Consider the following 461373-nt stretch of genomic DNA (forward strand, 5'->3'; position numbering starts at 1 on the left):
TACGACGGCGATAGCCCGCGGCCGATAATGACTACCGCTGGCGACAGGCAGAACTACAGGTTGGTGCATTACAACGGGCGGTTCGAACTTGAGGACGCGCTAGGCCTCGAGCTGCGCGGCCCCGGCGAGCTGTTCGAGACCTTGGCGGATGCGTTTGCCCCGGCTGATCATGCGGCACTCGGTATCGATGAGCCCTACGGCCCGGGCTTGAGAGCAGTGTTGGCCCGGCAAATGCCCGGGAACAGCAAGGTTATCGCTCAGGTGTTGGGCAAAAGCCCTCGACAGCCATGGTTGCTGACGCCAATGCGCCTGGAGGATGGCAGGGTCGGCTACCCGCTGGGTGGCGGCCTGGGGCGCGTTGCCCGGCCTGCATCTCGACCCCGGGCGTTTGAGGCGCGTCTGCGTGATCTTTACCCAGCGTACAGTGATGAGCAGATCGAAGCCTGGCTGACCACGTTGCACGCTTCGGGGCGCGATACCGACACTGAGCTCGGTATGCTCGAAGAGCAGGCGCGCCGATTGAACGAGCACCTGAAAGACTGGACGCTGAAAGGGGTGCTGGCCGGTGAGCGAACCGAGCGCAAGCGGTTTCGCAAAGCAATCATGCAATGCTGGCGGGAACGGGTGCCCGATCAGGTTACCCCTGAGAATCAACGGCTGTCTGTAACTTGGCACTACAGCGGGCATGACCTGCGCTCATTGCCTGAATTGGGGCCACATTTCACCTTCCCGCATGTTACCGAACTTTCCCTGCGCAGCCTGCTGCTGGAGGAGGTGCCGGAGCGATTCCTGCTTTCATTCCCCAATCTGACGTCTCTGGAACTGAGCTACAACCGGTTGCGACGGCTGCCAGGCAGTCTGACGTTGCTTAATGAACTGCACATACTCGATTTGTCCGGCAATCGCATTTCGCTGGATTTGCCTCAAGCTCAAGTGCTGTCGCTCTGCCGACGGTTACGTTACCTGAATCTTTCGGACAACCGATTGAGCATGACCTTTTCGGTGGCTCAGATGGACCAGTTGGCCGAGCTGCGCTTGCGCAATACAGGGTTGGCATTACTGCCCGAGGGCATCATGGAGTGTGAGAGGCTGTACATGCTCGACGCTTCCAGCAACGTCATCACCTCGTTGCCCCCTGACTTCACCCAGTCCCGGTTGTGGCAGACCGGCTACGTGGCGCTGTCAGACAATCCCGTGTCGGTGCACCAGACTGAAGCGGTGCAGGAGGCCTGGGAAATTCCGGAGACTAGTTCAGTCCCTTACAAGCTGCGTTGGTTGGACCGGCTGGACGGTGAAAAGCGCCAAGATCTGGGTAGCCTGTGGGTCAGCATCGAGCAGATGGATGGGGTGACGAACTTCTTGCAGCTGCTGGCACAGCTCACGCGCTCGAAAGACTTCCTTCATCCTCGATATGGGGAAATGCTGGCTTCACGCGTTTTGGCCTTGATGGAAAAGCTCCTTGATTCACAAGCACTGGCCAATGAAATCTTCGCCAATGCATTGATCGAGAACTGCGCCGACAACGCTACGGTGGTCTTCCAGCAGCTTGAAATCCGCTGTCTTGTGTGGGCTGCCGAGCAGGCTGCCCCTTCTGGTCGCAAGGAGCGAGCATTGGTGAAACTGGCACGGCAGTTGTGGAGGCAAAAGGAGGTTGACTTCATCGCCTTTCGCGACGCTGAGGCCGTAGGTGCGGGCAATGAGTCGATTGAATGGGCGCTGGCCTATTCGATCCGCTTGCGCGAGGACCTGGACCTGCCTGACAACGCGCGGAGCATGCTCCACGCGGGGATCCCGCGCCTTAACGACGTGTCGGTGGCGCGCGTGAGTGATGAGATAAGGCGTAACGAGACAGAGGAAACGGTCGCAGCGTGGATGCTCCAGCAACCGTTCTGGAGAAGTTTTCTCGAGAAACGTTACGTATACGAACTGGAAGTGCCGCCAAGGTTTCAGAGCCAGTTGGCAGAGGATGCCAGCGCCGAGGACACCGACAGGTTGATGGCGGAAAGCAGGCAGTGGACCGAGGAGACCGAGCTTCAATTGACCATCAAGGCTCTGCAACGGCCGGCATGACAAGGGCGCGTTGGACTATGCTCAAGCTACAAGTGACAGAGGTACTTTTTCGGCTCGGGAAGGGGAATGATCTCACTTGGTAACCGCCGGTTACTGTTCATTGAACATGGAGGCCTCTGGGTGGTTTACGCTCGCTCGTCGGATCTTTCGCTCTGATCTGTAGTCTTCTGGTTTATCGAGAGAATAAGGAGATACGCATGCTCGTCCGGTCATTGACCCTCGCCACCTTGCTCGCGCTTGTCGGCCCTGTGTTTGCCGCCGACAGTGACGCGCCGCTGGCCAAGGAACTGGGCAAGGCCAGGCCCTTGGTTGTCATTGCGCCCAGCAGCGCCGACCCGACGTTGCGGGGGTTGAACGAGGCCCTCAAGGACCCGGCCACCCAGGCCGCCTTCAAAGAGCGCAATCTGGTGCTCTACAGCGTTGCCAACATGATGGGCAAGCGTGAGGACAAGAACCTCGAGCAGCAGACCACCATGGCCCTGATCCGCGAGTTGAAGCTGGGTGCCAGCAAAGGCACCAAGGTGATCCTGGTGGGCAAGGACGGCGAGCGGCACATGCTCAAGGACGACGAGGAGGGCGGAGCCATCGATCCGCAGGTGATCTTGAAGGCGGTCGATGAACTGCCTGCCAGCGAAAAGGCCGTGACGGCACCCGAGCCTGTGGCTGCCGCGGTACCGGAAGCAAAAGCCAAGGACAGCAAGCCTGCCAAACCCGCCAAGCCGGCCGCGCCACCCAAGCCGCTGGAAGACTGACCCGGCACAACGGCCCCAACGCACCTTGGGGCCGCTGTGTATCCCTCTGTATCTGCCCACGCCGCAGACCCATTCCCATACAAAACTGCATCCCGCGCGATACATCCACGACATACCGCAACGGCCTAATGGCTCCACATTCCAACCACAGTGGAGCGACACCATGACTCAAGTACGAAACACTCTCGGCCTGCTCGGCGCAGCCCTGATCGGCAGCATGGCATTGAGCAGCAGCGCCTTCGCCGTCGAGCCGTTGGCCCAGGGTTACCAGCTGGCTTCGGCCAAGGTGGCCGGCGAGGGCAAGTGTGGTGAGGGCAAATGTGGTGGCAGCGCCAAGGCCTCCCAAGGCGAAGGCAAATGCGGTGAGGGCAAATGCGGCGCCAGCGCCAAGGCCGGTACCGAAGGCAAGTGTGGCGAGGGCAAGTGTGGTGATGCCTCGTTCGCCAAGACCGACAGCAACCACGACGGCAAGGTCTCGCGCGACGAGTTCCTGGCGGTGGCCAAGGACCGTGCCGGCGACTTCGACAAGATCGACAGCAACCATGATGGCTTCATCTCCGAACAGGAGGCCGCGGATCACCTCAAGGCGATCTACCAGGCCAATGGCAAGGCCATGCCCGAAGGCTTGTTCAGCCACCTGACTGGCAAGTCCTGACCTTCTACCCCATGAACCGCGCAACGCCCCTCCTGCTGGTCAGGCGGGGCGTTGTGCCTGTTGCGGAGAGCTGTTCATGCACCCCACATCTTTATCCTCTGTTCCCTTACAGGCAGGGCTTGGCCTGCGCCGTGGCCTGTTGCCGGAACTGCTGGCCCTGGAACCTGGCACCGTGGACTTTCTCGAATGCGCACCGGAAAACTGGATTGCCGTGGGTGGTGCCTATGGCAAGGGCCTGCCGCAGTTGGCCGAGCGTTTTGCCATTACCTGCCACGGGCTGTCGTTGTCGCTGGGTGGCAGCGAGCCGCTGGACCGCCATTTCCTTGGCCAGACCCGCCAGTTTCTCGATCGCCACCAGGTGCGTCTGTACAGCGAGCACCTGAGCTATTGCAGCGATGACGGGCACCTGTACGACCTGATGCCCATTCCATTCACCGACGAAGCGGTGCGCCATGTAGCCGCGCGGATTCGCCAGGCCCAGGAATACCTGGAGCGGCGTATTGCCGTGGAAAACATCAGCTACTACGCCGCGCCGTACCAGGCGATGAGCGAACTCGAGTTCATCCGTGCGGTACTCGATGAGGCCGATTGCGACCTGCTGCTGGACGTCAACAACGTCTTCGTCAATGCCTGCAACCACGGTTACGACGCCCGCGAATTCCTTGCCGGCTTGCCGCTGTCGCGGGTGACCGGCATGCACGTGGCTGGCCATTACGATGAAGCGCCGGACCTCAAGGTAGACACCCACGGGGCTGCGGTGAAGGAAGATGTGTGGGCGTTGTACGCGGTCGCCTGTGCGCGCTTCGGTGTGCAACCGACCGTGCTCGAACGTGATTTCAACTACCCGCCGCTGGCCGAACTGCTTGCCGAAACGGCGCGCATTCGTGCAGTGCAAAGAACCTCGGGAGGGCAGGCAAATGAATGAGACCTTGCGAGAGCAGCAGTACACCTTGGCCCGGTACCTGCGTGACCCGCAGCGGCATGCACCGCCGCCGGGCGTGGAGGCCCGCCGCCTGAAGATATACCGCGAATTGTTCTATGGTGCTATCGAAGGTTTGCTGGCCGGCAGTTTTCCGGTGATGCGCCAGGCATTGGGCGAGCAGCGCTGGCATGCCCGAGTGCGGGATTTCTATGCCAACTATCGCAGCCAGACACCGTTGTTTACCGAGATTGCCCAAGCGTTCGTCGATTACCTGCAAGGTATCGAACTGGATGCGCCCTGGCAGCTGGAGCTGGCGCACTATGAGTGGGTCGAGGCGCAGTTGTATCTGAGCGATGCCGAAGACCTGGCCCATGACCCGGCAGGCGACCTGCTGGAAGGGGAGCCGCTGTTGTCGTGCGTGGCGCGGGTGTTGGCCTATCGTTGGCCGGTGGAACGTATCGGGGCGGATTACCAGCCAGCGGTCGCGCCAGCGGCGCCGACCTTGTTGCTGGTTTATCGCGATGGGCAGTTGAAGGTGCGCTTCGCGCGCCTGGCGCCGCTGGCGTACCGGTTGCTGGCACTGGAGCAGGGCAGTGGGCGGGCGCGGTTGGAGGCGCTGGGAGGTGGTGTGGAAGAGGGGTTGGCGTTGCTGGAGGGATTGCGCGAGCAGGGGGTTATCGTCGGTACATGTTGAGTGCGGCACGGGGGGCGCCTTGCGCCCCTATCGCGACACAAGGCCGCTCCTACAGAGGTACGCGATCCCTGTAGCAGCGGCCTTGTGTCGCGATGGCCTGCAAAGCAGCCCCCGGCTATATCACTTGGCGAACCGCCCTCTGAGCCAATGATCCAGGCTCAACCGCCCAGCCCCTTTCAGCAGCAGTGGCAGCAACGCCACCAGGTAGATCAGCGGCAACTTGAAGTTGCCAAAGCCCTGGTCGGTAATCGCATACCCTTGGGCCAGCTCGGCCAGGCTCGACCAGTGCGCCGGCCAATGCACCGCGGCGATCGCCACAACGGTCACCACCATCAGCCCCAATGAGGCCAGCCGGGTACCCAGCCCCAGCAACAGCAGTAACGGCAGGGTCAGCTCCGCCCACATCGACAGCTGCCAGTTCAGCTCTGCAGGCAGCAGGTTGAAGGGGAACGGGAAGTTCGCTTGCAGGTCGGCGAACCAGTTGCTGCCATTGAATTTCTCCCAGCCGGATTCGAAAAATTCCCAGGCCAGGAACAGCCGCAACGGCAGGTCGGCGCTCCAGATACCGAAACGGTCGAAGGTGGTCAGGGTGCGGGTCAAGGTGGTCATGCTGGTTTTCTCTCTTCAGGAAGGGCACGTGCGTTACGGCGTTGCTGGCGGGCCAGCTTGGCGGTGAGCTTGACGGCGATGGCGCTGAACATCAGGGCGAACGCCAGCGGGTACCAGCCCCCCATGGGGATGCGTTTGTAGAACGACAGGCAGAACACCGCGGCCAGTACCCACATGCCGGTGCTGTGCAGGGCCTGCCAGGCGCGGCCACCCAACAGGCGCATGGGGGCCTTGAACGAGGTGATGGTGAGCAGCAGCAGGAACAGGTAGCCGAGGGTGCCGGGCAGGCTGGAAGTGAGCGTGCGGCCGGCCCAGAACAGCTCGGGGAATTGCTGGGCGTAGCGGTAGATCAGTACCCCATGCACGGTGTGGGAAAAGGCGAATGCCAACCCCAGGTAGCGCCGTTCCTGCAGGATGCGGCGGCTGCTGGTGCCTGGCAGCAAGGTCACCAGCGACGAGGCCAGGAAGGCCAGCAGGAATAGCGCGAAGGAGCTGCGCGCAGTGGCACGGATTGCGCTGCGCAGGCCGTCCGGATCAGGTTGGCTGGCCAGCACCACGGCGGTCATCGCCAGGGTCAGGCCGGCGAGCGTGGCGAACAGCCTCCAGCCGGAGGGAAGGGTGAGGGGTTTCATCAGGGAGGCTCCCGGGGTGTGGTTATGTAACCGGGAGTGTGTCGGGGTGGGGTATCTGCAGTGTGTCGGCGGTGGTGGGGTTGTGTATCGGATTGTAGAAAGCGCTCAGACGCCGCGTTCCCTGTAGGAGCGGCCTTGTGTCGCGATCGGGCCGCAGAGCGGCCCCGGTAATTTATGCTGCGAAGCTGAAAACCTGGGGCCGCTCTGCGGCCCGATCGCGACACAAGGCCGCTCCTACAAAGGACTGCGAGCCATTCATTTGAGTTCGATCTGCGCGCACAGCCCGCCGCTTGCCCGGTTACTCAGGGTCAGCCGACCGCCCATGGCCTGGATCAGCTGATGGGCAATCGCCAACCCCAGCCCGGTACCGCCGGTGCTGCGGTTGCGTGAGCCTTCCACGCGATAGAACGGCTTGAGCACTTCATCCAGTTCGCCACCGGGTATACCTGGCCCGTTGTCGAGCACGCGGATCACGGTCATGTCACCCTCGCGGCATACTTCCAGTTCGGCAGCGCCGGCAAACTTCAGGGCGTTGTCCACCAGATTCACCAGCACCCGGCGCAGGGCATGCGGGCGGGTTTCCAGCAGGCTGCCGCTGCTGCCATGGCGCTCGACCTGGGCGCCACTGTCCTGATAGTCGAACACCAGGCTGTCGAGGAATGCATCGAGGTTGACCCGGCACGGTGCCTCTGTGCTGGTGTCCATGCTGCGGGCATAGGCCACGCCTTCACGCACCAGGTGTTCCATCTCGCCAAGGTCGCTCCACAGCTTGTCTTTTTCCACCCCTTCGTCCATCACTTCGACACGCAGCTTCATGCGCGTGATCGGCGTTTGCAGGTCGTGGGAAATGGCCGCCAGCAATTGCATGCGTTCCTTGAGATAGGCAGCGATGCGCGCCTGCAGGGCGTTGAAGGCCGCGGCGGCGTAGCGCACCTCGCGCGGGCCGCTTTCATCCAGTTGCACGCCAGGCTTGTCCGGGTCGAGGTTGTCCACCGCGCGGGCCAGGCGGGTCAGCGGGCCGATCGCCAGGCGTACCGCCAGCCAGGTGCACAGCAACAGCACGGCCAACTGGATCAGCAACACCACGGGCAGCCAACGTGCCACAGGGACCGGCGATGGGGTTACGTCGATGGTCAGCGGTGCACCATCGGCCAGTGTCAGGTGTGCCTGGAAGTGCGCATTCGGGCCGGGGATTTCCTGGAAGGACAGGCGATAGTCGGCGCCAATGGCCTTGACGATCGAGTCGGCGGCCATGGGCGGGTCGCTGGTCGGCATGGCTTCGCCCGCCAGGCCCTGGTCCAGCCGGTAGCGGTAGGTACGCCGCTCCAGGCGCGGCAACCAGGCGGCGCGTTCGGCCGCAGGCAGGCGGTCGAGGATGGCCACCGAGGTGGCCACGTCCTGCTCCAGGGTGCTGAGCATCATCGAGCGGCTGCTGATGTAGCGCTCGTACGCCTGCAGGCCGAACGACAGGCCGTAGGCCAGCACCAGGCCCGTGAAGAAGATCAGTGCCAGGCGCGAGGCCAGGGTACGTGGCCACTTCATGATGGCGACTCGAGCAGTTGCACCGGCAGCGAGAATACGTAGCCCTCGCTGCGCACGGTCTTGATGCAGCTGGGCTCGCGGGCGTCGTCACCCAGGCGCTGGCGCAGGCGGCTGACCAGCAGGTCGATGGAACGGTCGAAAATGTCGGCTTCGCGGCCCTGGGTCAGGTTGAGCAACTGCTCACGGCTGAGTACCCGCTGCGGGTGGTCGAGAAACACCCGTAGCAGGCGGTATTCGGCACCACTCAGGGCTACCAGGGTGCCTTCGCTGTCGAGCAGGTGGCGCGCGGTGGTGTCCAGCCGCCACTGGCCAAAGCCGAGCAGGCGGCTGCTTTCGCTGATGGTCAGGTTGGGCGGCAGCATGCGCGTGCGGCGCAGCACGGCGTTGATACGGGCCAGCAGTTCGCGGGCCGAGAACGGCTTGGTCAGGTAATCGTCGGCGCCCATTTCCAGGCCGATGATACGGTCGGTTTCGTCGTTGCGGGCGGTCAGCATCAGCACCGGGGTATTGCGGTGCTTGCCGGCGCGCAGCTCGCGGCACAACAGCAGGCCATCGTCGCCGGGCATCATGATGTCGAGGACGATCAGGTCCACGCTGTTGGCTTCGAGAAAGGCGCGCATCTGCCGGCCGTCGGCGACGATGCTGGTGCGCAGGCCGTTCTTCTTCAGGTAGTTGCCGACCAGTTCGCGGATTTCGCGGTCGTCGTCGACGATCAGAATGTGATCGACATGTTCCATGCGCTGCGTTCCTGTGCAAAAGGGATGGGCGCAGTGTACCGAGCGCGTTCGCGCTTGCCTGCGGGGCTTTGTATTGCAGTGTATCTCGCTCGTGTACAGACACAGGAGGAAGCACATCACAGCTTCGGGCGACACATGCGGGATACCTGGCCGGCGTGAAATGGCTCTCGACCGGGGAGCACGACTCCCCACCCTCAAGCGTTACACAGGAGAGATGCCATGAACTTCAAAACCTTCGCCCGTGCCAGTCTGTTCGCCGTGCTCAGCATCGGCGCCATTGCCGCCCAGGCCTCCACCATGCCGATGGACGACACCGGGGTCATGCAGTACCGCTACGGTGATCACCTGGACGTGAAGAAAGTGCTGTCGATACAGGATGACCAGAGCGACGCCTGCGGCCTGGTGAATACCCGCATGGACTACCTCGACTCCAAGGGCCAGCAGCAGAGCGTGCAGTATCGTACCTACGCCACCGGCGGTTGCCATGAAAATTGATCGCCGCTTGTTGGTTGGCGGAATTGCGGTGGTGCTGGCCGGCCTGGGCCTGGCCGGGCACCTGATGGCCCGCGACAGCTACGGTGCCATGCCGTCGCTGTCGGGCGCCAGCCAGTGGCTGAACTCGGCGCCGCTGGATGGCCCCGGGCTCAAGGGCAAGGTGGTGCTGGTGGACTTCTGGACCTGGGACTGCATCAACTGCCGACGCAGCCTGCCGCATGTGAACGAATGGGCGCGGCGCTATGCCGACCAGGGCCTGGTGGTGGTCGGCGTGCACACCCCGGAATACGACTACGAGCACGATGTGGTCACCTTGCGTGACAAGGTGACCAGGCTGGGGATCGGTTACCCGGTGGCGGTGGATAACGACTACAAGGTGTGGAACGCCTGGGGCAACCAGTTCTGGCCGGCACACTACTTTGTCGACCGCAAAGGGCAGGTGCGCCATGTGCACTTTGGCGAAGGGGATTATGGTGGGCAGGAACAGGTTATACAGGCGTTGCTGGATGAGAAAGGGTGAGTGGTCTGTGCCGGCCTCTTCGCGGCGGTTCGACGACTCGATGAACCCGCTCCCACAGGTACTGCACCGCTTGCAAGCTGTGCGATCCCTGTGGGAGCGGGTTCACCCGCGAAGAATCCAACAACGATCTGTCAGGTGAAACTGGCAAAATGCGCCTGCATCCGCGCCGCATCCGCCTGGCGCCCGCTGAACAGTTCGAACGCCTTAACCGCCTGGAACACGGCCATGTTACTGCCATCCAGGGTGCGGCAGCCCAGCGCCCGGGCGGCGCGCAGCAGTTCGGTCTCCAGCGGGAAGTAGATGATTTCCGCCACCCACAGGCGCGCATGCAGCAGCTCCACCGGCAGCGGCGTGCCCGGCAGCTTGGCCATGCCCACCGGCGTGGTGTTGACCAACCCGTCCGCCTCGGCCAGGGCCGTGGCCAGGTCGGTGCCGACCACGGCACGCCCGGCACCGAAATGGCCATTCAGGTTGTCCACCAGTGCCTGCGCACGGGCCGCGTCCACTTCGAACAGTACCAGCCGTTCGACCCCTTCACCCAGCAGGGCATGGGCGACGGCCGAGCCTGCACCACCGGCACCCATCTGCACAACCTGGCGCCGTGCCACATCCGGCAGGCCACGGCGCAAGCCTTCGGCAAAGCCCAGGCAGTCGGTGTTGTGGCCAACCCGCTTGCCGTCCTTGAGCACCACGGTGTTCACCGCGCCGATGCCGCGGGCTTCGTCCGACAGTTCGTCGAGCAACGGCAGGATCGCCTGCTTGAACGGGTAGGTGATGTTGAGCCCGGTGAAACCGGTGTGCTGGGCCGCGTCGAGCAAGCCGGGCAGGGCGCTGTCGTCCAGTTGCAGCTGGTCGGCATCGATCAGCCGATACAAGTAGCGCAGCGCCTGGGCATCACCTTCGTGCTCGTGCAGGGCTGGGGTGCGCGAAAGCTGGATGCCGCGGCCGATCAGGCCGGCGAGGATGGCTTGCTGGCTCATGCGCTGTGCTCCTGCAGCATTTCGGCGAAGTGGCTGAGGGCCATGCGGTAGCCATGGCTGCCCAGGCCGCAGATGACCCCGACGGCGATGGACGATACGAACGACAGGTGACGGAACGGTTCGCGCTTGTGCACGTTGGACAGGTGCACTTCGATGACCGGCACTTCGCTGGCTACCAGGGCATCGCGGATGGCCACCGAAGTGTGAGTCCAGGCACCGGGGTTGATCACGATGCCGGCGCAGCGGCCACGGGCGGCATGGATCCAGTCGATCAGTTCGCCCTCATGGTTGGTTTGACGGAACTCGATTTCCAGGCCGTGGGCATGGGCGGTATCGGCACAGCCCTTGGCCAGGTCGGCGAGGGTTTCGTAGCCGTATTGGGCAGGCTCACGGGTGCCCAGCATGTTCAGGTTAGGGCCGTTGAGCACGAGAATAATGGGCTTCATGACGGGCATCGCTTTGTTGTTGTTGGATGCGTTTAGTTTTGTACCGCCTGGTTAGTTTAGTCAATTGGACTAAACCGCTGCACCCGGAAAGTGGGCGATTATCGAACCCTCAACACACCCTCTGTAGGAGCAGCTGAATTACAAAATTGTAATTTTCCCGCCACCGCCCCGATAAGCACGGCTTTCTACAGTCCCTCGCCAAAGCTCGCCGACGAGGACCTGTTTCGTGCCCATCTCCCGCAAGACCGCCTTGCTCTGCCTGTTGCTGGCCGGCGCCGCCAGCGCCCAGGGCAACCAGAGCCTGAGCCTGCCCCAGGCGCTTGATGCCGCCTTTGCCCAGAACCCGGAGCTGGCCGCGGCTGGCCGGGAAATCGGCATTGCCGATGGCGAGCGGCGCCAGGCCGGGTTGATCCCCAATCCGGAACTGTCCTGGGAGGTCGAGGACACCCGCCGTGACACCGGCACCACCACTGTCACTCTCAGCCAACCGCTGGAGCTGGGCGGCAAGCGCGGCGCACGTGTCGCCGTGGCCGGTGCCGGCCAAGCCATTGCCAAGCTGGACCTGGAGCGCCAGCGCAACGGTCTGCGCGCCGATGTGGTGCAGGCCTTCCACGCGGCCCTGCGCGCACAGACCGCGCTGGAGCTGGCGCAGCAATCGCAGGCATTGACCGAGCGTGGACTGCGGGTGGTGCAGGGGCGGGTGACCGCTGGCCAGTCATCGCCCGTTGAGGCCACCCGGGCCCAGGTGCAGCTGGCTCAGGCCCAGGCCGAAGTGCGTCGTGCGCAAACCCAGCGCAGTGTGGCCTACCAGGCCTTGGCATGGTTGACCGGCAGCCCGTTGGCAAGCTTCGACCAGTTGCAGGCAGCCAACCTGTCCCCTGGCGATGCGCCCAGCGCCGACGCCCTGCTCGATCAGGTCGAGCAGACAGTCGAATGGCGCCTGGCTGCTGCCCAGGTCGAGCGCGGCGACGCGACCCTGGGTTCGGAAAAGGCCCTGCGCATTCCCAACCTCACCGTCAGCCTGGGCAGCCAGTACAGCCGCGAAGACCGCGAGCGGGTCAATGTGGTGGGCCTGTCGATGCCCTTGCCGCTGTTCGACCGTAACCAGGGCAACGTGCTGGCCGCGGCCCGCCGCGCCGACCAGGCGCGTGACCTGCGCAACGCCGTGGAGCTGCGCCTGCGCAGTGAAACCCGCAGCGCCGTGAGCCAGTGGGCCACGGCCATGCAGGAAGTGCAGGCCTATGACCGCACCATCCTGCCCTCTGCCCAGCAGGCCGTGGACACCGCCACACGCGGTTTCGAAATGGGCAAGTTCGCCTTTCTCGATGTACTCGACGCCCAGCGCACGCTGATCGAGGCGCGCGGGCTGTACCTCGAGGCACTGGCTTCGGCGACCGACGCGCGGGCGCAGGTCGAGCGGATTTATGGCGACCTCGGTTCACTGTAGGAGCGGCCTTGTGTCGCGATCGGGCCGCAAGGCCGCCCCAACAGGCGATGGCATCAGTGCAGGATTTTGCATTCAACCGCAGGAGCAACAATGAACAACCCAAGCAAGCTCGCCCTACTGGCCGTGGCCATTGCCGCGCTTGGCCTCGGTGGCCTGGCCTGGACCGGCAACCTCGGCAACGCGTCGAGCACTGAAACCCGGCACGATGACCACGGCGAAGACAGCCAAGGCCACGGCGAGCAACAGACTGGCGAAGGCCACGAAGAGGAGGAGGGCAAGCTGCACCTGTCCACCGCCCAGATCGAGGCCGCCGGTGTGCAATTGGCCGATGCCGGCCCTCGTGAACTGGGCACCGCCATCAGCTTTCCGGGTGAAATCCGCTTCGACGAGGACCGCACCGCCCACGTCGTGCCACGCGTGCCTGGTGTGGTCGAGTCGGTGCAAGCCGAACTGGGCCAGGCGGTCAAGCGTGGTCAGGTGCTGGCGGTAATCGCCAGCCAGCAGATTTCCGACTTGCGCAGCGAACAGCAGGCTGCCCAGCGCCGCCTGGAACTGGCGCGCCTGACCTTCCAGCGTGAACAACAGCTGTGGCAGGAACGCATCAGCGCCGAGCAGGATTACCTGCAGGCTCGTCAGGCGTTGCAGGAAGCCGAGATTGCCTTGGCCAACGCCCGGCAGAAGGTCGCCGCCGTGGGCCCGGCCGGCGCCGGCAACCGCTATGAACTGCGCGCGCCGTTCGATGCCGTGGTGGTGGAAAAGCACCTGACCGTGGGCGAGGTGGTCGATGAGACCAGCAATGCCTTCACCCTGTCTGACCTGAGCCGGGTCTGGGCCACCTTCGCCGTCGCCCCGCGCGACCTGGACAAGGTGACCACAGGCCGCAATGTCACGGTCAGCGCGCCGGACCTGGGCGCCCAGGTCGGGGGCAAGGTCAACTACGTCGGCAGCCTGCTCGGCGAGCAGAACCGTGCCGCCACTGTCCGCGCCACGCTGGCCAACCCCAACGGCGCCTGGCGCCCAGGCCTGTTCGTCAATATCGCGGTCAGCGTCGAACGCCTCGACGCCGCCGTGGTGGTACCGGAAAGCGCCCTGCAAACCTGGGAGGAGCAGACCGTGGTGTTTGCCCGTACCGAGGAAGGCTTCGAGGCCCGCCCGGTGAAGACCGGCCGCCGCGACGCCGGCCAGGTGGAAATCACCACCGGCCTTGCCGCCGGAACCCAGGTGGCCGCTGCCGGCAGCTTTGTCCTCAAGTCCGAGCTGGGCAAGGGCTCGGCCGAGCATAGCCATTGATCACGGGGACACCTGTATGTTCGAACGCCTGATCCAATTCGCCATCGAGCAGCGCCTGGTGGTGATGCTGGCCGTGGTCCTGATGGCCGCGATGGGTATTCACAGCTACCAGAAACTGCCGATCGACGCTGTACCGGACATCACCAACGTCCAGGTGCAGATCAATACCGCCGCGCCCGGCTATTCGCCGCTGGAGACCGAGCAGCGCATCACCTTCGCCATCGAGACCGCCATGGCTGGGCTGCCCGGGCTCAAGCAGACCCGCTCGCTGTCGCGTTCGGGCCTGTCCCAGGTCACGGTCATTTTCGACGACGACACCGACTTGTTCTTCGCCCGTCAACTGGTCAACGAGCGCCTGCAGGTGGCACGCGAGCAGTTGCCCGAGGGCATCGAAGCGGGCATGGGGCCGATTTCCACCGGGCTGGGTGAAATCTTCCTGTGGACGGTGGAAGCCGAGCAGGGCGCGCTGAAGGAGGACGGCACGCCCTACACCCAGACCGACCTGCGGGTGATCCAGGACTGGATCATCAAGCCGCAGCTGCGCAACGTGCCCGGGGTGGCCGAGGTCAACAGCATCGGCGGCCATGCCAAGCAGTACCTGATTGCGCCGGAGCCCAAGCGCCTGGCGGCCTACAAACTCACCCTCAATGACCTGATCGCGGCGCTGGAGCGCAACAACGCCAACGTCGGTGCCGGCTACATCGAGCGCAATGGCGAGCAGTTGCTGATTCGCGCGCCAGGCCAGGTGGCGTCGGCCGAGGACATCGCCAATATCGTCATCTCCAGTGTCGATGGCACGCCAATCCGCGTCAGCCATGTTGCCCAGGTCGGCCTGGGCGAAGAGCTGCGCTCGGGCGCGGCCACCGAAAACGGTCGGGAAGTGGTGCTGGGCACGGTGTTCATGCTGATCGGCGAGAACAGCCGCACGGTGTCCCAGGCGGTCGCCGACAAGCTGGTCGATATCAACCGCAACCTGCCCAAGGGCGTGGTCGCCGTTACGGTGTACGACCGCACCAACCTGGTGGAAAAGGCCATCGCCACGGTGAAGAAGAACCTGGTCGAAGGCGCCATCCTGGTCATCGCCGTGTTGTTCCTGTTCCTGGGCAACATCCGCGCTGCGCTGATCACTGCCATGGTCATTCCGTTGTCGATGCTGTTCACCTTCACCGGCATGTTCAGCAACAAGGTCAGCGCCAACCTGATGAGCCTGGGCGCCCTGGACTTCGGCATCATCGTCGACGGCGCGGTGGTGATCGTGGAGAACGCCATCCGCCGCCTGGCCCACGCCCAGCAGCGCCATGGCCGCATGCTCACCCGCAGCGAGCGCTTCCATGAAGTGTTCGCGGCCGCCCGTGAGGCGCGCCGGCCGCTGATCTACGGCCAGCTGATCATCATGGTGGTGTACCTGCCGATCTTTGCCCTGACCGGGGTGGAAGGCAAGATGTTCCACCCTATGGCCTTTACCGTGGTCACCGCCCTGCTCGGTGCCATGATCCTCTCGGTTACCTTCGTGCCGGCGGCCATTGCCCTGTTCGTCACCGGCAAGGTCAACGAAGAGGAGGGCCTGGTAATGCGCACGGCGCGTCAGCGCTATGCCCCAGTGCTGGCCTGGGTGCTGGGCCGGCGCAAGCTGGCGTTCGCTGCCGCCGCTACCCTGGTGTTGTTGTCCGGGGTTATGGCCAGCCGCATGGGCAGCGAGTTCATCCCCAGCCTCAGCGAAGGCGACTTCGCCCTGCAGGCCTTGCGCGTGCCGGGCACCAGCCTGTCGCAGTCGGTCGACATGCAGCGGCGCCTGGAACAGGCGATCATCGCCCAGGTGCCGGAAGTGGAGCGGGTGTTCGCCCGCACGGGCACTGCCGAGATCGCCTCCGACCCGATGCCGCCGAACATTTCCGATGCTTATGTGATGCTGCGCCCGCGTGAGCAATGGGCCGACCCAGGCAAGCCGCGTGATGAGCTGATTGCCGAGGTACAACGTGCCGCCGCCAGCGTGCCGGGCAGCAACCATGAACTGTCGCAGCCGATCCAGCTGCGCTTCAACGAGCTGATTTCCGGGGTACGCAGCGATGTGGCGGTGAAGCTTTTCGGTGATGACATGGATGTGCTCAACCGCACTGCCGCGCAGATCGCCAGCAGCCTGCAAGGCGTGCCGGGCGCGTCCGAGGTAAAGGTCGAGCAGACGACTGGCCTGCCAGTGCTGACCATCGATATCGACCGCGACAAGGCAGCCCGCCATGGCCTGAACGTGGGTGATGTGCAGGGCGCCATTGCCATTGCCGTGGGTGGCCGCACGGCCGGTACGCTGTACGAAGGTGACCGCCGTTTCGACATGGTGGTACGCCTGTCGGAAACCCTGCGCACCGATGTCGACGGACTGGCCAGCCTGCTGATTCCGGTGCCGGCCAATACGGCTGCGGGTGCCGGGCAAATCGGCTTTATCCCGCTGTCGCAGGTAGCCACGCTGAACCTGCAGCTAGGACCGAACCAGGTCAGCCGCGAGGATGGCAAGCGAGTGGTGGTAGTCAGCGCCAACGTGCGTGGGCGTGACCTGGGCTCGTTCGTCGAGGAGGCCGAACAGACGCTGATCGAGCAGGTGCAGATACCGCCGGGTTACTGGACTCGCTGGGGCGGCCAGTTCGAGCAGCTGCAGTCGGCGGCCAAGCGCCTGCAGGTGGTGGTGCCGGTGGCCTTGCTGCTGGTCATGGCGCTGTTGCTGATGATGTTCAACAACCTCAGGGATGGCCTGCTGGTATTCACCGGCATCCCGTTCGCCCTTACCGGCGGGGTGCTGGCGCTGTGGTTGCGGGACATTCCGTTGTCCATTTCCGCTGGCGTGGGGTTCATTGCCTTGTCGGGCGTGGCGGTGCTCAACGGGCTGGTGATGATTGCCTTTATCCGTGGCCTGCGGGAAGAAGGGCGCACGCTGCGGGCAGCGGTCGAGGAGGGCGCGCTGACGCGCTTGCGGCCGGTGCTGATGACGGCACTGGTGGCGTCGCTGGGGTTCATCCCGATGGCCTTGGCTACCGGCACCGGCGCCGAGGTGCAGAGGCCGCTGGCGACCGTGGTGATTGGCGGGATTCTGTCGTCCACCGCACTGACTTTGCTGGTGTTGCCGGCGTTGTATCAGTGGGCGTATCGGCGGGAAGAGGTGCAGGAGGGTTGAGCGTTTTGGGGCTGCTTTGCAGCCCATCGCGACACAAGGCCGCTCCTACAGGGGATCGCATCAGCCGCAAATTGACGCAATCTCTTGTAGGAGCGGCCTTGTGTCGCGATGGGCCGCAAAGCGGCCCCAAATTCTCAAACAGTACGACGAGCCCCAGCTCTTGCACTGTCGCCCCTAGCCTCATCATGCAACGAAATCCGCGAAGTTTCCGGCAACGCCAACCCGCCCGCCAGCGCCACCAGCGCAATCACCACCAGGTAGAACGCCGGTGCCAGGCTGCTGCCGGTCTGCCCGATCAGCCAGGTCGCCACCAATGGCGCGGTGCCGCCAAACAACGTATAGGCCACGTTGTAGGTAATTGCCGAAGCGGTATAGCGGGTGCGGGTAGGGAAACTTTCCGACAGCAATGCCGCCGTGACCACGCCACTGCACAACGCCCCCACCGCCAGCAGGATCACCCCCAGCAGCGCACCGGACATCGAGCCGGAGCTGGCCAGCCAGTACGCCGGGAACACGCACAGCATCACCCACAGGCAGGTAAAGCCGATGGTCTTGCGTCGCCCGACGCGGTCCGAGAATGCCCCGGCCAGCGGGCAGCCGACCGCAGCGAACAGCAGCGCCACGGTGGTCACCAGCAGTGATTGCGCGCGGGTCAGGTTGCCGACCAGTTGCAGGTAGGTGGCGAAGTAGGTGGTGAACATGTAGAACGACAGCGCGGTCAGCGAGATGAAGGCCCCCAGGTTGCGGATCGCCCGGCCATGGTTGCGCAGGGTTTCCTTGAGCGGCGAATGTTCATGCTCCTTGCCTTGGGCGATGGCTTCGCGGAACGCGGGGGTTTCTTCCATGCGCCAGCGCAGGTACAGGCCAACCAGCCCCAATGGCGCGGCGATCAGGAACGGTATGCGCCAGCCCCAGGCATTCATCGCCTCGGCCGACAGGCTGGCTTCCAGGCCATAGGCGATCACTGCCGCGCAGGCAAAGGCGGAAAAGGTCGACACCGGCACGAAGCTGCCATAGAAGGCGCGCTTGCCGTTGGGCGCGTGCTCCATCAGGTAGGCGCAGGCCCCGGCATACTCGCCACCGGCGGAAAAGCCCTGCAGGCAGCGCGCCAGGGTCAGCAGCGCAGGGGCTGCCAGGCCGATGCTGGCGTAGGTCGGCAACAGGCCGATGAGGGTCGTGGAGCCGGCCATCAGCAGGATGGTCAGCGACAGGATGCGCTTGCGCCCCAGGCGGTCACCCAGCGCGCCGAACACGATGCCGCCCAGCGGGCGCAGGGCGAAGGCCACGGCGAACACCGCAAAGGTCTTGAGCAAGGCCACGCTGGCGTCTTCGCTTGCGAAGAACTGGCTGGCGATCAGGGTAGCGAGAAAGCCGTAGACGGCGAAGTCGAACCATTCGACGAAATTGCCGATGGCCGAGGCGGCGATCACCCGGCGCAGGGTGGCGGGGGATACCTCGTGAGGTGCGGGCATGCGAGTGCTCTCCGGTTCCATTGGCAGGCATGATGAAAGTGGCGCGGTCGGGCCGCGCCATCATTGTTGTGCTTGCCAGTAGATAACCGGGCGCTGCAGGGCGCTTTGTCGAGGGCGACCTCGGGATACCTGATTCAACCACCAGCTATGCAGCTGACGCAGGCCTTGTAGGAGCGGCCTTGTGTCGCGATCGGGCTGCGCAGCAGCCCCAGGATCTTGAAGTGGGCGCAGGCATCGCCGGGGCTGCGTTGCAGCCCTTCGCGACACAAGGCCGCTCCTACAGGAACGCGGGCAATAAGCTCAGAAACGCATATCCAGCGCCAGTTCGAAGGTACGCGGCGGCCCCATGTAGTACTGGCTGTTGTAGGCCTGCTTGGCATACACCTCATCGGTCAGGTTGCGTACCCGCCCGGTGAGCGTGGTGTGTTCATCCAGCCGGTAGCGGGCGAACGCACCGAACAGGGTGTAGGCCGGGGCCTTGAGGCTGTTGGCATTGTCGGCATACACCGAGCCCACGTAGCGCCCGTCCGCCCCCACCGACCATGCCGGGGTCAGGCTGTAGGTCAGCCACAGGTTGGCGACGTTGGCGGGTACGTTCACCGGTGCATTGCCCTTGCGCGACACCGATACACCGTTGACGGCCTCGTTGAACTCGTCGTACTGCGCATCGACATAGGCATAGTTGGCCTCGGCCAGCAGCTTGGATGTCACCTGCAGGCGCCCGGACAACTCGACACCCCGCGAGGTCTGCTGCCCGGCCTGGACCGTGAGGTTGGCGTCGTTGGAGTCGCGCACGGCAAAGTCCTTGCGCACGATCTGGTACAGCGCCAGCGTGGCCGCGCCGCGCCCGTCGAGAAAGTCGAACTTGCTGCCCACTTCCCACTGCTCGCCCTTCGACAGGTCGAACAGCCCGACGTTGGAATAGGTCGCTGCCGCCAGCGAGCCGGCCGGCAAGTCGGCAGAGGTACTGTACTGTGCATAGACACTGGCGGACGGGGTCAGCGCATAGGTCAGGCCGATACGCCCGGAAAGCGGTTCCCAGCGCCGTTCGAAGAACGCCGGCGAGGTTGGCGTTACCGCGCCGTAGTTGGTCACCTGCATGTCCAGGTAGTCGTAGCGCAGGGCGGTCAGCAAGGCCAGGCGTTCGGTGAGTTGCACGCGGTTTTCGGCAAACACCGCGCGGTTGGTCACCTCGTGGCGGCGTTGCTTGGTAAGGCCGGCGTTCACCCCGGGGATGTCGTCGAAACTGCCGGGGTCGAAGTGCTCGGCATCGACCACATCGCTCCAGCTGCTCGAGGTGGGGTAGAGGGTCTGGCGCATGCGCGAGTACTCCAACCCCAGCGACCACTGGCTGGCCAGGCCGAACAGCTGGTTGTCGTGGCGCAGCTCGATACGGTCGCCCATCAGGTTCTGGTCGTGGCGCTGCAGGTAAGGGCTGCTGCGCTGTACCTTGCCATCGTTGGTGTAGCTGTAACGTTCGAGGTTGCGGTAATCGCGCTGGGCGTTGTAGTGGTACAGCGTGTTCTGCACGCTGGTGCTGTCGCTGAGCTGGTAGTCGAGGATCGAGCGTAGCCAGCGTACCCGCTGCTCATAGCGCCCGTCACCGACGTTGTAGTTTTCGAAGCGGCGGCTGTTGTCGATCTTCATCGTGCTGCGCCCAGGCAGGATCGGCGAGCCCCAGTAAGGGCTGTCTTCGCGGTCTTCCTGGTATTCCAGGGCCAGGGTGTGGGTGAGGTTCGGCGTGAGGTCGCTCAGCAACGAGAAGGCCAGGCTGTCGGTGTGCCGTTCGTTGCGGTCGATGTAGCCGTTGCCATGCCCACGGCTGAAGTCCAGGCGCATGAAGTGGCGGGCATCGGCGGGGTTGCTGGCCAGAGCCTGGTTGATGCCGAACGCCACTTCGCTGTCGTCGAAGCTGCCGTAGCGGATGCGGCCATCGATGGTCTGCTGATCGCGGCTGGCCAGCTTGGTGATGTAGTTGATCGAGCCGCCCACCGCGCCCGCACCATGCAGGAACGACGACGGCCCGCCAATCAGTTCGACGCGGTCGAGTACCCAGGCATCCACGGGCCGTGTGGCGCTGCTGTAGCCCAGGTTGATGCCGTTGTACAACTGGGTAACCTGGTTCTGGGTGAAGCCGCGATAGGCGACGAAGCCGCCAAAGCCGGGGTTGGCCGAGGCGTTGACGCCGGTCATGGCGTTGATCACGTCCTGGCTGTCCTTGGCGCCGCGCTCTTCGATCAGGCGGCGGTCCGAGACACTGACCGAGGCCGGCGTTTCCCGCGCGGTGAGGGCCAGACGCGAGCCGGTGCGGATCGGCTCGTCCAGTTGCACGCCGCTGGCGGCGTCGCGTTTACCGTCGATGGTGGTGGCGTTCAGTTCCACCGGGGCAGCATCCGCCCAGGCAAGGTTGCAGGTGCCCATGAGGAGCACCAGGGAGGTATTGCGAAGCATGTTGATGTGTCTTCCACGCAAAGGTCATGGCTGACCGCGAGCGCGCGCAGTCAGGCGCGCCCGGCTGAGGTCAGGCGAAATGAAGTACGGCTGCGGGGAAAGCGACGGGGGAGGCGCGGGGGTTGAGGGCGGGGCGTTGATAGCGCGGTGGCGGTTGCGCCCAGCTGCGCACCACGATGGGCGAGGTGGCCACGGTTTGCGCCGGGGTGAACGACCAGCCGCTGCTGCTGAGCGGTACGGCCATGCCGAACGAGGAGCACACCGGGCAGTCGAGCTGTGCCATGTGCTGGTCGCCGCCGGCGCCATCCAGGTCGATGGCTACGCCGTGTTCGCTGTTGATCGAGCAGAAACCGCCTTCCAGGCCGGCCAGGCGCAGGCCACCCATCTGGCCATGGTGCAGGCCGCACAGAACCAGGCTGAACAGGACGCTGGCGTAGAGCGTCCAGGCGGTCAGCGTGCGGGTGTGCCGGGTGGTTTTCATGACGGCGAATCTACCACCCGGACGAACGGTCGGGTAGTGCTTCGGGATTGATATTTTGGGGCCGCCTTGCAGCCCATCGCGACACAAGTCCGTGCACAGCTTTCAAAGGCGGCGCGGTCTTTGTGTACCGGCCTTGCGTCGCGAAAGGGGCGCAAAGCGCACCCAGGGTTCTGTCAGGCCGCACGCTCCAGTACATCCAGCAAATCGACAAACTCCAGCGCCAGTTTATGCCGCGGCGCCAGATGTACCAGTGGCACCGAGGCCTGGTGCGATTCACGCATCTTGATCGAACTGCTCAGGTACACCGGCAACACCGGCATGCCTTCACCGCGCAATTGCTCGACCAGGGTCTGGTGCAGCGCGGTGCGCCCGGCGAACTGGTTGACCACCACACCTTCCACTTGCAACGTCGGGTTGTGGTCCTGGCGCAGTTCTTCGACCTCGGCCATGACGCAGTGCAGGGCCTGGCGCGAGAAGCTGTCGCAGTCGAACGGGATCAACAGCCGCTCGGCCGCCACCAGTGCGCTGAAGGTATAGAAGTTGAGCGCCGGCGGGGTGTCGATGTAGATCCGCTCGTAGTCCTCGCCCAGTTCCACCAGCAGCTTGCGCAGCTTGTTGATCTTGAACTTGCTCTCCAGCTTGCCTTGCAGGTCGCTGAGGTCGGGGCTGGCGGTGATCAGGTGCAGGTTGCGGTAGCGGGTTTCGGTGATCGCAACCCGGTGCTTCTTGCCGGCAGCGGTGACTGGCGACAAGGTCTGGCGGAAGAAATCGGCGATGCCGGAAGGAATGGCGTCATTGACCAGGCCGGTCAGGTAATAGGTGGCATTGGCCTGCGGGTCAAGGTCGACCAGCAAGGTCCGGTAGCCTTCGGCGGCACTGGCGGCGGCAAGGTTGCAGGCGATGCTGGACTTTCCGACGCCACCTTTCTGATTGAAAACCACACGACGCATGAGACGCTCATCCATGAAGTGAAAATGTCAGGCTGGGGTCAATCCTATGACCGGAACAAGACAGTTTTATGACAATGAATGTTACAACCTGCCAAGTTCATTGCTTCATGTGGCGATAGGTTTGCCTTGAGCTGTGTAGTGTCTGTTCGGGCCCTTTCGCGGGTGAACCCGCTCCCACAGGTTATGCACCGTCCTTGAGGGCAGTGGGGGACCTGTGGGAGCGGGTTTACCCGCGAAGAGGCCGGAACAGGCAGGCAAGGGCGCTCAGGCAACCACCACCCGATTGCGCCCCTCCTGCTTGGCCCGGTAAAGCGCCCGGTCAGCCTCGCTCAACGCATCCCCCGGTTCGCTCTCTGCCTCGCCATCCCAATGCGCCACTCCCAGCGACACCGTCACCGCCCCCACCGGTTCCACCGGCGTATCCTGCACCGTAACCCGCAGCCGCTCGGCCACCACTGCCGCAACGTCCAGGCTGGCCCCCGGCAGCAGCATCAGGAACTCCTCGCCGCCGGTGCGGCACAGCAAGTCGCCCTCGCGGCAGCAGCGGCGCATCAGTTCCGCCAGCCGACGCAGCACCTGGTCTCCCACCTCGTGCCCGTGGCCGTCATTTACTCGCTTGAAATGGTCGACATCCAGCACGATCGCCGCAAACGCCCGACCCTCGGCTTCCAGCAACGACAGGCTGAACTCCAGGCTACGGCGGTTGCCCAGGCCGGTCAGCGGGTCGGTCTGGGCGTCACGGTTGAGCCGGCCGATGCGTTCATGCAGCAGGTTCAGCCCGAATAGCAGCGCGCGCTTCAGCTCGGCCGCCTCGAAGTACCAGGCCGGTACCCGATGCAGGCGCTCGGCAGTGCCGGCCCGGTCCATCGAGCGGGCGCCGGCGGCCAGCTGCCACAGCGGGCGGGCGATGGTCATGGCCAACCACCACAGCAGCACGCTGCCCACCAGTGCCAACGGCACGGAGGTGCCGACCACGCTGAGGATCAGGTGGCTCAGTGGCGTCACCGTCTGGGTCAGCGGCTGCTGCGCCACCACGCCCCAACCGGCGCTGGGCACGGTGGCGAACCCGGCGAGCATTTCCACGCCGAGGCTGTTGGACAATTGCCGGGTACCACTGCCCAGGGTCGCCAGCTGGTCGATCAATGCGTTGCCTTCAACCACCGTACCCACGCGCTGGCTGTCGGGGTGGTACAGCAGGCGGCGGTTGCGGTCGACCACGTACAGGTAGGAACCGTCCTTGTAGAAATGCTCGCCCAGCAGGCTGTTGAGGATGTTGCGTTCACGCAGGTACAGGCTGCCGCCGACATACCCCAGGTAGCGGCCGTTGCTGTCGAAAATGGGTTGCGACAGCGCCACCACCAGGTTGTTGGCCGCCGACATGTAGGGCGTCGACACCAGTGGGCGGCGCGCCTGTAGCGCCTCCTGGACACCGGGCGAGTGCATGTGGCTGCCGACCAGGTGCCGCAAGGGCGGGGGGGAAATCGCCAGCAGTACTCCGTCGGCATCGATCACGAACGTGGAGTTGAAAGCCATGCTCTGGCTCAGGACGCGCTCGGTCTCCGCCTGCAGGGCGACGGCGTCACCCAGCTGTCGGCCTTGCACGCCGGCGCTGAACGACAGCTGCTGCAAGGCGTTGCCGATAAAGGTCTCGGTGATGCTGGCCAGCTTCATCGCATACACCCGGTTGGCTTCCAGGGCATGGTCGATCAGCAGCTGGCGTTGCACCCGGTAGCTGGCGAAATAGCTGGCGCACAGCATGACCACGGCGGTAAGGGCGCAAAGCACCAGAATGAGTGTGCGTAGATCCAGACGCAGTCCGTGCTTGGTGTGTGGCAATCCTGACCTCGAGTGATCGAAAAACAGCTACGAAATGGGAACAACCTTACGCCTTGTGAGCGCAGTGGGGAACCGCGTTCAGGAGCCCGCGTCTTCCAGCGCGTCCAGCTCGTCTTCAACCTGTTGCATGCGCTGCTCGGCCAGGGCCTGCACCTTCGCGTCGCGGGCCGATTCGCGCATCAGGGCGGTGAGCTTCTCGCTCAGGCGCTTGCCTGCCTCGGTGTCTTCCAGGGCGCGAGCCTTGGCCGGGTCCTGGGTGGCCTCGACGATGGTGGCGAACTCGGCATCGCTGAAGTTCTTTTCGCTGTACAGGCGGAACAGGTCCTGGCGCTGGTCCTCGACCGTCAGGTGCTTGCGCAGCACGCCCTGGATCGTCGCCTGCGACAGCTGCGGGTGCGTGCGGCCGAGCAGCGCGGCCATGCGCTCGATGTTGTGCGTGTAGGCATCCTGCAGCGGCAGTTGGGACAGGATCTGTTCTTCGCGGGAGGGTTTCTGATCGCAGGCGGTGAGGGCTGCAGCCAGCAGCAGGGGTAACAGCAACTTCTGGAGGCGAGGCATGGCGTGGCCTGGTTGGGCAGTGGGTGCTGGCGATTATACGGCAGTTGGGTTGCCTGATGGATTTTGGGGGCCGCTGTGCGGCCTTGTGTCGCGAAAGGGGCGCGCAGCTGCCCCAGAATTTTTTCAGGTCACGCGAAACATCAGAACCCACCCCCCAAGGGCCATTCCACCGCCAACCGTATCTGGTCCCCATCCAGCTCCGCCTGCGCCGTATTGCCCCGATGCACGTTATGCCGCAACGAAAACACGGTGCCCCTGGCCTTGCCACCCTGCACCACATACCGTGCCTCGAGGTCGCGCTCCCAATGCTTGCCCCCCTTGCCATACCCCAGGTACGCGTAGCCGCCCGCAGGGTCGACATGGGTGCCGTCGATATCGAACCCGCGCACGTACAACGCCGTCAGGTTCAACCCCGGTACGCCGTAGGCGCCCATGTTCAGGTCATAGCGCGCCTGCCACGACTTCTCGTTCGGTGCGTTGAAGTCCGACATCTGCACCGCGTTGGCAATGAAGATCGCCCCTCGCGTCACGTAGTCGAACGGCGTGTTGCCGTCCACCTGCTGCCAGCCCAGGCTGAAACCGTGCGGCCCGTGGTCGTAACGCGAGACCAGGCTCCAGGTGGTGTTGTCGATGCGCCCGGACAGCGCTTTGCCGGTGTCGGTGGTGCGGTACAGGTTGAGGTCGAGGGTGAGGCTGCGGCGCTCATCGAGTGCATGGCTTAGGGTGCTGCCCAGGTAATGCTGGTTCCAGCTGTCCTGGTAGCGTGAGGTGTACAGGCTGCCGCTGAAGGCGGCGCCGGGGTTCCACACCACGCCGGCCAGGTCGAAGCTGTTGCCCTGGCGGCCATTGGAGTAGTTCACCACGAAGCCCTGGTCATGGCTGGAAGCGTTGCGGTCGGCGCTCTCGTTGAAGTGCCCGGCAACCAGCCTGAGGTTGTCGAACTCGGTGCTGTCAAGGAAGAACCCGGTTGCGGTCTCGGGCAGCAGGCGGCTGTCGGAGGAGCTGAACACCGGGGTCTTGACCCGTTGCTCACCGTAGGACAGCACGGTATCGGACATGCGCAGTTTCACTGCCGCGCCGGCACGGCTGTATTCGTTTTTCGGGTGCCCCTCGTTATCCACCCCGAGCAAGCGTGCCTTGCCCACGCGCCCGCCGCCGCTGTCGAGTTGCACACCCAGGTAGGCGTGGGCGTCGACCCCGACACCGATCAGCCCCTGGGTGAAACCGGACCGGAAGGTACCCATAAGGCCATAGGCCCATTCCTCGGCCTTGCCGCTGCGTTCATTGCGCGGCTTGTAAGCGTTGCGCCCGGCACTGTTGCGCCCGCCATGCTTGTAGTCGCGTTGGTCGAATACGCTGCGGTTGAGCAGGCTCCAGCGGCCATCTTCGACAAAACCGTTGCTTTGCGACTGGGCGGAGTCGGCCAGCGCTGGGGGCGCGAGCAGGGCGCTGGCAAGCAGCAGGGCGACAGGGCGCGGCATGGGCAGAACTTCCTGTTCAGGGGGCGCGAAAACGCAGGATGCGCGCGCCGTCGAAGGGGTCGATGAGGTAGTGGGCGTGCACGCCGAAGGTGTTCAGCAGGCGCTCGGGGGTGAGCACCTCGAGCGGTTTGCCCAAGGCGACCAGGCGGCCCTTGTCGAGCACCGCCACGCGGTCGCAGGTGAGCGCCTGGTTGAGGTCGTGCAGGGCCACCAGGCTGGTCACCGGCAGGGCCTGCACCTGTTGCAACAGGCTCAGCTGGTGCTGGATATCCAGGTGGTTGGTCGGCTCGTCCAGCAGCAGCACCTGCGGCCGCTGTGCCAGGGCACGGGCGATGTGCACGCGCTGGCGCTCGCCACCGGACAGCGACCCCCACAGGCGTGCGCGCAGGTGCAGGGCATCGAGGTCGGCCAGGGCCTGCTCGACGATTGCGTGGTCTTCCCGGGAGAATGGCGCCAGCGCCGACAGCCAGGGTGTGCGGCCCAGGGCAACGGCGTCGAACACGCTGATCGCATCGAGGGTGTCGGCCTGCTGTTCGACCAGCGCCAGGGCCTGGGCGACACGGCGGCGGGGCAACCGTGCCAGCGGTTCGCCCTGCAACTGCACGCTGCCGCTGCCTGGCTTGCGCAGCCCGGCCAGCACTTTCAGCAGCGAGGATTTGCCCGAGCCGTTGGGGCCGACGATGCCCAGGGTTTCACCGGCGACAACGCTCAGCTCGATAGCGCTGAGCACGGTGTTGCCGGCCAGTTGCAGCCCCAGGTCGTGGCAACTCAAGGGGGCCATCCGTACCGCCGTCATGACCGTCATGGGTGCCCCCGGCGGCTGACCAGGATCAGCGCGAAGACCGGTGCGCCAAGCAGCGCGGTGACCACGCCAACGGGGATCACCTGGCCAGGGATCAAGGTGCGCGACAGGATGTCGGCGGCAATCAGGAACAGGGCCCCGCCCAGTGCGCTGGCGGGCAGCAGGCGGCTGTGCCCGGGGCCGAGCAGCAGGCGCAGGGCATGGGGGATCACCAGCCCGACAAAACCGATGGCGCCGACGACGGACACCATCACGGCGGTCACCAGTGCCGCGCAGCTGATCAGCAGCAACTGGGTACGCCGCACCGGGATGCCCAGCGACGCCGCCGAGTCGGCACCGAAGGTGAAGGCATCCAGGGCACGGCGATGCCACAGGCACACCAACAGCCCGAACAGTACAACTGGCACGGCCAGCCACACCGAAGGCCAACGTACGCCACTGAGGTTGCCCAGCAGCCAGAACAGGATGCCGCGCGCCTGCTCGGCAGTAGCCGACATGGTGATGAGGAAGGCGGTAAGGGCGTTGAACAGTTGCGAGCCGGCGATCCCGGCAAGGATCACCTGGGCGTTGTTGTTGCTGGGGCCGGCTGCCCTGGACAGCACCAGTACCAGAGCGAACGCTGCCAGGGCGCCGATGAAGGCGCCGCCGGACATGCTCAGCGCCAGGCTGCCGAAGCCCAGCAGGCCGACCAGCACCGCACCGGTCGAGGCGCCTGCAGACAACCCCAGCAGGTAAGGCTCGGCCAACGGATTGCGCAACAGTGCCTGCAGGATCACGCCGCAGGTGGCAAGGCCTGCGCCGCAGGCCGCAGCGACCAGGGTGCGGGGCAGGCGGTAGTTCCAGACGATGCCGGCGTCGATCAGGTCGACCGGATAGCCGGCCTGCCACAGGTGGTTGGCCAGCACCTGGCCGACCACGCCGGGCGCCAGGTTGGTTTCACCGATGGCAGTGCCGGCCAGCAGGGCTGCCAACAGGGCGGCCAGGGCAACGGCGATGCAGGGTAGCAGGCGCATCATCATTGGGCTGCTTTGCCGCTGGCGAAGGCGGCGGCCAGCGTCTGCACGCCGCTGAACAAGCGAATGCCGGCCTGCATGGCGTCGGCGTCGAGGATGACGATGCGATCGTGCTTCACCGCGTCCATGTTGCGCGTTACCGGGTCGCTACGCAGGAATGCCAGCTTCTTCTGGTAGTCATCGGCGGGGTAGCGGCGGCGGTCCATGCGGGCAATGATCAGCCACGAGGGGTTGGCCTTGGCCAGGGTTTCCCAGCCTACGGTCGGCCACTCTTCGCTGGACTCGACCACGTTGCGCACGCCGAGGGTACGCAGCATGAAGTCGGCGACCCCCTGGCGGCCCGCCACGTAGGGGTCGATGTGCAGGTCGGCGCTGGAGAACCAGAACAGCGCCGAGGTGGCGGACAGGTCCTTGCCGGCCAGTTGCGCCCTGGCACTGTCCAGGCGGCCTTGGAGCTCGGCATTCAGGGCCGAGCCACGGTCCTGCACGTCGAAGATTGCCGCCAGCTGGCTGACGCTCTTGTAGATGGTGTCGACCTGGAACGCCTGCAGGCGGGTGCCATCGGCGCCCACCAGGTTGTCCTTGCCTTCGCAGTCTGACGGCAGCAGGTAGGTGGGGATGCCCAGTTCATCGAACTGCTCGCGGGTGCCGACCACGCCCTGGGCACCGACCATCCATTCGAACTGCACTGTCACCAGTTGCGGGCGCTTGCCCACTACCGCCTCGAAGCTGGGCTCGTTGTCGGCCAGGCGCGGCACCTTGGCGTTCTGCACCTGGTACTCGGGCAGCACGTTGTTGAACCACAGCGAGGTGGCAGCCAGTTTGTCGCCCAGCCCCAGCGCGTAGAGCAGCTCGGTACTGGCCTGGCCAATGGTGACCGTGCGTTGCGGCGCCTGGGCGAAGGTTTGCGGCTTGCCGCAGTTGTCCAGCGTCAGCGGGTAATGGGTGGCAGCAGCCTGGGCCAGGCCGGTGAGGCCCAGGCCGGCGAGCAGGGTGGCAAAACGGGGCAGCATGCTGGGCGATCTCCTATCGGACAGTTCGGGTGAGGAACGCACGGACAGGCATCGCCGAGCCCCCGCTGGCCGAAGGGGCAACACTGATGGCCAATCCCGGACACCCCGCCGGTTGGTGAATGTAGGCCGGCAGGTCTCCTGACTGGTGCGTCATCGCCTGGCTCCGGCCTTCCCGGGTTCGTGGCCCAGTGGCATCGATGGAGCAGGCTCGGCACCTACAGTTGCGGGGGCAGTTCCGTTTGGCCCGAATTGGCGGGCCTGGGATTCCCTATTGTTTCCGTGGTGGAAACCGGCGGCCGGCATGGTAGACCATCGTGCCGCCGGGTGAAAACGCTTTTCAGAAGTACTTCAGCCAGGTGATGTCGCGCCGCCGCGCCTTCAGGCGGGCGAACCAGCGCACCGGCAGGTACAGCGAAACCGCGAGCAGCACTGCCGCCAGCCACACCGCGGCAATGCCGTCGAAGCCGAAGTAGTCACCATGGTTGCGGCCGAACAGCGCCAGGCTGGCCAGATACAGCAGCTTCAGCACATACAGGTGCAGCAGGTAGAAGAACATCGGTGCCGCACCGAACACCGCCAGGGCACTGATCCAGCGGGCCTGGCCGGCACGTTCGAAGGCGCGCAGCAACATCAGGCCACAGCCCAGGGTCAGCGCCAGGAACAGCAGCGACGGCGGGTACTTGGTGATGTTCAAGAAGCTCATCAGGGTTTGCGTGACGCTCGGGTAAGTGCTCCACGGCGCCTCGCCGTAGCCGTTGACCAGGCGCAGCACGACAAAGCCCAGCAGCGCGATCAGCCCGGCCAGCAGCAGGCGATGCTGGCGTTGGCCGGCCTCGCTGCCACGGGCGAACCAGGGGCCCAGGCCGTAGCCTAGGGCGATGACGCCGATCCACGGCAGTACCGGGTAGGAGGTGCGCAGGCGCAGGCTTTCGGAGAACTCCAGCCAGCCCCGGTCATGCAGGATTGCCCACGGCACATGCAGGGCGGATTCGGCGCCAAAGTGCAGGCCATCGAGCAGGTTGTGGCCGGCGATGATGATTGCGCCCAGGGCGATCAGGGCGGCACGTGGCAGCCACACCAGCAGCGACAGGGCGATCATGCTCACGCCGATGGCCCAGATCACTTGCAGGTAGATGACGCTGGGTGGCAGCTGGAAGGTCCACGCGAAGTTGACCAGGGTGAATTCCAGCGCCACCAGGAACAGCCCGCGCTTGAACAGGAACGCCGCGACATCGCTGCGGCCCTGGTGTTTCTCGCCGTACAGCCAGGCCGACAGGCCGGTCAGCATGACGAACACCGGCGCGCACAGGTGGGCCAGGGTGCGGCTGAAGAACAGCGACGGCTCGGTGGCGTCGATGGCCATAGGGTCGCTGACCTGGCGGTGCAGAAAGAAGGTTTCACGGACGTGGTCCAGGAGCATGAACAGGATCACCAGGCCGCGCAGGGCATCGATGCTCTGCAGGCGCTGGGTGAGCAGGGTGGGGGTGGCGCTGGCGCTTGTCATGGGAGGTCGCTGTTAGGAATCGATGTCAACTGAAACGTTATCTTATAACTAAATTATCCCGGAGAGGTAGATGTTTTTGTGCTGCCTGTGCCGGCCTCTTCGCGGGTAAACCCGCTCCCACAGGTACGTCACCGTATTCGAATTCTGTGATATCCCTGTGGGAGCGGGTTCACCCGCGAAGAGGCCGGTGCAGGCAGTTCAGATCAGAAGCTGTAATCCACCGTCGCAAAGTACGACCGTGGCATCCCCATCAGCCACTGCTGCCCACTGAACGCCGACTGCACATACTCACGGTCGAACAGGTTGTTCAACTGCAACCCCAGCCGCACGTCCGGCAACACCTGCCAGCCGATGTTGGCATCGACCACGGTGTAGCCGGGGGCGCTCTGGGTGTTGGCGGTGTTGGCATAGCGCTCATCCACATAACGCGCGCCTATGCCGGCCTCCAGCCACTGGCCGAAGCCTTTGCTCAGCCACAGGTTGGCGGTACGCCGCGGCACATTTGGCGGGCGATTGCCCGCACGGTCCTGAGCCACGCCGCCGACCATTTCCTCGAAGTCGTCATACCTGGCGCGCACGATCGCCGCGTTTGCCGATACCTGCCACTGGTGCGCCAGCGCCAGTTCCAGGGTTGCCTCCAGGCCGTCGGAGGTCTGCTGGCCAGCCTGTTGCTTCTCGTGGGTGAGCGGGTCATCCACCAGCAGCTTCTTCTTGACGATGTGGTAGGCCGCCAATGTCCATTCGCCACGCCCCTCCCAGAAGCGCTGCTTGAGGCCCACCTCGGTCTGCCTGGCCTCGGTCAGGTCGTAGTGCATCTGGTTGGCACTGAGGCTGATGAGGTTGTCGACCCCGTCCTCGCTGGTGGAGTACTGGCCATACAGCGACAGGTCTTCGCTGACCGCAAACACCAGCCCTGCGCGCCAGTTGCCCCCTCGCAGGCTACGGTCGCTGTGGCTGTCGGTGGTCAGCCTCTCCTGGACGATGTGGTTCTGGTCGCGGCGTACACCGGTGACCAGTGACAGGCGATCGCTCAACTGCAGACGGTTTTCGGCGAACAGGGCAAAGGTGTGGGTGCTGGACAGGGTTTGCGGGCGCAGTGGCGAGGCGCTGTGGAACCAACCTGGTTGCGGTTGCCACGGGTCGACGTAGTCGCCGCCCACATCGTTGTAGGGCGCGTTGCTGTCGACGTTGAAGCGGACCTTGTTGTACTCGGCGCCGACCACGGTCTTGCTGGCCAGACCGAACAGTGTGTGGTCGAGGGTGAAGGCCTGGCGATCGCCGAACTGTTCCTGGTTGTGCTTGATCTGCAGGTAGCTGCCACGCAGCAGTTGCTGGCGCCCTGCATCCCAGCTGTAGTCCTCGGCATTGCGCCAGTGACGGCGGCTCTTGATGTAGTACAGCTGGTTGCTGGCGCTGAGGTGGTCGTTCAACGTCCAGTCGGTGTTCAGGCGGGTCCATTCATCGACGTAATGCTGCACGTCGTTCTGCACGTTGTAGTTCTTGTCGCGCAGGCTGCTGCGGTAGCGGCCGTCGATCAGCGGGGTGCCGTAATAGTTGGCAGGCTGCGCATCGCCACGGTCGTGGGCGAGGGTGAAGCTGAGGTCGTCGCTGGCATCGAAGCGCAGTGCGGCGCTCAACGCCAGGCTGCGCGACGGCGTGCGGTCGACCCAGCCGTTACCGGCTTGCTGGTTCAGGGCCAGGCGGTAGCTCAGGCGCTCGCCAAGGCTGCCGCCGCTGTCCAGGCCGAGCTGCTGGCGGTCCCACGAACCGTAGCCCAGGCGCAGGTGGTTGCGCACCTCGCCGGCAAACGGCTTTTTCGGGACCACGTTGACCACCGCACCGGTGGCCCCTTCGCCATACAGCACCGAGGCCGGGCCGCGAATCACATCGATGCGCTCGACCATCCACGGGTCGATCGGGAACGTCTGGGTGCCGGCACCAGTGTACAGGCGTGCGCCGTCGAACAAGGTCATCACCGAGTTGTGCCCGGTAAAGCCGCGGGCGGACAGGCCCGTGCCGCCGTCGCCCGGGGAGCCGATGTAGCTGATGCCCGGTGAGCGGGTCACCGCGTCCTGCACGGTGAGGTTGTTGCGCTGCTGGATCTCCTCGGCGCTGATGCTACTGGTGCTGGCCGGTGTCTCCAGGGCGCTCAGGCCCAGGCGCGAGCCAGCCTGGGTCGGGGTGGCCAGGTCGATGGCGTGGCTGTCGAAGGTGTCGGTGATGGCCGTTGAGGGCAGGGCCAATGGTTGTCGGTCGAGGTCATCGGCCAGGGCCGGCAGGGAAACGGCCAGGCAGGCCGCCAGGGGGTGAAGCTTGAAGATACGGGACATGTCGTTCCACTACTGCAGGAATGAATGGATCCCGGTGGAAAACACGCAAAGGCACACCGTGCACGCAGGCGCGCGCACCGATACCGGCCTGCGCCCGCCCACCGCGGGTTGCCAAGTGAAGCTCCAGGCCGGTCTCCGGGCTTGCGAGGGGCATGAAACCTTCACCTTCCCATGCAGGTGCACAGTGGTATCTCGAAGGGTTCGCTCGCTTACCGTTGCGGGGGCAGCGCCGGACTTGTCGTGGGGTAACACGACGCACCGGCTTCCCGTTTCACCCTGCGCGCGGCGGCGCAGGGCACCTGAAACTGGCAGGCATATGACCATTGAAATGCGGGGGCGTCAAATCTGCCCTCTACCAATGAAACAACTCCCGTCGCGCCCCCTCGGTAATCGCCACGATCCCCGGGTGCTTGACCTTGCGTTCTACCGAAATGGCATAGAACGACTCGTGCACCGCGTCGGTCTGCCCGATCAGCTCCACGCCGTACTGGCGGCACACTTCCTCGGCGATCACGCTGGGCGCTACGAAGATGCCGCTGCCCGACTGCCCGAATGCCTGCATCAAGGCACTGTCATCGAACTCGCCCACGATCCGTGGCTGCACCTGCTGTTCACCCAGCCAGCGCAGCAGGCGGCTGCGTACCACGGTTTCCTGCCCGGGGATAAGCAATGGCGCATCCTGCAGGCAGGCGGGGAAGGGGCCTTCCAGGCGTTGTGCCAGCGCCAGGGTGGCGAAGAAGCTCAACCCGCATTCCCCCAGTTTCTGGCTATAACCTTTGATGTCCAGGTGGCTGGGCATGGGGCTGTCGGAAATCACCAGGTCCAGGCGCTGGATCGCCAGGTCGGCCAGCAGCCGTTCGAGCTTGTCTTCGCGGCAGTTGATGCGCAGCACCTCGTCCAGCTCCATGGTCGGTGCCAGCAGGCGGTAGACGATGGACTTGGGCACCACGTCCGCCACACCCACGCGGAACAGGATCTGTTCCTGCGGACCGGCCCGCAGCATGGCCTCCAGCTCGCTACCCAGCTGGAACATCTGCTCGGCATAGATCAGCGTCTGGCGCCCTGTTTCGGTCAGCTCCAGCTGGCGCCCCACGCGCTGGAACAACTCCAGGCCGTAGGTCTGTTCGAACAGGCTGATCTGCCCGCTGATGGTTTGCGGGGTGAGGTTCAACTGTTCGCTGGCGCGGGCGATGCTGCCGGTCTTGGCCACGGCCCAGAAGTAGTGCAACTGCCGATAGTTGAGCATCGGTATGTTTCCGGATTCGTAAAACCCGAAGTATAACCGCTGAAAAAACGAATTTTCCTGATGTATTACGCTCTTTAGAATGCGGCTCCATCAGGCGCCGTGCGCGCCGCCGGAATATGAAAGCGAGGAACCCATGCTGCAACTCAAATCCATCGGCACGCCGCTGGTGCTGGCCTTGGCCCTGTTCACCCTGGCCGGTTGCGAGCAGGCCGAGAAATCCGCCCAGCAGATGCTCGACCAGGCCGCACAGTCGGCCAAGCAGGCCATCGACGACACCAACAAGGCTGCACAGCAGGCGTTGAGCGAGGCCATCGGCAACGAAGGGCACAAGCCCAAGGACGCCGACAAGAAAGAAGACACCCAGGAAATCTGACCCCCAACCGCTGCTGCAGGATTTGAACAATGGAATATTTGCTGGAACTCGTCGCTAGCCCTACCGCCTGGGTTGCCTTGGCTACGCTGGTGGCCATGGAAGTCGTACTGGGCATCGACAACCTGATCTTCATCTCCATCCTGACCAACAAGCTGCCGCTGGAGTATCGCTCCAAGGCGCGCCGTATCGGTATCAGCATGGCCTTGGTCATGCGCCTGGCCTTGCTCAGCACGGTGGCCTGGATCGTCCAGCTGACCGACCCGGTGTTCGAGGTGTTCGGCAATGCCTTCTCCTGGAAGGACGTGATCCTGATTGCCGGTGGCCTGTTCCTGCTGTGGAAGGCGACCAAGGAAATCCACGAGAACGTCGACCCGCACGGTGCCAAGGAAGAAGCCAAGGTATCGTCGACGGTTACCCTGGGCTTTGCTGCGGCGATCTTCCAGATCCTGTTGCTGGACATCGTGTTCTCGGTTGACAGCATCATCACCGCCGTGGGCATGACCGAGCACCTGCCGATCATGATCATCGCCGTTATCACTGCCGTGATCGTCATGATGGTGGCCGCCGACCCGTTGGCCAACTTCATCAACGACAACCCGACCGTGGTGATGCTGGCCCTGGGCTTCCTGATCATGATCGGCATGACGCTGATCGCCGAAGGTTTTGGCGCCCATGTACCGAAGGGTTATGTGTACGCAGCCATGGCCTTCTCGACGGCGATCGAGATCCTCAACATCCTCGCCCGTCGGGCGCGCTTGAAGCGTGAGGCGGCAGAGGGTTGATGTAAAAAAGCGGGGCGCTTGCGCCCCGTTCGCGGGTGAACCCGCTCCCACAGATAACTCGCCGCTTCTGAAAGCAGTGGAGGATCTTGTGGGAGCGGGTTCACCCGCGAATGGGCCTCGAAACTTCTGAAATCAGTGCACCCCGGCATGCCGCCGCGCCCGGCGCACAGGCTGTGGCTTGGCGGGGGCCTGCGGTGGCAGGTGGTGGGAATGACGCCGCACGATACGCAGTACGCCCCACAGCATGGCGGCTGCAACGCTCAGCCACATGCCCACCAGCATGAGGATTGCCATGGTCAGGCTCATTTGTGCCTCCATCTCTATGGGCCGCGCTCGGTCGCCGACGCTGGCCCTCCAGACACTGCTTTAGTCTAGCCCTTCGCCTGTGACGTTCCATTGACCAAAGGTCTATCGCTTGGTCCGATTTGGCACTAGCCGGTGTCGGACTATACCCGCGCCGCTGTCCGACCTATGATCGTTGGCCAGAGCCGGGCGCTGCCTGCCTGGCGTTGAAGCAAGCGAGTGTCCATGCAGCAACTTTCCTTCAAGACCATCCCTCGTCGGCTGCTGGCTGCCTGCCTGGTAGCGGCCAGCCTGGCCGGTTGTGCCGGCGCCCCCTCCGCCAACCTCAAAGGCCTGCCACAGCGGGTCGAGATCAGCAGCGTACCGTTCTACCGTGGCAACGCCAACCACAGCGGGGCCATGGCATTGGCGGCGGTGCTGTCGCAACAGGGGGCTCCGATCACGCCGGGGCTGCTGGACAAGCCGCTGAACCTGCCCCAGGGCGCCGAGGTGCTGGACACGGGCATCCCCCGGGTAGCGCGCGACTACGGCATGGTGGTGTATCCGCTGGACAAGCAACTGGACGCGCTGTTGACCCAGGTGGCGGCGGGCAACCCAGTACTGCTGCGTTACGAGGATGGTTCGGCCTGGTGGAGCGAGCCACGCTATGCCGTGCTGATCGGCTACGACCGCTACAAGCAGCGGGTGCTGTTGCGCTCGGGCATGCACCGGCGGCAGCTGATGGCGTTCGATGACTTTGCCTCGGCGTGGGCGAAGCTTGGGAGTTGGGCGGTGCTGGTGCAGCCACCGCGGCAACTGCCGGCCCAGGTGGACCGCCAGCGCTGGTTGCAGGCTGCGGATGAACTGGCCCGGGCGGGGCAGGAGATTGCGGCCAGGCAGGCTGTGAGTAGCCTGAACAAGTAGCTTCTGCCTGTTCAAGCCCTTTCGCGGGCATGCCCGCTCCCACAGGTACTGCACAATATTCAAATCCTGTGCTGTACCTGTGGGAGCGGGTTCACCCGCGAAGAGGCCAAGCCTGCTTACATCAGAAGCCCAGGCGATCACGCAGGCTGTAGTACCAGGCGCCAAGGGCGCTGAACGGCACGCGCAGCATCTGGCCACCCGGGAACGGGTAGTGCGGCAGGCCGGCGAAGGCGTCGAAACGCTCGGCCTGGCCACGCATGGCCTCGGCCAGCACCTTGCCCGCCAGGTGGGTGTAGGTCACGCCGTGACCCGAGCAGCCCTGGGAGTAGTAGATGTTGTCGCCGATACGGCCAACCTGTGGCAGACGCGACAAGGTCAGCAGGAAGTTGCCGGTCCAGGCGTAGTCGATCTTCACGTTCTTCAGCTGCGGGAAAGCCTTGAGCATCTTCGGACGGATGATCGCCTCGATGTTGGCCGGATCACGCGCGCCGTACACCACGCCGCCACCGAAGATCAGGCGCTTGTCGCTGGTCAGGCGGTAGTAGTCGAGCAGGTAGTTGCAGTCTTCGACGCAGTAGTCCTGCGGCAGCAAGGTGCGCGCCAGTTCGTCGCCCAGCGGCTCGGTGGTGATCACCTGGGTGCCGCATGGCATGGACTTGCTGGCCAGCTCCGGCACCAGATTGCCCAGGTAAGCGTTGCCGGCAACGATGATGAACTTGGCGCGGACCTTGCCCTGCGGGGTATGCACCACCGGGTTGGCGCCACGCTCGATGCGTACGGCCGGGGTTTGCTCATAGATGATGCCGCCCAGCGACTCGACCGCGGCGGCTTCGCCCAGGGCCAGGTTCAGCGGGTGGATGTGGCCGCCGCTCATGTCCAGCATGCCGCCCACATAGTTGTCGCAGGCGACCACTTCGCGGATGCGCTTCTGGTCCATCAGCTCCAGCTGGTTGTGGCCGAAGCGTTCCCACAGGCGCTTTTGCGACTCCAGGTGGCCCATCTGCTTGCTGGTGAGGGCAGCGAACACGCCACCGTCCTTCAGGTCGCACTGGATGTTGTACTTGGCCACGCGCTCACGAATGATGCGCCCACCTTCGAAGGCCATATGGCCCAGCAGCTGGGCCTGCTTGGGGCCGACGGTGCGTTCGATGACGTCGATATCGCGGCTGTAGCTGTTGACGATCTGGCCACCGTTGCGGCCCGATGCGCCGAAGCCGACCTTGGCCGCTTCGACGATGCTCACCTTGAAGCCGTTCTCCAGCAGGAACAGGGCGCTGGACAGGCCGGTGTAACCGGCGCCGATGATGCACACATCGGTTTCCACCTCACCCTGCAGCGCCGGACGTGGCGGCACCGGGTTGGCCGAGGCGGCGTAGTAGGACTGGGGGTAGGGGGTGTTAGCCATGCTGCAGGAACCTCGTGTTTTATATTTTTAACGAATGTACCGATGCTATCAATAATAATAAACACCCGCTAGTCGTCCGGTGAAAATCCTTTACTCGGTCCTGCCAGCGCGCCTTTCTATAAAGAGTTTAAGATTCAGTAGGTTAGCGCGAAAAAAAGTGTTGACACGGTTTTTGGAATGAGTAGAATGCGCACCACACGACAGGCACATAGCTCAGTTGGTTAGAGCACCACCTTGACATGGTGGGGGTCGTTGGTTCGAGTCCAATTGTGCCTACCAAATCGAAGAAGGGGTGATCCGCAAGGGTCATCCCTTTTTTCATTGCCCGATTTTGTAGGTAGTCGTTGAATTGTAGGGGCAGCCTTGTGCTGCGCAGACGCCAGTCCTGCCGCCGGTATTGAGTCGCCCATGCCGGTCCTTTCGCAGCACGAGGCTGCTCCTACAACAAGCGCGATGCGTTCGGTTTCGAAAGTTTTTGATTTTTCTGAAAAAAACGCTTTACAGCTACGCTTTCGATCACTAATATGCGCCCCACACGACAGGCACATAGCTCAGTTGGTTAGAGCACCACCTTGACATGGTGGGGGTCGTTGGTTCGAGTCCAATTGTGCCTACCAAATAAAAGTCCCGGTTTCCGGGCATCAAAAGGGCGACCCCAAGGGGTCGCCCTTTTGTTTTTGTTGTGCCCGGCGGAGGGCGATTTCACGCGCTACAGCCTGCTCGGATAGTCCCATGGCGAATTGTGACTATAGTGAGTCTCTAGCGATGGGTTCAGAGATGCGGCTATGCCTTCGATAGATGTGTCGCTTCCGTTGAGCCTGCGCAAACGGGCCATGTGGGCCAGTGCGTTGAACCTTGTCGCTGTCTTTGCTTCCCAGGTCATGCGCCTGGGCGGCAATCTGGTTATTACCCGCTTGCTCGTGCCGGAAATGTTCGGCGTGATGGCCATTGCGACCACTGTATCCGTGCTGCTGCAAATGCTTTCCGATGTCGGGCTGCGGCCGAACGTCATTCAGAGTTCGCGCGGCGACGAACCGCTGTTTCTCGATACCGTGTGGACTGTGCAAGTCATCCGTGGGTTTGTGCTGTTCCTTCTCACGTTGCTGTTGGCCCTGGGGGCACAATTCACGCAACACATCGAGCTGTGGCCGGCCCATTCCACCTACGCCGCTCCAGAGCTACCGATGGTACTGGCTTTGTCTGGGGTCGCCGCAATCATCTATGGCTTCCAGTCGCCCAAGGTCGATGTGGCCATCCGTGTCTTCCAGCAGAAGAAGGTGGTGATCGCCGAGCTGATTGCGCAGTTTGTCGGTTTGATAGCCATGCTCGTGGCAGGCTATCTCACCCGCTCCATCTGGTCATTGGTGGCCGCAGGCCTGCTGAGCACACTGGTTTTCACCGTACTCAGTCACCTGATCTTCCAGGGGCCGCGCAACCGCCTGCGATTGGAACCGGCTGCGCTGCGCGAGGTGTTCGATTACGGACGCTGGATATTGTTGTCGTCCTCCGTAGGGGTCCTGGCAATGCAGGGTGACCGGATCTGGTTCGGCGGTAGTATGTCGGTCGCGGAACTAGGGGTCTATTCCATCGCTGTCGCCATCCTCGGGGCCATTCAGTCGGTCCTGCTGCGGCTGGCGGGGGCAGTTGCCCTGCCGGCCTTCAGTGAGGCGACGAGAAGTGGCGACAAAGAGCGGGTGCGCAGCCTTTACTACCGCTCCAGGGCGCTGTTCGACCTGACCTCGCTGTTTGCTTGCGGTTTTTTGCTGACTGCCAGCCCACTGATGATCAGTTGGCTTTACGACGACCGTTATGCCGGCGCCGGCAATACCATGGCCATTCTCTCGCTCTCGCTTTTCACCTTGCGCTTCACGCTGGCACACCAGCTCTGGTTGGCCCTGGGGCTGACCAAATACGTGGCGATGGACAACATCATCCGGGTCGTTTCGCTGTTTATCCTGCTGCCGGTCCTCATGGCCATCGGTGGCGTGACCTATGCCATCTGGGGTGTGGCGCTGCATACCTTCTTCACGCTTTTCCTGATTTTTCCGGTCAACCGCAAGCTGGGCCTGCTGGACCTGAAGCGCGAGCTTGTAGTGCTGCCCGCCCTGCTGATCGGCGTCCTTTTCGGTGAAATGATTACCAGCCTGTTCACCTGATTGGGCCGTGAAGATGTTCCACAAGAAAAAATGGCGCCATAAAACATACTGTTTTCACTGGCTAACCATTGAATATTCAATGATTAAGCGTGTTTGACAGATCTTTTTCGCGGATCTTTAATATTTTTGTATCTGGCAGCCTATGGCGTTTAAGTGCCAAAGGTGATTGGGTGTTTATTTGACAGCATATAACCTGTTATCCGGGTAAACTAAAATGAGAGAGCACATACGAAAGCTCATAACGCCGTCGATGCGCTTCGAAATAAGAAAGCTCTTGATTTGGACCCAGGATATAATGGGGCGCGCGTGTTTGTGGCGCTGGGAAATCGCCAGGTTCCGGCTACAGAAAAGTAACGACTACGAGGTCTTGTATGTCGGGCGAAAGAGCCGCAGGGAAATGGCCAGGCTGCTCATCGGCGGTAAGCCCGAGGTCGACACCCAGCCTGGCGATGGCCCGCAACAATCTGGCGCCGCGTCCCATAGGTTGTTAATCAGCGAGATGCCCAGTGCAGGGGCCCTGTACGTGCCCCATTACCTGAGTGCCATCATCCCCCTGGGGCGTCCGCTGGAGGAGATCATCGCCCGCTACGACGGTGAACTACGCCGCAGTATTCGCAAGTGCCGGCCGCTGTACCGTATGCAGCAGGTGCTGACGGACGAGGCGATTGGCAAGGCCGACCGGGAAATGTTGCAGCCTTATGCTCAGGCGCGGCATGGCCTGTATGCCAAACAATTCGACTCGCAGGAAGTGGTGCGCATCGCCCAGACCGTTGGCCGACTCGACCTGATAATGAAAGGCGACGAGGTTGTCGCCTGTCATTTCGGTTGTGTAATAACCCGGGCCGGCAAGCGCTATTGGAGCACGCTTCGCTTTGGCTACCCGGAGGCTGTCTTCAGCGACCCCAAACGACTGCGCGAGGTCAACTCCATCACTACTTTCATGGCCCTGGAGTGGGCCATCGAGCAGGGTTTCGATTATTACGATATCGGCCAATGCCTGGCACGTCCGGACGATGGGCTTTTGAAATGGAAGCGCCGGCGCGGCGGTGATGTGGATACCTTGGGCAACCAGGCCTATATGTTCGTCCGGCTACCCAAGACCGGCATCGCCAAGTTCCTCTGGGAGTTCCCGTTATTCGCCGTCGAGGACAGCAAGCTCACACTGCATCTGGGGCTGCCGGATGGGCCAAGTGACCAGGAAGTTGTCGACCGCTATCGTGAAATGGTCTTCGGTGGTTTGTTCAAGATATACATTTACTGTGCGAAAGCGCCTGGTGAACTATTGCTGGAGAACTTGCGAGATCGGTATGCCCACTTCCAGTCTCCCCCCATTCTGGAAAGAGTAGCGTCCAACTGAGCGTGAAAGATTGCCTTCAATGAGAGTGCTGCATGATGAACGATATTTCGAATGTAGAGACGAAGGGATCGGACCGTAAAAGCTGGAGCTTGGCCGCATACACGTACCTGGCAAGAAAGCGGTTGGTACGAAAGCCGTCGGAGAACCTCAAGAGCCTTGCAGTCAAGACCTGGGATATCGCGCCGGCCGAGGTCACCCCGGCGCCTCCCGCTTTCTTCCTGCCGAATCAGTTGGAGCGAGTGACCGGCTGGGAAGCAAAACGTTTCTTTCCCTTCGAGCATCCGCGGCGAACCATGGAGGGGTTGGGCAGCGTCGAACAGGCTCCTACCAGGGGCTATCTGATCAAGGATGTCATTCTGATCGATGGTGCTCTGTACAAGAACAATGCCAGCTTCTGGCTGTCTGACCGACCCAACGGGTTGCCACGGGTTGTCGTGGAGCAAGAGGTCGAGCGTGGGGCCGCTTATTGTTCACGTTACGGCAACCGTTGGTTTGGAACATGGCTGGCCGAGGATTGCGTCACCTATGCTTTGGCCCGTAACGAAGGGGTGCCGGTGACCACGGCGCCTTCGGGCAGGTTCCCGCTTTTTTCCCAGGCTCCGCAGTACGAAGAATGGCTTTGCATGCATCCGCTGCGGCTGCGCACTGCCTTTTTTCGAGAGTTGGTGCTGTTCGATGACTTCAGCCACAACACAAACCAGTCCGAGCGATTCCGCGCCATGGGCCAGAAGTTGTTGTCGCGGGTGAATTACCAGCCCCACCCGGGGGTTTTCATCCTGCGGGGCTGTGACGGAGATCCGCGCCTGCTGCACAACGAACTGGAAATTGCCGAGCATCTGCATAAACATCGCGGCTTTCGCATCCTTAATCCTTTGAAGTGCGACCTGGCAACCATCGTGCAAACTTGTGCCGGGGCGAGGGTAGTGGCGGGCGTCGAGGGCAGCCAGCTGATCCACGGTATCAATGTGCTATCGCCCGGCGCTTCGGTGCTGACACTGCAGCCACCTGATCGCTTTGTCTGCTTCTACAAGTACCTGACTGATCGCGATCAACAGCATTTCGGCTTTGTCGTCGGGATACCCAATGGCATCGGCTTCCGTATCGACCTCGATGAACTCGAACGGACCTTGGATCTGCTGCCGTCATGACGAGGCGTGGCATGCCATGACTGCCTGAGGTGCAGGGCCACTGGTCGCACGGTGTAACGTATGTTCGCGGTCCTCGCCCAGGGCGGGCGTGGTAGAATCCGCGCCTTCGAATCTGGAGGTACACGCGTGCGCAAACTGGCTGTGGTAATGGCAGTGCTCGCCCTGGCGGGCTGTGAGAACGAGGTCGAAGGCGTGCACAAACAGGTGGCCGAACACCTGCACAACCCCAAGACCGCCAAGTTCGGCAACGTGCGGATCGACACCCAGGGCACCATCTGCGGCCAGGTCCGTGGCAAGGATGATGCCGGGCAGTACGAAGCCTACCGCAGCTACGTGGCGATCAAGCGCGATGGCCAGTACGAAATCATCGTCGACGACAACGGCAACAACCTGCGCATCCGCGAGATGTGCGGTGGCGCCGAGCTGCAGCGCCGTGCCGAAGCCCTGGCTGGCCAGCCAGCCCCGCAAGGCTGGGATGTGGAAGTGATCCAGGGCGCCAACATGGGGGCGCTCAGTGACATGACCGCACGCCTGATCGAAAAGGGCATCCCGTCCTCGGTAGAGTACCGCGACGGCAAACCGGTGGTGCTGATGGGGCCGTTCCCCAGCCGTGAGGAAGCCGAAGCACGCAAGGCCGAGGTAATGGCCAAGCTGGGTACCGATTCGGTGGTCATCCAGCACGGTGCTGCGCGCTAACCCAGCTTCCTGCAGGGAGATAACGGTGTTTGCTCAAGATTCAGATGCTTGCGCAATCCTTGTGGGAGCGGCCTTGCGTCGCGAAAGGGCTGCGTAGCGGCCCCGATATCTGAACCTGGCACAGATGGCCGGGGCCGCTACGCAGCCCATTCGCGACGCAAGGCCGCTCCCACACATTGTCCGCACAGTTTTGGCTATGCTTGGCAGGAGGAAGCTGAACGGGGAGGGCCTCATGTCTACACTGGAGCGGGCCATTGCCGTGGCCGCCAGGGCGCATGAAGGGCAATACGACAAGGGTGGGGCTGCATATATCCTCCACCCGCTACGCGTGATGATGCGGGTTGGCACAACCGAACAACGGATTGTCGCGGTGCTTCACGATGTGATCGAAGACACCCCGCTGACCCTGTCCGACCTGGCGCGGGAGGGTTTCGCGCTGAAAATCCTTGCCGCCTTGCTGGCGCTGAGCCGCCGTGAGGGCGAGGCCTACCAGGACTTCGTGGTGCGCCTGGGCGGTGACCCGCTGGCGCGCACCGTCAAGCTGGCCGACCTGGCCGACAACAGCGACCTTTCGCGCATCCCCTGCCCAGGCCCCACCGACCTGGCGCGGCTGGCGCGTTACCGCGAAGCCAGTGCCTACCTGCAGGCACTGGCTTGAGGTTGATGCGCGGTCAGTCTTCCTTCGGTACTGTCCAGAAAATCTGCACACCGCCATCGTCGCGGTGGGCGAGGGTGACGTTGTCGTTTTCGGCGATTTCCCCAAGCAGGGTTTCCCAGTCTTCCGGGGTTTCCTGTTCCAGGCGAAAGATCAACGCCGCACGGCTGCGCTGTGCCGTGGGGCTGTTGATGATCTTCTGGATGCGCATACCCAGTTGTTCGTAGCTGCTCGGGGTGGCGGAGGCGGTGCTGGACACAAGTGTTTCCTTGTTTTTGCTGTATGCACATACAGTATTTCACTGTAAGTAATTTCGCAACAGCTTGTCAGGCGGAAACTGTGCTCAAGCCTGGGCTGATCCATGCGCAGTGTTGTCCAGGGTATTCCACAGGCTTCTCATCGTAGGGTTCTGATTCAACAGCGAGCAGTACGAGCGGATCTCCAGCCGAGTGCTCCATTCGGCGCCTCCGGCCTGCACGAGCAACCCTCTTTCCAGTTCGTCATTTACTGCACTGTGGGGCAGCCAGGCTACCCCATAGCCCTCGACAGCCATGCGAACCAGCAGCATCGCCATATCGGCCTCATAGCACCGTTCCAGAGGGGCGACTTCAGGTGCGTTGCGAATGACGACGTCTGCCACTTTCCCCAGAAATGTCGTAGCCGTGTACGCCAGGTGCGGAATAGGCTTGTTGCCTGCGCAAAGCCGGAACATCGGCTTGCCCTGCGCGTCGGGCGCACACACGGGGATGAATGCATCGTGGCCGAGCGCCAGGCTACCGAAGCGCTCAGGGTCCAGGGAGATGGGGGTGAGCGGATGATGGTAGACAATCATCAGGTCGCAGCTGCCTTCTTCAAGGGCGATGACGGCGTCATTGATGTTGGCCGCCACTACCCGGGCATTGAAGCGCTCGTTTTGCTGCTGGAACTGGCTGAGCCATTTCGGCAGGAACGTCATGGACAGGCTGTGGGCTGCCGTGATCTGGATCGAGCGCCCTGGCATCCGTTTCACGTCCCTCAGGTCGGCGCGCAGCGCCATCAAGGCAGCGAGCGCCTGGCGGGCTTCAGCGCAGAAGGTCTGGCCGGCGGGCGTAAGCTGTACCGGGTAGGTTGCACGATCAACCAGTTCGACACCCACCCACTCTTCGAGCGAGCGGATTCTCCTGGAAAGCGCGGACTGTGTAACGCAACGCACCTCGGCGGCGCGAGAAAAATTCTTCCACTCGGCGATTGCCATGAGGTCGTCCAGCCACTTGATTTGCATCGCTGATCTCCTTCGCCAGGCGCTCAGTGTAAGCGTGTTCGCATAAGCCTCGACAGCGATGCCTGTAAACTATTCCAAAAACGCATAGGGTCAGCCCTATTACTCATCAACTTGTTTTTTCGCGGCGATAAACTTGTCCCCAGCACTCGCTCGGCGAGTTGCTGTTCCTGTCTTTATCCAGATCCTGCCAAGTAGAAAAAATAGAAAATAACTTGAGGAATACATCGTGAAAAACAATAAACTTCCGCGCCGGATTGCGATAGGTATCGCCTTGGGCGTAGTCGTCGGCTGGGCATGTCATCATTTCGCAGGCAGCGAACAGGACGCCAGGCAGATAGCTGGCTACTTCTCAATGGTGACGGATATCTTTCTGCGTTTGATTAAGATGATCATCGCGCCGTTGGTGTTCGCCACGCTTGTCGGCGGGATCGCAAGCATGGGCAATTCGCGCTCGGTCGGCCGCATCGGCTTTCGTGCCATGGCCTGGTTCGTCTGCGCTTCGGCCATTTCACTGGCGATCGGCATGGCGCTGGTCAACCTGTTCGAGCCAGGCGCTGGCATCAACTTGCAGGTCGCGCATCACGCTGATGCCGTTACAACCCCGGTGAATACAGGCGACTTCAGCCTCAAGGTATTTATCAGTCATGTATTCCCTCGCAGTATTGCCGAGGCCATGGCCAATAATGAAATACTTCAAATTGTGGTCTTCTCTTTGTTCTTTGGCTTCGCCTTGGCAGGTGTCAACCGAGCCGGCCATACAAAGATTGTGGACTGCATCAATGAACTTGCGAAAGTGATGTTTCGCATCACTGACTATGTCATGGCGTTTGCACCGATCGGGGTTTTTGCAGCGATCGCTTCTGCAATCACTACTCAAGGCCTGGGGCTGCTGACCGACTATGGCAAACTCATTGTCGAGTTCTATCTGGGCATCCTGCTGCTGTGGGCAGTGCTGTTCGGTGCGGGTTACTTGTGCCTGGGCAAGTCTGTTTTCACGCTCGGCAAACTGATTCGCGAGCCTGTGCTGCTGGCGTTCTCCACGGCCAGCAGCGAGGCGGCCTACCCGAAAACGATGGAAGCGCTCGAGAAGTTCGGTGCGCCGAAACGCGTGTCCAGCTTCGTCCTGCCGTTGGGCTACTCATTCAACCTCGACGGTTCGATGATGTACCAGGCGTTCGCCATCATGTTCATCGCCCAGGCATACAACATCGACCTCAGCTTCACCCAGCAGGTGTTGATCCTTTTGACCCTGATGATTACCAGCAAGGGCATGGCGGGCGTGGCGCGGGCCTCGGTGGTGGTGGTCGCTGCGACTTTGCCGATGTTCAACCTGCCTGAGGCTGGCCTGCTGTTGATCATCGGTATCGATCAGTTCCTCGACATGGCACGTACCGCTACCAATGTCGTGGGCAACAGCATTGCCACGGCTGTGATCGCCAGATCAGAGCCACAGACCGAGCCGCAAGCGGCAAGCGAGGCGCCCACCCTCGACCGCCCGGTATCGGCCGCCTGAGGAGTTTGCTCATGAAGTCGAAGAAGGCAGCAGTTCCACAAGCTTTTGCCCACACGATCGGAATTGTCGGCGGGCTTGGTTCGCTCGCGGGGGGCGACCTTTTCTACAAGCTTTTGAAGTCGCGGGCGGTGCTGGAGGACCAGGGGCGTTTTCATTTCCTGCTCGAGCAACATCCCTTCAAGGATGTAATGCTGCCTTTGGATGCAAGCGCGAGCATGACCTCGCGAAAGTTCTATGTTTTCGAGGTGTGCAGGTCATTTGAAGCTAGCGGTGTGGATGCAATCATGCTGCCTTGCTTCGCCAGCCAGACGTTCCGCACGCAGATCCAGGAAGAGCTGGGGACTCCGGTGCTGGACATGATGGAAGCCTTGGTGCAACACATCCGTCAGGTCGCGGAGCCAGGCAGTACACTCGGCGTGCTTGCTTCGGATTATGTGCGTCATTCCGGGCTCTTCGAACAAGCGTTGGGCCACCAGTACGATGTGGTGTACCCCGATGCACAAGCGCAGGTCGCGCTGATGGAGGCCATGTATGGCGTCAACGGCATCAAGGATGGGCACCTGGATGGCATGCCTCTGGAGTCCGTGTACCAGGCATGCCTGTCAGTGCAGGCACAGGGTGCCAGCTTGGTCGTGCCGGGCATGACCGAGCTTTCGCTGGTGTGCGCCGACCTGCAGCGCCGCGGCATTGCCGCACTGGATATCAACGAGCTCTACGCCACGTTCGCGACCCTAGGCTCAAGTGCGCCCCGTGAACTGCCATTCAAGCTGGGTATCGTGGGTGGGGTCGGCCCCGCAGCTACGGTGGACTTCATGGGCAAGGTGGTTGCCGGTACGCCAGCAGGCCGGGATCAGGACCACATCAAGATGGTGGTCGAGCAGAACCCGCAAATTCCGGATCGCACGGCCAGTCTGCTGAATGATGAAACCGACCCGACGATGGCCCTGTATGCGACCTGCAAACGCCTGGAAAGCGCCGGTGCCAATGCAATTGCAATCCCGTGCAATACCGCTCACGCGTTTGTTGAACGCATCCAGGAGCACCTGCGCGTGCCAATCGTCAACATGCTCACCGAGACGATCGACTGGATAAGACAAACATACGGCCGCGACAGGACGGTCGGCCTGCTGGCGACGTCAGGCACCGTCGCCAGCCAGGTCTATCACCAGGCAGCCAGCCGCGCCGGGCTTGAGATTGTTGTGCCGGCGCCGGATTACCAGAAGCTGGTCATGGAGGCCATCTATGGTGAGCGGGGCGTCAAGGCTGGCTTCACTGAAGGACTGTGTCGAGACCAGCTGTTGATTGCGGCCGAGCATCTTACGGAAGTGGGGGCGACGGTGCTGATTCTGGGCTGTACGGAACTGCCGCTGGTGCTCAGCCACTGTGATGCTTATGAACTCAGTGGCAGGACGGTTGCTCTGGTAGACCCCACGATGATCCTGGCACGCAGATGTGTCGTGTTGGCTGGAGGTTCAGGTAGTTAACCGCATTCTCATGCCTTTTCCCTGTGGGAGCGCGTTTACCCGCGAAAAATGCGAGGCGGTGTATGGCACCGGCTTTGCCGGTGTTCGCGGGGGAACCCGCTCCCACAGGGTGGCAGCGGGCTGTTTGCATTTCAGGGGGCAGTAGTGATCAGTACTCCCAGAAGATCCGCTGCAGCTCCTTGCTGTCCTGGGTCCTGGTCATCGCCACCATCGCCAGGATCCGCGCCTTCTGCGGGTTCAGGTCATGGGCCACGACCCAGTCGTTCTTGTCATCCGGCTGTTCGGCGTTGCGCAGCACGAAACCACCCTGGTTCACATGCGACGAGCGAATGATCTGCACGCCGTTCTTGCGCAGTTCCTGCAGCGCCGGCACCACCCGTGACGACACCGAACCGTTGCCGGTCCCGGCATGGATCAGTGCCTTGGCGCCGTTCTGCGCCAGCGCCTTGTAGGCGGTGTCGGTGACGTTGCCATAGCCATAAGCGATGTCCACCTGCGGCAGGCTGCTGATCTGCTTGATGTCGAACTCGGAGTTTACCGTGTGGCGCTTGGCCGGCAGGCGGAACCAGTAGGACTTGCCTTCCACCACCATGCCCATCGGGCCCCAGGCGCTCTTGAAGGCTTCAGTCTTGATGTTGACCGACTTGCTCACATCGCGGCCGGACTGGATCTCGTCATTCATGGTCACCAGCACGCCCTTGCCGCGCGACTGCTTGTCGCTGGCCACGGCCACGGCGTTGTACAGGTTGAGCATGCCGTCGGCGGACATGGCGGTGCCCGGGCGCATCGAACCGACCACCACGATCGGCTTGTCGGTCTTTTCCACCAGGTTGAGGAAGTAGGCGGTTTCTTCCAGGGTGTCGGTGCCGTGGGTGATGACGATACCGTCCACATCCTTGCTTTCGGCCAGTTCGGCAACGCGTTTGCCCAACTTGAGCAGGTCGTCGTTGGAGATGCTTTCAGAGGCGATCTGCATGACCTGCTCGCCGCGTACGTTGGCCAGGTCGGCCAGTTCCGGCACGCCGGCGATCAGCTTGTCGACGCCCACCTTGGCGGCCTGGTAGGTGGCGCTGTTGGCGGCGCTGGCGCCAGCACCGGCAATGGTGCCGCCGGTGGCGAGAATGACCACGTTGGCCAGCTTCTGCTGGGTTTCGGCTTCTTTGGCCGAGACGGTGGTAGGCAGAGCCAGCAGCAGGGCGAGGGCGGTGGGGGCGAAGGTTTTCAGTGCGGCATTCATCGTTATTGTTCTCTCTCTTCCTAATGAGATGGTTGTTTTGTCGCACAGGGTGCAAGGCAGGTTTCGTACCACTTGCGCGCACGGCCTTTGTGGGAGCGGCCTTGTGTCGCGAAAGGGGCGCGCAGCGGCCCCGGGTTCCGGCGCAACAGCACACATTGCCGGGGCCGCCTTGCGGCCCTTTCGCGACACAAGGCCGCTCCCACATGAAGGGGGGCCATTCGAGATTCCGAACAAACGTAGGAAAAGACGTTCGGCTTTTCGGAAAAAATCCGGATAAACTGCCCCGGGCTCGACTTGACCTCCGACAGCCAAACGGATTTGACAAACCCCGGTCCTGTTTCCATAGTTAGGCAACGCAAACGTTTGCGATCCGACAAAAAACACAAGATTCGGAGTCATCGTCCATGAAACTGCCGTTCCCCGGTCGTCTGCTGGCCCTCGCGGTCATTTCCTCGCTTTCCCTGGCCCTGCCGTTTTCTACCGCCCACGCCGAAGACAAGCCCAAGGTCGCCCTGGTCATGAAGTCGCTGGCCAACGAGTTCTTCCGCACCATGGAAGACGGCGCCAAGGACTACCAGAAAGCCCACGCCGATGAATTCGAGCTGATCGCCAACGGCATCAAGAACGAGACCGACACCGGCGAGCAGATCCGCATCGTCGAGCAAATGGTCAACGCAGGCGCCAAGGCCCTGGTCATCGCCCCGGCCGACTCCAAGGCGCTGGTATCGGCGGTGAAGAAGGCCATGGACCAGGGCGTGGTGGTGATCAACATCGATAACCGTCTGGACCCGGCGCTGCTCAAGAGCAAAGGCATCAGCGTACCCTTCGTGGGCCCCGACAACCGCAAGGGCGCGCGCCTGGTCGGCGACTTCCTGGCCAACAAAAAGCTCAAGGCCGGCGACCAGGTCGGCATCATCGAAGGCGTGCCGACCACCACCAACGCCCAGCAGCGTACCGCCGGTTTCAAGGACGCCATGGAGGCCGCGCAGGTCAAGATCGTCTCGGTGCAGAGCGGCAATTGGGAAATCGACAAAGGCAACGCCGTCGCCGCCTCCATGCTCAACGAATACCCCGACCTGAAAGCCCTGCTGGCCGGTAACGACAGCATGGCCCTGGGCGCCGTGTCGGCCGTGCGTGCCGCCGGCAAGACCGGGCAGGTGCAAGTGGTGGGCTACGACAACATCAACGCCATCAAGCCGATGCTCGCCGATGGCCGTGTGCTCGCCACCCTCGACCAGGCGGCCAGCCAGCAGGCGGTGTACGGCATCCAGGCGGCGCTGAAAATGGTCAAGGGCGAGAAACCCGACGTGGATGCCGACAACGTCATCCAGACCCCGGTCCAACTCATCACCAAGCCCTGATTGCTGGCAGGAGATACGGCCATGCCTGCATCGGCCAATGAAGTGGTGCTCGCCGCCAGCGGCCTGGGCAAGACCTATGCCCAGCCCGTGCTCGGCGAGGTCAGCCTGAACCTGCGGGCCGGCGAAGTGCTGGCGCTGACGGGTGAGAACGGCGCGGGCAAGAGCACCCTGTCCAAGCTCATCAGTGGCCTGGAAACCCCCACCACCGGGCACATGCGCTACCGCGGCCAGGCCTACGCACCCGGCAGCCGCAGCGAGGCCGAGCGCCTTGGCGTGCGCATGGTGATGCAGGAGCTGAACCTGCTGCCCACGCTGACCGTGGCGGAAAACCTGTTCCTCGACAACCTGCCCGGCCGCTTTGGCTGGATCAGCCAGAAGCGCCTGCGCCAGCTGGCCACGGCGGCCATGGCCCAGGTCGGCCTCGACGCCATCGACCCGGACACCCCGGTTGGCGAACTGGGCATCGGCCACCAGCAGATGGTCGAGATCGCCCGCAACCTGATCGGCGACTGCCATGTGCTGATCTTCGACGAGCCCACCGCCATGCTCACCGCGCGCGAGGTAGAGCTGCTGTTCACCCAGATCGAACGCCTGCGCCAACGTGGCGTGGCCATCGTCTACATCTCCCATCGCCTGGAAGAACTGCAGCGCGTGGCCCAGCGCATCGTCGTGCTGCGCGACGGCAAGCTGGTGTGCGACGAACCGATCCAGCGCTACAGCAGCGCCGAACTGGTCAACCTGATGGTCGGCCGCGAGCTGGGCGAGCATATCGACCTGGGCCGCCGGCAGATCGGCGCGCCGCTGCTCAAGGTCGACAAGCTCAGCCGTGCCGACAAGGTGCGTGAAGTGTCGTTCGAGGTCAGGGCAGGGGAGATCTTCGGCATCTCTGGCCTGATCGGTGCCGGCCGTACCGAACTGTTGCGCCTGATCTACGGCGCCGACCGTGCCGACAGCGGCAGCGTCGCCCTCGGCCAGCCACCGCAGGTGGTCACCATCGACTCGCCCAAGGCTGCCGTGCAGGCCGGTATCGCGCTGATCACCGAAGACCGCAAAGGCGAGGGCCTGCTGCTGACACAGTCGATCAGCGCCAATATCGCCCTGGGCAACCTCGGCGCGGTATCCCGGGCCGGGGTGCTCGATGGCGAGGCCGAAGCGGCATTGGCCGAGCGCCAGATCCAGGCCATGCGCATTCGCAGTGCCGGCCCGCAGCAAGTGGTAGGCGAGCTGTCTGGCGGCAACCAGCAGAAGGTGGTGATCGGCCGCTGGCTCGAGCGCGATTGCCAGGTGCTGCTGTTCGACGAGCCCACCCGTGGCATCGACGTCGGCGCCAAGTTCGACATCTATGGCCTGCTGGCCGAGCTGGCGCGCCAGGGCAAGGCCCTGGTGGTGGTGTCCAGCGACCTGCGCGAGCTGATGCTGATCTGCGACCGCATCGCCGTGCTGTCGGCCGGTCGCCTCATCGACACCTTCGAGCGTGACCATTGGAGCCAGGACCAGCTGCTGGCTGCAGCCTTTGCCGGTTATCAGAAACGTGACGCACTGCTGCACGACGCAGCTCCCAGGATGGATGCATGAAAACCACCCCGCTCGACAGCCAAGGCGCCGTACCGGTGCGCCGCAGTGGCACCTATCTTGGCCTGGGTACCTACCTGGGCCTGGCCGGCGCCTTGCTGGCGATGATCGTGCTGTTCTCGTTCCTCAGCAGCCACTTCTGGTCGTACAACACCTTCAGTACCCTGGCCAACCAGATCCCCGACCTGATGGTGCTGGCGGTGGGCATGACCTTCGTGCTGATCATCGGCGGCATCGACCTGTCGGTGGGCTCGGTGCTGGCGCTGGCGGCTTCGACGGTCAGCGTGGCGATCCTCGGCTGGGGTTGGGGTGCGCTGCCTTCTGCCTTGCTGGGCATGGCCGTGGCCGCGCTGGCCGGCAGCATTACCGGCGGCGTCACCGTGGCCTGGCGCATTCCGTCGTTCATCGTCTCGCTCGGCGTGCTGGAAATGGCCCGCGGCCTGGCCTACCAGTTCACCGATTCGCGCACTGCCTATATCGGTGATGCCTATGCCTGGTTCTCCAACCCCATCGCATTCGGCATCTCGCCGGCGTTCATCATCGCCTTGCTGGTGATCGTGCTGGCCCAGCTGGTGCTGACCCGCACGGTGTTCGGCCGCTACCTGATCGGCATCGGCACCAACGAAGAGGCTGTGCGCCTGGCCGGCATCGACCCGCGCCCGTACAAGGTGCTGGTGTTCGCCCTGATGGGCCTGCTTGCCGGCCTGGCCGCGCTGTTCCAGATCTCGCGCCTGGAAGCGGCAGACCCCAATGCCGGCTCCGGCCTGGAGCTGCAAGTGATCGCCGCCGTGGTGATTGGCGGCACCAGCCTGATGGGCGGGCGCGGCTCGGTCATCAGCACCTTCTTTGGCGTGCTGATCATTTCGGTGCTGGCCGCAGGGCTGGCGCAGATCGGGGCCAGCGAACCGACCAAGCGCATCATCACCGGGGCGGTGATCGTCATCGCCGTGGTGCTCGACACTTACCGTAGCCGGCGTGCAGGCCGGCGGAACTGAGAACATGGCAACCATCAAAGACGTCGCGGCACTGGCGGGCATTTCCTACACCACTGTGTCCCATGTGCTGAACAAGACCCGACCGGTCAGCGAGCAAGTGCGGCTGAAAGTCGAAGCCGCCATCGCCGAGCTCGATTACGTGCCCAGCGCCGTGGCCCGCTCGCTGAAGGCGCGCAGCACGGCCACCATCGGCTTGCTGGTGCCCAACAGCGTCAACCCGTACTTCGCCGAACTGGCGCGGGGCATCGAAGACGCCTGCGAGCGCAACGGCTACTGCGTGATCCTGTGCAACTCTGACGACAACCCGCAAAAGCAGCGCAGCTACCTGCGCGTACTGCTGGAAAAACGCATCGATGGCCTGGTGGTGGCTTCGGTAGGCCAGGACAGCGACCTGCTGCAAAGCCTGGCTGGCGTGCGCACGCCAATGGTGATTGTTGACCGCGAACTGGATGGCGTGGATGCCGACCTGGTGCGCATCGACCACGAGCAGGGCGCCTTCCTGGCCACTCGGCATCTGCTGGAGCTTGGCCACCGTGACATCGCCTACATCGGCGGCCCCGCCGAAACCGGGGTCACCCAGCTGCGCCTGAGCGGCTTCCGCCGCGCCATGGCCGAGGCCGGTGTGGTGGTGCTGGGCGACCGCGTGCTGCACTGCGACTTCAGCAGCCCGGGTGGCCATGCGGTGGCAAGCCGGTTGCTGGAGGGCAGGCGGCCCACGGCGATTTTCGCCGGCAACGACATGATCGGCTTCGGCGTGCTGCGTGCCGCGGCCGAACGCAATATCAACGTGCCCGGCGAGCTGTCGGTGATCGGTTTCGACGACATCGAACTCAGCCGCTATGTGTACCCGCCGTTGACCACGGTGGGCCAGTCGATCCGCGAGCTGGGCGAGAGCGCCGCGTCACTGTTGCTGACGCGTATCGGCACACCCCGCCAGGGCGCGGCAGAGCAACGCATCGTCGCCCCGCGCATCGTGCTGCGCGAGTCCACCGGGCCGCGCCCGGACCTGTTCAACGATTACCGCTAACGCTAAGGAAATGTCATGAATGCCAAGGTCGTGGTAGTCGGTAGCCTCAACATGGACCTGGTGGCCCGCGCCCAGCGCCTGCCCCGGGCCGGCGAAACACTCCCCGGCGAAAGCTTTTTCACCGTGCCGGGCGGCAAGGGGGCCAACCAGGCGGTGGCCGTGGCGCGCCTGGGCGGCAGCGTGGCGATGATCGGCAACGTCGGCGACGATGATTATGGTCGGCAACTGCACCGGGCGTTGTATGTGGAAGGCATCGACTGCCAGGGCGTCATCACCTGCCAGGGCGTGTCCAGCGGTGTGGCGCTGATCACCGTGGATGCCGCCAGCCAGAACTGCATTGTCATCATCCCGGGTGGCAACGGCCTGCTGACCCCGCAGTCGGTGCAGCGGTTTGATGCGCTGCTGCAGGCGGCCGAGGTGATCATCTGCCAGCTGGAGGTACCCACCGACACCGTGGCCTGGACCCTGGCCAGGGGGCGCGAGCTGGGCAAGCAGGTGATCCTGAACCCGGCGCCGGCGACCGGCCCCTTGCCGGCGGACTGGTTCCCCCACATCGACTACCTGACGCCCAACGAAAGCGAGGCCGAAGCCCTGACCGGCGTGGCGGTTGCGGACCTGGACAGTGCCCGGCGTGCCGGCGAGCGCTTGCTGCAGCTGGGCGCGGGCAAAGTGATCATCACCCTGGGCGCGCAAGGGGCCTTGCTGGTCACCCCCGAGGGCCACCAGCACTTCCCCGCGCCGGTGGTCCAGCCGCTGGACACCACGGCAGCCGGCGACACCTTCATCGGCGGCTTTGCCGCTGGCCTGGTGCGCGGCCTGGATGAGGGCGAAGCCATCGCCTTCGGCCAGCGCGCCGCGGCCCTGTCGGTTACCCGCGCCGGCGCCCAGCCGTCGATTCCCTACCTGGCGGAGCTTGCGCCATGAAGAAAACCCCACTGCTGAACGTCGCCCTGTCGCGGACCATTGCCGGCATGGGGCATGGCGACATCCTGATAATCGGCGATGCCGGGCTGCCGGTGCCACCGGGGGTAGAACTGATCGACCTGGCCGTCACGCCTGGCCTGCCGGATTTCGCCAGCGTGTTGCGGGTTGTGCTGAGCGAGTTGCAGGTAGAGCGCCACGTGCTGGCCGAAGAGATGCAGAAAGTGGTGCCGCCGGCGCTGGTCGAGATCGAGCGGCTGAAGGGCAAGCTGGGCAAGCGCGAATGGCTGAGCCATGAAGATTTCAAAGAATTGTCACGCAATGCCCGTGCGGTAGTGCGTACTGGCGAGTGCCAGCCCTACAGCAACATTGCGCTGATCTCCGGCGTGACCTTCTAACTCGCCATCTTGCCCAACGCAGATCCCCTGTGGGAGCGGGCATGCCCGCGAACACCGGCAGCGCCGGTGCCATCCACCGCAGGCCCCTGTGGGAGCGGGTTCACCCGCGAACACCGGCGAAGCCGGTGCCATTCACCGCAGGCCCCCTGTGGGAGCGGGTTCACCCGCGAACACCGGCGAAGCCGGTGCCATCCACCGCGCTGCCTTCTTCGCGGGTAAACCCGCTCCCACAGGGATTTGCGGTGTTTCAGGAATACCAACCCAGGCAACAGGAGTGCCACCCATGCTCAAACCCCTGCTACAAGGAATCGCCCTCATGGCCGCAGCCACCACCCTCCAGGCCGCCCCCATCGACCTGATCATCGACACCGACCCCGGCGCCGACGACGTGGTCGCGCTGTTCCTGGCCATGGCCTCGCCCGACGAACTGAACATTCGCGCCATCACCACCGTGGCCGGCAACGTGCGCCTGGAAAAAACCTCGCGCAACGCCCGCCTGGCCCGCGAATGGGCTGGTCGCGAAGACATCCCCGTGTACGCCGGCGCCGCGCGCCCGCTAGTGCGCAAGCCGATCTACGCCGCCGACGTGCACGGCGAAGAAGGCCTTACCGGCATCCAGGTTCACGAACCGAAAGCGCCGCTGGCCCAAGGCAATGCCGTGCAATACCTGGTCGACACCCTGGCAAGCGCCAAGCCCCACAGCATCACCATCGCCATGCTCGGCCCACAAACCAACCTGGCCCTGGCGCTGATCCAGCAACCCGAGATCGCAAAAGGCATCAAAGAAGTGGTGGTCATGGGCGGTGCCCACTTCAACGGCGGCAACATCACCCCGGCGGCAGAATTCAACCTGTATGCCGACCCGCATGCCGCCGAAGTGGTGTTGGCCAGCGGTGTGCAACTGACCTACCTGCCGCTGGACGTCACCCACAAGCTGCTGACCAGCGACGCCCGCCTCAAGCAACTGGCGGCGGTGAACAACCAGGCCAGCAAACGGGTAGTGGATATCCTCAACGCCTACATCACCCACGACATGGACCTGTACGGCATGCCCGGCGGCCCGGTGCACGACGCCAGCGTCATCGCCTACCTGCTCGAGCCCGAGCTGTTCAGCGGCCGGCGCATTCACATGAGCATCGACAGCCGCGAAGGCCCCGGCTTCGGCCAGACCATTGCCGACTGGTACGGCGTGCTCAAGCAGCCTGCCAACGTGATGTGGGTGGAGGAGGGCGATGCCCAGGGCCTGTTCGACCTGCTCAGCGCCCGTTTGGCGCGATTGGAATAGCCGTGTGCGGCGCGAAGCGCTCGAACACCTGGTCGATGAAGCTGCGTGCCGCCTCGGCGCCGCGATCGCGCACCAGCAGGTCGATGGCAATCAACAGCAACTCTTCTGGTGTGCCAGGGCTGTACGCGCTCTGGCCCTCGGCCCATTTGACCTTGATATCGGCATCGATGCTGTGGCTGCTCATGAAAGGCTCTCGCTTGGGGCCCGGGACGAAGGGGCGAACACCTGACCCTGGTGTTCGATGGAGGCGGGGTGCGCTCCACTTCTTGCACTGAATCATGACTTTGCGTCAGTGACCTTGTGGCTTAAGCATATGGCAAACGCAGCGGGTTGTGCAAAATCCGGTCACGATTGCGTTTTCGCCTCTGCCGGCCAGTTCAGGCAGACTTGACCGGTTTTGCAACAAATGATGAGTGGAACTGTCGGATCAGACAGTTCCCGTACCGATTTAGGAGGCTTCATGTTCCGTACCCGTGCTTACCTGGCAACCCTGGCGGTGGCTGCTGTCCTGGCTGGTTGCAGCACTGGTGGCAATTCTGCGGGTGGCGCTGCGCCAGCCACGCCGGCAGGCAACGATGGCCGCTGCGAAGCCAGCGGCGCCGATTTCGCCATTGGCAAGCCGGCCAGCGCCGAACTGCTGGAGCAGGCGCGCAAGGCCAGTGGCTCGCAGATGGCCCGCATTCTCAAGCCGCACGACGTGGTTACCCTGGAGTACCGTTCCGAGCGCTTGAACCTGAATGTGGACGAGCAGGGCAAGGTGGTTCGCGTCAACTGCGGTTGATGCCTTGCCGGCCTCTTCGCGGGTGAACCCGCTCCCACAGGGATAGCGTTAGCCTCCAGGTCTGCGCCGTCCCCTGTGGGAGCGGGTTTACCCGCGAAGAGGCCAGCACAGGCTGGGCATATCTGCCAGAGCAAGTTCACACCCATAAAAAAACCCGCCACAAGGGCGGGTTTTTTTACAGCTATCCGAATTACTCCGGACGAACCTGTGCAGCCTGCATGCCCTTCTGGCCGCGCTCGGCGACGAAGGAAACAGTCTGGCCTTCTTTCAGGCTCTTGAAGCCGTCGGATTCGATGGCCTTGAAGTGAACGAACAGGTCGTCGCCGCCGCCTGCTGGGGTGATGAAGCCGTAGCCTTTCTCATCATTGAACCATTTGACGGTGCCTTGTTGGCGATTGGACATGGGTGAATCTCCAGAACATTTAGTTTTTTCAGTGGTGCAATGCGGCCGAGGCTACGGAGCACGGAACACATCATAGTCTAATTCTGCGCATCTAGCGCCTTTTACCTTCGCAGGATATTGATCCATCTCAAAGAATGGCTAGCCCGCGTCGGCTTCAACGTTTCAGCTTTTCGGTGCGCAGGCTTTCTTCACCACGGTTTGCGCCTTCTGCATCAGCTTGGCGTCAACGCCATCGTTGCTGTCCAGGTCGGCGATCTCCGCATCGGTGAAATTCTTTTTGATGGCTTGGGCACCGCAATCGCAGTGCTTTTTCGCGGTCGCGGCGTCAACGCCTTGGCCGCTGGCCACCTGGGTGCACTGGGTCATGTAGGCGGCCTCCTTCCCGGCTGGGAAGTTGCCAGCGTTCGCAGCTACAGGCAGCAGCAGGGCGCCAGCGGCCGCCAGGGCCAGAAGAGACGGAACTCGCATAACCAGTTACTCCTTGGGTCAGGTCTCATCAAGAGTAGGTTGCTTCCCAAGGTCTGATAGGAATTTTTCCGCGTTAGTTCACCCAAAGGCTGTAATTTCCAAATATTTCTGCGCCCGCGCACCCTGCGTGCTAGCATGCTCGGCTTGCGGTTGCGCCGTTGCGCGCCGCAGCTATCTTTTTTCTCCCCAGTCACTCTGGTTCGTCCCTCGCAAGCCGAAAGGCTTCTGCCACTGTGAGGCAGGCTTCCTTTGCGGGAAGGCAGGTCGGATCTTGTACTGGCTCATCCCAACCCACGTGACCTTTGGTAGGGGTCACCACTAGGAGAGGAGGCGCCATGCCCGTTATTACTCTTCCCGATGGCAGTCAACGTTCGTTCGATCATGCCGTATCCGTAGCCGAAGTCGCCGCTTCCATCGGCGCCGGCCTGGCCAAGGCCACCGTGGCCGGCAAGGTCGACGGCAAACTGGTCGATGCCTGCGACCTGATCAGCAACGACGCCACCCTGCAGATCATCACCCCTAAAGATGAAGAGGGACTGGAGATCATCCGTCACTCGTGCGCCCACCTGGTCGGCCACGCGGTGAAACAGCTGTACCCGACCGCCAAGATGGTGATCGGCCCGGTCATCGACGAAGGCTTCTATTACGACATCGCCTACGAGCGCCCCTTCACCCCTGAAGACATGGCCGCCATCGAAAAGCGCATGATGGAGCTGATCGACAAGGACTACGACGTCATCAAGAAGGTGACCCCGCGCGCCGAAGTCATCGACGTGTTCAAGGCCCGTGGCGAAGACTACAAGCTGCGCCTGGTCGAAGACATGCCGGACGAGCAGGCCATGGGCCTGTACTACCACGAAGAATACGTCGACATGTGCCGTGGCCCGCACGTGCCGAACACCCGCTTCCTCAAGGCATTCAAGCTGACCAAGCTGTCCGGCGCCTACTGGCGCGGTGATGCCAAGAACGAACAGCTGCAACGCGTGTACGGCACCGCCTGGGCCGACAAGAAGCAGCTGGCTGCGTACATCCAGCGCATCGAAGAAGCCGAAAAACGCGACCACCGCAAGATCGGCAAGCAGCTCGACCTGTTCCACCTGCAGGAAGAAGCCCCGGGCATGGTGTTCTGGCACGCCAACGGCTGGACCGTGTACCAGGTTCTCGAGCAGTACATGCGCCAGGTCCAGCGCGTCAACGGCTACCAGGAAATCAAGACCCCGCAGGTTGTCGACCGTATTCTCTGGGAGCGTTCCGGCCACTGGTCCAACTACGCCGAGAACATGTTCACCACTTCGTCGGAAAGCCGTGACTACGCGGTAAAACCGATGAACTGCCCGTGCCACGTGCAGGTGTTCAACCAGGGCCTGAAGAGCTACCGCGACCTGCCGCTGCGCCTGGCCGAGTTCGGTGCCTGCCACCGTAACGAGCCGTCCGGCGCCCTGCACGGCATCATGCGCGTGCGTGGCTTCGTGCAGGACGACGCGCACATCTTCTGCACCGAAGAACAGGTGAAGAAAGAAGCCGCCGACTTCATCAAGCTGACCCTGGACGTGTACAAGGACTTCGGCTTCACCGACATCGCCATGAAGCTGTCGACCCGCCCGGCCAAGCGCGTGGGTTCCGAAGAGCTGTGGGATCGTGCCGAAGGCGCGCTGGCCGACGCCTTGAACGAATCGGGCCTGGAGTGGGAATACCAGCCGGGCGAGGGCGCCTTCTACGGCCCGAAGATCGAGTTCACCCTGCGCGACTGCCTCGGCCGTAACTGGCAGTGCGGTACCCTGCAGTACGACCCGAACCTGCCAGAACGCCTGGATGCCAGCTATATCGCCGAAGATAACAGCCGTGTTCGCCCGGTCATGCTGCACCGCGCCATCCTCGGCTCGTTCGAGCGCTTCATCGGCATGCTGATCGAGCACTACGCCGGCGTGTTCCCGGCCTGGCTGGCACCTACCCAGGCGGTGATCATGAACATCACCGACAAGCAGGCCGATTTCGCCCTCGAGGTGGAAAATACCCTGAACGGTAGCGGTTTCCGTGCCAAGTCGGACTTGAGAAATGAGAAGATCGGCTTTAAAATCCGCGAGCATACTTTGCTCAAGGTCCCGTACCTTTTGGTTATAGGGGATCGCGAAGTCGAAACACGAACCGTTGCTGTGCGTACTCGCGAAGGCGCAGACCTGGGCTCCATGCCCGTCGCCCAGTTCGCTGAGCTCCTGACACAAGCGGTTTCCCGGCGTGGACGCCAAGAATCGGAGTAATGACTATTAAGCGTGAAATGAGAAACGATAAGCGTGCTGTACCGAAGGCCCCGATCAACGAGAATATCTCGGCCCGCGAGGTTCGGTTAATTGGCGCTGATGGCGAGCAGGTTGGCATCGTCTCGATTGATGAAGCGCTTCGTATCGCTGAAGAAGCGAAGCTGGATCTGGTGGAGATCTCTGCAGACGCGGTACCGCCTGTCTGCAAGGTGATGGACTACGGCAAGCACCTCTTCGAGAAGAAGAAGCAGGCCAACGAAGCCAAGAAGAACCAGAAGCAGATCCAGATCAAAGAAATCAAGTTTCGTCCAGGGACGGAAGAAGGGGATTACCAGGTAAAACTACGCAACCTGGTACGTTTCCTTACCGATGGGGACAAGGCCAAGATCTCTCTGAGATTCCGTGGCCGTGAGATGGCCCACCAGGAGCTGGGCATGGAGCTGTTGAAGCGGGTCGAAGCTGACCTCGCCGAATACGGCTCCGTTGAGCAGCATCCGAAGATGGAAGGACGCCAGCTTATGATGGTCATCGCCCCCAAAAAGAAGAAGTAATCTCCCGGGCACGGCAGGCCTGATGATTATTGTGTAATTTTTATCGAATGCGGAGTTCCAACATGCCAAAAATGAAAACCAAGAGCGGTGCTGCGAAGCGCTTCCTGAAGACCGCTTCCGGCTTCAAGCACAAGCACGCTTTCAAGAGCCACATCCTGACCAAAATGTCGACCAAGCGTAAGCGTCAACTGCGCGGTGCCAGCCTGCTGCACCCGTCTGACGTGGCAAAAGTCGAGCGCATGCTGCGCGTACGTTAATTCTGGTTTAGATAGAGGAAGTTACTCATGGCTCGTGTTAAGCGTGGCGTCATCGCTCGTAAGCGTCACAAGAAAATTCTGAAACTGGCTAAAGGCTACTACGGTGCACGCTCGCGCGTATTCCGCGTTGCCAAGCAGGCTGTCATCAAGGCTGGTCAATATGCCTACCGTGACCGTCGTCAGAAGAAGCGTCAGTTCCGCGCACTGTGGATCGCTCGTATCAACGCCGGTGCCCGCACCAACGGTCTGTCCTACAGCCGTCTGATTGCTGGCCTGAAAAAGGCTTCGATCGAAATCGACCGTAAGGTTCTGGCCGATCTGGCAGTGAACGAAAAAGCGGCGTTTGCTGCGATTGTCGAGAAAGCTAAAGCCGTTCTGGCTTAAGTACCCGCGACAATCACCCGGCGGCGCTAGCGCCGTCGGGCATTGAACGTCATCGATAGGGGAAGAGCCTTCAAAGCTCTTCCCCTATTTTCGTATCTGGAGTCTGTACATGGAAAACCTGGATGCGTTGGTCTCCCAAGCCCTAGAGGCCGTGGAGCGCGCTGAAGACATCAATACCCTGGAACAGATCCGGGTTAACTATCTCGGCAAGAAAGGCGAGCTGACCCAGGTGATGAAGACCCTGGGCAACCTGCCAGCCGAAGAGCGGCCGAAAGTCGGCGCGCTGATCAACGACGCCAAAGAGCGCGTCACCGTTGTGCTCAATGCCCGCAAGGCCGCCTTCGAAGAAGCAGAGCTCAGCGCTCGCCTGGCTGCCGAATGCATTGACGTCACCCTGCCAGGCCGCGGCCAGGCCACCGGTGGCCTGCACCCGATCACCCGTACACTCGAGCGCATCGAGCAGTTCTTCACCCATATCGGCTACGGCATTGCCGAAGGCCCAGAGGTGGAAGACGACTACCACAACTTCGAAGCGCTCAATATCCCCGGCCACCACCCGGCCCGGGCGATGCACGACACCTTCTACTTCAATGCCAACATGCTGCTGCGCACCCACACCTCGCCGGTGCAGGTGCGGACCATGGAGTCCAGCCAGCCGCCAATCCGCATTGTCTGCCCGGGCCGCGTATACCGCTGCGACTCGGACATTACCCACTCGCCGATGTTCCACCAGGTCGAAGGCCTGCTGATCGACCGCGATATCAACTTCGCCGACCTCAAGGGCACCATCGAAGAATTCCTGCGCGTGTTCTTCGAAAAAGAACTGGCGGTACGTTTCCGCCCATCGTTCTTCCCCTTCACCGAGCCGTCTGCCGAAGTCGACATCCAGTGCGTGATGTGTTCCGGCAAAGGCTGCCGCGTGTGCAAGCAGACCGGCTGGCTGGAAGTGATGGGCTGCGGCATGGTGCACCCGAACGTGCTGCGCATGTCTGGCATCGACCCTGAAGAGTTCCAGGGCTTCGCCTTCGGCATGGGCGCCGAGCGCCTGGCCATGCTGCGCTACGGCGTCAACGATTTGCGTCTGTTCTTCGACAACGACCTGCGCTTCCTCGCGCAATTCCGCTAGGTCAATGCCCGACGCAACTTTCAGGAGAACAGCATGAAATTCAGTGAACAGTGGCTGCGCGGTTGGGTAAACCCGCAAGTCTCCCGTGACGAACTGGTCGCCCGCCTGTCCATGGCCGGCCTTGAAGTCGACAGCGTTACCCCCGCTGCCGGCCAGTTCAGCGGCATCGTCGTGGGCGAAATCCTCGCCACCGAACAACACCCGGACGCCGACAAGCTGCGCGTGTGCCAGGTAAGCAACGGCCAGGAAACCTTCCAGGTCGTGTGCGGCGCCCCTAACGCCCGCCCTGGCATCAAGATTCCGTTCGCCATGATCGGCGCCGAACTGCCAGGCGACTTCAAGATCAAGAAGGCCAAGCTGCGTGGCGTCGAGTCCTTCGGCATGCTGTGCTCGGCTGCCGAGCTGCAAATCAGCGAAGAGAACGACGGCCTGCTGGAACTGGCTGCCGACGCCCCGGTTGGCGAAGACATTCGCCAATACCTGAGCCTGGACGACGCCAGCATCGAAATCGGCCTCACCCCTAACCGCGGCGACTGCCTGTCCATCGCCGGCCTGGCCCGCGACGTCAGCGCCCTGTACGACACCCCGGTCACCCGCCCGGTAGTGCCAGCCGTAGCGGCTGCCCACGACGAAGTGCGCCCGGTCGAAGTCAGCGCCCCGGCTGCCTGCCCACGCTACCTGGGCCGCGTCATCCGCAACGTCGACCTCAGCAAGCCGACCCCACTGTGGATGGTCGAGCGCCTGCGCCGCAGCGACGTGCGCAGCATCGACGCAGCCGTCGACATCACCAACTACGTGATGCTCGAACTCGGCCAGCCGATGCACGCCTTCGACCTGGCAGAAATCAACGGCGGCATCCGCGTACGCATGGCTGAAGAGGGCGAGAAGCTCGTCCTGCTCGACGGCCAGGAAGTGGCCCTGCGCGCCGACACCCTGGTCATCGCCGACCACACCCGCGCCCTGGCCATCGCCGGCGTCATGGGTGGCGAGCACAGCGGTGTGAACACCGAGAAAACCCGCGACCTGTTCCTGGAAAGCGCCTTCTTCGAGCCGATTTCCGTTGCCGGTAAAGCCCGTTCCTACGGCCTGCACACCGACGCCTCGCACCGCTACGAGCGCGGCGTAGACTCGCAGCTGGCCCGCGAAGCCATGGAGCGCGCCACCCAGCTGCTGCTGGACATCGTCGGCGGCGAAGCCGGCCCGGTGGTCGAAGCCGTCAGTGAACAGCACCTGCCGCAAGTGGCCCCGGTCACCCTGCGCGCCGAACGCATCACCCAGATGCTCGGCATGGAAATGGACCCCGCCCAGGTCGAGCAGCTGCTCAACGCCTTGGAGCTGACCACCACCAACAGTGGGGAAGGGCAGTGGACGGTCAACGTGCCGAGCCACCGCTTCGACATCAGCCTGGAAGTGGACCTGATCGAAGAGCTGGCCCGCCTGTACGGCTACAACAACCTGCCGGTTCGCTACCCGCAAGCCCGCCTGGCGCCGAAAGGCAAGCCGGAAACCCGCGGTGACCTGCCGACCCTGCGCCGCCTGCTGGTTGCCCGCGGCTACCAGGAAGCCATCACCTACAGCTTCATCGACCCGAAACTGTTCGAACTGTTCAGCCCGGGCGTAGAGCCGCTGCTGCTGGCCAACCCCATCTCCAGCGACATGGCCGCCATGCGCGCGTCCCTGTGGCCGGGCCTGGTCAAGGCACTGCAGCACAACCTGAACCGCCAGCAAGACCGCGTACGCCTGTTCGAAAGCGGCCTGCGCTTCGTCGGCCAGCTCGGCGACCTGCAGCAGCAGCCAATGATCGCCGGCGTTGTCACCGGCAGCCGCCTGCCAGAAGGCTGGGCCAATGGCCGCGACGGCATTGACTTCTTCGACGTCAAAGCCGACGTGGAAGCCCTGCTGGGCTACTCTGGCGCCCTGAGCGACTTCACCTTCAGCGCAGGCAAGCACCCAGCCCTGCACCCAGGCCAGACCGCCGCCATCGAGCGTGACGGCAAGCTGGTCGGCTACCTCGGCGCCATCCACCCAGAGCTGGCCAAAGCTCTGGACCTGGACCGCCCGGTGTTCCTGTTCGAGCTGGTGTTGGGTGATGTGGTCGAAGGCCGCCTGCCGAAATTCAGCGAGCTGTCCAAGTTCCCGGAAACCCGTCGTGACCTGGCTTTGATCGCAGGACGTGATGTAGCTTCTAGCGCGGTGCTTGAAGTAATTCGTGACAATGCAGGCGAATGGCTTACAGACCTCAGGCTGTTTGACGTCTACCAAGGTAAAGGTATTGATCCTGATAGAAAAAGCCTTGCCGTTGGCTTGACCTGGCAGCATCCATCGCGCACTCTTAACGACGATGAGGTGAACACTACCCTGCAAAACATCCTCACCTCGCTCGAACAAAGGTTGAACACCACGTTAAGGAAATAACGGCATGGGTGCTCTGACGAAAGCTGAGATGGCCGAAAGGCTGTACGAGGAGCTGGGGCTTAACAAGCGTGAGGCCAAGGAGCTGGTCGAGCTGTTTTTTGAAGAAATTCGGCACGCACTTGAAGAGAACGAGCAGGTCAAGCTGTCCGGTTTCGGCAACTTCGACCTTCGCGACAAACGCCAGCGGCCGGGCCGCAACCCCAAGACAGGGGAAGAAATCCCGATCACCGCACGGCGCGTCGTCACCTTTCGTCCAGGGCAGAAGTTGAAGGCCCGGGTTGAGGCCTATGCTGGAACCAAGCCATAACGACGAACTGCCCCCCATACCGGGCAAAAGGTACTTCACCATTGGTGAGGTGAGTGAGCTTTGTGCGGTAAAACCGCACGTGCTGCGGTATTGGGAGCAGGAGTTCGATCAGCTCAATCCCGTGAAGCGGCGGGGGAACCGGCGGTATTATCAGCGGCAGGATGTGCTGATGATTCGCCAGATCCGCGCGCTGCTTTATGACCAGGGGTTCACCATTGGCGGGGCTCGGTTGAGGCTTTCCAGTGATGAGGCCAAGGATGAGTCTAGCCAGTACAAGCAGCTGATTCGGCAGATGATTGTTGAATTGGAGGATGTGTTGGTGGTGTTGAAGAAGTGACCTGGGTTTTTGATGAGTGAAATTTTTTGAGAAAAAGCTTTCATTTATCAGGAGGTTAGGGTAGATTCTTCATCGTTCTCAGAGGTTATGAGAATGTAGTCGGGGCGTAGCGCAGCCCGGTAGCGCACTTGCATGGGGTGCAAGGGGTCGAGTGTTCGAATCACTCCGTCCCGACCAAAAATCCCTAAAAATCCAGTCACTTAACAGGGCTGGATTTTTTTTGGCTTACCGTTTTATATTGTATTGATGTTCGCTCTGTTTTCCCCGCTGATGAACTCAATCATGAGTCGTGCAGGAAGGGTAAAGGCCTGCCTCTAATCAGCAATAACGTAGAGATCTCGATGGCTTCCTCTATCGTCATAGATAATGACGATGGCTGCTACAAACTATCTTTCGGTGGCCTGTTCGTTAGTTAAGCAGGCCATCTACGCTGTCGGCTGATTTCCTCAGTAAGCAGAAAAGCGGTCGCCAGCATGGCGGAGGGGTGGGGCCAGTTGTTTGAGCGCTACTGAGATGGCTATCGGTCAGCCTGGGTCCGTAGAGTGAGTCCTCTGCAGGGAGTCACATTATTTGTTGTCGCCAGAGATGTTATTGGGCATAAAAATATCTATGCAAGTCTGGAGCAGCGGTGTTTCCGCAACCTCTTCCAAAGTCTTTATTGGCCTGTTGAGTGTTAGGGAATTGACGCATCACTTGGCACCCATATTGCGGTCGCTACGAGGTTTCGCCCAGTTTTCTGGCTCATGTTTAGGTGCTGGAAAGCCCCGCCCTTCAATATTCATCTGGGGGAAATGGGTGCGCTGGCGCTAAATTTTTGCTAGTATCCTGTACATTATTACAGTGTTTCTGGGGGCGGTCCGATGAGATCAGTTGAGCTATTCGCGGGCGCGGGTGGCCTGGCCATGGGATGCGAGATCGCAGGGTTTGAGCATCTCGCGGTTGTGGAATGGGATAAGTGGGCCTGTGACACGGTGAGGGAGAACCAGCGGCGCGGGTATCCGCTGCTAGCTAGCTGGAACCTTCATGAGGGAGATGTTCGTGCGTTCGATTGGGGCTCGGTTCCCCTGGGCATCGAGCTATTGGCCGGTGGTCCTCCATGCCAACCGTTCTCTATTGGTGGAAAGCACAAGGCTCAGTCCGATAAGCGGGATATGTTCCCCGCGACGGTTGAGGTGATTCGGCGGCTCAAGCCGAAGGCATTCATTGTGGAGAACGTAAAGGGGCTCACTCGCGCGACCTTTGCTAATTATTTTCACTACATCCAGCTCCAGTTGGAGTTTCCCGAGTTACCACCAATCGGTGACGAGGACTGGAGCGAGCACCTCAAGCGTTTGCAGGAAGAGAGAACCTCCGGTACAAGCAAGGGAAGTGGATTGACTTACAACGTCGTGCCAACCCTAGTGAACGCCGCCAACTATGGCGTTCCACAGAAGCGTGAGCGGGTATTCCTTGTCGGTTTTCGTGATGACCTTGGTGTAGAGTGGTCATTCCCTAAGCCTACGCATAGCTACGATGCCTTGTTGCATGATCAGTGGGTCACAGGTGAATATTGGCGGCGTCATGGCCTAACGGTACCGGAAGTACCGGCCAAGCTGGCCGGCCGCGTCGAGAAGCTTCGGCAAGTGAAAATGCCGCTGACCACGTTGCCATGGCGTACCGTCAGGGATGCCATTCATGACTTGCCAGATCCTCGGTCGCGCGCGGCCGCAAAGATCCCTAGTCATCAATTCCAAGACGGTGCGAGGGTGTATCCCGGGCACACGGGCAGTCCCTTGGACCTGCCGGCGAAGACCCTCAAGGCGGGGGATCATGGTGTTCCCGGCGGTGAAAACATGCTGGTCCGGGATGACGGCACCGTTCGTTACTTCACTGTGCGCGAAAGTGCGCGAATCCAAACCTTTCCGGATGGGTTCAGGTTCCACGGCAGCTGGACAGAGACCATGCGCCAATTGGGGAATGCGGTTCCGGTGCTGCTGGCGCAACGCGTCGCCTCGAGCGTTGCGGAGAGTTTGGCGTTCGCGGAGCTGGGCAAATTGAGAAAAACAAATACGTTCAGGGGAAGGGCGACCGCGTGACGGGAAAGGTAATTCCATTCAATCCGCTGGACAAAAAGAATCTGGGCGCGAGTGTCGCCGAAGCATTGTTGACCAAAGAGGTTCATCCTCTCGGGGATATGCCGGTATTCGAGGGGGCGGGGATTTACGCCATTTACTACACCGGTAATTTTGCGCCCTATGCTCAGGTTACTCGGCTCAACAGTGATGGGAAGTTTATGCTGCCCATTTATGTAGGTAAGGCCGTTCCTCCTGGGGCGCGCATGGGCGCAGGCCAGGACCTCTTAGCGGGTAAGGTGTTGCACAAGCGTCTCAAGGAGCACGCCGAAAGCATCAAAGCCGCCGAGAACTTGGACATCAATGATTTCTGCTGCCGCTTCCTAGTAGTGGACGACATTTGGATCCCGCTCGGCGAGTCTCTGATCATTGCCCGCTTCACTCCAGTGTGGAACTCGCTAATTGATGGCTTTGGTAACCACAATCCCGGCAAGGGGCGTCACGCAGGTATGCGTCCCCGATGGGACGTTCTGCACCCCGGGCGCGAGTGGGCCTTGCGCTTGGCTGATCGTCCGGAGACCCAGGCGCAGATTGCCCAGGATGCCGAAACTTATCTTCGGGTGCTGCCGGCATGCCTTTCCGGGCAGTTCATCGAGGCTGAAGGTGAATAGCTCTATTGCACGTAAGCACCGGCTATACGCTCACCCACCGCTTCAAGACGCCAATCGAGGCGCGCAGTTCTTTTGAGTGGGGGAAGTCAAAGAGGCATGGAGTTTTTCAAAGATCTGGAGTTTGATCTGCCTTCTGCGCTGTTGGCGCAATTGGTGGACTTGTTCGGCTGCATGAAGCCAGGGCCGCTCAATGAGGAGGCAGTGCTGAGTGTCCCGGAGGGGCAGGGAGTTTACCAGCTACTTTTTAATGGCGAGCTGGTCTATGTGGGGAAGACCGATGCGAAAGACGGCCTAAGGCAACGACTGCTGCGGCATGCTAAAAAAATTTGTTTTCGCCGTAACCTGCATCAGAGCCAAGTGACATTCAAGGCTATACGGGTCTATGTGTTCACCCCGATGGACCTTGAGGATCTACTCATTAAGCATTACCGCGATTGCAAAATTCCACTCGCGTGGAACCTGAGCGGTTTTGGATCTAACGATCCAGGTAGGAAACGCGATCATTCAGAAATCAAAGCCATACACTTCGATAGCATGTATCCCATTGATCTTGACTGTGAAGCGAGTATCAGTCCGGCAGAGGGTGGCTGCAGTGTAGCTGAAGTGTTAATGCGCTTGAAGGAGCAATTGGCTTACACGATTAGGTTTCAGAATAAGGGTGGGAAATCCAGGGAGCCTCATTCTGATCTTAAGCAAGCGATGGTGCAATTGCACTCTGCTAGGCACAGCGTTCTAAGTATTTTGCGGCAGGTTAAGAAGGCTCTGGGTGAGGAGTGGCAAATCACGGCTCTGCCGGGCTATGTGATCATCTACAGAGAACGAGCGATTTACTCTCACGGAACTATTATTGAAGCGGCCGAGTAGTGGCATCCGAAAGGAATGATTTCAAACGTTGCGTCAGCTTATTCTGGTCTCGTAGTTCACACTCCCAGACCACTAGCGTGTCCCAACCGGCCTCATGGAGCTTTCGTATGTTGATTTCGTCGCGTACTCTATTGCTCTCAAGCTTCGCCAACCAGAACTCCTGATTTGACTTAGGGATTCGAGCCAGAGCACAGTCCTTATGGCGATGCCAAAAGCATCCATGTACGAAGATAATCTTTCGCTTGCGAGAGAACACTAGATCCGGTTTGCCGGGTAGCTTGGTGTCGTGCAGTCGATAGCGAAACCCGAAACCATGTACCAACCGCCGAACAACCATCTCGGGGCGCGTGTTCTTGTCCTTTACTAGGGACATGATACGGCTGCGTTCGTTGGAGCTGATGGAGTCCATCATCGTATATTCGCGTTTATTCAGCGTTGCTATATTTTTAATCTGATTACTAGCACTGGTTGAGCTGGAGAATCTGCTTAATTTGCTGGCGTCACAAAGAGTCAGTCTTCCAACGAGTTGTGCTCTACATGGTACAATAATTGCTTCGAGAGAATAGCTCGCAAGTTATGCAGTTAAATCTACATCGGCTTTGGTCGGGCAGATAGCATTAGGTCGCTTGAGATCATGTTGTGATTCATTGCTTGGGGTAAGAAAATATAGATACCTTCCAGTATAGGCTACAGCGTACAACCTGCCAGGGATTGGCGGTCTGCATTTTCAATATATTATTTCATTAGCGCTCAGGCTTTTATGGTTTTTTTGATTTGCAGTGGATCATAACTTGGGTGTTGGCTTTCAGTGAAGTTTCGTGGTTTTTTTTGGGTGACTTTCTTATCTCAATAGTGCAGGTGTAGTTGGCTGGAGAATTATACTGAGAAGTACATCGCTGCTGGGGCGCATGAGAGCAAGGGGCAGTGTTCGAGTTGCTCCATTACGACCATAATAAAAAGCTCGATAATCTCGGGGGTCTTGTGTCTTTGAAGTGCCTGATGGTCAGATGCTCTCAATAGGTTTTAGATGGTAGTGTTGTTTTTAAGGCCGAAGCCATGAATTGTTTGTAACTGTGGGGCTAGTACTTGGAAGAGGAGTTTGGTGTTGGTAGGTATTCTGCTGTTAGAAGGATTGCAATGCTAAAGGCTTTTCCGCATGTGGGAGCAAGACATTGCGTCAGTCAGGGCGCACTGCACCCTTAGACTAGCAGAGCTAGTGTATTATTTCAGTTGCAAAATATAAAAACCGCCAGTCTGGCGGTTTTTTATATCATTTAGAGCTTTTTCCTGCAAAGATACAGGATTTGGCCTGAGGTGGGCTAGCTAGCATAGGCCACCAAAATGGGCCTCCATTCCAGCCCAATGTACTACCGCCTTTCTGTTGGAGAAGGATTAATGCTGGTGCGCATCGAGTTGGTTCTTTTACAATTGTCCTAAGCTTTTCTGTACCTAGAATGGAAAGACCAGAGCGATCGCCCGATCTGCCTTTGTCCAGCTCCCTGCCAGTCTCTGCAAGAATCAACACGTCAGTTTTGAATTTTTCGCAATAGTATGTTAGCAGTCCTTTCATCGCTTCCCAGTTGAAGGGTACTGGGCTATCAAAAATTAAAGATTCTGCAGTGAGCTCTATTATCTTGACGGCCGTCTCAAGCGGAACTCTTGAGAAGGTCTGGCTGTTTGTGCACTCAATTGGAATGAGTTTTGTTACTTCGTTCGTAAGCTTCTCCAGCTTTTTACCTGCGGCAGTGTTGAAGTTTGTTGGTAGTAGGATGTTGTTAGGTCGGACTGATGTGGTGTCACTTAGATATAGCTTGTTAGGAGCGCAAGGGGTTACGCCACCCTTTGCGTCATCTTGAATAAATACAACACCACCCTCGTAAGCATCTAGTTCAAATGCTTCTCTCAGTGCGGTTTCCAGGTCGTGAATTACGTTCAAGCGTGCATAGACCGCGCTGGAGGTATAAAAGCGGGTAACCGCTATATCTGAAATTGGGCGAGCGCCGTACATGCGAGAGTGTTGAAGTACCGTGTCAGCTTGCATTCGTGTGGGGTTTCTTCCGTAATAGAATGCTAGTAAGTTTGGTACGGTGATTCCGCGGTCTAGAATGCTGCCGCCTATGAACACGTTTGCCTTAGTTCGTAGTTTTAATTCGGCTGTTTCGGCGTCAAGTAATGGCTCTAACTCGACGTCGGAGTTGACTCTCTGGATATTTATTTCTCCATCTTTTATGAGTGTTAGGGTGTTGGCATATGCTTCTTTGAGTGAAGGTAGTCGATCGCCATTCGCTTCAATGGAGCGTCTTAGGTCGCTATATGCTTCCTCGAATAGACTCTTAAGTCGTTTATCATTTGCTATTGCAGCTTCTTCAAAGGCGATTTTGAGCTTGTTGACCGTTTCCCACTGCCACTTGTGTGCGGCCCGTTGAGTATCGTTGTGTATTATCATTGCATACTTTTGAGGTTGCTGCTCTAGATCCTGCTGTTGCCAGCGCCGGACTGAAACTGCAAGAATAAAAGTCATCAAACTTAAGCGGAGAGCCTTGATGTTTTCACTTGTCCATATGCGGTCGTCACGTATCACTCGACCATCAATTGATCGTAGTGCGTCTTGCTCCTTGGTAGATACCTCTACGTATAAGTAGTTTCTTGGGTTATCCGGTCCGTGGCCACCAAAATAATCATCCCCGCCAATATAGGCGTCGTGAATTGGGAGCAACTCAGTAAACGCGGGTCGCTTCGGGTAGTATACTTCGTTGGACTTTCTAGTGTCTGCGTAGTCTTCAGGCTGCAGATAAAGTGCATATGGAGTTGCGGTGACTTGTAAGAACGAAATCTTTTTTATGCTGTGGCGCAGCTGATCCATTTGCGTGGCAATGGTTCCTTGCTCTACTTTTTTTGTGCCCTTGATTTTAGAAAAGCGGATGCTTGCCATGTCCGCTTCATCATCCACCAACAATACTCTCCTTTTTTTTAGTTCGGGGTACTTGGTGTCGAAAAATTCTTGAATTCTAGTAAGGTTTTGTGCTTGTTTTTTTGCAACGATAATGATTTTTCTTTTGAGCTCGGATCGTGTTAATGGCTCTGGTGCAGACATAATATCAAAGAGAATCATTTCGTCGTTATCAATGAATTCTTTGAAGTCTCTACCAATGCGCTTTACTGTTTGTTTTGCTAAGGTCTTTGTGCCCTTGGTTAGAACTATGGTGATATCAAAGTCCTTGTCAAAAGATCGTGCTATTATTCCTAAGAATGCGCGTGTTTTACCCGATTGTATTTTTCCCAGCAACATTCCAGGTTTATTTGGTGTGGTCGCAGTTTCTAACTGATTTACTACACTTTCAATACATCTCTGGAGAGGTTCATCGTCATTCCTGGTGTCGCGGAGGCGCGGGTAGAAACTCATAGTGTACATCCTCGAATTTTTTGGAGGCTGTTAAAAATGCGTTACATTGCTCTCTCTGTGGTGCGTCATGGCTATGAGCCATTAGTCGCATTTTCGTTCATGAATCAGCGGTTGTCTAGTAATTTGTTATGACTCGTATCATGAAAAATACTTATGATGTCACAAAAAAGTTAAACAATTCCCTACATGCTGACTAAATTAAGCCAGTAAATCCTTATCCGAGTAATCTTTCGTGGCTTTGTCTAGGTGCTTCATGCTTTGGAGCATTTTTCATGCGGTTGAAAATGCGTTCGATATGGTGTGCTGTTCAATTTTTGATCGGTGAGCCTTTGGGAGACGAGCTCGAATATGTGCTTCATCTTAGAAAGTGACGCGGTAGATTATGATTGGTGCAACTCGTTTAGCGGTGTGCATCTTAGGCTTTGGTAGTGTGACTTCGAGTATTTTTTTATAAATCATAAGGTTAATTGGGTGGGCCACGTATCTTCCGCGTGGCAGGTTTGAGCTTCGGCGTTGTAGCACTTGTCGGCGAGCAGCCATTTGCAGCGTTTGCTCGAGTGGCCACGATGGCTCGATGGGATACTGAAATCTTTCAGCAGTGGTTGAGCGTAGCTGATGTCACTCACTGGACCGCCAGAGAGGGGAAAGCGCAACGGTGTGCCATAGGTAACGTAGAGCATATTGATTTTGGTGGCAGGCCCCCCGACTGTGGCCTAGGACGTGATCGTAGCCTCGTCCGACTCCCTGTCTCCGGCGCCTGAATAGGCTCTGGTTGCGCGTATAGCTATTGAGTCAATCATCCAGGTCTGCAGGAAGGCTAAAGCTTCTCTATATCGGCAAGCGCATTGAACAGTTTTCCTGGTAAAGCTGATGATTTAGTGCGTGGAGCCGGCTTCACCGCGTTCGTAGAAGCGCCCAGTTCACAGTGGCTAATTCTGCAATTCGCTCCCGGCTGAGTCCTAACGATTGGCAATAGTGTTGAACCTAAATTCAAGCGCCCGGCGACTCGGGTGCTCGGCCTCATTCTCTGGTAAATACAGCGATCGACCTTCGATTGATACATATTCGCTACTCCTCAGCACCTCGGAAATCTCGATACGCAAATCATCTGGGTTAACCCACAGCAACCCTAAGTCGAATAGGGTATGCACATCAGCTCTGAGCAATAGGCCATTGGAGACGATGTTCGTTTCGTCGCCAAGGTAGGGATGTATATGAGCGGCTTCCAGCACCTGCTGTAACGAGCAGGCCGTGATGGCACATCGTCCTTGATAGGCCTTGAGCAATTGCTTTCTGAATTGAGGCTGACCGCGCCGACGGACGATGGACGCTACTGTGCGTGTGCGTGCATCACTAAGATCTCCGGGGCTGAACTCACCTTGATTGCTGAACTGTTGCTCGATCTTGGCTGACAGCGCTTCATCAGCCGTAGTCTGCTTGCGACTCAATACAAAGGAGGTAGGAGTACTGCCAGAATGTCTTTCGTAGGTGAAGATCCCTTCATATTTGAAGCCGGCGTGTGGGTATTCGTACTTTGCTTTCCGATAGAAAAGCAGTAGCTCAAGACCGCGTTTGCGGTGATCCGAAATGAGCGCATCGGTTCGCCCCATGCGTTGGCCTTGCATGTGGAGGGTATCGCCTTCCAGCGCATCTACGTACTGCGTTCTATCGGATGTCTTATGCTCGGTAATGAACAGCCAAACGGAGTCGAATCCCTTAGGTCGAAATATGCCGGTGTTGAGCGTGGCATCCTTTATGTCGAAAAGAACCCTAAGATCCTCTCGTGTATAGATGGCGCCTGGCTCCAACCGCTCCGATACCAAAAGCCCGTGCGGTTTTATGTTTGGCGTTGGGGTGATTGGAGGGGTCACGGGTGGCTTCCTTGCGTGTGGCGTAGGCGAAGGGCTGATACTCGCTTTCGCCTCTCTTAGATATGCCCAACACCTTACTTCCTTCAGACTAAATGCGGAAGAGCGTAGGAAAATTCCGTTTGGTGTGTAGGTCTAAGCCGAAGTCGACCGAGCTATGAAGTAGAGGTGGGCTTGCTACGAAGTGAAAGGCGGCGTAACCCTTGCAGCCGGTCTCTAGCTGACGGGAGGAAAACAAATGGAGGTACCATCGTGTTTGTTCGCCCCATAGCCGCACATGAATGGCGGCTTTATCGGAGTCTGCGTTTGCGGGCACTGCGAGAGTCACCGGATGCGTTCTCAAGTACCTACGAGCGTGAGGCAACTCGAAGCGAAGATGATTGGGAAGCCCGTGTCTCAGCTGTAGCAACCTCCACCAGCGCACAGGCTTTTTTGGCTTTTCAGCACGCCGAGCCTTGTGGCTTGGTTTGGTGCAGCTCATCAGAAGCTGAGCCAGCTGTCGTCGAGGTTTTTCAGATGTGGGTAGACCCCGTCTCACGCGGTGCTGGAGCCGGTCGGGCTCTGCTGGCAAGAGCTATTGTTTGGGCTGAAGGTCGAGGGGCGCAACGTATACGCTTGGGCGTGACGATCGCAGATGCCCCGGCGATGCGCCTTTATAGGTCAAACGGGTTTTGTGACATCGGCTTGCCGGAACCATTGCGCCAAGGTTCTTCTTTGAGCTCTCAGTCGATGGAACTGAACCTAGGTTTACGCTCTGGTACTGATAGCCCAGCTCGATAGCTGCCGTGACTGTGTTGTGGTGACGAGCGGTGAGGCGAGGATACATAGTCGCATGGTTTCGGCAGGAGAAAAGCCTTCAGAGATTTCTGAAGGCGGCTCTGAGTAACGAGTAGGCGCTTCAGCGCATCATGCCCAGCTCGGCATCATCCATCAGCGCCTTAGCCAATGCGCAGAGGTAATGTGAGGCCCAGATCAGCTGAGGCTTGTCTTCCATCAAGCCGTCCAGGGTCATATCCCGTGCGTAGCCCATAAGCTCCGAGGCCTGTTCGCGGGCGCTCTGGCAGGGGATGCCTGCTTCGATGCGGAACAGCGGATGGGTCTGGTTTTCACCTTGGTAGAAGGTGGTTTTGCCGACGGTGAATTTGGTTTCTTCTGTGGACATTGTTCAATCTCCCCGAAATCTCTAGTGCCTGGTCTGGCCTCATCGCCGGCAAGCCAGCTCCCACAGGTACTGCACAGGTCTCGAGATCTGTGGCGCAGCTCAGATCTATGTAGGAGCCCGGCTTGCCGGCGATAGGGGCAGCCCAGGCGACATATCAATGAAGCCTTAGTGCAAGGTCCTGGGCTCGGTGGGCATCTGCACCTGGACTATTGCGGACTCAAGCAAAGCCCGCAGCGTCTCCAGCTCATGCATCGAAGCCATCATCAGAATCGACGCGGGCGACTTGGGCTGCAGCAGTATTGCCTGATGTACGACGGTCGCAGCGCATAGCGCGTAGTCCGTGGCTTGGATCAGGGTGTCTTCGAGGGTTTGGAGTGTATGGGGTGGATCAGGAACTATTTTTAGCATCGTACTGTGTTCTCGGTGGGGCCACCGCCAGCCCGCTGTCAAACGGAAAGGTGGCAGCTGTACATGGGTTGACAGACCGGCGAACACAGAAACCGGCGCACGCGAGCGTGCCCCATGCACAACCGCCATAAACGGGTATGCACTGTGTATCGTCGCGGCCTGTCAAAGCCGGTCGTTGATATGCAACGACGGACCGAGACTAGAACGGTGAAAAAACGACCGCAACGAAAAACACGGTTGGGGAGTATCTTTGGGAAATGGCCTACAAGGAAGGGGTTAATTCTGACTTTTTTCGCCCATTCACCTTCACACCACGCAACGCCGGCTGCTCTGTTAACGGTTTGTGGCTCTCAAAAAGCTTTCCACTCACGAATCCCTGTATCCAGTTATGTCGCGATGCCAACAAACGACCCAGCATGGACTTTCACCACTCAAGCCCTGAAACTGACCCGCTCGCATCTGGGTCGTGGCAGGTCATGGGCCTGCCCCCTGACAACGGGCGCCAAGTGACAGCCAATGGAATGCACCAACGATGACTATCGAAGCTTTTGCCCCTTTCCCGCGCTTTGCCGCTGACCTACTGAAGTACTTGCCAGCCGACCAGCAGGACGGCTCTCACGACCTGTCCCACATCCATCGCGTATGGGTCAACGCACAACGAATACAGCGCGTAGAAGGCGGCGACCTGGAAGTGCTGCTTGCAGCGACTGTGCTGCATGATTGTGTCGCGGTAGAAAAGAACTCGTCCTTGCGTGGGCAAGCGTCAACGCTGTCCGCACAAAGGGCGGCGTCAATCCTGGCTGATATGGGCTGGCCCTTGCAGCGCATCGAGCAGGTGGCGCATGCAATCAAAACCCACAGCTACTCGGCTGGCTTCGAACCACGCACTCTTGAGGCCAGGATTCTTCAGGACAGCGATCGCCTGGACGCCATAGGTGCAGTGGGTATCGCCCGGTGTTTTTACGTTTCCGGGCGAATGGGGTCGGCGCTGTACGACTTCGTGAACCCCGCTGCGCTGGGGCGGGAATATCATGACAAGGCGTATACGGTCGAGCATTTTCATACCAAGCTGCTCAAGCTTGCGTCAGGGTTTAAAACTGCTGAAGGGGCTCGGCTGGCTGCTGAACGTCATGCTCGGCTTGAAGTGTTTCTGGCGGATTTCATGGATGAGATCGGAGCCAGCGGTGCAGGCTGAAGCGCGTGAGAAAAGGAGGAGATTTCTGGAACCGTTGACGATATGGTTGGTTCTTTTCAAGGACGGATCATGGCCACTTATAGCGCGAACCACTCACAGAAACACCTCGCTGTACTGATTGATGCCGACAATGCCCCGGCCGCCATCGTTGAGGGGCTGTTCGAGGAAATTGCCAAGTACGGTGTGGCGAGCGTGAAACGCATCTATGGCGACTGGACCGGCCCCCAACTGGGTGGCTGGAAAAAGGTACTTCTCGATCACTCCATTCAACCCATACAGCAATTCGCCTACACAAAAGGGAAGAACGCAACCGACAGCTCGTTGATCATCGATGCAATGGACCTGCTCTACACCCGACGCTTTGACGGTTTTTGCCTGGTTTCGAGCGACAGCGACTTCACTCGGCTAGCTTCGCGCATGCGTGAGGAAGGTCTGACCGTTTATGGGTTTGGGGAGGAAAAAACACCGAAACCATTCGTGGCTGCCTGCGACAAGTTTATCTACACCGAGCTTTTGCGGGAGGAGGTCTTGCCTTCTGGCAGCGAGGAAGTGGCAGGGGAGGTTGATGCTACTGCAGGGACTGGTAAGCCGAATACAGAAGTAGTCGCTCCTAAAAAGCCCAAAGCTCCAGTTAGCTTTATCAGCAAGATTCTGGACGATCTCGCTGACGAGGAGGGCTGGGCGAACCTGGGGGCGTTGGGTGCCAACATGACCAAGCTCCGACCTGAGTTCGATTCGCGCACGCATGGTTTCAAGAAGCTGAGCGATTTGATAAAGGGGCATCCACATGTATTCGAGCTGCAGGCGCGGCCGGTTTCAGGGGGCACGGCCGCACTTTACGTTCGCCACAAAACCTCCCGCTAGTTTCGGGCTGATGTGCAGAAGCAATACCGTACAGCCCGGATCGTGTCTGTCTCAGAGTGGCGGCGCTACATAGACAACCCGGTCACGCCCGTTCTGTTTGGCGGTATAAAGCCCCTTGTCGGCGCGTTCCAGTGCGTCATCCAGCGTTTCACCCTTGGCGAACAGGGTGCACCCGATGCTCAGGGTTACCTTCAACTGACCACAGGGCAACTGCATCGGGCTGGCACCCACCTGTTCGCGAATCCGCTCAGCAATCCTCGTCAGCTCTTCGCTGTCTTTAACATGCAAAACAGCGACAAACTCCTCACCTCCATGGCGCACCAGCAGGTCGTCGGGGCGCAGTGCTGCGCGCAGGCGACGGGCAGATTCGCAAAGCACTTTGTCACCGCCGCCATGGCCGTACTTGTCGTTGATGGATTTGAAGTGATCCAGGTCGGCATACACCGCACCCAGTTGTAAGCCGTTCACCTCCGCCAATCGCCGTTCATGCTCTTCAAACGCCGACAACGCGCCGCGGTTCCACAGTTGTGTCAAAGGGTCGAGCAGGGCTTTGCGTTGCTCGCGATCCATTTCAAGGCGCAAGTCGCGGTTTACCTGCGCCAGGGTGCGCAGCTGCAAGTATCCCTCGGCGAGCGTGGCCAGGTCCCTGAAGTTCGCTTGCTGAGCCTCGCTGAGCACGCGCGGGCGCGGGTCGAACATGCACAGCGTACCGATGGCTTTGCCGTTACCCGCGCGCAAGGGGTGGCCGGCGTAAAAGCGGATGAAGGGCGGGTTTAGCACCAGCGGGTTATCGACGAATCGCCCGTCGCACTTGGCGTCGGGCACCATCAGGGTACCCTCGCCGAGAATGGCGTAGCCGCAGAAGGAAACACTGCGCGTCGTTTCGCTTGCCTCCAGCCCGATGCGGGCCTTGAACCACTGTCGGTCCTGGTCGATCAGGCTGATAAGCACGGTATCCACGTGGGCCAGGTCCTGGGTGAGCCGCACCAGGGTATCGAGGTAATGCTCGGCTGGCGTGTCGACCAGGTTCATGTCATCGAGCGTGCGCTGGCGCAGCGCTTCGTCAGCGGGTAAGGGGCAAGCTGGCATCGTTGGTCCTCTGTTCCTTGGTTGGCGGCTTCTGCACCTGGCGGGGGCACGTTCGCTGTGTCGTCGAAACAAGCACAGCATAGGATATGGCGTGGTACACGGTCGGCCGGTCATTTCTTGCCAAGAGTGTGATTTCTTTCGCTCGATCTTCGTCAAGAATGCTACCCCTTAGCCGTCGTCTGGGGACTGATACAGGGCCTTCCATGCAAACGCTGTTGAACGAGATTCTCGAAGAAGTACGTCCCTTGATCGGCAAGGGCAAAGTGGCTGACTACATTCCTGCGCTGGCCGATGTGCCGGCGAACCAGCTGGGCATCGCGGTCTATGGCAACGATGGCAGCTATTACTGCGCAGGCGATGCCCTGGTGCCGTTCTCGGTGCAGAGTATTTCCAAGGTGTTCAGCCTGGTGCAGGCAATCGGCCACTCGGGGGAAGCCATTTGGGAGCGGCTTGGTCATGAGCCTTCCGGCCAGCCGTTCAACTCGCTGGTACAGCTGGAGTTCGAGCGGGGGCGGCCGCGTAATCCGTTTATCAATGCGGGGGCGTTGGTGATTTGCGATATCAACCAGTCGCGCTTTGCTGCACCTACGTTGTCGATGCGCGATTTCGTGCGGCGGCTTTCGGGCAACCCCCACATTGCGATCGATGCCCGTGTTGCGGATTCGGAGTATCAATTCCGCGCGCGTAACGCGGCCATGGCTTACCTGATGCAGTCGTTCGGCAACTTCGATAACGAGGTGGAGGCTGTGCTGCGTAGCTATTTCAGTTACTGCGCGCTGCAAATGAACTGCCTGGACCTGGCTCGGGCGTTCTGTTTCCTGGCCAATGATGGGTTCTGCAAGCACAGTGGTGAGCAGATTCTGACCCGGCGCCAGACCCAGCAGGTGAACTCGATCATGGCCACCAGTGGGCTGTATGACGAGGCAGGGAATTTCGCCTACCGGGTGGGGTTGCCAGGCAAGAGTGGTGTGGGGGGCGGGATTGTGGCCATCGTGCCGGGGCAGTTCACGGTGTGCGTGTGGTCGCCGGAGTTGAATGCGGCAGGTAACTCCCTGGCGGGGATGGCGGCGCTTGAGCTGCTGAGTTCGCGGATTGGGTGGTCGGTGTTCTGATCGGCGGGCTCACGCGGCGCAGTGGCTGAGGTGGGCCCGGATGGCTCCTCAGCTTGTCGGGTCCTGGCCCAGCACCTTGGCCAGGGCAACCCGGGCATCTTCCAGCTGTACCAGTGAGGCATGCCGCGCGCCCAGTGCGTCACCGTTCTGGATGGCGGTCAGAATCGCCTTGTGCCGGGGCAGGGCGAGTTCGTCGAAATTCGCCCGCTGGTTGGAGTAGCGCACCGACTCGCGCAGTGCCATCGACAGCATGTTGCACAGGTAGGCCAGCAGGTCGTTGTGGGTGGCGTCGGCGATGCGGGCGTGGAAGTCCAGGTCCGGCTGCAGGCGTTCTTCATGGCTGCGTGCGGCTTCCATGCGCTGGTAGGCCTCGGTGATCGAATCGACATCCTCGGCGCTGGCGTTGGTGGCGGCCAGCGCGGCGGCAGCGGGCTCGATGACCCAGCGTACGCTGCTCAGCATGTTGAAGAATTCCTGCTGTGGTGTGGCCTGCATCAGCCAGTGCAGTACATCCGGGTCGAGCATGTGCCAGTCATGACGGGGCCGGACCAGGGTGCCTACCCGCGGGCGGGCCTCGATCAGGCCCTTGGCGGTAAGGGCGCGCATCGCCTCGCGGAACACCGGCCGGCTGATCGCGTAGGCTTCGCACAGGCTGGCCTCGGAAGGCAGCTTCTGCCCGGGTGCGAGTTGGCCGGAGACGATCTGGACGCCAAGGTCCTGGACCAGGGTGGCGTGCATGCTCTTGCGCGTGGTGGGCTGGCGGTAGTTCATGTGGGGCGGGGCGGATCCTTCGGGCGGGGCAGCATCATAGCATTAGCGCGTCGACGCGGTGCATGGCACCGGCTTTGCCGGTGTTCGCGGCTAAAGCCGCTCCCACAGGTATAGCGTGAACCCGAAGCCCGCATAGTACCTGTGGGAGCGGGCATGCCCGCGAAGCAGGCGACGCGGTGGATGGCACCGGCTATGCCGGTGTTCGCGGCCACGGCCGCTCCCACAGGTATAGCGTGACCCCGAAGCCCGCATAGTACCTGTGGGAGCGGGTTTACCCGCGAAGCAGGCGACGCGGTGGATGGCACCGGCTACGCCGGTGTTCGCGGCCACGGCCGCTCCCACAGGTATAGCATGAACCCGAAGCCCGCATAGTACCTGTGGGAGCGGGTTTACCCGCGAAGCAGGCGACGCGGTGGATGGCACCGGCTTTGCCAGTGTTCGCGGCCACTCCCACAGGTACGGCGCAGGCCTCAAGACTTTCGCGGTCCCTGTGGGAGCCCGGCTTGCCGGCGATGGGCTGCGCAGCAGCCCCAATGACGTCAGGCCTTAGTGCGAGTGCTTGGGCACCGCCGCGCCGCGGCAACCGACCAGGAAGTCGAAGTCGCAACCTTCATCGGCCTGCATCACGTGGTCCAGGTACAGCCTGGCGTAACCACCGCTGATCAACTGCGGCGGGGCTTGCAGGTCAGCCAGCCGGCCAGCCAGCTCCTCGGCAGAAATGTCCAGATGCAGGCGGCCTTCCTTGCAATCGAGTTCGATCCAGTCACCTTCGCGTACGGCAGCCAATGGCCCGCCAGCTGCCGCTTCCGGCGCCACGTGCAGCACCACGGTGCCGTAGGCGGTGCCGCTCATGCGGGCATCGGAAATGCGCACCATGTCGGTCACCCCTTGGGCCAGCAGCTTGGCCGGCAGGCCCATGTTGCCGACCTCGGCCATGCCCGGGTAGCCCTTGGGCCCGCAGTGCTTCATCACCAGCACGGAACTTGCGTCCACATCCAGCTCGGGGTCGTTGATGCGTGCCTTGTAGTCGTCGAAGTTTTCGAACACCACGGCGCGGCCACGGTGCTGCATCAGCGCCGGGGTGGCGGCCGATGGCTTGAGCACCGCACCTTTGGGCGCCAGGTTGCCGCGCAGGATGCAGATGCCGCCATCGGCCACCAGCGGCTTGTCGATCGGGCGGATCACCTCTTCGTCATACAGCGGTGCGGTCTGGCAGTTGTCCCACAGGCTCTTGCCGTTGGCCGTCAGCGCGGCAGGGTTGGGCAGCAGGCCGTGTTCGCCCAGGCGGCGGATGACCGCAGGCAGGCCGCCGGCGTAGTAGAACTCTTCCATCAGGAAGCGGCCCGAGGGCTGCAGGTCGACCAGGGTCGGCGTGCCGCGGCCGATGCGGGTCCAGTCTTCCAGCTGCAGGTCCACGCCGATACGCCCGGCGATGGCTTTCAGGTGAATCACCGCGTTGGTCGAGCCACCGATGGCGGCGTTGACGCGGATGGCGTTCTCGAAGGCTTCGCGGGTGAGGATTTTCGACAGGCGCAGGTCTTCGCGCACCATGTCGACAATGCGCATGCCCGACAGGTGGGCCAGCACGTAGCGGCGCGCATCCACCGCCGGGATGGCAGCGTTGTGCGGCAGCGAGGTGCCCAGCGCTTCGGCCATGCAGGCCATGGTCGAGGCGGTGCCCATGGTGTTGCAGGTACCCGCCGAGCGCGACATGCCGGCTTCGGCCGAGAGGAACTCGTTGAGGTCGATCTGGCCGGCCTTGTAGGCCTCGTGCATCTGCCAGACGATGGTGCCGGCACCGATGTCCTTGCCTTTGTGCTTGCCGTTGAGCATCGGGCCACCGGTAACCACGATCGCCGGCACGTCACAGCTCGCCGCGCCCATCAGCAGCGCCGGGGTGGTCTTGTCACAGCCGGTCAGCAGCACCACGGCGTCCACAGGGTTGCCACGGATCGCTTCCTCCACATCCATGCTCGCCAGGTTGCGGGTGAGCATGGCGGTGGGGCGCAGGTTGGACTCGCCGCTGGAGAACACCGGGAACTCCACCGGGAAGCCGCCAGCCTCCAGCACGCCCTTCTTGACGTGCTCGGCAATCTTGCGGAAGTGCGCGTTGCACGGGGTCAGCTCCGACCAGGTGTTGCAGATGCCGATGATCGGCTTGCCCTGGAATTCGTGGTCCGGAATACCCTGATTTTTCATCCAGCTGCGGTACATGAAACCGTTCTTGTCGGCGGTGCCGAACCATTGGGCGGAGCGCAGTGGGCGTTTGTTATCAGACATGGGAACACCTAATTAGTATTACTATTTGTCGTTGTGCGGTCGACTGTACTGATAAAAATGGTCTCTGTGAAGGCTTGTTGGTGCAATTAGTAATACTATAAGATCATTCTCCCAGGTCAGAGGTCTGCCAAAAAGTCCCCGGCCAGGTGCTGTACCCATTACAAGAACAATTGGAGACATCGCCATGATTCAGGAGCAGCGGCTCGTCCGCCTGATCACACTGAAACTCATCCCTTTTCTGGTACTGCTTTACCTGGTGGCCTATGTCGACCGTTCCGCGGTGGGCTTCGCCAAGCTGCACATGGGCGCCGACATCGGCCTGGGTGACGCGGCCTATGGCCTGGGTGCCGGGCTCTTCTTCATTGGTTACTTCCTGTTCGAGGTGCCGAGCAACCTGTTGCTCGACCGCTTCGGCGCGCGCCGCTGGTTCGCCCGCATCCTGGTTACCTGGGGCGCGATCACCGTCGGCATGGCCTTCGTTACCGGGCCCAACGGTTTCTACGTGATGCGCTTTCTGCTGGGGGCGGCCGAGGCGGGCTTCTTCCCGGGCGTGCTGTACTACATCACCCAGTGGTACCCGGTGCGCCATCGCGGCAAGATCCTCGGCTTCTTCATCCTTTCCCAGCCGTTGGCCATGCTGATTACCGGGCCGCTTGCCGGCGCGCTGCTGGGGCTTGATGGCAGCTACGGCCTGCATGGCTGGCAATGGCTGTTCATCTGCATCGGTACCCCGGCGGTGCTGCTGGCCTGGCCGACCCTGCGTTTGCTGCCGGACGGCCCGGCCAAGGTGCGCTGGCTCAGCGACGAGCAACGCAGCTGGCTGCAGGAACAGCTGGCCAACGACCTGCGCGAGTTCGGCCAGACCCGCCACGGCAACCCCCTGCATGCCTTGAAGGACGGCCGGGTGCTGCTGCTGGCGCTGTTCTACTTGCCGGTGACGCTGAGCATCTACGGCCTGGGCCTGTGGCTGCCGACACTGATCCACCAGTTTGGCGGCAGTGACCTGGTGACCGGTTTCGTTTCGGCCGTGCCTTACCTGTTCGGCATCATCGGCCTGCTGATTGTGCCGCGCAGCTCCGACCGCCTGAACGACCGCTATGGCCACCTCGGCCTGTTGTACGCACTGGGTGCGATCGGCCTGTTCTTCAGTGCCTGGCTGAGCGTGCCGGTCATGCAACTGGCAGCGCTGTGCCTGGTGGCGTTTGCGCTGTTCTCCTGCACGGCCATCTTCTGGACCTTGCCAGGCCGGTTCTTCTCCGGTGCCAGCGCCGCAGCGGGCATCGCGCTGATCAACTCCATCGGCAACCTCGGCGGCTACCTCGGCCCGTTTGGCATCGGCGCGCTCAAGGAGCACACCGGGCAGCTGTCGTCGGGCCTGTATTTCCTGGCAGCGGTGATGCTGTTCGGCTTGCTGCTCACCGGTGTGGTCTACAACCGCCTCGAGCGCCGTCAGCGCCTGGCTTCTACGCGGGTAGCCCCGGCCTCCCGCTAACTTTCGCAACCGAAAAGCGAGCACAAGCATGCGATTGATTCAATTCGAAACCGCCACCGGCGAGCGCCGGGTGGGCGTGGTGGAAGGCGAGTACGCCCTGGAAGTACGTGGCGCAGGCAGCACCCGCGAGCTGGCCCTGCAAGCCATTACCGCCGGTCGTGACCTGGCCGCTGAAGTGCAGGCTGCCGGCCTGGGGGAGCGCCACGATTACCTGGCCCTGCTGGCCGAAGGCCGCGTATTGCCACCGTTGGACCATCCGGACCCGGCGCATTGCCTGGTCACCGGCACCGGGCTGACCCATCTGGGCAGTGCCGCCACCCGCGACAAGATGCACCAGCAGCAGGCCGAAGGCGCCGTGACCGACAGCATGCGCATGTTCCAGTGGGGGCTCGATGGCGGTCGGCCGCCGGCAGGCGAGGAGGGCGCGCAGCCGGAGTGGTTCTACAAGGGCGACGGCGGCATCGTCGTGCGCCCAGGCGCCGACCTGCCGCTGCCGGCATTCGCCGAAGATGCCGGCGAGGAGCCGGAGCTGGTCGGGCTGTACCTGATCGGTGCCGACGGCACGCCGTATCGCCTCGGTTACGCGCTGGGCAACGAGTTTTCCGACCATGTGATGGAGCGGCGCAATTACCTGTACCTGGCCCACTCCAAGCTGCGCGCCTGCAGCTTCGGCCCCGAGCTGCGCCTGGGCGCGCTGCCGGCCCACCTGGAAGGCACCAGCCGCATCCTGCGCGACGGCCAGGAACTGTGGCGCAAGCCGTTCCTGTCGGGCGAGCAGAACATGTGCCACAGCTTCGAGAACCTCGAGTTCCACCACTTCAAGTACCCGCAGTTCCTGCGCGCTGGCGATATCCACGTGCATTACTTCGGTACCGCCACGCTGTCATTCGCCGACGGCATCCAGGCGCGCCCGGGCGATACCTTCGAGGTCAGCCTCGACGCCTTTGGCCAGCCGCTGCGCAATGGCATTGCAGCAGCACCCGCGCAGGTACGCCCCGGGGTGGTGAAAAGCCTTTGAGCTCGCCGCCAGCCAGTTGATGAATCGGTGCCGGTTTGCGGCCCTTCGCGGGCTCGCCCGCTCCCACAGGTACAGCGCAGCCTCCGGAACTGCGCGGCCCCTGTGGGAGCTGGCTTGCCTGCGATGGGCTGCGCAGCAGCCCCCTTTCCGCTAACTGCCTGACACAAGCATCTGAACCTTCCTTCTCATTTACAGGAGCCAACCATGACCGGAAGCAACTTCATTGGCGGCCAGCGCAGCGCTGCCGGCAGCGTGCGCCTGCAAAGCCTCGATGCGCGTACCGGCGAAGCCTTGCCGCTGGCCTTTGCCCAGGCCACCCCGGAAGAAGTGGACGCCGCCGCGCAGGCAGCCGAAGCGGCCTTTGCCGAATACAACGCCATGGCACCCCAGCGCCGTGCGCAGTTCCTCGATGCCATTGCCGATCAGCTGGATGCGCTGGGCGACACCTTCATCACCACGGTGTGCCGCGAAACCGCGCTGCCGGCCGGGCGCATCCAGGGCGAACGGGCGCGTACCAGTACTCAGATGCGCCTGTTCGCTACAGTGCTGCGCCGCGGCGACTTCCTCGGCGCGCGCATCGACCGTGCCCAGCCACAGCGCCAGCCGCTGCCGCGTCCCGATCTGCGCCAGTACCGCACCGGTGTCGGCCCGGTAGCCGTGTTCGGCGCCAGCAATTTCCCGCTGGCCTTCTCTACCGCCGGCGGTGACACCGCCGCAGCGCTGGCTGCGGGCTGCCCGGTGGTGGTCAAGGCGCACAGCGGCCACATGGCCACGGCCGAGCAGGTGGCCGAGGCGATCGAACGCGCAGTGGTTGCCACCGGCATGCCCGCCGGCGTGTTCAACATGATTTACGGTGCTGGTGTCGGCGAAGCGCTGGTCCGCCACCCGGCGATCCAGGCCGTGGGCTTTACCGGCTCGCTCAAAGGCGGCCGAGCCCTGTGCGAGTTGGCTGCGGCGCGCCCGCAGCCGATTCCGGTGTTCGCCGAAATGAGCAGCATCAACCCGGTGCTGGTCTTGCCAGCGGCCTTGCAGGCCAGGGGCGAGCAGGTGGCCAGGGAACTGGCCGGTTCGGTGGTGCTGGGCTGCGGGCAGTTCTGCACCAACCCCGGGCTGGTCATTGGTATTGCCGGCGAAGCGTTCAGCACCTTCCTCACGGCGCTTGGCGCGCAACTGGCCGACCAGCCCGGGCAGACCATGCTCAATGTCGGCACCTTGCGCAGCTATACCCAGGGCGTGCAACGCCTGCACCAGCACCCGGGCGTGCGCCATCTGGCCGGTGCCGAGCAAGCGGGTGAGCAGGCCCAGGCGCAGCTGTTCCAGGCCGATGTGAGCTTGCTGCTGAACGGTGATGCATTGCTCCAGGAAGAAGTCTTCGGGCCTGCCACGGTGGCCGTCGCAGTGGCCGACGAAGCCGAACTGCGCCGCGCCGTGCAAGCCCTGCATGGGCAACTGACCGCAACCCTGATTGCCGAACCGGAAGACTTCCAACGTTTTGCCGCGCTGGTGCCGGTGCTGCAGCGCAAGGCCGGGCGACTGTTGGTCAACGGCTACCCGACCGGCGTTGAAGTGTGCGATGCGATGGTGCATGGCGGGCCGTACCCGGCCACATCCGATGCTCGTGGCACCTCGGTCGGCACCTTGGCCATCGACCGCTTCTTGCGCCCGGTGTGCTACCAGGACTATCCGGACGCGCTGCTGCCTGATGCCCTGAAAAACGCCAACCCGCTGGGCCTGCAACGCCTGGTCGACGGCCAGCACAGCCGCGAGGCGCTGGCCTGACGCCAGCCCGGTCAGGTGACTCCCGCCAGGCCAGGCCTGGCGGTTTTCCCGAGTCATTGGATTTGCCCGGAAACGAATGCGGTTCACAGATAGGCCAACGCCCCTGTGGGGGCGGGCGTGCCCGCGAAGAATCCAGCACGGTGGCTGGCACCGGCTGTGCCGGTGTTCGCGGGTAAACCCGCTCCCACAGGTACTGTGGCTGCGTTGAAGGCTGTGGTGATCCTGTGGGAGCGGGTGTGCCCGCGAAGAATGCGACGCGGTGTATGACACCGGCTGTGCCGGTGTTCGCGGGTAAACCCGCTCCCACAGGTACTGTGGCTGCGTTGAAGGCTGTGGTAATCCTGTGGGAGCGGGCGTGCCCGCGAAGAATGCGACGCGGTGTATGGCACCGGCTGTGCCGGTGTTCGCGGGTAAACCCGCTCCCACAGGTACTGTGGCTGCGTTGAAGGCTGTGGTGATCCTGTGGGAGCGGGCGTGCCCGCGAAGAATGCAACGCGGTGTATGGCACCGGCTGTGCCGGTGTTCGCGGGTAAACCCGCTCCCACAGGTACTGTGGCTGCGTTGAAGGCTGTGGTGATCCTGTGGGAGCGGGCGTGCCCGCGAAGAATGCAACGCGGTGTATGGCACCGGCTGTGCCGGTGTTCGCGGGCATGCCCGCTCCCACAGGTACTGCGGTTGCGTTGAAGGCTGTGGTGATCCTGTGGGAGCGGGTTTACCCGCGAAGAATCCAGCGCGGTGGCTGGCACCGGCCAAGCCGGTGTTCCACGATCATGCCCGGTCCCACAGGTTGGCCTTCTTGAGTACAGGAATCAGGCGCCCCCAGCCGCCATCTCCCGAGCAACCCAGCCCTTGAACGCCTCCGCCACCGGCGATGGGTGCATCGCGCCTGATTGGGCCAGCACCACTTTTTGCGGTGATACCTCTTCCAGTAATGGCCTGCATAACAGCGCTGTACCGTCATAGCAATGGTCCCCTGCGGGCCGGGTACATGACAGGGCAACCCCGTAGCCATGCGCGACGAGCCCCCGTTGCATCTCGAAGGTCTGGGTAAATTGCTGGGTGCGCGGTTGCAGGTTATGCGCCCAAAACAGTGACAGAAAATACTCACGCGTTTGTGCGATGTCCTCAAGAATCAAACACTCTTGCGCCAGCTCATGCAGCGGTATCGCTGCCAGCTGGGCCAGGCGATGGTCGGTGGCGATGAGTGCGTAGGGCTTCAACTCAGCCAGTACCTGGCGCGGCAGCGAAGGATCAAGGCCTATGTCATAGGTCAGCGCGAGCTCGGCTTTACCGGCGCTCAGGTGGCGGTGTACGCCCGCCAGGTCAGTCTCGAAAAGCGTTACCTCGACATCGGGATACTGCTTGCGAAAACTCGATAGCAGCCGCGGCGCGTAATAGGGGCCCAGGTCTTGAAAGCAGATGAGCGACAGGTTGCCGCGAAGCGAGCCGCGCGTGGTATCCGCATTTTGGTTCATGGCAATGGCCATGCCGATGATATCGCGTGCCTGGGCCAGTAAACGCGTGCCCGCCGACGTCAGCTCCAGCCCGCGGCTGACCTGGCGCCGGAACAGCCGCTCGTTCAGCGCCTCCTCAAGCTGGGCGATCGCAACCGAAACCGATGGCTGTGAAACGTGCCGGGCTCTCGCCGCAGCGCTGATGCTGCCGTGTTCGGCCACGGCGACGAAGTACTCGAGCTGCCTGAATGAGAACCCTATCATCTTTTCCTATACTCAGGATTAGGAAATATATTCTTTTCCTATTGGGGCTTAAAAGCAATACTCGCCGTGCACCTTGCTTATTCCGCTTGAAAACTGGCAGTGGTGCTGTTGCCCAATAAAAAGACCAAGGGTGCTCCATGAAACAGTCCGCCGAATTTCAACTCAGTGACGAAACCATCGAGGCTTTTCAGCGTGATGGTGCCGTCTGCGTCCGTAATTTGTTCACGCCGCAAGAAGTTGCATTGCTGGAAACCGGCATCGAACAGAACCTGAAAGCCCCAAGTGAACGCGCCAAAGTGGCGAGCCGCCCTAACGACCCAGGTTGGTTCTTCGAAGACTTCTGCAACTGGGGCGATATTTCAGCCTATCGCCAGTTCATCTTCGAAAGCAGGGTCGGTAGTGTTGCAGCGCAACTCATGAACAGCGAGACGGCCCGGCTTTATCACGACCACCTGCTGGTCAAGGAGCCGAACACGCGCCAGCGAACGCCCTGGCATCAGGACCAGCCGTATTACAACATCGACGGGCGCCAGAACTGCAGCATGTGGATGCCGGTCGACCCGGTCTCCAGAGAATCCACCCTCGAATTCGTAGGGGGCTCGCACCTTGGGCCGTGGCTGATGCCACGCAGCTTCCTCGACAGCCAGGCGCAATGGTTCCCGGAAGGCAGCCTTGCGGACTTGCCGGATATCGAGGCCGATCGCAGTGCCTGGAACATCCTCGGCTGGGAGCTAGCCCCGGGCGACGCCGTGTTCTTCCACATGCTCACCTTGCACGCCTCTGGCGGTGTCGGCGGCAATCGTCGGCGTCGTGCCTTCTCGGTACGTTTCCTGGGCGACGACATTACTCACGCACCGCGCCAGTGGAAAACCTCGCCACAGTTTCCCGGCCTCGAAACGCAACTCGCCAGCGGTGCCCAAATGAACCACGAACTGTTTCCGCTGCTGTGGCCCAGGGCTTGATGATTGGAATACTGCGTGCCTGATAAAACCGCACGGCATTAGCGTGGTGCGGACCTGATAATAAAACCAAGAAGGTATCTATGAGCGCTCAATCTTCACACCAGTTGAAGCGGGGTCTCTCTACCCGGCATATTCGTTTCATGGCGTTAGGTTCTGCTATCGGTACGGGGCTGTTCTATGGCTCGGCATCGGCAATAAAGCTGGCAGGGCCTTCAGTGTTGCTGGCCTATCTGATAGGTGGCGCAGCCATTTACATGATGATGCGCGCCCTTGGCGAAATGGCGGTTCATAACCCGGTGTCAGGCTCGTTCGGGCACTATGCCAGCCAGTATCTGGGGCGCTACTTTGGCTTTCTGACAGGTTGGAGTTACGCGTTCTCGATGCTGGTGGTTTGCCTGGCAGATGTGACGGCCTTTGGCGTTTACATGGGGCTGTGGTTCCCTGAAACACCGGCCTGGATCTGGGTGCTCGGGATAGTGTTCTTTATCGGCGCGCTGAACCTGTGTAGCGTGAAAGTGTTCGGGGAGATGGAGTTCTGGCTGTCGTTGCTGAAGGTGACCGCGATCATTGCCATGATTGTGGCAGGCGCGGCTGTGCTGCTGCTGGGTATCCAGTTGAATGACGATGCAGGCACGGTTGCAGGAGTCTCGAATCTGTGGAGCCACGGCGGGTTCTTCCCTAATGGCGTCAGTGGGATGATCGCTTCCTTCACTGTGGTGATGTTCGCCTTTGGCGGGGTTGAAATGATCGGCATCACCGCCGGCGAGGCAAGGGACCCGAAGCGCGTGCTGCCGAAGGCAATCAACTCGGTGCCTCTGCGCATCCTGCTGTTCTACATCCTTACCTTGTTCGTACTCATGGCCATTTACCCTTGGACCAGCATTGGCAGCCACGGTAGCCCGTTCGTGCAGATCTTCAGTGGTCTTGGCATCAGTTCAGCGGCCACCGTGTTGAACATCGTGGTGATTTCAGCTGCCGTTTCGGCGATCAACAGCGATATCTTCAGTGCTGGGCGGATGATGTACGGCATGGCTCAGGACGGCCAGGCGCCAGCCGGTTTTGCATCGTTGTCGCGTTTCGGTGTGCCGTGGATGACGGTTGCAGTGATGGGCGTCGCGCTGCTTCTTGGCGTGGTATTGAACTACCTGGTGCCGGAAGACTTGTTCCTGGTTCTTGCGGCGGTGGTCACGTTCTCCATTGTCTGGGTGTGGTTGATGATCCTGCTTTCTCAAGTGGCCATGCGGCGCGGCATGAGCAAGGAGGAGGTGGCAGCACTGGATTATCGGGTGCCACTGTGGCCGGTAGGGCCGGCTTGCGCGATTGCTTTCATGGTGTTCATTTTTGGTGTGCTCGGTTGGTTCCCGGCCAGCCGCACAGCCATGTATGTCGGGGTTGGCTGGTTGGTGCTGCTATCCCTGGGTTACTGGTTGTGGGGTGTGCGTGCGCTACGTCCAGTGTCGGCCAACGCTTGAGGCATTGAACCAAACTGTGGGAGCGGGCGTGCTCGCGAAGAATCAAACGCGGTGGCTGGCACCGGCTACGCCGGTGTTCGCGGGTAAACCCGCTCCCACAGGTACAGCAGCGGCCTTGAAGGCTGTGGTGATCCTTACCTTCTCGGCCCCGGGGGCATCGGCCCTCTCAGTCAGATGGGGCAGTACGGGACTCACGGTCAATGTCCTCCGGCCAATGAACCTTGGGTGCCAGGCAATGCATGTGGCTCAGGCCATCGTCATCGTTCCAGTCACGGGGTGGGTGTACGAACTTCGGCAGGGCTTCGGGGCCTTGCTGCATGAACAGCCGGGCGATAGCCCAGTAGGCTTCGCCGTGGTAGAGGTCGTGGGTGAATAACACGCGGTCGATGACTTCGTCGGTGTTCGGGTTGCGAACCGACAGCATGACGCTTTCGATCAGCCCACCGTAGCCGGGGGCGTAGACTCGGTAGACTTCGGCGGTTACGTCGTCCCAATTGTAGGCGACAGGTTTGACGCCCCAGTGTTTGCGGCTGAACAGGAAGAGGTAGTTGCATCTGAATTGATAAACATAGATCTTTCGACGCAAGCGATTAAAACGTATTGGTTCGTCTCGTGGAAGTGCCAAGTCTAGCCGGACAAATGAAAAGACGACCCATATGCAGATTAGAGGCCCGAGTATCAAGATTAGCTTCATAATCCAATCGAAGGCCTGACTGTAATCAATGAGACCCCAATACACTTGTACAGCTACAAAAAACAAGAACAGCAGCGTCGGAATGCCAAGCAAGGCCAATACACCTCGTAGACGGACTGTAGATCGAGGCAACTCCATGTATACATCATCAGCATGGTTTGGTGGCGGATTAATATCGTTCAAATTCAAGAGAGATGTGGGTGCTTCGTGGGCGCTCGGTAGATCGTAGCGCCAGGCTGGCGCACGTCTCATTAGCACTCTTGGCTCATGCGTCGTCATTTGCCCTCCGGTTACATACCTCAATATACGCACTTTCAATTTCTCGGTCCGGCCAGTACATTACCAGCAATGTTGCTGCGACAATGGAGTGCGCTCCAATTGTCGGCATGAGCTCTATAAGGCCTGAGATAGCCAATTGGGACCGGTCTTTACCCTCCGAAAAAGAAGAGTACTTTTTATCAATATTAAAGTCGCTTTTATAGTCGGGTAGCCTAGGCGGAGAAAAGCCAGGGAAGCTGGCCGACTTGGAAAAGCCAGTTGAGCGACGGGCATGAAACTCATCCACAACCAGCGTCTCTCCTCCCGTGTAGTCCGGGAACTGGCCATCACCTCGACGATGGACTGTCAGGCACCACCGATATGCCGACATTCCGTCTTCATACTGAGGTAGCACCATCTTGAATTTTATTTTTTGTTTCCGTTCAAGACCGGTCAACCCTCCGATCCTTGGAGTGGCCGGGTCGCTTACCAGATTCGATTCGAAGTGGAATTCTGCCTGTACACCTAGCGTGGCGGCGTTGAGCTCCGCAAATGCAATGTCTGCGTATTCCGGGCTTCTCCAGTGAATGACTGGCGTCTCATCTGCCTTTCCAAAACAGCACCGTCGGGCCCACCGTTCCAGAGCGGATGACTCATTCTCTTCAGCGCTTTTGCTAAGCGTATAGGCAGTCAACGCCAGCACTACAGCGAGCCCTACGGGTCCCCATACAGTGGAACTTAATGCTGTTCCAGCGACGGCAATGGCGCTGCCCCCGTAAAAACCTGCAGCCAACCAGTATCGTATCGCTGCTGCACCATCTCCTGCTGCCGATGCACGTTTAGCAGCAGAAACCGCCTGCGCTGCTTCAACAAACCCGACGACAGCGCCTACTACAGCACCGATCTTTATCAAGGTCTCGCCTGTGGCAGTAGCACCTTTGGCCCATCGCATACCCTTATAGGCACCAGCCCGCAATATGAGCCCCACCAGTTCGATATGTCCTCCCAACACTCCCAAGTACGATCCTTGCAACGCCAACTTGGCCTCATACGCCTTCGGCCCAATCTCCGTTTCCGCCTTTTCCTGATTCCTGCCCAGGCTGTCCTGCTGCAAATACAACCCGCCTATCGCCAGCAGAACCTCCCAGCTGCCAGCAATCCCGCGCAACCCGGAAAAACCGGTTTTTACCAATCGGGCCGCCTGCTGCGACGTGATCTTCATCCCCTGCAACAACTTCCGCGCATCGGCTTCCAACGTCCCCGCTGCCACCGAGATATCCACCAAGGCAAGCTGCGCCGCACTGCTCGCCTGCGTTACGCCCATGTTGGCTTCCTGGAACAACCGCCCATGCACCTCCTCAGCCTTGCCCTCGACCCACACCGTCACACTGATCATGGTGTTGTTCAGCCGTGGATCGAGCACGGCCAGGCTCATCAGCCCGTGCTGGATGATCGGCCGCACCTTGCGCATGGCCTTCATCGAGCCAAACTCGAAGTCATCGATATTGCGGCGCATCCGGTCCCGCGCCTCGGCGATCGACGCATTGGCCTTGTGCTGCAACTCCCGAAGGTGCGCACTCTGCAAGGCGTAGTACTCGCCCAGCTTCATCTTCACTTCCAGTTCGATCAGGTGCACGCCGTTGTAGAGAAACTGCGTGACGCTGTTCAGATGCCGCACGGCCTTCTGAATGCCAGGCGACAGACAGGGCGCCAGCCGCTGACTGGCTGCATTGAGCGCACCCTGCGTTTCAGCAATGGCCTGCTTGAGGGTATTGCGCATGCGCAGGCCGGCGTCATCGCTGGCGATAATCTTGCTCAGCATGCCGTAGAGCTTGTCGCTGTCGTTCCAGTTGATCGCCTCTGCGGCGGAAAAACTGGGTAGCAGGCCGGCCAGCAGAGAGCGATCCCGCATCAACAACGCGCGGTAGGGCGGGCTGTCCGGGTCCTGCAGCCATTTCAACCAGAGCAGTTCGCTGGTGCCGGAAGCGGGAACATGCGGTTCAAGGCGGGGGACGACAGCTTCGGTAACGCCACCACCCAGGCACAGGGCCATGGTCTTGGCGTAGGCCACCCCGGACTCACGATCGTTACCGTCGTAGTCGTACGCCTCGGCCAGCTTGAACATGGGCGTATCGAACAAGGCAGCGTACGCCTTTGCGTCCTTGTCGATGTAGCGCTGAAACTCGCGCTCCTGCTGGTCGTATTCAGCCTGGAACGCGGCCCGCTGCGGCTCGTGGTAGCGTTGTTCAAGCCGCTCGTCACTCTCCTGCTGCGCACGCTCGACCAACCGCTGCCGCTCGACTGTCGGCTCGACGAACGCTGGCGGCCCATCGCCCGTCATCGGCTCCAGCGACGGCACCTCCTGCGCCGCCCACTCCCTGTGCGTGACACGAATGATCTGCAGGATCTGCGAGGTCTGCAGCTGATAGGCGCGCATGGGGTCTTCCCGCCACACCTGGCGTTTCACCACCCAGTTCAGCCGCTGATGGTTGTACTCCTGAATCAGCCCGACGGTGTCGTCGAGCACCACTGCCAGCACGCCGTTTTCCAGCTGGTGCCGGTTGATCGCATTGACCAGATAGCCGCGCAGGGCGAACCGGCGCAGCCAGCGGCTGTGGAAACCATGCGCACTGTCGAAGGGGGCGCAGCCATGCTGGGCGTACTCGAATACCTGCTGGTCGACCCCAAGCTTATCGGGCGTCATGGCAATGCCCAGCAGCTCGGGATTGCTGCGCGCCTGGATCAGGTCCAGGCCCTCGAAGCGATGCGCAGGCGATGCGCCGCTCTTGTAGGCGTTCAGCACGCTCACCGGCCAAGGATCGCTGGAGAAGGCCAGCCAGGCGCTGGTGTACCTGCTGGTATCGATGTTGAGAAAGGCCGAAGGAATGTCGTGGTCTGCGTTCACGCATTTTTCGGGCAGCGGCGATGGCGGGCCGTCTGGCGGCTCGTAAGGGTTGAAGCGGCGCAGGTGACCCTGCTCGCTGACGGCATAGGCATGCCAGACCTGCTGGTCGAGCAGCACATACAGGTAGCCCATGCGCAAGGTGCGCACACCTATCTTCGTCGAGATATGCCGGTTATCCGCGACGGTGGAGACACACTCGGGGCGGGTATCCGGCACCAGGGCGCGACGCAGCGGCAGGATCGGCAGGCCCTGGCGCTCGCAGGACATGCACTGGTCGTGCGGCAGCGCGGCTTCGGCGACTGCAATGGCAATACGTTGGCTGATGGTCATGAGCGATCCTTGTGTTGGACAGGTCCTTGACGGCCTCTGAACACTAACGGGGAATCGCTTTCCAGAGAGGCATTGGGCTTCCTAAAAGCTTGTAGGAAACGTCTCTGAATAACGGGTGTGCTCAGTATGTGGCCATGATCAGTACCCCGGCCTTTTGTGCCACCTGTCGAACCCAAGGCACTGCTGATGCTGTTTTCCGTCCGATCTGTATGCGCGACCAACGCGCAAACCCAGGAGAACTTCCATGGCAAACGATCAGAAAGACCCCGGCCTCGAGCAAACCGAATCCCAGCCCGGCAGCGGTAACGGAGAGGTCCCACTACCTTCGGATGACGAAGGCCCGATCGAGGAAGAGATGGAGGACGTGCAGGCCAACAATTCGGTTTCTGCCGAGCACCCGCAGCCTCGCTGACGGGATTTGTCTGGAACGAATGCGGTTCACACCTTTCTTGCGAGGTATGCAGCGATGAGCCCCGACCCCAATGCACAAGGCGGCACGAACCCGGACATGCCCACTTCACCCGACCCGGCCGTTGACCCTGACCGCCCGACCATACCCGACCCTGACGACGACCCGCTCATGAACGAAGAGGAGGGTGGTGGTTGGCAGGAGGAAGACAGCTTGGCTGATGACGGCAGGCAAAGCGTGGAGCAGCCTGCGGTAGACCTGGATCAGCGCAGGTAATGACCATTGATAGGGCATAGCCCTGTGGGAGCGGGTTTACCCGCGAAGCATCCAACGCGGTGGCTGGCACCGGCTGCGCCGGTGTTCGCGGGTGAACCCGCTCCCAAAGGTACGGTGGCTGCCTTGAAGGTTGTGGTGATCCTGTGGCTGCCTTGATGGCTGTAGTGATCCTGTAGGAGCTGGCTTGCCTGCGATGGGCTGCGCAGCAGCCCCAATGGACACAGCGCTAGCATGCGCCGGCGTATCACCCCCGTCGCAACGCAGCCGCCAGCCCCACGGTCAGGATCACGGCACAAAGCATGGCCAGGCTGATGGCAATTGCGACACCCCAGGCATCGAGCAGCCCTGCCAATACCAGATAAAACGCGATCACCCCCACCGCCCCGATCGCATTGCCCCGCACCATCGCCGCCATCCCTGCACGGCCATTCTGCACATGGGCGAACACCACCAGCGGCCAGGCAATCACCGGGATCGGCGCCAGCATCCCGCTGGCCGCGGGGCCCAGCCAGTTGGCCAGGCTTGTGATGACCATCAGCAACGAAGTGGCAGACACCATGCGCAGAGGGATCTCCCAAAACCGCTGTCGTGGCCGGGCCAGGGCATCCGGCCTGGGCTCGCGGCCGCTGGCGCGTATCAGCACGCCGATCAGCACCAGCGCCAGGGCAATCGACAGGTACTGGTTGCCCCCATGGGTAAACGCATAGGCCGCTACACCATAGAACAGCATCGCCAGCAATACGGCCGGGCCGATGCCGAGCCTGCGTGTGGCGAACAGGTAGAAGGTGTACGTAGCCTGCACCGCCGCCAGGCCACCCAGCGCGCCGGGCACCGCCCCCAGGGCAAAGGCCGTGCCCTGTTCCAGGCACAGGAATGTCATTACCAGTGCCGAGGTGATCGGCAGGCCGGACAGCAACCCGCCGAGCAGGCCACCCCAGCGACGCGAGGCGAGGGAGATGGCCCACATCAGGAGAGGGGTAACGATCAGCTTGAGGTAGAACAGGGTCATCGCAGCGCTATCCAGGTGTGCGAAAGGTGCGCCCGCCGTAGGCATTGGGTGGGGCGCAGATGAATCAACCGCGGCTGGCCTCCAGCGCCTGGGCCAGGTCGGCAATGATGTCGTCGCTGTGCTCGATGCCGATCGACAGGCGCACCATGTCCCGTGGCACGCCGGCCTTTTCCAGTTCCTCGTCGTTGAGCTGGCGGTGGGTGGTGGAGGCGGGGTGGCAGGCCAGCGACTTGGCGTCGCCAATGTTCACCAGGCGCACCACCAGCTGCAACGCATCGATGAAGCGCGCACCAGCCGCCTGGCCACCCTTGATGCCGAACGACAGGATCGACGCCGGCTTGCCGCCAGTGTAGCGCTGGGCCAGTGCATGCTCGGGGTGGTCAGGCAGCCCTGCATATTTCACCCACGCCACCTGCTCGTGGGCTTGCAGGTAACGGGCTACCTTAAGCGCGTTCTCGGTGTGGCGCTCCATGCGCAGGGCCAAGGTTTCCAGGCCTTGCAGGATCAGGAAGGCGTTGAACGGCGACAGCGCGGCACCGGTGTTGCGCAACGGCACCACGCGGCAGCGGCCGATGAAGGCGGCGGGGCCGAAGGCTTCGGTGTAGGTGACGCCATGGTAGGACGGGTCGGGGGTGTTGAGCAGGGCGAAGCGTTCCTTGTTGTCGGCCCACGGGAACTTGCCGGAGTCGATGACGATGCCGCCGATGCTGGTGCCGTGGCCGCCGATATATTTGGTCAGCGAATGCACGACGATATCGGCACCATGCTCGAACGGCCGGCACAGCACCGGGGTAGCCACGGTGTTGTCGACGATCAGCGGCACCCCATGGCGGTGGGCGGCCTCGGCGAGCGCGGCGATGTCGACGATATTACCGGCAGGGTTGCCGATGGACTCGCAAAACACCGCCTTGGTGCGTGAATCGATCAATGCTTCCAGGGCGGCGATGTCGTCATGGGCGGCGAAGCGGGTGTGGATGCCCATGCGCGGCAGGGTGTGGGCCAGCAGGTTGTAGGTGCCGCCGTACAGCTTGGCCACCGAGACAATGTTGTCGCCGGCCTCGGCGACGGTCTGGATGGCATAGGTGATGGCCGCCATGCCCGAGGCCACCGCCAGCGCGCCGACCCCGCCTTCCAGGGCGGCCATGCGCTGCTCAAGCACGTCGTTGGTGGGGTTCATGATGCGCGAGTAGATGTTGCCGGCCACCTTCAGGTCGAACAGGTCGGCGCCGTGCTGGGTGTCGTCGAAGGCGAAGGAGGTGGTCTGGTAGATCGGTACGGCCACTGCCCGGGTGGTCGGGTCGTGGCTGAAGCCTGCGTGGATGGCGAGGGTTTCCAGCTTCATGCAATCGTTCCTTGAGCGTGGGTGGAGCGACCGAGCATGTGGCGGGGGGAGGGTGTGGGTCAAGCGTGAGCGCGCGATGGGGCTGCCCGGCGGTAGCCCCTCGCGTTCAAGGTGCTTCTACTGGTCCTGTCGGCGCACGTGCATCACCCACTGGCCTGCATACCAGGCGCCGCCTACCGCGATCAGGCCCGCTACTGCGCGCCAGTCACGGAAGAACAGCCGCATCGCATTGATGGTGGGCGGTGCGTCGCTGCTGCGGACGAAGATGCGGATGCGAGAGGGTTGTGGTGCGGGATCGGTCTCCTCGCTGCGGTGCTGCAGCTGCGACGCCGGGCGCAGGCCCTCCTGGATGATCAGGTAGTCACGCCCCTGCTGCTCCACGCGGGCGTTGATGTTGCCCTTCTTCAACTGTTCGACCAGGCCCTTGGTGACGCTTTCGATTTGTCGATCCACGGTATGGACGAAGTTCAACAACTGGGCGCCAGTCACATTGGGCTCGGCGAGAAACGCCAGCGGGCCGGCGTCGATGGTGGCGATGTCGATGGGTTTGTTCATTTTCAGCTCCTTGCCGAATCCGGCGACAACCAGGCCGGCGCGTTGCAGCGCGCCGGCCGCAGGCTCAGGCGTGTTCGAGAACCCTGCCAAGGCGTTCCTGGCGGGCAGCGATCAACCGTTGGGTAGCCTCGTAGGACACCTTGGTCACCTGGGTGTAGGTGAGCGTCAGCTTGATATTGGCGCCATCCATGCGCGCAGTAGCGGTTGCGCAGTTCATGCCACTGGGGAACTGGATCTGCATTGGGCCGACTACGACGTTGCTGCTGATGACTTCACCCAGCTGTACCTTCTGGAACAGCCCCAGGTAATACGTGGGCGTCACCTTGAACTGGGCCTGGCCGCCACCGACCACATCCGGCTTGAACACCGAACCCTGGCCGCTCATGCCGATACCCAGGTTGGCAGGCAAGTTCGACTTGTTGTTGATCTGGATGCTGTCTCCAGGCGCCGAGCCGCTACCCAATACCAGTTGCTGGACGTTGTCCTTGAACACACAGTCCCAGACCGATCCGAGCTGCGTCGACAGTGTCTGGCTGGCCTTGTACACCCCAACGCCACCGACCTGCCGATAATTGGCGATCACCACGTTGTAGTCGATGGTCCACTCCACCCCGCTGAAGCCCTGGGTGGGCACGGTGGTCTGCTTCCACGACACGCTGTCGAGCCCTACCGAGCTTGGCAAGGTCTGGTAGACCGCGAGGGTCCAGGTATCGTTGGTCTGGTTGTCGAAGTCTACATAGTAGTCAGTGCTCATGATGCTCTCCTTGTCATGTGGGCCGAGCGTGTGGGGTCACGCGCCCGGCCCAGTGACAGGAGCATCGATCATGCCAGGCTGGTGATTGCTTTCCTTTCAAGCAGTTAGCCCAGAAAGCCGCGGCGCAGGTGGACGTTTTCGTCCACCTTGGGGAACCCATGGCGGACGCATCCGGCCGCCTCAGCCAAGGGCCGCTCTGGCATAGCACAAACGGCTCGGCCGCACCTTCATCCGCACCAGCGACAGCAGAAAGCCGAAGCCACACTGGTTGGGGTCCAGCACCGGTACGTAGCAGCCAAGGTCCTGCTCGATAAGCTTGGACAAGCGCTCGGCGACACCCATGAAGCCGGTACAGCCGAGCAACAGTGCCTGCGCGCCGTCCTCGTTGATGGCAGCCAGCCCGGCTTGCAATGCCTTGACCAGTACCACCTCCACATCACCCAACTGGGCTACCGGGCAGTCGATGGCACGGATCGAGGCAAAATTGATGCTCTGGCCATAATTGGCCACATGGCCGCGTTGCAGGGCCAGGGTGCTCTGCAAGATGGTGATGATGGAAAACCGCTGGCACAACCCCAGGGCACTGAACGCGGAGGTGGGGAAGCCGCCAATGATCGGGATATCGATCACCTCGCGGGCAGGCTCCACGCCGCACATGTCGAAATCGCTCAGCCAGATGCCGTCGAACCCCTGCTGCTCAAGCTGCTGCGCCAGGCGCACCACCGCCAGGGCGTTCTCGGTGAGATTCAGCCGGTTCTGGATACACGGGCTGCCCTGGTCGATATTGAACACCTGAACCTCGACATCCGGGGGCACCACTGGGGCAATCGAGGCCAGCAGGCCCTCGTTGTAGTCGCTGCTGTTGACCGGCGCGAGTACCGCAATGCGCAGGCTCACGGTCGTAACTCCTGCAGTTGCTCGATGCTTCGGTAGGCACCCATGTAACCCAGGTCTGCCAGCAACTGCTCGAAGCTCCAAGCGATCAACCCACCGGGTTGGCGTAATGGCGCCGCCGCCTGCCAGCCGATCAGGCAGGCACCGCGCCCGGCATAGCTCGGGTCCAGCGAGCCATCGGCGCGCACCAGGTCGCCGTTGGAGGCCAGTGCCGGCCCCGGGCCTTCGAAGAACCAGGCAATGCTGTCCGGGGCCATGGCCAGCGGTTGCGGCTGGCGCTTGTCCCACAGCAACAGCGACTCGTTCTCGTAGCACAGGCGCAAGCTGCCTTCCGGGCTGTCGAGGTCGATGCGGCCGATGTCAAAGCCGCCCTGGGTAGTCACGCCGGCGTGGCTCAGGCGCGCATTGCGGGCCAGGCAGCGGGCCATAAGGCCGAACTGGCCAAGCCAGTCGAGCACGGCCTGGCAAGTGTGCAGCTGCCCCGCAGCCAGGGCTCTGCCCAGCGCCAGGGCGCGGCTGAGGGTGCCGCGCAGCGGCAGCGCGGAAGGCAGCTGGTCGGGGCTCATGCACCATAGCGCCAGGCCACCGAATTCACCGAACGCCGGCGAGCCGACCACAGGGCGCAACATTTGCTCTGCGATCACATTGGCGTTTTCTGCATACCCCTGGGCCTTGGCTGGCGGCGTCACATCCAGCTCCACCACCAGTCCGCCCTGGCTGACCACGAACGCCGGCCGCGGCGGTATACCGGCAGCCGCGAAGGTGAGCATCGGCAGCGAGGGCACTGCGCGACCGGCGCCGTCCGCATCGACCACCGCCAGGCCCAGCTTGGCAGCGGCCAGGCACGCAACCAGAAAGCCCAGCGCGCCGCTTTCCGGTGGCACGACATAGGCAAGCTCGCGGCCCTGCGCATTCAGGCGCTGGCGCAAGCAATCCAGGGCCTGAATCGGCCCGAGGGGGTACTCGCAACCCCCGATCGTTTCCGGTGCACCCATGTACGCCACTACCGCGGCGTCGCCGGCACGGGCCTCATCCACCGTGACCACCCTGACCCGGTCGTGCGGGTAGAAATCCCCGACCTTGAACGCGGCCAGCAAGTGCCGGGCCGACGCCAAGGTGCCGCCACCACCACTGCCAAAGAAACAACCACCGTTGATCAACGCTTGCAGATCCTTGTGCTCCAGCTCAAACGCCATGATCGTGCTCCTGCTTTCGGGTTGAGGGGTCAGCTCGACAAACGTGCCAGCCAGCTACGCACGGTGCTGGCGGGCGGGTAGTCCAGTTGCGGGTCGAGGCCGCGCAGCGCCCGCACCAGGATCGACTGCACCTGGGCGCCACGCTCGCTGCGTTCGAGCAACCGGGCCAATTCCACGGCGGCGTGCAGCCGCGCCGGCACCACGCCGAGAGTCAGCGCGGTGGACAAGGCGACGCGCAGGGTTGCCTCGGCTTCGCGGTCGTCGCCAATGGCCAGCAGTGCCCGGCCGCGTAACAGCATCAGTTCGCACAGGTAGGCGCGCTCCTGATGGTCCTGGGCCAGGTCCAGGGCGACATCCACCAGGTCCAGGCAGGCCTCTGCACGCCCGCCCAGCAACAGCACCTCGCCGCGCTTCCAGGCCTGGAAGCCATGGAACAACAGGCCGCCGTTACGCAGCACATGCTGCTGGTAGCCTTCGGCAATGGCCTGTTCACCGGCTTCGTACTCACCCGATATGCCCTGGTGATAGCCGCGCAGGATCATGCCCACGCCACGGTAGAAGGAGAACTCGTGGCGCGCACTGAGCAGCTCCAGCTCGCGGGCCAGGTGCCCGAGTGCATCGCGCTCGCCCAGCACTGCAGCGAGCCAGGCTGCGCCCTGCAGGGCGACCGCGCGGTTGAAGGGGTTGTCGACTGCCTGCTCGGCGCGGGACTGCAAGCGGGCCAGCGCCTGGCGCGCCTGGCTGAACAGGCCCAGCTCGAAAGCGGCCAAACCTTCGAAAGTGCGGGCCAGGCCGACCAGGTCCAGCCCCTGGTTCGATGGCCAGCAGGCCTGGTCGTCCTCCAGCAGCCTGCCGCGCGTCAGGCAGGCCAGGCTTTCCTCGAAATCGCCGAGCCAGAACAAGGTGTTGGCCATGGCCAGGTGGGCCTCGATGCGCAGTGCCTCGCCACCGGCGACCTGTGCCTGCTGCAGCATCTGTTGTGCCGTGGCGCGGGCTTCCGCCAGCTCCAGGCCCATCAAAAGGGTGGTCCACAGCCCGAACGACACAGACGCCATCTCCTGCGCCTGGCCTTGGCGCGCGGCCAAGGCCTGGGCGTCCCGATAGCTGGCCAGGCTGGTGATGCTCAACCAGCCTTCGATACTGCGAAAGCTCACCCCCAGTAGCCGGTGCAATTCAAATTGCAAACGCCACAGGTCTTTGCCCTCGTAGACCCGCTCGGCCACTTCCAGGCCTTTCTGTAAAGGGCCCAGGGCGCCGCGAAAGTCAGCCCCGTCGATCAGCTTGCGGCCTTCGGCCAGGTAGCGCTCCACGGTCAGGCGCAAGTCCTGGCGCAACCGGACCCGCCGCTCGATCACCTTGCGATTCACCCCCAACAGCTGCGCTGCAGCACTCTTGTTGCCATTGCAGCGGTTCAGCGCATGCTCTATCAGCAGTGTCTCCACCGCCGCCAGTTTGTCCGGCCCCTCAAGCCCGAGCAGCGCTTCGGCCAGCTCCACGGCAAGCGCAGAGGCGGGCGAGGGCGGTGCCAGCAACTGCTCGAGGGTTTCTCGATCGACCAGTGGTGACGGGGCCAGGGTGCCGATGCGGTCGATCGAATTGCGCAGTTCGCGCACATTGCCGGGCCAGTCTCGCTGGCACAATAGCTCCAGCGCTGCGGCATCGAAGTGCAGCGGTCGCCGTTGCTGACGGCAAAAGTGCTCGATCAGGTCCGGGATGTCCTCACGCCGCTCGTTCAGCCCCGGCAGCTCGAGCTCGAATACCGACAAGCGGTAGTACAGGTCTTCGCGAAAGCGTTCCTCGGCCACCAGGCGCTTGAGGTCACGGTGGGTAGCCGCCACCACCCGGCCGCGGAAGTGCCGGCTCTCGCTGCTACCGAGCGGCCGGTACTGCCCGGTTTCCAGCACACGCAGCAGCTTCGGCTGCAGGGCCAGTGGCAGTTCGCCGATCTCGTCGAGGAACAGTGTGCCCGCGCCGGCCATCTGCAGGTGGCCCATGCGCTCGCCAACCGCGCCGGTGAACGCGCCGCGGGCATGGCCAAACAGTTCGGATTCGAGCAATTGCTCGGGGATCGCCCCACAGTTGAGGTCGATGAATGGTTTGCCAGGCGCGCTCAGGCGGTGCAGTTGCTGGGCGATGACTTCCTTGCCGGCCCCGGTCGGGCCGAAGATCAGCACCGGGCGGTCGCTCTGCGCCACCCGTCGCAGCAAGGCGTGTAACGCCTGCATGGCAGGCGAACGGCCAGGCACGCCGTCCTCTTCGCCCGGGCGCGTGGAGTAACGTGGCTCCATGAGAATCCATCCTCGTTGGGGTGAGCCAGGCAATGAGGTATAGCAGAGCGGCGCGGCCGCTGCTGCGTGTACGGGTGGCCATCGGTCAGAACGTCGTAAATGGCGCGCGGGTGCGGCATGGCCGCGCCATTGCCAAGCGCTACAGCATCCGCACCATCTCCCAGAACGATGCCGCCACCCCGGTGATGCTTTCCCCGGCAATCAGCCCCGCTGCGGCCGTGATCGCAAACCGTTCTGTAATGCTCGGCCAACGGCAACCGACCAGCCAGGTAACCACCGCGCCGAGCCCCATCATCATACTGATCGACGCCGGCAGTATGAACGCCAGCCCCAGCGCGCCGGTACTCGGCAGCCAGCGCGCCACCCGTTGCGGCAGCAGGCTGTCCAGCGCGCCCAGCAGTACGCCTGCCGCGCTGCCGGCCACGATCGCCCAGCGCAGCTCCGGCGACAGCGCCCCCAGCCCCTGCATCAGGGTCTGGGCCACGGCCTTCCAGGTCGCCACGGCCGGTGCTGGCCATTGCTCGGTAAGCAGCAGGGTGTGCGGATCGGGAATCAGCACCAGGTACACCAGCACGCCCGCCACGCTGCCGACGAGAATGCCCAGGCACTGTGCAATCAGTTGCTTGTGTGGCGTCGCGCCGATCGCCTGGCCAACCTTGAAGTCATTCATCAGGTCGGTAGCTTGCCCGGCCGCGCCACCGGCAGTGTTGGCACTCATCAGGTTGATGGCTACCTGGCCCGGGGCAACCAGGCCAAAGCTGAGCTGCGACAGCTTGCCGATGGCGCCGATCGGCGCAATGCCGGTGGCGCCGACCACGCGCGCGGCGACCACCGCAAGGCATATCGCCAAGGGAATGCTCAGCAGCGCCATCCACCAGTCGATGCCGAACAGCAACGCTTGTAGCGCCACCACCAGCGCAATGGCCAATAACAGCCCGCACGCAGGTGCCAGGGAGAACCGCCCAAGGGTGTGCGCTGCCCGATTTGCCTGCAGCTCGGCGGGCCTTTGCCGGGGCATTTGCAACAGGCGAACCGACAATGAAGTCAGGGTCGCGCATACCATCAGGCTCACGCCCGGCCACAATAGCCATTCCACCAGCGCGGCGAACTGTGGGCCGCTGGCGTTCGGGGCCAGCACCACCAGGGCGTGGTCGATCAGCCACGGTGCCAGCCCGCCCCAGGCCAGCGCGGCGCCGAACAGCAGCGTCAAGCCCACGCGGATGCCGATGATGCCGCCGAAGCCGACCAGCATCAGCGAAGGATCGAGCGTGAAGGTCAGGCGCTCGAGCGCAGGCGAGGGTGCCCAGCGCGGTATCGCCCAGACGAACCCGTCAATCCACTTCACCAGCCCCGACAGCAACGCGGCACTGCACAGCACCTTGATCCGCATCATGGCTTCGTGGCCGTGGTGGTAGATCTGCTGCAATGTCTCCAAGGTCGCCATACCCTCGGGGAACTTCAGGCCATGGTCGTCGAGCAAGGCGGGGCGCAGATACCAGGCGATCCAGATGCCCAGGAAGCTCACGGAAAACACCCAGGCCATCATCGGCAGCGGGTCCAGCTGGTGACCGGTGAGCAGGGTATAGGCGGGGATCGGCGCGACCAGCCCGCCGGAAACGATCGACGCGGCGGCCGAGGCCACTGTCTGGTTGATGTTGCTTTCGTGCAACGTCCAGGCGGGCCGGCCCTTGCTGCGCCCCGCCAGGCCCTGCCACAGCGCGAAGCCGACCAGCAAGGCGATGATCGACATGTTGAACGACCAGCCGATCCGAAGGCCCGCGTACACATTCGAGGGCGTCAGCAGAATGCCCAGCGCTACGCCGGTGAGCACCGCCCGCAGGCTCAGTTCACGTTCGATGCGAACCGGGGGAAGGGCGGCGGACGGGGCAGGTCTCATGGCAATCCCTTGACGCAGTGGTAAGCGCGCTTTGCACAACTGAGCCCCTGCTGCCGCAAAGGTTCACTGTTGCTTGCGGTTGTGCAGGCTGCTTACCAACAGGTACATCGTGCTTGTCCGCCCTGGCGACTCACTGGGTCAGTATTTCGACATATTGACGATAGAGAGCCTCCTTCTGCGCTGGCGACATGTTTTGCGCAGGTACGTACTCGCTGAAAATGATCCCGGTATAGTCCGGGAAGCTGGCCTCCGTCAGGCGCTCCAGCGGCAAGTTGAGCAGGGCTTCGTCTACAGCTTCGATAAACTTCTCAAGGCTGACTGGCTCGCCTTCACTGCTCAGCTCCACCCACACAGCACCCTGTTGAAAGACAGTGCTATCCCACGCGCCCCTGAACAGGTACTGCGCCAGCAGTTTCAGTGCGTGGTCATTCCACAGGCGGTAGGTTTTGTATTTTTCCTCATACTCATCACATACGCGACCGACGATATCCTGGAACGTCAGGCCCAGTTTGCCTGTGTTGCATCGCAGGCGGAAGTCATCCTCTTCTTGCGTAAACCCGACTTCGTTCTTCACGGGGTGAGAGGTGCACAGTTTGAGCGCCACTGCATAGGAACTACCGATCAGGCGATCATCATTTCGACCCATGCTGGCAACATTTCGCACGATGAGCCTGGCGAGGTAGTCGAGCAGTTCCTTGACGATATAGTCCCGCTTTTTCCTGGCCCAGGCCTCATCGTAAACAGGCTGCCGACCGTCATACACGACGTTGCCCGGAGTGCCTGGCTCCAGCAGCCGCTCGAAGCGAGCCAGCGGTAAGCCAAGGCCGTAGGCTTCCTCGAAATTGCGCAGCCCTTGCTTTATGTCCTCGATCAGTTGGTCGCGTTCGGCGATCTGATACTCGTCCAGGCCATGATCGGCGCCGTATTTCATTCCATTGCCTCGGTTGTCGAAGGGGCCAGAGTTGGTCGTGCGGCAAAATACTATCACCGAGTAGACCGGGGCAGGATAGCCCTTCAGCGTTGGCAATGCTGCTGTCGCAGCCCATGCGTACGCTTGCCGAAGCCAGCATAAATTGGCACTCTGCGTTGCAATATCAAAAAGATATCATGCAGTGTTCCAGGCCCTGTGCATGGACGCTTCGATAAAAGGGATTTCCCATGCCGCACGCTGTAAAAACGATCACTCAGGCGCTGGACGAAGCACGCGCCTTGATGGCCGATTGGGTCGTACCAGAAGGCGCCAGTGACGCCGATACATTGGGTGAGCTCGTCGGGGTGCTGGATAACCGCACCCTGAACAACGCAATGCGCACGCTGTCCGCGCCATTCCACCAGGGTATCAACCGCAAACTTCTGGCCCCGCGTTACAAAGTCGCCTTCGACCTGCTGCACAAATACGGGGTGATGGTTGACCCTGGCTCGCTCAGCGATGAGGTCATCGAGCGCCTTTATCCGCGGGTCAACTACCCCCGCTTCAGCTACGGGCAGACCTTGCGTGAATGGAGCGACGCGGTGCTGGGGGAGGGTGAGCAGGTGCAGTTCTTCCTGCCGCAGGCACCGCGTCGCAATACGCACCTGGCTACCGTGCAGTTTCTCAGTGATGACATTCGCGAGCTGACCGATGCGTTGGTCAAGGCCGCCTGTTCGGCTGATGAGGCAGAGGTGGAAGCCGCTGTCGAGGACAGTGCCTATGAGCCGGAAGTGCGAGCGGAGCCGTCGTCGGGGCTTGCCACCGAGGCTCAGGACATTACTTCGGGCGCGCGGCGTGGCATCAACACCCTTATTGCCTTGGGCGAAGAGGCCGAGGAGCGCTGGTCGCCCGCCATGCGCGAGTGCATTGCCGCGGTGAGAAAGGATCACGAACGAGATGATGAGGCCGACACCCTGGAGGTGATGGTCGAGCTGGTCGACCGTCTTGACAGGCTGGCGCGTGAGGCCCGCAGGCTTCTTCAAGAGCGCGGCACAGCTGCAAATTGACGGCTTTTCGTCCCGACACGCCGCAGTGGTGAAGAAGCAGATCGAAGCCCGCTCGCGGGCGATGCTGGCACTTGTCTTGGCTTACTGCGGGTTCCGGTCAGTTAAGTAAATTGGGGCTGTTTTGCGGCCCTTCGCGGGCTTGCCCGCTCCCACAGGTATAGTCTGGAGTCAGAATGCGCACGGTTCCTGTGGGCGCCTTGAGCAAGAGTATCTCCCCAGAACACCAGTAGAACTCGCCATCAGAGAGTGGGCGATGTGAGCGATGCGCTGTGCGCAGGTAATCTGGTTCGGGTGCACCCTCTTGCATTGCGTTGCCGAATCAAGTGAAATTAGTTAAGTTATCTAAATTCGATAACTTTCTTAATCTCGGTATAAGTCATGGACCCGATCGCTAATCCCTATTCCCCGGGAGCAGGCGCGCCGCCGCCGGCATTGGCTGGTCGCGACGCATTGCTCAAGCAAGTAAGCATCGCAATCGCCCGCATTCGCCGGGGCCGGGCGGCGAAGAGCGTGCTGATGGTCGGCTTGCGCGGCGTGGGCAAGACTGTACTGCTCGAAAAAATGCGCATTGAAGCCGAGGCCGAGGGCGTTCATGCCATACGCATGGAGGCGCCGGAAAACCGTTCGCTACCCGCACTGTTGGCGCCTCAACTGCGCTTGGCGCTGCTTCGCCTGAGCCGGGTGGAAGCGGCTCGGGACCTGGCTCAACGGGGGTTGCGAGCCCTTGCCGGTTTTGCAAAGTCGTTGAAGGTTGCCTACGCGGACATAGAAGTAGGCCTGGACCTGGAGCCGGAACCTGGCCTGGCTGATAACGGTGACCTGGAAGGCGACCTGGCGACCTTGCTGGAGGAGGCCGGCAAGGCCGCACAGCGCGCCGACACGGCGCTGGTGATGTTCATCGACGAGTTGCAGTACGTTGCCGAAGATCAGTTGGCCGCGTTGATTACAGCCTTGCATCGCTGTGCCCAGGGCCAGTTACCTGTCACGCTGGTTGGGGCTGGCCTGCCTCAATTGCGCGGCCGTTGTGGTAACGCGAAATCCTATGCGGAGCGACTGTTCGATTTCCCTGAGATCGGCCCGCTTGCTCCTGAGGCCGCAAGGTTTGCGGTAGTACGGCCTGCAGAAGATGAAGGCGTGGAATTCGAAGAGGCGGCGCTGGGAAGTGTGCTGGCACATTCACAGGGCTATCCCTACTTCCTGCAGGAGTGGGGCAAGCATTCATGGGATGTAGCCTCGCAGAGCCCCATCACCAGCGCCGATGTCGAGACCGCTTCAGAGCAGGCGATTGCCACACTGGATGAGAGCTTCTTCCGGGTGCGCTTTGACCGCCTGACGCTTGCGGAAAAGAAGTACCTGCGTGGCATGGCGGATCTGGGTGCTGGTCCGCATCGCTCTGGGGATATTGCGGCGCGCCTGGAGCGGAAGGTTTCCACGCTCGCGCCGTTGCGTAGTGCATTGATCGATAAAGGGATGATCTATAGCCCGAACCACGGTGATACGGCGTTCACGGTACCGCTCTTCGATGAGTTCATGCGACGCATCATGCCGGGCGATGATTGGCGGATGGCGTAGGCAGCAGATCTAGCCTTGTGGCGACTGCTCTTGCAACACCTCGCATACCTGAACATTCAGCTTCACAAACTCATCCCAGCCATACCGGTTGGCGTAGTGCAGCTCATATTGCCGATCCACCCGGCATATATCGGGCCTGTCGTTGTAGATCGTGCAGCGCCTGCCGGGCATGTCATGATGTCGACAGGTGCCGTCCCCCCGGTCGAGGAAGCGCGTTTCCTCGGCCAGGTGAACGTTTCGGCAGCACAGGCCGCACTGGTTACACGGAAACGGCTGCATCCTTACACCAGCGAGGCCAGCCAGTCGCGAGTGCTCGCACTGTTGCCCATTTCAAACGGCAGCTCGATGTTGCGCTTGGCGACCTCTGCTTTCAGCACCATGCCGCGCTGCAGTTCATCGTTGCACGCTATCAGTGTCAGCGAAAACGCTTCAAGTTCATCAGCATCCAGGTTGAACTCAAGCTTGCCCAGCTCGGTCAGGTAACGGTCCAGCTCTGCGTTTACCGACTCGAAGTGCTTGACCACGCCGGCGTGGGGCATGATCGACTCGATGAAGGCCCAAAGCTTGTGGGCCACTGGGCTGTGCAGCAGGAAGTAGTTCAGGCCCAGGGTGACCACGCCGGTGACCAGTGCGCTGGCAAACGCCACCAGTTCACCGCCGAACGGGAAGCTGCACAGTGGCAGCAGTTGGGCATGCACCATGGTGCCCACCACAGTGGCGGCGCCGAGGGACATCAAGCTGGTAACGGCCTTGCAGAGGTCGACGAAGCCCAGTTGTTCGGGGTTGAAGATCATCAGTTTGATGGCCTTGACCAACTGGCCCCAGACCTCGCGGATGATCTTGACTGCCATGACCTTGGTCGTGGCGAACACATTGAACAGCGTGGTGGTCGCGCTGGCCATGACGCCAGCGAAAACACCATCCTTGAAACCGATGAGAAAGTCCGTGAAGCGTTTTTGCACGCGCGTCCAGATGCCTTTCAAGGTGCTGTTGACGCTGTCGATGAAGGTTTCGAAGTCGAACTTGTGCTTGAGTTTTTCAAGCAGCGCCGGCACCTGCCCGCGCAATTCGAACCACACTTCGGCCAGCACCAGGCCAAGCATCTGGCGGGCACCCATTTTCAGGCCTGCATCCAGCGACGCGCAAGCGCTCTGCTTCCAGAACTTGCTGCTGGTGTAGTAGGCGCGGTTGATCTGTTCGTTGTAGGGCGCCCGGGCAGCCTCGTCCCGTTTACGCATCTCATCGGGGTCGATGGCCTTCAACGTTTCGATCTTGTTTTCGTCTTTGCGAATCTGATCTTCCAGCACGCGTGCGTTGTGCTGTTGCTCGGGGGTGTCACGCGGCAAGGTAGCCAGGCGTGCTCGGTCCTTTGCCAGTTTGGTTTCGCTTCTGCCGATCAGCTCGGGCAAATCGCGGAGGTAGTCGTTGATAGGCGTCTGGCCTTTCGACTTGTTGATGCTCTCGTGGGTCGTTTGCAGGTTGCTGCTTTGGTTCGCCAGCTCGACACCGTCTAGCCCGGCCAGCACGCGGCCGGCATCGTCATGAATTTCCTTGGCACTGATAACGTGATCAAGGTTGCGCTTCTGGGCTGCAGTCAACGTGGTGTTGCGGTAAGGGTCGTGAAGTTCGCCAGCCAGGTGGGTGGCTTTGTCCCTGCGCCCTGTCTCGATGTAGTTTTCGTGCTGATGGTACGGATCCGGGTTGTAGTCGCCGCGCTTTTCAAAGCGTTGCTTTTCCTGCTCCGTTGCCCAAACGCCATTGCGTGCATTGTGGATGGTGTCCACCTCGCCGCCGTGTTTGTCCTGGAACAAAAGAAAGTCCAGGCCAAAACTGGTGGCCAGGCTGGTGACTACGGTTTTCTCGAGCTCTTCAGCCCAGGGATAGTCTCGCGCTGCGGCGTGCATGTTCGGATCCATGAAAATCGAAAAGGGGGAGGAGGGGAAGGCGAGCCTTCCCCGGGACGGCATCAGGCTGCTTCGACCTTTTCTGCTTCAGTGCTGGCGCTGACCATCACTTTGTCGAGTTCGCTCTCGTTCAGGATCATCGAACCGTCGTTGTCCAGTTCCATGGTCGGAACGCCATCTTTGTCCTTGGCGACCTGACCGTTGACCTTCTTGAGCTTGAAGATCGGGGTGGTGATGACGTTCACCAGAATGGCCGCCAGGGCGTAGCCGTTTTCGATGGTGCGCACGATCGACTCGTTGTGCTTGGCCAGTTCCGCCTTGGCATCGACGTTGCGGCCTTTGAGGTCCTGCAGGAAGCTGTCGATGTCCTTCAGGCTGTCGAAATACTGATTGAACTGGGCGTAGATGGACATCAGCGAACGACGGATCTTGCGGGTGTAGTGTTCTGTTTCACCGAGCATTTCGGTGGCGCGGGCAAGCTTGCCGACTGCCGCTGTAACGTCCTGGTCGGCTTTGCGGGCGTTTTTCAGCGCTTCCTCGCCGTGGCTGTTGTAAGCCCAGCCAGCAATCGCCAGAACCGGGGCGGCCACTGCGGCGCCCAGAATTGCGGTACCGCCTGCCATGCCCAGGCCACCAGTAGCCAGAGAGCCGCCACCGATTGCCGCCAGGGTGGCGTTGGTAGCAGCAACACCAGCCAGCGACGAAATGGCGGTGCCGGTCGAAGCCGCACCCAGGGCCATTACCCCGCCATAGACGGCGAAGCCCGCCGCAGCGCCTGCAGTACCTGCACTTGCTACGGTACCCAGCACGCCAACAGCAGTGAAGCTGTAGCTGTCGACCTTCTGCAGGTTGTGCTTGGGAATGTTGACTTCCAGTTTGTGCTGGCGGCCAGCGTTCATCTGGTCCAGCAGTTTGTCGGCCAGTACCTTGAATTCAGCAAAGCTCTGGCCGATCTCCAGTTCCTTTTTCCCCAAAGCTTCGAGAGCGGAAGTTGTTTTGGTTTCCTGCTCGTCAAAGATTTCCTTCTTCGCCTCGTAGCGTTCTTGGGCGCCTTTGACAATTTCGTCGGCTTCCGAATGACGTTGGTATCCGTCGTAGCCTTTCTTGGCTCCGTAAGCAGCTGTAACCAGAGCGGCGGCGCCGAGGATTAGAGGAAGCGGCATGGCAATGTCCTTTTGGTGAATATCGATATCTGTCTAGGTTTGCTTTCGCGCTCACATTGAGCGGAGGCAGCGGAAAATCGGCACAACGTACTGCAGGGTTGAGGTCAGGCGGGGCAAGCTTCCAGGTAGAACGCTTGCATCGAGCGCAAACGCTGGCGGATCTCGTCGACCCAGACCTGTGGGGCATGTAGGCGGATGTTGTCGTTGAGCGCGAATATCCACCAAAGCGTCTCCCGGTCCAGTGGTACCGTGGCACGCAATCGCTTCCAGTCCTCTGAAGGCAGGTCTGTCAATTCCTGTTGGTGGCTGAGGGGCGTCTCGTGCAACAAGGTGGCGATCTGCGGATGAACATCGGCGATCAGTTCTACATGGGCGTCGGACTGGCGCAGGTTGAATACGCCGCTGGCGATGTAGTCATCGACATCGAAGCTGCTGTGCAACTCGGCAGCTTCGCCGAGCACTTCGATTTGCTGGATGCGATGCAATGCAAACTGGCGCAGGTCACTGTAGTCATCAACCGTCGCAACCAGGTAGCTGATGGCATGGCGCGATACCAGCCCGGCCGGATGCAGGCGAAATTGCTTGATGGCATCTTTGCTGCGGCTTCGATAGCTCACCTGCAATTGCCGACGCTCGAGCAAAGCGCTGGATACCTGTGCCCATACTTCAGGCAACACCGCAGCCGGGATCAAGGTTTTACCGTTGGGCAATGCACGAACGCGCCGCGCCCAATCGGCCAGGCTATTGGTGCCTACGCCATGCAGGTAGTTACGGGCGCGGCGGAACTGCGGGCCCAGTTGGTCCAGGACTGTTTGCGGCAACAAGGCATGCAGATGGTTTTCGGACAGGTAAAGCGCCAATGCCGTAGGTGCATCCATGTCTTGCAGTTGCAAGGGCGCGTTACGGGTGAAGCTCCAGCGAAAAGGCATCTCGCTGTCGTCGCACACAAGGGAGAAGGGGATGGACAACCGATTCAGGTCGCGTTGAATGGACCGCAGCGTGACCGAAAATCCGCGATCGCGAAGTTTCTCCAGCAACGTGGGGGTGGCAATGCGCTGCGGCTCTGTCGGGATAAGACGGAGCAAGGCAAACAGTCTGAGCAGCGTGTCCTTCGCTTGTGACATGAAAACGACCTTGTTCTGGATCACCGGCTGCCCGGCACGACTTCTAGCTGTGCGGATCGTACCGGTGAATGGTGGCCATATGCTAGTGGTAATGGCGGTTTAATGGCGCTTTTGCGCGCCAATTTTTATCGCCTTGGTATTGCGCGGGCTTTGCGGGCTCACTGCCGTTGCGCTTTTTCGCGTTTGAGCTCGCTGTACTCGCGATACCACTCGTATCCCTTCTTCACCACCACGGCAAAGCCGATGACTGCAAACAGGTCTCTCATATTCGTTTTCCTCCTGGCTTGGTGTGGGTAGCTTTTGCCAGGAGGACGACAACCTGTGTCGCTGGGGGGCTGATTGGCGTTGCACAACGCGTGAACGCCACGCTTATCAAGGTCTCCTCACCCCGACCGCCCAAACCGCTTGCGATACTCTGCCGGCGTAACCCCCACATGCTTCACGAACGCCCGCCGCAACGTATCCGGATTGGCAAACCCGCACAGCGCCGCCACCTGCTTCGGTGCCTCCCGCCCAGCCTCCAGCCGCGCCCGCGCGGCATTCACCCGTGCCAGCTCCACCCACGCCGCCGGGGTCATCCCCACATCACCCTGAAACACCCAAGGCCAGCGCCAGGTCCAGCCCGGCCGTTACCCCCGCAGCGGTACGCAGGTTGCCGTCATGCACCTGAATGGCATCGGCATCCACCTGCACCCGCGGGTAACGCTCGGCCAGCGGCTGCGCCACGGCACCCGCTGATCGCTCTGGTCACGGCGGGGGTGGAAACCGATGTGCTGGGGCTGCACCACGAAGGGCTCGGGATTGCCGCACGGGATGCCGTGGTCCAGGCGCACCCGCGTGGGGAGCGGTTCAAGGAGGCGATCATCCAGGCGTTTTACGACGGGATCCGGCACAAGCCGCAGACCACGTTTGGCAACGTGAAGGCGGATGTGATCGCGGACAAGGAGCCTGCATTCCGGCCGGGGAATTTCTGCAGTGTTATTCGGCAGTCCTGCTGGGCGAGCTGAGTAAAGCGGGCGCAGGATGGGAGCAGCTATCTTGCTCAAATTCTAAAAGTTGGCGCGAATCCCTGTAGAGCGGCCTTGTGTCGCGATGGGGCGCGAAGCGGCCCCAGGTTTTCAGCTTCGCAGCATAGATTGCCGGGGCCGCTGCGCGGCCCATCGCGACACAAGGCCGCTCCTACAAGGGCCAGTGCTGGCTTGAAGAGATATCCAAGACAGTTGCTCCTACAGGCAATGAGGCAACCTGACGGGCAAGACAGAGCCCGGTCGCCTAGCGCTCGCGATTCGCCACCCCGAACGGTACATGCACCATCGGCAAGTCCCCCGCCGGCGACTGCAGGTGGCTGCGCTGGTCATCAAAGAACACATGCGGCTTCAATATCGACAGCACCCTGGGTTTTTCCATCCCGCCCAGAAAGAAACACTCGTCCGGCGATACGCCCCAGTCCTTCAACGTCGTCACCACCCGCTCATGCGAAGGGGCATTGCGCGCCGTCACGATGGCAATCCGCAAGATTCGCTTGTACGCCGGGTCTTCGGCCAGCTTGCGGTCCTCGAGCATGCGAATCAGCGAAAGCTTGCGGTACAGGTCCGCCAACGGGCCCGGCGAATGCGGTATGCCTTTGCGCGCACGCTCATGCTCCTGAAACTCGTTCAGGTTGTCGTCGCGCTTGTACACGCGCTCGGCCTCGTCATCGGCAATCACCCCGTCAAAGTCGAAGGCCACCCGCAGTTCGGTATCGATCTCGTCATCGTAGATGCGTGTCGGCAGCACCCGCCCGGCCGGGTAGTCGGCGTCGATGGCTTTCTGCACATCCTCCTCGTTGGCGCTGAGGAACAGCGAGGCATTGAACGCCGGGATGTACTCGTAGGGCGAGCGGCCCGACATGAACGCCGCGCGGGTGATGTCCAGCTGGTAGTGGCTGATCGAGCGAAACACCCGCAGGCCGGTTTCCGGCGAGTTGCGCGACAGCAGCACCACCTCCACCGGCAACTGCTCGGGGAAGGCCTGGTTGATGCTCAGGAAGCGGCGAATGAACGGGAACGCCACACCCTTGGGGAAGGGTTCGTCCAGGTTCTGCTGCTGGTGCTGCCGGTACGCCTCGACGCCCTGGGTCTGGTAGATGTCGTCCGAGACGGTGAGGTCGAACAGCGCGCTCGAAGCAACGCCGATGACCAGTTTCTGTTCGATGGGGTAGGGCATGAAGCAACTCCTGAGCATGAGCTGAAGGCAAGTGTACCCGTGCGCTGTGACGAAAGCCTTCGGTACCAGCACGCGCTATCGGCATCAGATGAGGATGTAGTCGCTACGCACCATCAGCGGCTCATGCGCCCCTTCGACCAGGTGCACGAACTGCCCTGCCACCTGGTCGATCGCCAGGCAATCGTCGACATCCAGCAAGGCATCGGTATGCGGCTTCAGCCAGTCCGCCTGCATGCGTTGCTTGCCCAGGGCCTTGGCCTCGGTCTTGCTGTGGGCGGTGACCAGCAGGTAGCGGTGGGCCTCGCCGAACACTTCGCGTTCATAACCACCGAGGTTGATGAAGTACAGGCGCAGCGCACCGGGGGCGGGGGCGTGCGGGCGCAGTTCGATGCGCTGGCCGTCGACACCATGCACTTCCAGCCACGAATCGATGTGCAAACCTTTCGGGCTGCCGAACCAGGCCTGGCGCAACTGCGGGTAGGCCTGTTCGAAGGTGTCGGCCAGGGCGAACACCACATCGTGGACTTCGATCTTGGCGCCGGGGTGGCGGCCTCCGAGCATGACGACGTAAAGCATGGGTGGTCCTTTGCGGGGCTAACGTAAGAATGCGGCATTGTACTGCCTGATTCGCGGATGCCGCTTTCATGGAACTGCACAGGACTCATTGAATTAGCAGGGCCCCTGTGGGAGCGGCTTTAGCCGCGAACACCGGCGCAGCCGGTGCCAGGCACTGTGTTGGATTCTTCGCGGCTAAAGCCGCTCCCACAGGGTCCGCGTACCGTTTGCGAATTCAGTTCTCTGCGCGACAGCTCCGGCCTGACAGTTGCTCCACCAGAAAATCCACGAACACCCGCACCCGCGCGGGCATCGCCGGGCCGCCGACGAACACCGCATGGATCGGCTCGCGATCACCGGGGTTGTACACCTCCAGCAACGGCACCAACTGCCCGCTGGCCAGGTCATCGGCCACGGTAAAGGTACCGATGCGCGCCACGCCGGCGCCGAGCCTGGCCAACTGCGCCAGAGCCTCGCCGCTGCTGCATTCGATATTGCCCGTCACCTTCAATGAAAACCCCTGCCCGTCGCGGCAGAACGGCCAGTCGGGCGCGGCGCGGCGGAAGTTGAAGCGCAGGCAGTTGTGCCGAGCCAGGTCCTCCGGCACAAGCGGCGTACCGCAGCGCGCCAGGTACTCAGGCGAAGCGACGATCACCTGGCCGGTTTCGCCAATGGCACGGGCGCTCAACGAACTGTCCGGCAGGTGGCCGAAGCGCAGTGCCACATCGGCCTGGCCGCCGAGAATGTCGGCCACTTCGTCACTGAGGGTAAGGTCGACCAGCACCTGCGGGTAGCGCGCACTGAATGCTGCCAGCAACGGCACCACGGTCAGGCGACCATGGCCCAGCGCTGCGCTGACCCGCAAGCGCCCGCGTGGCACGCCCTGGTCGGTGATGGCCTCTTCCACTTCGAGCAGGTCGGCCAGCACCCGCCGTGCACCGCGCAGGTACGCTTCACCCTCGGGCGTGAGGGTGATCGCCCGGGTGGTGCGCAGCAGCAGGCGGGTGCCCAGGCGCTGTTCGGTGCGCGCGAGGATGCGGCTTACCGCCGAAGGCGTCAGGCCCAGCGCCCGGGCGGCAGCGGACAGGCTGCCCTCCTGCGCCACCTTGGCGAATATTTCCATCTCCCCGGATCTTCCACTGAAGTCCATTTGTGCCTCTTCAGCAAAGGTGGTTCGCAAAAATGCAGTCTAGTGCGGCTCAGCTTCGGATCGTAGCATTTGCAGCACAGATAAGGAGCTTGCCATGCGTATCAATCCACCTCTTGTCGCACTCGCCATCGGTGCCTTCGGCATCGGTGTCACCGAGTTCGCCCCCATGGGCATGTTGCCCAGCATCGCCACCGACCTTGGCGTCTCCATCCCCGCAGCCGGGCTGTTGGTCAGTGCCTATGCGATCGGTGTGCTGATCGGTGCACCGTTGATGACCCTGGCCACGGTGAAGATCCCGCGGCGTTACCTGCTGATTGGGCTGATGGCCATCTTCACCCTCGGCAACCTGATGTCGGCCCTGGCCAGCGACTACGCCAGCCTGCTGGTCGCCCGCGTGGTCACCTCGCTGAACCACGGTGCGTTCTTCGGCATCGGCTCGATCGTCGCGGCCAGCGTGGTGCCGCCCGAGAAGCGCGCCGGGGCCGTGGCCGCCATGTTCATGGGGTTGACCCTGGCCACCATCGGCGGTGTGCCGCTGGCGACATGGTTCGGTGAAATGCTGGGCTGGCGCACGGCATTCTGGGGCATCGCCGGGCTCGGCCTGGTGGCAATGACCACCCTCTGGTACGCGCTGCCCAATGTGCCGTCGCCCAAGGGTGGCGGGGCCATGGCCGAAATCCGTGTGCTGGGCCGCGGGCCGGTGCTGGCGGCGTTGCTGCTGACTGTGGTGGGCTCCAGTGCGATGTTCACGGTATTCACCTACATCGCGCCGATCCTTCAGAGCGAGGCGGCAGCGTCCACCACCTTCGTCACGGCCATGCTGGTGTTGTTCGGTGTCGGCCTGACCCTGGGCAACGTGTGGGGTGGCAAGGCCGCCGACCGCTCGATCGACCGTACCCTGATGCTGGCGCTGGCCGTGCTGATTGCGGTATTGCTGGTGTTACCGCTGGTGATGGACTGGTCGCTGCCGACTGCGCTGGCGATCCTGGTGTGGGGCGTTGCCAGCTTTGCCCTGGTGCCACCGCTGCAGATGCGGGTGATGGAGGCGGCCAAGGATGCGCCCAACCTGGCGTCGGCAGTGAACATCGGGGCGTTCAACCTGGGTAACGCGATTGGTGCGGCACTGGGCGGGGCGGTGATCAATGCCGGGCTGGGGTATTCGGCGGTTTCCCTGGCGGGGGCGGCGATGGCGGCGGTTGGTTTGGTGATGGTATTGATGTTTGCCTGGCGTGGGCGGGCGGTAGTGTTAGGGGATCGGGCAGCGGTGTAATGGCTTGAGATCCTGGGGGCGCTTTGCGCCCCTTTCGCGACGCAAGGCCGCTCCCACAAGTCAAGCGAGCGCCATCCTGTGGGAGCGGCCTTGTGTCGCGATGGGCTGCAAGGCAGCCCCACAGTCCTGCCCCGGTCGTTAACCTGTTGCCATCACGGCGTACCGTTACGGCCATGCAGGTGATAGGCCGGGCGTTCGCTCAGTCGCTCGTAATAATCGCGCACTGCCGGCAGGTGCGGGTGCTCGAACGGCGTTTCGAACCAGCGGTTGACCGACAGGCCAATGGGGATGTCGGCCAGGGTGAACTGGCCACCGGCCACATAGGCACTGGTGTTTGTCAGCTGGCGGTCAAGAATGTGCATGTAGCGCGCCCAGTCCGCGCAGCCGGCGGCCAGGGCCTGTGGGTCCTGGTGGGCGGGCGAGTGCCTGACCAGCGACATGAACGCGTAGCTCCAGGACCGGTTGAGGTCCGAGGCCTGCCAGTCGATCCACTGGTCGATCCTGGCCCGCGCCTGTGCCTCACCCGGGTAGAACGCGGTGGCGCCATAGCGCGTGGCCAGGTAGCGGATGATGCTATTGGACTCCCACAGGGTGAAGTCGCCATCCTGGATCACCGGGATCATGGCGTTGGGGTTCAACGCAAGGAATTCGGCGCTGTCCGTGGGCTTGAAGCCTGCCCCCCAGTCTTCGCGCTCGAACGCGACCTCGAACTCGGCGCACGCCCACAGGACTTTTCGAACATTGATGGAGGAGGCTCTGCCCAGTATCCGTAGCATGGTGTTCATCCTTGTGGGGGGGAGATTGATCGTCCGTCACTGCCGGTTGCCGGTCAAGAGCCTGAGTGGCGGCGGAGCATCCACTTTGTAGGGTTCTTGTAGTCCATTTCCGAAAGTAAGCCTTTCCACCCCCAAGGTTATTGTGGCGGGGCAGGCAGCGCCCTAGTCTCGGCACGCTCGTAACCCCGAGGAATGGACATGGACATGGACAAAGACACTCCGAAAGAAAACAGCAAACTCAATGTCGTGAGCGCAGCAAGCCGTTTTGGCAACGGCGGTACCGAACTGGTGCAGATGAACGCTCAGCTGACGATGCGCACCGCGTTGATGGAGGCCTCGAGCATCATGGGCTGCATTACCGAACTCACCCGCAAGGCCATCGACCGGCCCGGTGACCGAAAGGCGATGATGCAGGCCACGTACTACCTGGCAGGCATGGCCAAGGCATTGATCGATGGCCAGCTGCAACAGTTGCGCCAGGCGCGGGCAGGCGAGCAGGAGCCTTAGTCAGGCTTGCCTGGGGACCATGAACTTGGCACCCTTGGCCAGCTTGAATCGCCTGTATCACGACAGAAGGAAGTTCGCATTGAGCTGGGACAAGGTGGGGAAACTCCTCGTAGCCGTGCTGCTTGGCCTGGTGGTCCTGCTGGCCGCCTATGGGGTGCTCAGGGGCAACCCGCGCCTGGAGGCATCGCTGACCTATGCCTACCTCACCTATCCCAGCCAGTTCAGCGAGCGCATCAGCAAGGCCAGCGAACAGCTCAAGTACGAGCAGTTGCAGGGGCGTATCAACTCAATCAGCGAGGGCAGGCTGAGCCACGATCAGGTCGAGCGGCTGATCGAAACGGCCCAGGCGCCGTATGCCCAACTGTTCGCCAAGCCCTTCGAGGCCGGGTTGGTCGACCACCGCACCGGTCTGCTCATCGAGCTGCGCAACAGCGGTGATGCGCAGGTGCGCCAGGTAAAAATCCGCCTGCCGGCGAAGGGCCTGGTGCAGGTGCGTGATGCAGCTGGCAATGACACCATCCTGGAAACCTCCACCATGCAAGCGGATATCCCTGTCATCGAGCCAGGTGGTACATGCAAGGTATGGGTGTATTTCGACGCGGACTATTCGCAGATCCGCCAGGGCGGGGTCAGCATCAGTCACGCCGATGGCAATGCCGACATACAGGTGTCCCGCGAGGTCATCGGTTTCCCGGCCTGGGTAGCGCGCTACAGCCGCGAGCTGTTGGTACTGCTGGGCCTATTGGCGGCCAGCGTGCTGGGCCTGGGGTATGCCTGCCTGTCGCGTCGCAACCCACGCTGAATGCTCCTACAGGCAACGCGGGCATGTTTCTGGGGCAAAGGTCATTTGCCGCGAACTCAACAATCGCCCGCTGACTACCCTCTATAGTGCTCGGCATTACAAGACCATGCCGAGCCTGCCCGATGATTCCCTCCCTGGACTCCATTTTTTCCCGCCTGCGCCTGCGTCAGTTACGCCTGCTCATCGAACTGGACCGCTGCGGTTCCCTGCACAAGGCGGCGGAGGCCATGGCAATTTCCCAGCCCGGAGCCACCAAGGCCTTGCGCGAGGTGGAGGAGGTGCTGGGTGTGCCACTGTTCCAGCGTCTGCCCAGCGGCCTGGTGGCCAATGACGCAGGTCGTTGCGTGGTGCGATATGCGCGGTTGATCCACAGCGACCTGGGGCATTTGCGGGAAGAGGTGCTTGGCATCGTCCAGGGCCAGGGTGGACGGCTGGCGGTAGGCAGCATCATGGGGGCCATGCCGACCCTGGTCGGCGCCCTCGGGCGTTTGCGCAGCAAGCAGCCGCAACTGGCGGTGGAGATTGCCGAGAACACCAGTGCCAACCTGCTGGCCCAGCTCGATGAAGGTCGCCTGGACCTGGCCATCTGCCGGCCAGGGCTGGGCCGTAACGCGGCGGACTATGCCTTTGTCGAACTGGCCCACGAGCCGCTGGCGGTGGTCGCGCACCCGCAGCACCCGCTGGCCGGGGCGGCGGGGCTGGAAGTTGGCGACCTGAGCCAGTACCGCTGGATTGTCTATCCGGCCAACATGCCCATGCGCCAGGCGCTGGAGCGTGAGTTGAGCGAGGCGGGGGTGGAGGTGCCGCGTTATCCAGTGGAAACCTTCTCTACCTTCGCCACCTTCATGTTGCTGGAAGACGACCCGACACTGGTGGCGGTGATCCCCAGCGCGGTAGCGGCCTTTGCCGAGCAGCGCGGGTTGCTGGTGTCGCTGGCAGTGAAGCTGCGGGCACTGAGCGAGCCGTTCGGGATCGTGCACCGGGTAGCAGCGCCGCTGTCGCCGGCGGCGCGGTTGCTGGTGGAGGAGCTTACGGCCGGTTGAGCCCTGTTGCGGCCCCCTGTGGGAGCGGGTTTACCCGCGAAGAACACGACGCGGTGGATGGCACCGGCTGCGCCGGTGTTCGCGGCCACGGCCGCTCCCACAGGTACAGCGTAAGCCCGAAAGCCTGCGCCGTACCTGTGGGAGCGGGCATGCCCGCGAAGCAGGCGACGCGGTGGATGGCACCGGCTGCGCCGGTGTTCGCGGCTGAAGCCGCTCCCACAGGTACAGCGTGAGCCTGAAAGCCTGCGCCGTACCTGTGGGAGCGGGCATGCCCGCGAAGCAGGCGACGCGGTGGATGGCACCGGCTGCGCCGGTGTTCGCGGCCACGGCCGCTCCCACAGGTACAGCGTGAGCCCGAAGCCAGCGCTGTACCTGTGGGAGCGGGTTCACCCGCGAAGCAGGCGACGCGGTGGATGGCACCGGCTCTGCCGGTGTTCGCGGCCAAAGCCCCCAGGAATCTCGCAATCTCGATCTCAGAACTGCCGCTCGCGGTAATCGATCAAGCTGGAAAACACCGCAATCAACACCGCCGCTACCACGAAGAAAATCAGCGCGAAGAAGTAATCGCCGGTGAACTGCACGATCAGCCCGATCACGATCGGCACCAGCACTCCGGCCATGTTGCCGCAGAAGTTCATGGTGCCACCCAGCACGCCGGTGCGCGACGGCCCACCAATGATCGCCGGCAGGCACCAGTACATCCCGCACCAGCGGATGAAGAACATCGCCACGCACAGCAAGCTGATCACCGCGACGGTTTCGCCCACATAGGCTGCCGCCAGGATGCACAGCGCCGCCACCATCGCCGAACCGCTGAACATGGTGCGCATCACCAGGTTCGGCGAGGCACCGCTGGCCCGCCAGCGGTCACCGATCCAGCCTCCGATCAACTCGCCGACAAACCCGCACATGAAGATCAGGAAGGTCGCCCCGCCCATGGCCGAGATGTTCAGGCCATGCGCCTTGTGCAGGTAGCTCGGCATCCAGGTCAGCAGGCCGTAGAACACCGCCAGGATGCAGCTGTAGCCGGCGAACATGGCAAAGATCGAACGGTCCTTGAGCAGTTCGCGCAGCGGCAGGCTGGCCTTGGCTGCCGCGGCATGGGCGCTGGCGTTGCCTTCGGTGATGTGGCGCAGTTCGGCCTCGTTCACCCCCGGGTGCTCGCTGGGGTGGTTGCGGATGTACTTCCACGCCAGGATGCCGGCCAGCACGGTGCCGACCCCGGCCACCACGAAGGCCAACCGCCACGAGCCCAGCCAGGCAATCAGCCCGGAAATCAGGATCGCCCCCAGGGCGCTGCCCAGCGGCGCACCGCCATCCACCAGCACCGCGCCACGGCCACGTTCGTTGGGCGTCAGCCAGGCGCCATTGAGCTTGGCCCCAGCGGGCATGATCGGCGATTCGGCTACACCCAGGCCGATGCGTGTCAGCAGCAGTACCAGCCAGTTGTGCGAGGCCGCACCCAGTGCCTGGAACAGGCCCCAGGCCACGGTCGCCGCGCCAATGATGCCGCGGGTGTGGAAGCGGTCCAGCAGCATGCCGCCAGGGATCTGCATCAAGGCATACGACCAGAAGAATGCACTGAGCATCAGCCCTTCCATGGCCGGCGTCAGGTTGAACTCGGGGGCAATCAGCGGCAGCGCTACCGACAGCGAGGCGCGGTCGATGTAGTTGATTGCGGTCAGCAGCAACAGGATCAGGAAGATGCGCCAGCGCACCGTGGTCATCGGGGCCGCAGCGGGCAGCGCCAGGTCGGCCGGGGAGGGGATGGTCTTCATCGCAGGAGCTCGTTGTTGTGATTATCGGGAGGCGTAGCAACTACGCAGGCCGATTGTTGGAGCGCTGCCAGCAGAGCGGGTAATGAAAAGAGCTGATCCGCCAATAACGCCAGCTTATTACCCAGCCAGGGGATAAGCAGCGGTTATTGGCGGATCAGCTCTTTTCATTATCTGCGGCCCTGGTCCGCGCTCTAGATTGCCCCGGCACGGCCCGCCAGCGTCACGGTGGGCACAACAAGAACAACGCAGTTGCCTGAGGACCCCTCATGAGCCAATTCCAGTTCCATTTCCCCACCATTGCCAAATGTGGCGCGGGCCTGGCCGACCAGGCCGGTGCGCTGCTCAAGCCGTACGTGGACGGCACCCTGCTTGTGGTCACCGACCAGGGCCTGATCGACGCAGGCATCCTGGCCGGTTTCTTCGCCTCGCTGGAGCAGGCGGGCATCGACTACCAGCTGTTCAGCGCCGTTGAAGCCAACCCCAGCACCGACGTGCTCGATGCTGCCGTGGCGCTGTTGAAAGAGCGCAACTGCACCGCCGTGATCGGCGTGGGCGGCGGCAGCAGCATCGACACCGCCAAGGGCGTGGCGGCGATGGCCACCAACCCTGGCAACATCCTCGACTATGAGGGCTACGACAAACTGACCCAGCCACCGCTGCCGATCTTCGCCATCCCGACCACCTCGGGTACTGGCAGCGAATGCACGGCGTCGACCGTGTTCACCAACAAGCGCACGCTGTTCAAGACGGTGATCGTCAGCCCGCGGCTGTTCCCGCGCCTGGCCATCCTCGACCCGGCACTGACCCTGAAGCTGCCTGCGGCCATCACCGCCGCCACCGGCATGGATGCCCTGACCCACGCCATCGAGTCGTATGTGTCGCGCCAGGCCAACCCGATCAGCCAGGCCATGGCCCTGCAAGCCATTCGGATGATTGCCGGCAGCCTGGAAAAAACCTACTTCGTCGGCACCGACATGGCGGCCCGCGAGCAGATGCTGCTGGGCTCGTTCCTGGCCGGGGTGGCGTTCTCGCAATCCAAGCTGGGCAACGTGCATGCCATTTCCCACACCTTCGGCGGGGTGTTCAACATCCCCCATGGCATCGCCAACGCCGCCCTGCTGCCTTACGTGATCAAGTTCAACCTGCCAGCCTGCCCGGAGCGCTTCCGCGACATCGCCATTGCCCTTGGCGCCGATGTGACCGGGCTCGGCGTGGAGCAGGCTGCAGCGCGCACGGTAGATGCGGTGGTGGCCCTGAACCAGGCCATCGGCATCCCCGCCACCATTCGTGAACTGGGTGTGGACCTGGAGTTCCTGCCGCAGATGGTCAGCGACTCGATGCGCAGCGGCAACGTGCTGGTCAACCCACGCCTGACCACTGCACGTGATGTCGAGCGCCTGATCACCGACGCCTACCACGGCAACCTCTGAACCTTAACGGAACCACGACCATGTTCTATGAAATGCGTACCTACACCCTGCACATCGGCAAGATGAAGCAATACCTGGAGCACTTCGAAAAGGAAGGCTTGCCGGTGATCTCGCGCTACGCCAAGCTGGTGGGCTGGTGGTACACCGAGATTGGCGAACTGAACCAGGTGGTGCACATCTGGGCCTACGAGAGCCTTGACGACCGCATCGAGCGCCGCGCGGCCCTGTACCGTGATGCGGACTGGCTGGAGCGCTTCATCCCCGTAGCTTTCCCGATGCTGGTGCGGATGGAATCGAAGCTGTTGATGCCTGCCGCGTTTTCGCCGATCCAGTGACCTGTAACTGCATTGCATCAAGGAGCAACCCAATGGATCTAGGCATTACCGGCCGCTGGGCCATCGTCTGCGCGGCCAGCCAGGGCCTGGGCAAAGGCTGCGCCGAGGCGCTGGGCAAAGAGGGCGTCAACCTGGTCATCAATGCCCGCACCCAGGCCACCCTGGAGCAGACTGCCGCCGAGTTGCGCGCGGCCTGCCCGGGCATCGAAGTGCGCACCGTGGCCGGTGATGTCGCTGACGCCGAAGTGCGCCAGGCGCTGCTGGCAGCCTGCCCGCAGGTGGATATCCTGGTCAACAATGCCGGCGGCCCGCCTCCGGGCGACTTCCGCGACTGGGGCCGCGAAGACTGGCTGAAGGCACTGGACGCCAACATGCTTACCCCCATCGAGCTGATCAAGGCGGTGGTCGATGGCATGGCCGAGCGCGGGTTCGGCCGAGTGGTGAACATCACCTCCGGCGCGGTGAAGGCGCCGATCGATATTCTTGGCTTGTCCAATGGTGCACGCAGTGGCCTGACCGGCTTCATCGCCGGCCTGGCCCGTCAGCAGCGCCTGGCGGGCAGCAACGTGACGCTGAATAACCTGCTGCCTGGGGCGTTCGACACGGCGCGCCTGCAGAAGACCTTGAAGGCGGCAGGTGGCGATGTGCAAGCAACCGCCCAGGCGCGGCGCAAGGCCATCCCGGCGGCGCGCTTTGGCAGTGCCGATGAATTCGGTGCTTACTGCGCGTTTTTGTGCAGTGCGCATGCCGGGTACATCACCGGGCAGAACCTGTTGATCGATGGTGGGGCGTTCCCCGGTACGTTCTGAATCGCCTGACTTAACTGTCATTCGAAACAAAACGCAGCCCCCTGTGGGAGCGGGTTCACCCGCGAAGAAGGCGACACGGTGTATGGCACCGGCTTCGCCGGTGTTCGCGGGTAAACCCGCTCCCACAGGTACCGTGTCATCCTTCAGGCGTGGCGATCAGTGAATCGCGACAGGGTTGATGTTCACCTGGGTCGAGCCCTTGTACAGCGGCTGGCCCAGCACGAACAGGAACTCGAACGCCTTGTCCTTCACCAGTGCGCGGGTGTCGATCAGCTCCAGGTTGTAGATGCCGCGCTTGGCCAGCATGAACTGATTGACCGGGAATTCTTCGCCGGTCGGGTTCGGGTACACCTCCGACGCCCAGGTATCGCCACCAAAGGCGACAATGCCCTGGTCCGCCAGCCACTCGGCAGCCGGCAGGTCGATGCCCGGTTCGGTGGCGAGGAATTGCTGGTTGTCCTTGCCGATCAGTTCCAGCCAACCGGTGTTGAACAGCACCACGTCACCCTTGCGCAGGGTAATGCCTTCTTTCTTCAGCACAGCCTTGATGTCGTCGACGGTGAACGAGGTGCCACCGGGCACGATGGTCTTGCCGTAATGAGCGGTCATGTCCAGCACCACGCCGCGGGTGACCATGGGCGGTACCTTTTCCACACCCAGCTTGGTCACGCCTTCGACGGTGACGAAGTCGGCGGCCTTGTTGCCGTTGTAGTAGACGTTGTCGATACCGATGTGGCCGATGCCGTTGAGCTGGGTGCCGACGCCGGTCCAGCCGTTGACCAGTTCATCGTTGAAGCTGAACTTGTTGCGGCCCAGGGTCTGGCCGGCCTGCTCGCCAGGCTGGATGTTGTACAGGTGGAAGCTGCGGTGGCGGAAGGCTGGCAGGTCTTTGCTCACCGGTACGGCCAGCGGGTAGGTCTTGCCGGTCTTGACCAGGCCGACCGCCTGCTTGACCACTTCGGGGGTGAGCAGGTTGGCGGCACCGATTTCATCCTGCTTGCCGTAGGGCGAGGTCTGCCAGTCGGCGGCCAGAGTGGCCTGGGCAGTGGTCGCCAGGGCGACGGCGAGCAGCAGGGGCTTGAAGCGTTTCATCGGGTACTCCTGATAGTGAGGCGTTGTCAGGAGCAGATTCTGCGCAAGGCCACCCATGGGAAAAAGCGGCCCGGGGGACAATGACTTTTGCTTGCCGGTCAACAACCTCCCTCGTGCAGCGCCAGGCTCTGGCGCAACTGCTCGAGCATGGCCTGGCGCAGTGCCTGCGGTGCCTGCACACGGATCGAGCCGGCCTGGGACAGCAGCCAGCCCATCAGCGCACGGTTGTCGTCGACGGTTGCGACCAAGGTGGCGCCGCCGTCCGCTAGCAGCGTCAGTTGCATATCTGCAGACAGTGGCGACGCATCCAGGCGCCGGGCCAGCGCATCATCGACCCAGGCGTGCAACTCGATGGGTTGCGGGGGTGTGAGCGCATCGGGCTGCAACTGCTGCACTTCGCCTGGGCCAAGGCCCGGTTGCCAATACCAGCCGTAGGGCATGCCTTTGCTGTTGCACTGCAGCGGGAACAGCGCTGCGAGTTCGATCAGGTCGCGCTCGACGGTGCGTTTGCTGGTGATATGGCCCACGGTTGCCAGGGCGGCCTGCAACTGGGTGGAACTCATCCCCGGGTGGCGGCCGGGCAGCAGCTTGAGCAGCTGCCACTGGCGAGCAATGGTGTGGCGGGTAGGGTTGCTGGGCAAAGGGCTCGTCCTTGAAGGCAGGCCGAAGCCTGCCTGGGTGGTGGCGTTTAGCTATTGCCCAGCATACCTTGTAGCAGAATGGGATCCAAGTTTCGCGCGCGGCGTTCAGCCGAGGCGCGTCACCCATTTGCCTGAGCCTTGGCCCTCTTTCAGCTGCCGTAGAGCCTGTGGCAGTGTCGAGAAGGCGAACTCGCGGCGCTGTGGCGTGATCAGGCTGCCATCGGCGACGGCCTGCAGCAGTCGTTCACCGGCCACGCGCAGGGCTTGGCGATCTGCCAACCGGCCGTGGGCATGAATGCTGTTGAGCGCCACTTCATGCAGCGAGATCGCTGTGCTGAAGGCGGGCGTCGGCGCTGTTTCCTGGCGGTCCTGAATGCACACCAGGTGGCCGTTGTAGCCGAGCAGGTGGGCAAGGCTGCCTGCATGGGGGCCGCTGACGGTGTCGAACAGGGCATGCAGCGGGCGCTCGCCCAAGGCGGCCTGCAGTTGGTTCTGCCAGTCAGCGTCGTGGTAATCGAACACCCCGCTCACTCCGAGGGCCTTGAGCGTGGCGTGGTGGCGTTGGCCGGCACTGGCCCATACGCGCAGGCCACGTTGCGCGGCCAGTTGCGCGAGGTAGAAGCCCACCGCGCCACCGGCGCCGATCACCAGCACGTCGCGGCTGGCACCCTCGGGTACTTTGGCCAGGGCCTGCCAGGCGGTCAGGGCGGGGCAGGGCACGGCGGCCGCGGCAGTGTCGCTGAGGGCGCTTGGGACATGCATCACCAGGCTTGCATCGAGCAGGCAGTGCTCGGCAAAACTGCCGTCACGCGCCAGCGATTGGTGGTAGGCAACGCGGCTGCCCAAAGGCATGTCGACGCCTGCGCCAACGGCGACTACCACGCCGGCGCCATCCACGCCCGGGACCGTGCCCTGCTGCCAGGCCGGGTGGCCCCACTCGCAGATCTTCCAGTCCACCGGGTTGAGGGCAATGGCGCGGTTGGCCACCAGCACCTCACCGTGGCCGGGTTTTGGCAGGGGTTTACGCAGCAGTTGCAGGCCGTCGAGGCCGGCGTTCGGGGTCCAGGCCCAGGCTTGATGATCGGTTGGCATGGTGCGGGTCCTTTCGAGACGGGTGTGGGCGGCAGGCTAGCGGGGATCGGGCGGGAGAAACAGGTGCGGTGAGGGCAAGGTGTCTTGATTTCAGGGCAAAAGTCTGGGGCTGCTCAGATAGCCAGGCTGTCGACCACGCCGCCATCGACCCGCAGCGCTGCCCCGGTAGTGGCGGAGGAGTAAGGGGAGGCGAGGTACACCGCCAGGTGGGCAACTTCGTCGACATCGGCGGCGCGCTGGATGATCGAGCTTGGCCGCGCAGTCCGCACGAAGTTGTCGGCTTCTTCACGAATGCTGCGCCCGGACGCCTCGGCTGCATCAGCCACCAGCGCGGCCACGCCGTCGGTCAGGGTCGGGCCAGGCAACACTGCGTTCACGGTTACCCCGGTGCCGGCCAGGCGCTTGGCCAGACCATGCGATACCGCCAGGTTGGCAGCCTTGGTCACGCCGTAGTTGATCATGTCGGCAGGGATGGCGATGCCCGATTCCGAGGAGATGAACAGGATCCGACCCCAACCTTTCTCGACCATGCCCGGGGCATAGTGGCGGGCCAGGCGCACGCCGCTCAGCACGTTGGTGTCGTAGAAGCGCGTCCACTCGCTGTCGGCCACATCGAAGAAGTCGACGTCGTCGTAGATACCCAGGTTGTTGACCAGTATGTCGGCCCGTGGGTGAGCGGCGAACAGGGTTTCGGCACCCGCGGCGGTGCCCAGGTCGGCGACCACACCGTGGACCTGCCCACTGCCACCTTGCTCGCGCAGTTCGGCCATGGCGGCATCCAGTGACTTCTGGCTGCGGCCGGCAATGACTACGTCAGCGTTGGCGCGGGCCAGGCCGCGGGCGATAGCCAGACCAATACCGCCGGTCGAGCCGCTGATGATGGCGGTGCGTCCGCCGAGGTCGATGTTCATGGAATGGCTCCTGTGGGTGAGTTGCATCGATGGGAGCCATCCTAGAGAACCACCGTCAGACTGTAAAAGACGGAGTTCGACTGAGTTCAGACCTGAGTTGGCTTATCAAGCCCTTACTCGGCCAATGCCAGCACCTGCTCGCGGAAAATGCCCACGATCGGTCGTAGGTCGACCTGGTGCCAGACCGCCCACAACTGCTCGCTGGGCTGGAACCAGTCCAGCTGGCGCAGCACCACGGTCGGCCCGGCGCTGGCCGACAGGCTGCTCTGCACCATTGCCAGGCCTAGCCCGGCCGATACCAGGCCGAGCACGCTCAGCGGGTCGGTAGCCTCCAGCGACAGGCGCGGGGTGAAGCCGGCATCGCCACAGCGGGCGATGAAATCGTCGCGCTTGTGGACCTGGTCTGGCTGGCCGCCGGTGATGATCCAGTCCTGTTCGTGCAGGTCGGCGGGGGCCAGTTCGGCCTTGCTGGCCAGTGGATGCGCGGCCGGGATGGCCAGCAGCAACGGGTCGTCCAGCACCGGCTGGCCGCGCAGGTCGGGGTCGTCCTTTGGCGGCCGGTCGCAAACCAGAGCAATGTCCAGGCTGCGCTGGCGCAGCCCCTCGAACTGTTCGTTGGAGGTCATGTTGTACAGCGCAATGTGAATGTTCGGGCGTTCGGCACGAATGGCCCGCACCGCGCCCGGCAGCACGCCGGCATGGATGGCGTGGTTGACGTAACCGATGCACAGCCCGCCTTCCTCGCCACGGCCCAGGCGCTTGCCCAGCGATTCCAGGCGCTCGGCATGCTTGAGCAGGCCACGCGCTTCGGCCAGGAAGGTGCGCCCGTCCCTGGTCAGGTACAGGCGCTGGTTGCGCCGTTCGAACAGCGCCAGGCCAAGGTTGTCCTCCAGCTGGGCGATCTGCCGGCTGAGGGGCGATTGGGAAATATGCAGCTGCTCGGCGGCTCGGCCGACGTTTTCGCATTCGGCGACGGCCACGAAGTAGCGCAGCTGACGTAGATCTTGCATGAGACCTCCAGGGACTTAACTATTAGCAATTATGACTTGGGCGGTCTCGATCTTGCCAGCCTGGGATGCGTTCACTTCGTCGGGTTGATGAACGTTGTAAAGCGGCCTTGTGTCGCGAAAAGGCTGCAAGGCAGCCCCAGGGGTTCAGCACAAATGCACAAATTGCTGGGGCTGCTTTGCAGCCCTTTCGCGACACAAGGCCGCTCCTACAAAAGCCGCGCAGGCCGGAACATTGTTTTAAAGTTGACCCGCTTGCAATAGCTTGAAGATAACCTTTGCCTTCAAATCAAAACTCATTGTCCCGTCCCCATCTTTTTCCCATTCCCATGTCCCCCCGAGAATTCACCCATCCCAACCTTCCACAGGTGATTCTCAAATGCCTCTCGCCTTGTTAGCCCTCACCCTGGCGGCCTTCGCCATCGGCACCACGGAGTTCGTGATCGTCGGCCTCATCCCGACCATCGCCAATGACCTGGCAGTCACCCTGCCTTCGGCCGGCCTGCTGGTAAGCCTTTACGCCCTGAGCGTCGCCATCGGCGCGCCCCTGCTCACCGCCATGACCGGCCGCGTGCCGCGCAAGCTGTTACTGGTCGGCCTGATGGCACTGTTCACCGCCGGTAACCTGGTGGCCTGGCAGGCGCCCAGTTACGAATCGCTGATCATGGCGCGCATTCTCACCGGCCTGGCCCACGGGGTGTTCTTCTCGGTCGGCTCGATCATCGCCACCAGCCTGGTGCCGAAAGAAAAAGCCGCCAGCGCTATCGCCACCATGTTCAGTGGCATGACCGTGGCCTTTGTCACCGGTATCCCGCTGGGTACCTTCATCGGCCAGCATTTCGGCTGGCGCGTGACCTTCCTGGTGGTGGCTGCCTTCGGCCTGATGGCGCTGCTCGGCGCACTGCTGTTCGTGCCCAAGCGCATCCAGCACAGCCAGCCGGCACCTCTGCTGCGCCAACTGCGGGTAATGCTGCAACCGCGCCTGCTGCTGGTGTATGCCATGACTGCCGTGGGTTACGGCGGCTCGCTGATCGCCTTCACCTTCCTTGCCCCGATCCTGCAGGACATCGCCGGCTTCGGCGCCAACAGCGTCGCCCTGGTGCTGCTCGCCTACGGTGTCTCGGTTGCCCTGGGCAACATCTGGGGCGGCCGCCTGGCCGACCGCAAAGGCCCGGTCAAGGCACTGTCGATCATCTTCCTGCTGCTGGCCGTGGTGCTGCTGGCGCTGACCTTCACCGCGCCGCATCCGGTGCTGGTGGTAATCACCGTCCTGGCCTGGGGCGCGGTGGCCTTCGGCAATGTGCCGGGCCTGCAGGTGTACGTGGTGCAGCAGGCGGAAAAGGTCGCCCCCGACGCAGTCGACGTAGCTGCCGGTTTCAACATCGCCGCCTTCAACCTGGGTGTTGCCGGTGGTTCCTGGGGCGGTGCCCAGGTGGTGCAACAGCTCGGCCTCGGCCACACCCCGTGGATCGCCGCGCTGGTTACCCTCGGTGCCCTGGCTCTGACCCTGTACAGCGGCCGCCTCGACCGCCGCGTACCTGCCCAGCCACAACCTGTCGTCAGCCGCGCCTGACCCCTGATTCCACTTACGGAGATGCTCGTAATGACTCAAGATCCGCTGTTCCAGCCCCTGCAATTCGGCGCCCTGAACCTGCCCAACCGCGTGCTGATGCCGCCGATGACCCGCTCCCGTGCCGCCCAGCCTGGCGATGTACCGACCGCGCTGATGGCCGAGTACTACGCGCAACGCGCCAGTGCCGGGCTGATCGTCAGTGAAGGCACCTGGATCTCGCCACTGGGCAAGGGTTACGCCCGCACCCCGGGTATCCACACCCAGGCGCAGATCGACGGCTGGCGCCTGGTCACCGAGGCGGTACATGCCGCAGGCGGGCGCATCTTTGCCCAGCTCTGGCATGTCGGCCGCCTCAGCCACAGCAGCCTGCTCAGCGGCCAGGCACCGGTGTCGTCCTCGGCGATGCAGGCCGAAGGCGTGAATGTGTTCATCGACAATGCCGACGGCACGCCAGGCTTTGTCCAGGCCACCAAACCGCGCGCGTTGAGCGAAGCGGAAATTGCCGAGATCATCGAGCAGTACCGCCAGGCTGCGCGCAATGCCATGGTGGCGGGTTTTGACGGTGTCGAATTGCACGCGGCCAACGGTTACCTGGTCAACCAGTTCCTCGACTCCGGCGCCAACGACCGCACCGACCGCTACGGCGGTTCGCTGGAAAACCGCCTGCGTTTCCTCGACCAGGTCAGCCGTGCGTTGGTCGAAGGCACCGGCGATGCGCTGCGCGTAGGCGTACGCCTGGCGCCGCTGACCACGCTCAATGGCTGTGGCGATGCCGACCCGGTCACCACCTATACCGCCGCGGCCAAGCGTCTGGGCGAAATCGGCATTGGTTACCTGCATATTGCCGAAGCCGACTGGGACGACGCGCCGGACATGCCGGTGGACTTCAAGCAGCAGCTGCGGTCGGTGTTCCCCGGGGTGATGGTGTATGCCGGCAAATACACCGGCGAACGTGCACGGCGCGCGCTGGAGGAGGGCTGGGCTGACCTGATCGGCTTCGGCCGACCATTCGTGGCCAACCCCGACCTGCCGGCGCGGCTGAAGCTGAATGCGCCCCTGGCCGAGCACGAACGGGCCACGCTGTTCGGTGGTGATGCCCATGGCCTGACCGACTACCCGGCCCTGGCAACAGCCTGACCCCGACCGCTCCTCATGGAACTGCAAATGACTCGTTGAGTTAGCAGGGACACTGTGGGAGCGGCTTTAGCCGCGAACACCGGCGCAGCCGGTGCCATGCACCGCATTGGATTCAAAGGGCGATCTCCCACAGAGACGGCATTTCGCATGTCGTGTCTCACCGCTGTGCTTGAGCAGTGACGACTTGTTTGTGTCCTATATATGGACCAAAATATGGCTCTCTATTGAGGGTGAAAAAATGCAAAACATATTCGCTGACGTGGCCGTAAGCGTGTCGGAACTGAAAAAGAACCCATCCGCCGTGATGACCGGCGCTGCGGGTATGCCCGTCGCCGTGCTCAATCACAACCGCGTGATGGGTTACATGGTGCCGGCCGAACTGTACGAGGCCATGATGGAGCGCCTGGAAGATCTCGAATTGAGCGAACTGGCCAAGTCGAGGTTGGGTGAAAAAGGCGTACCGGTATCCCTGGATGACCTATGAACTCGAATTCCTGCCTTCGGCGCTGAAAGAGTGGGGCAAGCTAGGCCACACCGTGCGCGAACAGATCAAGAAAAAACTCGCCGAGCGCCTGCAGTCACCCAAGGTACAGGCCGACGCGCTGCGTGACCTGCCGAACCACTACAAAATCAAGCTCAAGGCCTCTGGATATCGCCTCGTCTATCGAGTCGAGGACGAGCGTATCGTTGTAGTGGTGGTATCGGTTGGCAAGCGCGAGCGTAGCGAGGTGTATCGATCCGCTCAGAAGCGGTAAACGCCATCATGGCCATCAACCAAACGCCGCACGCTGCCAATGCGCCTCGCTTACGATCGCAATGTTCGCACCCGCTTCCCTGATTTCCACTGCTCTCTTGATCTTCGTGCCATAACTGCTGTGCAGCCACTGCTCGTTGCCAATACTGCCAATGACCAGGTAGTGGATCTTCTTGCTCACCCCCGCAGCGATTGAACCCCCACGTTCGACTACCAGCGCTTCGCATGCTTTGCGAGGCCCGTAAGCCATTGTGCCGGTAAACAGGAACATACGGCCTGCCCACTCCAGTGTGGGTTCGGGGTTATCGAGTGGCAGTGAGGTGGGTGAAAGAATGGGTTGTCGCTGCAGCGCGGCTTGCCGGTGAACTGCTGCAATAGCTCAAGCAGTTCAGCCGACTCAGCAGCATCCAGCATATTGTCCTTGAGCATGTCGCTCAGGCGCCGGTACAACAAATTGATTACCGGATCCTCAAGATGAACGAGTTGCTGCTCCATCCATCTTTTGAGGAACTCGGCTTCTTGTTGATTGACCTGATTGTCAGCAGTCAGGCCTGCAGCGATTCCAATCAACCCATCAACCGAGCGCTGCGCGATCCGCGCTTCGTGAAAAAAGCAGGTGATCAAAGTGCGGATGGGGTGATGAATAGGGCGTCGAATAACCCCGGTAGCTCGATCCATGACTGAGATTGTCCGTAATGTTCAGTTGATCTGGATGCTACTAATTGGCCACTATCGTGTCCAGTGCTCGCCGACCCCCGCGCTGCGTTCACTACAGGCTCTGCTGCAATGCCTCGATAAACACTTCTTCGGCGCGGCTGAAGCGCTGCTCCCTGTTCCACAACAAGTGAATATCCACATCGGCAATGCCTTCCTGCGGTGGTAGCTTCCACAGCAACCCGGCGTCTACATCCGGTGCCACCACATGCTCGGGCAGGCAGCCTATGCCAAACCCGGCAATCACCAGCCGGCGTACTTCTTCAAGGCTGGGTGACGATGCCACGATCCGCCCGGCAAACCCTTGCTGGTCGCGGAAAATGGTCAGTGGCGACAGCATGCCGCCAATCTGGTCACTGGTGAAGCTGACGAAGTTCTCCCGCTGCAGGTCGCCTTCGGCCTGGCCGAACAGGTCATGGTGCTTGCCACAGAAGAACGCATAGCGCTGGCGCAGGAACAACCGTTGCTCCAGGCGTGGCTGCGCACGCCGGTTCAGGCTGAGGCCCGCCGTTGCGGTTTTTTCCTGCAGGGCGGCGACGATGTCGGAGCTGCGCATCACGTCGATCTCCAGTTCCACCCGCGGGTGCTGGCGGTGGAAGTCGGCGAGGAAGTCGTCGAAGCGTTCGTTGACGATACGGCTGATCATCAGCAGGCGGACCTTGCCCACCAGTTCGTCCGCCGGCTGCTCCAGCAAGCCGCCGATTTGCGACATCTGCCCATAGACCTCGCCGGCCAGCTGGAACAGCTGCTCGCCCATTTCCGTCAGCACGAAGCGCGGCCCGCGGCGGGCAATGAGCTGGCGGCCAAGCTGTTCTTCAAGGCGCTTGAGCGCCTGGCTCACTGCCGGCTGGGTGAGGTGCAGGCGCGCGGCAGCACGGCTGATGGACAACTCCTGGCCGATGACCCGGAAGGTACGCAGCAGGTTCCAGTCGAGGCGGTCGTTGAGCAGACGGTCGGACATGGCAGGGCTCGATAATAAGCAAGGCTAATACTGCGAATAATAAATAGAAAATTGACTAATCATAGCCCCGGGCCGATAAATCGCAGGTATCGAGGCTTGCTGAGTCGGTGCCGGCTTCTTCGCGGGTAAACCCGCTCCCACAGGAACTGCAGCGCTTGCAGGCCTTGTGCAATCCCTGTGGGAGCGGGTTTACCCGCGAAGAAGCTGACACCAGACCAACAGGCCAAGCGCCACAAGAGCGCCACCGTGCCCCCGACAACTCCTGCCAGAACAACAAGCAAAGGAGCCCCCATGAAGCCCACCGCTTCCGCCCAGCCACGCCGTGCCGCCGCCGCCGCGTTCATCGGCACCATGATCGAATGGTACGACTTCTACATCTACGCCACCGCCGCCGCCCTGGTGTTCGGCGCGCTGTTCTTCCCGTCCGACAACAGCCTGTTCAGCACCATGGCAGCGTTCGGCACCTTCGCCGTCGGCTTCTTCGCCCGACCTCTGGGTGGCATCGTCTTCGGCCACGTGGGCGACCGTATCGGCCGCAAGAAGTCGCTGGTCATCACCTTGCTGATGATGGGCATCGTCACCGTATGTATTGGCCTGCTGCCAACTTACGCGCAGATCGGCGCCACCGCACCGGTGCTGCTGATCATCCTGCGGGTGATCCAGGGCATCGCCGTGGGCGGCGAGTGGGGCGGGGCGGTACTGATGGCCGGCGAACATGCGCCCAAGGGCCGGCGCAACTTCTTTGCCTCGTTCGCCCAGCTGGGCAGCCCGGCGGGCCTGATCCTGTCGTTGCTGGCCTTCGGCGTGGTCACCCGCCTGCCGGAGGAAGACCTGATGAGCTGGGGCTGGCGCGTGCCGTTCCTGGCCAGCGCGCTGTTGCTGGTGGTGGGCCTGGCGATTCGCCTGGGGGTCAATGAGTCGCCCGAGTTCATTGCCAGCCGCGAGCAGGCGGTCAAAGCCCAGCGCAAGGAGCAGGCACCGGTACTGGAAGTGCTGCGCACCGCCTGGCGCCCGCTGCTGCTGTGCATCGGGGCCAATACCCTGGGGATCGCCGGGGTCTACTTCACCAACACGTTCATGATCAGCTACACCACCCAGCAATTGCATCTGCAGCGCTCGCTGATCCTCGAATGCCTGTTCTTTGTGGCAATCATCCAGTTCTGCGTGCAGCCGTTGGCCGCGTGGCTGTCGGAAAAGCTCGGCGCCACCCGCTTCCTGGCCCTGGTCGCGCTGCTGGCGATGGCCTCGCCCTACCCGATGTTCGTGCTGGTCAGTTCGGGCCAGGGCCCGTTGATCGTGCTCGGCATCGCCCTGGCGGCCGCGTGCATGGCGTCTTTCTACGCAGTGATCGCCGGCTATGTCAGCGGCATGTTCGACACTCGCGTGCGCTACACCGCCATTTCCCTGGCCTACCAGATCTGCGGCGCCATCGCGGGCGGCCTGACCCCGCTGATCGGTACCTGGCTGGCCCACACCTTCACCGGCCAATGGTGGCCGATGGCGGTGTTCTACACGCTGATTGCAACCATTTCGCTGGTGTGCGTGCTCGCCCTGGCACGCCAGTACGCCCGCAGCCAGCGTCTGGAACTGGCCTGATCGAACCGCTTTTTTCTGGAGTACCCGCACATGTTGAAATGCAATGGCGAACGCCTGTGGGCGAGCCTGATGGCCATGGCCGAAATCGGCGCCACCGCCCGTGGCGGTAGCTGCCGCCTGGCCCTGAGCGACGAGGACAAGGCAGGCCGGGAACTGTTCAGCCATTGGTGCCGCGAAGCCGGCCTGACGCTGACTGTGGATGCCATCGGCAACCTGTTCGCCCGCCGCGCTGGCAGCGACCCGGCTGCAGCGCCGGTGATGATGGGCAGCCACCTCGACACCCAACCTGAGGGCGGCCGTTTCGATGGCGTCTATGGCGTGTTGGCCGGGCTGGAGGTGGTGCGCCGCCTCAACGACCTGAACATTCACACCCGCAAACCGCTGGAAATAGCTGTCTGGACAAACGAGGAGGGCGCCCGCTTCACCCCGGCCATGTTCGGATCGGCGGTGTTCACCGGTACCCTGGCACTGGACGAAGCGCTGGCCATTCGCGACGCCGATGGCATCAGCGTCGCTGACGAACTGCGACGCACCGGTTACGCCGGCCAACGCCCGCTGGGCGGCCCGGTCGATGCCTATTTCGAGGCGCATATCGAGCAAGGTCCGATCCTTGAAGACAACGCCAAGGCCATCGGCGTGGTCAGCGGCGGGCAGGCCATCCGATGGCTGGATGTCAGGGTCGAAGGTATGGCCGCGCATGCCGGTACCACGCCGATGCCGCTGCGCAAGGATGCCCTGTACGGTGCGGCACGGATGATCCAGGCGGTCGAGCAACTGGCTGCCGATTTTGCCCCCGAAGGCCTGACCACGGTGGGTGAACTGTCCATCGCCAAGTCCTCGCGCAACACCATTCCGGGGCTGCTGCAGTTCACCGTCGACTTGCGTCATCACCGAGATGAAGCCATCGAGGCGATGGAGCGCGACCTGACATTGAAGCTGCAAGCCATCGCCGATCAGCGCGGGCTGCAGGTGCGTATCGAGCGCCACTGGGTCAGCCCGGCCACACCATTCGATGCCGGTTGCGTAGCCGCCGTGCAGCAAGCGGTGGACGGCCTCGGTTATGCCCAGCAGTCCATCGTCAGCGGCGCCGGCCACGACGCCATCCTGCTGGCCCGCTACTGCCCGACGGCGATGGTGTTCATCCCCTGCCTCGGCGGCCTGAGCCACAACGAAGCCGAAGACGTGCTGCCCGAGGATGCCCGACAGGGCGTAGACGTACTGCTCAACGCCGCGTTGGCCCGCGCCGGCCAAGTCGAACAAGGAGAAGCCTGATGCGTTGCTACTTCCACCCCGAACAGCTGCTGCACCACCCGCGCAGCTACTACTCGCGCGGCGCCATGCGCACCCCGCAGGAAGTCCCCGAACGCGCCCAGCGCCTGCTGCAGGCCGCCAAGAATCTGGGCTTTGACATCCGCCAGCCTGAGGACGCCGGCCTCGAGCCGCTCAAAGCCGTGCATGGCGAGGCCTACCTGGCCTTTCTCGAAGAGGCCCATGCACGCTGGAAGGAAGTACCCGAGGACTGGGGCGACGAAGTCATGTCCAATATCTTCGTGCGTGAACCCAACGCCCTGCGCGGCATCCTCGCCCAGGCCGGGCGCTACCTGGCTGACGGCAGCTGCCCTGTAGGCGAACACACCTGGCGCTCGGCCTATTGGTCTGCGCAAAGCGCTGTGGCCGGTGCCAAGGCCATTCTCGATGGCGAGCCGGCGGCCTATGCCCTGTGCCGCCCGCCAGGGCACCACGCGCGATTCGATGCGGCCGGTGGTTTCTGCTACCTCAACAACGCCGCTGTCGCTGCCCAGGCCTTGCGCAGCCGCTACAGCCGCGTGGCCATCCTCGATACCGACATGCACCATGGGCAAGGGATTCAGGAGATCTTCTACGACCGCCGGGATGTGCTGTATGTGTCGGTGCATGGCGACCCCACCAATTTCTACCCCGGCGTGGCCGGTTTCGAGGATGAGCGTGGCAGCGGTGCGGGGGAGGGGTACAACCTCAACTTGCCGATGGCGCATGGGGCTAGCGAAGCGGACTTCATGGGCCAGCTGGAGATCGCGCTGGCTGCGGTTAAGGACTTTGGCGCCGAGGCGCTGGTGCTGTCGCTGGGGTTCGATATCTATGAGCTCGACCCGCAGAGCAAGGTGGCGGTGACGACGGAAGGGTTTGCGGTATTGGGCGAGCGGATTCGGGCGATGTGCCTGCCTTGCCTGATCGTGCAGGAAGGGGGATATCACCTGGAGAGCCTGGAGGCGAATGCGCAGGCGTTTTTTGCCGACAAGGCGGACTGGTGATAAGGCCAGGGGCCGGCGGCTGAGGAATGGCTGCCGGCCTCTTCGCGGGTGAACCCGCTCCCACAGGGATCGCGAAGCCCTTGGGCCTTCAGCAGGGCCATTGCTCCCACAGGGATATCACTAACCTCGAGGCTGGTGGGATCCATGTGGGAGCGGGTTTACCCGCGAAGAGGCCGGGGCAGGCAGCCCATCGGCGCCAGCTATGAAGGTGGATTCACGGAAAGCCGAAGTAGCCCGTTACATCCCACCCCGCCGCACATGCTTCACCAGCACCTTCTCCAGCAACTCCCACATCGCAGGCTCGGTACTGAACGCCACGTTGAAGCGCATCCACCCGGTCGCCTTGGCATCGACCATGAACAACTGCCCGGGCCCGAGCATGATGCCTTTCTCCAACGCATCATCCAGCAACGCCGCGCTGTCCGGAATCGCCGGGTGCCGGGTCCAGATATACATCCCTTCATCCGACTCGGTGAACAGCTCGAAGCCCAACCGATGCAGGTGCCGGCCAACTTCCTGGTGCGCCTCGGCCAAACGCTGGCGCAGGCGCTTGAGGTGCTTGCGCCAGCGCCCGTCGATGATCGCGGCATACACCACGCGCTCCATCACCTGCGAGGTAGTCAGGCCCGAGCGCATCTTCAGGTGCAGCAGCTTCTGCATCAGCTCGGGGTTGGCCAGCATGTAGCCGACCCGCACGTTGGGCGAAATGCTTTTCGAGTAGCTGCCCACATACACCACCTGCTGCAGGTGGTCGAGGCTGGCCAGGCACGGCTGTGGTTCGGCGACCATGTCGGCGTACAGGTTGTTCTCCACCAGACGGAAGCCGTGCTGGCTGGCCAGTTGCAGCAGACGGTGCAGCTGCGGCAGCGGGGTGCGCGAGCAGGTCGGGCTGTGCAGGTGTGGCTGGGTGAAGAACGCAGTGGGGCGGTGATGGGTGAGCAACTGCTCCAGCTGGTTCAGGTCGTAGCCGGCCGGTGTGCGCGGCACGCCGACCAAGGTCGCGCCCTGGGTGCGCAGGATGCTCATCAGGTTGGGGTAGCCGGGGTCGTCCACCAGCACCACATCGCCCGGGCGCACCAAGGTACGCGCGGCCAGGTCCAGGGCCTGGCTGGCGCCATGGGTGAGCATCAGCTGCGCCGGGTTGGCAACGATCGACAGTTCCTGCTGCAGGTTTTGCGCGGTCAGCGCGCGCAGCTCCGGCAGGCCCATGGGGTCGCCATAGCCCGACAGCTCCAGCGGGCTGCCGGCCACCTGGCGCAAGCCGCGGCGCAGGCCGTCTTCGTACATCCAGTCGTTGGGCAACCAGCCGCACCCCGGCTTGAACGGCAACTGGCGGATTTCGAAGATCTGCTGCAGGTACCACTCGGAGTTGAACGTTGGTCGACTGGTGTCGGCCTCGGTGTTGTGCGGGTCGAGCAGTTCGCCGGCCGCCCGGTTGACAAAGAACCCCGCGTTGCCACGGCTCACCAGCAGGCCTTGGGCGACCAGGCGGTCGTAGGCCTCGACCACGGTGAAGGTGCTCACCGAATAGCTCGCGGCAAAGGCGCGGATCGAGGGGACCTTGGCGCCTGGCTTGAGGGTCTGGTTGTCGATCAGCTCGCGCAGCCCGTCGATGATCTGGTTCACCAGCGGGGTCGAGGAGTCTGGATGTAATTCGAACATTCGGGGCCTTCAGGGTGCGTATCGCCCGGCGTTTGCAAGGTGTATTGCATGGGCGACCTGTACAGTGCAGTGCGAGATTCATGCCACTGTGCATGGCTCTCTGCGTCGGACATTTTTACATTAGGTGTCAGATATCGCCACCTAAAGCATGTTCAGTTCGCCTCAGGCGCCTGCCCTGGGGCGCGTCAGCAGGCCGCCATGGAAGGCCTGCGTGTGTTCGCTCACACCATCCTGCGCGCATTAGCACTGATGTACGTGAAACCGCCAGCCATCGGGGTTTCACAGTTTTCCTTGGATAAAAAGAAGCACGGGGTACACAACTGATGGACGCAACATCCACAACCACCACCGCGAAAAGCGGGCACGAGAGCAAGCTCAGTGCCTCGCTCAAGTCGCGCCACCTGACGATGATGTCGATCGCCGGGGTTATCGGCGGCGCCTTGTTCGTCGGTTCCGGCAGCGTGATTCACAGCGCCGGCCCAGCTGCTGTGCTGGCCTACCTGGCAGGCGGCATCCTGGTGGTACTGATCATGCGCATGCTGGGTGAAATGGCGACTTCCTCGCCAGACACCGGTTCGTTCTCCACCTATGCCGATCGCGCCATCGGCCGTTGGGCCGGTTTCACCATCGGCTGGCTGTACTGGTGGTACTGGGTGATCCTCATGGCCTGGGAAGCTTATGTGGCGGGCAAGATCCTGCATGGTTTCTTCCCCGACGTCAGCGTCAACGTGTTCGTACTGGCCACGACCCTGCTGCTGATCACCGTCAACTTCTTCAACGTCAAGCACTACGGTGAGTTCGAGTTCTGGTTCGCCTTGATCAAGGTGATCGCGATCGTCTGCTTCCTGATCGTGTGTACCGCTGCCGTGCTGAACATCTGGCAGTTCGGTGAAGTGCGTGGCATCAGCCACCTCACCGCAGAAGGTTTCATGCCCAACGGCATCACCACCGTGATCGGTGCCTTGCTCGGGGTCATGTTCGCCTTCCTCGGCGCGGAGATCGTCACCATCGCCGCTTCCGAAGCCAAGGACCCGGCCGCGCAGATCGTCAAGGCGACCAACTCGGTGGTCTGGCGTGTGTGCCTGTTCTACGTGGGTTCGATCTTCCTGATCGTCTGCCTGGTACCCTGGAACGACCCGCACCTGGGCGTTTCCGGCTATGGCGCCTACCGCCGCACCCTGGAGCTGCTGGGCGTGCCATATGCCGAGCTGCTGATGAACTTCGTGGTGCTGACCTCGGTGAGCAGCTGCCTGATCTCGGGCCACTACACTGCTTCTCGCATGCTGTTCTCCCTGGCCCAGCGTGGCGACGCGCCGTCGTTCTTCAAGATCACCCGCGCCGGCACCGGTGTACCGGTGTACGCGATCATGGGTTCGTGCGCCGTGGCCGTGGTGTGTGCGCTGATCAACTTCAGCGAGACCCTGCGCCCGAAAGACGTGCTGGAAACCCTGATGAACACTACCGGCATGATCGCCTTGCTGGTGTACCTGGTGATTGCCTTCTCGCAGCTGCGCATGCGCCGCAAGCTGATTGCCGAAGGCAAGGAAGTACGCCTGAAGATGTGGCTGTTCCCATGGCTGACCTACCTGGTGATCGCGTTCATCGTGGCCGCCCTGGTGACCATGGCCTTCATGCCTGACTACCAGATCCTGGTGATCTCCACTGGTATCGCCGCGGCAATCGTGGTGGCGATGGGTGTGGTGCACCAGATCCGTTCTGGCAAGCAGCACTAAGCGTCACTCGCTTCTCGAAACGGCCGGCTCCCTCGGGGACCCGGCCGTTTCGCGTTGTTGGGCCAGTTCCGGCTTGTGCGCCGTTGTAGGAGCGGCCTTGTGTCGCGATCGGGCCGCAAAGCGGCCCCAGATTTCTCGATTGCTGCGACTATCGCTGGGGCCGCCTTGCGGCCCGATCGCGACACAAGGCCGCTCCTACAGGGATCGCGCCGCCTGTTACATGGCATATGCTGAACACACATTGCCCGCCCAGAGGAGCTTCACATGGCCTGGTCCGCCACCCAATATTCCCTTTTTGAAGACGAGCGCACCCGTGCCGTGCGCGACCTGCTCGCCGCTGTGCCACCACGCCCGGTCCGCCACGCCACCGACCTGGGCTGTGGCCCTGGCAATTCCACCGAGGTGCTGCTGCAACGTTACCCGGATGCCCAGGTGACGGCCCTGGACAGCGACCCGGACATGATCGACAAGGCCCGCGAGCGCAAACGGCTGTGCATCCCCCGCGTGCGCATGGTCATCGGTGACATTGCCGGCTGGTCCGCCCCCGAACCGCAGGACCTGATCCTGGCCAACGCCTCGCTGCAATGGGTACCCGACCACGCCTCGCTGTACCCGCACCTGGTGCGCCAGTTGAGCGAGGGTGCCAGCCTGGCCGTGCAGACCCCCGACAACCTTGACGAGCCGGCCCACCGGCAATTGCGCGAGATCGCCAGCCAAGGCCCTTGGGCAACGAAATTTGCCGATTTCCAGCTGCCGCCGCGGCACAACGCAGCGTTCTACTACGACCTGCTCAGCCCGCTGTGTGCGCGCGTGGATGTTTGGCGCACCACCTATCACCACCCGCTGATGGGCGGCGCTGAAGCGGTGGTGGAATGGTTCAAGGGTTCGGCGCTGAGGCCATATCTGGCCAAGCTCGATGAACGGGAGCAGGCCGACTTCCTGCAGATGTACCTGCAAGCCATGCAGCGCGACTATCCGCCGGCCAGCGACGGCAAGGTGCTGTTGCCGTTCCCGCGCTTGTTCGTGGTCGCTACCCGCTAGGCCGGCGCCAGCGCCAGGCCGCGTAACTGTAGATGCCGAGGTTGAGCAGGAGCACGAAAGTGCCTAGCAGCAGCTGGAGGTGCGGGGTCAGCCCGGCGGGGTAGATCAACGGCCAGATGTAGTGCTCGACGAAGCCTCCCTGGTAGCCCGCGTCACCGGCCGCGCTGCGCATGCGGTTCTCCCAGGTGGTCAGCGGGCAGCCCAGGTGCAGGCACTCCACCGCCAGGCCCCAAGCCAGGGCCGGCAGGTGCAGCAGCAGGGCAGGGCGCCAGCGCAGCACCAGCAGGCCGCCGAACAGCACCAGCAGGATGAAGGCCAGGTGCAGCAGCACCAGGGTGTCGGCGGCCAGGCGGTAGAGCATGGGTTGAATGCCGGAGAAGGAGGTTATCCCAGCATAGTTGGGTTGCCTGTAGCGGCCTCTTCGCGGGTGAACCCGCTCCCACAGATACTCCACAGAGCTCGAGTGCTGTGGAATACCTGTGAGAGCTGCCTGTATTGGTCCCCCACAGGTACTGCGCCAATCTGAGCTCTGGTGCGGTCCCTGTGGGAGCGGGCTTGCCCGCGAAGAGGCCGGCACAGGTTTACAACCCTTCCTCCACCATCTGCAGGAAGGTCGCCACCACCCGCCGCGTTCGCTGTTCGCTCAGGCACACCAGTGTCTCGGTCAAGTGCCGCTGGCAATCGACGATCGGCAACGCGCACACCCGCGCATCCGCACCAAACTCCGCCGCCGACACCACTCCCACACCAATCCCCACCACCACCGCTTCGCGCGCCGCTTCGCGACCTTCCACCTGGATCGCCGGGCGAATCCGCAGCCCGGCCCGTTGCATTTCTTCTTCCAGCGTCTGCCGCGTCACCGACCCGGGCTCGCGCAGCACCAACGGCGTATCGTCCAGGTCCGCCAGGCTGATCGCGCCGCGGCTGGCCCACGGGTGCTGGTGGGAGACAAACGCCACCATCGGGTCGCGACGCAGCGGCAGGCAATGCAGCCGCTCATCGTCCACATCCCGCCCCAGCAGGGCCAGGTCGGCCTGGTAGCTGAACAGTCGGGCCAGCGACTCGTCGGTGTTGCCAGTCTCGATCTTTACCTGGATGCCCGGGTAGCGTTGGCAAAAGCGGGCGATCTGCGGCAGTACATGCACCGGCGCGTCCACCGCCAGCACCAGGCTGCCGGTGTGCAGCGCACGCGAATCCTGCAGCAGTTCATGGGCCTCGGCCTCGCAGGCGAAAAGGCGCTGGCTGATGCCCAGCAGGCGCTCGCCGAGGTCGGTGAGCTGCACCGACCGTTTGTTGCGGTGGAACAGCAAGACGCCGAAGCGCTCCTCCAGTTTGCGCACCTGGTCCGACACCGCGGGCTGGGTAAGAAACAGTTTTTCCGCGGCGCGGGTAAAGCTGCCGTGAACCGCCACGGCATGGAAGGCCTTGAGTTGTGCGTGGGAAACCGACATGACCACCTCAGTAACAAGCTGGGCTTATGTGTGAAATACGATAAATCGATTTTATTTATCTTAGCGCAACTGTTTCCATGCATGTCAGCCCGACGCTGGCACCACAAGTGCCGCCAGGGCCATGGCACCCACACGGCGCCATCTGACCCGATGACAGCCTCGTCATCGCTGTGCGTAACACAAGAACAAGACAGGCGTTTCTTCACATTCTGCCGGCACACTTGAGCAAGAGGTCAGACTTACATGAACCAATCCCTAGCCGCGTTCAAACGCTGGCGTATCCAGATTTTCGCCATTACCTGGCTGGCCTACGCCGCCTTCTACTTCACCCGCAAGGCCTTCTCGGTGGCCAAGCTGGGCATCGGTGAAGACCCCAACTTCATGCTCGACAAGGCCGCCATGGCCAACCTCGATGCCATCTACCTGGCCGCCTACGCCGTAGGCCAGTTCACCTGGGGCATGCTTGCCGACCGCTTTGGCCCACGCGTGGTGGTACTCGGCGGCCTGCTGATTTCTGCGGCGGCGGCGGTGGTGATGGGCAGTTACGCCACCTTCCCGATCTTTGCCACCTGCATGCTGGTGCAGGGGCTGGCGCAATCCACCGGCTGGGCCGGGTTGTGCAAGAACATTGGCAGCTTCTTCCCGGCATCGCAGCGTGGGCGGGTGCTGGGCCTGTGGAGTTCCTGCTATGCCTTCGGCGGCCTGGTGGCTTCGCCGTTCGCCGGCTGGTGGGCCTATACCCTGGTCGGTACCTGGCACGCGGCGTTCTTCTCCAGTGCCGCGGTGGTGGCGCTGGTGGCCGTGCTGTTCTTCTTCCTGCAGCGCAACAAGCCTGAAGACGTCGGCCTGCCGGCAGTAGAGCCCGAGCCGCAGAGCATGGCCCCGGCCGGCAACCTGTGCAGCGTGTGGGCGCCGCTGAAGGAGATCATGCGCAACCGCACGGTGCTGACCCTGGGCCTGGCGTACTTCCTGTTGAAACCGGCGCGCTACGCCATCCTGCTGTGGGGGCCGGTGATCGTCTTCGAGCAGATGCCCTCCGTGGGCAAGGTGGGTGCAGCGATCATCCCGACAGCCTTCGAACTGGCTGGGTTGCTCGGCCCGATCATCATCGGCCTGGCCTCCGACAAGCTGTTCGGCGCACGACGCATGCCGGCCTGCGTCATCAGCCTGGTGCTGCTGACCATGGCCCTGGCGGCCTTCATGGCGGCCATGCACACCGGCAGCGTGATCCTGGTGGTGGCCCTGCTGTTCGTCATGGGCCTGACCCTGTACGGGCCGGACTCGATGATCAGTGGCGCCGCGGCCATCGACTTCGGCACCGCCAAGGCCGGCGCCACCGCGGCTGGCTTCGTCAACGGCTGCGGCTCGGTGGGGGCGGTGTTGGGCGGGCTGCTGCCGGGGTACTTCGATGGCGTCACGGTGTTCATCGTGTTCGCCGGCTGCGCGCTGTTCTCTGCACTTGTGCTGCTGCCGCACTGGAACAGCCGCCCGGCCAGCGCTGCGCAAAGCAATGACGTGGCACCGAATACCAGCATGGCAATCAAGCCACTGCGTACCTGAAAGGAAAGCGAGCGAATGAGACCCTTCTGGCTGCAACAGGCCCTGGATTCGGCGCAAGAGGCAGTCTGCCCGCCGCTGCAAGGCGATGCCCGTTGCGATGTGTGTATCGTCGGTGGCGGCTATACCGGCCTGTGGACCGCACTGATGCTCAAGGAAGCGGTGCCGGCCCTGGATATCGTGCTGATCGAGGCCGATATCTGCGGCGCTGGAGCCAGTGGCCGCAATGGTGGCTGTGCGCTGTCCTGGTCGGCCAAGTACTTCACCCTCGAGCGGCTGTTCGGGGTGGCCGAGGCGGTGCGCCTGGTGCGTGAGTCGGAGCGCAGCATCGGTGAAATCGGCACGTTCTGCGCGGCCAATGGCATCGACTGCGACTACCGCCTGGACGGCACGCTGTACACCGCCACCAATGCCGCCCAGGTCGGTGCCACCGATGCGGTGGTGGCCGCACTGGAGCGCAAGGGGATCAATTCGTTCAGCCGCCTGCCGCTGGAACAGGTGCAGCGCCTGGCGGGTTCGGCGCGGCACCTGGAAGGCTGGTTCTCGCCGGCCGCGGCCACAGTGCAACCGGGCAAGCTGGTGCGCGGCCTGCGCCGGGTGGCCTTGCAGCGTGGCGTGCGCATCCATGAGGGCACCGCCATGACCGGCCTGGAGCACGGCACCCCGGTGCAGGTGCGCACGGCCCAAGGCACGGTGCGTGCCGACCGCGTGGTATTGGGCCTGAATGCCTGGATGGCGCGGGCTTTCCCGCAGTTCGAGCGCAGCGTGGCGATTGTTTCCAGCGACATGGTAATTACCGAACCTTGCCCCGAACTGCTGCACCAGATCGGCCTGGACAGCGGTATCAGCGTGCTCGATTCGCGGATATTCGTGCATTACTACCACAACACCTCCGATGGTCGGCTGATGCTCGGCAAGGGCGGCAATACCTTCGCCTATGGCGGGCGCATGCTGCCGGTGTTCGACCAGCCTTCGCCGTACCGGCCGCTGCTGCGTGAAAGCCTGGGCGGGTTTTTCCCGGCGCTGGCCGAGGTGCCGCTGGCGGCCAGCTGGAACGGGCCGTCCGACCGCTCGGTGACCGGTTTGCCGTTCTTTGGCCGGCTGGACGGGCAGGGCAACGTGTTCTATGGCTTTGGTTATTCCGGCAGCGGCGTCGGGCCGTGCCACATGGGGGGGCAGATTCTGTCGTCGCTGGCACTGGGGCTGGACAACCCATGGACCCGTTCGCCGCTGGTCAAGGGGCCGCTGGGGCTGTTCCCGCCCGAGCCGATCCGCTACCTGGGCTCGCTGATGGTGCGTAATGCCATCCGCCGCAAGGAGCGGGCCGAGGACCGTGGGCTGCGGCCGCGGAGGCTGGATGTGCGGCTGGCGCGGTTTGCGGCGGCGGCGGGCAAGGCCGATAAAGGCTGATTTTTTGGGGGCGCTTCGCACCCCTGTCGCGACACAAGGCCGCTCCTACAGGGGGACGCGCAAGCCCAGATTGGCGCGCTTCTTCTGTAGGAGCGGCCTTGTGTCGCGATTGGGTCGCGAAGCGGCCCCAGCGATTTCTTGTCGAACACAGGCCGGAGGGCGTATAAACTGCACCCACTTTTGGCCGGTCGCTTCCTGAACCGGCCGCTGAAACAAGAGAGTCGACATGGGCGCACAGTGGAAAGCCAAACATAAAGAAGCCGCGGCCAACGCCAAAGGCAAGATCATGGGCAAGCTGTCCAAAGAGATCCAGATCGCCGCCAAGTCCGGCGCCGACCCGGACATGAACCCACGCCTGCGCCTGGCCATCGAGCAGGCCAAGAAGGCTTCGATGACCCGCGAGACCCTGGAGCGCGCAATCCGCAAGGGCGCGGGCCTGGACGGCGATGCCGTGCAGTACTCGGCGGTAAGCTACGAAGGCTTCGCCCCGCACCAGGTACCGCTGATCGTCGAGTGCCTGACCGACAACGTCAACCGTACCGTCGCGCAGATTCGCGTGCTGTTCCGCAAGGGCCAGCTGGGTGCCAGCGGTTCGGTGGCCTGGGACTTCAACCATGTCGGCCTGATCGAAGCCACCCCGAACGGTGACGCTGACCCGGAAATGGCAGCCATCGAAGCCGGTGCGCAGGACTTCGAGGAAGGCGACGAAGAGGGTTCGACCCTGTTCATCACCGACACCACCGACCTGGACGCGGTGCAGAAGGCCCTGCCGGAGCATGGCTTCACCGTGACTTCGGCGAAGATCGGCTACACCCCGAAGAACCCGGTGAGCGCGGCCAGCCTGAGTGCCGAAGCGCTGGCCGAGGTGGAAGCGTTCCTCGAGGCGATCGACGAGAACGATGATGTGCAGAACGTTTATGTTGGTCTGACTGACTGATCTGCGTATCCGGGGCCGCTTTGCGGCCCATCGCGACACAAGGCCGCTCCTACAGGGGAACGCATGACCCATGTGGGAGCGGCCTTGTGTCGCGAAACGAGGGCAAAGCCCTCGCCAGCGGTCTGGAGCTGAACCCCGATGAACCCCACCTTCGCCTCCCTCAGCCTCGCCCACCTGCGCACCCTCGACCACCTGCTGCAGCTGAAGAACCTCAGCCATGCCGCCGAGCGCCTGGGCGTCAGCCAGTCTGCCCTCAGCCGCCAGCTGGCCCACCTGCGCGAAGCCTTCGACGACCCGTTGCTGGTTCGCCAGGGCCGTGGTTACGTGCTCAGTGAACACGCCGAAGCCCTGGTCGAACCCCTGCGCCAGGTTCTCGAAGAGCTGCACGCCCTGCGCCAGCCCGCGGTATTCGACCCGGCGCGCTGCGAGCGGCGTTTCTGCCTGGCCGCTTCGGACTACGTGGCCGAGCACATGCTGCCGCTGCTGGTGGCGGCGCTGGAGCGCGAAGCACCGGGCGTATCGCTGGAGTACCGCACCTGGCAGGCCGGCCAGTACGCCTTGCTGGCCAGTGGCGAGATCGACCTGGCCACCACCTTGTTCGACGAGTCGCCACCCAACCTGCACGGTCGGCTGTTGGGCGAGGACCGCGCAGTGTGCCTGATGCGTCACGACCATCCGCTGGCTGCCCACGGCGCACTCAGCCAGGCTGACTACCTGGCGCACAAGCATGTGCGAATTTCCGGCGGTGGCGACAAGGACAGCTTCATCGACCGCCACTTGCGCGCCCAGGGCCTGCAACGGCGGGTCAGCCTGGAAGTGCCGTTCTTCTCGGCCACCGTGCAGGTGATCGCCAACAGCCAAGCGCTGGCCACCGTGCCCGAGCACATCGCCCGGCAGCTGTGCCGCCTGCACGACCTGGCCTGGCGGCCGTTGGGCTTCATCGACCACAGCCAGCGCTACTGGGTGGTATGGCACCAGCGCCTGCAGGCTTCGGCAGAGCACCGCTGGTTGCGCAACCGAGTGTTCGAGCTGTGGCGCCAGTCGCAGTTCGGTGTGCAGGGTGGGCATGCGGGTTTGCCATAGCAGCTATGCGCGAAGCGGGGTTATTCGCCTGCGGATAGGTGCCTAGACTGGGGACATTGTGTTGCCTGTACTGGCCTCTTCGCGGGTGAACCCGCTCCCACAGGACCGCCACAGTTTCTGAAAGCTGTGGGGTATCTGTGGGAGCGGGTTCACCCGCGAAGAGGCCAGTACAGCCAGCGAACCACCCACAGGAGACCCCCAGGTGACCCCCGAACAATTCCGCCAGTACGGCCACCAACTGATCGACCTGATCGCCGACTACCGCCAGACCGTGGGCGAGCGCCCGGTCATGGCGCAAGTCGAACCCGGCTACCTCAAGGCCGCGCTGCCCGCTCAAGCCCCCCGGCAAGGCGAGCCTTTCGCAGCGATCCTCGACGACGTCAACCAGCTGGTCATGCCCGGCCTGTCCCATTGGCAGCACCCGGACTTCTACGGTTACTTCCCTTCCAACGGCACCCTCTCGTCGGTCCTCGGTGATTTCCTCAGCACCGGCCTGGGCGTGCTGGGCCTGTCGTGGCAGTCCAGCCCGGCCCTGAGCGAACTGGAGGAAACCACCCTCGACTGGCTGCGTCAGCTGCTCGGCCTGTCTGGCCAATGGAGTGGGGTGATCCAGGACACCGCATCCACCAGCACCCTGGTGGCGCTGATCTGCGCGCGGGAACGCGCCAGCGACTACGCACTGGTCCGCGGCGGCCTGCAAGCCGAGGCCAGGCCGCTGATCGTCTATGTCAGCGCGCACGCCCACAGCTCGGTGGACAAAGCCGCTTTGCTGGCCGGTTTTGGCCGCGACAATATCCGCCTGATCCCGACCGACGAACGCTACGCCCTGCGCCCGGAAGCACTGCAGGCGGCGATCGAGCAGGACCTGGCCGCCGGCAACCAGCCCTGCGCCGTGGTCGCGACCACCGGCACCACCGCCACCACGGCCATCGACCCGCTGCGGCCGATCGGCGAGATCGCCCAGGCCCATGGCCTGTGGCTGCATGTGGACTCGGCCATGGCCGGCTCGGCGATGATCCTGCCGGAATGCCGCTGGATGTGGGACGGCATCGAGCTAGCCGATTCGCTGGTGGTCAACGCGCACAAGTGGCTGGGCGTGGCCTTCGATTGTTCGATCTACTACGTGCGCGACCCGCAGCACCTGATCCGAGTGATGAGCACCAACCCCAGCTACCTGCAGTCGGCGGTGGATGGCGAGGTGAAGAACCTGCGTGACTGGGGTATCCCGCTGGGCCGCCGGTTCCGCGCATTGAAGCTGTGGTTCATGCTGCGCAGCGAGGGCGTCGAGGCCTTGCAGGCACGGCTGCGGCGTGACCTGGACAATGCCCAGTGGCTTGCCGGGCAAATCGGGGCGGCGGCGCAGTGGGAAGTGCTGGCGCCGGTGCAGTTGCAGACATTGTGCATTCGCCATCGGCCGGCGGGGCTGGAAGGGGAGGCGCTGGATGCGCATACCAAGGGCTGGGCCGAACGGCTGAATGCGTCCGGGGATGCCTATGTGACGCCGGCGACGCTGGATGGGCGGTGGATGGTGCGGGTGTCGATTGGCGCGTTGCCGACCGAGCGGGAGCATGTCGAACAGCTTTGGGCGCGCCTGCAGGAAGTGGTCAAGGGCTGAAACTGCCGGGGCCGCGCTGCGGCCCATTCGCGGGCAAGCCCGCTCCCACAGGGACTGCATCGGCCTAAAGCTTGATGCGACCCTGTGGGAGCGGGCTTGCCCGCGAATGGGCTGCAGAGCAGCCCCCTGCAATCGGTCAGTGGCTCACCGCCTGAAAGCTCCCTTTACGGCTAGCCTCATACGCGGTCTTGTCCATCGGCTTGGCATCCGGGTTACCCAGGTCTTCCATCGCCAGGCGATGGGTTTCCGGGGCAATGTACGCTGCCAGGGCGCACACGCAGGTGATGAAGAACGCCAGGCCACCGACCACCAGCGGGATGTTGTCCGAACCTGGCGGGGCAACCAGGGCGAACAGTGCCGGCAGCATGGCGGTCAGCATGGTGCCGATGTTCTGCGCGATGGCCATGGCCGAAACGCGGTAGCGGGTGTGGAACAGCTCTGGGTAGAAGCTTGGGAACACCGCGTTGTAACCCTGGTACACCATGCCCCACATCACGATCGACGAGGCGAACGCCAGCGGTACGTTCTGGATGCTGATCGCGTACAGGTAGACGAAGGCCAGCAGGCCCGAGCCCAGGCAGCCGGCGATCATGGTCGGGCGACGGCCGATCTTGTCGGACAGGTTGCCGACAAACGGAATCACCAGCACCGCGACGATGTTGCCGACTACCGGTATCCACAGGTACACGCTCTTGTCGAAGCCGATGCCATAGGCCGGCTGCACCGCGTAGGCCGCACCGAAGATGGTCGCTACCACAGGGATCACGTTCATCAAAGCCATGAACATCACCAGCACCATGTGCTTCCAGCTGTGGCGGAAGGCCTCGCTGATCGGCGACCTGGCGACTTTGTCCTGCTTCTCTTCTTTCACGAATGCCGGAGTTTCGTGCACTTCCTTACGGATGATGAAACCGGCGATCAACACGATGGCACTCATCAGGAATGGAATACGCCAGCCCCAGTCGTTGAAGGCTTCGCTGGGCATGAAGTAGGCCAGAGGCAGGAACACCGCCGCCGCCAGCACCTGGCCAGCCTGCACGCCTTGCAGGGTGAAGCTGGCGTAGTAGCCCCGTCGACCGAATGGCGCATGCTCCATGATCATCGAACTGGCACCGGAGATTTCACCGGCCACGGCAAAGCCCTGGACCAGGCGCAGCAGCACCAGCAAGGCCGGGGCGAGCAGGCCGATGTCGTGGTAGGTGGGCAACAGGCCGACAGCCATGGTCGAAAGGCCCATCAGGAACATGCACAGCAGCAGTACGTTCTTGCGGCCGCGGGTGTCACCCCAGTGGCCCAGCACGAAGGCGCCGACCGGGCGCGCCAGGTAACCCACGCCGTAGGTGGCCAGCGAGGCAATGATGGCCATTTTCGGGTCGGTGTTGGGGAAGAAGATCTGCGGGAAAATCAGCGCAGCAGCCTGGGCGTAGATGAAGAAGTCGTAGTACTCGAGTGCCGAGCCTATCCATCCACTGGCGGTCGCTTTCTTGGCTTGAGAGCTGGAGTGAGCCATCGTTGTCTCCGTTGTTATTGTTGTTTGCACAGGTTCCGCTGGAGATTCGCCAAGGCAGGAGGCGAGGGTCGGTGTGCCTGCGTCTGTGGTTCATGTTGACCACGGGCCAGTGGGCTGGCAATTCGCTAAAACCGGTATTGTGCGATAATCGAACGCAAAACTAACCATTCCGTACAAAGGGATTGAAGCGACGACTTTACCTGCGAATAATCGATCGTGCCAGGAACTGTGGTCCTGATTTTCCAGGGCTGGCCCTGGCCTTGACTGCACTGTAATCCTCCAACAACAAGGAACTCCCGCCATGCAGCGTTCGATCGCTACCGTGTCCTTGAGCGGCACCCTGCCGGAAAAGCTCGAAGCCATCGCCGCCGCCGGATTTGACGGCGTCGAGATCTTCGAAAACGACCTGCTCTATTACGCTGGCAGCCCGCGCCAGGTACGGCAGATGTGCGCAGACCTGGGTATTGCCATCACCCTGTTCCAGCCGTTCCGCGATTTCGAGGGCTGCCGCCGCGACCGCCTGCAGAAAAACCTTGACCGCGCCGAGCGCAAGTTCGACCTGATGCAGGAACTGGGCACCGACCTGGTGCTGGTATGCAGCAACGTCCAGGCCGATGCCTTGGGCGAAGAACAACTGTTGGTCGACGACCTGCGCCTGCTGGCCGAGCACGCCGGCAAGCGCGGCCTGCGCATTGGCTACGAAGCCCTGGCCTGGGGCCGCCACGTCAACACCTACCAGCAAGTCTGGAACCTGGTGCGCCAGGCCGACCACCCGGCCCTCGGGGTGATCCTCGACAGCTTCCACACCTTGTCGCTCAAGGGCGACCCGAGCGCGATCCGCGACATCCCTGGCGACAAGATCTTTTTCGTGCAAATGGCTGATGCGCCGATCCTGGCCATGGATGTGCTGGAGTGGAGCCGCCACTTCCGTTGCTTCCCGGGGCAGGGCGAGATGGACATGGCCGGTTTCCTGGCGCCAATTCTTGCCACCGGCTACCGCGGGCCGCTGTCGCTGGAAATCTTCAACGACGGCTTCCGCGCCGCACCGCCCCGGCAGAATGCCGCCGACGGGCTGCGTTCGCTGCTGTACCTCGAAGAACACACCCGCCTGCGCCTGGAGCAGGAAGGTACCTCGATCGAGCCCGGTGTGCTGTTTACACCACCGGCGGCCAGTGCCTATGACGGCGTGGAGTTCCTCGAGTTTGCAGTCGACGAAGCCGTCGGCGCGCGCCTGGGCAGTTGGCTCAAGCGCCTGGGCTTTGCCGAAGCCGGCAAGCACCGCAGCAAAGAAGTGCAGTTGCTGCGCCAGGGCGATATCAACATTGTGCTGAACGCCGAACCCTATTCTTTCGGCCACAACTTCTTCGAGGCCCACGGGCCGTCGCTGTGCGCCACCGCGCTGCGAGTCAAGGACCAGCAAGCCGCCCTGAAGCGCGCCACCGCCTTCCGTGGCCAGCCGTTCCGTGGCCTGGTCGGGCCCAACGAGTGTGAAGTGCCGGCGGTACGTGCGCCAGATGGCAGCCTGCTGTATCTGGTGGAGCAGGGCACTGCCGGCCAGACCCTGTACGACACCGACTTCAGCCTGGACAAGAACGCCAGCGCCAGCGGCGGCCTGCGCCGTATCGACCACATGGCCCTGGCCCTGCCGGCCGAGTCGCTGGACAGCTGGGTGTTGTTCTACAAGAGCCTGTTCGATTTCGCTGCGGACGACGAAGTGGTGCTGCCGGACCCTTATGGCCTGGTCAAGAGCCGCGCCCTGCGTAGCCAGTGCGGCACCCTGCGCTTGCCGCTGAACATCTCGGAAAACCGCAACACCGCCATCGCCCATGCGCTGTCCAGCTATCGCGGTTCGGGCGTGCATCACATCGCCTTCGATTGCGACGACATTTTCCGCGAAGTGGCGCGGGCCAAACTGGCAGGGGTACCGTTGCTGGAGATTCCGCTGAACTACTACGACGACCTGGCGGCGCGTTTCGATTTCGACGACGAGTTCCTCAGCGAACTGGCCTACTACAACGTGCTGTACGACCGCGATGCCCAGGGCGGCGAGCTGTTCCACGTGTACACCGAGCCGTTCGAAGAGCGTTTCTTCTTCGAGATCATCCAGCGCAAGGGGGGGTATGCCGGTTACGGTGCGGCCAACGTCGCGGTGCGCCTGGCGGCCATGGCCAAGGCCCGCAGCGGGGCGGCGCGCAAGCCGGTCCTCTGAACCCGGCGCGGTCCCTGTAGGAGCGGCCTTTTGTCGCGATGGGCCGCAAGGCGGCCCCAGGATTTCAGCGATGCTGCATGAACTTGGGGGCCGCTTTGCGGCCCATCGCGACACAAGGCCGCTCCTGCACCGACCGCGTATGCTTCAAGGCCGCTCAGCCACCAGCAGCAACGACTGCGGCAGCGCGCTCTGCGGGTGCTGTGGCTCCTGCAAGCCGACCAGCCGCAACCCCGCCATGTCCAGCGCATTCAGCCAGCTGGCCAAGGTGCGGAAGTACCACGGCATCACCTGCCAATCCCCGGCGAACCCGGCAAACGACTCCTCCCGCCAGCCATCCTGGTAATCCCCATCCGCCATGCCCCACGGGTGCAGGGTCTGGATCACCAGCGCACCGCCGGGCACCAGCAACGCATTCATCGCCGTCAGCAGCGGGATGATGTCCTGCTGCAACAGGGCGAAGTTGGCACAGATCAGGTCATAGTCCTTGCCGACACAGGCCTGCCCAGCGGCCAGCTTTGCGTAGCTGGCCAGGTGCACCTCGGCGGAGCCCGCAGCGCGCGCGGCATCCACCAGCGCCCGCTCACCGTCCACACCTACCGCCTCCACACCCCGGTCGCCCAGCGCGCGCAGCAGCCAGCCTTCACCACAGCCCAGGTCGAGCACCCGTTCGGGCTGGCGGCCCAGAATGGCCAGCAGGATGGCCTGGTCGGTGACCTGGCGACGGCTCTCGATGCTGCCGCTGCGCACCGCATCGATCCAGGCCTGGGCGTTGTGCTGCCAGCTGTCGAGCAAGGCGTCTTCAGGGTTGCGCATGGTCATCTCCGTTGTGCTCGATTCCGCCTGCGGCCGCCAGAGCGCTCAGCCGGCCGCAGTGCGCTGTCGCTTGATCCGGTACATATCGCCATCGGCATGGCGCAGCAGCATGTCGGCATCGTTGCCGTCTTCGGGGAAACGGGCCACGCCAATGCTGCAGGATGGCGCGCCGATGCCCGCAAACTCGGCGCCGAGTGGCTCGGCCATGGCTGCCAGGATGCGTGCTACCTGCTCGGCAATGGCCTCTGGCGACGCGTAGTCGGTCAGCAGCACGGTGAACTCGTCACCGCCCATCCGCGCCACTGTATCGGTCGCACCTACGCAGCCTTCCAGGCGCCGCGCCAGGGTGCAGAGCACCCGGTCACCCACGCTGTGGCCGTGGTTATCGTTGATGTCCTTGAAGTCATTGATATCGATGAACAGCAACGCAAGCGGTTGGTTGTGATGGCGGGCCGCGGCGAGGGCAGTATCCAGCCGCTCGTTGAACATGGCCCGGTTGGCCAGGCGGGTGAGTGGGTCATGGTGGGCCAGGAAGCGCAGCTCTTCCTCGGCGTGACGCTGGGCGGTGACATCCCGCGCCACACCGATGCGGGCATTGGCCTCATCGGACCAGGAGGCCGCCCACAGGATATGCACGATACCGCCATCCTTGCGGATGTAGCGGTTGCGGAAGTCGTAATGGGGTTGGCCGTTCATCACCCGGACGATCGATGCGCGGGTGATCGCCAGGTCGTCAGGGTGCATGTAGTCGGTGATCGGCGTGCCGATCAGTTCGCAGGCCCGGTAGCCCAGCAGCGCCTCGCAGGCATCGCTGACGAAAACGATCTGGTTGTCCCTGTCGACCACGAACACCGTGTCCAGCATCAGGTGGATCAGCCTGGGGTACAACGCTTGGAGGTCTACGGGCATGGGGCAGGGCGTCCGCGGCGGGGTGACCGATCATAGCCTGAAATGGAACAAATTGCGGTAGGCGCCATATGCCCTACGGGAGCTGAATGAATATGCCGCACCTGTGGGAGCGGGTTCACCCGCGAACACCGGCGAAGCCGGTGCCACCCACCGCGTCGCCTGCTTCGCGGGTAAACCCGCTCCCACAGGGCACCCGGTTTGCTATCAATTGCTTACCACCAGCTCCGGCCCGAGGTAGTCGTTGATCTGCTCGATATCATCATCCCCAAGGTTGCCCACCGATGACGCCAGGCGCAGCCGCGACATCAGGTAGTTGAGCTTGGCCTCGAACAGGTCGTGGCGGGCGTCAAACAGCAGTTCCTCGGCATTGAGCACATCCGAGTTGGTGCTGGTGCCGCCTTCCCTGAAACCCTTGCGGGCCGAAAGCAGCGAGCGTTCGTTGGAGGCCACGGCCTTTTCCAGCGCCTGAATGCGCAAGGCGCCACTCTGCACGCCGCGGTACTCGCGGGTGGTGCCGGAGATCACTTCCTGGCGCGTGGCGTCCAGTTCATCCAGGGCCTTGGAACTGTTGGCGCTGGCCTGGCGGGTGAGGGCGCTGGTGCTGCCACCGCTGTACAGCGGAATGTTCAGCTCCAGCCCGATCGAACTGTAGTGGTTGCGCTGGTTCAGTTCGGAAATCGACTGGCTGCTGCCGGCGGTATAGCCCGCCACGAAATCCAGGGTTGGCCAGTGCCCGGCGCGGGCGCGGTTCACTTCTTCTTCGGCCAGCTCATAGCTGTGCCGGCGCGCATGGATCAACGGGCTGTCGGCCTGGGCCTTGACCAGCCAGTCCTGCAGGTTGCCCGGCATCAGCGGCGGGGTGTTGAAGCCCGGCTGCAAGGTGGTCAGCGACTCCGGCGTTTCACCAATATATTCCTCCAGCTTGCGGCGGGCGTTGACCAGGTTGTCCTGGGCCTCGATCAGGTCGGCCTCGGCCAGGTCGCGACGGGCTACCGACTCGTCGATGTCGGTGATGGTGCCGGCACCCAGCTCCATGCGGCGCTTCGCCGACGCCAATTGCTCTTCGAAGGCATTCAGCTTGGCCTTGGCCAGGGTGATGGTTTCGCTGGCCAGCAGCACGTCGAAGTAAGCCTCGGCCAGGCGCACCGCGGCGTCCTGGCTCTTGGCATCGAACACCGCCACGCTGTAGTCCGCACGCTGCTGGCCCTGACGGTATTCGGCCATCTTCTGCTTGTTGAACAGCGGTTGGCGCAACCGCACGTTGGCGCCCTTGGAGTCATAGTCCAGGTCGCTGTCCCGGCCATTCTGACGTTGGCTGCCATTGACCCTGTTGAAGTAGCCGGCAGCGTTGATCTGCGGCAGCAGGCCGGCCTGGCCGATGGCGCGGTTCTCGCTGCCGGCTTCTTTCTCGTGCACCGCGGCGCGGTAGATCGGGCCCTGGTACTGCAGCAGGTCCCAGGCTTGCTTCAGGTCCATGGCACTGGCCTGTACGGACAACCCCAACAGGCACAACATCAGGCACGGGCGATTCATGTCATTGCTCCTTGAACGAGGCGTCCACGCGTTCGAGCATCGGCTTGAGCAGGTAGCTGAGCAGGTTGCGCTCGCCGGTCTTGATGGTGACGGTGGCCGGCATGCCGGGGCGGATGTGGTTGCTGCCCAACAGGCCCATGCCGCCCTGCGTCACTTCCACCTGGGCCAGGTAGTACGGCTGCTTGCTCTCTTCGTCCATCAGGCGGTCGGCGGAAATGGTCATGACCCGTCCCGGAATATTCGGCGTCTTCGCATGGTTGAAGGCCGGGAAGGCGAGGTCCACGTCCAGGCCGGGCACCATCTTGTCGATGGCCTGCACCGGGATCATCGCGTCGACCTGCAACGGCTGGTCGAGCGGCACCACCTCCATGATCTTGGCCCCAGGCTGGATGATGCCGCCGACCGTGGCGATGCTCAGGGCCTGGACCATGCCGTCGATCGGCGAGCGAATCACTGTATGGGTCACTTCATAGTCCAGCGCGCGCAGGCGATCGGCCAGGGTGGTGTTCTCCTTGGCGGTATCGGTCAGTTGCGATTCCACTTCCTTGAGGTAGTCGTGCTGGCGTTGCAGGATGCGCAGCTTGATCTCGGTGGCCTGGCTGCGCGCCCGGGCAATGTTGTTGAGGTTTTCGGCCTGGCCGGCGGACAGGTCGGCATTGTTGCGCTCCAGCTCCAGCAGGCGGTTGCGTGGCACATAACCTTCGGCGGCCAGCACGCGTGTACCTTGCAGCTCCTGGTTGAGGAAGCCGATCTGCGAGGCGCGGGCGCCGTACACCTGTTGCAGGCCCTTGAGCTGCACCGCCGTGGCGGCCAGGTTTTCCTCGAGGATGCTCAGTTCGCCGGCAAGGCCCGCGCGGCGGGTGTCCAGCAGGCGCTGTTGCAGGTCCATGGCTGCCAGCAGGCGCGGGTCGTTGCCGTAGTGCTTGAGCAGGGCAGGGTCGAAGGTGACCTTGTCGCGGCCATCGCGCTCGGCTTCCAGGCGGTTTTCCACGGTCTTGCTGACGATGTACTGGGCACTGATCGCGCCCTGTTCGGCCACCGCGCGCAGGGCGTCCAGGCGTACCACCTCCTGGCCTTTCTTCACCCTGTCGCCTTCACGCACCAGGATCGCCTCGACCGTGCCGCCGGTCAGGTGCTGCACCGCCTTGCGGTTGCTGGTGACCTTTACCGTGCCGGTGGCGACTACCCCGGCATCCAGTGGCGCCAGGCACGACCACAGCAGGAAACCGCCAAAGCCGGCGATGACCATCCATACGCCCCAGCGTGCCGGCCGGCCCATGTCCAGGTCGATACTGTTGCGGGCCTCGGCGGGAATCAACTCGGTGTGTTGGGTCATCTGCATGATCGATCACTCCCGTACTTTTACCGAGGCCAGCGGCGCTGCGGTCGCCGCCGGGATCACGCTGGCCTTGCGCAGCGCAGCGAACACTTCGTCGCGGCTGCCGAGCATGTGCACGGTACCGTCACGCAGCATCAGCACCTTGTCGACCGCGCACAGCACATTGGGCCGGTGGGAAATCAGGATTACCGTGGCCCCGCGCGCCTTGAGTTCGGCCAGCGCATCGACCAGGGCCTTTTCGCCAACGTCATCAAGGTTGGCGTTGGGCTCGTCCAGCACCACCAGGTTCGGCTCGCCGTACAGCGCACGGGCCAGGGCGATGCGCTGCTTCTGGCCGCCGGACAGCGGGCTGCCGTCGGCGGCCAGGCGGGTGTCGTAACCCTGCGGGAAGCGCAGGATCATGTCGTGCACGCCGCTGCTGCGGGCAGCGCGGATCACCGCTTCGCTGTCCACTTCGGCGAAGCGTGCGATGTTCTCGGCGATGGTGCCTTCGAACAACTCCACGTCCTGCGGCAGGTAGCCGAGCCACGGGCCGAGTTCGGCCTTGTTCCAGGTGAAGATGTCGGCGCCGTCCAGGCGCACCTTGCCGGCCTGGGTCGGCCACACGCCTACCAGCAGGCGGGCGAGGGTGGACTTGCCCGAAGCGGAGGGGCCGATGATGCCCAGGCTTTCACCCGGGACCAGGCTGAAGCTCACCCCGCGCACGATGCTATTGCTGGTGCCGGGGGCGCCGGCAACCACGTTTTCCACGGCCAGCATGCCCATTGGCCGCTGCAGCGACATGCTCGGTGGCCGCTGCGGGTAGTCGTGCAGCAGGTCGTTGAGCCGGCCCCAGGCGGAACGGCAGCCCAGCAGTTGCTTCCATGCGGCGATCACCTGCTCCACCGGGGCCAGGGCGCGGCCGGTGAGGATGGAGCAGGCGATCATCATGCCGGGGGTGATCTTGCCTTCGATCGCCAGCAGTGCGCCGGCACCGAGGATCACCGACTGCAAGGTAATGCGCACGAAACGCCCGGTGCTGCTGATCACCGCAGCACGGTCCGAGGCCAGGGTCTGCATCTGCAGGATGCGCAAGTGGCCCTGGTACCAGCGCTTGCCGATCGCCGGCAGCATGCCCATGGCTTCGATCACTTCGGCGTTGCGCAGGTTGTTGTTGGCGTAGCTGGCCGACGACATGGCCGCCTGGTTGGCTTCGGCCAACGGTTTTTGCGTCGCCTTCTCGGTGAGGTAGGCCAGGCCCACCAGGATCAGCGAGCCGATCAGCGTCACCAGCCCCAGCAGTGGATGGATCAGGTAGCAGACCAGCAGGTAGATCGGTGTCCAGGGGGCATCGAAGAAGGCGAACAGGCCGTTGCCGGTCAGAAACTGGCGCACCTGCGCAAGGTCCTGCAGGGCCTGGGCCGGGTTGCCGCCGGCGCGGCTCAGGTTGCGCTCGAAGGCTGCGCTGAAGATGCGCCGGTTGAGGTCCATGTCGAGGAAGTTGCCGACCCGGATCAGTACGCGGGTGCGGACCATCTCCAGGGCCGACATCAGCATGAACAAGCCGATCACCAGCAGGGTAAGCATCGACAGGGTAGTGACATTGCGGCTGACCAGGGCGCGGTCGTACACCTGCAACATATAAATTGCTGGCGTCAACATCATGACGTTTATCACGCCGCTGAAGGCGGCCAGGGCAAAAAAGCTGCGGCGCAGGCGAAACAACACCTCAGCCAGCTCGGAACGGGGGCGTGGCGGCTTGTGCATCGGGAGCCTCCCTTTATCACAATCGGGAAGCCCTTGCGGCGGCCCGTACAGCGGTAGTTGTGGCTTCTGGTCGGCTCGCAGGCGGGTCGCTCTCAGGGCGAATGGTCCAAAACGCTGCGTTGCTCCCACATGCAGCAGCGTAGGTTGCACTGAAACACTCGGTAATATCTTTTCGCTCTATAAAGACTTTGAACTTTTCATAAGTGCCATTAAAAACAGCGAGTTGTATCGCGTTATCAATACCGAACGAATTTTTTGACGGGATATTGACAAGCTTTTCTTCTGCGACTTTAGTCTGATGTATTCGGACCCTCTGCGAGCTGGGGTCGATGCATGTGCGGTGCCTACCTGTATCGCACCGTTTACAAGGTTCCCGCCATTACTGTGGGAGCCGGCTTGCCGGCGATGAGGCCAGTGGCGACAACACAGCACCGTAGTGCCCAACTGCCCCAGAACCCAGAATCAGAAACTGCGCACGTCACACTGACTGGGCGCGGGAAGGACCCTGTTGCCCTGAGTCATCTCCCGACAGATCGAGGGCAATTGAAATGGCAGATTTCAGCAAGTCGGACCTGGAGTTCATCCTCCAGCAGATCTTCATCGCCGAAGCCCATGCCGATGGCACCAGCCTGATCGACCTGCTGCCCAACAGCCAGGTACCGTTCGGCCTGCGTACCGTGGACGGCAGCTACAACAACCTGGTGACCGGGCAGAGCGAGTTCGGCGCCGCCGACAATTCGTTCCTGCGCCTGCTCAGCCCATCCTTCAGCGGCGACTATGCCGGCACCGGCACGGTTACCGACTCGCAACCGCGCACCATCAGCAACCTGATCGTCGACCAGACGGCGAACAACCCGGCCGCGGTCGAAGCCAATGGCGGCGCCGCCCCGGTGATCAGCCCCGGCATCGACGGGGTGTTCGGCACCGCTGACGACACGGAAGTATTCTTCATCCCCAACGTGTCGCCCGACGTCGGCCTGACCGCCGGCTTCAACGCCTGGATGACCTTCTTCGGCCAGTTCTTCGACCACGGCCTGGACCTGGTCACCAAGAGCAGCACCGACTTCGTGTTCATCCCGCTGCAGCCGGACGACCCGCTGTTCGTCGAGGGCAGCCCGACCAACTTCATGGTGCTGCCACGGGCTGTGCGTACCGCAGGCGCCGATGGTGTTGTGGGTACCGCCGACGATGGCCAGACCAACACCACCTCGCCGTTCGTCGACCAGAGCCAGACCTACAGTTCGCACCCCTCGCACCAGGTGTTCCTGCGTGAATACACGCTCAATGCTGCAGGCGACCCGGTAACCACCGGGCGGCTCATCACCAACCGTGACCTGGGCGCCGATGGCCGCTTCGGCACCGCCGACGATGGCGACGGCGAAAGCGGTGGCATGGCCACCTGGGCAGTGGTCAAGGCCCAGGCCCGTGACCTGCTCGGCATCAACCTGACCGATGCCGATGTGCACAGTGTGCCGCTGCTGGCCACCGACCCCTACGGCAACTTCCTGCGCGGGCCCAACGGCATGCCGCAGGTGGTGATGCGCGTCAACAATGGCGCCGACGGCATCGCCGGTACCGCCGACGACGTCACCACGCTGGTCGAAGGCAACCGCGACGCGCCGATCAGCCTGGCCAATGCCGTGAGCACCGGGCATGGCTTCCTTGACGACATCGCCCACAACGCCGCGCCGGTGATCGTGAACGGTGTGCTGCAGGCCGACGCCGATACTGCCGTGGGCAACGCACAGCCGGTGGGGCCGGGTGGCAACAACCTGACCTACGACAACGAACTGCTCGACGCCCACTACATCGCCGGCGACGGCCGGGTGAACGAGAACATCGGCCTGACTGCCGTGCACCACGTGTTCCACTCCGAGCACAACCGCCTGGTGCAGCAGACCAAGGACACCCTGTTGGCTTCCGGCGACGTGGCATTCCTCAACCAGTGGCTGATCGATGATGTCGCTGCCATCCCCACCACGCCCGCCGAAATCGCCGCGCTGGTATGGGACGGCGAGCGGCTGTTCCAGGCCGCCAAGTTCGGCACCGAGATGCAGTACCAGCACCTGGTGTTCGAAGAGTTCGCCCGTACCATCCAGCCGCAGATTGACGAGTTCCTTGCCCCCAACGGCTACGACACCTCGATCGACCCGGCCATCCTCGCCGAGTTCGCCCATGTGGTGTACCGCTTCGGTCACTCGATGCTGACCGAAACCGTCGACCGCTTCGACCCGGCGTTCGCCCCGGTGGACGGCGACCCGCAGCTCGGTCTGATCGCTGCCTTCCTCAACCCGCTGGCCTTCGCTGGCAGTGGCGCCACCGCCGACGAAGCGGCCGGCGCGATCATCCGTGGCGTCACCCGTCAGTTGGGCAACGAAATCGACGAGTTCGTCACCGAGGCGCTGCGCAACAACCTGCTTGGCCTGCCGCTGGACCTGCCCGCGCTGAACATTGCCCGTGGCCGTGACACCGGCATCCCCACCCTCAACGAGGCGCGGCGCGATTTCTATGCGATGACCGGCGACAGCCAGCTCAAGCCTTACATCAGCTGGGCCGACTTTGCCGACCATCTCAAGCACCCGGCGTCGCTGATCAACTTCATCGCCGCCTACGGTACCCACGCCACCATCACCGGGGCGGACACCGAAGCGGCCAAGCGCGCCGCCGCCGTGGCGCTGGTGCTTGGCGGTGAGGGCGCGCCAGCGGACCGCCTGGACTTCCTCAACGGCACCGGCGCCTACGCCAATGTGACACTGGCCGGCGCGGACGGCATCCCCGGCACCGCCGATGACATCAGCGGGGTGACCGTGACCGGTGTCGATGACATCGACTTCTGGGTCGGCGGCCTGGCCGAGCAGAAAATGCCATTCGGCGGCATGCTCGGCGCCACCTTCAACTTCGTCTTCGAAACCCAGCTGGAAGCGCTGCAGAACGGCGACCGGTTCTACTACCTGGCGCGTACGGCGGGCATGAATTTCGGCACCGAACTGGAGAACAACTCCTTCGCCAAGCTGATCATGCTCAACTCCGATGTCGCCCACCTGTCCAACACCGTGTTCCTCACACCGACCTTCACCCTGGAGGTGAACCAGGCCAACCAGTTCACCGGGCTGGGGGTCGATGGCCGGGCTGACCCGACGGGCGGCATCATGATCAACGGCGTCGAAGTGGTGCCGCTGGTGATTCGCGACAACCCCGATACCGTGGGCACCGACACCAACTTCCTGCATTACACCGGCGAAGACCACGTGGTGCTGGGCGGCACCGCCGGCAACGACATCATCATCTCCGGTGAGGGCGACGATACCGTCTACGGCGACGCCGGCAACGACACCCTGGAAGGCGGTGCGGGCAACGACGCGGTGCTGGGCGGTGCCGGTGATGACATCATCACCGATTCGTTCGGCGACAACCGCCTGGAGGGCAACGACGGCAACGACGTGATCGTCGCCGGCAGCATGCTGGTGGGCGGCAACCTGATCCTGGGCGGCAACGGCCAGGACTTCATCATCACCACTGAAGACATCAGCACCACCTTCGGCGGCCAGGGTGACGACTTCATCCTCGGCGCCAAGACCAACCTGCCACCGACCGGCAACGAGGGTGACGACTGGATCGAGAAGGGCACCCAGGACGGTGCGCCTGGCGACAACTTCGCGCCGCTGCTGGGTGACGAAGTGATAGGCAACGACATCTTCGTCGGTGGCGCTGGCTTCGACGAGATGATCGGTGAGGGCGGCGACGACATCTTTGTCGGCAGCGATGCTCAGGACAAGATGGACGGCATGTCCGGTTTCGACTGGATTACCCACAAGAATGACCAGGTTGGCGTTACTGTCGACCTGACCCTGGCCGCGCTGGCCCAACCCCATGGCAATGCACCGCCCCAGAACACTGGTGTGTTCGAGCCGGTAGGCGCTTCGCCGGCCTCAATACTGGACCGCTTCGCCGAGGTCGAAGGCGTGTCCGGTTCGAACTTCGCCGATGTGCTCAAGGGCGATAATGTCGATGCCGTGACCATCCTCAACCACGGTGGTGCCACCGGCAGTGCGCTGACCAACGTGGCGCTGATCCGTGGCCTGCAGCAGTTCCTGGCCGATGCCGGGTTGCCGACCACCGGCTTTGCCACCGGCAACATCATGCTTGGCGGCAACGGCAGCGACCTGATCGAAGGCCGTGGGGGCGATGACCTGATCGACGGTGACAAGTGGCTCAACGTGCGTATCGCCGTGTATGCCCCGGGAGACGTCAACCACACCGGCCCTGAGATCGCCAGCTTCGACAGCATGGCCGACATGATTCCGTTCATGCTCGACCGTACCTACAACCCTGGCCAGTTGAAGGCCGTGCGGGAAATCCTTCCTGGCACCTCGACCGGTGGCGCAGCCTTCGATACCGCGGTGTTCTCCGGCCTGCAGAACGAGTACGTGGTCACCCAGAACACCCGTGGCACCGCCGATACCAGTGACGATGTGTGGACGGTGACCGATACCGTGGACGGCCGCGATGGGGTCGATACCCTGCTGCACATCGAACGCCTGCAGTTCTCCGACGGCCAGCGCGTGCTGGTGGAGGGCGTGAATGCGCAGCCTACCGGCAGTCCTGCCATTACTGACGGCAACGGCGGCGCGATCACCGTGGGTGATATTCTCACCGTGAACGTGGCCGGCGTACTGGATGCCGACAACATCAGCGCCGGCAACCCGCTAGGCACGCTCACCGGCCGCTCGGTGTCGTACTACTGGCAGTTCGAGGCCGAGCCGGGCAGTGGCGTGTTCGAGGACATCATCCTGCTGCCGGCCGGCGACCTGGCGTTCCAGAGCGCCGACGGCACCACGTTCAAGGTGTCGCCAGACCTGGCGGGGCTGGCCCTGCGGGTCAAGGCGATCTACCAGGACGCCCACGGCACCACCGAAGTGCTGTTCTCTCAGCCCACCGCCGTGGTGCAACCGGGTGCGCCTGTGGTACCGACGCCGGCCACACCGGTGGTGGATGCCACTGCCGGCGGTGCTGGCCTGCACATGGTGCGCTCCGACCTCAACTTCATCCTCGACCAGATCAGGATCGCCGAGGCCGACGCCGACGGGGCAGACATCCTCTCGCTGCTGCCCAACATTCGTGCGCCGCTGGGCCTGCGGACGGTGGACGGCTCGAACAACAACCTGCTGAACCTCAACGGCATCAACAACACCCAGTTCGGGGCCGCCGACAATATCTTCCCGCGCGTGACCGACCCGGTATTCAACCCGGCCGAAGGTGCGCCGGCCGGCTTCTTCGGCCCTGGCTCGCCGGCCATTCCGGGCTCGTCGTACGAGCAGACCAGCGGCCCGGTGTTCGACTCGCAGCCGCGCACCATCAGCAACCTGGTCGTCGACCAGACTTCCAACAACCCGGCGGCCTATGCCACCGCGTATGACCCGGGTGCGGACGGCGTGCTCAACTTCGGTGCCGTGGGCAACGACGACGTGCTCAAGGACGGCGTGCGCATCGTCGCCAGCCCGGGCCTGGACGGCCAGTTCGGCACCGGCGACGACCACGACGTGTACCTGTTCGAGAACACCGCCGCCGATGCTGGCCTGTCTGCGCCGTTCAACGCCTGGATGACCTTCTTCGGGCAGTTCTTCGACCATGGCCTGGACCTGGTCACCAAGGGGGGCTCGGGCACCATCTTCATCCCGCTGCAGTCGGATGATCCGCTGTTCGTGGAAGGTGGCTCCGCCAACTTCATGGTGGTGACCCGTGCCACCAACCTGCCTGGGCCGGATGGCATCCTCGGCAACGCCGATGACATTCACGAGCACACCAACACCACCACGCCATTCGTGGACCAGAACCAGACCTACAGCTCGCACCCCTCGCATCAGGTGTTCCTGCGCGCCTACGTGATAGTCGACGGTGCACCTGTCGCCACCGGCCGCCTGATTACCAACCGTGACCTGGGTGCAGATGGCAGGTACGGTACCGCGGACGATACCGAAATCGGTGGCATGGCGACCTGGAAGGTGGTCAAGGCCCAGGCTCGCGATGTGCTCGGCATCGACCTCACCGATGCCGACGTCGACAACGTGCCGCTGCTCGCCACCGACGCCTACGGCAACTTCCTGCGCGGACCTACCGGCATGCCGCAGGTGGTGATGCGCGTGAACAATGGCGCTGATGGCATCGCCGGCACCGCCGACGATGTGACCCAACTGGTCGAAGGCAACCGCGACGCGCCCATCAGTCTGACCGACGCCGTACGCACCGGTCACCAGTTCCTTGCCGACATCGCCCACAATGCCGTGCCGGTGTTCAGCGGTGGCGTGCTGGTGCCTGATGCCGATACCGATGTGGGCAACGCCGTGCCGGTGAACCCAAACACCGGTGCCAACCTGGCCTACGACAACGAACTGCTCGACGCGCACTACATCGCCGGCGACGGCCGGGTCAACGAGAACATCGGCCTGACTGCCGTGCATGCGATCTTCCACTCCGAGCACAACCGGCTGGTGGCGCAGACCATGGACACCGTGCTCGATTCGGGTGACCTGGCGTTCATCAACGAGTGGCTGCTCAACCCGATAACCGTGCTGCCGGCCGACCAGGCCGCAATCGACGCGCTGGTGTGGAATGGCGAGCGGCTGTTCCAGGCCGCCAAGTTCGGTACCGAGATGCAGTACCAGCACCTGGTGTTCGAGGAGTTCGCCCGCACCGTACAACCGCGGGTCGACCTGTTCTTCGCCCCGACCCAGGTGTATGACGTCGACCTCGATGCGTCGATCGTGGCCGAATTCGCCCACACCGTGTACCGCTTCGGCCACTCGATGCTGACCGAGACCGTCGACCGCTTCGACGTCGACTTCACCGTCATCAGCGACCCGGCCAGCGCCAACCCCGACCAGCAACTGGGCCTGATCGCGGCGTTCCTCAACCCGCTGGCGTATGCCGCCAGTGGCGTCACCCCCGAGGATGCCACCAGTGCCATCGTGCGCGGGGTCACCCGCCAGGCCGGTAACGAGATCGACGAGTTCGTCACCGAGGCGCTGCGCAACAACCTGCTCGGCCTGCCACTGGACCTGCCGGCGATCAACATCGCCCGTGGCCGCGACGTCGGTATCCCTTCGCTGAACGCTGTGCGCCGCGACATCTACGCGCAAACCGGCGATACCCAGCTCAAGCCTTACACCAGCTGGGTCGACTTGGTGCAGCACCTGAAGCATCCGGAGTCGCTGATCAACTTCATCGCTGCCTACGGCACCCACAGCACCATCACCGAAGCCACCACGCTACTGGAAAAACGCGCGGCGGCCATGGCCCTGGTGTTCGGCGGCGATGGCGCGCCAGCCGACCGCCTGGACTTCCTCAACAGCACCGGCGCGTACGCCAACGTCAATCTGCCTGGCAGGGATGGTCTGCTGGGTACCGCCGATGACCTGAGGGCAGTGACCGTGACTGGGGTCGATGCCATCGACCTGTGGATCGGCGGCCTGGCCGAAGCGAAAACCCCGTTCGGCGGCATGCTGGGCAGCACCTTCAACTTCGTGTTCGAGAACCAGATGGAGAAACTGCAGGACGGCGACCGCTTCTACTACCTGGAGCGCACTGCTGGCCTGTCGATGAACGCCGAACTGGAAAGCAACTCGTTCGCCAAGCTGATCATGGCCAACACTTCGGCCACTCACCTGCCAGGCTTGGTGTTCTCCGACGTTGGCTTCTACCTGGAAGTGGACCGGAGCAAGCAATTCAACGAAGGCCTGGGCAATGCCGACCCACTGGGCGAAAACGGCGAGCAGGTGGTGTTCCGCGACAGCCCGCTGACGGCAGGCCCGGACACCAACTACATCCGCTATGCCGGTGACCAGCACATCGTGCTGGGCGGCACCGAGGGTGACGACATCCTGGTGTCCAGCGAGGGTGACGATACGGTCTGGGGCGATGGCGGCAACGACCGCATCGAGGGTGGCGACGGCAACGACCAGCTGCGTGGTGGTGCCGGCGACGACATCATCAGCGACATGGGTGGTGACGACAACATCCAGGGCGGCGACGGCCACGATGTGCTGCACGGCGGTAATGGTGTCAACCTGATCATCGGCGGTTTCGGCAACGACTTCATCGTCACCGGTGAGGACGCCTCCGAAGCCATTGGCGGCCAGGGCAACGACTTTATCCTGGGCAGCAAGGCCAACGAGCAGGACATGGGCAACGAAGGTGACGACTGGATCGAGAAGGGCACCTCGGACGGTGCGCCCGGCGACAACTTCGACCCGCTCGGCAACGACCCGGTCATCGGCCACGACGTGTTCATCGGCGGCAGCGAGAACGACAAGTTCAACGGTGAAGGCGGCGACGACATCATGGTCGGCAGCCTGGGCTTCGGTGACCGCTACATCGGTGGTTCCGGCTACGACTGGGCGACCTTCAAGGGCCTGGCCCAGGGCGTGACTGTCGACTTCAGCGACCGCTTCTTCGATGTACCGCCGGTACCGGGTTCGGGCGCGTCTACGCTGGTGCGCTTCGACATCATGGAAGGCCTGTCGGGTTCGGCACATGGCGACTTCCTGCGCGGTGACAGCGAAACCGCTGCCACCTTGCCAACCAACGGCGCCAACGGCAGCGTGCTGACCAACATCAGCCTGATCAACGGCCTGTCCAGCCTGCTGGCCGCCGGAGCAACGTTCTACGACGGTGGCAACATCATCCTTGGTGGCAGCGGCAGTGACCTGATCGAAGGCCGTGGCGGCGACGACATCCTCGACGGTGACAAGTGGCTGAACGTGCGCATCAGCGTGCGTGCCAACAGCGACGGCACCGGCCCGGAAATCGCCAGCTACGACAGCATGGAGCCGATGGTGCCGCTGATGCTCAATGGCACCTACAACCCGGGCCAGCTGGTGATCGTCCGTGAAATCCTCAACGGCACCGACAGCTACGACACGGCGGTGTTCTCGGGGGTGGCCACCGACTATAGCGTGGTGGTCGATGGCAATTCGGTGATCGTCACCGACCTGGTGGACGGGCGTGATGGTGTCGACCGCCTGACCGGTATCGAGCGCCTGCAGTTCTCGGATGGCTCGCAAGCCTCCGGTGTGGGCACTGCCGTCAACGCCGGCCCCACCGGCAGCCTGGTGATCCTTGACGCTGCCACTGGCGTGCGTGACGACACACCGGTCAGCGGCCAGCTGCTGCGGGTCACCCCGCTGGCGGTACATGACGCGGACAACGTCAGCGCGACCAACCTGACCGGTGCGATCACCGGCCCGGTGGCGTACTACTGGCAAGTAGAGACCCTGCCAGGTTCGGGGGTCTATGAAGACATCACCTTCGTCGCTGCCGGCGAGGTTTCGCGAGCGGTCGGTACCACCTACCGGGTCACGGACGATGTGGCGGGGCAGAACATCCGCGTACGCGCGGTGTACCAGGACACCAAGGGCACGCTGGAAATCGTCGATTCGGCGCCGAACAACGCGCCGACCGCCGGGCCTACCGTGACCGGGTCGCTGGTGCAGAACCAGACGCTCACCGCCAACCCGGCAACCATTGTCGACGCTGACGGCCTGAGCAATCCGCGGTTCACCTTCCAGTGGCAGTCCAACCGGGGTACCGGCTGGGTCGACATTGCTGGCGCGATCAACAGCACCTTCCTCCTTACCCAGAACCAGGTGGGGCAGAACATGCGGGTGGTGGTCAGCTATGTGGATGACTTCGGTGTGCAGGAAAGCATCGCCTCCGACATCCTCGACCCGGTAGCCAACGTCAACGATGCACCCACCGGCGCCGTGCTGATCAGCGATACCACGCCAGACCAGGGCCAGACGCTGACCGCGCTCACCGGCAGCATTGCCGACCTGGACGGGCTGGGCGCGTTCAGATTCCAGTGGCAGCAGAACATTGGCGGCACCTTCAGCAACATCGCGGGTGCCACGGCTGCAACCTTCACCCCGGGCTTCGAGCAGGGTAACCGGCAGTTGCGGGTGGTCGTGAGCTACACCGACGCATTCGGCGCCCAGGAGTCGCTGACCTCGGCCGCGACTGCAGCGGTGGTACCGCCACCAAGCGTGGTGCTGGTCGGTACTGCCGGGGCCAACATCCTGACCGGCGGTGCGGGCAACGACACGCTTTCGGGGCTGGGCGGCAACGATGTGCTCAACGGCCTGGGCGGCGCCGATCAACTGTTCGGCGGTGATGGTAACGACATCCTCAATGGCGGTAACGACCCCGACAGCCTCGACGGCGGTGCCGGCAACGACACCCTCAACGGCGGGCTTGGTGCGGATGCCATGGTGGGCGGTGCGGGCAACGACACCTTCGTGGTCGACAACCTCGGCGACACCGTGAGCGAGGCGCTGAACGGTGGTGTCGACCTGGTGCAGACCACCCTTGCCAGCTATACCCTGGGTGCCAACGTTGAAAACCTGACCTTTATCGGGGCAGGCAACTTCACCGGTACCGGTAACACACTGGCCAACACCATCACGGGTGGTGCTGGTAACGACCTGCTCAATGGCGGTGCCGGTATCGACCGCCTGGTCGGTGGCCTGGGCAACGACACCTATGTGGTGGATAACGCCGGGGATGTGGTGGTCGAGGCCACGGCGGCTGGTACGGATACCGTACGTGCCACAGCGGCCAGCTACACCCTGGGTGCCAACGTGGAGAACCTGACCTACATCGGGGCAGGCAACTTCATCGGTACCGGGAATGGCCTGGCCAACATCATCACCGGCGCGGCAGGCAACGACACGCTCAATGGCGATGCCGGCAACGACCAGTTGATCGGCGGCCTGGGCACTGACACCCTGAACGGTGGCGCTGGCAACGACACCCTCGATGGCGGCGCCGGTAATGACTCGCTGTTCGGGGACACCGGCAACGACACCCTGTTGGGTGGAGCCGGCGCTGACAACCTTGATGGCGGCAACGGCGTCGATGTGCTGCAGGGTGGCGACGGCAACGACACGCTGTTTGGTGACGTTGGCAATGACACGTTGCAGGGTGGTGCCGGCAATGACTTCCTCAACGGTGGGGCGGGTAACGATACCGTCGTCGGCGGTGCCGGCAACGACACGATGATGGCCACTGATGGCAATGATGTCTTCCAGTTCGCTGCCGGTTTCGGCAATGACCTGATCATCAACTTCGACGCTGTCGCACAGGGTGGGCAGGACCGGATGGATATCGCTGCCTTCAACATCACCGCGGCCACCTTTGCCGCCAACGTCACCGTCGCCGATGTCGGCAATGACACGCTGGTCAGCATCGGTACCGACACCATCCGCCTGGTGGGAGTGGCGGATGCAACCACAGTGACTGCAGCGGACTTCAACCTGGCAGGTTGAGGGCCAGAGAAAACGTGACAAGGGCCGCTCTGCGGCCCATTCGCGGGCAAGCCCGCTCCCACAGGGATATCACTGCCCCTCGGCTTGGTGATACCCCTGTAGGAGCGGCCTTGTGTCGCGATTGGGCCGCAAAGCGGCCCCATGCCGCACGCAGCTACTTGATGAACCGCACCTGGCTGTTGATCTTCTCGATCACCGCCCCCTTGCGTTCGTTGAACCGGGCCTTGTTCTGCTCGAACAGGTTGTTGCCCTTGGTGTCGATGGAGATGATCAACGGGCCGAACTCGCGCACGCGGTTCACCCACAGCGTCTCCGGCATGCCCAGGTCCTGCCATTCCGCACGCTCGATCTCTTCCACCTGGGTCGCCGCCAGCACCGCGCAACCGCCCGGGAACACGGCATGCACTGCCTTGTTCTCCAGGCAACCGGTCGTGGTCTCCGGGCCCATGCCGCCCTTGCCGACAATCAGCTTCACGCCGGTCTGTTCGATGAACTGCTTCTCGAACTTTTCCATGCGCATGCTGGTGGTCGGGCCGATGGAGACCATCTCGAAGCTGCCATCGTCCTTCTTCCTGACGATGGGGCCTGCGTGGAAAATCGCGCCGCCACGCAAGTCGACCGGCAGCTCGCGGCCCAGTTCGATGAGGCGACGGTGGGCAACGTCACGGCAGGTCACCAGCTGGCCGGTGAGGTAGACCACATCGCCCACGTTGAGGTTGGCCAGGTCTTCGTCGCTGATGGGTGTGCTCAGGATCTTTTTCACAGTACTACCCCTTCGTGCGAGAGGATGTCGTAGGACAGGTCGGCGTTGATGCGGATCTTGCCGCGGCGGTGCGCCCAGCAGCCGGTGGACACCGCCACACCGATGGTGGACGGGTGGCGGGCCGAAGACTCGATGTTCACGCCCATCACGCTGCTGTTGCCGGTCAGGCCCTGCGGGCCGATGCCGATTTCGTTGAGGCCATCCTCCAGCAACCTTTCCATCATCGCCGCGCTTTCGTTGGGGTGGCTGGAGTCCACTTCGCGCAGGATGGCCTTCTTCGACAGGCGTGCCGCTGTCTCCACCGAGGTCGATACCCCTACACCCACCAGCAGTGGCGGGCAGGCGTTGACACCGCGTGAGGTGATGACATCGAAGACGAACTCGGTCACCCCTTCATAACCTTGCCCTGGCATCAGTACCTTGGCCGAGCCCGGCAACGTGCAGCCGCCGCCGGCCATGTACACGTCGACGATGGCGTAGTCGGCATCGGGGATGATTTCCCAGTCCAGCCACGGGATTTTCGAGCCGGTGTTGGTGCCGGTGTTCTTCTCGATGAAGGTTTCCACCGCATTGTGGCGCAGCGGCCCCTGGATGGTGGCCTCCCTGGTGGCGTTCTCGAGGATGCTTTCCATCTCGCCCAGCAGCGGGAAGCGCGCGCCGGCCGAGACGAAGTACTGGATGACGCCGGTGTCCTGGCAGCTTGGCCGGTTGAGCTTGTCGGCGTATTCCTGGTTGTCGGCCATCGAGTCGTACACGGCGATGGCCAGCGGGTTGGTTTCGGCGGCGCGCAACTTGGCGGTCTTTTCCTTGACGTCGCGGGGCAGGCGCTTGCCGATATAGGCGGTGAACTTGGCCATCACGTCGGTAAGCGATGACACGGCTGTTTCTTTGTCCATGATTATTTCCTCACTGCATCACAAGGCGGGTTCTTTTTGCTGTTTTTCGAAAGGTCAGGGTGCGGGTGTGCCGGCCTCCATGCGTGCAAGGGCAGGGTGCGGCGCAGCGGCCTCGGGTTCGGGGGCGGGTTCGACCGGCAGTTGGCCGTCCAGGGCCTGGGCCATGCGCTGCTTGTCCAGCGCACCCACCCAGTTGGCAATGGCCACGGTGCCGACCGCGTTGCCGATGGTGTTGGTGATGGCCCGGGCTTCGGACATGAAGCGGTCCACGCCCAGCAGCAGGACCATGCCGGCCACCGGGATGTTGTCCATGGTCGCCAGGGTCGCGGCCAGGGTGATGAAGCCCGAGCCGGTTACGCCTGCAGAGCCTTTGGAGGTGAGCAGCAGCACACCCAGCACGATCAGTTGGTCCATCAGGGTCAACGGTGTGTTGGTGGCCTGGGCGATGAAGATGGCGGCCATGGTGTAGTAGATGCACTGGCCGTCCGGGTTGAAGGTAAGGCCCGAGGGAATCACCAGGCCGACCACAGGCTTGGACACGCCAACCTTTTCCAGCTTGTTCATCAGTTGCGGCACCACCGACTCGGATGAGCTGGTACCCAGTACCGTGAACAGCTCTTCCTTCAGGTACTTGAGGAACTTCCACAGGTTGAAGCCGGACAGCCGGGCAATGGCGCCCAGCACCACCACCACGAACAGGAAGCAGGTCAGGTACATGGTCGCCATCAGCTTGCCCAGCGAAACGATCGAGCCCAGCCCGTACTTGCCCACGGTGAAGGCCATGGCCCCGCAAGCGGCCAGCGGTGCCACGCGCATGATCATGCCAACGATGAAGAACATGCCGTGGGAGAACGCTTCCAGCACATCCACCATCGGCTTGCCGCGCGGGCCCAGGTGCGAGAGGGCGATACCGAACAGGGTGCTGAACAGCAGGATTGGCAGGATCTCGTTCTTGGCGAAGGCATCGGTCACGCTGCCGGGTATCACATGCAGCAGGAAGTCGATGAAGCCGCCGTTGTTGCCGGCTGCCGCGGCGGTGTAGGTGGAAATGCTCTTGGCATCGAGGGTGGCGGGGTCGACGTTCATGCCCTGGCCGGGCTGCACGATGTTGACCACCACCAGCCCCAGCACCAGGGCAAAGGTGGACAGCACTTCGAAGTAGATAAGCGCGCGCACGCCGACGCGGCCGAGTTCCTTCATGTTTTCCATCTTGGCGATGCCAAGCACCACCGTGGCGAAGATGATCGGGGCGAAGACCATCTTGATGAGTTTGATGAATGCATCACCGACGGGCTTCAGGTCAGCGCCAACCTGTGGCCAGAACACCCCGATCAGCACCCCGAGGGTTACGCCGATCAATACCTGTACGTAGAGCTTGCCGAACAATCGCTTGGCCATTGCCGTCTCCGAATTATTGTTGTGAGTCGGATTTATCTGGCGGCCGGGCTGCTCGTGAGGGTGCAGGTCACACCTGGCCTTGGCGGCCGAAGAGCCCAGCTTTGTTGTGGTTAATCACGCAGGGCAAAAGGTAATGGTTTTTCAAAAATGCTGTAATACAATGAAATTCAATTCATTGTGTCCCTCAGGTTAATTATGAATCCGGTATCGGAGCTGGCTTTCTTTACCCAGTTGATCAGGGTGGGCAGCCTGGCGGGCACCGCGCGCGAACTGAACCTGACCCCGCCAGCGGTCTCCAAGCGCCTGGCGCAGCTGGAACAGCGCCTGGGCGTACGCCTGCTGAACCGCACCACACGCAGCATCAGCCTTACTGCCGAGGGCGAGACTTACCTGGTGAATGCCAGGCGCATACTGGGCGAGATCGAGGAAATGGAGCGGCAGGTGTCCAGCAGCCGTGCCGAGCCCAAGGGCTTGCTACGGGTCAATGCGCCGCTGGGCTTTGGCCGTACCCATGTGGGGCCGGCGGTGTCGTCGTTTGCCAAGCGCTACCCCGAAGTGGAGGTGCAGCTGCACCTGACCGACCGCCCCATTGCCCTGCCGAATGACGCCATCGATGTGGCCATCCGCTTTGGCGAGCTGCCTGACTCGCGACTGATCGCCCGCAAGATCGCGTCCAACCGCCGCCGCTTGTGCGCATCGCCTGGTTACCTGCAAGTCCACGGGACCCCTGAATCGCCAAAGGACCTGGCCAGTCACAACTGCATCGTGCTGCGCCAGAATGACGCCGCGTTCGGTATCTGGCGGCTGAGCCGCGGCAAGCAGAGCGAGTCGGTGAAGGTACATGGCAGCCTCAGCACCAACGATGGCGAGGTCGCCCTGAACTGGGCGCTGGACGGGCAGGGCATCTTGCTGCGGGCCGAGTGGAACCTGGCCGATCACCTGCGCAGCGGGCGCCTGGTGGAAGTGCTGGGTGATTACCAGACGCCGCCTGCGGATATCTATGCGGTGTACCTGGAACGCCTGAACCTGTCGGCCAAGGTGTCGTGCTTCGTCGAGCACCTGAGGGCGTTCTTCCGCCAAGGGGACAGCCTGGCAGCGTGGCATTGAGGCCTTTCCCACAGGCGATCGCGTTATACTCCGCGCCTTTGCCCATGCCCGGAATCCGCCCATGCGCCAGGTTTTGCTCATCGTCGATGTCCAGTCCACCTTCAGCCCGCCCGAGTGGCTGGTCGATGGCTTGCGCCGGTTGTCGGCGAACATCCCCACCATCGCCTCGGTCGAGTTGCACGATGAGCAGGTCACGCCGTTCGAGCGGCAGCTTGGCTGGCACCCGGCGGCCGAGGACGACAGCCTGGTCGAGGCCGACCAGGTGTTCGTCAAGCATGGCTACGGGCAGAGCGCCGAGGCCATCGACTACATCAAGAAATTGGGTGTGGAACGCGTGCTGGTATGTGGGTTGCAGACCGAAACCTGTGTGCTGGCCGCCGGTTTCGCCCTGTTCGATGCAGGGTTGATGCCCACCCTGGTCACCGACATGACGGTAGGTTCTTCGCTCGACAGGTCGGGCAAGCTGGGCATCGACCTGTGGAAGCATCACTTCCGCCAGGTCACTACCTCGGCCGAAGTGCTCGCCGAAGTGGCTGTACCAGGCTAGCGCTTGCAGGCCCATTCTCATAGAACTGCACATAACTCATTGAATTAGCAGGGACCCTGTGGGAGCGGCTTTAGCCGCGAACACCGGCGCAGCCGGTGCCATGCACCGCGTTGGATTCTTCGCGGCTAAAGCCGCTCCCACAGGGTACAAGGATCGCTTGCGAATTCAGTTATCTGTGCGACAGCGCAGCCCAAAGGGCTGCGCAATCCACAGGGGAACACCTGCATGCGAACCTGCAGGGGCAGGCCTCAGGCCACATCCACCAGCACGATCTCGCTGTCCTCGATGGCGGTCACCCGCAGCACCTCCTCCTGCTCGATCGCCACGCCATCACGCGCCTTGGCACGCAGCCCGTTGACTTCCACCAGCCCCTTGGCCGGCACCAGGTAGCCCCGGCGGGCGGCATCGAAACGGTATTCGGCAGTTTCACCTGCACGCAGGGTGGCTGCCACCAACCGCGCATCGGTGCGGATCTGCAGGCTGTCCTCATCGCCCGCACGGCCGCTGGCCAGGGTCACGAAGCCTTCACCACGCTCCCCTTTGGGGAACGGCCGGCTACCCCATTGTGGTGCTTCGCCGGTGCGCTCCGGCACGATCCAGATCTGGAAAATACGTGTGTCGACGTCTTCCAGGTTGTACTCGCTGTGCACGATGCCGGTACCGGCGCTCATCACCTGTACATCACCGGCTTCGGTACGGCCTTTGTTACCCAGGCTGTCCTGATGGCTGATCGCGCCCTCACGCACATAGGTGATGATTTCCATGTCGCGGTGCGGGTGCGGTGGAAAGCCGCTGCCGGCAGCGATCAGGTCATCGTTCCACACCCGCAGGTTGCCCCAGTGCATGCGTGCCGGGTCGTAGTACTCGGCAAACGAGAAATGGTGGTGGGCGTCGAGCCAGCCGTGGTTGGCGTGGCCGAGGCTTTCGAACGGTCGCAGTTGCAGCATGGTCGTGCTCCTTGAATCAGTGGAATGACGCCATGATGCGCCAACAAAGCATCGAAAATAAGCGTAAATATCGGCTTAAAATAATCAGTAAAATAGATTTGTATAGGTGGGGTGTTTTGTCCGTTTCATCGCCTAATCCACTGATCTGCAAGCATTCGCTGGCGATTTTTTGTCGATGCGGCGAACATGCCCGCTGATTTTGTTCATCACCGGAGTGACCGTGGCCCAAGAGCAACCCAAGGCCCCCGCCGACCTTACCCCTCCTGCCCAGCTGCCCTGGTTTCGCCGCCTGGCGGCCCGCCTGCTGGGGCGTGGCCTGACCCGCCTGCAGGCCCAGCACCGCGACTCCTGGTTCCTCGGCCACGCCAGCGGCCAGCGCAGTGGCCATGCCGATGGCGTGCGTGAAGGGTTCGAACGCGGGCGGGTGGAAGGTTACGAGGCCGGGCGTCAGGTGCTGGTGATCCGCGATACCCGGCCCGACACCGCCGCGGTGCCGGGCCGGGATGACAACCTGTTCGATGACTGGCGCCTGCCCCTGACTGCCGAGCTGAAAAAGCGCTTCAAGGCCGATGTCGCCCAGCGCTTGCCCGCCGAGGCGCAGCCCAGCGCCGCGCAATGGAAGCTGATTTTCAGCGACACACCGTCCACCTGCGTGGTGGCCGGGGCAGGGGCGGGCAAGTCCACCTCGCTGGTGCTGCGCATCCTGCTGTTGCGCCATTACCTGGGCTACGAGCTGGATGCGATGACCGTGGTCACCTTCACCCGCGAGTCGCGCAAGGACTTCATCAAGCGCCTGCTGCAGGTATTCGCCTTGTGGCAGATCAACCTGCAACCGCTGCAGGCCCGCGAGCTGGTGCGCACGTTCCATTCGCGCATCCTGCCGCTGGTGCGCAGCTTGCCGGGCTTTGGCCAGGTGCGCGCGTTCGAAACGCTGGGCAACGAGATGCCGGCCGGGCGTGAGGCCGAGGCCGAGAGCAACCCGTTCGACCTGCGCCTGAACGATGCCCAGCGCCAGCAGCTGAACCAGTGTTACAGCACCCTGCTGGGCGAGAACCCGCGGTTTGCCGAGCTGGTTGGCCTGTTGCGCAGCGAAGCCCTGCAGCTCAAGCCGCTGGACCCGAACAACCCCGATGTGCAGAAGCGCGCCCAGGTGACCCAGCTGGCGGCCCAGCGCGACGAAGAACTGTGCGACGTGATCGAGGACCTGTGGTTCGCCGCCGGTGCCTGGCCGATCAAAGGCATCGAGCCCTGCCGCGAGACCATCGAGATCCGTGGCAGCCGCTTCCATGTGCATGGCCGCCTGGCCGGCCAAGGGCCTTTGCTCGTGCTGGGCTTCGACCCGGCGGAGAGCGCGCAGTACCAGCGCCCTGGCGCCAAGCTGGCAGTGCGTGCCGAGTGGGCGGTCAAGCGCACCCTGTTGCAGGCCTTCTGCGACCAGCCGCTGATCTGGCTCGACAACTACGCCATGGCCCGGCGCCTGGCAGCCTCGCTGGCCGGTGACGCCGTGGCCGGCCCCGGCTTCGAATACAAGGTCAAGGGCGAACTGGCCCCGGCGCCACTGCTCGATGCCTTTGTCGGTGCGGCGAATTTCATCGAGAACCTCGGCCTGGAGGTGAACACTGCCGTGGCGGCGATGAGCTTCCCCTCCGGCGACAGCGATGCGCTGTTCTTCGAGGCATTGGCCCTGTACTGGAAGGCCCTGGAGGCGCACCTGCTGGACCAGTCGCCGCCGGTGATGAGCTACAACCGCATGTTCGCCTTGTTCGGCGAGAACAGCCCGGAAAACCTGCAACTGCTGCCCGACCCGTTGCTGCGGCCGCTGGCGCACCTGATGATCGACGAGTTCCAGGACGTGTCACCGCAGATCGTCAGCTGGCTGCGTGCCAGCCTCGCCGAGATCCGTCGTCGTGGCCCGGCGATGCACACCGGGCGCCATGCCCAGCATTCGTCGCTGTTGTGCGTGGGCGACGACTGGCAGTCGATCTACGGCTGGCGTGGCAGTTCGCCCAAGTACTTCATGGAGTTCACCAAGGCCTTCCCGTCACCGGCCAACACCCGGGTGATGCTGGTCGACAATTACCGTTGCCAGCAGCAGGTGATCGATGCGGCCGAGCATCTGGTCAAGGGCACCCCGGCGATTGCCGGCAAGAAAGCCCGGGCCAGCGGCCCGGCTGCCGAGTTGCCGGGCACGCCGGTCAAGGTGTTCGACCGTGACGAGGCCGCGCTGGGTGAAACGCTGATCGAGCATTACCAGCGTGGCGAGACGGTGATGATGCTGTACCGCAAGGGCAGCGACCGGGCGCTGATGAACGAGCACCTGCAAGGCGTACTGCACGCCGAGGCGGCGCTGCCGGCCGAGCAGCGTCGGCTGCGCCAGTTGACCTACCACAGTGCCAAGGGCTTGCAGGCCGATGCAGTATTCATGCTGGGCGACTGCCAGTACCTGACCAGTTCGCCCTACAAGAACCAGGTGTATCGCCAGGCCGGGCTGGGCAAGGCCGGTGATGCCCAGCCGTTCGATACCGCGCAGAAAGAAGAGGTTCAGCGCCTGGCCTATGTAGCGGTAACCCGCGCGGTGCAGCACTGCTACTGGCACGTGGAAGCCGCCAACGGTGAAGTGGCAGCGGCGCCGCGCGCGTCCAGCCAGGTGGATGGCAGGCAGGCGTTCTTCGAGGACTTGCGCGGGCAGTGAGGGTCGGTGACGGTTAAGTCACGGTCGGTGACGGGCCAGTGGTGTGCCTGAGGTTGCGCCAAGGTAACGTGTCGGAGCCCTGAATGGCCCGGCGCAAGGGTTGCCGCTGGCGACAGGAGGCGAAGGGGCCGGCGGCGTATTCGGCCTGGCATGGTCATGCCAGGCTTCAGTCAGGAAGCGTACCCATGCGTTCTTCATCGACACCCAAGGATCACCTGCTGGACCTCGACGGTATTGAAATAGCGGTACGGACCTGGGGGAGGGAAGACGGCATCCCCGTGCTGGCCTTGCATGGCTGGTTGGACAACGCCGCCTCGTTCGAGCGCCTGGCACCGATGCTCGACGGCTGCTTCGTGGTCGCCCCCGACCTGGTCGGCCACGGCCGCTCGGACCATCGCCGCCACGACAGTGGCTACTACCTGTGGGAACATGCCCAGGACATGCTGGCGGTTACCGACAGCCTGGGCCTGGCGCAATTCCATGTGCTGGCCCATGGCATGGGCACCGGGGTGGCGTCGCTGCTGGCGGCCATGACCAGCGGTATTGCCAGCATGACCTTTCTCGACGGCATGGGCGCACCGTTCACGGTGGCCGAGGATGACCGCGTGCAGCACCTGGCCCGGGCCTACCGGCTCAAGCGCATGGTGCAGCGCAGCCAGCTGCAGGGTTTTGCCGAGCCGGACGTCGGCCGTTTCGAGGACCTGGACACGGCGCTGGCGCAACGCCGCGAGCGCCTGGACACCGAGCTGTCGGAAGAGGCGGCACGGCTGCTGGCGCTGCGCGACCTGCTGCAACTGGGCGAGGGCTATTGCTGGCGTCACGACCCACGTCTGGTGCTGCCCGAACCCATGCCGCTGACCGAGCGCGAAGCCTGCGACCTGCTCAGCCAGATTCGTTGCCCGTTGTACCTGCTGTTCGGTCGCCAGGGAGCATTCACCGGTGACGCCTTTACCCGGCGCCAGGCGGCCTTGCCCAGCCAGGCGAAGATCTCCTGGCATCCGGGCGGGCACCACTTCCACCTGGATGCGCCGGATCGCGCGCTGGTCGATCAGTTGCTGCGTATCCTGGCCCGCCATGAAGGGGGCGTGCTGCAACGGTTGGTAAACGAGTAGGTGAGCATGGTCATGCCGTGCGGACCTGGGCTATGGTGGCTGTGGGAGCTTAGCTGCGAACACCGGCGCAGCCGGTGCCATGCACCGCGTTGGATTCTTCGCGGCTGAAGCCGCTCCCACAGGGTACCTGGATCGCTTGCGAATCAGGTTCCCTGCGTGACAGCGCAGCCCAAAGGGCTGGGCGAGCCTCTACAGGAATTCAGCGGCCACAAGGAGCCTTGGCATGCGACCGTTCACCATCAAGCATATCGACCACCTCGTTCTGCGCGTCAGCGACCTGGATCGCAGCGTAGCCTTCTACACCGAACTGCTCGGCTGCACGGTCAGCCGTGTGCGCAAAGACCTGGGCATGGTCCACCTGGCCACGGGCACGGCAATGATCGATCTGGTGACCCTGGACGGTCCCCTGGGCCAGCCTGGCGGCGCGGCGCCGGGGGCCGAAGGGCGCAACCTGCACCATTTCTGCCTGCGCATCGAGCCGTTCGATGAGGCTGCACTTACGGCCTACCTGCAAGCTGCAGGGGTTGAAGTCGAACCTGCCGAGAAACGCTATGGCGCCGAAGGCGAAGGGTTGTCGCTGTACTGCTACGACCCCGATGGCAACCAGGTCGAGTTGAAAGGGCCGGTACCGGCAACGGACGCTCCATGAGTAACCTGCACACTCGCGAGCACGGGATCGGCACCGCACAAGGCAAGCTGTTCGCCCAGGAATGGGCGCCGCTGCAGGCGCAGGGCGCGCCTGTCATCCTGCTGCACGATTCGCTGGGTTGCGTTGCCTTGTGACGTGAGTTCCCGGCGCAGCTTGCGCAAGCCACCGGGCGTCGGGTAACAGATCGCGCAAGGTTCAAGTGGATATCCCGGCAAAGCCTATTATGCTTCAGTTACCTTGCTGCGATCCGAGGCGGCCCGCCTCGTCGTGCTTCGCATATCCAAAGCAAGCCCCCCAGGGCCTGGGTGCGATGGTGAAAAAGATATGAGGTGCTCCCGGCCTGCATGACGACAAGACGGAGGCACCCCATGGCGGTTCTCGACAGCACATCCACGGGCAGCGCGCCCCAACGCGGTATCACCCGGGAGGAGCGCAAGGTCATCTTCGCCTCGTCCCTGGGCACGGTATTCGAATGGTACGACTTCTACCTGTACGGCTCCCTGGCGGCGATCATCGCCAAGCACTTCTTTGCCGGGGTCAATGAAACCACCTCGTTCATCTTCGCCTTGCTGGCCTTTGCCGCCGGCTTTGCCGTGCGGCCATTCGGCGCCATCGTGTTCGGTCGCCTGGGCGACATGATCGGGCGCAAGTACACCTTCCTCATCACCATCGTCATCATGGGCCTGTCCACCGCCGTGGTGGGCCTGCTACCCAGCTATGCCACGATCGGTGTGGCCGCCCCGATCATCCTCATCAGCCTGCGCCTGCTGCAGGGCCTGGCATTGGGTGGCGAGTACGGCGGCGCGGCCACCTATGTGGCCGAACATGCACCCAAGGGCCGGCGCGGCTTCTTCACCGCGTGGATCCAGACCACCGCCACCCTGGGGCTGTTCCTCTCGCTGCTGGTGATCATGACCTGCCGCACAGTCATGGGTAACGAGGTGTTCGAGGCCTGGGGCTGGCGGGTGCCGTTCCTGCTGTCGATACTGCTGCTGGCAATCTCGGTGTACATCCGCATGCAACTCAACGAGTCGCCGGTGTTCATGAAAATGAAGGCCGAGGGCAAGTCGTCCAAGGCGCCACTGACGGAATCCTTCGCCCGCTGGGACAACCTCAAGGTGGTGATCATGGCGCTGCTTGGCGGCACCGCCGGCCAGGCCGTGGTGTGGTACACCGGGCAGTTCTATGCGTTGTTCTTCCTGTTGCAGATGCTCAAGATCGAGCCGCAGACCGCCAACCTGCTGATTGCCGGTTCGCTATTGATCGGCACACCGTTCTTCATCTTCTTCGGCAGCCTGTCCGACCGCATCGGCCGCAAGAAAATCATCATGGCCGGCTGCATCATCGCCGCGCTGACCTACTTCCCGATCTTCAAGGCACTGACCCAGTACGGCAACCCGGACGTATTCGTCGCCCAGGAGCAGAACCCGGTGGTGGTGATGGCAGACCCTGCCCAGTGCGCGTTCCAGTTCGACCCGGTGGGCAAGGCCAAATTCACCAGCTCGTGCGATATCGCCAAGAGCCTGCTGGCCAAGCGGGCCATCCCCTATACCAACGAAGCGGCCGAACCCGGCAGCGTGGCGCAGATCCGCATCGGTGAACGGGTGCTGCCAAGCTTTGATGGCAGCGGCCTGGCGGCAGCGGACTTCAAGGCACGCAGCGACGCCTTTACCGCAACCTTGACCGGGGCGTTGAAGGAAGCCGGCTATCCGGAAAAGGCCGACCCGGCGAAGATCCACTTCCCGATGGTGCTGTTGCTGCTGACCATTCTGGTGATCTACGTGACCATGGTCTACGGGCCGATCGCGGCCTGGCTGGTGGAGCTGTTCCCGGCGCGTATCCGCTACACCTCGATGTCGCTGCCTTACCACATCGGCAACGGCTGGTTCGGCGGCTTCCTGCCGACCGTGGCATTTGCCATGGTGGCGGCGACCGGGGATATCTATTACGGCTTGTGGTACCCGATCGTGATTGCGGTGATGACGGCGGTGCTGGGGATATTCTTCCTGCCCGAAACCAAGGACCGGGATATCAACCACACCTGAGATTGATAGTGGCAGGACTGGCCTCTTCGCGGGTGAACCCGCTCCCACAGGGCTATCGCTGCACTTGAGGGCAGCGGGGTACCTGTGGGAGCGGGTTCACCCGCGAATGGGCCGGCACAGGCACCCAATCAGTCAAAATACCCACGCAAGCCAAACGCATACCCGGTATCCACCCCAGCAGCCTCACCGCGGCTCCAGCGCTTTTTCAGCACGAACTCGAACGCCGGCTCGTACAGCCCGTCACGCACCAGCGCACCCGCCAGCACTTCCACGTCATACCAGCCATTGTCCAGCTCGATGATCGGCCGCCCCGGCACCTGGTAGCGGGCCATCAGGTCACCCAGGGTCTTGGGCGTGAAGTGCTGCAGGATGCGCCAGGTGTACAGCATCAGCGCACCGTGCTCGACTTGCAGCACATAGCCATTACGGCGGTGCTTCAGGCGGCTGCCGGGTTCGCGCAGGGCCGGCGTATGGTTGTCCAGGGTGAACAGGATGCGGTAGGGCAGGTTATCGACCCCGGCCAGTGGCAGCACGACCCCTTCGCGCACGGCCTGGTCACCGCTGTCGCCGTGGGTGAAGGCATGGGCCAGGTCGTCGGGCAGTTCACGTTGGTGTTTGAAGCGCTCGAGCAGCTGGATATCGCCGAGCAGAAAGTAGTCGACCAGGTCGTTGAGCACTTCGCTGAATTCGTGGCGCATCTGTTTTCCTTGTTGGTGCGCATGAGGGCTATGGCAAATGTAGCACTTCAGATTGGCTTCAGATTGCCCCCGGATACTGCCCCCAAGACCTGACTTGAAAGGGGGACAGCCATGACCCAGGCAGACAGCGCCAGCCTGTTTCCGCTGGCTATCGGCAGCCACGGCGATCGCCTCGCCCACATGACGCTGACACACCCGGGAGAGCCGGGGCGCGAGGAGCTGGAACAGTTCATTCACGCCCGCTTTGCCTGCGCGCACCACGCCGACGTGCAGCATTACCTGCCCGAACTGCTCGGCCTGCATGACAGCCACGGGCGCCTGATGGCCGCCGCCGGCATACGCCTGGCCGGCAGTGGTCCGACCTTCATCGAGCGTTACCTGGATGAGCCGCTGGAAGTGGCCGTGACCCGGCTGTCGGGCAGCCCGGTGAGCCGTGCGCAGTTGGTCGAAGTGGGCAACCTGGCCGCGCTCACCGCCGGCAGCGCGCGGATCATGATCATCGCAGTGACCTGGTTGCTGGCTGCCCGCGGCTTGCAGTGGGTGGCCTTCACTGGGGCCGCGACCCTGGTCAACAGCTTTCATCGCCTGGGCCTGGTGCCCACGGCGCTGGCCATGGCCGACCCAGGCCGGCTGAATGGCGATGCCGACAGTTGGGGCAGTTACTACGCGCAGCACCCGCAAGTGTTCGTCGGCAATATCGACTACGGCCATGCAGCCCTGGCCCGCAGTGGCGTTTTCGAGCGGCTGGGCTTGCCCGCGAACGTGCAGGAGGCCGGCCATGCCGCGTGAATGCCAGTTGTTCAGGGAAGTGTTGCAATTGCATGCCCGCCACCGAGGGGCGCAACCGGCGTTGCTGGGCCTTGGCAGACAACATACCTATCAACAGTTGCTGGACGAGGTCGAGCAACGACGGGCCTGGTTGAGCGCGCAGCCACCGGGCACCTTCGCCCTGGCCCTGGAAAACGGCCCCGAGGCGCTGTTCTGGGACCTGGCGGCGCTGTTCGCGGCGCGCCCCATCGTCATCCTGCCGGCGTTCTTCAGTAGCGCCCAGCGCCGCCACTGCCTGGCACAGAGCGGGGCGGTGCTGGCGCTGGCTGATGAGACCTTCGCTGACGATTTGCACGCCAGCGGCTTCACTGCCGGTGAGCGCTTCTGGAGCCGGCAGCCGCCAGCGGCCGTGCCCTTGCCGCCGGGCACCGCGAAGATTACCTACACCTCCGGTAGCACCGGTGCACCCAAGGGCGTATGCCTGAGCGCCGAGGCCATGCTGCGGGTAGCGGGTGAACTGGAGGCCGCCAGCCGGCCCACGGCGCCAGGCAAGTACCTGGCAGTATTGCCCCTGGCGGTGCTGCTGGAAAACCTGGGCCTGTACGCGGCCCTGCTGGCCGGGGCGAGCATTGCCCTGTACCCGCAGGCGCAATTGGGTTTTCGCGGTGCCAGCCAGGTCGACTTCAAGCAATTGCTGGGCGCCATCGCCTTGAGTGGTGCCGAAAGCCTGATCCTGGTGCCGCAACTGCTGCTTGGGCTGGTCACCGCCATCGAGCGCGGCCTGATGCGTGTCGGCCCGTTGCGCTTCGTGGCGGTGGGCGGCGCGCGGGTGGCGCCGAGCCTGCTGGCCCGGGTCGAGGCCGTCGGGCTGCCGGTGTTCGAGGGCTATGGCTTGTCCGAATGCGCCTCGGTGGTGTGCCTCAATCGCCCCGGGGCGCACCGTCCGGGCAGCGTCGGGCGGCCGCTGCCGCATGTGCAGGTGCGCATTGCCGAAGATGGCGAAGTGCACGTGGCCGGTTCGACGTTGCTCGGCTATCTGGGCGAGCCACCCTTCAGCGAGCCGTGGTTGCCGACCGGTGACCTGGGCCACTTCGACAGCGACGGCTTCCTGTACCTGGCCGGGCGCAAGAAGCACCAGTACAGCACCAGCTTCGGGCGCAACGTCAACCCCGAGTGGGTGGAGGCCGAACTGACCCAGGGCGGGGTGATCGCCCAGGCGTTCGTCCACGGCGAAGGCCTGGCACACAACCTGGCGCTGATCTGGCCGCTGGACCCGCAGGCTGACGACCACACCCTCGAACAGGCCATCCGCCAGGCCAATGCCGGCCTGCCGGATTATGCCCGGGTGCATGCCTGGCGGCGCCTGCCCGAACCCTTGAGTGCCGCCGGGCAAACCCTGACCGCCAACGGCCGGCCACGCCGCGAACAGATCCTGCGGTGTTACCAGTCCCTGTTATCCGACCTTCAATGATCCGCGAGGTTTGCCATGCTTTTCTTCGATACCCTGCAGCAGGAAACCGCCGACGAGCGTACGGCATTGTTCAGTGTCCCGGTGATCCGCGACGCGCTGGCCGGCAAGGCCAGCCTCGAGGCTTATGTGGCCTTTCTCACCCAGGCTTACCACCACGTGCGGCACACCGTGCCATTGATGATGGCTTGCGGGGCCCGTTTGCCGGTGCGGCTTGAGTGGCTGCGCGGGGCAGTGTGCGAGTACATCGAGGAGGAGTACGGCCATGAGCGCTGGATTCTCGATGATATCGCCGCCTGCGGTGGCGACCCGCATCAGGTGGTGGGCGGCCGGCCGGCATTGCCCATCGAGCTGATGGTGGCGTTTCTCTACGATCAGATTGCCCGCGGCAACCCGGTCGGGCTGTTCGGCATGGTCAACGTGCTCGAAGGCACCAGCATTGCCCTGGCCACCCAGGCTGCCGGTACCCTGCAGAGCAGCCTCGGCCTGCCGGACCAGGCGTTCAGCTACCTGAGTTCCCACGGCGCCCTGGACCAGGACCACATGGTCACCTACCGTGACCTGATGAACCGCCTGGACCAGCCCGAGGACCAACAGGCGGTAATCCACGCTGCCAAAGTGGTGTATCGCCTGTATACCGCCATGTTCGAAGGGCTGCCGCGCGCCGCGCAGCAGGAGGTACAGCATGCGCTTGCCTGATTGCGTGGCGGTGCTTACCGGCGCCAGCGGTGGCATCGGCCTGGAACTGGCAGCCCAGCTATGCAGTGCCGGTGCCCGTGTACTGGCGGTCAGCCGGCAGCAGGGCAGGCTGACCGAACTGATGGCGCGCTACCCCGGGCAACTGCGTTGGCAGCAGGCCGACCTGCGCTGCGCCGAAGGCCGCCGTGACGTGCTGGAGGCGACGCGGGCGATGGGCAGTTGCAACCTGTTGATCAACGCCGCCGGGGTCAACCGCTTCGCCTTGCTCGAACAGATGGACGAGGCTGCCCTGGACGAGTTGTTCGACCTCAACATCAAGGCCGCCGTGCAGCTCACCCGCCTTTGCCTGCCGCTGCTGCGCGAGCAGCCCAGTGCGCTGGTGGTGAACGTGGGGTCGATCTATGGCTCGATCGGCTACCCGGGCTATGCCACCTACTGCGCCAGCAAGTTTGCCTTGCGCGGGTTCTCCGAGGCATTGCGCCGCGAGCTTGCCGACACCTCGGTGAACGTGCTGTATGCCGCACCGCGCACCACCCGCACGACGATGAACAGCAGCGCCGCGCAGGCCCTGAACCAGGCGTTGAAGGTAGGCGTCGACGACCCGCATGACGTCGCCCGCGCGGTGCTCGACGCGGTACAGGCCGAGCGTAGCGAACTGTACCTGGGCTGGCCGGAAAAACTCTTCGTACGCCTGAACGGCATGCTGCCGGGTGTGGTCGATCGCGCCCTGCGCAAGCAACTGCCGCTGATCCGTCGCTACAGCACCTGGCACAGCAAGGAGTCGAGCAAATGAAACGTCTGATACTGGCCAGTCTGCTGGCCATCGCCCCGTTCACCTGGGCCCTCGACCAGAACGCTACCCAGCAACTCGATGCCATCCAGCAGCGCTGGGCGGTGATTCGCTACAACCTGCCCGAGGCTCAGCGTGCCGAGGCGTTCGAAGCCCTGGCGGTGCAGTCGGCGGCGTTCGTGCACCAGCACCCGGGTTCGGCCGAGCCACTGATCTGGGATGGCATCGTCAACAGCAGCTGGGCTGGTGCCACCGGCGGGTTGGGTGCACTGGGCAAGGTCAAGGCCGCCCGCGCCAGCCTGGAAAAGGCCCTGGCCATGGACCCCAAGGCGCTGCAGGGCTCGGCCTACACCAGCCTGGGCGCGCTGTACGACCAGGTGCCCGGCTGGCCGCTGAGCTTCGGCGACCAGGCCAAGGCCGAGGCCATGCTGCGCCAGGCGCTGGCGATCAACCCCGACGGTATCGACAGCAACTACTTCTGGGCTGACCACCTGTACCGGCAGAACCGCTACGACGAAGCCCGCGCCGCCCTGCAGAAGGCATTGCAGGCACCGCCCCGACCCGGGCGGGAGCTGGCCGACCAAGGCCGGCGCGGTGAAATCGATGCTTTACTCAAAGCGATCAAGGACAAACAGGATTGAGCATGCGCCTGCTGCTGGTAGAAGACGACGCCGCGCTGGGGGAGGGGATCTGTGACGGCCTGCGTCGCGAGGGCTATACCCTCGACTGGTTGCAGGATGGCGCCAGCGCATTGCATGCCCTGTGCCACGAGGAGTTCGACCTGACCATTCTCGACCTGGGTTTGCCGCGCCTGGATGGCATCGAGTTGCTGCGGCGCCTGCGTGCGGCCGGAAAGAGCCTGCCGGTGCTGGTGCTGACCGCACGCGACGCCACCGAGGACCGCATCGCCGGGCTGGACGCCGGCGCCGACGACTACCTGGTGAAACCCTTCGACCTCAACGAACTCAAGGCCCGCTTGAGGGCCTTGCTGCGGCGCAGTAGCGGCCGCGCCCAGGTGCTGATAGAGCATGCCGGGGTGTGCCTGGACCCGGTCAGCCAGCAGGTACGCTACCTGGGCCAGCCGGTGGTGCTCACGCCCAAGGAATACCTGCTGCTGCACGAACTGCTGGCCCAGCCGGGCAAGGTGTTCACCCGCGAACGCTTGACCCAGTTGCTGTATGGCTGGGATGAAGAGCCGGAGAGCAACACCCTGGAGGTGAATATCTACCACCTGCGCAAGAAGCTGTTCAACGGCCTGATCCGCACCGTGCGCGGGATTGGCTACCTGGTGGAACGCAAGGCATGAGCTCGCTGCGCCAACGCACCTTGTGGCGGGTGATGCTGCTGTTGCTGGTCGGCAGCGGGTTGCTGGCGCTGTACAACTACCACGACAGCCGCCACGAAATTAACGAGGTGTACGACGCCCACCTGGCGCAAAACGCCCGGCTGCTGCAGGGCATCATGAGCCTGCCGGTGCAGGAGCAGAGCCGTGACGAGTTGTACCGCGCCTTCGACGAGGCCTTGAGCAAGGCCGGGCAGCACAAGGTGGGGCACCGCTACGAGAGCAAGCTGGCCTTCCAGGTGTGGGCCGACGACGACGGGCTGCTGGTGCACACGCCCAGCGCGCCGCAGTTGGGGCAGACGCCGCGGGTGCCGGGTTTTGCCGACGTGGTGGTCGATGGGCGCCGTTGGCGCAGTTTCGTCTTGCCCGTGCCGGAAAAACACTGGGTGATCTGGGTGGGCGAGCGCAACGATGTGCGTGATGACCTGATCGAACGCATCGTGCGGCACACGCTGTTGCCATTCCTGTTCGGCAGCCTGGCCCTGGCCTTGCTGGTGTGGGCGGCCATTGGCTGGGGCCTGCGGCCGCTGCAGAACATGGCCAGGGTTATCCGCGCCCGCCACGCCGAGTCGCTCGAGCCGTTGCAGCTGGTGCCGTTGCCCAAGGAGCTGGAACCGATGCAGGCGGCGATCAACCGCCTGCTCGGGCAGATCGATGACCTGCTGCGCCGTGAGCATCGTTTCATCGCCGACGCTGCCCACGAGATGCGCACGCCCTTGGCCATCCTGCGCCTGCATGCGCAGAACGCCCTCAATGCAGAAAGCGCTGCGGAGCGGGACAAAGCTCTGCAGTTCCTGATGGGCGGTGTCGACCGCCTTGCCCGGGTGGTCAACCAGCTGTTGACCCTGGCCCGCCTGGAGCCGCGGCCGGGCCGGCATGACTGGCCGCGGGTGGACCTGGAGGGCGTGGTGGCCGAGACCCTGGCCGAGCTGACCCCATGGATTCTGGAGCGCGGGCTGGAGCCTTCACTGGACATCACCGCCGGCGACTACCACTTGCACACCGACGCTGGCGCGCTGGGTATTGCCTTGCAGAACCTGGTTGCCAATGCCGTGGACCATTCGCCGGCAGGCGGTCGGGTTACCGTGACACTGCAGCGGGAGGGGCAGGCCCTGGTGGTCAGCGTCGACGACGAAGGGCCGGGTATCGCCGAGGTCGACCAGCAGCGGGTGTTCGAGCGTTTCTACAGCAAGGGCTCGACCAATGGCGCCGGGCTGGGGTTGTCGATCGTCAGCACCATCATGACCCGCCTGGGTGGCAGCGTGCAGTTGCGCAACCAGCTACCGCACGGGTTGCGCGTAACCTTGCGGCTGCCCGTGGGGCCGTGAACAGCGCTAGTGCTTTTGGGCGATCTGGATCAGGTTGCCGCAGGTGTCGTCAAACACTGCCACGGTGACAGGCCCCAGGGGGGTAGGCGGCTGGGTGAACTGCACGCCCGCCGCGCACAGCCGGGTGTATTCGGCCTGGATGTCACGCACGCCAAACGAGGTGGCGGGAATGCCGTCCTGCCTGAGCGCGGCCTTGTATGCCTTGGCGGCCGGGTGCGCGTCGGGTTCGAGCAGCAACTCGACGCCGTTGGGGTCGTTGGGGGAGGTCAGGGTCAGCCAGCGGTGGCGGCCCATGGGGATATCGTGCTTTGGCTCGAAACCGAGCACGTAGTGGTAGAAAGCCAGGGCTTTGGCCTGGTCGTCGACGAGGATGCTGGTGACCACGATCTTCATGAACGCACGCCCTATGCCTGGAACCGTTGAGTATCAGTAAAGACAATCGGGGGCTTTTGGCCAAGTTCCTGCTGGTTCACCCGCGAAGAACGTGACGCGACGAGACGCACGCCGTCCCTCGTGAAAACCTGTTCAAGCCATAGGTAAATCCTTCATCAGCCAGCCCCCATCCACCCGTTGCCAAGGGTAAAGTGGCAGGCACGATTCCAGCGCGCCCAGACCGGCGTCAGAGAGGTGCCCGTGGCGGCCTATACATTGCGACAACTCAAGTACTTCGTCACCACCGTCGAGGCCGGCAGCGTGGCCGAGGCTTCACGCCAGCTGTACATCGCCCAGCCGTCCATTTCCACGGCGATCAAGAGCCTGGAGGAAAGCTTTGGCGTGCAGCTGTTCATCCGTCACCATGCCCAGGGCGTGTCACTGACGCCCAGCGGCAAGCGCTTCTATGCCAAGACCAGGTCGCTGCTGCAGATGGCCCACGAATTCGAGCAGAATGCCCTGGCCGACAACGATACCGTGGCCGGGCAGATCGACATCGGCTGCTTCGAAACCGTGGCACCGCTGTACCTGCCGCGCCTGATCGCCGGCTTTCGCCAGCGTTACCCGGGGGTGGATATCCGCCTGCGCGACGGCGAGCAGCAGGACCTGATCCAGGGCCTGACTGCAGGTACCTTCGACCTGGCGTTCCTCTACGACCATGACCTGGACGGCACCATCGAGGCCGAGCCGCTGATGCCGCCGCAGAAACCCTATGTGCTGCTGCCCGAGAACCACCGCTTCGCCGGCCAGGCCCAAGTGTCGCTGCGTGACCTGTGCCCCGAGCCGATGATCCTGCTGGACGTTGCCCCCAGTCGTACCTACTTCGTCAGCCTGTTCAACGAAATGGGCCTGACGCCCAACATCGTCTTCAGCTCGCCATCGATCGAGATGGTGCGCGGCATGGTCGGGCAGGGCTTCGGCTTTTCGCTGCTGGTGACGCGACCGCATTCGGAGTACACCTACGACGGGCAACGCCTGGCCATGCTGGATATCGCCGAGCCAGTGGCGCTGTCAGGGCTGGCGGCAGCATGGTTGAAGCGTGTGCAACTGACCAAGCCGGCACAGCTGTTCGTGGAGTTCTGCCGGGAACAGTTGGCGAAGTTCTGAAACAGGCACGCCATGCAGAAGCATGGCGTGCCCGCTGATCAAGGGTTGACCTGATAGCCGCGCCCTTGCAGGCACCCGGCGTAAGCACTGGCGTGGGCCTGGGCTTTCGCTTCGTCCTGGCCGCGCCGGTCCTGACGGCGGTCCTGACGCTGGCGCATGCCACCGACCGCAGCACCGGCGGCGGCCACTTCACCGGCGCGGTTCTGCCGGTATTCCTGTTTGGCATCATCACCGACCCGGTCATACAACTCGTCGTGCTGGTTGCCGCGCACCTGTGCGCCTGCCGCACCGGCAACCGCGCCGGCGGCAGCACCGCGTACCCGGCCACCGACATGGGGGTCGCTGGAGGTCGCCGCACTGTTCGCGGCATTGGTGGCGACGGTATTGCAGTCATTGATATCCAGTTGCATCTGCTGGCTGCTCTGGCCCTTGAGCGGCACCACCGACTGCGCCTGGGCTGCCGATGCCGCGCACAGCAGCACCAGCAGGCAACTCCACGTGAACGTACGCATGGCAAACCTCCAGCGGGTGGGGATCCCGTTTCACAGGATAGTTCGACTTTGCTGTCTATGATGGCGGTTTTGCCGGGATGGTCTAAACCGGATATCAAACGTGGATCGCTCGCGTATCACGGCGGGAATCCGGGCCACCTGTGGAAACCCCATGAGCCAGACCCAGCACCTGATCATCTGTGAGTACTGTGACACGGTGTACCACCGTGCGCCGCTGCTCAAGCACCAGCGCGCCGTTTGCCAGCGCTGTGGCGGCGTGCTGTACCGCCACACTTCGCTGACCGTGGAGCAACGGCTGGCCCTGAGTGTGACGGGGGGCATCCTGCTGGTGTTGGCCAATTTCTACCCGGTGATGACCATCGGCATGCAGGGGCTCACCCATTCCGCGACATTATGGGACTCGGTGCAGATCCTCAGCCACGGCAGTATCACCTTCATCGCCCTGGTCATGGCGTTGTCCATCATCTTTGCGCCGGTGCTGCAGATCGGCCTGCTGTGCTGGCTGCTAGGCTTCGCCCTGGCGGGCCAGCGCGCCCCCGGCTTTGCCCTGTGCATGCGCAGCCTGGAAGGCCTGAGGCCGTGGAGCATGCTGGAAGTGTGCTTGCTGGGGGCGATGGTGGCGGTGATCAAGCTGGCGGGGTTGCTTGACGTCATACCCGGCATCGGCCTGTTGGCGCTGGCCGCGCTGAGCATGCTGATCATCCATGTCGCCGGCAAGGATATCCGCGACCTTTGGGAGCAAGTATGAATCCCCCGGCCAACGCCGACGACCTGGGCCTGTGCCTGTGCCATGGCTGCGGTCAGGCCTGTGAACTGGGCAGCGGCAAGCACACCTGCGACCGCTGTGGTGCTGCCATCCACCGACGCAAGGCCAATGCCATCAGCCGCGGCTGGGCGTTTCTGCTGGCGGCGCTGGTTTTCTACATCCCCGCCAACCTGCTGCCGGTGATGCACACCGAAATGCTCGGCAGCGGTAGTGCAAGCACCATTGGCGGTGGCGTGCTGGAGTTCTGGGAGGCCGGCGCCTGGGACATCGCGCTGATCATCTTCATTGCCAGCGTAGGCGTGCCGGCCATCAAGTTCTTCTCGCTCGGGCTGTTGCTGTTCACCGCCCAGCGCGGTTCTACCTGGGCCTGTCGGCAGCGCTCGCAGCTGTACCGTTTCGTCGAGCTGATCGGCTACTGGTCGATGCTCGATGTGATGGTGGTGGCGCTGGTGGCGGCGCTGGTGCAACTGCGCGGGCTGGGCACCATCGAGCCGCGAGTGGGCATCCTGTTTTTCGGCATGGTGGTGGTACTGACCATGTTTTCTGCGATGAGCTTCGATCCACGCCTGATCTGGGATAGCCGTGCCAACGAGGGAGGCCGCATTGATGGTGCAACAGACTGACAAGCGCGAGGGAGCGGGGCAGGTTGAAGTGCACACCCGGCGCTGGAGTGTGTCGCTGGTATGGATCGTGCCGATACTGGCGATTCTGATCGGCGCTTCGCTGGTGGTGCGCAACTGGATGCAGCAGGGGCCAGTCATCGCCATTTCCTTCCACACCGGGGAAGGGCTGGTGGCGCACAAGACCCAGGTCAAGTACCGCAGCGTAGTAATTGGTGAAGTCACCACGGTGGACCTGGCCGACGACAAGAAGAGCGTGGTCGCCAAGGTCCAGCTGTCCAATGACGCACGCGCGTTCGCCACCCAGGGCGCGCGCTTCTGGGTGGTGCGGCCACGCATTGGCGTGGGCGGCGTGTCCGGTGTGGATACGCTGCTGTCGGGCAGTTTCATCGGCGCGGATTCCGGCGAATCGAAAGTGCCCGAGAAGTCCTTTGTCGGCCTGGAGCTGCCACCGCCGATCACCTACGACGAAAAGGGCAAGCGCTTTGTCCTGACCGCCAGCGACCTGGGGTCGCTGGATATTGGCTCGTCGATCTATTACCGCAAGATCCCGGTGGGCGAGGTGGTGTCCTTTGCCCTGCAGGGCGATGGCAAGGGCGTGGAGATTGGCGTGTTCGTGCAGGCCCCCTACGACAGCTTCGTCACCGCCGATACCCGCTTCTGGAACGCCAGTGGCGTCGACATGCAGATCGGTGCCAACGGCCTGAAGATCGATACCGAATCACTGTCGTCCATCCTGGTGGGCGGGCTGGCCTTTGGCTCGCCCGACCTCGCCCCGCAAGCCGAGCCCGCTGCCGACCAGGCGCGCTTCCAGCTGTTTGCCGACCGCGACACCGCCCTGGCACCGCCCAGTGGCCAGGCGCAGTACCTGCAGTTGCGCTTCGACCAGGCCATGCGCGGTCTGTCGGTGGGAGCCCCGGTGGAGTTCAAGGGTGTCGAGTTCGGCAGGGTCACTTCGGTCAAGCTCGACTACGATGCTGCCCGGCAGACTTTCCCGGTGGTGGTCGATGCGGTGATCTACCCGCAGCGGTTGGGGCCGGTGCACCGCAAGATGCTGTCCGTGTTCAAGCATGCAGAAGGCGACATGGACGGCGCACGGCGGCTGATCGGCACCTTCGTCGAGCACGGGCTGCGGGCCCAGGCGCGCAGCGGCAACCTGATCACCGGGCAGATGTTCATTTCCCTGGACTTCTACCCGGATGCCCCCAAAGTGGCCTTCGACAAGACTGCCGACCCCATCACCATCCCCACATTGCCCGGCAGCCTGGAGCAGTTGCAGGAGCAGCTGCAGCGGGTGGTGGAGCGCATCAGCAAGTTGCCGCTGGAGAGCATCGCCAACAACCTGGATGGCAGCCTGCGAGAGTTGCGCGCCAGCCTCAAGCAGTTCAATGGCCAGACGCTGCCGGACGTGAAGGTAGCGCTGGACGAAGTGCACAAGACCCTGCGCACGGCCAATTCGGCCATCTCCGAGGACTCACCGCAGCGCGAGCGGATGGGCGAAACCCTGGACGAACTGGAGCGCATGTCGCGTTCGCTGCGTGACCTTGCCGATTACCTGGGCCGGCACCCCGAGTCGCTGATACGTGGCCGGCCGAAAGCCGCCACTGCCACCGACCTTGAACCCTGAGGAGACAGCCGATGCATCGACTGCGCAATGTGTGTGGCGCCGGCCTGCTGGCCGTGCTGTCGGGCTGCAGCAGTACCCCGAACAACTATCACACGCTGGTACCGAGCGAGCCGATGCGCGACGGCGGCCAGCGCATCCAGGTGGAGAGGGTGGCCGTGCCACCGCAGGTGGACCGCCCGCAGCTGGTGGTGCGGCAAGGGCAGAGTGGCCTGGCCATCCTCGAAACGGAGTGGTGGGGGGCCAACCTGGTAGATGAGTTCCGCAGCGCCTTGCAGGACCAGTTGGGCGGGCCGGTGGGGGGCGGCAAGGCGTTGTTGCGGGTGGACGTGCAGCGCTTCGATAGCGTGCCGGGGCGCTACGCCTCGCTGGAAGCGGTATGGCGCCTGACACGTTCGGGTGAGGCCGAACTGACCTGCCGTACCTCGCTGCAGGAGCCAGCGGACAACAGCATCGCCAGCCTGGTCAATGCTCACCAGGCCAACCTGCGCAAACTGGCCGAGGTGGTGCGGGGCAGTGCCAGGCAGGGCAGCTGTGCCCGACCTGCCTGACGGGCACCTGTGGGAGCGGCAGTGTGTCGTGAAAGGGGCGCAAAGCGCCCCCGGCAATTTCAACGACAAAACAATCAGTTCAGGCGCCCAGCGTTCTGTGTCTTGCCACTACTGACCGTCTCCTGCTCCCGCTCGGCCTTGTCCAGCGGCAAGTCGTCGAACTCGCGCAGGCCATCCTTGCGGTACGGGTCGCCAATCCAGCGCGGTGCCACCACGAACTGCGGGCTCACCAGGCTCTTGGCCGGTTCGTAACGGTCATAGCTCAGCCCGGCCAGGTCGGACAGGGTATGGATCAGGTGCGAGCTGCTGTAAGGGCGGTCGGCCATCGCCTGCAAGTCGCGCGGGTGCTCGGCCTGCCAGCTGGGCGAAGTCCACAGCAGGAAGGGGATGGTGTACATCGGCCGGGTCGGCGCGCCTTCGTTGCGCCCCAGGCGGTCGTGGTTGCCAGAGCTGTATACATCTTCACCATGGTCGGACAGGTACAGCAGGAAACCATTGGCGGTACTGGCCGAATAACGCTTGATCAGGCTCGACACCACGTAGTCGTTGTAGCGCACCGCGTTGTCATAGAAGTTGTAGGTTTGCACCTGGTCGTCCGTCAGCTTGGCGGGCACCCCCTGGCGGTCGTTGAAATGCGCGTAGTCGTCGGGGTAGCGGTAGCGATAGTCCATGTGCGTACCCAACAGGTGCACGATGATGAACTTGTTCGGCGCCGGGTCCTGCAGGGCCTTCTCGAACGGTGTCAGCACCACATCGTCGTACTGGCTGGCATTCTGGTTGCGCTGGTTGTTCAGGTACACCGGCGCGTCCGTCTGCTGCGAAAAGGTGGTCAGCATGGTGTTGCGCTTGGTCATGGTCTGCTGGTTGGTGATCCAGAAGGTCTTGTAGCCGGCCTGCTTCATCAGGTTGATCAGCGACGGGTCGGTGAGGAAGCGGTCCGGGTTCTGCTCGTTGCCGAAGGTGAGGATCTGCTGCATGACTTCGATGGTGTACGGGCGTGGCGACACGACGTTGCTGAACACCGTCAGGCTCTTGTCGCTGGCGGCCAGCGCATCGAGGTTGGGTGTGGTGTCGCGGTTGTAGCCGTACAGGTGCATGTGCTCGCGGGTGGTGGATTCGCCCAGCACCAGCACCAGCGTGCGTGGCGCTGCACCGCTGTTGTCACGCAGGTTCTGCAGGGGCGGCAGCGCGGCGTTCTGGGCCAGCAGTTCCTGCATGTTGTCCAGCTGCTGGCGGTACTGGCGGTAGCCGACCAGTAATTGCCAGGGCACGGCGGGTTCCATGCGCTGTTGCACTTTTTCCGCCGCGTCGGCGAAGCTGCGCTCCTGGGTCACCATCTGCTTGTAGAACGGGTACACCAGGTTGGCCAGCAGCAACAGGGCGACCACCGGCAGGCGGCTGCGCAGTGGCAGGCTGACCGGGCGTACGCGCTTCCACAACAGCACCGCCACCAGCGTGTACAACAGCAGTGCCAGGCCCAGCCAGGCGCTGAAGTACTGGCTGAAGTACTCACCGGCCTCGGCGGTGTTGGACTCGAACATCACGAAGATGACGCTTTGCGAGAACTCCTGGCGGTAGATGCCGAAGTAGCTCAGCCCCACCAATGAAGCGGCCCACAGCACCAGGCCGATGACCGCTGCCGTGGCGCGGGTGAAGCGCGGCAGCAGCAGTACCGGTGCCAGCCACAGGCTGCTGAGGAAGAATGCATCGCGAAAACCGGCGAACCCGGTGGTGCCACTGAACAGCAGCAGCGCCTGGGTCACGCCCGAGAAGTACCAGAAGAACAGCAAAAGCCAGCCCAGGCCGGCCCAGTCCACGCGCTTGGGCGAGGAGGGGGATGGAGTGTGTGACACGTATGCCTCGTCGTACTTGGCAGCCAGCGGATGTGCCCGTGACCGGAAAGGGCGTGACGCTAATCTGCCGGGTGTGAAAATAACGTCAACGAGACGCTGGCCCAGGCAAGGTATGATGTGCCCAGCCAAACCAGACTGACAGGTCGAGTGAGAATGAACCGTCGCAAGAAGATCAAGCAGCTAATGCAGGCGCATGCCAAGAAGGCCAGCGCCAAGCTGGCGCCGCGCAAGCCCAAGTACATTTGCAAGGCCGACCGGTTGAAGATGGAGGCCGAGGTGGCGGGGGATACCCCAGGCCTTACGGAGAACTGATGCCTGTCACGCGACCCTGTGGGAGCGGCCTTGTGTCGCGATAGGGCCGCAGAGCGGCCCCAGGTTTCAGCATTACGGCAACCAACGCTGGGGCTGCTGGGCAGCCCTTTCGCGACACAAGGCCGCTCCCACATCGAGCGCGCCAACTGCGGATCAACGATCAACGGCGGTAGTAACGGTGGTCGTCATTGTAGCGGTGGTGCATGGCCCGCTCATGGCGGTGCTCCCAGTCGCGGCGCCGTTCCCAGTCGCGTCGGCGTTCCCAGTCTCGCCGGCGCTCCCAATCACGGCGGGCCTGCTCGCGGCGCCACTGTTCGCGGCGCCAGTCGCTGCGGTGGTCGTGCCAGCGGTCGTCATCGTGAGCCAGCAGCGTGGCTGGCTGTGCGGCCACACTGGCTACCCTGGACCAGGGGTTGCCGGCAGGCTGCAACGGTGATTGAACCGCCGGGGCAGCCACTACGGGCGCCTTCATTTGTGTTGCCGATGCCGTGCCCATCGCCGCGAACGAGAACAGGCCGAGCAGCATCAACCTTGCGACATGCATTTTCATGAGCGAAGCCAACCTCTGATAACAATTGAGCCATCTGGCCAGCAGGTGGTCGGCGAACCTTGTCTCGCGTTCCGCTACCTTTCTGTGCCTCCCACATAGACCGGTAAACGGGAAAAAGTTCGCTGCGGCAACAAGTTGTACAACTTTTGCGCTTCAAAAAAGATGGTCAAGTGGCAGCGGGGCTCATTTACCATGGCGGCTGTTTTCAGCCATTGCCAAGGATACCCACCATGAGCGCCCCTCAGTTCCGCACCCCCACAGCCGCCGACGCCGAACGCTGCTACGCCATCGAGATCGGTGCCTATGAAGGCGATGAGGCGGCCACGCTGGAGAAGATCCGCACCCGCATCGCGCAATACCCGCAGGGCTTTCTGGTATTGGAAAACGCGGGCGAGATCGTTGGTTTCATCAACAGCGGCTGTGCCCACGAAGTGGTGATGTCCGACGAGGCATTCAAGGAGCTGGTCGGGCATGACCCGGCGGCGCCAAACGTGGTGATCATGTCGGTGGTGGTGGACCCGGCGCACCAGGGCAAAGGCTACGCCAAGCGGTTGATGGAAGAATTCATCCTGCGCATGAAAGCTGCGGGCAAGCTGACCATTCACCTGATGTGCAAGGAGCAGCATGTGGCGTTGTACCAGAAGCTGGGGTATCAGTACGTGAAACCCTCGCCGTCGGACCACGGCGGCATGGCCTGGCATGAGATGGTCATGTTCCTCTGAGTTCGCAAAACACGGAGGCTTTGCCAGCGATGGGCCGCAAAAGCGGCCCCTGATGGCCGCTTATTCGCCGCTGACCAGCTGGCGTGCCAGCTGGTTGTGGCGCTCCAGCACCCGTGGCAGGTCAACCGTGGCCAGCTGGCCGTCCTTCACCACCACACGGCCATTGATGACACTGGTATGCACCTGGGTCGGGGTGCAGAACACCAGCGCCGCCAGCGGGTCATGGTGGCCACCGGCATAGGCCACGTGGCCGAGGTCGAAGGCGACGAAGTCGGCCACCATGCCTGGGGCCAGGGCTCCGATGTCATTGCGGTTGAGCACCTTGGCACCGCCGAGCGTTGCAATTTCCAGCGCCTCGCGTGCAGTCATCGCGTCGGGGCCGAAGCCCACCCGTTGCAGCAGCAAGGCCTGGCGCACTTCACCGATCATGCTGGCGCCGTCGTTGGATGCCGAACCGTCGACCCCAAGGCCCACCGGCACCCCGTGGTCGCGCATCTTGCGCACCGGGGCGATGCCCGAGGCCAGACGCATGTTCGAGCATGGGCAGTGGGCGACACCCGTGCCGGTGCGGGCGAACAGCTCGATGCCATGCTGGTCGAGTTGCACACAGTGGGCGTGCCATACGTCGTGGCCGACCCAGCCGAGGTCCTCGGCATACTCGGCAGGGGTCATGCCGAACTTCTCGCGGCTGTAGGCGATGTCGTTGACGTTTTCGGCCAGGTGGGTGTGCAACGACACCCCGTACTGGCGCGCCAGCACGGCAGCTTCGCGCATCAGGTCGCGGCTGACCGAGAACGGCGAGCAGGGCGCCACCACGATGCGGCGCATCGAGCCGTGGCTGGCGTCGTGATAGTCCTCGATAAGGCGCTGGGATTCCTTGAGGATGTCGGCTTCCTTTTCCACCACCGAATCAGGCGGCAGGCCGCCCTGGCTGCGGCCCACGCTCATGCTGCCGCGCGCGGCGTGGAAGCGCATGCCGATCTCGTCGGCGGCATGGATGCTGTCGTCGAGCTTGCAGCCGTTGGGGTAGATGTACAGGTGGTCGCTGGAGGTGGTGCAGCCGGACAGGATCAGTTCGGCCATGGCGGTCTGGGTCGACACCGCGATCATTTCGGGGGTCAGGCGTGCCCAGATCGGGTACAGGTTGGTCAACCAGTTGAACAGCTCGCCGTCCTGGGCCGCCGGCACCACGCGGGTGAGGCTCTGGTACATGTGGTGGTGGGTGTTGACCAGGCCAGGGATGACCACCTTGCCGGCCATGTCCAGCACCACATCGGCGTGCTGTGGCAGGGTGTCGCTGGGGCCGACCTGGCGGATCAGGTTGCCTTCGATGAACATTCCGCCGTTCTTGATCTCGCGGCGCTCGCCGTCCATGGTGACCAGAAGTTCGGCGTTTTTGATCAGTAACGTTCTTGGAGCATTTGTAGATGACATGGCTTAAGCCTGCCGCAATACGCATCGGCGATTACCGATGTCATAGGCGCATGGCATTGTAAGCAAGAGTTTTGCGGATTGTATACAGGGGTGGTGATCCTGTGCTGGCCTCTTCGCGGGTAAACCCGCTCCCACAGGTACTACACAGAATTCAAGCACTGTGCAGTACCTGTGGGAGCGGGTTTACCCGCGAAGAGGCCAGCACAGGCTACCTCAATGTCAGATCAAACCGCCCCACGGCTGGCGACCCCATCCACCAACCGCGCAATCCCAAGCGGGTTGGCACTTTTCAGCGCATCCGGCAACAGCGCATCCGGGTAGTTCTGGAAGCACACCGGGCGCAGGAAGCGGTCGATGGCCAAGGTACCGACCGAAGTACCACGGGCATCAGAGGTGGCCGGGTATGGCCCGCCATGCACCATCGCGTCCGATACCTCGACGCCGGTCGGGTAGCCGTTCAGCAGCAGGCGCCCGGCCTTGCGTTCCAGCAGCGGCACCAGCGTGGCAAAGGCACGCAGGTCGTCCGGTTCGGCAATCAGTGTGGCTGTCAGCTGCCCTTGCAAGTGGCGCAGCGCTTCGGCCAGTTGCTGGGCATCGGCTACTTCCACCACCACCGTGGTTGGGCCGAACACTTCTTCCTGCAGCAGCGGGTCGCTGTCCAGCAGCAGGCTCACATCCGCCTTGAACAACTGGGGCTGGGCCTGCTTGCCGGCTTGTGGCTGCCCGGCCAGGTGCTGGATGCCAGGGTGCGCCAGCAGGTGCTGTACACCGTTCTGGTAGCTGCGCAGGGTGCCGGCGTTGAGCATGGTCTGCGGTGCCTGGTCGGCCATGCGCGCCACCAGTGTGTGCACGAAGCGCTCGAACTGCGGCGACTTGATGCCCACCACCAGGCCCGGGTTGGTGCAGAATTGCCCGCAACCCAGCACCACCGAGGCGGCCAGTTCGCCGGCTACCTGCTCGCCACGGGTTTGCAGCGCCTGGGGCAGGACGATTACCGGGTTGATGCTGCTCATTTCGGCGAATACCGGAATCGGCTGCGGGCGCGCAGCAGCCATGTCGCACAGGGCGCGGCCACCACGCAGCGAACCGGTGAAGCCTACCGCCTGGATGGCCGGGTGCTTGACCAGAGCCTCGCCCACGCCGGCGCCATAGATCATGTTGAACACGCCTGCTGGCATGCCACTGCCGGCTACCGCGCGGTCGATGGCCGCGGCCACGTGGGCGGCGGTCAGCATGTGCCCGCTGTGGGCCTTGAACACCACCGGGCAGCCGGCCGCCAGCGCCGAGGCGGTGTCACCGCCGGCGGTGGAAAAGGCCAGCGGAAAGTTGCTGGCACCGAATACGGCCACCGGGCCGACGCCGATGCGGTACTGGCGCAGGTCCGGACGTGGCAGCGGGGTGCGCTCGGGCAGCGCGCGGTCGATGCGCGCACCGAGGAAGTCGCCACGGCGCACCACATCGGCGAACAGCCGTAGCTGGTTGCTGGTGCGGGCGCGCTCGCCGCGGATGCGTGCCTCGGGCAGCGCGGTTTCGCGCATCACATGCTGGACAAAGTCATCAGCCAGTGCGTCCAGTTCATTGGCGATGGCGTCGAGGAAGGCGGCGCGCTGTGCCGGGCTGGTGCTGCGGTAGGCCGGGTAGGCGGCCTCGGCGGCCAGTACGGCGGCATCGACTTCGTCGCCGGTCGCCTGGTGGAAGGCGTATGGCAGCGGCTCGCCGGTGTGGGCGTCGACGCTGTTCAGCAGCACGTCACCGTTGCCGCTGAGCTGGCCGGCGATATGGTTCAGGCGATGTTCGATGGACATTTCGTTTCCCGTTGGCAATGACAGTCGTTGGGCTGGGACTGTAGGGGGTGAAATGTGTGCTGAATAATGATTAATGCGGATCAGGTGATAACAGATCGTTATCGCAACGGCCTTCTCCAAAAGTTTCCATCGTATGCACGGCCCCCTGTGGGAGCGGGTTCACCCGCGAACACCGGCGAAGCCGGTGCCATCCACCGAGTCGCCTGCTTCGCGGGTAAACCCGCTCCCACAGGGACCGCGCAAATGCTCGAAAGCGCGTGGGTCACTCGGCCATCTGCAACTCCGGCAACTTCACCCGGAACGCCCGGGTAAGCCCCAGCAGCACCACAAGGCCCATGCCCATCCAGCACAAACCGATGGTGAACGACAGGCTGGTCAGGCTGCTCCACAGCCACAGCGTGCTGAGAAAGCCCAGGCCGGGAATGGCGCCATACAGCAGGTAGTTGCGACCACCACGCAGCTTGTGGTCGACAAGGTAGTGCTTGACCACGGCCAGGTTCACCGCCGAGAAGGCGAACAGCGCGCCAAAGCTGATCATGTTGGCCACCGTATCGAGGGTGATCACCAAGGCAATCAGCGACAGCAGGCTGACCAGCAGGATGGCCGTGGCCGGTACGCGCTTTTTCGTCACCAGCTGGCCGAACGCACGGGGCAATGCACCGTCGCGGCCCATGGCGAACAGCACCCGCGACACGCTGGCCTGGGACACCATGGCCGAGGCGAAGCAGCCGGCCACGTAGGTGGCGGTGAAGGCGGTCACCAGCAGCTCGCCGCCGACCCGGCGCATCACGTCCACCGATGCCGAGTCCGGGTCGGCGAAGCTGCCCCAGTCAGGGAACACCATCTGTGCGCAGTACGACACCACCAGGAACAACATGCCGCCGATCAGCGACACGGCGAGAATCGCCACGGGAATGCGGTAGGTGGGGTTGCTGGTTTCCTCGGCCATGGTCGAGACCGCGTCGAAGCCCAGGAACGACAGGCACAGCACGGCGGCGCCGGTCATGATCAACGGCACGCTGAAGCCTTCGTGGTGGAAGGGCGCCAGCAGCGACACCGGCTGCGCCTGCCCGCTGAGGTTGTGGATGGACAGGGCGACGAACACGATGATGAACACCAGTTGCATCACCACCAGGATCCAGTTGACCCGGGTGATCGACTCGATGCCGATCAGGTTGAGGAAGGTGACCAGGGCAATGGAGCCCGCCACCCAGACCCAGGCGTGGATGGCCGGGAAGTACTCCGACATGTAGATGCCGATCAGCAGGTAGCTGAGCAGCGGCAGGAAGATGTAGTCGAGCAGCAGGGTCCAACCGGCGATGAAGCCGATATGGCTGCCGAAGGCCTTGCGGGTGTAGGTGTAGACCGAGCCGGAGTAGGGGTGGGCCTGGACCATGCGGCCGTAGCTGTAGGCGGTCAGCAGCATGGCGGCGAGGGTCAGCAGGTAGGCGGTGGGCAGGTGCCCCTTGGTCATCTGGGTGACCAGCCCGTAGGTGGTGAATACTGCGAGGGGGACCATGTAAGCCAGGCCGAACAGCACCAGGGCGGGCAGCCCCATGGACTTGCGGAAACGGCCGTTGCTGGCGGTGGGTTGCGACGGGCTATGTGCAGGGCTATGGGCTGTACTTGTTGTTGTATGCATTGCTAACTCCTGAAAAGGGATGCAGGACGCCGCGGTATGCGAGCGGGCTCGATACCGGTGGGTGTTGTGCAAGGAGGTCGAGCGAGTGGCTCGCAGCGCTGGGGCGGGTTGATGCTCCCACACCCCGCCGGTACCCGGAATCACCCTTTGGGGTGAGCCGGGAAACGGCTTTGCCTGCTCACCCCAAAGGGTGATTTCGGTGTTTGCAATGCCATGGGAGTATCTGGCCAACGACGCACCGCACTGGCGGCGGTGCCTTTACTTGAGACGGCAGGCCCACAGTGACTGATCAATTGCTTTCGCAACAGTGGTTCGAGCACCTGGCCAAGGTTACCGAGGCGATCGGCCGACCGGGCTTTGCCGCCACCCTGTTTACTGCACTTGGCGTGATCCGGCCGATCCAGGCGACCACGGTGTACCTGTACCCGCACGACGGCATGCCCTGCGCGCTGTTCGAGCAGGACGACAAGGCGCCCTGGCAGCCCGAGGGCAATGTCAGCCGCTACCTGTCCGGTTTTTATCTGCTCGACCCGTTCTACGGGGCCTGTGTGGAGCAGGTCGAGTCCGGTTGCTACGGCCTGTTCGAAGTGGCGCCCGACCAGTTCGAGGTCAGCGAGTACTACCAGTCGTTCTACCGGCACTCGCACCTGGAGGATGAGCTCAACTACATCCTGCAGGTCGCACCCAGGCAGAGCCTGGCGGTATCGCTGGCGTTCACCGACAAGCTCGATGGGCAAACCCGTGCGTTGTTCGCGCTTATCACGCCCTGGGTGCTGGCGGTGCTCGGCAAGCACTTCGCCGGGCTGGACAGCCGCGCCGGGCGCTTCGAGAACATCCTCGAGCAGCGCATCCACGCGGCGCTGAACAACTTCGGCAGCTCGCTGCTGACCGAGCGTGAATGCCGTATCGCCCAGTTGATCCTGCGTGGCCACTCGACCAAGTCGCTGGCCGAGCGCCTGGCGGTGTCGGAGGACACCATCAAGTCACACCGCAAGAACGTCTACGCCAAGCTCGACATCGGCACCCAGTCCGAGTTGTTCTCCCTGTTCATCGACGCGCTGGCCAATGCCCAGGGCGTGCTGGGCAAGGACCCGCTGGAAAGCTACATGGGCAAGCTGCGCTGAGCGCAAGCCACCCTGCAACCCCACCGCAAAGGAAAACCAACAATGAATGCGCCTTTCGCCCCGCAACGCCAGACCCGCGACTACCAGGCAGCCGATGCCGCGCACCACATCCATGCCTTCCTCGATCAGAAGGCGCTGAACGCCGAAGGGCCGCGCGTGATCGTCGGCGGCGAACGCCTGCACCTGTGGGACAGCGAGGGCAAGCGCTACCTGGACGGCATGTCCGGCCTGTGGTGCACCCAGCTCGGCTACGGCCGTCGCGACCTGACCGCCGCCGCTGCCACGCAGATGGACCAGCTGGCCTACTACAACATGTTCTTCCACACCACCCACCCGGCGGTGATCGAACTGTCCGAGCTGCTGTTCAGTCTGTTGCCGGGGCACTACAGCCACGCGATCTACACCAACTCCGGCTCCGAGGCCAACGAGGTACTGATCCGTACCGTGCGCCGCTACTGGCAGGTAGTTGGCCAGCCGAACAAGAAGATCATGATCGGCCGCTGGAACGGTTACCACGGTTCGACCCTGGCTGCCACGGCGCTGGGTGGCATGAAGTTCATGCACGAAATGGGCGGGTTGATCCCGGATGTGGCGCACATCGACGAACCCTACTGGTACGCAGAGGGCGGCGACCTGACCCCGGCCGAGTTCGGCCGCCGCTGCGCCCTGCAGCTGGAGGAGAAAATCCTCGAACTGGGTGCCGAGAACGTTGCCGGCTTCATCGCCGAGCCGTTCCAGGGCGCCGGCGGCATGATCTTCCCGCCGGAAAGCTACTGGCCCGAGATCCAGCGCATCTGCCGCCAGTACGATGTGTTGCTGTGCGCCGATGAAGTGATCGGCGGCTTTGGCCGCACTGGCGAATGGTTCGCCCACGAGTACTTCGGCTTCGAGCCCGACACCCTGTCGATCGCCAAGGGCCTGACCAGCGGCTACGTGCCCATGGGCGGGCTGGTGCTGAGCAAGCGCATTGCCGAGGCACTGGTGGAGCGGGGCGGGGTGTTCGCCCACGGCCTGACCTATTCCGGCCACCCGGTGGCGGCGGCGGTGGCCATTGCCAACCTGAAGGCGCTGCGTGACGAAGGCATCGTGCGCCAGGTAAAGGACGACACCGGGCCGTACCTGCAGCGCATCCTGCGCGAGGTGTTTGCCGACCACCCATTGATCGGCCAGGTGCAGGGCGCCGGTTTGGTGGCGGCGCTGCAGTTCGCCGAGCACAAGCCGACGCGCAAGCGCTTTGCCAACGAGAACGACCTGGCATGGCAGTGCCGCACCTTCGGTTTCGAGGAAGGGGTGATCATTCGCTCGACCCTGGGCCGGATGATCATGGCGCCGGCGCTGATCGCCAACCACAGCGAGCTGGACGAGCTGGTGGAGAAGACCCGCATTGCCGTGGACCGCACGGCGCGCATGGTCGGCAAGCTCTAAAAACCTGCGAGAGCTCCGCAGCCCCTGTGGGAGCGGGTTCACCCGCGAACACCGGCGAAGCCGGTGCCATGCACCGAGTTGCATTCTTCGCGGATGAACCCGCTCCCACAGGAATCATGTAGGCCGCTAGATAAAGATCTGCTCCAATGTTCATCAGGAGTTCCAATGTACACACTCGAATTCTGGCAACAACGTGCCTCGGACCTCTACCTCCCGGCCAATGCACTGATCGACGGCAAGCCCGTCAACGCACAGGACGGCGCCACGTTCGCCGCCATCAACCCCGCCACCAACAAGGTACTGGCCCAGGTCAGCGCCTGTGGCCAGGCCGAGGTCGACCTGGCCGTTGCCAGCGCCCGCCGGGCTTTCGAGCAAGGCCCGTGGGCGCGCATGGCCCCAACTGAACGCAAGAAAGTGCTGCTGCGCCTGGCCGAGCTGATCATGGCCCATCGCGAAGAACTGGCCCTGCTCGACTCGCTGAACATGGGCAAGCCGGTCATGGACGCCTACAACATCGATGTGCCGGGCTCGGCGCAGGTGTTCGCCTGGTACGGCGAGGCGCTGGACAAACTGTATGACCAGGTGGCACCCACCGCGCCCGACGCCTTGGCCACCATCACCCGCGAAGCCCTCGGCGTGGTCGCCGCCGTGGTGCCGTGGAACTTCCCGCTCGATATGGCCGCCTGGAAGCTCGCCCCGGCACTGGCTGCCGGCAACAGCGTGGTCCTCAAGCCCGCCGAGCAATCACCGTTCTCGGCCCTGCGCCTGGCCCAGCTGGCGCTGCAGGCCGGTGTGCCGGAAGGCGTGCTGAACGTGGTGCCGGGCCTGGGCGAACAGGCCGGGCAAGCGCTGGGCCTGCACCCGGACGTGGATTGTCTGGTATTCACTGGCTCCACCCAGGTGGGCAAGTACTTCATGCAGTACTCGGCACAGTCCAACCTCAAGCAGGTGTGGCTGGAGTGCGGCGGCAAGAGCCCCAACCTGGTGTTCGAAAACTGCCAGGACCTGGACCTGGCGGCGGAAAAGGCGGCATTCGGTATCTTCTTCAACCAGGGCGAGGTGTGCTCGGCCAATTCGCGGCTGTACGTGCAGCGCTCGATCCATGACGAGTTCATCGAGCGCCTGCAGGCCAAGGCGCGCCAGTGGCTGCCAGGCAACCCGCTGGACCCGGCGAGCCGGGCCGGTGCGATTGTCGATGCCGGGCAGACGGGCCGCATCGAAGCTGCCATCGCCCGCGCCGGGCAGGAGGGGGCGCGGTTGGTATGCGGTGGTCGCCGCCTGACTATCGACGGTTCGGACAATTACATCGAGCCGACCATTTTTGCCGGGGTCGATGGCCGTATGAGCCTGGCGCGGGAAGAGGTATTCGGGCCGGTGCTGGCGGTCAGTGCCTTCGACAGTGAAGAGCAGGCCGTGCGCCTGGCCAACGACAGCATCTACGGCTTGGCGGCGTCGGTGTGGAGCGATGACTTCAACCAGGTGCACCGAGTGGCACGGGCGTTGAAAGCCGGCACCGTGTCGGTGAACACGGTCGATGCGCTGGACGTGACGTTGCCGTTCGGCGGTGGCAGGCAGTCCGGGTTTGGCCGCGACCTGTCGCTGCATTCGTTCGACAAGTATTCGCAGCTCAAGACCACCTGGTACCAGTTGCGCGCCTGATACCCTGAAGGCATACCCAGGACCTGTAGGAGCGGCCTTGTGTCGCGATAGGGCTGCAAAGCAGCCCCAGGGTTTCAGCACGGATGCACAAATTGCCGGGGCTGCTTTGCAGCCCTATCGCGACACAAGGCCGCTCCTACAAGGGCCAGTGCTGGCTAGAAGAGCCATGCAAGACTAAATTTCTTCTCTAACCCGGCAAAAAGCCCGTCCGCCCTCTACACTGCTGCGGGTATCAGCCAAGGCAATGTGCCATACATGGAGTACCTGTGATGGGCTGCGTGTCGAATGGTCGTGCTGCTGGCAACGCCGAACGTGGCATTTCACTACAGTGGCTGGTGGCACTCGCCATCGTACTGGGCATGTTGTTGCTCGGCGCCGCCCTGGCCTGGCAGGGCTATCACGGCATTCGCCAGACCTTGGTGGCCGCAGCGGGTGATTCTGCCCAGCAAATTGGCAAGACCATCGACGAACGCGCTCGGCGCCTGATCGACCCGGTGCACAGCAGTATCCGCCTGCTCGCCCACAACCCGTCTGCGCAAAACTCGGCGCAGCGCCTGGAACGCTTGCCGCAACTGGTCGAGACGCTGGAAGCCAACCGCATGCTCAGTGCTGCCTACATGGGTTACCCCAGTGGTGATTTCCTGCTGGTGCGGCGCCTTCGCGATCCGCAGTTGCTGCAGCGTTTCGCTGCGCCGCCGGGCTCGGCATTTCTGGTGCAGAGCGTCAGCCGTGAGGGTGGAGCGGTGCAGGGTGAATGGCGCTTCTACGACCGCGCGCTGAACCTTTTGCAGGCCCAGGCCAAGCCCCAATACCGCTACGACCCGCGCACGCGCCCATGGTTTGTCGAAGCCAGCGCCCAGCCCACCACCGTGCTGACCCACCCCTATGTGTTCTTCACCACCCGCGAGATCGGCCTGACCATGGCCCAGCGCAGCGTCGACGGTGGGGCGGTGATCGGCATGGACGTTTCGGTCGACGACCTGGCCAGCGAGACCCAGGGCCTGCGCATGACACCCGGCACCGAGATCGTCGTGGTCGACGATCAGGGCAGTGTGGTGGCCTACCCGGAACTGCAGCGGGTAATCGTGCACGAAGGGCAGGCCGCACGCTTGTCGCGTATCGGTGAACTGGGCATTCCCAGCCTGGAGCATCTTTACGCCGACCTGCCGCAAGGTACCCGGCCGCAGCCTTACCAGGTGGACGGTCAGACCTGGTATGGCATGCATGTGCAACTGACCAACCTGGCCGGGCAGGACCTGCAGGTGCTGATTGCCGTGCCAGGCCATGAATTGCTGGCCGGTGCGCGCAAGGTACTGCTCGAGCAGTTGCTCTGGACCGCTGCCCTGATAAGCGTGCTGCTGGTGCTCGGTGGTGTGCTCGGCCGGCGTATCGGCCGCCCGTTGCGGCTGCTGGCTGAGCAGGTACAAGGCCTGGCAGGCTTTGATTTCAGCCGCGAAGTCGGGGTGCGCTCGCGGGTGTCCGAGGTGCGTGAGCTGAGCCGCGTGCTTGGCCGCATGTCCGGGACCATCCGCAGCTTCCAGGCGATTACCCTCACACTCAGCAGCGAGCGCGACCTGGAGCGCATGCTCGACGGTGTGTTGACCCATCTGGTGGAAGCCGCCGGGGTCGATGCCGGCGTGGTGTACCTGTTCGATGCCGAACACGCCTTGCTGCGCCTGGCCGCCGCCTGCCGTGGCGAGCAGTACCCTGGCGAGCTGGCCGTGGACGAGACGGCCCAGCAGCACCTGGCCGCGGCGGTGACCCAGGCCCTCGGCCTGCATGAGGGCAGCATGGCCTTGGTGTTGAATGACCGTAGCCAGGCGCTGTTGGGCATCCTGGTCCTGCAACTGGGCGATGGGCCTGTACACGAACAGGCAGGCCAGCCGTTCCGCAGCTTTGTTGCGGAACTGTCCGGGGTGGCGGCGGTGGCTATCGAGACGCGCCAGCTGGCCGAAGCCCAGCAACGCCTGCTGGATGCCATGATCAAGCTGCTGGCCGATGCCATCGATGCCAAGAGCCCCTATACCGGCGGCCATTGCGAGCGGGTGCCTCAACTGGCGCAGATGCTGCTGGACCAGGCGGTGGCGGCCGAAACCGGCCCGTATGCCAGCTTCAGCATGACCACGGCTGAACGCTACGAATTCCACGTGGCGGCCTGGCTGCACGACTGCGGCAAGGTCACCAGCCCCGAGTATGTGGTGGACAAGGCGACCAAGCTGGAAACCTTGTACAACCGTATCCACGAGGTACGCATGCGTTTCGAGGTGCTCTGGCGGGATGCCGGGCTGGCCTATTGGCAAGGCCTGGCCAGCGGTGGCGACCAGCAGGCGCTGCAAGCCACCCTGGCGCGCAGCCAGGCTCAGTTGCAGGACGACTTCGCCTTCGTCGCCCAGGCCAACATTGGCGGCGAGTTCATGCAGGACGCCGACATCGAACGCCTGCAGCAGATTGGCCAGCGCTGCTGGCAGCGCCATTTCGACAACCGCCTGGGCATTTCCCGTGATGAAGCGGAACGCTTTGCCGGCGTACCTGCGCCTGCGCTACCGGTTGACGAGCCACTGCTGGCCGACCGCCCTGAGCATCGCGTGCCCTGGGGCCCCCGCAAGCCGCCGGTGGCCAAGGACGACCCGCGCAACCGCTGGGGCTTCGACATGCGCCTGCCGGCCTGCGCCAGCAATTACGGCGAGCTGTACAACCTGGCGATCCGTCGCGGCACGCTGAATGATGAGGAACGCTTCAAGATCAACGAGCACATCGTGCAGACCATCATCATGCTCAGTTCCTTGCCGTTCCCCCGTCAGCTCAAGCGGGTGCCGGACATTGCCGGCAACCACCACGAGAAAATGGACGGCAGCGGCTACCCGCGCCGGCTGGGCGAGCAGGACCTGGGCATTGCCGAGCGGGTGATGGCGATTGCCGACATCTTCGAGGCGCTGACCGCGGCCGACCGGCCCTACAAGGCGCCGAAGACCTTGTCCGAGTCGGTGAAGATCCTGGTAGGCATGGCCCGCGACGGGCACATCGACGGGCAGTTGCTGGAGCTGTTTCTCAGCAGTGGGGTGTACCGCCAGTATGCCGAGCGCTTCCTGCGGGCCGAGCAGATCGACGAGGTGGACGTGGCGTACTGGTTGGAGCAGATGCGTTGCCCGGCTTGAGCAAAAGTCCCCGATCCACCCACACCCCCATTTCTTCGAAGACACCTTGATCCAGGTGCAGATGCCCAATGGGCGCAGCACGTTGCATTAAGGCTTTATTGATGTGTCGCCAGGGCAGGCCTCTTCGCGGGTGAACCCGCTCCCACAGGATCACCACAGACTTCAAGACTTGCACAGTACCTGTGGGAGCGGGTTTACCCGCGAAAGGGCCGGCTCAGGCACTCCAGATATTTCAGGGGGATTGAATAATGACCACAGAAGACACTCAATTCACTGTCGGCAAGACCACGTTCTACCAAAGGCGCAGATGGATGATGCCGAGCTGGGCATGAAGCAGTGAGAGTTTGCCTCCGGGGCGCATGAGGGCCGCAAGGCGTTTGCCGTGGCAGTTTTAGCGCCTGTGAGATCGAGCGCCGCCCGCGCGGCGCTTCGCGGGGCAAGCCCGCTCCCACATTTGTTGCAACGTGCCAAACCTGTCAGGCCATGGTTGCCAGCCTTGTTGCCTTTGTGCGGTTTCCCGGCTGGCGCTACCGCCGCTTCTCCGGTCTCAAACTCTCCACCAAAGCGGGCAACGCCTCTCCCACAGGCATGGCCACGTTGCAACAAATGTGGGAGCGGGCTTGCCCCGCGAAGCGCCGCGCGGGCGGCGCTCGATCTCACAGGCGCTGCAAAATTGCCGGCCTTACCTTACTTCACTCATACCCCTGCGCCCCGGCAATATGCCGCCCGGCCACATAGCCAAAGGTCAGCGCCGGGCCCAGGTTGATGCCACCCGACGGGTACCAGCCGCCAAACACGCTGGCCATGTCGGTACCCGCTGCATACAGGCCTGCAATCGGCTGCCCAGCCTCATCCAGCACCCGGGCATTGCCGTCGGTGCGCAGCCCGGCAAAGGTACCAAAGCAACCGGGCTGCACCTTCACCGCATAGAACGGCCCATGCTCGATGGGCGCCACGCAAGGGTTTGGCCCTTTGTGCTGTGGGTCGCCCTGCTTGCGGTTGAACGGTGTGGAACCACGGCCGAACGCCGGATCCTGGCCGTTGCGGGCATGGTTGTTGAAGTCGCTGACCGTGGCGCGCAACCCTATCGGGTCGATGCCGCAGGCCTCGGCCAGCTGCTCGAGGGTGGCGCCTTGCTTGAGGTAGCCACTGCGCACATGCGGCCACACCGGCAGCGGCGCCGGGCGGGCGTGGCCCAGGCCGTAGCGGCGCAGGAAGCGATGGTCGCAAATCAGCCACGAACATACCTCTTCGCCCTGCGGTACAGCCGCGACCATCGCTGATACATAGTCGTAGTAGCCATGCGCTTCGTTGACGAAACGTTTGCCATTGGCCAGTACACCGATGATGCCCGGTTTGCCGCGTTCGATGATGTGCGGGAAGTGGCCAACGCTGCCGTCGCGGTGCGGCACTCGCGAAACCGGCGCCCAGGCCACTGGCGACTTCAGGTCGGTGGCGACCACACCGCCGGCCGACTCGCCCAGGCGCAGGCCATCGCCCGAACAACCTTTGGGGGGCAGGGCCAGGTTGTCGTGGCCGCTGGCATCGCGCGGAAACAATTGCCGGCGCCGGGCGTTGTCGTTAGGGAAACCACCCGCCGCGAGCACCACGGCCTTGGCACGGATCAGTTGCTCGCCCTGTGGTGTAGCCACCAGCGCCCCGCGCACCTCGCCATCCTCGACCAACAGGCGTTTGGCCGGTGCCGACTCCTGTAGCTGCACGCCCAAGTCCTGCGCCGACCTGGCCAGGCGGGCCACCAGTGCCACGCCGTTGACCAGGTGCATCGCCCGGCCATACCGGGCCAGGTGGTACAAGTGGCGGCCAAAGCGTTTGCACACGTGCAGCAAGGCCTTGGGCGAGCGGGTCATGTTGAGGAACGCGGCAAGGTCGGCACCGGCCATTATCGGCATGCCCATGAACGAGGTTTCGCGCATGGTCTTGCGTAGGCGTGGCAGTAGCGCACCCACCTCGCGGGCGTCATAGGGCGCGGCAATCACCTGGTGCCCGCCCTGGGCCGCGCCCGGTGTGTCGCCATGCATGTCGGGGATGCCGTTGCCGTCGGCAAACTGCAGCGCCGTGTGCTTTTCGAAGAACGCCACCATGTGCGGGCAGGCTTCGAGGAAGGCGTCGACGCGTTCGGCGTTGTAATACGCCCCCAGTTCATTGCGCAGGTAGGTACGCGGCTGCTCGATGTCTTCCTCGATGCCGGCCCGGCGCGCCAGCGGGTTGCGCGGCACCCAGGCCCAGCCGCCGGACCAGGCGGTGGCGCCGCCGAACACTGGTTCCTTCTCCACCACGATCACCTTCTGCCCATGCCACGCAGCCGTCACGGCCGCAGCCAGCCCGGCGGCACCAGAACCTATGACCAGTACATCGCATTCGGTTTCGTAGGGAGCGGAAGGCATTGCGGGATTCCTGTATTGTTATTGGAACAAGGTTCCACATTCTTGTCGGCAGTGAGTCTGTCCGCAAGGGCATGACGGCCTTGCCGGGCAAGAAATGGGCGATAACCGGACAGTTCCTACAGCACTAGCCGCGGTGGCTATCAGCGGTATGGAATCATCTTCTAGAATTCGCAAAAATTTTCAGGGACCTGTGTCATGGCTGGTAGTCAGATCGAACGCGCCTTCAGTCTTGTAGAAAGCCTTACCGGTGAGCCGCAGGGGCTGCCGTTGCAAACCCTGGCCGAGCGCCTGGACATCCCCAAGAGCGCCACCCATCGCATGCTCACCGAGCTGGTGCGGCTGGGCTATGTGCGGCAGAACCGTGACAATAGCCGCTACCAGCTGTCGGCCAAGCTGGTGGCGCTGGGCTTCCGCTACCTGGCCAGCAGTGGTGCCGACATCATCCAGCCGATTCTTGACCGCCTGGCCCAGGACAGCGGCGAACTGGTGCGCCTTGGCGTGATCGACGGCGCGCGCCAGACCTGGATCGCCAAGTCCCAGGGCGCCCGCTCCGGGCTGCGCTACGACCCGGACATGGGCCGCGACGCACCGCTGTTCTATACCGCGTCCGGGCATGCCTGGCTGGCCAGTCTGGATGATGAGCAGGCGCTGCAGATGGTGTTGCGCCAGGGCATTGCCGACCCGGCGCAGTTCGGCCCGAATGCGCCGCGCTCCACCGACGAATTGCTCACCTACCTGCGCCGCGCCCGCGAACGCGGTTATGCCTGGGTCGAGGAAACCTCGGCCATTGGTACCTCGGCCCTGGCTGCGGTGGTGCGCCGCCCGCAAGGTGACGAGGTGATCGGTGTGCTGAGTATCGCCGGGCCCAGTGCGCGCCTGGCGCAAAGCCGCCTGGCAGAACTGGCGCCGCTGTTGCTGGCGGCGGCGGAGGAACTGTCGGCGGCCAGCCGGGCCAGTGAGTTGTTTGCCTGAAGTGCATTTCCGGTCGATTACCGCACACTCTGTTCTGCGGCTTCTTCTGAAAAGCTGAACCTGGTTCTAAATTGTTCAATGTGGATTGTGGAATCAGATTCCGGAATCTGCATGACAACAATGACAAGAGGACAGGCTGTTGAACGCACCCCTTCGTATTGCCTTGATCGGCGCCGGCATCATGGGCCGCCAGCATTACCAGCATTTGCTAAATGTACCGCAGGCCCAGCTGTGCGCTGTGGCCGACCCGGGCCCGCAGGCCGAGGCTTTCGCTGCCGAATGCGGCGTGCCCTGTTTTGCCGACCACCGCCAGATGCTGGAGCACGCACGCCCCGAGGCAGTGATTGTCGCCAACCCGAACAACCTGCATGTCGCCACCGCCCTGGATTGCGTCGAAGCTGGTGTACCGGTGCTGGTCGAAAAACCGGTGGGCGTGCATCTGGATGAAGTCCGCGCGCTGGTGGAAGCCTCGCGCCGCCACAATGTACCGGTGCTGGTCGGCCATCACCGTCGGCATAACCCGCTGATCGCCAAGGCTCACCAAGTGATTGCCGAAGGCAAGCTGGGCCGGTTGATCAACGTCACCGCACTGTGGCAGTTGCAAAAGCCCGACAGCTATTTCGAAACCCCGTGGCGCCGCGAGCCGGGTGCCGGTTTCTTGCTGACCAACCTGATCCATGACCTTGACCTGCTGCGCCACCTGTGCGGCGAAGTGGTGCAGGTGCAGGCATTCACCCGCAACGATGTGCGCGGTTTTGCCAACGAAGACAGCGCCGCGGTGCTACTGCAGTTCGCCAATGGCGCATTGGGCAGCCTGACCGGCTCCGACGCGGTGGCCGCGCCGTGGAGCTGGGAGCTGGACTCCGGCGAAAGCCCGGTCTACCCACGCCAGGATGGCCAGCCGTGCTACCTGCTGGCTGGCACCCGAGGGGCACTGAGCATTCCGCAACTCAAGCGCTGGCACTACGCCGAGGTCGGTTCGGGCTGGCACACGCCGTTGTTGCAGAGCGAGGAAAGCATCCCCGCCGGCGAGGCATTGACCTTGCAGCTGCAACACTTCGTGCGGGTTGCCCGGGGTGATCAGGCGCCGCTGATCGATGCCGCCGACGGTGGCCGCACCCTGGCGCTGATCGAGGCGATCCGCCTGGCAGCGGAAACTGGCCGGGCCTGTGCGCCCGAGCACATTGCTTGACTGGTCTGGTGACGATAATGACTGATCGAATTTTCTCCCTGGCGGCCCTGACGGTACTCGAACTGCCCCCGCCGGACATGGTCGAGGCAGCAGCCCGCGCCGGTTACAGCCATGTAGGCCTGCGCCTGGTGCCCGCCACCGAGCAGGAGCAGCATTTCCCGCTGGTGGCCGACGCCGACCTGCGCCGGCAGACCCAGGCGCGCCTGCGCGACACCGGTATCAAGGTGCTCGACCTCGAGATCCTGAGGCTGAAGCCGGAAACCTGTGTAGCCGATTTCGAGCCGATCCTGGCGGTGGGCGCCGAGCTGGGCGGCACGGAGTTGCTGGTGGCAGGCAACGATCCTGATGAAGCGCGGCTGACCGAGCGCTTTGCGGCATTGTGTGACCTGGCGGCGGGGTATGGCATTCATCCACATCTGGAGTTCATGCCCTGGACGGATGTGCGTGACCTGCGCCAGGCCATGCGGGTGGTGGCCAACGCCGACCGCGCCAATGGCTGTGTGCTGGTGGATGCCTTCCACTTCAACCGCTCCGGTTCTTCACTGGACGATCTGGCGCAACTGGCGCCTCAGCGCATGCGCTATGCCCAGCTGTGCGACGTTGCCGGCCCGGTGCCGGCCGACATGGACGAGATCCTGCGCCAGGCACGCAACGAGCGGCGCTTCCCGGGTGAGGGCGATGCCGATCTGGTCAGCTTGCTGCGCGGCTTGCCGCCAAGTGTGCCGTTGAGCCTGGAGATCCCCACACGGCAGTTGCTGGAGCAGGGCATGAGCGGCGAACAGCGCGCGCGGATGGCGCTGGAGAAGGCCATGGCAGTGTTGGCCAGAGTCTGATTGACAGAGCGCGGCGCTTGGCACGGGCTACCGCCCGTGTTCGCTGGCACGCCCGCTCCCACAGGGATCGCGCCAGCTTTTAGAAATGGAGCAAGACAGCTGCTCCCACAGGTACAGCGCATGGATTGAGCCCTGTGGAGCCCTTGTGGGAGCGGCTTTAGCCGCGAACACCGGCGCAGCCGGTGCCAGGCACCGCGTTGGATTCTTCGCGGCTGAAGCCGCTCCCACAGGTACAGCGCATGTCCTGACTCAGGCGCTCTCGACCTTGCGTGGCGCCATGAAGTACATCCACACCAGCGCCAGGAAGTACATCGCCGGGATCATGGTGAACAACACGGCATAGTTGTTATTGGTAGCGGTCAGCACGCTACCGACGATCTGCGTCATGAACATCCCGCCAATCGCCGCGCACATGCTGCCGAAACCGAACACCGTACTCACCAGGTGCTTGGGCGTGTAGTCCATCACCAGGCTCCAGATATTCGCCGTCCACGCCTGGTGCGCGCCCACCGCCAGCGAAATGGCCGCCACCGCGACCCACAGGCCACTGGCGTTGGCTGCAAAGATGACGCTGACCATGGTGCAGGCGAAGATCAGCATCGACACCAGCCGCGCCGTGGTAGCGCGCATGCCACGGCCGATCAGCCAGGATGACAGGATGCCACCGCCGATGCTGCCGAAGTCCGCCGTCAGCCAGATGATGATCAGCGGGATGCCCATCTGGGTCACATTGATGCCCAGGCTGTACTGCTGATTGAGAAACGGTGGCAGCCAGTACAGGTAGAACCAGAACACCGGTGCGGTAATCGCGTAGGCCACCGCGAAGGCCCAGGTGCCACGCAGGCGCAGGATACGGCTGAACGGCACGCGGGTCGGCTCGGGCTCGTCATCCTGCTGGATGTACTCCACCTCGCTCTGGCGCACGCGCGGGTGATCTTCAGGGTTGTAGTACTTCAGCACCCACAGCACCACCCACACCAGGCCCAGGCTGCCCATGGCGATGAACGCGGCCTGCCAGCCCCACACGGCCAGAATCAGCGGCAGCAGGGCTGGCGTGACCATGGCGCCGACGTTGGTGCCGGCATTGAACAGGCCGGTGGCGATGGCCCGCTCGCCTGCCGGGAACCACAGGCGCACGGTCTTCACGCAGGCCGGGTAGTTGGCGGCCTCGGTCAGGCCGAGGATGAAGCGGCAGACCATGAAGCCAGCGGCCGAGGTGGCCAGGCCGTGAGCGCCGGTGGCCAGGCTCCACAGCAGCACGGCGAAGAAGAACGCGCGTTTTACCCCGACCTTGTCGATCAGCCGGCCTTGCAGCAGGAAGCCGACCGCATAGCCGACCTGGAACCAGAAGTTGATGTTGGCGTAGTCCATCGCCGTCCAGCTCATTTCCTTGGCCAGGACCGGCTGCATGATGCCCAGCGCGGCACGGTCGATGTAGTTCAGGGTGGTGGCAAAGAACACCAGGGCAAGCATGCCCCAACGGGTCTTGCCGACGCCAAAGGCGCCGCGAAGCTTGTCGCCGATCGAACCCTGGGGCATCCGGGGGGCGGCGGGGGTGATCCTGGAGTGGTTCATAAACTGCTCGATTCTTGAAATTGTATTGGCTGCGGTGCTACGGGTACGTGACCAAGTCCCAGGCAGGGGGCACGCAAGGCCGGTGCATGGTGAGCAGTGGAGGCGGCAGCGTCAATTCAAGGGAGGGGCTAGTGTTCGGTTATCGAACGGTTGCGTTGGCCTGCGTGATCAATGAAGGATGTTGAGATGACGGGGGACTGGCTTAGCGGGGCAGGTTGTCATGATCAGGAAAGTGTCTCGTTCAGCTTGTCACTATTGGGTGTGTGATCTCAACGCCGTAAGTCGCAGCGCCCTCCATGGGCAGTACCGATAGAGCAGTCGACCGCCACGTGCCAATCGCATACTGCCACTCCATGATGTTTCAGTGCTCAACGGTTGCGGCGTGACGAGACCTCTGTTGGTGAGCGGGCGAAAGAATACAGGTAAATATTCCTACGATACTTATCCGAGAATCTTACAAATGAAAGTGCATAGGGCTAAGGCGTAAATTTTTAGTTTGCGACAGTCCATGGGTGCTACTGGAAGAAATAGTTCAATTAAATCTTTATGACGCCGATTGTAGGACGTTTCCGAATTGACTCGGGTAGGTGGAATTTAGCTAATATTTGCGCATTCGGGGTTGTGTGGTTTGATCGTGGATTGTTGTTGATATGGATCAATGCGTTGTCGGTGGGCGAGTTGCTCTTGTGTGAGAGGGCGCGGTTGGCTTGGCTGCAAAATGGATGTGGTTCATCGACTATAGACTGTTGTGCGTTTTTTTGTAGGACGTTTCCTAGTTTGGTGTGAGGGGTAGCAAAAAAGCAAAACATGGTACACATTTGGTGGGGAAATATTTTGGGATGCCAGCGGGGTGAGGCGCCATTACTGAGTGAGCCCAGTCTCACCAAGTGGTGACGGTTTGATTCGGGGCATCTATATCCGGGACTACTTTCGGGAGAGATCATGGCTTCAAATAGCTTTCAGAATGAGGTGCCAAAGGCGCGCGTCAATATCAAGCTTGATCTGCATACAGGCGGTGCTCAGCGCAAGGTGGAGCTTCCGCTAAAACTCATGTTGATGGGGGACTACAGTAATGGGAAGGAGCAGCGTCCGCTGTCAGAGCGGCCCAAAGTAAATATCAACAAGAATAATTTTGATAGTGTGCTGTCCGACCTCTCTCCGAGTCTCAAGCTTGTTGTTGAAGATACGCTGTCGGGCGACGGTGGCGAGACGCCGGTCGAACTGAGCTTTCGGCGCATGAAGGACTTCGAGCCAGAGCAGGTTGCTCGACAGATCCCCCAGTTGCGTGCACTGTTGGCGATGCGAAATTTACTGCGCGAGCTGAAGGCCAATCTTCTGGATAACGCAACGTTCCGTGCTGAACTGGAGCGGATACTTAAAGATGAAGCGTTAAGTGACGAGTTGCGTAAAGAACTCGCTGCCCTTGCATCGCAAAGCGAACGCTAGAAACCATCATCTCGACAGACGGGAAGCTAAAAATGTCCGAAGAGCAATCTTCTGCGCAATCGCGTGGCGCCACCGTGCAGGTGGAAGAAAACCAGAGCGTCTATCACGCGCTGTTTGAAAGAATAAACCTTGAGCCGCTTGATCAGATGGGTGGCATTGAAGCGTTCCAAAGTGTCGATGCGTTGTCAGAAGCGACGGCTAATGAGCGCGTGACTGCATCGGTGAGCGTTTTTCTGGACCGGCTCAAGCAGGTCTCTCCGAAGGTGGAGAAACTGGACAGGGCTCTGCTGGATGAACACATTGCCTCAATTGATGCTCAGATCAGCAGTCAGCTGGATGCGGTCATGCATCACCCGGATTTCCAGAAGGTCGAATCCATCTGGCGCGGCGCGAAGTCATTGATTGACCAAACGGACTTCCGTCAAAACGTCCGAATTGAGCTGCTCGATATCAGTAAGGAGCATTTGGCGCAGGACTTTGAGGACGCGCCTGAGATCTCGCAAAGCGGTTTGTATCTGCATACCTATACTCAGGAATACGATACACCTGGTGGTGAGCCCATTGCGGCGGCGGTTTCGAATTACGAGTTTGGGCGAGAGCCGCAAGACATTGCATTGTTGCGGAATGTCTCGAAAGTGGCGGCTGCATCGCATATGCCATTCTTATACTCGGTTGGTCCGGAATTTTTCGGAAAGAACACCATGGAGGAAGTTGCCGCGATCAAGGATCTGGGTAGTCACATGGATAGGGCTGAGTATATTAAGTGGAACGGTTTCAGGCAAACTGACGATGCCCGGTATACGGGCGGGATGACACCGCGCACATTGGGGCGTCTTCCCTATGGGGCTGCCACGAACCCTGTGCGATCTTTCAACTATGAGGAGCGAGTCAAGGGGCCGGACCACAGCAAGTATTTGTGGATAAGTGCAACCTTCGCGTTCGCGGCCAACATGGTCAAGAGCTTCATCGCTAATGGTTGGTGCGTGCAGATTCGCGGACCACAGTCCGGTGGCGCTGTCACGAACTTGCCGATCCATTTGTACGACCTGGGGACAGGTAGTCAAGTCAAGATCCCTTCGGAAGTGATGATTCCGGAGACCCGAGAATTTGAGTTTGCCAACCTGGGCTTGATTCCACTTTCGTATTACAAAAATCGCGACTACGCGTGTTTTTTCTCGGCCAACTCAGCGCATAAGCCGGCCATCTATGACACAGCGGAAGCCACGGCAAATAGCCGTATCAATTCGCGGTTGCCCTATGTGTTCCTGCTTTCTCGCATTGCGCACTATTTGAAACTGATCCAGCGGGAGAATATCGGTACAACCAAAGACCGTCGCCTGTTGGAGTTGGAACTCAACAGGTGGGTAAGCGGTTTGGTCACCGAGATGACGGACCCAGGGGATGACTTACAGGCTTCTCACCCACTGAGGCAGGCAAAAGTGGTTGTCGAAGACATTGATGACAATCCGGGCTTCTTCAGGGTCAAGTTGTTTGCTGTGCCGCATTTCCAGGTTGAAGGTATGGACATCAATCTTTCCTTGGTTTCGCAGATGCCCAAAGCAAAATCTTGATTGCGGTTGCAGGAGTGTATGACGTGAAAATCGATCGGCCTTTATGGGCGTCCGGCGTGGTGTTGTCTGCGCAGCAATTTCAGCAGCAGGCCCGCTTTGAATCGTGGACTAATCAATGTATTGCCTCACTGGCCCTGGTTCACCCTTGGGGCATCCGTCATGTAGCGTTTGATGCAGAGGCGCTGAGGTTGGGCAAGCTGATGGCCACTCGGCTTCAGTTGTGCCTGCCAGACGGTACTTTGATTGACACCGATCGGTTGGATCGACTGCCCGGTGCCCTGGAACTCTCTCGGGTATTGCCCGGTGATATCCAGACGGCAACGGTTGTGCTCGCTTTGCCACTGGAACAGGCCAATGGTAACAACTGCCTGTTTGAGGGCAACAGCGTCGAGCGGCCAGTCAGATATCACCAGGTATGGCGTGATACCAAGGATCTGTACACCGGCGAAATGCAGTCAATCAGCGTGCTCGAACAGGCGCTGAGCTTGCGTCTGGCTGACGACGATAATGCGGACTATCTCACGTGCCCGGTGGCCCGTTTGCTGCGTGATGGCCGGGATGGGTGGGCAATTGATGATAGCTACATCCCGCCCTTGCTGAGATTTGATGCTCATGCCGGGTTGTTGCTTCAGCTCGACAACTTGCTGACCCAGCTGTCCGCCAAGCGTGAGCGGTTGATGGGGATGCGTCGGGAGAGCAACCAGCGCATGGCGGATTTTGCTGTTGCGGATGTCACGCTGTTCTGGTTGCTCAATGCGCTGAACACGTATCAGCCAGTGCTGGCTGACCTGAAAGCGCAGCCTGGTCGGCATCCGGAACAGGTGTATCAGCAGTTGGTGAAGTTCGCAGGCGGTCTGCTCACCTTTTCCTTGGACCAGCATATCGAGGACATACCTGCCTACCAGCACGCAGATCTTGAAGCAGTCTTCCCGCCGTTGATGCGTACCCTTTCTACATTGCTGGAGGCGAGCCTGCCGTCACGTGTGCTGGCCTTGTCCCTGGAGGCACGCAGCGCAAACCGTTGGCAGGTTTCCCTGAGCGATCCACGCTTGCTTGAGCCAGAAGGTGCTGACTTCTATCTCTCGGTTCGCTGTCGGCTGCCGGCCGTTCAAGTTCAAAGCCAGTTCCCCCGGCTGTGCAAGGTCGGCTCCCCCGATGATGTGGATCATCTCGTCAATGCGGCGCTCGATGGCGTTCCTCTGAAACCTTTGAGCCATGTGCCGGCGGCAATACCGCTGCGTCTGGATAATCAGTACTTCGCACTCGACCTTAGCCATGCAAAAGGGCGTGCGATGCTGGCTGATGGGGTCTGTGCGCTCTATGTTCCGAGCGTGTTTCAGGATGTCCAGCTCGTATTGTTCGCGGTGCTTCGCTCATGAACCATGCGACCCCACAGAACGCCGCAGCCAAGGTGGATATAGACGCGCTGATGCAGGATACCTATCTGCTGGTAGTCGAGTTGCGACACGGTACCGAGGCGCACAGTAGCCCGCAGCTTTGGTCGCGTTGTGTTGCTGATGTCGAGCATGTGCGCGCCACGCTTCAGGAGTGTGGCCTGGATCGTCGTAGCATCGATCTGATCAGCCATGCTCAATGTGCGCTGCTGGACGAGACGGTGCTTGCTTGCGCCGAGGGTCGAGCCCATGAGGATTGGGCGATGGAGACCTTGCAGGCAAAGTTCTTCAGCAGCCACCAGGCGGGTGAGTCGCTCTACGAGGATATGCGCACTGCGCTGCGCGAAGCCTCTGTGCACCCTCATGTACTCACTGTATTTCATCGAGTCCTGATGCTTGGATTCCTGGGGCGCTACCGAGAAGTCAATCACCCGGAGCGCCAGCAGTTGTTGACTGCCATCTCTGCCGAGGTGCCGCCTCTGGTCACAAGCCAGTCGTTGGTCATCCCGTTAGGCACTGGTCCGCGGATGCCGATGTGGCATTGGTTGCGCTCTCCTCTGGTTCACATCGTGATGGCCGCTGCCCTGTTGGTAGGCGCCTGGTGGGGGCTTGATAACGCGTTAGGTGAGGCAGTGGCCTCTCTCTTGCCGGTGCAGGAGTGAGCGTAATGCCGGGGATACACAGACAAGGGCTTTGGCTATGGGCCGGTGCGCTGTCCTTGTTGTTGATTGCCACGTTGCCGCTGGCTGCAGCGGTTCAAGCCATCGCGGCTCTGCTAGTCAGTGCTTTGGTGATGGTGGGTTGGCGCCGGATATCGCGTGCTGCCGGAAAACGTACACAGCTGCAGTGGAGCAGTGGTGCCAGCCTGCCTGCTGGATCGTATCGTCATCCCGTTGTTCTGGTGGTCGGCGATAGTTTGACTGAACTGTTTGAGGCCTCGTCTGCCGAGCAGTTGGTTCCACGAGTAACAGGGGAGGGGTGTTATGTGCCAGTGCCCGACCTTTCGAAGTTGCCCGCAACTGTAGCCGATCTCTTGCTGGAGCGGCCAGAGTGGGGTGGGCAGCTCAGCATCATGTGGGTCGTGACCCCCAGTGCCCATACAGACGGCGCAGTGCTTGCGAACCAGATACAAAGCTTGTGCCACCAGGTCGCGATACTGCGCAAGCGAGGTACACCGCTGCCGCTGCTGATTGTGAGCTATTTCCACAGCGCGAGCGGGGCTTCGCCCTGGTTCAGCTGGGAGGCTGAAGAGTCGAGTGTGCGAGTACGAGAGGCGGGTGACTGCCTGAGCCTGTCCGAATGGCAGCGCAGGGGCAAAGATCCTGAGCACCAGGCTGACCGACTACGCACCACGGTGCAGTTGAACGCTGCCGTCGGTTGGCTGAACGAAGCGTGCTTGGCGGAAATGGACACAGAAAGTCCCCGTCAGCAGATCGCAACTGCGCTCACCCTTGCGGTTGCATTTGTTCCGAGGATTGAGGGGGCGCGTGACAGCAATCTTTGGCACCGCTGGCTCCAGCAGCGGACCGGCCTTTCCTACATTCGTGATGGGGCTAATCACGCAAACGCGTCGTTACCCTTTCCTGATTCACTGCTTCATTTGCTGCCCGGCAGGGCTCCGTACAGTCCGCGAAGCAGGGCTGTGGTGATTGGGGTCTGGTTGTTGGTGCTAGCGGCTTGCGTCGCATTGATCAGCTCGGCGAGGCAGAACACGCTCCTGATACGTCAGGTCACCGATGATTTGCGACGCTACAGCACCGCTTCGCTGAGCCCCGATTCGGCCAGCGTATCGCAGCGCCAGGAGGCACTGATGGTGCTTCGCCAGGATGCGCAGCGCCTGGATCACTACTACCGCCAGGGGGAGCCGTGGTCACTTGGTATCGGGCTGTATCAAGGCGAAAGATTACGTCCGTCACTGCTGGCGGCGATCAACGGCCACCGCATCCCGACCGTGCCTCAAGGCCTGCCTGACAAGCCACGCACGGTTCGCCTGGACAGCTTGTCGCTGTTCAACAGTGGCAGCGCGCAGTTGAAGCCAGAGTCGACCAAGTTCCTGGTGAATGCGTTTGCGGGCATCAAGGCCCAGCCAGGTTGGCTAATCGTGATCACGGGCCACACGGATGCGACGGGCAGTGACGAACAGAACCTGCGCTTGTCGCGAGCACGCGCCGCTGCGGTTCACGACTGGATTCAACACATGGGTGACATACCCAGCAATTGCTTCGCAGTACAAGGCTTGGGGGCGAGCGAGCCCGTTGCAAGCAATGACACGGAACAAGGACGGTCGGCCAATCGCCGAGTTGAAATTCGCCTGGTGCCGGAGGCGGGGGCTTGTCAGTCCTCGACTACGGCCTCGGGATTGCAACCCCTGTCGCACTTCGCGACGCCCAACGCTTGAAATGAGGAACTTCTAAATGGCTATTCCTGTTTACCTGTGGCTGAAAGACGATGGCGGCTCTGAAATCAAAGGCTCTGTCAATGTCAAAGATCGCGAGGGCAGTATTGAAGTGGTTGCCCAGGATCATGATCTCTATATACCGACTGATAACAACACCGGAAAGTTGACGGGGACCCGGATTCATACCGCTTTCGTATTTACCAAGGAAATCGATTCGTCCACGCCTTACCTCTATAAGGCTGTCACGACTGGGCAGACGCTGAAAGAGGCCGAATTCAAATGGTACAAAATCAATGATGCCGGGCAGGAGGTTGAGTATTTCAATACCAAGCTGGAGAACGTCAAGGTCGTAAAGGTTGCACCCAAAATGCACGATATCAAAGACCCTGCGAAGGAAAAGCACAATCACCTGGAGTTGGTCGAGCTTCGCTACGAGAAGATTATCTGGACTTACAAGGATGGCAACATCATTCACTCCGATGCGTGGAGTGAACGCGCCACCGCCTGATAGATATTGGCCAGCAGCCAATGGTGGTTGATGGTTTCCAGTGTCTTGGGTTGAGCGCCCGTGCGCGGGCGTTCAGCCAAATACACCTCAGATATTCAGACGCGCTCGCACTTGTGGCGACATGCTGATCATTGACGACAAGGATGCCCTGTATGGCACACGATCCTACACGCCTGCTTCGCCGGCTAAACGCCTATTGTACCCAGGCACTCACGGCAGCAGCTTCACTTTGCCAGGCACGTGGGCACAGTCATATCACCGTTGAACACTGGCTGTTGAAATTGTTTGAACAAGGCGAGGGCGATCTCGTGGTCATCGCCCGCCGATATGAGTGGGATATGGATGCCATCTGGCAGGGACTGCTTGACCACTTCAATACATTGCCGCGCAGCGTTCTCAGCAAACCTCAGCTGAGCGGTGAAGTGCGGCAGCTGATCACCAATGCCTGGTTGTTGGCATCGCTGGATCGTGACTGTGAGCAGTTGCGATCCGTTCACTTGCTGGGGGCGCTATTTGAAGCGCCAAACTTGCTTAAGTGTTCAGCCGCTTGGCCTGCATTGAGCATCGGTCCTATGCAATCGGAGCAAGTGAAAGCGCTGCTTGAATTCGATTCGGAAGAACGTCAATCAGAGCAGAATTCATTGTTCAAGCCAGAAGTGCCAGGAGAGTCTGAGGCTGTGGGCGGCACAGGTGGTGATTCGGCACTACTCGCCATCTTGGATCAGTTCAGCCATGACGTTACTGCCAAGGCTGCAGCAGGGCAGATCGATCCGGTCTTCGGTCGCGACGATGAGATCCGTCAGGTGATCGATGTGCTGAGCCGTCGGCGCAAGAACAACCCCATTCTGGTAGGCGATCCAGGTGTCGGCAAAACCGCGCTGGTCGAGGGGCTGGCTTTACGCATCGCCAGCGGCGATGTCCCCGATAGCCTGAAACCGGTGTGCATCCGTACGCTGGACCTGGGGTTGCTCCAGGCGGGCGCCGGGGTCAAAGGCGAGTTCGAACAACGCTTGAAGAACGTGATCGATGCAGTCCAGCGGTCAGAGACTCCGGTGCTGCTGTTCATCGATGAAGCCCACACCTTGATCGGCGCTGGCAACCAGGCTGGGGGCGCAGACGCGGCGAATCTGCTGAAGCCGGCCCTGGCGCGTGGCGAGCTGCGCACCATCGCTGCCACCACCTGGAGTGAATACAAGCAGTACTTCGAGCGCGATGCGGCGCTGGAGCGTCGCTTCCAGATGATCAAGGTCGATGAGCCAGATGATGCCAATGCCTGTGTGATGCTGCGAGGGCTCAAAGCGCGTTATGCCAGCTACCACGGCGTGCATGTTCAAGACGCTGCGGTGCAGGCGGCGGTCAGCTTGTCTCGCCGTTTTTTGACGGGGCGACGTTTACCGGACAAAGCGGTGGATCTGATTGATACCGCCTGTGCGCGGGTTCGCATGAGCTTGGACTGCGAACCTCAGGCTCTGGTCCAGCTGAAGTCGCAGAAGATGGCTTTCACCGCAGAGCGGATGGCGCTGGTAGACGACGCACAGCTTACCGGTAATTCGGATGAATCTCGCTTGGCGAAGATCACTGACCAACTGGTGCAGCTGGAGAGTCAGCAAGCCGCGTTGGAGTTGCAGTACCAACAAGAGCTCGATCTCACCCACCAGCTGCTCAATGCTCGCCAGGCCGAGCAGGTCGATACAACTGTCTGCGCTCGTCTACAAGAGCAACTCAACTACGTGCAGGGCGGTCGGCCACTGCTGTCACTCGACGTGTGCGCCCGCAGTGTGGCTGAAGTGATCGCCGACTGGACGGGCGTGCCTCTCGGCAGCTTGCTGAAGGACGAACATGCCAGCTTGTTGAACCTGGAAGATCAGTTGGCCGAGCGTGTTGTTGGTCAAGACCCCGCGCTGCTTGCGCTTGCCCAACGGTTGCGTGCCGCCCGAACGGGCCTCACTGATGACAAAGCACCGATGGGCGTGTTCCTGCTGGTCGGGACCAGTGGTATCGGCAAGACAGAGACGGCCCATGCATTGGCCAGCAGCCTGTTCGGTGGTGAGAAATCGTTGATCACGCTGAACATGTCGGAGTACCAGGAGGCGCATACCGTCAGCCAACTTAAAGGTTCGCCGCCTGGGTATGTGGGCTACGGTCAGGGCGGGGTGCTCACCGAAGCCGTCCGCCAGCGCCCTTATAGCGTCGTGTTGCTGGATGAAGTCGAGAAAGCCCACCGTGATGTGCTCAACCTGTTCTATCAGGTGTTCGACCGCGGCTTCATGCGTGATGGAGAGGGAAGGGAGATCGATTTTCGCAATACGGTCATCCTCATGACGTCCAACCTCGGCAGCGACCTGTTGCAGGGTTGTGTCGAGCGGCAGCCAGATACTGAAGACGCCGCTCTTCATGAACTGTTACGGCCAGTATTGCGCGAGCACTTTCAGCCCGCACTGTTGGCGCGCTTCCAGACCTTGATCTTCCGCCCGTTGGGGGGCGATGCACTCAAACGCATAGTCGCCATCAAGCTCGATCAAGTGGCCAAACGCTTGCTGCGCCATTACGGCCTGCAATGTGAGGTTGATGACACGCTCTACGAAGCACTGGTCGCCGCCTGCCTTTTGCCCGATACCGGCGCTCGCAACATCGATAGCTTGCTGAACCAGCAGATCCTGCCGGTGCTAAGCCAACAGTTGCTGCAGCGCCAAGCCCTCGGTCAGCCAACACAAGCTGTGACGCTCGGGTACTGCGAAGACGCTGGTATCAGTTTGAGCTTTTCGGATGACTACGATCCAGCGCTGCTGGCTACCGAGAGGGCCTGATCATGGCGACGCCAATAATGGGTTCCAGCCACAACCGCTATCAGCTAGAAGTTGAAGACCTTACGGCCGAACTGGATGTACTGTCATTCAAAGGCGAGGAATGGCTAAGCCAGCCATTCAAGTACACCATTGCGTTCACTTCCCAAGAACAGGATATCGAGGCGGCGCAAATCCTCGGGAAAGATGCCAGCTTCTATCTGGGCAAGTCTGAACTGACCACTCAGCTTCCAATGCCTGACGGGGCATCACGCACAGTGCATGGCGTGATCACGGGTTTCAAGCGTGTCTCCGGCTCCCGGGATGAAGCCCGCTACCAAGTCGCACTTGAAGCGCACCTGGCATTGCTCGGACGTGGCAAGCAGTACCGGATCTATCAGCATCAGTCGGTACCGGAGATTGTTGAAAGCATCCTGCGCAGTCGCCATCAGCTGGAAGGGCAGCACTTCGTGTTCGACCTGGCGCGCGAATACCCCAAGCGTGAACAGGTCATGCAGTACGGTGAGAGCGATCTGACTTTCATCAGCCGTCTGCTGGCGGAAGTCGGCATCTGGTATCGCTTCACCCACGACGATCGGCTTTACATTGATGTGGTCGAGTTTCACGACCATCAACGGCATTACCAGTTTGGCGTCAAGTTGCCGCATCGGCCCCTGTCGGGCTTGACCAGCAATGGGCAGGACGGCGTGTGGGCGCTGCAGGTTGAGCATCAGGTAGTGGAACAGCACATCAACGTGCGGGCGTATCACCACCGGGACGCGGCTGCTTTCCTGGATGGTGAGGTTGATCACAGCCGGGGTGCCACCACTACGTACGGCGAAGGCTATCACTACGGTGAGCCCTATACCGCGCTGGGTGACGCAATTGACCAGGATGAGGACCTGCTCAGCGAAAGCGGCTACTTCTATGCACGCCTGAATCATGAGCGCTTTCTCAACGATCAGACCCGTTGTAACGGTGTCAGCAGCAGCGTGAGGCTGGCCCCAGGGCAAGTGCTGACGGTCTCTGACGGGGCGCCACAGGTCTTCGAACCTGGCGTGGTCATCACGCATTTGACCGTCGAGGCAGCTCGCGATCGGAGCCTGGAAGCCAAGTTTGACGCGATTCCCTACTCGGAGACGATAGGCTTTCGGCCAAGCTTGCTGAGCAAGCCGCAGATCGCCGGTACGGTGCCGGCGCGAGTCACCAGTACCCAAAAAAATGATCCTTACGGCCATATCGATATGGAGGGACGTTACCGGGTCAACTTCCTGTTCGACCGGGACAACTGGCGGGCAGGCGAGGAGAGTGTCTGGCTACGTCTGGCACGCCCTTATGCGGGGGACACTCATGGCCTGCACCTGCCGTTGATCTGCGGTACCGAAGTAGCGGTGGCGTTCGAACAAGGCGACCCGGACCGCCCCTACATCGCTCATGCGTTGCACGACAGTGAACATCCCGACCACGTGACGCTGCGAAACTACAAACGCAATGTGCTGCGCACCCCGGCCAACAACAAGTTCCGCCTGGACGATACGCGTGGGCAGGAGCACATCAAGCTCAGTACGGAGCACAGTGGCAAGACTCAACTAAATCTCGGGCATCTGGTCGATGCCGATCGCCGGCCTCGCGGGGAGGGCGCGGAACTGCGCACCGATGGGCATGCCGCGATCCGTGGCGGCAGTGGCATCTTCATCAGTGCTGATGCTCAGCCTCAAGCCCGAGGGACAATGCTGGAGATGGGAGCAGCGTTGGCTCAGCTCAATAACGCTCTGGCATTGGTGAACGCACTGGCACAAAGCGCAGCTGTGTCGGGAGCATTACCAGCTGATAATCAGGCCCAACAGAGCCTGCGGGAGGCATTGGCGCGGCTCAAAGATGCGGGACTCCTTGCCTCGGCACCTGCCGGGATAGCTATGGTTACACCTGCAAACATCCAACTATCGGCAGAAAACTCTATTACAGCTACGGCTGGTGATAGTGCTGACTTCAGCCTATTCAAACGTTTTAGCGTGGCCGCAGGTGAGGCAATCAGTCTGTTCGCCCAAAAGTTAGGGCTCAGATTAATTGCGGCTCGTGGCCCTGTGGACATTCAGGCACAAAGCGATGCGATGACGTTACAAGCAGACAAGGAACTTGCTTTAAATAGCAGTAATGGCGAGATCGTTCTCAATGCCCAACACGGCATCACTCTGGTTAGCAGAGGTGCCTATATCAAGATAAAAGACGGATCTGTTGAGATCGGTGCCCCGGGTGAACTGCATATCAAGAATGACAATATCGCTTGGGGAGGCACTGCCTCACTGGAGAAGGCCCTGGCACCGATGATTCTGGAAGATCCTGTTTACAGCAATCCCATGCAAGGTGGCTTTCAAGTTAGAGATAAAGTCAGTGACAAGCCAAAACCTTACGTACGGTATCGAATTGAAGCTGCCGATGGCAGCGTGCTGAGAGGCATGACAGATGGGAATGGTTATACACAGTCCCACTATGGAATTGATCTTCAAAGCATAAAGTTATTCTTTGAGTAACTTCGGAGTGATAGGAAATGGGCGGAGCGGATATCTTGGTAGCAGAGAGCAGGGTTTGCAAAAGTAAACCCGTTGTAGTGGCTCATCATCAATCGGTACAGTGTTATTTTTGTCCGGAAACCGAGGAGTTGGTTTTTATTGCTGACAGTGAGGCTGCAGAGTTTGAGGCGCATTGGAAGGAAATGCAGCAGTGCGTAAATGATTTTCATCAGGAAAAAATTAATTACTCCGTTGCAATTGAAAAATATGGAATTGCTGCAGAAACCACAGCAGCGCCTGAGGCGTCATTTAATGACGCTGTAGTGCGAGCTGAGAAAAATTTGGAGTTGAAGCGAGAAAAGTTAAAAGAAAAAATTGGTGAGTTTTCTACCCAAGACATGAAATATAATGATGTTGTGGAGCTTGTTCCTGTTAGGGGGCAGACTGCTAAAAGAAAAGCTGGTGAGAAACGAGCGCCTGTAGTTTATGTAAAAAAAGGTTACTACAGTAAAGGCAAGGATGGCAGAAAACTCCATACTGTGTCGTTGAAAAGTAGTGACAAAAAAGGCGGCGCTGAAAGTATCTTTGAGCGACGCAGTGATGGAAAAATTCGACGCATAGACGACAAGAAGCTTAAGAGGCAACTTGCCGGATTGAATTGGCCAAAAATAAAAATTGATCTGAAGGATGTTGTTAAATGGGCAGGCCTTGGTTTTGATCCTGAGGCGCTGAGTATGGATTGTTCACTTTTTGACTGGGCGGATAGCTGGAATGCTGCCGCACAAGGTGAGGCAACGTGGGGGGATCATATTGATTTTGAGGGTGGAGCACAGTTTATGCGCTTTGTTTCCAATTTCGGCGCAAATGTTGAAATTGATCCACGTAAGCAACAATTCTCCATCAAAGGAGAGGGTGGCGGCAGCTTAACTGCGGCTGCCGGCATAGCGTCCTTTTCAATTTACGCCCCGGATCGCATCGGATGGAGGCTTACAGTTAATCCCTCTGATGGGAACGAGGTCCCGTTTGACTTAGGGATGATGCGCCTAAGTTTGAACGTTCGCTTGGCCGCATTTATTGGAGCGACGCTTCAGGTGGAGGCTCAATTCCAGGTGGTCAGGAGTGGTGACCAGCAAACCGTCATGGGCCAACCTGGTCGTTTGAGACCTTTCAGTGAAAGAAAAAGCAAAGCTTACGATTTTCATCAGCAGATGAACAGTGAAGATGAAGGGATAAAACTTTCGGCAGAAGCTTTTGCGGGTGCGAGGGCGGAAGGAACACTGACGGGATCACTGCAATGGTTAAAGCCGACAGCGGCAGGGGAAACAAATGGCGGTATACTGGAGACTACTGGAGAGTACGTCGATTTTTGTAAAATAGGACCCAGCATTGCAGGGTTGGCGGGGGTGGGCGCCGGCTTAAGTTTTTATTGTACTTTTATTAATGGGAAGTTTTGTTTTAGTTTTGCAGCCTCTCTATGCAAAGGGGCGGGTGCCAAAGGTGGCTTTATTTGTGAGGTGGATGGCAATACCTTTCTGGAGTTCGGTGCTTGGTTGATTTATCAACTGAACCAAAGGGATTATGGTTTTTTTAAAGTCATGGATAAGGAAGCATTTAGTGTGTATACGAAGTATTGTGTTATGCAAATGGAGGTAGTTGAAGCTAATGTATATGAGTATTGCTCACTCGTAAAAAAATCAATTGAAAACATTGCAGATGATTTCACAAAACAGGTTGGTGAATTGGCTGATGAGACGAAGAAGAGTATTGATGCTTCGAGACGACGGAATCAGTTAGCTAAAAATGTTATCACTCGACAGTTGGATCTGTTGCGCTACACACCTGAAGCTAAGGGTATATTGCTTCACCTTCTAACGCGTCATGGTAAGTGGGATAATATAGATCCAGGAAACATAGGGTTTCTCGATCGCTACGGCGAACGAAAAGAGGCGGTGCTTTGTGTGCTCAGAAGTATTCAGAGCAAGCCGGAGTGGCATAAAGTATTGTCTCGTGTCAATGCGCAAGGGAATGGCCCATCAGAGGGATACGATGAGTTGGACGCCGTCGAGCGGCATGAGCGAAGCTTGGTAGACTTTCTTGAGTTAGGGAGGGATCGAGACAGAGAATTCTATGAAATAAAATATGAGCGAAGCGAATTGGCCATAATTTATGATCGGTTGAAGGAGTTTGGTTCTTCTGGTTATGCGCTCGCTATGAATGATACAGTCTATTATAAGCTAAACGTTGGTCGTAATCCGAATTACCCGCGACGCTGCAAGTTTGGTCCTTGTAGTGCGGATATTGTCTGAGTAAATCTAATTGGAGTGGTCGTGAAGATTTTTAAGGTGTCTATATTTTGTTTGGTTTTTTTGAGTTTGTCAGGCTGTGACCAGTTGGCGAGCGGAGTTGATTATAAGGAACTCGGGATAACGCCGATAGAGATGAAGCATTTTGTCGAAGAAGTAAAAAGGGACTTGGTGTTTGTTGAGGGTGGTGAATATTTGATGGGGGATTATGGCTTGGAGTATGGGTCGGAGCAAATGTCTTATGATAGTGATGGAGATAGCCGGCCAGTACATAAGGTCAAGTTGAGTACCTTTTCTATTGCAAGATTTAAGATCTCAAATAAAGAGTTTGAGATGTATCTTAAAAGCACTGGTCTTAAGTTGCGTTCTTTTGAAGTGGGGGGGATACAGGAAAAGTGGAAGAACATTCATTCTTTACCTAATTTGCCAGCGCATATGGACTGGTATGAAGCCGACCGCTATTGCAACTGGCTGGCTAAAGTGTCCAATCTTCCTTTCTCATTACCCACTGAGGCCCAGTGGGAGTACGCGGCACGCAGCCGCGGGCAGTTTTTGATGGTGGCCACTGATGACGGTACTTATAAGCAGACAAATGATGGTTTTACTAAATATGGGGGAGGGCCGAAAGGAATTAACATTTCTACTTATCGAGATCGTGAGGATTTTGCTAGACAAATGGGGTGGAGCACGGGCGGGCTTACGCCCTTGCCGGTAGACAGGTTTCCTCCCAATCCGTTGGGCCTTTATGCCATGTCGGATAATGGGCTGGAGTGGGTCAAGGATTGGTATGACGAAAATTATTATCAGTACTCCCCTGACATTGACCCTCAGGGGCCGGAAACACCAGTGACCAAGGACTACTATGGCCGGGATACAAAAGTTGCACGTGGTCAGGCATATGCCAATCCAAGCTGGGGAGGAGGAGTGAATGTGCACAGAACCCCTGAGAATCCGCATGGTTATGCATTTGAACATAAAATGATTGTGTTGGGCGATAAAACGGCTAGGTGTGTTGTTAATAGTGACAATCGGATTGAGTAGCGGTGAGCTCTATATTTCAGGGGGCATTTGAATTTGGGCTGCCTGAAAGGCGGGTAGTGATTTTATTATTGGGTGCTTATTGATATGCGCGGAGTTATTCGTGTTGGCGACAAACTGTCTTCGGGAGGCAAGGTACTTGCCGGCACCAGTGGGTTGAAATTTATGCAGCTTGATGTCGCTTGCGTAGGTGATGCTGTGTTTTGCCCAATACCTGGGCACGGCGTGAATGAAATAGCAGAGGGGGATACAGGTTCGAAAGTTAAAGGTCGGCCCATTGCTTTAGACGGTCATTGCTGCTCCTGTGGTTGTGAGTTGATCACGTCACTTCCTCAAGCAGGTAGGCTGTGAGATGGCAGTTGACCTGAACTCATTACCCGAGAGGCGATTGCTACCCCGGCAACCTCGGCACTGGCGATGGGGTGTGGTCATCTTGCTTTGTTCGCTCGTAGTTGGCGGGTTGATGGTCCTGCTTTGGCGGGTGGACAGTTGGCATACATCATTTTGGTTTTGGATCTGCGCATTATTAGGAGTTTTGATTACCGGGTTAGTGTGCTACGCACTGCGTTTGTTGGCGTACGAAAAACATCGAGATTATATAGAGAGTTGGAATGAGAGTCGCGATGAGTTGGAGCGGTCACTCATTCGGCGCGGCCAGCGTACGGTTGCCGTATTGGCCGTATCCTATTGTTCCGGGGCGGGTAATAATAAACTTGCTCAGGCCCTGCGTTTGGGTAGTAAGCCTCTCCAACCTATTTTTCTGGAAGGACAAGCCTTGACAATGCGGTTGAGCCAATTAAAACCGTGGGTACAAAATCACTCAAAGTCCGAATACGCTAAGCGTTTACATAGATTTTTACAACAAGTTGTACGTGGGTTGGAGTCTGATTTAGAGATCGGGGTGCGCAGTCTTGCTGTGGATGTTCGTATCAGGCATAACCAAGTGATTTGCAATGAAGAGCTTCTGTCGATTTGGTCTGCAGTTACCACCAGCCACCGTTTAACTGATAACGTGGTCTTTGCAATGGACGATGATGGCGTAATGTGGCTGGACACTTGGTTGGATGCGCCGGAACGACATCAACTGTTAGTGTCCGTCGAAATTAATCTTTTTCTAAACCCCGTTGCTGAACAGGCCGAGACCGTGACAGCTGTGTTGTTGGGCTCTTCGCAGTGGTGTAACACGCAAAAAATTGATTCGATCGCCCTGGTTCATCGCCCTGTCCAACTTGAGTGCGCTGGTCGCTCTATCAAGGATGCAGTTACGGATGCATTTCTTTGGGGGCAACTGCGTGCCGGAGAAGAAACGTACTTCAGTTGGCAGGCTCAGGTGCCTGGTGACGTTTTACGTGAGACAAGTATCGCTGTGAATGCAGCACGTTTCCCTTTTAACGTGGCCAGGTGTCATCGATTGGATGATTCGTTTGGTTTGCCTGGATGTGCAGTAGGTAATGTCGCATTAATCGTTGCTAGTGAGTGTGCTAAGGCGGAGGACGGTCCGCAGGTGGTCCTGCTACACGATGCCTCTGCTCAAATTTTTATTGTCCGGCCTGCATGAGATCTTGAAATAGGGATTGATCGTGAAAAAGAAGAGAATCAGCGTCTGGATAGTGATCCTGTGTTTGCTCGTTGCGGGTGGGGTATTGATCTGGGTCGATAATCCCGTAGTGCAGGTGAGGAGTGAGACTGCACGCTTGCAATGGTCAGCAGTGTTGTTGATCGGCTGTTTGATATTTCTCTTTCTCGATGGCGTCGGCGAATTGGCTATCCGAATGTTGGGCGCGAGAGATTTTATTGCTCTGATGGGACAAAAGCACGGAGTCAACTGGACTCGTTCGACTGGTAGTAACATGGTTTCTAATGCTGAGGATCCATTCGGCGTACCCGAGTTGAGGGCGCATTTGAAGGGACGCTACGGCTTCTTCTGGCGGCGCAAAATTCGACTGTTGTTGGTGGTCGGTGAGTCTGAGCAGATCGAGGCGATTGCCCCTGGGTTGAGCGAGCAGCGTTGGCTGGAAGGGCAAAACACCGTGCTGCTGTGGGCCGGCAGCATCCAATGTGAACCGCAAGACGCGTTGCTTTTGCAGTGGCGCGGCCTATGCCGCAACCGTGCGCTCAATGGGGTGGTCTGGGTGTTGAACAAAGACCAAAGCAATAACGTGAGCGCGATGAACGATAGCGTTCGTCGTTTGCAGAATCTGGCCAAAACCCTTCGCTGCCAATTGCTGCTGCATGTGTGGCAGGTCTGCGACAGTATGTGGCCGCAGCACGCGCGAGAAATCGGAGCGGTAGGCTGCATGCTCCCGGTACCATTATCGCCAGTGCGGCTCGCCGACCACTTAGGCATGCTCGCACAACCCTTACGTGAGCAGGGTCTATCGCAGCTTCAAAAAGACTCTGATCATGATTTCTTGCTTCGATTGTCACGCGATGTTGCGACCGAGGGTGTCTCCGGATGGTGCGCTGCATTGTCCGCGCTGTTCCGGCGACGCGACGTTTGGTTGCGTGGAGTGTGGTTCAGCTTACCGCTGCGACTCCAGAACAACCTTCGCGTGGATCATCACTGGCCTGAAGACCCAGCATGGTCCGGGATCCTCAATGATCGCTCCGCCCGAGCCCGCCGACTGGGTTGGCACCCAGCCAGAGTCGCCTACGTTTCTGCGCTCGGCCTCGCTTTCATTTGGGGCATCGGCTTGCTGTTGTCGTTTGCGAGCAACCGTGCCGAGGTCGGTCAGATCGCGGCGGCGTACAGGACGCTGCAGCAGCCCGTAGCAGGCACCGACACCAAACAGGCACTGGGCGAGCTGGTACGCGAACTCTCCCGCCTGGACTACCGATCAGAACACGGCGCACCGTGGTACCAGCGCTTTGGCCTGAACCGGTCGCACGAGCTGTGTGACGTGGTGTGGCCGCTCTATATGCAAGCCAATAACCAGCTGCTCCGTGACCCAGCCGTCGCTGAGCTGGAAAAACGGCTCAAGGCGTTGGTCAACTTGCCTCCGGCGAGCTCTCAGCGGGCACAGCAGACGTACGACTACCTCAAAGCCTATCTGATGCTGGCGCGCCCGGAAAAGGCCGATGCCGCGTTCTTGGCCCAGACCCTGGGCGGTACCGAACCGGCACTGTGGACGTTCTACGGCCAGCATCTGCCCGAGCACCCTGACTGGGCGATCAAGGCCGACCTCAGGTTGATCGCCCAAACACGCCAGGTGCTGCTGCGTGAACTAGGTCAGCGAAACGCTGAAAGTAGCCTCTACCAACAAGTCCTCGACACCGCGGCGAACCACTACCCGGCGTTGGGCTTGCAGCAGATGGTCGGCGACACCGATGCAAGCGCCCTGTTCGCCAGTGCAGAACAGGTCCCCGGTGTATTCACCCGCCAAGCGTGGGAAGGGCAGGTTCGTGCAGCCATTGAAGACGCGGCGCAAGCGCGGCGCGAAGAGATCGACTGGGTACTCAGCGACCACCCTAACGACATCGCCAAGGCGCTGAGCCCCGACCAACTCAGGGAGCGGTTGACCGCACGCTACTTCCAGGATTACAGCAGTGCCTGGCTGGGCTTCCTCAACAGCCTGCGCTGGCAGCAGGGCCATGGCCTGAGCGATGTGATTGCACAGTTGACGCTGATGAGTGATGTGCGTCAGTCGCCATTGATTGCCCTGATGAACACGCTGAGTTACCAGGGCAAGGCCGGCGTTCGTGGTCAGGCCCTGGCCGATTCCCTGATCGAATCGGCACAGAAGTTGGTGGGGCAAAAAGCAGCGCCGATCGTCGATCAACTTCCCCAAACACCCAGCGGCCCGCTCGACAGCACCTTTGGCCCCTTGATGGCGTTGCTGGGCAAGGAGTCTGAAGGGCGATCAGTCGATGGCCGCCTGAGCCTGCAAGCCTTCCTTACCCGGATCACCGGCGTGCGCTTGAAGCTGCAACAGGTCGTCAATGCACCCGACCCCGAGGCGATGATTCAGACCTTGGCGCAGACGGTATTCCAAGGCAAAGGCGCGGACCTGACCGATACCCAGGCCTATGGCAACCTGATCGCCGCCAGCCTCGGCGCCGACTGGGGGCCAGCGGCTAATACGTTGTTCGTGGAGCCGCTGGATCAGGCATGGCAACAGACTCTGCAGCCGTCGTCGGCCGGCCTCAACCGGGCGTGGCAGCGCGCGATCGTCGATGAGTGGCAGGGCGCTTTCAGCGGCCGTTATCCCTTCGCCGCCACCAGCAGTGATGCTTCCTTGCCCATGCTGGGGCAGATGATCCGTGCCGATTCCGGGCGGATCGAGCAGTTCCTGGCTCAGCAGCTCACGGGGCTTCTGCGCAAGGAAGGCAGCCGCTGGGTGGCCGACGCGCGGCAAAGCCAGGGGCTGCGTTTCAACCCGGACTTTCTCACCGCGATCAATCAGCTCAGTCAGCTGGCCGATGTGCTGTACACCGATGGCGGTATGGGCTTGAGCTTCGAGCTGCAAGGCAAGCCTGTGCGTGATGTGGTGCAGACCACCTTCGTACTCAACGGTGAAAAGCATCACTACTTCAACCAGCGAGAAAGTTGGCAACGCTTTCGCTGGCCCGGGCAGGGCGACCATCCCGGCATCAGCCTGACGTGGAGCAGCGTCCACACCGGTGAACGTCTGTTTGCGGATTACCAGGGCACCTGGGGGCTGATTCGGCTACTGGAGGAGGCCAATGTCACGGCGCTGGATGACGGCGACAGTCGTTTTCGGGTCGTGCTGGATGCGCCAGATGGCCTGGGCCTGACCTGGCACTTGCGCACGGAGTTAGGCGAAGGCCCGTTGGCACTGCTCAAGTTGCGCGGGTTCAGCCTGCCGCGAGAGATCTTTCTGGCAGAGGGCCGAGACACCCCGCAGTACACGCAGAACGGGGGCTTCGAATGAGCCTGAAAAGCTTGGTCGAAAGCTGTTTGCCCGCCAGCGAGCCGCTGGTCATTGCCCGCAAACACAGCGAATCCTGGGAGCCTTGGCTAACGCCCATCAACGGCGATGTACCGGTGGGAGAGGACCCAGGCTACGACGACGATTTCCAGCGCATGCGCGAAGAGGTCAACAAACTCTCCGGGGCGGATGTGGACCTTGTGGCGCAACTGGCGCAGAAGCTGCTCCAGCAGTCCTGCAAAGACCTTCGCGTGGCCACCTACTACCTGTGGGCACGCTTGCACCGGGACGGTGAGGCCGGCTTGGCAGATGGCCTGAATTTGCTGGCGGCGCTGATGGAACGCTATGCCTGCGACATCCTGCCGGTGCGCCCCAATAGCCGCAAGATGGCCTTGGAGTGGCTTGCCGGCAGCAGGGTCCTGGCAAGCCTGTCGCTGTACCCTCAGGTGGTCAAGGCTGAAACCGAGCGAACGGTGGCTGCGTTGGTGTGGTTGGAGCACGGCTTCAGCCATTGGCCAGAAGACCAGCGACCGCGGCTGGACGCCTTGTACGGCGCCCTCAACACCCGACTCGCCGTGTCGGGAGGTGTTGATGCAATCGTCCCGCAGACCAGCAGTGATTCACCGCTGAGAAGTAGCACCCTTGGCCCGAGCGTATCACCCATCAAGTCCGGTCGCGATTTGCTGGACAGTGGCCGGGGCCTGGCCAGCTACCTGCGCGAACAACCCGAAGGGTGGCTGGCAGCGCATAGGCTGATGAAGAGTTTGCGTTGGGACACCGTGCATCAGGTGCCGCCGCAAAATGCCCAGGGGTTTACCCGCCTGGCGCCGCCTCGCGGCGAGTATCGCGCTCAGCTCAAGCGCCTGCACCTGCAGCAAAGCTGGAGCGAATTGATTGATCAGGTCGAGCAAATGTATGCCGAAGGCGTCAACCACTTCTGGTTGGATCTGCAATGGTACCTCCATCAGGCACTGAGCAAATCGGCTGAGCCTCACAAGAGCTGGGCGGATATCGTCAAACACGATCTGGCCATGCTGCTGCAACGTCTGCCGGGCGTGGAGCTGCTGTGTTGGAGCGATGGCTCGCCATTCGCTGATGAAACCACGCGTGAGTGGATCAACCAGCAGGTCAGCGGTAACCGCCCAGAACAATGGCTGCCCGCAGCGGCCCCCGCACTGCCGGCGGCCGCATGCGAAATACTCGCCTTGGAACCCGAGGCACTGGCGCAAGCGGATGCTGACGGTGTCGAGCAGGCGCTGGCCTGGCTGGCGAGTCGGCCCGATGTGCAGACCGGGCGACAGCGTTGGTTACTGCGTTTGCTGATGGCGCGAGTGGCCGAGCAGTGCGGCAAGGCCGAGCTGGCCATTCATTTGTTCACTGAGCTGGACGCTGCCGCGCAACGCCACACATTTGCCGACTGGGAGCCTGACCTGCTCTTCGAGGTCAAGGCGCGCTTGCTCAAGCTGCTGCGTTTGAAGGCCCAGCGCAACGACACTGACCGGCCTGCGTTGGCGCGGCAAATGGAACATCAGCTGGCAACCCTCGTATCCCTTGACCCGGTACGTGCTGCAGTGCTGTGCAGCTAATTCACTTTGATCAGGAATCTGTTTTGACTACGGACAACCTAACCCTGCGTTACTTCGACGCTGAAATGCGTTACCTGCGCGAAGCGGGCAAGGAGTTTGCCCAGGCTTTTCCGGACCGTGCGGCGCAGCTCAACCTGGATAAACCCGGCGCTGAAGACCCCTTTGTGGAGCGCTTGTTCGAAGGCTTTGCGTTCCTGATGGGGCGTCTGCGCGAGAAATTGGACGATGACCTGCCCGAGCTGACGGAGGGGCTGGTCAGCCTGTTATGGCCCCACTACTTGCGCACCATTCCGTCACTGGCCATCGTCGAACTGATGCCAGATGTCAGTCAGATGAAAGGCTGCGAGGCGGTTGCAAGAGGCTTTCAGGTGCTGTCACAACCGGTGGGGCAACACCGTACCCGCTGCCGCTACTCCACCACGCAGGATTTGACGTTACGGCCGCTCAATCTGGAAACCGTGCGACTTGACCATGAGCCAGATGGACGTGCAGTTCTACGCCTGCGCTTCGCGCGTGGAGCGCTGGCCAACTGGGATCAACTCGACCTCGCGCATATCCCCTTGTATCTGAATGCCGACGCAGCGCTTGCCAGTGTGCTGCATCAGGCGTTGACATTGAACGTGCAGGCGCTGCATGTGCGCTTGCCAGGCGCGGCGCAACGCAAGGCATTTGCGGGGCATTTCAAGCCAAAGGGGTTTGCCGACGATGATCGCCTTTGGCCTAAAGGCGACAGCGCGTTCAGTGGTTATCAGTTGTTGCTGGAGTACTTCACGTTCCGTGAGAAATTCATGTTCGTCACACTCTGTGGCCTCGAATCGCTCGCGTTGCCACCAGACGCCCCATGGTTCGAGCTTGAAGTCGTGCTCAGTGAGACCTGGTCGCATGCGTTCACGCCTACACAAGAGCACATTCGTCTACACGCGGTTCCCGTGATCAACCTGTTTGCACTGGAGGCGGACCCGCTCACCCTGGACCCGTTGCAGAATGAATACCTACTGCGGCCAATGCGCTTGCAGGACGGACATACAGAGATCTACTCGGTAGACAAGGTTTCTGGAACGAAAGACAGCGTGCGTCAGGACTACGTGCCTTTCAGCAGCTTTCGCCACAAAGGGGGCATGCTTCGCGATGAGGCCCCCGAGCGCTACTTCCATACCCGCTTGAGGCGCGGTGCCAATGGTCTTCATGACACCTGGTTGATCCTTGGCGGGGAGGGCTTTGACAAGGATGTGCTGCTCAACCGCAAAAGCCTGTCGTTGCGCCTGACCGGCACCAATGGCCAGTTGCCGCGCAAAGCCTTGCGCAGCACCTTGCTCGATGCTGCGGCGCAGTCCACCCAGGCAGGTTTGCGAGTGCGCAACCTGACCGCGCCGACACTACCGTGCTACCCACCCAATCGCGACCGTTTTCACTGGCGTGTACTCAGTCACCTGGGATCGAATTTCCTGCCGATGCTCAACAGTGCTGAAGTACTGCGTGGCACATTGGCTTTGTATGAGTGGACGGGCAGCGAAACGAACCGCCGCCGTCTGGAGGCCATTGTTGACGTCAGGCATCACCTGATTCAGCGCTTCGAAAAAGGCTTCTTGCTACGAGGTGTGGATATCGAGGTGACGGTCGATGGCAACGGCTTTTCAGGAGAGGGGGACATCTGCCTGTTTGGTGAAATGCTCAGCCGGTTCTTCGCCTTGTACGCGGACATTCATTTATGCACTCAACTGACGATGATTCTGCAGCCGACGGGGAGGTGCCTGCGATGGAACGAACATCACAGTCAGCGTATTCCCGGTTGAAGGCCGAGGGCATTCTGCATGTGTTGGCTGATCAGGTGTCGACGGCCAACGTCTACCGCTTCTGCCAGGTGCTGGAGCAGGTGTTGGTTGAACAACCACCGTTGGGCAGCACTGCACATCCCGGCGATGACCGGGTCAGGTTCCGGCCCGACCCTGGAATGGGATTTCCAGCAGGCGAGTTGAAGGCCATTGAAGTCGACGAAGCTTTTCCGGACCGACCGCTGACGATACGTACCCGGTTGTTGGGTTTGTATGGCGTCGACTCTCCTTTGCCCACGGGCTATCTGGATGATATCGCCCAGCGACGCGAAGGCTATGAGGCGCTGGAGTACTTCCTCGATATCTTCAACCATCGGCTATTCACCCAGTTCTACCGGATCTGGCGTAAGTACTCCTACCCGGCAACGTTCGAGCCGGGCGGGTGCGATGCCACTTCGCAGTGTCTGTTGGGCTTGATCGGCCTGGGCATTCCCGGTACGGCAGAGCGCATCGCCACACCGATGTCACGTTTTCTGGCCCTGCTCAGTGTGATGCGCCTGCCCACGCGCAACGCGGAGGGGATTGGTGCGTTGGTGAAGTTGCTGGCGCCGCATACGGATACGCACGTGACCGGGCATTGGCCGCAGAGCGTTGTGCTTGAGCAGCCTGCCAGCCTTGCACCCGAGCGTCCGGTTAGGTTAGGCCAGGGCATGCCGTTGGGCGCTGTCGGGCACGACGCTAACAGCCAACTGCGCCTGCGGTTGTGTACCGAGGACGAGGATGAAGCGCGTGAGTGGCTTCCGGGTGGCCGGCTGATAGCCGATTTGCAGGTGTTGCTTGAGGTGTATCTGGGGTGGCGTTGCACAGCGCTGCTGCAGCTCTCGATAGCGCGCGAGAGGGTGCCGGTTCCGGTGTTAGGACGCACTCGGTCGATGCTTGGCATGACCGCTGTATTGAAACGCGCAGAGGGGGCGCACGCATCGGCCCAAGACGACACGATCACGATCAACCTGGGCCGATATCAAGGTCTGCAGCCGAACCCTTGCAGGAAGGAGGTACAGCATGTGGCGTACCGTTTTTAAATGCTTCACGGCATCGACATTTGTTGCAGTACTGAGTGGGTGTGGCCTTGCACAAAAGGTTGCAGACGGTACGTCGTCTACTGCCCAGGCGATCTTCTACAAGCAAGTAAAGACGCTCCATCTGGATCTCAACGGGCGGTCAGCGATAAATACCGATGACGCAGAGATGAGCGGATTGTCGGTGCCAGTGCTGGTACGGGTCTACCAGTTGAAGGACAACAAGGCGTTGGAGAACGCCACCTATGACGATCTGCTAAGCCAGGGGGAACGGGTGCTTCGCGATGATCTGCTCGATGAACGCGTGGTGGTGATCAAACCCGGTGAGGCGGCGCAGCTGAGTACTCCCCTGCAAGGCGACGCTCGGTATGTTGCGGTGGTAGCGCTATTCCGAAGTCCAGACGTTATCGAAAATACGTGGCGCGTTGTCTTGCAGCGGGACGACCTCGAACCGGATCAGGCCAGGGTGCTCGAACTGGGCGATAACCGATTGACCCTCCGACAGCGCGTGGAGGGCTGACTGCATGCCTGAAACCAGTCCTTCTCTTTACGAAATCCTGTTGCAGAACTTCCGCGGTGAGCTAGCGCTGGACCAGGTGAATGAAGATGACCAGCTGACCCTCTCGGTGCTGGACAACATTCAGCGCATTCTCAACAGCCGTGCAGGTTCACTCTCGCATCTGCCCGACTATGGCTTGCCGGACATGGGCACGGTGCTGCAAGGGCTACCGGCTTCAGCCCATGGCTTGATGAACGACATCGCCCGCACCTTGCGCCGCTATGAGCCCCGGCTGGCGCAGGTGAGCGTTCAGCTGATACCTCAGTCTCGCCCTGGCCATCTTGACTATGCCCTTGACGTACTCATCAGGGGCGGCGGCAGGGCGTCCTTTGGGACCACACTCGGCGCCGAAGGCAGGGTTGTGGTGCGTCACCTCAAGCAGGAAGGCTACCTTCCCGTGCAATGGAACTGACAGGGGGCCAGATGACGGCGCTTTTCGAGATGCGTGTACGCCTGGGTGGGGATCCGGGCAACTTCGATGAGTTCAAAATGCTGCGCGGTGAGTTGGCAAAGCTCAATCACCCAGCCTGCCCAGATGTGGACTGGGCAAAAGTTGAGGGGTTGTCTTTGCGCCTCTTCGAGCTGAACGGGGTTGAGCTGCAAACAGCGGTGGCGTTCGTCCTGGCGCGTAGCTACCGCACGGGGCTCGCGGGCTTGACGGAAGGGTTGGCATTGCTCTCTACGCTGACCGATGAATGGCCGCGCCTGTGGCCGGTGCAGGCGTCAGCACGCATTGATCTCATAGCATGGCTGTTTAGTCAGTTGCATCCCTTGGTTCGCATGGTGGAATGGGGCAGGTCAAGTTCGGCGGCGTTGAGCGAGCTGGTTGTTGAGTTAAACCGGCTGGAGCACCGTTTGGAAAGCCTTGGTCATGCGCCACTGGTGTCGCTGCAGGTTTTTCGAAACCAGATAGTCAGCCTCCTGCAGCGCATATCTGGAAGCATGGCGGTACCGATGCCGCTTCTGTCACAGCCATGGATATCGTTTGCTGAACCATCGGTCAGACCTCAGATCACCTCCGTTGTGCCTGCGCCATCGACCTACACATTTGTAGTCGAGCATCCCGCGCAGAGGCGCGCTGCACTGCCGTGGCTGCTGACTTTGACGATCACTTGCGCATTTGCGGGTTGGTTAGGCTGGCAGGAGTGGGTCTCTAGACAAATCCAAGAGCCTTCCATGCCTAAGCCAATCCAGCTCGACAGCTTGACGCTGTTCGATCCTGGCAGTGCTGAGCTCAAACCCGGTTCAACCAAGTTATTGATCGGTGCACTGGTTGATATCAAAGCCCAACCTGGGTGGTTAATCGTTATTTCCGGTCATGCCGATGCCCAGGGTGATGTTACCAGGAATCTTGATCTCTCTCGTGCTCGCGCCTCTGCTGTCCGCGACTGGATGCAGCGTATGGGAGATATCCCGGACAGTTGTTTTGCTGTCCAAGGTGTCGCAGCCAGTCAACCGGTCAGCAGCAACGACACCTTGAATGGACGCGCAGAGAATCGTCGGGTGGACATCCGTTTAGTGCCTGAGTCTAGTGCGTGTGGAGAACTTGAGGCTGCAGGGCGTTTGGTTGGAAGCGGCGAGGGCGTGTAAGGAGCAATGGCAACGCGCGCTAACAGGCGACGATCAACTCATCCTCGGGAAAAACGTACCCTCATTTCCTTAGAGGCCGCTCAACGCTCTACCAGCCAGGTAACCGAATGTCATCCCCGGCCCCAGGGTAATCCCGCCACTCGGGTAATACCCACCCATCACACTGTGCATGTCGTTGCCCACCGCATACAGCCCAGGAATCGGCTGCATCGCGTGGTCCAGCACACGGGCGGCACCGTCCGTTGCCAGGCCGGCAAAGGTACCCAGGCTGCCCGGCAACAGTTTCACTGCGTGATACGGCCCGTTCAGCAAGGGTCGCAGCGATGGATTGGGTACCTGTAACGGCTCGCCCTGAGCCCGGTTGTAAGCCGATTTGCCGCGCTGGAAAACCGGGTCTCCACCCCGGGCTGCATGGTGGTTGAAGTCATTCACCGTGCGTTGCAACTGCTCGGCATCGATCCCGCAGCGCTGTGCCAACTGCGCCAGCGTGCGGCCGCTGTGCAAATAACCGCAGCGTTGATAGTGGCGGGTGGGGAAAGGGAAGGGCTTGGCCCAGCCGATACCATAGCGACGTTGCGCGGCATGGTCGCAGATCAGCCAGGCTTGCGGCGCTTCACCCTGCGGCGTGGCGGCGAACAGTGCGTTCACGAAGTCGTGGTAGCAATCGGCTTCGTTGGCGAAGCGCCGGCCATCGCCGCGCACGGCGATGAATCCGGGCTTGGCACGATCGATCAAGTGCGGGAAATGGCCGAAACTGCCATCGCTGCGCGGTACCCGCGACACAGGTGCCCAGGCACCCGCATGGGCCAGGGTCGCCTGGACCAGGCCACCGGCCTGTTCGCCCAGGCGCAGGCCGTCACCGCTGTTTTCCCATGGTGCGGCAGAGTAGTGCTGGCCACCGTCCGGTGCATGCGGCATCAGTTGCGCGATGCGCTGGCGATCATGGGCAAAGCCACCGCAGGCCAAAACCACACCGCGGCGGGCGTGAATCAGCTGGCCGTCGGCAAACTGCGCGCCGCTGACCCGGCCTTCGCCCAGCAGGCCGCTGGCCGGCTTGTCGGTCAGCAGCGTCACGCCAAGGTCCAGGGCGCTGCGCAGCAGCCGTGCCACCAGTGCGTTGCCATTGACCAGTTGCAGGCCGCGCCGGTGCAGCAGCAGATCGCGGCCATGGCGCAGCAGGCGCTTGCCCACATGCAGCGCGGCCTTGGGTGAGCGCGTGGCGTTGAAGAAGGCGGCCATGTCGGCGCCGCCGGCAATGCCCATGCCGGCCAGGCTGACGATGTCCAGCGGTGGGCGCAGCTTGCGCAGCCAGGGGCCGAGCAGGCGCCCGTCGTATGGTAGCGCGCACAGCGAACGGCCACCGCGCGTGCTGCCGTCGCCATCGCGCATGTCGGGCATGCGGCTGCCGCACTGGAACTGCACGGCGGTGTGTCGCTGGAAGAACGCGACCATTTCCGGGCCATGGTGCAGGAAGGCGCGCTGGCGCGGGTCCAGTTCGCTGACATGGGTTTGCGCGCGCAGGTAGCGCTCCGGGGCATCGTCGGTCTCGAGGATGCCTTCGGCAACGGCCAGCGGGTTGCGCGGTATCCACAACCAGCCCCCCGACCAGGCGCTGGTGCCGCCCAGTTGGCTGGCTTTTTCCGCGACGATCACCTGCAGGCCGTGATGGGCGGCAGTAACTGCGGCAGCCAGGCCAGAGGCACCGGAGCCGATGACGAGTACGTCACATTCGAGGGGTTGCATGGTGGGGTTCCGCTCTGGCTTTGGAAGAAGGTCTACTGCAGCGGCGAAAAGCCGGTGGGCCGCAGCATTCGCGACTGCAAGCGCAACACCGCGCCCAGTTCGCGGTTGCGCCGTGAGAACTCGGCCCAACGCGGGTCCGCTGCCATGGCTGCGCGGCGTGCCATGCGCTCGTCGAGGCTGGCATAACCCCAGACATGCACCACCTGGTTGACCTCGCCGAACTCGCTGGTGAAAAAGCCGATCAGGTTACCGAGATGCTCGCTTTGCACCTCCAGCGCGTGGCTTTGGTACAGGCTCAGCCAGTCGGCCATTTTCAGTGGGTCGAGGGTGTAGGTTCTCAGTTCGTAGTACATGCTGGGGTCTCCATGTGGGTGGTTGGCGCCTGCAGGCGCGCGGCGATGTGGTTGGCAGCGAGCCAGCCGAAGGTGAGGGCAGGGCCCAGGGTGATACCGGGGCCGGGGTAGGTGCCTCTCATCAGTGAGTTCATGTCGTTGCCGACCGCATACAACCCGGCAATCGGCTGGCCATCGCGGTTCAGCACGTTGGCCTGGGCGTTGGTCACCAGGCCGCGGGCCGAGCCGAGGTCGCCGGTGTGGATGCGGATGGCGTAGAACGGGCCGCTGGCCAGCGGCGCCAGGCATGGGTTGGGCGTGTGTTGCGGGTCGCCCATGTAGCGGTTGTAGCTGTTGCCGCCTTTGCCGAACGCGCGGTCGATGCCGTTGCGGGCGTCGGCGTTGAACTGCTCCAGGGTCTGCATGAACACCTGTGGGTCGACGCCAATGGCCTTGGCCAGGGTCTGCGCTGTGGGGGCGCGGTGCAGGTAGCCGGCATCGATCAATGCCTGGTTGTCCACCGGCTTCGGCCGTGCCAGGCCCAGGCCGTAGCGGTTCATCGCCTCGGCATCGCAGACCAGCCAGCAACTGGCAATGCCTTTGGCGAACATGGTCTGCACGAAGTGGTGGTAGGAATCGGACTCGTTGACGAAACGTCGCCCGTCCGGGCTTACCGCGATCACGCCCGGTTTGGCGCGGTCGGTGACCAGGTGCGGAAAGCGTTCATGTTCGCCACTGGCATGGCGCAGTTCGGAAACAGGCGCCCAGAAGAAGTTGGCCACCAGGCCTTCGCCCTGGGCTGCGGCCACGGCTTGGCCAAGGCGCAGGGCCGCGCCGTCATTGGTGGGCGGTGACATGGTCAGGTGCTGCGCTTGCCGGGCCGGCCGGTAGCTGTCGGCGAGCGCGCCTGCAGCGAACCCGCCCATGGCGCACACCACACCGCCCCGGGCCAGCACCCGTTCCCGGCGCCCTTCGCGTTGCACCACCACGCCGGTGACCACACCGCGTTCGACGATCAGCTCCAGGGCTTCGCTGCGCAGCCACAGCTGCGTGCCATGGGCGAAGGCGCTGCTGGCCAGGCGGGCGATCAAGGCGTTGCCGGTGGTAAGCCGCGTGCCGCGCGGATGGCGCAGGCGGTCCCGCGCGTAACGCGCCATCAGCTTCAGGCAATGCCACAGCGACCGGGGTGAGCGGCGAATACTGAGAAAATGCTGGATATCCACGCGATTGACCATCATGCCGCCGAACAGCAGCATGCCGGGCGGCGGCATCTGCAGGTTATTGAAGTGCGAGCCGAGCTGCTTGCCGTCGTACTCGACCATCTCCAGTGCCCGGCCAAACTGGGTGGCACCCGGGTCGTCCGGGTAGTAGTCCGGCGAATGCGGGCGCAGGGCGTAGCGCAGTTCGGTGTTCTGCTCCAGCCAGCGCAGCGCCTGATGGCCTTGCTCGATGAAGGTGTCGACCAGGGTGGGGTCGTAGCCGTCGCCGATGACCCGCCTGAGGTAGGTGCGGATGGCCTCGGGCGAGTCCACCGCCCCGGCGGCGCGGGCTTGATCGGTACCGTAGAGCCACACCGCCCCGCCGGAAATCGCCGAGGTGCCGCCAAAGTGCTCGGCCTTTTCCACCACCAGCACTTTCAGCCCACGGCGGGCGGCCGTGGCGGCAGCGGTAAAGCCACCGGCACCGCTGCCCAGCACGACCAGGTCAAAATTGTGTTGCGTATGTTCATGCGTCGGCATGGCTTCAGATCTCCAGCGGCGTGACGCCCATGAAGGCGCCCAGATGGCCGAGTTGGGCGAAGGCCATTTCCGGGCCGGTCTGGACCGCGCAGCCAACCTGGCGTGCCCGCTTCAGCAGCGGGGTGATCTCGGGCGAGGTGACCACATCGGCGACCAGTGTTTCGGCTTGCAAGGTGGCGAGCAGGGCGGCAGGCAGCGGCAGCTCCGCGCTGCCGCCCATGCCGACAGGGGAGGCGTTGACCAGCAGATCGAAACCCTCCAGTTCGTCGACCCGGGTGGCGATTGCAACCCTGGGGAAGGCATTGCCGAGCAGCTCGCACACAGCGGCCATGCGCGTTGTGCTGGGGTCGCTGAGGGTGACGCTGGCGATGCCGGCTTCGCCCAATGCATAGGCGATGGCACTGCCGACCCCGCCACAACCGATCACCAACGCACGCTTGCCTGCCGGCTCGAAGCCATGTTTGCGCGCAGCACCGAGGAAGCCGGCGCCGTCCACGTTGTCGCCCAGCAGGCGACCGTCACGTTCACGGCGAATAACATTGACCGAGCCCAGCGCGGCTGCGCGCTCGCTCAGGCCGTCAAGGCGGCTGGCCAGGGCCTGCTTGTATGGCACGGTTACCACGCAACCGCGCAGGTTCTGCCAGCCGCGCAGGGTGCCGGCAAAGGTATCCAGTGCGGCCTCATGCAGGTCGATGGGCAGCATGGCGAGGTTGCAGTTGTTGTTGGCGAACCAGGTGTTGAAGTTTTCGGGGGACTTCACCTGGGCAATGGGCGAACCGACGATGGCGACTAGTTCAGTGGAACCACGAATCATGCTGACCTCCCTTTTTTTGCGTTGTCATGGAGGGCAAGGGTGAGGCAAGGAGGCCAGGGCAACAATGCGCTGATCGGGCGTTTGATGCGATAATCGCAGCCTTGCTCCGGTTATCGCGTTAATCGGCTGTTTTTGCTTGTTTGCGAGTCGACTAGATGAACACCCCCGCTATCCATCCCCGTGACCTGATCGCCGGCTTGCAGAAGGGCCTGGCGCTGATGCAGCTGTTCAGCGCCGAGCAGCCGCGCCTGAGCGTGCCGCAGGCGGCCAGGTTGTCCGGCCTTACCCCCAGTGCCGCGCGGCGGTTTCTGTTGACCTTGGTGCACGAAGGGTTTGCCGAAACCGACAGCCGTGAGTACTGGCTCACGCCCAAGGCGTTGCGCCTCGGCCAGGCGTATGTGGACTCGGCACAACTGCCGCGCATGCTGCGGCCGATCGTCGAGCAGGTGGCGCGGCAGACACAGGAGCATGTGTCGGTGGGTACCCGTGATGGCGACGAGATCATCCACCTGGTACGCAGCCGCTACAGCCATGTGGCCTCGTTGTCGATCCGGCCGGGCTCGCGGGTGCCGATGTATTGCACCGCCGGCGGGCGTATCTGGTTGGCCTGGCTGGAGGAGGGGGAGCGGGATGCGTACTTTGCGCGTAACCCGCTGAGGGGGTTGACGCCTTATACGCAGACGGACCGGTTGCAGCTGGAGACGCAGTTGTTGCAGGTGAGGGCGCAGGGGTTCTGTATCGTGGACCAGGAGTATGAAATCGGCATGCGCGTGTTGGGTGTGCCATTGCTGGACCGCGCCGGCCGCCTGAAAGCGACGTTGACTATCACCACCCATGCTTCGCGGTTGAGTGTGGACGAAATACGCTTGCGGTATTTGCCGACCCTGTATGAAGCCCAGGCGTTGTTGCGGCCGGTGCTGGATTGAGGCGTCAGGGTTTGGTGGCGTGTTTCGCGGGTGAACCTGCTCTCATGGAACTGCACATGACTCATTGAATCAGCAGGGCCCCTGTGGGAGCGGCTTCAGCCGCGAACACCGGCGCAGCCGGTGCCATGCACCGCGTTGGATTCTTCGCGGCTAAAGCCGCTCCCACAGGGTACGCGGACCGCTTGTGTACTCCGCTCTATGCGTGACCGCGCAGCCCAAAGGACTGGGCGCACGGATCACGTATTGGTCCCGATACCTGTGGGAGCGACCAGGCCCTTGGCTTATCTCTCGATCTGGCGATTCCAGCGCGCGTTCCATTCGGGGCGCTGGGTGTTGACCTGGTCCCAGTCGATGGTCACGGCAGTCTGCAGGTAGGTCTGCATGGCTTCGACCTGGCCACGGGTCTTGTCGCTGGTGGGCGTGTTGGGGTTGGACGGGATCTGGTCACCCAGCTCCAGGGCCGGCGACTGCGCCTCGGGGCTGAGCAGGAACTCGGCGAGCTTCTGCGCAAGCTCCGGCTGGTCGTTGTTGGCCGTGACGCATTCGGCCTGGTTGAGCACCACGGCACCTTCCTTGGGCGCAGCGTACTCCACCGGGATGCCTTTGAGCTTCAGCGCCGTCACCTGGGTGGGGGTGAGCGGGAACAGCGCGGCTTCGTCGGTTTGCACCATTTCCGAAAGCTTGGCCGAGTTGGGGATGTACTCCAGCACGTTCGGGCCCACGTTCTTCTGCCAGGCGGTGAAGCCCGGGTTGACGTCGGTATCGCTGCCGCCGTGCAGGCGGTTGTACATCAGAAAACCATGCAGGCCGAAGGTGGACGATGCCATCGACTGGAACACCACCTTGTCCTTGAAGCGCGGGTCGGCCAGGTCGTTCCACGAGGTGGGCGCTGCCCAGCCGTTGGCCTTGAACAGGCGGCTGTTGTAGGCAAGCCCGGTCACACCCAGGCTGACTGCAGCGGCCTTGTCCTTGATCAGGGCCTTTTCCGGCAACTGGGCCAAGGTCGGGTTGGGCTTGAGCGTGCTGCACAGGCCCATGCCGATGGCGCGGTACATGATGCCGTCATCCAGCACCATCACATGGATCGACGGCTTGTTCGGCGTGGCCTGGACCTTGGCCAGGATGTCGGCCGAGGTGCCGGGGACGATCACCACCTTCACCCCGTTGGCCTGCTCGAACCTGGGCAGGATGTTGTCGCTGAACAACCGCTCCATGGTGCCGCCGTTCATGCCCAGGTACAACGTGGGTTGGGCCATGGCGGGCAGGCAGGCGAACAGGCCGGGCACGGTGCAGAACAGGGCGAGCAAACGTTGCTTGTGCGTCATGACAGGTTTTCCTTGTGGTGGTTGGGCTGAAAACGGTTGATGGAAAAGGCCGCCAGGCTGATTGCCGGTGCGCCGTGCACCACGCATTGCGCCAATGCTTCACCGGCGGCCGGGCCTATCTGGAAGCCGGCGCCGACAAAGCCGAAGCCATGCAGCAGGCCAGGCTGGTGCAGGCTGGGGCCGAGCACCGGTTCGTCATCGGGCAGGTAGCCCTCGGTGCCGCTCCAGGTACGAATGGCCTGGGCGCCGGCCAGTGCCGGGTACAGTTCGGTGGCGTTGCGCAGGATGTCGAGCACTGCGGCCTGGCCCGGGCGTGCGGTGGTCGGGGTCAGGGCAAAACCGCGCCCGCCGCCCAGCACGCAGTTGCCACGCGCCACCTGGCGGGCATAGATGCCGCCGCCTTCGACCCCGGTGCTGGCGGTCATGAACAGCGGCAGCGGCTCGGTGACCAGCATGGCTGGGTGGGCTGCGGTCAGCGGCACCGGCTCGCCGAACCGCTCGGCCAGTTGCGCCGACCAGGCGCCGGCGCAATTCAACAGCCAGGGCGCCTTGAAGCCTTGGCCGCTGCTGGTGTGTACGCTGAAGCGGTGGCCGTCGTGTCCCACCTCCACTACCTTGCACTGCTCATGCACCTGGGCGCCGCTGCGCCTGGCCGCCTGGGCGAAGGCCGGTGACACCAGCCGTGGGTTGGCATGGCCGTCCTCGGGGCAGTACGAGGCGCCGACGGCGATATCGCCCACCCAGGGGAAGCGCTGGCGCAGTTCGCGTCGTTCAAGCAGTTGCAGGCGCAGGTCAAAAGCCTGGGTGCGCCGGGCATAGGCCTTCAAGGCATCGAAATCGGTTTCGCTGCGTGCCAGCTTCAGGTGGCCGCTGCGGGCGTATTCGCCATCGATGCCGATCCATTCGCGCAGATTGCCCCAGATGGCATGGGCGCGCATCGATAGCGGCAACTGGGCCAACGAGCGGCCCTGGCGGCGCACACCGCCGTAGTTCACCCCGCTGGAATGCGAACCGCAGAAGTCGCGCTCCAGCAATGCCACTTGCCGACCAGCGCGGGCGAGGACCAAGGCAGCGCTGCTGCCGACGATGCCGCCGCCGACGATGATGGCGTCCACTTCGATCAGCTTCATGGTTTTATCTCCAGGCCGAAGGGCAGGGGCTTCACCGGTGCCTGGCCGCGCAGGCGCCCGACCTGGTCAATGGCCCGACCGCTTTCGCAGGCGATCAACTCGGCGGCAGCGGCACCGCACACGCGGCCCTGGCAGCGGCCCATGCCGACTCGGCACATGGCCTTGACCCGGTTTATTTCCCAGTGGCCGGCACGCACGGTGGCGCGGATTTCCCCGGCACTGATCTGCTCGCAGCGGCACACGGTGAGCTGGTCCGGGGCCTGGCGGGCCCACTGCTCGGGAAAAGGAAAGGCCTGCTCCAGCCCCTGGCGGAAGCGCAGCAGGGTGGCCAGACGCTTTTGCAGTTGCTGCTGGCGCTGCGGGTTGCCGGGCTTGCCGAGGTCGGCCAGCAGTGTCAGGGCGGCCAGTTCTCCGCTCATCTCGGCACCGTCGGCACCGAGGATGCCAGCACCGTCGCCTGCCAGGTACACGCCGGGGCTGCTGGCCCGGCCCTGGGCATCACGTACTGGCAGCCAGGCGCGGTTGAGCGCGTTCCAGGCGAACTGGCAACCCAGCAGGTCGGCCAGTTGGGTTTCACTGCGCAGCGCGTGGGCGAATGCCACGGCGTCGCACGGCAGGTCGTGTTGCTGGCCATCGTGCGACCAGCGCACACCGCTGGCGCGTTGATCGCCATCGATACCCAGCAGGGTCACGCCCTGATGCACCGGCACACCCTTGCGGGCCAACCAGGCGCGGTAGTACAGGCCCTTGGCAAAGGTGCCTGGTTGCAGAAGCAGGCGTGGCAGGGCACGCACCTGGGCGCTGAAGGGTGAACTGTCGAGCACCGCGCTGACCGTGGCCCCGGCCTTGGCGTACTGGTAGGCCACCAGGTACAGCAGCGGACCGCTGCCGGCCAGCACCACCCGTTCACCGATCGCGCAGCCCTGGAACTTCAGCGCGATTTGCGCAGCGCCCAAGGTATAGACCCCAGGCAGGGTCCAGCCGGGTATCGGCAATACCCGGTCGGTGGCACCGGTGGCGACGATCACCCGGTCGAACGCCAGGCGGTCGGCCAGTCGACCCTGGTGCAGGGTGTCCAGCACCTGCTCCTCGGCGTTCCACACCAGGGTTTCGGGGCGATAGTCGATCTGCTCGCGCAACTGTTCAAGGGTGCTGTGCAGCGCCTGGGCCTTGCCGGCCTCGAAGCCATACAGCGATTTGGCCGGGCGGCGAAAGTTGGCCGGTTGCTGGCGGTAGATCTGCCCGCCGCCGCGGCTGGCTTCGTCCAGCAGTACCGGGCGTACGCCGTGGGCCACCAGGGTTTGCGCGGCGCGGATGCCGGCCGGGCCGGCGCCGATGATCACGATCGCACTCATGGCTGGCGCCCCGGGTCGCGGGTCACGCAATGGCCTGGTTCCAGAAAGGTCGAGCAGGCGCGTACCCGGCGGCCATCCTGCAGGCGTACCCAGCAGTCCTGGCAGGCGCCCATCAGGCAGAAGCCGGCGCGTGGTTCGGCGCTGAAGTCGCTACCGCGCAGGTGCCCGGCATTGGTCAGGATGGCGGTCAGCAGGGTATCGCCGCTCATGCCTTTGGCTGGTTGGCCGTCGAGCAGGAAGGGCACAGGCTCGCGGTCGTGTTCGGCCACGCGCTTGAACAGGGGCATAGGGGCATTCCTTGTCATTGCTTGCCCACCAGCACGCGGTCCAGGCCATATACGCGGTCCAGGGCGACCATGGTCAGGGCCGTGACGGCGATCACCAGCGCCGAGACGGCGGCCATCATCGGGTCGATGGATTCGGTGGCGTACACGTACATGCGCACTGGCAGGGTCTGGGTGGCAGGCGAGGTGACGAATATCGACAGGGTCACTTCGTCGAAGCTGTTGATGAATGCCAGCAGCCAGCCGCCGGCCACGCCGGGCAGGATCATCGGCAGGGTGACCTTGCAGAACAGCGTGACCCGGCCAGCCCCCAGGCTTTGCGCGGCCTGTTCGGCGCTGCGGTCGATGCCGATGGCTGCGGCCAGTACCAGGCGCAGCACGTAGGGGGTGATCACCACGACATGGGCGAACACCAGCCAGGCGAAGCTGCCATTGACCCCCAGCAGGGCGAACAGCCGCAGCAAGGCCACACCCAGCACCAGGTGCGGGATGATGATCGGCGACAGCAGCAGGCCGTTGAGGAAGCCTTGGCCGGGGAAGCTGTAGCGGGTGATCGCCAGGCCCGCCGGCACGGCGATCAAGGTAGCCAGCGAGGCAGCCAGGGCCGCAAGTTTCAGGCTGTTGTAGAACGCATCGAGGAAATCGGCACGCTCGAACACAGCGCTGAACCAGCGCAGCGAGAAGCCGGTGGTGGGCAGGCTCAGGGTGTTTTCCGGGGTGAATGCCACCAGGCACACCACCATCAGCGGGGCGAGCATGAACAGCATCACCAGGGCGTGAAAGGACAGGGCCAGCGGGCCGTTACGGGTCATCGGTTCAGACTCCAAGTGCGCGTTTGTAGCGGCGTTCGACCAGCCGGTTCCAGCTGAGCATCACCAGCAGGTTGATCAGCAGCAGGGCCACGGCGATGGTGGCGCCCATCGGCCAGTTCAGTTCGGCCAGGTACTGGTCGTAGATCATGGTGGCGACCATCTTCAGCCGGCGCCCACCCAGCAGGCCGGGGATGGCGAAGGAGCTGGCGGCCAGGCCGAAGACGATCAGCGTGCCCGACAGTACGCCGGGCATGATCTGTGGCAGCACGATGCGGCGGAACACCGTCCACTGGCTGGCGCCCAGCGATAGCGCAGCCTGCTCGGCGGCAGGGTCGAGCTTCTGCAGCGAGGTCCACACCGGGATGATCATGAACGGCAGCATCACGTGGACCAGGCCGATGATCACTGCAAAGGGCGTATACAGCAGCTTCACCGGCTGCCCGCCGAGGGCGGTGATGCCCTGGTTGACCAGGCCGTCGGCGCCCAGCAGCAGGCTCCAGCCGAAGGCTCGCACCACCACCGAAATCAGCAATGGGGTCAGTACCAGTATCAGGAAGATCGAGCGCCACGGCGCGCCCATGCGGCTGAGCACCAAGGCCTCGGGAATGCCGATCAGCACGCACAGCAGGGTGACCAGGGCACTGATCCAGAAGGTGCGGAAAAAGATCTGGTAGTAGTAGGTGTCGGTCACCAGGCTCAGGTAATGGCCCAGGGTGTACTGGCCGGCCTGGATACCGCTGCTGTAGTCGAATGCGTTGAACGACAGCAGCACTGTCAGCCCCAGTGGCGCTACCAGCAAGGCCAGGAACAACAGCAGCGCCGGGCTGCTGAGGCCGTAGCCCCAGGCGCTGCTGCGCAGCTTTGCCGCGCTCATGCCGCCACCTCGCCAGCATTCAGCACCCGCAGCAGGGCATCGTTCCAGTCCAGGCCGACCTGTGTGCCTTCATCCAGCGGTGTGTTGCCGTCGTTGGCACGCACCACGGCCAGGTTGCCCAGGGCGGTGTCGACCCGATATAGCCATTGGCTGCCGAGGAAGTAGCGGCAGCTGATGCGGCCTGCGAGCTTGCCGCTACCGGCCGGGCCGAGGCTGATCTTTTCCGGGCGCAGGCTGAGGGTCAGCGGGCCCAGGGCATTGGCCTGCGGTTGCCCGCCGGGGCCGATTGCGCCGCGCAGGCGGTTGGCCTTGCCGACAAAGTCGGAAATGAAGGGTGTGCCCGGGTGTTCGTAGAGGCGGTAGGGGTCATCGACTTGGGTGATGCGCCCGGCTTCCATCACCACTACCCGGTCGCTGATCGACAAGGCCTCGGCCTGGTCGTGGGTGACCATCAAGGTGGTGATGCCGACCTCGTTCTGGATGCGACATATCTCGAACTGCATTTCTTCACGCAGGTGGGCGTCCAGGTTGGACAGCGGTTCGTCCAGCAGCAGCACCGGCGGTTCGATCACCAGTGCGCGGGCCAGGGCCACACGCTGGCGCTGGCCGCCGGAGAGCTCGCGTGGGTAGCGCTCGGCATGCTTGTCCAGGCGCACCAGCACCAGGGCCTGGTCGACCCGGCGGGCGATCTCGGTGCTGGCCACCTTGCGCATGCGCAGGCCGAAGGCGACGTTGTCGCGTACGGTCATGTGCGGGAACAGTGCGTAACTCTGGAACACCACGCCCAGGCCTCGGCTGGCCGGTTTGGCATGGGTGATGTCGCGGCCGTCGAGGACGATGCGACCGCTGGTGACCTCGACGAAGCCGGCAATCATTTGCAGGGTGGTGGTCTTGCCGCAACCCGAAGGGCCAAGCAGGGAGACGAACTCGCCTTTCTCGATGGCCAGTGACGAGCTGGCCACTGCCTCCGTGGCGCCATAGCGCTTGCAAAGATTTTCGATCAACAGAAAGGTCATGGCTGTGCTCCATCGCAAACGGAACCGGGGTCAACCGGCAGTTTCAGGGTGGGCAGAGCGCCAGCGGCAAAAGCAAAGCTTTTACGGACGTTGGCGCTCGCTTCTGTGGCGGCGGCCGATGTTGTGATATCGCCCTATGGACCGGAGAGTAGGGCAATGATTAGGATGGCGACAAAGGGTAATTTCACTGAGTGACAGCTATTTTGAAATTATTCCGCTGAGTGGAATTTCTAAGGGTTGGATGAAAGATGGATTCCGATAAACGAAATGGGCAGCCCAAGGAAGTAGGTGTCAGTGCGGTGTCGCGATTGTTCGCCGTATTGCGTGCGCTGGGAGAATGCGGCGGCGAGGGCGAGAAGGTCAGCCAGCTGGCGCAGCGGGTTGGCCTGGCGCAGCCCACCACTCACCGCCTGCTGCGCAGCCTGATTGAAGAAGGCATGGTCGACCAGTGCGCGACCAGCAAGCGTTACCGGTTGAGCCTGGATTTTTTTGCCTTGGCGGCCAAGGCCGGGCAAGCCGGCAACCTGCGCGATGTGGTGCGCCCCAGCCTGCTGCGGCTGTCGGCGTCGCTGGGCGATTCGCTGTTCCTGCTGGCGCGCTCGGGGTTCGATGCGGTGTGCCTGGACCGCAGCGAAGGGCCGTACCCGATCCGTACCTTCACCGGCGATATTGGCGGCCGTGTAGCTTTGGGGGTGGGGCAGGGCAGCCTGGCCATCCTGGCCTTCCTGCCGGAGGAGGAGCGCGACGAGGTGATCCGCTACAACCTGCCGCGGCTGAAGGATTTCCACCATTACGACGAAGTCATGCTGCGCGCCGAAATCGACAATGTGCGCAGCCTCGGCTATGCCGGGCGCAACACCGGAGTGCTCGATGGCATGGCCGGCCTGGCGGTGCCGATTCTCGATCGTAACGGTCACGCGGTGGCGGCCCTGAGCGTGGCGACCATCAGCGACCGCCTGGGGCCCAACCGCATGCCGACCGTGGTGGCACTGCTCAAGCGCGAGGCGGCGGCGATCGGCGAGCGGGTCAACCCGTTCGACCCAGTGCTGCGCCGGCCTTCGCATGTGTTTGGTTGAGGGCCAGGATTGAGCTCAGTCCATCGTCGCGATGGAACACTGATGAAGGCCGACGCATGGCACCGGCTTTGCCGGTGTTCGCGGGTGAACCCGCTCCCACATTGAACCGTGCAAACGTTCGAAGTTCTGTTCAGGGCAGTTGTTTCTACCGGCATGGCACAGGCCCAGGCCGGCGGCTATCCCTGTGGGAGCGGGTTTACCCGCGAAGCAGGCAACGCGGTGCATGGCACCGGCTTTGCCGGTGTTCGCGGGTGAACCCGCTCCCACATTGAACCGTGCAAACGTTCGAGGTTCTGGTCAGGGCAGTTGTTTCTGCCGGCATGGAACAGGCCCAGGCCGGCTGCTATCCCTGTGGGAGCGGGTTTACCCGCGAAGCAGGCAACGCGGTGCATGGCACCGGCTTTGCCGGTGTTCGCCGGGCCCGCTCCGATACAACCCTACTCCATCGCCTCGGCCACGCCCTGGTCCTCACCCAGGAACCCGCCACTCTGGTGCTGCCACAAGCGTGCATAGGTACCTTTCTTCGCCAGCAGTTCCGCATGGGTGCCTTGCTCGATGATGCGCCCTTCATCCATCACGATCAGCCGGTCCATGGCGGCAATCGTCGACAAGCGGTGGGCGATGGCGATGACGGTCTTGCCTTGCATCATCTCATCCAGGCTTTCCTGAATGGCCACTTCCACTTCCGAGTCCAGCGCACTGGTGGCTTCGTCCAGCAGCAGGATCGGTGCGTTCTTCAACATCACCCGGGCAATGGCGATGCGCTGGCGCTGGCCACCAGACAGCTTGATGCCGCGCTCTCCCACCAAGGTGTCGTAACCGCTGTTGCCCTGGCGGTCGCTGAGCTGGCTGATGAAACCATCGGCCTGGGCGCTGGCCGCAGCGGCGCGGATCTGCGCCTCGGTCGCATCGGGGCGGCCATAGGCGATATTGTCGCGAATCGAGCGGTGCAACAGCGAGGTGTCCTGGGTGACCATGCCGATGGCGCTGCGCAGGCTGTCCTGGGTGACCATGGCCACGTTCTGCCCGTCGATGCGGATTTCCCCTCGGTCCACGTCGTAGAAGCGCAGCAGCAGGTTGATCAGGGTGGACTTGCCGGCGCCGGAGCGGCCGACCAGGCCGACCTTTTCGCCCGCGCGGATGTGCAGGCTCAGGTCGTCAAGCACCTGGCGCTCGCCGTTGTAGTTGAAGCCGACCTTGTCGAAGCTCACCGCGCCCCCCTTGGTCACCAGCTCGGTGGCGCCCGGTGCATCCTTTACCTTGGGGCCGCGGGTGAGGGTAGCCATGCCGTCCTGCACGGTGCCGATGTTTTCGAACAGCGAGGTTATCTCCCACATGATCCAGTGGGACATGCCGTTGATACGCAAGGCCATGGCGGTGATCGCGGCCACCGCCCCGGTGCCGACCTGGCCCTGGTGCCACAGCCACAGCGCATAGCCACCGGCGGCAATGATCAGGCCCACTACCAGCGCCTGGTTGACGATTTCGAACTGGCTGACCAGACGCATCTGGCGAAAACCGGTCTGTTTGAAGTCTTCCATGGCTGCGCGCGCGAAGTGCGCTTCGCGGTTGGAGTGCGAGAACAGTTTCACCGTGGTGATGTTGGTGTAGGCGTCGGAAACCCGGCCGGTCATCGATGACCGGGCGTTGGCCTGTTCCTGGCCTACCTTGCTCAGGCGGGGCACGAAATACAGCATGGCCAGGCTGAACAGCACCACCCAGGCAATGAATGGCAGCATCAGCTTCAGGGCAAAGCCCCCGGCCAGGGCAATGATCGCGATGAAGTACACGCCGATCCCGGGCAGGATCTCGATGATGGTGAACAACACATCGCGTACTGCCAACGCCGTCTGCATCACCTTGGTGGTGACCCGGCCGGAAAACTCGTCAGAAAAGAACGACAGGCTCTGGCGCAGCATCAGCCGGTGAAAGTCCCAACGCAGGCGCAGCGGCAAGTTGATCGCCAGTACCTGGTGCTGAAGCATGGTGCGCAGCGCCACCAACCCGATGCTGGCCAGCAGGACGATGCCGATGCCCCACAGCACCCGGGTTTCTTCGGCGCCGACGGCACCGCCGGCCTGCCACGCCGAGAGCAGGTCTACAACTTGGCCGAGAAAGGCGAATAGCCAGGCTTCGTAGATCGATACCCCGGCACTGAGCAGCGCAAGCGCCAGGATGTAGCCGCGCGCCCCCCGAGTGCAGGCCCACATGAAGCGCAACAGGCCAAGCGGTGGCGGTGGTATCTCGTCAGGGGGGAAGGGGTCGAGCCAGCGCTCAAAGATACGAAACATGCTTGTCTCCGGAAATCAATTCTTGCCTGGCCGATGGCCATGACCCACAGCGATGCACGCGCTGTCGATAAGCCGGGCTTGGGCTGCAAGGCAGCCCGGTCAAGCCGGCAAACCTTAACTGACTGACACTGCCCCTACGGTTGTTGTTAACAAAACTTTGCAATTTATTACATTTCCGCTTGATTTCATTTTGCCTTGATGCTGTAGAATTGACGGGTTTTTATGTTGCTTGCTTGATTCGTCGTTTTTTTGACGAACATCATGAAAGCTCAGCGGCAGATGAGTCAAAGTTACCCTTCAACCCGCTTCAATTTACTTTTGCAGGGCCAGTGTTTTGACGAATGGAATGCCGTGGTTGGCTATTTCGGGCCTGGGCGCCGAAAGCAGCCAGCTTCATGTACAAGGACTGTATTGGTTGGCCTGTGACAGCGCAGAAGACGCCACCTTGCTATGCCGCCAAGTAATCGGGGGGTTGCCCGAGCATGTTCGGGCAGCCCTGGTCGCCGATGCACAAGCCATCGGCGAGGTGCTGGGTGCGCTCGATACCGCGCAGGGTCCCGGCGAACTGGCGCTGTACGAAGCCAACATGCAAGCCGTCCGGCACCTGGTCGACGACCTGCCGCGTATCGACGCCGCCGGGCGTGTGCTGGTGCTGCGGGCGCCCGCCGACGTCTGGGGTACCGGCAACGTCGAACGCTGGTGCAACGCGCTGCGCCCGGTCTTGTTGGCCGAGGCCGCGCTATTGCTGGTCATCAGCAGCGGCCAGAGCGCCGGGCTGGTAGAGCGCCTGCGTGCGTTCAACCAGGGCGTCGATGGCCTGGCCCAGGTTTACCGCGGCAAAGGCGGGGTGCGCTACCTGCAGCATTTCTGGAGCAACCCGCTCGGCAAGACCGGTACGCTCGACGTGGAGCTGACGCGGCTTGAAGCGGGCTTCGCCGCCACCGGGGCGCCGCAGGCCCCCAGCGATACAGGTGGCGACGAGCTGTTGTACCTGGCCCAGCGCCCGGTACTGGAAGGTGCCCCGGCCTTCTCGGAGCACTGGCAGGTCTGCGAGAGCCTCGAGGAACTCGGTGCCAAAGCTGGCAGGGCGGTTTCCGCCACGGTCATCTTTGCCATGGACGGCGGACAGCGCCTGGATAGCCTGGCGCGTCAGTTGCACCGCTTGCGCCAGTTGCGTGGCAATGCCCTGAAGCTGGTGGTGCGCGAGATGGCACCGACCCTGCGCTACCAGGATGAACAGCTGCTGCTGGCTTGCGGGGCCAGCCAGATCGTGCCGTTCGGCGCCAGCCTTTCGCGCTTCCTGACCATGGTCGAGAGCATCCAGGGTTACCTCTGGCGCCGGCGCCTGCCGAGCGATTTCGATGCCTTGCTCGCACGCCTGCGGCCGCTGGCCATCTGCGGGCTGGTGGCGCCGCGCGCGTTCGCCGAAGCCGTGCAGACCATGTGGCACGGTGTGCGCAACGGCGAAATCGCCCACCAGTTGCTGGTGTTGCGCCCGGCCCCTGGCCTGACCCCGCTGCAAGCCTGCTCGCGCACGGTGTTCCGCCGCGACGGCGACATCGCCTGCGTGGTCGGCGAGGTGCTGTTCCTGTTCCTGTTCGCCTGCCGCTCCGAAGGCGTCGAGCAAGCGCTTGACCACATCTTCCAGTTGTCGTGGAAAGAACTGTTCATCAGCCAGGAGGTGCTTGCCGGTGTCGACAGCCTGGCCACCCCGGCCTTCCTCGACGACAACGTGCCACAGCCACCCCGGCTCGACGCGGCGGCGCAGCTGCCCGCCCAGGCGAGGCCGGCCCTGGCGCCGCGCCGGGTCGCCCTGGGCAAGCGGGGTACAGCATGAACTTCGTGCAGCTGCTGCAAGTGGTCGGCATCACGGCGCTGGTGACCTTGGCGCTGGCCCTGCTGCTGTTGCGCCTGCGCGCCACGCTGCGTGGCTGGTTGCGCCGCCGTCTTCCACCCCGTTACCTGAAACCGCTGGGCGTACGCCACCGCGTTGCACGCCAGGAACCCCGTAATGACTAATGCATCCGCCACCCTCCCGGTACCGGCCCGCTGGCCTGGACTGGGAGGGTGGAACCTCTATTTCCTGGCCAAGTTCTTGCTGGTCGCCCTTGGCATGCTCGACTTCCAGGCGCTGCCGAACCTGTTGTTCGCCGCGTTTCTGCTGGTGCCGTTGCCAGGCAGGTGGCTGCGCGTTGCGCGGCAACTGGTGGCCGTACCGGTTGGCATCGCGTTGTTCTACCAGGACACCTGGCTGCCTCCCTTCAGCCGCCTGCTGGCGCAGCCGGGGGTGTTCGATTTCTCGTGGGACTACCTGCTCGAACTGCTCGGCCGCTTCATCAACTGGAACCTGTTGGGCGCGCTGGCGCTGTTGCTGGTGGGTTACCTGTACCTGCGCCATTGGCTACGGCTGAGTACCCTGAGCCTGCTGGGGCTGGCGTGGCTGGCGGTCGGCGGCCTGCCAGCGCTGGGGCGCGATGCGAGCCAGGCGCCTGGTGCCGCGGCTGTCACCACCGAACAGGCGCAGGCCACCGCGGTGGCCGACAATGCCACGCTCGACAGCTGGCTCGAGCGGTTCTTCGCCAGTGAGCGTGAACGGGTGACAACATTCCCGGCCATGAAGGCCGATGAACAGCCGTTCGACCTGCTGGTGATCAACATCTGCTCGCTGGCCTGGGATGACCTGTCCGCCGTCGGGCTGCGTGACAACCCGTTGTTCTCGCGCCTGGACGTGGTCTTCGACCAGTTCAACTCGGCCACGTCCTACAGCGGGCCAGCCGCCATCCGCGTGCTGCGTGCCAGTTGCGGGCAGTCGTCCCACGCTGGCCTGTACCAGCCCGCCCCGGAGCAGTGCCTGTTGTTCCAGAACCTGGCCAGGCTGGGCTTTCAGAGCAACACCTTGCTCAACCACAGCGGCCGCTTCGACAACTTCATCGGCGACATCACCCAGCAGCACATGCCTCAACCCGGCCTGCGCAACACCGACTTCCCGCGGGCACTGGTCGGCTTCGACGGCTCGCCGATCGCCAGCGACCTGGAGGTGCTGCGCCGCTGGTGGGGGCAGCGCAAAGGTACGCCGGCCGAGCATGTGACGCTGTTCTACAACAGCATCAGCCTGCATGACGGCAACCGAATCGTCACCGCCGACGGCGGTACCCGCGTGGCCGACTACGCCACCCGCGCCACCCGGCTGTTCGGCGAGCTGGGCAGCTTCCTCGATGAACTGGAGCGCAGCGGCCGTCGCGTGGTCGTGGCCATTGTCCCGGAACATGGCGCTGCGCTGCATGGTGACCGCATGCAGTTGTCGGGCATGCGTGAAATCCCCACCCCATCGATCACCCATGTGCCGGTGGGCCTGAAGTTCATCGGCATGGGCCAGCCTGCCCGCAGTGAACCGCTGCGCGTCTCGGCACCCACCAGCTACCTGGCGCTGTCCGAGCTTATCTCGCGCGTGTATGCGGGCCTGGGCCAGCAGCAGGTGCTGGATGTGCCCAGCCTGCTGATTGATCTGCCGACCACCGAACAGGTCGCGGAAACCGCAGGTGCGCAAGTACTGAGCTACCAGGGGCGCGCCTACATGCGCCTGCAAGGCCAGCCCGACTGGCAGCCTGTCCCGAAGGAGCGCCCATGATCACTGGCAAGGCAGACCCAGCCGACCGCAGCGACGATATCGCCCAGTTGCGCCAGCACCTGGACATGCCGGACCTGAACTACCAGGACATCTCGTTGCTGGTGGGTGTCCAGCAGGCCTTGCAGCGTTGGCCGTTGCTGGGTGAAAGCTGCCGAAGCAGTGCCTTGGGCACCTTGTACCTGGCGGCGCCGCGCCGCGAGGTGCTGTCACCATGACCAGCCTGTCGTTGCACGGGGTTCGCGGTGGCCTGGGGCGCAGTGCTTTGCTCGCCGCGCTGGGGCATGCGTTGCAGGGCGTAGGTGAGCGGGTGCTGCTGGTCGACCTGTGCCCAAGCAACCTGCTCGGCCTGCATTTCAACCTGCCCTTGGACACGCGCGAGGGCTGGGCGCTTGCCGAGCGGGAAGGGCGCCCCTTCAGCGATGCCATGTATGAAGTGCTCGATGGCCTGTGCCTGATACCGTTCGGCAATCTGCCTGCCGGCACGCGGCCGCCGTTGCCCGACGCTGAAGCCTGGCGTGCTCGCCAGGCCGAGCTGGCGGAACACTTCGACTGGTTGTTGTTCGACCTGCCGCAGCTGCCGGCCGATGCCGCTGGTCAAAGCGTCGAGACCGATGTGCGGGTGTTGGTGGCCGAGGCCGAAATGGCCAGCCATCTGCTGCTGGGGCGCCGGCAGGTCGAGCGCTACGACCTGCTGCTGGTCAACCGCTACGACCCCGCCAGCCGCTTGCAGAGCGACCTGTTGATGGTGTGGCGCGACCTGTTCCGTGATCGCCTGCCGATCCAGGTGGTGCACCGCGACGAGGCCTTCCTCGAGGCCCTGGCGTGCAAGGCACCGCTTGGCCACTACGCGCCGCACAGCCTGGCTAGCCGGGACGTGCAGAGCCTGGCGGTACGCTGCCTGACGAGGCGCCAGCCGTGACCCTGACCCCACTGTCGGCCTACGCCTGGTTCCGCACACGCGGCGCGCGGCAGCCAGTCGCATGGCTGTTTACCCTTGGCGTGTGGCTGGCCTTCCTGTTCCTGCGCCTGGAGTCGCCTGCCTGGCAAGCCCTGCTGGCCGAGCGGCAGCGGCTGTACCCGCAACTGGCGGGCAAGCGCCCAAGCCTGGGCGACCCACTGCGCTTGCTGATCCAGAGCCTGTGGCTGCTGGTGCGGCGCCAACCGCAGCCTCGCGAACCGGGGTTTGCCCGCCGTGCCTGGGGTGCAGTGCGTGCGCAGCTGCGCGGTGTGCGCCAGGTGCTGCGCCGTTACCATGGCCTGCTGATCGACCGCCTGCAGCAATTGCCTGCGCGCTATCGCGCCAGCGCGTTCAAGCAGCAAGCTTCGGCACGCCTGCGCGGCTTGAGCGTGTTCGCCCGGTGGGTTTTCTACAGCGTGCTGACCCTGGGCGCCATCGGCCTGGCCGTGTTGTGCGTGACCGAACCGTTCGGCTACCTGGCGCAGCTGGTGTTCATCTGCCTGCTGCTGGGCATCGCCCTGCTGGTGCGGCACATGCCGGGACGCTTCCCGACCCTGATGCTGATCGTGCTGTCGACCCTCATCTCCTGCCGCTACCTGTGGTGGCGCTACACCTCGACCCTGAACTGGAATGACACCACCGGCCTGGTGTGCGGGTTGGTCCTGCTGGCGGCAGAGACCTACTCGTGGTTCGTGCTGATCCTGGGCTACATCCAGACCTGCTGGCCATTGCAGCGCAAGCCGGCGAACCTGCCGGCAAATCCGGCGCACTGGCCGACCGTCGACCTGATGATCCCCACCTACAACGAAGACTTGTCGGTGGTGCGCACCACGGTGCTGGCTGCCCTGGGCCTGGACTGGCCGCGCGAGTGCCTGCGCATCTATATCCTCGACGACGGCCGGCGCGAGGCCTTCCGTGCGTTCGCCGACGAAGTGGGGGTGGGCTACATCGTGCGGCCGGACAACAAGCATGCGAAGGCCGGCAACCTCAACCATGCGCTGGGCGTGACCGACAGCGAGCTGATCGCCATTTTCGACTGTGACCACGTGCCGGTGCGTTCCTTCCTGCAAATGACGGTGGGCTGGTTCCTCAAGGACCCGAAGCTGGCACTGGTGCAGACGCCGCACCATTTCTTCTCGCCCGACCCGTTCGAGCGCAACCTGGGCTCGTTCCGCCGTCGCCCCAATGAAGGCGAGCTGTTCTACGGCCTGATCCAGGATGGCAACGACATGTGGAACGCGGCGTTCTTCTGCGGCTCGTGTGCCGTGCTGCGCCGTAACGCGCTGGAGAGCATCGGTGGTTTTGCCGTCGAAACCGTGACCGAAGATGCCCATACCGCCTTGCGCATGCACCGCCAGGGCTGGTCATCGGCCTACCTGAGCATTCCGCAGGCCGCCGGCCTGGCCACCGAGAGCCTGTCAGCGCACATCGGCCAGCGCATTCGCTGGGCCCGTGGCATGGTGCAGATCTTCCGTACCGACAACCCGCTGTTCGGCCGGGGGCTGAGCCTGTTCCAGCGGGTTTGCTATGCCAACGCCATGCTGCACTTCCTGGCCGGCCTGCCACGGCTGGTGTTCCTGACCGCGCCGCTGGCGTTCCTGTTGCTGCATGCCTACATCATCTACGCCCCGGCGCTGATGATCCTGCTGTACGTGCTGCCGCACATGATCCACGCCAGCCTGACCAACTCGCGCATGCAGGGCAAGTACCGGCAGACCTTCTGGGGCGAGGTCTACGAGACCGTGCTGGCCTGGTACATCGCCCGCCCGACCACGGTCGCGCTGTTCGCGCCGAAGAAGGGCAAGTTCAACGTCACCGCCAAGGGCGGCCTGATGGCGCAGGAGCAGTTCGACTGGCGCATCGCCCAACCCTACCTGTGGCTGGCGGCGCTCAACGTGGCCGGCCTGGGCTTCGCCGTGTGGCGCCTGTTCACCGGCCCGGCGGCGGAAATCGGCACGGTGATCGTCAGCTCGCTGTGGGTGGTCTACAACCTCCTGATCATCGGCGCCGCCGTCGCCGTGGCCGCCGAAGTGCGCCAGGTGCGCCGGGCCCACCGGGTGCAGATGCGCTTGCCGGCGGGGCTGGTGCTGGCCAGCGGTCATGCCTTCCCCTGCACCCTGGTTGACTACTCCGACGGCGGTGTCGGCTTGCAATTGCACCGGGGCCTCGAGTTGCAAGCGGGGGAGCGGGTGCGCCTGCTGCTCGACCGCGGCCAGCGCGAGTTCGCCTTCCAGGCCTGCGTCACCCGCACCGTAGGCCAACACGTTGGCCTGGTGTTCCACGACCTCAGCCAGCAACAGCGTATCGACCTGGTCCACTGCACCTTTGCCCGCGCCGATGCCTGGCTTGGCTGGAACGAGCAGCACGAGGTCGATCGCCCGCTGCGCAGCCTGATCGACGTGCTGAAGCTGGGCGGTGTCGGTTACCTGCGGCTGGTCGAGCACTTGCCGCCATGGGTGGGTGCGTGGCTGCGCCCACTGCACGCACTGGCGAACTGGCTGGCCAGCTACAGGCCCCGCACACCGCGGCCTGTCCCTTCCTTGAACCTTGTTGATCGAGACGCATGATGACTGGTTATCCCGCGCGTACCTGGGGCCTGGCGATGGCGCTGCTTGCTGCCTTTTCGCAGAGCGCCGCTGCCGCCTCTGTAGCCCCGCTTGCCGCGCCAGCCGTACCAACGGTACCGAACTGGCCGGTTGCGAAAACCTTCGAGCAGCTCGGGCATGCGTCCGACAGCCTGCTGCTGGGCGTGCGCAACAGCGAGCATGTCGAATTCGGCCTGCGGCGTGACCGCCTGGCCACCGAAGCCAGCCTGCAGCTGGACTACACGCCATCGCCCGCACTGTTGCCGAACCTGTCGCACCTGCGCGTGTACCTCAATGACGAACTGATGGGCGTGGTACCGGTGGAAAAGGACCAGCTTGGCCAGCGCGTGCGCCGCCAACTGCCGCTGGACCCGAAGCTGCTCAGCGATTTCAACCGGGTACGCCTGGAGTTCGTCGGGCATTACACCGACATCTGCGAAGACCCTGCGCACAGCGGCCTGTGGCTGAACCTGAACCGCAAGAGCCAGGTGCAGCTGCACGAACAGGCCCTGGCCCTGGACAACGACCTGGCGTACTTCCCGCTGCCGTTCTTTGATGTGCGCGATACCGGCAAGGTAACGCTGCCGGTGGTGTTCAGCGGCGTGCCGAGCCTGGGCGAGCAGCGTGCGGCAGCGATCCTGGCGTCCTACTTCGGCAGCCAGGCCGGTTGGCGCAAGGCGACGTTCCCGGTGCTGTACGGCAGCCTGCCGGCGCGTGGCGACCAACCCACGCCGAGCATCGTGTTTGCCAGCAACGACCGTCGCCCGGCCTTCCTTGCCGACCTTCAGCAATTTCCGCCGGTCGACGGCCCTGTACTGCAAATGATCGACCACCCGGACGACCGCTTCAGCAAGGTACTGCTGGTGCTGGGCCGCAACGACGATGACCTGGTCAAGGCCGCCTCGGCGCTGGCGGTTGGCAACAACCTGTTCCGCGGTGCCCGGGTGAAGGTCGAGCAGATGACGGCACTGCAGCCGCGCCAGCCTTACGATGCGCCGAACTGGACACGCACCGACCGGCCGGTCCGTTTCGCCGAGCTGCTCGATTACCCCGAGCAGCTGCAGGTCAGTGGCCTGCAACCGCGGCCGGTGACGCTGGAGCTGAACCTGCCGCCTGACCTGTTCGTCTGGCGCAACCAGGGCATTCCGCTGCGTACGCTGTACCGCTACACGGCCCCGGCAGTAACCGACGAATCGCGCCTGAGCATCAGCGTCAACGATCAGTACATCACCAGCATGCCGCTGGTGGGCAACGACCGGCGCGGTGGTACGCTCGAGGAAATGCGCCTGGCGGTGCTGTCCGGTGACAACAGCGCATTGACCGAGAAGTCGCTGGTACCGGCGTTGAAGATCGGTGACCGCAACCGCTTGCGCTTCGATTTCAGCTTTGCCAGCACCCTGGGCAGCGGCCAGCGCGACCGTTGCCAGACCTCGTTGCCAGTGGATGTGCGCGCGGCGATCGATGACAACTCGACCATCGACCTGTCCGGTTACCATCACTACATCGCCATGCCCGACCTGCGCGCATTCGCCCGCAGCGGCTTCCCGTTCAGCCGCATGGCCGACCTTTCCGAAACCCTGGTAGTCATGCCGGCCAAGCCCACGTCGATGCAGGTGGGCACCTTGCTCGATGCGGTAGGCGGGCTGGCCGGGCAGATCGGCTACCCGGCGCTTGGCCTGCGGCTGATCGATGACTGGAAGCAGGCCGCAGCGGCCGATGCCGACTTGCTGCTGCTCGGCAACCTGCCCGAGGCGTTGGGGGACGCACCCGACCTTGGCCTGCTGCTCAGTGCCCAGCGGGACTGGCTGCTGCAGGGCCGTAGTACCGGGCTGCCGGGCAGCCAGCGTTTCGATACCGAGCCGGTGGCCGCCAGCAGCCGTGTGGCAGTCAGCGCGCAGGCACCGATTGCCGCCATCACCGGGCTGAAGTCGCCATTCCACGAGCAGCGCAGCGTCGTCGCCCTGGTGGCCAACAGCGACAATGACTACGCGTTGCTGCGTGATGTGCTCGGCGATGTGGGCAAGCTCGATGCGGTGGCCGGTTCGGTGACGCTGGTGCGCAGCAGCGGTGTCACCAGCCAGTTCGTGGGCGAGCACTATTTTGTTGGCGCGCTGCCGTGGTGGCTGCTGCTGTGGTTCCACCTGTCCGAGCACCCGGTGCTGCTGGCGGCGATCGCGGCCATTTGCGTGGTGCTGTTCGCCTTCCTGTTGTGGCGGGCACTGCGCTGGGCAGGCAAGCGCCGCCTGGGTGAGGCGGGGTGATGAAGCGTCAATTGCTGGCAGGGCTGGTGGCCTTGGGCCTGCCCGTTATCACGAGTGCCGCACCGGCTTGCAAATGGCCGGCCTGGGACAGCTTCAAGGCCGAACTGGTGAGTGTCGACGGTCGGGTCATCGACCCGAGCGACGAGCGCCTGATCACCACCTCGGAAGGGCAGAGCTATGCGCTGTTCTTCGCCCTGGTGGGCAATGACCGGCAAGCCTTTGCGCAGTTGCTGCGCTGGACCGGCAACAACCTGGCGCAGGGCGACCTGGCCCGGCATCTGCCCGCCTGGCTGTGGGGCCGTAACGGCCAGCAGCAGTGGCAGGTGCTGGATGCAAACAACGCCAGCGATGCCGACCTGTGGATCGCCTACAGCCTGCTCGAAGCCGGGCGGCTGTGGAACGAGCCGGCCTACACGCAGCTGGGCCAGCGCCTGTTGTGGCGTATCGCCGCGCAGACCGTGCGCAAGCTGCCGGGCCTGGGGGTGATGCTGCTGCCTGGGGACTACGGCTTCGAGGATGCCCGCGGCGCCCGCCTGAACCCCAGCTATTTGCCGCTACAGTTGTTCGATCGCTTCAGCCTGGTCGACCCGCTCTGGGGCGAACTGGCGGCCAACACGCGGCGTTTGTGGCTGGCTTCGTCGCCAAAGGGCTTTGCCCCGGACTGGCTGCTGTGGACGCCAGCCGGTGAGCTGGCAGCGGACCCGCAACATGGCAGCGAAGGTGACTACGACGCCATCCGCGTCTACCTGTGGGTCGGCATGCTGGCCAAGGACGCGGCGGGGCGTGCCGAGCTGGTGGCCCACTATGCCCCGATGGCGGCATTGACCGCTCGCCAGGGGCTGCCGCCAGAACAGGTGGATGCGCACAGTGGTGTCGCCAGCGGCCATGGCCCGGCAGGTTTTTCTGCGGCATTGCTGCCGTTGCTGGCGGCGTCGCCGGAGCATGTCGCGGGCCTGGCGGCCCAGCGTCAGCGCTTGCGCGAGCAGCCCGTCGAAGCCAAGGCCTATTACAGCCAGGTGCTGGCACTGTTCGGCCAAGGCTGGGACCAGGGCCGTTACCGTTTTGACCCGCATGGCCGCCTGTTGCCGGCCTGGAGTGCGCCATGCAGCGAATGATCGGCATGCTGATGCTGGCGGCCGTGACCTGCCAGGCCACGGCGCAACCCAAGGATGCCGGCGAACAGCGCCAATGGCTGCTGGACCAGGTGCGTCGCGGCGAGGCGCTGCATCGTGACGACCTGGTGCGCGATGCACTGGGGCGGCTGCAATTGCTCGAGCCGCGCAACCCGGATGTGTTGCTGGCGGCCCTGAGCCTGGCATTGCGCGAAAAGAACAGCACCGAGGCCGAGCAGTTGAGTGCGCGGATCAGTGCCATCGCGCCTGGCAGTTTGCAGGCCCGCCAGGCCAGGCGCCTGCTCGAGCTGCAGCAGCCGGAGCGCGCTCGGCAGTTGCAGCAGGCCCGCCTGCTGGCGGTAACCGGGCGCAATGAAGAGGCGCTGGCGGCCTATGAACAGTTGTTCGCTGGCGAACCGCCAAGCCTGGAATTGGCCCTGGACTATTGGCGTGTGCGCGGCAACCTCCCAGGCCAGCGCCCCGAGGCAATCAGGCAGTTGCAGCAACTGGACCGGCAGTACCCGGGCAGTGCCGGGCTGCGCCAGACCTTGGCCGGCTGGCTGTTCGCCGAAAACCGCGACCGCGAAGCCTTGGCCTTGCTCGACCAGCTGTCGCACGACCCTGGCGCACGGGATGCCGCAGCCCAGCGTGAGTTCGACTATCTGTCCGGGCAAGCGGTGAGCGCTGCCAGCGCGGCGGCCTGGCAAGCGTTTCTCCAGCGTTACCCGGCCTCACCGTTGCTGGCACAGGCCAGCGAGACCCTGCAACAACAGCGCAAATTGCTGGCCGACCCGTCCTGGCAGGCTGGCCAGCGGGGCTTGGCATTGCTCGACAAGGGCCGCAACGCTGAAGCCGAAGCACAACTGCGCCGGGCGCTGCGCCAGTATCCGGATGATGCCAGCCTGCAGGGTGCACTGGGCTACGCGCTGATGCGCCAGAGCCGCTACGAAGACGCCAATGCAGCGTTCCGGGCGGCGAGCGCCACGGAGCAGGACACCTACTGGATCAGCCAGTGGAAGGACCTGGAGTCGTCCAGCCAGTATTGGGCCCTGCTCAGCAAAGGGGAGCGGGCACTGCAGGCGAAAGACATGCGCGCGGCCCGCGCCTTCTACCAGCAGGCACGCCAGCAGCGCCCGAAGGAGGAATACGCTTTGCTGGGCCTGGCGGATGTCTCGCTGGCCGAGGGTGATACAGCGGCCGCCGAGCGGCAATTCCTGCAGGTTCGGCGCATGGCACCGGAAAACGAAAGTGCCGTGCGCGGCCTGGTGCGTGTGTACCAGGCGCAATCGCCCGACAAGGCGCGGGCGTACCTGGACAGCCTGTCGCCTCGCCAGCAAGCGCAGTTCGCCAGCCTGCGCCGTAGCCTGGAACTCGCACGCCTGCGTCAGCAAGGTGACCAGGCCGTGCAGCGCGCGGACTGGGCGGCGGCCAGCCAGGTGCTGGGCCAGGCCACGGCCTTGGCCCCCGATGAGCCCTGGCTGGTCTACCAGTTGGCCAACAGCCTGCGCCACCTGGGGCGCAGCGCCGAGGCTGACGCGGCATTCGCCAGGATCGTGCAGCGCCAGCCGGGCGACCCATCTACCCGCTATGCCCATGGCCTGTTCCTGGAGTCCAGCGACCGCGATGCACTGGCCCTGGACAGCCTGGGCGCGGTGCCGCAGCGCACCTGGAGTGCTGACATGCATGCATTGGAGCAACGTATCCGCCGTCGCATGACCCTGGCCTCGGCGCAGCAGCTACAGGCACAAGGCCGCACGGCTGAAGCGACCCGCCTGCTCGAGGCCAGCCTGGCGCGTGGCGAAGGCAGCACCGACGACCTGATGCTGCTGGCTGACTGGGCGGCGGCCAATGGTGAGCCTGGCAAGGCGCGCGGTTATTACCAGCGCGTGCTTGCCGTGCAACCTGGGCAACCCCAGGCGCGCCTTGGCGTGATCGAAAGCGCGGTGGCCGAAGGCAACCTGGCACAGGCTCGGCACATGCTGGCTGTGCAGGTACCGCAACTGGCTGCCGATGACAGCAACGCCCAGCGGCGCCTGGCGGCTGTCTGGGTCGCCTTGGGCGAACACGACCAGGCGGCCAGAATGCTCGACCAGATCGCCGCGCAGCAGCCTCGCCCCGATCCCTTGTTGCGGCGCGACGCTGCCCGCCTGGTGGCGCAGGATGACCCGCAACGGGCACTGGACCTTTACGCCGCAGCGATGGCCGATGCGCAGTTGCTCGAGCGTGCTGCCGTGTCGCCACGGGACGACCGTGCACTGACGCTGGCCAGCCGTGAGCAGGATGATGACGACTGGCTGGCACGCAGCCTGCGCAGCGATGTCGATGCACTGTATCGCCAGCGCAATACCCATGTGACGCTGATGCACGACTACGGTTGGCGTGAGGACGACGGTACGCCGGGCACATCCGAACTGAGTACCCAATCGACCTTGCTGCATGTCGATACCCCTTGGCAGGACGGTACCGCCTTTGCGCGGGTGGAGCGCATCGGCATGGATGCGGGGTCGTTCGAGCAGAACGATCAAGGGCGCTATACCCCGGATTTCGGCAGCTGCCAGTTTGTTGGCAGCACCGCTGACGGAAAGTCGCTCCCCGCGTGTGAGGGCGGTTCGCAAACGGCGGACGGTAGCGTACTGGCGCTGGGCTGGCAGGGCAGCCGCTGGGCCTTCGACCTGGGCACTACTCAGGGCTACGCGATCAACAACTGGTTGGGTGGCGCCACGGTAAACGGTGACCTTGGCCAGGTTGGCTGGTCGCTGACTGCTTCGCGGCGGCCGATGAGCAACTCGCTGTTATCCTTTGCCGGGGCACGTGACCCGCGGACGGGCGTGCGCTGGGGCGGGGTCACGGCCAATGGCGCCACGCTCGGCCTGAGCTGGGACCAGGGCGGTGACAATGGCGTCTGGGCCAGCCTCGGGCACCACTGGTTGTATGGCGAGAATGTCGCCGACAACCAGCGCACCCGGGCCATGGCTGGCTGGTACCACCGCGTGGTGGAAAAAGCCGATGAGCGTGTGCGCGTGGGCCTGACGCTGATGCACTGGCGTCATGACAAGGACCTGGGCGGCTACAGCCTGGGGCAGGGCGGCTACTACAGCCCGCAGCGCTACGCATCGGTTGGCGTGCCGGTCAGTTATGCCTGGCGCAACTACGACTGGTCGGTGCTGCTGGAAGGCTCCGTCAGCTGGTCCCAGGCCCATAGCGGCCGCAGCCGGCTGTATCCAGACACGCACCTCAACCGCAAGTTGATAGATCGATTTGATGTTGAAGATTCGAACATCGATGCGATGGGCGAAGCCAGCGACAGCAGCGGGCTGGGCTACCGCCTGCGCGGGCTGTTCGAGCGGCGCTTGAGCGACCATTGGGTGTTGGGCGGCGGCTTCGACTGGCAGCACAGTGATGACTATGCGCCTAGCCATGGCATGCTCTATCTGCGCTATCTGTTCGAGCCGTGGCGGGGCAACCTGGCGCTGCCGGTGACACCGCTGGAGCCCTATAGCGAGTGGCGTTGACTCCGAATGCAGGCGCTGTGTGCGGATTCACCCGCGAAGAGTCGCGCCTGCAGGCGGACGGTCAGCGCCGTGCCGACAACTGCTGCGGCGCCAGGAATGCATCATGGAAGTAATTGCGCACAGCCTGCATCGCCGGGCTGAACGCCCGTTCCCGATGCCAGGCCAAGCCAACGCTCATCGGCGTCACCGGGTCGCTGATGGTCACCGTTTCGATGCGCTTGCCCTCCAGCGACCAGGGCCGGTGCACCAGGTCCGACAGGATCGCCACACCGCTGCCATTGGCGACCATGCTGCGCACTGCCTCCACCGAACTGGTCCGCACCCGCACTTTCGGCCGCTGCCCGGCCTGTTCCCAATAGCGCATGGCGCTTTGCTCCGCCTCATCCACGGTCAGCAGGATGAACGGCTCGCAGGCCACATCAGCCAGGCTTACCGCCGAGCGCTCGCACAGCGGATGGTGGCCGGGCAGCCATAGGCGCCGTTCAGAGTTGAACAGGGTTTCCGAGACGATGTCCGGGTGGGTGAGGTTGGCGGTGAGCACCACAGCCATATCGAAACGCCCCTCCAGCAAGCCTTGTTCGATGGCGCTGCGCTCCTGCTCGAACAGCTCCAGGGTCACGTCCGGGTGCCAGTGTTCCAGCCGCTGCAGGTGATGGGGCAAGAAGTAGCCGATCACCGTATAGCTTGCCGCCAGGCGCAACAGGCCACTGGCGCGCACATCCGGCAGCGGGCTGTTCAGTGCGTCGTCCACGCTGCGCAGGATCACGTAGGCGCGGTTCAGGAAGTGCCGGCCGGCCTCGGTCAGGCTCATGCCCTGGGCCGAGCGCTGGAACAGCAACATGCCGAGCATCGCCTCCAGCTCCTTGATCGCCGTGGTGACCGCAGATTGGGAAATGTTCAGATGAATCGCCGCCTGGGAAATCTGGCCGATCTCGGCGGTGGCGACGAAATAGCGGACCTGGCGCAAAGTCAGTGACACGGTAGGCTCCCGGGGTATCTGATTTTCAGAAGACACCCTATCTGTTTATAAATCTTCCCAAGGGGGTGCGCAGAATCTAACGTGGCTTGCATGTGGTCACAAGCGCCAGGAGAGACAGTCATGCAGGTGGTGGATTTCAACTCGGACATGGGTGAGGGATTCGGCCCGTGGACCATTGGCGACGGCGTCGACAACGAGCTGATGGGCTATATCAGCACGGCCAACATCGCCACCGGCTTTCACGCTGGTGACCCCGGCACCATGCGCCGCACCGTCGAGCGGGCCAAGGCCCTGGGCGTCGCCGTGGGGGCGCACCCTGGGTTCCGCGACCTGGTCGGCTTCGGCCGCCGGCACATCAATGCCCCGGCCCAGGAACTGGTCGACGACATGCTCTACCAGCTCGGCGCGCTGCGTGAAATTGCCCGCGCCCAGGGTGTGCGCCTGCAGCACATCAAACCGCACGGTGCCCTGTACATGCATCTGGCGCGTGACGAAGAGGCTGCACGGTTGCTGGTGGAAAACCTGCGGGTGATCGAGCCTGAGCTGCTGTTGTACTGCATGCCGGGTTCGGTGATCTGCCGCATTGCCCAGGACCTTGGCCAGCCGGTAATTCGCGAGTTCTACGCCGACCGCGAATACGACCTGAGCGGTTCGATCGTGTTCACCCGAAATGTGCGGGGCCATGAGCCCAAGGCGGTCGCTGAACGGGTGTTGCGCGCTTGCCAGCAAGGCGTGGTGCGCACGGTCGAGGGGCAGGACCTGGCCATCGAATTCGACTCCATCTGCCTGCACAGCGATACACCAGGGGCGCTCGACCTGGTCGAGGCCACGCGCATGGCGCTGGATGCTGCCGGTATCGTGGTGCGAGCACCACGCTGAATCCGTGGGGCCTCTGGCAGGTATACGCCGGGGCCCGTGCAATTTGCTTTCGCCTGCCTTTCTGTAAAGACTCCAAAAAAAGGAACAGTCATGGCCGAACCGCTCGCTTCAACCCCTATCCGCTACAGCTTTGGCGCCGACGAGCACCTGTTTGCCGAAGTCAGCGAGAGCATGTCGCTGGAGGCCTTTTTCAAGGGCATGGCCGTCACCCGCGCGGTGGAGCGGCTGGCCCTGGATGGCGTGCTGGATGTATGCCTGGCCAACGCCTCATTCCAGATTCGCTTCGACCCGGACCGTATCGCGCCGCAGGCGCTGCTGGCGGCGGTGCGCGGTGCCGAAGCGCAGGCGGTGGCCGAGCGCTCGTTGCAGACTCGGATCATCGAGATACCAGTGCTGTACAACGACCCCTGGACCCATGAAACGCTGATGCGTTTTCGTGACCGCCACCAGGACCCGGGCAGCACCGACCTGGAGTACGCCGCGCGGGTCAACGGCCTGGCCGATGTCGAGGAGTTCATTGCCGCGCACAGCGGCGCGCCGTGGTTCGTGTCGATGGTCGGGTTCGTTGCCGGCCTGCCGTTCATGTTCCAGATGGTCGAGCGCGAGCGGCAACTGCAGGTGCCCAAGTACCTGCGCCCGCGTACCGACACGCCAAAGCTCACCCTTGGCCATGGCGGCTGCTTCGGCTGCATCTATTCGGTGCGCGGGGCAGGCGGCTACCAGATGTTCGGCGTCACCCCGGCGCCGATCTACGACCCGCAGCAGACATTGAACTACCTGAAGGAGCACATGGTGTTCTTCCGCCCGGGAGACATCGTGCAGTTCAAGCCCATCGACCGCCACACCTACGACCAGGCGGTGGCGGATGTCGAAGACGGCCGTTTCGACCTGCGCATTCGCCCGGTGGAATTTTCCCTGGATGCGTTTCTCGCCGACCCGGTCGGTTATCCACGGGCTCTGCAGGAGGTGCTGGCATGATCAAGGTACTCAAACCCGGCCTGGCCACCTCGGTGCAGGACCTGGGGCGCGAAGGCTACTACCATCTGGGCATCCCGCCATCCGGCGCCCTCGACCAGTACGCGCTGAGGGCGGCCAACCACCTGGTGGGCAACCCGGCCGGCAGCGCCGGCCTTGAGTGTGCGCTGGTGGGGCCGGAGCTGGAGTTCCAGCAGGATGCACTGGTGGCGGTTTGCGGTGCGCAGATGCCGGCCTTGCTCGATGGCCGCGAGCAACGCCCGGACACGGCGTTTGCCGTACGTGCCGGGCAGGTGTTGCGTTTCGGCTTCCCTACTGCAGGTGCCCGGGCCTACCTGGCGGTGGCCGGCGGTATCGATGTACCCGAGGTGCTCGGTAGCCGCTCCACCTATGCGTTGGGTGCATTGGGTGGCTTCCATGGGCGCAAGCTGATGGCGGGTGACCTGTTGCCGGTCGGCATGCCCAGCGGCAAGACCCGCGCCGGCGCGAGCCTGCCAATGGCCTTGCGCCAGGCCTTGGGCGGCGAGGTGGTGCTGCGGGTGGTGCCGGGGCTGTATTTTCATCGCCTGACCAAAGCTGCAGCGCAAAGCTTTTTCACCGAAGCCTGGACGGTCGGTTCCGAGGCAGACCGTATCGGCTATCGCTACAAGGGCGGCAGTGCCTTGAGCTTCCAGCCACGGGAGCAGCCGTTCGGGGCCGGCTCGGACCCGTCGAACATCGTTGACAGCTGCTACCCGATCGGTTCGATCCAGGTACCCGCGGGGCTGGAGCCGATCATCCTGCACCGTGATGCGGTGTCGGGTGGTGGCTACGCCATGATCGGCACGGTGATCAGCGCCGACCTGGACTTGATCGGGCAGATGCAGCCCAACCAGCAGGCGCGGTTCCTGGAGGTCAGCCTGGAGGACGCACTGGAGGCTCGGCGCTCGTACAAGAAGAAGCTGGGTTGCCTGGCCAGGTTGTTTGGCTGATTGACCGGTTGCGGTGCTGCGCCGCCCACACATGGGCTGGCGCAGATTCCGGCATTGCAGCGTCCAGACAAGCCAAAAGGCGAAAATTCCTACAACGTTTTGGGAAGCCCCAAGCTCCTCGAAGAATCGATTCCCCGATAGTGTTCATGTCTTCAGCCTACTGGAAGACAAGGACCTCTTCATGCCCGGCCCATCTGCTGTTCGTCCTGGAAAATTCCAGACCGCCAACGCTGCCCATGACGTAACCGAAAGCAGCCTGCATGCCATCCTCGATGTCCAGGAGGGCACCGATTCACCCTATCCGCCCGGTCAGGGCAGGTGCGCAGATAGTGAGGGTTATCCAGCCGACCCGGACTTCCAGCTTCGCGGCGGCTTCGCCAACCTGATGCTTGACGCGGCCAACCCGCTGTTCGGCCTGGCCATTCGCCTGCAAACGCTGGATGACCTACCCAACATCGAACAGGTGCACAAGGCCCTGCAGATCCAGGTCAGCGCCATCCGCGACGAAATACAGCAGCACGGTTACTCCACTGTGCACCTCGAAGCTTATTCCTATGCCTTGTGTCTTTATCTGGACGAGACCGTGATGAGCCGCCCCTGGGGGAACAATTCATGCTGGAGCCACGAACCGCTGCTCAGCATCTTCCATGACGAAACCCAGGGTGGCGAGAAGATCTTCGTGTTGCTGGAGCGCTTGATGCAGTCGCCCAAGGAGTTCCAGGATGTGCTGGAGTTCCTGTACTTCTGCTTTTGCCTGGGCCTGAAGGGCAAGTACGCCCTGGACCCGAAGTGCGATGAAATCATCAATGCCCTGATCTCGCGAATGCACAAGGTCATTCGTGAACTGCGCGGCCCCACGCCGCAATTCGCGGGCGATCCGTATACCAACGTGGTCCACCGTCCCCACCGCATGCTGCGCCGGGAATGGCCCTGGTGGAGCCCGTTGGTGATCTCCGCCATCGCCATGGTCTGCGCCTACTGCTACTACAGCTACCGCCTGAGCTTGATTACCGCCGAAGTGCTGGAGTCGCTCAACGGCATTCTGCAGCAGTAGCAGGGGGGATCCGCATGCCTGGCCAATCCGATTTGCGCTTCACCTTCCAGCCGCTGGCTGGCCAGAGTGACTTCGAAGTGGTTTCGTTCGAACTCGACGAAATGATCAGCTCACCGTTCCAGCTGAAGCTGGAATTGATCAGTTTTGAAGACGAGGTCGACTTCGGCCAGTTGCTCGACAAACCTGTGCTGTTCACGATCTGGCGCGGTGAGCGCCCCCTGCGCTACGTGCATGGCCTGGTCAGCAGCTTCAGCCAGGGCGAGACGGGGTTCTATCGCACCCGTTACCGCGCCCTGGTCGAGCCCGTGCTGGCCCGTGCCGGCTTGCGCTCGAACTGGCGCATCTTCCAGCAGAAAACCGTACCGCAGATTCTCGAACTGATGCTCAGGCGCCAGGGCATTGCCCGTTTCGAAATCAAGAGCATGGGCGAGCACCAGGTGCGCGAGTTCTGCGTACAGGCCGGTGAAACGGACCTCGGCTTCATCGCCCGCCTGGCGGGTGAAGAGGGTTTTGTCTATCGCTTCGAGCACACACCGAAACACCACCTGCTGGTCATCACCGACCGGCTGCTGGCGCTGGGGCAGATCAGCCGAGGCGCGATCAAGGCCGACGACGAGGATGAAGACTTCTTCGATGAAGACGACATCGGCCCCGACCAGGTGCTGTACCGCGCCAACAGCGGTGGTGACCAGGCCAGGCCTTGCCTGCGCCGCCTGCGTTACAGCGAACAGGTGCGCACCGCACGCCAGGTGCAGCGGGACTACACCTTCACCAACCCGCAATACCGGCAGGAACACCGCGCAAGTGACAGTGGCATCACCCATCAGTCCCGGGACTATGAGCGCTTCGACTACCCCGGCCGCTACAAGCGCGATGCGGTCGGTGTGCCCTTCACCGCTACCCGCCTGACGGCCCTGCGCCATGACGCCCGTATTGCCGAAGTCGAGGGTGACGATATACGCCTGCAACCGGGGCTGAGCTTTACCCTCATCGAGCATCCGCGCAAAGACCTCAACGCCCATTGGCGCGTAATGCGTGTACGTCACGAGGGCAGCCAGTTCACCAGCCTGCAAGAAGAAGCTGCCGGGGCCGAACAAGGAACGCGCTACTCGCAGGAAGCCGTGCTGGTGCCCGGTCGGATCGAATGGCGACCGGCGCCATTGCCCAAACCACGCATCGACGGCCCGCACATGGCCACGGTCGTCGGGCCGCCCGGGGAAGAGATCTACTGCGACGAGTGGGGCCGGGTCAAGGTGAGCTTCCCCTGGGACCGGGAGAGCGAGAACAACGAGTTCAGCTCCTGCTGGGTGCGTGTGTCACAGGGCTGGGCCGGCGGTAGCTGGGGCTCGATGGCTATCCCACGCATCGGCCAGGACGTGATCATCCAGTACGTCAACGCCGACCCCGACCAGCCGATGATCACCGGGCGTACCTATTGCGGAAACCAGCTGCCGCCGTACGACCTGCCCGAACACAAGACCCGCATGACCATCAAGAGCCAGACCCACAAGGGCGATGGCTTCAACGAGCTGCGCTTCGAGGACGAACTCGGCAAGGAAGAAGTGTTCATCCATGCCCAGCGGGACCAGAACAATGTAGTCGGTAATGATGAGACCACGCGTGTGGGGCGTAATCGTGTCGAACAGGTTGGCAATGATGAGCACTTGAGTATCGGCCATGACTTCCACCAGGAAACCGGGCGTGACCATACCCAGCTCATCGGGCAAACCTGCCGCGTGGATATCAAGCATGACCTGATCGAGAAGATAGGCAACGATCGTAGCGAATCAACAGGGGCCAATCACCAGGCCTTTGTCGGAAAGGACGCCGAACTTGTCGTCAAAGGTGCACAAAAGGTCACGGTCGGGCAGGGCATGGAGCAACATACGACGATCTATCAGGTGCGCGCCAGTGAGCGCATCGAGTTCATGACCGCGGGCGGCAGCATTGTACTGGATGGGCAGGGCATCACCATCAATGGGCTGAAACTCGACCTGCTGGGGCAAACCAGCGCGGCTGCGTCAGGGGCTGGAGGCAGCCAGCCACTCGAGCTTGCGCCTGACGCCAGCAACAAGTGCGAGGCCAAGGTCTGATGCGCACTGATAACCTGGCCAGGCTCATCGAAAGCCACCATGGGGAGCACTTGTACTGCCACGTGCTGATAGATCCGCTTGCCACTGCTCACAAAGGCGATCACGCCGTACTTGCCCCGCTGCGCAATGCCCTGGGTGAGCAGGCATTGACCCGGGTGCACCGGGACGACCTGGCCCATGCCCCTCAACTGCATCCTGTACTGGCCTGCCTGGCTTCGCCCGGAACGCTCCCCAGTCGCGGTCTGCTGGAACTGACCGCCCGGGCAGCGCAGAGGGCGCTGTTTCAGCAACGGCGTTACCTGTGTGGCTGGCTGTTCAGCGAGGCGTCTTCGGCCACTGTCGCATCCCATCTCACAGCCTTGTGCCGGCTACCCGATTCCAATCGGGAGTTCGGCAGCTACCCGGTCTACGAACCCGTGCGCCTGGAGTTGCTTGCAGCGATGTTCGAGCGGCTCGAACAAGGCCCATGGTGGCCGATCAGTGACTGGTTGTTCCTGAGTAGCGGTGGACGGTTGGCAAGCCTGAAAGGGCAGAGCGGGCGGCGACACCCTTTGCCGGCACCTGCGCGGCGAATTCAGGATGACGTGGGGCTGATCGAACGTGTGCTGGCTACCTGGAGAGTGTTGCGGGTGGGTTCGCACCATGTCGATCAGTGTCAGATTCCAGCGTTTGCTGCGGTGCGTGCTTCGAACCATGTCGATGATGCACGCAGGTTGGGCCTGAGCGAGAGGGAGGACATCGTGGCTTTCGCTCTCCATCACCTGTGCATTCACCCCAGGCTGCATACCGTACCTGCGGTAAGCGAAATGGTCGACGCAGCAGCCAGAGGCAGGGCCCCGCTTGCCGCGTTGCTTGCGCGCTACTCCGAGGCGCAATGGCGCCAACTGATCGAATGCCTGCCGAAGTCCGAGAGTCGCTTATGACCATCAGCCAACGTATTGCCATTGCAGTCGCCGAAGCCGCGCTGCCGCACGACCAGTGCATGTCCTGCGAGCGCCAGGGCCTGCCGATCCTGCCGCTGCGTCGCGCCCTGGTGCCGGATACCCGCCCCGAGTGTGTCTCCACCGTCGCGGATAACCGGCATATCTCGACGAAGATAGGTGTGCGCACCTTGCGCATGGGCTACCTGTATGTGCTGCTCGACCAGCAGGTCTGGCATGCCTATGCCGTCAGCGAGCAGGGTCACCTGCGCCGCTTCAACCCTTACGAGCCGCCAGACGGCCCGCCATCGCCGCTGCCCGAAAAATGCGTGAACGCAGACCACGACATTCCTTCGGCCTTTCTCAACATCGATACCAGCAGGTACACCAGTGCCTGGCTGGCCTTCTCCAGCGATCCTTGGCCGGTCAGTGTGCTGAACGCCTACAAGAGCGGCGCATCGCCTGCGCATCGCTTCGAGGGCCTGGACCTGATCCAGGCGCGCAGCAATCCCGAGCTGCTGGGCATTGCCATGACGCCCGATAAGCTTGGGGTCGACCAGCAGGTATTCGAGTACGCCCAGCATGGCTGCGCCCCCTTCGACAGTGCGCATGGTTTCCACAGCCGCTGGCTGCGCCGGTTCGCCCTGCGCGGCTATCTGGTCAATGCGATCAACCGGCACCAGCTGGAAAACGGCGTGCTGGCAGTGGTGCTCGACGACACCGTCGGGCTGATTCAGGAGTACAACCATCAGCGGCTGAACTGGGTGGTGAAACGCCAGGTGTGGCGGGAAGACCCCATGCGCGCCTATCAGCTGCAGACCTCGCAGATCCTGCAGATCATTCGTGTCACGCACAGGGAGTGGGCGGCGCAGGAGGTGCCGTCGCTGGAGCCAATGACTGGCGATGGGCCGCCAGCGTTCGTCGAGCCGACAGTCGAGCGGCAGCGGTTGGTCGAGCGTGCGCAGCAGGAGAGTGACGAGCGGCTTGAACAACGCTACCACGAGCCGCAGCGGGCCGCGTTCCAGGCTGAATACGACCAGCAGGAACGTGAGTTTCAGCGCTACATCGACAAGGATGCGCAGGCGTACGTAGCCTTGTTCGATACGCCCATGTTCAAGCTGGCCGAGGCGTACGACTACGACGGTAACGATCGTGAGTCCGGGGTGGCCTACGCCAAGACCATGGCCCTGTGCCTGGGTGGTGGCGTTACCGAAGCTGTCGTCCCCCGCCTTGAACCGCATGTTCCCGCTTCCGGCACCAGCGAACTGCTCTGGTTGAAATGGCTGCAGGACCCGGACAGCCCGCCCTACCGCGCGTTGTTGATGCGGGATCGCTCTCTCCTGGCCGGGCTGCTGCCCAGTTTCTCCGCCACAGAAGCGATCAACTGGAACGACAGTGACAAGCTCTACGGCATGCTGAGCAAGATCATCGCCAGCGATGACGCCGGCTTGCGCATGCGCAATACCCTCAAGCAGGCCATTGCTGAAACGCAGAGCGCGCTCAATGCGGCCAGTCAGCGGCTGGCGCCCTGTCTGTCGCCTGGCATTCAGAAGGCCGTGCGGCATCTGAACAGTGCCACGCAGTTTCTCTACAACGGCGTGCACCTGATCGAACTGGAAGTGAAGATGAAGCTGGGCGAGTACTACGCCTTACAGAGTGCGCACCTTCGGGAGTTGCAGCACAAGGCCAATGCGTCGATCGCCGAGGCGCGGGACCGGCTGCGCCGCAATATCGATGACTTCGAGTTTGGCTCGATGAAGGCCATGCGCAAGGTGCGGCCGATCATCCAGCACGGGCTGATGAGCCTGGCCGTGCTCGATCCACGGCTGAACAACACCATGATCAGTGTGACGGTGTGGGTCGAGGGCAAGGCTGAGGAGGTGCATGGGCGGTTGTTCCAGGAAGCCAACATGGGCGTAACGCAGGCGAGCAGTGCGGCGCAGCTTGCCTTGGTGGATATCTCGGTGGCAGCGGGGACGTTGGAAGCCGATGCGCGGAAGTTGTTGCAGGGGATGAAGATCACGTCGCAGCAGGCGGCCCGATTGGTAAAAACCGGTTTTTCCGGGTTGCGCGGGATTGCTGGCAGCTGGGAGGTTCTGCTGGCGATAGGCGGGTTGTATTTGCAGCAGGACAGCCTGGGCAGGAATCAGGAAAAGGCGGAAACGGAGATTGGGCCCAAGGCGTATGAGGCCAAGTTGGCGTTGCAAGGATCGTACTTGGGAGTGTTGGGAGGGCATACCGAACTGGTTGGGCTCATTTTGAGATCAAGTGCTGGTCCACTGAATTTGACTCGGGCAAAGAGTGTCGCAGCCACTGGGGAAGTCTTGATAAGGCTTGGTGCTTTGGTGAGTTCGGTTGCAGGAGTCTTTGACGCGGCTCAAGCAATCAATGCGGCCAGGCGAACTGCCGCTGCGGGTGATGATGCCGCATACCAGCGACATCTAATTTCGGCCGGTTTGTATGTTATTGGCACTGTCGCTTTCGGATTCGCAGTACTCAATCCCTTGGTTATCGGCCCGCTGGGATTGGCGATCGCCCTCACGCTTGCTGCTTATCAACTAAGCAAACGCGCTCAGGAAAATGAATCAACTGATCTGGAGCGCTGGGTAAGGCGGTGCTGCTTTGGAAAAGCAGACGAAAAGCCGACCATTCATTGGAATGTTCCAGAACAAGCGGATATCGCTTTTGCCGAACTCAATGCTGCCACGCTAGGCGTTCAGGCGAAGTTGAATTTTGAGTCGCGCTTGGCAACTGATCCAGGGCTTCCGAAAATCGGTGGCTTGATTAGCACGGAAATAATTAAGGAACTGAAATTCTTGATCGCTTTGCCTATATACGACGAACGTTCTTCGGGATATCGCTGGAAGTTGATTGCGCATCGTCACGGTGACGGTAATCACCCTGATTACATTGGCGGGGAAACTATTGCTTCGGGCAATTTTTTTGCGAGCTCTGAAGAATTCCTCTCGCCGTCCTCTTCATTTTCGAGCTTCGCGCCTCCACGAATACCCGACCACGACTGCAATTATTCAATTAGCGAGAAGCGAAAACCTTATTCTACTGAACTCAGCCAGTTAGAGATTTCGGGCTCGATAGCGCTCATGGCGACTATAGGAAAACACACAATTGAGGCAGCTACGCTGTTGGTCATGTACTGGCCGGATCGGAGCCTGCCAAGTGGGTACGTTGAGGTTTGTGCCAGGGAGGTTAACGAGTGAAACGTGATGGTAAAGTTTTGTGGGAGCACGCTTTAGGCTGGAGCCATGACCTTCCGAAAGTAAATGAGGTACCAAAATGGCGTAACGTGTGGGCGAGTGTCAAGCCTGCACCCAATTATTTCGATGATGTATATCTCGAATTACCACGGAGCAGCACCCTCCTTCGAGGTGTTATATTTTTGATTGGAGTTCCGGGTTTGCTATTTGCTCTGGGAATTACGCTTTACTTATACTGGATCCTTTTGCATGGCAGTTGGCCGCGCGACTGGCTTACAAACATATCAATAGCTCTTCTTCCGGTAGCATTATGGGCTTTGATTCCCTATGTCAGACTTGATCTGGTTACGCCTAGAGATGAACCAATTCGCTTCAATCGACTTCGCCAAAAGATATATATTTATGAGTTTCGATATGACCGCATATTCATCTTCAGCCGCAAACGCTGGGGCGTCAAACCGATCGCCTACAACTGGGACGACGTGACCGCCGAAGTCTACCGAGTCTACGCCCCCGGCCACGGTGGCCTGATCGAGAACGTCATGCTGTCGATCCGCAACCCGGAAACCAACGAAGTCATCGACCGTGTATTCTTCACCCACAACCTCTACCAAGGCGAAGCCTACTGGGCCATCGCCCGGCTATTCATGCAGCAAGGCCCCGAAGCCCTGCCGAAATTCGTGCACCCACCGCGCGACTGGAACGATGACGATGGCCTCAGCCACATGCACTGCCTGGCGCCGAAGGTTGATTGGCCTGAGGAAATGGACCGTGAATCGCGTACTGGGCCATCAGAAGGAGAAGCTCAATGAACCCTGTCGTACTTGTAGGTCATCGACATGTCTGCCCGCTACATGGCACCAACCAGGTGGAAAGCGGCAGTGCCACGTACACCTTCAATGGCAGGGCGGTTGCCAGGGTGGGGGATCGGACCACGTGCGGCGCTGTGATCGAAAGTGGGGCTGAGCATTTCCTGATCGAAGGCGCGGCCGTGGCGCGTAAAGGTGACAGGACGGATCACGGGGGTGTGCTGGACGAGGGCGATGCCGGGTGGCTGCTGGATTGATCAAATGCCTCTTGTGCAAGATCGGGCCTGCAGGGTACGTGCACCGCTTGTGAGTTCACTTCCCTGGGCAAAAGCGCAGCCCAATGGGTTTGCGATCTCGGTGTTGACACCGGGTACGCCGCGCCACCATTATCCAGCCATATCCACGCAACGGGCTTGCCGGCATGTCCATTTTCAACCACGCCATTTCCGCTTCGGGCTTCATCGCCCAGGCAGACGCGTGCGTTGCCGTTGCCAAGAAATCCAAGAAACAGCCGCTCATCTGACCGAGGCGCGCTGTCTCGTCAGGTGGGCTGACGAGACAGAAGGCGCCAGGTATCCCTGCCAGACCACTTCGACTCTTCGCCCTGCTGACGCTGACTTTCGGTCAACATCAGGAGTTTTTGCATGTCGAATTTCCGTGGTATCTGGATCGCCCTCGTCACGCCATTGCGCGCCAATGAAATCGACTTCGCCGCCCTGGAAAAACTGGTGAAGAAGCTGCTCGAAGAGGGAGTGGCCGGTTTTGTGGTGTGCGGTACCACGGGCGAGGCGGCGGCGCTGTCCAAGGCCGAACAACTGGCCGTGCTGGATGCTGTGCTGGCCTGGGTGGAACCGGGCAGTGTGGTGATGGGGCTGTCGGGTTACAACCTGTGCGAACTGTTGGCCTTCCAGGTTGAAATCCAGCGGCGTGACATTGGCGGGCTTCTGGTCCCTGCTCCGTGCTACATCCGGCCTTCGCAGGCCGGCATCGAGGCGTTCTTCACCAGGGTGGCGGATGCCGCCAGCGTGCCGGTGATCGTCTACGACATTCCCTACCGCACCGGGGTACGCATCGAGCGTGAAACCCTGCGCCGCATCGTGCGCCATCCGCGCATTGCGGCGGTGAAGGACTGCAGCGGCGACAGCGAGACCACCATGGCCCTGATCCAGGACGGCCACGCCCAGGTGCTGGCCGGTGAGGACGTGCAGATCTTCAACAACCTGTGCCTGGGTGGCTCGGGAGCCATTTCGGCTTCGGCGCATGTGCGCGCCGACCTGTACGTGCGCATGCTGCAGCAGGTCGACAATGGCGACTGGGTAGCCGCGCGCGGAACGTTCTATCAGTTGCTGCCGTGGATGAAAATGGCCTTTGCCGAGCCCAACCCGGCTGTGATCAAGGCGGCATTGCAGGTGGAGGGGCTGATGACCGACGAACTGCGCGAGCCCATGCAAGCCTGCACGGAAACGACCCGGGGCAAGCTGCAAAGCGTGCTGGCTTCGCTCGGCGCTTGAGGACGCTCGTTTGGCGCGCCCTTTGTAGGAGCAGCCTTGTGCTGCGAAGAGGCCGGTACTGACAATGCATATCTGTTGCCTGTACCGGCCTCTTCGCAGCACAAGGCTGCTCCTACAGGGCCCCTGCTAAATCCAATGAATTATGTTTCGTTGCAGCACTGCTTCGCGGGTGAACCCGCTCCGACAGGTATGGCGCTGGTTTCAGGTACCCTCGGTTCCTGTGGGAGCGGGCATGCCCGCGAACACCGGCAACGGCGGTGCCATCCACCGCGTTGGCTGATCAGGCTTGAGCGGGCTATTTGCGCTGCCACACTTCGCCTTGCTCGCTGAGCGTCGTCAGTGCGCAGCCGTGGGCAGCATGCCGGAGCCTTGGGCCTTGTGCGCGGCCTCTATCAACTGCAGGTTGCGGCTGCGCAGGGCGTGGTTGTTGCCGACCCGCAGGTTGGAGCGCAGCGCCAGGGTCTCGGCCTGCTCATACTGCCCTTGTTGAAGGCGCAGAACACCAAGGTAATGCAACGTTGCCGGGTTGTTCGGTTGAATGTGCAGCGCGCGCTCCAGGGTGGCCGCCGCCTGGTCCAGCTGGCCGTCGGCATATTGTTGCGAGGCGGTTTCGATCAGCACGGTCGAAGCATTATTGCTGCGTGTGGGCGCGGAGCGTTCACCGGCCAGTGCGCTCGGTGCCGTGAATGCGCTGAACAACAGGAACAAGGCTGACAGAACAGGTGTGCTGGGCATCGGCAGAGGGCTCGACAGGTGTTGGGCAGGCCCCCGCTTGGCGAGGGGATGCTATCGACCGGGAGTACCAGCCGAAGTTCCCGCTTGAACACGCCACGGCCTGCCCCCGGCGACATCTGTTCGATTACCGCCCATAACCGCATCCTGGCGTCTCAAGCCTGTGCCCGTACCTCCGATAGCAGCACACCCACCGTCGAATCATCGACCAGAAGTGGTGCCAACAAGGAGTACTGCCCGCATGCTTGCCAACCTGAAGATCCGCACCGGAATGTTCTGGGTGCTATCGCTGTTCAGCGTGACTCTGCTGTTTTCCACCGTCAGTGCCTGGCGGGCTGCGGTGGGCAGTGACCAGCAGATCACCGAACTGGACCAGACCGCGCACCAGTCGGACCGGTTGAACAATGCATTGCTGATGGCGATTCGCGCCAGCGCCAATGTGTCCTCGGGCTTCATCGAACAGCTGGGTGGTCATGAGGAAAGCGCCAGCAAGCGCATGGCGCTGTCTGTCGAGTTGAACGACAAGAGCCAGAAGCTGGTGGACGAGTTTGTCGAGAACGCCCGTGAGCCTGCGTTGCATGCACTGGCATCCGCGCTGCAGGCCACCTATGGCGAGTACGCCAAGGCGGTCGCAGGGCAGCGTGAGGCAACCCGTCAACGTTCGCTCGAGCAGTATTTCAAGGTCAATACCGACGCCGGCAACGCCATGGGCCGGCTGCAGGCGCTGCGCCAGCAACTGGTCGCAGCATTGAGTGAGCGCGGTCAGCAGATCATGCTGGAATCCGACCGGCGCCTGGCGCGCGCCCAATTGCTGAGCATGGGGCTGCTGGGCGTGACGCTGTTATTGGCGGCGCTGTGCTGGGCTTTTGTTGCCCAGCGTCTGCTGCACCCGCTGCGCGAAGCCGGGCGGCACTTCCAGCGCATTGCTGGCGGCGACCTGAGCGTGCCGGTGCAGGGGCAGGGCAGTAACGAGATTGGTCAGCTGTTCCATGAACTTGAGCGCATGCAGCAGAGCCAGCGCGATACCCTGGGGCAGATCAGCAGCTGTGCCAGGCAACTGGACGCAGCGGCCACGGCGCTGAATACGGTCACCGAGGAAGGTGCCAACAACCTGCGCCAACAGGGCCAGGAACTGGAGCAGGCCGCCACCGCTGTCACCGAAATGACGACGGCCGTGGAGGAGGTTGCGCGCAATGCCATCACCACCTCGCAGACCACCAGCGAATCCAACCAGCTGGCAGCGCAAAGCCGCCGGCAGGTCAACGACAACATCGACGGTACCGAGGCCATGACCCGGGAGATCCAGGCCAGCAGCGCGCACCTGGAGCAACTGGTCGGGCAGGTGCGGGACATTGGCAAGGTGCTGGAAGTGATTCGCTCGGTGTCCGAGCAAACCAACCTGCTGGCACTCAATGCCGCCATCGAGGCGGCCCGTGCGGGCGAGGCCGGGCGCGGCTTTGCGGTGGTGGCGGATGAAGTGCGTACGCTGGCCTACCGTACGCAGCAGTCGACCCAGGAAATCGAACAGATGATCGGGCGCGTGCAGGCCGGCACCGAAGCGGCCGTGGCCTCGATGCAGGCCAGCACCAGCCGCGCTCAGTCGACGCTGGACGTGACCCTGGCCTCGGGGCAGGTGCTGGAAGGCATCTACAGTGCGATCGGCGAGATCAACGAGCGTAACCTGGTGATTGCCAGCGCAGCCGAAGAGCAGGCCCAGGTGGCGCGAGAGGTGGACCGCAACCTGCTGAACATTCGCGAGCTGTCGACATTCTCGGCCGCGGGGGCGCAGCAGACCAGTGAGGCGAGCAAGGCGTTGTCGGGGTTGGTGGGGGAGATGACGACGTTGGTGGGGCGGTTCAAAGTTTGAGGTCTGTCGGGCAGGCTGCGGGAGCGGGCGCGCCCGCGAACACCGGCGCAGCCGGTGCCATCCACCGCATCGCCTGCTTCGCGGGTAAACCCGCTCCCACAGGGTCCTCACCAGCTGACGGAATGCGCCATGCCTGTGGGAGCGGGTTCACCCGCGAACACCGGCGCAGCCGGTGCCATCCACCGCAGCGGCTGCTTCGCGGGCATGCCCGCTCCCACAGGGTCCTCACCAGCTGACGGAATGCGCCATGCCTGTGGGAGCGGGTTCACCCGCGAACACCGGCGCAGCCGGTGCCATCCACCGCATCGCCTGCTTCGCGGGCATGCCCGCTCCCACACGGACCCCGCCAGCTGACGGAATGCGCCATGCCTGTGGGAGCGGGTTCACCCGCGAACACCGGCGCAGCCGGTGCCATCCACCGCATCGCCTGCTTCGCGGGCATGCCCGCTCCCACACGGCCCCCCCCAGCTGAAGGAGTGCGGATACCTGTGGGAGCGGGTTCACCCGCGAACACCGGCGTAGCCGGTGCTATCCACCGCAGTGTCCGGTTCGAGGGTACGACTTGCGCGCCTTCAGTTATCGATCGTGCTTCGAAGAGGAGCGCCCGGCCTTGTCGTGTTCCTTGGAATGGGCAATGCCGGACCGGGTAGTACCTCGGCCGTTGTCATCGTTGCGCAGGCTTCCATAGTGGTTACCGCTCTCGCCATGGTTGCGGGTGGCCTTGCCGGCATGATCACTCTCGTAGCCGCCGCCATTACCGTTGAACCCACCTTTGCCGCCGCCATTGCCATTACCTTTGGCATACGCGGAACCGATTGGCGAGACATCGGCAGGCAACAATGCAGTTGCGCCGAGCGCCAGAGCACAAGTAAAGACGGCTACCAGGGTTTTTTTCATGTTTGTTCGCCTCCAGAAGGCGCAGGGGGGGAGCTTGAGTGCGGATACGACATGAGGTCGTCATTTAAGTTCCGCAGAGCGCGCAGCCGTTCGAAGAAGCGGCTGCCAGGCCCTTTCAGGACCTGGCAGCCTTCGCTTCATCGATCATTCTTGGAGGAGTTTTGTACCGCGCCGCTCAGCCCCTTGGCATTATGATCACCGGGCGTAGTCCCCGAGATAGCGGTAGATTTCGTCAAGCCGCGGGTATCCTTGGACTGCGCGATGCCGGAGGTCGTGGTTCCATGGCCATTGTCCTGGTTACGTGAGCTTCCATAGTGATTGCCGCTCACACCATGATCGCGCGTAGCCTTGCCAGCATGATCACCCGCGAGGCCTGCACCATTGCCAGTGCCATTGTGCCCACCCATGCCGGCGCCACGCCCGCCGCCATTGCCGCCGCCGTGGCCACCACCACCGTGGCCGCCACCGCCACCGCCACCGCCACCGCCGCCACCACCTTTGGCATACGCTGAACCGATCGGCGAGATATCGGCAGGCAACAATGCCGTTGCGCCGAATGCCAAAGCACACGCAAAGACGGCCACCAGGGATTTTCTCATGTTGTTTCGCCTCCAACGGCGCAGGTAGAGCTCAGGTGCTGATAAGACTCGCGGCGGCTTTGCAAGTTCTATCGTCCTGACAGAAGGATCGCGATCCATGACGGCTCAGATTTCGACCTGAGTGCCAAGCTCGATCACCCGGTTAAGCGGCAGCTGGAAGTACTTCAGGTTGCTGTTGGCATTCTTCAGCAGGAAGGCAAACAGGTGCTCCCGCCAGCGGGCCATGCCCATCTTCCTGCCTGCAATGGCTGTCTCCCGGCTGAGAAAATAGGTGGTGCGCATGGGGCCGAACTCCAGGTCCGCACGTTGGCAGCGGCTTAACGCCAAGGGCACGTCGGGCTCCTCCATGAAACCGAAATGCAGGCTCACGCGGTAGAAGCCGTCACCAAATGCCTCGACCTCACAGCGCTTGCCAGCGCTGACCCGTGGCTCATCCTCGAACACGACGGTCAACAGCACCACTTGTTCATGCAGTACCTGGTTATGCAGCAGGTTGTGCAGCAAGGCGTGGGGCACCGCCTCTGGCCTGGCGGACAGGAACACGGCAGTACCGCCCACGCGATGAGGCGGCTGGGCCTTGAGGCTGGTAATGAACAGGTCCAGCGGCAGTGAGCTCTCGTCCAGCCGCTCGACGATGATCCTTCGCCCGCGCTTCCAGGTAGTCATCAGGATGAACAGCGCCAGGCCCGCAATCACCGGAAATGCACCGCCCTGGAGGATCTTCGGCGCATTGGCGGCAAAATACAGGCTGTCTACCAACAGCAACGCCAGCAGCATCGGCACGGCCAGCCAGCGTGGAGCCTTCCACAACAACAGCACCACTGCCGAAGCCAGCAGGGTGGTGATGAGCATGGTCCCGGTCACGGCTACGCCATAGGCTGCCGCCAGCGCCCCGGACGACTCGAAGCCAACCACCAGCAGCACCACGCCGACCATCAGTGCCCAGTTCACCATGCCGATGTAGATCTGCCCCTGTTCCTCGCTGGAGGTATGCTGAATGAACATGCGCGGTACATAACCCAGCTGGATGGCCTGGCGCGTCAACGAGAACGCGCCGGAGATCACGGCCTGGGACGCGATGATGGTGGCCAGCGTGGCCAGCCCGACCATGGGCAGCAGGGCCCATTCGGGCGCCAGCAGATAAAACGGGTTGCGCACTGCCTGCGGGTCGCCGAGGATCAAGGCGCCCTGGCCGAAGTAGTTCAGCACCAGGCCGGGCAGCACCAGCATGAACCATGCCCGGGCAATGGGTTTGCGGCCGAAGTGCCCCATATCGGCGTAGAGTGCTTCGGCGCCGGTCAGGGCCAGCACCACCGCGCCCAGAATCGCCACCCCCATGCCCGGGTGCAGCAGGAAGAACTTCACCGCCCAGAGCGGATTGAGCGCCTGCAGCACTTCCGGGCGCTGGACGATGCCGTGCAGGCCCAGTGCACCCAGCACGATGAACCACAGCACCATGATCGGCCCGAAGAGGATGCCGATGCGCGCGGTGCCGTGCTTCTGGATCAGGAACAGCGCCACCAGTACCACCACCGACAGCGGCACGACCCAGTGTTCGATACCGTCGAAGGCCAGTTGCAGCCCCTCGACGGCCGATAGCACGGAAATCGCCGGCGTGATCATGCTGTCGCCGTAGAACAGCGCGGCGCCGAACAGGCCGAGCAGCACCAGTATCCTGCCCAGCCGCTGGTAGGGCGCCGCCGCCCGATGCGCCAAGGCGGTCAGGGCCATGATGCCACCCTCGCCCTGGTTGTCGGCACGCAGGATGAACAGTACGTACTTCAGCGACACCACCCACAGCAACGACCAGAACACCAGGGAAAGCACGCCCAGTACACCGGCGGTATTGGCCTGCACGCCGTAGTGCCCGGCGAACACTTCCTTGAGGGTGTACAGCGGGCTGGTGCCGATGTCGCCATACACCACGCCGACAGCGGCGACGAGCATGCCGATGGGGTTGGACTTGCCGGGAAGGGATTGGTTTGCGATGACGGTGGACTGGCTCACGAAAGGCTTCTCTGGACTGGCGGGTTGAAATGCATGCCATCCTTGAGCATCGCGCGCCCAGTATTCCTTCTGGCTGTCGGCTCAGCCGTAAAAAGAGCGTAAAAAATCAGCCTGCGCCCTGCTCAGGCAGATTGTGCCGCCAGGCTGTTGCTGACGTTGCGCCCCAGCACCAGCACCGTAGCGAAACCGCAGCCCACCAGGGCCGTGGCCAGACTCAACAGTACCGAGCTGCCCAACTGGTCGACGATCCGCCCGCCGAAGAACGAACCCAGCGCAATGATCACCTGGAACATGGCGACGAACAGCGGCATGCCACGTTCGACATCCTTGGGCGCGACGACGAACATCCAGATACTGGCGCAGGCCGGGAACGCACCGAAGGCGAAGCCCCACAACCCGATCAACATTGCGGCACCGGTCATGCCGGTGGCGAAGTGGGGGAACAGGGCGGTGCTGGTGCCGATCATCAGTGCGACCAGCAGCAGAGTGTGACGTACGCTGCGGTTGGCGGCGAAACCGGCGAAGATGTTGCCGAATACCCCGGCCACACCATAGAGCAGCAGCAACGAGCCAATGGTCGGCCCATCGAAGCCGGAGCTTTGTTTGAAGAACGGGGCGACATAGGTGTACGCGGCAAAGTGCGCCAGGCCGATCAGCAACACGGCGATCAGGCCAACCCGCGCTTGTGGGTTGATGAACAGGGCCGGCAGGTCGCTGATGCGAATGGCCTTGTCCGGGTTGAGCCGCGGTAGCAACAGGATCTGCGCCAGCAGCACCGGTACGCCCAGTAGCGCGGTTACCAGGAAGGTCATGCGCCAGCCCATCAGGCCACTCAACCAGGTGCCTACCGGCACGCCCAGCACTGTGGCCAGGGTTACACCGACCATGATGATCGAGGTAGCCTGGGCTACGCCCACGCCCTTGGGCGCCAGGCGGCCGCTGAGGGCAATGGCCGTGGCCCAGAAACCGCCGATACTCACGCCCAGCAGTACGCGGCCGAACAGCAGCAGGCTGAAGTCACTGGCGTAGGCCACCACCGCGTTGGCGATGATCATGATCAGCGTCAAGCCGATCAGCAGGTAGCGACGGTCCAGGGCGCCAATGCCCACCGACAGCAATGGGGCGGCGAGGGCGGCCATGATGCCGGGCAGGGTAACCATCAGGCCGGCGTGGCCTGCACTGATGCCGAGGTCGCTGGCGACATCGTTGAGTACGCCCACCGGCAGAAACTCGCTGGTCACCAGGGCGAAGGCACCGACGGCGACGGAGAGAATGGCCAGCCACTGTTGGCTGACACTCTGTTGATCATGTTCGGGGCGGCCGCGAGGGGCCTGACTGGCACTTGGCATGGTATTGGATTCCAAGAGAGGGATGTCGCCTGAGGCAGGCGCAGGAGCGGGGGAAATGTGCTGGCGATTATAGGGGGTGGTTTTGCCGGGCCAACAGGCGGGGGGCTCGATAGTAATCATCAGCGCAATCGATGAAACGCCTTGCGCAGAGCACCCGCTGTTGGCCGGGGAGTTATGCTACAGGTTCCGCAAGCAGGTGTTGCGGAGGATGGCACGGGCTTCGCCCGTGTTCGCGGGTGAACCCGCTCCCACAGGTTTGTGTGCTGCTTGAGGCCAGAAAAGACCTGGGGACGCAACGGTCTTGCTCACAACCTGAACGCTGGCGCGATCCCTGTGGGAGCGGGTTTACCCGCGAAGCAGGCGCCGCGGTGGATAGCGCGGGCTTCGGTGGAGGACACACAAGCGTCCTCCCCATCAATCGACCCTATGGCGACACCAGCACATCGCACTGGGACTCGTTCAGCACATGCTTGGTGACGCTGCCAATCAGCAGCTCTTCAAGCGCACTTTCCCCTTGCTTGCCGACCACGATCAGGTCGCATTCCAGCGCTTGTTCCTGCTCGGCAATCTGCCAGCCAGGGTCACCGTGCACCACGATTTGCCGAGCATCGGCCACTCCGGCGATTTCGCTCAAGACGGCGAGTTGTTTCACCGCATCTTTGTGGATGACATTGCGATAGTGCGTCAGGGTGTCGTGATCGATGTTGGCGAAGCGCATGCTGCCTTCGAACGGCGCCTCGTACACATGCAGCAAAATGATCTCGGCCTGTGGGGCAATGGCTTTTGCCAGTTTGATGGCGCGCAGTGACGAAGACGAAAAATCAACTGCAACCAGCAAGGTGCGGTACGCATCGCGAGGTGCCTGCTTGACCACCAGCAAAGGGCAGGGCATGTGGTTCAGCATTTTCTGCACAGTGGAGCCCAGCAGCAGGCGCCTCGCCACGCTCTGGCCCTTTGCCCCACACACCAGCAGGTCGTTGCGTTTATCCTGCACCACGCGGGTGATCTCCGTGGTCACCGAGCCGTGCGCGACTTGCACGCCAGCGGCGATGTCGTAGCGCTGGAACAGCATTGCAGCCAGTGCGCGAATTTTTTCACCAGCGGTATCCAGTACACGCTTCAGCAGATCGTCATCAGGTGCCACCAGTTGCTTCAGGCGCTCGAAGGGGGCCGGGTTGGCAACGTATAGCAGGTCCAGTGATGCTTGTTGCGCCTTGCACAAGTGCGCAGCGCGCTCTGCCGCGTTGCGGGCAGAGGTGGACAGGTCGGTGGCTACCAGTACGTGGTTCAGCGGGCTCATGTGGGGTTCCTTATCCAAAGCCGCGCACGGTGATCGATGGCGATGCCTTGAGCACGATGCGCCTGGCGGTTGTCGATTCGTTCCTTGCTGGCAGCCATCGTCTCGCGAACCCGGCCCGGCGACTTGATGTGTGTCAAAGGAGTGAGTGACCTATCTTGAGCTGACCACTTCTGCGCACCAAATCAACGCCAGCGGGCATCGGCAACAAGTCCGCGGCTCATGATGCTCTAGGTCTTCTGTCTGGCAACACGATCAGCTGTCGTTGTGGTGTGCGCCATGCGACAGCAGCAGTTCGGCGAGCTTGTCCATGGCCGGTGTCGCCTGGCTGCCCTTGCGGGTGACCAGCTCATACGGGTCGCTGACCGAACCCATGGTCAGGGGCAGAATGCGGACCTGTTGGTTCATCGCACATTGCCGAGCCACGTCGATCGACACCAGTGCCACGAAGTCGGGGCTGTTCTGCAGCAGCGACAAGGTCGCCAGGATCGAGGTGGTCTCCACCAGGTGCAGCGGGAAGCGCAGCCCGGCATCGTGGAATTCGCGCTCGAGCTGTACCCGCATCGGCATGTTGGCCCGGTACACGATCCAGCGGCTCTCCGCCAGGTCTGCAAGGTTCAGGTTTTGCGCGTGCTTGAGCGGGTGGTCGATATTGGCAATGACCGCCAGCGTCTCGTCCTGGACAAACCGGCTGGAAAACAGCTGAGGGGTATTGCTCACGCTGGTGCGGCACAAGGCGACGTCCAGGCGACCGCTTTCGATCTGTGCCAGCAGCGACTGGCTGGTGTCTTCAATGATTTCGAACGACATCTGCGGCTGGATGCTGGCCAGCTGCGACACCGCCCTCATCAGCAATGGCACGGCGCCCATGATTGCCCCCACCGCCAGCCGGCCGCCGACCCCGCGCAGGATGGCATCCAGGTCATGCCGCAGGTTTGAAATGTCCGTTTGCACCACGCGTGCGTAGCGGATAGCGCAGTGCCCGGCAGCCGTGGGCTCCAGCCCGCGATTGGTGCGGTTGAACAGCACCGTGCCGAAGGTGGTTTCGATTTCCTGCAAGGCCTTGCTCGCCCCGGGCTGGGTAAGCCCGACACTGCTTGCCGCACCGAGCAGCGAGCGGTGCTCGTCCAGCTCGATGAGCAGGCGCAGGTGGCGAGCGTGGAGCCTGGACATGATCGAGTTGAGTGATGGGGTCATCTGGTATGCGTCCGGGTTATACCGATATGGATTGTTCTCAATACCATGGTCAGGCGCGCATTCCTATACTGGCGCTGCACGGTGTCGCATCCAGTGCGGCTGAACCGCCTATAAAAATAACCCCAGGAGGCTGCTGAGGCCCTATGTCCCTGATCAACTACATCACTCAGATCCAGTTCGATGTCGGCGCCATTGTGCATCTGCCTGCCGAGTGCGAGCGCGTTGGTATAACCAGGCCTTTGATCGTGACCGACCGTGGCGTGCGTGCCGCCGGTATCGTCGATGTGGCCTTGAGCACGTTCAGCAACAGCAGCGCGCAATGGCCGATCTATGACGGCACGCCGCCCAACCCGAACGAGAACGCCGTGCGTGAAGCGGTGGCCATGTTCCAGGAGTGTGGCTGTGACGGGATCATCGCCATTGGTGGGGGCTCGGCGATCGACCTGGCCAAAGGTGTGGCCGTGTGTGCCAGGCACGACGGTCCATTGAAAAGCTTTGCGGTGGTCGAGGGCGGCCTGGCCCGCATCACACCGGCAACCGCATCGGTGATCGCCGTACCGACCACGGCGGGCACCGGCAGCGAGGTAGGGCGGGGTGCCATCCTGATTCTCGACGACGGGCGCAAGGTGGGTGTCATCTCGCCCCATGTGGTGCCCAAGGCCGCCATCTGCGACCCGGCGCTGACCCTTGGCCTGCCCGCGCAACTCACCGCCGCCACCGGCATGGATGCCATTGCCCATTGCCTGGAAACCTTCATGGCACCTGCGTTCAACCCGCCCGCCGATGGCATTGCCCTGGATGGCCTGTGGCGTGCCTGGCGCTTCATCGAAACCGCCACCCGCGAGCCCGGCAACCTGGATGGCCGCATCAACATGATGAGTGCTTCGCTGCAAGGCGCCCTGGCATTCCAGAAGGGCCTGGGCTGCGTGCACAGCCTCAGCCACGCGCTGGGCGGTATCAACCCACGGCTGCACCATGGCACCCTCAACGCGATCTTCCTGCCCGCCGTCATCACCTTCAACCGCAAGGCCGAGACGGTGTTGAACGAGCACAAGATGCAGCGCATTGCCCTGGCGATGGGGCTGGCTGACGAAGGCCGGATCGAAGACGCCATCCGCCAGATGACTCGCGCGCTGGGCCTGCCGACCGGCCTGCGCGAGCTGGGCGTCAGCGAAGAGCTGTTCCCGCGCATCATCCAGGGCGCGCTGGCCGATCACAGCCACCGCACCAACCCACGTGAGGCATCTGCCGAAGACTACCAGTGGCTGCTTGAGGCATCCCTGTAATTCGCTGATCCGCTGTTCAACCAATAACAACAAAAGTGAACGCCCATGACTACCAAATATGCGCAAGCCGAGCTTGGCCGCGAGCCTGAAGCGACCGCGAGCTCGAACCCGCTCAGGAAGTACCAGGTCATCACCGTCAGCCTGCTGCTGGTGATCGGCATCATCAACTACGTCGACCGCAGCGCGCTGTCGATCGCCAACACTTCGATCCAGCGAGACATGGCGATCACGCCGTCGCAGATGGGCATTCTGTTGTCGGCGTTTTCCCTGGCCTATGCCTTTTCCCAGTTGCCGCTGGGCATGATCATCGACCGGCTGGGCAGCAAGATCTCGCTGGGGGCGGCGCTTCTGGGCTGGTCGGTGGCGCAGACAGCCACCGGCCTGATCAACAGTTTTTCCGCGTTCATCGGGCTGAGGGTGGTGCTGGGGATTGGCGAGGCACCGATGTTCCCGTCGGCGGCCAAAGCGCTGGCGGAGTGGTTCGCGGCCGAGAAACGCGGCACGCCGACCGGCATCGTGCTGTCATCGACCTGCATCGGGCCGTGCATTGCGCCGCCGCTGCTGACGCTGCTGATGGTCACCTGGGGCTGGCGAGGCATGTTCATCGTCACTGGGGTGTTCGGCATTCTGGTCGCCGCGTGCTGGTTTGCCTTCTATAAAAGCAAGGAACGTTACCTGGCCGAGTTGCCTGCCGAGGAGCGTGAGCGCCTGCTGGCGGCCCAGGCGCAAAAACAGGCGGTGGCAACGGCCAGGCCGAGCATGAAGGCACAACTGGCGGCATGGGCCGAGCTGTTCCGGCACAAGAGCACCTGGGGCGCTGTACTGGGCTTCATGGGGGTGATCTACATGCTGTGGCTGCACCTGACCTGGTTGCCGGGCTACTTCGAACGTGAGCACGGGTTGAGCTTGTACAAGACGGCCTGGGTGGTGTCCCTGGCCTACGTTTTTGGCGCCCTTGGCACCATTGTCGCGGGCCGTGTGTGCGACCGCCTGGTGAGGAACGGCGCCAGCGTGCTGGGTAGTCGCAAGCGGGTAGTGGTGAGTGCACTGTTCGCGGCGGCGGCTTTCACCGTGCCGCTATCGTTCGGCAGCGGCTTCATGCTCAGCGTGGCCCTGCTGTGCTGCGCGTTGTTCAGCGTGAACATGGCCAGTTCCACCGCCTGGATGATTGCCAACACCGTCGTGGATAGCCGGCGTGTAGCCTCGTTTGGCTCCATCCAGAACTTCGGCGGTTACCTTGCGGGTTCGGTGGCACCGATCGTGACGGGGTTCAGCATTCAGCAGACCGGGTCGTTTGCTTCGGCGTTCCTGATCAGTGCGGCGGTCGCGGCGGTGGCGGCGATGGCCTATGTGTTGCTGCTGAAGCAGCCAGTGTCTGCTGACAGGTAACTCCCGTAGAAGATCGACCAGACCTTTGGGCTGCGCTTTCGCACAGGGAACAAGGCTCGCGTGACCGCATGTGCTTTTCAATTTTGAGCAAGACAGTTGCTCCCCAAAGGTGCCCGCTAAATCAACGATGAGGCCGACTCGGCGAATGGCCCTGTTCGAACGCCGCCAGCATCCTTTGCCGCGTCAGCGGGTCGGCAGGAATCAGGTGCTCGATGCGCAGCGATTCCACGGTGATGTCCAGTGGCATGCCGAAGGTGGTGAAGGTGGACAGAAACCTCAGCTCGCCGTCCGGGGTGTTCACACGGGTCAGCAACACCGGCGTGGCACTCGTCGCCTGGGTGGGGTTGCGTGGGGCTGGCAGGTCGCGCAGGCGCCTTGCCAGCGCCGGGTTGCCGGCGGCTTCCCTGGACGCACGTTGCCAGGCAACGGCGCGGATCTCCGCTGCATTGGCCAAATGGTCACCCAGGCCGCCGGGTTGAAGCAGTGTTTCCAACAGGTTGAGGCCTGACGCCGCCTGTGCGGCAATACCCGCCATCGCCAACAGCAAGCCGGTGCTGGCATTTGCGGCGATGACGTTCCAGTTGCTGTCGATGACGATTGCAGGCGCCGGGTTGTTTGCCTGCAGGATGTGCTCGATGGCGGCATGCACCAAGGCCAGTTCGGGGGCATCGAGCGGCGAGGCTGCGTAGCGGGGGGCGTACCCGGCCGCGACGAACACTTCGTTGCAGTGCTCCAGTGGGGCGCCAAGGGCCGAAAGCAGGGCATGCAGTGTGCCGGGGCTGGCGTTGGCGCGCCCTGTCTCCACGCAGCTCAGATGACGCTGTGATAGCCCGGCCAGCAGCGAAAGTTCAAGCTGGCTGAGCCCGGCCTGCTGGCGCAGGTGGCGCAGTTGCTGGCCCGCCGATGTGCTCGGTGCGGGGCTTTTGCGATGGAATGGATGATGACTCATGCGTTGACCCTGACCGTCCTTGAGTACAGCGTCCATGACCTCACAGGTCATTGAGCGCAGCCAACCCTACCACTACCGTGCCGAAAAACCCTACTCAGGAGAGGACGATGGGCATGCGTATCTGTGCGCTGGCGTTGCTGGGGCGGCTGATTCACTTTGTGGTCAGGGGCGTTGCCGGGGAGCGCCAGCCATGAGCAACGCCTTGGCTGTATACGCGCTGTGTGTGGTCGTGCTGTTCTTCAAGATGTTCATGGTCTCCTGTTACCAGGGTTTTTACCGCTTGCGCTTCGTGGCTTTCACCAATCCGGAGGATGCCGCTGTCTTCAAGCGACCTGCGCAGGTAGCGGAGCGGCCGGAGGTAGCTCGCGGCGCCAGGGTATGGGCCAACGATCTGGAAAATATCCCGGTATTCTTCGCCCTCTGCGGGCTGGCCATTGCCCTAGGTACAGCGGAGGGGCCCAACGCCGGGCTGAGCATCGTGTTCACCCTTGCCAGGGTCCTGCACACATGGGCCTATCTGGCAGAGCTGCAGCCCTGGCGTACCGTGTTTTATGGCATCGGGGTCGTTTGCCTGTTGGGTTTTTGCGTAATCATCACGGCGAGAGTAATGAATTCGTTTGTCTTCTGATACTGCTCGGCCTTAGACATGTTGCGGTTGCTTTTTCATGAGCCAACTTGATGCTTTCCTGTAACGGTACTAATACTAAGAAACTGCCGGGAGGGGGATGATCATGCAGACGCGCTTTGTTGTGGTTCCCGCTGTGCCGCTCAAGAAAGAGATTTACCCTCGCAGTCTTGGCTTTCCCGCGACGTTAGGGGAGGGTTATGACCTTTATGACACACAAGAAAAGCTGCGCCTGACCCTCAACTACCCGACACGCGCCGAGGCGGAATTCGTATGTGCGTCCCGCAACAGTTGCCTTGATGCTGGCGTGGCGGATATAGCCGGGAATGGTTGATGCTGATGATGTTCCGTGGGCCTTGAATGCGACGCGGTCCGGGTAGGAACAACTGACCGGCGTAGCCGGTGTCATGCACCACGATGCCTGCTTCGCTGGCGCGCGTCCGGCCGAGGATTGGCGCCATTCCTGTTAAGGCCATAGCCTCGCTCAAAGATCCTGAAGCCTGCACGGTCGGTGTGGGAGCGGCTTTAGCCGCGAACACCGGCGTAGCCGGTGCCATGCACCGTGTTGGATTCTTCGCGGCTGAAGCCGCTCCCACAGGGTACGCGGACTGCTTGCGAATTCAGTTCTCCAAGCGACAGCGCAGCCCAAAGGGCTGGGCCATCTCCCACGGGGATTGTGCCCGACCGAGGATTGGCGCCATTCCTGTTAAGGCCATAGCCTCGCTCAAAGATCCTGAAGCCTGCACGGTCGGTGTGGGAGCGGCTTTAGCCGCGAACACCGGCGTAGCCGGTGCCATGCACCGTGTTGGATTCTTCGCGGCTGAAGCCGCTCCCACAGGGTACGCGGACTGCTTGCGAATTCAGTTCTCCAAGCGACAGCGCAGCCCGAAGGGCTGGGCCATCTCCCACGGGGATCGCGCCCGGCCGAGGATTGACGCCATTCCGCGGGTGGCGGAGGGCTTGCGTCATGCCTGCGCGAGCGCTTCCACCAATTGCGCCTTGGTCATGGTGGAGCGCCCCTTGATGTCTTTACGACGCGCTTCTTTCATCAGGCTTTGCTTACTCTGGGTTTCCAGGGAACTGCCTGATTTGCGGGAATGACCCTGGCGTGACTTCGCTGCACGTTTGGCAGAGTCCGAACGGGCAGTCTTCTTTTCGCTGGAGGATGTCGTTTGCCCCGAGCCTCCTTTTTTCTCACCACCCCCGGACTGCTTGTTGACGGTGGCCCAGGCCCGCGCCTCGGCCTGGTCTTTCGGCACGCCTTTGTGCTCGTAGCTTTCCTCGATATGTTCGGCCTTGCGCTTCTGCTTGTCGGTGTATTTGTCCTTGTCGCCGCGTGGCATGGCATTCTCTCCCGTCTGGTTTGCATGAGCGGTTGAATGCCGGGGCAACGCCAGAGTGCCCGGTAATGGACGAGTGGTGTCAGGAAACCCGCTGCCGCTGGAAACTGTCATTCAACCGACACATCGAGACCCTAGGGTTGAGACAGGAACCGCTCCAGGGCTCTGGCCCTTGATGTTGCCGTGATGGCGCCGCCAGACGGCTCTACCGTGCGGCCTGCCATTCATTGGTCACAAAGCTGTAACATTGCTGCTGCAAAGTGTGCCGGCCATCACACGGAGCGCTTTTCGATGATACGCCTGATGAAGTCCGCTGCACTCGCCGTTGCCGTTTCTCTTTGCGCCACTTCGGCAACCTTTGCCGCAGAGAACGTCCGCCTGACCGGTTCCGGCGCAAGTTTCCCGGCACCGATCTACCTGACCTGGTTCAAGGCCTTCAGCAAGGAAACCGACGGTGTCACCGTTGACTACCAGTCCAAGGGGAGCGGGGCGGGTGTTCAGGACTTTCTGAACAAGACCGTCGACTTCGCCGCCAGCGACTCGGCAATGAAAGCCGAAGAAATCGCCAAGGTTGGCGAGGGCGTGCAGTTGCTGCCAATGACCGCCGGTGAAATCGTCCTGGCTTACAACCTGCCAGGCAACCCTAAAGGGCTGAAGCTGCCGCGCGATGTGTACTCCAACATCTTCCTCGGCAAGATCACCCAGTGGAACGACCCGCAGATCGCCGCTGCCAACCCCGAGCTGAAACTGCCAGCTACCCCGATCACCGTGGTCGTGCGTGCCGACTCCAGCGGTACCACCGCGGTGTTCACCAAGCACCTGTCGGCCATCAACGCTGACTTCAAGCAAGCGCTGGGTGAAGGCAACACCGTAAACTGGCCGGCCAGCGACAAGTTCATCAAGTCGCCGAAGAACGATGGCGTAACCGCCACGGTCCGCCAGACTCCAGGCGCCATCGGCTACATCGAATACGGCTTCGCCAAGCTGGCCAAGGTCGACTTCGCCCAGCTGCAGAACAAGGCCGGCCAATACGTCGTGCCGAACGCCGAGAGCGGTGCCGAGGCGCTGGCAGCGGTGAACATGCCGGAAAACCTGGTGGCCTGGCTGCCTGACCCGGATGGTGCCAAGTCCTACCCGATCACCTCCTACACCTGGATGATCTTCCGCAAGGACAACGGTAACCCGGCCAAGGCCAAGGCCATGCGCGAAATGGTCGAGTACAGCCTGACCGAAGGCCAGAAGATCGCCGACTCGATGGGCTACATCCCGCTGCCACCGTCGGTTGTCGAACAGGTACGCAAAGCGTCCGCCAACATCCAGTAACACACCCAGGCGCTCCCGGTGTGGTCTGGCGACCATGCCGGGTGGGTTTGCCCTCTGTCCCGGAACTTGCCAATGAACACTCCTTTTGCCATCCCGGCTAACCCCGACTCCGCGTGCCAGCCACCGTCTGCGAAAGACTTCCTGGTTGATCGCACCTTCCGTGCGCTTGCACGCATCGGTGTGGTACTGGTGCTGGCGCTGGTCTTCGCGCTGGTCTACGAAGTGGGCCGCAAGGCACTGCCTGGCATCGAGAAGCATGGCTTTGACGTGCTGTTCGGCAGTGTCTGGGACGTCAACCAAGGCAAGTACGGTATTCTGCCAGCGATCTGGGGCACGCTCTACAGCGCCCTGATCGCCTTGCTGATCGCCGGTTTCTTCGGCGTCAGCATGGCCATTTTCCTCACCCAGGACTTCCTCCCGGCCAGGCTGGCGGCGGTGTTCCGCACCATCGTCGAGCTGCTGGCTGCCATCCCCAGCGTCGTTTACGGCCTGTGGGGGATCTATGTGGTCATCCCGGCCATTCGCCCGCTGACCACTTGGCTGAACAGCGAGCTGGGCTGGATTCCCTTTTTCGGCACCTCGCTGAGCGGGCCCGGGCTGCTGCCTGCCGCGTTGGTGCTGGCGATCATGATTCTGCCGACCATCGCCGCCGTTTCGCAGGATGCCCTGACCAGCGTGCCGATGAAGACCAAGCAGGCCGCCTACGGCCTGGGCGCCACCCACTGGGAGGCCATCCTCAAAGTAATGGTGCCATCGGCAGCCACCGGCATCTTCGGTTCGCTGGTGCTCGGCCTGGGCCGTGCGCTGGGTGAAACCATGGCGCTGGCCATGCTGGTGGGCAATGCCAACAACATTTCGCTGTCCCTGTTCGCCCCGGCCAACACGCTGGCGGCCTTGCTGGCCCTGAACTTCCCGGAGGCCGGCCCGAACGAGATCGAGGTGCTGATGTATGCCGCATTGGTACTGATGTTCATCACCCTGCTGGTGAACGTGCTCGGCTCGATGATCATGCTCTACGCCCAGCGGGGTAACAAATAATGACCAACCTCACTACCCCTGCAAATGCGTTGCCCAGCCTGCAGCGCAAGCTGGAAGGGCGTTCCCTGCGCAGCCTGGTGTTGACCACGCTGGCATGGTTCGCGGCTCTGGTGGCCAGCGTGCCGCTGATTTCCGTGCTGTACATGCTGATCACCCGTGGCGGTGCACGCCTCAACCTGGAAGTGTTCACCGAGCTGCCACCCACCGGCTTCGAGATGGGCGGGGGCTTTGGCAACGCCATGGCCGGTACCTTCGTCATGGTCGGCATCGCGGCTGCCATCGCCGTGCCGGTCGGTATCCTGGCTGCGGTGTTCCTGGCCGAGCTCGGCCCGGATAGCAAGCTGGCCAACGCCGCACGCTTCGCCGCCAAGATGCTCACCGGCCTGCCGTCGATCCTGGCCGGCGTATTCGCCTACGCCCTGGTGGTGATGACCACCGGCACCTACTCCGCACCGGCAGGTGGTGTGGCCCTGGCGGTACTCATGCTGCCCATCGTCGTGCTGACCGCTGAAGAGTCGATGAAGATGGTGCCCAAGATCATGAAGGATGCCGCCTACGGCATGGGCTGCACCCGTGCCCAGGTGATCTGGAAAATCGTCCTGCCCACCGGCCTGCCGGCCATCCTGACCGGGGTCATGCTGGCCGTGGCCCGTGCCGCCGGCGAGACCGCGCCGCTGCTTTTCACCGCGCTGTTCAGCAACTACTGGATTCTGCATGACGGCGACCTGGCGGTCATGAACCCGACGGCCTCGCTCGCCGTACTGATCTACAACTTCTCCGGCATGCCATTCGACAACCAGCTCGAGCTCGCCTGGGCGGCCTCGCTGGTACTGGTGATGATCGTGCTGGTAATCAACATTCTGAGCCGAGTATTCGGCAAGCCCAAGTATTGAGAAAGGGAGCATCCGACCTTGAACGTATCCACTGCGCCAAAAGCCGCTCCCGTGGTCAGCGAAGCCCCCATCGTCATGGACTGCAAGCTGGACAAGATCTTCTACGGCAATTTCATGGCCGTTCGCGACAGCCATGTACCGATCAGGAAGAACGAGATCACCGGTTTCATCGGGCCGTCCGGCTGCGGCAAGAGTACCGTGCTGCGTAGCCTCAACCGCATGAACGACCTGGTGAAGGGCTTCCGCTTCGAAGGCCATGTACATTTCCTGGGCCAGGATGTCTACGGCAAGGGCGTCGACCCTGTGGTGGTGCGCCGCTACATCGGCATGGTGTTCCAGCAGCCCAACCCGTTCTCGATGAGCATCTTCGACAACGTCGCCTTCGGCCTGCGCCTGAACCGCTACAAGGGCGACATCGGCGACCGCGTCAAGCACGCCCTGCAGGGCGCCGCGCTGTGGGACGAAGTGAAGGACAAGCTCAAGGTCAGCGGCCTGGCCCTGTCCGGCGGCCAGCAACAGCGCCTGTGCATTGCCCGCGCCATCGCCACCGAGCCGGAAGTGCTGCTGCTGGACGAACCCTGCTCGGCACTCGACCCGATTGCCACCCGCCGGGTGGAAGAGCTGATGGTCGAGCTGAAGAAGGACTACACCATCGCCCTGGTGACCCACAACATGCAGCAGGCTATTCGTGTGGCCGACACCACCGCGTTCTTCTCGGTCGACATCTCCAAGGGCACCCGTACCGGCTACCTGGTCGAGATGGGCCCGACCACGCAGATTTTTCAGAACCCGCGTGAGCAGCTGACCGCCGACTACATCAGCGGCAAGTTCAGCTGAGGCGTTCGTGCCAGGGTGGCCGGGTGTTGCAGTCAGGATGGCAGCAACACCCGGCCGCATTACCTTCCGTAAGTGTTACCAGGGATTTCCAATGCCAGCGACGCGTCGTCTTGATCTGCCAGCGGTAGAGCGCGCACTGCGTGAGGTGCAGGCCCGCTTTGCCGAACTCAGCCAGCATTTCACCGAACCGCGGGATCCGTTTACCGACGAGGTGCTGCTGAATGTGGTTGAAGGCTATGCCCTGATTGACGACTATGTCGCCCGGGGTGTCGACCTTTTCGACCTTCAGCAGTTGAACCTGATGCTGGAGATCAATGCCACCGTGCTGTGCGGCAACGACCCGGCACGCCGGCGGGAGTTTGCCCCGCACCTGGCGGCGACCGAGGCGCACTTTTTCAACAATGTGGAGGGTGGCATCAAGGACCTCTACAACTGGTATTGCTCGTATGGCAGCGACTCGATCTGGAAGCGCGCGGCGGGTGTCTACGTTCGAATTCTCAGCAAGCCGCAGCTGTTCATCGAAGGCAACAACCGCACGGGTTCGCTCATTGTCAGCTACTTGCTGATGCGCGCGGGGCTACCACCATTCGTGCTGTCGCTGGACAACGCCGAGGGTTACTTCAACCCGTCCTCGGTCATACGCAACTCTGCCAAGCATGGTGTCAAGGCTTTGTACGAACTACCCAAGATCAAGAAAAAGTATGCAGCTTTCCTTGAAGCGCACGCGCCCGAGCCCGGCAAGTTCTTCTTGGGCGGCACATCCATGCCTGTGCGCGAGAGGTGCCGCTGATGCAAAGCGCTTCTCTGTTCCAGCGCGGGCGGCAAGCCCTCGAGCGCACGTTCAATCGCCCGCAGGTACGCATTTCGTTCGATATCGACGACACGCTCGCCTGCCAGGCCGACCATGCCGCCGCCGAGGACAGCAAGCTGCCGGCGTTCATCCACCGCTGGTTGGGTGAACCCCTGCGCAGTGGCACGCGCTCGCTGATCCGCGACCTGCGCCGCCAGGGCTGCAGCATCTGGATCTACACCTCGTCGGGGCGCACGCCGTCCTACATCCGCCGTTGGCTGATGCTCTACGGTATCCGTGTCGATGGCGTGGTCAACAGTGACCGGCACCAGCATATCCTGGCCGTGAACGGGCTTGAGAATGCCCCCTCGAAGCTGCCCTCGGCCTTCGATATCGACCTGCATGTCGATGATTCCGAAGGCGTGCGGCTGGAAGGCGTCGACCACGGTTTTCGCGTGGTGGTGGTGTGCCCCAAGGATGAAAACTGGGCGCAGAAGGTGATGGATGCCGCGGCCGATGTCCAGGCACAGCTGGCCTGGCAGCAACCGCACCGCTATGAAATGCCGGTACGGCAGCGTCCGCAGGCCCTCGCGTCCTGAGGGCTTCAAGGTACTTTTCTCGTTACGCCTCTTCGCTACTTGTTGCCCCCCACATCTCCATTCGCGGCTTCCCATTTTCAGCTTCGGCTTGACTCGTGAAATTTTTCATGTAATTTTTCATGAAAAATAACTCTAAAAATTTCACGGCAGTCTCAATCGATGAAGATGCACGAAGAGGTTGAAGCCCTCGCGATCCTTATTCACGACCTGCGCAAATTCAAGAACCTGACCCTGGGCGAACTGGCCGAGCGCATCAACCGCTCGGTCGGCTTCCTGTCCCAGGTGGAGCGCGGGGTTTCGCGCCCGACCGTGGCGGACCTTACCGCCATCAGTGAAGCGCTCGGCGTATCCACCGCGTATTTCTACAACCTGAGCAAGCCCCGTAGCGTCAGCTGGGTCACGCGCCCCCACGAGCGGCGCACGCTGTACCTTGAGTCGGGTATCACCGATGTGCTGGCTTCGCCCACCATTGGCGGCGCGTTCTCCATGCTCGACAGCCATCTCGAGCCAGGCGCCAGCAGTGGCGAGCTGTACCTGACCGACCGTTCCGAGCAGGGCTGTTTCGTGCTCGAAGGCGAACTTACGGTCTGGCTGGACCACGGCGACGCCGTGACCCTGCAGGCCAACGACTGCTTCCAGCTGCACCCCCACGCGCAGTTCCGTTACGCCAACCTGACGGAAAAAACCACCCGCGTGCTCTGGGTCTTCAATTGAATTCGTACACCTCACAAGGACAAGAAGATGAGTGTCGTCTTTCCGGATCTGCTGACTGAAGTGCGCTCGTTCCGAGCGCAATACCCAGAAATACGTTATGTCGACCTGATTGCCCTGGATATTCCCGGGCACTTCTACGGCAAGCGCTACCCCATGGACATGCTGGAAAAAGTCGCAGCCGGCGCGCCGCTGAAGTTGCCGCAGAACTGCGTGCTGCTGGGCACCCAGGGTGGCCTCTACCCGATCGGTGACTACTGCTTCGCCGACGGCGACCCGGATGCCGCCCGCCGCCTGGTGCCGGGTACCCTCAAGCCGGTGCGCTGGGAAAAGGAAGCGATCGCGCAGATGCTCATCACCTCCGACGGCACCGCCAAGCCCATCGAGTTCGAGCCCCGTGAAGTGCTGGCCCGGGTGATCCAGCGCCTGGCCAGCCGTGGCATTCGCCCGGTGGTAGCCTTCGAACTGGAGTTCTACCTGTTCGACCGCAAGCTCGATAACGGCCTGCCACAGTACCCACGCGACAAGGCGACCGACGATCACGACGATCAGCCGAACATGCACATCGAGCGGCTGTCGCGCTTCGCACCGGTGCTGCACGAGATGGTCGATGGCGCCAACGAGCAGGGCGTGCCGGCAAACGTCATCACCGCGGAGCTGGGCCCAGGCCAGTTCGAGATCAACTTCTCGCACAGCGACGATGCCATGAGCGCGGCCGACTGGTCGGCGCTGTTCTGCCGCAGTACCCGCGGTATCGCGATGAAGCACGGCTACCGAGCCAGCTTCATGAGCAAGCCGTACCTCGACGCGCCGGGCAGCGGCATGCATGTGCACGTCAGCCTGTACGACAACGCCGGCAACAACATCCTGGCCGGCGATGACCAGCGCAAGCTGCGCCATGCGGTGGCAGGGTGCCTGGAGTTGCTTCCCCACTGCATGCCGATCTTCGCCCCCAACCACAATGCCTACCGCCGTTACGGCGCCATGGTCAACGCGGCGAGCAAGGCCAGCTGGGGTTTCGAAGATCGCGATGCGTGTATTCGCATCCCCGAGTCCGACCCGCGCAACCTGCGCATCGAACACCGCCTCGCCGGTGCCGATGCCAACCCGTATCTGGTGCTGGCGGCCATCCTGACCGGGATGGAGCATGGCCTGGAGCGTGGCGTCGAGCCCATCGCCCCGCTGAACGACAACCGCCAGAGCGGTATCGAGTTCCCCAAGGATGCTTTCAGTGCCCTGGCGGCCATGCGTCACCACCCGGACGTGAACAAAGGCCTGGGCAGTGAATTCGTGATGGTCTACTGCGAAAACAAATACCAGGAGCAACTGGACTTCATGCGCCACATCGATGCCCGCGAATACCGCTGGTTCCTGTAGGTGCCGAGGTTGGGGCAGCGCCGCTGCACCCTCCGTTTCTACCGTTTCAACACAACGCGCAATAGGGATTTGCCGGAGGAAGATATGCCACGTGTGCCCGTTATCGGCATTACCGCATGCACCAGCATGATCGAGCTGCATGCAACCCAGACCATCAGCGAGAAGTACGCGCGCGCGGCGGCCAAGGCAGCGTGTGGGCTGCCCATCGTGATACCCAGCCTCGCCGACCTGATGGACAGCGCCGATATTCTCGATGTGGTGGATGGGCTGATCTTCACCGGTTCGCCGTCCAACATCGAACCATTCCACTACAACGGCCCGGCCAGTGCAGCAGGTACCCATCACGACCCGCTGCGGGATGCCAGCACATTGCCGCTGATGCGTGCGGCCATCGCCGCCGGCGTGCCGGTGCTCGGCATCTGCCGTGGCTTTCAGGAAATGAACGTGGCGCTGGGCGGCACCCTGCACCAGAAGGTGCACGAGACCGGCATGTTCATGGACCACCGCGAAAGCAAGGGTGAGCCCATCGAAAAGCAATACGGCCCGCGTCACGCCCTGCATATAGAGCCAGGCGGCATGCTCGACCGCATGGGCTTGCCGGCGATCATCGATGTCAATTCCATCCACGGCCAGGGCATCGATGTACTGGCCCCCGGGCTGAGGGTGGAGGCGCTGGCGCCCGATGGCCTGGTGGAAGCGATTTCGGTCGAGAACAGCAAGGGTTTTGCCCTGGCCGTGCAATGGCACCCCGAGTACCAGGTCATGGACAACCCGCATTACCTGACCATCTTCCAGTCCTTTGGCAAGGCCTGCCGGCATCGCTCGGTACTGCGCCAGATGCTGTTGAAGTCAGCCTGACAGCGATCTTACCAATTACAAAAAAGTACCTGCGCAGCACGGCTGCGCAACCTGATGGAGTGAAGTCAATGAGTGAGCAGAATTCCCAGACCCTCGCCTGGCAAGCCATGAGCCGCGACCACCATCTGGCCCCGTTCAGCGATGTTCGGCAACTGGCCGAGAAAGGCCCGCGCATCATCACCTCGGCCAAGGGCGTGTACCTCTGGGACAGCGAAGGGCACAAGATTCTCGATGGCATGGCGGGGCTGTGGTGCGTGGCGGTGGGCTATGGACGCGATGAGCTGGCCGACGTCGCCAGCCGGCAGATGAGGCAGCTGCCGTACTACAACCTGTTCTTCCAGACCGCGCACCCGCCCGCGCTGGAACTGGCCAAGGCGATCGCCGATGTGGCCCCGCAAGGCATGAACCATGTGTTCTTCACTGGCTCCGGATCCGAAGGCAACGACACCGTGCTGCGCATGGTCCGCCATTACTGGGCGCTCAAGGGCCAGAAGAACAAGAAGGTGATCATCGGCCGCATCAACGGCTACCACGGCTCCACCGTGGCCGGCGCGGGCCTGGGCGGCATGAGCGGCATGCACCAGCAGGGCGGGCTGATCCCGGATATCGTGCACATCCCGCAGCCGTACTGGTATGGCGAAGGCGGCGACATGACCGAGGCCGACTTCGGCGTGTGGGCGGCCGAACAGCTGGAGAAGAAGATCCTCGAAGTCGGCGTGGACAACGTTGCCGCCTTCATCGCCGAACCGATCCAGGGCGCTGGCGGGGTGATCATTCCACCGCAGACCTACTGGCCTAAGGTCAAGGAGATCCTGGCCAGGTACGACATCCTCTTTGTCGCCGACGAAGTGATCTGCGGCTTCGGCCGTACAGGCGAGTGGTTCGGTAGCGATTACTACGACCTCAAGCCCGACCTGATGACCATCGCCAAAGGCCTTACCTCCGGCTATATCCCCATGGGCGGCGTGATCGTGCGTGACGAAGTGGCCAGTGTCATCAGCGAAGGCGGTGATTTCAACCACGGGTTCACCTATTCCGGCCACCCGGTAGCGGCTGCGGTGGGCCTGGAGAACCTGCGGATCCTGCGTGACGAACAGATCATCGAGCAGGTGCACGACAAGACCGCTCCTTACCTGCAACAACGCCTGCGCGAGCTGGCCGACCACCCGCTGGTGGGCGAGGTACGCGGCCTGGGCATGCTCGGCGCGATCGAGTTGGTGAAGGACAAGGCCACCCGCGCGCGTTATGAAGGCAAAGGTGTCGGCATGATCTGCCGTCAGCACTGCTTCGACAACGGCCTGATCATGCGTGCCGTGGGCGACACCATGATCATCGCGCCGCCGCTGGTGATCAGCATCGAGGAGATCGACGAACTGGTGGAAAAAGCCCGCAAGTGCCTGGACCTGACGTACGAGGCTGTTCGTTGAGCGTCTGGGCGAGACAGTTGCCCCCACCTGACCGGTTGCGCGGTCAGGTGTAGGAGCGGCCTTGTGTCGCGTTGGGCTGCAAAGCAGCCCCGGCAATTTGTGCATCTGCACTGAAACCCTGGGGCTGCTTTGCAGCCCATCGCGACACAAGGCCGCTCCTACAAGGGCCCGCGTCAACCGACCAGGCATATCTTCGCCGGCTCGTGCAATGCCGCGAAGCATCTTGCTTTGTGAAATGAATCATGTACTTTTCAGGGCATCTATTTTTCCCATCCGAAAGTCGCGATTCAACCATGAAAGTGCACGAAGAAATCGAAGGCCTGGCCGTACTGATTCGCGACCTGCGCAAGTTCAAGGGCCTGACACTGGGCGAACTGGCCCAGCGCATCGGCCGTTCGGTGGGTTTTCTGTCCCAGGTCGAACGAGGCGTGTCGCGCCCGACCGTGGCCGACCTCACGGCAATCAGCGAAGAGCTCGGCGTCTCCACCGCCTATTTCTACAAGCTGGACAAGCCCCGCGAGCTCGACTGGGTCACCCGCCCGCACGAGCGTCGTACCCTTCACCTGGCCGGTGGCATCACCGATGTGCTGGCATCCCCGACGATAACGGGCGCGTTCTCCATGCTCGACAGCCATCTGGAGCCGGGGGCCAGCAGTGGCGAGGAGTACCTGGACGACAGCTCGGAGCAGGGCTGCTTCGTGCTCGAAGGCGAACTGACCGTCTGGCTGGATGGCGGCGAGCCGGTAACGCTGCGCGCCAGTGACAGTTTTCAGCTGCAACCCCACGCCAGTTTTCGTTACGCCAACCTCACTGACAAGCCCACCCGCGTGCTCTGGGTGTTCAGCTGAAGGGCGGTAGTAGACCCGACGCCTACTAAGGGTTACACCAGAAGTCTTGCCTCTGGGCGTAATCCGGTCCTGGGCCGGAATCATCACGCCCTGCGCGCCGGCCCAAAGCACCTGGCAGCCCCCTCCAAGGCAGCGTTTCTGGCTGTTTGCCCGCTTCTGATAATCGCCTCCGACATCCCGTCCCCGTTTCGGAGCGCGCCATGTACAACAATAAGAATCTATCCCCACGTTTGCTTGCGGCTGCTGCCGTCAGCCTGTCGACCTTCTGCCTGAGCAGCGTCGCCCAGGCCGAGATCATGCTGTACGACAAGGACCAGACGACTTTCTCCACCGATGGCTACATCAACGCCTTTTACGTGAACAGCGATGTTGATCGCGAAGGCGAGCAATTCGACCGCCGCCAGTCGCGGGTGAAGATGGGCTTTCTGCCCAACTACCTGGGTTTCAACATGGGCAAGCAGGTGGACGACCTGAAGCTCGGCGCACGCGCCTCGTTCTGGGTCACCATCAACGACAGCGAAACCAACGGCACCGACACCGCCATCGACGTGCGCCAGTTCTACGGTACCGTGGCCAACCCCGAGTGGGGCGAGGTACTGATCGGCAAGGACTTCGGGCTGTTCGCCCGTTCCAACATCCTGCTCGACGAACTGCTGGCCGGCTACGGCCAGGTCAGTGACACCCTCGGGCTGGTGGACGGTGGCGGTGTATCGTTCGGCAATATCGGCAGTGGCTACCCATACCCGTTCCCTACGTCGCAGATCACCTACCGCACGCCGGTGATGGACGGCCTGCGGGTGGCGGTGGGCATCATGGACCCGGTGGACACCAACGACAGCAGCCCGACCGGCAAGGCCTACCAGGAGAACCCGCGTACCGAAAGCGAGATCACCTACCAGTTCGACCTGGGCGGGGCGCAGATCTACAGCTGGGTCAACGGCAGCTACCAGACCTCCGACAACACCGACCCGGCGGTGCAGTCGGTTACCTCCAAAGGTGTCGGCTACGGTGTGCAGGCGAAGATGGGCGGGCTGTCGCTGACCGGCTCGGGGTTCCAGGCCAAGGGCATCAACCCGTTCTTCACCAACAACGCTGGTGAACCGACCTTGCGCAATGTCGACAGCGATGGCTACCTGCTGCAGGGCTCCTACAAGGTCGGCAAGAACCGCGTGGCGCTGTCCTATGGCAAGACCAAGGACGACGGCAACGGTGCGGTGGGCAGTGGTGCGGATTATGAAACCCGTGGCGTCGCGCTGTTCCATGACGTCAACGACAACCTCAAGCTGGTTGCCGAGTACAACCAGTTTTCCATAGACGGGCATGAAACCAGTGACCAGAACGAAGACACCGATACCTTTGCGGTGGGGGCGGTGTTGACCTGGTAATGACCTTGCCTCCAGCCATGGTGTGCGCATCGCACCGTGGCTGAGGCCCCTGTGGGAGCGGCTGGCCTGAGGTTGGTTCCCTGCATTTACGCCCATGGAACCGCCCACCCGCTACCCAAGTAGCATTCGTCCCCGGTACCCACCTTCGTACACTGAACCCTCAGCCACCCGCGCCGGAGACGACCATGCAGCAGGCTCACAACGACGGTGTGGTCAGCGCCATGTCGCAGGCAACCGATGCCCGGCAGGCAGCCCAGGAGCTGGCGGCGCAGTTGCTGCACCCGCATCTGGGCTTCGTGCTGTTCTTCTGCTCCGCCGAATACGACCTGCAGGCCTTGGGCGAAGCGCTGGAGCAGGGTTTTGGTGGCATCCGCCTGGTCGGTTGCACCAGCGCCGGGGAAATCACCCCGCTGGGCTACGGCCGCAATTGCATAACGGCGGTCGGGTTCGATCATCGGCACTTTTCCATCGCCACCGAGCTGATCGATGAAATGGAGTGTTTCAGCCTGATCGACGCCCAGCAGATGGTCGAGCGCCTGGTCGGCACTTGCCGCAGCAATGCCCTGGCGCCGATCAAGGGCCGCAGCTTTGCCCTGACCCTGCTCGACGGTTTGTCCAGCCGCGAGGAGATGGTGCTCGCCGCCCTCGGTGCGGCCCTGGGCGACATCCCGCATTTTGGTGGTTCGGCCGGCGACGACAACTACCTGACCCGCACCCACGTGTATTTCGGCGGCGCGTTCCACCATGGCGCGGCGGTAGTGGTGCTGGTCAATACCTGGCTCGACTTCGAAGTGTTCACCACCCACCACATCCTGCCGCGCCAGGAAAAGCTGGTGGTCACCGGCGCCGACAGTGCCCAGCGCCGGGTCTTCGAGCTGAATGCCGAGCCTGCTGCCGAGGAATACGCCCGGCACATCGGCGTGCCGGTGGCCGAGCTCGATCATCGGGTATTCGCCGCCCATCCACTGGCCGTGCGCATCCACGACCAGTATTACGTGCGGGCGATCCAGCAAGTGCACCCGGACCTTAGCCTGAGCTTCTACTGCGCGGTGGAAAACGGCATCGTGCTCACCGCCATGACCCCGGGCCCGCTGTTGCCGAACCTGCACCAGTTGTTCGACGGCTTGCAGCAGCGCCTCGGCCCGCTGCTGCTGACCATCGGTTGCGATTGCTTCCTGCGGCGGCTGGAGCTGGAAGCCCGGCAAGGCCTGGAACCGATCGGCGCGTTCCTGCGCGAGCAGCGGGTGATTGGCTTCAACACCTACGGAGAACAGTTCAATGGCATGCACATCAACCAGACCTTCACCGGGGTCGCCATTGCCCGCAACCGGCCTCCTGTCGGCCGCTGAACTGCAGGCCGAGGTCGCCCGGCTGCAGCATCAGAACCACAAGCTGCAGCGTATCAACGGCGCGTTGATCGAGCGTATCGAGTCTGGCGTAACGCGGGGCAACGACCCTTATGCCGCGTTCCAGCATTCGGTGGTGCTGGCCGAGCAGGTGCGCGAGCGTACCGAAGCGCTGAACCAGGCCATGGCCGAGCTCAAGGCCGTCAACCACCTGCTCAGCGAGGCCCGGCAGCGGGCCGAGACTGCCCACCAGCACCAGATTCGCCTGATCACCGACCATGTGCCGGCGCTGATCGCCTACCTGAATGCCGACCTGGTCTACGAATTCACCAACAAGGTCTATGAAGAATGGTACTGCTGGCCTCGCGGCGTAATGCTGGGCCAGAGCCTGCGCGAGGCCCACAGCGAGCAGCATTACCAGCGCCTGGAGGCCTACGTGGCGCGGGCCCTGGCAGGTGAGAGCGTAACCTTCGAGTTTGCCGAAACCAACATCAACGGCCAGGAACGCTACATGCTGCGCTCCTACGTGCCGAACCGCCTGGCCAATGGTGAAGTGGTGGGCATCTTCGTGTTGATCCGTGATATCACCGAGCGGCGCAATACCGCACAGGCGCTGCACCAGGCGTATCAGCACCTGGAGCAACGGGTGCGCGAGCGCACCGCCGAGCTGACCAGCCTCAACGAGCAGCTGCTGCGCGAAATCGAGGAGCGCAGCCGGGTGGAATCGCGCCTGCGCGAGGCCAAGCGCGAGGCCGAGCAAGCCAACCTGTCGAAAACCAAGTTCCTTGCCGCTGTCAGCCATGACCTGCTGCAACCGCTGAACGCGGCGCGGCTGTTCACCAGTGCCTTGCTGGAGCACCGCGAGCCGCACAACAGTGCTCATTTGGTGCGTAATGTCAGCAACTCCCTGCAAGATGTGGAGAACCTTCTAGGTACCCTGGTGGACATATCCAAACTCGATGCCGGTGTGATCAAGGCCGATGTCGCCCCGTTCGCCTTGCGCGAGCTGATGGACAACCTTGCTGCCGAATACGCCCAGGTGGCGCGCAGCGAAGGGCTTGAATTGCATTTCGTGGGCTGTTCCGCCGTGGTGCGCAGTGACATCCAGCTGCTGGCGCGGATCCTGCGCAACCTGCTCAGCAATGCCATTCGCTACACTCGCAGCGGCCGCGTGGTGCTGGGTTGCCGGCGCCAGCGTGGTGGCCTGCGGATCGAAGTGTGGGACAGCGGGATCGGTATCGCCGAAGAGCACCTGGACGAAATGTTCCAGGAGTTCAGGCGCGGCGATGTGCAGCGCCCGGACCAGGACCGTGGGTTGGGCCTGGGCCTGGCAATCGTGGAAAAGATAGCCGGCATCCTCGGCCACCGGATCCGGGTGCGTTCATGGCTTGGCAAAGGCTCGGTATTTGCGGTCGAAGTGCCGCTGAGCGCCACCGCGCCCAAGGCCCAGCCGAGCCTGGCGATCAGCGAGCCGATGCTCGAGCGCCTGCGCGGGGCGCGGGTGTGGGTGCTGGATAACGATGCGGCGATTTGCGCCGGCATGCGCACTCTGCTGGAGGGGTGGGGTTGCCGGGTGGTCACCGCGCTGTCGGAGGAGGACCTGGCGCGCCAGGTGGACAACTACCATGCCGAGGCTGACCTGCTGATTGCCGACTACCACCTGGACAATGACTGCAATGGCGTTGACGCCGTGGCGCGGATCAATGCCCGTCGCACTCAGCCCTTGCCGGCGATGATGATCACCGCCAACTACAGCAACGAGCTCAAGCAACAGATTCGCCAGCTGGGCCACACCCTGATGCACAAGCCGGTGCGGCCGATGAAGCTGAAGGCGGCGATGAGCCATTTGCTGGGCAGCAGTGTGGCCTAGCCGCCGGCCTCTTCGCGGGCTTGCCCGCTCCCACAGGATCCCCGCAGGTTTCAGTGTTGCGCAATACCTGTGGGAGCGGGCAAGCCCGCGAAGAGGCCGGAACAGGTCAACGCCGCAGGTAATCACCAAAATCGATATCACCGGCACTGAGGATGGCCTGCACCCGGTTGTGCACGTTGAGTTTGCGCAGGATCGCCGAAACGTGGGCCTTGACCGTGGTTTCGGCGATATCCAGGGTGTAGGCGATCTGCTTGTTCGACTCGCCCTTGGTCATGCGCTCGAGTACCAGCAGCTGCTTGCGGGTCAGGGCCTGGAGCATTTCCGGCGGGAAGCTCGGGGCATCGTTCAGGCGCCGGCTGGTGCTGCTTTTCTGGGCACGGATGATGTCGGGCGGCAGGTAGACATTGCCGTTGAGGATCTGCTCGATCGCTTCGATCATCTGCGAGCGTGGCGAGGACTTGGTGATGAAGCCCACCGCGCCATAAGTAATGGCCTGCAGCACGATCTGCTTTTCCTGCTCGGCCGAGACGATCACCACTGGCGTGGTCGGTGCCTCGTTGCGCAGGGTGATCAGGCCATTGAGGCCATGCATGCCAGGCATGTTCAGGTCGAGCAGGATCAGGTCGAGGTCGTCATGCTCATGGGTCAGCGCCAGGGCGCTGTCCAGGTCGGCAGTTTCCATGACTTCGCTGCCCTGGAAGCCATCGCTGATAACGTTGTGGATGGCTTCGCGAAACAGGGGGTGATCGTCGGCAATCAGAATTTTGTACATGGCCTTTTCACCTCGTTTTTATTGGATGTAGCGGGCACGCGTTCGCAGGCGATGAATTCAGGGGAAGGGTTCTGGCTGCGCCGGCTGCAGCGGCAGGTTGGCCTGCTGCCAGGCGTCCAGGCCATCGCGATACCAATACAGATTCTTATAGCCCAGGGCTTTGGCGCGTTTTACCGCGTTCCAGCTTAACCAGCAATCGGAGCGGCAGTAAAAGACCAGCGGTTGCCCCATGCGCCCGGCGGTGGCTTGTTGCAGGTTGCGCACGAAGTAATCGTGCCACGCCGGGCTCAGCTCGCCGTCGCCGGTGTTGGCCAGCCAGCGGCTGCCGGGGATGTTGGCGTGGGGTTCATCTTCGATGAAGCGGCCTTGCAGCCACTGGCGGCGGTAGACGTCGATCAGCACCGGCTTGGGGGTGTGCCCCAGCAGGCCTTGCAGCTCGGCGGTATCGATGACCTGGCCGCCCGCGACCTGTTGTGGGGTCGGGCTGCGGTAGAGGGTGGTGCGATAGCCCTCGGCGGAGAACAGCGGCGTGGTGTCGGCCTGGGCGATGCCCAGCGACAGGCTCAGGGAAAGCGCTGCCAGCAATGGGCATGGCAGCCGGGGCAGGGCACGTGGCATGGGGTTTGTCCTTTTTGTTATAGGCCCATTACATGCCAGTGGCGGTGCATTGTGAATGCGACGATCAGACAGCAAAGGCAGTACTAAAGTAGTAGACGGCTGGACGGCGCCTCTGGCCTGATTCTGCTCATCTGACTGCGTGCGCGATCCCTGTGGGAGCGGGTTCACCCGCGAACACCGGCGTAGCCGGTGCCATGCACCGCGTCGCCTCCTTCGCGGGTGAACCCGCTCCCACACGGACCTTGTTCACATCAGTCAGCGCGGCTTGCGCAGCGCGGCATGCTGGGGGTTGAAGGTGAGGATCGCCAGCAGGGTGAACAGCACGGTCAGCCCCAGGCATACCGCCAGCGCCAGAAGGTTGAAGCGCTCATACAAGGCAAAGCGCACCAGCTCCACGGCATGGGTGAACGGGTTAATGGCGCACAACCAGTACAGCCACTGGCTGGCCTCGCGCATCTTCCACAACGGGTATAGCGCCGAGGACAGGAAGAACAGCGGGAAGATCACGAAGTTCATCACCCCGGCAAAGTTCTCCAGCTGGCGAATCGCATTCGACAGCAACAGCCCCAGGGCGCTGAGCATCAGCGCCACCAGCAACAACGCCGGCAGCGCCAGCAACAGGCCCGCAGCCGGCGGCTGCACGCCATACAGCCAGGCGATGGCAAGGAAGGCGTATACCTGCAGCAAGGAAATCAACGAGGTCGCCAGCAGCTTGCTGCCGAGCAGGAATGGCCGCGGCAATGGGCTGGTCAACAGCACCCGCATGCTGCCCATCTCCCGGTCATAGACCATCGACAGCGAGCCCTGCATGCCGTTGAACAGCAGGATCATGCAGGCAAGGCCGGGAATGATGTACACCTCGTAGGGGATGTAGGTGTCGTAGGGCTCGATGATCGCAATGCCCAGGGCCGCACGAAAGCCGGCGGCGAACACCAGAAGCCACAGCAGCGGGCGCACCAGGGCGCTGAGAAAACGGGTGCGTTGCAGGACGAAACGCAGGCATTCGCGCAGGAGAATGCCGTTGAAGCACTGCCAGTAAGCGTTCATCGGGCATTGGCTCCTGTGGGGGCGCGGGTCAGGCGGGCAAAGGCATGGTCGAGGTTACCGCCGTGCTCCAGGCTCAGGGCGTCGGCCGTGCCGCTGGCCACCAGGCGCCCTTGATGCAGGATCAGCAGGTCATCGCTGGGCTGCACTTCGTCCAGCAGATGGGTGGTCCACAGCACACTCAGGTGCTGCTCGCGGCACAGCAGCCGCAGGTGCTGGTTGAGCGCCAGGCGGCTGGCCGGGTCAAGGCCGACGCTGGCTTCGTCGAGCAACAGCAAACGCGGTTCATGCAGCAGCGCGCGGGCAATCTCCACTCGGCGCCGATGGCCGGTGTTCAGCGCGCGGACGGGTTCACGGCGCCGTTCTTCGAGGCCCTGGCGGGCCAACTCGGCATCTACCCGAATACTGCCCTGGCGCCGCGACAGGCCATGCAGCGAGGCGTGGTAGCGCAGGTTCTGCTCCACGCTCAGGTCCAGGTCCAGGGTGCTTTGCTGGAACACCACGCCCAGCTGGCGCAAGGCCGGGTGTGTGGCGTTGCGCAGCGAGCAACCGCACACGCGGATGTCGCCGTGCTGCAGGTCGTACAGCCGGGTAAGCAGGGCGATCAAGGTCGACTTGCCGGCACCGTTGGGGCCCAGCAAGGCGGCGAAGCGCCCGGGCGCCAGGCTGAAACCGACCTGCCTGAGCGCCTCGCGCTGGCCATAGGAAAAGCTCACGTCACTGACTTCGAGGGTATTCATGGCGTCACCACCACGCCCCAGGGGTAGCGGCCGACCTTCACCGACTTGAGCACCTTGAGGTCTTTTGCATCGATCACCGAAACGTCGCCGCTGACCCCATTGGTGGCCAGCAACTGGCTCTGGTCCGGGGTGAACGCCAGTTGCCAGACGCGCCGGCCCACCAGCAGGTAGTCGAGTACTTCATAAGTCTTGGCATCGACCACCGCCACATGGTTGGCCGGGCCCAGGGCGACGAACGCGTACTTGCCATCGGCGCTGAGCTTGATGCCTACCGGCTGGACCTTGTCCGGGTGCACGCCCTTGATCTGGAAGTTCAGGGTTTTCAGTACCTGGCGGCTGGCCACGTCGAGGATGGTTACCGTGCCGCCGATTTCCGCCGAAGCCCACAACCGCGAACCGTCCTGGCTGAACTCGACGAAGCGCGGCCGCTGGTCCACCGGGGTGCTCTCTGCCAAGGTCTGGGTGCTGGTGTCGATCCAGTGCAGCATGTTGGTGGTTTCGCTGGTGTTCACCGCCCACTTGCCATCCGGGCTTACCGCCATGCCTTCAGGCTCGATGCCGACGTCGATCTGCCCGAGCACCTTGTCGGTCTGGGTATCGATCACCGTCACCAGCGCGTCGTCCTCGTTGGACACGTACAGCCAGCGGTCGTTGGGGTGCAGGGCGAACTGCTCGGGGTCCTTGCCGGAGGGCAGCTCCTTGATGATCTTGCGGGTGGCCACGTCCATCACCTGCACCCGGTCCGAATCGCTGGCGCAGATGTACAGCAGCGTGTTGTCGTGGGACAGCAGCAGGCCGCGCGGGCGCTGGCCCACCGGCAGGGTCTCGGTGACTTGCAGGGTCTGCATGTCGATCAGGCTGAGGCTGTTGTCCTTCTCGTTCGACACCCAGGCGGTGGCTGCCATGGCGTGCCCGCAAGCAAGCGCCAGGGCGCCCGACAGCAGGCTGGGGTAGAGCAGCGCGCGGTGAAAAGGGGAGCGACGCATGGCGAAATCCTTTTTTGTTGTGGTTATCGGGTCAGGGGTAGCCGCAGGTCACTTCGGGCTTGTCGTAGCCCAGGCTGTCCATTTCGTTGAACGGGTGCAGGAAGCCCTCTTGCGGCGAGGTGCTGACCAGGGCCCGCGGCTGCACCAGTGGGATTGGCTGGCGCAGCTCGCCGTTCCATGGGCGGTAGCTGAGCTTGCGGCCTTTGAAACCGTCCAGCGGCAACTGGTCGCTGAGCAGCAGTTGTTGCAGGGCGCGGGGCTCGGCCTGGCGAAGTTTGCTCACCGCGCTGGCAACGCTGCGCACGGCCATCCAGGCGGCGAAGTCGCGGTCGTTCATCCAGCGCCCGGCCTGGGCTTCGAAGCGCTTTTGCAGCTGCGCCGCGCCGAAGGTTTCCACGGTCTTGTGCCAGCCGGTGGGGGTCAGGCCCTGGGTACCGGCCACCGGGCGCGGGTACCAGGTCTGGTAGGGCAGGTACTCGCCGAAGTCGCCGCGCTCGTCGGCCACCAGCACCACGTCGTACTCGGCGGTTTGGGTGAACAGCGGCATGTCGGCCTGGGCGCTGCGGCGCTGGTCGTTGTCGAATGTCCAGGCTTTTTCCGCGACCAGCTGCACGCCGAAGCGCTTCATGGCGCGGCGCAGGGCCGCCGCATAGGCCCGGTCGTCGTCGGTCTGGCCGACGATCAACAGCGCCCGCTGCCATTTGCGCAGCACCAGGAACTGCGCCAGGGCATCGGCCAGCATGGCGCGGCTGGGCAGGCTGTGCAGCACATTACCCAGGCACTGGCTGCTGCGCAGGCTGTCGTCCGGGCTGCCGGCGTTGAACAGCAGGCTGTCTGGCAGGGCGGCAGACAGCGCGCGCAGGCTGCCGGCGGGGGCATTTACCACGAACAGCCGCAGGCCCTGATCATGCTGGGCCTTGGCGGCTTGCAGCAGGGCTTCGGGGCTGTCGAGGCTGGCGTTGGCCAGGTGGAACTCCTGCTTGAGAAAGCGCCCGCTGCTGTTGCTGTCGACAATCGCCAGTTCGGCGCCCTGCAGCCCGGCATCGGTGGGCTCGGGAATGATGTTGGACAGCAGCGGGCCGGGATCGGGGCGATAGCCGAGGTAGCCGATGCGCACCTGCAACGGTTCCGCGCCCTGGGCCTGCGCGGCGGATGACGGGCTCGCAGAAAGCGTCGCGGCCAGGGCCAGCAGGCAGGTCAGGGCAAGGTGGGCAGGCTGGCGCATAAGGCAACTCCACGGCAGATGGCGCCAGCATAGGAAGCCCGCCGAGAGGGGGAAATATGCAGAAAGTAGCGCTCGCCCGGTACCAAGGTAGTAATTCACCACCTGTGCCCGGGTTTTACGATGAGCCGCAGCCCCCCAGAGGAGAACTGCCCATGTGCCTTGTCAACCTGTCGGCCCTGTGGCGCATCAACCTGTGGGTCACGTGCTGCTTTGCGATGGTGACGCTGGCCTGTGCCGGCGTGCTATTGCACCAGGCAGTAGCCGATGTGGAGCGAGAGTTGCAATCTGCAGAAGCCGTGGTGGCCTACCTTGGCGACACCGCCGAACGTGCCCCACAGAGCCTGCAACCCCGGCTCACGCAAAGCCTGCGCCATGTGCGGGTGCACTGGCTGGCGGCGGGCGAAGCCGCGCAGCTGCCGCAAGAGACCGGCCTGGATGCCTGGCTGGGCCGCCAACTGCTTGGCCAGCGCCACGGCAGCAGTCGGCTGCTGGAGCTGGGTGACGGGCGCCGGGTAATGATTGCCGTGGATGCGCGCGATGAGATCGACGAGGTCCGTGACTCCCTGCAGCAGCTGTTGGTCTTGTGCGGCCTGGCGTTGTTGCTGAGCTTGTTGACCATCCGCTGGGCGGTGCGGCGGGGCATGGGCTTGCTGGACGATTTGCTGCAGGCCTTGCGCCAGGTCTCGGGGGGGCAATTGACCGCGCGCCTGCGCGAGGCCGGCCTGCCGGAGGCGCGCCAGCTGGCCGAGCACTTCAACCGCATGACCGCGTCTCTGCAGCAGGCCCGGGCCGACAATACTCAACTCACCCAAGCCCTGCTGGCGGTGCAGGAGCGAGAGCGCACCCAGCTGGCGCAGACCCTGCACGACGACCTTGGGCAATACCTGGCGGGAATTCGCGCCCAGCTCTGCCTGCTGCGCATGTTCGCCGACCAGCCAAACGTGGTGGCGCAGACGACACGCACCCTGGAGCTCGATTGCGAACGCCTGCAGCAAGGTTTCCGCGCCCTGGTACATGACCTGTACCCGCTGGCGTTGCAGCACATGCCGCTGGCCGAAGCTTTCGGCCTGCTGGTGAGCCAATGGCAGGCCAGTCAGGGTATCGATTGTCGCCTGCGGGTCGGCGAGCAGCTGCCGGCGCTGCCCGGGGCAAGCCGGACGCATTTGTATCGCTTGCTGCAAGAGGCATTGACCAACGTCGCCCGGCACGCTGGCGCCAGCCAGGTGCGGGTACGCCTGCAACGCAGCGCCAAGGGCTTGCGCCTGCTGGTTCGTGACAACGGCTGCGGTGCCAGCCAGCCCCAGCGCCCTGGGGTAGGCCTGCACTCGATGGCCGAGCGTGCCCGTAGCCTGGGCGGTGAACTGCGCATCCTCAGCCGCCCGGGTGCCGGCTGGGCGCTGGACTTGAATATTCCCATGGAGGTGTGATGAATATCGTGTTGGTCGATGACCACGCCGTGGTCCGCCAGGGCTATGCCAGCCTGCTGCGGGCAGTGCTGCCGACAGTACAGGTGCGTGAGGCTGCCAGTGGCGAAGAGGCGCTGGCCCGGGTTCAGGAGCAGGTGCCCAACCTGGTGATCATGGACTTCGGCCTGCCAGGTATCAGCGGCCTGGAAACCACCCGGCGCCTGCGCCAGCGCCTGCCGCAATTGCGGGTGCTGTTCTTCAGCATGCATGACGAACTGCCGTTGGTGCGCCAGGCGCTGGATGCCGGGGCCTCGGGCTACCTGACCAAGAACTCGGCGCCCGAGGTGCTGATCGAGGCGGTGCAGCGCGTGTTGGCCGGGCATGCCTATATCGAACAGCCCCTGGCCACCCAGCTGGCCTGCACCTCACAGCAGAATGCCAGCGACCCGCGCCTGCAACGCATGACCCAGCGTGAGCTTGAGATTTTCGTGATGCTGGCCAAGGGCACACCGGTGCGGGGGATTGCCGAGCAGCTGTGCATCAGCGCCAAGACCGTGTCCAACCACCTGACCTTGCTCAAGAGCAAGTTGCAGGTCAGTTCACATGCCGAGCTGGTGCATCTGGGGATTGATCTGGGGGTGGTGCGGGTGGCGGGGTGAAGTTTCTTTCTTCGAAGACCATCATGTGACTGATGGATTTAGCAGGGACTATGTGGGAGCGGGTTCACCCGCGAATGAGGCGACTCGGTATATGGCACCGGCTTTGCCGGTGTTCGCGGGTGAACCCGCTCCCACAGGGGAACAATGTGCCCAAGCACGCGTTGCTCAATTGTCCCAGGTCTCGGGGCACCCCTTGCACCCTTCCATATAGGCCTCCTGAAAATTCCCATAATGCTGGCGCGCCCCGCGCAAGTCGGCGCGGGCCAGGTTGCTCTGGCCAAACTTGGCCTCCTGCAGATTGGCATCGCCGAGGTCGGCATCTTGCAGGTCAGCCTTGCTCAGCCAGGCCATTTCCAGGTCCGCCGCCCGCAGGTTGGCCTGGTGCATCTTCGCCCCTGACAACCTGGCGAACTGCAGGTAGGCCGCGCTGAGGTCGGCATTGGCAAATTGCGCACCCTGGGCAAACAGGCCCCAGCCCTGAATGGCCACGAGCCGGCCATGGCTCAGGTCGGCCAGGCGCAGGTTGCTCTGCTGCAGGCTGGCGCGGGTCAGGTTGGCGCCTTGCAGGCTGGCCTTTTCCAGGTTGGCCAGGTCCAGCCGGGCATGGCGCAGGTCGGCACCGCGCAGGTCGGCGCCGGCCAGGTTCATCTTGCGCAGGTCCTGGTTGGCCAGGTTGGCGCCACGCAGGTCGGCCCCCGGGCACTGGCTGGCTTCGGCAATCACGCAGCCGTTGATGGCCAGGGGGGGATCGTTGCCAGCGTCGTCGGCATTCTTGGCAACGGCAGGGGACAGCACGATCAGCAAGGCAAATGGCAGGTAGTTCATGGCGAAGGCTCTCGATGTGAAGTCGGGTGTGCGTCCTGGGGCTGCAACGCAGCCCCAGTGATGCATCAACTCAGGCAGTCACCGCTGTGCAGTCTTGTTGTCCCAGCTGGGGATCTTGAACACCCAGAACGAACCGCCCTGGGCTACCGGTTTGGTCAGCTCGGCCATGTCGCCGCCCCACAGCGGTACCGCGCCGCCGTAGCCCACGGTCACGCCGATGTACTGCTCGCCGTCCTGTTCCCAGGTGATTGGCGGCGAGACGATGCCGCTGCCGGTCTGGAACTTCCACAGTTCCTTACCCGTTTTGGCGTCGAAGGCCTTGAAGAAGCCATCGCCGGTGCCGGTGAACACCAGGTTGCCCTTGGTCGCCAGCACGCCGGCCCACAGCGGCAGGTGTTCCTTGTGCTCCCACACCAGCTTGCCGGTGCTCGGGTCCATGGCGCGCAGGGTGCCGACATGGTCGTCGTACATGCGTTTGATACGGAAGCCCATGCCCAGGTAGGCCGAGCCCTTCTTGTAGTTCACTTCCTCGGTCCAGTACTCCTCCTTCCACTGGTTGCCGGGGATGTAGAACAGGCCGGTGTCCTGGCTGTAGGCCATGGGGTTCCAGTTCTTGCCACCCAGGAACGGTGGCGAGACCTCAACCGGCTTGCCCTTGGTTTCACCTGGCAGCGGCTTGGGCGGGCGTTGGCCGGGGTTTTCCACCGGGCGCCCGGTCTTGAGGTCGATGTGGCTGGCCCAGGTGATGTTGTCGACGAAGGGGAACGCGTTCTGCAGTTTGCCGTTGCTGCGGTCCACCACATAGAAGAAACCGTTGCGGTCGGCGTGGCCGGTGGCCTTGACCAGCTTGCCTTCCTTGTCCTTGTAGTCGAACAGCACCAGCTCGTTGTTGCCGGAGAAATCCCAGGCATCGTTGGGTGTGTGCTGGTAGAACCACTTCACTTCACCGGTGCTCGGGTCGACGCCGACCTGCCCTGAGGTATACAGGCTGTCGTAGTCATGCGGGTTGCCGTCCTTCGAGGTGCGCGCCCAGGTGTTCCAGGGGCCGGGGTTGCCTGCGCCGACAATGATGGTGTTGGTCTCGGGGTCGAAGCTGGCGCTTTGCCAAGGCGCGCCGCCGCCGTGGCTCCAGGCTTCGACCTTGCCGGTTTCGGTGCTGGGGTCGTCCGGCCAGGACGGTGCCTTGACGTCACCGGTCGGCGTGCTGTCCTTGCCGTTCAGGCGGCCCATGTGGCCCTCGACGAAGGGCCGCATCCACACCTCTTCGCCGGTGTCCGGGTCGCGGGCGAACAGTTGGCCGACCACACCGAACTCATCGCCGGAGCTGCCGTGGATCAGCAATACCTTGCCGCTGGTCTTGTCCTTGATCAGCACCGGGGCACCGGTCATGGTGTAGCCGGCGGCGTGGTCGCCGAACTTCTTGTTCCACACCACTTTGCCGGTGCGCTTGTCGAGCGCAATGACCCGCGCGTCGAGGGTGCCGAAGTAGATCTTGTCGCCGTAGATCGCCGCGCCGCGGTTGACCACATCGCAGCAGGGGCGAATGTTGTCCGGCAGGCGGTGGTTGTAGGTCCACAGGCGCTTGCCGGTTTTCGCATCGAGGGCGAACACCCGCGAATAGGAGCCGGTGACGTAGACCACGCCGTCACTGACGATGGCCTGGGATTCCTGGCCGCGCTGCTTCTCGTCGCCGAAGGAATAGGACCAGGCCGGGGTCAGCTTGAACACGTTCTGGTCATTGACCTGGGCCAGCGGGCTCCAGCGCTGGGCGTTGGTGCCCATGCCGTACTGCAGCACGTCCTGGGTGGTCAGGTGGTCGTTGGCGATGTCTTCCCAGGTGACGTTGTTGCCGGCAGGTGCAGCTGGGGCGGTGGCGGCTATGGCCGCGTTGCTCAGGGCCAGGCTACCGGCCAGCAGCAAGGCCCGCACGCTCAGGGCCAGAGGGGAAAGGGCGGGTAGCGTTCTTGTTGTCATGGTTGCAGTTCCCAGTGGAGGTTTTGGCCTGCACAGGGTGGGACGGGGCGGGTGTTGCGGGATACGGAAAAAGTCCCGCCCTTGCCGGGAATAGTTCCCGTAGGGCACCTCATTTGGCCCTTCGCCACAAGCCCTACTACCAAGGGAGTAAGGTGCGGCCACCAAAGCAGCATTCGGCCGCCTGCGGGCTGTTTTTAAGATGGCGACACGGCCTCTGTGGTTGAGGCCTTGCGTGCAACCGTGAGGGCATAAGAATGACAACAAAACGCAACGTCTTGCTGGCTGCCGGGCTGCTTGCCAGTGCGGTGCTGACCGGCACGGCCTGGGCACATGGCAATGTGGTGCCCCAGGCCGTGGAAACCAAGGGCCTGACCCCGATCAAGGACGCTGGCGTAAGCCTGGACGGCGACGGCTGGGCGGCGGTCAACCCGTACCGCAGCTCTCCCGAGCGCGACAAGGCCGTGGAAATCGGCGCCTCGGCCTACAACCAGAACTGCGCCGCCTGCCATGGCCTGGAGGCCAAGTCCGGGGGTATCGCACCGGATTTGCGCATGCTCGATGCTGGCGAGGCCGGGGATGAATGGTTCGTCGAGCGCGTACGCCATGGTGCGGTGCGCGATGGCCGGGTGTACATGCCGAAGATGGCTGATTACCTGAGCCAGGAGGCCCTGTGGGCAGTGCGCACCTACCTGGACAGCGTGCACGTCGAGGAGTGACGGCCATGCGTCTGTTGGTGGCGCTGTTGAGTGGCTTGCTGCTGTGTTGCGCGGCGGCGCAGGCGCAGGTGCGCAGCTACGACGCGATCATTGCCGCCGGCGAACTGAAGGTGGCGGTGTACAAGGACTTTGCGCCCTACAGTTTCGAAGACCACGGCCAGCCGCGCGGTGTCGACGTGGAATTGGCGCAGGCCCTGGCCACGGCTTTGGGGGTACGCCTGCAGCTGATCTGGGCGCCACCAGGGGAAAAGCTCGACGACGATCTGCGCGACTACATCTGGCGCGGCAGCCCGCTGCGCCACCAGCAACTGGCCGACCTGATGATGCGGGTGCCGTACGACCATGCCTACGCGCAGCGGCGCAACGAGGTGGGCGAGCTGGAGAACGCCCAGGTGGTCATGTTCGGCCCCTATCAGGAGGAACGTTGGCAGGTCGCCTACGACCGCCGTCGCCTGGCCTCGGTGGCCAGTGTCGCGGTGTTCCAGCAGCACCCGATCGGGGTCGAGGTGGACAGCGTGCCGTCGTTCTACCTGACTTCCGTGTTCAACGGCATGCTCAGCGCCAGGACCCATCATTACCCCAATGTGCAGCAGGCGTTCGGTGCCATGCAGGCCGGCCAGGTTGACGCGGTGATGGCGATGCGCGGCGAGGTCGACTGGCAACTGCACCAGGCTGCCGACCCGCAACTGGCCCTGGCGGAAAACGCCTACCCGAATCTTGGCAAGCAGGCCTGGGAGATCGGCATGGCGGTGCATGAAAGCAACCGGCAGCTGGCCTATGCGGTGGAGGAGGCGCTTGAGGCGTTGATTCGCGATGGGCGGATGAAAGCGATTTATGCCCACTACGGCCTGCGCTATCAAGTCCCGGAAATGTATCAGTAGCATTGGCGCGGTCCCTGTGGGAGCGGGTTCATCGAGGCGTCGAACCGCCGCGAACACCGGCGAAGCCGGTGCCATATACCGCGTCACATTCTTCGCGGGTGAACCCGCTCCCACAAGGACCATGCAATGTCAGCCAGATTTGCGTTGATCAAAGGGGGGGCGATGAACTGGCGAGCAACTTTGCTGCTGGCCTGCTGGATGCCCTGGGCCGCACAGGCCCTGGCCAGCGAGCCAAGTAACCACAAGGACCCGGTGCCGTCAGTGATGTGGGACTTCTATCACAAGCAGCTGCTGGGCCAGGCCGCATTCGTGTTCGACGACCGGGTCAAGCTGCTGGCGCCACCCTTTGCCGAGGACGCCCGTCAGGTGCCGCTGGAGATCGACGCCCGGGCGTTCGGCGGCGAGGTGGTGCGGATTGTTGCCTGGGCCGAACTCAACCCGCTGCCGCGCATTGTCGACTTCCAGCCCGGCGAGCGCGTGCTGCCCTGGTTGTCGATCCGCATCCGCATCGAACAGGCCACACCGCTGCGCGCTGCGGTGCTGACGCGCGACGGCCTGTGGCACGTGGGCTCGGCGTTGATCGATGCCGCTGGCGGCGGATGTACCGCGCCTAGCGTGGTACGCACCCAGCCCGGCTGGGAGGAGCACCTCGGTGAAGTCCTGGGCGGGCGCTACCCGCGTGGCGACAGCAGCCGCTTGCGCCTGCAGGTGGCCCACCCGATGGACAACGGCCTGGTCAGCGGCATTCCCGAATTCTTCCTCAACCATGCCGAGCTGCAAGGCGCGGACGGCCAGCGCCTGGCCAGCCTGGAACTGTACCCGGCAGTCAGCGAAAACCCCAACCTGGGCTTCGACATCCAGGGTCCCGGGCCGACCCGGTTGCTGTTGCAGGACAACAGCGGCAACCAGTTCGAGGCGGCAGTGCCCTGAGCGTGTTGCCCGACTTCACCCCTGACCAGAGGCGCCTGTCATGCGTTGCATTCTGCTGTTGCTGCTGTGCCTGGGCCTGCCGGCCTGGGCAGACCTGGACTATCGGCTCCAGCCCCGGCAGATCGCCGAGGGCACCTGGCTGCTGGAGGGCAGCACCGACAATTTCGCCAAGGATAATGGCGGCAATATCGTCAATACCGCGTTCATCGTCACCGACAGCGGGGTGGTGGTGATCGACAGCGGGCCATCGAAACGCTACGGCGAGGCTTTGCGTCAGGCCATTGCCGCCACCACCGACAAGCCGGTGCTCGAAGTGCTGCTGACCCATCACCACCCCGACCATGTGCTGGGCAACCAGGCGTTTGCCGATGTGCCCATCGGTGCCCTGGCCGCTACCGGCGAGCTGTTGCAGCAGCAGGGCGAGGCCATGGCCGAGAACATGTACCGCCTGGTCGGCGACTGGATGCGCGGTACCGAGGTAGTGCTGCCGACCCGGGTGCTGGAGCCGGGTATGCACGAGGTGGGCGGGCACCGCCTGCGGCTGCTGGCGCTGGGCGGGCATACCGGTGCCGACCTGGCGATTCTGGATGAAACCACCGGCGTGCTGTTCGCCGGCGACCTGGTGTTTTACCAGCGCGCGCTGACCACGCCCAACAGCCCGGGGCTGGAGGTGTGGCTGAAGGACCTGGACACCTTGCAAGCGCTGCCCTGGAAGCAACTGGTACCCGGTCACGGCCCGCTGGCCAGCGATGCCCGGCCGTTTGCGCAGATGCGTGATTACCTGGGCTGGCTGGATGGGCTGATGCGTGACGGTGCGGCGCGTGGCGATGACATGGCCGAGATGATCCGCAGCCCGATACCCGAGCGGTTTTCCCGTATCAGCCTGACCCGTTACGAGCTGATTCGCAGTGTCAGTCACCTGTATCCGCGTTATGAACGCCAGCAGCTGCGGCGCGTGGATAGCAAGGGCTGACACGGCCCCTGTAGGAGCGGCCTTGTGTCGCGAAGGGGCTGCAAGGCAGCCCCGGCGATTTCAGCTATGGCACAAATCCTGGGGCCGCTTCGCGCCCCTATCGCGACACAAGGCCGCTCCTACAGGGGGCCGCGCAAGTTCACCGATACCAAGGAACTAGAAAACTCCGCACTGCGTGCAATTGTTGGCAAGCAGGTCGGGACCAAGAATTCCCGACACACCGGGAAGTTTTCCCGGATACAACAAAAAAACCAAAGGTAGCCGTCATGACCCGATCCACACGTCGTCCCGTGTTCGCCTTGAGCCTGGTGCTCAGCGCCATGCTGCTTGCCGGTGCAGCCCACGCCGCTGTCAGCAACGAAGAAATTCTCCAGGACCCGAAGAACCCGCAGCAGATCGTGACCAATGGCCTGGGCGTGCAGGGCCAGCGCTACAGCCCGCTGAACCTGCTCAATACCGACAACGTCAAGGACCTGCGGCCGGTCTGGGCGTTTTCCTTCGGTGGTGAGAAGCAGCGCGGCCAGCAGGCCCAGCCGCTGGTCAAGGACGGGGTGATGTACCTGACCGGCTCCTACTCGCGGGTGTTCGCCGTGGACGCCCGTACCGGCAAGAAACTGTGGCAATACGATGCGCGCCTGCCCGATGACATCCGCCCGTGCTGCGACGTGATCAACCGCGGCGTGGCGCTGTACGGCAACCTGGTGTTCTTCGGCACCCTCGATGCCAAGCTGGTGGCGCTGAACAAGGACACCGGCAAGGTGGTATGGAGCAAGAAGGTGGCCGACCACAAGGAAGGCTACTCCATCAGTGCCGCGCCAATGATCGTCAACGGCAAGCTGATCACCGGCGTTGCCGGCGGCGAGTTTGGCGTGGTGGGCAAGATTCAGGCCTACAACCCGGAAAACGGCGAACTGCTGTGGATGCGCCCGACCGTGGAAGGGCACATGGGCTACGTGTACAAGGACGGCAAGGCGATCGAGAATGGCATTTCCGGCGGCGAGGCGGGCAAGACCTGGCCCGGCGACCTGTGGAAGACCGGCGGTGCGGCGCCATGGCTGGGCGGCTACTACGACCCGGAAACCAACCTGATCCTGTTCGGCACCGGCAACCCGGCACCGTGGAACTCGCACCTGCGCCCGGGCGACAACCTGTATTCCTCGTCGCGCCTGGCCCTGAACCCCGACGATGGCACCATCAAGTGGCACTTCCAGAGCACGCCACATGACGGCTGGGACTTCGACGGTGTCAACGAGCTGATTTCGTTCAACTACAAGGATGGCGGCAAAGAGGTCAAGGCCGCCGCCACCGCTGACCGCAACGGCTTCTTCTACGTGCTGGACCGCACCAACGGCAAGTTCATCCGCGGCTTCCCCTTCGTCGACAAGATCACCTGGGCCACCGGCCTGGACAAGGACGGCCGGCCGATCTACAACGAGGCCAGCCGGCCGGGTGCACCGGGTAGCGAGGCCAAGGGCAGCTCGGTGTTCGTGGCCCCGGCGTTCCTCGGTGCCAAGAACTGGATGCCGATGGCCTACAACAAGGACACCGGGCTGTTCTACGTGCCGTCCAACGAGTGGGGCATGGACATCTGGAACGAAGGCATCGCCTACAAGAAAGGCGCGGCGTTCCTCGGTGCCGGCTTCACCATCAAGCCGCTCAACGAAGACTACATTGGCGTGCTGCGCGCCATCGACCCGGTCAGCGGCAAGGAGGTGTGGCGCCACAAGAACTTCGCACCGCTGTGGGGCGGGGTGCTGACCACCAAGGGCAACCTGGTGTTCACCGGCACGCCGGAAGGCTTCCTGCAGGCGTTCAACGCCAAGACCGGTGACAAGGTCTGGGAGTTCCAGACCGGCTCCGGCGTGCTCGGCTCGCCAGTGACATGGGAAATGGACGGCGAACAGTACGTTTCGGTGGTTTCCGGCTGGGGCGGCGCGGTGCCGCTGTGGGGCGGCGAAGTGGCCAAGCGGGTCAAGGACTTCAACCAGGGCGGCATGCTCTGGACCTTCAAGCTGCCCAAGCAACTGCAAACGGCAAGTGCCAGCCGCTAAGCCGATCACCTGCCGCTTGTTGCCAGCGACCTTGGGGCAAGCGGCCCTACTACCAAATGACGAGAGCCCCGCTGCCAACGATGCATTCGCCCGGCAGGCGGGGCTTTTTACCATCGGCTCATCGCCTGTCGCCGGACAGGCATCGACCCACAGAGGCTCAGCATGATCTACGCACAACCCGGAACCCCAGGCGCCATCGTGTCCTTCAAGCCACGCTACGGCAATTTCATCAATGGTGAATTCGTGCCGCCGCTGGGCGGCCAGTACTTCACCAACAGCTCGCCGGTCAACGGCCAGCCGATTGCCGAGTTCCCGCGCTCTGGCGCCGAGGACATCGAGCAGGCCCTGGACGCCGCCCATGCCGCTGCCGAGGCCTGGGGCAAGACCTCGGTGCAGGACCGTGCCCTGGCGCTGCTGAAGATCGCCGACCGTATCGAGCAGAATCTTGAAGTACTGGCGGTTACCGAAAGCTGGGACAACGGCAAGGCCGTGCGCGAAACCCTCAACGCCGACGTACCGTTGGCGGCGGACCACTTCCGCTACTTCGCCGGCTGCATCCGCGCCCAGGAAGGCGGCGCCGCCGAGATCAACGAAGGCACCGTGGCCTACCATATCCACGAGCCGCTGGGCGTGGTCGGGCAGATCATCCCATGGAACTTCCCGCTGCTGATGGCCGCCTGGAAACTCGCCCCGGCACTGGCCGCCGGCAACTGCGTGGTGCTCAAGCCAGCGGAGCAGACGCCACTGTCGATCACCATTTTCGCCGAGCTGATCGCCGACCTGCTGCCGGCAGGGGTGCTGAACATCGTCCAGGGCTTTGGCCGCGAAGCTGGCGAAGCCCTGGCCACCAGCAAGCGCATCGCCAAGATCGCCTTCACCGGCTCCACCCCGGTGGGCTCGCACATCATGAAGTGCGCGGCCGAGAACATCATCCCGTCCACCGTCGAGCTGGGCGGCAAATCGCCGAACATCTTCTTCGAAGACATCATGCAGGCCGAGCCCGCGTTCATCGAAAAGGCAGCCGAAGGCCTGGTGCTGGCGTTCTTCAACCAGGGCGAAGTGTGCACCTGCCCGTCGCGGGCGCTGATCCAGGAGTCGATCTACGAGCCGTTCATGGCCGAGGTGATGAAGAAGATCGCCAGGATCACCCGTGGCAACCCGCTGGACACCGAGACCATGGTCGGCGCCCAGGCCTCTGAGCAGCAATACGACAAGATCCTTTCCTACCTGCAGATTGCCCGGGAGGAGGGCGCGCAGCTGCTCGCCGGTGGCGCAGCCGAACGGCTCGACGGCGACCTGGCCAGCGGTTACTACATCCAGCCGACCCTGCTCAAGGGCAACAACAGGATGCGCGTGTTCCAGGAAGAGATCTTCGGCCCGGTGGTGGGCGTGACCACCTTCAAGGACGAAGCCGAAGCGCTGGCGATCGCCAACGACAGCGAGTTTGGCCTGGGCGCGGGGCTGTGGACCCGTGACATCAACCGTGCCTATCGCATGGGCCGTGGGATCAAGGCCGGACGCGTGTGGACCAACTGCTATCACCTGTACCCGGCGCATGCCGCGTTCGGTGGCTACAAGAAGTCCGGGGTGGGCCGCGAGACCCACAAGATGATGCTCGATCACTACCAGCAGACCAAGAACCTGTTGGTGAGCTACGACATCAACCCGTTGGGCTTCTTCTAAACCGCGTCGCGGCCTTCGCGGGCTCGCCCGCTCCCACACGTATTGCACTGGTCTTGAAACTTGTGCAGTCCCTGTGGGAGCGGGCGAGCCCGCGAAGAGGCCGGCACTGCAACAGCCAAATCCACAGTGATCCGCTGCCCCCTACCAACGCACCCCGCAAACCTGTCCCAAAGTAGCATTCGGCCCCGTCGCCCCTCGTGCATTAATGCCTCTACCGGAATCGCCCGGCACCAAGAAGAGGAATGCCCCATGTGGACTAAACCCGCCTTTACCGACCTGCGCATCGGCTTCGAAGTGACGATGTACTTCGCCAATCGTTGATGCCTGTCCGGCCATCACCACGATGGCCGGGTCTTCACTGAGCAAGCCTGTTGTGAACCTGATCGATCGCGAACAAGCCCTGGCCTTGCGCAAGGGCTTTCGCCTGCGCTGGGAGCCGCACCAGGCGTGCCATGTGCTGCTGTACCCCGAGGGCATCATCGAGCTCAACGCCAGCGCCGGCTGGGTGCTCGAATTGCTGGACGGCCAGCGCAGCGTGGCGGCTGTCATCGACCGTCTGGCCCAGCGTTTTCCCGGTGTGCCGGGGCTCGACGAGGACATCCTGGCGTTCCTGGAGGTGGCCCGTGCCAAGTACTGGATCGAATGAGCCGTGGTCACGCTTTGGTCTGGTTGCTTTCGCTACGGGATGCTTTACGCTGGCGGTTACCTTCCAGAACAATAAGAACAGGCTTCCCGATGAGCCAGAGTTTCAGCCCGCTTCGCAAGTTCGTTTCGCCCGAGATCATCTTTGGTGCCGGCTGCCGGCACAATGTTGCCAATTACGCCAAGACCTTCGGTGCGCGCAAGGTGCTGGTGGTCAGCGACCCCGGTGTGATTGCCGCCGGTTGGGTGGCCGACGTGGAGGCCAGCCTGCAGGCCCAGGGCATCGACTACTGCCTGTACAGCGCCGTATCGCCCAACCCGAGGGTCGAAGAGGTGATGCTCGGTGCCGAGATCTACCGGCAAAACCATTGTGATGTGATCGTCGCGGTCGGCGGCGGCAGCCCGATGGATTGCGGCAAGGCCATCGGTATCGTGGTGGCCCACGGGCGCAGCATCCTCGAATTCGAAGGCGTGGACATGATCCGCGTGCCCAGCCCGCCGCTGATTCTGATCCCGACCACGGCCGGCACCTCGGCGGACGTGTCGCAGTTCGTGATCATTTCCAACCAGCAGGAGCGCATGAAGTTCTCCATCGTCAGCAAGGCGGTGGTGCCGGATGTGTCGCTGATCGACCCGCAAACCACCCTGAGCATGGACCCGTTCCTGTCGGCCTGCACCGGTATCGATGCGCTGGTGCATGCCATCGAAGCCTTCGTTTCCACCGGCCACGGCCCGCTCACCGATCCCCATGCGCTGGAGGCCATGCGCCTGATCAACGGCAACCTGGTGGAAATGATCGCCAACCCGACCGATATCGCCCTGCGCGAGAAAATCATGCTGGGCAGCATGCAGGCAGGGCTGGCGTTTTCCAATGCGATTCTGGGTGCGGTCCATGCCATGTCGCACAGCCTGGGCGGGTTCCTCGACCTGCCGCATGGCTTGTGCAATGCGGTGCTGGTGGAGCACGTGGTGGCGTTCAACTACAGCTCGGCGCCGGAGCGTTTCAAGGTGATTGCCGAAGTGCTGGGTATCGACTGCCGCGGCCTCAACCATCGGCAGATCTGCGCGCGCCTGGTCGAGCACCTGATCGCGCTGAAGCATGCCATTGGCTTCCACGAAACCTTGGGCCTGCATGGGGTGCGCACGGCCGATATCCCGTTCCTGTCGCAACATGCGATGGATGACCCGTGCATCCTCACCAACCCGCGTGCGTCGAGCCAGCGTGATGTCGAGGTGGTTTATGGCGAGGCCCTCTGACGAGCAGCAACGGGCGCTGGCCGGGCTGCTGGGGCTGGGCGACCACTCGGCGCGCAAGAGCCATTACCCAGAGCTGGCGGCGCGCCTGGACGAGCTGGAGGCCGAACGCAACCGCTATAAATGGCTGTTCGAAAACGCCGTGCACGGGATTTTCCAGGCCAGCCTGCAAGATGGCATGCGTGCCGCCAACCCGGCGTTGGCACGCATGCTCGGTTACGATAACCCGCAAGCGTTGCTGTTTCCGCTGACGGACCTTGCCGCCAACCTGTTTGTCGGCGGGGCCGAAGAGCTGCACGCCATAACCGCGACCCTCGCCCGTGAACGCAGCCTGCACGGCTATGAAACCCGCTTGCGGCGCAAGGACGGCAGCCACCTCGATGTGCTGATGAACCTGTTGCTCAAGCCCGGGCAGGAAGGGCTGGTGGAAGGGTTTGTCGCCGACATCACCGAACGCAAGCTGGCCCAGCAGCGCCTGCAGCAACTGAATGACGAACTCGAGCAACGAGTGGCCGCCCGCACCGATGAACTGCTTGAGGCCAACCGCAACCTGCAACAGCAGATCGCCGAGCGCAAACAGATCGCCCGCGCCCTGCGCGATGCCCGCGATGCCGCGGAAACCGCCAACCGCAGCAAGGACAAGTACCTCGCTGCCGCCAGCCATGACCTGCTGCAACCGCTGAATGCCGCGCGGCTGCTGATTTCGACCCTGCGCGAAAGGCCACTGGCAGAAGCGGAAAAGGTGCTGGTGGAGCGTACCCATCAGGCCCTGGAGGGCGCCGAAGATCTGCTGACCGACCTGCTGGACATTTCCCGGCTCGACCAGGCGGCGGTCAAGCCGGATGTGGCGCTGTACCGCCTCGACGAACTGTTCGGGCCACTGGTCTCGGAGTTCCGCACGGTGGCCGATGCGGCAGGCCTGAAGCTGCGCGCGCGCATTGGCGACTACGCCATCAGTACCGACCTGCGGCTGATGACGCGTATCCTGCGCAACTTTCTCAGCAACGCCTGCCGCTATACCGACGAGGGCAGGATCCTGCTAGGGGCCAGGCGCCGCGGCGATCACTTGCGCCTGGAGGTGTGGGATACCGGGCGGGGCATCGCGGCGGATCGGCTGCAGGCCATTTTCCTCGAGTTCAACCAACTGGACGTAGGCCGCGCCGCCGACCGCAAGGGCGTGGGCCTGGGGCTGGCGATCGTCGAGCGGATCGCCAAGATTCTCGGCTACCGCATCGAGGTGCGTTCGTGGCCGGGGCGTGGCTCGATGTTCAGCATCGACGTGCCGATCGGCGAAGCCATGCCGCTGCCTATCCACCAGGCCGCGCCGCAGCCGGGCGCCGGCAACCCATTGCCGGGCCGCCGCCTGCTGGTACTGGACAACGAAGTGAGCATCCTCGAGAGCATGGGCGCGCTGCTCGGGCAGTGGGGCTGCGAAGTGGTTACCGCGACCGACCAGGCCGGGGCCTTGCTGGCCTTGCAGGGGCGGGCACCGGAATTGATCCTGGCGGATTTTCACCTGGACCACGGTGTTGTCGGCTGCGAGGTGGTCAGGCACTTGCGCGAGCACTTTGGCACCGCCATTCCGGCGGTGATCATCACCGCCGACCGCAGCGATCAGTGCCGACGCTCCCTGAACAAACTTGGCGCGCCGTTGCTGAACAAGCCCGTCAAACCGGGGAAGTTGCGTGCGGTATTGAGCCAGTTGCTGGGCTGAAGCCTCAATCCACGGCCTTGCGCGACAGATAACTCAATTCGCAAGCGATCCTCGTACCCTGTGGGAGCGGCTTTAGCCGCGAAGAATCCAACGCGGTGCGTGGCACCGGCTGCGCCGGTGTTCGCGGCTAAAGCCGCTCCCACAGGGTCCTTGCTGACTCAATGAGTTATGTGCAGTTTCATGAGAGCATCCTTGTGCTGCTCCTACAGGGGGGCATAGTGCCAGGTGGCTGTTCCCGAAATGGGACTCAGTGTTGCGGATGTCAGCCTGTCGCGGCTCTGCCTGGCTGGCTACCTTACCGGGGCGCACAAGCACTGGGAGCGCGACCTTGCTCTCAAGTACCAGGTACCAGCCGGCCCGGCGAAGGACCTGTCGCTGACCCTGCGCTGGGCAACGCATCGCGAGGGTGATGGCTATACCGCGCCCGGTAATACCCGCGGCAACTCCAGCGCCGATGAGTACCGGTTGATCGTCGATTACCCGATCAGCCTGTTCTGATTGCGTGATGAGCGTCGACCACGACGCACAGGCCCGTTCCAGGGCACCTCGGTCGCGTAATGCTTCACTGCGCCTCGCACGACTCCTGCGAAGGCACACCGTAGGACACGTAATACGCCAACCCCACGAAGATCGCCCCACCCACCGCATTCCCCAGGAACACGGCCACCAGGTTCTCCGCCAACTGCCCCCAGCTCAAGTACCCGGCAAAAATCGCAGCCGGGATCAGGAACATGTTGGCAACCACGTGTTGGAAACCGATGGCGACGAACGCCATGATCGGGAACCAGATGCCGAGAATCTTGCCGCTCATTTCTCGGCTGGCATACGACAGCCACACTGCCAGGCACACCAGCCAGTTGCAGCCGATGCCGGAGACGAAGGCGTGAAGGAAGTCGGCGTTGGTCTTGCTGGTCGCAGCCGCAAGCACCTTGTTCAGGTAGGCCCCCTCGGTCAGGCCCAGCAGGTGCCCGAAGCACCCGGCAACGAACAGTGCACCCAACATGTTGGCTACCGTCACCAGCAGCCAGTTGCGCGCCACGGCGCCTGGGCCGATACGTCGGGCGAACATCGCCAAGGGCAAGCTCATCATGTTGCCGGTGAGCAGTTCTCCACCGGCCAGAATCACCAGGATCAGGCCGATGGGGAATACCGCGGCGCCCAGCAGTGTGCCGAACGAGGCCCACTGTGCCGGGATCATGGTGCTGACGTGGATAGCCAGGAGAAACCCCAGCGAAATGAATGCACCTGCGAGAAACCCCAGGACCAGTGTCGCCTGGGTGGATAGATGGGCTTTCTTGACGCCGCTCTCGATGACGAGCTCGGTGATACGGGTGGGGCTATTGACGGACATTTCGGAAACTCGAACACAGTGACGGCGACTACAGCGGGTAGGCTCGCCGTGGTGGGGCTTTGACAGTACGGGGATAGACTGCGCAGTCGGCCCAGCGGTGTAACGCACACCTTTGGGCCAACTTCGAAGAGGGCGGCAAGCTACATGAGGCAATTTGACGCGGTCAAATCGATGGGATGGATGAACTGATAGATCGTGTCGATGACGTTCGCCAATCAGCGTGCGTAAATCTGTTTCCCGGCAAACCAGGTCTGCACCACTTGGGTATCGCGCAGTGTTTCGGCATCGACGTCGAGCACGTCGCGGTCAACCACGATCATGTCGGCTTGCTTGCCAACCTTGAGCGAACCGATCTGCTGCTCCAGGCGCATGGTGCGGGCGGCGTTGAGGGTATAGGCCTGGAACATCACCTGGCGGTCGATGGCTTCAGCGGCGTTGAGCACGCCTTTGGGCCCCTTGCGGCTGATGGCTTGGTAAATCGCTTGCCAAGGGTCCGGGGTAGTGATCGGCCAGTCGCTGGCGCCTGCAATGGTAGCGCCATGCTTGAGCAGCGAACGTGCCGGGAAGGTGTGCATGAAGGCCATGGCATTCACGTACGGCTTGACCAGTTCCATGTTCGATTGGTCGGCGCTGGCCCAGTACAGCTGCATTGCTGCAATCACATCGAGCTGTTTGAAACGGGCGTATTCCCTGGGGTTGACCATCTGCAAGTGAGTAATGGAGTGGGGGATGCCGCTGTGGCGATCACGCCGGGCCTGCTCGATGCCGTTGAGCGCCTCGCGCACGGCGCGGTCGCCGATGGCATGCACATGCACCAACCAGCCACGGGCATCGGCGGCGCTGACCAGTTCGCCAAAGTGTTGCGGGTCCAGCAGCAGTTCACCGTGCTTGCCGGAGTTGCTGTAGGGCTCGAGCATCGCCGCCGTCTGCGCTGGCGCTTCGGCAACGCCGTCGGCAAACACCTTGATGCCTGGCAGGGTAAGGTTGCGAACGCCGAGAAATTGCTGACGAACCTTGTCCAGTTCGTCCAGGTCGGCAGCGCGGGCCCTGGAATCGGCCATCAGCAGGGCGGCGACATGGGCGGTCAGCTCGCCACGCGCGGAGAGGTCCTTGTACACCGGCAGCACGCCCAGCGAATGGTTGTTCACATCGGCCCCCGGCAGCTCGTTGGCCAGCGGGTCCATCCAGCCGGTGATGCCCAGCTGCTTGTAGTGGTCAAGGGCCATGCGCCCTGCGCTCAGCAGGGTAGCGTGGGGCAGCGGGGGCAGCAGGTCGGTCACCGGGTAGTAGCTGGCATCGGCGAGGAAACCGTTTGGTGTGCCGTCCGGGTGTTGGCCAATGGTGTTGCGTGCCTCGGCAGGCAGGGCAGCGATGGTATCGGCATCGATTGCGGCACGCTTGAGCATGGCCTGGTTAGCCCAGCCGGTGTGCATGTCGTTGGCAGCGAACAGGATCGGTTGCGCGGCCCATTCGCCGTGGTTGAAGCGCTGTTCCAGCGCAGGGATGTCATTCCAGTAGGTGCCCGGTACACCACCGACGACAAGGAACTCGCCGCGCACGGCTTTGCCGTCGCTGCGCCATTGCTTCAGGCGCCGCTCCAGTTCGTCCAGGGCGACCTGCTCGCCTGCCAGGTCGGCCAGCACCAGTTGCAGGCCACCCTTGATGGCATGCGAGTGGGCGTCGAGCATGCCAGGCATCAGTACCTTGCCGCCCAGGTCGATGACCCGGGTGCCTTCAGCCTTCAGGCGTAGCACGGCCTGATCGGAACCTACCGCGACGATTTTCTCGCCTTCGACGGCCACGGCCTGCTGCAAGGGCTGGCCGGGCTCTGCGGTGTAGACCTTGGCGTTGTGCAGGATCAGGTCCACTGCCGCGAAACCCGGTGTGCACGTGCAGGCCAGGCCGGCGCTGATTGCCATTTTCAGGAGCTGCTTCATGCTGTGCCTCGTTCTTGTCGTGATGGCGCCGCAGCCTAGCCAAGGGGGCAAGGGCGGAAAAAGGCGAGGGCAGGCACAACTTTTTTTGCCATCGGGAAACAATCCCCAGCCATCGATTGCCAAGGCGCAAACAGCGGCCTTCGCCGTGCCTATTCAAATTGCCCGCATTTGCGGGTTTGATAGCGAGGGGCAGATACTCGCCACCTTCGCATTGCCCCCACCGTTTGTGCCGAACAGGAAGAAACCATGGACAAGATGATGGCCCTGACCATCTTCGTCGCTGCTGCCGAACACGGCAGCTTCAGCCGTGCGGCCGAGCAACTGGGCAAAACACCGTCTGCCATCACCAAGGCTGTTGCGCACCTGGAGAGCGAACTGGGCGTGCGCCTGTTCGAACGCACAACCCGGCGCATGGCCCTTACCGAGGCCGGTACCTTGTACCTGGAAGGCGCCCGCCAGGCGTTGATGCACCTGCAACGGGTGACGGAGGAAGTGGAGCAGTTGCAGCACGCGCTGCGCGGTACCCTGCGCATCACCGCGCCACCGTCGTTCGGCCCTGCGTTTCTCAACCAGGTGTGCTGCCGTTTCATGCGCGAGCACCCGCAGGTGCGCCTGGAGGTCAACCTCAACGATGCCAACGAGGACCTGATCGATGGCGGCTACGACCTGTCTCTGCGCGACGGCCCCACCGATCAGCCAGAGCTGATCGCCCAGCCGCTGATCGAAAACCGCGTGATCCTATGCGCCAGCCCTGCCTACCTGGCCCGACACGGCGAGGCGATTACCCTGGAGAACTACGCCCGGCACGACTGGCTGCTGCTGCGCCACCCGCTGCTCAACCGCAGCTTCTGGTGGATCGAACACGGCGGCCAGACGCTGCGTGTGCGCCAGCCCACCCCCCGACTGGTGAGCGACAACTTCGACTTCCTGCTGGCCTGCCTGCTCGATGGGCAGGGCTTGCAGTTCGTACCCACCTGGTGTGCCGCCCCCTACCTGGCCAATGGACAACTGGTGGAGGTAATGCCCGATTACTGGCGGGCGCTGAGCGCGTTCGGCCCCTGGGTGCACGTGCTGTACCTGCCGCACCGGCGCAATACCCGCAAGGTACAGGCGTTCATTGCCTTGCTGCATGAGCACTTGCATGGGCAGGAAGTGCAAACACTGGTGCGGGGCTGAGTTTTTCCATCGGGGCACAAAAGTTGTGCGGGTTGTGGCGATGATCGACTGGGGGGGCCTCGCTAGGCTAGCGGTACTTGCCTGACCACCCCGGCCTGTACCAGGAGTTCCCCGCCTTGAAGATCCACACCCATGTCAGCGACATCCGCAACCCCCTCGAGCGAGGCCACCAGACAGGTACGCGCTTCGCCGAGCAGATCCGTACCACCACTGCACTGTATCTGGACTTTTTTCCGCGGGTAGGCGTGCCCTTGAGTGAGGCGCAGCGCATCGGCGAAAACAGCTTGGCCGCCCTGGAGGCCTGGAGCCCGGGCCTGGCCGCTGAAGTGGTCGGCATGGCCAGCGGTGCCGAACTGCCGTTGTGGCAACTGGCGAGTCTGAACGCCCGCACCGAAGTGCTGGCGGCCCGAACCCGCCACAGCGAATGCTCGACCACCGTGCATGCACCCCGTGGCGCACGTGCGCCGCAGACCCTGCAGACCTGGGATTGGCATGACAGCCTGTGCCCCCATGGCCTGATGCTGGCGCTGCACACCGAGCGCGGCATGAACGTCAAGCTGTTCTGCGAGTTCGGCATGCTTGCAAAGCTTGGTGTGAACAGCGCGGGCCTCGGCCTGCACTTCAATATCCTCCACCACGCCAGTGACAACGCCAGTGGTGGTGTGCCGGTGCACGCCATCGCCCGGCGTCTGCTGGAGGAAGCCAGCAGTGTCGAGGAGGCCATCGAGCTTGCCCGGTCGGCGCGGGTCAGTGCCTCTACCGTGCTGACAGTGTTCTCCCGCCAGGACAGCAGCCCACGCGCGGCCAGCATCGAACTGAGCCCCGCGCGCACAGCGTTGGTCCTGCCACGAGAAGACGGCTGGCTGCTGCACACCAACCACTTCCTTGACCCACAACTGAGCCTGGGCGAGCAGGTCGCCGACCGCGCCGATACCCAATGCCGCCTGGGCCACCTTGAGCAGGTGGTCGGCCAGATGGCCAGCGCTGACCTGCGTGCCCGGGCCCAGGCCATGTGTGGCGCCGAGGGCGACAGGGCGCCGATCTGCTTCCACCCGGACATGGCCATGCCTGATACCGAGCGCTGGGAAACCTTGCTCAGCGTCGGCATCGACACCGAACGCTGTGCCCTGCGGTACGTGGCCGGCACGCCTGTGCAACTGGCCAAGGCCGGCTTCGACACCTTCTGAGCCAACCCGGTGCCGCCAGCCCAAGGCGGCACCGCTGAACGAGAACAACAACAATGCATGCGCAACATTCCCGCCCTGCGTCATCCCGCTCCGCCCTGCGAACCTTCTGCGTCTCCGGCCTGGGGACGGCGCTGGAATTCTATGACTTCATCATCTACGGCACCGCCGCCGCACTGGTGTTTCCCCAGGTGTTCTTCCCGCAGATGGACCACCTGACCGCAACGCTGGTGGCCTTCAGCGCTTTCGGTGCGGGCTTTCTTGCCCGACCGTTGGGTGGCCTGGTATTCGGCCACTTCGGTGACCGCATCGGCCGGCAGAAGGTGCTGGTCGCCACCTTGCTGCTGATGGGCCTGAGTACCTTCCTCATCGGCTGCCTGCCCGGCCATGCCAGCGTCGGCGTGGCTGCGCCGGTCCTGCTGGTGCTGCTGCGCCTGGTCCAGGGCTTTGCGGCAGGCGGGGAGTGGGGTGGCGCCGCGCTGTTCGGCATCGAGTCTGCGCCACCAGGGCGGCGCGGGCTGTGGGGTAGTTTCACAAGCATGGGGATCGGTGTGGGTGGCATCCTCGGGGCTGGAGTGTTCGCCATCGTCAGTGCGGCCTTCGACGACAACCTGGTCGATTTCGCCTGGCGCATCCCGTTCTGGCTGGGCGGCACCTTGGTGCTGATCGGCCTGTACGCGCGCCTGAAGGCACCGGCAGCGGTCACCGCGCCCTTGACCAAGCCCGTACCTGCGCCGTTGGCCGCGGCCTTGCGCCAACGTCCGCGGCAGCTGCTGCTGTGCACCGGGATCGCCTTCGGTTACTGCACCATCGCCTATATCGGCAGCACCTTTTTCCTGACTTACGCCACGCAGGTGGGCTTTGGCAGTACCGACGCGTTGATGTTCGACCTGGCGCTGTCGGTCGCCATCGTGCTGTCGGCGCCGTTTTTCGGTTACCTGTCGGACCGTTTGGGGCGGCGTACGGTAATGGCCTTCGGCGCAGTGGCCATGGCCCTGGGGCTGTTCGTGTTCTTTTCCCTGGTGGGCATGAAGAGCTTCGCCGTCGCCCTGTGCGCCTACAGCCTGACCGGCCTGCTGATGGGGGCGACCCAAGGGCCTATCCCGGCCTTCCTCGGCGAGCAGTTCCCGCGCAGCATGCGTTACTCGGGCATCTCGGCCAGCTACCAGATCGGCGCCGCGCTGGGCGGCGGCACTGCATCGAGCATTGCCACGGCCATCCTTATCCTCACCGACCATGACCCGCTGGGCGTGGCGCTGTATGGCGCGGGGGCCCTGGCACTGGTGGCGGTATGTTCGCTCATGCTGCGCGAGACAGCGCGGTTGAGCATGGCGCAGATCGATGAGGAAGCGCCGGGGCACGTGGCGTCTGTGGCTGTGGGCAATCCTTGAGGGTATTTGCACAGCCTGCCATCACCCAGGGCAAATTGAGGGTGCTGGCAGGCTGAAGGCGACAGACGGGGGCTGACAGTGCGTGGCGATCGGACTGGGGCTGGCCCTGGCCTGGCTGATGGCACTTCAGCCACCGCCACTGGCAAAAACGAGTACTGCAAAACGGCGAAATAGAGCATTCAAAGTCACTTGCGAAGTTTGGATCCAGTTGCCTGGTAAAACTTTCCATTCGGTCAAATTACAATAACTTAGCAAACTAACTAACTTCTTTTAGTGTGCCGCCTGTCGGTCGTTTTACTCGAGAAATGAACGATTTGGGTGACGCTGACTCCTATTTGCCAGCAGGTGCCTTCAATGTGATTGCACCTCGCGCCTTTCCCCAGAACATATGGACGTTCAACCTCATCGGCATCGCAGGGATGCTCATGGGGCTTTTTTTTTCCTGAATACTGGAGCAATGCCATGCCAAACCGAGGCTCTTCGGGTGAGCCACCGTGTGTATTGAATAACTATCTGCTTTTTCATTTAACGATTCGAATTTGACTTTGCCGCTGCGATTAAATCGTTCGCACGCCTATTGCAGGGTCATCTAGTGCTAACGCATTACGTGGAGAAAACGTCGTGGAGATTAATACAATTATTAGCCTGTTCGGGCAGAAAGAATCCATGGAGCTGGTGCGGTTGTCGGTGATTTACGTTCATTTACTGGCCTGTTGCATTGCCATCGGCCTGGTATTCGCCAGTGACGCCGAGATGGTCAGGAACTTGTTAAAAGGTCATAAACAGGCCGGGCATGACAGCAAGCATATGACGAGCTTGCAGAAATCCGTGGCCAATGCCCTGATCTTCCTGTGGCTCACCGGTGCCGCAGTGATTGGAATTGACTACCTTGATAAAGGTATGAACTATTTTGCCAATCCGAAACTTCAAGCGAAGGTCATTATTGTCATGTTGCTGACCTTCAACGGCATGTTGTTGCATCGCTATGTATTGCCTGCCCTGCTCAAAGCGGGCAACTTGCTCGACCTTAACTTTGGCGTGCGGATGTTCGCGCTGTTCTCCGGCGCACTGTCGGGTGTGTCCTGGCTGTATGCGGCGATGCTGGGCGTCGGTCGGCCACTGGCCTGGAAATACTCCTTGACCGAGTTGCTGCTGGCCTATCCGGTACTGATCCTGCTCGGCTTTGCCATGATGGCTGCCCTGACCCAGTGGGCCCGCAGCCGCAGCCAGGCCGAACCGGTTCCAGCGCCTGTCTGGCGGCTGGCAGGCATTCCTGTCTGACTGCCTGAGTAACGCTTCGATTACGCCGCGAACCGGGCAACCTGGTTCGCGGCGAGCTCGTTTCATGCGCAGCATCTGGGCGGCGCGACAGGCCGTGGCGTTGAATTTGAACGTCGCTCAATGGTGGGGCTCTTAATGCAAAGGACACCGTGAGGGCTCCATCATGAGCATTGAACGCAGCATCCCCGAACTCGAGGCCTGGTACGCCCAGTACGACGATATCAGTTACCGCCGTGAGTCGCCGGATGCCTACCACCATGAACTGCTGCGTACCGCCGAGGCCCTGCGTGACGATGGCGCCATCGATTGGGACGACTGGCTGGCACTCAAGGCCTTGGCCGATGACGCCCATGTGCGCGCTCTGGAAGATGCCGTGCAGGCCCATGTCAGCGACCCCGACGCATGAAAGCGCTGAAGATTGCCACGTTCAACATCAACGGCATTCGTAGCCGGCTGCCGGCACTGCTGGCCTGGCTGGAGCGGGAAAGGCCCGACATCGCCTGCCTGCAGGAGCTCAAGGCGGCTGATCAGCAGTTCCCTCGTCAGGCACTCGAAGCGGCGGGCTATGGCAGCCTCTACCAAGGGCAGCCTTCGTGGAACGGCGTGGCCATTCTGTCGCGAGGCAGCGAACCACTGGAAGTACGGCGTGGCCTGCCTGGCATGGAGGATGACAACCAGAGCCGCTACCTTGAAGCCGCAGTGCAGGGGATAGTGGTGGCCTGCCTGTATCTGCCGAACGGCAACCCGCAACCGGGGCCGAAATTCGATTACAAGCTCCGCTGGTTCGAGAGCCTGATCGAGCATGCGAAAGGGCTGCATGGCAGTGGCCATCCCGTGGTGCTGGCGGGCGATTTCAATGTGGTGCCCACCGATATGGACATCTACGACACGCGCTCCTGGATGAAGGATGCACTGCTGCAGCCCGAATCACGCGCGTGTTACCAGAAACTGCTGCGGCAAGGCTGGGTCGATGCCCTTCGCCATCTATATCCGGACGAACGCATCTACACCTTCTGGGATTATTTCCGCAACCACTGGGCACGCAACGCCGGTTTACGTATCGACCACCTGTTGCTCAACCCCGAACTGGCGCCTTACCTGAAGCGGGCTGGCGTCGATGCCTGGGTGCGTAACGAACCCAAGGCCAGCGACCATGCGCCGGTGTGGATCGAGTTGGGCACGCGTCGCAAGCCGTAGGGCATTTAGAGAAACCTGCACCGTGGCAGGGTGGGCGACCGCCTTCAACTACCGGAGCCACCGCTGGAGCCCGAACCACCAGAGCCTCCGGTTCCGCTACCCGTCCCGCTGCCGCGTTCCGAGCCACTGCGGTCACTACCCGATTGGTCGGTGGTGCCATCGCCTCCAGTCTTGTCGGTATCATTGTTATCGGTTCCGCCAGAGCCCGACCCCATGGCGTCCGCAGGTGTACCGGAGCCTGTTGCCCCGCCTTGGCCGTTCATATGCCCGCTGTCATGCGGCTGCGTGCCAGGGGCACGCTGATCGTTCAGGTCGGTGGCGGCCAGCACCACAGGTGCACTGGCCCCCAGGCACAGCGCGAGCAGTAACGAGTGAGGCATCATCATCTTCATGGCGATACTCCTTTGCGTATTGGTTACCTTTCGTTCGGCCAGCATTGCCCACGGCCGTGCCGTGAAATCGACGGAATGCATGGAGCGCTGACATGCACGGGGGCTATCCCACGTGAATACTTTGAGGCCCGCGCTTTGATTCCTCTGGCAAGGCCGTGACCTTGATCGCCCGTACCGGTACGGCAAATTTGGCACCGACCTTCGAGAAGCGCTCGAGCAAGTGGAAATTGATCGCTTGCTGGATGTCCATGTACAGGTTGTAGCCGGGGTCCTTGACGATATACACGCACTCGAATTCCAGCGCCTCTTTGCCGAAGCCGCGCAGGTGCGCGCGGTCGAAGCGCACCTGCTGCTGCGCCTTGATCGCTTCCTCGACGATGGCGGGCGCTTTCTTCACTGCTTCGGTTGGCGTGTCGTAGGACAGGCCGAACTCGAACACGATCCGTCGTTCCTGCAGGCGCTTGTAGTTCTGGATGGTGCTGCTGATCATGCTGGCATTGGCCATGACGATCTGCTCGCCGCCCAGGCTGCGGATGCGCGTGGTCTTCAGCCCCACATGTTCAACCGTACCGGCCAGCGGGCCGATGACGATGAAGTCGCCCACCTCGAACGGCTTGTCCACGGCGATGGATAACGAGGCGAACAGGTCGCCGAGGATGTTCTGCACGGCCAGCGCAACAGCGATGCCGCCTACGCCCAGGCTGGCGACGAAGGCGGTGATGTTCACGCCCAGGTTGGAGAGCATCGCCAGCAGCACCACTGACCACAACAGCACCCGCGCGCCCCATGCCGACAGCGTGGCCAGCGCGCTGCCCTGGTTCAATCCGTCGGTGCGGTGCCGGGCGAAATAGCGGTTCAGGCCCAGGCCGATGGCGCGGTTGGCCCACAACCCGATCTGCAATGCCGCGACCACGAACCACAGGCTACCGACCCGGGTCAGCCAGCGCTCGGGCAGGTCGAGCATGCTCAGGCCTACCAGCAGCGAGGCAAGGAACAGCAGAAAATTGCTGGTACCGGCAAGCACCTTGGCCAGTACCTGGCTGAGCGCGCCGTCATGCTCGGACCAGCGTTTGACCCGACGCAGCATGAAACTGATGGCCGCTCGAGCCACGAGGAATGTCAGCAGGGCTACCGTCAGTGCCAGCAACAAATTGAGAACGGAAACTCCGAACAGTGTGGTATCGGTGAACAACGCGATGATGCGATCACTCATGAGACACGTGCCTCCTTGCGCAAGGATTGGGTGACTGGGAAAGCGGCATTGCCGGCAAGGCAGGCAACGCCACTGCGCAGGCGAGCCTCAGCCGTCGGACTGCTCTTCTGGCGGCACCTGGCCTTCGGGCCAGTCGGGTGCTTCCTGCTCCTTTTCCTGCTCGGGCACAGGCTCGCCTGGGTTGTGCGGTATGTCGTCCAGGTAAGGGTCGGGGTGGTTGGGGTCGATCATGGTCTGGTTCCTCGCTGTCTGGCGTTCAGGCATGATGCCGGGCGTTCAGCCCGACTCCGCTGCAGTGTTTTTCTTCCAGCCCCGCAGGTTCATGGCGCACAGGCAAACCTGCAGGAGGATCAGCGCCCAGGCTTGCGCCTGCCACCCCCACACGGCCCACAGCACGTTGCTGCCAATGAAACAGCAGAAACCCAGCTTGCGCCGGCCTGGGCGCCGTGAGCCGATGCACCAGGCGGCAAGTACCGTCAGGGCCATGGCGGGCCATTCAAGAAAGTCGATCCAGGCCTCCATCACGCGGCACGCTGTTCGCCCTTGAGCAGTTTCTTCTGCGCTTCCATGGCCTGGCCGAGCTCATCCAGCTGCTGCTTGCCCAGCAGTTTGCGGGCGGTCGGGAACAGCTCGCTTTCCTCTTCCTCGATATGGTGTTCCAGCAGTTCCTTCATCACCTTGACCCGCCCCGCGAACTCGACGGTGCCGGTGTCGGTTTGCAGCAGGTCCGGCAGCACCAGCGAGTCGACGGTACGGTGCTCCTCCTTGGCTTCGTAATACATCTTCGCTTCTTCCTTGCCGCCGGCCTGCTTGATGGCCGGGTACAGGATTTCCTCTTCCAGAGCGGTGTGGATGCTCACTTCCTGCTTGATGCGTTCGAGCAACTCGGCGCGCTTCTTCACCGCGCGCTCAGTGGTGGAGGAAAGTTCCTCCAGCAGCTTCTTCACCAGCTCATGGTCCTGGATCAACAGTTCGATAGCGTTCATGCTGCGCCTCTTCAGGGACGGAAAAATCACGGTTGCCTTCGATGGAGTAGGACGCGCGCGTCAAGGTTCAAAGCGGATGATCAACGTACCGGTGTCGCGAAAGATCGGCCCCACAAGGACCCAAGCAGGTTGCACCGGCCACGCAGGGTCATTCCTGAGGGATGATCGAAATCTTGCCGTTGCGCTCGACGATGGCGAACTTGATCTGCCCGACGCTTTCGATACCCTGGCTGTCCCGGGCGGATTCGAGGATGTCGTCTTCGGTCAACCGTGCCCGCCGCATGCGGTGGTGGAGAAAGCGCCCCTGCTCCACGACCAGCGTCGCATGGCCGTCGACCAGCCGGGCAAGACGCCTGGAGTTGAGCTTGGCCAGCGACAGGCCGACATCCAGGACGATCAGCGTGGCGATCACCAGCATGGCGTTGGTGAACGAAAAGTCCTCGCCGAGCAATGCCTGCTGGGTTGCTTCGCCGATGATCAGCAGCAGGACAAAGTCGAAGGTGGTGAGGTCTGCCAGCGAGCGTCTGCCGGCCACGCGAAACAGCAGCATCAGCGCGATGTACATGCCTGTCGCACGAAGAATGGAGTCCATGTCGCGCTCCTAGGGGTAGAGAAAGGTCGAGAAATGCACTGCGCTGTCCGGGCCGGCGCTGACAACACCTTCCAGAGTGCCGACGTATTCGCTGCGCAGGGTCAGGTAGAGCGTGGCGATACCCTCTTTGCTGGTGCCGAGCTGGAGCAGAAGCGACCTGCCATGGGAACGCGATACTTGCGGCTCTGGCTGCAGCGTTTCGATGCTGGCTTCGCGTAGCAGGGTGCCCCCGAGCAGCAACATCACAGGCTCACCGGCAGTGCCGCGCACCGTGATGCGCAGGTTGTCGGTAGTGCCGCTGCGGCTGAGGCGCTGATATTCCACATGCACGCGGCCGTCTTCACTCATGACCTGGGCATCACTGAGCGGACCATTGCCGAACACCCCGGCCAGGGCCAGCAGCACGACCAGCACCAGGGCATACCACCCCAGCCGTTCGAAACGCCAGACCCGCTGCTGCATGCGCATGTCTTCCTCGACGGGGTGGTGCCTTGAAGCCAGCTCCTCTTCGTCCATGGTCTTGACCCCTCAGGCGCGCTCACCGCGCAGCCAGCGCTGGTGGTAATGGGCCAGGTGCGACAACCCGTAGAGCGCGCCCTGGCGGATTACATCCGCGCGCTCGCCAAAAAAACGCTGGCTGCGCGTGAATACGGCAAAGGGCTCGCCGGCAAAGGCCCAGGCAAAGCACACGGTGCCCGGGGGGATGGCGTCCTGTGGCTGCGGCCCGGCGACACCCGTGCTGGCGATGGCAACGGTGGCATCGCTGTCTTTCAATGCGCCGAGCGCCATCTCCCAGGCTACCGCCTCACTGGTCAGGCCATAGCGTTCGATAGTCTGTGGGTTGACGCCGAGCAGGCGTTTCTTGGCACTTGGCGAGTACACCACGTAGCCGCTTTCCAGTACCTCGCCGGTCCCGGGTACGGCTGCCAGCAGCGCAACCATGGCACCGGCCGTGCAGGATTCTGCAGTGGTCAGCACCAGCTTGTGGGCCTTGAGGTATTCAAGGGCCTCGATAACAGGGTCGGTTGCCATGGTCGGTCACTCGTGCGTTGTTTTGAGGTGGACGTGTTTCCTGCGGGATTGGTTCACTACTTGTGCGCCACCCATCAATGGCGGGAAAAGCTTCCTGAACTTTGCCCCACCTGCTGGCTTCCTCTGGATAGGAGGTAGGTGGCGCGGAGCACGCGCTGCTGCCGGAACATGCAGAGGAGAAGCGGTCATGACCGAGCCAGTGACGTATTTCTGGATCGCTGTTGCAGCGATCATTCTGTTGCTTGATGTATGGGCCATCGTCAGTGTTTTCCGCAGTGACAAGAGCGATGTGACCAAGGCGATGTGGGCACTGCTGCTGCTGGCGCTGCCCGTTATCGGCCTGGCCATCTGGGGCGTGCTTGGGCCGCGTGGAATCAAGCGCGGTACCGGGCCGTCTTCGCCTGAACATAGCAAGGGTTAGGAGGGGGGATGAGCAAAGAGTCGCAGACACCTCGCAGCGGACCCCAGGGTGAAGAAGAACGGGACAATGATGCGCAACGTCCTGATGGCTCCACTGGCACGTCGCATGATTCCACTGCGCAGAAAACAGCTCGTGATGAAACGCGACACAAGCGTTAAACGGGCCGGCGTGAAGAACTGAATTGGCAAGCGGTCTGCGTACACTGTGGGAGCGGCTTTAGCCGCGAAGAATCCAACGCGGTGCATGGCACCGGCTGCGCCGGTGTTCGCGGCTGAAGCCGCTCCCACAGGGATCGCGCCAGCGTTTGGAAATTGAGCAAGGCAGTTGCTACCCAGGGGTCCTGCTTATTCAATGCGTTATTTGCAGTTCTGTGAGATTACCCAGCCCTTTGGGCTGCGCTGTCGCTTGGAAAAGTGAATTGGCAAGCGGTCTGCGGACCCTGTGGGAGCGGCTTTAGCCGCGAAGAATCCAGCGCGGTGCATGGCACCGGCTGCGCCGGTGTTCGCGGCTGAAGCCGCTCCCACAGGGATCGCGCCAGCGTTTGGAAATTGAGCAAGGCAGTTGCTCTCGCAGGGTCCCTGCTGATTCGATGAGTCATGTGCAGTTCTGTGGGAGCGGGCAAGCCCGCGAACACCGGCGAAGCCGGTGCCCCGAGCCGCGTTGCCTGCTTTGCGGGTAAACCCGATTACCGGATCGATCAGCGCTGGATTCCCCCGAACGCATGGTCAGCGCCCAAGGTGCCAGCGGCAGCGCCCGGCACCAGGATGACCTTGCGGCAGTCGTCCTGCTTCTGGTCGAACAACTTGTAGCCCAGGGCCGCTTCTTCCAGGGCAAGGCGGTGAGTGACGATGAGTTCCGGTTCCAGGCGTCCGGCCTCGATATGCTCGAGCAGTTCCGGAAGGAACTTCTGCACGTGGGTCTGGCCCATCTTGAACGTCAGCCCCTTGTCGAAGGCATCGCCAAACATGAAGGCGTGGATAAATCCCGCATAGACCCCAGGCACGCTGACCACGCCGCCCCGGCGCACCGCGGCGATGCTCTGGCGCAAAGCCTTGCCGCTGCTGCCCTCGATCTTCAGTGTGGTGAGCACCGTTTCGGTGGTGCTGCCTTTGGCCTCGAAACCGACCGCATCGATGACAGCATCCACACCGCGCATGCCGGGGGTAAGGCGGATGATGCTGTCAGCCGGGTCGTCATCCTGCTCGAAGTTGATCGGCACCACACCGTAGGCGTCGCGGGCATACGCCAGGCGGTAGTCGTTGTCGTCGACCATGAAGATCGTCTGGGCGCCCAGCATGCGTGCGCAGGCTGCGCTCAGCAGGCCGACCGGCCCGGCGCCATAGATGGCCACTGTCGAGCCTGGACCGACCTGGGCATTGGTGACGGCCTGCCAGGCAGTGGGCAAGATATCCGAGAGGAACAGCACCTTGTCGTCCGGCAGGGCGGTAGGCACCTTGAACGGGCCAACGTTGGCCTTGGGCACCCGCACGAAATCGGCCTGGCCGCCGGGCACGCCGCCATACAGATGGCTGTAGCCGAACAAGGCGGCACCTGGCGGAATCGCTTTCTTGTTGATTATTGCGCCACGGCCGGTGTTGGTGGTTTCGCATGCAGCGAACTGGTCGAGTTGGCAGAAGAAGCAGCTGCCGCAGGCGATCACGAAAGGAATCACCACGCGGTCACCGACCTGCAGATTGGTGACCCCGCGACCGGTTTCCTCGACGATGCCCATGAACTCGTGGCCGAAGATATCACCCGGCTCGGTCTGTGGAATCTTGCCGTGGTAGAGGTGCAGGTCGGAGCCGCAGATGGCGGTGGCGGTGACCCGGAGGATGATGTCGTCCTCGTCCTGGATGAGCGGGTCGGGGACATTGTCGACCCTGACGTCCTGGGTTCCGTGGTATGTCAATGCTCTCATGGGTTCATCTCCTGCAGAGGGGGGGACCGGCTGGTCTATGCAGGGGAAGCCAGGGGGGGAGGTAAAGTTCAGGTGGAATCATCCAGTGGCAGGTTTCAGTGCCGAAGGAAACTTTAGCTGCCCTGCCAGGCTCAACCGTGCCCAAGCCGAGCGTAAAGCCATGACCAAGCATCCAGCGCTGCAAGCAAACTTTGCCCCGTCGGCCACGCCAAGGCAGGCTGCGGGCTTGCTCGCATCGGCCGCATTGATCGTGCTTGCCTCGGGGGTTGCGCCGCTTGACCGTGCAGATTGGTGGCTCGAAAACGTTCTGCCGCTGGCGCTCCTGCTCACCTTGGCCGCAACCAGCCGCTATTGGCGCTTTTCGTGGCATGCCTACCTGGCAATCGTGATGATGCTGGCGATCCATGAGCTAGGCGCGCATTTCACCTATGCCAAGGTGCCCTATGACGCTTGGCTGCGTGCGCTTACCGGCCACTCTCTGAATGCCTGGATGGGCTGGCAGCGCAACCAGTTCGATCGGTTGGTGCATCTGAGCTACGGCCTTCTGTTCGTCTTGCCGATCAGGGAATTGCTCCAGCGCCAGGCCTTGTTGCGAGGCGTGTGGTTGGCGTTGTGCACTGTTTCGTTGGTGCTTGCGACATCGGCGCTGTACGAACTGCTGGAGTGGATAGGCGGCCAATACCTGGGCGATGACCAGGCACAAGCCTTTCTCGCGACTCAGCAAGACCCTTGGGATGCGCAAAAGGACATGGCCCTGGCTTTGCTCGGCGCACTTGCCACCTTGTTGATCCAGTGGTTTGGGTTACGCAAGCTTTGGGGCAGTAGGGTAGTGTGTCTGAAGGACAGGCACGGCTGACGGGGCAGGACTTATCGCTGTGTAGGAGCGGCCTTGTGTCGCGAAAGGGCTGCGAAGCAGCCCCAGGGTTTCGGCGCAGACGCATGAGTTGCTGGGGCTGCTTCCGCAGCCCTTTCGCGACACAAGGCCGCTCCTACAAGACCAGCAGGTAGTATCCAGCGCGATCAGAACTTCAAAAGGCCTTTTCCATCGCTGGAAAGGCCTTTCGCAATCAGCCTGTGACCGTCGAAAAACGCTAAAGTTTCCACTGGGAAAACAGTAACTTGGAGAATTTTTCCAGGTCGTGTCATTCGTCGGATTTCAATTGTAAGCCCCTGTCCAGAGCCTCAGGATCGCCGCCGTATCCCTTTGAGGCTTTCACATATGAAGTACTCCTCGATTCTCTTGTTGTCACTTGGCCTGCTGAGCGGCGCTGCATCGGCAGGCGGCAATACCGAAGCAGGTATAGGTGGCGCATTGGGTGGAGTATTGGGCTCGGTAGTCGGCCAGTCGATCGGCGGCAGCACCGGCTCGGCAATCGGCGCCGGCCTGGGTGGTGCAGCCGGTAGCGCAGTGGGCGCCAACAAACACAGCCGTGGCGAGGCGGCCATTGGCGGCGCACTGGGTGCAGCTGGCGGCAACGTGGTGGGTCGCAAGATGGGCGGCACCACTGGCAGCATGATCGGCGCGGCAGCCGGTGGCGGTGTGGGCGGTGCCTTGGGCAACCACATGGGCCGGGACTACGATGACGAGAGTGGGCATCGTTATCGTGATGATGACGACGATGACGATGATCGGGGCTGGCGTCGTCACCGCCACGACCGTGGTCATCACTACGGCTGGCGCAACAAACACCGCCACGACGACTGACCCCGCCGAGGCGGTTACGCTGTTTTCTTTCCCTGCTTGGGGCCGCTTTGCGGCCCTTTCGCGACACAAGGCCGCTCCCACAAAGGCTTTGTTCCATGCGCGAAAGCGCAGCCATGAGGTAGAGGGTTGTTGTGGCCTGCCGCGCCTGGTTCGCGGGCAAGAGAATCACGAAGTTCTTTCATGTCTTCCAGCACGGTCCATTTACTCCAAGTGTCTATCCTGGATCACCCCTTTACCTTTTCTCTTCGCTAGCCTGAAGCACCCCTGCAGCATGCTTTGGCAATGCGATAGAAATCAGCGCAGCCAGCAGAACAAACGCTGTGGAGATCCACAGGCAGGCTCCCAGCCCATAAGCCTGGAATACCCAACCGGAAAGCAGCGTACCGACCAGCCGCCCTAGCGCGTTGGACATGTAATAGAAGCCCACATCCAGCGATACCCCGTCTTCCTTGGCATAGCTGACGATCAGGTAGCTGTGCAGCGAAGAATTCACCGCGAACAGCACACCGAACAGCATCAACCCACCGAGCAGCACCACCTGCGCCGACCAGCCTGCCGACAGGCCCACGGCGATGAGCGCCGGCAGCCCGGCAAGGGCGATCGCCCAGATGAAGGCCGCGCGACCGTCGGGCATATGGCCGCGATTCTTGCCAGTGATGCGGGGGGCAAGCGACTGGACGATGCCGTAGCCGATAATCCACGTAGCCAGGAAACCGCCGACCAGCCAGAAGTCCCAGCCAAAAGCCGTGCTCAGGTATACCGGCAATGCCACGACGAACCAGACGTCACGGGCGCCAAAGAGAAACAGCCGAGCGGCCGAGAGGATGTTGATGGCTCGGCTCTTGGACAGCAGGTCGCGAAACTTCGGTTTGGCCTTGGCCTTGCCCAGGTCCTTCTTCAGCAGCAACAGGCTGCCGATCCAGATCAATGCCAACACCGCTGCCATGGCCAGCACCGCCAGGGTGAAGCCGAGCAGGGCGAGCAGGGCGCCGCCAAGGAAGAAACCGACACCCTTGAGCGCGTTTTTCGAACCGGTGAGAATGGCTACCCACTTGTACAGGGTGCCTTGCTGGCTGTCCGGCACCAGAAGCTTGATGGAGCTCTTGGCGCTCATCTTGTTCAGGTCCTTGGCGATGCCGGACAACGCCTGGGCCGTCATCATCCAGGGTACTGTCAGCCAGGCTGCCGGCACCGTGAGCATCAGCAAGGCCAGCACCTGCATGCCCAGGCCGATGTTCATGGTGCGGTTGAGCCCCAGGCGGGCACCGAGGTAGCCACCCACCAGGTTGGTGATCACGCCGAACACTTCGTAGAACAGGAACAACGCAGCGATCTGCAGCGGCGAGTAGCCCAGCGAATGGAAGTGCAGTACCACCAACATGCGCAACGCACCGTCGGTGAGGGTAAAGGCCCAGTAGTTGCCGGTAACCAGCAGGTACTGACGCACTGGTGCGGGCAGGGCTGACAACGCCTTCATGATTGCCGGTTACTTCGCCATGCCGACCATTCGGGCCAGTTCCGCTGCACGGTTGGCGTAGCCCCACTCGTTGTCGTACCAGGCGTAGATTTTCACCTGGGTACCATTGACCACCAAGGTCGATAGCGCATCGATGATCGAGGACCGCGGGTCGGTGCGGTAGTCGATGGACACCAGTGGTCGCTCTTCGTAACCCAGAATACCCTTCAACGGGCCGTCGGCAGCCGCCTTCAGCAACGCATTGACCTCATCAGCCGTGGTCTCGCGCGCCACCTCGAACACGCAATCGGTCAGCGAGGCGTTGGCCAGCGGTACACGCACGGCGTGGCCATTCAGCTTGCCGCGCAGCTCAGGGAAGATCTCGGCGATTGCGGTAGCCGAACCTGTGGTGGTGGGGATCAGGCTCATCCCCGAGGCACGGGCGCGGCGCAGGTCCTTGTGCGGCGTATCGAGAATGCTCTGGGTATTGGTCAGGTCGTGGATGGTGGTGATCGAGCCGTGGCGGATGCCCAGGTTCTCGTGTATCACCTTCACCACCGGGGCCAGGCAATTGGTGGTGCAGGAAGCGGCGGTGACGATCCGGTGTTGCGCCGGGTCGAACAGGTGCTGGTTGACGCCCATCACCACGTTCAGCGCGCCTTGCTCTTTCACCGGAGCGCAGACCACCACGCGTTTGACACCCTGGTCCAGGTAAGCCTGGAGCACAGCTACCGACTTCATCTTGCCGCTGGCCTCGATGACCAGGTCGCAGCCCGACCAATCGGTGTCGGCGATCGCCGTGTTCGCGGTGACCTTGATGCGCTTGCCCTCGATCACCACCGAGTCGCCTTCTGCCCCGGCTTCACGCTGCCAGCGGCCGTGGACCGAATCGAAATTGATCAGGTGGGCGTGGGTCTGGGCGTCGCCGGCCGGGTCATTGATCTGGACGAATTCGAATTCCGGCCAGCCCCAGGATGCCCGCAGCGCCAGGCGACCGATACGGCCAAACCCATTGATGCCTACTTTGATTGCCATGGTCTCGTTCTCAAGTGTATTTCTCGGCTGTGGTCAGCAGCAGGCAGCGACGCGCTGAGGGCGGTCACCCATGGTGTCCAGTCGTTTGGCGCTGGTGCTCAACCATTCGCGATTGGCCTGCAGCGTTGTTACCAGGACATCGCGTACCCAGGCGGGCAGCTCTGGGTGCAGGCGGTAGTAAACCCATTGGCCCTGCCGGCGGTCTTCCAGCAGGCCGCAGGTGCGCAGTTGTGCGAGGTGGCGGGAAACCTTGGGTTGGCTTTCTTCCAGGGCGCAGATCAGTTCACAGACGCACAGCTCTTCCTCGCGAGCGATCAGCAGCATCATCCGAATGCGGTTCTCGTCGGCGAGGCATTTGAAGACCTGGGTCGGGGTCAGCGAGTCAGTCATGGGCGTTCTCGGCGCGGGCAGCGGGTGCCTATGGCGGGGTATTCAGAATATATGTTTTTCTGAATATACGTATTTTCGAATGTATTACAAGGCCGCTCCCACAGGTTCCCCGTCAACTTGATGAGGCACGGTAGCGTTCTGTCGATCCAGGCTGTGCAAATACGTTTAACATGCTCCAGGCCCGCCCCATCGTTGAAAGAGATCTGTATGGAGTTACGTCAGCTTCGCTATTTCCTCAGTGTTCTGGAGTACGGCAGTCTTGGCAGGGCTGCGCTCGAGCTAGGGGTTGGCGCCTCGGCATTGAGCCAACAACTGTCGAAGCTGGAGAGCGAGGTGAGTACCCGGCTTTTGACACGTTCGAGCACCGGCGTTTCGCCGACGGCGGCGGGCCTGGCCTTCGAATACCATGCGCGCCTGGCGCTTCGCCAGGCGGAACACGCCGTGCTGGCGGCACAAAGTGGCCGCATGAGCGGCTATGCCAGCGTGGGGCTGGCACCGACCACTGCATCGATTCTTGGCCTGGCGTTGATCGACAGGATGCGCGAACGCTACCCGGACATCCGTCTGCACCTGGTGGAAATGCTGTCCGGTTATCTGATGAACCAACTCAATGCCAGGCACCTTGACCTGGCGGTGCTGTTCCAGGCAGAAACGGGACCGCGGCTGGATGTCCGGACGCTTCTGACGGAGCGGCTTTTCGTGCTGGTTCCCGCCCCGCTGGTCAAGGCAGAGTGGGGCGAGTCGCTCACGTTGCAGCAAATCGCGACGCTCCCCTTGGTGATGCCCAGCACGCAACATGGCCTGCGCACGACGTTGCGCTCGATTTTCGAGCGGGCAGGGCTGGAGGCCAGCATCGTCATGGAAGTGGATGGTTTGTCATTATTGATGGACTGCGTGTGTGCGGGCCATGCCGCCACCATCCAGCCCGGCGCGACAGTGGCCCGGGCGCATCAGGCGGGCCTGCGCGTGTTTGCCATCGATGAAGCTCAGGCGCAGCGTCGCAACGTGATTGTCAGCCTGACCGATGACGAGCTCTCGCCGGCCGCGTTGGCGACACGGATCGTACTGCAGGAGGTCGCTCGGGATCTGGTGGAACAGGGCCGATGGCCTGGGGCCCGGCTGCTTTGACCCAGACTCTGGGTTCACCCCAGCCCTTTAGAAAAACTGAATGCCTCCCCCCGACGATCGCGTTTCGCACCCTCCGGGCTCTCATTAAAGTCCGTGATCACGAGGAGCCACCGAACATTCGGCTCTTCGTGATCTGGAGGCGAAATGATCGATGTGCTAGTCATCGGAGGGGGCAATGCCGCCCTCTGTGCCGCGCTGATGGCGCGAGAGGCCGGAGCCAGCGTGCTGCTGCTCGAGGCCGCACCCCGCGCCTGGCGTGGTGGCAACTCACAACACACGCGTAACCTGCGGTGCATGCATGATGGCCCCCAGGACGTACTGCTCGAGGCGTACCCGGAAGAAGAGTTCTGGCAGGACCTGCTGAAGGTCACTGGTGGTCAGACTGACGAAAAGCTCGCGCGGCTGGTGATTCGCGCATCCTCCCGTTGTCGCGGGTGGATGCGCCGCCATGGCGTGCATTTCCAGCCTTCATTGTCGGGTGCGCTGCACACCGCACGGACCAATGCCTTCTTCATGGGCGGCGGCAAGGCGCTGGTCAATGCCTACTTTCGCAGCGCCGAAAACCTTGGCGTACAGATACGCTACGACACACCGGTAGCCGACATCGAGCTACAGGACGGGCGCTTCGTCGCGGCCCATGTGCCGGCACGTGAAGTTCAGGGGCGACACCTGCCAGCCGAGCGCATCGAGGCGCGTACCTGTGTGCTTGCCGCCGGTGGTTTCGAGTCCAACCGCCAATGGTTGCGCGAGGCGTGGGGGCAGAACCAGCGAGGGGAGTGGCCTTCGGACAACTTTCTTGTCCGTGGCACGCGTTTCAATGACGGTGTGCTGTTGCGCCGCATGACCGAACAGGGCGCCGACACGATTGGCGACCCGACCCAGGCACATATGGTGGCGATCGATGCCCGCGCACCGCTTTACGATGGCGGCATCTGCACGCGCATCGATTGTGTGTCGCTGGGCGTGGTAGTCAACCGCGACGGCCAGCGCTTCTACGATGAAGGCGAGGATTTCTGGCCCAAGCGCTATGCCATCTGGGGGCGCCTGGTGGCGCATCAGCCTGGGCAGGTGGGGTTTTCGATCATCGACCGGAAGGCCCTCGGGCGCTTCATGCCACCGGTTTTCCCGGGCGCCAGCGCCGATAGCCTGGAGGCGTTGGCCGGCCTGCTCGGTTTGCCTGTACAGGCGTTCCTCGAAACCGTGCATGCCTACAACCGAGCCTGCCAGGTGGGCACGTTCGACCACACCCGGCTGGACGACTGCCACACCGTTGGCCTGGAGCCGGTGAAAAGCCACTGGGCGCGCCCGATCGATACGCCTCCCTACTACGGCTACCCGCTGCGCCCTGGCGTGACTTTCACCTATCTGGGGCTGCGCACCGATGAAACCGCCGCCGTGCATTTCGACGGGCGTCCCAGCCCGAACCTGTTCGTTGCTGGCGAGATGATGGCGGGCAATGTACTGGGCAAGGGCTACACCGCAGGTGTCGGCATGTCCATCGGCACCGCTTTCGGCCGTATCGCCGGGACCAGCGCCGCTGCGGCGGCGGGTTACCAACATCCAGAAAAAGAGAACCGCCATGACTGCGCAACTGCCTGAACCACGCCAGCCTGATGCCGCCGGGGCGGCCCTCGAACTGATCCCGGTGTTGAACGTCGAGGAGCGGGAAGTGGACCGGCAAATGCGGATATGCAACGCCTGTCGTTACTGCGAAGGCTTCTGCGCAGTTTTCCCGGCAATGACCCGCAGCCTGGAGTTCGGCAAGGCCGATATCCATTACCTGGCCAACCTGTGCCACAACTGCGGCGCCTGCCTGCATGCCTGTCAGTACGCACAGCCCCACGAATTCGCCGTCAACGTGCCCCAGGCGATGGCCAAGGTACGCGGGCAGACCTACGCCGAGTACGCCTGGCCGGCCGTCTTCGGGCGGCTGTACAGGCACAACGGCACCTATGTCGCCACCGCATTGGCTGTAGCCTTGTCGCTGTTCCTGCTGCTGACCTTGTTCGTCAACGGCACGCTGCTGCCGGGGCGATTGGCGGGTAATTTCTATGCGGTTTTCCCGCACAACACCCTCGCGTTGATGTTCGGTAGCGTGTTTGCCGCTGCAGCTCTGGCCTTGGCGGTGGCAGTACGTCGCTTCTGGCGCTCGGTCTCGCCTGCCGAGACGCTGGCGCAACCCGCCAAAGGGGCGCTGTTCGAGGCATCGAGCGCGGTGTTGAGCCTGAAGTACCTGGACGGTGGGCATGGCCAAGGTTGCAACAATGCCGATGATCGCTACACGCTCTGGCGCCGTCGCTTCCATCACTTCACCTTCTACGGCTTCATGCTGTGCTTTGCCGCCACGGTGGTCGCCACCGGGTATCACTACCTGCTGGGCCAGCAGGCGCCGTACCCGCTGTTTAGCGCACCGGTGTTGCTCGGCACCCTGGGCGGAATTGGCTTGATCGTCGGGCCGGCCGGGCTGTTGGCGCTGAACCTGCGCAGGGCGCCGGAGCAGGGCGATGTTGCCCAGCGGCCCATGGATCGGGCGTTCATCCTGCTTCTGCTGCTGGTCAGCGCCACAGGCCTTGCGTTGCTGGGCCTGCGTGATACCGCAGCGATGGCGATCCTGCTGGCGATCCATCTGGGCACCGTGATGGCGCTGTTCATCACGCTGCCCTATGGCAAGTTTGCCCATGGCCTGTTCCGCAGCGCGGCACTGCTGAAGTTCGCGATCGAGAAACGCCGGCCCAACGAGCTGGGTCTGGGAGGGGAGTGAACCATGCACGCAGCCGGTTTTTCCTCTGTGCCGCAACGCGCGAGATGCAAGGTGTTTCGCTTACCGGTTGGGCCACTTGTCCAGCAGGATCGACACGAACTTCTCCGCTGCTGGCGACAGCGACGCCCCTCTGCGATAGACCAGCCCCAGGGTGCGGGTGACCTGGGGTTCGATCAGCGGCACGCTGACCAACGTCGGGTGGTCGGCGTTGGGCATGGCCAGGCTGGGCATGGCCGACACGCCCAGCCCGGCTTCGACCATGCCCAGCGAGGTGGACAGGTGCTGAACCTCATAAAACCACTTGGGCCGCAGGTTGAGCCCGGACAGCGCATGGTCCAGCAACATCCGGTTGCCGCTCAACCGGCCTACGCCGATCAGGCGGTAGTCGGCCAGTTCTGTCCAGGTCACGGCGTCGCGGTTCGCCAGCTTGTGGTCCCTGCGGCAGGCCAGCACGAAATGTTCCTGTACCAGGGAGACGAATTCGATGTCCGGGTGCTGGCCGCTCATCATGTTGATGCCGAAATCGGCCTCACCGCGCAGCACGGCTTCGAGCCCGTCGTTGGCGCTGAGGTCCAGCAGGCGGATGCGGATCTTCGGGTATTGCTCGTTGTAGTCGCGGATCACCGACGGCAGGAAATAGAACGCCGCGGTCGGGATGCAGGCGAGGGTGACCTGCCCGGTCTGGCGTTCTGCGAGTTCGCGAATGCTCAGGATCGAGTCTTCGAAGTCATCCAGCAGGCGCCTGGCCTTGGGCAGGAAGTCACGCCCGACGCTGGTAAGGCTGACGCGACGGGTAGTGCGTTCCAGCAGCGAAGTGCCCAACCCTTCCTCGAGCTTTTTAATCCGCCGGCTCAGGGCGGGTTGCGACAGGTGCAACGCTTCTGCAGCCTCGTGGAAGCTGCCGAGTTCGGCGATTTTCACGAAAGATCGTATGTCTTGCAGCTCATATTCCATCTCGGATCGCTCTTCGGCCCTGGGTCGGTATTGATGCTTGAATCGGAACAATAGCTACGATATTTGCATTGGATTGATTTATCCATCCCTGTCAATCTTTTGTCCACAGCATCAATGATGTCCATTGATCAACAAGAGTGCGAAATCATGCAACGAATTCCTTGCGTACTCATGCGCGGTGGCACCTCCAAGGGCCCGTTTTTCCATGCATGGGACCTTCCTGCCAATGTGGTCGAACGCGACGAATTGCTGATCAACCTGATGGGTTCCGGGCATGAACTGGAAATCGACGGCATCGGTGGCGGTAGCCCGCAGACCAGCAAGGTTGCGATTGTCAGCCCTTCGCTGCATGCCGACGCTGACGTCGACTACCTGTTCGTGCAAGTCATGGTCGCCCAGCGCCGGGTCGATACCGCACCCAATTGCGGCAACATGCTGTGCGCCGTTGGCCCGTTCGCCATCGAGCAAGGTCTTGTCAAAGGCCAGGACGGCAAGACGCTGGTGCGTATCCGCAACCTCAACACCGGCACTTTCGTCAATTCGCTGGTGGAAACCCCCGGCGGCATCGTGCGCTACGAAGGCCGCACGGCGATCGATGGCGTACCGGGCACTGCCGCCCCGGTGCACCTGACCTTCCTCGATGCGGTCGGCAGCAAGACCGGCAAGCTGTTCCCGACTGGCAAGGCCAAGGATGTGATCGACGGTGTAACGGTTACCTGCATCGACATGGCCATGCCGATGATGGTGGTGGAGGCCAGCCAGCTGAGCGTCACCGGCTCGGAAACCCCGGCCGAACTCGATGTCAACGGCGGATTGCTCGAGCGCCTCGAGGCATTGCGCCTGAAGGCCGGCAAGGCCATGGGCCTGGGTGATGTCAGCGGTATGGTCATCCCCAAGCCTGTGCTGGTGTCCAAGCCCCGCTATGACGGCACATTGCAGGTTCGCTACTTCATGCCGCACAACTGCCACCGCGCCCTGGCCATCACCGGAGCGATAGGGTTGGCGACTGCCTGCGTCAGCCCAGGTACGGTAATCGGCGATTTACTGGGTGAGGGCGCCGAGCAACTGACCGAGGTGCGCCTGGAACATCCCGGCGGTGGTATCGATGTCGCGCTGTCACGCAGCGGTGCCGATGGCAAGACGATCCAGGCCTCGGTGGTGCGAACTGCACGGCGGCTGTTCTCTGGCTTCGTTTATGCCCCTACATTCCGCAGGTTGGCGGGGTAGGCCCAGGCGTTAGTCCAGACCTGTACATTCGCAACAAGCGCATCCGCACAATTTCAACAATGGGTGATGCCTCATGAGACTCGCCAAATCGCTGTACTTCCAGATCCTCTGCGCCGTCCTGCTGGGCGTGGTGGTCGGTCACTTCTGGGCGCAACAGGCCGTTGCGCTCAAGCCGCTGGGTGATGCTTTCATCAAGCTGATCAAGATGATGATTGCGCCGGTGGTCTTCTGCACCATCGTCACCGGCATTGCCGGAATGACCGACAAGCGCTCCCTGGGGCGTTTGATGAGCAAGACCTTGCTGCTGTTTCTGGTATTGACCGTCATCAGCCTGATGATCGGCCTGGCAGCGGTGTACCTGTTCCGACCTGGTGTCGGCATGAACATCGACCCGGCCACGCTAAGCACCGAGGGGCTCGGCCAGTACGCCGCGTCTGCGGCGAAGCTGAGCGTGGTCGACTTCTTCATGCATATCATTCCCGACACGTTCATCGGGGCGTTCAACAAGGGTGAAGTATTGCCGGTGCTGTTCATCGCGGTGCTCAGCGGTTTTGCCCTGTCGTCGATGGGCGAGAAGGGCAAGCCGGTACTCGATGTGCTGGAGTCTGCCTCGACCATGGTGTTTCGCATCTTCGGCTACCTGATGCGCTTCGCCCCGGTCGGTGCCTTCGGTGCCTTGGCCTTCACCGTCGGGCAGTACGGCGTGACGTCCCTGGGAGCATTGGCCAAGCTGGTCGGTACGCTCTACATCGCCTGTGCGTTTTTCGTCCTGGTGGTGCTCGGTGGTATCTGCCGTGCCCACGGCTTCAGCCTGTGGAAGCTGCTGCGCTACTTCCGCGAGGAGTTTCTGGTGGTGCTCGGCACCTCGTCCACCGAGCCCGTGCTGCCACGCATGCTGGAAAAACTGGAGAAACTGGGCTGCAAGAAAGGTGTGGTCGGGTTGGTGCTGCCAACCGGTTACTCCTTTAACCTCGACGGTACTGCCATCTACCTGTCGTTGGCGGCGGTCTTCATCGCTCAAGCCTGCAACATCGACCTGAGCCTGGGTCAGACGGTGACGATGCTGGCGATCATGCTGTTGTCGTCAAAAGGCGCAGCGGGTGTGACCGGTAGTGGCTTCGTTGCGCTGGCCTCGACCTTGACTGTCATTCACGACATCCCGTTGGCAGGGCTTGCCTTGCTGATCGGCATCGATCGCTTCATGTCCGAGGCGCGTGCCCTGACCAGCCTGGCCAGCAACGCCGTGGCCACCGTGGTGATCTCGCTGTCGGAGAATGCCTGTGAACGGGAAACCTTGCTGCGCCGCCTGAACGGCATTCCGGCTGTACCGGACAAGGCGGATAGTGCGCAGGCCGACTGGTCTGCCGAGCCTCGTCATCACGGCTGAAAAGCCTCTTCCACACCCATTGTTGACTTAGAATCCCACTCAGCATCCCAGCGATGCCGAGTGGGGTAGGGGGCCGTCTGCCTTGCCGATGGCCGCAATAGAATAAAAACAAGAGAAAAGACCATGCTCGCACTCCTGGGCCTGATCATGGTGGTGACCTTCACCTACCTGATCATGAGCAAACGCTTGTCGCCAATCGTTGCGCTCACTGTGGTACCCATCGTCTTCGCAGTGATCGGCGGCTTCGCCCCCGAACTGGGCAAGATGATGCTCGATGGCCTGAAAATGGTGGCGCCCTCGGCGGCCTTGTTGCTGTTCGCCATCCTGTTCTTCGGCCTGATGATCGATGCCGGCCTGTTCGACCCGCTGATCCGCAAGATCCTCAAGCGCGTCAATGGCGACCCAGTCAAGATCGCCATCGGTACGGCGCTGCTGTCGCTGCTGGTGGCACTCGACGGTGACGGCACCACTACCTATATGATTACCTGCGCGGCCATGCTGCCGCTGTACAAGCGCATTGGCATGAACCCGATGATCCTGGCCACGGTGTCCATGCTGTCGTTGAGCATCATGAGTGGCATGAGCCCTTGGGGTGGGCCGGCCACCCGGGCCATCGCCGCGCTTGGGCTGGATGCCACCGAGTATTTCATCCCGATGCTGCCGACCGTGATCGGCGGTGCCGCCTGGGTGGTATTCACCGCCTACCTGCTGGGCCGTGCCGAGCGCCGCCGCATCGGCAACATCGCCCTGGAGTCGGGTGGCGGCAACTGCTACATCAAGGAAATCCTCGGCGACAACCCGCATAAGCGCCCACGCCTGGCGTACGTGAACCTGGTGTTGGTGATTGCCGTCATGGTGGCGCTGGTGATGGGCGTCATGCACTCCGCATTGTTGTTCATGATCGGTTTCGTGCTGGCGCTGATGATCAACTACCCGCAGCTGGACCTGCAGAAAGAGCGCATCCTCGCCCATTCGGGCAACGCCATGACCGTGGTACTGCTGGTATTCGCCGCAGGCATCTTCGCCGGGATCTTCTCCGGTACCAAGATGGTCGATGCGCTGGCGCAGACGCTGGTCGACTGGATCCCGGAGGCGTGGAGCCACTGGTTCCCGCTGGTGGTGGCGCTGACCAGCATGCCACTGACCTTCGTACTGTCCAACGACGCTTACTACTTTGGCGTGGTGCCGATCCTTGCCAACGCTGCGGCTGCCTACGGCATCGACCCGGTTGAAATCGCCCGCGCCTCGGTGTTGGGGCAGCCGGTGCACCTGATGAGCCCTCTGGTGGCCTCGACCTTGCTATTGGTGGGCATGGTCGATCGCGACATTGGCGACTTCCAGAAGGCGACCGTGAAATGGGCGGTACTGACATCACTGGTCATCACCGCACTGGCCTTGCTCACGGGTGCGTTGTCCTTCTTCGTCTGATCTGCCTCGGGCGCTGCTGGCGCCCACCTCATCCAAGAACAACAACAGAGTATCGAACATGTCCCGAACTGTTTTCCGTGGGGCCACCTGTGGCCTGCTCTGCGGCTGGCTGCCTGTGGCCGGCGCTGCCGGATTCATCGACGACGGCAAGCTCAAGCTGCAGCTGCGCAACGTTTACTTCAACGAAAACTTCCGCGACGAACAAGGCATGAGCGCCCGCGCTGCTGCAAATGCAAAGAGCGAGCGGGTGGAATGGGCACAGGGTTTCCTGCTCGACTACCAGTCAGGGTTCACTCAAGGCCCGCTGGGTCTGGGGCTGGATGCCCTGGGGCTTGTAGGCGTAAGGCTCGACTCGGGCCGCGGACGCAGCGGTACCGGCTTGCTGCCGGTGCATGACGATGGCCGTGCCGCGGACGAGTTCGCCAGTGCCGGGGTGACGGCCAAGGCGCGACTGGGGCAGACCGTGGTCAAGCATGGCACCTTGCTGCCGAAGACACCGGTGCTGGTCTACAACGATGCGCGTTTATTGCCGCAGACCTACCAGGGCACGCAACTGACCAGTACCGATGTCGATGGCCTGACCCTGACAGCCGGCCACCTGGACCGCTTCAAGCAGCGGGACTCCTCCGACAGCACCGGCCTGTTCCTGGATGGTTACAGTGGCAGCGAGTCTGGCGATTTCAGTTTTGCCGGGGCCGACTATGCCGCCAGCAAGCAACTGCGCTTGAGCTATTTCCACGGCCAGCTCGAACACTTCTATCGTCAGGACTACTTAGGCCTGGTCCACGACCTGCCGTTGGCCGGCGGTGTGTTGACCACCGACTTGCGCTATTTCAAGAGCCGCGACAGCGGGGCCGCTCATGGTGGTCAGATCGATAACGACATGTTCAGTGGGCAGCTGTCCTACGCTCATTCCGGGCACACCTTCGGCGCCGGTTACCAGATTCTCGACGGCGAGGCTGGGTTGCCATACATCAGCGGCGCGACGGTCTACTCGTTCAGCAACGTTGGCATCGGCAAGTTCATCGAGGAGGAAGAGAAAACCTGGATGGCGAGCTATGCCTACAACTTTGCAGCGGCCGGTATCCCCGGGCTGACCTTCATGGCGCGCCACCTGAGCGGTGACAACGGTCGCTCGGCTGATGCCGGGCTGAGCGAGTGGGAGCGTGACGTGGAGCTTGCCTACGTGGTGCAATCCGGGCCTGTGAAAGGTCTGGGTGTGAAGCTTCGCAACTACGTCTACCGCTCTGACTTTTCCCGAGGGCGCGACAGCAACCGGATCTACCTGACCTACGATATTGCGATCTGGTAATGCGGCCATGCGAGCATGCATGCCTCGAGGTGCTTGCTCGCATGCGTTTCATGCTTTGGACGGCTGTGGCGCTTTCTTGCCCAGTCGGATCAGCTCATTGGAGAAGCACAGGCCGAAGAGAATCAGCCCGGCCCCCAGGTACAACGTGTCCCGCGGTACTTCATTGAGCACCACGAACGCCAGCAGTGCGGCAAACAGCGGCTCGGTCAGCTCCAGCGCCTGGACTTGCGAGGGTTTCAGGTACTCGATGGCCCTGGTGGTACAGAAGAAGCCGAGGATAGTCGGCAACGCAGCCAGCGCCAGCAATGCCAGGACCGCTCCCAGCGACAGTTCACCAATGATGAACCCATCGGTTGCAGCCGGCATCAGCAGGTAGAGGCTGCCGAAAAACAAGAGTTGCCGAGTGAAATGCAGCCCCCCGGAAACGCCCATGTGCTTCATGGCAACCGAAAATGCGCCATAACCGCAGCCTCCGATCGAAGCGAGTACTGCACCTTGCAGCGTAAAGCCTTGTTCCAGGTCGGCGCCAAAAATCACGGCAATGCCAGCTATGGTCAAACCGGCGCCTACCGTCGCGTTGGCGGTGATCGGGTCCTTCAGGACTATCCGTCCCAGCAATATCGAAGAAATGGACGCGCTTGCCATCAGGATCACCACGACGCCTGCTGCGGCGTAATGGCTATAAGCCGAGGTTTCAAAGTGGAACAACACAAAAATGCCGAGAAATGCGCAAACGGCGGCATGGAACCACTTGGCCGTACGCAGGGGCCGCTTTAGAAACAGGAGCAATGCTGACAGCAACAGGCAGCCGAGGACTGTTTTTATCAGGGCGATGCTGCTGGAGCTGAACCCACTGTTCATCAACACTTTGCTGAGTACACCGATCGTTGCATTCAGTGCAGCGGCGCAGAGTGCAAAGAGTACGCCTTTGCCGAAATGAGATTGCATTTGTACATTCCTTGTCATTGGCTTTATGCCTTTGCCCGGTCGACATGCAGGCGGTTGCGGCCCGCCTGCTTGGCGATATAGAGCGCCTGATCGGCGCGTTCAATCAGCGATGGCGGGTTGTCGAGGACCGTTCCATCGGCGCAGGCGATGCCGATACTGGCGGTCACATGCCCGAAAGGGCTGCCTTGGTGAGGGATGGCCTGCAAGGCCAGGCGCTCGAGCATCAGCCTGGCAACGACGGCTGCTCCGTCGTTGTCGGTATCGGGCAGGATCACCGCCATTTCCTCACCCCCGTAGCGTGCCAGCAGGTCGCGAGGGCGACGGATGCAGGAAGAGAGCAGGGAAGCGATCTGCTGCAGACAGGCATCGCCAGCCGGGTGCCCATAGGTGTCGTTGTAGCGTTTGAAATGGTCGATGTCGATCATCAGCAAGGCCAGCGTGGTGCCGTTTCGATGGGCCGTGCGCACTTCCTGGGTCAGTGCCTCGTCAAAGCAGCGCCGGTTGGCGAGCCCCGTCAGCGCATCGTGCATCGCCAGGCTTTCGAGCCGTTGGTTACTGTCCAGCAACTGCTGTTGGGTCAGTCGAAGTTCGTTTTCGACTGCGCTTCGCCGGCTCATGGCACGGATCAGCAGCCAGCCAATGGCTCCGATCAATGCCAGCAGCGCAGCGACCACCAGCGACGACAGCAGCGCCTCGAGCCGCCAGGCCGAGAGTGCTTCCTGCTTGCCCAGCGCGACCGTTGTCACCAGGGGTAGCTTGTCGCTCTTGCGAAACGCATAGAGGCGCTCCACGCCGTCCAGGCTGGAGGTAAACGATGCAGTGCCCGCTGACTGGTCGACGAGATACTTGGTGAAGATGGGCGACTTGGAGAAGTTGCGCCCCATGTCCTGTTCCCGAAACGGGTAGCGCACCAGCATGGAACCGTCGGTATAGGCCAGCCCGATGGCCCCCTCATGGCCGACATCCAGTTTGCCGAAAAGCTGCAGGAAGTTCTCCACGCCAAGCGTCATGGCAACGACGCCGGCAAACTCGCCGTGGTCATCGTTGAATCGCCGGCTGATGGTGATCACCCATTCCTGGTTGACGCGGCTACGGATTGGCAGCCCGATGAAGGGGTCGCGGGATGGGTCGTCACGGTGATGTATGAAAAAGGCCCGGTCGCTGCTGTTGGCCCCATCGGGCATCGGACGGTTGGACGACATCAGCCAGCGTCCATCCCTGGCGTAGATCGTGATGCCGCTCATCGGCGGCATCAACGGTTGCTGACGCTTGACCAGCTGACTCAGGCGTTCGATCTGCGCAGGCCCGGCGCCTTCGGTTTCCAGGCGCTCGACAAGGCCGAGCAGCAGCATCGAACTCTGCCGGACGATACCTTCCGAATAGGTGGACAATGCCTGGGTCAGGTTCAGGCCATGGACATTGACGTCTTCCAGGGCGCGCTCTCGCGAAGCCATGACCTTCCACAGCGTCAACGAGGCGAGTGAGCAACCGATGACCGATAGCAGTAGCACAACGAGGTGGATGTCACGCTTCACGTCAATTCACACGCCTTTTTCCCTTAAAGACCAAGTTGAAAGTCGACACGCTTTGACTAACTGGAAGGTCAGGAAGTAACTATCTGGTTCGCGTGCAATAATATAACAGCTAAATTGCTGGAATGTCCGACAGAATTACCGCTGCTCCGGAAAATCCCGTCTCTTATCTTCCGGCAGGGTTTTCAGAAGTTTGAGCATAACGATTGGGCAAGTAACCCTGGACGTGGCGCACGGTCTTTTCCAAGGTTCGCGCCATATCGGGATGTGCCAGTTGATACTTTCGTTCCAGTTGCTGGCTGTCACTCATGTCGAAGCGCTGCGTCTGGATGAAGTTCAATGACTCGGCGCTGATCGAGAGTCGGGTGGCCAGCCCGGGAATCGCCAGTAGCCACCTGAGCAGCCCTATGGGTACATGGTGCCGGGGCGCCTTGATATCCAGCGTTTTTGCCAACTGCCCGAGCATTCCCTGCAGGTTCGGGGTGTTCTCGTAGAGCGCCAGCACCTGCCGGTTGGCCATCGAAGGGTCGAATGCCACGCAGGTCATCATCTTTACCAGGTAATCGACGCTGACCAAGGGCAACCAGTGCCTGGCGGAACCAGGGACAGCCTTGAACCGGCCCAGTGCCAGATTTCGAATGAGGTCGGCCAGAGGCTGCGCTTCAGGGATATGCCCGCTTTCGCTGTGGCCACACACCGTGGCAGGATGAACGATCGTGTAATCCGCACCTACTTCCTGCATGTAACGGATGACTGCGAAATGGGACTCCAGCTTGCTGCCCTCGTAGCCACCAACGCGGCCGTAGACTTCGGGCCAATTGGTGTTTTCAGGGCACTCGTTATCAACCCCGATGCTCGCAAGGTGGGTAAGATTCTGCACCATGTAACCGCCCACCATCAGCAAGCGGATATGCTGGCTCGCCGCGAGCCTGGCGACTCTCAGCGCCCCTTGTACATTGACTGCGCGGGCCTGCTCCATTGTCAGGCCCCAGGTAAACTGCGCCGCGAGGTGGAAGAATACAGCGGCCGAAGACACGCATTGCTTGTCTGCTTCGCTGAGTCCAAGTTCTTCCCGGCTGATATCTCCTTCGACTGCATGGATATACGCGGGGTTACCTCCCAGTCGGCCTACCTGCTCTTTGAGGCGCTCGATGTTTTCAGGGTTGCGCATGAGCACCCAGGTCTTGTGCCCTGTCGCAGTAAGATGGGCCAATAGATGTTGACCCACAAACCCACTGCCGCCTGTGACGAAGCATTCCACGCTCATATCTGAATCCTTGTCTGGATGATGGGCGCAGGCTAAAGTGTCGAGCGTACTCTACAGTCAAGGAATTTTTACTGTGAATGTTGGAGAGTTGGAGCGCAGGAGTGGAGTTGGCCGCCATACATTGCGCTATTACGAGCAACTCGGGCTGATCGTGGCCCATCGCCAAGCCAACAACTACCGCAGCTACAGCGACCAGACCGTGGTTGACCTGGCCTTTATCCAGAGTGCCCAGAGCGGCGGTTTTTCACTCGCCGAGATCGGCGACATCCTTGCGGCCAAGCGGGGTAATACGATCGATTGCGCGCAAGGTGCGGCCTTGGTGACCAGCAAGATGGCCGAAATTCAAGCGAAGATCACCACGCTGCAAGCCGCCTATGCCTTTTTGGACACAGAGCGTGCGAAGCTGGAGGAAAGCGCCATTGCCAACGGGCTGACCATTCCTCACCTTCCCAAGATTTAGCATGGCTCGATGCTGTAGCTTGTTTATTCGCAATTATTTCTCATTTACACTTGTGTCTTGTTTCGGGGCCTACCCCTTATTCAGGATGCATCGTGTCGTTCGATCCCGCCAAACCGACGTTGCTGTCTACATTGGTACGTCACTATGACGAACTGGTGGACCACATTCGCCGACGCTTCGGCGACAGAAGCATGGCGCGCGATGTAGTGCACGACGTGTGCGTGCAGTTGCTTGAGCGCGGCGAGAAAGAAGACGTTCGCACCCCACTGGCCCTGCTGCGAAAAATCTCCCACGACGCCGCCGTGAGTCGCTATCGTAGCGATCGCCGCCGAGGCGCGTGGGTAGAGGCAATCTCCGAGCTGCCTGAAGTGGCCTGCCCGGCAGCCACCCCGATGACCAGGTATGACACCGCGCGCGAGTTTCAACTGCTCGTCGACGCTATCGCAGGCCTCCCACCTCGCTGCCAGGCTGTTTTCGTCATGCACAAGATTCACGAAATCCCCCAGGCAGAAGTAGCCGCTCGCCTCGGTATTTCCATCAAGACTGTGGAAAAGCACCTGCGCCTGGGGTTGGCAGCGTGCAGGCAACGGCTTGGGCGCGATGAGGTGCATCCATGACCAAGCAGCCCGAACAGGCGCCATTGGACGAGGCTCTGGGGCGCCATCGTGACGAACTCAAGCAGCTGTTCCCCATGCCGCCGTCCAAGCCAGCGCCTTCGAAAGCGGTAAAGACCGCCGGTATCACGCTAGCGGTCGCGATCGCCTTTGCAGCCCTGGCCTGGCTGAACCCTGCCTACAAGAGCGAGCGTTTCGCTACCGCCATTGGCGAGCGGCGCGCTGTGCTGTTGAGCGATGGCAGCAAGCTGCTGCTCGACAGTGGCACGCATGTCGATATCAGTTGGCGTCTGCTCAGCCGCGAAGTCGATCTGCGCGCAGGGCAGGCCCTTTTCGATGTATCCGAGGCCGTGTACCGCCCCTTCGTGGTGTCCGCTGGCCTGGCGAAAGTCGAGGTGCTCGGTACGCTGTTCAATGTCAGGCGCCTGGATAACGACGCGGTGCGTGTGACCCTGGCCCGTGGGCGCGTGGACGTCGCCGTGGCTACTGCAGCACAAGCGCCTGTCACACTCAAGCCAGGGCAACAGGTCGACTCGATTGGCGGGCAACTGATGCCGGTTGCGAAGGCCGACGCTTCCAAGGCGATGGCATGGAAAGATGATCGCATCGTGTTCGAGCAGACGCCGCTGGATGAAGCCGTGTCGTTGCTGCGCCACTATCGCAAGGCCCCCATCGAACTGAGCGACCCAGGCCTGGCCGCACTCAAGGTGACGGGGGTATTCGAGGCGCACAATGTCGACCTGCTACTGGGCTTGCTACCGAGCATCCTGCCCGTCGCCGTGCTGCAACAAGGGGATGGCAGCGTCCGGATTCAACGCAAACCGATAACAAAATAATTCTCAGGCGCAGGTAGGGTTTCTCGATTCTCATGGCGGCTAGTGAAAAAGCCCACCTATAAAAAGGAACTCGAGAAGTGCTCTTTCCCCTCCGCAGTCGCCAGCTACGCCTGTCATTGCTTGCCAGTAGCCTGCTCATCGCAATGTCAGCCCAGGGCCGGGAAAAGGTGAACGTGGATCTCCCCTCCGCACCGCTGGGCGAGGCCATCAACGCGCTCGCACAGCAGTCTTCGGTACAGATCATTTTTGCCAGCGATCTCGGTGCAGGCCGAAACGCACCTGCGCTGAAGGGGCGGTTCACACCCGAGGAAGCACTTCAAACGCTGCTCAAGGACAGTGGCTTGCAGGTACAGGCCAAGGATGAGCGCACGTTCGTCATCGTCGCGCAGGGTGCCCCTGCATCAAGCCCGGAAATCCAGAGCGGGCCCGTGGAAATGGCGCAGATGGAAATCACCGCCTCGCGCACCAGCAGCAGCCTGGTTTCCGCAACGCGGCAATCCACCGTTCTCGAGCATGAACAACTGCAGGAACTGCGCCAGGGTTCGGAGAGCCTGGCCACGGTACTGGCCAAGGCGATTCCCGGCATGTCCGACTCCAGCCGTACCGTCACCGAGTATGGCCAGACCCTGCGCGGGCGCAGCATGCTGGTCATGGTTGACGGGGTGCCGCTCAATACCAACCGCGACTCTTCGCGCAACCTGGCCAACATCGACCCGGCACTGATCGAACGGGTCGAAGTCATTCGTGGCAGCAGCGCCATCTACGGCAGCGGCGCCACGGGGGGCATCATATCCATCACCACACGGCCTGCAGGTGGCGAAAACCGTGCCGAAACCAGCCTGAGCGCCACCTCGCCACTTACCCGCCTGGGCAGCGATGGCCTGGGTGGCCAGTTCCAGCAATATTTCGCAGGCTCTCAGGGCGCGGTGGACTATTCGTTCGACTTCGGTACCCGCCACATCGGTGCCTCGTACGATGCGCACGGCGACCGGATCGCCCCGGAGCCCAGCCAAGGCGACCTGTTCGATTCGAACATCTACAACATTGGCGGCAAGCTGGGGCTGCACATCGACGAAGACCAGCGAATCCAGCTCGCAGTCAGCCACTACGACGCCCGCCAGGACACCGACTACGCAACCGACCCAAGCGTCGCCAGGCTCCCCGCAGGCTCCGTGCCGGCCAATGCGATCAAAGGGCTGGATCTCGACGAACAGAACCGCATTCGCAACACGCTGGTGAACCTGGAGTACGAGAATCTCGACATTCTCGGAAGCCGGCTTTCTGCCCAGATGTACTACCGGGACTACTTCACCCGTTTTACCCCGTTCGACGCCCGGGCCGTTGCCACCCGTGGCGGCAACGTCGACCAGATCATGCAGAACAGTGAGGTCTTCGGCAGCCGCCTGACCCTGCGCACGCCACTTGGCGAAAGCGGCAGTACCGAGCTGGTGTGGGGTGGCGACTATAACCAGGAACGCAGCGACATGCCGCTCGATGTCTTCGACCCTGCGGCTTATGACGCCAGTGGCGGCCTGGTATTCGACAAGATCGGCAAGCTCACCTACATGCCCCCGCTGAGGACGCGAAGCGCCGGTGCGTTCGCCCAGCTACAGCATCGCTTCGATGAGCATTGGTCTGTCGACGGCGGCCTGCGCTACGAATACTCCACCGCCGAATTCGATGACTTCATCCCATTGTCCGAATCCGCGGCTGCCTCCCCGGTCGCAGTGAAGGGTGGCGACATTCATTACGATGCGGTGCTGTCGAACCTGGGCATCGTCTACTCACCGGTACTCGGCCAGGAAATCTACGCCTCCTTCAGCCAGGGCTTCCAATTGCCTGACGTGGGCATTCAGTTGCGCAATGCGCGCCGTGGTTTCGACATCGACGCATCGAACCTGGAACCGGTCAAAACCAACAACTATGAGCTTGGCTGGCGAGGAGAGCTAGGCAGCAACACCCTCGGTACCTTGGCGCTGTTCTACACCACCTCCAAACTGGGGGACGTGCAAAGTTTCAACAATGGCCTGATTCTGACCCGCACCAAGGAGCGTATCTACGGTGCCGAAGCCAGTGCCGATTGGCTATCGGATGATGCGGTGTGGGGCGCAGGGGGGAGTGCGACCTGGATGCGCGGGCGAGAAAAACCGGACGGCAAAGCTTGGCAGGACATGACCGGCTATCGCGTTCCGCCCCTGAAGCTGACCGCCTACGTTCAGTACAAGCCGACCCTGGATTGGAGCAACCGCTTGCAAGCCACGTTCTTCGATGCCAAGGACTACAGGCTCGATGGGGTGGACAGCTTTGGTCGGCATGAGGTAAGTACCTATACGACAGTGGACCTGGTCAGCCAGTACCAGATTTCCGCTGACGACAAGGTAAGCGTCGGCATTCAGAACCTGTTCAACCGCGACTATTACCCGCTCTACAGCCAATTGCTGCGCAATAACAACAACACCAGCCACTTGCCGGCACCAGGCACTGTGTTGACTGCCAGCTATACGCACAATTGGTAAGGTGGTGAGCAATCACCGGGCCGGTATCGGGCCCGGTGGTCATTGAAGCCTTCCTGGAAAACCGGTATTGACCTCGCCTTGAGCGCGGCGCTCGGGTTCCTGCTCGCCATGTTGCTGGGCGGGATATGGTTCGGCTACTGGATCCGTCAGGAGGGGTTGCAACTGACCCACCTGCTGCTGATGGTCTGGATCCTGCTGCACTTCGTCGTACTCAATGTGCGGTGGAGTTGATGGGGCGATGGATACTTGCAGGATGCCAGGAATGAGCAATAGATGAAGACGATGAGCGTAGGGTCAGCGTTGATAGCGACTGCTTTCTAGCCGAAGCAGACATCTGCTGTAGCCGCGGTCGAGCCGCAGCTGGCATGCTTGTCTGATCGCTAGCGGGAAGACGCAGGGAGTCTACGATGGAACGGTCTTGCATCACTTATTACCTGGAAATGACCTCGGCTTGCGAGCTGAAGGAAAAACCACAGCGTCACGACCTCCAGATCATCGAATGTGAAGTGCCTCAGGCGGAATTCAATCGGTTCCTCTACAAGCTGGTAGGAACGCCCTGGGAGTGGGGCGATCTTGATAGCTGGAGTAGTTCCCAATGGCAGGCGCTGGTTGAACAGGAGTGCCACCGTACATGGGTTGCCTATCACCGTGGTGCGATAGCCGGCTATTACGAGCTTTATCGCCCTGACGGCCGTAACTGCGAAATCCGCTACTTTGGCTTGGCGCCTCAGTTCCTGGGGTGTGGATTCGGCGGAGCGCTATTGAGCCACGCTGTTCGATCTGCGTGGGAATGGCATGGTACAGAGCGGGTATGGGTACACACCTGCACATTTGACCATCCTGCCGCACTGCAAAATTATCAGGCGCGTGGATTGCGTATTTTCAAGCAGGAGGAGGCGGAGCCAAGCCAATCATCGCTGGGTTGAAGCTGCTGGCCGCGAAAGGCAGCCATGGGCGTTAGCAGCCATTCGCGACTGACCGCTAACGACCCATAGCCGACGTTGCGTCTTACAGCGGACTTTGTGGGAGCGGGTTCACCCGCGAACACCGGCACAGCCGGTGCCATCCACCGCGGCGCCTGCTTCGCGGGTAAACCCGCTCCCACAGAGTGTGTGTCGCACTCACGAAGCCGGTTATTCTCAAGTGTCCGCTTCGGGTCGGTTGCAGCCATTCGCGAACGGCTGCCTTCGACCCATAGCTGCCGCTCATGGCCTCAGTAGAACGACAGGCGCTTCAACCATCATCGGCCGAGGATCGACTCACCTGTCGACATAGTGACGCGTCCCAAATAGCATGCCTCAATCCAATATGCCGAGCTGGTAAAATGATCTCAGACCCCGGTACACCAACTCTAGACCAGCTGAAAGTTCTCTTGACGGTCGTAGAAGTGGGAAGCTTCGCTGGCGCTGCAAGGAAATTGCATCGTGCAACGTCAGTAGTGAGCTATGCCATTTCCAATCTGGAGGTGCAGCTCGGCGTATCACTTTTTGACCGCAAGACGACACGTAAACCACAGCTGACAGAGGCTGGCCGTACAGTATTGGCCGAAGCACGAACCATCATCAACGGGGTCAACGGGCTGCGATCGAAGGTGTCTGGACTGCTGCATGGTCTCGAAGCAGAGGTGCATCTTGTTCTGGATGTAATGCTGCCAGCGGAGCGGGTCGTCGACGCGCTTAGTACTTTTAGGCAGGTGTTCCCAACCGTGGCTTTGCATCTACACATGGAAGCGCTCGGGGCGGTCACGCAACTAGTACTTGAGAAAAAAGCCGGCATTGGGATCAGTGGGCCCCTGGATACGGGGAGGGATGGCCTTGAGCGTGTCGGCGTAGGCAGTGTTGAGTTAGTACCCGTTGCAGCCCCGGCCCACCCACTCGCCCTCGCCGGCCGCAACGAGCCTGGGGCGGCAAGAAATCACGTCCAATTGGTGTTGTCAGATCGCTCAACGCTTACCGGGGACAGAGATTTTGCCGTAGTAAGCCCCCGCACCTGGCGGCTTGCGGACTTAGGCGCAAAACATATGCTACTTAAGGAAGGCATTGGCTGGGGCAACATGCCCTTACCTATGGTCCAAGCGGACCTCAATTCGGGACATCTTATCCATCTCGACCTGCCCGATTGCAAAGGCGGCTCTTACGCGTTTGACGCTATTTACCTTACTGATTCGCCGCCTGGGCCGGCTGGTCTATGGCTCATCCAACGCTTCGGTCAGCAAGCCGAAGCTCTCTAGACTTGTCGAATAAGTCGAATAAAACATTCGATATTCTTCTGGTTTTTAGCCAGGTAGCCCCCTGTTAGGCTGTGCTCATAGACCAGACCTGCGCTTCGGTGCCTGGCCTCAATGGTCACAATTTTCCGGTACCACGAGGTGAACCTATGTATTCGGCAGCCGAGCTTCTCAAACACCATTTCGAAACGTTTGTTGATAACCATGAAAAATGGAAATCCCTAATCGCCCCAGACATCGTCTGGGAGCTGCCCTTCGCCCCGAGTCTCGGTCACCCGGAAAAGCTGGTCGGCCGCGAGCAAGTGCTCAATCACGGCGCCTGGTTTGTCGGAGCGGTTGAATCGTTTCGATTCCACGATATACGTATTCAGCAATTCGCTGATTCACTGTCCGCCGTCGCGCAAGTCAAGGCGCAGGGGATCATCACTGAGACGGGTAAAACCTACTCACAAGAATATGTCCTTTTCGTTAGCGTTTCTGAGGGAAAGCTGACGCATATTCGTGAGTACTTCGATCCTGTCCAGGCATCTTACGCCTTGGACTCCCCCGTTGTGATGCCGGGCTAGCGCCCCTGCCTAATACACGAAAGAAGCAAAACTCCGACAGGCAAAGCAAGGTCGCCAAGGAGTCGGATGTCAAAAAGAGAGAGATTGGGACCGTCGAAAGCGACAACCAATTCCTGACTTGGAGACATCAAAATGACTGACTTCATCCCAACCCCAAATGAAGTGGCAGGCAAAGTGGTGCTGGTAACCGGCGCGGCTAGCGGCATCGGGAAGGCCATCGCCGAGCTCCTTCACAGCCGTGGAGCGAAAGTCATCGCCGAGGATATCGACCCGAAAGTCAACGCCCTTGAGCGTCCCGGCCTGGTTCCTTTCATCGCCGATATCACCGTTGACGGTTCTGCCGAGCAAGCGGTGGCGTTGGCGGTAGAGAAGTTTGGCAAGCTGGACGTCTTGGTCAATAACGCCGGTCGCATCCTATACAAGCCCCTCGTCGAAATGACCCGTGAAGATTGGGAATGGCAGATGCAAACCAACGTTACGGGGGCCTTTCTTCATTCCCGAGAGGCGATGAAGGAGATGATGAAGAACAAGAGCGGCGCGATCGTGAACATCGCCTCGTACGCGTCCTACTTCGCATTTCCCGGTATCGCGGCCTATACCGCGTCCAAAGGCGCCTTGGCACAGTTGACTCGTACCCAGGCGCTGGAAGCGATTGAGCATGGCATTCGGGTCAATGCCATTGGCGTGGGAGATGTGGTTACCAACCTGTTGAACCACTTCATGGAAGACGGTCGTGGGTTCCTACAAGAGCATGGCAAGTCCGCGCCGATCGGTCGAGCTGCAGCACCGGAAGAGATCGCCGAGATTGTCTCTTTCCTGGCTTCCGAGCGCGCCAGCTTCATTGTCGGTTCGGTGGTCATGGCCGATGGCGGCATGAGCGTCCCGGTAGGTTAATCCTTCGCGTTGTCCGCGTTGTGCTGCATTGGCAGCACAACGCGTTTTCTTGCTAGCAGACCTTTTCAGCGGAGGCGTTATGACCGCACCTCGAAAATCCGACTTTCCCCTCATCGACGTTCGCCAGCATCTGGAAACCGGGCCCATCGTCCTCGTGACCTCAGCCTGGAAGGGCGAGAGCAACATCATGACCATGGGATGGCACATGATGATGCAGTTCGATCCAGCCCTTTTTGGCTGCTACATCTGGTCGGGGAACCACAGCTACGAACTGATCCGCAACAGCCAGGGATGTGTGATTAACGTACCCACCCTGGAGCTGGCGGACCAGGTAGTCGCGGTGGGCAACAGTACGGGCAGTGACGTAGACAAGTTTGGTGAATTCGGACTTACCGCGACAGCGGCGACGCGGGTTGCAGCGCCGCTGATAGCCGAATGTTATGCCAGCTTCGAATGCCAGCTGTACGACTCGAAGCTGATTGGCGATTACGGCTTGTTCATTTGGGAAGTCGTCAAAGCGCACGTAGATCGCTCCGTGAAGCAGCCCAGAACGCTGCACTACAGGGGAGGCGGTCAATTCATGGTGGCTGGGGAAACCTTGGATTTTCGCCAGCAATTTCGTCCGCAGAACCTCTGACTGGCGTAGCCCACTCACTATTTACGGTATTGAGTGGGCGTGACGCCAACCTCACGTTTGAACACCTGCGAAAAATGGCTTGGGCTGCTGTATCCGACCTCCAAGCCTATATCGATTACGTTCCGATCCGTTTCGACCAGGAGCTGCCGGGCTCTTGCCATCCTCAGTCTGATAAAGAACTGCGACGGTGAATAACCAGCGGCTTTTTTGAACAGCCGGCTGAAGTGGTACTCGCTCATCCCAGCTATTTCGGCCAAGTGCCCGAGATTGAAATCCTCAGCCAGATTCGCCTCCATCGCCGACAGCACGCGGCGCAGCTTGTAAGCAGGCAATGCGTTGCGGCGCACGATATCGTCCGCTGAGCTGTCTAGGTAGCTGCGGGCTAGGTGAATGGCGATGCACTGGGCCAGGCCCTGCAGATAAAGAGGACTAGCCCTGTGCCCCGTCAGCTCCAGGCGAACTTGCTCCAGTAGAACGGACAACCCATCGTCACGCCCGCCTGAGACTTCACGTAGTCGAACCGCTTCCACAGACCCGCCCAAGACCTCATGGATGGCTTTTTCCAAAAGCGGGATGCCGAGGTAGATATGCATGACTTCAAATGGTTCTACACCGTCTACGTTCCAGCGCATCTCGTAAGGCCGTGCCGAAGTAGTCAAGAAGAAATCACCTTTGGACACTTGGCTACATTGCCAGTCGCCGTCAAGCTCACGCTCCTGAACGGCAGCATTCCCGGAGATGATCCACACGAGCAAGGGCTCAGCTACGGCGGGCACGATAAAGCTCTCTTCTTTACGCTCCCGGTTAAAGATCTGCACCAACATATCCCTGTCGGCCAGGACGTCCGAGGCGGCAAGCCGCTCACCCCGAATGTAAGCCTCCAAACCATGGGCTGAAGTCCGCTCTATGACATCCATGGGAATCGTCGCCTCAGTCAGTACGCCTGCTCAAACGAGCCACCTCGGACATTGGTCTCACAGGGTGGACTTGAAGTTCAAGCCTAGGCTTTCAATGGTGAAGGCCCATCGCGGACCCGTTTGGGGATGTAAAGAACCCGCTCTGGATGCGTGTTCTGAAAGGTAAAGGTCGAAAAAAAGCCGGAATGTCTCCATTCCGGCCGGGCCTTCAACGCTCGGGATATAGAATCATCCCTGCGTGATACAGCACGTTGCTACGAAACTCCCCGTCGGCAGTAAATCCGCTGTCATCCACATACTCGATGTGATCACCCTCTAGCCAGTATCGACCTTGGTACGCGCTTTGTTGCCCTCCGCGGGCTTCGTCATAGCGGCCGCCAGGCAAGAGCTCATGGCGAATGCGTCCGTCAGCCGTCACCCACATGCCAACGTATTTGTCCTGATCTCCAGATGGTTCACCCATGGCATTTTCCTCGCTGTCGACCCGACATTCAGAATGGACTTGCGGTTGGACGCACGATGAGTTCGCTGACATCGACATCCGCAGGCTGTTCTACGGCGTAGGCGATCGCCCGGGCAATCGCCGAGGCAGGAATCGCGATTTTGCGAAACTCGCGCATCTCGGCCCGCCCGCCCTCATCGGAAATGCTGTCGGCCAGTTCGGACTCGGTGACGCCTGGGGCGATGACGGTGACCCGGATGTCACCCCCCACCTCTTGGCGCAAACCTTCGGAAATGGCTCGTACGGCATATTTGGTAGCGCAGTACACAGCAGCGGTCGGGCTCACCGCGTAGGCTCCGATCGAGGCAATATTGATGATCTGACCGGCGCGCTGTTCTTGCATGAGCGGCAGCGTTGCGGCAATGCCGTGCAGGACCCCGCGAATGTTCACATCGATCATCCGATTCCACTCATCTACCTTGAGCGCTTCGAGTTTCGAAAGCGGCATGACGCCGGCATTGTTGATCAGCACGTCGACGCGTCCGTGCAGTTCGACAGCAAAGTCTATAAAGGACTGCATGTCATCCAGGTTGGTGACATCCAGCGCCAGGACATCAGCGATACCGCCTGCTGAACGAATCTCCTTGGCCAGAGTTCCCAGGCGATCGGTGCGGCGGGCGCCCAGGACCACGCGAGCGCCTTTGCTGGCTAGCAGGCGGGCTGTTGCTTCGCCGATACCACTGCTGGCGCCGGTTATCACGATGACTTTTTGTTCGATGCCGTGCATTTTTTCGTACTCCTGTTTCTGGCTTGAGGGGCCACCGCCGACAGGCAGGTGGTGAAGCAAGAGTAAGAAGCCTGAGTTGGGCTGGGTTATCCCATTCCTATGGCCAACATGCACGATCCTGCGTTAGTGGTCGGGGTTGGAGGTCATCGCGTTATCAGTGGGCAAAAGGGAAGATACTTTTCAATTTAATCGAACATAAACCAAGAAATTAACCGGCTATTCAGTTATGTGAGGCTGTTCCAAACTTACTCCTACCAGCGTTCCATTCCGGAATGCGTACATTAAGGAACGTATGCCATGCCTCACGCCACCACCGTTTCAAGCTCAGCCTCTCATCCTTCGGCTGCGACAGCTGGTGCCGCCGCACTAGTAGGTCGCGTTTTTCTGAGCGCGATCTTCATCCTCTCCGGCATATCCAAGGTAAACGCGCCGGCCATGATGATCGGCTACATCAGTTCAGTGGGTCTGCCGTTTCCTTCCTTAGCGCTGACGCTTGCCATTCTTGTGGAAATAGCCGGCGGTGTAGCTCTAGTCGCCGGCTATAAGACCCGTGTTGTCGCAGCAGGTTTGGCGCTTTTCAGTGTCCTCACCGCGGTGATCTTCCACAGTGCTCTGGCCGATCAAAATCAATTCATTCACTTCTTCAAGAACATCGCGATGGCCGGCGGTTTGCTGCAGATCGTGGCCTACGGCGCAGGCCGCTTCAGCTTGGATTCGCGTCGCCATTAACTGACGCGCGCTGTCAACCATCGACTTAGATAAACCATTACCTACAGACGGGGAAGTTCATGAAAGCTATACAAGTGGCAGAGTACGGTCAGGTTGAGCGGCTTGAACTGATAGAGCTTGAAGAGCTGGTGCCCAACGATGATCAGGTTCTGATTGACGTTGCTGGGAGCGGAATCAATCCGATCGACTGGAAAATTCTCTCGGGGGCCATGAAGCAGTTCATCCCAATGTCCTTCCCCTATACGCCGGGTGTCGAGGTTGCTGGCACCATTGCAGCTGTTGGAAAGAATATTCATGAATACGCTGTGGGTGATGAGGTGTTCGGATTCATTGGAATAGTCGGTGGTTACGCCACTCAGGCTCTTGCAACGCCCGATAGGCTTGCGCACAAACCCGATGGGCTATCACTTCTTCACGCCGGTGGAATTCCTGCCGCAGCGCTTACTGCTTGGCAGGCGCTGCACGAACACGCCGAAATCAAGCCAGGCCAGACTGTTTTGATTCACGGTGCCGCAGGAGGGGTGGGTAGTTTCGCGGTCCAGTTAGCACGGCTGGCCGGCGCTCATGTAGTGGCAACGGGCTCGGCCAGAAACCGAGACTACCTCCGATCACTCGGCGCCCATCAGTTCATTGATTACACCGCACAACAGTTCGAGAACCTCGTCAGCAATGTCGATATGGTGATTGATCTGATCGGCGGAGAAACTCAGGATCGGTCCTGGACGGTGATCAAGCGCGGTGGGGCGTTAGTCTCGCCTGTCAGCACACCCAACGCGCAGAAAGCTCTTGAGTACGGCGTAGTCGGCAAAAACTTCGCAACCCGGTCGGATGGGCGCCAGTTAGCGGTTATAGCGAAATTGTTTGCTGAGAAGAAGCTACACGCCGAGGTTGAGGTCGTTCCGCTTTCCAACGCGGCTGAGGCTTTGATGCTAAGCCGTGGAGGACATACTCGCGGCAAACTGGTGTTCGATGTGAATCGGTGATTAACCTCGAAGGCCCTGCGCTCGAGTAAATCTGCCAGAAGGCGGCCCTGTGCAGAAATATGCAAAAGCCTCGCAGGAACCAAATAACGGCCTGCTTATCGCCGCCGTAATCTAAGCCCAAGCAGAAAGCGAGCCCGCTACTGCCGCCGGCCATCAGAGCGACCGAGCCTGCAAAAAACAGGAATCCACGTCACGCTTTGCACTGACAACCGGCAACGAATCCATCGCAAATTACGGAGTCGCTGTCATGAAAACTGTACATACCATGATGATTGGAATCGCCTTGTCTGCTCTCAGCGCAGGTTCGATGGCACTGCCAGCCAAAGAAATTGGTGGTTGGACCGATCGGACCTGCAAAGAAGTGATGGCTCCCCTTGTGGCGGAGGGTGGTGCGGGTCGCCTTAATGACCGCCGTGTGGCTGAAGGTGGTGCGGATCGCCTTAATGACCGCCGTGTGGCTGAGGGTGGTGCTGATCGGCTGAATGACTGCCGTGTGGCTGAAGGTGGTGGGGATCGTCTCAATGACCGCCGCGTGGCCGAGGGTGGCGGGGATCGTCTCAATGACCGCCGCGTGGCCGAGGGTGGTGGGGATCGTCTCAATGACCGCCGCGTGTCCGAGGATGGTTCGGATCGCCTGAATGACCGCCGTGTGGCTGAGGATGGTTCGGATCGCCTGAATGATCGCCGTGTGGCTGAAGATGGTGCGGAACCTCTTAATGCCCGTAGAGTGGCTAAATTCGATACAGATTGCGTCACCTATGCCTGACGTATATAGCCCATCCTACCGAGAGCCCGGCCTGCCGGGCTCTTGCATTTGAAGGGTGTCCATTAGCATCTATCCAAAAGGCTGCGGACCAATTTATTCTCTGCAATAGAACAAGCCTAACGGGAGGTAATGGCAATGGATGATAGGGACGAAGAGCTGACGCGTCTGAGAGCCGAGCTAGCATCAACCATGCATCGTTATGCTCCCACCTACGGCGTGTTTGAGACGGGGATTGCTCCGCTGCATTTCATACGCAGTGATGCTCCAACCGATGTGATCCACACTGTACATAAGCCGGGGCTATGTATCGTTGTGCAGGGCCGTAAACAGGTGCAGCTGTGGGAAGAAAGCTACGTCTACGACCCTTTGAACTATCTGGTCGTCTCGGTAACCCTACCTCTCGCGGGTCAAGTGACAGAGGCATCCTCAGAAAAGCCCTATTTCTGCATCCGCCTGGATATTGACCCGGCAGAAATAGCTCAGCTAATTGCAGACGTCAGTCCTATCGGCGTTCCGAGCCAACAGCCCCACCGAGGGCTATATCTGGATAAGATCGATAGCTCCTTGCTCGATGCAATGCTGCGATTGGTACGTCTGTTGGATGTGCCATCGGATATACCTGCGTTGGCGCCGCTAGCACTCAGAGAAATTTTCTACCGGCTGCTGAAAGGCCAGCAGGGTCAGCGTTTACATGAGATAGCCATAACCGATAGCCAGACCCATCGCGTTACTCGGGCCATTGAGTGGCTGAACAACAATTATGCAGAGCCGTTGCACATTGATGAGCTAGCGAGCTATGTCAATCTGAGTAACTCGACGCTTCACCATCGATTCAAGGCTGTCACCGCAATGAGTCCTTTGCAGTATCAAAAACAACTTCGCCTGCAGCATGCACGCAGGTTGATGATCTCAGAGGGTCTGGATGTTTCTACAGCCGGATTCAAGGTGGGCTATGAAAGTCCCTCACAGTTCAGCCGTGAATACAGCCGGATGTTTGGGGCCCCACCGAGCCGAGATATCGCGAAGCTTCGGTCTTTCGGGTAAGGTGCTGCTGAGGGCTCGGCTAAAACAACCCTGATGGCAGACGCCGAGCAGAAGGTGCTGCGGCAACTTATCGGCTGCTATGGGTCGGTTAGCGACGGTCTACCCTCGACCGTCGCTTTGGATGGTCAGACCTCCGTCTGCTCTGCCATCTCCAAGGCATCGTCGACCTCAATCCCCAGATATCTGACGGTGCTTTCAAGCTTCGTATGGCCAAGCAGGAGTTGCACTGCCCTCAGATTCTTGGTTCTGCGATAGATCAATGAGGCTTTCGTTCGCCGCAGCGTGTGGGTGCCGTACAGCGCTGGATCAAGGCCAATGGCTGTCACCCAGGCTTTCACTATTCGAGCGTATTGCCTAGTGGAGAGATGATCTGAACCATGTAGCCGACTCGGAAACAGACAGTCCTCGCTACGGAGGTGAGCCTGATGCATCCAGGCTTCCAAAGCCATACGTGTTTGCTCGGTGATCTCAAATTGCACTGGATGATGAGTCTTCTGCTGCATTACGATCGCTCGTGACGACAATGAGCTACGTCTCGTACACGAAGCTTGGTCAAGTCGCAGGCTCGCAGCTTGCTGTCGATGGCCAAGTTGAACAACGCTAGATCCCTAGATTTCTCCGCGATCTGGAGCCTTACCCGGATGGCCCAGATATCTTTAAGTCGGAGCGGGGCTTTCTGCCCGATTAGTTTTCCCTTGTTCCACGGGCGATGGGTGTAGGTAGTAGCGGTTTTCATGGATTGTCCTCCGCGTTAGAAGAGGACAAGGGTGAACTCGATACGGTGGACGGTCGCTAACCGACCCATAGCCGACGTTGCGTCTTACAGCGGACTTTGTGGGAGCGGGTTCACCCGCGAACACCGGCACAGCCGGTGCCATCCACCGCGGCGCCTGCTTCGCGGGTAAACCCGCTCCCACAGAGTGTGTGTCGCACTCACGAAGCCGGTTATTCTCAAGTGTCCGCTTCGGGCCGAATGCTGCCGTTTGCCGTCTGTAGCCAAGGGCCATTGACAGCCATTCGCGAGCTGACCGCTATCAACCCGAAGAGGTCATCTGTAACCGGGGCCGCTTCGCGGCCCATCGCCGGCAAGCGCGGCTCCCACAGGTACAGCGCATGTCTGAAGTCTAATGAAATTCCTGTGGGAGCTGGCTCATGGGTTGTCCTCGCGTCAGGGGAACTCGATACGGTGGACGGTCGCGATCCACCCCATTGCTGTCCTTCGCGGAAGGTTGTTCATGGGTAAACCTCCGGGCAATACACCGGCGCCTTACTGAATGGCTTAACGTTTACTGAAGGCGAGACGAGCAGCAAAAAGAACGAAGAGCATTCCTGTTGCACGATCCATCCACGCAACCACCTTCTCACGCCGCAATATACCGGCCAGCGGTTGGGTTGCGGCGATCAGAATAATTGACCATAGCAACCCGATTACCACGTGAATACTTACCAAGCCGAACGTCCAAGTAATCAATGGCTGGCCTTGGGGAATGAATTGGGGCAAGAAAGAGACGTAGAAAATACCAATCTTGGGATTGAGGATATTTCCCATCACTCCCTTCAGGAACCAGTCACGGCTTGGCTTTGCTGCCGCTTGGACAGGCGACAATGATTTACGCGGACGTAAAAGCATATTCAGCCCGAGCCAGGCTAGATAGACGGCACCGCAGTATTTCAAGACGTTGAACGCCAACTCTGATACGGCAATCAGTGCGCCTAGTCCAAATGCCACAGCGGCGCCCCACAGCAAGCAACCTGTGTTGATGCCCAGCGCGGCGCGAAAAGCCTGCTGCTTTCCTTCCACGGTGGCCGTTCTCAATATCAAAGCAGTGTCGAGGCCGGGCGTCAGTGTTAACAGCGTTGCTGCGAAGGTGAACGCAAGAAGGTTGTCAGCAATTGACATAGGGAGATGGCCTCGGCGTGATTTTGAAGGGAAGTTAACCTCAAAAGCTGCCTGTTGAAAGTCGCATCTCCTTCGGTAGCAGCTTATGAACGTTACGGTTTTGCGTTGGCAAGGGGAGTGGGCGAAATTGCCGGGTTGGTCTATCAGCCGATGGAGAAGCGGCTGACCAATTGAATCGCCGCTTTCGACCCATAGCGAACATCTGTAACCGGGGCCGCTTCGCGGCCCATCGCCGGCAAGCGCGGCTCCCACAGGTACAGCGCATGCCTGATGGCTGGTGATTTTCGAAACATGCTGGGCAAAGACCGTCCCCACGTGACTTCGAGAGTGGGACAGCGTCGCTCGCCGTGCTGACGGTGTTCGCCTGGAGCATGATGGGGGCCGTTCAATCCGGCTACCCTGCCACCCAGTCAAAGGCGTAATCCTTGAAAACTGACCACCCGATCCCATGGGAGCACTATACATGCCTGTCGATTTCAGACCCGCTCAAGCCTCGGACGCGCAAGACATCGCGCGCTTCTTTCAACTGACATCGGAAGGCATGGCCGATTACATATGGAGCAAGCTTGCCGCACCTGGAGAAGCGTTGCTGAGTGTCGGTGCGTCTCGCTATGCCAGGGAACAGGGCGACTTTTCCTACAAGAACTGCCTGATGGCCACTTCCGAAGGGCGCGTCATCGGCATGATGCACAGCTATGCCTTGCGCGAGACACCTGACAGACCTGTCGAGACAGACCCGGTCCTCGCACCTTATTCCGACATGGAAATACCCGACACCTTGTACATTTCCAGCCTGGCCCTGGATGAGGCGTGGCGCAGCCAGGGGCTGGGCGTCCAGTTTCTTCGCCACGCCCAGCAGCGCGCCGAGGACTCTGGCCTGGATGGGCTATGCCTGATCGATTATGCAGAAAACCACGGTGCACGCCGCTTCTACGAACGTCACGGTTTTCAGATTGTTAAAACCTGCCAGATCGTTCCGCACCCGATGCTGGGCGTAACCGGTGAAGCCTATTTGATGTATCGCCCTACCCACAACGTGCTCGAGAAAAAACCATGAACAAGAAACTGACCGTGTTCCGCGAACTGGATATCCAACCGGTGCGCGACCTGCCCTTTTTTGAAGAGGTCGTGGAAGGCACCCCTCATACGCTGACGTCCAAGTACTATCACGATGAACAGCAAGGTCGCATTTCCGGAGAATGGCAAGCCAGCACCGGAGCGTGGCGCATCGACTACAAAGTCTGGGAGTTCTGCCATGTCCTGAGTGGACGCTGCGTCATCGAGCTTGAGGGTTGCGCCCCCGTAACACTGGCCGCTGGCGACACGTTCATCATCGAACCGGGCGCCAAGGGCAAATGGACCGTGCTGGAAGACATGAAAAAGAACTTCGTGATCCTCTTGCACGCATAGTAGGCGCGAGGCACGCAACCACGACCAATGCGGCCAAGCCGCACCGGTCGTGAACCACTATCACTGTAGATGCTGTCTGATCGCCTGGGCAGCCTGGTCCATCGCACTGCGGGTACCGGGCACCTGGCCGAGTACGTTGAGCAGGCCGAAGTCGTGGATCATGCCGTTGTAGCGCACGGCGGTCACCGGTACGCCGGCAGCGCCAAGCTTGCGGGCGTAGGCTTCGCCTTCATCGCGCAGCACGTCCATCTCGGCGGTCTGTACCAGCGCGGGTGGCAGGCCTTTCAACTGCTCCAGGCTGGCGCGCAGTGGCGAGGCGTGGATGTCGTCACGCTGCCTGGGGTCGCTGGTATAGCTGTCCCAGAACCACTGCATCATGTTGCGGGTCAGGAAATGGCCTTCGGCGAACTGGTTGTACGAACCGTTGTTGAAGTTGGCATCGGTCACCGGCCACAGCAGGGCCTGGAAGCGCAGCTTTGGCGTGCCGGCCTCCTTGGCCTTGAGCGCCACAACCGCCGCCATGTTGCCGCCGACGCTGTTGCCGACAACCGCCAGGCGCTTGCCATCGACGCCAATCTGCCTGCCGTTCTCGGCAACCCAGCGGGTGGCGGCATAGGCTTGGTTGATGGCGGTGGGGAATTTTGCTTCTGGCGATGGCGTGTAGTCGACATAGACGGCCGCTGCACCGGAGCCGAGCACCAGGTCGTGGATCAGGCGTTCATGGGTCGGGTAATCCCCCAGCACCCAGCCACCGCCATGGAAGAACATGAACACAGGCAGCTCGCCTTTCGCCCCTTGTGGACGTACCACGCGGATCTCCAAGGCCTGCCCGTCGACAGCAATAGTGCGGCGCTCGACCTGGATGCCGGATACGTCCACATTCACGCTGGCCTGTGCGCCAGTGAGCACGGCACGAGCGTCTTTCGGCGACAGGGTTTCCAGTGGTTTGCCGCCACCGGCTTCAAGGGCCTGGAGGAAAGCCTGGGTGGTGGTTTCCACACCGGGGCTACCGGCGGCGAAGGCGCTGTTGACGGCGAGCGCGAGCAGGCCGGCGGCGAGGGGGCGGGAGAGTTTCATGGTCAAGCTCCTGGGGCGCTGGGTAGGGTGATCAGTTCTGGTTGGCGTAGGTGGTCGGGCGCAGGTAGCTGACCTTCTGCAACTTGCCGTCGCTGTCACGGTAGGTCAGGGTGGCGGTACTGGCGTGCCCGGTGGCGTTGGCCGGGGCGTCCACGGCGATGACTTGGGCGATGTCCAGGTGCATGCCGTACTGGTACGGCGAGGCGGTCTGGGCGAAGGCACTGACGCTGGCGCCGAAAGTCAAGGTGGCGATGGTGATTGCTTTGCTGAAGTTCATGGTCATGCTCCGTTGGCTTGGGTAGGGGATCAGCGATTGGTTACTGCCTGACTGGTATGTTGCGCGATAATAGTTAGTGCGCAAAATATATTTCCGTTATCGGGCCGATCGACGCGCTGCATCAAGGCCGCAGTCTTGAACGGAACGGCGGTCGCTGCGCTTGGCGGATAGGCGGCACGCTAGGCCCGTTGAACCGCGAGTCAGTCGAGATCCATGGAGCGACGATGATTAGCGCCACTGATCTGCTATTCACGTATGGCACTGAACACTTGGGGTAAGGCCATTACCCCAACAGGGTAGGGCGCTTTTCCATCGCCCCTGACTTCTGGGAGTTCAGCATGAAAGCAATCGTTTATAACGGCCCGCGCGACGTCGCCGTCAACAATGTCGCGGATGCAAGGATCGAGAAACCTACAGACGCGCTGGTGCGCATAACCACTACCAACATCTGCGGATCCGACCTTCACATGTACGAGGGGCGCACATCGTTCGAGGCCGGGCGCGTGTTCGGTCATGAAAACCTCGGTGAGGTGATCGAGGTGGGTGCAGGGGTAGACCGGGTCAAGGTCGGTGATTGGGTCAGCCTGCCTTTCAATATCGGCTGCGGGTTCTGTGAAAACTGCGAAAAAGGCCTTACAGGATTCTGCCTCACTGCCAACCCGGGTGCTGCCGGGGCCGCATACGGCTTTGCCGACATGGGGCCCTATCAAGGCGGCCAGGCCGAGCTGTTGCGTGTACCGTACGCTGATTTCAACTGCCTGGTGCTGCCGGAGGACGCCCAGGAGCGTGAAGACGACTACGTCATGCTTTCGGATATTTTCCCCACCGGTTGGCATGCGACAGAGCTGGCCGGCCTACAGCCGGGCGAGAGCATTGCGATCTATGGAGCGGGCCCCGTCGGGCTGATGGCGGCCTATTCGGCAATCATCAAGGGTGCCTCCCAGGTGTTCGTGATCGACAACCAGCCAGATCGCCTGAGGCTGGCCGCGCAGCTTGGGGCAACCCCCATCAACGCGGTCGAGCAAAAGGCAGTGGAGGAAATCATGAACCTGACCCATGGCAAAGGCACCGATCGTGGATGCGAATGTGTGGGTTACCAGTGCTGCGACAAGCATGGTCATGAAGCGAACTACCTCACCATGAACAATCTGGTTGCCTCAACCAAGGCTACCGGTGGCATAGGCGTCGTGGGTGTGTTCGTGCCAGAAGATCCGGGTGCGAAGAATGAGCTGGCGAAGCAGGGCAAGATGGCCTTCGATTTTGGAGCGTTCTGGTTCAAAGGCCAATTCATCCGCACAGGTCAGGCAAACGTGAAGGCCTACAATCGTCGTCTGGCGCAGCTCATTCATCATGGGCGCGCAAAGCCTTCCCAGATCATTTCCCATCGTTTGACGCTTGCCGAAGGCCCCGATGCCTACAGGCACTTTGATGCGCGGGATGATGGCTGGACGAAGGTGGTGCTCAAGCCTGCTGCTTGATCCGTACACCGATGCTTCCAGGGAAGGAAGCTCGGCGAGGGAAGGGCTCGTCTTCTGTGCTAACCGGCACCTGCCTGAAACAAGGTCCGAACTACCTCCCTCATCCAGCGATTCCCGCTGTCTTGCTGGTACCGCGCGTGCCAATGCTGCTTGACCGTGAAGCCCTCCACTGCAAACGGGCAATCGTGCACCTGCAGACCATGCATGTCGGCGAGTGTCTGCCCGATGTGCCGTGGCAGCGTAGCCACCAGGTCGGTCGACCCGACAATCATGCCTAACCCCAGAAACGCCGGCAGCTCGAGCATTATCCTGCGCTCGATGCCGGCTCGAGCCAGGCCTGCCTCCAGCAACTTCTGCCCGGTACCGGCACTGATCTGTACATGCCCCTCGGCCTGGTAGCGCGCCACGCTCATGCCTTTGCCCAGGCGAGGGTGTCGTGGGTTGCTCAGGCAGACCCAGTCCTGTTCGAACAACACTTGCTGATACATCCCCGCACCCAGCCAAGGCACAAAACCGATGGCCAGGTCCGCCTCGCCTGACTCCAGCGCGCTCTCGGTATTGCCATCGATGCGCGCTGCCTCCAGGCGAATGCCCGGCGCATGGGTGCGCAGGTGGTTGAGGATGCTGGGCAGCAGGGTGATATGGCTGGCATCACTGACGCACAGGCGAAAGCGCCGCTGCGCCGTGGCCGGAACGAATTGCGGCTCCCAGGTAGTCAGGCGCCGCAGCGACTCCAGCACCTCGCGGCAGGGCCCGATCAGCTGGTCTGCTCGTGGGGTAGGGGCCATGCCACCAGGGGTGCGCACGAACAGCGGGTCGTTCAACTCTTCACGCAAGCGCCCCAACCAGATGCTCACCGTAGGTTGGCTCTGGCCGAGCTGTTCAGCGCTGCGGGTCACGCTACGGCAGTGGTAAAGCACATCGAACAGCTGCAGCAGCTTTGGATCGGGCAAGGCATCGAGCGTGCTCATTATTGCGAAACTCAATAACTGTATTGAGCCCATTGTATAGCCGAAATAAGACCCGCTGCATAAGGTAGTCGCAAACCACAGGAGGTCTGCGATTTGAAAATCTGCATTCTGGGCGCCGGTGCCCTGGGTTGTGCCATTGGTGCAGCCTTGAGCGAAGCGGGGCACGAAACCTGGCTGTTGAACCGTGGCCGTGCGCATGTCGACGCGATGAACCTGCACGGGCTGCGGGTGCAGGACGAACGCGGCGAGCGGCAGGTCAGGGTGAAGGCGGCCTGCGACGCGGCAACCGTGGGCGTGGCCGACCTGGTGGTGGTGCTGGTCAAGTCGTTCCACACCCGCGAGGCGATTACCGGTGCCAAGGCGCTGATCGGGCCGCAAACGCTGGTGCTGTCACTGCAGAACGGTCTTGGCCATGAAGACATCCTGGCCGAGGCCGTGGGGCGTGAGCGGGTACTGGCCGGCAAGACCTACGTCGGTGGCGTATTGCTGGCGCCGGGTTCGATCCGTGCCGGTGTAGCGGGCAAGCAGACCTTCATCGGCGAGCTCGACGGCCAATGTACCTTGCGAGTGCAGGCCATTGCCGAGGTCTTCAATGGCGCCGGGCTCGCCACCACAGTCAGCGACAACATTCTCGGCACCATGTGGGACAAGCTGCTGGTCAACGTCGCGACAGGCGCGCTCAGCGGCATCACCATGCTCAGTTATGGCCAGCTGTACAGCGAGCCACTGCTGGAAAGCACCGCCAAGGCAGCGGTGAGCGAGGCCATCGCCGTCGCCGAGCGGGCCGGCATCCGCCTGAGCCTCACCAGCCCGGACGCCGCATGGCGTCTGGCAGCTGAAGGCCTGCCAGCGAGCTTTCGCACCTCGATGCTGCAGAGCCTGGAAAAGGGCTCGGTCACCGAGATCGATTTCATCAACGGCTCCGTCGTGCGCTGGGGCCAGCGCCATGGCGTGGCTACGCCGGTCAACGCGACCCTGGTGGCCTGCATCAAGGGTATCGAGCGCGCCATGGCCGATCAGCAGAAGGGGAATCATCCATGAGCCAGCCGAAAGCCTACCTTGAACACGTTGCGTTCTGGGTGCGGGACATCCAGTGGCACATCCGCTTTTTCAGCGAGGTGTGCGGCATGACCATGCGCGAGATGCAGGGCGAGGTCGAGCAGCCCGCGCAGTACTGGACCCTCGGTGGCCTGCAGTTCATCCACCAGCCGGACTTTGCCGGGCCGGAAGGGCGCTTGGCGCACCTGGGCATCATGTGCGAGGACCTCGAAGCTGCCCTGGCCGCCGCACATCGTTTCGGCGTCAGCGAAATGCCCCAGGGCCGCAACTGGCTGCGCCTGCCTGACGGCCTGGCGGTGGAGTTCATTCAGGCAGTGCCGGCGAAATGCGTCGCCCAGGCACTGGCGATCGACCCACGCGCAGAGGTGACGGCATGAGCGTGGTGGAAAGATACTGGGACGATGCCCGCGAAGGCGATGAGTGCATCAGCCCCAGCTACACCGTGACCCGCGAACGCATCCTGGCCTACGCCGAACTCACTGGCGACCACACCCCGGTGCATGTCGACGAGGCATACGCCAACGCGAGTCACTTCGGCTGCCTGGTTGCCCATGGCCTGTTCGGCCTGTCGATCGCCGACGGCCTGAAGACCCAGTGCGAATACCGCTTTGTACCGGGCATGTCGCTGGGCTGGACCTGGGACTTCGTGCTGCCGATCAAGGTCGACGATGTGCTGCACGTGCGCATGCGTGTGGGGGCGATGCGCCCGAGCAACAGCCGACCGGGCTGGGGCATCGTGGTCTTGCCGTCGGAGCTGATCAACCAGCACGGCGAAGTCGTGCAGCGTGGCGAGCACCGTCTGATGGTGCCGAGGAGGGTGCAGGCATGAGCCAGGCATTGCCATTGGCGGGTATCCGCGTCATCGACTATAGCCACTTCCTGGCCGGGCCCTACGTGGGCCGCTGCCTGGCAGCACTGGGCGCCGAAGTGATCAAGGTCGAACGGCCGGGTAACGGCGATGCCGGCCGCCAGCACGCGTTTACCCTTGATGAGCAGCAGAGCGGTTACTTTCTGCAGCTGAACATGGGCAAGCAGGGCGTCAGCGTGAACATGAAGGACCCGCGTGGTAAAGCGTTCATGCAGCGCTTGACCGACTCGGCCGATGTGTTCATCGAAAACTATCGCCCCGGCGCCCTGGACAAGCTGGGCCTGGGCTACGCCGAGCTGTCGGCGCGCAACCCGCGCCTGGTGTACTGCTCGATCTCCGCCTATGGCCACACCGGGCCAGATGCCCACCGTGCCGGCTTCGGGCTGATCGCCGAGGCCAAGAGCGGGATCATGCAGATGGTCGGCGTGCCGGGCGAAGCGCCGCCGTTGCTGCGCATTTCCCTGGGCGACATGTACACCGGGATCCATGCCGTGGCAGCGATCAATGCGGCGCTGCTGGGCCGTGTGAACAGCGGCCGTGGCCAGCACATCGACATGGCCCTGTACGACACGCTGGTGTCGATGCATGAATACGCGGTGCAGTGCTACACCTTGTCCGACGGCACCGTCCTGCCCGAGCAGACCGGCCATGACATGCCCACCTCCACCCTGTACGGCGTGTTTCGCGCTGCCGATGGCGACCTGGTAATCGCCGCCCAGGTCGACGACGCCTGGAAGCGCTTTGCCGCGATGCTCGAAGCCAACGGTGGCCCGCCCGGGTTCGGCAACGACAGCCGCTACCACAGCCTCAATGGCCGCAACGCCCACCGCCAGGCAATCCTGGCCGTGGTTCGCGACTGGGTCGGAGCGCGCCGGGTGGCCGATATCCTGCAGTTGCTCGATGACATCGACATTCCCAGCGCCAAGGTGCAGCGCATCGACGAGGTCGTGGCCGACCCGCAGATCCAGGCGCGCAACATGGTCATCGAGCAGCAGCACCCGCGCTACGGTACCTTGCGCCTGCCCAACCTGCCGTTCCGCTTTTCGGATTGTGACACCACGATCCGCCAGGTAGCCCCGGACCTCGGCCAGCACAATGCCGAAGTCGCCGCCGGGCTTGGCTTCAGCCCTGAAGAAATCACCGCCATGCAGGCAGACGGTGTGCTGTTCACCCATGGAGATGCACGATGAGCGACCGCTATGCAGTGATCGGCCGGCCGATCAGCCACACCAAGTCCCCGTTGATTCATGGCCTGTTCGCCCAGGCCAGCGGCCAGTGCCTGGAGTACGGCGCCCTCGAGGGCGAACTCGAGGGCTTCGAGGCCCAGGTACTGCAGTTTCGCAATGATGGCGGGTTGGGCATGAACATCACCGCGCCGTTCAAGCTGCGTGCCTTCGAACTGGCCGACCAGCGCAGCGAGCGCGCACAGCTGGCGCGTGCGGCCAATGCATTGAAGTTCGAGGAGGGTCGGATCTTTGCCGATAACTTCGACGGCATCGGCTTGTTGCGGGATATCGAGGAGAACCTCGGTGAACCGCTGGGCAATCGCCGGGTACTGTTGCTCGGCGCCGGTGGCGCGGTGCGTGGTGCGTTGCTGCCGTTCCTGCAGGCGGGGCCGAGCGAGCTGGTGCTTGCCAACCGAGACATGGCCAAGGCGCTCACCCTGCGCAACGAGCTGGATCACCCAAGCCTGCGCATCAGCCGTTATGAGGAGCTGGAGGGGCAGTCTTTCGACATCGTGGTCAATGCCACCTCCGCGAGCCTCACCGGCGAGCTGCCGCCACTACCTGAAGGTGTGCTCGGCGAGACGCGGCTGGCTTACGAGCTGGCGTATGGCAAAGGCCTGACGCCGTTCCTGCGCATGGCCCAGGCGCAGGGGGTGACGCGCCTGGCCGACGGTGTCGGCATGCTGGTCGAGCAGGCGGCGGAGGCGTTCGCCTGGTGGCGCGGGGTGCGGCCTGAAACCCGTGCCGTGATCGATCGCCTGACCATTCCCCTGGAGTAGCCCCTGCAACTGAGGGCTGCACAAGCGATCTACTGTGGGAGCGGGCATGCCCGCGAAGAATCCAACGCGGTGCCTGGCACCGGCTGTGCCGGTGTTCGCGGGCATGCCCGCTCCCACAGGGGCCCCTGCCAATCAGTAGGGCGGCGGTGGCAGTTCGGCCAACAGTCTTTTAAGCCCGTCGCTCCACTGCCTGCGTATCTGCTCGTAATAGGCATCGTCGCTGGCGATGCGCTGGCGCTTCGGTGTTTCCAGCCTGTCCTTGTGGTAGACCAGCAGGTCCAACGGCATGCCCACCGACAGGTTGCTGCGAATGGTCGAGTCGAACGAAATCAGCCCACAGCGCAACGCTTCATCGAGAGGCATGTGGTAACCAAGGTTACGGTCGAGGATCGGCCGCCCGTACTTGCTTTCGCCCAGTTGCAGGAACGGTGTGTCTGGCGTGGCCTGGAAGAAATTGCCCTGTGCATAGACGTTGTATATGCCCATGGGGCCACCGGCTATCTGGCCACCGACGATGAACGAGCTGCTGAGGTCGATGCCGGCAGACAGCTTGCTACGATCACGGCTGACCACCTCACGCAGGGTGTCGGCGACCAGTACCGTTGCATCGTAGAGCGTGGCAACGTTCAACAGGTGGGGGCCGGGGCCCCGCGTGCGTTGCTGCAGCAGGTTCACCACCGATTGCGAGGTCGCCAGATTGCCGGCGGTCTGAAGGACGATCAGGCGCTCCCCCGGCACGCCGAACACGAACAGCTTGGCAAAACTGGCAATCTGATCGATACCCGCATTGGTGCGTGAGTCGCTGATGAAGACCAGCCCGTCCGCCAGGTGCATGGCGACACAATAGGTCATGCTGTTTCCCTTGATTGCTCTATGAACGGATGCAGCGCCAGTTACTGGCGGTGCACATGCACGCTGGCCTGCATCGACTCGGCGCCACCTCCGCGGCGCACGCCCCTGACCGGGCAGGCATCGAGGTAGTCCAGGCCCACTGCCAGCTTCAGGTGACGCTCTGGCCGGGTAAGGCGGTTGGTGATGTCGAAGCTGTACCAGGCGTCGTCGACCCAGGCCTCGGCCCAGGCATGGCTGGCCAGGTGCTGCTCGTCCTCGGTGCACAGGTAACCGGAGACATAGCGTGCCGGGATACCCAGGCTACGTGCGCAGGCGAGGAATGCATGGGTATGGTCCTGGCAGACCCCGGCAGCGCCGTTGAACGCTTCGATGGCGGTGGTGCCCACCGACGTGGCACCGGGGCTGTATGGCATGTGCTCGGCAAGGCCCTGCATCAGCCCGACCAGCGCCGCCCGGTCGCGGTGTTCGCCGCAGTGCCGGTTGGCGAAGGCCTTGAGTGTGTCATCGGCCTGGGTCAGGTGGCTGCTGCGCAGAAATGGCAGGGGAGATTGTTCGCCAGCCTCCTGCTCGCGCTCCGGGTCGATCTCTACCTGGCCGCTGGCGGTCAGTGCCAGATGCCCGTGGGGTTTGTCCAGGGTCAGCACATGGAGGATGTTGCCATACGGGTCGATCTGGCCTTTGACCCTGCAGGGCAGGTCCAGTTGCCATTCGTTGATGCGCTGGCGCTCACTGCTGCGTGGCGTCAGGCGCAGGAACTGGATGCTGTTGCAGACATCGCTTGCGTAGCTGTAGGTAGTGTCGTGGCGAATGGACAGTTTCATACGACCTCCAGATAGGAGTGATGGACCGCCTGGCCCAGTTGATTGATGCGCCCGATGAAGTCGCTCAGCCATGGGTGCAAACCCGCTTCGAGGATTTCGTCGATCGCGGTGTAGCGCAGACGAGCGTTCAGTTCGGCGGCCATGCGCTGGGCGGCGCGCCCGGTGCTGCCCGGCAGGCTGGCAAGTATCTGGTCCAGCTCCTCGATGCAGGCATGCAGCGAGCGGGGCACATCGACCCGCAGCAACAGCAACTCGGACACCGGCCGTGCACTGGGTGCGGCGCGGTAGAGTTCGTTGAAGGCTTCGTAGGAGGTCAGCGCGCGCAGCAAGGCGCTCCACTGGTAATAGCCGCGGGCAGAGTCATCGCTGACCTCCTCGGAGGCCTCACCGAACATCTCATAGCGGGCATCGAGCAGGCGCAGGGTGTTGTCGGCCCGCTCCAGGAAGGTCCCCAGGCGGATGAAACTGTAGGCGTCGTTGCGCATGATGGTGCCAGAGGTTGCGCCGCGGAACAGGTGCGAGCGTTCCTTGACCCAGTCGCAGAACTGGCTGATGCCATAACGGCCGAGGCCATTGCTGGCAATGTTGCGCATCTCGATCCAGGTAGCATTGATGTTCTCCCACATGTCGGCGGTGATGCGGCCACGCACTGCGTGGGCATTGGTCCTGGCCGCCTGCAGACAGCAATAGATACTGCCGGGGTTGGTCGCGTCGAGGGCGAAGAAGTGCAGCATGCGCTCGGTATCGAGTTCGGTGTGCCGGCGGCGGTAGTCGTCCAGCGTGCCGGATGCCAGCAGTGACATGGCCAGCTCGGCATGGCCGTCACTGCGGCCGGCCTGGGGCATCAGCGACAGCGAGTAACTGACCTCGAGCATGCGCGCAAGGTTCTCTGCACGCTCCAGGTAGCGCGACATCCAGTACAGGTCGGAAGCAGTTCTCGAAAGCATGGTTCAGTCCTCCACCACCCAGGTATCCTTGGTACCGCCGCCCTGCGACGAGTTGACCACCAGCGAGCCTTCTTGAAGGGCCACGCGGGTCAGGCCGCCGGGTACCAGCCGGGTTTCGCTGCCCGACAGCACGAACGGGCGCAGGTCGATGTGGCGCGGCGCGATGCCGCTGTCGACGAAGGTCGGGCATGTGGACAGACACAGGGTAGGTTGTGCGATGTAGGCATGTGGGCGGGCCTTGATGCGGGCGCGGAAGTCCTCGATCTGTGCGCTGGTCGCCGCTGGCCCGACCAACATGCCATAGCCACCGGAACCCTGGGTCTCCTTGACCACCAGTTCGGGCAGGTGGGCCAGGACGTGGGACAGCTCTGCAGGCCTGCGGCACTGCCAGGTAGGGACGTTGTTCAGGACCGGCTCTTCGCCCAGATAGAAGCGGATCATGTCGTCGACATAGGGGTAGATCGATTTGTCGTCCGCTACCCCGGTGCCGACCGCGTTGGCCAGCACCACGTTGCCAGCGCGGTACACCGAGATCAGCCCCGGCACGCCCAGCATCGAGTCAGGGTTGAACGACAGCGGGTCGAGGTAATCGTCGTCCAGGCGGCGATAGATCACGTCCACCTGTTGAGGACCGGCGGTGGTACGCATGTAGACGTGCTCGTCTCGGATGAACAGGTCCGCACCCTCTACCAGTTCGATGCCCATTTCCCGGGCCAGGAAGGCATGCTCGAAATAGGCACTGTTGAAGCGGCCAGGGGTGAGCAGCACGGCAGTGGGGTTGTCCAGTGGGCTGGCGCTCTTGAGTGTGTCCAGCAGCAGGTTGGGGTAGTGGTCGATAGGGGCGATACGTTGGGCGGCGAACAGCTCGGGGAACAGCCGCATCATCATCTTGCGGTCTTCGAGCATGTAGCTGACCCCACTGGGGGTTCGCAGGTTGTCCTCCAGCACGAAGTAGCTGCCATCCCCATCACGGACAAGGTCGACGCCGGCGATGTGAGCATAGAGCCCACGGTGCAGTCCCAGGCCCTGCATGGCGATCTGGTAGCCCTCATTGGCCAGCACCTGCTCCGGCGGAATGATGCCGGCCTTGAGGATGCGCTGGTCGTGGTAGATATCCTGCAGGAACAGGTTCAGGGCGTGCACCCGCTGAATACAGCCGCGCTCGACCATGCGCCATTCGCTGGCGCGAATACTGCGCGGGATGATGTCAAAGGGGATCAGGCGCTCGGTGTCCTGTTTGTCACCGTACAAGGTGAAGGTGATACCGGCCCGGTGAAACAGCAGGTCAGCTTCACGTCGGCGTTGCTCCAGCAACTCCAGCGGGGTGTTTGCCAGCCAGCGGGCGAACTCCTGGTAATGCGGTCGGCAACTTCCGTTTGTATCGTACATTTCATTGAAAAATGCCCGGGACATACCCACTCCTTGCCACCGTTGCCGGCAGCTTCATTGCGGTTCATCTACGTATTTCAGGGTGTGGCCTTGCGGGTCGGTGGGTGCTGTGTCTGTGGCAAGCCTCGAATCCGATCAAGTGCTGGTGCGTTGTGCACCAAAGGGGCCGTTGCAATGAAGGTGCCGAAAGCCCGCGCAGCTGCGCAATAGCAGGGATGGGTTAGTAAATTATTGAAATTGCAAGATTTTCGGGTGCATTCAACAACTGCTCAGCGCGCAGCCGTGCCTCAAAAAAAGGCGCGTCATGCTCCGGGCTGCAACTTTTGGCCCGAATTGGAGCGAGCCCATCCGCGCCTGGATGCATAGCTGTTGATTTTAGCCAATATTCATTTAATGTAGAGAAGTAAACATATTATGTTGAGCTTTCTACATGATCGATTGGTCGCTACTGATTCTCGGTTTGCCGACGGCCAATGCCACCGAGCGCATGCGTGCCTGGAGAAGCCTGAAGGCCTCGGGCGCTGCAGTGCTGAGGGATGGTGTTTACCTGTTGCCCGAACAGTGTGCGGGGCGGGAAGTTTTCGAAGCGGTCGAGCGTGATGTGCTGGCCATCAACGGCACGGCATTTCTCCTGTCGCTGCCTGAGCGTGAGGAGCGCTTCAGCAGGCTGTTCGACAGGAGTGACGAGTACGCCAGGCTGATGGAAGAAATTGCCGGCTGCAGGGCTGAGCTGGTGCCAGACAATGCGCTACAGGCAGCACGGCTGGTGCGCAAGCTCAGGAAGGCTTTCAGCCAGTTGGCGGCGATCGATTTTTTCCCGGGCGAGCCCAAGGCGCGAACCGACTCGGCGCTGCAGGAGCTCGAAGCTGCGATTGGCCGCGCATTGTCTTGCGATGAGCCGAGTGCCCACGATGAGGCCATCGTCCGACTGGAACGCAACGACTACCAGGGCCGCACTTGGGCCACCCGCAAGCGCCCATGGGTGGATCGGCTGGCCTGTGCCTGGCTGATTCGCCGCTTCATCGATGCCGAGGCCAGATTCATCTGGTTGGACAGCCCTGAAGACTGCCCGGGCGATGCGCTGGGCTTCGATTTTGATGGGGCCAGGTTCAGCCATGTCGGGCAGCGGGTGTCGTTCGAAACCCTCATCGAGAGCTTTGCCGTACAGCAGCCAGGCCTGGCACGCCTGGCCGCTGTCATTCACTACCTGGATGTGGGAGGCAACCAACCCTCCGAAGCACCAGGCATCGAACGTGTCCTCGCGGGCTTGAGGCAAAGCATTGGCGATGACGATCAATTGACAAGGGTCGCCGGGGGCATCTTCGATGGCCTGCTGACGGCTTTCGCGAGTGAGGAAGCGCAAAATGGTTGATAGCACCTCGGCAGTCGGCGAACAGCCACCATCGCAAGCGGTTCAGCGACCGATCGGACTGTTCGAAGCATTCCTGTTCTGGCTCAAGCTGGGCTTCATCAGTTTTGGTGGGCCTGCCGGGCAGATCTCGATCATGCACCAGGAGCTGGTCGAGCGCCGGCGCTGGATCAGCGAGAAGCGGTTCCTGCATGCGCTGAACTACTGCATGTTGTTGCCAGGCCCCGAGGCACAGCAGCTGGCCACCTACATCGGTTGGCTCATGCACCGCTCCTGGGGTGGGGTAATTGCCGGCGCATTGTTCGTATTGCCCTCGCTGTTCATCCTGATTGGCTTGTCCTGGGTCTACATCGCCTTTGGCGAGGTCCCGGTGGTGGCAGGTATCTTCTACGGCATCAAGCCTGCAGTAACGGCGATTGTCGTCCACGCGGCTCACCGCATCGGCTCGCGCGCGTTGAAGAACGGCTGGCTGTGGGCCATGGCCGCAGCGTCGTTCGTGGCCATCTTCGCCCTCGATGTGCCGTTCCCGCTGATCGTGCTGGTCGCCGGTATCATTGGCTATGTGGGCGGTCGCGTCGCCCCCGACAAGTTCGTGGTTGGTGGTGGTCACGGGGCTGCCAGGAACAGCTACGGCCCGGCCCTGATCGACGACGACACACCAACACCTGAGCATGCGCGTTTTCGGGGCGGGCATTTGCTGCGTCTGGCCCTGATCGGCGCAGTCCTCTGGACCTTGCCCATGGGGCTGCTGACCCTGACATTTGGCTGGGCCGGCACCCTGACGCAAATGGGCTGGTTCTTCACCAAGGCCGCACTGCTGACCTTTGGTGGGGCCTACGCCGTGCTGCCCTACGTCTATCAAGGTGCCGTCGGGCATTATGGCTGGCTGTCACCCACCCAGATGATCGATGGCCTTGCCTTGGGAGAAACCACGCCAGGGCCATTGATCATGGTGGTAGCCTTCGTCGGCTTTGTCGGTGGCTATGTGCATCCGATGTTCGGTGAGCAAACCCCGTTCCTGGCCGGTGCAGTCGCGGCGAGCCTCGTCACCTGGTTCACCTTCTTGCCATCGTTCCTGTTCATCCTGGCCGGCGGCCCGTTGGTGGAGTCGACCCACAACGAGATGAAGTTCACTGCACCGCTGACGGGGATCACGGCCGCAGTCGTGGGGGTGATCCTGAACCTTGCCATGTTCTTCGGCTACCACGTGCTCTGGCCAAACGGTTTCAGCGGGGCGTTCGACTGGCCTTCGGCGCTGATCGCCGTTGCTGCCGCCGTGGCCCTGTTCCGCTTCAGGCGTGGCGTGATCCAGGTACTGTTCAGCTGCGCCTTGGCCGGTGTGGCGGTCCATGTGTTGCGTGGTTGATACCGGTTCTTTCCATGTCCGCCTTCGGCCGATAGCGGTAACCATCAGGTAATGGGCTTGGCCATTTCCGACGTACCCGTCCAGCCGGCTTGCTCATAGACCGGTTTACCCGTTTCGGTGGCGTGCAGGACAGCGAAGGTGATACCTCGGCGAGCGAACTCGGCGTCGGCAGCCTGCATCAAGGCCGACGCCAGGCCGCGGCGCCGGTAGGCCGGCTGGACGAACACATTCAGCACGTACCCACGCTTGTCTACGGTCGGGTGCGATGGATGGGGAGGCCAGTCAATGCTCATCAGGCCAATGGCTGCGACCGGTTGGTCGCCATCCAGGAGCTTGAAACCGTAATACCGACCGTCACCGAGCCGCTCCTCCAACCATGGGCGAAAGTGCTGAGTCATGGTTAGCAGTTTTTCAGGGTCGCCACCTGCCTCAAGAAACATCTCCTGGCGATGCGAGCAGATCATTTCTGCGTCAGCGGGCCCGACGGGCCGGCACTCCAAGCCTGAAAATTCTGCACGTCCTTGTAGTTCGATCATCGTTTATCCAGTGTCAGTGGCCGATTCATGGGAAGCAGCCTATGGCACCTTCAGGCTTGCTTGCAATGGCTTGGTTCAATGCCTGCGCCGGCCAGACGGATGGATTCGATTGTGTCGAGCGTTCACTGTAGGGCGAGACAGGGGATTTCCTTACTGGCCGCAGGTTACGGCTGACCACACTCGACCCCGGACAGCGATCCAAAGCGCTGTAGTCAGTCCCGGCCTCATCGCCGGCAAGCTGCACCACCTCGACCACTCCGGCCTCAAGCCATGTGCAAACACCTGTAGGAGCGGCCTTGTGTCGCGATGGGGCGCGAAGCGGCCCCAGGTTTTCAGCTTCGCAGCAAAGATTGTCGGGGCCGCTGCGCGGCCCATCGCGACACAAGGCCGCTCCTACAAGGGCCAGTGCTGGCTGAAGAGATACCCAAGACAGTTGCTCCCACAGGAATATATTCCTGCGGGAGCCGGCTTGCCGGTCGTCAGCTCCATCGACCTCCAATCCTGCTGCCCGGTCAACTGGAAGACCCTAGGCCGCGAAGATGAACCAATGGACGTCTCTGCTGACAATGAAATGTCGACCCGTAGAAATGTGGTCGGGCAATTGATCGTGGTGTTTTCCCTGATTCTGCTGTTGGCCCTGCTGCTGGGGCTGTTCTCCCTCTACCGCCTCGCCGAGGCGCTGGACGCCCGACAAGTGGAGCAAAGCCGCTTCTATGCTGGGTCCGCCATGGCCCAGTTACAGAAGAATGACAAGACGTTCCTGCTGACCCATGCCAACTGGCAGGCTGCCTATGATCACTTGGGCGGGCAGGTCGATACACATTGGGCATACGACGAGGACAACGTCGGTGCCACGCTCTATACCTCCGATGGGTATGACGGTGTATATGTGCTCGATGATGACGGGACTCGGTACGCAATCCTGGACGGTAAGCTCAGCCAACAGGGGCTGGAGCGTCATACCGCCAGTGCTGGCAAGATCCTGCAGGAGGCTCGTCAAGCAGCGCAGCACGAACAGGCGTCTTCAGGCTACCTCGTGTTTCGTGGCCAGCCGGCGGTGTACGTCGCCGCGCTGATCCGCCCGCAGACCCAGCCCGCCCAACCGCCGGGACCCACCGCGGTGATGGTGTTCATTCGGGTTCTCTCGCCCGAGGTGCTCTTGCCGCTGGGCCAGTCGGCGGGGTTGTCCGGCCTGGCCGTGGTCGATTCGGCCGATCAGCGCCATGGGCGCGGTGCCCTGCCACTCGAAGGCAGCGGCCATGCCTTGACGTGGGATATACCGCAACCCGGCACCGAACTGATCCAGACGGTAATCGCACCCTTGGCTATTGCGGTACTGCTCATCGCACTGAGCATGGCATTGTTTGCACGCTATGCGATCCGGGCCAGCACCAGGATCGATCGCAGCCACCGTGCCCTGATGACGTCCAGGGCTGCCCTGCAATCGAGCGAAGAGCGCTTCAAGGCCGTGGCCGAAGCCGCGTCGGACTGGATCTGGGAAACGGATGTGCTGCTTCGCCTGACCTACCTTTCGGACCGGTTCACCGAGCTCACCGGGCACCCCGTCGAAGCGTGGCGACAGCGCTCGATCACCGAGTTGCTATCGTGTGATACCAATAACCTCCGCACCTGCCTGCACAGCCTGGCCGCGGCAGGCTCTTCCGGCACGCTGCGCTGCCAGTACCAGGACCATCTCGGCCAACAGCGTATCTGCAGGATCGCTTCTCGCGCGATCGTGGCCGAGGGCGTCTGTACCGGCTTTCGTGGCACTTGCAGCGACATCACCGACGAAGTGGCCGCCCATGCCCAGATCCAGCACCTCTCTTTGCACGACGCCCTGACCGGCCTGCCGAATCGCAACAAGCTGTTCCGTTTCCTCGAGCAATCGGCTCCTGGCGCCGACCAACCCCAGGTGGCGCTGCTGATGCTGGATCTGGACAACTTCAAGCCGATCAACGATAGCCTTGGGCATCCGGCCGGCGACGCGGTGCTGCTGGAGGTAGCGATCCGCCTCGGCCAGGTTACCCGTGACAGTGATCTGGTCGCCCGTCTGGGAGGCGACGAGTTCATCGTCGTGCTCACCCGGCCAGGCGATCACGCAGACATGGACCGATTCTGCATGCGTGTGATCGAGGCGATCAAACGCCCCATTCAGGTCGAAGGGCATGTCGTGCAAGTGGGGGTAAGCCTGGGTGTAGTGCTGTCGGCCGAGTACCCCGGTACGCCGAGCGACCTGATCCGGCACGCCGACGTGGCCTTGTACAGCGCCAAGCAGGCGGGCAAGAACACTTGGCGCTTCTTTTCGGCACAGATGAACGCAGCATTGATGGAGAAGCGTGTGCTGGAAAGCGAACTGCGCGAGGGCATACCGCGTGGTGAACTGGTGCTGCATTTTCAGCCGCGCTTCAAGGTCGATGGGGTCTCGATCGCATCGGCCGAGGCCCTGGTGCGCTGGAAGCACCCGCGCCTGGGCCTGCTCCGACCGGATCGTTTCATCCCGCTCGCCGAAGAGTCCGACCTGATCGTGCTGCTTGGCAACTGGGTGCTGCACGAAGCCTGTATCAAGGCGCGGGGCTGGCCGCAGGCGGTGATGGTCTCGGTCAACATGTCCCCGGCCCAGTTCAGCCGCAGCGATGTGGTCCGCGACGTCGGCGATGCATTGCGCGCCACCGGGCTGCCGGCCCATCGCCTGGAGCTGGAAATTACCGAGAATGTCATGCTCAACGATGTTGAAGGCGCGCTGCACACCATGCTTGCGCTGAAGGAGCTGGGGGTGCGCCTGAACATGGACGACTTCGGCACCGGTTACTCCTCGCTGGGCTACCTGCGTACCTACCCGTTCGACAGCATCAAGATCGACAAGCGCTTCGTGCAGCACCTGGGCAAGAGCGGCAGCGACCGTAGCGTTGTCCAGGCCATCATCAATCTTGGCAACGCAATGGGCATGACGGTCACTGCCGAAGGTGTCGAGACCGCTGAGCAACTGGCCTTGCTCAGCGATGACCAATGCCATGAAGTACAAGGCTTCCTGCTCAGCAAACCGCTGGAAAACGAAGCGTTGATGGGAATGATGAAAGACCAGGTAGCGTTAGCGCGATGACGCTTCCCAGGGGCAGTTTCATTCGGATGCAAACGATGGGTGTTCCCTGAACCATGCCACCGCCAGCTCCTTGAACGCTTCAGCCGAAGGCGTCAGCGGATAGCGCTGATCATGTGCCAGTACGATGCTGTGCGTTGGCAGTTTCTCCTCGGTCGGCCGACAAACCAGCGCTTGGCCATCATAACTGCGGTCACCAAATGGCCGGGTATAGATCAGCGCCACGCCAAACCCGTTGGCGACGAGGCTACGCTGCAACTCGAAGGTGCGCACACGGTGCACAGCGGCGGGTGAGAGATCGTAGAAACTGAACAGGTCCAGCACATGCTGCCAGCTGTGGACCTGATCGGTGACTACCAGGGTGTATTCCGATAGCGCTTTGAGGCTGACGCGCGACTCCTTGGCCAACGGGTGATCGGCCGCCAGCAGTACCTGAGCGGTCAGCTGGCATAGCTGGATGCATCGAGTGTTCGGCGGCAGGCCCAGATCATAGGTGATTGCCAGCTCTATCGCGCCTTCACCCAGCCGCTTCCCGACATAATCGAAGCTGCCTTCGCGCATATCAACCGTGACCCTGGGGCAGGACTCCTGCATCCGCCGCACGATCTGTGGCAGGCAATAGGGCGCCAGGTCTTCAAAACATCCAACCACCAGCTCTCCGACACACTCTCCTGCATTGGCATTGATCTCGGCAAAGGTCCGAGCCTCGGTCAGGACGCGACGGGCCTGGGCCATGACGGTACGACCGAACGGGGTCAACGAAATGCCGAGGCCACGTTGGCGCACGAAAATCGATTGGCCCAGCACCTCTTCCAGTTCGCTGATGGCCGCCGAAATGGAGGGCTGTGAAACATGAAGCTCCATGGCGGCAGTCGTCAGGTTACCGTGCTTGGCCGCTGCGAGTGCATAGCGCAGTTGCCGCAGTGTGAACTTCATAGGTTTTTCCGTTGTGATACATCAGGACATATTATTTTATCCTTTTTTGAGGTTGTGAAATATTTCTCCTGCGCAGTGGCCGCCGCTCACAGGCGCCACGCCGATGCCGATTGCAAGGCTCATCAGCCAGTTTGGCGACCCTCTCTGGGCCGGATGCCCTCGACTACTGCAAACCATGTTCTTGTTTGGGAGCATCACAATGAAAATTACAAAGGCTCTGCTGACCACGACACTATCTTTCGGGCTGCTGGCGGCCGCTGGCGCCAGCCAGGCGGCCGGCTGGTGCGAGTCTGGCAAACCGGTGAAGTTCGCCGGGTTGAACTGGGAAAGCGGGATGCTGCTCACGGATGTGATGCAGTTCGTGCTGAAAAATGGTTATGGCTGTGATACCGACAGCCTGCCGGGCAACTCCATCTCCATGGAAAACGCCCTGAGCAGCAATGATATCCAGGTGTTTGCCGAAGAGTGGGTAGGGCGCAGCGAGGTCTGGAACAAGGCTGCGGCTGCCGGCAAGGTCGTTGGCGTCGGCGCCCCGGTCGTTGGCGCGGTCGAAGGCTGGTACGTGCCGCGTTATGTGATCGAAGGCGACGCCAAGCGCAAACTCGAAGCCAAGGCACCCAACCTCAAGACCATCGCCGATCTTGGGCAATACGCCCAGGTATTCAAGGACCCGGAAGAACCGGACAAGGGGCGCTTCTACAATTGCCCGGCCGGCTGGACCTGCGAGCTGGACAACAGCGAGATGCTCAAGCGCTACGGCCTGGAAAGCAGCTACACCAACTTCCGCCCGGGCACCGGCCCGGCACTGGATGCCGCCGTATTGTCGAGCTACAAGCGTGGTGAGCCGATCCTGTTCTACTACTGGTCGCCGACGCCGCTGATGGGCCTGGTCGACCTGGTCAAACTGGATGAGAAGCCAGGCGTGGATAAAACCCTGACCATCAAAGTGGGCCTGTCGAAGGCCTTCCACGAGCAGGCGCCGGAGCTGGTGGCGGTGCTGGAAAAGGTCAATCTGCCGATCGACCTGATGAACCAGAACCTGGCGCGCATGAGCAAAGACCGTATCGAGTCGCCGGAACTGGCCAAGTTGTTCCTCAAGGAGCACCCCGAGGTCTGGCATGGCTGGGTCAGCGAAGACGCAGCCAAAAAGGTGGACGCGGCACTTTGAGCGTGTGGGCTGGTCCGGCTCCTGCCGGACAAGGCACGCGACAGTCCGTTTCATGCACTTGCTCGAGAGAATTCCATGTTTCCCAAGAACTTCACGTTTTCCATTGCCGACTGGGTCAATGGCTGGGTCGATGCGCTGGTAACCAACTACGGTGACGTGTTCCGGCACATCTCCGACACCCTGCTGTGGGCCATCGTCAACCTCGAAGGCCTGCTGCGCGCGATGCCCTGGTGGCTGATGCTGGCAGTCGTCGCCGGTATTGCCTGGCATGCCACCCGTAAAGTCGCGACCACTGCCGTGATCGTCGGCTTACTGTTCCTGGTTGGTGCGGTCGGCCTCTGGGACAAGCTGATGCAGACCCTGGCGCTGATGCTGGTAGCAACGCTGATATCGGTCCTGGTCGGCATTCCGCTGGGTGTGCTGTCGGCGCGCAACGATCGCCTGCGGGCGGTTTTGATGCCGCTGCTCGACATCATGCAGACCATGCCCAGTTTCGTGTACTTGATACCGGTCCTCATGCTGTTCGGTCTGGGCAAGGTGCCGGCGATCTTCGCCACCGTCATCTATGCCGCGCCGCCGCTGATTCGCCTGACCGACCTGGGCATTCGCCAGGTGGACGGCGAGGTCATGGAGGCGATCAACGCTTTCGGTGCCAACCGCATGCAGCAACTGTTCGGCGTGCAGCTGCCACTGGCGTTGCCGAGCATCATGGCCGGTATCAACCAGACCACCATGATGGCCCTGTCGATGGTAGTCATCGCCTCGATGATCGGTGCCCGTGGCCTGGGTGAAGACGTCCTGGTCGGCATCCAGACGTTGAATGTGGGCCGCGGCCTCGAAGCGGGCCTGGCCATCGTGATTCTGGCGGTCGTGATCGACCGTATTACCCAGGCCTATGGCCGACCACGGCATGGGGTGGGCAAATGAGCGCCAAACAGACGATGAACAAGATCGAAGTCAAGAATGTCTTCAAGATCTTCGGTGCTCGCGCCGAAGATGCCCTGAAACTGATCCGCCAGAAGAAGGCCAAGGACCAGGTCCTGGTCGAAACCGGCTGCGTGGTAGGGGTCAACGATCTCTCGTTGTCCATCGGCAGCGGCGAGATCTTCGTGATCATGGGGCTTTCGGGTTCGGGCAAGTCGACCCTGGTGCGCCACTTCAACCGCCTGATCGACCCGACCAGCGGCGAGATCCTGGTCGATGGCGAAGACATTCTGCAGTACGACATGCAAGCCTTACGCGAATTCCGCCGGCACAAGATCAGCATGGTGTTCCAGAGTTTTGGCCTGTTGCCGCACCGCACCGTGCTGGACAACGTCGCCTACGGCCTGAAAGTCCGTGGCGAGAACAAGGCCAAGTGCACAGAGCGCGCCCTGCACTGGATCGACACCGTGGGCCTGAAGGGGTACGAAAAGTCGTACCCGCACCAGTTGTCGGGCGGCATGCGTCAGCGTGTCGGCCTGGCCCGCGCTCTGGCTGCCGACACCGACATCATCCTGATGGACGAAGCCTTCAGTGCGCTTGACCCGCTGATTCGCGCCGAAATGCAGGACCAGTTGCTGGAACTGCAGAAGACCCTGCACAAGACCATCGTGTTCATCACCCACGACCTGGACGAGGCGGTGCGTATCGGCAACAGGATTGCCATTCTCAAGGACGGTCGCCTGGTCCAGGTCGGCACGCCGAAAGAAATCCTCTACCAGCCTGCGGACGAATACGTCGATCGTTTCGTGCAGCGTCGCGTAGCTTCGCTTTAAGGAACCGCGTGTATGTCGTTTGCTGAAAGAATCATCATCGCCGAAGCGCCCGTGCGTTGGCAGGATGTGGTAGCTGTGGCCCGGCATGGCGCGAAGCTTGAGCTGGCCCCATCGGCCTGGGCGCGGATCGAGAACGCCCAGGCGATCGTCCAGCGCATCGTTGCCAGCGGTGACCGCGCCTATGGCGTCAACACCGGGCTTGGTGCCTTGTGCAATGTCTCGTTGCAGGACGAACAACTCAGCCAGCTGTCGCACAACACCTTGCTCAGCCATGCCTGTGGCGTGGGTACGGCGCTGTCGGACGAACAGACCCGGGCGATAATGTGCGCGGCGATCATCAACTTCTGCCAGGGCCGTTCCGGCCTGCAGCGCAAGGTGGTCGAGGCACTGCTGACCCTGCTCAACCAGCACATCACGCCGCAGGTGCCGAAACAGGGGTCGGTGGGCTATCTGACCCACATGGCGCATATCAGCATCAGCTTGCTGGGCGTCGGCCAGGTCAGCTATCGCGGCCAGATCATGCCGGCGCAGCAGGCCTTGGCCGAGGTCGGCCTGGCGCCGGTCAAACTGGGTGCCAAGGATGGCCTGTGCCTGGTCAACGGTACCCCTTGCATGACCGGCCTGAGCTGCCTGTCTTTGGATGACGCCACCCGGTTGAGCCAATGGGCGGACGTCATCAGCGCCATGAGCTTCGAGGCCTTGCGCGGTCAAGTCGATGCCTTCGATCCTGAAATCATCGCGATGAAACCGCACCCCGGCATGCAGCGCGTGGGCAGTAACCTGCGGCGCCTGCTCGACGGCAGCGAAATCATTGCCAGCAGCCAAGGCATTCGCACCCAGGACGCCTTGAGCATTCGCTCGATTCCGCAGGTTCATGGCGCCGCGCGCGATCAGCTGGAACACGCTGCGCGGCAGATCGAAACCGAACTCAATTCCACCACCGACAACCCGATGCTGCTGGGTACGCCCGAGTCGTATCGGGTGGTTTCCCAGGCGAACCCGCACGGCCAGTCGGTGGCCATGGCGGCCGACTTGCTGGCTATCGCGGTGGCCGAGATCGGGGCGATTGCCGAGCGTCGTCTCGATCGCCTGATCAATCCGTTGGTCAGCGGTTTGCCGGCCTTTCTGGTCAGCCAGCCGGGGGTGAACTCGGGCATGATGATCGTTCAGTACGTGGCCGCTTCACTGTGTGCGGAAAACCGTCAGCTGGCACAACCGGCAGTCGTTGACAACTACGTCACCTCCGGCCTGCAGGAGGATCATCTGAGCATGGGCACCAATGCCGGGTTGAAGTTGCACCGCGCCCTGGAGAACTGCACGCAGATCCTCGCCATCGAATACCTGCTGGCGGCCCAGGCATTTGAATTTCTCAAGGAGCAGCGCTTTGGCGCAGGTACCAGCGTTGCCTGGCGGTTGTTGCGCGAACGGGTCCCCGCGTATGCCCAGGACCGTTGGCTGGCCCCGGATATTGCCAGCAGCGCATCGATCCTGAAGGATCCGGGCCTGCTTGGCGCTGCATTCCCCGAGCTGCTATGACCGATGCAAGGGTCACTCATGGCTTCGGATCGTGAGGGTCGAAACCTGTGCAATCGGGGGGTAAATGCCCCCTGATTGCGTACGACCAATAAAACGTTGACTTTGCGCGCGCCCAGGAACATTCATGATCCCAGAGGCATTGATGTTCGAGGTGAGATCATGGCGCAGACCGACGTACTCATTGTCGGAGCCGGCCCGACCGGGCTGGTTCTTGCTCTTTGGCTCAACAGGCAAGGCGTCGGCGTAAGGATCATCGACAAGAGCAGTGGGCCGGGTGAAGCTTCTCGTGCCATGGCTGTTCAAGCCCGCACGCTGGAGCTCTATCGCCAGCTCGATCTGGCCGAGCCAGTGATAGAGGCCGGCTATAAAACCCCAGCCATGAACATGTGGGCACGCGGCCGGCACAGGGCGCGTATACCCTTGGGCGACGCAGGCAGAGAAGTTTCTGCGTATCCTTTCGTGTTGGTCTATCCCCAGGACCGCCATGAGCGCCTGCTGGTGCAGCAGCTCCAGTCACTCGGCGTGGATGTGGAACGGCAGACCGAACTGCTGTCTTTCGAGGAGGGTGAAAGCCATGTCACGGCCCTCCTGAAACATGCTGATGGCCGAGAGGAATCCTTCACTGCGGCTTTTGTGGCCGGGTGCGATGGCGCTCGGTCGCTTGTTCGGCAAGCGATCGGCAGCGGTTTCGAGGGCGGCACCTACAAACAGCTTTTCTATGTTGCGGATGTCAGGGTCAATGGTGTCGAGCCGGCGGGTGAGGGGCATATCGCTTTTGACAAATCCGATTTCGTGCTGCTTTTGTGCTATGGCGAAAAGGACCAGTACCGCCTGATTGGCACTGTGCGTGACGAGCGAGCCGAGCATCCTGAACATCTGACGTTCGCGGACGTTGGTCATGATGCCATCAACGGGTTGAACCTGAAGATTACCGCCGTGAACTGGTTTTCCACCTACCGTGTTCACCATCGCGTTGCGGACCATTTCCGCCGTGGCCGGGCGTTTCTGCTCGGCGATGCTGCGCATGTGCATAGCCCGGCGGGAGGGCAGGGCATGAACACCGGCATTCTGGACGCGATCAACCTGGCATGGAAGTTGGCCGCGGTGTTGAAAGGGAAGGCGCCCGACACATTGCTCGACAGCTACCAGATCGAACGCCAGGCATTTGCCCGCACGCTGGTGGAGACAACTGACAAACTGTTCACCTTCGTTACCGCTCAGGGCGGATTTGCCGACTTTGTACGTACTCGCATCGCGCCGCTCTTCGCGAGTGTTGCGTACAAGAGCGAAAACGTCCGTGAGTACCTGTTCCGAATGGTTTCGCAAACCACACTCGATTACCGCGAAAGCCCGCTGAGCCAGGGCAAGGCCGGTGGCGTTGAGGGCGGTGATCGCCTGCCTTGGCTGTCTGTCGGCACCGAGGACAACTACGCTTCACTCGCAGCCATTCAGTGGCAAGTGCATGTTTACGGTGAAGCCAAGGCCGACTTGACCCGATGGTGTGCAAGGCAGGGCATTGCACTGCATGTTTTCGCTTGGGAGCATGCGTACGAGAAAGCCGGCGTTGCCAGAAATGCTGCTTACCTGTTGCGGCCTGACAACCATGTCGCGCTGGCTGATCCAGAGGGGGAGGTTAGTACCTTGAGCCGATATTTCGAGGCGCATGGAGTGATGCCATGAGCAGCGCCGACCAGTCTTGCGCAGGTTATGGTCGACACTGAGTCTGCCGCATTGCCACCTGCCACTCCGATGGAATTATTCCCGCCCTGTATGCTCAATAGCGCATGAACTAGCGATGCCGGGATTGTTTGGGTACTGGCAAAAGTACGTGGAATCTGCATCCAGTCCACTTGTTCGGAGGTATTGCCATGCAGCCGGAAACTGAAGGCTCTGAGGAAAAGGGGCCAAGCGACGTACCGTTCATCAACGATCCGGAAAAGCCCACCTCGCCGCCCTTGAACGACGCTGATGCCACGGATGCTGCCGAGGCGGAGGAAGAGATTCAGGATGACGGCGAATCCATTTGGCCATGAGGAGTGGACGATGGACAATTATCACCTCAGCCCGACATCGGATGGTTGGGAGTTGAAGAAAGTCGGTGCTGAACGAGCTTCCAAACGAGCGGCGACGAAGCAGGAACTAATCAATGCCCTTGCGGATTTCTTCGATGGCAAGACGGCATCAGTGAAGATCCACAGGGCGGATGGCACCCTCGAAGAGGAACGCACCTATCCACGTTCGGCTGACCCACGCCGTAGCAAAGGTTGAAGATTTCAAAAAAGAGGCCAGGGTGCCATGCACCCTGGCCGAACTCATTTCAAGTTAGCGGTTTTCGCTACCACGGCCGCCGCCGTGACTGTTCTCTCCGCCTTTGCGCCCAGCCTCGGAGGCGCGTTCACGGTCGTTGGCAAAGTTGCCCCCGGAGTTCTGGCCGCCCTTGCGACCTGCCTCCGACGCCTTCTCACGGTCATTGGCGAAATTGCCTGGATTGTTCTGGGCGGAACCACCTTGGCGGCCACGATTGCTTTGATTGTCAGCCATGATCTTTCACCTCATGTCGTCACACAGGAAAGTCTGTGTTCAACTCCGACTTCAAGCAGACAGCGATTTGCTCCCCGGCTTTGCGCTTGGGCCGACGGGTTGCACGAAAGAACTCGTGCGGGCATTTGTGGCGCCGCAGAGCTTTGTTCGCCAACTTTTGGAACTGATTTGCCTTGCGTCGAGTTTGACAGCACAGTTGTTCAGCTCCTGCGGCGTGAATGGGTGATCGCAAAACCTATGATGACCGCAAGCGCCGCTGCGCCGATCACTAGAGGCGTCGTGTCTTTTTTTGGCTTCCTCCAGCCGCCGTCGATACTCCTCCTGCCACTCGGCGGCTCAAAGAGGTTGCCTGATGAGGTTTCGGCTTTGGGACTGCGGTTTATCCCCCGACGCGTCAGCCACCCCGATAACAGAGGCAGGCCTGGTACCAGGTAGCTGGCCAGATGCGCAAGGCGCGCCGTGGTGCCGACCGTGGTGTGAGCTCGAGGTGAGATTGCACAGGCCACCATGGCCTTTGCCACAAGTTCGGGATCATATACAGGGCCGGGAGGCGTCAGCGCATGTCCTGTGTAGTTGCCGCCGTCTCGGAAGCCCGGTGTGTCCATGACTGCCGGATAGATATCGCACACATGGATGTGGGGAAACTCCGTCAATTCCCCTCGCAGTGCCTCGGTCAGTCCACGCAAGCCGAACTTGCTCGCCGAGTACGCGGCTGCATAGGGTTGGGCCACCCAACTGCCCAGGGACAGCGTATTGATCAGGATGCCGCTGCCTTGGCGCTTGAAGAGAGGAAGGGCTACAAAAGCGCCGCGCAGGTAACCCAACAGGTCAGTCTGAATCACCTGCTCATGGGCCTCCAGTGGTGTTGCCTCGAAGTTGCCCACCGCGCCAACGCCGGCGTTGTTGATCCAGATATCGATCCGTCCGTGGCCGAATTCTGCTGCCTGGGCGGCCAGCGCTTGCACCTGGTCGTTGCGGGTGACGTCGGTCGTGATCGCTATGGCATCCGTACCGCAGTCGGTGCATTCATCCAGCACGTCGAACAACGCTTCTTCATCGCGCGCAGCGAGCACCAGGCGCGCCCCCTTGCAGGCAAATGCGTGCGCGGTGGCACGGCCGATACCGCTGGAAGCGCCAGTTATCACCACGACTTTGCCGCGCAGCGGCCCCCTGCTCGGGTAGCCACCGCCGGGTGATTCCCGTTCCGTGGCAGCCTTGTTGTGCTCGTCAGGTGGCGCGAACGTTTCGCTGGCCTCGATCCTGGAGATTTCCAGGGCGGTACCATCGACCAAGGTCAACGTCAGCCCTTCAATCGTGCCTGCCTCCCGGTTCGGAAACACCGGTTCGCCTTCGGCATCCACGCTGTCGTAGATGAAGCGCGTACCTTCGATCCACCCAACGGCGGTCAAAAGCTCAGGGCCCAGGTAATACTTCCCGTCTTGAAAGAAGCCCGGGAACTGATGCGCCCGCTCGATGTTTTCCACGCGATAGCGTTCACCTGCTTTCATGCCTGTCGCTTGATCGATCATATTGCGAACCCCTGTAGGTGGATTGCCTTCAGCCGCATGTTTGCGTGCCAGGTATGCAGGGGAAGCCCGGGCGGACAGCAAAGTTCAGACCAACAAGTCCGGCGGTACTGAAAAATTGCCTCGATTGTGCCGCAGCCAGCAGTGCAAGAGGGCGAACAGTTGGGGGGGGGGAGACTGTGCCAGGCTAAACCGCCGGGGCGCCATGGCCGTTCAGAGGCGGCGGTGCGGATTCAGCGGGCTTTTTCCAGGTGTTGGAACTGGCATTGCATCTGAGCATCTTTGAGGCTCAGCTCAAACTCAACCAAGCCGTTATGCACTTGCTGCAGGGCCTGGATCTGCCCCATCAATTCCTGCTTTTTGTTAGCGATGGCCTGCATGGCCAGATCCCGAGGCAGCTCCTGGCCGCGATGATCCTGCAGAATGGCCTGCATTTCCTTGAGCTTGAAACCGAGTTGCTGAGCGCATTTGATGAAGGTCAGCAGCTCTACGCTTTGCTGGCTGTAGATGCGGTACTTGCCTTCGCGTTGCGGGGGTGGCAACAGGCCGATTTCTTCGTAATGTCGAATGCTTTTGACGGTGGTGCCCGACAGCTGGGCGGCTTTGCCGATGTACATGAAAATCCCTTTTTTTGACGCATCAGAAGCAAAAAGATGTCGCGCGCTCTTACAGGCGCGCAAATCTTTGCACAAGCGTCAAGGGGTGGGAAGCCAGGTTGGGCAAGGTGTCACAGCAGGGAGGCCCGGCTGGGCAGCACAGGTGCGCGGCCTGACCGGGGCCGATCAGCGGCTGGCGACTGCCTGGACCTGTTTGAGCCAGGCTTCACGCTGTTCCGGCCTGGAGCCCAATACCGGACCGAAGGTCAGGGTTTTCAGGGGGTTTATGCCGCAGAACTCCAGGGTGGTCTTGCGCATTTGGTGCAGGCCCGGCATGCGATACACCCACCGGTAGTACCACGGCGGCGTGTCCATGGTCACCAAAAGGTGAGCCGTGCGGCCTTTGAGCAGCTTATCCGGGAAGGGCGAGCCCTTGCGGTACTTGAAGGCAAAACCGGGCAGAAAGACGCGGTCGAAGAACCCCTTGAGCAACGCCGGAATGCCGCCCCACCAGATCGGGTACACCAATGTCAGGTGTTCGGCCCAGGTAATGTCGTTCTGTGCGTCGATCAAATCGGGCTCAAGCAACTGGATCTGGTTATAGCCATCGTGCAAGACCGGATCGAAATCCAGGGTGTCCAGGCGCAGCAGGCGCACCTCGTGGCCTGCTTCCTTGGCAGCCTCGACATAACGTTCGGACACAGCGCCGCAAAAGCTGTCGTTCGAAGGGTGGCCGAGGATTACGAGCATGCGTTTGCTCTTCATGACAAACTCCAGGTAATGAAGTGCCAAGGGTAAAGTCTGCCCCTTACGGTAGAGTCAAGCCTTGCCGGTTAGCGGTAGAGACAAACAGTCCAGCAGCGCTCGGGTGTAGTCCGGCAAAGCGTCGAATGAGCGGGCCCAGAAACGCAATGTGCGTTGAGCCCGCACTCGCACCTGCAAGCGCCAACCGGCTTGCATGGCTTGCGCCTCCAGATCGACGGCGAGGGTACTGTTGGCATTGAGGGCGACATAAGTGTGGCCGAGGGTGCCGTTGAGCGTCAGGGTGTCGTTCTGGAATACGCCTATGCCAAACGAGTGTGATGGGCTCCGTCTACCGGTAGCACCACGCCATTGACGAAGGAGCCCGCCTCGCTAGCGAGCATGATCACCGGGCCAAGCAGTTCGTCCAGTTGGCCCAGGCGACGAGATGGCATCGAGCGTATGGCTGCCTGCCCCTTTTCGCTGGCGAAAAATGCCTGGCTCATTTCTGTTTCGAACCAGCCGGGGGCAATGGCATTGACCCGTATGCCAAAGCGCATCAGGTCATTGGCAAGTGCCCGGGTCAACTGGACGACTGCGCCCTTGGACGCTGCATAAACACTGTAACCGGGCTGCACCCCGAGGCCGAGTATCGAGGCGATGTTGATGATCGCTCCCGGGCGCTTTGCCTCGGCAAGCCGACGTGCGGCCTCCTGGGATACACGCCAGATCCCCTTGAAGTTGGTGTCCAGCACCGCATCCATCGAGATTTCGTCGGTCTCCAGGAAGGGGGCAGGGGCCGCGATACCGGCATTGTTGATAATGATGTCGCACACGCCGACCTGGGCTGCCGCAGCGTCGAACGCGGCACGTACGCTGTCACTGGAGGTCACATCCATGGCGACAGCGATGGCCTTGCCACCGCTGTTATGGATGTCGTGCACCAGCGCCTCGATCCGGTCGAGCCGGCGAGCCGAAGCCACGATCGTGGCGCCAGCCTGCGCCAGGCCACGGGCGAGACAATAACCGATACCGCTCGAAGCCCCGGTGACGAGAGCGACTTTACCAGCCAGCGAAAAACGTTCATTAACCATCGTATCTTCTCCAAACAACGGAAATTTCAGTTTCCAGGGGCAATGAGGTCCAAGCCCATTTGCGAGAGCGGCCGGGCCAGCTCACCCGTTTCGTGCGCCCGCGTATTGGAAGCGTTGCCTTCCAGGGCGCGTTTTTTTACACCTTGGGCGATCGCCGCAAGCCGGAAAAAACTGAATGCCAGGTAGAAGTTCCAGTTTTCGATCTTTTCCAGTCCCATGCGCGCGCAATAGTCGGCGACATAGGTATCTTCGTCTGGTATGCCCAATGCGTGGCGGTCGAGGCCGCCCAACCCTCGGATCAGGCCGTCATTCGGCATGCGCCACTGCATGCATTGATAGGCCAGGTCGGCGAAGGGATGGCCTAGAGTGGACAGTTCCCAGTCGACTACCGCGAGGATGCGCGGCTCGGTAGGGTGGAACAGGAAGTTGTCCAGGCGATAGTCGCCATGGACCAGGCTGACGCGTCCGTCGTCTGGTGGCAGCAGCCCCGGTAGCCGCTCGATGAGCTGGTTCATGGCAGGGTTGATATCGGTTTCGCTGGCTTGGTATTGCTGGGTCCAGCGCACGAGTTGCCGCTCGAAATAGTTACCCGCTCGACCATAATCGCCGAGGCCGATGGCTTCGACGTCCAGGCGGTGCATAGCTGCGAGTACGCGGTTCATTTCGTCGTAGTAGGCAGCGCGCTGGGCTTGCTCGATCTCGGGCAATGCAGGGTCCCAGAAAATCCGCCCCTCCACGAACGACATGAGGTAGAAGTCGCTGCCGATGATGCTGGCATCCTCGCAGAGGTGGTACGGGTGGGCTACCGGGACCTCGGTGTTGCGCAGGGCTTGCATGACGCGGAACTCACGGTCGATCGCGTGAGCGGACTTCAGCAGTGCGCCCCGTGGTTTGCTGCGTAACACATAATCGGTCCCGCCAGCGCGTAGCCGGTATGTCGGGTTCGACTGCCCGCCAGCGAACTTTTCCAACGCGACGGGGCCGTTGAAACCGGGCAGAACGGCTTCCAGATAGGCGCCCAGGCGCTCGCTGTCGAGGTTTTCAATTTGGGTCATGTAGTCGTTCCTCAAGCTGTGTAGCGTTTGATCACCGCTTTGCCCAGTGAGGCCATGTGCACCTGATCGGGGCCATCGGCCAGGCGAATGGCCCGGGCATTGGCAAAGGCGCGCGGCAGGAAGCTGTCCTGACACAGGCCCAGTGCGCCGTGGGCCTGGATGGCGCGGTCAATGACCTGCTGCGCCATGGTCGGGGCAATGATCTTGATCATCGCGATGAGATCGCGCGCGTCCTTGTAGCTGGTGCGGTCCATCTTGTCGGCAGCCTTCAAGGTCAACAGGCGTGCCTGCTCGATTTCGCACAGCGAGCGCGCGATGTCCTCGCGTATCGAACCTTGCTCGGAGAGCTTCTTGCCGAACGCTACCCGGTGCTCGACCCGGGCGCACATCAATTCCAATGCACGTTGAGCGGATCCGATCAGGCGCATGCAATGATGAATCCGGCCTGGACCCAGCCGGCTTTGAGCAATTTCGAAACCTTGCCCCTCGTCGCCGATCCGGTTGCCAACCGGAACGCGTACATTCTCGAACAGGATCTCGGCATGCCCGTGCGGGGCATCATCGTCACCGAACACGCGCAGGGGGCGCAGTAGCTTGAGGCCGGGGGTATCCATCGGCACGATCACCTGCGTCTGCTGGTGATGAGGCGGGGCATCGGGATCGGTCTTGCCCATCACGATCAGGAACGCGCAACGCGGATCGGGGGCGCCGGTGGTCCACCACTTGTGCCCGTTGATCACGTAGTCATCACCGTCCCGTTCGATGCGGCATTCGATATTGGTGGCATCGGAGGAAGCGACCGCTGGCTCCGTCATGGCGAACGCTGAACGGATTTCACCGTTGAGCAGCGGCAGCAGCCACTGTTGTTTCTGCGCTTCGCTGCCATAGCGGGCCAGCAGTTCCATGTTGCCAGTATCCGGCGCATTGCAGTTGAACACTTCCGGGCCGATGAACGAGCGGCCCATGACCTCGGCCAACGGCGCATATTCCAGGTTGGTCAGGCCCGAGCCGTAGTCGTCGAGCTTCGCCAGAAACAGGTTCCACAGGCCTTCGCTGCGCGCACGCGCCTTGAGTTGCTCCATCACCGGAGGAATGACCCAACGGTTTTCGGAGCGCTCGATGAAGTCGTGGTATTCGTGCTCGGCCGGGTATACGTGATCTTCCATGAAACGCTCAAGCCGCCCGAGAAGGTCTCGAACTTTAGGGCTGTATTCAAAGTGCATGCTGTATTCCTCGATAGGACGCGGGGGCGTGTTGCGTTGACGGGGGTTGGAAGCGAGCAGGGTTCATGCGCCAGTGCATTACCGACCGCAAAGCCCCTGGCTTTGACGATTGGAAGTCGTGCTTGTCGGATGAAGGATGTGGGCAAATCAGCATTAGATTGCCAATGCATCGCGCAGGGGTTTGAGGATGTCCGCGAAACTGGAAATCAGATAGACAGGCCAAGGGTAAAGTGGGCTGGTCTGCACGATTTGCTCTGCCGCATACAACGTGCCTGTGAGCAAAAGCGTGACAGTGCCGATGAACGCAATTCGGCGCATGAATCTCTCCGAGTCCAGCGATTGGCTGGTTGCCGGTTTTTGTTGTAGGTGCTTCGAAGTCTAAAGGCTCCGCGCGGCAGAGATTTAACAGATCACGCCAGAAAATGTGCAATTCATGAATTTGCGTTCGAGGTGTTGAGGCACCGTGGGGCTTTCTGGCTATCGATTTGGCTGTGTGATGCACACCTGAATCTCGGCACGCATTGCCGTTCTCAGGCAGGCGCCGACGGCTTTCTACACGTCAGGGCGGTGAGCCTGCACACCAATGGGGCAGCGACAGCACAGCCGAAAGGGCATTGCCAACGAGCAATTCCACGAATTAGCATAACGATGGTTTTCTTTAGTTGTCGCCCGTTCCAGCAATAGCAGTAATCCGGTTGCCCTGTGTGCACTTCGCTCCCGGGATGCGCATCACCCAACTCATTTTCGAGAAATGCCATGTCTGATTACCAAGCACCCCTGCGGGATATGCAATTCATCCTCAATGAAGTATTCGAGGCCAGTAAACTGTGGGGCCAGTTTCCTGCTCTGCACGACTTTATCGACTCGGAAACAGCCGAGGCGATCCTGAACGAGGCAGGCAAGCTCGCAGCCGAGGTACTGGCACCGCTGAATCGTCCCGGTGATGAGCAAGGTTGCCAGTGGCAAGACGGGCGGGTAACGACACCTCAAGGGTTTGTGGAAGCCTACAGGGCCTTTTCCGAGGGCGGGTGGGGCGGGGTCGCCGGCGATGCCAGCCATGGCGGGATGGGGATGCCGAAGATGCTCTCGACACTGGTCGATGAAATCGTCAATGCGGCCAACCTGTCATTTGGTCTGTACCCCATGCTCACCGCTGGCGCGTGCATGGCAATCAATGCGCATGCGAGCGAAACGCTAAAGGGCCAGTATCTATCGAGGATGTACAGCGGTCAGTGGACAGGCACCATGTGCCTGACCGAACCGCATGCCGGAACTGACCTGGGCATCATCCGTACTCGTGCCGAGCCGCAAGCGGATGGCAGCTACGCGATAAGCGGCACCAAGATCTTCATCACCGGCGGTGAGCATGACCTGACCGAAAATATCGTGCACCTGGTATTGGCTCGGCTGCCTGACGCCCCTGCCGGTCCCAAGGGTATCTCGCTGTTCCTGGTACCCAAGGTGTTGAGCAATGACGACGGCACATTGGCCGAGAAGAACAGCCTGAGCTGCGGATCCCTTGAACACAAGATGGGCATAAAGGGGTCAGCGACCTGTGTGATGAACTTCGATGGTGCCTCGGGGTGGTTGGTCGGCGAGCCGAACAAAGGCCTGGCTGCAATGTTCACCATGATGAACTACGAACGGCTCGGAGTGGGCGTCCAAGGGTTGGCTACCGGCGAGCGTTCTTATCAGAGTGCGATCAGCTATGCCCTTGAGCGTGTCCAGGGACGGGCATCGAGTGGACCTGCCGAAGGGCAGCAGATTGCCGATCCGATTATCGTCCACGCCGATGTACGCCGCATGCTGCTTACCATGAAGGCCTTGAACGAAGGCGGGCGTGCATTTTCCAGCTATGTCGCCATGCAACTGGACACGTCCAGGTACAGCGAAGACGCCGAGGCGCGCAAGCGTGCAGAAGAACTCGTCGCTTTGCTGACGCCGGTCGCCAAGGCATTCCTGACCGACATGGGGTTGGAAGCCACGTTGCACGGCCAGCAGGTGTTTGGCGGGCATGGTTATATTCGCGAGTGGGGCCAGGAACAATTGGTACGTGACTGCCGTATCACCCAGATCTATGAGGGTACGAATGGCATTCAGGCGCTGGATCTGCTCGGCCGCAAGGTCCTGGGAACGGGTGGTGCCTCCGCGAAAACCTTGATCGACGAGGTGCTGGGTTTCATCCATTCGGCGCCACCAGCACTGGCCGAATTTACCGCACCATTGAAGGCTGCGGTCCTCAATCTTGAGGAATTGACGGCCTGGATCCTTGACCGCGCCAAGGGCGATCCCAACGAAGTGGGTGCTGCCTCGGTCGAGTATCTGCATGTGTTCGGCTACACCGTCTACGCCTATATGTGGGCGCGAATGGCTCATGCGGCGCTGCCCAAGGCAGGTCAAGACGACTTCTACGCCAGCAAGCTGGGTACCGCGCGCTTTTACTTCGCCCGCCTGCTACCTCGGATCCATTCATTGATAGCCTCCGTGAAAGCCGGGAGTGAATCGCTGTATCTGCTGGACAGTTCGCAGTTTTGAGCCATGTGCCTGGCAACCTTGTTGCCAGGCAGCATTACTCGGCAAGGCCGTTGTAGTTTTTTCGACCTCGGAGCAGGCGCGGTTGCCTGGCCAGCCCGGTTTTTCGTTGCCATTGGAGCGGGGTGAGGCCAAACCAGCGATGAAAGGCGCGGCTGAAGCCGCTCGAGTCTGCATATCCCAGAAGCTTCGCCAGCCTGCTCATGCTGATGGCAGGATCCTGCAGGTAGTGCTGGGCTGATTCCTGGCGCACTTCGTCCAGAAGCTGCTGGAATGACGTGCCCTCGGCGAAGAGTTGGCGTTGCAGCGACCGTGGATTCACGACCATCCAGCTGGCGGCCTTGTCCACTGTCGCACGGCCGCTGGGAAGCAGGTGGCGAAGCAGTTGCTTGATGGATCCAGGGAGTGCCGCGCTGGACAACCGCTCCATCCGGCCTATGTGCGTTTCCAGCAGCTGGTGCAACGTTGTGTCCTTGGCGTTCAGTGGCAGCGACAGGGCATCCCGTGGAAAGACCAGGCCGGTAAACGCCGAGGAAAACATCGCAGGTGAGCCAAGGATGCTCCTGTAGTCCAGCTCGCTGCCAAGTGGCGCGTGGGAGAAGGCCACATGATCAGGTTGCCATTCGTCACCGATCATTGCGCGCAACAGCTTCAGGGCCACGGCGCACATCAGCTCTGCGGCGTGGAACTGCCCGGGGCCGTACTGCCGAGGCGTTGAAAACTCAAGGCAGACCTGATCGCGTGCAGGTATGAGCTGCATGCTGACCGCACCATTGAAGACTGCATAGTTGTCCTTGAGCTCCAGCAGCGCTTCGCCTACCGAGTGGGTGCTGCCGACCAGATAGAGCATGTCACCGAATACTGCCAGCCCTTGGTGCATCCCGAACCGCAAACCGAACAGCGGCTGCTCGGCCTGTTGTGCGCACAAATCCAGCAACCCGCAGTAGCGCTGGTAGGCAAGGATCCGCTGGGGGAATTGTTCCACGTCCACAGGCAAAGCCATCAGCCGGAGCATCGCCGTTGGCCTGAGCCCTTCATTGCTGGCGAATTCGGTAAATTTGCTGAGCGCCAGCGCACGGATGAACGAGCCAGTGGTCGTGCTGCGCTCGCTGGCCGCGGTGGATACCGCTTTCATGGCGGCGAAACCTCGTGGGTTTGCGGTGCAGCCAGTAGCCCATTGCGATGATGTTGCCGCCATTTCTGCGGGCTGATGCCGTTCCAGCGTGTAAATGCGCGGGAAAAGGCACCCAGGCTGGTGTAGCCAAGCAACGCGGAAAGCTGTGTCAGGTTCAAGGTGGAATCACAGAGATAACGCTTGGCCATGGCCTGCCGGGTATCGTCCAGTAAAGCCTGGAAGTGGGTACCCTCGGCTTGCAGGTAGCGCTGCAGAGTGCGCGGGCTGAGCGCAAGCTGCCCGGCTATGTGTTCAACACTGGCTTGCCCATCGCAAAGGCCGTGCCGCATTAGCCGTTGTACATGGGCGGGTAGCTCGCGCAGGGTGAGGTACGCAAGCTCGTCATAATGGTTTTTCATCAACACCTGCAGGCCAGCATCACGCTCACCGAGTGAATGGGTCAGCAGAGCGTGATCGAATACCCAGGCATTGACCGCACTGTCGAAGCGCGGAGTGATGTCCAGCAAGCTACGGTATGTGTTCAGACGGGCGCCGGCAGCGTGGCGAAGCAGAAGCTCCTGGGGTTTCCAGGCCCGCCCCAAGAGGCTCTCCATGATCTTGGTGCCGAGCGCCATGGCAAGCTCGACGGTCTGCCGGGTGACTGACACGTTTGCGTCTATCACATCATAGAGCAGCCAGGCCTGGTTACCCCGTTGCTCAAGTCTGAGCTCTGCGCCATTGCTGTGGGTAGGGAAATAGCGGATCAAAGCTTGCAACGCATCACCGACCGTATGAGCGCTGCTTATCACATAGTGCAGCGTGCCCAGCGCTGAAAGCCCTTGCTGCAAGCCAAGCTGCAGGCCGAACAGCGCATTGCCGGACCTGCGCGACGCCAGCTCCAGGAGTGCGGCAAAGCGCTCGCCACTGAGCGGCAGGTCGGTCCGGCCTTCCATCACGCCTGCCTCTTCGAGCAGTGTGCGGGCATCCAGGCCCTGGCGGGTCGAAAACTCGTCGAAACCGAGCAGGGCGATGTCGAGGACGAAAGAAGTCATGTCGAAGGTTCTGGTCTGGCAGTGCGCATGCAGTGGCCGGGGTGGTGATGAGTCATCGTAACAGCTGTCCACCACCCTGGAACATGGCTTTCCAGGGTGTCATGAAAAGCCTGTTTAGTGGCGCGATATGTGAAGCATTCGAGCATGCCGGCCGTCAGACTCGGAGAGGACGCACCAACAAAAACAAACTCTGCTGCGGCGAAGCGCCGATTACGGAGATCGTCATGACTCGAATGCTTATTGTCATTGTGTTCGTTGTGCTGGGTGCAGGCAGTGTCTACCTGTCGACTGTGCGCGCCAATGCGAGCCCAGGCATTACCCCTCACGTTCATCCCGTTGCCGGCATCGGCGATGTCTTTCGGCATTAGGGCAACAGGTTCGTTCAACGTTGCCTTGACCAAAGCCTGTCTACGTACTTCAGCGTCCATTGCGTGCATCCGCTGTTCTTCTTTTCTCGATAACGCTGCCTGCCCCGGCTCGGACTCGCCTTGGGGCAGCGGGCGAAATCATCCTCCATTGATTTAAAGTAACAAGTGTTCCGTAATTGCACATCTCGCCGTTCTGCCTGCTGCAAAGGAGGGCATTTGAGTCGTCAGGTAGCACATATCAGTTGTTATAAAAATTGTAAGATATTGAAAATAAACGTAAAAAAATATTGGCAAGTAAATTGCTTTTTTACCCTTGCGTGGTCGTCATCTGACCATGCCTTCGAAACAAACCCAGCCGTCAGTCCTGCCTCGAACGAGGCACGCCGAGCGGTCGCCAAGAGCTCGTGAGGAACCTCGCATGAAAGATGTGAATCAGCGCCTTGATGTTGGAACTTCCATTGCCTGCAGAGGGAGGTCATTGGCACTGGCGCTTGCGGCGCTGGCCGCCTGTGGCGCAGTGCAGGCTGCGCAGAACGATGCTTCGCAATTGGGAACGAAACTGACGCCCCTGGGCGCTGAAGTCGCTGCCAGCGCCGATGGCGTGATTCCCGCCTGGGCGCCACCTGGCAAGCAGGACACAGGCTGGAGTCATGGGCAGGTGCGTGGGCAGTCCTGGAAGTTCAAGGACGACAAGCCGCTCTATAGCATTACCGCAGCAAACGTAGCGCAGTACGCCAAGCAGCTTTCTCCAGGGCAGTTGGAGCTGTTCAAGAAAATTCCCGACTACCGCATGGATGTCTATCCGACCCGACGCACCTGCGGTGCACCGGACTTCGTCGTCGACAATACGCGCAAGAATGTCGGTTTCGCCACGCTCGACGCCGACGGGGTTGCGCTGCAGGACGCTCATGTTCCAGGTATTCCGTTCCCCATGCCGACCACCGGCGCCGAGGTCATGTGGAACATGAAGATGCGCTACCGCGGCGTAGGCTTCGACATGGCCAAGACGGTGTCCGGCATTTCACCGCGTCCCGGCGGCGGGAGCTGGTTGCAGACCTCGACTGACTGGTTCATGTACACGCCGTGGGGGCAGAAGGGCAGTGCGCTGTTCTCCTCGTTCGACCGACTCGAGGTCGCTACCTTCTTCTCCTACAACGAGCCGGCTGCACTGGCTGGCCAGGCCGGGGTGGTCACGACCAAGGCCGGCGAGCAGGCGAGCACCTTCTACTACTTTCCAGGCCAGCGCCGGGTGCGTCGCATGCCGTCCTATTCCTATGACTCGCCGCAGATCGGCCTGGACAACCAGTACACCATCGACGAGTCGAACATTTTCTTCGGCCCGATGGACCGCTTCGACTGGAAGCTGGTCGGCAAGCAGGAGCTTCTGGTGCCCTACAACTCGTTCGGTGCTTATGACTCATCCGCCCGTATCGAGGATGTTGCGCAGCAGAACGCCTTTGCGCCGCAGTATCGTCGCTATGAGCTGCACCGGGTCTGGGTCGTTGAGGCGACCGTACGCCAGGGCATGCGCCACCAGGCACCCAAGCGTGTGTTCTACATCGACGAGGACAGCTGGAACGGTCTGGTTGCGGTCGACTACGACAAGCAGGGGCAGATCTGGAAAGTTCGCGAGGGCTACCCCATCCCTGTCTACGAGACCGGCACCTGCGATATGGAAGCCCAGGTCCAGTACAACCTGGTCGACGGCCGCTACCTCTACGACATGACCTCCATCGGCGTTGGCAAGAAAGATCATCGCTGGCTCACCGAGGATGCTGGCAACCCACGTCTGAAGCGTGACTTCTACACCTCGGACAACCTGCGTGCCATCAGCGAACGTTGAACTTTCCCACTTCGAGCGCCGACATGAAAACAACAATCACAAAAGCTTCAGGCCTTGCTATTGCGTGCATGACTCCCCTGGCAATGGGGTTCACCTTCGAGACCGAGTCCATCAGGGGCTCATTCGATTCAACGATTTCCTACGGTATGGGTATCCGCACCGAGTCCCAGGGTTGCAATCTGATCAACCAGGGTACCAGCGGGCATCATCCGCCCAGCGGGTGCCTGGCACAGACCTCCGGTATCGGCGACCAGGGCGACCTCAACTACGACAAGGGTGACTTGTTTACCCATTACCTCAAAGGCACCCATGAACTGCTGCTGAAGATGCCGGAAGACTTTACCTTCATGGCTCGCGGCAGCTGGATCCGGGATTTCGCAGCCACCGATACCAGCGGCGCTCTGTCGTTCTACACCCCTGATGGCGTCGGCAAGGACGGGCTGACCAGCGCTGCACGCGATGACCTGGAATTCAAGGCGCGCCTGCTCGACCTTTGGGTGAGCAAGGGCTTCGATGTCGGCGAGCAGCGGGTTCGCGCCCGCCTGGGTAACCAGGTGATCAACTGGGGCGAGAGCCTGTTCGTGCTCGGCGGTATCAACAACACCAACGCCTACGACATCCAGGCGCTCTCGCGCCCGGGCGTGCAATTGAAGGAAGCGGTGCTTCCGGCACCGATGCTGAGCCTGGCATCGGGCCTCGGTAGCGGGGTCAACATCGAGGCCTATTACCAGTTCGCCTGGAACAAGAGCGAGGTGCCACCGGTTGGCAGCTACTGGTCCTACACCTCGGCGCTGGGCAGCGGGATGAAGACCTACGGGTTCGATGACAAGGACGCCCGCGACAGCGGGCAATGGGGCCTTTCGCTACGCTGGCAGCCACAGGACAGCGACCTGAACGTCGGCTTGTACGTGATGCGCTACCACGACAAGCTGCCATCGCTGACGATGCGTCTGCTGGACCCGGACACCTTCGCCGTGGCGCAGAAGTGGGAGTATCCGGAAGACCGCATGCTCTACGGCATCAGCGCGAACATGCCGATCGGCGACTGGGCGGTGGGTACCGAGCTGTCCTACCGGCCCAAGGACGCAGTGCCGCTCAACCCGGTGCTGGATTTGTGCAGCAACAATCGCGGCAAGTGCTGGAAGGACGAGAAGAAGTTCCAGTGGCACCTCACCGGGCTTTACAGCATGACGCCGTCCAACTCGCCCACACTGCTCGATTTCACCGGCGCCAGCACCGGCACATTGCTGACCGAGCTGGTGGTCATCAAGTACCCGGGGCTGCACCGCAGCTATGACGGTGAAATCATCGCCGCCGGTGGCAATACCTGGCAGCTGGACCCTGCGACGGCGCCGAAGGCTCACGGTGACAAGACCTCATCCGGAATCAACCTGGACTTCAGCCTCACCTACGACGGCACCTTGCTTCCAGGCTGGCAGGTGACGCCAGGGGTCTTCTATTCGCGTTCCCTCGGGGGGCGGACTCCCAACCTCTCGGCGACGTTCACCGAAGACGCCAGCAGCATGAACCTTTACCTCAACTTCGTGCGTAACCCGGCCAGTTGGCAGGTGTCGTTCAACTACGCCAAGTTCATGGGCGGCGATACCCCCTATGACCAGTTGTTCCGTGATCGCGATTACGTAGGTGTCGTCGTTTCGCGCACCCTGTGAGGCCTGCTGTGAACATGTCTATTCAAATCAAGGAAACACAATCGCGCGGCCCGTTGGCGTGCACCGAGGCCTGGCTGTTCGGGCACCGCGGCTGGGTGCTGGCAATACTCGCGCTGTTTACCCTGGGTATGGCCTGGTTCGCCGTGCAACTGCGCATGGACGCTGGGTTCGAGAAGCAGTTGCCGATTGGCCATGAGTACGTCGAGACATTCAAGCAATACCGCGCCGATCTGCTTGGCGCGAACCGTCTCACCATCGTGGTCAAGGCGCGCAACGGGACCATCTGGAGCGAAGCAGGCTTGCGGCGGCTGGCTGAGGTGACCCAGGCAGTCACGTTTCTGCCCAGTGTTTCGCGCAGCAGTGTGCGTTCGCTCTGGACACCGAACGCCTTTGTCAACGAAATCACGGAGGAGGGCTTTCGTGCCGATCCGCTGGTGCCGGGAACGGTGACCCCAGAGCGGCTGGATGCCGCCATCATCGGGCGCATTGCTGATTCCACCGCTCAGGGCGGCTATATCGGCACCCTGGTCTCCAGGGACCAGACCAGTGCGATGATCACTGCCGAGCTCAACGAATACGATGTCCATGGGCAGCGCCTGGACTATGTGGCCTACAACCGCGTGCTGGAGCAGCAATTGCGACAGCCGTTCGAGGATGCCGACTTCGAGATCCAGCTGATCGGTTTCGCCAAGCAGATTGGCGATATCGCCGATGGTGCGGCAGCGGTGCTGGAGTTCTGCTTGCTGGCCCTGCTACTGACGGCGGCGGCGGTGTACTGGTACTGCCACTCGGTGCGCTTCACGCTGCTCGCGCTGGGTTGCTCGTTGACCTCGCTGATCTGGCAATTCGGTAGCTTGCGCCTGTTGGGCTATGGCCTCGATCCGCTGGCGGTGCTGGTGCCGTTCCTGGTCTTCGCCATTGGCGTTTCCCATGGTGTACAGCAGATCAACTACATCGTCCGCGAGATCGCCGATGGCAAGCCAGCCGCGCAGGCTGCCCGCTCCAGCTTCCGCGGGTTGCTGATACCGGGCACCTTGGCGCTGGTTACCGCCCTCGTGTCCTTCGTCACCCTGCTGTTGATCCCGATCCCCATGGTCCGTGAATTGGCGATCACCGCCTCTCTCGGCGTCGCCTACAAGATCGTCACCAACCTGGTGATGCTGCCGTTGGTGGCTTCGATGCTGAAGGTCGATGCCCGCTATGCCGCTGCCGAGGAAGTGTCGCGCCAACGGCGGTCGCGCTGGCTGGAAGGCCTGGCGAGGTTGGCGCAGTGGCGCAACGCCCGCTGGGTGCTGCTGGTTGCCGTGACCGTATTCGTCATGGCTGTGTGGCAAAGCCATGATCGCGTGGTCGGCTCGCTTCAGGCAGGGGCGCCGGAGCTGCGGGAGGACTCACGCTTCAATCGCGATGCAGTGGCCATTGCCAGCAATTATGACATCGGCCTCGACTGGCTGAGCGTGGTCTTCGAGGTACGGCCAGGGCCGGATGGCAGCGCCAACGCTTGTGAGGATGTTGCGCTGGGGCAGTACCAGGACCGCTTCGTCTGGGCCATGGAGGGGGTACCCGGGGTGCTCTCGGTGGCGTCGTTCTCATCAGCGATGCGCCAGTTCAACGAGGGCTACAACGAGGGCAACCCGAAGATGAGCGCGGTGCCCATCGACCCGATGAACTATTCGTCTCTGGCCGCCGAGGTGGGGCGCCTGCCCGGCCTGATGCGCACCGATTGCAGCATGACCGCGGTACACCTGTACCTTGCTGACCACAAGGCCACCACCATCTCCCGGGTGATCGATGCAGTGAAGGCGTTTCGCACTGCCTACCCACAGCATGGCATTGCCGTGCGCCTGGCGTCAGGCAATGCCGGGGTGATTGCGGCGATCAACGAGGAGGTCGAGAAGAGTGAAACGCCAATGCTGCTCTATGTCTACGCCGCGATCGCCTTGTTGGTGTTCATCGTATATCGCGACCTGAGGGCGGTGCTGGTGTGCTGTTTGCCGCTGACGCTCGGTACCTTCATCGGTTACTGGTTCATGAAGGAGCTGCAGATCGGCCTGACCATCGCCACCCTGCCGGTGATGGTCCTTGCGGTGGGCATCGGTGTCGACTACGCGTTCTACATCTACAACCGCATCCAGTTGCACCAGGCCCATGGCCAGCCCATCGCCACCGCTGTGGCCTGTGCCCTGCGCGAAGTCGGTATCGCGACCATCTTTACCGCACTCACGCTCGCAGTCGGCGTGGCGACCTGGTCGTTTTCCGAACTCAAGTTCCAGGCCGACATGGGCAAGCTGCTGGCCTTCATGTTCATGGTCAACATGGTCATGGCCATGACGGTGCTGCCCGCGTTCGCCGTCTGGCTGGAACGGGTGTTCCCACGCAAGCGCCCGGTGCGCATGGTCGGCGCGCTGACCCATTGAGGAGAATGACATGCACTACCTGAAACGGGTCATGGGCATCGCCCTGTTAGCGGCCATGCCAATGGCCGCGTCCTGGGCCGCGGGGCTGGAAGCGGTGCCGGCGGCACCTGCTGGCAATGCCGTGCAGGCCATGATGCTGGGTGCGGGCAAAGCGGGGGAGCGGGTGGTGGCCGTTGGCGACCATGGCATCGTGCTGCTTTCAGACGACCAGGGCCGCAGCTACCGGCAGGCCAGCGGCGTACCCTTGTCGAGCACGTTGACCAGTGTCAGTTTCGTCGATGCCAGCAATGGCTGGGCCGTTGGCCACTGGGGTGCGATCCTGGCCAGCGGTGATGGCGGAGAAACCTGGGCGGTGCAGCGCATCGACAGCGATGTCGACCGCCCGCTGTTCGCCGTGCACTTCTTCGATCGCCAGCAAGGCGTGGCGGTGGGGCTGTGGTCGTTGATACTGACAACCGACGACGGCGGGGTCACCTGGACCGAACGCACCTTGCAACCCCAGCCTGGAGCCAGTCGCGCCGACCTCAACCTGTTGAGCCTGTTCAGTGATGGGCAGGGGGCAGTCTATGCCACCGCAGAGCGTGGCAAGTTGCTGCGTTCGGATGACCGGGGCAAGACCTGGCGTTACCTGGACACCGGCTACCAGGGCTCGCTGTGGAGTGGTGCCGTGCTGCCGGATGGCCGTCTGCTGGTAGGCGGGCAACGCGGTACCTTGTTGCGCGGCACACCGGACGCAAGTGCCTGGCAGCGCATACCTCTGACCAGCCGTAGCTCGATTACCGCCATACAGGCAGAGGGCAAGCACGTACTGGTGGCAGGTCTTGATGGCCTGCTGGTGAACAGCCAGGACGGCGGCGCCAGCTTCGACGAGACGCGCAGTGGCGACGGCGTCTCGCTGACTGCTGCGCTGCTACAGGGTGACGGCCAGCCGTTACTGTTTTCCCGCCATGGCGTGAGCGAACCTCCTGCAGGTCGAAACCCTCGCTGACCCGCTCGGCCGCATCGTCTTCAAGTGGTGCGGCCGGGCTTATTCAAGCCTGCGAATAGCGTTCCATATGTGATGACGAATACGTGTAAAAAACAACATAACAGATGTTGCGTTAAATAGGGCGCAGCAGTAGAGTCTGCCAAAACAACAACAGATTTCGGAGGCAAACCATGTCCGAGCTCAGCAGCAACGTTGACAAGTTCCGCCTTCTCGGCGGATGGGTCGAACAACCAGACGATCTGCAGCCGGAGCTTGAGGATGACATCAATGCCGATGTGATCATCGTGGGCGCGGGCTTCGCCGGGCTGTCCACTGCCCTGGAGCTCACCGCGCTCGGTGCCAGCGTGGTGGTGCTCGAACAGGCTTTTGCAGGCTTCGGAGCCAGTGGTCGCAATGCTGGCTATCTTGCCGGCAGCATGGGCGTCGAGTTCGAACTGTTTCACAAACGGCTCGGCGCGGACCAAGCCAGCAAGGTCGTGTCCTTCTACGATGAAGGCGTGGCTTACGTGGAACGACGGCTGGGTGAGCTGGCCATCGATTGCGATTACCTGCCCAGCGGTGTCATCCGTGCCGTCATCCATCCCTCGCAGGAAAAGAGACTGCGCCACAGCATGGCGCTGGGCCAGCAGCTGGGTTCGGTCACACGGTTTGTGGATCGCGATGAAATGCGTGCTCGCGGTATCCCGCCTGCGTTCCTTTTCGGTTGCATCCAGCACGGTGGCACGCTCGATCCCGGCAAGTACGTGATGGGTTTGCGCCGGGCGGCATTGCGGGCTGGTGTTCGCTTGTTCGAGCAGACCAAGCTGCTGTCCTACAGTGACGGCCCAACAGTTACCTGCCGAACCAGGAAAGGCTCGGCAAGCGCGCCGGTCATGGTCCTGGCCACCAATGCCTACACGCCGCAACTGGGTTTGCTGCGGGACAAGGTCACGCCACTGCGGGTCTCGGCCATCGAGACGCAGCCGCTGTCCGCTGCGCAACTGCAGTCATTGGGTTGGCAGGGCCGGGAGGGCATCGTGACCCCCCACTGGACCATGGAAAGCCATCGCCTGACCGCGCGCAACACCCTCCTGATAACCACCAAGCAACTGGGTTACGCCTACGGCTCGCAGACCCCGAACGAGCCGGACCGGACGGCGTACGCCGCGTTGCGGCAAGCCCTGGACGACCGTTTCCCGTCATTGCGCGACGTGGCGATCGACAAGTGCTGGAGCGGTTACATCAGCCTCGCTTACGACGCCTTGCCGGTGGTGGGTGAAACCGGACCGCACAGCAACATCTACTACACGGCTGGTTGCTCGGGACATGGCGTTGGCACCCAATCGCTGATCGGCTTCCTGCTGGCGGAACGTATCGGCGGTATCGAGCAGCCCTTGCTCACGGCGCTGCGCCACAAGACCCCCTCGACGCTTCCCGAACCTTTGCAGTGGTGCGCGGTGAAGGCCGCCCTTGCGGGTGTAAACCTGCTCGACAACGCCCTCAATCGACGGGCACGAGCGTCGTAACTGCGATCAGGCGCTGGCCGCTCGCGGCGCGGCGCCTTGCCGATCTATCACCCCGGAGTTGCAATGAACAATTATTCGAATGAGGCCATGCGATTCACCGCGTGGGCTTCGATCATCGGCGGACTGTTCGCCTACCTCAATGTCGGTTTCATGCTCATGGTCACTCAGGGTGACATGGCCGTGACGTTGCAGGGTGCGACCATGCTGACCCTGCCGGCTGAAGCCAGGCAGTACTTCAGGCTGTCGATGTTCGCCGACATCCTGGGTTTCTACCTGCCAGTGCTGGCTGTAGGGGCGTATTTCTGGCGCGAGTTTCGCGATGAGGCGGGGGCGCTCGGGGACATGGCCCTCCTGGCCATCGCCACCTATGTGGTGCTTGGCGTAACCGGTGCGGGTCTGCAGCTTTCGGTGCTCGATCCACTGGCGCAATTGCACCTGACGGGCAGCGAGGCCCTGCGTGCTGGCGCCGAGGCAGCATGGACGACCATTGCCGTGGGTAGCCAGCGCGGGCTCTGGTGGTGCGAAGGCCCTGTCGTCCTGTTCTGGGGCATCGTCGTGGGGCGCTATTTGAAGAATGCCGGTTGGGGCAGCTCGGTCCTGCTGCCGCTGAAGGTGGTGGGCTGGTGCTTCGGCCTGTACTTCGTTTCTGGCTTCTTTGCGGCCCTTGATCCGCTGACCAATGCCCTGCTGGTGCTCGTGGTACTGATCTTCCCGTTCTGGCTGGTGTTGTTCGGGTTGCAGTTGCGACGCCGGGCCCTGCGCCTGCCGCTGGGCGCCTGAACGATAACGCTCCACCCCTTGCTCGCTGGACCTGAAGCGCCACGCAGTGGCGCAGCACAATCGAACAACAATAGCGTGAGGCTCCTTTTATGGCTGAAAAGCCTACCTCCAATTCACTGGATCTCAAGCGCCGGCAGTTGCTGAAGTTTGCTGGCGCCACCGCCGCCGTAGGCGGCCTCGGCCTGCATGTCGGCCTGGCCAGCGCTGCCGAACCTGTGGCGGCTGCGCATGGCGACGAAGAGGGCATCCTGGATGTCGCCATCATTGGCGCCGGCATGGCCGGGCTCACGGCGGCCCGTGATCTGCTGAACGCCGGCTGCCGCTCGTTCCAGGTGCTGGAAGCCCGTGAGCGGGTCGGCGGGCGGGTGCTCAATTACGACTTGGGCTCGGGCTACATCTCCGAGGTCGGTGGGCAGTGGATCGGGCCCGGCCAGACGGCCGTCGCCGACCTGGCCCGTGAGCTTGAGGTGGACACGTTCCCGACCTACTACCAGGGCAAGACCGTGGTGCTAGGCGGGGAAGGGCGACTGGAGCTCGACCTGCACGGCACCTTCGGCACCGATGAACGCATTGGTGCCAAGCTCAGTGAGCTTTCCAGGCTGGTACCGTCCGGTAAACCCTGGGCATCTTCCAAGGTCGACGAACTGGACAAGCTCTCGGCGGGTGACTGGCTGGCGCAACAGGATATCAAGCCCGAGGACAGGTCTGGCTGGGACACAAGCTTCATGCTCACCTGTGGCGTGGCGCCGGCCAAGATGAGCCTGCTGCACTTCCTGTCGATGATCAATTCGGCAAGCTGCGACTACATGAAGCTGGACTCGATCAAGGACAGCGCCCAGGGCACCCGCTTCGTTGGTGGCTCGCAGATCCTGTGCACCCGCATGGCCGAGCAGTTGGGCGACCGGCTGCGCCTGGCCTGCCCGGTGCGCGCGATCAGCGAGTGGGACCGCGACGTCGTCACGCTGCACACTGACCAAGGGTTGATACGCGCCCGCCGGGTTATCGTCGCGATCCATCCAGCCCTGTGCAACCAGGTACGCTTCGAGCCCGCGCTGCCGGAAGGGCGCGCGGCGCTGCAGCGCGCCTGGCCGGCACACAGCCCGGCGCGCAAGACAGCGATGGTCTACAAGCGGCCGTTCTGGCGCGATAAGGGCCTGAACGGCCACACCATGCAGGTCAAGGGGCCGCTGCTATGGGCTTGGGACAATTCCCCACCCAATGGCGAAATCGGTGTGATCAACGCCTTCGTCGTCAATGCAATGCTGCCCTCCGATCACCAGGCTGCGCAGCAGGTCCTCACCGAAATCTACGCCCGTTCCTTGGGCGATGAAGCCCTGCAGCCGGTCGCCTACCACGATCATGACTGGGGGCTGGCAGACCCCTGGAGCCTGACCTGCGTGTCGGCGATTCCGCCCGGTTTCTGGAGCGAGCATGGCGAATCGTTGCGTCCGCCGTGCGGCAACCTGATCTGGTCGGGCACTGAAACGGCCGATATCTGGGCCGGATACATGGATGGCGCCGTGCGTTCAGGTCATCAAAGTGCGCTGCAGGCGCTTGCTTCGCTGCGTCGGGCATAGGGGGCAGTGATGAAAAAGAAATTGTTGTGGGGTACGGCGGTGTTGCTGGTCGCCCTGCTGGCCTTGTTCGGCCGTGACCTGCTGGGCTTCTACCACCTCGTCACCTACATCGACAGCACTACCCAGGCCTATGAAGCGGACGGGCCCTGGCCCCAGACGGCCGATGCCTGCTACGGCTGCCATGGGCAACGCGGGAGCTCGCAGCACCAGCGTTATCCCAGCCTGGCAGGGCAGCCCGCCGATTACCTGAAGGCGCAGTTGCACGGCTTTGCCAATGGCACCCGTCATTTCCCGAACATGCAACCACTGGCGATGAGCCTCAGTGACGCTGAAATCGACAAGCTGACCAACTACTACGCCCGCCAGACGCCCGTGGATAACCACACGTTCCAGCCTGATCCTGGCCTGCGCCAGCAAGGCGAGAAACTGGTCAAGGCGGGCGCGTGTGCTGCCTGTCATGGCGAAAAGCTGATGGGCCAGGGCGCATTCCCGCGTCTGGCCGGCCAAGGTGCCGACTATTTGCTGGTTCAGCTGGACGCCTTTGCCCAAGGCAGCCGGGTCGATCCAACCGGTTCGATGAAGGCGGTTACCCAGACCCTCTCGGCACAGGACCGCAAGGCGCTGGCGCATTACCTTGCCGCCTTGGCGGCCACCCCGAAGTAAAGCCTTCATACCTACAAGAAAGAGACCTGAGCTATGGAAACCAAAGATGTTCTTGCGTTGCTCACTTGCGTCCTCCTGGTGGTTTCCGGGAGCACTTACGGCATCAAGTTCCTGCGCAGAGGCAACTTCCTGCTGGGCCTGGAGTGGCTGATCGTGGCATTTTCCGGTACCAACTTCCTGATCTACCTGCTGACCCAGTCGCAAATCTCCTACGGTATTTCGTATTTCTGCGATGCGTTTTCCCGCGGCTTCGGCATCCCGATCGTCACGGTGCTTGGCCTGATGGCCGTCACCCATGGCTTCCGGCCTTCGGCGGGCAAGGACGCTTTGATTTTCGCCGTCACCTTTGTCTGCACGTTCGTGATGATCAAGGCTGATTTCATGATCAAGCCGCTTCCCTACTTTTACGTAATCATGTGGGCCGGCTACACGGTCTACCTGGCGTACTTCATCAGCCGCCTGGTGCTGGTCGGCGAGTACCTGCACGCCTTCGGGGTCACGGTGGCGGCGATGCTGGGGCTGCTGGTGGCCTGCATCTATGACTTCTACCCCATACCCGGGGACGACACGAAGGCCGTGTTCATGTCGATAGCGCTGGCCAGCTGGTCCTTCATGATGATCCAGTTGTACTACGCGTTCTTCGCTCTGGAGCGGGCAAAGCACCAGGCGGTGGCAGCGCGCTGACACGCCTCGGTTTCCATGCTGGGGCCGCCTGCGCGGCCGCAGTTTGCAGTCGCAGTGATCCAAGAGATCCACCAGGAGTACTTACACAATGTCGATCGAGCAAGTCGCGCCAGCAGTAGAGCGGATGCGTGAAGTTTTCGCGCTTCAGCGCCAGGCATTCGCCGAGGAACGCTACCCGTCCTATCAGACCCGGCGGGCTAACCTGCTGGCGCTCAAGGCGCTGGTGCTGGAGAACGCCGAGCGGATCGCAGCCGCCATATCCAACGATTTCGGCCACCGCTCGGAGCACGAGACCAAGATGCTCGATATCTTCGGCCTGGTGAGCGAAATCAACCACGCCGTGCGCTGCCTGAAGCGCTGGATGAAACCGCGCAAGCGCGGTGTCGGTATCTGGTTCAAGCCTGCGCGGGCTGCGGTGCTGGCCCAGCCGCTCGGGGTTATCGGTATTGCGGCACCGTGGAACTATCCGCTTTACCTGACGTTGGGCCCGCTATGCGGCGCCCTGGCTGCCGGTAACCGGGCCATGATCAAGGTGGCCAGCGACTCCAGCCACTATGGTCGCTTGCTCGCCGAGTTGCTGGGCAAGCGCTTCGACCAGGACCTGGTGGCGGTGATACAGCCAGGTGCAGGTATCAACGACGGTTTCTCCCGGCTACCCTTCGATCACCTGATCTTCACCGGCTCGCCTGCGGTAGGCCGACAGATCATGCGCAATTGCAGCGAAAATCTTACCCCGGTGACGCTGGAGCTCGGCGGCAAGTCGCCCACCATCGTCGCCCCGGGTTACTCGTTGAAGCAAGCTGCCGAGACCGTTCTTTGGGGCAAATGCCTGAATGCCGGGCAGACCTGCGTCGCGCCTGACTACCTGTTCCTGCCTGCCGGCAGCGAGGAAGAATTCCTCGCGCATGCCAGGGCGGCGGTGGCTCGAAATTACCCGCAACCGTTGGCTGACAACCCCGACTACAGCTGCATGATCAATGCGCGCCAACTGGCACGTGTCGAGGCGCTGCTGACGGACGCCCGGGACAAGGGCGCGCGCGTGGTGGCGCTGGCGGATGTGGATGGTGCGCGTCGGGCGGGCAAGCTGACACCGCACCTGGTATTCGATGTGCGCGACGACATGCTGATCATGCAGGAGGAGATCTTCGGACCCGTGTTGCCGGTACTGGCTTATCGCAAGCTCGAGGACGCAATTGGCTACATCAACGCCCATGAACGGCCCTTGGCGCTCTACCTGTTCGATGAAGACGCCGGCCGGGTCGAGACGGTGCTGCGCCAGACATTGTCCGGAGGCGTTTCGGTCAACAGCGTGATGCTGCATGTGCTGCAGGAAAACCTGCCGTTCGGTGGCGTGGGCAATTCAGGGCTCGGGCACTATCACGCCGAGGAAGGGTTCCAGACGTTCAGCAAGATGCGGCCGGTGTTCTACCAGGCGAAGTTCAATGGCAGTTTCTTGCTCAAACCGCCCTATGGGCGCCTGACCCAGGCCCTGATGCGCCTGATGTTGCGTTGAAAAAGCGTTTGCTGGGTAGGGCTGACGAGGCTACATCGAGTTGACGCTACGATCGTCATGCCCTTTTTAGCGCCCTTCGGGGCGCTTTTTTTATGCTGAGCTCACGAGCCATTCGCGCACCTGTGGGAGCGGGCGTGCCCGCGAAACAGGCGGCGCAGTGGATGGCACCGGCTTTGCCGGTGTTCGCGGGCTCGCCTGCTCCCACAGTTCAGATGGTGTGCGGGCTTGGAGACGGGAGGAGGGGAGATCGGGTAGGCGGAAACCGCCCATGCCTGGCATGGTGCAGGGCGGTTTCAGTCCGGGCGAGGGTGTCAGCCGTGGGCAATCCACTCAGCGGCGCGTTCGGCGATCATGATCGCGGCCGCGTTGGTATTGCCGCCAACCAGTGTCGGCATGATCGAGGCATCGACGACGCGCAGCCCCTCGATACCATGAACACGTAACTGGCTATCCACCACGGCCATCTCGTCCTGCCCCATCTTGCAGGTGCCGATCGGGTGGTAGATGGTGTCGGTACGTTTGCGCAGTAGTTCGATCAACTGTTCATCGTTGTGCAGGCCGGCGCTGTACATATCCCTGAGGCCGAAGCTGGCCATGGGCGTCTGGGCAATGATGTCACGGGTGATGCGGTAGCCTTTTAGCAGTGTTGCGACATCGTCGTCATGGGCAAGGAAGTTGGGGTCGATACGCGGCGCCTTGCGCGGGTCTGGCGAGGCCAGGCCGACGCTGCCGATGCTCTTGGGGCGAAGCACGCACACGTGGCAACTGAAGCCATGACCCCAGTGCAGTTTGCGATTATGGTCATCCACCGTGCCGATCACCGAATGCAACTGGATATCCGGGCGCTCCAGGCCTGGATCGGTCTTGAGAAACGCGCCGGCCTCGGCGCAGTTGCTTGCAACCGGGCCATTGCGATGGCGAGCGTAGTCGAACATGGCCTTGCCCATCTTCACGCCTCCGCTCAGGGAAAAGCCCAGCAGCGAAGTGTCGTTGCTCTTGTAGCACAGCACTACGTCGGCGTGATCCTGCAGGTTCTGGCCAACGCCCGGGAGCTCATGGCGCAGGGCGATGCCCTGGGGCTCGAGTTCGGCTGCCGAACCAATGCCGGAGAGCATCAGCAAGTGCGGGCTGCCAAAGGCGCCTGCTGACAGTATGACCTCCTTGCGCGCCCTCAGGTGCACGCGCGAGCCCTTGATCAGCGCCTGTACCCCGGTCGCCTGCTTGCCTAGCAGGACGATACTTTCGACATGGGTATGAGTGAGCACGGTAAGGTTGCTGCGATGGCGGACCGGTTTGAGGAACGCCGTCGCGGTGCTCCAGCGGCGGCCGTCGCGAATCGTCACATCGTAATAGCCAGCGCCTTCCTGAGTGGCACCATTGAAGTCGGGGTTGTAGGTGTGCCCGGCACGCAGCGCGGACTCCACGAAGGCTTCGCTGGCAGCGTGGCGATTGGCCGGGCTGACGTAGAGCTCGCCGTCGCCTCCGTGATACTCGTTACTGCCGCCGTGGTGCATTTCGCTCTTGCGAAAGTACGGCAGAACATCGTCGAAGCCCCAGCCTTCGTTGCCCAGCGCCTGCCAGTCATTGAAGTCGTCCTGATGGCCGCGAATGTAGATCATGCCGTTGATCGAACTGCTGCCTCCGAGCACCTTGCCTCGGGGCTGGTAGCCTACCCGCCCACCCAGACCAGGCTGAGGGGTGGTCTTGAATGCCCAGTTGACGTGGCGCGTTGGCAGGATGGCAGCCAGGCCCAGGGGAGTATGGATAAGTGGTGATCGGTCCTCCGGCCCAGCCTCGAGCAGGCAGACGGTGACACTGGGATCGGCACTGAGGCGATTGGCAAGGACACAGCCGGCAGAGCCGGCACCCACGATCAGATAATCGAATTCCATGTTGTTGTTCTCGAGGGAATCATTGGGAGGTCTGGACAGGAACAGGTTCGCTAGCCATCCCAGTTCGTGTGGTCGTTGACGAAGTCCAGAATATGGCGCTGTGCCTGGAGGGCTTGCGGAAGCGCCGCAATCATCTGGAACACGTGTGGCAGCTGTTGCCAGATTTCCAGGCGAACCGGCACTCCGGCCGCCGCCGCGCTGGACGCCGCGCGGACCGAGTCGTCCAGCAGCATTTCGGTGCTGCCTACTTGCAACAGCAGTGGTGGCAAGCCGGCGAAGGAGCCGAACAAGGGCGACACTTCAGGCGACGCGTGCTTTTCGGCCGATGCGTAGAAGCCGCGGATAGCGATCGCGAAAGGCAGGGTGAAGATCGGGTCGTGATGGGCATTGCCCAGCGCGCTCGCACCACTTAGGGTGAAATCGAGGAACGGTGACAGCAGCACTGCGCAGCTTGGCAGCTGTGCTCCCTCGTCCCGGAGCCGCTGCAGCAGCGCCAGCGCAAGGTTGCCGCCGGCGGAGTCGCCAGCGATCACGATGTGTTCGGGCCTGGTCCCCTGTTCGAGCAGCCATCGGTAGGTGGCATGGGCCTGATCAAGCGCCGTGGGGAAGGGGCACTCGGGCGCGAGGCTGTAGTCCACCATCAGCGCCCTGGCCTTGAGCGGTCTGCACCAGTTCGCCACCATCGCGGCATAAATCTGCGGGGTGTAGGCGACGAACGCACCACCGTGGATGTACAGCAGCACGCGCTCCTGCCTGCAACTGGCCGGCGACAGCCAGTGCGCAGGGGTACCGTTGCACGAGACTCTGGTCCGAAGCACATCCGTTGGTAGCGCTTGGCCTTGGCGATCCAGCTGCGCGAACTGCTTGCGCAGGCGCTGGATATCGATACCCATGCCGTGGCGGGACTTCACCGACAGGCGCAATAGCAGGTTGAGCAGCCTGCGCTTCCAGCGACCTTCGCTCGGGTCGATGACACGGGTATCGGCCCGGCTTCTTGCAGGGGCGTTCATGACGCCACCTCGCGCGCTGGTGAGCCCGGCCATTGGTAGTCACGCAACTCCTGGCGCAACTGGATCTTGCTGACCTTGCCGGTGGCGGTATGCGGCAGAGCCTCGACGAACACGACGTCGTCAGGGGTGCAGAAGCGTGCGACCTTGCCAGCATAGAGTGCGAGAATCGCTTCACGGGTCGGTGCTTCTCCGGGTTTGGCCACCACCACCAACAGAGGGCGTTCGTCCCATTTCGGATGGGCGATCCCCAGCGCGGCTGCTTCAGCGACGGCAGGGTGGCCCATGGCGATGTTCTCCAGCTCGATTGAACTGATCCACTCACCGCCCGACTTGATCACATCCTTGGCCCGGTCGGTGATCTGCATGAACCCGTCCTGGTCGAGACTGGCGACGTCGCCGGTCGGGAACCAGCCGTTCACCAGCGGCGTTTCATCACTGCGGTAGTAGCGATCGACCACCCAATGGCCACGTACGACCAGCGCCCCCGAGGTCTTGCCGTCACGCGCCACCTCGTTGCCGTCATCGTCCACGGTTTTCAGGTCGATGCCGAATGGTGGCCGGCCTTGCTTGATGCTGATGGCGAAACGCGCCTCTTCGTTCAGGCCCAGGTGCGACGCTTTCAGGGTATTCACGGTGCCCGTCGGTGACATTTCAGTCATGCCCCAGGCGTGCTGGATCCGTATACCGAACTCCTGTTCGAAGCTGCGCATCAGTGCAGGCGGACAGGCGGCACCACCGACCACCAGGCGCTGCAGGCTGGGCAGGCGCTTGCCGGTCTGCTGCATGTACTGCTGAAGGCTCAGCCACACGGTAGGAACGCCGGCCGAGAAGGTGACACCTTCCTGTTCGAACAGTCTGAAGACACTTTCACCGTCCAGGCCGGCACCGGGCAGCACCAGCTTGGCGCCTACCAGGGCCGCCGAATACGGTAGCCCCCAGGCATTGACATGGAACATCGGCACGATCGGTGCCACGACCTCGCGGGCCGACAGCGAGAGCGAGTCGGGCAGGGCACTGGACAGCGCGTGCAGCAGCGTGGCGCGGTGGGAGTAGAGCACGCCCTTGGGGTTGCCGGTGGTCCCGGAGGTGTAGCACAGCGCTGCGGCCGCATGCTCATCGAGTGTCGGCCAGACGAACGTCGCGGGTTCGGCAGCCAGCAGCGCCTCGTAGCACAGCAGGCGGGTCTCGCCCGCGGTCGGCATCTGCGCAGCATCCGACAAGGCGATCCAGTGCTTCACGCTCGGGCACTGCGCCGCGATTTCGGCGACCAGCGGGGCGAAGCTTTCGTCGAAGCAGACCACCTCATCTTCGGCGTGCCTGATGATCCACCCGACCTGTTCCGGGAACAGCCGCGGGTTGATGGTGTGGGTGATGGCCCCCATGCCCGAGATCGCATAGTAGAGCTCGAAATGACGGTAGCCATTCCAGGCCAGGGTGCCCACCCGGTCGCCAGGTTTGACGCCCAGGCGGGTCAGAGCGTTGGCCGCTTGCCTGGCACGCTGATGAGCGTCGGCATAGGTGTAGCGGTGCAGGGCGCCACCAGGGAGGCAGGAAACGATTTCAGTATCGCCGTGATACCGCTGCGCATGCTCCAGCAGTGAAGGGATGGTCAGCGGGAGCGTCATCATTTGACCTAGCATGATATTCAGCCTTTTACCTTTCTTGTTTTTCACACACTGGCGGCGAGGCCGTGGGCGTCGTGGTTCAACCGGTGACCTTGGCGGGCCGCGGGGTGAGTGCTTGTTGCTGGGCGCGCTGGAACTCCAGGTGGTGGTCTTCGATCGGGTCCTTGAGCAACATCTTCTTGTCGCGCCCGTAGTGCATGAAGACGAACCAGGGGTGCGACCGGCCCTGACGCGGCAGGAAGTGCTGGTCACGCTGGATGTAGCCGGACTTCATCGAATTCAGGATCCCGTCGCTCAACGCGTTGTTGCCGTTGTCGTAAGGGGTCACGACATCCAGGTTGCGTTGTTCCATGTAGCGGAACAGGCGGCACAGGTAAGTGGCGGCCAAGCCGACCTTGAGTGTCCACGACACGTTGGTGTAGCCGAAGATCCAGGCCATGTTCGGCAGGTTTTCCAGCAGCACACCCTTGTAGGTCATCTGCTCGCCGATCGGGTACGGCGTGCCGTCGACCGAGACGGTCATGCCGCCCAGCAACTGCAAGCGCAGCCCGGTGGCAGTGATGATGATGTCGGCTGGCAGTTCCTTGCCCGACTTGAGGCGAATGCCATGCTCGGTGAAATGCTCGATCTGGTCCGTCTCCACCGACGCCTGGCCGTTGCGAATGGACTTGAACAGGTCGCCGTCGGGTACTGCGCACAGGCGTTCGTCCCAAGGCATGTAGTTCGGGGTGAAGTGGCGCATGTCGGCATTCGGGCCTACCTGGCGGCGCACGTGTGCCAGGATGATCCTGCGCATAAGGCGAGGCCATTGCCGGCAGGCAATGTACACGGCGCGGTACAGCATGATGTTGCGTTTACGTGCCAGGCCGAGCGCCCAGCTTGCAGGCATGATGCGGGAGAGCACGCCCGTGAGCTTATCGGTCGAAGGCAGCGAGTAGATGTACGAGGGGGAGCGCTGCAGCATGGTGATATGGCGGGTCTTGTCGGCCATCGCCGGAATCAGCGTGGCAGCGGTGGCCCCGCTGCCAATGACCACGACATTCTTGTCGCGATAGTCCAGGTCCTCGGGCCAATGCTGGGGATGGATCCGCACACCTTTGAAGTCGTTCTCCCCTGGAAAGGTGGGCAGAAAACCCTCGTCATGGTTGTAGTAGCCGGTGCAGCAGAGCAGGAATCGGCAGGTGTAATGCCGGATATCCCCGCTGGCTTCGTGCAGCACCGTCAATTGCCACAGGCGCTGCTGGCTGCACCAGTTCGCAGCGAGGGTCCTGAGGCCGTAATGGATCTTGTCGGCAAGGCCGTACTGCTTTGCGGTGTCCTGGATGTAGCGCCGGATCGAGGCACCGTCAGCCAGCACCTTGGGGCTGTCCCAAAGGCGGAACTTGTAGCCGTAGCTGAGCATGTCGGAGTCGGAGCGGATGCCTGGATAGCGGAACAGGTCCCAGGTTCCGCCCATGCACTCACGCCGTTCCAGAATGGCGAGATTACGGTTGGGGAACTCGTCCATCAGATGGCAAGCCGTGCCGATGCCGGACAGGCCTGCACCGATGATCAAGGTATCGAAATGAAGGTTGCTCATGGAATCTCCGCGCCTTCGGGGTCTGACCGGGTCGTTGATTGAAAGGTGGGTATCAGCGCACAGGCGATCACGCGGCAGTCGTTCGGCAGCCGCGAGACGGCAGTGCTGAGGCCCGGAGGGGCGTGGACGGCAGCGGGTGGGGCAATGGAGTCGTGCATGCGATGAGCTCCGTTGATTGTTGTTGTTTTACCGCACTGTAATCCGCTGTCGGCTTTAACGCAACGACTGTTATGTTTAAGACCGAAACGATTTTTGCCTGCGGAGCCAAGCTTGCGTGATCACGCCTTGAAACAAGGGCGGAGGCAGAGCATCCGCCCTTCGACAGGTCAGCGGCTGGCGGCGGCGAGGCCTGCGAGGTAGTGCGCCAGCGCTTGTGCCTCGGCTGGTGAAAGCAGACCGGCGGTCGCGTTCATGGCCCCACTTGGGTCCGTCCGCGTGCCCTGCTTGAACGCCAGGAGCTGGCTGAGCAGATAAGCTTGTCCCTGCCCGGCGAGTCGCGGTCCAGTTGCCCCGCCCATGAAATCGCTGCCATGACAGGCGCTACAGCCCCGCGCTGCGGCACTCGCCTGGCCCTCGGCCGACAACCGCTCATCTGCCGCCGGTGTGTCGGTGCGCAGCGGCGTCTGTCGGGCAAAATACTGCGCCAGCGACGCGATCTGGTCGTCGCTCAATGTGGCGGCCAGTGGCTCCATTTGCGCACTGTGCCGTTTGCCCTGTGCAAATGCCTGGAGTTGTGCCTGGAGGTAGCTGGCCTGCTGCCCCGCGAGGGATGGGTACTGCTCGTTCTGTGACTGCCCGGAAGCCCCATGGCATGCGTTGCAGGTATCCTGGGGTTGCGGCCAGGTTCCGACATCGGCGTCGTAGCGGGCGTAGTGGCTGTCCAGTGCACTCATGAATCGATAGCCCGCCAGCATCTGCGGGCCGGCAATGACTGCCGCCAGCACAAGCCCGGTAACGCCGACCGCAACACCTATCAGCAAAGCGCGTTTCATCATGCGTTCCTCCGATTGGCAACCAGCGCCTGCAATGCTTCCAGGGCAGCTCGGTGGCCGGAGCGCACTGCGCCATCCATGCTGCTGGCCCAGATGTCAGCGGTTTCGGTGCCCGACCAGATCAGCCGACCGACGGCAGGTTTCAGGTAGCGGCCCCAACGGGTGAGAAAACCGGGAGGGATGGCGCCGACACAGGTCAAGGTCCAGGGGTCGACCTTGGCCCAGTCGTGATCGTGGTACTGCCTGAACTGCAAGGCTTCATCACCCAATGCCTGGGCAAAAATGCCAGCCAGCGTCTGGCTCGCCCGTTCGGCTTCATGTGTCAGCTGGGCGCTGCGCACGAACGCCGAAAGGATGCCGACGCTGCCATCGGCGGGCGAGTTGTCGCAGGAGAAGATCAGGGGGCCATCGGCCTGGCTGATCTGCCCATTGAGCCCTTTGTCTCGCCAGAATGGCCGGTCGTAGACATGCACCGTCTTGCGCATCGGTGCATGGGCAGGCCACAGCCGTTGCAGTTGCGCGCGCCCCTCGGGCAAAGCCGGCTCGAAGACAATCTGGTGGCACAGTGCGGGATGCAGTGCAACGATCGCCTGGCGGGCGCGGACCAGCCCCTGGTCTGTGTAGATTTCGACGATGTCCCTGTCCCAGTTGGCGATCTTGCGTACCGGGCTGGACAGCCTCATGCGATCGCCCAACGCCTCTGCCATGCGCGTGCTCAATACATGGGAACCGCCCACGAAGCGGGTCTCCTGGGCGCCGCCATGGAAGCCCTCCAGCCTTTCCATACTGCAGTCGGCCGAGTTGATAAGCGAGAGGTAGTGGAGCAGGGCCAGGCTGGCTGGCGGCGTACCGGTGGTCAGGCCTATGGAAGTGTCAAAGCTGAAACGGCTGGCATTGTCGATGCCTTGGTTCGTCAGCCATTGGGCTACCGACAGTTTGTCGATTTCGACCGCATCGGCTGCGGTCCACGGCTCCTTGCTCGGAACCTTGCGCGAGAGTTGGTTGAGCTTCGCAGTGACAGGGTTGCCATGGGCGGCGCTGAGATCTTCCTCGTATCGGGCGTTGCCCGCCAGATAGACATTGCGGCCCTGGTAGTAGCTCGGGAAGGTCTCGACTTCCAATTCGCGTGCCAGGTCGAAGATGGCCGTCTGTCCGGGGCCTGCCCATTGCCCTCCGGCCTCCGCGATCACACCGCCGCCGAGTTGATGGTTGACGGTCCGTCCGCCTACTCGATCCCGAGCCTCCAGTACGGCGAAGGAGGTGCAGCCAGCGCGATGCAGATCTCTGGCTGCGGTGAGGCCGGCAAGCCCGGCGCCGATGACAATCACGTCCAGTACATCTGGCGGGGTTGCCTCTACCGTCTGGGCCAGCGCTCGCCCGGCGAGCCCCGTACCACCTGCCAACGCCACGCCAGCGAGCGCCTGCAGAAGCAGACGCCGGCGGCATGCCGGCGAAGACGTGTCTTCAGTGTTCATTTTTGCCTCGGCACGCTATTGTTGTATTTAAATAACCGCAGTTATGTAAAATAGCGTAGCGCGATCGTCGTGCAAAGAGGGAGCGAGCGTCCAGTCATCGTTTCAGCCCCGAAAATCGGGCGTCGATCGCTACGCGACCTATATTAAATAGTCGGTGTTATCTAAATTTGCTGCACACAACCCAAGGAGCTACCCATGAACATGTTGAAAGTGATAGCCGTTGCATCGATCATCTGCGCGCCAGTGGTCTATGCCGCGGACAAGACCGAAACTGACAACTGTACTGCCAAGATCGACCAGCTCGACGCTATCGAGCGTTCCGAGGGCGCCGGCCAACACGGTGGAGTGGCCACGGATATTCGCAAACTGATTGCGCAGGCCAAGGAAGCTCGGGAAAAGGGCGATGGAAAAGGGTGCCTGGCCGCAGCCAACAGGGCACTGAGCGTGTACAAGAACGCATCCAAGTAGAGTGTCTCACCGGCCAAAGCGGGGCGCGATTGGCCAGGGCCGGACGACTTGTTGTCCGGCCCATGAGCTACAGATCAGGTTCGATCACTTGGCCTTGCGCGTGGTACCGCCCTTTGCAGGTGGCGCTATCAGTGTGATGAGCGCATCGAGCAGGGCATTCCCGCGCTCGGCGCTGAAGCGCTCGGGCTCGATCGGCATCATCATCAGCCAGCCGTCACAGATGGTGCTGATCTGGTCAGCCAGTACATCGGGCGGTATGTCGTCGCGGATTTTTCCCTGGCGCTGCTCTGCCTCGATCACCACGGTAAACACCTGGCGGAATCTGGCATAGCGCTGCTTTATGACATGCGCGAACGCCGGTTCGTGCCGGGCATGGGTGAGCAATTGCAACCAGGAAAGCCAGAGCGTCGACTCGCCGTCGTTGACCCACTCCATCCACTGCCGGAGCAGCGCGGGAATGTTCATCTCTGCCTGGTTCGCTGCCAGCATCGTGTCGACCTGGTCGAACAGGCTCTGGGCGACCTCGGTGATCATCTCTTCCTTGTTGGCGAAGTAATAGGTCACCGCGCCTGTGGTGCAGCCTGCGTGTTTTGCGACATTGCGCATCGAAGCCCCGGCGTAGCCATCCCGCGCGATCACGGTAATGGCCGCCTCCAGCAGTTCTGCACGTTTGGCGTCGCGGTCGCCCACGGGCCGTCCCCGGCGTGCCGAACTGCGAGGTGCATTCGTACCGGCAGAAGTGGTGGCTGTTCTGGAAGGTGACTTGGAATCAGGCATGGGGTCTCAGGATTTCAGGACGAAAACGTTTCTGGATCAGGTGGCTGGTTTCCACGGTTGGCCCAGCATAGAGAAATCGAGCGTGGATTACACCTGCCTGAAGGCAGGAATGATTCTCCACGCCGATTGAAGCGGCAGCCGGGCCTTTGCCAACCACCGCCGAGTCAGGCGCTACCGCTTCCTGCTACGGCCACCGCGCGAATCTCCACTACCAGCTCTGGCAGGGCTAGCTCTGTGATACCGACCGCAGTCCAGGAAGGATACCGTGAGGGGAAGTATTCATCCTTGATACTCGCGAATACTGGCATGTCAGCCCTTAGCCGGGTGTGAAAAGTGGTCAGTTCCACCACATCCTCCAGGCCTGCACCAGCTGCTTGCAGCACCTTGGCCAGCGACTGGAATGCCAGGTGTGTCTGGGCTGCCACGTCGCTTTCAGGTTTCATTTCGCTGTCGATGCCGACCTGCCCCGATACCCAGATGAGGTCGCCAACGCGGGTGGCCTGGGAGTAATGAAACTGATCATAGAACAGCTGGGTTGGCGGTGGATTGATCGATAGCCGTTTCAAGGGGTTGGTGTTCATGGTGCCTCCTGTTCAGACAACCTGGCGGAAGGTGGGATGGCGAAACGCGGCACCGGCCGTGAGCTGCTTGAGCTCCTCGGTGAACAGCACGCCTTGCGGTGGGTATCCCGCCTTGCTGTCCTGCGGTAGCGGCTTGAAGGTGGCGTCGTCACCGAAGAAGCGGAAAACGAAGGTGTGGCGGCTGGGGAAGGCACTGTCGACCGGAGCACCGCCATGTAAGGATGCCGGATGCAGCAAGATCACATCACCCGGTTCGGTGGCCCAAGAAAGCACATCGTAGGCCTGTGGATTGAGTTTGCGCTCGGCTTCGATATCGGGCAGGCGGGGAAGGGCGCCGTTGTCGTGCAGCGGTTGGGTCGGATCGTCAGGGTCGGCGAATGTGGTGCCATCGTAGCGTGGCCCGCGATGCGAGCCACGGATGATCTCCAGCGCGTTGCGTTGCGGGATGGATTCGAAGCTGATCCAGGCATTGCCCCAATGCTCGCCGGCCCAGGGCAGGTAGGAGGTGTCCTGGTGCCAGAGGGTCCGGGAGCCTTGCCCGCCGGCTTTCAGGAAGACCTCTTCAGCAAAATACCAGACATTCCGCGAACCCCAGATTCGGGCGAAGAGGTTGCCCAGCGGCAGGGTTTCGACGAGCGCTTCGAGGCGCTGTTTGGCCACCGGGTTAGCATTGTCGACATGCGACTGCTGCGTGGTGCCAGCGAACATTCGGGTTGCATGGGGGCCATGGTTTTCCACGGCCCAGTCATACGCTTCACGACAGCGCGCCAGTTGCTCCTGGTTCAGAAGCCCCTTGACCAACACGGCGCCATCTTCATGAAAAGCCCTGCTTATCGAGTCTTGCATGAGCGTCCTCCCGGACCGTTTTTTTTGTAGGTAACCAGGAGGCTAGCAAGCAGCCACATATATGACAACAACAGTTATGTGAATATGTGTTTCCGAGAACAATCAGCTCAAGGCTTGGACATCCAGTCGATCACCGCTGCGTAGTCCTCTGCTGTGCAATCCGTGCACAAGCCGCGGGCAGGCATGGCGTTGAAACCTTCCGTGACATGCTTGACCAGCACATCCTTGCCTTGAGCGAGCCGCGGCTTCCAAGCTTCGGCGTCACCTTTTTTCGGCGCCATCGGTAGCTGGCCGTTATGGCACATCTGGCAACTGCGATTGAACACGCTCTCTGGGGGCTGTGTCGCATGGGCCAGGGAGGTGAGTGACACACAGACGGAAAATATCGATACCAAGGCGCTTTTCATGGTCATGCTCTCAAGATGTTGTTTTTAGATAAGGGATATTGTTATAGCGCTCGCGCCTGGCTTGCGAAGTTGCTACGCATCTTGTGCAGGGCGGGCATCACTATGCTGACTTACTCCGCTAATGGAGTTTTCCGGCTGATATCAAGTTCGAGTAGCGCATCCAGCTGTGTCTCAATCTGCAGGAAGCGCATGGCGCGTTTAGGGGAAACAGCACTAGCGATGCGCCGTGTGTACTTCTCACGCAGTTCTATGTGCTCTTCCTGGAGGGTGTAAATTCGATCGAGCAACTCTGTGGCCAGCTCATCGGTCACATAGCCTTTGTTATAGGCCTGGCCGTAGTCGATCATGGTTTCCAGGATGTTCTTGTTGATTTTCAGCGCTTCTGCACGGTAAGTGTTGTAGATCGGCCAGAATTTTTCGTTTTCCTGACCCTCCAGGCTCATGTTGTTTTTAACCACGATTTTGCGTTTGTAGTCGGCATCATCCAGGTTGTTCTGTATCTGTGCCTGGTTCTGTCGCATGACGTCCTTGCCCGAGGGAAGTTCGTGCTCGGCAGCCAACAATGGCAGGCTGCAAAATGCAAGTAGCATAGCGGTGGTTCTTAAAAGCATTTCTATTCCTTGGCAATTGCCCGGGGGAGGGCGGCGCTTTATTTGAACAGTGCTGTGTCAGCGTCTGGTCGATTTTTCGCGAAGTAAGTCCTGGGAAAACAGCTGTGCTGGCTTTAGGTAGTTTCGTGAGGGGCGAAGTCTTTCGTGATTACCCTTTCCAGGTGAGCCCCTCACGTGTAGTGAGATACCTAGAAAGGGTCTTTATGGAGTCATATGAGTCGATAATGACTCATTAGGGTCGAATTTATCACCACCCCGATACGCAAGCAAGACGCCTCAGCGGCTGCGCTCGAGATTCTTCTGCGCTGCAGCCGCCAAATCCGGCGGCAGGAAGTCCTTGTCCGGGTTGTAGTCCGGCTTCAGGTACCGCTTGAGGTCTTCCAGGTCCTGCGGGCTCAAGGTGCCGGCCGCCTGCTTCAGGCTCAGGTTGTCGAGGATGTAGTCATAGCGGCTGTTGTTGTAGTCGCGCACCGAGGTGTACAGCTGGCGCTGGGCGTCGAGCACGT

Annotated in this window: 406 protein-coding genes, 3 tRNA genes, 6 pseudogenes and 2 riboswitches (2 of these 417 running past the window's edge); of the genes and pseudogenes, 242 read left to right on the forward strand and 173 right to left on the reverse strand. The window is 62.2% G+C overall.

The window, feature by feature from the left end; all coding sequences use genetic code 11:
* From R9B85_RS21915 to R9B85_RS21935, 5 genes are all read left to right on the forward strand, one after another.
* Positions 1-2070, forward strand: the final stretch of a protein-coding gene (locus R9B85_RS21915; RefSeq protein WP_423770554.1) for an NEL-type E3 ubiquitin ligase domain-containing protein. 2430 nt of this gene lie to the left of the window's left edge; the window shows 2070 of its 4500 coding nt (coding positions 2431-4500); the start codon falls outside the window, past its left edge; its stop codon occupies positions 2068-2070.
* Positions 2071-2267: 197 nt separating this feature from the next.
* Positions 2268-2822 (forward strand): DUF4174 domain-containing protein, encoded by a 555-nt coding sequence (locus tag R9B85_RS21920; protein ID WP_112252383.1) that lies wholly within the window; start codon positions 2268-2270, stop codon positions 2820-2822.
* A gap of 163 nt (positions 2823-2985) precedes the next feature.
* Positions 2986-3477, forward strand: a complete 492-nt coding sequence (locus tag R9B85_RS21925) for an EF-hand domain-containing protein (RefSeq protein ID WP_112252384.1) — start codon at positions 2986-2988, stop codon at positions 3475-3477.
* A 76-nt stretch (positions 3478-3553) separates the two neighbouring features.
* Positions 3554-4402 carry a DUF692 domain-containing protein gene (locus tag R9B85_RS21930; RefSeq protein WP_112252385.1) on the forward strand — a complete coding sequence of 283 codons (849 nt, stop codon included), beginning with the start codon at positions 3554-3556 and terminating at the stop codon, positions 4400-4402.
* The gene (locus R9B85_RS21935) at positions 4395-5093 is read left to right on the forward strand and encodes a DNA-binding domain-containing protein (RefSeq protein ID WP_423770555.1); all 699 of its coding nucleotides are present in this window, start codon (positions 4395-4397) and stop codon (positions 5091-5093) included. The genes R9B85_RS21930 and R9B85_RS21935 overlap by 8 nt, the downstream gene beginning before the upstream one ends.
* Before the next feature lie 120 nt (positions 5094-5213).
* On the opposite strand, the gene R9B85_RS21940 is transcribed toward R9B85_RS21935, so the two are convergent.
* From R9B85_RS21940 to R9B85_RS21955, 4 genes are all read right to left on the reverse strand, one after another.
* Positions 5214-5702, reverse strand: a complete 489-nt coding sequence (locus R9B85_RS21940) for a DoxX family protein (RefSeq protein WP_112252387.1) — start codon at positions 5700-5702, stop codon at positions 5214-5216.
* On the reverse strand, positions 5699-6334 hold the full coding sequence (locus R9B85_RS21945; RefSeq protein ID WP_423770556.1) for a ferric reductase-like transmembrane domain-containing protein: 636 nt from the start codon (positions 6332-6334) through the stop codon (positions 5699-5701). Before R9B85_RS21945 ends, R9B85_RS21940 begins: the two co-directional genes overlap by 4 nt.
* 255 nt (positions 6335-6589) lie before the next feature.
* Positions 6590-7876 carry a sensor histidine kinase gene (locus R9B85_RS21950; RefSeq protein WP_112252389.1) on the reverse strand — a complete coding sequence of 429 codons (1287 nt, stop codon included), beginning with the start codon at positions 7874-7876 and terminating at the stop codon, positions 6590-6592.
* On the reverse strand, positions 7873-8613 hold the full coding sequence (locus R9B85_RS21955; RefSeq protein WP_003250463.1) for a response regulator: 741 nt from the start codon (positions 8611-8613) through the stop codon (positions 7873-7875). The genes R9B85_RS21950 and R9B85_RS21955 overlap by 4 nt, the downstream gene beginning before the upstream one ends.
* Positions 8614-8832: 219 nt before the next feature.
* Between R9B85_RS21955 and R9B85_RS21960 the strand changes: the two genes are divergently transcribed.
* Both R9B85_RS21960 and R9B85_RS21965 read left to right on the forward strand, forming a co-directional pair.
* Positions 8833-9108: a DUF2790 domain-containing protein gene (locus tag R9B85_RS21960; protein ID WP_112252390.1), complete on the forward strand. Its 276-nt coding sequence runs from the start codon at positions 8833-8835 to the stop codon at positions 9106-9108.
* Entirely contained in the window at positions 9098-9628 is a 531-nt protein-coding gene (locus R9B85_RS21965) for a thioredoxin family protein (protein ID WP_112252391.1), read from the forward strand. Before R9B85_RS21960 ends, R9B85_RS21965 begins: the two co-directional genes overlap by 11 nt.
* A gap of 131 nt (positions 9629-9759) precedes the next feature.
* Here R9B85_RS21965 and R9B85_RS21970 read toward each other — a convergent pair whose 3' ends face one another.
* Both R9B85_RS21970 and aroQ read right to left on the reverse strand, forming a co-directional pair.
* A complete protein-coding gene (locus tag R9B85_RS21970; RefSeq protein WP_207878354.1) occupies positions 9760-10608 on the reverse strand; it encodes a shikimate dehydrogenase in 849 nt (282 codons plus the stop codon).
* Positions 10605-11054, reverse strand: coding sequence for a type II 3-dehydroquinate dehydratase (gene aroQ, locus R9B85_RS21975; protein WP_112252393.1), 450 nt, complete (start codon positions 11052-11054; stop codon positions 10605-10607). The genes R9B85_RS21970 and aroQ overlap by 4 nt, the downstream gene beginning before the upstream one ends.
* A gap of 226 nt (positions 11055-11280) precedes the next feature.
* Here aroQ and R9B85_RS21980 point away from each other — a divergent pair, with 226 nt between their 5' ends.
* The 3 genes from R9B85_RS21980 (at position 11281) to R9B85_RS21990 (ending at position 16954) form a co-directional block, all read left to right on the forward strand.
* On the forward strand, positions 11281-12501 hold the full coding sequence (locus R9B85_RS21980) for a TolC family protein (RefSeq protein WP_423770557.1): 1221 nt from the start codon (positions 11281-11283) through the stop codon (positions 12499-12501).
* 90 nt (positions 12502-12591) lie between these two features.
* Entirely contained in the window at positions 12592-13791 is a 1200-nt protein-coding gene (locus R9B85_RS21985; protein ID WP_423770558.1) for an efflux RND transporter periplasmic adaptor subunit, read from the forward strand.
* A 16-nt stretch (positions 13792-13807) separates the two neighbouring features.
* Positions 13808-16954: an efflux RND transporter permease subunit gene (locus R9B85_RS21990; RefSeq protein ID WP_215521197.1), complete on the forward strand. Its 3147-nt coding sequence runs from the start codon at positions 13808-13810 to the stop codon at positions 16952-16954.
* A 134-nt stretch (positions 16955-17088) separates the two neighbouring features.
* Here R9B85_RS21990 and R9B85_RS21995 read toward each other — a convergent pair whose 3' ends face one another.
* The 13 genes from R9B85_RS21995 to nhaR all read right to left on the reverse strand — a co-directional run bounded on the left by R9B85_RS21995 (position 17089) and on the right by nhaR (position 34091).
* Positions 17089-18426, reverse strand: a complete 1338-nt coding sequence (locus R9B85_RS21995; RefSeq protein WP_112252397.1) for an MFS transporter — start codon at positions 18424-18426, stop codon at positions 17089-17091.
* 300 nt (positions 18427-18726) lie between these two features.
* The gene (locus R9B85_RS22000) at positions 18727-20877 is read right to left on the reverse strand and encodes a TonB-dependent receptor (RefSeq protein WP_423770559.1); all 2151 of its coding nucleotides are present in this window, start codon (positions 20875-20877) and stop codon (positions 18727-18729) included.
* A gap of 70 nt (positions 20878-20947) precedes the next feature.
* Positions 20948-21358: a DUF2946 family protein gene (locus R9B85_RS22005; RefSeq protein WP_207878362.1), complete on the reverse strand. Its 411-nt coding sequence runs from the start codon at positions 21356-21358 to the stop codon at positions 20948-20950.
* Positions 21359-21531: 173 nt separating this feature from the next.
* On the reverse strand, positions 21532-22308 hold the full coding sequence (locus tag R9B85_RS22010; protein ID WP_112252399.1) for a ParA family protein: 777 nt from the start codon (positions 22306-22308) through the stop codon (positions 21532-21534).
* 264 nt (positions 22309-22572) lie between these two features.
* Positions 22573-24144: a sensor domain-containing diguanylate cyclase gene (locus tag R9B85_RS22015; protein WP_112252400.1), complete on the reverse strand. Its 1572-nt coding sequence runs from the start codon at positions 24142-24144 to the stop codon at positions 22573-22575.
* Between the two features lie 78 nt (positions 24145-24222).
* On the reverse strand, positions 24223-24702 hold the full coding sequence (locus R9B85_RS22020; RefSeq protein ID WP_313853909.1) for a hypothetical protein: 480 nt from the start codon (positions 24700-24702) through the stop codon (positions 24223-24225).
* Between the two features lie 140 nt (positions 24703-24842).
* Complete coding sequence (locus R9B85_RS22025; RefSeq protein ID WP_423770560.1) at positions 24843-26183, reverse strand: OprD family porin; 1341 nt, start codon at positions 26181-26183, stop codon at positions 24843-24845.
* 16 nt (positions 26184-26199) lie between these two features.
* Entirely contained in the window at positions 26200-26988 is a 789-nt protein-coding gene (locus R9B85_RS22030; RefSeq protein ID WP_112252403.1) for an ABC transporter ATP-binding protein, read from the reverse strand.
* Positions 26985-28001: a FecCD family ABC transporter permease gene (locus R9B85_RS22035; protein ID WP_423770561.1), complete on the reverse strand. Its 1017-nt coding sequence runs from the start codon at positions 27999-28001 to the stop codon at positions 26985-26987. The genes R9B85_RS22030 and R9B85_RS22035 overlap by 4 nt, the downstream gene beginning before the upstream one ends.
* Positions 28001-29011 carry an ABC transporter substrate-binding protein gene (locus R9B85_RS22040; RefSeq protein WP_215521195.1) on the reverse strand — a complete coding sequence of 337 codons (1011 nt, stop codon included), beginning with the start codon at positions 29009-29011 and terminating at the stop codon, positions 28001-28003. Before R9B85_RS22040 ends, R9B85_RS22035 begins: the two co-directional genes overlap by 1 nt.
* 111 nt (positions 29012-29122) lie before the next feature.
* Positions 29123-29320: riboswitch (cobalamin riboswitch) on the reverse strand.
* 28 nt (positions 29321-29348) lie between these two features.
* Complete coding sequence (locus R9B85_RS22045; RefSeq protein ID WP_423770562.1) at positions 29349-30515, reverse strand: DUF1624 domain-containing protein; 1167 nt, start codon at positions 30513-30515, stop codon at positions 29349-29351.
* A gap of 203 nt (positions 30516-30718) precedes the next feature.
* Positions 30719-32845, reverse strand: coding sequence for a TonB-dependent receptor (locus R9B85_RS22050; protein WP_423770563.1), 2127 nt, complete (start codon positions 32843-32845; stop codon positions 30719-30721).
* A 109-nt stretch (positions 32846-32954) separates the two neighbouring features.
* A riboswitch (cobalamin riboswitch) is annotated at positions 32955-33163 on the reverse strand.
* A 34-nt stretch (positions 33164-33197) separates the two neighbouring features.
* Positions 33198-34091 carry a transcriptional activator NhaR gene (nhaR, locus tag R9B85_RS22055; RefSeq protein WP_252378868.1) on the reverse strand — a complete coding sequence of 298 codons (894 nt, stop codon included), beginning with the start codon at positions 34089-34091 and terminating at the stop codon, positions 33198-33200.
* A 133-nt stretch (positions 34092-34224) separates the two neighbouring features.
* Between nhaR and R9B85_RS22060 the strand changes: the two genes are divergently transcribed.
* Together R9B85_RS22060 and R9B85_RS22065 are read left to right on the forward strand one after the other, a co-directional pair.
* On the forward strand, positions 34225-34464 hold the full coding sequence (locus tag R9B85_RS22060; RefSeq protein WP_112252409.1) for a hypothetical protein: 240 nt from the start codon (positions 34225-34227) through the stop codon (positions 34462-34464).
* 29 nt (positions 34465-34493) lie between these two features.
* Positions 34494-35246, forward strand: a complete 753-nt coding sequence (locus tag R9B85_RS22065; RefSeq protein WP_112252410.1) for a TerC family protein — start codon at positions 34494-34496, stop codon at positions 35244-35246.
* 132 nt (positions 35247-35378) lie between these two features.
* Here R9B85_RS22065 and R9B85_RS22070 read toward each other — a convergent pair whose 3' ends face one another.
* Positions 35379-35552, reverse strand: coding sequence for a hypothetical protein (locus R9B85_RS22070; protein WP_181457341.1), 174 nt, complete (start codon positions 35550-35552; stop codon positions 35379-35381).
* Positions 35553-35774: 222 nt separating this feature from the next.
* On the opposite strand from R9B85_RS22070, the gene R9B85_RS22075 reads away from it, so the two are divergent.
* Positions 35775-36452, forward strand: coding sequence for a peptidase C39 family protein (locus R9B85_RS22075; protein WP_112252411.1), 678 nt, complete (start codon positions 35775-35777; stop codon positions 36450-36452).
* 121 nt (positions 36453-36573) lie between these two features.
* Here R9B85_RS22075 and R9B85_RS22080 read toward each other — a convergent pair whose 3' ends face one another.
* On the reverse strand, positions 36574-37857 hold the full coding sequence (locus R9B85_RS22080) for an NAD(P)/FAD-dependent oxidoreductase (protein WP_112252412.1): 1284 nt from the start codon (positions 37855-37857) through the stop codon (positions 36574-36576).
* A gap of 202 nt (positions 37858-38059) precedes the next feature.
* Between R9B85_RS22080 and R9B85_RS22085 the strand changes: the two genes are divergently transcribed.
* The 7 genes from R9B85_RS22085 (at position 38060) to R9B85_RS22115 (ending at position 43872) form a co-directional block, all read left to right on the forward strand.
* Positions 38060-38136 (forward strand) — tRNA-Val (locus tag R9B85_RS22085).
* Between the two features lie 261 nt (positions 38137-38397).
* A tRNA-Val gene (locus R9B85_RS22090) sits at positions 38398-38474 on the forward strand.
* Between the two features lie 168 nt (positions 38475-38642).
* Positions 38643-40013, forward strand: a complete 1371-nt coding sequence (locus R9B85_RS22095; protein WP_112252413.1) for an oligosaccharide flippase family protein — start codon at positions 38643-38645, stop codon at positions 40011-40013.
* A gap of 214 nt (positions 40014-40227) precedes the next feature.
* On the forward strand, positions 40228-41370 hold the full coding sequence (locus tag R9B85_RS22100; protein ID WP_252378869.1) for a hypothetical protein: 1143 nt from the start codon (positions 40228-40230) through the stop codon (positions 41368-41370).
* A gap of 32 nt (positions 41371-41402) precedes the next feature.
* Positions 41403-42518 carry a glycosyltransferase family 61 protein gene (locus R9B85_RS22105; protein ID WP_112252415.1) on the forward strand — a complete coding sequence of 372 codons (1116 nt, stop codon included), beginning with the start codon at positions 41403-41405 and terminating at the stop codon, positions 42516-42518.
* Between the two features lie 126 nt (positions 42519-42644).
* Positions 42645-43214, forward strand: a complete 570-nt coding sequence (locus R9B85_RS22110; protein ID WP_112252416.1) for an SPOR domain-containing protein — start codon at positions 42645-42647, stop codon at positions 43212-43214.
* A 232-nt stretch (positions 43215-43446) separates the two neighbouring features.
* Positions 43447-43872 carry a GTP pyrophosphokinase gene (locus R9B85_RS22115; protein ID WP_112252417.1) on the forward strand — a complete coding sequence of 142 codons (426 nt, stop codon included), beginning with the start codon at positions 43447-43449 and terminating at the stop codon, positions 43870-43872.
* A 13-nt stretch (positions 43873-43885) separates the two neighbouring features.
* Here R9B85_RS22115 and R9B85_RS22120 read toward each other — a convergent pair whose 3' ends face one another.
* Both R9B85_RS22120 and R9B85_RS22125 read right to left on the reverse strand, forming a co-directional pair.
* Positions 43886-44128 carry a DUF1654 domain-containing protein gene (locus R9B85_RS22120; RefSeq protein ID WP_112252418.1) on the reverse strand — a complete coding sequence of 81 codons (243 nt, stop codon included), beginning with the start codon at positions 44126-44128 and terminating at the stop codon, positions 43886-43888.
* Positions 44129-44212: 84 nt separating this feature from the next.
* Positions 44213-45130 (reverse strand): LysR substrate-binding domain-containing protein, encoded by a 918-nt coding sequence (locus tag R9B85_RS22125; protein WP_112252419.1) that lies wholly within the window; start codon positions 45128-45130, stop codon positions 44213-44215.
* Positions 45131-45356: 226 nt separating this feature from the next.
* Between R9B85_RS22125 and R9B85_RS22130 the strand changes: the two genes are divergently transcribed.
* Complete coding sequence (locus tag R9B85_RS22130) at positions 45357-46643, forward strand: dicarboxylate/amino acid:cation symporter (protein ID WP_207878382.1); 1287 nt, start codon at positions 45357-45359, stop codon at positions 46641-46643.
* 11 nt (positions 46644-46654) lie between these two features.
* Positions 46655-48127, forward strand: a complete 1473-nt coding sequence (locus tag R9B85_RS22135; protein WP_423770564.1) for an amino acid racemase — start codon at positions 46655-46657, stop codon at positions 48125-48127.
* 148 nt (positions 48128-48275) lie between these two features.
* Here the strand turns inward: R9B85_RS22135 and R9B85_RS22140 are convergent, their stop codons facing one another.
* Complete coding sequence (locus R9B85_RS22140; protein WP_112252423.1) at positions 48276-49364, reverse strand: asparaginase; 1089 nt, start codon at positions 49362-49364, stop codon at positions 48276-48278.
* Positions 49365-49768: 404 nt separating this feature from the next.
* On the opposite strand from R9B85_RS22140, the gene R9B85_RS22145 reads away from it, so the two are divergent.
* The 7 genes from R9B85_RS22145 to R9B85_RS22175 all read left to right on the forward strand — a co-directional run bounded on the left by R9B85_RS22145 (position 49769) and on the right by R9B85_RS22175 (position 56923).
* Complete coding sequence (locus R9B85_RS22145) at positions 49769-50725, forward strand: sugar ABC transporter substrate-binding protein (protein ID WP_112252424.1); 957 nt, start codon at positions 49769-49771, stop codon at positions 50723-50725.
* A gap of 21 nt (positions 50726-50746) precedes the next feature.
* Entirely contained in the window at positions 50747-52300 is a 1554-nt protein-coding gene (locus tag R9B85_RS22150) for a sugar ABC transporter ATP-binding protein (RefSeq protein ID WP_423770565.1), read from the forward strand.
* Entirely contained in the window at positions 52297-53292 is a 996-nt protein-coding gene (locus tag R9B85_RS22155; protein ID WP_133971200.1) for an ABC transporter permease, read from the forward strand. Before R9B85_RS22150 ends, R9B85_RS22155 begins: the two co-directional genes overlap by 4 nt.
* 4 nt (positions 53293-53296) lie before the next feature.
* Positions 53297-54319: a LacI family DNA-binding transcriptional regulator gene (locus tag R9B85_RS22160; RefSeq protein ID WP_423770566.1), complete on the forward strand. Its 1023-nt coding sequence runs from the start codon at positions 53297-53299 to the stop codon at positions 54317-54319.
* A gap of 15 nt (positions 54320-54334) precedes the next feature.
* Entirely contained in the window at positions 54335-55243 is a 909-nt protein-coding gene (gene rbsK, locus R9B85_RS22165; protein WP_112252428.1) for a ribokinase, read from the forward strand.
* Complete coding sequence (gene rbsD, locus R9B85_RS22170; protein WP_112252429.1) at positions 55240-55638, forward strand: D-ribose pyranase; 399 nt, start codon at positions 55240-55242, stop codon at positions 55636-55638. Before rbsK ends, rbsD begins: the two co-directional genes overlap by 4 nt.
* Before the next feature lie 283 nt (positions 55639-55921).
* On the forward strand, positions 55922-56923 hold the full coding sequence (locus tag R9B85_RS22175; protein ID WP_207878386.1) for a nucleoside hydrolase: 1002 nt from the start codon (positions 55922-55924) through the stop codon (positions 56921-56923).
* Here the strand turns inward: R9B85_RS22175 and R9B85_RS22180 are convergent.
* A complete protein-coding gene (locus R9B85_RS22180; RefSeq protein ID WP_063912423.1) occupies positions 56895-57107 on the reverse strand; it encodes a hypothetical protein in 213 nt (70 codons plus the stop codon). The genes R9B85_RS22175 and R9B85_RS22180 overlap by 29 nt on opposite strands.
* Positions 57108-57383: 276 nt before the next feature.
* Between R9B85_RS22180 and R9B85_RS22185 the strand changes: the two genes are divergently transcribed.
* Positions 57384-57704 (forward strand): I78 family peptidase inhibitor, encoded by a 321-nt coding sequence (locus R9B85_RS22185; RefSeq protein WP_003260961.1) that lies wholly within the window; start codon positions 57384-57386, stop codon positions 57702-57704.
* A gap of 190 nt (positions 57705-57894) precedes the next feature.
* On the opposite strand, the gene R9B85_RS22190 is transcribed toward R9B85_RS22185, so the two are convergent.
* Both R9B85_RS22190 and R9B85_RS22195 read right to left on the reverse strand, forming a co-directional pair.
* Entirely contained in the window at positions 57895-58107 is a 213-nt protein-coding gene (locus tag R9B85_RS22190; RefSeq protein WP_003250656.1) for a cold-shock protein, read from the reverse strand.
* 162 nt (positions 58108-58269) lie between these two features.
* Entirely contained in the window at positions 58270-58575 is a 306-nt protein-coding gene (locus R9B85_RS22195; protein ID WP_215521188.1) for a hypothetical protein, read from the reverse strand.
* Positions 58576-58910: 335 nt separating this feature from the next.
* Between R9B85_RS22195 and thrS the strand changes: the two genes are divergently transcribed.
* The 12 genes from thrS to R9B85_RS22255 all read left to right on the forward strand — a co-directional run bounded on the left by thrS (position 58911) and on the right by R9B85_RS22255 (position 69796).
* Positions 58911-60833, forward strand: a complete 1923-nt coding sequence (gene thrS, locus R9B85_RS22200) for a threonine--tRNA ligase (RefSeq protein WP_085622146.1) — start codon at positions 58911-58913, stop codon at positions 60831-60833.
* Positions 60833-61384, forward strand: coding sequence for a translation initiation factor IF-3 (gene infC, locus R9B85_RS22205; protein WP_177328455.1), 552 nt, complete (start codon positions 60833-60835; stop codon positions 61382-61384). Before thrS ends, infC begins: the two co-directional genes overlap by 1 nt.
* Before the next feature lie 62 nt (positions 61385-61446).
* The gene (gene rpmI / locus R9B85_RS22210; RefSeq protein WP_003250667.1) at positions 61447-61641 is read left to right on the forward strand and encodes a 50S ribosomal protein L35; all 195 of its coding nucleotides are present in this window, start codon (positions 61447-61449) and stop codon (positions 61639-61641) included.
* 27 nt (positions 61642-61668) lie between these two features.
* Positions 61669-62025 (forward strand): 50S ribosomal protein L20, encoded by a 357-nt coding sequence (gene rplT / locus R9B85_RS22215; protein ID WP_003250671.1) that lies wholly within the window; start codon positions 61669-61671, stop codon positions 62023-62025.
* A gap of 109 nt (positions 62026-62134) precedes the next feature.
* Positions 62135-63151 (forward strand): phenylalanine--tRNA ligase subunit alpha, encoded by a 1017-nt coding sequence (gene pheS, locus R9B85_RS22220; protein ID WP_112252431.1) that lies wholly within the window; start codon positions 62135-62137, stop codon positions 63149-63151.
* Between the two features lie 33 nt (positions 63152-63184).
* Positions 63185-65566: a phenylalanine--tRNA ligase subunit beta gene (gene pheT, locus R9B85_RS22225; protein WP_313853973.1), complete on the forward strand. Its 2382-nt coding sequence runs from the start codon at positions 63185-63187 to the stop codon at positions 65564-65566.
* Positions 65567-65570: 4 nt separating this feature from the next.
* Positions 65571-65873, forward strand: a complete 303-nt coding sequence (ihfA, locus tag R9B85_RS22230; RefSeq protein ID WP_003250679.1) for an integration host factor subunit alpha — start codon at positions 65571-65573, stop codon at positions 65871-65873.
* The gene (locus R9B85_RS22235; RefSeq protein ID WP_003250681.1) at positions 65854-66210 is read left to right on the forward strand and encodes a MerR family transcriptional regulator; all 357 of its coding nucleotides are present in this window, start codon (positions 65854-65856) and stop codon (positions 66208-66210) included. The genes ihfA and R9B85_RS22235 overlap by 20 nt, the downstream gene beginning before the upstream one ends.
* Before the next feature lie 100 nt (positions 66211-66310).
* Positions 66311-66387, forward strand: a tRNA-Pro gene (locus R9B85_RS22240).
* 725 nt (positions 66388-67112) lie between these two features.
* Complete coding sequence (locus tag R9B85_RS22245; protein WP_423770567.1) at positions 67113-68285, forward strand: DNA cytosine methyltransferase; 1173 nt, start codon at positions 67113-67115, stop codon at positions 68283-68285.
* A complete protein-coding gene (locus R9B85_RS22250) occupies positions 68282-68932 on the forward strand; it encodes an Eco29kI family restriction endonuclease (protein ID WP_423770568.1) in 651 nt (216 codons plus the stop codon). Before R9B85_RS22245 ends, R9B85_RS22250 begins: the two co-directional genes overlap by 4 nt.
* Before the next feature lie 96 nt (positions 68933-69028).
* Entirely contained in the window at positions 69029-69796 is a 768-nt protein-coding gene (locus tag R9B85_RS22255) for a GIY-YIG nuclease family protein (RefSeq protein ID WP_326433575.1), read from the forward strand.
* Here R9B85_RS22255 and R9B85_RS22260 read toward each other — a convergent pair.
* From R9B85_RS22260 to R9B85_RS22270, 3 genes are all read right to left on the reverse strand, one after another.
* On the reverse strand, positions 69777-70208 hold the full coding sequence (locus R9B85_RS22260; RefSeq protein ID WP_326433576.1) for a DNA mismatch endonuclease Vsr: 432 nt from the start codon (positions 70206-70208) through the stop codon (positions 69777-69779). The genes R9B85_RS22255 and R9B85_RS22260 overlap by 20 nt on opposite strands.
* 858 nt (positions 70209-71066) lie before the next feature.
* On the reverse strand, positions 71067-73199 hold the full coding sequence (locus R9B85_RS22265; protein WP_423770569.1) for a Z1 domain-containing protein: 2133 nt from the start codon (positions 73197-73199) through the stop codon (positions 71067-71069).
* Positions 73200-74158: 959 nt separating this feature from the next.
* Positions 74159-75070, reverse strand: a complete 912-nt coding sequence (locus R9B85_RS22270) for an HNH endonuclease (protein WP_423770570.1) — start codon at positions 75068-75070, stop codon at positions 74159-74161.
* Between the two features lie 249 nt (positions 75071-75319).
* Between R9B85_RS22270 and R9B85_RS22275 the strand changes: the two genes are divergently transcribed.
* The gene (locus tag R9B85_RS22275; protein WP_423770571.1) at positions 75320-75847 is read left to right on the forward strand and encodes a GNAT family N-acetyltransferase; all 528 of its coding nucleotides are present in this window, start codon (positions 75320-75322) and stop codon (positions 75845-75847) included.
* 118 nt (positions 75848-75965) lie between these two features.
* On the opposite strand, the gene R9B85_RS22280 is transcribed toward R9B85_RS22275, so the two are convergent.
* Complete coding sequence (locus R9B85_RS22280) at positions 75966-76229, reverse strand: DUF3077 domain-containing protein (RefSeq protein WP_003250694.1); 264 nt, start codon at positions 76227-76229, stop codon at positions 75966-75968.
* A 165-nt stretch (positions 76230-76394) separates the two neighbouring features.
* Entirely contained in the window at positions 76395-76637 is a 243-nt protein-coding gene (locus R9B85_RS22285) for a hypothetical protein (RefSeq protein ID WP_133971371.1), read from the reverse strand.
* Positions 76638-77169: 532 nt separating this feature from the next.
* Here R9B85_RS22285 and R9B85_RS22290 point away from each other — a divergent pair.
* Positions 77170-77832 (forward strand): HD domain-containing protein, encoded by a 663-nt coding sequence (locus R9B85_RS22290; RefSeq protein WP_423770572.1) that lies wholly within the window; start codon positions 77170-77172, stop codon positions 77830-77832.
* Positions 77833-77901: 69 nt separating this feature from the next.
* On the forward strand, positions 77902-78696 hold the full coding sequence (locus R9B85_RS22295) for an NYN domain-containing protein (RefSeq protein ID WP_423770573.1): 795 nt from the start codon (positions 77902-77904) through the stop codon (positions 78694-78696).
* A 51-nt stretch (positions 78697-78747) separates the two neighbouring features.
* Here the strand turns inward: R9B85_RS22295 and R9B85_RS22300 are convergent, their stop codons facing one another.
* Complete coding sequence (locus tag R9B85_RS22300) at positions 78748-79785, reverse strand: sensor domain-containing diguanylate cyclase (protein ID WP_423770574.1); 1038 nt, start codon at positions 79783-79785, stop codon at positions 78748-78750.
* A gap of 203 nt (positions 79786-79988) precedes the next feature.
* On the opposite strand from R9B85_RS22300, the gene glsB reads away from it, so the two are divergent.
* Positions 79989-80897, forward strand: a complete 909-nt coding sequence (gene glsB / locus R9B85_RS22305; RefSeq protein ID WP_423770575.1) for a glutaminase B — start codon at positions 79989-79991, stop codon at positions 80895-80897.
* A 48-nt stretch (positions 80898-80945) separates the two neighbouring features.
* Here the strand turns inward: glsB and R9B85_RS22310 are convergent, their stop codons facing one another.
* Both R9B85_RS22310 and R9B85_RS22315 read right to left on the reverse strand, forming a co-directional pair.
* On the reverse strand, positions 80946-81668 hold the full coding sequence (locus tag R9B85_RS22310) for a FadR/GntR family transcriptional regulator (protein ID WP_112253803.1): 723 nt from the start codon (positions 81666-81668) through the stop codon (positions 80946-80948).
* 546 nt (positions 81669-82214) lie between these two features.
* Positions 82215-83948, reverse strand: a complete 1734-nt coding sequence (locus R9B85_RS22315; RefSeq protein WP_215521179.1) for an IlvD/Edd family dehydratase — start codon at positions 83946-83948, stop codon at positions 82215-82217.
* A gap of 184 nt (positions 83949-84132) precedes the next feature.
* Here R9B85_RS22315 and R9B85_RS22320 point away from each other — a divergent pair, with 184 nt between their 5' ends.
* The 3 genes from R9B85_RS22320 to R9B85_RS22330 all read left to right on the forward strand — a co-directional run bounded on the left by R9B85_RS22320 (position 84133) and on the right by R9B85_RS22330 (position 88237).
* Complete coding sequence (locus tag R9B85_RS22320; RefSeq protein WP_215521178.1) at positions 84133-85440, forward strand: MFS transporter; 1308 nt, start codon at positions 84133-84135, stop codon at positions 85438-85440.
* A gap of 28 nt (positions 85441-85468) precedes the next feature.
* On the forward strand, positions 85469-86458 hold the full coding sequence (gene araD1, locus R9B85_RS22325; protein ID WP_423770576.1) for an AraD1 family protein: 990 nt from the start codon (positions 85469-85471) through the stop codon (positions 86456-86458).
* A gap of 204 nt (positions 86459-86662) precedes the next feature.
* Positions 86663-88237 (forward strand): aldehyde dehydrogenase (NADP(+)), encoded by a 1575-nt coding sequence (locus tag R9B85_RS22330; protein ID WP_423770577.1) that lies wholly within the window; start codon positions 86663-86665, stop codon positions 88235-88237.
* A gap of 809 nt (positions 88238-89046) precedes the next feature.
* Here the strand turns inward: R9B85_RS22330 and R9B85_RS22335 are convergent.
* Positions 89047-89955: a LysR family transcriptional regulator gene (locus R9B85_RS22335; RefSeq protein ID WP_207880085.1), complete on the reverse strand. Its 909-nt coding sequence runs from the start codon at positions 89953-89955 to the stop codon at positions 89047-89049.
* Positions 89956-90092: 137 nt separating this feature from the next.
* Between R9B85_RS22335 and R9B85_RS22340 the strand changes: the two genes are divergently transcribed.
* Together R9B85_RS22340 and R9B85_RS22345 are read left to right on the forward strand one after the other, a co-directional pair.
* Positions 90093-90917: a phytanoyl-CoA dioxygenase family protein gene (locus R9B85_RS22340; RefSeq protein WP_423770578.1), complete on the forward strand. Its 825-nt coding sequence runs from the start codon at positions 90093-90095 to the stop codon at positions 90915-90917.
* Positions 90918-90997: 80 nt separating this feature from the next.
* A complete protein-coding gene (locus R9B85_RS22345; protein ID WP_207880079.1) occupies positions 90998-92389 on the forward strand; it encodes an amino acid permease in 1392 nt (463 codons plus the stop codon).
* A 166-nt stretch (positions 92390-92555) separates the two neighbouring features.
* Here the strand turns inward: R9B85_RS22345 and R9B85_RS22350 are convergent, their stop codons facing one another.
* Together R9B85_RS22350 and R9B85_RS22355 are read right to left on the reverse strand one after the other, a co-directional pair.
* Positions 92556-93362, reverse strand: a complete 807-nt coding sequence (locus R9B85_RS22350) for a DUF6708 domain-containing protein (protein WP_318270219.1) — start codon at positions 93360-93362, stop codon at positions 92556-92558.
* On the reverse strand, positions 93349-96576 hold the full coding sequence (locus R9B85_RS22355) for a T6SS effector BTH_I2691 family protein (RefSeq protein WP_423770579.1): 3228 nt from the start codon (positions 96574-96576) through the stop codon (positions 93349-93351). The genes R9B85_RS22350 and R9B85_RS22355 overlap by 14 nt, the downstream gene beginning before the upstream one ends.
* A gap of 244 nt (positions 96577-96820) precedes the next feature.
* On the opposite strand from R9B85_RS22355, the gene R9B85_RS22360 reads away from it, so the two are divergent.
* On the forward strand, positions 96821-96988 hold the full coding sequence (locus R9B85_RS22360) for a hypothetical protein (protein ID WP_207879485.1): 168 nt from the start codon (positions 96821-96823) through the stop codon (positions 96986-96988).
* Positions 96989-97084: 96 nt separating this feature from the next.
* Complete coding sequence (locus R9B85_RS22365) at positions 97085-97261, forward strand: hypothetical protein (RefSeq protein WP_181457340.1); 177 nt, start codon at positions 97085-97087, stop codon at positions 97259-97261.
* Between the two features lie 244 nt (positions 97262-97505).
* Here the strand turns inward: R9B85_RS22365 and R9B85_RS22370 are convergent, their stop codons facing one another.
* The 9 genes from R9B85_RS22370 to R9B85_RS22410 all read right to left on the reverse strand — a co-directional run bounded on the left by R9B85_RS22370 (position 97506) and on the right by R9B85_RS22410 (position 108127).
* Complete coding sequence (locus tag R9B85_RS22370) at positions 97506-98270, reverse strand: hypothetical protein (RefSeq protein WP_423770580.1); 765 nt, start codon at positions 98268-98270, stop codon at positions 97506-97508.
* Positions 98271-98334: 64 nt separating this feature from the next.
* Positions 98335-99612 (reverse strand): bifunctional O-acetylhomoserine aminocarboxypropyltransferase/cysteine synthase, encoded by a 1278-nt coding sequence (locus tag R9B85_RS22375; RefSeq protein ID WP_112252278.1) that lies wholly within the window; start codon positions 99610-99612, stop codon positions 98335-98337.
* Positions 99613-99729: 117 nt separating this feature from the next.
* Positions 99730-100167, reverse strand: coding sequence for a hypothetical protein (locus R9B85_RS22380; protein WP_112252285.1), 438 nt, complete (start codon positions 100165-100167; stop codon positions 99730-99732).
* Between the two features lie 64 nt (positions 100168-100231).
* Positions 100232-100921, reverse strand: coding sequence for a hypothetical protein (locus tag R9B85_RS22385; RefSeq protein ID WP_112252277.1), 690 nt, complete (start codon positions 100919-100921; stop codon positions 100232-100234).
* Between the two features lie 180 nt (positions 100922-101101).
* Positions 101102-101818, reverse strand: coding sequence for an aspartate/glutamate racemase family protein (locus tag R9B85_RS22390; protein WP_207879489.1), 717 nt, complete (start codon positions 101816-101818; stop codon positions 101102-101104).
* Positions 101815-103011 carry a DUF917 family protein gene (locus tag R9B85_RS22395; protein WP_423770581.1) on the reverse strand — a complete coding sequence of 399 codons (1197 nt, stop codon included), beginning with the start codon at positions 103009-103011 and terminating at the stop codon, positions 101815-101817. Before R9B85_RS22395 ends, R9B85_RS22390 begins: the two co-directional genes overlap by 4 nt.
* 29 nt (positions 103012-103040) lie before the next feature.
* On the reverse strand, positions 103041-105299 hold the full coding sequence (locus tag R9B85_RS22400) for a sigma 54-interacting transcriptional regulator (protein ID WP_423770582.1): 2259 nt from the start codon (positions 105297-105299) through the stop codon (positions 103041-103043).
* Between the two features lie 139 nt (positions 105300-105438).
* Positions 105439-107196: an OPT family oligopeptide transporter gene (locus R9B85_RS22405; protein WP_112252273.1), complete on the reverse strand. Its 1758-nt coding sequence runs from the start codon at positions 107194-107196 to the stop codon at positions 105439-105441.
* A gap of 130 nt (positions 107197-107326) precedes the next feature.
* Positions 107327-108127 carry a hypothetical protein gene (locus R9B85_RS22410; RefSeq protein ID WP_423770583.1) on the reverse strand — a complete coding sequence of 267 codons (801 nt, stop codon included), beginning with the start codon at positions 108125-108127 and terminating at the stop codon, positions 107327-107329.
* A gap of 227 nt (positions 108128-108354) precedes the next feature.
* Here R9B85_RS22410 and R9B85_RS22415 point away from each other — a divergent pair, with 227 nt between their 5' ends.
* Both R9B85_RS22415 and R9B85_RS22420 read left to right on the forward strand, forming a co-directional pair.
* The gene (locus tag R9B85_RS22415) at positions 108355-109173 is read left to right on the forward strand and encodes a hypothetical protein (protein WP_252192252.1); all 819 of its coding nucleotides are present in this window, start codon (positions 108355-108357) and stop codon (positions 109171-109173) included.
* Positions 109174-109551: 378 nt separating this feature from the next.
* A complete protein-coding gene (locus tag R9B85_RS22420) occupies positions 109552-110745 on the forward strand; it encodes an ATP-binding protein (protein ID WP_207879497.1) in 1194 nt (397 codons plus the stop codon).
* Between the two features lie 9 nt (positions 110746-110754).
* On the opposite strand, the gene R9B85_RS22425 is transcribed toward R9B85_RS22420, so the two are convergent.
* The 6 genes from R9B85_RS22425 to R9B85_RS22450 form a co-directional block, all read right to left on the reverse strand.
* Complete coding sequence (locus tag R9B85_RS22425; protein WP_353844723.1) at positions 110755-111024, reverse strand: YkgJ family cysteine cluster protein; 270 nt, start codon at positions 111022-111024, stop codon at positions 110755-110757.
* A gap of 2 nt (positions 111025-111026) precedes the next feature.
* A complete protein-coding gene (locus tag R9B85_RS22430) occupies positions 111027-112649 on the reverse strand; it encodes a hypothetical protein (RefSeq protein ID WP_112252269.1) in 1623 nt (540 codons plus the stop codon).
* A 62-nt stretch (positions 112650-112711) separates the two neighbouring features.
* Positions 112712-113812, reverse strand: coding sequence for a chemotaxis protein (locus tag R9B85_RS22435; RefSeq protein ID WP_112252268.1), 1101 nt, complete (start codon positions 113810-113812; stop codon positions 112712-112714).
* 104 nt (positions 113813-113916) lie between these two features.
* Positions 113917-114936, reverse strand: coding sequence for a helix-turn-helix transcriptional regulator (locus tag R9B85_RS22440; RefSeq protein ID WP_112252283.1), 1020 nt, complete (start codon positions 114934-114936; stop codon positions 113917-113919).
* Positions 114937-115319: 383 nt separating this feature from the next.
* A complete protein-coding gene (locus R9B85_RS22445) occupies positions 115320-115514 on the reverse strand; it encodes a helix-turn-helix domain-containing protein (RefSeq protein WP_243432442.1) in 195 nt (64 codons plus the stop codon).
* Between the two features lie 7 nt (positions 115515-115521).
* Complete coding sequence (locus R9B85_RS22450; RefSeq protein WP_243432443.1) at positions 115522-115662, reverse strand: hypothetical protein; 141 nt, start codon at positions 115660-115662, stop codon at positions 115522-115524.
* Between R9B85_RS22450 and R9B85_RS22455 the strand changes: the two are divergent.
* Positions 115659-115943: pseudogene (locus R9B85_RS22455) on the forward strand (phosphohydrolase); the annotation flags it as partial. The gene R9B85_RS22450 and the pseudogene R9B85_RS22455 overlap by 4 nt on opposite strands.
* A 265-nt stretch (positions 115944-116208) precedes the next feature.
* Here R9B85_RS22455 and R9B85_RS22460 read toward each other — a convergent pair.
* The 3 genes from R9B85_RS22460 to R9B85_RS22470 form a co-directional block, all read right to left on the reverse strand.
* Positions 116209-117141: a 5'-nucleotidase gene (locus R9B85_RS22460; RefSeq protein ID WP_112252267.1), complete on the reverse strand. Its 933-nt coding sequence runs from the start codon at positions 117139-117141 to the stop codon at positions 116209-116211.
* An 84-nt stretch (positions 117142-117225) separates the two neighbouring features.
* Positions 117226-117717 (reverse strand): DUF1543 domain-containing protein, encoded by a 492-nt coding sequence (locus R9B85_RS22465; protein ID WP_013972028.1) that lies wholly within the window; start codon positions 117715-117717, stop codon positions 117226-117228.
* Positions 117718-117931: 214 nt separating this feature from the next.
* A complete protein-coding gene (locus tag R9B85_RS22470; RefSeq protein WP_112252266.1) occupies positions 117932-118846 on the reverse strand; it encodes a LysR family transcriptional regulator in 915 nt (304 codons plus the stop codon).
* A 94-nt stretch (positions 118847-118940) separates the two neighbouring features.
* On the opposite strand from R9B85_RS22470, the gene R9B85_RS22475 reads away from it, so the two are divergent.
* Positions 118941-120116 (forward strand): MFS transporter, encoded by a 1176-nt coding sequence (locus R9B85_RS22475; RefSeq protein ID WP_207879499.1) that lies wholly within the window; start codon positions 118941-118943, stop codon positions 120114-120116.
* Between the two features lie 152 nt (positions 120117-120268).
* Here R9B85_RS22475 and R9B85_RS22480 read toward each other — a convergent pair whose 3' ends face one another.
* Positions 120269-120892, reverse strand: coding sequence for a glutathione S-transferase family protein (locus R9B85_RS22480; protein ID WP_423770584.1), 624 nt, complete (start codon positions 120890-120892; stop codon positions 120269-120271).
* Between the two features lie 204 nt (positions 120893-121096).
* On the opposite strand from R9B85_RS22480, the gene R9B85_RS22485 reads away from it, so the two are divergent.
* The 3 genes from R9B85_RS22485 (at position 121097) to R9B85_RS22495 (ending at position 123244) form a co-directional block, all read left to right on the forward strand.
* Complete coding sequence (locus R9B85_RS22485) at positions 121097-121399, forward strand: DUF3077 domain-containing protein (RefSeq protein ID WP_207879503.1); 303 nt, start codon at positions 121097-121099, stop codon at positions 121397-121399.
* A gap of 79 nt (positions 121400-121478) precedes the next feature.
* Positions 121479-122201: a hypothetical protein gene (locus R9B85_RS22490; protein ID WP_112252262.1), complete on the forward strand. Its 723-nt coding sequence runs from the start codon at positions 121479-121481 to the stop codon at positions 122199-122201.
* A gap of 122 nt (positions 122202-122323) precedes the next feature.
* The gene (locus tag R9B85_RS22495) at positions 122324-123244 is read left to right on the forward strand and encodes a LysR family transcriptional regulator (protein ID WP_423770585.1); all 921 of its coding nucleotides are present in this window, start codon (positions 122324-122326) and stop codon (positions 123242-123244) included.
* A 473-nt stretch (positions 123245-123717) separates the two neighbouring features.
* Here R9B85_RS22495 and R9B85_RS22500 read toward each other — a convergent pair whose 3' ends face one another.
* Positions 123718-125022 (reverse strand): MFS transporter, encoded by a 1305-nt coding sequence (locus tag R9B85_RS22500; protein WP_375149208.1) that lies wholly within the window; start codon positions 125020-125022, stop codon positions 123718-123720.
* Between the two features lie 266 nt (positions 125023-125288).
* On the opposite strand from R9B85_RS22500, the gene R9B85_RS22505 reads away from it, so the two are divergent.
* From R9B85_RS22505 to R9B85_RS22515, 3 genes are read left to right on the forward strand one after another with little or no spacing between them, the layout of a single operon-like run.
* Entirely contained in the window at positions 125289-126452 is a 1164-nt protein-coding gene (locus R9B85_RS22505) for an iron-containing alcohol dehydrogenase (RefSeq protein WP_313854041.1), read from the forward strand.
* A 20-nt stretch (positions 126453-126472) separates the two neighbouring features.
* The gene (locus tag R9B85_RS22510; protein WP_013972037.1) at positions 126473-126787 is read left to right on the forward strand and encodes an NIPSNAP family protein; all 315 of its coding nucleotides are present in this window, start codon (positions 126473-126475) and stop codon (positions 126785-126787) included.
* A 32-nt stretch (positions 126788-126819) separates the two neighbouring features.
* Complete coding sequence (locus R9B85_RS22515; protein ID WP_112252257.1) at positions 126820-127596, forward strand: SDR family oxidoreductase; 777 nt, start codon at positions 126820-126822, stop codon at positions 127594-127596.
* 156 nt (positions 127597-127752) lie between these two features.
* Here the strand turns inward: R9B85_RS22515 and R9B85_RS22520 are convergent, their stop codons facing one another.
* The 5 genes from R9B85_RS22520 to R9B85_RS22540 all read right to left on the reverse strand — a co-directional run bounded on the left by R9B85_RS22520 (position 127753) and on the right by R9B85_RS22540 (position 132342).
* Positions 127753-128688: a cyclase family protein gene (locus R9B85_RS22520; RefSeq protein ID WP_133971488.1), complete on the reverse strand. Its 936-nt coding sequence runs from the start codon at positions 128686-128688 to the stop codon at positions 127753-127755.
* 98 nt (positions 128689-128786) lie between these two features.
* Entirely contained in the window at positions 128787-129329 is a 543-nt protein-coding gene (locus R9B85_RS22525) for a WYL domain-containing protein (protein ID WP_112252255.1), read from the reverse strand.
* Positions 129330-129434: 105 nt separating this feature from the next.
* Positions 129435-130421, reverse strand: a complete 987-nt coding sequence (locus R9B85_RS22530) for a zinc-binding dehydrogenase (RefSeq protein ID WP_423770586.1) — start codon at positions 130419-130421, stop codon at positions 129435-129437.
* 113 nt (positions 130422-130534) lie between these two features.
* On the reverse strand, positions 130535-131332 hold the full coding sequence (locus R9B85_RS22535) for an SDR family NAD(P)-dependent oxidoreductase (protein WP_112252253.1): 798 nt from the start codon (positions 131330-131332) through the stop codon (positions 130535-130537).
* A 113-nt stretch (positions 131333-131445) separates the two neighbouring features.
* On the reverse strand, positions 131446-132342 hold the full coding sequence (locus R9B85_RS22540) for a LysR family transcriptional regulator (protein WP_112252252.1): 897 nt from the start codon (positions 132340-132342) through the stop codon (positions 131446-131448).
* A 376-nt stretch (positions 132343-132718) separates the two neighbouring features.
* Here R9B85_RS22540 and R9B85_RS22545 point away from each other — a divergent pair, with 376 nt between their 5' ends.
* The 4 genes from R9B85_RS22545 (at position 132719) to R9B85_RS22560 (ending at position 135804) form a co-directional block, all read left to right on the forward strand.
* Positions 132719-133912 (forward strand): MFS transporter, encoded by a 1194-nt coding sequence (locus R9B85_RS22545; protein WP_423770587.1) that lies wholly within the window; start codon positions 132719-132721, stop codon positions 133910-133912.
* 30 nt (positions 133913-133942) lie between these two features.
* A complete protein-coding gene (locus R9B85_RS22550; RefSeq protein ID WP_423770588.1) occupies positions 133943-135049 on the forward strand; it encodes an alkene reductase in 1107 nt (368 codons plus the stop codon).
* 238 nt (positions 135050-135287) lie between these two features.
* Complete coding sequence (locus tag R9B85_RS22555; RefSeq protein ID WP_013972043.1) at positions 135288-135533, forward strand: type II toxin-antitoxin system Phd/YefM family antitoxin; 246 nt, start codon at positions 135288-135290, stop codon at positions 135531-135533.
* Positions 135523-135804, forward strand: coding sequence for a type II toxin-antitoxin system RelE family toxin (locus tag R9B85_RS22560; protein ID WP_112252248.1), 282 nt, complete (start codon positions 135523-135525; stop codon positions 135802-135804). The genes R9B85_RS22555 and R9B85_RS22560 overlap by 11 nt, the downstream gene beginning before the upstream one ends.
* Positions 135805-135819: 15 nt before the next feature.
* Here the strand turns inward: R9B85_RS22560 and R9B85_RS22565 are convergent.
* Both R9B85_RS22565 and R9B85_RS22570 read right to left on the reverse strand, forming a co-directional pair.
* Positions 135820-136448: pseudogene (locus R9B85_RS22565) on the reverse strand (BRCT domain-containing protein).
* A gap of 124 nt (positions 136449-136572) precedes the next feature.
* Positions 136573-137478 carry a LysR family transcriptional regulator gene (locus tag R9B85_RS22570; RefSeq protein WP_207879517.1) on the reverse strand — a complete coding sequence of 302 codons (906 nt, stop codon included), beginning with the start codon at positions 137476-137478 and terminating at the stop codon, positions 136573-136575.
* Positions 137479-137769: 291 nt separating this feature from the next.
* Here R9B85_RS22570 and R9B85_RS22575 point away from each other — a divergent pair, with 291 nt between their 5' ends.
* The 3 genes from R9B85_RS22575 to R9B85_RS22585 are packed head-to-tail and all read left to right on the forward strand — an operon-like array spanning position 137770 to position 141365.
* A complete protein-coding gene (locus R9B85_RS22575; RefSeq protein WP_112252246.1) occupies positions 137770-139074 on the forward strand; it encodes an MFS transporter in 1305 nt (434 codons plus the stop codon).
* A 30-nt stretch (positions 139075-139104) separates the two neighbouring features.
* Positions 139105-140346: a Zn-dependent hydrolase gene (locus R9B85_RS22580; protein ID WP_423770589.1), complete on the forward strand. Its 1242-nt coding sequence runs from the start codon at positions 139105-139107 to the stop codon at positions 140344-140346.
* The gene (locus R9B85_RS22585; protein WP_423770590.1) at positions 140346-141365 is read left to right on the forward strand and encodes a histone deacetylase family protein; all 1020 of its coding nucleotides are present in this window, start codon (positions 140346-140348) and stop codon (positions 141363-141365) included. Before R9B85_RS22580 ends, R9B85_RS22585 begins: the two co-directional genes overlap by 1 nt.
* Positions 141366-141602: 237 nt before the next feature.
* On the opposite strand, the gene R9B85_RS22590 is transcribed toward R9B85_RS22585, so the two are convergent.
* Positions 141603-143027 carry a PLP-dependent aminotransferase family protein gene (locus R9B85_RS22590; RefSeq protein ID WP_423770591.1) on the reverse strand — a complete coding sequence of 475 codons (1425 nt, stop codon included), beginning with the start codon at positions 143025-143027 and terminating at the stop codon, positions 141603-141605.
* 48 nt (positions 143028-143075) lie between these two features.
* Here R9B85_RS22590 and R9B85_RS22595 point away from each other — a divergent pair, with 48 nt between their 5' ends.
* The 3 genes from R9B85_RS22595 to tam all read left to right on the forward strand — a co-directional run bounded on the left by R9B85_RS22595 (position 143076) and on the right by tam (position 145801).
* A complete protein-coding gene (locus R9B85_RS22595; protein ID WP_146742838.1) occupies positions 143076-143351 on the forward strand; it encodes a hypothetical protein in 276 nt (91 codons plus the stop codon).
* Positions 143351-144760, forward strand: a complete 1410-nt coding sequence (locus R9B85_RS22600) for an amino acid permease (protein ID WP_085624272.1) — start codon at positions 143351-143353, stop codon at positions 144758-144760. The genes R9B85_RS22595 and R9B85_RS22600 overlap by 1 nt, the downstream gene beginning before the upstream one ends.
* A gap of 264 nt (positions 144761-145024) precedes the next feature.
* Entirely contained in the window at positions 145025-145801 is a 777-nt protein-coding gene (gene tam, locus R9B85_RS22605; RefSeq protein WP_112252242.1) for a trans-aconitate 2-methyltransferase, read from the forward strand.
* On the opposite strand, the gene R9B85_RS22610 is transcribed toward tam, so the two are convergent.
* Complete coding sequence (locus tag R9B85_RS22610) at positions 145791-146162, reverse strand: DUF2784 domain-containing protein (protein ID WP_252378990.1); 372 nt, start codon at positions 146160-146162, stop codon at positions 145791-145793. The genes tam and R9B85_RS22610 overlap by 11 nt on opposite strands.
* Positions 146163-146382: 220 nt before the next feature.
* Positions 146383-147252, reverse strand: coding sequence for a LysR substrate-binding domain-containing protein (locus R9B85_RS22615; RefSeq protein WP_013972053.1), 870 nt, complete (start codon positions 147250-147252; stop codon positions 146383-146385).
* 243 nt (positions 147253-147495) lie between these two features.
* On the opposite strand from R9B85_RS22615, the gene R9B85_RS22620 reads away from it, so the two are divergent.
* From R9B85_RS22620 to R9B85_RS22640, 5 genes are all read left to right on the forward strand, one after another.
* Complete coding sequence (locus R9B85_RS22620) at positions 147496-148812, forward strand: MFS transporter (protein ID WP_112252240.1); 1317 nt, start codon at positions 147496-147498, stop codon at positions 148810-148812.
* 15 nt (positions 148813-148827) lie between these two features.
* Positions 148828-150219 carry an FAD-dependent oxidoreductase gene (locus R9B85_RS22625; protein ID WP_112252239.1) on the forward strand — a complete coding sequence of 464 codons (1392 nt, stop codon included), beginning with the start codon at positions 148828-148830 and terminating at the stop codon, positions 150217-150219.
* A 226-nt stretch (positions 150220-150445) separates the two neighbouring features.
* Positions 150446-151156 (forward strand): YebC/PmpR family DNA-binding transcriptional regulator, encoded by a 711-nt coding sequence (locus R9B85_RS22630; RefSeq protein ID WP_013972055.1) that lies wholly within the window; start codon positions 150446-150448, stop codon positions 151154-151156.
* Between the two features lie 138 nt (positions 151157-151294).
* Positions 151295-152239, forward strand: coding sequence for a LysR family transcriptional regulator (locus R9B85_RS22635; RefSeq protein WP_112252238.1), 945 nt, complete (start codon positions 151295-151297; stop codon positions 152237-152239).
* 202 nt (positions 152240-152441) lie between these two features.
* Positions 152442-153854, forward strand: coding sequence for a DOPA decarboxylase (locus R9B85_RS22640; protein WP_112252237.1), 1413 nt, complete (start codon positions 152442-152444; stop codon positions 153852-153854).
* 136 nt (positions 153855-153990) lie between these two features.
* Here the strand turns inward: R9B85_RS22640 and R9B85_RS22645 are convergent, their stop codons facing one another.
* Positions 153991-155364: an MFS transporter gene (locus R9B85_RS22645; protein WP_207879104.1), complete on the reverse strand. Its 1374-nt coding sequence runs from the start codon at positions 155362-155364 to the stop codon at positions 153991-153993.
* A gap of 301 nt (positions 155365-155665) precedes the next feature.
* Between R9B85_RS22645 and quiC the strand changes: the two genes are divergently transcribed.
* A complete protein-coding gene (gene quiC / locus R9B85_RS22650) occupies positions 155666-157573 on the forward strand; it encodes a 3-dehydroshikimate dehydratase QuiC (protein WP_423770592.1) in 1908 nt (635 codons plus the stop codon).
* A 144-nt stretch (positions 157574-157717) separates the two neighbouring features.
* Here quiC and R9B85_RS22655 read toward each other — a convergent pair whose 3' ends face one another.
* The 5 genes from R9B85_RS22655 to R9B85_RS22675 form a co-directional block, all read right to left on the reverse strand.
* Positions 157718-158386, reverse strand: coding sequence for a class I SAM-dependent methyltransferase (locus tag R9B85_RS22655; RefSeq protein WP_112252234.1), 669 nt, complete (start codon positions 158384-158386; stop codon positions 157718-157720).
* A 45-nt stretch (positions 158387-158431) separates the two neighbouring features.
* The gene (locus tag R9B85_RS22660) at positions 158432-159295 is read right to left on the reverse strand and encodes a sensor domain-containing diguanylate cyclase (RefSeq protein WP_207879108.1); all 864 of its coding nucleotides are present in this window, start codon (positions 159293-159295) and stop codon (positions 158432-158434) included.
* A 204-nt stretch (positions 159296-159499) separates the two neighbouring features.
* Positions 159500-160828: a TolC family outer membrane protein gene (locus R9B85_RS22665; protein ID WP_207879110.1), complete on the reverse strand. Its 1329-nt coding sequence runs from the start codon at positions 160826-160828 to the stop codon at positions 159500-159502.
* Position 160829: 1 nt separating this feature from the next.
* Positions 160830-162170: an HlyD family type I secretion periplasmic adaptor subunit gene (locus tag R9B85_RS22670; protein WP_423770593.1), complete on the reverse strand. Its 1341-nt coding sequence runs from the start codon at positions 162168-162170 to the stop codon at positions 160830-160832.
* 6 nt (positions 162171-162176) lie between these two features.
* Positions 162177-163913, reverse strand: coding sequence for a type I secretion system permease/ATPase (locus R9B85_RS22675; RefSeq protein WP_375149213.1), 1737 nt, complete (start codon positions 163911-163913; stop codon positions 162177-162179).
* A gap of 548 nt (positions 163914-164461) precedes the next feature.
* On the opposite strand from R9B85_RS22675, the gene R9B85_RS22680 reads away from it, so the two are divergent.
* On the forward strand, positions 164462-175231 hold the full coding sequence (locus R9B85_RS22680) for a peroxidase family protein (protein WP_423770594.1): 10770 nt from the start codon (positions 164462-164464) through the stop codon (positions 175229-175231).
* Positions 175232-175385: 154 nt separating this feature from the next.
* On the opposite strand, the gene ttdB is transcribed toward R9B85_RS22680, so the two are convergent.
* The 3 genes from ttdB to R9B85_RS22695 are packed head-to-tail and all read right to left on the reverse strand — an operon-like array spanning position 175386 to position 178288.
* Positions 175386-175994, reverse strand: coding sequence for a L(+)-tartrate dehydratase subunit beta (gene ttdB / locus R9B85_RS22685; RefSeq protein ID WP_003259286.1), 609 nt, complete (start codon positions 175992-175994; stop codon positions 175386-175388).
* The gene (gene ttdA, locus R9B85_RS22690; protein ID WP_112252228.1) at positions 175991-176890 is read right to left on the reverse strand and encodes a L(+)-tartrate dehydratase subunit alpha; all 900 of its coding nucleotides are present in this window, start codon (positions 176888-176890) and stop codon (positions 175991-175993) included. The genes ttdB and ttdA overlap by 4 nt, the downstream gene beginning before the upstream one ends.
* 54 nt (positions 176891-176944) lie before the next feature.
* The gene (locus tag R9B85_RS22695) at positions 176945-178288 is read right to left on the reverse strand and encodes a dicarboxylate/amino acid:cation symporter (RefSeq protein WP_215521493.1); all 1344 of its coding nucleotides are present in this window, start codon (positions 178286-178288) and stop codon (positions 176945-176947) included.
* Positions 178289-178483: 195 nt separating this feature from the next.
* On the opposite strand from R9B85_RS22695, the gene R9B85_RS22700 reads away from it, so the two are divergent.
* Positions 178484-179395 carry a LysR substrate-binding domain-containing protein gene (locus tag R9B85_RS22700; protein WP_207879118.1) on the forward strand — a complete coding sequence of 304 codons (912 nt, stop codon included), beginning with the start codon at positions 178484-178486 and terminating at the stop codon, positions 179393-179395.
* 61 nt (positions 179396-179456) lie between these two features.
* On the forward strand, positions 179457-179942 hold the full coding sequence (locus tag R9B85_RS22705; RefSeq protein ID WP_085592701.1) for an isochorismatase family protein: 486 nt from the start codon (positions 179457-179459) through the stop codon (positions 179940-179942).
* Positions 179943-180190: 248 nt separating this feature from the next.
* Here the strand turns inward: R9B85_RS22705 and R9B85_RS22710 are convergent, their stop codons facing one another.
* Positions 180191-180889, reverse strand: a complete 699-nt coding sequence (locus R9B85_RS22710) for a pirin family protein (protein ID WP_047934682.1) — start codon at positions 180887-180889, stop codon at positions 180191-180193.
* A 175-nt stretch (positions 180890-181064) separates the two neighbouring features.
* On the opposite strand from R9B85_RS22710, the gene R9B85_RS22715 reads away from it, so the two are divergent.
* From R9B85_RS22715 to R9B85_RS22735, 5 genes are all read left to right on the forward strand, one after another.
* Positions 181065-183581, forward strand: coding sequence for a UvrD-helicase domain-containing protein (locus tag R9B85_RS22715; protein WP_423770595.1), 2517 nt, complete (start codon positions 181065-181067; stop codon positions 183579-183581).
* 185 nt (positions 183582-183766) lie between these two features.
* Positions 183767-184693: an alpha/beta fold hydrolase gene (locus tag R9B85_RS22720; protein WP_112252224.1), complete on the forward strand. Its 927-nt coding sequence runs from the start codon at positions 183767-183769 to the stop codon at positions 184691-184693.
* Between the two features lie 223 nt (positions 184694-184916).
* On the forward strand, positions 184917-185342 hold the full coding sequence (locus R9B85_RS22725) for a VOC family protein (protein ID WP_112252223.1): 426 nt from the start codon (positions 184917-184919) through the stop codon (positions 185340-185342).
* The gene (locus tag R9B85_RS22730) at positions 185339-185476 is read left to right on the forward strand and encodes a hypothetical protein (RefSeq protein ID WP_243432414.1); all 138 of its coding nucleotides are present in this window, start codon (positions 185339-185341) and stop codon (positions 185474-185476) included. Before R9B85_RS22725 ends, R9B85_RS22730 begins: the two co-directional genes overlap by 4 nt.
* A gap of 234 nt (positions 185477-185710) precedes the next feature.
* Positions 185711-187387: an MFS transporter gene (locus R9B85_RS22735; RefSeq protein WP_423770596.1), complete on the forward strand. Its 1677-nt coding sequence runs from the start codon at positions 185711-185713 to the stop codon at positions 187385-187387.
* Between the two features lie 128 nt (positions 187388-187515).
* On the opposite strand, the gene R9B85_RS22740 is transcribed toward R9B85_RS22735, so the two are convergent.
* Positions 187516-188085 (reverse strand): hypothetical protein, encoded by a 570-nt coding sequence (locus tag R9B85_RS22740; protein ID WP_252378956.1) that lies wholly within the window; start codon positions 188083-188085, stop codon positions 187516-187518.
* Positions 188086-188196: 111 nt separating this feature from the next.
* Here R9B85_RS22740 and R9B85_RS22745 point away from each other — a divergent pair, with 111 nt between their 5' ends.
* From R9B85_RS22745 to R9B85_RS22775, 7 genes are read left to right on the forward strand one after another with little or no spacing between them, the layout of a single operon-like run.
* Positions 188197-188874, forward strand: a complete 678-nt coding sequence (locus R9B85_RS22745) for a thermostable hemolysin (RefSeq protein WP_112252221.1) — start codon at positions 188197-188199, stop codon at positions 188872-188874.
* A complete protein-coding gene (locus tag R9B85_RS22750; RefSeq protein WP_112252220.1) occupies positions 188864-190324 on the forward strand; it encodes an AMP-binding protein in 1461 nt (486 codons plus the stop codon). Before R9B85_RS22745 ends, R9B85_RS22750 begins: the two co-directional genes overlap by 11 nt.
* Before the next feature lie 15 nt (positions 190325-190339).
* On the forward strand, positions 190340-191020 hold the full coding sequence (locus tag R9B85_RS22755) for a TenA family transcriptional regulator (protein ID WP_112252219.1): 681 nt from the start codon (positions 190340-190342) through the stop codon (positions 191018-191020).
* Positions 191007-191813 (forward strand): SDR family oxidoreductase, encoded by an 807-nt coding sequence (locus R9B85_RS22760; RefSeq protein ID WP_112252218.1) that lies wholly within the window; start codon positions 191007-191009, stop codon positions 191811-191813. The genes R9B85_RS22755 and R9B85_RS22760 overlap by 14 nt, the downstream gene beginning before the upstream one ends.
* A complete protein-coding gene (locus R9B85_RS22765; protein ID WP_112252217.1) occupies positions 191810-192451 on the forward strand; it encodes a tetratricopeptide repeat protein in 642 nt (213 codons plus the stop codon). The genes R9B85_RS22760 and R9B85_RS22765 overlap by 4 nt, the downstream gene beginning before the upstream one ends.
* Positions 192452-192453: 2 nt before the next feature.
* Complete coding sequence (locus tag R9B85_RS22770; RefSeq protein WP_112252216.1) at positions 192454-193116, forward strand: response regulator; 663 nt, start codon at positions 192454-192456, stop codon at positions 193114-193116.
* Positions 193113-194480 (forward strand): sensor histidine kinase, encoded by a 1368-nt coding sequence (locus tag R9B85_RS22775; RefSeq protein ID WP_375149219.1) that lies wholly within the window; start codon positions 193113-193115, stop codon positions 194478-194480. The genes R9B85_RS22770 and R9B85_RS22775 overlap by 4 nt, the downstream gene beginning before the upstream one ends.
* A 6-nt stretch (positions 194481-194486) precedes the next feature.
* On the opposite strand, the gene R9B85_RS22780 is transcribed toward R9B85_RS22775, so the two are convergent.
* Positions 194487-194873 carry a VOC family protein gene (locus R9B85_RS22780; protein ID WP_112252214.1) on the reverse strand — a complete coding sequence of 129 codons (387 nt, stop codon included), beginning with the start codon at positions 194871-194873 and terminating at the stop codon, positions 194487-194489.
* 240 nt (positions 194874-195113) lie between these two features.
* Here R9B85_RS22780 and R9B85_RS22785 point away from each other — a divergent pair, with 240 nt between their 5' ends.
* Positions 195114-196019, forward strand: coding sequence for a LysR family transcriptional regulator (locus R9B85_RS22785; RefSeq protein ID WP_112252213.1), 906 nt, complete (start codon positions 195114-195116; stop codon positions 196017-196019).
* A gap of 38 nt (positions 196020-196057) precedes the next feature.
* Here the strand turns inward: R9B85_RS22785 and R9B85_RS22790 are convergent, their stop codons facing one another.
* A complete protein-coding gene (locus tag R9B85_RS22790) occupies positions 196058-196531 on the reverse strand; it encodes a YMGG-like glycine zipper-containing protein (RefSeq protein ID WP_207879135.1) in 474 nt (157 codons plus the stop codon).
* 151 nt (positions 196532-196682) lie between these two features.
* On the opposite strand from R9B85_RS22790, the gene R9B85_RS22795 reads away from it, so the two are divergent.
* From R9B85_RS22795 to R9B85_RS22810, 4 genes are read left to right on the forward strand one after another with little or no spacing between them, the layout of a single operon-like run.
* Positions 196683-197279 carry a paraquat-inducible protein A gene (locus R9B85_RS22795; RefSeq protein ID WP_112252211.1) on the forward strand — a complete coding sequence of 199 codons (597 nt, stop codon included), beginning with the start codon at positions 196683-196685 and terminating at the stop codon, positions 197277-197279.
* The gene (locus R9B85_RS22800; RefSeq protein ID WP_423770597.1) at positions 197276-197920 is read left to right on the forward strand and encodes a paraquat-inducible protein A; all 645 of its coding nucleotides are present in this window, start codon (positions 197276-197278) and stop codon (positions 197918-197920) included. The genes R9B85_RS22795 and R9B85_RS22800 overlap by 4 nt, the downstream gene beginning before the upstream one ends.
* Positions 197904-199544 (forward strand): intermembrane transport protein PqiB, encoded by a 1641-nt coding sequence (locus tag R9B85_RS22805; protein ID WP_207879141.1) that lies wholly within the window; start codon positions 197904-197906, stop codon positions 199542-199544. Before R9B85_RS22800 ends, R9B85_RS22805 begins: the two co-directional genes overlap by 17 nt.
* 11 nt (positions 199545-199555) lie before the next feature.
* Positions 199556-200092 carry a PqiC family protein gene (locus R9B85_RS22810; RefSeq protein WP_423770598.1) on the forward strand — a complete coding sequence of 179 codons (537 nt, stop codon included), beginning with the start codon at positions 199556-199558 and terminating at the stop codon, positions 200090-200092.
* Positions 200093-200166: 74 nt separating this feature from the next.
* Here R9B85_RS22810 and R9B85_RS22815 read toward each other — a convergent pair whose 3' ends face one another.
* Positions 200167-201945: a phosphoethanolamine transferase CptA gene (locus R9B85_RS22815; RefSeq protein ID WP_112252208.1), complete on the reverse strand. Its 1779-nt coding sequence runs from the start codon at positions 201943-201945 to the stop codon at positions 200167-200169.
* Positions 201946-202098: 153 nt separating this feature from the next.
* Between R9B85_RS22815 and R9B85_RS22820 the strand changes: the two genes are divergently transcribed.
* Entirely contained in the window at positions 202099-202257 is a 159-nt protein-coding gene (locus tag R9B85_RS22820) for a DUF2986 domain-containing protein (protein WP_207879145.1), read from the forward strand.
* Between the two features lie 160 nt (positions 202258-202417).
* On the opposite strand, the gene R9B85_RS22825 is transcribed toward R9B85_RS22820, so the two are convergent.
* Positions 202418-202783, reverse strand: coding sequence for a hypothetical protein (locus tag R9B85_RS22825; protein ID WP_207879162.1), 366 nt, complete (start codon positions 202781-202783; stop codon positions 202418-202420).
* 254 nt (positions 202784-203037) lie between these two features.
* Between R9B85_RS22825 and R9B85_RS22830 the strand changes: the two genes are divergently transcribed.
* Entirely contained in the window at positions 203038-203529 is a 492-nt protein-coding gene (locus tag R9B85_RS22830) for a GNAT family N-acetyltransferase (RefSeq protein WP_207879147.1), read from the forward strand.
* Positions 203530-203589: 60 nt separating this feature from the next.
* Here R9B85_RS22830 and R9B85_RS22835 read toward each other — a convergent pair whose 3' ends face one another.
* From R9B85_RS22835 to R9B85_RS22845, 3 genes are all read right to left on the reverse strand, one after another.
* The gene (locus R9B85_RS22835; protein WP_112252204.1) at positions 203590-204963 is read right to left on the reverse strand and encodes an 8-oxoguanine deaminase; all 1374 of its coding nucleotides are present in this window, start codon (positions 204961-204963) and stop codon (positions 203590-203592) included.
* A 224-nt stretch (positions 204964-205187) separates the two neighbouring features.
* Positions 205188-206768, reverse strand: a complete 1581-nt coding sequence (locus R9B85_RS22840) for an aldehyde dehydrogenase (NADP(+)) (protein WP_423770599.1) — start codon at positions 206766-206768, stop codon at positions 205188-205190.
* A gap of 262 nt (positions 206769-207030) precedes the next feature.
* Positions 207031-208410, reverse strand: coding sequence for an APC family permease (locus R9B85_RS22845; RefSeq protein ID WP_215521484.1), 1380 nt, complete (start codon positions 208408-208410; stop codon positions 207031-207033).
* Between the two features lie 281 nt (positions 208411-208691).
* On the opposite strand from R9B85_RS22845, the gene R9B85_RS22850 reads away from it, so the two are divergent.
* The 4 genes from R9B85_RS22850 to R9B85_RS22865 all read left to right on the forward strand — a co-directional run bounded on the left by R9B85_RS22850 (position 208692) and on the right by R9B85_RS22865 (position 215773).
* Complete coding sequence (locus R9B85_RS22850) at positions 208692-209534, forward strand: helix-turn-helix transcriptional regulator (protein WP_215521483.1); 843 nt, start codon at positions 208692-208694, stop codon at positions 209532-209534.
* Positions 209535-209576: 42 nt separating this feature from the next.
* Positions 209577-210959 carry an aspartate aminotransferase family protein gene (locus R9B85_RS22855; RefSeq protein ID WP_207879158.1) on the forward strand — a complete coding sequence of 461 codons (1383 nt, stop codon included), beginning with the start codon at positions 209577-209579 and terminating at the stop codon, positions 210957-210959.
* Between the two features lie 165 nt (positions 210960-211124).
* Positions 211125-212618: an aldehyde dehydrogenase gene (locus tag R9B85_RS22860; RefSeq protein WP_423770600.1), complete on the forward strand. Its 1494-nt coding sequence runs from the start codon at positions 211125-211127 to the stop codon at positions 212616-212618.
* Between the two features lie 269 nt (positions 212619-212887).
* Positions 212888-215773 (forward strand): HD domain-containing phosphohydrolase, encoded by a 2886-nt coding sequence (locus tag R9B85_RS22865; RefSeq protein ID WP_423770601.1) that lies wholly within the window; start codon positions 212888-212890, stop codon positions 215771-215773.
* 692 nt (positions 215774-216465) lie between these two features.
* Here R9B85_RS22865 and R9B85_RS22870 read toward each other — a convergent pair.
* The gene (locus R9B85_RS22870; protein ID WP_423770602.1) at positions 216466-218178 is read right to left on the reverse strand and encodes an FAD-dependent oxidoreductase; all 1713 of its coding nucleotides are present in this window, start codon (positions 218176-218178) and stop codon (positions 216466-216468) included.
* Between the two features lie 195 nt (positions 218179-218373).
* Between R9B85_RS22870 and R9B85_RS22875 the strand changes: the two genes are divergently transcribed.
* The 3 genes from R9B85_RS22875 (at position 218374) to R9B85_RS22885 (ending at position 221175) form a co-directional block, all read left to right on the forward strand.
* The gene (locus R9B85_RS22875) at positions 218374-219150 is read left to right on the forward strand and encodes an IclR family transcriptional regulator (protein WP_207879479.1); all 777 of its coding nucleotides are present in this window, start codon (positions 218374-218376) and stop codon (positions 219148-219150) included.
* Positions 219151-219289: 139 nt separating this feature from the next.
* Positions 219290-220342 (forward strand): Gfo/Idh/MocA family protein, encoded by a 1053-nt coding sequence (locus tag R9B85_RS22880; protein ID WP_252378966.1) that lies wholly within the window; start codon positions 219290-219292, stop codon positions 220340-220342.
* A 17-nt stretch (positions 220343-220359) separates the two neighbouring features.
* A complete protein-coding gene (locus R9B85_RS22885) occupies positions 220360-221175 on the forward strand; it encodes a sugar phosphate isomerase/epimerase family protein (protein ID WP_112252194.1) in 816 nt (271 codons plus the stop codon).
* A 249-nt stretch (positions 221176-221424) separates the two neighbouring features.
* On the opposite strand, the gene R9B85_RS22890 is transcribed toward R9B85_RS22885, so the two are convergent.
* Positions 221425-222750 (reverse strand): MFS transporter, encoded by a 1326-nt coding sequence (locus R9B85_RS22890; RefSeq protein WP_313854133.1) that lies wholly within the window; start codon positions 222748-222750, stop codon positions 221425-221427.
* A gap of 942 nt (positions 222751-223692) precedes the next feature.
* Between R9B85_RS22890 and tssB the strand changes: the two genes are divergently transcribed.
* The 19 genes from tssB (at position 223693) to R9B85_RS22985 (ending at position 250176) form a co-directional block, all read left to right on the forward strand.
* The gene (gene tssB, locus R9B85_RS22895) at positions 223693-224196 is read left to right on the forward strand and encodes a type VI secretion system contractile sheath small subunit (RefSeq protein ID WP_207879475.1); all 504 of its coding nucleotides are present in this window, start codon (positions 223693-223695) and stop codon (positions 224194-224196) included.
* Between the two features lie 32 nt (positions 224197-224228).
* Positions 224229-225767: a type VI secretion system contractile sheath large subunit gene (gene tssC, locus R9B85_RS22900; protein WP_313854135.1), complete on the forward strand. Its 1539-nt coding sequence runs from the start codon at positions 224229-224231 to the stop codon at positions 225765-225767.
* Between the two features lie 23 nt (positions 225768-225790).
* Entirely contained in the window at positions 225791-227146 is a 1356-nt protein-coding gene (tssK, locus tag R9B85_RS22905; protein ID WP_423770603.1) for a type VI secretion system baseplate subunit TssK, read from the forward strand.
* Positions 227143-227823, forward strand: a complete 681-nt coding sequence (gene tssL / locus R9B85_RS22910) for a type VI secretion system protein TssL, short form (RefSeq protein ID WP_423770604.1) — start codon at positions 227143-227145, stop codon at positions 227821-227823. Before tssK ends, tssL begins: the two co-directional genes overlap by 4 nt.
* A gap of 5 nt (positions 227824-227828) precedes the next feature.
* Complete coding sequence (locus R9B85_RS22915) at positions 227829-229559, forward strand: OmpA family protein (RefSeq protein WP_252378969.1); 1731 nt, start codon at positions 227829-227831, stop codon at positions 229557-229559.
* A gap of 16 nt (positions 229560-229575) precedes the next feature.
* Positions 229576-230067: an Hcp family type VI secretion system effector gene (locus tag R9B85_RS22920; RefSeq protein WP_207879464.1), complete on the forward strand. Its 492-nt coding sequence runs from the start codon at positions 229576-229578 to the stop codon at positions 230065-230067.
* Positions 230068-230219: 152 nt separating this feature from the next.
* Positions 230220-232874 carry a type VI secretion system ATPase TssH gene (tssH, locus tag R9B85_RS22925; protein WP_252378970.1) on the forward strand — a complete coding sequence of 885 codons (2655 nt, stop codon included), beginning with the start codon at positions 230220-230222 and terminating at the stop codon, positions 232872-232874.
* A gap of 2 nt (positions 232875-232876) precedes the next feature.
* Positions 232877-235381 carry a type VI secretion system Vgr family protein gene (locus R9B85_RS22930; RefSeq protein WP_423770605.1) on the forward strand — a complete coding sequence of 835 codons (2505 nt, stop codon included), beginning with the start codon at positions 232877-232879 and terminating at the stop codon, positions 235379-235381.
* Positions 235382-235398: 17 nt separating this feature from the next.
* Positions 235399-237666 (forward strand): hypothetical protein, encoded by a 2268-nt coding sequence (locus tag R9B85_RS22935; RefSeq protein ID WP_423770606.1) that lies wholly within the window; start codon positions 235399-235401, stop codon positions 237664-237666.
* Between the two features lie 21 nt (positions 237667-237687).
* A complete protein-coding gene (locus R9B85_RS22940) occupies positions 237688-238704 on the forward strand; it encodes a formylglycine-generating enzyme family protein (RefSeq protein ID WP_254466104.1) in 1017 nt (338 codons plus the stop codon).
* Between the two features lie 84 nt (positions 238705-238788).
* Positions 238789-239052 carry a PAAR domain-containing protein gene (locus R9B85_RS22945; protein ID WP_115274372.1) on the forward strand — a complete coding sequence of 88 codons (264 nt, stop codon included), beginning with the start codon at positions 238789-238791 and terminating at the stop codon, positions 239050-239052.
* A gap of 73 nt (positions 239053-239125) precedes the next feature.
* Positions 239126-240259: a hypothetical protein gene (locus tag R9B85_RS22950; protein ID WP_313854157.1), complete on the forward strand. Its 1134-nt coding sequence runs from the start codon at positions 239126-239128 to the stop codon at positions 240257-240259.
* A gap of 292 nt (positions 240260-240551) precedes the next feature.
* Complete coding sequence (locus tag R9B85_RS22955) at positions 240552-243593, forward strand: ImcF-related family protein (RefSeq protein ID WP_254466102.1); 3042 nt, start codon at positions 240552-240554, stop codon at positions 243591-243593.
* On the forward strand, positions 243590-245176 hold the full coding sequence (gene tssA / locus R9B85_RS22960) for a type VI secretion system protein TssA (protein WP_423770607.1): 1587 nt from the start codon (positions 243590-243592) through the stop codon (positions 245174-245176). Before R9B85_RS22955 ends, tssA begins: the two co-directional genes overlap by 4 nt.
* A 23-nt stretch (positions 245177-245199) precedes the next feature.
* On the forward strand, positions 245200-246969 hold the full coding sequence (gene tssF / locus R9B85_RS22965) for a type VI secretion system baseplate subunit TssF (protein ID WP_254466101.1): 1770 nt from the start codon (positions 245200-245202) through the stop codon (positions 246967-246969).
* Entirely contained in the window at positions 246933-248030 is a 1098-nt protein-coding gene (gene tssG, locus R9B85_RS22970; protein WP_423770608.1) for a type VI secretion system baseplate subunit TssG, read from the forward strand. The genes tssF and tssG overlap by 37 nt, the downstream gene beginning before the upstream one ends.
* On the forward strand, positions 248011-248547 hold the full coding sequence (tssJ, locus tag R9B85_RS22975; protein WP_112252192.1) for a type VI secretion system lipoprotein TssJ: 537 nt from the start codon (positions 248011-248013) through the stop codon (positions 248545-248547). The genes tssG and tssJ overlap by 20 nt, the downstream gene beginning before the upstream one ends.
* A 4-nt stretch (positions 248548-248551) precedes the next feature.
* Positions 248552-248998: a type VI secretion system baseplate subunit TssE gene (tssE, locus tag R9B85_RS22980; protein WP_112252191.1), complete on the forward strand. Its 447-nt coding sequence runs from the start codon at positions 248552-248554 to the stop codon at positions 248996-248998.
* A gap of 11 nt (positions 248999-249009) precedes the next feature.
* Entirely contained in the window at positions 249010-250176 is a 1167-nt protein-coding gene (locus R9B85_RS22985) for an OmpA family protein (protein WP_423770609.1), read from the forward strand.
* A 69-nt stretch (positions 250177-250245) separates the two neighbouring features.
* Here the strand turns inward: R9B85_RS22985 and R9B85_RS22990 are convergent, their stop codons facing one another.
* Genes R9B85_RS22990 through R9B85_RS23005 form a run of 4 tightly spaced genes read right to left on the reverse strand, consistent with a single transcriptional unit; the run spans position 250246 to position 254804 of the window.
* Complete coding sequence (locus tag R9B85_RS22990) at positions 250246-251919, reverse strand: FAD-dependent oxidoreductase (RefSeq protein WP_423770610.1); 1674 nt, start codon at positions 251917-251919, stop codon at positions 250246-250248.
* A 32-nt stretch (positions 251920-251951) separates the two neighbouring features.
* Positions 251952-252272 carry an NIPSNAP family protein gene (locus R9B85_RS22995; RefSeq protein WP_112252189.1) on the reverse strand — a complete coding sequence of 107 codons (321 nt, stop codon included), beginning with the start codon at positions 252270-252272 and terminating at the stop codon, positions 251952-251954.
* Positions 252257-253990 (reverse strand): FAD-dependent oxidoreductase, encoded by a 1734-nt coding sequence (locus tag R9B85_RS23000; protein WP_423770611.1) that lies wholly within the window; start codon positions 253988-253990, stop codon positions 252257-252259. The genes R9B85_RS22995 and R9B85_RS23000 overlap by 16 nt, the downstream gene beginning before the upstream one ends.
* Before the next feature lie 4 nt (positions 253991-253994).
* Positions 253995-254804, reverse strand: a complete 810-nt coding sequence (locus R9B85_RS23005) for a shikimate dehydrogenase family protein (RefSeq protein ID WP_112252187.1) — start codon at positions 254802-254804, stop codon at positions 253995-253997.
* Between the two features lie 155 nt (positions 254805-254959).
* Here R9B85_RS23005 and R9B85_RS23010 point away from each other — a divergent pair, with 155 nt between their 5' ends.
* Complete coding sequence (locus R9B85_RS23010) at positions 254960-255730, forward strand: IclR family transcriptional regulator domain-containing protein (protein WP_207879429.1); 771 nt, start codon at positions 254960-254962, stop codon at positions 255728-255730.
* Between the two features lie 281 nt (positions 255731-256011).
* On the opposite strand, the gene R9B85_RS23015 is transcribed toward R9B85_RS23010, so the two are convergent.
* From R9B85_RS23015 to R9B85_RS23045, 7 genes are read right to left on the reverse strand one after another with little or no spacing between them, the layout of a single operon-like run.
* Positions 256012-257055 carry an ABC transporter substrate-binding protein gene (locus R9B85_RS23015; RefSeq protein ID WP_112252185.1) on the reverse strand — a complete coding sequence of 348 codons (1044 nt, stop codon included), beginning with the start codon at positions 257053-257055 and terminating at the stop codon, positions 256012-256014.
* Positions 257052-258185 carry an NAD(P)/FAD-dependent oxidoreductase gene (locus tag R9B85_RS23020; RefSeq protein ID WP_423770612.1) on the reverse strand — a complete coding sequence of 378 codons (1134 nt, stop codon included), beginning with the start codon at positions 258183-258185 and terminating at the stop codon, positions 257052-257054. The genes R9B85_RS23015 and R9B85_RS23020 overlap by 4 nt, the downstream gene beginning before the upstream one ends.
* Positions 258182-259540: an NAD(P)/FAD-dependent oxidoreductase gene (locus R9B85_RS23025; RefSeq protein ID WP_207879424.1), complete on the reverse strand. Its 1359-nt coding sequence runs from the start codon at positions 259538-259540 to the stop codon at positions 258182-258184. Before R9B85_RS23025 ends, R9B85_RS23020 begins: the two co-directional genes overlap by 4 nt.
* The gene (locus R9B85_RS23030) at positions 259537-259827 is read right to left on the reverse strand and encodes a (2Fe-2S)-binding protein (RefSeq protein ID WP_112252182.1); all 291 of its coding nucleotides are present in this window, start codon (positions 259825-259827) and stop codon (positions 259537-259539) included. Before R9B85_RS23030 ends, R9B85_RS23025 begins: the two co-directional genes overlap by 4 nt.
* A gap of 14 nt (positions 259828-259841) precedes the next feature.
* A complete protein-coding gene (locus tag R9B85_RS23035) occupies positions 259842-260636 on the reverse strand; it encodes an ABC transporter permease (RefSeq protein ID WP_112252181.1) in 795 nt (264 codons plus the stop codon).
* Positions 260637-260640: 4 nt separating this feature from the next.
* Positions 260641-261510, reverse strand: coding sequence for an ABC transporter permease (locus R9B85_RS23040; RefSeq protein WP_112252180.1), 870 nt, complete (start codon positions 261508-261510; stop codon positions 260641-260643).
* A complete protein-coding gene (locus tag R9B85_RS23045; RefSeq protein ID WP_423770613.1) occupies positions 261507-262526 on the reverse strand; it encodes an ABC transporter ATP-binding protein in 1020 nt (339 codons plus the stop codon). The genes R9B85_RS23040 and R9B85_RS23045 overlap by 4 nt, the downstream gene beginning before the upstream one ends.
* Positions 262527-262774: 248 nt before the next feature.
* On the opposite strand from R9B85_RS23045, the gene R9B85_RS23050 reads away from it, so the two are divergent.
* A complete protein-coding gene (locus R9B85_RS23050) occupies positions 262775-263602 on the forward strand; it encodes an IclR family transcriptional regulator (protein WP_207879422.1) in 828 nt (275 codons plus the stop codon).
* 437 nt (positions 263603-264039) lie between these two features.
* Here R9B85_RS23050 and R9B85_RS23055 read toward each other — a convergent pair whose 3' ends face one another.
* A complete protein-coding gene (locus R9B85_RS23055; RefSeq protein ID WP_112254274.1) occupies positions 264040-265893 on the reverse strand; it encodes an ABC transporter ATP-binding protein in 1854 nt (617 codons plus the stop codon).
* 346 nt (positions 265894-266239) lie between these two features.
* On the opposite strand from R9B85_RS23055, the gene R9B85_RS23060 reads away from it, so the two are divergent.
* Genes R9B85_RS23060 through bcsC form a run of 9 tightly spaced genes read left to right on the forward strand, consistent with a single transcriptional unit; the run spans position 266240 to position 279949 of the window.
* Positions 266240-267730: a BcsE family c-di-GMP-binding protein gene (locus tag R9B85_RS23060; RefSeq protein WP_112254273.1), complete on the forward strand. Its 1491-nt coding sequence runs from the start codon at positions 266240-266242 to the stop codon at positions 267728-267730.
* Positions 267727-267912 carry a cellulose biosynthesis protein BcsF gene (gene bcsF / locus R9B85_RS23065; protein WP_112254272.1) on the forward strand — a complete coding sequence of 62 codons (186 nt, stop codon included), beginning with the start codon at positions 267727-267729 and terminating at the stop codon, positions 267910-267912. Before R9B85_RS23060 ends, bcsF begins: the two co-directional genes overlap by 4 nt.
* Positions 267905-269521, forward strand: a complete 1617-nt coding sequence (bcsG, locus tag R9B85_RS23070; protein WP_207879963.1) for a cellulose biosynthesis protein BcsG — start codon at positions 267905-267907, stop codon at positions 269519-269521. The genes bcsF and bcsG overlap by 8 nt, the downstream gene beginning before the upstream one ends.
* Positions 269518-269736 carry a cellulose biosynthesis protein BcsR gene (bcsR, locus tag R9B85_RS23075; protein WP_112254270.1) on the forward strand — a complete coding sequence of 73 codons (219 nt, stop codon included), beginning with the start codon at positions 269518-269520 and terminating at the stop codon, positions 269734-269736. The genes bcsG and bcsR overlap by 4 nt, the downstream gene beginning before the upstream one ends.
* The gene (bcsQ, locus tag R9B85_RS23080; protein ID WP_112254269.1) at positions 269733-270440 is read left to right on the forward strand and encodes a cellulose biosynthesis protein BcsQ; all 708 of its coding nucleotides are present in this window, start codon (positions 269733-269735) and stop codon (positions 270438-270440) included. Before bcsR ends, bcsQ begins: the two co-directional genes overlap by 4 nt.
* Positions 270437-273046 (forward strand): UDP-forming cellulose synthase catalytic subunit, encoded by a 2610-nt coding sequence (bcsA, locus tag R9B85_RS23085; RefSeq protein WP_207879965.1) that lies wholly within the window; start codon positions 270437-270439, stop codon positions 273044-273046. The genes bcsQ and bcsA overlap by 4 nt, the downstream gene beginning before the upstream one ends.
* Positions 273043-275325, forward strand: a complete 2283-nt coding sequence (gene bcsB / locus R9B85_RS23090) for a cellulose biosynthesis cyclic di-GMP-binding regulatory protein BcsB (RefSeq protein ID WP_423770614.1) — start codon at positions 273043-273045, stop codon at positions 275323-275325. Before bcsA ends, bcsB begins: the two co-directional genes overlap by 4 nt.
* Positions 275325-276440 carry a cellulose synthase complex periplasmic endoglucanase BcsZ gene (gene bcsZ, locus R9B85_RS23095; protein WP_207879969.1) on the forward strand — a complete coding sequence of 372 codons (1116 nt, stop codon included), beginning with the start codon at positions 275325-275327 and terminating at the stop codon, positions 276438-276440. The genes bcsB and bcsZ overlap by 1 nt, the downstream gene beginning before the upstream one ends.
* Positions 276428-279949, forward strand: a complete 3522-nt coding sequence (bcsC, locus tag R9B85_RS23100; RefSeq protein WP_423770615.1) for a cellulose synthase complex outer membrane protein BcsC — start codon at positions 276428-276430, stop codon at positions 279947-279949. The genes bcsZ and bcsC overlap by 13 nt, the downstream gene beginning before the upstream one ends.
* A gap of 61 nt (positions 279950-280010) precedes the next feature.
* On the opposite strand, the gene R9B85_RS23105 is transcribed toward bcsC, so the two are convergent.
* Positions 280011-280928, reverse strand: coding sequence for a LysR family transcriptional regulator (locus R9B85_RS23105; RefSeq protein ID WP_112254264.1), 918 nt, complete (start codon positions 280926-280928; stop codon positions 280011-280013).
* Between the two features lie 120 nt (positions 280929-281048).
* Here R9B85_RS23105 and R9B85_RS23110 point away from each other — a divergent pair, with 120 nt between their 5' ends.
* The 10 genes from R9B85_RS23110 to dapA all read left to right on the forward strand — a co-directional run bounded on the left by R9B85_RS23110 (position 281049) and on the right by dapA (position 293355).
* Entirely contained in the window at positions 281049-281807 is a 759-nt protein-coding gene (locus tag R9B85_RS23110; RefSeq protein ID WP_112254263.1) for a 5-oxoprolinase subunit PxpA, read from the forward strand.
* 90 nt (positions 281808-281897) lie between these two features.
* Positions 281898-282785 (forward strand): 5-oxoprolinase subunit B family protein, encoded by an 888-nt coding sequence (locus tag R9B85_RS23115; protein WP_112254262.1) that lies wholly within the window; start codon positions 281898-281900, stop codon positions 282783-282785.
* Positions 282782-283753: a biotin-dependent carboxyltransferase family protein gene (locus tag R9B85_RS23120; RefSeq protein WP_207879973.1), complete on the forward strand. Its 972-nt coding sequence runs from the start codon at positions 282782-282784 to the stop codon at positions 283751-283753. Before R9B85_RS23115 ends, R9B85_RS23120 begins: the two co-directional genes overlap by 4 nt.
* A gap of 181 nt (positions 283754-283934) precedes the next feature.
* Positions 283935-284807, forward strand: coding sequence for a type IVB secretion system protein IcmH/DotU (gene icmH / locus R9B85_RS23125; protein WP_112254260.1), 873 nt, complete (start codon positions 283935-283937; stop codon positions 284805-284807).
* 14 nt (positions 284808-284821) lie between these two features.
* Positions 284822-286900, forward strand: coding sequence for a type VI secretion system Vgr family protein (locus tag R9B85_RS23130; protein ID WP_423770616.1), 2079 nt, complete (start codon positions 284822-284824; stop codon positions 286898-286900).
* The gene (locus R9B85_RS23135) at positions 286900-287823 is read left to right on the forward strand and encodes a hypothetical protein (RefSeq protein ID WP_112254258.1); all 924 of its coding nucleotides are present in this window, start codon (positions 286900-286902) and stop codon (positions 287821-287823) included. The genes R9B85_RS23130 and R9B85_RS23135 overlap by 1 nt, the downstream gene beginning before the upstream one ends.
* Positions 287820-291038, forward strand: coding sequence for a T6SS effector BTH_I2691 family protein (locus R9B85_RS23140; RefSeq protein WP_423770617.1), 3219 nt, complete (start codon positions 287820-287822; stop codon positions 291036-291038). Before R9B85_RS23135 ends, R9B85_RS23140 begins: the two co-directional genes overlap by 4 nt.
* Positions 291035-291847: a DUF6708 domain-containing protein gene (locus tag R9B85_RS23145; RefSeq protein ID WP_313854207.1), complete on the forward strand. Its 813-nt coding sequence runs from the start codon at positions 291035-291037 to the stop codon at positions 291845-291847. The genes R9B85_RS23140 and R9B85_RS23145 overlap by 4 nt, the downstream gene beginning before the upstream one ends.
* Positions 291844-292101 carry a PAAR domain-containing protein gene (locus R9B85_RS23150; RefSeq protein WP_046613925.1) on the forward strand — a complete coding sequence of 86 codons (258 nt, stop codon included), beginning with the start codon at positions 291844-291846 and terminating at the stop codon, positions 292099-292101. Before R9B85_RS23145 ends, R9B85_RS23150 begins: the two co-directional genes overlap by 4 nt.
* A 387-nt stretch (positions 292102-292488) precedes the next feature.
* Positions 292489-293355, forward strand: coding sequence for a 4-hydroxy-tetrahydrodipicolinate synthase (gene dapA, locus R9B85_RS23155; RefSeq protein WP_112254256.1), 867 nt, complete (start codon positions 292489-292491; stop codon positions 293353-293355).
* Positions 293356-293691: 336 nt separating this feature from the next.
* Here dapA and R9B85_RS23160 read toward each other — a convergent pair whose 3' ends face one another.
* Complete coding sequence (locus tag R9B85_RS23160; protein ID WP_112254254.1) at positions 293692-294090, reverse strand: tetratricopeptide repeat protein; 399 nt, start codon at positions 294088-294090, stop codon at positions 293692-293694.
* 238 nt (positions 294091-294328) lie between these two features.
* Between R9B85_RS23160 and R9B85_RS23165 the strand changes: the two genes are divergently transcribed.
* Positions 294329-295954 (forward strand): methyl-accepting chemotaxis protein, encoded by a 1626-nt coding sequence (locus R9B85_RS23165; protein ID WP_207880043.1) that lies wholly within the window; start codon positions 294329-294331, stop codon positions 295952-295954.
* 576 nt (positions 295955-296530) lie between these two features.
* Here R9B85_RS23165 and R9B85_RS23170 read toward each other — a convergent pair.
* The 6 genes from R9B85_RS23170 to R9B85_RS23195 form a co-directional block, all read right to left on the reverse strand.
* Positions 296531-296851: a hypothetical protein gene (locus R9B85_RS23170; protein ID WP_112253892.1), complete on the reverse strand. Its 321-nt coding sequence runs from the start codon at positions 296849-296851 to the stop codon at positions 296531-296533.
* A gap of 137 nt (positions 296852-296988) precedes the next feature.
* A complete protein-coding gene (locus tag R9B85_RS23175) occupies positions 296989-297450 on the reverse strand; it encodes a hypothetical protein (protein ID WP_423770618.1) in 462 nt (153 codons plus the stop codon).
* Positions 297451-297555: 105 nt separating this feature from the next.
* On the reverse strand, positions 297556-299397 hold the full coding sequence (locus tag R9B85_RS23180; protein ID WP_423771074.1) for a potassium transporter Kup: 1842 nt from the start codon (positions 299395-299397) through the stop codon (positions 297556-297558).
* A gap of 182 nt (positions 299398-299579) precedes the next feature.
* On the reverse strand, positions 299580-300806 hold the full coding sequence (locus R9B85_RS23185) for an MFS transporter (RefSeq protein WP_207830397.1): 1227 nt from the start codon (positions 300804-300806) through the stop codon (positions 299580-299582).
* Between the two features lie 424 nt (positions 300807-301230).
* Entirely contained in the window at positions 301231-302106 is an 876-nt protein-coding gene (locus tag R9B85_RS23190; RefSeq protein ID WP_423770619.1) for a universal stress protein, read from the reverse strand.
* A 252-nt stretch (positions 302107-302358) separates the two neighbouring features.
* On the reverse strand, positions 302359-303300 hold the full coding sequence (locus R9B85_RS23195) for a LysR family transcriptional regulator (RefSeq protein ID WP_207830392.1): 942 nt from the start codon (positions 303298-303300) through the stop codon (positions 302359-302361).
* A 143-nt stretch (positions 303301-303443) separates the two neighbouring features.
* On the opposite strand from R9B85_RS23195, the gene R9B85_RS23200 reads away from it, so the two are divergent.
* Together R9B85_RS23200 and R9B85_RS23205 are read left to right on the forward strand one after the other, a co-directional pair.
* Entirely contained in the window at positions 303444-304586 is a 1143-nt protein-coding gene (locus R9B85_RS23200; RefSeq protein ID WP_423770620.1) for an iron-containing alcohol dehydrogenase, read from the forward strand.
* Between the two features lie 45 nt (positions 304587-304631).
* Entirely contained in the window at positions 304632-305975 is a 1344-nt protein-coding gene (locus R9B85_RS23205) for an MFS transporter (RefSeq protein ID WP_207830389.1), read from the forward strand.
* Between the two features lie 121 nt (positions 305976-306096).
* On the opposite strand, the gene R9B85_RS23210 is transcribed toward R9B85_RS23205, so the two are convergent.
* Entirely contained in the window at positions 306097-306924 is an 828-nt protein-coding gene (locus R9B85_RS23210) for a helix-turn-helix domain-containing protein (RefSeq protein WP_241106568.1), read from the reverse strand.
* Positions 306925-307114: 190 nt separating this feature from the next.
* On the opposite strand from R9B85_RS23210, the gene R9B85_RS23215 reads away from it, so the two are divergent.
* Positions 307115-307552, forward strand: coding sequence for an MAPEG family protein (locus tag R9B85_RS23215; RefSeq protein WP_402801830.1), 438 nt, complete (start codon positions 307115-307117; stop codon positions 307550-307552).
* 97 nt (positions 307553-307649) lie between these two features.
* Positions 307650-307883, forward strand: a complete 234-nt coding sequence (locus R9B85_RS23220; RefSeq protein WP_233694910.1) for a hypothetical protein — start codon at positions 307650-307652, stop codon at positions 307881-307883.
* 631 nt (positions 307884-308514) lie between these two features.
* Here the strand turns inward: R9B85_RS23220 and R9B85_RS23225 are convergent.
* A complete protein-coding gene (locus tag R9B85_RS23225) occupies positions 308515-308892 on the reverse strand; it encodes a termination factor Rho (protein ID WP_423770621.1) in 378 nt (125 codons plus the stop codon).
* Positions 308893-309180: 288 nt separating this feature from the next.
* Here R9B85_RS23225 and pstS point away from each other — a divergent pair, with 288 nt between their 5' ends.
* The 14 genes from pstS (at position 309181) to R9B85_RS23295 (ending at position 324191) form a co-directional block, all read left to right on the forward strand.
* A complete protein-coding gene (gene pstS / locus R9B85_RS23230) occupies positions 309181-310212 on the forward strand; it encodes a phosphate ABC transporter substrate-binding protein PstS (protein ID WP_112253885.1) in 1032 nt (343 codons plus the stop codon).
* 72 nt (positions 310213-310284) lie between these two features.
* Positions 310285-311250, forward strand: a complete 966-nt coding sequence (gene pstC / locus R9B85_RS23235; RefSeq protein ID WP_061302441.1) for a phosphate ABC transporter permease subunit PstC — start codon at positions 310285-310287, stop codon at positions 311248-311250.
* The gene (gene pstA, locus R9B85_RS23240) at positions 311250-312143 is read left to right on the forward strand and encodes a phosphate ABC transporter permease PstA (protein WP_024086822.1); all 894 of its coding nucleotides are present in this window, start codon (positions 311250-311252) and stop codon (positions 312141-312143) included. The genes pstC and pstA overlap by 1 nt, the downstream gene beginning before the upstream one ends.
* Before the next feature lie 75 nt (positions 312144-312218).
* The gene (pstB, locus tag R9B85_RS23245) at positions 312219-312980 is read left to right on the forward strand and encodes a phosphate ABC transporter ATP-binding protein PstB (protein WP_031324478.1); all 762 of its coding nucleotides are present in this window, start codon (positions 312219-312221) and stop codon (positions 312978-312980) included.
* A gap of 91 nt (positions 312981-313071) precedes the next feature.
* Complete coding sequence (locus tag R9B85_RS23250) at positions 313072-313770, forward strand: hypothetical protein (protein ID WP_112253884.1); 699 nt, start codon at positions 313072-313074, stop codon at positions 313768-313770.
* The gene (locus tag R9B85_RS23255) at positions 313770-314369 is read left to right on the forward strand and encodes a hypothetical protein (RefSeq protein WP_133973505.1); all 600 of its coding nucleotides are present in this window, start codon (positions 313770-313772) and stop codon (positions 314367-314369) included. Before R9B85_RS23250 ends, R9B85_RS23255 begins: the two co-directional genes overlap by 1 nt.
* Before the next feature lie 159 nt (positions 314370-314528).
* The gene (locus tag R9B85_RS23260; protein ID WP_013972148.1) at positions 314529-315083 is read left to right on the forward strand and encodes a helix-turn-helix domain-containing protein; all 555 of its coding nucleotides are present in this window, start codon (positions 314529-314531) and stop codon (positions 315081-315083) included.
* A 27-nt stretch (positions 315084-315110) separates the two neighbouring features.
* On the forward strand, positions 315111-316457 hold the full coding sequence (locus R9B85_RS23265) for a glutamine synthetase family protein (RefSeq protein WP_112253882.1): 1347 nt from the start codon (positions 315111-315113) through the stop codon (positions 316455-316457).
* A gap of 84 nt (positions 316458-316541) precedes the next feature.
* Entirely contained in the window at positions 316542-317315 is a 774-nt protein-coding gene (locus R9B85_RS23270) for a gamma-glutamyl-gamma-aminobutyrate hydrolase family protein (RefSeq protein WP_133973501.1), read from the forward strand.
* 68 nt (positions 317316-317383) lie between these two features.
* Entirely contained in the window at positions 317384-318742 is a 1359-nt protein-coding gene (locus R9B85_RS23275) for an aspartate aminotransferase family protein (protein WP_252379424.1), read from the forward strand.
* 293 nt (positions 318743-319035) lie between these two features.
* A complete protein-coding gene (locus R9B85_RS23280; protein ID WP_063913578.1) occupies positions 319036-319590 on the forward strand; it encodes a helix-turn-helix domain-containing protein in 555 nt (184 codons plus the stop codon).
* A 200-nt stretch (positions 319591-319790) separates the two neighbouring features.
* Positions 319791-320975: a porin gene (locus tag R9B85_RS23285; protein ID WP_207878065.1), complete on the forward strand. Its 1185-nt coding sequence runs from the start codon at positions 319791-319793 to the stop codon at positions 320973-320975.
* Positions 320976-321160: 185 nt separating this feature from the next.
* On the forward strand, positions 321161-322324 hold the full coding sequence (gene nosP, locus R9B85_RS23290; protein WP_112253877.1) for a nitric oxide-sensing protein NosP: 1164 nt from the start codon (positions 321161-321163) through the stop codon (positions 322322-322324).
* Positions 322293-324191 carry a PAS domain-containing hybrid sensor histidine kinase/response regulator gene (locus R9B85_RS23295; protein ID WP_423770622.1) on the forward strand — a complete coding sequence of 633 codons (1899 nt, stop codon included), beginning with the start codon at positions 322293-322295 and terminating at the stop codon, positions 324189-324191. Before nosP ends, R9B85_RS23295 begins: the two co-directional genes overlap by 32 nt.
* Positions 324192-324297: 106 nt before the next feature.
* On the opposite strand, the gene R9B85_RS23300 is transcribed toward R9B85_RS23295, so the two are convergent.
* The 6 genes from R9B85_RS23300 to R9B85_RS23325 form a co-directional block, all read right to left on the reverse strand.
* Positions 324298-324963, reverse strand: coding sequence for a response regulator transcription factor (locus tag R9B85_RS23300; RefSeq protein ID WP_013972165.1), 666 nt, complete (start codon positions 324961-324963; stop codon positions 324298-324300).
* A gap of 57 nt (positions 324964-325020) precedes the next feature.
* On the reverse strand, positions 325021-325581 hold the full coding sequence (locus R9B85_RS23305) for a PQQ-dependent catabolism-associated CXXCW motif protein (protein WP_112253874.1): 561 nt from the start codon (positions 325579-325581) through the stop codon (positions 325021-325023).
* 255 nt (positions 325582-325836) lie between these two features.
* Positions 325837-326628, reverse strand: a complete 792-nt coding sequence (locus tag R9B85_RS23310; RefSeq protein WP_112253872.1) for an ABC transporter permease — start codon at positions 326626-326628, stop codon at positions 325837-325839.
* Positions 326625-327365: an ABC transporter ATP-binding protein gene (locus R9B85_RS23315; RefSeq protein WP_207878063.1), complete on the reverse strand. Its 741-nt coding sequence runs from the start codon at positions 327363-327365 to the stop codon at positions 326625-326627. The genes R9B85_RS23310 and R9B85_RS23315 overlap by 4 nt, the downstream gene beginning before the upstream one ends.
* Positions 327362-328351 carry a YVTN family beta-propeller repeat protein gene (locus tag R9B85_RS23320; protein ID WP_112253870.1) on the reverse strand — a complete coding sequence of 330 codons (990 nt, stop codon included), beginning with the start codon at positions 328349-328351 and terminating at the stop codon, positions 327362-327364. Before R9B85_RS23320 ends, R9B85_RS23315 begins: the two co-directional genes overlap by 4 nt.
* Positions 328352-328382: 31 nt before the next feature.
* Positions 328383-329576, reverse strand: coding sequence for an ABC transporter substrate-binding protein (locus R9B85_RS23325; protein ID WP_215521376.1), 1194 nt, complete (start codon positions 329574-329576; stop codon positions 328383-328385).
* Between the two features lie 152 nt (positions 329577-329728).
* Between R9B85_RS23325 and R9B85_RS23330 the strand changes: the two genes are divergently transcribed.
* Both R9B85_RS23330 and R9B85_RS23335 read left to right on the forward strand, forming a co-directional pair.
* Positions 329729-331003 (forward strand): HAMP domain-containing sensor histidine kinase, encoded by a 1275-nt coding sequence (locus R9B85_RS23330; protein WP_207878061.1) that lies wholly within the window; start codon positions 329729-329731, stop codon positions 331001-331003.
* Positions 331003-331641: a response regulator gene (locus R9B85_RS23335; protein ID WP_075045529.1), complete on the forward strand. Its 639-nt coding sequence runs from the start codon at positions 331003-331005 to the stop codon at positions 331639-331641. The genes R9B85_RS23330 and R9B85_RS23335 overlap by 1 nt, the downstream gene beginning before the upstream one ends.
* A 165-nt stretch (positions 331642-331806) precedes the next feature.
* Here the strand turns inward: R9B85_RS23335 and R9B85_RS23340 are convergent, their stop codons facing one another.
* Positions 331807-332466, reverse strand: coding sequence for a pentapeptide repeat-containing protein (locus tag R9B85_RS23340; RefSeq protein WP_112253866.1), 660 nt, complete (start codon positions 332464-332466; stop codon positions 331807-331809).
* A 78-nt stretch (positions 332467-332544) separates the two neighbouring features.
* Positions 332545-334440: a quinoprotein ethanol dehydrogenase gene (exaA, locus tag R9B85_RS23345; RefSeq protein WP_112253865.1), complete on the reverse strand. Its 1896-nt coding sequence runs from the start codon at positions 334438-334440 to the stop codon at positions 332545-332547.
* A 254-nt stretch (positions 334441-334694) separates the two neighbouring features.
* Here exaA and pedF point away from each other — a divergent pair, with 254 nt between their 5' ends.
* The 11 genes from pedF (at position 334695) to R9B85_RS23400 (ending at position 345782) form a co-directional block, all read left to right on the forward strand.
* Positions 334695-335156, forward strand: a complete 462-nt coding sequence (gene pedF / locus R9B85_RS23350; protein ID WP_112253864.1) for a cytochrome c-550 PedF — start codon at positions 334695-334697, stop codon at positions 335154-335156.
* 5 nt (positions 335157-335161) lie between these two features.
* Positions 335162-336037 (forward strand): substrate-binding periplasmic protein, encoded by an 876-nt coding sequence (locus R9B85_RS23355; protein WP_207878058.1) that lies wholly within the window; start codon positions 335162-335164, stop codon positions 336035-336037.
* Positions 336038-336199: 162 nt separating this feature from the next.
* The gene (locus tag R9B85_RS23360) at positions 336200-336967 is read left to right on the forward strand and encodes a quinoprotein dehydrogenase-associated SoxYZ-like carrier (RefSeq protein ID WP_423771075.1); all 768 of its coding nucleotides are present in this window, start codon (positions 336200-336202) and stop codon (positions 336965-336967) included.
* A 40-nt stretch (positions 336968-337007) separates the two neighbouring features.
* Entirely contained in the window at positions 337008-337940 is a 933-nt protein-coding gene (locus R9B85_RS23365; protein WP_423770623.1) for a quinoprotein relay system zinc metallohydrolase 1, read from the forward strand.
* Between the two features lie 266 nt (positions 337941-338206).
* Positions 338207-339991: a PQQ-dependent alcohol dehydrogenase PedH gene (gene pedH / locus R9B85_RS23370; protein WP_025339553.1), complete on the forward strand. Its 1785-nt coding sequence runs from the start codon at positions 338207-338209 to the stop codon at positions 339989-339991.
* 162 nt (positions 339992-340153) lie between these two features.
* Positions 340154-341674 carry an acetaldehyde dehydrogenase ExaC gene (locus tag R9B85_RS23375; protein WP_112253860.1) on the forward strand — a complete coding sequence of 507 codons (1521 nt, stop codon included), beginning with the start codon at positions 340154-340156 and terminating at the stop codon, positions 341672-341674.
* Positions 341675-341923: 249 nt separating this feature from the next.
* Entirely contained in the window at positions 341924-341995 is a 72-nt protein-coding gene (pqqA, locus tag R9B85_RS23380; RefSeq protein ID WP_003253598.1) for a pyrroloquinoline quinone precursor peptide PqqA, read from the forward strand.
* A 52-nt stretch (positions 341996-342047) separates the two neighbouring features.
* Entirely contained in the window at positions 342048-342320 is a 273-nt protein-coding gene (gene pqqD, locus R9B85_RS23385) for a pyrroloquinoline quinone biosynthesis peptide chaperone PqqD (protein ID WP_112253859.1), read from the forward strand.
* Positions 342321-342409: 89 nt separating this feature from the next.
* Positions 342410-343573 (forward strand): alcohol dehydrogenase-like regulatory protein ErcA, encoded by a 1164-nt coding sequence (gene ercA, locus R9B85_RS23390; protein WP_025339550.1) that lies wholly within the window; start codon positions 342410-342412, stop codon positions 343571-343573.
* On the forward strand, positions 343557-345284 hold the full coding sequence (locus tag R9B85_RS23395; protein WP_207878056.1) for a PAS domain-containing hybrid sensor histidine kinase/response regulator: 1728 nt from the start codon (positions 343557-343559) through the stop codon (positions 345282-345284). Before ercA ends, R9B85_RS23395 begins: the two co-directional genes overlap by 17 nt.
* Positions 345285-345509: 225 nt before the next feature.
* Positions 345510-345782: an OprD family outer membrane porin gene (locus R9B85_RS23400; protein WP_370290615.1), complete on the forward strand. Its 273-nt coding sequence runs from the start codon at positions 345510-345512 to the stop codon at positions 345780-345782.
* 64 nt (positions 345783-345846) lie between these two features.
* Here the strand turns inward: R9B85_RS23400 and R9B85_RS23405 are convergent, their stop codons facing one another.
* Both R9B85_RS23405 and R9B85_RS23410 read right to left on the reverse strand, forming a co-directional pair.
* Positions 345847-346635 (reverse strand): formate/nitrite transporter family protein, encoded by a 789-nt coding sequence (locus R9B85_RS23405; protein ID WP_112253857.1) that lies wholly within the window; start codon positions 346633-346635, stop codon positions 345847-345849.
* A gap of 215 nt (positions 346636-346850) precedes the next feature.
* Entirely contained in the window at positions 346851-348572 is a 1722-nt protein-coding gene (locus R9B85_RS23410; protein WP_112253856.1) for an amidohydrolase, read from the reverse strand.
* Between R9B85_RS23410 and R9B85_RS23415 the strand changes: the two genes are divergently transcribed.
* The 7 genes from R9B85_RS23415 to xth all read left to right on the forward strand — a co-directional run bounded on the left by R9B85_RS23415 (position 348571) and on the right by xth (position 354801).
* Positions 348571-348831, forward strand: a complete 261-nt coding sequence (locus tag R9B85_RS23415; RefSeq protein WP_112253855.1) for a hypothetical protein — start codon at positions 348571-348573, stop codon at positions 348829-348831. The two genes, R9B85_RS23410 and R9B85_RS23415, sit on opposite strands and share 2 nt — an antisense overlap.
* Positions 348819-349748 (forward strand): LysR family transcriptional regulator, encoded by a 930-nt coding sequence (locus R9B85_RS23420; RefSeq protein ID WP_112253854.1) that lies wholly within the window; start codon positions 348819-348821, stop codon positions 349746-349748. Before R9B85_RS23415 ends, R9B85_RS23420 begins: the two co-directional genes overlap by 13 nt.
* 116 nt (positions 349749-349864) lie before the next feature.
* Positions 349865-350935, forward strand: a complete 1071-nt coding sequence (locus R9B85_RS23425) for a C45 family autoproteolytic acyltransferase/hydolase (protein WP_423771076.1) — start codon at positions 349865-349867, stop codon at positions 350933-350935.
* Between the two features lie 53 nt (positions 350936-350988).
* On the forward strand, positions 350989-352323 hold the full coding sequence (locus R9B85_RS23430) for an MFS transporter (protein WP_423770624.1): 1335 nt from the start codon (positions 350989-350991) through the stop codon (positions 352321-352323).
* A gap of 666 nt (positions 352324-352989) precedes the next feature.
* Positions 352990-353604: a hypothetical protein gene (locus tag R9B85_RS23435; protein WP_423771077.1), complete on the forward strand. Its 615-nt coding sequence runs from the start codon at positions 352990-352992 to the stop codon at positions 353602-353604.
* Between the two features lie 163 nt (positions 353605-353767).
* On the forward strand, positions 353768-354010 hold the full coding sequence (locus R9B85_RS23440) for a hypothetical protein (protein ID WP_003257678.1): 243 nt from the start codon (positions 353768-353770) through the stop codon (positions 354008-354010).
* Positions 354007-354801, forward strand: coding sequence for an exodeoxyribonuclease III (gene xth / locus R9B85_RS23445; protein ID WP_112253850.1), 795 nt, complete (start codon positions 354007-354009; stop codon positions 354799-354801). Before R9B85_RS23440 ends, xth begins: the two co-directional genes overlap by 4 nt.
* A gap of 44 nt (positions 354802-354845) precedes the next feature.
* Here xth and R9B85_RS23450 read toward each other — a convergent pair whose 3' ends face one another.
* The 8 genes from R9B85_RS23450 to R9B85_RS23485 form a co-directional block, all read right to left on the reverse strand.
* The gene (locus tag R9B85_RS23450) at positions 354846-355274 is read right to left on the reverse strand and encodes a hypothetical protein (protein ID WP_423770625.1); all 429 of its coding nucleotides are present in this window, start codon (positions 355272-355274) and stop codon (positions 354846-354848) included.
* A gap of 22 nt (positions 355275-355296) precedes the next feature.
* Positions 355297-356406, reverse strand: coding sequence for a mechanosensitive ion channel family protein (locus R9B85_RS23455; RefSeq protein ID WP_207878054.1), 1110 nt, complete (start codon positions 356404-356406; stop codon positions 355297-355299).
* Positions 356407-356493: 87 nt separating this feature from the next.
* Positions 356494-356637, reverse strand: coding sequence for a hypothetical protein (locus tag R9B85_RS23460; RefSeq protein ID WP_181457403.1), 144 nt, complete (start codon positions 356635-356637; stop codon positions 356494-356496).
* Positions 356638-356682: 45 nt separating this feature from the next.
* Positions 356683-356928: a hypothetical protein gene (locus R9B85_RS23465; protein WP_133973432.1), complete on the reverse strand. Its 246-nt coding sequence runs from the start codon at positions 356926-356928 to the stop codon at positions 356683-356685.
* The gene (locus R9B85_RS23470) at positions 356928-357392 is read right to left on the reverse strand and encodes a hemerythrin domain-containing protein (protein ID WP_112253846.1); all 465 of its coding nucleotides are present in this window, start codon (positions 357390-357392) and stop codon (positions 356928-356930) included. Before R9B85_RS23470 ends, R9B85_RS23465 begins: the two co-directional genes overlap by 1 nt.
* Before the next feature lie 148 nt (positions 357393-357540).
* The gene (locus R9B85_RS23475) at positions 357541-357984 is read right to left on the reverse strand and encodes a DUF421 domain-containing protein (protein WP_112253845.1); all 444 of its coding nucleotides are present in this window, start codon (positions 357982-357984) and stop codon (positions 357541-357543) included.
* Between the two features lie 9 nt (positions 357985-357993).
* Entirely contained in the window at positions 357994-358500 is a 507-nt protein-coding gene (locus R9B85_RS23480) for a hypothetical protein (RefSeq protein WP_112253844.1), read from the reverse strand.
* 12 nt (positions 358501-358512) lie between these two features.
* Positions 358513-359016 carry a CinA family protein gene (locus tag R9B85_RS23485; RefSeq protein ID WP_112253843.1) on the reverse strand — a complete coding sequence of 168 codons (504 nt, stop codon included), beginning with the start codon at positions 359014-359016 and terminating at the stop codon, positions 358513-358515.
* Positions 359017-359203: 187 nt separating this feature from the next.
* On the opposite strand from R9B85_RS23485, the gene R9B85_RS23490 reads away from it, so the two are divergent.
* Positions 359204-359437, forward strand: a complete 234-nt coding sequence (locus R9B85_RS23490) for a PLDc N-terminal domain-containing protein (RefSeq protein WP_112253842.1) — start codon at positions 359204-359206, stop codon at positions 359435-359437.
* A 697-nt stretch (positions 359438-360134) separates the two neighbouring features.
* Here R9B85_RS23490 and R9B85_RS23495 read toward each other — a convergent pair.
* Positions 360135-361355, reverse strand: coding sequence for a zinc-dependent alcohol dehydrogenase (locus tag R9B85_RS23495; RefSeq protein WP_112253841.1), 1221 nt, complete (start codon positions 361353-361355; stop codon positions 360135-360137).
* Between the two features lie 160 nt (positions 361356-361515).
* On the opposite strand from R9B85_RS23495, the gene R9B85_RS23500 reads away from it, so the two are divergent.
* Positions 361516-362211 carry a DUF2238 domain-containing protein gene (locus R9B85_RS23500; protein ID WP_423770626.1) on the forward strand — a complete coding sequence of 232 codons (696 nt, stop codon included), beginning with the start codon at positions 361516-361518 and terminating at the stop codon, positions 362209-362211.
* A gap of 363 nt (positions 362212-362574) precedes the next feature.
* Entirely contained in the window at positions 362575-363060 is a 486-nt protein-coding gene (locus R9B85_RS23505) for a glycine zipper domain-containing protein (protein ID WP_313854270.1), read from the forward strand.
* Positions 363061-363292: 232 nt separating this feature from the next.
* Here R9B85_RS23505 and arsJ read toward each other — a convergent pair whose 3' ends face one another.
* Genes arsJ through R9B85_RS23520 form a run of 3 tightly spaced genes read right to left on the reverse strand, consistent with a single transcriptional unit; the run spans position 363293 to position 365941 of the window.
* A complete protein-coding gene (arsJ, locus tag R9B85_RS23510; RefSeq protein ID WP_313854273.1) occupies positions 363293-364537 on the reverse strand; it encodes an organoarsenical effux MFS transporter ArsJ in 1245 nt (414 codons plus the stop codon).
* Positions 364538-364546: 9 nt separating this feature from the next.
* A complete protein-coding gene (locus R9B85_RS23515) occupies positions 364547-365551 on the reverse strand; it encodes an ArsJ-associated glyceraldehyde-3-phosphate dehydrogenase (protein WP_313854275.1) in 1005 nt (334 codons plus the stop codon).
* Between the two features lie 33 nt (positions 365552-365584).
* Positions 365585-365941, reverse strand: coding sequence for a metalloregulator ArsR/SmtB family transcription factor (locus tag R9B85_RS23520; protein WP_112253837.1), 357 nt, complete (start codon positions 365939-365941; stop codon positions 365585-365587).
* A gap of 207 nt (positions 365942-366148) precedes the next feature.
* Between R9B85_RS23520 and R9B85_RS23525 the strand changes: the two genes are divergently transcribed.
* The 3 genes from R9B85_RS23525 to tcuB all read left to right on the forward strand — a co-directional run bounded on the left by R9B85_RS23525 (position 366149) and on the right by tcuB (position 369830).
* Entirely contained in the window at positions 366149-367069 is a 921-nt protein-coding gene (locus R9B85_RS23525) for a LysR family transcriptional regulator (RefSeq protein ID WP_112253836.1), read from the forward strand.
* A gap of 144 nt (positions 367070-367213) precedes the next feature.
* Positions 367214-368668 (forward strand): FAD-dependent tricarballylate dehydrogenase TcuA, encoded by a 1455-nt coding sequence (gene tcuA, locus R9B85_RS23530; protein ID WP_207878035.1) that lies wholly within the window; start codon positions 367214-367216, stop codon positions 368666-368668.
* Positions 368649-369830, forward strand: a complete 1182-nt coding sequence (gene tcuB, locus R9B85_RS23535; protein ID WP_423770627.1) for a tricarballylate utilization 4Fe-4S protein TcuB — start codon at positions 368649-368651, stop codon at positions 369828-369830. Before tcuA ends, tcuB begins: the two co-directional genes overlap by 20 nt.
* Before the next feature lie 60 nt (positions 369831-369890).
* On the opposite strand, the gene R9B85_RS23540 is transcribed toward tcuB, so the two are convergent.
* A complete protein-coding gene (locus tag R9B85_RS23540; RefSeq protein WP_085622438.1) occupies positions 369891-370784 on the reverse strand; it encodes a LysR family transcriptional regulator in 894 nt (297 codons plus the stop codon).
* A gap of 147 nt (positions 370785-370931) precedes the next feature.
* Between R9B85_RS23540 and R9B85_RS23545 the strand changes: the two genes are divergently transcribed.
* The 4 genes from R9B85_RS23545 (at position 370932) to R9B85_RS23560 (ending at position 376138) form a co-directional block, all read left to right on the forward strand.
* A complete protein-coding gene (locus R9B85_RS23545; protein ID WP_252379303.1) occupies positions 370932-372011 on the forward strand; it encodes a 4-oxalomesaconate tautomerase in 1080 nt (359 codons plus the stop codon).
* Between the two features lie 73 nt (positions 372012-372084).
* Entirely contained in the window at positions 372085-373398 is a 1314-nt protein-coding gene (dctA, locus tag R9B85_RS23550; protein ID WP_112253832.1) for a C4-dicarboxylate transporter DctA, read from the forward strand.
* A gap of 123 nt (positions 373399-373521) precedes the next feature.
* Positions 373522-374826 carry a CitMHS family transporter gene (locus tag R9B85_RS23555; protein WP_112253831.1) on the forward strand — a complete coding sequence of 435 codons (1305 nt, stop codon included), beginning with the start codon at positions 373522-373524 and terminating at the stop codon, positions 374824-374826.
* A gap of 58 nt (positions 374827-374884) precedes the next feature.
* A complete protein-coding gene (locus tag R9B85_RS23560; protein ID WP_423770628.1) occupies positions 374885-376138 on the forward strand; it encodes an OprD family porin in 1254 nt (417 codons plus the stop codon).
* 48 nt (positions 376139-376186) lie between these two features.
* Here the strand turns inward: R9B85_RS23560 and R9B85_RS23565 are convergent, their stop codons facing one another.
* The 3 genes from R9B85_RS23565 to R9B85_RS23575 form a co-directional block, all read right to left on the reverse strand.
* A complete protein-coding gene (locus R9B85_RS23565; RefSeq protein WP_215521390.1) occupies positions 376187-377086 on the reverse strand; it encodes a DMT family transporter in 900 nt (299 codons plus the stop codon).
* Between the two features lie 23 nt (positions 377087-377109).
* On the reverse strand, positions 377110-378621 hold the full coding sequence (locus R9B85_RS23570) for a sensor domain-containing diguanylate cyclase (RefSeq protein WP_313854292.1): 1512 nt from the start codon (positions 378619-378621) through the stop codon (positions 377110-377112).
* Between the two features lie 163 nt (positions 378622-378784).
* Positions 378785-379885, reverse strand: a complete 1101-nt coding sequence (locus R9B85_RS23575) for an SDR family oxidoreductase (RefSeq protein ID WP_423770629.1) — start codon at positions 379883-379885, stop codon at positions 378785-378787.
* 73 nt (positions 379886-379958) lie between these two features.
* Between R9B85_RS23575 and R9B85_RS23580 the strand changes: the two genes are divergently transcribed.
* The 10 genes and pseudogenes from R9B85_RS23580 to R9B85_RS23625 all read left to right on the forward strand — a co-directional run bounded on the left by R9B85_RS23580 (position 379959) and on the right by R9B85_RS23625 (position 388635).
* Positions 379959-380345, forward strand: coding sequence for a MerR family transcriptional regulator (locus R9B85_RS23580; protein WP_112253826.1), 387 nt, complete (start codon positions 379959-379961; stop codon positions 380343-380345).
* Between the two features lie 92 nt (positions 380346-380437).
* On the forward strand, positions 380438-380962 hold the full coding sequence (locus tag R9B85_RS23585; RefSeq protein ID WP_112253825.1) for an RNA polymerase sigma factor: 525 nt from the start codon (positions 380438-380440) through the stop codon (positions 380960-380962).
* Positions 380959-381795 (forward strand): FecR family protein, encoded by an 837-nt coding sequence (locus R9B85_RS23590; protein ID WP_423770630.1) that lies wholly within the window; start codon positions 380959-380961, stop codon positions 381793-381795. The genes R9B85_RS23585 and R9B85_RS23590 overlap by 4 nt, the downstream gene beginning before the upstream one ends.
* Before the next feature lie 77 nt (positions 381796-381872).
* Positions 381873-384311, forward strand: coding sequence for a TonB-dependent siderophore receptor (locus R9B85_RS23595; protein ID WP_423770631.1), 2439 nt, complete (start codon positions 381873-381875; stop codon positions 384309-384311).
* A 66-nt stretch (positions 384312-384377) separates the two neighbouring features.
* Positions 384378-384542, forward strand: a pseudogene (locus R9B85_RS23600) (DUF2165 family protein); the annotation flags it as partial.
* A gap of 176 nt (positions 384543-384718) precedes the next feature.
* A complete protein-coding gene (locus tag R9B85_RS23605; RefSeq protein WP_423770632.1) occupies positions 384719-385237 on the forward strand; it encodes a GNAT family N-acetyltransferase in 519 nt (172 codons plus the stop codon).
* Positions 385238-385635: 398 nt separating this feature from the next.
* Positions 385636-386541 carry a LysR family transcriptional regulator gene (locus tag R9B85_RS23610; protein ID WP_112253819.1) on the forward strand — a complete coding sequence of 302 codons (906 nt, stop codon included), beginning with the start codon at positions 385636-385638 and terminating at the stop codon, positions 386539-386541.
* A gap of 146 nt (positions 386542-386687) precedes the next feature.
* Entirely contained in the window at positions 386688-387104 is a 417-nt protein-coding gene (locus tag R9B85_RS23615; protein ID WP_423770633.1) for a nuclear transport factor 2 family protein, read from the forward strand.
* A 132-nt stretch (positions 387105-387236) separates the two neighbouring features.
* The gene (locus R9B85_RS23620) at positions 387237-387998 is read left to right on the forward strand and encodes an SDR family NAD(P)-dependent oxidoreductase (RefSeq protein WP_207878017.1); all 762 of its coding nucleotides are present in this window, start codon (positions 387237-387239) and stop codon (positions 387996-387998) included.
* A gap of 79 nt (positions 387999-388077) precedes the next feature.
* Entirely contained in the window at positions 388078-388635 is a 558-nt protein-coding gene (locus R9B85_RS23625) for a flavin reductase family protein (protein WP_112253816.1), read from the forward strand.
* A gap of 17 nt (positions 388636-388652) precedes the next feature.
* Here R9B85_RS23625 and R9B85_RS23630 read toward each other — a convergent pair whose 3' ends face one another.
* The 3 genes from R9B85_RS23630 to R9B85_RS23640 all read right to left on the reverse strand — a co-directional run bounded on the left by R9B85_RS23630 (position 388653) and on the right by R9B85_RS23640 (position 390781).
* Entirely contained in the window at positions 388653-389552 is a 900-nt protein-coding gene (locus R9B85_RS23630) for an AraC family transcriptional regulator (RefSeq protein ID WP_112253815.1), read from the reverse strand.
* A 208-nt stretch (positions 389553-389760) separates the two neighbouring features.
* The gene (locus tag R9B85_RS23635; protein ID WP_112253814.1) at positions 389761-390015 is read right to left on the reverse strand and encodes an Atu4866 domain-containing protein; all 255 of its coding nucleotides are present in this window, start codon (positions 390013-390015) and stop codon (positions 389761-389763) included.
* Positions 390016-390043: 28 nt separating this feature from the next.
* The gene (locus R9B85_RS23640; protein WP_112253813.1) at positions 390044-390781 is read right to left on the reverse strand and encodes an SDR family oxidoreductase; all 738 of its coding nucleotides are present in this window, start codon (positions 390779-390781) and stop codon (positions 390044-390046) included.
* 297 nt (positions 390782-391078) lie between these two features.
* On the opposite strand from R9B85_RS23640, the gene R9B85_RS23645 reads away from it, so the two are divergent.
* From R9B85_RS23645 to R9B85_RS23660, 4 genes are all read left to right on the forward strand, one after another.
* On the forward strand, positions 391079-391510 hold the full coding sequence (locus tag R9B85_RS23645) for a DoxX family protein (RefSeq protein WP_112253812.1): 432 nt from the start codon (positions 391079-391081) through the stop codon (positions 391508-391510).
* A gap of 59 nt (positions 391511-391569) precedes the next feature.
* Positions 391570-392493, forward strand: coding sequence for an NADP-dependent oxidoreductase (locus R9B85_RS23650; protein WP_112253811.1), 924 nt, complete (start codon positions 391570-391572; stop codon positions 392491-392493).
* A 364-nt stretch (positions 392494-392857) separates the two neighbouring features.
* Positions 392858-393259 carry a phage infection protein gene (locus tag R9B85_RS23655; RefSeq protein ID WP_370290623.1) on the forward strand — a complete coding sequence of 134 codons (402 nt, stop codon included), beginning with the start codon at positions 392858-392860 and terminating at the stop codon, positions 393257-393259.
* A 135-nt stretch (positions 393260-393394) separates the two neighbouring features.
* Positions 393395-394303 (forward strand): AraC family transcriptional regulator, encoded by a 909-nt coding sequence (locus R9B85_RS23660; protein ID WP_112253790.1) that lies wholly within the window; start codon positions 393395-393397, stop codon positions 394301-394303.
* A 125-nt stretch (positions 394304-394428) separates the two neighbouring features.
* Here the strand turns inward: R9B85_RS23660 and R9B85_RS23665 are convergent.
* Positions 394429-395039 (reverse strand): annotated as a pseudogene (locus R9B85_RS23665) (tyrosine-type recombinase/integrase).
* Between the two features lie 543 nt (positions 395040-395582).
* Positions 395583-396203 carry a LysE family translocator gene (locus R9B85_RS23670; protein ID WP_313854312.1) on the reverse strand — a complete coding sequence of 207 codons (621 nt, stop codon included), beginning with the start codon at positions 396201-396203 and terminating at the stop codon, positions 395583-395585.
* 72 nt (positions 396204-396275) lie between these two features.
* On the opposite strand from R9B85_RS23670, the pseudogene R9B85_RS23675 reads away from it, so the two are divergent.
* The 3 genes and pseudogenes from R9B85_RS23675 to R9B85_RS23685 form a co-directional block, all read left to right on the forward strand.
* Positions 396276-396377, forward strand: a pseudogene (locus R9B85_RS23675) (GNAT family N-acetyltransferase); the annotation flags it as partial.
* A 289-nt stretch (positions 396378-396666) separates the two neighbouring features.
* Positions 396667-397260 (forward strand): GNAT family N-acetyltransferase, encoded by a 594-nt coding sequence (locus R9B85_RS23680; RefSeq protein ID WP_243432278.1) that lies wholly within the window; start codon positions 396667-396669, stop codon positions 397258-397260.
* The gene (locus tag R9B85_RS23685) at positions 397257-397613 is read left to right on the forward strand and encodes a cupin domain-containing protein (RefSeq protein WP_207878013.1); all 357 of its coding nucleotides are present in this window, start codon (positions 397257-397259) and stop codon (positions 397611-397613) included. Before R9B85_RS23680 ends, R9B85_RS23685 begins: the two co-directional genes overlap by 4 nt.
* Positions 397614-397673: 60 nt before the next feature.
* Here R9B85_RS23685 and R9B85_RS23690 read toward each other — a convergent pair whose 3' ends face one another.
* Together R9B85_RS23690 and R9B85_RS23695 are read right to left on the reverse strand one after the other, a co-directional pair.
* On the reverse strand, positions 397674-398690 hold the full coding sequence (locus R9B85_RS23690) for an alpha/beta hydrolase (RefSeq protein WP_133973362.1): 1017 nt from the start codon (positions 398688-398690) through the stop codon (positions 397674-397676).
* Between the two features lie 31 nt (positions 398691-398721).
* Positions 398722-398967: a DUF2790 domain-containing protein gene (locus tag R9B85_RS23695; RefSeq protein ID WP_252379312.1), complete on the reverse strand. Its 246-nt coding sequence runs from the start codon at positions 398965-398967 to the stop codon at positions 398722-398724.
* 338 nt (positions 398968-399305) lie between these two features.
* Here R9B85_RS23695 and R9B85_RS23700 point away from each other — a divergent pair, with 338 nt between their 5' ends.
* On the forward strand, positions 399306-400445 hold the full coding sequence (locus tag R9B85_RS23700; protein ID WP_112253782.1) for a glutathione-independent formaldehyde dehydrogenase: 1140 nt from the start codon (positions 399306-399308) through the stop codon (positions 400443-400445).
* 59 nt (positions 400446-400504) lie between these two features.
* Here R9B85_RS23700 and R9B85_RS23705 read toward each other — a convergent pair whose 3' ends face one another.
* Positions 400505-401416 carry a LysR family transcriptional regulator gene (locus tag R9B85_RS23705; protein WP_112253781.1) on the reverse strand — a complete coding sequence of 304 codons (912 nt, stop codon included), beginning with the start codon at positions 401414-401416 and terminating at the stop codon, positions 400505-400507.
* A gap of 93 nt (positions 401417-401509) precedes the next feature.
* Here R9B85_RS23705 and R9B85_RS23710 point away from each other — a divergent pair, with 93 nt between their 5' ends.
* The 5 genes from R9B85_RS23710 to aroE are packed head-to-tail and all read left to right on the forward strand — an operon-like array spanning position 401510 to position 405348.
* Positions 401510-402457, forward strand: coding sequence for a ketopantoate reductase family protein (locus R9B85_RS23710; RefSeq protein WP_207878006.1), 948 nt, complete (start codon positions 401510-401512; stop codon positions 402455-402457).
* Positions 402454-402852 carry a VOC family protein gene (locus R9B85_RS23715; protein ID WP_112253779.1) on the forward strand — a complete coding sequence of 133 codons (399 nt, stop codon included), beginning with the start codon at positions 402454-402456 and terminating at the stop codon, positions 402850-402852. The genes R9B85_RS23710 and R9B85_RS23715 overlap by 4 nt, the downstream gene beginning before the upstream one ends.
* Positions 402849-403304, forward strand: a complete 456-nt coding sequence (locus R9B85_RS23720) for a MaoC family dehydratase (RefSeq protein WP_112253778.1) — start codon at positions 402849-402851, stop codon at positions 403302-403304. Before R9B85_RS23715 ends, R9B85_RS23720 begins: the two co-directional genes overlap by 4 nt.
* Positions 403301-404533, forward strand: a complete 1233-nt coding sequence (locus R9B85_RS23725) for a CaiB/BaiF CoA transferase family protein (protein ID WP_112253777.1) — start codon at positions 403301-403303, stop codon at positions 404531-404533. Before R9B85_RS23720 ends, R9B85_RS23725 begins: the two co-directional genes overlap by 4 nt.
* Positions 404530-405348: a shikimate dehydrogenase gene (gene aroE, locus R9B85_RS23730; RefSeq protein ID WP_112253776.1), complete on the forward strand. Its 819-nt coding sequence runs from the start codon at positions 404530-404532 to the stop codon at positions 405346-405348. The genes R9B85_RS23725 and aroE overlap by 4 nt, the downstream gene beginning before the upstream one ends.
* 132 nt (positions 405349-405480) lie before the next feature.
* Here the strand turns inward: aroE and R9B85_RS23735 are convergent, their stop codons facing one another.
* From R9B85_RS23735 to R9B85_RS23750, 4 genes are read right to left on the reverse strand one after another with little or no spacing between them, the layout of a single operon-like run.
* A complete protein-coding gene (locus R9B85_RS23735; RefSeq protein ID WP_112253775.1) occupies positions 405481-406200 on the reverse strand; it encodes a proteasome-type protease in 720 nt (239 codons plus the stop codon).
* Between the two features lie 41 nt (positions 406201-406241).
* Positions 406242-407021 (reverse strand): transglutaminase family protein, encoded by a 780-nt coding sequence (locus R9B85_RS23740; RefSeq protein ID WP_112253774.1) that lies wholly within the window; start codon positions 407019-407021, stop codon positions 406242-406244.
* Entirely contained in the window at positions 407018-407968 is a 951-nt protein-coding gene (locus R9B85_RS23745; RefSeq protein WP_015270105.1) for an alpha-E domain-containing protein, read from the reverse strand. Before R9B85_RS23745 ends, R9B85_RS23740 begins: the two co-directional genes overlap by 4 nt.
* 3 nt (positions 407969-407971) lie before the next feature.
* Positions 407972-409381 (reverse strand): circularly permuted type 2 ATP-grasp protein, encoded by a 1410-nt coding sequence (locus tag R9B85_RS23750; RefSeq protein ID WP_112253772.1) that lies wholly within the window; start codon positions 409379-409381, stop codon positions 407972-407974.
* A gap of 406 nt (positions 409382-409787) precedes the next feature.
* Here R9B85_RS23750 and R9B85_RS23755 point away from each other — a divergent pair, with 406 nt between their 5' ends.
* Complete coding sequence (locus tag R9B85_RS23755) at positions 409788-410729, forward strand: chromate resistance protein ChrB domain-containing protein (protein ID WP_375149137.1); 942 nt, start codon at positions 409788-409790, stop codon at positions 410727-410729.
* Positions 410722-412092 (forward strand): chromate efflux transporter, encoded by a 1371-nt coding sequence (gene chrA, locus R9B85_RS23760; protein WP_423770634.1) that lies wholly within the window; start codon positions 410722-410724, stop codon positions 412090-412092. The genes R9B85_RS23755 and chrA overlap by 8 nt, the downstream gene beginning before the upstream one ends.
* Positions 412093-412136: 44 nt before the next feature.
* Here the strand turns inward: chrA and R9B85_RS23765 are convergent, their stop codons facing one another.
* Positions 412137-412628 carry a GNAT family N-acetyltransferase gene (locus tag R9B85_RS23765; RefSeq protein WP_112253769.1) on the reverse strand — a complete coding sequence of 164 codons (492 nt, stop codon included), beginning with the start codon at positions 412626-412628 and terminating at the stop codon, positions 412137-412139.
* A 547-nt stretch (positions 412629-413175) separates the two neighbouring features.
* On the opposite strand from R9B85_RS23765, the gene R9B85_RS23770 reads away from it, so the two are divergent.
* On the forward strand, positions 413176-415728 hold the full coding sequence (locus R9B85_RS23770; RefSeq protein WP_207877994.1) for a bifunctional diguanylate cyclase/phosphodiesterase: 2553 nt from the start codon (positions 413176-413178) through the stop codon (positions 415726-415728).
* A gap of 18 nt (positions 415729-415746) precedes the next feature.
* Here R9B85_RS23770 and R9B85_RS23775 read toward each other — a convergent pair whose 3' ends face one another.
* On the reverse strand, positions 415747-416661 hold the full coding sequence (locus tag R9B85_RS23775; RefSeq protein ID WP_112253767.1) for a LysR family transcriptional regulator: 915 nt from the start codon (positions 416659-416661) through the stop codon (positions 415747-415749).
* Between the two features lie 199 nt (positions 416662-416860).
* On the opposite strand from R9B85_RS23775, the gene R9B85_RS23780 reads away from it, so the two are divergent.
* From R9B85_RS23780 to R9B85_RS23810, 7 genes are all read left to right on the forward strand, one after another.
* A complete protein-coding gene (locus R9B85_RS23780; RefSeq protein ID WP_112253766.1) occupies positions 416861-417829 on the forward strand; it encodes an ABC transporter substrate-binding protein in 969 nt (322 codons plus the stop codon).
* A 75-nt stretch (positions 417830-417904) separates the two neighbouring features.
* Positions 417905-418756, forward strand: a complete 852-nt coding sequence (locus R9B85_RS23785; RefSeq protein ID WP_112253765.1) for an ABC transporter permease — start codon at positions 417905-417907, stop codon at positions 418754-418756.
* The gene (locus tag R9B85_RS23790; protein ID WP_112253764.1) at positions 418753-419586 is read left to right on the forward strand and encodes a quaternary amine ABC transporter ATP-binding protein; all 834 of its coding nucleotides are present in this window, start codon (positions 418753-418755) and stop codon (positions 419584-419586) included. Before R9B85_RS23785 ends, R9B85_RS23790 begins: the two co-directional genes overlap by 4 nt.
* A gap of 12 nt (positions 419587-419598) precedes the next feature.
* Entirely contained in the window at positions 419599-421122 is a 1524-nt protein-coding gene (gene hutH / locus R9B85_RS23795) for a histidine ammonia-lyase (RefSeq protein ID WP_112253763.1), read from the forward strand.
* A gap of 159 nt (positions 421123-421281) precedes the next feature.
* Positions 421282-422802: an FAD-dependent monooxygenase gene (locus tag R9B85_RS23800; protein WP_313854347.1), complete on the forward strand. Its 1521-nt coding sequence runs from the start codon at positions 421282-421284 to the stop codon at positions 422800-422802.
* 188 nt (positions 422803-422990) lie between these two features.
* A complete protein-coding gene (locus R9B85_RS23805) occupies positions 422991-423155 on the forward strand; it encodes a hypothetical protein (protein ID WP_207877988.1) in 165 nt (54 codons plus the stop codon).
* Between the two features lie 10 nt (positions 423156-423165).
* Complete coding sequence (locus R9B85_RS23810; protein WP_207877986.1) at positions 423166-423390, forward strand: DUF2188 domain-containing protein; 225 nt, start codon at positions 423166-423168, stop codon at positions 423388-423390.
* 54 nt (positions 423391-423444) lie between these two features.
* Here the strand turns inward: R9B85_RS23810 and R9B85_RS23815 are convergent.
* The 8 genes and pseudogenes from R9B85_RS23815 to R9B85_RS23850 form a co-directional block, all read right to left on the reverse strand.
* A pseudogene (locus R9B85_RS23815) lies at positions 423445-423639 on the reverse strand (general stress protein); the annotation flags it as partial.
* A 224-nt stretch (positions 423640-423863) separates the two neighbouring features.
* The gene (locus tag R9B85_RS23820; protein WP_423770635.1) at positions 423864-425192 is read right to left on the reverse strand and encodes an SDR family oxidoreductase; all 1329 of its coding nucleotides are present in this window, start codon (positions 425190-425192) and stop codon (positions 423864-423866) included.
* A gap of 230 nt (positions 425193-425422) precedes the next feature.
* Complete coding sequence (locus tag R9B85_RS23825) at positions 425423-425806, reverse strand: MerR family transcriptional regulator (RefSeq protein WP_375149147.1); 384 nt, start codon at positions 425804-425806, stop codon at positions 425423-425425.
* Positions 425807-425971: 165 nt separating this feature from the next.
* Positions 425972-426550 carry an NAD(P)H-dependent oxidoreductase gene (locus R9B85_RS23830; RefSeq protein ID WP_215521407.1) on the reverse strand — a complete coding sequence of 193 codons (579 nt, stop codon included), beginning with the start codon at positions 426548-426550 and terminating at the stop codon, positions 425972-425974.
* 299 nt (positions 426551-426849) lie between these two features.
* Positions 426850-427620, reverse strand: coding sequence for an SDR family NAD(P)-dependent oxidoreductase (locus R9B85_RS23835; RefSeq protein WP_112253756.1), 771 nt, complete (start codon positions 427618-427620; stop codon positions 426850-426852).
* 26 nt (positions 427621-427646) lie between these two features.
* On the reverse strand, positions 427647-428675 hold the full coding sequence (locus R9B85_RS23840) for a phosphotransferase (RefSeq protein WP_423770636.1): 1029 nt from the start codon (positions 428673-428675) through the stop codon (positions 427647-427649).
* 11 nt (positions 428676-428686) lie between these two features.
* Positions 428687-429898, reverse strand: coding sequence for an acyl-CoA dehydrogenase family protein (locus tag R9B85_RS23845; protein WP_423770637.1), 1212 nt, complete (start codon positions 429896-429898; stop codon positions 428687-428689).
* Positions 429899-430051: 153 nt separating this feature from the next.
* The gene (locus R9B85_RS23850) at positions 430052-430216 is read right to left on the reverse strand and encodes a hypothetical protein (protein ID WP_181457394.1); all 165 of its coding nucleotides are present in this window, start codon (positions 430214-430216) and stop codon (positions 430052-430054) included.
* 438 nt (positions 430217-430654) lie between these two features.
* Between R9B85_RS23850 and R9B85_RS23855 the strand changes: the two genes are divergently transcribed.
* Positions 430655-432433, forward strand: a complete 1779-nt coding sequence (locus R9B85_RS23855) for an acyl-CoA dehydrogenase C-terminal domain-containing protein (RefSeq protein ID WP_423770638.1) — start codon at positions 430655-430657, stop codon at positions 432431-432433.
* Between the two features lie 34 nt (positions 432434-432467).
* On the opposite strand, the gene R9B85_RS23860 is transcribed toward R9B85_RS23855, so the two are convergent.
* From R9B85_RS23860 to R9B85_RS23870, 3 genes are read right to left on the reverse strand one after another with little or no spacing between them, the layout of a single operon-like run.
* A complete protein-coding gene (locus tag R9B85_RS23860) occupies positions 432468-433565 on the reverse strand; it encodes an AraC family transcriptional regulator ligand-binding domain-containing protein (protein WP_375149140.1) in 1098 nt (365 codons plus the stop codon).
* A complete protein-coding gene (locus tag R9B85_RS23865) occupies positions 433562-434596 on the reverse strand; it encodes an AraC family transcriptional regulator (protein ID WP_112253751.1) in 1035 nt (344 codons plus the stop codon). Before R9B85_RS23865 ends, R9B85_RS23860 begins: the two co-directional genes overlap by 4 nt.
* Positions 434593-435024 carry a hypothetical protein gene (locus R9B85_RS23870; RefSeq protein WP_146742866.1) on the reverse strand — a complete coding sequence of 144 codons (432 nt, stop codon included), beginning with the start codon at positions 435022-435024 and terminating at the stop codon, positions 434593-434595. The genes R9B85_RS23865 and R9B85_RS23870 overlap by 4 nt, the downstream gene beginning before the upstream one ends.
* A gap of 358 nt (positions 435025-435382) precedes the next feature.
* Between R9B85_RS23870 and R9B85_RS23875 the strand changes: the two genes are divergently transcribed.
* From R9B85_RS23875 to R9B85_RS23920, 10 genes are all read left to right on the forward strand, one after another.
* The gene (locus tag R9B85_RS23875; RefSeq protein ID WP_423770639.1) at positions 435383-436807 is read left to right on the forward strand and encodes a DUF1329 domain-containing protein; all 1425 of its coding nucleotides are present in this window, start codon (positions 435383-435385) and stop codon (positions 436805-436807) included.
* A 23-nt stretch (positions 436808-436830) separates the two neighbouring features.
* The gene (locus R9B85_RS23880) at positions 436831-438477 is read left to right on the forward strand and encodes a DUF1302 domain-containing protein (protein ID WP_313854369.1); all 1647 of its coding nucleotides are present in this window, start codon (positions 436831-436833) and stop codon (positions 438475-438477) included.
* Positions 438478-438491: 14 nt separating this feature from the next.
* On the forward strand, positions 438492-440894 hold the full coding sequence (locus tag R9B85_RS23885; protein ID WP_252192237.1) for an efflux RND transporter permease subunit: 2403 nt from the start codon (positions 438492-438494) through the stop codon (positions 440892-440894).
* A gap of 10 nt (positions 440895-440904) precedes the next feature.
* Complete coding sequence (locus R9B85_RS23890; RefSeq protein WP_423770640.1) at positions 440905-441882, forward strand: WD40/YVTN/BNR-like repeat-containing protein; 978 nt, start codon at positions 440905-440907, stop codon at positions 441880-441882.
* Between the two features lie 170 nt (positions 441883-442052).
* Positions 442053-443387 carry an NAD(P)/FAD-dependent oxidoreductase gene (locus R9B85_RS23895; RefSeq protein WP_215521414.1) on the forward strand — a complete coding sequence of 445 codons (1335 nt, stop codon included), beginning with the start codon at positions 442053-442055 and terminating at the stop codon, positions 443385-443387.
* A 63-nt stretch (positions 443388-443450) separates the two neighbouring features.
* Positions 443451-444167, forward strand: coding sequence for a hypothetical protein (locus tag R9B85_RS23900; RefSeq protein ID WP_112253746.1), 717 nt, complete (start codon positions 443451-443453; stop codon positions 444165-444167).
* Between the two features lie 89 nt (positions 444168-444256).
* On the forward strand, positions 444257-445744 hold the full coding sequence (locus R9B85_RS23905; protein WP_423770641.1) for a flavin monoamine oxidase family protein: 1488 nt from the start codon (positions 444257-444259) through the stop codon (positions 445742-445744).
* Between the two features lie 9 nt (positions 445745-445753).
* A complete protein-coding gene (locus R9B85_RS23910) occupies positions 445754-446407 on the forward strand; it encodes a c-type cytochrome (RefSeq protein ID WP_215521416.1) in 654 nt (217 codons plus the stop codon).
* Positions 446408-446440: 33 nt separating this feature from the next.
* Entirely contained in the window at positions 446441-447091 is a 651-nt protein-coding gene (locus tag R9B85_RS23915) for a hypothetical protein (protein WP_112253743.1), read from the forward strand.
* Positions 447092-447179: 88 nt separating this feature from the next.
* The gene (locus tag R9B85_RS23920) at positions 447180-448604 is read left to right on the forward strand and encodes a coniferyl aldehyde dehydrogenase (protein ID WP_252379376.1); all 1425 of its coding nucleotides are present in this window, start codon (positions 447180-447182) and stop codon (positions 448602-448604) included.
* 311 nt (positions 448605-448915) lie between these two features.
* Here the strand turns inward: R9B85_RS23920 and R9B85_RS23925 are convergent, their stop codons facing one another.
* The 6 genes from R9B85_RS23925 to R9B85_RS23950 all read right to left on the reverse strand — a co-directional run bounded on the left by R9B85_RS23925 (position 448916) and on the right by R9B85_RS23950 (position 457177).
* On the reverse strand, positions 448916-450496 hold the full coding sequence (locus R9B85_RS23925; protein WP_423770642.1) for a GMC family oxidoreductase: 1581 nt from the start codon (positions 450494-450496) through the stop codon (positions 448916-448918).
* Positions 450497-450546: 50 nt separating this feature from the next.
* On the reverse strand, positions 450547-451539 hold the full coding sequence (locus R9B85_RS23930; protein WP_423770643.1) for an alpha/beta hydrolase: 993 nt from the start codon (positions 451537-451539) through the stop codon (positions 450547-450549).
* Entirely contained in the window at positions 451503-453134 is a 1632-nt protein-coding gene (locus R9B85_RS23935; protein ID WP_423770644.1) for a 3-(methylthio)propionyl-CoA ligase, read from the reverse strand. The genes R9B85_RS23930 and R9B85_RS23935 overlap by 37 nt, the downstream gene beginning before the upstream one ends.
* A 76-nt stretch (positions 453135-453210) precedes the next feature.
* On the reverse strand, positions 453211-454710 hold the full coding sequence (locus R9B85_RS23940; protein WP_423770645.1) for a flavin-containing monooxygenase: 1500 nt from the start codon (positions 454708-454710) through the stop codon (positions 453211-453213).
* 326 nt (positions 454711-455036) lie between these two features.
* Positions 455037-455705, reverse strand: coding sequence for a c-type cytochrome (locus R9B85_RS23945; RefSeq protein ID WP_258392857.1), 669 nt, complete (start codon positions 455703-455705; stop codon positions 455037-455039).
* Entirely contained in the window at positions 455702-457177 is a 1476-nt protein-coding gene (locus tag R9B85_RS23950) for a flavin monoamine oxidase family protein (protein ID WP_112253737.1), read from the reverse strand. The genes R9B85_RS23945 and R9B85_RS23950 overlap by 4 nt, the downstream gene beginning before the upstream one ends.
* A gap of 195 nt (positions 457178-457372) precedes the next feature.
* Here R9B85_RS23950 and R9B85_RS23955 point away from each other — a divergent pair, with 195 nt between their 5' ends.
* Positions 457373-457645 (forward strand): hypothetical protein, encoded by a 273-nt coding sequence (locus R9B85_RS23955; RefSeq protein WP_112253736.1) that lies wholly within the window; start codon positions 457373-457375, stop codon positions 457643-457645.
* A gap of 84 nt (positions 457646-457729) precedes the next feature.
* Here R9B85_RS23955 and R9B85_RS23960 read toward each other — a convergent pair whose 3' ends face one another.
* From R9B85_RS23960 to R9B85_RS23985, 6 genes are all read right to left on the reverse strand, one after another.
* The gene (locus R9B85_RS23960; RefSeq protein WP_112253735.1) at positions 457730-458335 is read right to left on the reverse strand and encodes a TetR/AcrR family transcriptional regulator; all 606 of its coding nucleotides are present in this window, start codon (positions 458333-458335) and stop codon (positions 457730-457732) included.
* Positions 458336-458586: 251 nt separating this feature from the next.
* Positions 458587-459003, reverse strand: coding sequence for a RidA family protein (locus R9B85_RS23965; RefSeq protein ID WP_112253734.1), 417 nt, complete (start codon positions 459001-459003; stop codon positions 458587-458589).
* A gap of 12 nt (positions 459004-459015) precedes the next feature.
* Entirely contained in the window at positions 459016-459849 is an 834-nt protein-coding gene (locus R9B85_RS23970) for a phytanoyl-CoA dioxygenase family protein (RefSeq protein WP_112253733.1), read from the reverse strand.
* Positions 459850-459956: 107 nt separating this feature from the next.
* On the reverse strand, positions 459957-460256 hold the full coding sequence (locus R9B85_RS23975) for a c-type cytochrome (protein WP_112253732.1): 300 nt from the start codon (positions 460254-460256) through the stop codon (positions 459957-459959).
* Positions 460257-460366: 110 nt separating this feature from the next.
* Positions 460367-460867, reverse strand: a complete 501-nt coding sequence (locus tag R9B85_RS23980; RefSeq protein WP_423770646.1) for a transcriptional regulator — start codon at positions 460865-460867, stop codon at positions 460367-460369.
* Between the two features lie 276 nt (positions 460868-461143).
* Positions 461144-461373, reverse strand: the end of a protein-coding gene (locus R9B85_RS23985; RefSeq protein WP_423770647.1) for a TolC family outer membrane protein. The gene runs 1207 nt beyond the window's last position; only the last 230 of its 1437 coding nucleotides appear in the window; its start codon lies off the right edge, out of view; its stop codon occupies positions 461144-461146.

The organism is Pseudomonas sp. NLJ1, from assembly GCF_049486705.1.
Lineage (GTDB): Bacteria > Pseudomonadota > Gammaproteobacteria > Pseudomonadales > Pseudomonadaceae > Aquipseudomonas > Aquipseudomonas inefficax.

Excerpts from the sequence above, each read along its gene's own strand:
- R9B85_RS21920 (WP_112252383.1), top strand. The coding sequence starts at position 2,268 with ATGCTCGTCCGGTCATTGACCCTCGCCACCTTGCTCGCGCTTGTCGGC.
- R9B85_RS21925 (WP_112252384.1), top strand. The coding sequence starts at position 2,986 with ATGACTCAAGTACGAAACACTCTCGGCCTGCTCGGCGCAGCCCTGATC.
- R9B85_RS21930 (WP_112252385.1), top strand. The coding sequence starts at position 3,554 with ATGCACCCCACATCTTTATCCTCTGTTCCCTTACAGGCAGGGCTTGGC.
- R9B85_RS21935 (WP_423770555.1), top strand. The coding sequence starts at position 4,395 with ATGAATGAGACCTTGCGAGAGCAGCAGTACACCTTGGCCCGGTACCTG.
- R9B85_RS21940 (WP_112252387.1), bottom strand. The coding sequence starts at position 5,702 with ATGACCACCTTGACCCGCACCCTGACCACCTTCGACCGTTTCGGTATC.
- R9B85_RS21945 (WP_423770556.1), bottom strand. The coding sequence starts at position 6,334 with ATGAAACCCCTCACCCTTCCCTCCGGCTGGAGGCTGTTCGCCACGCTC.
- R9B85_RS21950 (WP_112252389.1), bottom strand. The coding sequence starts at position 7,876 with ATGAAGTGGCCACGTACCCTGGCCTCGCGCCTGGCACTGATCTTCTTC.
- R9B85_RS21955 (WP_003250463.1), bottom strand. The coding sequence starts at position 8,613 with ATGGAACATGTCGATCACATTCTGATCGTCGACGACGACCGCGAAATC.
- R9B85_RS21960 (WP_112252390.1), top strand. The coding sequence starts at position 8,833 with ATGAACTTCAAAACCTTCGCCCGTGCCAGTCTGTTCGCCGTGCTCAGC.
- R9B85_RS21965 (WP_112252391.1), top strand. The coding sequence starts at position 9,098 with ATGAAAATTGATCGCCGCTTGTTGGTTGGCGGAATTGCGGTGGTGCTG.
- R9B85_RS21970 (WP_207878354.1), bottom strand. The coding sequence starts at position 10,608 with ATGAGCCAGCAAGCCATCCTCGCCGGCCTGATCGGCCGCGGCATCCAG.
- aroQ (WP_112252393.1), bottom strand. The coding sequence starts at position 11,054 with ATGAAGCCCATTATTCTCGTGCTCAACGGCCCTAACCTGAACATGCTG.
- R9B85_RS21985 (WP_423770558.1), top strand. The coding sequence starts at position 12,592 with ATGAACAACCCAAGCAAGCTCGCCCTACTGGCCGTGGCCATTGCCGCG.
- R9B85_RS21990 (WP_215521197.1), top strand. The coding sequence starts at position 13,808 with ATGTTCGAACGCCTGATCCAATTCGCCATCGAGCAGCGCCTGGTGGTG.
- R9B85_RS21995 (WP_112252397.1), bottom strand. The coding sequence starts at position 18,426 with ATGCCCGCACCTCACGAGGTATCCCCCGCCACCCTGCGCCGGGTGATC.
- R9B85_RS22000 (WP_423770559.1), bottom strand. The coding sequence starts at position 20,877 with ATGCTTCGCAATACCTCCCTGGTGCTCCTCATGGGCACCTGCAACCTT.
- R9B85_RS22005 (WP_207878362.1), bottom strand. The coding sequence starts at position 21,358 with ATGAAAACCACCCGGCACACCCGCACGCTGACCGCCTGGACGCTCTAC.
- R9B85_RS22010 (WP_112252399.1), bottom strand. The coding sequence starts at position 22,308 with ATGCGTCGTGTGGTTTTCAATCAGAAAGGTGGCGTCGGAAAGTCCAGC.
- R9B85_RS22020 (WP_313853909.1), bottom strand. The coding sequence starts at position 24,702 with ATGCCTCGCCTCCAGAAGTTGCTGTTACCCCTGCTGCTGGCTGCAGCC.
- R9B85_RS22025 (WP_423770560.1), bottom strand. The coding sequence starts at position 26,183 with ATGCCGCGCCCTGTCGCCCTGCTGCTTGCCAGCGCCCTGCTCGCGCCC.
- R9B85_RS22030 (WP_112252403.1), bottom strand. The coding sequence starts at position 26,988 with ATGACGGTCATGACGGCGGTACGGATGGCCCCCTTGAGTTGCCACGAC.
- R9B85_RS22035 (WP_423770561.1), bottom strand. The coding sequence starts at position 28,001 with ATGATGCGCCTGCTACCCTGCATCGCCGTTGCCCTGGCCGCCCTGTTG.
- R9B85_RS22040 (WP_215521195.1), bottom strand. The coding sequence starts at position 29,011 with ATGCTGCCCCGTTTTGCCACCCTGCTCGCCGGCCTGGGCCTCACCGGC.
- R9B85_RS22045 (WP_423770562.1), bottom strand. The coding sequence starts at position 30,515 with ATGACAAGCGCCAGCGCCACCCCCACCCTGCTCACCCAGCGCCTGCAG.
- R9B85_RS22050 (WP_423770563.1), bottom strand. The coding sequence starts at position 32,845 with ATGTCCCGTATCTTCAAGCTTCACCCCCTGGCGGCCTGCCTGGCCGTT.
- nhaR (WP_252378868.1), bottom strand. The coding sequence starts at position 34,091 with ATGCTCAACTATCGGCAGTTGCACTACTTCTGGGCCGTGGCCAAGACC.
- R9B85_RS22060 (WP_112252409.1), top strand. The coding sequence starts at position 34,225 with ATGCTGCAACTCAAATCCATCGGCACGCCGCTGGTGCTGGCCTTGGCC.
- R9B85_RS22065 (WP_112252410.1), top strand. The coding sequence starts at position 34,494 with ATGGAATATTTGCTGGAACTCGTCGCTAGCCCTACCGCCTGGGTTGCC.
- R9B85_RS22070 (WP_181457341.1), bottom strand. The coding sequence starts at position 35,552 with ATGAGCCTGACCATGGCAATCCTCATGCTGGTGGGCATGTGGCTGAGC.
- R9B85_RS22075 (WP_112252411.1), top strand. The coding sequence starts at position 35,775 with ATGCAGCAACTTTCCTTCAAGACCATCCCTCGTCGGCTGCTGGCTGCC.
- R9B85_RS22080 (WP_112252412.1), bottom strand. The coding sequence starts at position 37,857 with ATGGCTAACACCCCCTACCCCCAGTCCTACTACGCCGCCTCGGCCAAC.
- R9B85_RS22095 (WP_112252413.1), top strand. The coding sequence starts at position 38,643 with ATGCCTTCGATAGATGTGTCGCTTCCGTTGAGCCTGCGCAAACGGGCC.
- R9B85_RS22100 (WP_252378869.1), top strand. The coding sequence starts at position 40,228 with ATGAGAGAGCACATACGAAAGCTCATAACGCCGTCGATGCGCTTCGAA.
- R9B85_RS22105 (WP_112252415.1), top strand. The coding sequence starts at position 41,403 with ATGATGAACGATATTTCGAATGTAGAGACGAAGGGATCGGACCGTAAA.
- R9B85_RS22115 (WP_112252417.1), top strand. The coding sequence starts at position 43,447 with ATGTCTACACTGGAGCGGGCCATTGCCGTGGCCGCCAGGGCGCATGAA.
- R9B85_RS22125 (WP_112252419.1), bottom strand. The coding sequence starts at position 45,130 with ATGCAAATCAAGTGGCTGGACGACCTCATGGCAATCGCCGAGTGGAAG.
- R9B85_RS22135 (WP_423770564.1), top strand. The coding sequence starts at position 46,655 with ATGAAGTCGAAGAAGGCAGCAGTTCCACAAGCTTTTGCCCACACGATC.
- R9B85_RS22140 (WP_112252423.1), bottom strand. The coding sequence starts at position 49,364 with ATGAATGCCGCACTGAAAACCTTCGCCCCCACCGCCCTCGCCCTGCTG.
- R9B85_RS22145 (WP_112252424.1), top strand. The coding sequence starts at position 49,769 with ATGAAACTGCCGTTCCCCGGTCGTCTGCTGGCCCTCGCGGTCATTTCC.
- R9B85_RS22150 (WP_423770565.1), top strand. The coding sequence starts at position 50,747 with ATGCCTGCATCGGCCAATGAAGTGGTGCTCGCCGCCAGCGGCCTGGGC.
- R9B85_RS22155 (WP_133971200.1), top strand. The coding sequence starts at position 52,297 with ATGAAAACCACCCCGCTCGACAGCCAAGGCGCCGTACCGGTGCGCCGC.
- R9B85_RS22160 (WP_423770566.1), top strand. The coding sequence starts at position 53,297 with ATGGCAACCATCAAAGACGTCGCGGCACTGGCGGGCATTTCCTACACC.
- rbsK (WP_112252428.1), top strand. The coding sequence starts at position 54,335 with ATGAATGCCAAGGTCGTGGTAGTCGGTAGCCTCAACATGGACCTGGTG.
- rbsD (WP_112252429.1), top strand. The coding sequence starts at position 55,240 with ATGAAGAAAACCCCACTGCTGAACGTCGCCCTGTCGCGGACCATTGCC.
- R9B85_RS22175 (WP_207878386.1), top strand. The coding sequence starts at position 55,922 with ATGCTCAAACCCCTGCTACAAGGAATCGCCCTCATGGCCGCAGCCACC.
- R9B85_RS22180 (WP_063912423.1), bottom strand. The coding sequence starts at position 57,107 with ATGAGCAGCCACAGCATCGATGCCGATATCAAGGTCAAATGGGCCGAG.
- R9B85_RS22185 (WP_003260961.1), top strand. The coding sequence starts at position 57,384 with ATGTTCCGTACCCGTGCTTACCTGGCAACCCTGGCGGTGGCTGCTGTC.
- R9B85_RS22190 (WP_003250656.1), bottom strand. The coding sequence starts at position 58,107 with ATGTCCAATCGCCAACAAGGCACCGTCAAATGGTTCAATGATGAGAAA.
- R9B85_RS22195 (WP_215521188.1), bottom strand. The coding sequence starts at position 58,575 with ATGCGAGTTCCGTCTCTTCTGGCCCTGGCGGCCGCTGGCGCCCTGCTG.
- thrS (WP_085622146.1), top strand. The coding sequence starts at position 58,911 with ATGCCCGTTATTACTCTTCCCGATGGCAGTCAACGTTCGTTCGATCAT.
- infC (WP_177328455.1), top strand. The coding sequence starts at position 60,833 with ATGACTATTAAGCGTGAAATGAGAAACGATAAGCGTGCTGTACCGAAG.
- rpmI (WP_003250667.1), top strand. The coding sequence starts at position 61,447 with ATGCCAAAAATGAAAACCAAGAGCGGTGCTGCGAAGCGCTTCCTGAAG.
- rplT (WP_003250671.1), top strand. The coding sequence starts at position 61,669 with ATGGCTCGTGTTAAGCGTGGCGTCATCGCTCGTAAGCGTCACAAGAAA.
- pheS (WP_112252431.1), top strand. The coding sequence starts at position 62,135 with ATGGAAAACCTGGATGCGTTGGTCTCCCAAGCCCTAGAGGCCGTGGAG.
- pheT (WP_313853973.1), top strand. The coding sequence starts at position 63,185 with ATGAAATTCAGTGAACAGTGGCTGCGCGGTTGGGTAAACCCGCAAGTC.
- ihfA (WP_003250679.1), top strand. The coding sequence starts at position 65,571 with ATGGGTGCTCTGACGAAAGCTGAGATGGCCGAAAGGCTGTACGAGGAG.
- R9B85_RS22235 (WP_003250681.1), top strand. The coding sequence starts at position 65,854 with ATGCTGGAACCAAGCCATAACGACGAACTGCCCCCCATACCGGGCAAA.
- R9B85_RS22245 (WP_423770567.1), top strand. The coding sequence starts at position 67,113 with ATGGGATGCGAGATCGCAGGGTTTGAGCATCTCGCGGTTGTGGAATGG.
- R9B85_RS22255 (WP_326433575.1), top strand. The coding sequence starts at position 69,029 with ATGGAGTTTTTCAAAGATCTGGAGTTTGATCTGCCTTCTGCGCTGTTG.
- R9B85_RS22260 (WP_326433576.1), bottom strand. The coding sequence starts at position 70,208 with ATGATGGACTCCATCAGCTCCAACGAACGCAGCCGTATCATGTCCCTA.
- R9B85_RS22265 (WP_423770569.1), bottom strand. The coding sequence starts at position 73,199 with ATGAGTTTCTACCCGCGCCTCCGCGACACCAGGAATGACGATGAACCT.
- R9B85_RS22280 (WP_003250694.1), bottom strand. The coding sequence starts at position 76,229 with ATGTCCACAGAAGAAACCAAATTCACCGTCGGCAAAACCACCTTCTAC.
- R9B85_RS22285 (WP_133971371.1), bottom strand. The coding sequence starts at position 76,637 with ATGCTAAAAATAGTTCCTGATCCACCCCATACACTCCAAACCCTCGAA.
- R9B85_RS22290 (WP_423770572.1), top strand. The coding sequence starts at position 77,170 with ATGACTATCGAAGCTTTTGCCCCTTTCCCGCGCTTTGCCGCTGACCTA.
- R9B85_RS22295 (WP_423770573.1), top strand. The coding sequence starts at position 77,902 with ATGGCCACTTATAGCGCGAACCACTCACAGAAACACCTCGCTGTACTG.
- R9B85_RS22300 (WP_423770574.1), bottom strand. The coding sequence starts at position 79,785 with ATGCCAGCTTGCCCCTTACCCGCTGACGAAGCGCTGCGCCAGCGCACG.
- glsB (WP_423770575.1), top strand. The coding sequence starts at position 79,989 with ATGCAAACGCTGTTGAACGAGATTCTCGAAGAAGTACGTCCCTTGATC.
- R9B85_RS22310 (WP_112253803.1), bottom strand. The coding sequence starts at position 81,668 with ATGAACTACCGCCAGCCCACCACGCGCAAGAGCATGCACGCCACCCTG.
- R9B85_RS22315 (WP_215521179.1), bottom strand. The coding sequence starts at position 83,948 with ATGTCTGATAACAAACGCCCACTGCGCTCCGCCCAATGGTTCGGCACC.
- R9B85_RS22320 (WP_215521178.1), top strand. The coding sequence starts at position 84,133 with ATGATTCAGGAGCAGCGGCTCGTCCGCCTGATCACACTGAAACTCATC.
- araD1 (WP_423770576.1), top strand. The coding sequence starts at position 85,469 with ATGCGATTGATTCAATTCGAAACCGCCACCGGCGAGCGCCGGGTGGGC.
- R9B85_RS22330 (WP_423770577.1), top strand. The coding sequence starts at position 86,663 with ATGACCGGAAGCAACTTCATTGGCGGCCAGCGCAGCGCTGCCGGCAGC.
- R9B85_RS22335 (WP_207880085.1), bottom strand. The coding sequence starts at position 89,955 with ATGATAGGGTTCTCATTCAGGCAGCTCGAGTACTTCGTCGCCGTGGCC.
- R9B85_RS22340 (WP_423770578.1), top strand. The coding sequence starts at position 90,093 with ATGAAACAGTCCGCCGAATTTCAACTCAGTGACGAAACCATCGAGGCT.
- R9B85_RS22345 (WP_207880079.1), top strand. The coding sequence starts at position 90,998 with ATGAGCGCTCAATCTTCACACCAGTTGAAGCGGGGTCTCTCTACCCGG.
- R9B85_RS22350 (WP_318270219.1), bottom strand. The coding sequence starts at position 93,362 with ATGACGACGCATGAGCCAAGAGTGCTAATGAGACGTGCGCCAGCCTGG.
- R9B85_RS22355 (WP_423770579.1), bottom strand. The coding sequence starts at position 96,576 with ATGACCATCAGCCAACGTATTGCCATTGCAGTCGCCGAAGCCGCGCTG.
- R9B85_RS22360 (WP_207879485.1), top strand. The coding sequence starts at position 96,821 with ATGGCAAACGATCAGAAAGACCCCGGCCTCGAGCAAACCGAATCCCAG.
- R9B85_RS22365 (WP_181457340.1), top strand. The coding sequence starts at position 97,085 with ATGCCCACTTCACCCGACCCGGCCGTTGACCCTGACCGCCCGACCATA.
- R9B85_RS22370 (WP_423770580.1), bottom strand. The coding sequence starts at position 98,270 with ATGACCCTGTTCTACCTCAAGCTGATCGTTACCCCTCTCCTGATGTGG.
- R9B85_RS22375 (WP_112252278.1), bottom strand. The coding sequence starts at position 99,612 with ATGAAGCTGGAAACCCTCGCCATCCACGCAGGCTTCAGCCACGACCCG.
- R9B85_RS22380 (WP_112252285.1), bottom strand. The coding sequence starts at position 100,167 with ATGAACAAACCCATCGACATCGCCACCATCGACGCCGGCCCGCTGGCG.
- R9B85_RS22385 (WP_112252277.1), bottom strand. The coding sequence starts at position 100,921 with ATGAGCACTGACTACTATGTAGACTTCGACAACCAGACCAACGATACC.
- R9B85_RS22395 (WP_423770581.1), bottom strand. The coding sequence starts at position 103,011 with ATGGCGTTTGAGCTGGAGCACAAGGATCTGCAAGCGTTGATCAACGGT.
- R9B85_RS22400 (WP_423770582.1), bottom strand. The coding sequence starts at position 105,299 with ATGGAGCCACGTTACTCCACGCGCCCGGGCGAAGAGGACGGCGTGCCT.
- R9B85_RS22405 (WP_112252273.1), bottom strand. The coding sequence starts at position 107,196 with ATGAGACCTGCCCCGTCCGCCGCCCTTCCCCCGGTTCGCATCGAACGT.
- R9B85_RS22410 (WP_423770583.1), bottom strand. The coding sequence starts at position 108,127 with ATGAAATACGGCGCCGATCATGGCCTGGACGAGTATCAGATCGCCGAA.
- R9B85_RS22415 (WP_252192252.1), top strand. The coding sequence starts at position 108,355 with ATGCCGCACGCTGTAAAAACGATCACTCAGGCGCTGGACGAAGCACGC.
- R9B85_RS22420 (WP_207879497.1), top strand. The coding sequence starts at position 109,552 with ATGGACCCGATCGCTAATCCCTATTCCCCGGGAGCAGGCGCGCCGCCG.
- R9B85_RS22425 (WP_353844723.1), bottom strand. The coding sequence starts at position 111,024 with ATGCAGCCGTTTCCGTGTAACCAGTGCGGCCTGTGCTGCCGAAACGTT.
- R9B85_RS22430 (WP_112252269.1), bottom strand. The coding sequence starts at position 112,649 with ATGCACGCCGCAGCGCGAGACTATCCCTGGGCTGAAGAGCTCGAGAAA.
- R9B85_RS22435 (WP_112252268.1), bottom strand. The coding sequence starts at position 113,812 with ATGCCGCTTCCTCTAATCCTCGGCGCCGCCGCTCTGGTTACAGCTGCT.
- R9B85_RS22440 (WP_112252283.1), bottom strand. The coding sequence starts at position 114,936 with ATGTCACAAGCGAAGGACACGCTGCTCAGACTGTTTGCCTTGCTCCGT.
- R9B85_RS22445 (WP_243432442.1), bottom strand. The coding sequence starts at position 115,514 with ATGACCCCGGCGGCGTGGGTGGAGCTGGCACGGGTGAATGCCGCGCGG.
- R9B85_RS22460 (WP_112252267.1), bottom strand. The coding sequence starts at position 117,141 with ATGCCCTACCCCATCGAACAGAAACTGGTCATCGGCGTTGCTTCGAGC.
- R9B85_RS22465 (WP_013972028.1), bottom strand. The coding sequence starts at position 117,717 with ATGCTTTACGTCGTCATGCTCGGAGGCCGCCACCCCGGCGCCAAGATC.
- R9B85_RS22470 (WP_112252266.1), bottom strand. The coding sequence starts at position 118,846 with ATGGACTTCAGTGGAAGATCCGGGGAGATGGAAATATTCGCCAAGGTG.
- R9B85_RS22475 (WP_207879499.1), top strand. The coding sequence starts at position 118,941 with ATGCGTATCAATCCACCTCTTGTCGCACTCGCCATCGGTGCCTTCGGC.
- R9B85_RS22480 (WP_423770584.1), bottom strand. The coding sequence starts at position 120,892 with ATGCTACGGATACTGGGCAGAGCCTCCTCCATCAATGTTCGAAAAGTC.
- R9B85_RS22485 (WP_207879503.1), top strand. The coding sequence starts at position 121,097 with ATGGACAAAGACACTCCGAAAGAAAACAGCAAACTCAATGTCGTGAGC.
- R9B85_RS22495 (WP_423770585.1), top strand. The coding sequence starts at position 122,324 with ATGATTCCCTCCCTGGACTCCATTTTTTCCCGCCTGCGCCTGCGTCAG.
- R9B85_RS22500 (WP_375149208.1), bottom strand. The coding sequence starts at position 125,022 with ATGAAGACCATCCCCTCCCCGGCCGACCTGGCGCTGCCCGCTGCGGCC.
- R9B85_RS22505 (WP_313854041.1), top strand. The coding sequence starts at position 125,289 with ATGAGCCAATTCCAGTTCCATTTCCCCACCATTGCCAAATGTGGCGCG.
- R9B85_RS22510 (WP_013972037.1), top strand. The coding sequence starts at position 126,473 with ATGTTCTATGAAATGCGTACCTACACCCTGCACATCGGCAAGATGAAG.
- R9B85_RS22515 (WP_112252257.1), top strand. The coding sequence starts at position 126,820 with ATGGATCTAGGCATTACCGGCCGCTGGGCCATCGTCTGCGCGGCCAGC.
- R9B85_RS22520 (WP_133971488.1), bottom strand. The coding sequence starts at position 128,688 with ATGAAACGCTTCAAGCCCCTGCTGCTCGCCGTCGCCCTGGCGACCACT.
- R9B85_RS22530 (WP_423770586.1), bottom strand. The coding sequence starts at position 130,421 with ATGCCAACCGATCATCAAGCCTGGGCCTGGACCCCGAACGCCGGCCTC.
- R9B85_RS22535 (WP_112252253.1), bottom strand. The coding sequence starts at position 131,332 with ATGAACATCGACCTCGGCGGACGCACCGCCATCATCAGCGGCTCGACC.
- R9B85_RS22540 (WP_112252252.1), bottom strand. The coding sequence starts at position 132,342 with ATGCAAGATCTACGTCAGCTGCGCTACTTCGTGGCCGTCGCCGAATGC.
- R9B85_RS22545 (WP_423770587.1), top strand. The coding sequence starts at position 132,719 with ATGCCTCTCGCCTTGTTAGCCCTCACCCTGGCGGCCTTCGCCATCGGC.
- R9B85_RS22550 (WP_423770588.1), top strand. The coding sequence starts at position 133,943 with ATGACTCAAGATCCGCTGTTCCAGCCCCTGCAATTCGGCGCCCTGAAC.
- R9B85_RS22555 (WP_013972043.1), top strand. The coding sequence starts at position 135,288 with ATGCAAAACATATTCGCTGACGTGGCCGTAAGCGTGTCGGAACTGAAA.
- R9B85_RS22560 (WP_112252248.1), top strand. The coding sequence starts at position 135,523 with ATGACCTATGAACTCGAATTCCTGCCTTCGGCGCTGAAAGAGTGGGGC.
- R9B85_RS22570 (WP_207879517.1), bottom strand. The coding sequence starts at position 137,478 with ATGTCCGACCGTCTGCTCAACGACCGCCTCGACTGGAACCTGCTGCGT.
- R9B85_RS22575 (WP_112252246.1), top strand. The coding sequence starts at position 137,770 with ATGAAGCCCACCGCTTCCGCCCAGCCACGCCGTGCCGCCGCCGCCGCG.
- R9B85_RS22580 (WP_423770589.1), top strand. The coding sequence starts at position 139,105 with ATGTTGAAATGCAATGGCGAACGCCTGTGGGCGAGCCTGATGGCCATG.
- R9B85_RS22585 (WP_423770590.1), top strand. The coding sequence starts at position 140,346 with ATGCGTTGCTACTTCCACCCCGAACAGCTGCTGCACCACCCGCGCAGC.
- R9B85_RS22590 (WP_423770591.1), bottom strand. The coding sequence starts at position 143,027 with ATGTTCGAATTACATCCAGACTCCTCGACCCCGCTGGTGAACCAGATC.
- R9B85_RS22595 (WP_146742838.1), top strand. The coding sequence starts at position 143,076 with ATGGGCGACCTGTACAGTGCAGTGCGAGATTCATGCCACTGTGCATGG.
- R9B85_RS22600 (WP_085624272.1), top strand. The coding sequence starts at position 143,351 with ATGGACGCAACATCCACAACCACCACCGCGAAAAGCGGGCACGAGAGC.
- tam (WP_112252242.1), top strand. The coding sequence starts at position 145,025 with ATGGCCTGGTCCGCCACCCAATATTCCCTTTTTGAAGACGAGCGCACC.
- R9B85_RS22610 (WP_252378990.1), bottom strand. The coding sequence starts at position 146,162 with ATGCTCTACCGCCTGGCCGCCGACACCCTGGTGCTGCTGCACCTGGCC.
- R9B85_RS22615 (WP_013972053.1), bottom strand. The coding sequence starts at position 147,252 with ATGTCGGTTTCCCACGCACAACTCAAGGCCTTCCATGCCGTGGCGGTT.
- R9B85_RS22620 (WP_112252240.1), top strand. The coding sequence starts at position 147,496 with ATGAACCAATCCCTAGCCGCGTTCAAACGCTGGCGTATCCAGATTTTC.
- R9B85_RS22625 (WP_112252239.1), top strand. The coding sequence starts at position 148,828 with ATGAGACCCTTCTGGCTGCAACAGGCCCTGGATTCGGCGCAAGAGGCA.
- R9B85_RS22630 (WP_013972055.1), top strand. The coding sequence starts at position 150,446 with ATGGGCGCACAGTGGAAAGCCAAACATAAAGAAGCCGCGGCCAACGCC.
- R9B85_RS22635 (WP_112252238.1), top strand. The coding sequence starts at position 151,295 with ATGAACCCCACCTTCGCCTCCCTCAGCCTCGCCCACCTGCGCACCCTC.
- R9B85_RS22645 (WP_207879104.1), bottom strand. The coding sequence starts at position 155,364 with ATGGCTCACTCCAGCTCTCAAGCCAAGAAAGCGACCGCCAGTGGATGG.
- quiC (WP_423770592.1), top strand. The coding sequence starts at position 155,666 with ATGCAGCGTTCGATCGCTACCGTGTCCTTGAGCGGCACCCTGCCGGAA.
- R9B85_RS22655 (WP_112252234.1), bottom strand. The coding sequence starts at position 158,386 with ATGCGCAACCCTGAAGACGCCTTGCTCGACAGCTGGCAGCACAACGCC.
- R9B85_RS22660 (WP_207879108.1), bottom strand. The coding sequence starts at position 159,295 with ATGCCCGTAGACCTCCAAGCGTTGTACCCCAGGCTGATCCACCTGATG.
- R9B85_RS22665 (WP_207879110.1), bottom strand. The coding sequence starts at position 160,828 with ATGAATCGCCCGTGCCTGATGTTGTGCCTGTTGGGGTTGTCCGTACAG.
- R9B85_RS22670 (WP_423770593.1), bottom strand. The coding sequence starts at position 162,170 with ATGCAGATGACCCAACACACCGAGTTGATTCCCGCCGAGGCCCGCAAC.
- R9B85_RS22675 (WP_375149213.1), bottom strand. The coding sequence starts at position 163,913 with ATGCACAAGCCGCCACGCCCCCGTTCCGAGCTGGCTGAGGTGTTGTTT.
- R9B85_RS22680 (WP_423770594.1), top strand. The coding sequence starts at position 164,462 with ATGGCAGATTTCAGCAAGTCGGACCTGGAGTTCATCCTCCAGCAGATC.
- ttdA (WP_112252228.1), bottom strand. The coding sequence starts at position 176,890 with ATGGACAAAGAAACAGCCGTGTCATCGCTTACCGACGTGATGGCCAAG.
- R9B85_RS22695 (WP_215521493.1), bottom strand. The coding sequence starts at position 178,288 with ATGGCCAAGCGATTGTTCGGCAAGCTCTACGTACAGGTATTGATCGGC.
- R9B85_RS22700 (WP_207879118.1), top strand. The coding sequence starts at position 178,484 with ATGAATCCGGTATCGGAGCTGGCTTTCTTTACCCAGTTGATCAGGGTG.
- R9B85_RS22705 (WP_085592701.1), top strand. The coding sequence starts at position 179,457 with ATGCGCCAGGTTTTGCTCATCGTCGATGTCCAGTCCACCTTCAGCCCG.
- R9B85_RS22710 (WP_047934682.1), bottom strand. The coding sequence starts at position 180,889 with ATGCTGCAACTGCGACCGTTCGAAAGCCTCGGCCACGCCAACCACGGC.
- R9B85_RS22715 (WP_423770595.1), top strand. The coding sequence starts at position 181,065 with ATGCGGCGAACATGCCCGCTGATTTTGTTCATCACCGGAGTGACCGTG.
- R9B85_RS22720 (WP_112252224.1), top strand. The coding sequence starts at position 183,767 with ATGCGTTCTTCATCGACACCCAAGGATCACCTGCTGGACCTCGACGGT.
- R9B85_RS22725 (WP_112252223.1), top strand. The coding sequence starts at position 184,917 with ATGCGACCGTTCACCATCAAGCATATCGACCACCTCGTTCTGCGCGTC.
- R9B85_RS22730 (WP_243432414.1), top strand. The coding sequence starts at position 185,339 with ATGAGTAACCTGCACACTCGCGAGCACGGGATCGGCACCGCACAAGGC.
- R9B85_RS22735 (WP_423770596.1), top strand. The coding sequence starts at position 185,711 with ATGGCGGTTCTCGACAGCACATCCACGGGCAGCGCGCCCCAACGCGGT.
- R9B85_RS22740 (WP_252378956.1), bottom strand. The coding sequence starts at position 188,085 with ATGCGCCACGAATTCAGCGAAGTGCTCAACGACCTGGTCGACTACTTT.
- R9B85_RS22745 (WP_112252221.1), top strand. The coding sequence starts at position 188,197 with ATGACCCAGGCAGACAGCGCCAGCCTGTTTCCGCTGGCTATCGGCAGC.
- R9B85_RS22750 (WP_112252220.1), top strand. The coding sequence starts at position 188,864 with ATGCCGCGTGAATGCCAGTTGTTCAGGGAAGTGTTGCAATTGCATGCC.
- R9B85_RS22755 (WP_112252219.1), top strand. The coding sequence starts at position 190,340 with ATGCTTTTCTTCGATACCCTGCAGCAGGAAACCGCCGACGAGCGTACG.
- R9B85_RS22760 (WP_112252218.1), top strand. The coding sequence starts at position 191,007 with ATGCGCTTGCCTGATTGCGTGGCGGTGCTTACCGGCGCCAGCGGTGGC.
- R9B85_RS22765 (WP_112252217.1), top strand. The coding sequence starts at position 191,810 with ATGAAACGTCTGATACTGGCCAGTCTGCTGGCCATCGCCCCGTTCACC.
- R9B85_RS22770 (WP_112252216.1), top strand. The coding sequence starts at position 192,454 with ATGCGCCTGCTGCTGGTAGAAGACGACGCCGCGCTGGGGGAGGGGATC.
- R9B85_RS22775 (WP_375149219.1), top strand. The coding sequence starts at position 193,113 with ATGAGCTCGCTGCGCCAACGCACCTTGTGGCGGGTGATGCTGCTGTTG.
- R9B85_RS22780 (WP_112252214.1), bottom strand. The coding sequence starts at position 194,873 with ATGAAGATCGTGGTCACCAGCATCCTCGTCGACGACCAGGCCAAAGCC.
- R9B85_RS22790 (WP_207879135.1), bottom strand. The coding sequence starts at position 196,531 with ATGCGTACGTTCACGTGGAGTTGCCTGCTGGTGCTGCTGTGCGCGGCA.
- R9B85_RS22795 (WP_112252211.1), top strand. The coding sequence starts at position 196,683 with ATGAGCCAGACCCAGCACCTGATCATCTGTGAGTACTGTGACACGGTG.
- R9B85_RS22800 (WP_423770597.1), top strand. The coding sequence starts at position 197,276 with ATGAATCCCCCGGCCAACGCCGACGACCTGGGCCTGTGCCTGTGCCAT.
- R9B85_RS22805 (WP_207879141.1), top strand. The coding sequence starts at position 197,904 with ATGGTGCAACAGACTGACAAGCGCGAGGGAGCGGGGCAGGTTGAAGTG.
- R9B85_RS22810 (WP_423770598.1), top strand. The coding sequence starts at position 199,556 with ATGCATCGACTGCGCAATGTGTGTGGCGCCGGCCTGCTGGCCGTGCTG.
- R9B85_RS22820 (WP_207879145.1), top strand. The coding sequence starts at position 202,099 with ATGAACCGTCGCAAGAAGATCAAGCAGCTAATGCAGGCGCATGCCAAG.
- R9B85_RS22825 (WP_207879162.1), bottom strand. The coding sequence starts at position 202,783 with ATGCTGCTCGGCCTGTTCTCGTTCGCGGCGATGGGCACGGCATCGGCA.
- R9B85_RS22830 (WP_207879147.1), top strand. The coding sequence starts at position 203,038 with ATGAGCGCCCCTCAGTTCCGCACCCCCACAGCCGCCGACGCCGAACGC.
- R9B85_RS22835 (WP_112252204.1), bottom strand. The coding sequence starts at position 204,963 with ATGTCATCTACAAATGCTCCAAGAACGTTACTGATCAAAAACGCCGAA.
- R9B85_RS22840 (WP_423770599.1), bottom strand. The coding sequence starts at position 206,768 with ATGTCCATCGAACATCGCCTGAACCATATCGCCGGCCAGCTCAGCGGC.
- R9B85_RS22845 (WP_215521484.1), bottom strand. The coding sequence starts at position 208,410 with ATGCATACAACAACAAGTACAGCCCATAGCCCTGCACATAGCCCGTCG.
- R9B85_RS22855 (WP_207879158.1), top strand. The coding sequence starts at position 209,577 with ATGAATGCGCCTTTCGCCCCGCAACGCCAGACCCGCGACTACCAGGCA.
- R9B85_RS22860 (WP_423770600.1), top strand. The coding sequence starts at position 211,125 with ATGTACACACTCGAATTCTGGCAACAACGTGCCTCGGACCTCTACCTC.
- R9B85_RS22865 (WP_423770601.1), top strand. The coding sequence starts at position 212,888 with ATGGGCTGCGTGTCGAATGGTCGTGCTGCTGGCAACGCCGAACGTGGC.
- R9B85_RS22870 (WP_423770602.1), bottom strand. The coding sequence starts at position 218,178 with ATGCCTTCCGCTCCCTACGAAACCGAATGCGATGTACTGGTCATAGGT.
- R9B85_RS22875 (WP_207879479.1), top strand. The coding sequence starts at position 218,374 with ATGGCTGGTAGTCAGATCGAACGCGCCTTCAGTCTTGTAGAAAGCCTT.
- R9B85_RS22885 (WP_112252194.1), top strand. The coding sequence starts at position 220,360 with ATGACTGATCGAATTTTCTCCCTGGCGGCCCTGACGGTACTCGAACTG.
- R9B85_RS22890 (WP_313854133.1), bottom strand. The coding sequence starts at position 222,750 with ATGAACCACTCCAGGATCACCCCCGCCGCCCCCCGGATGCCCCAGGGT.
- tssB (WP_207879475.1), top strand. The coding sequence starts at position 223,693 with ATGGCTTCAAATAGCTTTCAGAATGAGGTGCCAAAGGCGCGCGTCAAT.
- tssC (WP_313854135.1), top strand. The coding sequence starts at position 224,229 with ATGTCCGAAGAGCAATCTTCTGCGCAATCGCGTGGCGCCACCGTGCAG.
- tssL (WP_423770604.1), top strand. The coding sequence starts at position 227,143 with ATGAACCATGCGACCCCACAGAACGCCGCAGCCAAGGTGGATATAGAC.
- R9B85_RS22915 (WP_252378969.1), top strand. The coding sequence starts at position 227,829 with ATGCCGGGGATACACAGACAAGGGCTTTGGCTATGGGCCGGTGCGCTG.
- R9B85_RS22920 (WP_207879464.1), top strand. The coding sequence starts at position 229,576 with ATGGCTATTCCTGTTTACCTGTGGCTGAAAGACGATGGCGGCTCTGAA.
- tssH (WP_252378970.1), top strand. The coding sequence starts at position 230,220 with ATGGCACACGATCCTACACGCCTGCTTCGCCGGCTAAACGCCTATTGT.
- R9B85_RS22930 (WP_423770605.1), top strand. The coding sequence starts at position 232,877 with ATGGCGACGCCAATAATGGGTTCCAGCCACAACCGCTATCAGCTAGAA.
- R9B85_RS22935 (WP_423770606.1), top strand. The coding sequence starts at position 235,399 with ATGGGCGGAGCGGATATCTTGGTAGCAGAGAGCAGGGTTTGCAAAAGT.
- R9B85_RS22945 (WP_115274372.1), top strand. The coding sequence starts at position 238,789 with ATGCGCGGAGTTATTCGTGTTGGCGACAAACTGTCTTCGGGAGGCAAG.
- R9B85_RS22955 (WP_254466102.1), top strand. The coding sequence starts at position 240,552 with ATGGTTTCTAATGCTGAGGATCCATTCGGCGTACCCGAGTTGAGGGCG.
- tssA (WP_423770607.1), top strand. The coding sequence starts at position 243,590 with ATGAGCCTGAAAAGCTTGGTCGAAAGCTGTTTGCCCGCCAGCGAGCCG.
- tssG (WP_423770608.1), top strand. The coding sequence starts at position 246,933 with ATGGAACGAACATCACAGTCAGCGTATTCCCGGTTGAAGGCCGAGGGC.
- tssJ (WP_112252192.1), top strand. The coding sequence starts at position 248,011 with ATGTGGCGTACCGTTTTTAAATGCTTCACGGCATCGACATTTGTTGCA.
- tssE (WP_112252191.1), top strand. The coding sequence starts at position 248,552 with ATGCCTGAAACCAGTCCTTCTCTTTACGAAATCCTGTTGCAGAACTTC.
- R9B85_RS22985 (WP_423770609.1), top strand. The coding sequence starts at position 249,010 with ATGACGGCGCTTTTCGAGATGCGTGTACGCCTGGGTGGGGATCCGGGC.
- R9B85_RS22990 (WP_423770610.1), bottom strand. The coding sequence starts at position 251,919 with ATGCAACCCCTCGAATGTGACGTACTCGTCATCGGCTCCGGTGCCTCT.
- R9B85_RS22995 (WP_112252189.1), bottom strand. The coding sequence starts at position 252,272 with ATGTACTACGAACTGAGAACCTACACCCTCGACCCACTGAAAATGGCC.
- R9B85_RS23000 (WP_423770611.1), bottom strand. The coding sequence starts at position 253,990 with ATGCCGACGCATGAACATACGCAACACAATTTTGACCTGGTCGTGCTG.
- R9B85_RS23005 (WP_112252187.1), bottom strand. The coding sequence starts at position 254,804 with ATGATTCGTGGTTCCACTGAACTAGTCGCCATCGTCGGTTCGCCCATT.
- R9B85_RS23010 (WP_207879429.1), top strand. The coding sequence starts at position 254,960 with ATGAACACCCCCGCTATCCATCCCCGTGACCTGATCGCCGGCTTGCAG.
- R9B85_RS23015 (WP_112252185.1), bottom strand. The coding sequence starts at position 257,055 with ATGACGCACAAGCAACGTTTGCTCGCCCTGTTCTGCACCGTGCCCGGC.
- R9B85_RS23020 (WP_423770612.1), bottom strand. The coding sequence starts at position 258,185 with ATGAAGCTGATCGAAGTGGACGCCATCATCGTCGGCGGCGGCATCGTC.
- R9B85_RS23025 (WP_207879424.1), bottom strand. The coding sequence starts at position 259,540 with ATGAGTGCGATCGTGATCATCGGCGCCGGCCCGGCCGGCATCCGCGCC.
- R9B85_RS23030 (WP_112252182.1), bottom strand. The coding sequence starts at position 259,827 with ATGCCCCTGTTCAAGCGCGTGGCCGAACACGACCGCGAGCCTGTGCCC.
- R9B85_RS23035 (WP_112252181.1), bottom strand. The coding sequence starts at position 260,636 with ATGACCCGTAACGGCCCGCTGGCCCTGTCCTTTCACGCCCTGGTGATG.
- R9B85_RS23040 (WP_112252180.1), bottom strand. The coding sequence starts at position 261,510 with ATGAGCGCGGCAAAGCTGCGCAGCAGCGCCTGGGGCTACGGCCTCAGC.
- R9B85_RS23045 (WP_423770613.1), bottom strand. The coding sequence starts at position 262,526 with ATGACCTTTCTGTTGATCGAAAATCTTTGCAAGCGCTATGGCGCCACG.
- R9B85_RS23050 (WP_207879422.1), top strand. The coding sequence starts at position 262,775 with ATGGATTCCGATAAACGAAATGGGCAGCCCAAGGAAGTAGGTGTCAGT.
- R9B85_RS23055 (WP_112254274.1), bottom strand. The coding sequence starts at position 265,893 with ATGTTTCGTATCTTTGAGCGCTGGCTCGACCCCTTCCCCCCTGACGAG.
- R9B85_RS23060 (WP_112254273.1), top strand. The coding sequence starts at position 266,240 with ATGCCGTGGTTGGCTATTTCGGGCCTGGGCGCCGAAAGCAGCCAGCTT.
- bcsF (WP_112254272.1), top strand. The coding sequence starts at position 267,727 with ATGAACTTCGTGCAGCTGCTGCAAGTGGTCGGCATCACGGCGCTGGTG.
- bcsG (WP_207879963.1), top strand. The coding sequence starts at position 267,905 with ATGACTAATGCATCCGCCACCCTCCCGGTACCGGCCCGCTGGCCTGGA.
- bcsR (WP_112254270.1), top strand. The coding sequence starts at position 269,518 with ATGATCACTGGCAAGGCAGACCCAGCCGACCGCAGCGACGATATCGCC.
- bcsQ (WP_112254269.1), top strand. The coding sequence starts at position 269,733 with ATGACCAGCCTGTCGTTGCACGGGGTTCGCGGTGGCCTGGGGCGCAGT.
- bcsB (WP_423770614.1), top strand. The coding sequence starts at position 273,043 with ATGATGACTGGTTATCCCGCGCGTACCTGGGGCCTGGCGATGGCGCTG.
- bcsZ (WP_207879969.1), top strand. The coding sequence starts at position 275,325 with ATGAAGCGTCAATTGCTGGCAGGGCTGGTGGCCTTGGGCCTGCCCGTT.
- bcsC (WP_423770615.1), top strand. The coding sequence starts at position 276,428 with ATGCAGCGAATGATCGGCATGCTGATGCTGGCGGCCGTGACCTGCCAG.
- R9B85_RS23110 (WP_112254263.1), top strand. The coding sequence starts at position 281,049 with ATGCAGGTGGTGGATTTCAACTCGGACATGGGTGAGGGATTCGGCCCG.
- R9B85_RS23115 (WP_112254262.1), top strand. The coding sequence starts at position 281,898 with ATGGCCGAACCGCTCGCTTCAACCCCTATCCGCTACAGCTTTGGCGCC.
- R9B85_RS23120 (WP_207879973.1), top strand. The coding sequence starts at position 282,782 with ATGATCAAGGTACTCAAACCCGGCCTGGCCACCTCGGTGCAGGACCTG.
- icmH (WP_112254260.1), top strand. The coding sequence starts at position 283,935 with ATGCCCGGCCCATCTGCTGTTCGTCCTGGAAAATTCCAGACCGCCAAC.
- R9B85_RS23130 (WP_423770616.1), top strand. The coding sequence starts at position 284,822 with ATGCCTGGCCAATCCGATTTGCGCTTCACCTTCCAGCCGCTGGCTGGC.
- R9B85_RS23135 (WP_112254258.1), top strand. The coding sequence starts at position 286,900 with ATGCGCACTGATAACCTGGCCAGGCTCATCGAAAGCCACCATGGGGAG.
- R9B85_RS23140 (WP_423770617.1), top strand. The coding sequence starts at position 287,820 with ATGACCATCAGCCAACGTATTGCCATTGCAGTCGCCGAAGCCGCGCTG.
- R9B85_RS23150 (WP_046613925.1), top strand. The coding sequence starts at position 291,844 with ATGAACCCTGTCGTACTTGTAGGTCATCGACATGTCTGCCCGCTACAT.
- dapA (WP_112254256.1), top strand. The coding sequence starts at position 292,489 with ATGTCGAATTTCCGTGGTATCTGGATCGCCCTCGTCACGCCATTGCGC.
- R9B85_RS23160 (WP_112254254.1), bottom strand. The coding sequence starts at position 294,090 with ATGCCCAGCACACCTGTTCTGTCAGCCTTGTTCCTGTTGTTCAGCGCA.
- R9B85_RS23165 (WP_207880043.1), top strand. The coding sequence starts at position 294,329 with ATGCTTGCCAACCTGAAGATCCGCACCGGAATGTTCTGGGTGCTATCG.
- R9B85_RS23170 (WP_112253892.1), bottom strand. The coding sequence starts at position 296,851 with ATGAAAAAAACCCTGGTAGCCGTCTTTACTTGTGCTCTGGCGCTCGGC.
- R9B85_RS23175 (WP_423770618.1), bottom strand. The coding sequence starts at position 297,450 with ATGAGAAAATCCCTGGTGGCCGTCTTTGCGTGTGCTTTGGCATTCGGC.
- R9B85_RS23180 (WP_423771074.1), bottom strand. The coding sequence starts at position 299,397 with ATGCTCGTCGCCGCTGTCGGCGTGGTGTATGGCGACATCGGCACCAGC.
- R9B85_RS23185 (WP_207830397.1), bottom strand. The coding sequence starts at position 300,806 with ATGCCAAGTGCCAGTCAGGCCCCTCGCGGCCGCCCCGAACATGATCAA.
- R9B85_RS23190 (WP_423770619.1), bottom strand. The coding sequence starts at position 302,106 with ATGAGCCCGCTGAACCACGTACTGGTAGCCACCGACCTGTCCACCTCT.
- R9B85_RS23195 (WP_207830392.1), bottom strand. The coding sequence starts at position 303,300 with ATGACCCCATCACTCAACTCGATCATGTCCAGGCTCCACGCTCGCCAC.
- R9B85_RS23200 (WP_423770620.1), top strand. The coding sequence starts at position 303,444 with ATGTCCCTGATCAACTACATCACTCAGATCCAGTTCGATGTCGGCGCC.
- R9B85_RS23205 (WP_207830389.1), top strand. The coding sequence starts at position 304,632 with ATGACTACCAAATATGCGCAAGCCGAGCTTGGCCGCGAGCCTGAAGCG.
- R9B85_RS23210 (WP_241106568.1), bottom strand. The coding sequence starts at position 306,924 with ATGAGTCATCATCCATTCCATCGCAAAAGCCCCGCACCGAGCACATCG.
- R9B85_RS23215 (WP_402801830.1), top strand. The coding sequence starts at position 307,115 with ATGAGCAACGCCTTGGCTGTATACGCGCTGTGTGTGGTCGTGCTGTTC.
- R9B85_RS23220 (WP_233694910.1), top strand. The coding sequence starts at position 307,650 with ATGATCATGCAGACGCGCTTTGTTGTGGTTCCCGCTGTGCCGCTCAAG.
- R9B85_RS23225 (WP_423770621.1), bottom strand. The coding sequence starts at position 308,892 with ATGCCACGCGGCGACAAGGACAAATACACCGACAAGCAGAAGCGCAAG.
- pstS (WP_112253885.1), top strand. The coding sequence starts at position 309,181 with ATGATACGCCTGATGAAGTCCGCTGCACTCGCCGTTGCCGTTTCTCTT.
- pstC (WP_061302441.1), top strand. The coding sequence starts at position 310,285 with ATGAACACTCCTTTTGCCATCCCGGCTAACCCCGACTCCGCGTGCCAG.
- pstA (WP_024086822.1), top strand. The coding sequence starts at position 311,250 with ATGACCAACCTCACTACCCCTGCAAATGCGTTGCCCAGCCTGCAGCGC.
- pstB (WP_031324478.1), top strand. The coding sequence starts at position 312,219 with ATGGACTGCAAGCTGGACAAGATCTTCTACGGCAATTTCATGGCCGTT.
- R9B85_RS23250 (WP_112253884.1), top strand. The coding sequence starts at position 313,072 with ATGCCAGCGACGCGTCGTCTTGATCTGCCAGCGGTAGAGCGCGCACTG.
- R9B85_RS23255 (WP_133973505.1), top strand. The coding sequence starts at position 313,770 with ATGCAAAGCGCTTCTCTGTTCCAGCGCGGGCGGCAAGCCCTCGAGCGC.
- R9B85_RS23260 (WP_013972148.1), top strand. The coding sequence starts at position 314,529 with ATGAAGATGCACGAAGAGGTTGAAGCCCTCGCGATCCTTATTCACGAC.
- R9B85_RS23265 (WP_112253882.1), top strand. The coding sequence starts at position 315,111 with ATGAGTGTCGTCTTTCCGGATCTGCTGACTGAAGTGCGCTCGTTCCGA.
- R9B85_RS23270 (WP_133973501.1), top strand. The coding sequence starts at position 316,542 with ATGCCACGTGTGCCCGTTATCGGCATTACCGCATGCACCAGCATGATC.
- R9B85_RS23275 (WP_252379424.1), top strand. The coding sequence starts at position 317,384 with ATGAGTGAGCAGAATTCCCAGACCCTCGCCTGGCAAGCCATGAGCCGC.
- R9B85_RS23280 (WP_063913578.1), top strand. The coding sequence starts at position 319,036 with ATGAAAGTGCACGAAGAAATCGAAGGCCTGGCCGTACTGATTCGCGAC.
- R9B85_RS23285 (WP_207878065.1), top strand. The coding sequence starts at position 319,791 with ATGTACAACAATAAGAATCTATCCCCACGTTTGCTTGCGGCTGCTGCC.
- nosP (WP_112253877.1), top strand. The coding sequence starts at position 321,161 with ATGCAGCAGGCTCACAACGACGGTGTGGTCAGCGCCATGTCGCAGGCA.
- R9B85_RS23300 (WP_013972165.1), bottom strand. The coding sequence starts at position 324,963 with ATGTACAAAATTCTGATTGCCGACGATCACCCCCTGTTTCGCGAAGCC.
- R9B85_RS23305 (WP_112253874.1), bottom strand. The coding sequence starts at position 325,581 with ATGCCACGTGCCCTGCCCCGGCTGCCATGCCCATTGCTGGCAGCGCTT.
- R9B85_RS23310 (WP_112253872.1), bottom strand. The coding sequence starts at position 326,628 with ATGAACGCTTACTGGCAGTGCTTCAACGGCATTCTCCTGCGCGAATGC.
- R9B85_RS23315 (WP_207878063.1), bottom strand. The coding sequence starts at position 327,365 with ATGAATACCCTCGAAGTCAGTGACGTGAGCTTTTCCTATGGCCAGCGC.
- R9B85_RS23320 (WP_112253870.1), bottom strand. The coding sequence starts at position 328,351 with ATGCGTCGCTCCCCTTTTCACCGCGCGCTGCTCTACCCCAGCCTGCTG.
- R9B85_RS23325 (WP_215521376.1), bottom strand. The coding sequence starts at position 329,576 with ATGCGCCAGCCTGCCCACCTTGCCCTGACCTGCCTGCTGGCCCTGGCC.
- R9B85_RS23330 (WP_207878061.1), top strand. The coding sequence starts at position 329,729 with ATGTGCCTTGTCAACCTGTCGGCCCTGTGGCGCATCAACCTGTGGGTC.
- R9B85_RS23335 (WP_075045529.1), top strand. The coding sequence starts at position 331,003 with ATGAATATCGTGTTGGTCGATGACCACGCCGTGGTCCGCCAGGGCTAT.
- R9B85_RS23340 (WP_112253866.1), bottom strand. The coding sequence starts at position 332,466 with ATGAACTACCTGCCATTTGCCTTGCTGATCGTGCTGTCCCCTGCCGTT.
- exaA (WP_112253865.1), bottom strand. The coding sequence starts at position 334,440 with ATGACAACAAGAACGCTACCCGCCCTTTCCCCTCTGGCCCTGAGCGTG.
- pedF (WP_112253864.1), top strand. The coding sequence starts at position 334,695 with ATGACAACAAAACGCAACGTCTTGCTGGCTGCCGGGCTGCTTGCCAGT.
- R9B85_RS23355 (WP_207878058.1), top strand. The coding sequence starts at position 335,162 with ATGCGTCTGTTGGTGGCGCTGTTGAGTGGCTTGCTGCTGTGTTGCGCG.
- R9B85_RS23360 (WP_423771075.1), top strand. The coding sequence starts at position 336,200 with ATGAACTGGCGAGCAACTTTGCTGCTGGCCTGCTGGATGCCCTGGGCC.
- R9B85_RS23365 (WP_423770623.1), top strand. The coding sequence starts at position 337,008 with ATGCGTTGCATTCTGCTGTTGCTGCTGTGCCTGGGCCTGCCGGCCTGG.
- pedH (WP_025339553.1), top strand. The coding sequence starts at position 338,207 with ATGACCCGATCCACACGTCGTCCCGTGTTCGCCTTGAGCCTGGTGCTC.
- R9B85_RS23375 (WP_112253860.1), top strand. The coding sequence starts at position 340,154 with ATGATCTACGCACAACCCGGAACCCCAGGCGCCATCGTGTCCTTCAAG.
- ercA (WP_025339550.1), top strand. The coding sequence starts at position 342,410 with ATGAGCCAGAGTTTCAGCCCGCTTCGCAAGTTCGTTTCGCCCGAGATC.
- R9B85_RS23395 (WP_207878056.1), top strand. The coding sequence starts at position 343,557 with ATGGCGAGGCCCTCTGACGAGCAGCAACGGGCGCTGGCCGGGCTGCTG.
- R9B85_RS23405 (WP_112253857.1), bottom strand. The coding sequence starts at position 346,635 with ATGTCCGTCAATAGCCCCACCCGTATCACCGAGCTCGTCATCGAGAGC.
- R9B85_RS23415 (WP_112253855.1), top strand. The coding sequence starts at position 348,571 with ATGCTGTGCCTCGTTCTTGTCGTGATGGCGCCGCAGCCTAGCCAAGGG.
- R9B85_RS23410 (WP_112253856.1), bottom strand. The coding sequence starts at position 348,572 with ATGAAGCAGCTCCTGAAAATGGCAATCAGCGCCGGCCTGGCCTGCACG.
- R9B85_RS23420 (WP_112253854.1), top strand. The coding sequence starts at position 348,819 with ATGGACAAGATGATGGCCCTGACCATCTTCGTCGCTGCTGCCGAACAC.
- R9B85_RS23430 (WP_423770624.1), top strand. The coding sequence starts at position 350,989 with ATGCATGCGCAACATTCCCGCCCTGCGTCATCCCGCTCCGCCCTGCGA.
- R9B85_RS23435 (WP_423771077.1), top strand. The coding sequence starts at position 352,990 with ATGGAGCTGGTGCGGTTGTCGGTGATTTACGTTCATTTACTGGCCTGT.
- R9B85_RS23440 (WP_003257678.1), top strand. The coding sequence starts at position 353,768 with ATGAGCATTGAACGCAGCATCCCCGAACTCGAGGCCTGGTACGCCCAG.
- xth (WP_112253850.1), top strand. The coding sequence starts at position 354,007 with ATGAAAGCGCTGAAGATTGCCACGTTCAACATCAACGGCATTCGTAGC.
- R9B85_RS23450 (WP_423770625.1), bottom strand. The coding sequence starts at position 355,274 with ATGCATTCCGTCGATTTCACGGCACGGCCGTGGGCAATGCTGGCCGAA.
- R9B85_RS23455 (WP_207878054.1), bottom strand. The coding sequence starts at position 356,406 with ATGAGTGATCGCATCATCGCGTTGTTCACCGATACCACACTGTTCGGA.
- R9B85_RS23460 (WP_181457403.1), bottom strand. The coding sequence starts at position 356,637 with ATGATCGACCCCAACCACCCCGACCCTTACCTGGACGACATACCGCAC.
- R9B85_RS23465 (WP_133973432.1), bottom strand. The coding sequence starts at position 356,928 with ATGGAGGCCTGGATCGACTTTCTTGAATGGCCCGCCATGGCCCTGACG.
- R9B85_RS23470 (WP_112253846.1), bottom strand. The coding sequence starts at position 357,392 with ATGAACGCTATCGAACTGTTGATCCAGGACCATGAGCTGGTGAAGAAG.
- R9B85_RS23475 (WP_112253845.1), bottom strand. The coding sequence starts at position 357,984 with ATGGACTCCATTCTTCGTGCGACAGGCATGTACATCGCGCTGATGCTG.
- R9B85_RS23480 (WP_112253844.1), bottom strand. The coding sequence starts at position 358,500 with ATGGACGAAGAGGAGCTGGCTTCAAGGCACCACCCCGTCGAGGAAGAC.
- R9B85_RS23485 (WP_112253843.1), bottom strand. The coding sequence starts at position 359,016 with ATGGCAACCGACCCTGTTATCGAGGCCCTTGAATACCTCAAGGCCCAC.
- R9B85_RS23490 (WP_112253842.1), top strand. The coding sequence starts at position 359,204 with ATGACCGAGCCAGTGACGTATTTCTGGATCGCTGTTGCAGCGATCATT.
- R9B85_RS23495 (WP_112253841.1), bottom strand. The coding sequence starts at position 361,355 with ATGAGAGCATTGACATACCACGGAACCCAGGACGTCAGGGTCGACAAT.
- R9B85_RS23500 (WP_423770626.1), top strand. The coding sequence starts at position 361,516 with ATGACCAAGCATCCAGCGCTGCAAGCAAACTTTGCCCCGTCGGCCACG.
- R9B85_RS23505 (WP_313854270.1), top strand. The coding sequence starts at position 362,575 with ATGAAGTACTCCTCGATTCTCTTGTTGTCACTTGGCCTGCTGAGCGGC.
- arsJ (WP_313854273.1), bottom strand. The coding sequence starts at position 364,537 with ATGAAGGCGTTGTCAGCCCTGCCCGCACCAGTGCGTCAGTACCTGCTG.
- R9B85_RS23515 (WP_313854275.1), bottom strand. The coding sequence starts at position 365,551 with ATGGCAATCAAAGTAGGCATCAATGGGTTTGGCCGTATCGGTCGCCTG.
- R9B85_RS23520 (WP_112253837.1), bottom strand. The coding sequence starts at position 365,941 with ATGACTGACTCGCTGACCCCGACCCAGGTCTTCAAATGCCTCGCCGAC.
- R9B85_RS23525 (WP_112253836.1), top strand. The coding sequence starts at position 366,149 with ATGGAGTTACGTCAGCTTCGCTATTTCCTCAGTGTTCTGGAGTACGGC.
- tcuA (WP_207878035.1), top strand. The coding sequence starts at position 367,214 with ATGATCGATGTGCTAGTCATCGGAGGGGGCAATGCCGCCCTCTGTGCC.
- tcuB (WP_423770627.1), top strand. The coding sequence starts at position 368,649 with ATGACTGCGCAACTGCCTGAACCACGCCAGCCTGATGCCGCCGGGGCG.
- R9B85_RS23540 (WP_085622438.1), bottom strand. The coding sequence starts at position 370,784 with ATGGAATATGAGCTGCAAGACATACGATCTTTCGTGAAAATCGCCGAA.
- R9B85_RS23545 (WP_252379303.1), top strand. The coding sequence starts at position 370,932 with ATGCAACGAATTCCTTGCGTACTCATGCGCGGTGGCACCTCCAAGGGC.
- dctA (WP_112253832.1), top strand. The coding sequence starts at position 372,085 with ATGAGACTCGCCAAATCGCTGTACTTCCAGATCCTCTGCGCCGTCCTG.
- R9B85_RS23555 (WP_112253831.1), top strand. The coding sequence starts at position 373,522 with ATGCTCGCACTCCTGGGCCTGATCATGGTGGTGACCTTCACCTACCTG.
- R9B85_RS23560 (WP_423770628.1), top strand. The coding sequence starts at position 374,885 with ATGTCCCGAACTGTTTTCCGTGGGGCCACCTGTGGCCTGCTCTGCGGC.
- R9B85_RS23565 (WP_215521390.1), bottom strand. The coding sequence starts at position 377,086 with ATGCAATCTCATTTCGGCAAAGGCGTACTCTTTGCACTCTGCGCCGCT.
- R9B85_RS23575 (WP_423770629.1), bottom strand. The coding sequence starts at position 379,885 with ATGAGCGTGGAATGCTTCGTCACAGGCGGCAGTGGGTTTGTGGGTCAA.
- R9B85_RS23590 (WP_423770630.1), top strand. The coding sequence starts at position 380,959 with ATGACCAAGCAGCCCGAACAGGCGCCATTGGACGAGGCTCTGGGGCGC.
- R9B85_RS23605 (WP_423770632.1), top strand. The coding sequence starts at position 384,719 with ATGGAACGGTCTTGCATCACTTATTACCTGGAAATGACCTCGGCTTGC.
- R9B85_RS23610 (WP_112253819.1), top strand. The coding sequence starts at position 385,636 with ATGATCTCAGACCCCGGTACACCAACTCTAGACCAGCTGAAAGTTCTC.
- R9B85_RS23615 (WP_423770633.1), top strand. The coding sequence starts at position 386,688 with ATGTATTCGGCAGCCGAGCTTCTCAAACACCATTTCGAAACGTTTGTT.
- R9B85_RS23620 (WP_207878017.1), top strand. The coding sequence starts at position 387,237 with ATGACTGACTTCATCCCAACCCCAAATGAAGTGGCAGGCAAAGTGGTG.
- R9B85_RS23625 (WP_112253816.1), top strand. The coding sequence starts at position 388,078 with ATGACCGCACCTCGAAAATCCGACTTTCCCCTCATCGACGTTCGCCAG.
- R9B85_RS23630 (WP_112253815.1), bottom strand. The coding sequence starts at position 389,552 with ATGGATGTCATAGAGCGGACTTCAGCCCATGGTTTGGAGGCTTACATT.
- R9B85_RS23635 (WP_112253814.1), bottom strand. The coding sequence starts at position 390,015 with ATGGGTGAACCATCTGGAGATCAGGACAAATACGTTGGCATGTGGGTG.
- R9B85_RS23640 (WP_112253813.1), bottom strand. The coding sequence starts at position 390,781 with ATGCACGGCATCGAACAAAAAGTCATCGTGATAACCGGCGCCAGCAGT.
- R9B85_RS23645 (WP_112253812.1), top strand. The coding sequence starts at position 391,079 with ATGCCTCACGCCACCACCGTTTCAAGCTCAGCCTCTCATCCTTCGGCT.
- R9B85_RS23650 (WP_112253811.1), top strand. The coding sequence starts at position 391,570 with ATGAAAGCTATACAAGTGGCAGAGTACGGTCAGGTTGAGCGGCTTGAA.
- R9B85_RS23655 (WP_370290623.1), top strand. The coding sequence starts at position 392,858 with ATGGCTCCCCTTGTGGCGGAGGGTGGTGCGGGTCGCCTTAATGACCGC.
- R9B85_RS23660 (WP_112253790.1), top strand. The coding sequence starts at position 393,395 with ATGGATGATAGGGACGAAGAGCTGACGCGTCTGAGAGCCGAGCTAGCA.
- R9B85_RS23670 (WP_313854312.1), bottom strand. The coding sequence starts at position 396,203 with ATGTCAATTGCTGACAACCTTCTTGCGTTCACCTTCGCAGCAACGCTG.
- R9B85_RS23680 (WP_243432278.1), top strand. The coding sequence starts at position 396,667 with ATGCCTGTCGATTTCAGACCCGCTCAAGCCTCGGACGCGCAAGACATC.
- R9B85_RS23685 (WP_207878013.1), top strand. The coding sequence starts at position 397,257 with ATGAACAAGAAACTGACCGTGTTCCGCGAACTGGATATCCAACCGGTG.
- R9B85_RS23690 (WP_133973362.1), bottom strand. The coding sequence starts at position 398,690 with ATGAAACTCTCCCGCCCCCTCGCCGCCGGCCTGCTCGCGCTCGCCGTC.
- R9B85_RS23695 (WP_252379312.1), bottom strand. The coding sequence starts at position 398,967 with ATGAACTTCAGCAAAGCAATCACCATCGCCACCTTGACTTTCGGCGCC.
- R9B85_RS23700 (WP_112253782.1), top strand. The coding sequence starts at position 399,306 with ATGAAAGCAATCGTTTATAACGGCCCGCGCGACGTCGCCGTCAACAAT.
- R9B85_RS23705 (WP_112253781.1), bottom strand. The coding sequence starts at position 401,416 with ATGAGCACGCTCGATGCCTTGCCCGATCCAAAGCTGCTGCAGCTGTTC.
- R9B85_RS23715 (WP_112253779.1), top strand. The coding sequence starts at position 402,454 with ATGAGCCAGCCGAAAGCCTACCTTGAACACGTTGCGTTCTGGGTGCGG.
- R9B85_RS23720 (WP_112253778.1), top strand. The coding sequence starts at position 402,849 with ATGAGCGTGGTGGAAAGATACTGGGACGATGCCCGCGAAGGCGATGAG.
- R9B85_RS23725 (WP_112253777.1), top strand. The coding sequence starts at position 403,301 with ATGAGCCAGGCATTGCCATTGGCGGGTATCCGCGTCATCGACTATAGC.
- aroE (WP_112253776.1), top strand. The coding sequence starts at position 404,530 with ATGAGCGACCGCTATGCAGTGATCGGCCGGCCGATCAGCCACACCAAG.
- R9B85_RS23735 (WP_112253775.1), bottom strand. The coding sequence starts at position 406,200 with ATGACCTATTGTGTCGCCATGCACCTGGCGGACGGGCTGGTCTTCATC.
- R9B85_RS23740 (WP_112253774.1), bottom strand. The coding sequence starts at position 407,021 with ATGAAACTGTCCATTCGCCACGACACTACCTACAGCTACGCAAGCGAT.
- R9B85_RS23745 (WP_015270105.1), bottom strand. The coding sequence starts at position 407,968 with ATGCTTTCGAGAACTGCTTCCGACCTGTACTGGATGTCGCGCTACCTG.
- R9B85_RS23750 (WP_112253772.1), bottom strand. The coding sequence starts at position 409,381 with ATGTCCCGGGCATTTTTCAATGAAATGTACGATACAAACGGAAGTTGC.
- R9B85_RS23755 (WP_375149137.1), top strand. The coding sequence starts at position 409,788 with ATGATCGATTGGTCGCTACTGATTCTCGGTTTGCCGACGGCCAATGCC.
- chrA (WP_423770634.1), top strand. The coding sequence starts at position 410,722 with ATGGTTGATAGCACCTCGGCAGTCGGCGAACAGCCACCATCGCAAGCG.
- R9B85_RS23765 (WP_112253769.1), bottom strand. The coding sequence starts at position 412,628 with ATGATCGAACTACAAGGACGTGCAGAATTTTCAGGCTTGGAGTGCCGG.
- R9B85_RS23770 (WP_207877994.1), top strand. The coding sequence starts at position 413,176 with ATGGACGTCTCTGCTGACAATGAAATGTCGACCCGTAGAAATGTGGTC.
- R9B85_RS23775 (WP_112253767.1), bottom strand. The coding sequence starts at position 416,661 with ATGAAGTTCACACTGCGGCAACTGCGCTATGCACTCGCAGCGGCCAAG.
- R9B85_RS23780 (WP_112253766.1), top strand. The coding sequence starts at position 416,861 with ATGAAAATTACAAAGGCTCTGCTGACCACGACACTATCTTTCGGGCTG.
- R9B85_RS23785 (WP_112253765.1), top strand. The coding sequence starts at position 417,905 with ATGTTTCCCAAGAACTTCACGTTTTCCATTGCCGACTGGGTCAATGGC.
- R9B85_RS23790 (WP_112253764.1), top strand. The coding sequence starts at position 418,753 with ATGAGCGCCAAACAGACGATGAACAAGATCGAAGTCAAGAATGTCTTC.
- hutH (WP_112253763.1), top strand. The coding sequence starts at position 419,599 with ATGTCGTTTGCTGAAAGAATCATCATCGCCGAAGCGCCCGTGCGTTGG.
- R9B85_RS23800 (WP_313854347.1), top strand. The coding sequence starts at position 421,282 with ATGGCGCAGACCGACGTACTCATTGTCGGAGCCGGCCCGACCGGGCTG.
- R9B85_RS23805 (WP_207877988.1), top strand. The coding sequence starts at position 422,991 with ATGCAGCCGGAAACTGAAGGCTCTGAGGAAAAGGGGCCAAGCGACGTA.
- R9B85_RS23810 (WP_207877986.1), top strand. The coding sequence starts at position 423,166 with ATGGACAATTATCACCTCAGCCCGACATCGGATGGTTGGGAGTTGAAG.
- R9B85_RS23820 (WP_423770635.1), bottom strand. The coding sequence starts at position 425,192 with ATGATCGATCAAGCGACAGGCATGAAAGCAGGTGAACGCTATCGCGTG.
- R9B85_RS23825 (WP_375149147.1), bottom strand. The coding sequence starts at position 425,806 with ATGTACATCGGCAAAGCCGCCCAGCTGTCGGGCACCACCGTCAAAAGC.
- R9B85_RS23830 (WP_215521407.1), bottom strand. The coding sequence starts at position 426,550 with ATGAAGAGCAAACGCATGCTCGTAATCCTCGGCCACCCTTCGAACGAC.
- R9B85_RS23835 (WP_112253756.1), bottom strand. The coding sequence starts at position 427,620 with ATGGTTAATGAACGTTTTTCGCTGGCTGGTAAAGTCGCTCTCGTCACC.
- R9B85_RS23840 (WP_423770636.1), bottom strand. The coding sequence starts at position 428,675 with ATGACCCAAATTGAAAACCTCGACAGCGAGCGCCTGGGCGCCTATCTG.
- R9B85_RS23845 (WP_423770637.1), bottom strand. The coding sequence starts at position 429,898 with ATGCACTTTGAATACAGCCCTAAAGTTCGAGACCTTCTCGGGCGGCTT.
- R9B85_RS23850 (WP_181457394.1), bottom strand. The coding sequence starts at position 430,216 with ATGCGCCGAATTGCGTTCATCGGCACTGTCACGCTTTTGCTCACAGGC.
- R9B85_RS23855 (WP_423770638.1), top strand. The coding sequence starts at position 430,655 with ATGTCTGATTACCAAGCACCCCTGCGGGATATGCAATTCATCCTCAAT.
- R9B85_RS23860 (WP_375149140.1), bottom strand. The coding sequence starts at position 433,565 with ATGAAAGCGGTATCCACCGCGGCCAGCGAGCGCAGCACGACCACTGGC.
- R9B85_RS23865 (WP_112253751.1), bottom strand. The coding sequence starts at position 434,596 with ATGACTTCTTTCGTCCTCGACATCGCCCTGCTCGGTTTCGACGAGTTT.
- R9B85_RS23870 (WP_146742866.1), bottom strand. The coding sequence starts at position 435,024 with ATGGACGCTGAAGTACGTAGACAGGCTTTGGTCAAGGCAACGTTGAAC.
- R9B85_RS23875 (WP_423770639.1), top strand. The coding sequence starts at position 435,383 with ATGAAAGATGTGAATCAGCGCCTTGATGTTGGAACTTCCATTGCCTGC.
- R9B85_RS23880 (WP_313854369.1), top strand. The coding sequence starts at position 436,831 with ATGAAAACAACAATCACAAAAGCTTCAGGCCTTGCTATTGCGTGCATG.
- R9B85_RS23885 (WP_252192237.1), top strand. The coding sequence starts at position 438,492 with ATGTCTATTCAAATCAAGGAAACACAATCGCGCGGCCCGTTGGCGTGC.
- R9B85_RS23890 (WP_423770640.1), top strand. The coding sequence starts at position 440,905 with ATGCACTACCTGAAACGGGTCATGGGCATCGCCCTGTTAGCGGCCATG.
- R9B85_RS23895 (WP_215521414.1), top strand. The coding sequence starts at position 442,053 with ATGTCCGAGCTCAGCAGCAACGTTGACAAGTTCCGCCTTCTCGGCGGA.
- R9B85_RS23900 (WP_112253746.1), top strand. The coding sequence starts at position 443,451 with ATGAACAATTATTCGAATGAGGCCATGCGATTCACCGCGTGGGCTTCG.
- R9B85_RS23905 (WP_423770641.1), top strand. The coding sequence starts at position 444,257 with ATGGCTGAAAAGCCTACCTCCAATTCACTGGATCTCAAGCGCCGGCAG.
- R9B85_RS23910 (WP_215521416.1), top strand. The coding sequence starts at position 445,754 with ATGAAAAAGAAATTGTTGTGGGGTACGGCGGTGTTGCTGGTCGCCCTG.
- R9B85_RS23915 (WP_112253743.1), top strand. The coding sequence starts at position 446,441 with ATGGAAACCAAAGATGTTCTTGCGTTGCTCACTTGCGTCCTCCTGGTG.
- R9B85_RS23920 (WP_252379376.1), top strand. The coding sequence starts at position 447,180 with ATGTCGATCGAGCAAGTCGCGCCAGCAGTAGAGCGGATGCGTGAAGTT.
- R9B85_RS23925 (WP_423770642.1), bottom strand. The coding sequence starts at position 450,496 with ATGGAATTCGATTATCTGATCGTGGGTGCCGGCTCTGCCGGCTGTGTC.
- R9B85_RS23930 (WP_423770643.1), bottom strand. The coding sequence starts at position 451,539 with ATGGCCGGGCTCACCAGCGCGCGAGGTGGCGTCATGAACGCCCCTGCA.
- R9B85_RS23935 (WP_423770644.1), bottom strand. The coding sequence starts at position 453,134 with ATGATGACGCTCCCGCTGACCATCCCTTCACTGCTGGAGCATGCGCAG.
- R9B85_RS23940 (WP_423770645.1), bottom strand. The coding sequence starts at position 454,710 with ATGAGCAACCTTCATTTCGATACCTTGATCATCGGTGCAGGCCTGTCC.
- R9B85_RS23945 (WP_258392857.1), bottom strand. The coding sequence starts at position 455,705 with ATGATGAAACGCGCTTTGCTGATAGGTGTTGCGGTCGGCGTTACCGGG.
- R9B85_RS23950 (WP_112253737.1), bottom strand. The coding sequence starts at position 457,177 with ATGAACACTGAAGACACGTCTTCGCCGGCATGCCGCCGGCGTCTGCTT.
- R9B85_RS23955 (WP_112253736.1), top strand. The coding sequence starts at position 457,373 with ATGAACATGTTGAAAGTGATAGCCGTTGCATCGATCATCTGCGCGCCA.
- R9B85_RS23965 (WP_112253734.1), bottom strand. The coding sequence starts at position 459,003 with ATGAACACCAACCCCTTGAAACGGCTATCGATCAATCCACCGCCAACC.
- R9B85_RS23970 (WP_112253733.1), bottom strand. The coding sequence starts at position 459,849 with ATGCAAGACTCGATAAGCAGGGCTTTTCATGAAGATGGCGCCGTGTTG.
- R9B85_RS23975 (WP_112253732.1), bottom strand. The coding sequence starts at position 460,256 with ATGAAAAGCGCCTTGGTATCGATATTTTCCGTCTGTGTGTCACTCACC.
- R9B85_RS23980 (WP_423770646.1), bottom strand. The coding sequence starts at position 460,867 with ATGCTTTTAAGAACCACCGCTATGCTACTTGCATTTTGCAGCCTGCCA.